This window comes from Bradyrhizobium sp. YCK136 (assembly GCF_044570075.1).
Taxonomy (GTDB): Bacteria; Pseudomonadota; Alphaproteobacteria; order Rhizobiales; family Xanthobacteraceae; genus Bradyrhizobium; species Bradyrhizobium diazoefficiens.
In genome coordinates this window covers 8,882,127-9,331,769 of record NZ_CP172424.1, presented here as the reverse complement: position 1 = coordinate 9,331,769, position 449,643 = coordinate 8,882,127, and the positions used below count along the sequence as shown (strand labels likewise).

The 449,643-nt window shown below is 63.4% G+C and carries 389 protein-coding genes, 4 tRNA genes, 70 pseudogenes and 2 riboswitches (2 of these 465 running past the window's edge); of the genes and pseudogenes, 277 read left to right on the top strand and 186 right to left on the bottom strand.

The annotated features are described in order from the left end of the window. Positions 1 to 308 carry the start of an NAD(P)/FAD-dependent oxidoreductase gene (locus ACFLEY_RS45240; RefSeq protein ID WP_060909424.1) on the bottom strand. It extends 958 nt beyond the left edge of the window, so only the first 308 of its 1,266 coding nucleotides appear in the window; its start codon is at positions 306 to 308; its stop codon lies off the left edge, out of view. 322 nt (positions 309 to 630) lie between these two features. Between ACFLEY_RS45240 and ACFLEY_RS45235 the strand changes: the two genes are divergently transcribed. Then, positions 631 to 1,803, top strand: a complete 1,173-nt coding sequence (locus ACFLEY_RS45235; protein ID WP_028172709.1) for an ABC transporter substrate-binding protein — start codon at positions 631 to 633, stop codon at positions 1,801 to 1,803. Between the two features lie 301 nt (positions 1,804 to 2,104). Here ACFLEY_RS45235 and ACFLEY_RS45230 read toward each other — a convergent pair whose 3' ends face one another. The 9 genes from ACFLEY_RS45230 to ACFLEY_RS45190 all read right to left on the bottom strand — a co-directional run bounded on the left by ACFLEY_RS45230 (position 2,105) and on the right by ACFLEY_RS45190 (position 11,072). Then, positions 2,105 to 3,976 carry a bifunctional sugar phosphate isomerase/epimerase/4-hydroxyphenylpyruvate dioxygenase family protein gene (locus ACFLEY_RS45230; RefSeq protein WP_060909423.1) on the bottom strand — a complete coding sequence of 624 codons (1,872 nt, stop codon included), beginning with the start codon at positions 3,974 to 3,976 and terminating at the stop codon, positions 2,105 to 2,107. Further along, complete coding sequence (locus tag ACFLEY_RS45225) at positions 3,973 to 4,710, bottom strand: ABC transporter ATP-binding protein (RefSeq protein ID WP_060909422.1); 738 nt, start codon at positions 4,708 to 4,710, stop codon at positions 3,973 to 3,975. Before ACFLEY_RS45225 ends, ACFLEY_RS45230 begins: the two co-directional genes overlap by 4 nt. 11 nt (positions 4,711 to 4,721) lie before the next feature. Beyond that, positions 4,722 to 5,465, bottom strand: coding sequence for an ABC transporter ATP-binding protein (locus tag ACFLEY_RS45220; protein ID WP_011083875.1), 744 nt, complete (start codon positions 5,463 to 5,465; stop codon positions 4,722 to 4,724). Further along, complete coding sequence (locus ACFLEY_RS45215; protein WP_011083876.1) at positions 5,462 to 6,460, bottom strand: branched-chain amino acid ABC transporter permease; 999 nt, start codon at positions 6,458 to 6,460, stop codon at positions 5,462 to 5,464. Before ACFLEY_RS45215 ends, ACFLEY_RS45220 begins: the two co-directional genes overlap by 4 nt. Further along, entirely contained in the window at positions 6,457 to 7,332 is an 876-nt protein-coding gene (locus ACFLEY_RS45210; protein ID WP_211433538.1) for a branched-chain amino acid ABC transporter permease, read from the bottom strand. Before ACFLEY_RS45210 ends, ACFLEY_RS45215 begins: the two co-directional genes overlap by 4 nt. A gap of 161 nt (positions 7,333 to 7,493) precedes the next feature. Further along, on the bottom strand, positions 7,494 to 8,624 hold the full coding sequence (locus tag ACFLEY_RS45205) for an ABC transporter substrate-binding protein (RefSeq protein WP_011083878.1): 1,131 nt from the start codon (positions 8,622 to 8,624) through the stop codon (positions 7,494 to 7,496). Between the two features lie 60 nt (positions 8,625 to 8,684). Beyond that, on the bottom strand, positions 8,685 to 9,563 hold the full coding sequence (locus ACFLEY_RS45200) for a shikimate dehydrogenase (protein ID WP_011083879.1): 879 nt from the start codon (positions 9,561 to 9,563) through the stop codon (positions 8,685 to 8,687). Between the two features lie 144 nt (positions 9,564 to 9,707). Next, on the bottom strand, positions 9,708 to 10,646 hold the full coding sequence (locus tag ACFLEY_RS45195; protein ID WP_011083880.1) for a LysR family transcriptional regulator: 939 nt from the start codon (positions 10,644 to 10,646) through the stop codon (positions 9,708 to 9,710). Between the two features lie 249 nt (positions 10,647 to 10,895). After that, the gene (locus ACFLEY_RS45190) at positions 10,896 to 11,072 is read right to left on the bottom strand and encodes a hypothetical protein (RefSeq protein WP_053815098.1); all 177 of its coding nucleotides are present in this window, start codon (positions 11,070 to 11,072) and stop codon (positions 10,896 to 10,898) included. Between the two features lie 166 nt (positions 11,073 to 11,238). On the opposite strand from ACFLEY_RS45190, the gene ACFLEY_RS45185 reads away from it, so the two are divergent. The 7 genes from ACFLEY_RS45185 to ACFLEY_RS45155 all read left to right on the top strand — a co-directional run bounded on the left by ACFLEY_RS45185 (position 11,239) and on the right by ACFLEY_RS45155 (position 16,567). After that, positions 11,239 to 11,967, top strand: a complete 729-nt coding sequence (locus ACFLEY_RS45185) for a LuxR family transcriptional regulator (RefSeq protein ID WP_060909420.1) — start codon at positions 11,239 to 11,241, stop codon at positions 11,965 to 11,967. An 83-nt stretch (positions 11,968 to 12,050) separates the two neighbouring features. After that, positions 12,051 to 12,710 carry an acyl-homoserine-lactone synthase gene (locus ACFLEY_RS45180; protein ID WP_060909419.1) on the top strand — a complete coding sequence of 220 codons (660 nt, stop codon included), beginning with the start codon at positions 12,051 to 12,053 and terminating at the stop codon, positions 12,708 to 12,710. A gap of 1 nt (position 12,711) precedes the next feature. Next, entirely contained in the window at positions 12,712 to 12,930 is a 219-nt protein-coding gene (locus ACFLEY_RS45175) for a hypothetical protein (protein WP_060909418.1), read from the top strand. Positions 12,931 to 13,242: 312 nt separating this feature from the next. Continuing rightward, positions 13,243 to 14,160, top strand: coding sequence for a branched-chain amino acid ABC transporter permease (locus tag ACFLEY_RS45170; RefSeq protein WP_060909417.1), 918 nt, complete (start codon positions 13,243 to 13,245; stop codon positions 14,158 to 14,160). Next, on the top strand, positions 14,157 to 15,101 hold the full coding sequence (locus tag ACFLEY_RS45165; RefSeq protein WP_011083885.1) for a branched-chain amino acid ABC transporter permease: 945 nt from the start codon (positions 14,157 to 14,159) through the stop codon (positions 15,099 to 15,101). Before ACFLEY_RS45170 ends, ACFLEY_RS45165 begins: the two co-directional genes overlap by 4 nt. Beyond that, entirely contained in the window at positions 15,094 to 15,861 is a 768-nt protein-coding gene (locus ACFLEY_RS45160; protein ID WP_011083886.1) for an ABC transporter ATP-binding protein, read from the top strand. The genes ACFLEY_RS45165 and ACFLEY_RS45160 overlap by 8 nt, the downstream gene beginning before the upstream one ends. Further along, positions 15,854 to 16,567 (top strand): ABC transporter ATP-binding protein, encoded by a 714-nt coding sequence (locus ACFLEY_RS45155; RefSeq protein ID WP_028172718.1) that lies wholly within the window; start codon positions 15,854 to 15,856, stop codon positions 16,565 to 16,567. The genes ACFLEY_RS45160 and ACFLEY_RS45155 overlap by 8 nt, the downstream gene beginning before the upstream one ends. A gap of 191 nt (positions 16,568 to 16,758) precedes the next feature. Here the strand turns inward: ACFLEY_RS45155 and ACFLEY_RS45150 are convergent, their stop codons facing one another. The 3 genes from ACFLEY_RS45150 to ACFLEY_RS45140 all read right to left on the bottom strand — a co-directional run bounded on the left by ACFLEY_RS45150 (position 16,759) and on the right by ACFLEY_RS45140 (position 20,436). After that, a complete protein-coding gene (locus ACFLEY_RS45150; protein ID WP_011083888.1) occupies positions 16,759 to 17,172 on the bottom strand; it encodes a hypothetical protein in 414 nt (137 codons plus the stop codon). Positions 17,173 to 17,504: 332 nt separating this feature from the next. Further along, positions 17,505 to 18,941 (bottom strand): glutamine synthetase family protein, encoded by a 1,437-nt coding sequence (locus ACFLEY_RS45145; RefSeq protein WP_211433539.1) that lies wholly within the window; start codon positions 18,939 to 18,941, stop codon positions 17,505 to 17,507. Between the two features lie 136 nt (positions 18,942 to 19,077). Further along, the gene (locus tag ACFLEY_RS45140; RefSeq protein WP_060909416.1) at positions 19,078 to 20,436 is read right to left on the bottom strand and encodes an aromatic ring-hydroxylating dioxygenase subunit alpha; all 1,359 of its coding nucleotides are present in this window, start codon (positions 20,434 to 20,436) and stop codon (positions 19,078 to 19,080) included. Positions 20,437 to 20,550: 114 nt separating this feature from the next. Between ACFLEY_RS45140 and ACFLEY_RS45135 the strand changes: the two genes are divergently transcribed. Both ACFLEY_RS45135 and ACFLEY_RS45130 read left to right on the top strand, forming a co-directional pair. Further along, positions 20,551 to 21,336, top strand: coding sequence for an IclR family transcriptional regulator C-terminal domain-containing protein (locus ACFLEY_RS45135; protein ID WP_060912778.1), 786 nt, complete (start codon positions 20,551 to 20,553; stop codon positions 21,334 to 21,336). A 71-nt stretch (positions 21,337 to 21,407) separates the two neighbouring features. After that, positions 21,408 to 21,740, top strand: a complete 333-nt coding sequence (locus ACFLEY_RS45130; protein ID WP_028172723.1) for a PRC-barrel domain-containing protein — start codon at positions 21,408 to 21,410, stop codon at positions 21,738 to 21,740. Here ACFLEY_RS45130 and ACFLEY_RS45125 read toward each other — a convergent pair. Beyond that, complete coding sequence (locus ACFLEY_RS45125; protein ID WP_396604450.1) at positions 21,737 to 22,078, bottom strand: VOC family protein; 342 nt, start codon at positions 22,076 to 22,078, stop codon at positions 21,737 to 21,739. The genes ACFLEY_RS45130 and ACFLEY_RS45125 overlap by 4 nt on opposite strands. Positions 22,079 to 22,191: 113 nt before the next feature. Here ACFLEY_RS45125 and ACFLEY_RS45120 point away from each other — a divergent pair, with 113 nt between their 5' ends. From ACFLEY_RS45120 to tnpC (ACFLEY_RS45110), 3 genes are all read left to right on the top strand, one after another. Then, positions 22,192 to 22,590: a transposase gene (locus ACFLEY_RS45120; protein ID WP_026192391.1), complete on the top strand. Its 399-nt coding sequence runs from the start codon at positions 22,192 to 22,194 to the stop codon at positions 22,588 to 22,590. Beyond that, positions 22,587 to 22,877, top strand: coding sequence for an IS66 family insertion sequence element accessory protein TnpB (tnpB, locus tag ACFLEY_RS45115; protein ID WP_396604449.1), 291 nt, complete (start codon positions 22,587 to 22,589; stop codon positions 22,875 to 22,877). The genes ACFLEY_RS45120 and tnpB (ACFLEY_RS45115) overlap by 4 nt, the downstream gene beginning before the upstream one ends. A 187-nt stretch (positions 22,878 to 23,064) precedes the next feature. Then, complete coding sequence (gene tnpC / locus ACFLEY_RS45110) at positions 23,065 to 24,609, top strand: IS66 family transposase (protein ID WP_224517700.1); 1,545 nt, start codon at positions 23,065 to 23,067, stop codon at positions 24,607 to 24,609. A 108-nt stretch (positions 24,610 to 24,717) separates the two neighbouring features. Here the strand turns inward: tnpC (ACFLEY_RS45110) and ACFLEY_RS45105 are convergent, their stop codons facing one another. From ACFLEY_RS45105 to ACFLEY_RS45090, 4 genes are all read right to left on the bottom strand, one after another. Further along, positions 24,718 to 24,888 carry a hypothetical protein gene (locus tag ACFLEY_RS45105; RefSeq protein WP_211434237.1) on the bottom strand — a complete coding sequence of 57 codons (171 nt, stop codon included), beginning with the start codon at positions 24,886 to 24,888 and terminating at the stop codon, positions 24,718 to 24,720. 89 nt (positions 24,889 to 24,977) lie between these two features. After that, on the bottom strand, positions 24,978 to 25,823 hold the full coding sequence (locus tag ACFLEY_RS45100; protein ID WP_082755655.1) for an AraC family transcriptional regulator: 846 nt from the start codon (positions 25,821 to 25,823) through the stop codon (positions 24,978 to 24,980). 58 nt (positions 25,824 to 25,881) lie between these two features. Beyond that, positions 25,882 to 26,274 carry a group II truncated hemoglobin gene (locus ACFLEY_RS45095; RefSeq protein ID WP_060912776.1) on the bottom strand — a complete coding sequence of 131 codons (393 nt, stop codon included), beginning with the start codon at positions 26,272 to 26,274 and terminating at the stop codon, positions 25,882 to 25,884. 264 nt (positions 26,275 to 26,538) lie between these two features. Next, positions 26,539 to 27,447, bottom strand: a complete 909-nt coding sequence (locus tag ACFLEY_RS45090; protein WP_060909415.1) for a helix-turn-helix transcriptional regulator — start codon at positions 27,445 to 27,447, stop codon at positions 26,539 to 26,541. Positions 27,448 to 27,568: 121 nt separating this feature from the next. Here ACFLEY_RS45090 and ACFLEY_RS45085 point away from each other — a divergent pair, with 121 nt between their 5' ends. The 5 genes from ACFLEY_RS45085 to boxB all read left to right on the top strand — a co-directional run bounded on the left by ACFLEY_RS45085 (position 27,569) and on the right by boxB (position 33,864). After that, positions 27,569 to 29,110 (top strand): benzoate-CoA ligase family protein, encoded by a 1,542-nt coding sequence (locus tag ACFLEY_RS45085; RefSeq protein WP_060909414.1) that lies wholly within the window; start codon positions 27,569 to 27,571, stop codon positions 29,108 to 29,110. A gap of 129 nt (positions 29,111 to 29,239) precedes the next feature. Further along, positions 29,240 to 30,058: an alpha/beta fold hydrolase gene (locus tag ACFLEY_RS45080; RefSeq protein ID WP_171901158.1), complete on the top strand. Its 819-nt coding sequence runs from the start codon at positions 29,240 to 29,242 to the stop codon at positions 30,056 to 30,058. Between the two features lie 21 nt (positions 30,059 to 30,079). Beyond that, positions 30,080 to 30,598, top strand: a complete 519-nt coding sequence (locus ACFLEY_RS45075) for a DUF309 domain-containing protein (RefSeq protein ID WP_060909412.1) — start codon at positions 30,080 to 30,082, stop codon at positions 30,596 to 30,598. A 111-nt stretch (positions 30,599 to 30,709) separates the two neighbouring features. Then, positions 30,710 to 32,398 carry a 2,3-epoxybenzoyl-CoA dihydrolase gene (boxC, locus tag ACFLEY_RS45070; RefSeq protein WP_060909411.1) on the top strand — a complete coding sequence of 563 codons (1,689 nt, stop codon included), beginning with the start codon at positions 30,710 to 30,712 and terminating at the stop codon, positions 32,396 to 32,398. Between the two features lie 14 nt (positions 32,399 to 32,412). Then, complete coding sequence (boxB, locus tag ACFLEY_RS45065) at positions 32,413 to 33,864, top strand: benzoyl-CoA 2,3-epoxidase subunit BoxB (protein ID WP_011083901.1); 1,452 nt, start codon at positions 32,413 to 32,415, stop codon at positions 33,862 to 33,864. 272 nt (positions 33,865 to 34,136) lie between these two features. On the opposite strand, the gene ACFLEY_RS45060 is transcribed toward boxB, so the two are convergent. Together ACFLEY_RS45060 and ACFLEY_RS45055 are read right to left on the bottom strand one after the other, a co-directional pair. After that, a complete protein-coding gene (locus tag ACFLEY_RS45060; RefSeq protein ID WP_060909410.1) occupies positions 34,137 to 34,937 on the bottom strand; it encodes an SDR family NAD(P)-dependent oxidoreductase in 801 nt (266 codons plus the stop codon). Positions 34,938 to 35,059: 122 nt separating this feature from the next. Further along, complete coding sequence (locus ACFLEY_RS45055) at positions 35,060 to 36,118, bottom strand: polysaccharide deacetylase family protein (RefSeq protein ID WP_211434238.1); 1,059 nt, start codon at positions 36,116 to 36,118, stop codon at positions 35,060 to 35,062. Positions 36,119 to 36,283: 165 nt separating this feature from the next. Here ACFLEY_RS45055 and ACFLEY_RS45050 point away from each other — a divergent pair, with 165 nt between their 5' ends. The 9 genes from ACFLEY_RS45050 to pstS all read left to right on the top strand — a co-directional run bounded on the left by ACFLEY_RS45050 (position 36,284) and on the right by pstS (position 44,395). Next, complete coding sequence (locus ACFLEY_RS45050; protein WP_060909408.1) at positions 36,284 to 37,678, top strand: OmpA family protein; 1,395 nt, start codon at positions 36,284 to 36,286, stop codon at positions 37,676 to 37,678. 2 nt (positions 37,679 to 37,680) lie between these two features. Then, entirely contained in the window at positions 37,681 to 37,977 is a 297-nt protein-coding gene (locus ACFLEY_RS45045; RefSeq protein ID WP_028172731.1) for a hypothetical protein, read from the top strand. Positions 37,978 to 38,179: 202 nt separating this feature from the next. Beyond that, positions 38,180 to 38,770 carry a TetR/AcrR family transcriptional regulator gene (locus tag ACFLEY_RS45040; RefSeq protein WP_060909407.1) on the top strand — a complete coding sequence of 197 codons (591 nt, stop codon included), beginning with the start codon at positions 38,180 to 38,182 and terminating at the stop codon, positions 38,768 to 38,770. Then, complete coding sequence (locus tag ACFLEY_RS45035; protein ID WP_060909406.1) at positions 38,767 to 39,699, top strand: haloalkane dehalogenase; 933 nt, start codon at positions 38,767 to 38,769, stop codon at positions 39,697 to 39,699. The genes ACFLEY_RS45040 and ACFLEY_RS45035 overlap by 4 nt, the downstream gene beginning before the upstream one ends. A gap of 10 nt (positions 39,700 to 39,709) precedes the next feature. Continuing rightward, entirely contained in the window at positions 39,710 to 39,937 is a 228-nt protein-coding gene (locus ACFLEY_RS45030; protein WP_060909405.1) for a SelT/SelW/SelH family protein, read from the top strand. A 17-nt stretch (positions 39,938 to 39,954) separates the two neighbouring features. Next, positions 39,955 to 40,386, top strand: a complete 432-nt coding sequence (locus ACFLEY_RS45025) for a GNAT family N-acetyltransferase (RefSeq protein WP_028172735.1) — start codon at positions 39,955 to 39,957, stop codon at positions 40,384 to 40,386. Between the two features lie 422 nt (positions 40,387 to 40,808). Next, the gene (locus tag ACFLEY_RS45020; RefSeq protein WP_060909404.1) at positions 40,809 to 41,864 is read left to right on the top strand and encodes a lysylphosphatidylglycerol synthase domain-containing protein; all 1,056 of its coding nucleotides are present in this window, start codon (positions 40,809 to 40,811) and stop codon (positions 41,862 to 41,864) included. A gap of 73 nt (positions 41,865 to 41,937) precedes the next feature. Further along, entirely contained in the window at positions 41,938 to 43,236 is a 1,299-nt protein-coding gene (locus ACFLEY_RS45015; protein ID WP_011083910.1) for an ATP-binding protein, read from the top strand. Positions 43,237 to 43,381: 145 nt separating this feature from the next. Beyond that, positions 43,382 to 44,395 carry a phosphate ABC transporter substrate-binding protein PstS gene (gene pstS / locus ACFLEY_RS45010; RefSeq protein WP_060912775.1) on the top strand — a complete coding sequence of 338 codons (1,014 nt, stop codon included), beginning with the start codon at positions 43,382 to 43,384 and terminating at the stop codon, positions 44,393 to 44,395. 9 nt (positions 44,396 to 44,404) lie between these two features. On the opposite strand, the gene ACFLEY_RS45005 is transcribed toward pstS, so the two are convergent. Then, positions 44,405 to 45,165 (bottom strand): IS5 family transposase gene (locus tag ACFLEY_RS45005; protein WP_110115998.1). Its coding sequence is split into 2 segments (ribosomal slippage): positions 44,405 to 44,826 and positions 44,826 to 45,165, totalling 762 coding nucleotides; the frame shifts between segments, so codons are not numbered across the junction. Between the two features lie 195 nt (positions 45,166 to 45,360). Between ACFLEY_RS45005 and pstC the strand changes: the two genes are divergently transcribed. From pstC to phoB, 5 genes are read left to right on the top strand one after another with little or no spacing between them, the layout of a single operon-like run. After that, positions 45,361 to 46,350: a phosphate ABC transporter permease subunit PstC gene (pstC, locus tag ACFLEY_RS45000; RefSeq protein ID WP_028172738.1), complete on the top strand. Its 990-nt coding sequence runs from the start codon at positions 45,361 to 45,363 to the stop codon at positions 46,348 to 46,350. 4 nt (positions 46,351 to 46,354) lie between these two features. Continuing rightward, the gene (gene pstA, locus ACFLEY_RS44995; protein WP_060909402.1) at positions 46,355 to 47,200 is read left to right on the top strand and encodes a phosphate ABC transporter permease PstA; all 846 of its coding nucleotides are present in this window, start codon (positions 46,355 to 46,357) and stop codon (positions 47,198 to 47,200) included. Beyond that, complete coding sequence (gene pstB / locus ACFLEY_RS44990) at positions 47,197 to 48,018, top strand: phosphate ABC transporter ATP-binding protein PstB (RefSeq protein ID WP_011083914.1); 822 nt, start codon at positions 47,197 to 47,199, stop codon at positions 48,016 to 48,018. The genes pstA and pstB overlap by 4 nt, the downstream gene beginning before the upstream one ends. A gap of 11 nt (positions 48,019 to 48,029) precedes the next feature. Then, positions 48,030 to 48,746: a phosphate signaling complex protein PhoU gene (gene phoU, locus ACFLEY_RS44985; protein WP_011083915.1), complete on the top strand. Its 717-nt coding sequence runs from the start codon at positions 48,030 to 48,032 to the stop codon at positions 48,744 to 48,746. Between the two features lie 22 nt (positions 48,747 to 48,768). Then, on the top strand, positions 48,769 to 49,476 hold the full coding sequence (gene phoB, locus ACFLEY_RS44980) for a phosphate regulon transcriptional regulator PhoB (RefSeq protein ID WP_008143479.1): 708 nt from the start codon (positions 48,769 to 48,771) through the stop codon (positions 49,474 to 49,476). Between the two features lie 256 nt (positions 49,477 to 49,732). On the opposite strand, the gene ACFLEY_RS44975 is transcribed toward phoB, so the two are convergent. Then, positions 49,733 to 50,242, bottom strand: coding sequence for a GcrA family cell cycle regulator (locus ACFLEY_RS44975; protein WP_011083916.1), 510 nt, complete (start codon positions 50,240 to 50,242; stop codon positions 49,733 to 49,735). A 454-nt stretch (positions 50,243 to 50,696) separates the two neighbouring features. Between ACFLEY_RS44975 and ACFLEY_RS44970 the strand changes: the two genes are divergently transcribed. The 3 genes from ACFLEY_RS44970 to ACFLEY_RS44960 all read left to right on the top strand — a co-directional run bounded on the left by ACFLEY_RS44970 (position 50,697) and on the right by ACFLEY_RS44960 (position 53,994). Continuing rightward, entirely contained in the window at positions 50,697 to 51,905 is a 1,209-nt protein-coding gene (locus ACFLEY_RS44970; RefSeq protein WP_060912774.1) for an aspartate aminotransferase family protein, read from the top strand. Then, the gene (gene argF / locus ACFLEY_RS44965) at positions 51,905 to 52,828 is read left to right on the top strand and encodes an ornithine carbamoyltransferase (RefSeq protein ID WP_011083918.1); all 924 of its coding nucleotides are present in this window, start codon (positions 51,905 to 51,907) and stop codon (positions 52,826 to 52,828) included. The genes ACFLEY_RS44970 and argF overlap by 1 nt, the downstream gene beginning before the upstream one ends. Before the next feature lie 158 nt (positions 52,829 to 52,986). Next, entirely contained in the window at positions 52,987 to 53,994 is a 1,008-nt protein-coding gene (locus tag ACFLEY_RS44960; protein WP_060909401.1) for an Hsp33 family molecular chaperone, read from the top strand. A gap of 218 nt (positions 53,995 to 54,212) precedes the next feature. Here the strand turns inward: ACFLEY_RS44960 and apaG are convergent, their stop codons facing one another. Beyond that, on the bottom strand, positions 54,213 to 54,605 hold the full coding sequence (gene apaG, locus ACFLEY_RS44955; RefSeq protein ID WP_028172741.1) for a Co2+/Mg2+ efflux protein ApaG: 393 nt from the start codon (positions 54,603 to 54,605) through the stop codon (positions 54,213 to 54,215). Positions 54,606 to 54,801: 196 nt separating this feature from the next. Between apaG and ACFLEY_RS44950 the strand changes: the two genes are divergently transcribed. The 3 genes from ACFLEY_RS44950 (at position 54,802) to ACFLEY_RS44940 (ending at position 57,828) form a co-directional block, all read left to right on the top strand. Beyond that, positions 54,802 to 56,049 (top strand): OpgC domain-containing protein, encoded by a 1,248-nt coding sequence (locus ACFLEY_RS44950; protein ID WP_011083921.1) that lies wholly within the window; start codon positions 54,802 to 54,804, stop codon positions 56,047 to 56,049. Then, positions 56,049 to 56,828 (top strand): lipolytic enzyme, encoded by a 780-nt coding sequence (locus ACFLEY_RS44945; protein ID WP_028172742.1) that lies wholly within the window; start codon positions 56,049 to 56,051, stop codon positions 56,826 to 56,828. The genes ACFLEY_RS44950 and ACFLEY_RS44945 overlap by 1 nt, the downstream gene beginning before the upstream one ends. A 496-nt stretch (positions 56,829 to 57,324) precedes the next feature. Next, complete coding sequence (locus ACFLEY_RS44940) at positions 57,325 to 57,828, top strand: SGNH/GDSL hydrolase family protein (RefSeq protein ID WP_347341933.1); 504 nt, start codon at positions 57,325 to 57,327, stop codon at positions 57,826 to 57,828. Between the two features lie 127 nt (positions 57,829 to 57,955). Here the strand turns inward: ACFLEY_RS44940 and ACFLEY_RS44935 are convergent, their stop codons facing one another. Beyond that, positions 57,956 to 59,143: an O-succinylhomoserine sulfhydrylase gene (locus ACFLEY_RS44935; protein WP_060909400.1), complete on the bottom strand. Its 1,188-nt coding sequence runs from the start codon at positions 59,141 to 59,143 to the stop codon at positions 57,956 to 57,958. Between the two features lie 70 nt (positions 59,144 to 59,213). Next, positions 59,214 to 59,293: riboswitch (SAM riboswitch) on the bottom strand. A gap of 80 nt (positions 59,294 to 59,373) precedes the next feature. Between ACFLEY_RS44935 and ACFLEY_RS44930 the strand changes: the two genes are divergently transcribed. The 3 genes from ACFLEY_RS44930 (at position 59,374) to ACFLEY_RS44920 (ending at position 63,548) form a co-directional block, all read left to right on the top strand. Next, a complete protein-coding gene (locus ACFLEY_RS44930) occupies positions 59,374 to 60,510 on the top strand; it encodes a 2'-deoxycytidine 5'-triphosphate deaminase (protein WP_082755650.1) in 1,137 nt (378 codons plus the stop codon). 192 nt (positions 60,511 to 60,702) lie between these two features. After that, positions 60,703 to 61,755 carry a hypothetical protein gene (locus tag ACFLEY_RS44925; protein WP_060909398.1) on the top strand — a complete coding sequence of 351 codons (1,053 nt, stop codon included), beginning with the start codon at positions 60,703 to 60,705 and terminating at the stop codon, positions 61,753 to 61,755. 347 nt (positions 61,756 to 62,102) lie between these two features. After that, positions 62,103 to 63,548, top strand: coding sequence for an MATE family efflux transporter (locus ACFLEY_RS44920; RefSeq protein WP_060909397.1), 1,446 nt, complete (start codon positions 62,103 to 62,105; stop codon positions 63,546 to 63,548). On the opposite strand, the gene ACFLEY_RS44915 is transcribed toward ACFLEY_RS44920, so the two are convergent. The 6 genes from ACFLEY_RS44915 to ACFLEY_RS44890 all read right to left on the bottom strand — a co-directional run bounded on the left by ACFLEY_RS44915 (position 63,545) and on the right by ACFLEY_RS44890 (position 67,066). Further along, positions 63,545 to 64,045 carry a hypothetical protein gene (locus ACFLEY_RS44915; protein WP_060909396.1) on the bottom strand — a complete coding sequence of 167 codons (501 nt, stop codon included), beginning with the start codon at positions 64,043 to 64,045 and terminating at the stop codon, positions 63,545 to 63,547. The two genes, ACFLEY_RS44920 and ACFLEY_RS44915, sit on opposite strands and share 4 nt — an antisense overlap. Positions 64,046 to 64,158: 113 nt before the next feature. Next, positions 64,159 to 64,560 carry an SRPBCC family protein gene (locus ACFLEY_RS44910; protein ID WP_060912773.1) on the bottom strand — a complete coding sequence of 134 codons (402 nt, stop codon included), beginning with the start codon at positions 64,558 to 64,560 and terminating at the stop codon, positions 64,159 to 64,161. A 124-nt stretch (positions 64,561 to 64,684) separates the two neighbouring features. Next, complete coding sequence (locus tag ACFLEY_RS44905) at positions 64,685 to 65,044, bottom strand: VOC family protein (protein WP_028172750.1); 360 nt, start codon at positions 65,042 to 65,044, stop codon at positions 64,685 to 64,687. Between the two features lie 103 nt (positions 65,045 to 65,147). Continuing rightward, positions 65,148 to 65,507, bottom strand: coding sequence for a hypothetical protein (locus tag ACFLEY_RS44900; RefSeq protein WP_060909395.1), 360 nt, complete (start codon positions 65,505 to 65,507; stop codon positions 65,148 to 65,150). 130 nt (positions 65,508 to 65,637) lie between these two features. Then, positions 65,638 to 66,477 carry a helix-turn-helix transcriptional regulator gene (locus tag ACFLEY_RS44895; RefSeq protein WP_060909394.1) on the bottom strand — a complete coding sequence of 280 codons (840 nt, stop codon included), beginning with the start codon at positions 66,475 to 66,477 and terminating at the stop codon, positions 65,638 to 65,640. A 10-nt stretch (positions 66,478 to 66,487) separates the two neighbouring features. Further along, complete coding sequence (locus ACFLEY_RS44890; RefSeq protein ID WP_060912772.1) at positions 66,488 to 67,066, bottom strand: methylated-DNA--[protein]-cysteine S-methyltransferase; 579 nt, start codon at positions 67,064 to 67,066, stop codon at positions 66,488 to 66,490. Between the two features lie 172 nt (positions 67,067 to 67,238). On the opposite strand from ACFLEY_RS44890, the gene ACFLEY_RS44885 reads away from it, so the two are divergent. After that, a tRNA-Gly gene (locus ACFLEY_RS44885) sits at positions 67,239 to 67,312 on the top strand. Between the two features lie 53 nt (positions 67,313 to 67,365). On the opposite strand, the pseudogene ACFLEY_RS44880 reads toward ACFLEY_RS44885, so the two are convergent. Next, a pseudogene (locus ACFLEY_RS44880) lies at positions 67,366 to 68,139 on the bottom strand (tyrosine-type recombinase/integrase); the annotation flags it as partial. Between the two features lie 178 nt (positions 68,140 to 68,317). On the opposite strand from ACFLEY_RS44880, the gene ACFLEY_RS44875 reads away from it, so the two are divergent. Beyond that, on the top strand, positions 68,318 to 69,178 hold the full coding sequence (locus ACFLEY_RS44875) for an SIR2 family protein (protein ID WP_060909392.1): 861 nt from the start codon (positions 68,318 to 68,320) through the stop codon (positions 69,176 to 69,178). A gap of 115 nt (positions 69,179 to 69,293) precedes the next feature. Beyond that, a complete protein-coding gene (locus tag ACFLEY_RS44870; protein ID WP_060909391.1) occupies positions 69,294 to 69,611 on the top strand; it encodes a hypothetical protein in 318 nt (105 codons plus the stop codon). Between the two features lie 134 nt (positions 69,612 to 69,745). Here ACFLEY_RS44870 and ACFLEY_RS44865 read toward each other — a convergent pair whose 3' ends face one another. Next, the gene (locus ACFLEY_RS44865) at positions 69,746 to 70,738 is read right to left on the bottom strand and encodes an alpha/beta fold hydrolase (RefSeq protein WP_060909390.1); all 993 of its coding nucleotides are present in this window, start codon (positions 70,736 to 70,738) and stop codon (positions 69,746 to 69,748) included. A gap of 175 nt (positions 70,739 to 70,913) precedes the next feature. On the opposite strand from ACFLEY_RS44865, the gene ACFLEY_RS44860 reads away from it, so the two are divergent. The 11 genes and pseudogenes from ACFLEY_RS44860 to ACFLEY_RS44810 all read left to right on the top strand — a co-directional run bounded on the left by ACFLEY_RS44860 (position 70,914) and on the right by ACFLEY_RS44810 (position 81,290). After that, the gene (locus tag ACFLEY_RS44860) at positions 70,914 to 71,495 is read left to right on the top strand and encodes a helix-turn-helix domain-containing protein (protein WP_028172789.1); all 582 of its coding nucleotides are present in this window, start codon (positions 70,914 to 70,916) and stop codon (positions 71,493 to 71,495) included. Then, positions 71,495 to 72,007, top strand: coding sequence for a GNAT family N-acetyltransferase (locus ACFLEY_RS44855; protein WP_171901157.1), 513 nt, complete (start codon positions 71,495 to 71,497; stop codon positions 72,005 to 72,007). The genes ACFLEY_RS44860 and ACFLEY_RS44855 overlap by 1 nt, the downstream gene beginning before the upstream one ends. A 2-nt stretch (positions 72,008 to 72,009) precedes the next feature. Further along, on the top strand, positions 72,010 to 72,474 hold the full coding sequence (locus ACFLEY_RS44850) for a GNAT family N-acetyltransferase (RefSeq protein ID WP_028172791.1): 465 nt from the start codon (positions 72,010 to 72,012) through the stop codon (positions 72,472 to 72,474). Between the two features lie 101 nt (positions 72,475 to 72,575). Beyond that, on the top strand, positions 72,576 to 73,619 hold the full coding sequence (locus ACFLEY_RS44845) for a LacI family DNA-binding transcriptional regulator (protein WP_060909389.1): 1,044 nt from the start codon (positions 72,576 to 72,578) through the stop codon (positions 73,617 to 73,619). 79 nt (positions 73,620 to 73,698) lie between these two features. Continuing rightward, positions 73,699 to 75,153, top strand: a complete 1,455-nt coding sequence (xylB, locus tag ACFLEY_RS44840) for a xylulokinase (RefSeq protein ID WP_060909388.1) — start codon at positions 73,699 to 73,701, stop codon at positions 75,151 to 75,153. Beyond that, positions 75,154 to 76,476 carry a xylose isomerase gene (gene xylA / locus ACFLEY_RS44835; RefSeq protein ID WP_211434008.1) on the top strand — a complete coding sequence of 441 codons (1,323 nt, stop codon included), beginning with the start codon at positions 75,154 to 75,156 and terminating at the stop codon, positions 76,474 to 76,476. A 12-nt stretch (positions 76,477 to 76,488) separates the two neighbouring features. Further along, positions 76,489 to 77,247 carry an ATP-binding cassette domain-containing protein gene (locus ACFLEY_RS44830; RefSeq protein WP_060909386.1) on the top strand — a complete coding sequence of 253 codons (759 nt, stop codon included), beginning with the start codon at positions 76,489 to 76,491 and terminating at the stop codon, positions 77,245 to 77,247. Continuing rightward, positions 77,247 to 78,335 carry an ABC transporter permease gene (locus tag ACFLEY_RS44825; protein ID WP_060909385.1) on the top strand — a complete coding sequence of 363 codons (1,089 nt, stop codon included), beginning with the start codon at positions 77,247 to 77,249 and terminating at the stop codon, positions 78,333 to 78,335. The genes ACFLEY_RS44830 and ACFLEY_RS44825 overlap by 1 nt, the downstream gene beginning before the upstream one ends. A gap of 94 nt (positions 78,336 to 78,429) precedes the next feature. Further along, entirely contained in the window at positions 78,430 to 79,362 is a 933-nt protein-coding gene (locus ACFLEY_RS44820) for a sugar-binding protein (RefSeq protein WP_028172796.1), read from the top strand. A 99-nt stretch (positions 79,363 to 79,461) separates the two neighbouring features. After that, positions 79,462 to 80,438 (top strand): annotated as a pseudogene (locus tag ACFLEY_RS44815) (aldo/keto reductase). 3 nt (positions 80,439 to 80,441) lie between these two features. Continuing rightward, positions 80,442 to 81,290 carry an amidohydrolase gene (locus tag ACFLEY_RS44810; protein ID WP_211434006.1) on the top strand — a complete coding sequence of 283 codons (849 nt, stop codon included), beginning with the start codon at positions 80,442 to 80,444 and terminating at the stop codon, positions 81,288 to 81,290. 49 nt (positions 81,291 to 81,339) lie between these two features. Here ACFLEY_RS44810 and ACFLEY_RS44805 read toward each other — a convergent pair whose 3' ends face one another. The 5 genes from ACFLEY_RS44805 to ACFLEY_RS44785 all read right to left on the bottom strand — a co-directional run bounded on the left by ACFLEY_RS44805 (position 81,340) and on the right by ACFLEY_RS44785 (position 86,197). Then, positions 81,340 to 82,404 carry an IS630-like element ISRj1 family transposase gene (locus ACFLEY_RS44805; RefSeq protein WP_026192128.1) on the bottom strand — a complete coding sequence of 355 codons (1,065 nt, stop codon included), beginning with the start codon at positions 82,402 to 82,404 and terminating at the stop codon, positions 81,340 to 81,342. 207 nt (positions 82,405 to 82,611) lie between these two features. Further along, complete coding sequence (locus ACFLEY_RS44800; RefSeq protein WP_060909383.1) at positions 82,612 to 82,977, bottom strand: nuclear transport factor 2 family protein; 366 nt, start codon at positions 82,975 to 82,977, stop codon at positions 82,612 to 82,614. A gap of 157 nt (positions 82,978 to 83,134) precedes the next feature. Continuing rightward, positions 83,135 to 83,485, bottom strand: coding sequence for a RidA family protein (locus ACFLEY_RS44795; protein WP_011083946.1), 351 nt, complete (start codon positions 83,483 to 83,485; stop codon positions 83,135 to 83,137). Positions 83,486 to 83,617: 132 nt separating this feature from the next. Further along, positions 83,618 to 84,535, bottom strand: a complete 918-nt coding sequence (locus ACFLEY_RS44790; RefSeq protein WP_082755643.1) for a PHB depolymerase family esterase — start codon at positions 84,533 to 84,535, stop codon at positions 83,618 to 83,620. A gap of 3 nt (positions 84,536 to 84,538) precedes the next feature. Beyond that, the gene (locus tag ACFLEY_RS44785; RefSeq protein ID WP_060909381.1) at positions 84,539 to 86,197 is read right to left on the bottom strand and encodes an FAD-binding dehydrogenase; all 1,659 of its coding nucleotides are present in this window, start codon (positions 86,195 to 86,197) and stop codon (positions 84,539 to 84,541) included. A 265-nt stretch (positions 86,198 to 86,462) separates the two neighbouring features. On the opposite strand from ACFLEY_RS44785, the gene ACFLEY_RS44780 reads away from it, so the two are divergent. The 5 genes from ACFLEY_RS44780 to ACFLEY_RS44760 all read left to right on the top strand — a co-directional run bounded on the left by ACFLEY_RS44780 (position 86,463) and on the right by ACFLEY_RS44760 (position 90,934). Next, positions 86,463 to 86,984 (top strand): hypothetical protein, encoded by a 522-nt coding sequence (locus ACFLEY_RS44780; RefSeq protein WP_028172800.1) that lies wholly within the window; start codon positions 86,463 to 86,465, stop codon positions 86,982 to 86,984. A 110-nt stretch (positions 86,985 to 87,094) separates the two neighbouring features. After that, positions 87,095 to 87,289 (top strand): hypothetical protein, encoded by a 195-nt coding sequence (locus tag ACFLEY_RS44775; protein WP_060909380.1) that lies wholly within the window; start codon positions 87,095 to 87,097, stop codon positions 87,287 to 87,289. 24 nt (positions 87,290 to 87,313) lie between these two features. Beyond that, positions 87,314 to 87,904 carry an SCO family protein gene (locus tag ACFLEY_RS44770; RefSeq protein WP_011083950.1) on the top strand — a complete coding sequence of 197 codons (591 nt, stop codon included), beginning with the start codon at positions 87,314 to 87,316 and terminating at the stop codon, positions 87,902 to 87,904. Positions 87,905 to 88,205: 301 nt separating this feature from the next. Then, positions 88,206 to 89,141: a transporter substrate-binding domain-containing protein gene (locus tag ACFLEY_RS44765; protein ID WP_060909379.1), complete on the top strand. Its 936-nt coding sequence runs from the start codon at positions 88,206 to 88,208 to the stop codon at positions 89,139 to 89,141. A 149-nt stretch (positions 89,142 to 89,290) separates the two neighbouring features. Continuing rightward, on the top strand, positions 89,291 to 90,934 hold the full coding sequence (locus ACFLEY_RS44760) for a lysine--tRNA ligase (RefSeq protein ID WP_060909378.1): 1,644 nt from the start codon (positions 89,291 to 89,293) through the stop codon (positions 90,932 to 90,934). 21 nt (positions 90,935 to 90,955) lie between these two features. Here the strand turns inward: ACFLEY_RS44760 and ACFLEY_RS44755 are convergent, their stop codons facing one another. The 3 genes from ACFLEY_RS44755 to ACFLEY_RS44745 form a co-directional block, all read right to left on the bottom strand. Beyond that, a complete protein-coding gene (locus ACFLEY_RS44755; protein WP_060909377.1) occupies positions 90,956 to 91,441 on the bottom strand; it encodes a cupin domain-containing protein in 486 nt (161 codons plus the stop codon). Between the two features lie 109 nt (positions 91,442 to 91,550). Next, entirely contained in the window at positions 91,551 to 91,862 is a 312-nt protein-coding gene (locus tag ACFLEY_RS44750; RefSeq protein ID WP_171901156.1) for a helix-turn-helix domain-containing protein, read from the bottom strand. Continuing rightward, complete coding sequence (locus tag ACFLEY_RS44745) at positions 91,850 to 92,380, bottom strand: AraC family ligand binding domain-containing protein (protein ID WP_171901155.1); 531 nt, start codon at positions 92,378 to 92,380, stop codon at positions 91,850 to 91,852. The genes ACFLEY_RS44750 and ACFLEY_RS44745 overlap by 13 nt, the downstream gene beginning before the upstream one ends. Before the next feature lie 154 nt (positions 92,381 to 92,534). Between ACFLEY_RS44745 and ACFLEY_RS44740 the strand changes: the two genes are divergently transcribed. Then, positions 92,535 to 92,891 carry an antibiotic biosynthesis monooxygenase gene (locus tag ACFLEY_RS44740; protein ID WP_060909376.1) on the top strand — a complete coding sequence of 119 codons (357 nt, stop codon included), beginning with the start codon at positions 92,535 to 92,537 and terminating at the stop codon, positions 92,889 to 92,891. On the opposite strand, the gene ACFLEY_RS44735 is transcribed toward ACFLEY_RS44740, so the two are convergent. Both ACFLEY_RS44735 and ACFLEY_RS44730 read right to left on the bottom strand, forming a co-directional pair. Beyond that, positions 92,870 to 93,622 carry a carbonic anhydrase gene (locus tag ACFLEY_RS44735; protein WP_396604448.1) on the bottom strand — a complete coding sequence of 251 codons (753 nt, stop codon included), beginning with the start codon at positions 93,620 to 93,622 and terminating at the stop codon, positions 92,870 to 92,872. The two genes, ACFLEY_RS44740 and ACFLEY_RS44735, sit on opposite strands and share 22 nt — an antisense overlap. Positions 93,623 to 93,710: 88 nt before the next feature. Beyond that, positions 93,711 to 94,364: a helix-turn-helix transcriptional regulator gene (locus tag ACFLEY_RS44730; protein WP_028172807.1), complete on the bottom strand. Its 654-nt coding sequence runs from the start codon at positions 94,362 to 94,364 to the stop codon at positions 93,711 to 93,713. 303 nt (positions 94,365 to 94,667) lie between these two features. Here ACFLEY_RS44730 and ACFLEY_RS44725 point away from each other — a divergent pair, with 303 nt between their 5' ends. Then, complete coding sequence (locus ACFLEY_RS44725; protein ID WP_060909375.1) at positions 94,668 to 95,015, top strand: DUF952 domain-containing protein; 348 nt, start codon at positions 94,668 to 94,670, stop codon at positions 95,013 to 95,015. Further along, complete coding sequence (locus ACFLEY_RS44720) at positions 95,012 to 96,109, top strand: quinone-dependent dihydroorotate dehydrogenase (protein WP_011083959.1); 1,098 nt, start codon at positions 95,012 to 95,014, stop codon at positions 96,107 to 96,109. Before ACFLEY_RS44725 ends, ACFLEY_RS44720 begins: the two co-directional genes overlap by 4 nt. Before the next feature lie 75 nt (positions 96,110 to 96,184). On the opposite strand, the gene ACFLEY_RS44715 is transcribed toward ACFLEY_RS44720, so the two are convergent. The 5 genes from ACFLEY_RS44715 to ACFLEY_RS44695 form a co-directional block, all read right to left on the bottom strand. Next, complete coding sequence (locus tag ACFLEY_RS44715; RefSeq protein ID WP_060909374.1) at positions 96,185 to 97,510, bottom strand: MATE family efflux transporter; 1,326 nt, start codon at positions 97,508 to 97,510, stop codon at positions 96,185 to 96,187. 1 nt (position 97,511) lies between these two features. Then, entirely contained in the window at positions 97,512 to 98,246 is a 735-nt protein-coding gene (locus ACFLEY_RS44710; RefSeq protein ID WP_060909373.1) for an MBL fold metallo-hydrolase, read from the bottom strand. A gap of 31 nt (positions 98,247 to 98,277) precedes the next feature. Then, the gene (locus tag ACFLEY_RS44705; RefSeq protein ID WP_028172810.1) at positions 98,278 to 98,580 is read right to left on the bottom strand and encodes a DUF6460 domain-containing protein; all 303 of its coding nucleotides are present in this window, start codon (positions 98,578 to 98,580) and stop codon (positions 98,278 to 98,280) included. A gap of 331 nt (positions 98,581 to 98,911) precedes the next feature. Then, positions 98,912 to 100,789: an ATP-dependent DNA ligase gene (locus tag ACFLEY_RS44700; RefSeq protein WP_211433642.1), complete on the bottom strand. Its 1,878-nt coding sequence runs from the start codon at positions 100,787 to 100,789 to the stop codon at positions 98,912 to 98,914. Continuing rightward, positions 100,786 to 101,823, bottom strand: coding sequence for a ligase-associated DNA damage response exonuclease (locus ACFLEY_RS44695; RefSeq protein WP_060909372.1), 1,038 nt, complete (start codon positions 101,821 to 101,823; stop codon positions 100,786 to 100,788). Before ACFLEY_RS44695 ends, ACFLEY_RS44700 begins: the two co-directional genes overlap by 4 nt. A 59-nt stretch (positions 101,824 to 101,882) precedes the next feature. Between ACFLEY_RS44695 and ACFLEY_RS44690 the strand changes: the two genes are divergently transcribed. The 4 genes from ACFLEY_RS44690 (at position 101,883) to pdeM (ending at position 107,736) form a co-directional block, all read left to right on the top strand. Continuing rightward, positions 101,883 to 102,809 (top strand): methyltransferase domain-containing protein, encoded by a 927-nt coding sequence (locus ACFLEY_RS44690; protein ID WP_396604447.1) that lies wholly within the window; start codon positions 101,883 to 101,885, stop codon positions 102,807 to 102,809. 116 nt (positions 102,810 to 102,925) lie between these two features. Continuing rightward, positions 102,926 to 104,155 carry an ABC transporter substrate-binding protein gene (locus tag ACFLEY_RS44685; RefSeq protein ID WP_060909370.1) on the top strand — a complete coding sequence of 410 codons (1,230 nt, stop codon included), beginning with the start codon at positions 102,926 to 102,928 and terminating at the stop codon, positions 104,153 to 104,155. Between the two features lie 180 nt (positions 104,156 to 104,335). Further along, positions 104,336 to 107,011, top strand: a complete 2,676-nt coding sequence (locus tag ACFLEY_RS44680; RefSeq protein ID WP_211433643.1) for a ligase-associated DNA damage response DEXH box helicase — start codon at positions 104,336 to 104,338, stop codon at positions 107,009 to 107,011. Positions 107,012 to 107,064: 53 nt separating this feature from the next. After that, positions 107,065 to 107,736, top strand: a complete 672-nt coding sequence (gene pdeM / locus ACFLEY_RS44675) for a ligase-associated DNA damage response endonuclease PdeM (protein ID WP_060909368.1) — start codon at positions 107,065 to 107,067, stop codon at positions 107,734 to 107,736. Between the two features lie 211 nt (positions 107,737 to 107,947). Here the strand turns inward: pdeM and ACFLEY_RS44670 are convergent, their stop codons facing one another. Next, positions 107,948 to 108,811, bottom strand: coding sequence for a LysR family transcriptional regulator (locus tag ACFLEY_RS44670; protein WP_028172817.1), 864 nt, complete (start codon positions 108,809 to 108,811; stop codon positions 107,948 to 107,950). Positions 108,812 to 108,909: 98 nt separating this feature from the next. Between ACFLEY_RS44670 and ACFLEY_RS44665 the strand changes: the two genes are divergently transcribed. Together ACFLEY_RS44665 and ACFLEY_RS44660 are read left to right on the top strand one after the other, a co-directional pair. Then, positions 108,910 to 109,851 (top strand): DMT family transporter, encoded by a 942-nt coding sequence (locus ACFLEY_RS44665; RefSeq protein WP_060909367.1) that lies wholly within the window; start codon positions 108,910 to 108,912, stop codon positions 109,849 to 109,851. 12 nt (positions 109,852 to 109,863) lie between these two features. Further along, positions 109,864 to 110,637: an MBL fold metallo-hydrolase gene (locus ACFLEY_RS44660; protein ID WP_060909366.1), complete on the top strand. Its 774-nt coding sequence runs from the start codon at positions 109,864 to 109,866 to the stop codon at positions 110,635 to 110,637. 115 nt (positions 110,638 to 110,752) lie between these two features. On the opposite strand, the gene ACFLEY_RS44655 is transcribed toward ACFLEY_RS44660, so the two are convergent. The 4 genes from ACFLEY_RS44655 to ACFLEY_RS44640 all read right to left on the bottom strand — a co-directional run bounded on the left by ACFLEY_RS44655 (position 110,753) and on the right by ACFLEY_RS44640 (position 117,157). Further along, positions 110,753 to 111,523: a TIGR02186 family protein gene (locus ACFLEY_RS44655; RefSeq protein WP_060909365.1), complete on the bottom strand. Its 771-nt coding sequence runs from the start codon at positions 111,521 to 111,523 to the stop codon at positions 110,753 to 110,755. Then, a complete protein-coding gene (locus tag ACFLEY_RS44650; protein ID WP_028172821.1) occupies positions 111,520 to 112,437 on the bottom strand; it encodes a sulfite exporter TauE/SafE family protein in 918 nt (305 codons plus the stop codon). Before ACFLEY_RS44650 ends, ACFLEY_RS44655 begins: the two co-directional genes overlap by 4 nt. A 313-nt stretch (positions 112,438 to 112,750) precedes the next feature. After that, complete coding sequence (locus ACFLEY_RS44645) at positions 112,751 to 116,194, bottom strand: tetratricopeptide repeat protein (RefSeq protein WP_060909364.1); 3,444 nt, start codon at positions 116,192 to 116,194, stop codon at positions 112,751 to 112,753. Between the two features lie 372 nt (positions 116,195 to 116,566). Next, complete coding sequence (locus tag ACFLEY_RS44640) at positions 116,567 to 117,157, bottom strand: PadR family transcriptional regulator (protein WP_060909363.1); 591 nt, start codon at positions 117,155 to 117,157, stop codon at positions 116,567 to 116,569. A gap of 193 nt (positions 117,158 to 117,350) precedes the next feature. Between ACFLEY_RS44640 and ACFLEY_RS44635 the strand changes: the two genes are divergently transcribed. The 4 genes from ACFLEY_RS44635 (at position 117,351) to ACFLEY_RS44620 (ending at position 123,156) form a co-directional block, all read left to right on the top strand. Next, on the top strand, positions 117,351 to 117,734 hold the full coding sequence (locus ACFLEY_RS44635; protein ID WP_060909362.1) for a nuclear transport factor 2 family protein: 384 nt from the start codon (positions 117,351 to 117,353) through the stop codon (positions 117,732 to 117,734). A 118-nt stretch (positions 117,735 to 117,852) separates the two neighbouring features. Then, positions 117,853 to 119,643 carry an acyl-CoA dehydrogenase C-terminal domain-containing protein gene (locus tag ACFLEY_RS44630; protein ID WP_060909361.1) on the top strand — a complete coding sequence of 597 codons (1,791 nt, stop codon included), beginning with the start codon at positions 117,853 to 117,855 and terminating at the stop codon, positions 119,641 to 119,643. Positions 119,644 to 119,713: 70 nt separating this feature from the next. Further along, entirely contained in the window at positions 119,714 to 120,922 is a 1,209-nt protein-coding gene (locus ACFLEY_RS44625; protein WP_060909360.1) for an acetyl-CoA C-acetyltransferase, read from the top strand. A 20-nt stretch (positions 120,923 to 120,942) separates the two neighbouring features. Continuing rightward, positions 120,943 to 123,156 (top strand): FAD-dependent oxidoreductase, encoded by a 2,214-nt coding sequence (locus ACFLEY_RS44620; protein ID WP_060909359.1) that lies wholly within the window; start codon positions 120,943 to 120,945, stop codon positions 123,154 to 123,156. A 448-nt stretch (positions 123,157 to 123,604) separates the two neighbouring features. Here the strand turns inward: ACFLEY_RS44620 and ACFLEY_RS44615 are convergent, their stop codons facing one another. Beyond that, positions 123,605 to 123,913 (bottom strand): hypothetical protein, encoded by a 309-nt coding sequence (locus ACFLEY_RS44615; protein WP_038965291.1) that lies wholly within the window; start codon positions 123,911 to 123,913, stop codon positions 123,605 to 123,607. Positions 123,914 to 124,141: 228 nt separating this feature from the next. Continuing rightward, positions 124,142 to 124,756 carry a glutathione transferase GstA gene (gstA, locus tag ACFLEY_RS44610; protein WP_011083981.1) on the bottom strand — a complete coding sequence of 205 codons (615 nt, stop codon included), beginning with the start codon at positions 124,754 to 124,756 and terminating at the stop codon, positions 124,142 to 124,144. 126 nt (positions 124,757 to 124,882) lie between these two features. Between gstA and ACFLEY_RS44605 the strand changes: the two genes are divergently transcribed. The 3 genes from ACFLEY_RS44605 to ACFLEY_RS44595 all read left to right on the top strand — a co-directional run bounded on the left by ACFLEY_RS44605 (position 124,883) and on the right by ACFLEY_RS44595 (position 127,533). Beyond that, positions 124,883 to 125,380 carry a MarR family winged helix-turn-helix transcriptional regulator gene (locus tag ACFLEY_RS44605; protein WP_011083982.1) on the top strand — a complete coding sequence of 166 codons (498 nt, stop codon included), beginning with the start codon at positions 124,883 to 124,885 and terminating at the stop codon, positions 125,378 to 125,380. Positions 125,381 to 125,476: 96 nt separating this feature from the next. Continuing rightward, entirely contained in the window at positions 125,477 to 126,847 is a 1,371-nt protein-coding gene (locus tag ACFLEY_RS44600; protein ID WP_028173709.1) for a glutamate--cysteine ligase, read from the top strand. Positions 126,848 to 126,960: 113 nt separating this feature from the next. After that, the gene (locus ACFLEY_RS44595) at positions 126,961 to 127,533 is read left to right on the top strand and encodes a PAN domain-containing protein (protein WP_028173708.1); all 573 of its coding nucleotides are present in this window, start codon (positions 126,961 to 126,963) and stop codon (positions 127,531 to 127,533) included. Between the two features lie 124 nt (positions 127,534 to 127,657). Here the strand turns inward: ACFLEY_RS44595 and ACFLEY_RS44590 are convergent, their stop codons facing one another. The 4 genes from ACFLEY_RS44590 to ACFLEY_RS44575 all read right to left on the bottom strand — a co-directional run bounded on the left by ACFLEY_RS44590 (position 127,658) and on the right by ACFLEY_RS44575 (position 131,085). Then, positions 127,658 to 128,224 (bottom strand): nucleotidyltransferase family protein, encoded by a 567-nt coding sequence (locus ACFLEY_RS44590; protein WP_011083985.1) that lies wholly within the window; start codon positions 128,222 to 128,224, stop codon positions 127,658 to 127,660. Positions 128,225 to 128,246: 22 nt separating this feature from the next. After that, positions 128,247 to 129,026, bottom strand: a complete 780-nt coding sequence (gene lepB / locus ACFLEY_RS44585) for a signal peptidase I (RefSeq protein ID WP_060909357.1) — start codon at positions 129,024 to 129,026, stop codon at positions 128,247 to 128,249. Next, complete coding sequence (gene tldD, locus ACFLEY_RS44580) at positions 129,023 to 130,450, bottom strand: metalloprotease TldD (protein ID WP_060909356.1); 1,428 nt, start codon at positions 130,448 to 130,450, stop codon at positions 129,023 to 129,025. The genes lepB and tldD overlap by 4 nt, the downstream gene beginning before the upstream one ends. A 101-nt stretch (positions 130,451 to 130,551) precedes the next feature. Then, positions 130,552 to 131,085: an invasion associated locus B family protein gene (locus ACFLEY_RS44575; protein WP_028173706.1), complete on the bottom strand. Its 534-nt coding sequence runs from the start codon at positions 131,083 to 131,085 to the stop codon at positions 130,552 to 130,554. A gap of 448 nt (positions 131,086 to 131,533) precedes the next feature. Here ACFLEY_RS44575 and coxB point away from each other — a divergent pair, with 448 nt between their 5' ends. From coxB to ACFLEY_RS44530, 9 genes are all read left to right on the top strand, one after another. After that, positions 131,534 to 132,373 (top strand): cytochrome c oxidase subunit II, encoded by an 840-nt coding sequence (coxB, locus tag ACFLEY_RS44570; RefSeq protein ID WP_060909355.1) that lies wholly within the window; start codon positions 131,534 to 131,536, stop codon positions 132,371 to 132,373. 88 nt (positions 132,374 to 132,461) lie between these two features. Further along, positions 132,462 to 134,087, top strand: coding sequence for a cytochrome c oxidase subunit I (gene ctaD / locus ACFLEY_RS44565; RefSeq protein ID WP_011083990.1), 1,626 nt, complete (start codon positions 132,462 to 132,464; stop codon positions 134,085 to 134,087). A 60-nt stretch (positions 134,088 to 134,147) separates the two neighbouring features. Next, positions 134,148 to 135,092 carry a heme o synthase gene (locus ACFLEY_RS44560; RefSeq protein ID WP_060909354.1) on the top strand — a complete coding sequence of 315 codons (945 nt, stop codon included), beginning with the start codon at positions 134,148 to 134,150 and terminating at the stop codon, positions 135,090 to 135,092. Further along, positions 135,089 to 135,262, top strand: coding sequence for a hypothetical protein (locus ACFLEY_RS44555; RefSeq protein ID WP_011083992.1), 174 nt, complete (start codon positions 135,089 to 135,091; stop codon positions 135,260 to 135,262). Before ACFLEY_RS44560 ends, ACFLEY_RS44555 begins: the two co-directional genes overlap by 4 nt. Before the next feature lie 5 nt (positions 135,263 to 135,267). After that, positions 135,268 to 135,912, top strand: a complete 645-nt coding sequence (locus ACFLEY_RS44550; RefSeq protein ID WP_011083993.1) for a cytochrome c oxidase assembly protein — start codon at positions 135,268 to 135,270, stop codon at positions 135,910 to 135,912. Positions 135,913 to 135,989: 77 nt separating this feature from the next. Further along, positions 135,990 to 136,886 (top strand): cytochrome c oxidase subunit 3, encoded by an 897-nt coding sequence (locus ACFLEY_RS44545; RefSeq protein WP_011083994.1) that lies wholly within the window; start codon positions 135,990 to 135,992, stop codon positions 136,884 to 136,886. 97 nt (positions 136,887 to 136,983) lie between these two features. Further along, positions 136,984 to 137,385, top strand: a complete 402-nt coding sequence (locus ACFLEY_RS44540) for a DUF983 domain-containing protein (RefSeq protein WP_011083995.1) — start codon at positions 136,984 to 136,986, stop codon at positions 137,383 to 137,385. Continuing rightward, a complete protein-coding gene (locus tag ACFLEY_RS44535; protein ID WP_060909353.1) occupies positions 137,382 to 138,134 on the top strand; it encodes an SURF1 family protein in 753 nt (250 codons plus the stop codon). Before ACFLEY_RS44540 ends, ACFLEY_RS44535 begins: the two co-directional genes overlap by 4 nt. 116 nt (positions 138,135 to 138,250) lie before the next feature. Further along, positions 138,251 to 138,616, top strand: a complete 366-nt coding sequence (locus ACFLEY_RS44530; protein ID WP_028173702.1) for a nuclear transport factor 2 family protein — start codon at positions 138,251 to 138,253, stop codon at positions 138,614 to 138,616. Here ACFLEY_RS44530 and ACFLEY_RS44525 read toward each other — a convergent pair. Further along, positions 138,613 to 139,953 (bottom strand): histidine kinase, encoded by a 1,341-nt coding sequence (locus ACFLEY_RS44525; protein ID WP_060909352.1) that lies wholly within the window; start codon positions 139,951 to 139,953, stop codon positions 138,613 to 138,615. The two genes, ACFLEY_RS44530 and ACFLEY_RS44525, sit on opposite strands and share 4 nt — an antisense overlap. Before the next feature lie 86 nt (positions 139,954 to 140,039). Between ACFLEY_RS44525 and ACFLEY_RS44520 the strand changes: the two genes are divergently transcribed. The 5 genes from ACFLEY_RS44520 to ACFLEY_RS44500 all read left to right on the top strand — a co-directional run bounded on the left by ACFLEY_RS44520 (position 140,040) and on the right by ACFLEY_RS44500 (position 145,351). Continuing rightward, complete coding sequence (locus ACFLEY_RS44520; protein WP_008139927.1) at positions 140,040 to 140,684, top strand: response regulator transcription factor; 645 nt, start codon at positions 140,040 to 140,042, stop codon at positions 140,682 to 140,684. 548 nt (positions 140,685 to 141,232) lie between these two features. After that, positions 141,233 to 142,651 carry a threonine synthase gene (gene thrC, locus ACFLEY_RS44515; RefSeq protein ID WP_060912768.1) on the top strand — a complete coding sequence of 473 codons (1,419 nt, stop codon included), beginning with the start codon at positions 141,233 to 141,235 and terminating at the stop codon, positions 142,649 to 142,651. Continuing rightward, the gene (locus ACFLEY_RS44510) at positions 142,648 to 143,937 is read left to right on the top strand and encodes a pitrilysin family protein (RefSeq protein WP_011084001.1); all 1,290 of its coding nucleotides are present in this window, start codon (positions 142,648 to 142,650) and stop codon (positions 143,935 to 143,937) included. Before thrC ends, ACFLEY_RS44510 begins: the two co-directional genes overlap by 4 nt. A gap of 39 nt (positions 143,938 to 143,976) precedes the next feature. Beyond that, positions 143,977 to 144,564 carry a GNAT family N-acetyltransferase gene (locus tag ACFLEY_RS44505; RefSeq protein ID WP_011084002.1) on the top strand — a complete coding sequence of 196 codons (588 nt, stop codon included), beginning with the start codon at positions 143,977 to 143,979 and terminating at the stop codon, positions 144,562 to 144,564. Positions 144,565 to 144,697: 133 nt separating this feature from the next. Further along, positions 144,698 to 145,351 (top strand): hypothetical protein, encoded by a 654-nt coding sequence (locus tag ACFLEY_RS44500; RefSeq protein WP_011084003.1) that lies wholly within the window; start codon positions 144,698 to 144,700, stop codon positions 145,349 to 145,351. Positions 145,352 to 145,567: 216 nt separating this feature from the next. Here ACFLEY_RS44500 and ACFLEY_RS44495 read toward each other — a convergent pair whose 3' ends face one another. The 5 genes from ACFLEY_RS44495 to ACFLEY_RS44475 all read right to left on the bottom strand — a co-directional run bounded on the left by ACFLEY_RS44495 (position 145,568) and on the right by ACFLEY_RS44475 (position 148,204). After that, positions 145,568 to 146,053 (bottom strand): ATP synthase subunit b 1, encoded by a 486-nt coding sequence (locus ACFLEY_RS44495; RefSeq protein WP_011084004.1) that lies wholly within the window; start codon positions 146,051 to 146,053, stop codon positions 145,568 to 145,570. A gap of 5 nt (positions 146,054 to 146,058) precedes the next feature. After that, positions 146,059 to 146,622 carry an ATP synthase subunit b 2 gene (locus ACFLEY_RS44490; protein WP_028173699.1) on the bottom strand — a complete coding sequence of 188 codons (564 nt, stop codon included), beginning with the start codon at positions 146,620 to 146,622 and terminating at the stop codon, positions 146,059 to 146,061. A 62-nt stretch (positions 146,623 to 146,684) separates the two neighbouring features. Beyond that, the gene (locus ACFLEY_RS44485) at positions 146,685 to 146,915 is read right to left on the bottom strand and encodes a F0F1 ATP synthase subunit C (RefSeq protein ID WP_007599451.1); all 231 of its coding nucleotides are present in this window, start codon (positions 146,913 to 146,915) and stop codon (positions 146,685 to 146,687) included. Positions 146,916 to 146,968: 53 nt separating this feature from the next. Next, on the bottom strand, positions 146,969 to 147,718 hold the full coding sequence (locus tag ACFLEY_RS44480; RefSeq protein WP_011084006.1) for a F0F1 ATP synthase subunit A: 750 nt from the start codon (positions 147,716 to 147,718) through the stop codon (positions 146,969 to 146,971). A 111-nt stretch (positions 147,719 to 147,829) separates the two neighbouring features. Continuing rightward, positions 147,830 to 148,204, bottom strand: a complete 375-nt coding sequence (locus ACFLEY_RS44475; RefSeq protein WP_028173698.1) for an AtpZ/AtpI family protein — start codon at positions 148,202 to 148,204, stop codon at positions 147,830 to 147,832. 359 nt (positions 148,205 to 148,563) lie between these two features. Between ACFLEY_RS44475 and ACFLEY_RS44470 the strand changes: the two genes are divergently transcribed. Continuing rightward, on the top strand, positions 148,564 to 149,085 hold the full coding sequence (locus ACFLEY_RS44470; RefSeq protein WP_028173697.1) for a hypothetical protein: 522 nt from the start codon (positions 148,564 to 148,566) through the stop codon (positions 149,083 to 149,085). Positions 149,086 to 149,228: 143 nt separating this feature from the next. After that, positions 149,229 to 149,702, top strand: a complete 474-nt coding sequence (locus tag ACFLEY_RS44465) for a secondary thiamine-phosphate synthase enzyme YjbQ (protein WP_060909351.1) — start codon at positions 149,229 to 149,231, stop codon at positions 149,700 to 149,702. Positions 149,703 to 149,765: 63 nt separating this feature from the next. Here the strand turns inward: ACFLEY_RS44465 and ACFLEY_RS44460 are convergent, their stop codons facing one another. Then, on the bottom strand, positions 149,766 to 151,391 hold the full coding sequence (locus tag ACFLEY_RS44460; protein WP_171901154.1) for an MFS transporter: 1,626 nt from the start codon (positions 151,389 to 151,391) through the stop codon (positions 149,766 to 149,768). Positions 151,392 to 151,736: 345 nt separating this feature from the next. On the opposite strand from ACFLEY_RS44460, the gene ACFLEY_RS44455 reads away from it, so the two are divergent. Continuing rightward, positions 151,737 to 152,408 (top strand): response regulator transcription factor, encoded by a 672-nt coding sequence (locus tag ACFLEY_RS44455; protein ID WP_060909349.1) that lies wholly within the window; start codon positions 151,737 to 151,739, stop codon positions 152,406 to 152,408. A 5-nt stretch (positions 152,409 to 152,413) separates the two neighbouring features. Here ACFLEY_RS44455 and ACFLEY_RS44450 read toward each other — a convergent pair whose 3' ends face one another. After that, a complete protein-coding gene (locus ACFLEY_RS44450; protein WP_060909348.1) occupies positions 152,414 to 155,254 on the bottom strand; it encodes a winged helix-turn-helix domain-containing protein in 2,841 nt (946 codons plus the stop codon). Positions 155,255 to 155,453: 199 nt separating this feature from the next. On the opposite strand from ACFLEY_RS44450, the gene ACFLEY_RS44445 reads away from it, so the two are divergent. The 3 genes from ACFLEY_RS44445 (at position 155,454) to ACFLEY_RS44435 (ending at position 157,565) form a co-directional block, all read left to right on the top strand. Then, positions 155,454 to 155,873, top strand: a complete 420-nt coding sequence (locus ACFLEY_RS44445; protein WP_060909347.1) for an organic hydroperoxide resistance protein — start codon at positions 155,454 to 155,456, stop codon at positions 155,871 to 155,873. Between the two features lie 36 nt (positions 155,874 to 155,909). Further along, positions 155,910 to 156,938: an alpha/beta fold hydrolase gene (locus ACFLEY_RS44440; RefSeq protein ID WP_060909346.1), complete on the top strand. Its 1,029-nt coding sequence runs from the start codon at positions 155,910 to 155,912 to the stop codon at positions 156,936 to 156,938. A gap of 72 nt (positions 156,939 to 157,010) precedes the next feature. Then, positions 157,011 to 157,565 (top strand): cytochrome P460 family protein, encoded by a 555-nt coding sequence (locus ACFLEY_RS44435; RefSeq protein WP_082755635.1) that lies wholly within the window; start codon positions 157,011 to 157,013, stop codon positions 157,563 to 157,565. A gap of 39 nt (positions 157,566 to 157,604) precedes the next feature. On the opposite strand, the gene ACFLEY_RS44430 is transcribed toward ACFLEY_RS44435, so the two are convergent. Beyond that, the gene (locus ACFLEY_RS44430; protein WP_060909344.1) at positions 157,605 to 161,114 is read right to left on the bottom strand and encodes a PAS domain-containing hybrid sensor histidine kinase/response regulator; all 3,510 of its coding nucleotides are present in this window, start codon (positions 161,112 to 161,114) and stop codon (positions 157,605 to 157,607) included. Between the two features lie 399 nt (positions 161,115 to 161,513). Beyond that, complete coding sequence (hemA, locus tag ACFLEY_RS44425) at positions 161,514 to 162,743, bottom strand: 5-aminolevulinate synthase (protein ID WP_396604446.1); 1,230 nt, start codon at positions 162,741 to 162,743, stop codon at positions 161,514 to 161,516. Between the two features lie 270 nt (positions 162,744 to 163,013). Between hemA and aroQ the strand changes: the two genes are divergently transcribed. Then, positions 163,014 to 163,457: a type II 3-dehydroquinate dehydratase gene (gene aroQ, locus ACFLEY_RS44420; RefSeq protein ID WP_060909342.1), complete on the top strand. Its 444-nt coding sequence runs from the start codon at positions 163,014 to 163,016 to the stop codon at positions 163,455 to 163,457. Positions 163,458 to 163,633: 176 nt separating this feature from the next. Here aroQ and ACFLEY_RS44415 read toward each other — a convergent pair. The 4 genes and pseudogenes from ACFLEY_RS44415 to ACFLEY_RS44400 all read right to left on the bottom strand — a co-directional run bounded on the left by ACFLEY_RS44415 (position 163,634) and on the right by ACFLEY_RS44400 (position 168,503). Next, positions 163,634 to 164,694: pseudogene (locus ACFLEY_RS44415) on the bottom strand (MBL fold metallo-hydrolase). Positions 164,695 to 164,913: 219 nt separating this feature from the next. Then, entirely contained in the window at positions 164,914 to 167,067 is a 2,154-nt protein-coding gene (locus ACFLEY_RS44410) for a methyl-accepting chemotaxis protein (RefSeq protein ID WP_060909341.1), read from the bottom strand. Between the two features lie 166 nt (positions 167,068 to 167,233). Continuing rightward, entirely contained in the window at positions 167,234 to 167,959 is a 726-nt protein-coding gene (locus ACFLEY_RS44405; protein WP_060909340.1) for an outer membrane protein, read from the bottom strand. A 223-nt stretch (positions 167,960 to 168,182) separates the two neighbouring features. After that, positions 168,183 to 168,503 (bottom strand): hypothetical protein, encoded by a 321-nt coding sequence (locus tag ACFLEY_RS44400; protein ID WP_011084023.1) that lies wholly within the window; start codon positions 168,501 to 168,503, stop codon positions 168,183 to 168,185. Between the two features lie 192 nt (positions 168,504 to 168,695). Here ACFLEY_RS44400 and ACFLEY_RS44395 point away from each other — a divergent pair, with 192 nt between their 5' ends. After that, positions 168,696 to 168,983: a hypothetical protein gene (locus ACFLEY_RS44395; RefSeq protein WP_028173687.1), complete on the top strand. Its 288-nt coding sequence runs from the start codon at positions 168,696 to 168,698 to the stop codon at positions 168,981 to 168,983. A gap of 19 nt (positions 168,984 to 169,002) precedes the next feature. Here the strand turns inward: ACFLEY_RS44395 and ACFLEY_RS44390 are convergent, their stop codons facing one another. The 7 genes from ACFLEY_RS44390 to ACFLEY_RS44360 form a co-directional block, all read right to left on the bottom strand. Next, a complete protein-coding gene (locus ACFLEY_RS44390) occupies positions 169,003 to 169,515 on the bottom strand; it encodes a PaaI family thioesterase (protein ID WP_082755634.1) in 513 nt (170 codons plus the stop codon). A gap of 71 nt (positions 169,516 to 169,586) precedes the next feature. After that, positions 169,587 to 169,796 carry a hypothetical protein gene (locus ACFLEY_RS44385; RefSeq protein ID WP_011084026.1) on the bottom strand — a complete coding sequence of 70 codons (210 nt, stop codon included), beginning with the start codon at positions 169,794 to 169,796 and terminating at the stop codon, positions 169,587 to 169,589. Then, positions 169,793 to 169,924 (bottom strand): hypothetical protein, encoded by a 132-nt coding sequence (locus tag ACFLEY_RS44380; protein ID WP_283823025.1) that lies wholly within the window; start codon positions 169,922 to 169,924, stop codon positions 169,793 to 169,795. The genes ACFLEY_RS44385 and ACFLEY_RS44380 overlap by 4 nt, the downstream gene beginning before the upstream one ends. 235 nt (positions 169,925 to 170,159) lie before the next feature. Further along, positions 170,160 to 171,779 carry an ABC transporter ATP-binding protein gene (locus tag ACFLEY_RS44375; RefSeq protein ID WP_060912766.1) on the bottom strand — a complete coding sequence of 540 codons (1,620 nt, stop codon included), beginning with the start codon at positions 171,777 to 171,779 and terminating at the stop codon, positions 170,160 to 170,162. A gap of 2 nt (positions 171,780 to 171,781) precedes the next feature. Next, entirely contained in the window at positions 171,782 to 172,621 is an 840-nt protein-coding gene (locus ACFLEY_RS44370) for an ABC transporter permease (RefSeq protein WP_396604445.1), read from the bottom strand. Beyond that, positions 172,618 to 173,589, bottom strand: coding sequence for an ABC transporter permease (locus ACFLEY_RS44365; RefSeq protein ID WP_011084029.1), 972 nt, complete (start codon positions 173,587 to 173,589; stop codon positions 172,618 to 172,620). Before ACFLEY_RS44365 ends, ACFLEY_RS44370 begins: the two co-directional genes overlap by 4 nt. 199 nt (positions 173,590 to 173,788) lie before the next feature. Continuing rightward, positions 173,789 to 175,339, bottom strand: a complete 1,551-nt coding sequence (locus ACFLEY_RS44360) for an ABC transporter substrate-binding protein (protein WP_011084030.1) — start codon at positions 175,337 to 175,339, stop codon at positions 173,789 to 173,791. A gap of 215 nt (positions 175,340 to 175,554) precedes the next feature. On the opposite strand from ACFLEY_RS44360, the gene ACFLEY_RS44355 reads away from it, so the two are divergent. The 3 genes from ACFLEY_RS44355 (at position 175,555) to ACFLEY_RS44345 (ending at position 177,736) form a co-directional block, all read left to right on the top strand. Continuing rightward, the gene (locus ACFLEY_RS44355; RefSeq protein ID WP_011084031.1) at positions 175,555 to 176,214 is read left to right on the top strand and encodes a TetR/AcrR family transcriptional regulator; all 660 of its coding nucleotides are present in this window, start codon (positions 175,555 to 175,557) and stop codon (positions 176,212 to 176,214) included. A gap of 254 nt (positions 176,215 to 176,468) precedes the next feature. Next, positions 176,469 to 177,131 (top strand): DUF3313 domain-containing protein, encoded by a 663-nt coding sequence (locus ACFLEY_RS44350; RefSeq protein ID WP_011084032.1) that lies wholly within the window; start codon positions 176,469 to 176,471, stop codon positions 177,129 to 177,131. Between the two features lie 32 nt (positions 177,132 to 177,163). Beyond that, entirely contained in the window at positions 177,164 to 177,736 is a 573-nt protein-coding gene (locus ACFLEY_RS44345) for a DUF2147 domain-containing protein (protein WP_060909339.1), read from the top strand. Positions 177,737 to 177,739: 3 nt separating this feature from the next. Here ACFLEY_RS44345 and ACFLEY_RS44340 read toward each other — a convergent pair whose 3' ends face one another. Continuing rightward, the gene (locus tag ACFLEY_RS44340; RefSeq protein ID WP_060909338.1) at positions 177,740 to 178,051 is read right to left on the bottom strand and encodes a hypothetical protein; all 312 of its coding nucleotides are present in this window, start codon (positions 178,049 to 178,051) and stop codon (positions 177,740 to 177,742) included. Between the two features lie 182 nt (positions 178,052 to 178,233). On the opposite strand from ACFLEY_RS44340, the gene irr reads away from it, so the two are divergent. Next, the gene (gene irr, locus ACFLEY_RS44335) at positions 178,234 to 178,713 is read left to right on the top strand and encodes a Fur family transcriptional regulator Irr (protein WP_060912765.1); all 480 of its coding nucleotides are present in this window, start codon (positions 178,234 to 178,236) and stop codon (positions 178,711 to 178,713) included. A 235-nt stretch (positions 178,714 to 178,948) separates the two neighbouring features. Here the strand turns inward: irr and ACFLEY_RS44330 are convergent. After that, a pseudogene (locus ACFLEY_RS44330) lies at positions 178,949 to 180,498 on the bottom strand (winged helix-turn-helix domain-containing protein). A 133-nt stretch (positions 180,499 to 180,631) separates the two neighbouring features. Between ACFLEY_RS44330 and mddA the strand changes: the two are divergent. Together mddA and ACFLEY_RS44320 are read left to right on the top strand one after the other, a co-directional pair. Next, positions 180,632 to 181,351 (top strand): annotated as a pseudogene (mddA, locus tag ACFLEY_RS44325) (methanethiol S-methyltransferase); the annotation flags it as partial. Continuing rightward, positions 181,352 to 181,633 (top strand): annotated as a pseudogene (locus ACFLEY_RS44320) (GFA family protein); the annotation flags it as partial. It lies immediately after the preceding pseudogene. A gap of 50 nt (positions 181,634 to 181,683) precedes the next feature. On the opposite strand, the gene phnF reads toward ACFLEY_RS44320, so the two are convergent. Then, complete coding sequence (gene phnF / locus ACFLEY_RS44315; protein ID WP_011084038.1) at positions 181,684 to 182,415, bottom strand: phosphonate metabolism transcriptional regulator PhnF; 732 nt, start codon at positions 182,413 to 182,415, stop codon at positions 181,684 to 181,686. Positions 182,416 to 182,522: 107 nt separating this feature from the next. Here phnF and phnG point away from each other — a divergent pair, with 107 nt between their 5' ends. The 8 genes and pseudogenes from phnG to phnN all read left to right on the top strand — a co-directional run bounded on the left by phnG (position 182,523) and on the right by phnN (position 188,861). Then, on the top strand, positions 182,523 to 182,987 hold the full coding sequence (phnG, locus tag ACFLEY_RS44310) for a phosphonate C-P lyase system protein PhnG (RefSeq protein WP_038965299.1): 465 nt from the start codon (positions 182,523 to 182,525) through the stop codon (positions 182,985 to 182,987). A gap of 4 nt (positions 182,988 to 182,991) precedes the next feature. Next, entirely contained in the window at positions 182,992 to 183,603 is a 612-nt protein-coding gene (phnH, locus tag ACFLEY_RS44305) for a phosphonate C-P lyase system protein PhnH (RefSeq protein ID WP_060909337.1), read from the top strand. Position 183,604: 1 nt separating this feature from the next. After that, positions 183,605 to 184,709: pseudogene (locus tag ACFLEY_RS44300) on the top strand (carbon-phosphorus lyase complex subunit PhnI). Further along, a complete protein-coding gene (locus tag ACFLEY_RS44295) occupies positions 184,706 to 185,602 on the top strand; it encodes an alpha-D-ribose 1-methylphosphonate 5-phosphate C-P-lyase PhnJ (RefSeq protein ID WP_060909336.1) in 897 nt (298 codons plus the stop codon). The pseudogene ACFLEY_RS44300 and the gene ACFLEY_RS44295 overlap by 4 nt, the downstream one beginning before the upstream one ends. Beyond that, the gene (phnK, locus tag ACFLEY_RS44290) at positions 185,595 to 186,392 is read left to right on the top strand and encodes a phosphonate C-P lyase system protein PhnK (RefSeq protein ID WP_082755630.1); all 798 of its coding nucleotides are present in this window, start codon (positions 185,595 to 185,597) and stop codon (positions 186,390 to 186,392) included. Before ACFLEY_RS44295 ends, phnK begins: the two co-directional genes overlap by 8 nt. A gap of 8 nt (positions 186,393 to 186,400) precedes the next feature. Then, entirely contained in the window at positions 186,401 to 187,099 is a 699-nt protein-coding gene (gene phnL / locus ACFLEY_RS44285; protein WP_060909335.1) for a phosphonate C-P lyase system protein PhnL, read from the top strand. 11 nt (positions 187,100 to 187,110) lie between these two features. After that, complete coding sequence (locus ACFLEY_RS44280) at positions 187,111 to 188,268, top strand: alpha-D-ribose 1-methylphosphonate 5-triphosphate diphosphatase (RefSeq protein WP_396604444.1); 1,158 nt, start codon at positions 187,111 to 187,113, stop codon at positions 188,266 to 188,268. After that, positions 188,265 to 188,861, top strand: coding sequence for a phosphonate metabolism protein/1,5-bisphosphokinase (PRPP-forming) PhnN (gene phnN / locus ACFLEY_RS44275; protein ID WP_028173668.1), 597 nt, complete (start codon positions 188,265 to 188,267; stop codon positions 188,859 to 188,861). Before ACFLEY_RS44280 ends, phnN begins: the two co-directional genes overlap by 4 nt. A 66-nt stretch (positions 188,862 to 188,927) precedes the next feature. On the opposite strand, the pseudogene ACFLEY_RS44270 reads toward phnN, so the two are convergent. Next, positions 188,928 to 189,455 (bottom strand): annotated as a pseudogene (locus ACFLEY_RS44270) (IS630-like element ISRj1 family transposase); the annotation flags it as partial. 89 nt (positions 189,456 to 189,544) lie between these two features. Here ACFLEY_RS44270 and ACFLEY_RS44265 point away from each other — a divergent pair. Next, a protein-coding gene (locus ACFLEY_RS44265; RefSeq protein WP_129557324.1) for an IS3-like element ISRj2 family transposase occupies positions 189,545 to 190,674 on the top strand; the annotation gives its coding sequence in 2 pieces (ribosomal slippage) (positions 189,545 to 189,797 and positions 189,797 to 190,674; 1,131 coding nt in all). A 139-nt stretch (positions 190,675 to 190,813) separates the two neighbouring features. Here the strand turns inward: ACFLEY_RS44265 and ACFLEY_RS44260 are convergent. Further along, positions 190,814 to 191,359: pseudogene (locus tag ACFLEY_RS44260) on the bottom strand (IS630-like element ISRj1 family transposase); the annotation flags it as partial. A 51-nt stretch (positions 191,360 to 191,410) separates the two neighbouring features. Here ACFLEY_RS44260 and ACFLEY_RS44255 point away from each other — a divergent pair. The 3 genes from ACFLEY_RS44255 (at position 191,411) to ACFLEY_RS44245 (ending at position 193,721) form a co-directional block, all read left to right on the top strand. Beyond that, entirely contained in the window at positions 191,411 to 191,986 is a 576-nt protein-coding gene (locus ACFLEY_RS44255) for a pyridoxamine 5'-phosphate oxidase family protein (protein WP_060912763.1), read from the top strand. Positions 191,987 to 192,500: 514 nt separating this feature from the next. Continuing rightward, a complete protein-coding gene (locus ACFLEY_RS44250) occupies positions 192,501 to 192,746 on the top strand; it encodes a hypothetical protein (RefSeq protein WP_060909333.1) in 246 nt (81 codons plus the stop codon). 21 nt (positions 192,747 to 192,767) lie between these two features. Then, positions 192,768 to 193,721 carry an aliphatic sulfonate ABC transporter substrate-binding protein gene (locus ACFLEY_RS44245; protein ID WP_082755628.1) on the top strand — a complete coding sequence of 318 codons (954 nt, stop codon included), beginning with the start codon at positions 192,768 to 192,770 and terminating at the stop codon, positions 193,719 to 193,721. Between the two features lie 7 nt (positions 193,722 to 193,728). Here the strand turns inward: ACFLEY_RS44245 and ACFLEY_RS44240 are convergent, their stop codons facing one another. The 3 genes from ACFLEY_RS44240 to ACFLEY_RS44230 form a co-directional block, all read right to left on the bottom strand. Then, the gene (locus ACFLEY_RS44240; RefSeq protein ID WP_060909332.1) at positions 193,729 to 194,511 is read right to left on the bottom strand and encodes an alpha/beta fold hydrolase; all 783 of its coding nucleotides are present in this window, start codon (positions 194,509 to 194,511) and stop codon (positions 193,729 to 193,731) included. A gap of 4 nt (positions 194,512 to 194,515) precedes the next feature. Continuing rightward, positions 194,516 to 195,811 (bottom strand): O-acetylhomoserine aminocarboxypropyltransferase, encoded by a 1,296-nt coding sequence (locus ACFLEY_RS44235; RefSeq protein WP_060909331.1) that lies wholly within the window; start codon positions 195,809 to 195,811, stop codon positions 194,516 to 194,518. Between the two features lie 297 nt (positions 195,812 to 196,108). Further along, positions 196,109 to 196,921, bottom strand: a complete 813-nt coding sequence (locus ACFLEY_RS44230; RefSeq protein ID WP_060909330.1) for an IclR family transcriptional regulator — start codon at positions 196,919 to 196,921, stop codon at positions 196,109 to 196,111. A 128-nt stretch (positions 196,922 to 197,049) separates the two neighbouring features. Between ACFLEY_RS44230 and ACFLEY_RS44225 the strand changes: the two genes are divergently transcribed. From ACFLEY_RS44225 to ACFLEY_RS44200, 6 genes and pseudogenes are all read left to right on the top strand, one after another. Then, a complete protein-coding gene (locus ACFLEY_RS44225) occupies positions 197,050 to 198,015 on the top strand; it encodes a tripartite tricarboxylate transporter substrate binding protein (RefSeq protein ID WP_060909329.1) in 966 nt (321 codons plus the stop codon). Positions 198,016 to 198,018: 3 nt separating this feature from the next. Then, positions 198,019 to 198,635: pseudogene (locus ACFLEY_RS44220) on the top strand (flavin reductase family protein). A gap of 52 nt (positions 198,636 to 198,687) precedes the next feature. Continuing rightward, positions 198,688 to 199,548, top strand: a complete 861-nt coding sequence (locus ACFLEY_RS44215; RefSeq protein WP_060909328.1) for a fumarylacetoacetate hydrolase family protein — start codon at positions 198,688 to 198,690, stop codon at positions 199,546 to 199,548. 3 nt (positions 199,549 to 199,551) lie between these two features. Then, positions 199,552 to 200,355 (top strand): 2-oxo-hept-4-ene-1,7-dioate hydratase, encoded by an 804-nt coding sequence (gene hpaH, locus ACFLEY_RS44210; protein WP_060909327.1) that lies wholly within the window; start codon positions 199,552 to 199,554, stop codon positions 200,353 to 200,355. Between the two features lie 25 nt (positions 200,356 to 200,380). Beyond that, positions 200,381 to 200,764: a RidA family protein gene (locus ACFLEY_RS44205; RefSeq protein ID WP_011084059.1), complete on the top strand. Its 384-nt coding sequence runs from the start codon at positions 200,381 to 200,383 to the stop codon at positions 200,762 to 200,764. 13 nt (positions 200,765 to 200,777) lie between these two features. After that, positions 200,778 to 201,653, top strand: a complete 876-nt coding sequence (locus ACFLEY_RS44200) for an amidohydrolase (protein ID WP_060909326.1) — start codon at positions 200,778 to 200,780, stop codon at positions 201,651 to 201,653. A gap of 30 nt (positions 201,654 to 201,683) precedes the next feature. Here ACFLEY_RS44200 and ACFLEY_RS44195 read toward each other — a convergent pair whose 3' ends face one another. Next, the gene (locus tag ACFLEY_RS44195) at positions 201,684 to 201,941 is read right to left on the bottom strand and encodes a response regulator transcription factor (RefSeq protein ID WP_396604443.1); all 258 of its coding nucleotides are present in this window, start codon (positions 201,939 to 201,941) and stop codon (positions 201,684 to 201,686) included. A gap of 52 nt (positions 201,942 to 201,993) precedes the next feature. Next, positions 201,994 to 202,224 (bottom strand): annotated as a pseudogene (locus ACFLEY_RS44190) (LLM class flavin-dependent oxidoreductase); the annotation flags it as partial. A gap of 262 nt (positions 202,225 to 202,486) precedes the next feature. Here ACFLEY_RS44190 and ACFLEY_RS44185 point away from each other — a divergent pair. From ACFLEY_RS44185 to ACFLEY_RS44170, 4 genes are all read left to right on the top strand, one after another. Continuing rightward, positions 202,487 to 202,663: a hypothetical protein gene (locus tag ACFLEY_RS44185; RefSeq protein ID WP_171901153.1), complete on the top strand. Its 177-nt coding sequence runs from the start codon at positions 202,487 to 202,489 to the stop codon at positions 202,661 to 202,663. Between the two features lie 234 nt (positions 202,664 to 202,897). After that, positions 202,898 to 203,401, top strand: coding sequence for a Twin-arginine translocation pathway signal (locus tag ACFLEY_RS44180; protein ID WP_060909323.1), 504 nt, complete (start codon positions 202,898 to 202,900; stop codon positions 203,399 to 203,401). A 12-nt stretch (positions 203,402 to 203,413) separates the two neighbouring features. Beyond that, positions 203,414 to 204,058 (top strand): ferric reductase-like transmembrane domain-containing protein, encoded by a 645-nt coding sequence (locus ACFLEY_RS44175; RefSeq protein ID WP_060909322.1) that lies wholly within the window; start codon positions 203,414 to 203,416, stop codon positions 204,056 to 204,058. A 181-nt stretch (positions 204,059 to 204,239) separates the two neighbouring features. Beyond that, entirely contained in the window at positions 204,240 to 204,716 is a 477-nt protein-coding gene (locus ACFLEY_RS44170) for a cyclic nucleotide-binding domain-containing protein (protein ID WP_060909321.1), read from the top strand. Positions 204,717 to 205,743: 1,027 nt separating this feature from the next. Here ACFLEY_RS44170 and ACFLEY_RS44165 read toward each other — a convergent pair. After that, positions 205,744 to 205,818, bottom strand: a tRNA-Thr gene (locus ACFLEY_RS44165). Positions 205,819 to 206,137: 319 nt separating this feature from the next. Here ACFLEY_RS44165 and ACFLEY_RS44160 point away from each other — a divergent pair. The 5 genes from ACFLEY_RS44160 (at position 206,138) to ACFLEY_RS44140 (ending at position 210,160) form a co-directional block, all read left to right on the top strand. Then, entirely contained in the window at positions 206,138 to 206,326 is a 189-nt protein-coding gene (locus ACFLEY_RS44160; protein WP_060909320.1) for a hypothetical protein, read from the top strand. A gap of 40 nt (positions 206,327 to 206,366) precedes the next feature. Beyond that, entirely contained in the window at positions 206,367 to 208,073 is a 1,707-nt protein-coding gene (locus tag ACFLEY_RS44155) for an FAD-dependent oxidoreductase (protein WP_396605001.1), read from the top strand. 125 nt (positions 208,074 to 208,198) lie between these two features. Next, positions 208,199 to 208,507 (top strand): EthD family reductase, encoded by a 309-nt coding sequence (locus ACFLEY_RS44150; RefSeq protein WP_028173644.1) that lies wholly within the window; start codon positions 208,199 to 208,201, stop codon positions 208,505 to 208,507. 189 nt (positions 208,508 to 208,696) lie between these two features. Then, positions 208,697 to 209,206 carry a hypothetical protein gene (locus tag ACFLEY_RS44145; RefSeq protein ID WP_060909319.1) on the top strand — a complete coding sequence of 170 codons (510 nt, stop codon included), beginning with the start codon at positions 208,697 to 208,699 and terminating at the stop codon, positions 209,204 to 209,206. A gap of 129 nt (positions 209,207 to 209,335) precedes the next feature. Next, positions 209,336 to 210,160, top strand: a complete 825-nt coding sequence (locus ACFLEY_RS44140; protein WP_060909318.1) for an alpha/beta fold hydrolase — start codon at positions 209,336 to 209,338, stop codon at positions 210,158 to 210,160. Between the two features lie 38 nt (positions 210,161 to 210,198). Here the strand turns inward: ACFLEY_RS44140 and ACFLEY_RS44135 are convergent, their stop codons facing one another. Next, positions 210,199 to 210,840: a TetR/AcrR family transcriptional regulator gene (locus ACFLEY_RS44135; protein WP_060909317.1), complete on the bottom strand. Its 642-nt coding sequence runs from the start codon at positions 210,838 to 210,840 to the stop codon at positions 210,199 to 210,201. Between the two features lie 89 nt (positions 210,841 to 210,929). On the opposite strand from ACFLEY_RS44135, the gene ACFLEY_RS44130 reads away from it, so the two are divergent. From ACFLEY_RS44130 to ACFLEY_RS44090, 9 genes are all read left to right on the top strand, one after another. Beyond that, complete coding sequence (locus tag ACFLEY_RS44130) at positions 210,930 to 211,868, top strand: SDR family oxidoreductase (RefSeq protein WP_060909316.1); 939 nt, start codon at positions 210,930 to 210,932, stop codon at positions 211,866 to 211,868. A 26-nt stretch (positions 211,869 to 211,894) separates the two neighbouring features. After that, positions 211,895 to 212,554: an NAD-dependent epimerase/dehydratase family protein gene (locus tag ACFLEY_RS44125; RefSeq protein WP_060909315.1), complete on the top strand. Its 660-nt coding sequence runs from the start codon at positions 211,895 to 211,897 to the stop codon at positions 212,552 to 212,554. Between the two features lie 82 nt (positions 212,555 to 212,636). Next, positions 212,637 to 213,080 carry a DUF2948 family protein gene (locus tag ACFLEY_RS44120; RefSeq protein WP_060912761.1) on the top strand — a complete coding sequence of 148 codons (444 nt, stop codon included), beginning with the start codon at positions 212,637 to 212,639 and terminating at the stop codon, positions 213,078 to 213,080. A gap of 276 nt (positions 213,081 to 213,356) precedes the next feature. Then, a complete protein-coding gene (gene hisD / locus ACFLEY_RS44115; protein ID WP_028173637.1) occupies positions 213,357 to 214,652 on the top strand; it encodes a histidinol dehydrogenase in 1,296 nt (431 codons plus the stop codon). Continuing rightward, positions 214,649 to 215,146 (top strand): UPF0262 family protein, encoded by a 498-nt coding sequence (locus ACFLEY_RS44110; protein WP_011084075.1) that lies wholly within the window; start codon positions 214,649 to 214,651, stop codon positions 215,144 to 215,146. The genes hisD and ACFLEY_RS44110 overlap by 4 nt, the downstream gene beginning before the upstream one ends. A gap of 6 nt (positions 215,147 to 215,152) precedes the next feature. Next, on the top strand, positions 215,153 to 215,620 hold the full coding sequence (locus ACFLEY_RS44105; protein WP_011084076.1) for a low molecular weight phosphatase family protein: 468 nt from the start codon (positions 215,153 to 215,155) through the stop codon (positions 215,618 to 215,620). Positions 215,621 to 215,775: 155 nt separating this feature from the next. Next, positions 215,776 to 216,405: a Maf-like protein gene (locus tag ACFLEY_RS44100; RefSeq protein ID WP_011084077.1), complete on the top strand. Its 630-nt coding sequence runs from the start codon at positions 215,776 to 215,778 to the stop codon at positions 216,403 to 216,405. A 166-nt stretch (positions 216,406 to 216,571) separates the two neighbouring features. Further along, the gene (gene yacG / locus ACFLEY_RS44095) at positions 216,572 to 216,751 is read left to right on the top strand and encodes a DNA gyrase inhibitor YacG (RefSeq protein WP_060909314.1); all 180 of its coding nucleotides are present in this window, start codon (positions 216,572 to 216,574) and stop codon (positions 216,749 to 216,751) included. A 200-nt stretch (positions 216,752 to 216,951) separates the two neighbouring features. Continuing rightward, positions 216,952 to 217,027, top strand: a tRNA-Phe gene (locus tag ACFLEY_RS44090). A gap of 69 nt (positions 217,028 to 217,096) precedes the next feature. On the opposite strand, the gene ACFLEY_RS44085 is transcribed toward ACFLEY_RS44090, so the two are convergent. From ACFLEY_RS44085 to mdcA, 7 genes are read right to left on the bottom strand one after another with little or no spacing between them, the layout of a single operon-like run. Beyond that, entirely contained in the window at positions 217,097 to 218,017 is a 921-nt protein-coding gene (locus ACFLEY_RS44085) for an acyltransferase domain-containing protein (RefSeq protein WP_060909313.1), read from the bottom strand. Further along, positions 218,017 to 218,865, bottom strand: coding sequence for a triphosphoribosyl-dephospho-CoA synthase MdcB (gene mdcB / locus ACFLEY_RS44080; RefSeq protein WP_060909312.1), 849 nt, complete (start codon positions 218,863 to 218,865; stop codon positions 218,017 to 218,019). Before mdcB ends, ACFLEY_RS44085 begins: the two co-directional genes overlap by 1 nt. After that, positions 218,862 to 219,509, bottom strand: coding sequence for a malonate decarboxylase holo-[acyl-carrier-protein] synthase (mdcG, locus tag ACFLEY_RS44075; RefSeq protein ID WP_060909311.1), 648 nt, complete (start codon positions 219,507 to 219,509; stop codon positions 218,862 to 218,864). Before mdcG ends, mdcB begins: the two co-directional genes overlap by 4 nt. Next, on the bottom strand, positions 219,502 to 220,242 hold the full coding sequence (gene mdcE, locus ACFLEY_RS44070) for a biotin-independent malonate decarboxylase subunit gamma (protein ID WP_060909310.1): 741 nt from the start codon (positions 220,240 to 220,242) through the stop codon (positions 219,502 to 219,504). Before mdcE ends, mdcG begins: the two co-directional genes overlap by 8 nt. After that, complete coding sequence (locus ACFLEY_RS44065; protein WP_060909309.1) at positions 220,229 to 221,143, bottom strand: biotin-independent malonate decarboxylase subunit beta; 915 nt, start codon at positions 221,141 to 221,143, stop codon at positions 220,229 to 220,231. The genes mdcE and ACFLEY_RS44065 overlap by 14 nt, the downstream gene beginning before the upstream one ends. After that, positions 221,140 to 221,457, bottom strand: a complete 318-nt coding sequence (gene mdcC, locus ACFLEY_RS44060; protein ID WP_028173631.1) for a malonate decarboxylase acyl carrier protein — start codon at positions 221,455 to 221,457, stop codon at positions 221,140 to 221,142. Before mdcC ends, ACFLEY_RS44065 begins: the two co-directional genes overlap by 4 nt. A gap of 10 nt (positions 221,458 to 221,467) precedes the next feature. Then, positions 221,468 to 223,114 (bottom strand): malonate decarboxylase subunit alpha, encoded by a 1,647-nt coding sequence (gene mdcA / locus ACFLEY_RS44055; RefSeq protein WP_211433480.1) that lies wholly within the window; start codon positions 223,112 to 223,114, stop codon positions 221,468 to 221,470. 193 nt (positions 223,115 to 223,307) lie between these two features. Here mdcA and madL point away from each other — a divergent pair, with 193 nt between their 5' ends. The 8 genes from madL to ACFLEY_RS44015 all read left to right on the top strand — a co-directional run bounded on the left by madL (position 223,308) and on the right by ACFLEY_RS44015 (position 229,998). Continuing rightward, positions 223,308 to 223,742, top strand: a complete 435-nt coding sequence (madL, locus tag ACFLEY_RS44050; RefSeq protein ID WP_028173629.1) for a malonate transporter subunit MadL — start codon at positions 223,308 to 223,310, stop codon at positions 223,740 to 223,742. Further along, complete coding sequence (gene madM, locus ACFLEY_RS44045) at positions 223,739 to 224,503, top strand: malonate transporter subunit MadM (protein ID WP_011084096.1); 765 nt, start codon at positions 223,739 to 223,741, stop codon at positions 224,501 to 224,503. Before madL ends, madM begins: the two co-directional genes overlap by 4 nt. Continuing rightward, on the top strand, positions 224,504 to 225,223 hold the full coding sequence (locus ACFLEY_RS44040; protein ID WP_060909307.1) for a GntR family transcriptional regulator: 720 nt from the start codon (positions 224,504 to 224,506) through the stop codon (positions 225,221 to 225,223). Between the two features lie 220 nt (positions 225,224 to 225,443). Continuing rightward, positions 225,444 to 226,763 carry an aminotransferase class V-fold PLP-dependent enzyme gene (locus ACFLEY_RS44035; protein WP_060912760.1) on the top strand — a complete coding sequence of 440 codons (1,320 nt, stop codon included), beginning with the start codon at positions 225,444 to 225,446 and terminating at the stop codon, positions 226,761 to 226,763. A 136-nt stretch (positions 226,764 to 226,899) separates the two neighbouring features. Beyond that, complete coding sequence (locus ACFLEY_RS44030; protein ID WP_060909306.1) at positions 226,900 to 227,079, top strand: hypothetical protein; 180 nt, start codon at positions 226,900 to 226,902, stop codon at positions 227,077 to 227,079. 238 nt (positions 227,080 to 227,317) lie between these two features. Beyond that, positions 227,318 to 227,986, top strand: coding sequence for an FABP family protein (locus ACFLEY_RS44025; protein ID WP_060909305.1), 669 nt, complete (start codon positions 227,318 to 227,320; stop codon positions 227,984 to 227,986). A 19-nt stretch (positions 227,987 to 228,005) separates the two neighbouring features. Further along, the gene (locus tag ACFLEY_RS44020) at positions 228,006 to 228,716 is read left to right on the top strand and encodes a RibD family protein (RefSeq protein ID WP_211433479.1); all 711 of its coding nucleotides are present in this window, start codon (positions 228,006 to 228,008) and stop codon (positions 228,714 to 228,716) included. Positions 228,717 to 228,726: 10 nt separating this feature from the next. Then, complete coding sequence (locus ACFLEY_RS44015; protein ID WP_060909303.1) at positions 228,727 to 229,998, top strand: NAD(P)/FAD-dependent oxidoreductase; 1,272 nt, start codon at positions 228,727 to 228,729, stop codon at positions 229,996 to 229,998. A gap of 49 nt (positions 229,999 to 230,047) precedes the next feature. Here the strand turns inward: ACFLEY_RS44015 and ACFLEY_RS44010 are convergent, their stop codons facing one another. The 3 genes from ACFLEY_RS44010 to ACFLEY_RS44000 all read right to left on the bottom strand — a co-directional run bounded on the left by ACFLEY_RS44010 (position 230,048) and on the right by ACFLEY_RS44000 (position 231,593). Continuing rightward, positions 230,048 to 230,368 carry a hypothetical protein gene (locus ACFLEY_RS44010; RefSeq protein WP_060909302.1) on the bottom strand — a complete coding sequence of 107 codons (321 nt, stop codon included), beginning with the start codon at positions 230,366 to 230,368 and terminating at the stop codon, positions 230,048 to 230,050. A 164-nt stretch (positions 230,369 to 230,532) separates the two neighbouring features. Beyond that, positions 230,533 to 231,102 carry a cysteine hydrolase family protein gene (locus ACFLEY_RS44005; protein ID WP_060909301.1) on the bottom strand — a complete coding sequence of 190 codons (570 nt, stop codon included), beginning with the start codon at positions 231,100 to 231,102 and terminating at the stop codon, positions 230,533 to 230,535. 143 nt (positions 231,103 to 231,245) lie between these two features. Then, on the bottom strand, positions 231,246 to 231,593 hold the full coding sequence (locus ACFLEY_RS44000) for a DUF3088 domain-containing protein (RefSeq protein WP_028173620.1): 348 nt from the start codon (positions 231,591 to 231,593) through the stop codon (positions 231,246 to 231,248). A gap of 110 nt (positions 231,594 to 231,703) precedes the next feature. On the opposite strand from ACFLEY_RS44000, the gene ACFLEY_RS43995 reads away from it, so the two are divergent. Together ACFLEY_RS43995 and ACFLEY_RS43990 are read left to right on the top strand one after the other, a co-directional pair. After that, positions 231,704 to 233,533, top strand: coding sequence for a long-chain fatty acid--CoA ligase (locus ACFLEY_RS43995; RefSeq protein ID WP_060909300.1), 1,830 nt, complete (start codon positions 231,704 to 231,706; stop codon positions 233,531 to 233,533). Between the two features lie 252 nt (positions 233,534 to 233,785). Next, the gene (locus tag ACFLEY_RS43990) at positions 233,786 to 235,345 is read left to right on the top strand and encodes an oleate hydratase (protein ID WP_060912759.1); all 1,560 of its coding nucleotides are present in this window, start codon (positions 233,786 to 233,788) and stop codon (positions 235,343 to 235,345) included. Positions 235,346 to 235,386: 41 nt separating this feature from the next. Here ACFLEY_RS43990 and ACFLEY_RS43985 read toward each other — a convergent pair whose 3' ends face one another. From ACFLEY_RS43985 to ACFLEY_RS43955, 7 genes are all read right to left on the bottom strand, one after another. Next, the gene (locus tag ACFLEY_RS43985; protein WP_060909299.1) at positions 235,387 to 237,243 is read right to left on the bottom strand and encodes an ATP-binding protein; all 1,857 of its coding nucleotides are present in this window, start codon (positions 237,241 to 237,243) and stop codon (positions 235,387 to 235,389) included. A 141-nt stretch (positions 237,244 to 237,384) separates the two neighbouring features. After that, a complete protein-coding gene (locus ACFLEY_RS43980; protein ID WP_060912758.1) occupies positions 237,385 to 237,963 on the bottom strand; it encodes a hypothetical protein in 579 nt (192 codons plus the stop codon). Between the two features lie 203 nt (positions 237,964 to 238,166). After that, on the bottom strand, positions 238,167 to 238,910 hold the full coding sequence (locus ACFLEY_RS43975) for a CoA transferase (protein WP_060909298.1): 744 nt from the start codon (positions 238,908 to 238,910) through the stop codon (positions 238,167 to 238,169). Further along, positions 238,910 to 239,728, bottom strand: a complete 819-nt coding sequence (locus ACFLEY_RS43970; protein WP_060909297.1) for a CoA transferase subunit A — start codon at positions 239,726 to 239,728, stop codon at positions 238,910 to 238,912. The genes ACFLEY_RS43975 and ACFLEY_RS43970 overlap by 1 nt, the downstream gene beginning before the upstream one ends. A gap of 33 nt (positions 239,729 to 239,761) precedes the next feature. Next, positions 239,762 to 241,075 carry a tetratricopeptide repeat protein gene (locus ACFLEY_RS43965; RefSeq protein WP_211433478.1) on the bottom strand — a complete coding sequence of 438 codons (1,314 nt, stop codon included), beginning with the start codon at positions 241,073 to 241,075 and terminating at the stop codon, positions 239,762 to 239,764. A 15-nt stretch (positions 241,076 to 241,090) separates the two neighbouring features. Continuing rightward, the gene (locus ACFLEY_RS43960; protein ID WP_060912757.1) at positions 241,091 to 242,101 is read right to left on the bottom strand and encodes an aldo/keto reductase; all 1,011 of its coding nucleotides are present in this window, start codon (positions 242,099 to 242,101) and stop codon (positions 241,091 to 241,093) included. Between the two features lie 337 nt (positions 242,102 to 242,438). Next, positions 242,439 to 242,864 carry a PaaI family thioesterase gene (locus ACFLEY_RS43955; protein ID WP_060912756.1) on the bottom strand — a complete coding sequence of 142 codons (426 nt, stop codon included), beginning with the start codon at positions 242,862 to 242,864 and terminating at the stop codon, positions 242,439 to 242,441. A gap of 68 nt (positions 242,865 to 242,932) precedes the next feature. Here ACFLEY_RS43955 and ACFLEY_RS43950 point away from each other — a divergent pair, with 68 nt between their 5' ends. Next, positions 242,933 to 243,562 carry a CoA pyrophosphatase gene (locus tag ACFLEY_RS43950; RefSeq protein WP_060909296.1) on the top strand — a complete coding sequence of 210 codons (630 nt, stop codon included), beginning with the start codon at positions 242,933 to 242,935 and terminating at the stop codon, positions 243,560 to 243,562. A 56-nt stretch (positions 243,563 to 243,618) separates the two neighbouring features. After that, a complete protein-coding gene (locus tag ACFLEY_RS43945; protein WP_060909295.1) occupies positions 243,619 to 244,833 on the top strand; it encodes a hypothetical protein in 1,215 nt (404 codons plus the stop codon). Between the two features lie 113 nt (positions 244,834 to 244,946). Here ACFLEY_RS43945 and ACFLEY_RS43940 read toward each other — a convergent pair whose 3' ends face one another. Then, a complete protein-coding gene (locus ACFLEY_RS43940) occupies positions 244,947 to 245,249 on the bottom strand; it encodes a hypothetical protein (RefSeq protein ID WP_011084117.1) in 303 nt (100 codons plus the stop codon). A gap of 195 nt (positions 245,250 to 245,444) precedes the next feature. On the opposite strand from ACFLEY_RS43940, the gene ACFLEY_RS43935 reads away from it, so the two are divergent. The 5 genes and pseudogenes from ACFLEY_RS43935 to ACFLEY_RS43915 form a co-directional block, all read left to right on the top strand. Then, a complete protein-coding gene (locus ACFLEY_RS43935) occupies positions 245,445 to 245,924 on the top strand; it encodes a hypothetical protein (RefSeq protein ID WP_028173607.1) in 480 nt (159 codons plus the stop codon). Between the two features lie 193 nt (positions 245,925 to 246,117). Continuing rightward, entirely contained in the window at positions 246,118 to 247,065 is a 948-nt protein-coding gene (locus ACFLEY_RS43930) for a TAXI family TRAP transporter solute-binding subunit (RefSeq protein ID WP_028173606.1), read from the top strand. 216 nt (positions 247,066 to 247,281) lie between these two features. Beyond that, positions 247,282 to 249,388: pseudogene (locus ACFLEY_RS43925) on the top strand (TRAP transporter permease). Next, positions 249,343 to 249,762, top strand: coding sequence for a DUF1850 domain-containing protein (locus ACFLEY_RS43920; RefSeq protein WP_309142074.1), 420 nt, complete (start codon positions 249,343 to 249,345; stop codon positions 249,760 to 249,762). The pseudogene ACFLEY_RS43925 and the gene ACFLEY_RS43920 overlap by 46 nt, the downstream one beginning before the upstream one ends. Before the next feature lie 57 nt (positions 249,763 to 249,819). Beyond that, positions 249,820 to 250,230 (top strand): annotated as a pseudogene (locus ACFLEY_RS43915) (SDR family NAD(P)-dependent oxidoreductase); the annotation flags it as partial. A gap of 75 nt (positions 250,231 to 250,305) precedes the next feature. Here the strand turns inward: ACFLEY_RS43915 and ACFLEY_RS43910 are convergent. Further along, a protein-coding gene (locus ACFLEY_RS43910; RefSeq protein WP_244433177.1) for an IS3 family transposase occupies positions 250,306 to 251,519 on the bottom strand; the annotation gives its coding sequence in 2 pieces (ribosomal slippage) (positions 250,306 to 251,243 and positions 251,243 to 251,519; 1,215 coding nt in all). A gap of 72 nt (positions 251,520 to 251,591) precedes the next feature. On the opposite strand from ACFLEY_RS43910, the pseudogene ACFLEY_RS43905 reads away from it, so the two are divergent. Next, positions 251,592 to 251,993 (top strand): annotated as a pseudogene (locus ACFLEY_RS43905) (SDR family NAD(P)-dependent oxidoreductase); the annotation flags it as partial. A 160-nt stretch (positions 251,994 to 252,153) separates the two neighbouring features. Here the strand turns inward: ACFLEY_RS43905 and ACFLEY_RS43900 are convergent. Continuing rightward, complete coding sequence (locus ACFLEY_RS43900) at positions 252,154 to 252,924, bottom strand: hypothetical protein (protein WP_060909281.1); 771 nt, start codon at positions 252,922 to 252,924, stop codon at positions 252,154 to 252,156. 139 nt (positions 252,925 to 253,063) lie between these two features. Next, positions 253,064 to 254,640, bottom strand: a pseudogene (locus ACFLEY_RS43895) (cation:proton antiporter). 70 nt (positions 254,641 to 254,710) lie between these two features. Between ACFLEY_RS43895 and ACFLEY_RS43890 the strand changes: the two are divergent. The 5 genes from ACFLEY_RS43890 (at position 254,711) to ACFLEY_RS43870 (ending at position 260,692) form a co-directional block, all read left to right on the top strand. Then, positions 254,711 to 255,475, top strand: a complete 765-nt coding sequence (locus ACFLEY_RS43890) for a tetratricopeptide repeat protein (protein ID WP_060912751.1) — start codon at positions 254,711 to 254,713, stop codon at positions 255,473 to 255,475. A gap of 241 nt (positions 255,476 to 255,716) precedes the next feature. After that, the gene (locus ACFLEY_RS43885; RefSeq protein WP_060909282.1) at positions 255,717 to 257,093 is read left to right on the top strand and encodes a tetratricopeptide repeat protein; all 1,377 of its coding nucleotides are present in this window, start codon (positions 255,717 to 255,719) and stop codon (positions 257,091 to 257,093) included. Between the two features lie 303 nt (positions 257,094 to 257,396). Further along, a complete protein-coding gene (locus ACFLEY_RS43880) occupies positions 257,397 to 259,307 on the top strand; it encodes a propionyl-CoA synthetase (RefSeq protein ID WP_011084127.1) in 1,911 nt (636 codons plus the stop codon). A gap of 176 nt (positions 259,308 to 259,483) precedes the next feature. Continuing rightward, on the top strand, positions 259,484 to 259,753 hold the full coding sequence (locus tag ACFLEY_RS43875) for a hypothetical protein (RefSeq protein ID WP_028173597.1): 270 nt from the start codon (positions 259,484 to 259,486) through the stop codon (positions 259,751 to 259,753). Between the two features lie 192 nt (positions 259,754 to 259,945). Next, on the top strand, positions 259,946 to 260,692 hold the full coding sequence (locus ACFLEY_RS43870) for an OmpW family protein (RefSeq protein ID WP_028173596.1): 747 nt from the start codon (positions 259,946 to 259,948) through the stop codon (positions 260,690 to 260,692). 69 nt (positions 260,693 to 260,761) lie between these two features. Here the strand turns inward: ACFLEY_RS43870 and ACFLEY_RS43865 are convergent, their stop codons facing one another. Together ACFLEY_RS43865 and ACFLEY_RS43860 are read right to left on the bottom strand one after the other, a co-directional pair. Further along, positions 260,762 to 260,947, bottom strand: a complete 186-nt coding sequence (locus ACFLEY_RS43865; protein ID WP_027546983.1) for a hypothetical protein — start codon at positions 260,945 to 260,947, stop codon at positions 260,762 to 260,764. A 221-nt stretch (positions 260,948 to 261,168) separates the two neighbouring features. Continuing rightward, the gene (locus ACFLEY_RS43860) at positions 261,169 to 261,861 is read right to left on the bottom strand and encodes a DUF1013 domain-containing protein (protein ID WP_028173595.1); all 693 of its coding nucleotides are present in this window, start codon (positions 261,859 to 261,861) and stop codon (positions 261,169 to 261,171) included. Between the two features lie 255 nt (positions 261,862 to 262,116). Here ACFLEY_RS43860 and ispH point away from each other — a divergent pair, with 255 nt between their 5' ends. From ispH to rnhA, 3 genes are read left to right on the top strand one after another with little or no spacing between them, the layout of a single operon-like run. Continuing rightward, the gene (ispH, locus tag ACFLEY_RS43855; RefSeq protein ID WP_011084132.1) at positions 262,117 to 263,085 is read left to right on the top strand and encodes a 4-hydroxy-3-methylbut-2-enyl diphosphate reductase; all 969 of its coding nucleotides are present in this window, start codon (positions 262,117 to 262,119) and stop codon (positions 263,083 to 263,085) included. Positions 263,086 to 263,091: 6 nt separating this feature from the next. Next, positions 263,092 to 264,075, top strand: coding sequence for a homoserine kinase (locus ACFLEY_RS43850; protein ID WP_060909283.1), 984 nt, complete (start codon positions 263,092 to 263,094; stop codon positions 264,073 to 264,075). Continuing rightward, positions 264,072 to 264,536, top strand: a complete 465-nt coding sequence (rnhA, locus tag ACFLEY_RS43845) for a ribonuclease HI (RefSeq protein WP_011084134.1) — start codon at positions 264,072 to 264,074, stop codon at positions 264,534 to 264,536. The genes ACFLEY_RS43850 and rnhA overlap by 4 nt, the downstream gene beginning before the upstream one ends. 119 nt (positions 264,537 to 264,655) lie before the next feature. Here rnhA and ACFLEY_RS43840 read toward each other — a convergent pair whose 3' ends face one another. From ACFLEY_RS43840 to ACFLEY_RS43815, 6 genes are all read right to left on the bottom strand, one after another. Continuing rightward, a complete protein-coding gene (locus ACFLEY_RS43840) occupies positions 264,656 to 265,141 on the bottom strand; it encodes a peroxiredoxin (RefSeq protein ID WP_011084135.1) in 486 nt (161 codons plus the stop codon). Positions 265,142 to 265,249: 108 nt separating this feature from the next. Next, a complete protein-coding gene (locus ACFLEY_RS43835; protein ID WP_011084136.1) occupies positions 265,250 to 265,804 on the bottom strand; it encodes a DUF924 family protein in 555 nt (184 codons plus the stop codon). Between the two features lie 15 nt (positions 265,805 to 265,819). Further along, positions 265,820 to 267,505, bottom strand: a complete 1,686-nt coding sequence (locus ACFLEY_RS43830; protein ID WP_011084137.1) for a long-chain fatty acid--CoA ligase — start codon at positions 267,503 to 267,505, stop codon at positions 265,820 to 265,822. Positions 267,506 to 267,698: 193 nt separating this feature from the next. Next, on the bottom strand, positions 267,699 to 269,162 hold the full coding sequence (locus ACFLEY_RS43825) for a D-alanyl-D-alanine carboxypeptidase family protein (RefSeq protein ID WP_060909285.1): 1,464 nt from the start codon (positions 269,160 to 269,162) through the stop codon (positions 267,699 to 267,701). A gap of 190 nt (positions 269,163 to 269,352) precedes the next feature. Then, positions 269,353 to 271,161, bottom strand: coding sequence for a glucan ABC transporter ATP-binding protein/ permease (locus ACFLEY_RS43820; RefSeq protein ID WP_060909286.1), 1,809 nt, complete (start codon positions 271,159 to 271,161; stop codon positions 269,353 to 269,355). 85 nt (positions 271,162 to 271,246) lie between these two features. Further along, positions 271,247 to 272,296, bottom strand: coding sequence for an ABC transporter substrate-binding protein (locus tag ACFLEY_RS43815; protein ID WP_060909287.1), 1,050 nt, complete (start codon positions 272,294 to 272,296; stop codon positions 271,247 to 271,249). A 229-nt stretch (positions 272,297 to 272,525) separates the two neighbouring features. On the opposite strand from ACFLEY_RS43815, the gene ACFLEY_RS43810 reads away from it, so the two are divergent. The 7 genes from ACFLEY_RS43810 to ACFLEY_RS43780 all read left to right on the top strand — a co-directional run bounded on the left by ACFLEY_RS43810 (position 272,526) and on the right by ACFLEY_RS43780 (position 278,434). Continuing rightward, positions 272,526 to 272,903, top strand: a complete 378-nt coding sequence (locus ACFLEY_RS43810) for a hypothetical protein (protein WP_028173590.1) — start codon at positions 272,526 to 272,528, stop codon at positions 272,901 to 272,903. A gap of 158 nt (positions 272,904 to 273,061) precedes the next feature. After that, positions 273,062 to 273,466, top strand: a complete 405-nt coding sequence (gene hisE, locus ACFLEY_RS43805) for a phosphoribosyl-ATP diphosphatase (protein WP_011084141.1) — start codon at positions 273,062 to 273,064, stop codon at positions 273,464 to 273,466. Between the two features lie 45 nt (positions 273,467 to 273,511). After that, on the top strand, positions 273,512 to 274,114 hold the full coding sequence (locus ACFLEY_RS43800; protein ID WP_161533195.1) for a YqaA family protein: 603 nt from the start codon (positions 273,512 to 273,514) through the stop codon (positions 274,112 to 274,114). 128 nt (positions 274,115 to 274,242) lie between these two features. Beyond that, positions 274,243 to 274,773, top strand: coding sequence for a hypothetical protein (locus ACFLEY_RS43795; protein ID WP_011084143.1), 531 nt, complete (start codon positions 274,243 to 274,245; stop codon positions 274,771 to 274,773). 36 nt (positions 274,774 to 274,809) lie between these two features. After that, the gene (locus ACFLEY_RS43790) at positions 274,810 to 276,210 is read left to right on the top strand and encodes an aspartate ammonia-lyase (protein ID WP_011084144.1); all 1,401 of its coding nucleotides are present in this window, start codon (positions 274,810 to 274,812) and stop codon (positions 276,208 to 276,210) included. A gap of 251 nt (positions 276,211 to 276,461) precedes the next feature. Continuing rightward, positions 276,462 to 277,430: a nitronate monooxygenase family protein gene (locus ACFLEY_RS43785; RefSeq protein WP_011084145.1), complete on the top strand. Its 969-nt coding sequence runs from the start codon at positions 276,462 to 276,464 to the stop codon at positions 277,428 to 277,430. Positions 277,431 to 277,660: 230 nt separating this feature from the next. Continuing rightward, complete coding sequence (locus tag ACFLEY_RS43780; RefSeq protein ID WP_060909288.1) at positions 277,661 to 278,434, top strand: thioesterase family protein; 774 nt, start codon at positions 277,661 to 277,663, stop codon at positions 278,432 to 278,434. A gap of 423 nt (positions 278,435 to 278,857) precedes the next feature. Here ACFLEY_RS43780 and ACFLEY_RS43775 read toward each other — a convergent pair. Beyond that, positions 278,858 to 280,420: pseudogene (locus ACFLEY_RS43775) on the bottom strand (AMP-binding protein). A 68-nt stretch (positions 280,421 to 280,488) separates the two neighbouring features. Next, positions 280,489 to 281,553, bottom strand: a complete 1,065-nt coding sequence (locus tag ACFLEY_RS43770) for an IS630-like element ISRj1 family transposase (protein WP_026192128.1) — start codon at positions 281,551 to 281,553, stop codon at positions 280,489 to 280,491. A gap of 95 nt (positions 281,554 to 281,648) precedes the next feature. Between ACFLEY_RS43770 and ACFLEY_RS43765 the strand changes: the two genes are divergently transcribed. From ACFLEY_RS43765 to ACFLEY_RS43750, 4 genes are all read left to right on the top strand, one after another. After that, the gene (locus ACFLEY_RS43765; protein ID WP_161533198.1) at positions 281,649 to 282,614 is read left to right on the top strand and encodes a nitronate monooxygenase family protein; all 966 of its coding nucleotides are present in this window, start codon (positions 281,649 to 281,651) and stop codon (positions 282,612 to 282,614) included. 167 nt (positions 282,615 to 282,781) lie between these two features. Continuing rightward, positions 282,782 to 283,030: a hypothetical protein gene (locus tag ACFLEY_RS43760; RefSeq protein ID WP_028173584.1), complete on the top strand. Its 249-nt coding sequence runs from the start codon at positions 282,782 to 282,784 to the stop codon at positions 283,028 to 283,030. A 137-nt stretch (positions 283,031 to 283,167) separates the two neighbouring features. Beyond that, positions 283,168 to 283,887, top strand: coding sequence for a hypothetical protein (locus ACFLEY_RS43755; protein ID WP_060909290.1), 720 nt, complete (start codon positions 283,168 to 283,170; stop codon positions 283,885 to 283,887). A gap of 137 nt (positions 283,888 to 284,024) precedes the next feature. Next, entirely contained in the window at positions 284,025 to 284,714 is a 690-nt protein-coding gene (locus tag ACFLEY_RS43750) for a hypothetical protein (protein ID WP_060909291.1), read from the top strand. A 3-nt stretch (positions 284,715 to 284,717) separates the two neighbouring features. On the opposite strand, the gene ACFLEY_RS43745 is transcribed toward ACFLEY_RS43750, so the two are convergent. Next, a complete protein-coding gene (locus tag ACFLEY_RS43745; RefSeq protein ID WP_396604442.1) occupies positions 284,718 to 284,885 on the bottom strand; it encodes a GMC oxidoreductase in 168 nt (55 codons plus the stop codon). Between the two features lie 128 nt (positions 284,886 to 285,013). After that, positions 285,014 to 285,238, bottom strand: a complete 225-nt coding sequence (locus tag ACFLEY_RS43740) for a cysteine rich repeat-containing protein (RefSeq protein ID WP_028173581.1) — start codon at positions 285,236 to 285,238, stop codon at positions 285,014 to 285,016. 234 nt (positions 285,239 to 285,472) lie between these two features. Between ACFLEY_RS43740 and ACFLEY_RS43735 the strand changes: the two genes are divergently transcribed. After that, positions 285,473 to 285,763, top strand: a complete 291-nt coding sequence (locus ACFLEY_RS43735) for a hypothetical protein (protein WP_211434352.1) — start codon at positions 285,473 to 285,475, stop codon at positions 285,761 to 285,763. Positions 285,764 to 286,056: 293 nt separating this feature from the next. Here the strand turns inward: ACFLEY_RS43735 and ACFLEY_RS43730 are convergent, their stop codons facing one another. From ACFLEY_RS43730 to ACFLEY_RS43710, 5 genes and pseudogenes are all read right to left on the bottom strand, one after another. Next, a complete protein-coding gene (locus ACFLEY_RS43730) occupies positions 286,057 to 287,982 on the bottom strand; it encodes an ATP-binding protein (RefSeq protein ID WP_060909292.1) in 1,926 nt (641 codons plus the stop codon). Beyond that, positions 287,979 to 288,642 (bottom strand): annotated as a pseudogene (locus ACFLEY_RS43725) (LuxR C-terminal-related transcriptional regulator). Before ACFLEY_RS43725 ends, ACFLEY_RS43730 begins: the two are co-directional and overlap by 4 nt. Positions 288,643 to 288,754: 112 nt before the next feature. Then, on the bottom strand, positions 288,755 to 291,481 hold the full coding sequence (locus ACFLEY_RS43720; protein WP_060912752.1) for a DUF2235 domain-containing protein: 2,727 nt from the start codon (positions 291,479 to 291,481) through the stop codon (positions 288,755 to 288,757). Between the two features lie 273 nt (positions 291,482 to 291,754). Then, positions 291,755 to 292,006 (bottom strand): GCG_CRPN prefix-to-repeats domain-containing protein, encoded by a 252-nt coding sequence (locus tag ACFLEY_RS43715; RefSeq protein WP_373565437.1) that lies wholly within the window; start codon positions 292,004 to 292,006, stop codon positions 291,755 to 291,757. Positions 292,007 to 292,032: 26 nt separating this feature from the next. Then, positions 292,033 to 292,275, bottom strand: a complete 243-nt coding sequence (locus ACFLEY_RS43710) for a hypothetical protein (protein WP_060912754.1) — start codon at positions 292,273 to 292,275, stop codon at positions 292,033 to 292,035. Positions 292,276 to 292,570: 295 nt separating this feature from the next. On the opposite strand from ACFLEY_RS43710, the gene ACFLEY_RS43705 reads away from it, so the two are divergent. Continuing rightward, positions 292,571 to 293,530 (top strand): AraC family transcriptional regulator, encoded by a 960-nt coding sequence (locus ACFLEY_RS43705; protein ID WP_060912755.1) that lies wholly within the window; start codon positions 292,571 to 292,573, stop codon positions 293,528 to 293,530. Positions 293,531 to 293,635: 105 nt separating this feature from the next. Here ACFLEY_RS43705 and ACFLEY_RS43700 read toward each other — a convergent pair whose 3' ends face one another. Both ACFLEY_RS43700 and ACFLEY_RS43695 read right to left on the bottom strand, forming a co-directional pair. After that, positions 293,636 to 293,869 (bottom strand): hypothetical protein, encoded by a 234-nt coding sequence (locus tag ACFLEY_RS43700; RefSeq protein WP_060909293.1) that lies wholly within the window; start codon positions 293,867 to 293,869, stop codon positions 293,636 to 293,638. A gap of 156 nt (positions 293,870 to 294,025) precedes the next feature. Next, positions 294,026 to 294,328, bottom strand: a pseudogene (locus tag ACFLEY_RS43695) (hypothetical protein); the annotation flags it as partial. On the opposite strand from ACFLEY_RS43695, the gene ACFLEY_RS43690 reads away from it, so the two are divergent. From ACFLEY_RS43690 to ACFLEY_RS43680, 3 genes and pseudogenes are all read left to right on the top strand, one after another. Further along, a protein-coding gene (locus ACFLEY_RS43690; protein WP_244433177.1) for an IS3 family transposase occupies positions 294,323 to 295,536 on the top strand; the annotation gives its coding sequence in 2 pieces (ribosomal slippage) (positions 294,323 to 294,599 and positions 294,599 to 295,536; 1,215 coding nt in all). The pseudogene ACFLEY_RS43695 and the gene ACFLEY_RS43690 overlap by 6 nt on opposite strands. A 735-nt stretch (positions 295,537 to 296,271) precedes the next feature. Further along, entirely contained in the window at positions 296,272 to 296,907 is a 636-nt protein-coding gene (locus ACFLEY_RS43685; protein ID WP_129557641.1) for an HNH endonuclease, read from the top strand. Positions 296,908 to 297,898: 991 nt separating this feature from the next. Further along, a pseudogene (locus tag ACFLEY_RS43680) lies at positions 297,899 to 298,132 on the top strand (reverse transcriptase domain-containing protein); the annotation flags it as partial. A 594-nt stretch (positions 298,133 to 298,726) separates the two neighbouring features. On the opposite strand, the pseudogene ACFLEY_RS43675 reads toward ACFLEY_RS43680, so the two are convergent. Further along, positions 298,727 to 298,966, bottom strand: a pseudogene (locus ACFLEY_RS43675) (transposase); the annotation flags it as partial. A 36-nt stretch (positions 298,967 to 299,002) separates the two neighbouring features. Between ACFLEY_RS43675 and ACFLEY_RS43670 the strand changes: the two are divergent. Next, positions 299,003 to 299,623, top strand: a complete 621-nt coding sequence (locus ACFLEY_RS43670) for a Crp/Fnr family transcriptional regulator (protein WP_306422107.1) — start codon at positions 299,003 to 299,005, stop codon at positions 299,621 to 299,623. Between the two features lie 157 nt (positions 299,624 to 299,780). Here ACFLEY_RS43670 and ACFLEY_RS43665 read toward each other — a convergent pair. The 7 genes and pseudogenes from ACFLEY_RS43665 to istA (ACFLEY_RS43635) form a co-directional block, all read right to left on the bottom strand. After that, positions 299,781 to 300,353: pseudogene (locus ACFLEY_RS43665) on the bottom strand (transposase); the annotation flags it as partial. A gap of 75 nt (positions 300,354 to 300,428) precedes the next feature. Further along, complete coding sequence (gene istB / locus ACFLEY_RS43660; RefSeq protein WP_038952109.1) at positions 300,429 to 301,196, bottom strand: IS21-like element IS1631 family helper ATPase IstB; 768 nt, start codon at positions 301,194 to 301,196, stop codon at positions 300,429 to 300,431. Between the two features lie 4 nt (positions 301,197 to 301,200). Next, on the bottom strand, positions 301,201 to 302,958 hold the full coding sequence (gene istA / locus ACFLEY_RS43655) for an IS21-like element IS1631 family transposase (RefSeq protein WP_100214066.1): 1,758 nt from the start codon (positions 302,956 to 302,958) through the stop codon (positions 301,201 to 301,203). Positions 302,959 to 303,052: 94 nt separating this feature from the next. Further along, positions 303,053 to 303,844, bottom strand: a pseudogene (locus ACFLEY_RS43650) (IS1380-like element ISBdi2 family transposase); the annotation flags it as partial. A gap of 256 nt (positions 303,845 to 304,100) precedes the next feature. Further along, positions 304,101 to 304,967: pseudogene (locus ACFLEY_RS43645) on the bottom strand (IS110 family transposase); the annotation flags it as partial. A gap of 31 nt (positions 304,968 to 304,998) precedes the next feature. Next, positions 304,999 to 306,310: pseudogene (locus ACFLEY_RS43640) on the bottom strand (IS256 family transposase). A 43-nt stretch (positions 306,311 to 306,353) separates the two neighbouring features. Continuing rightward, a pseudogene (gene istA / locus ACFLEY_RS43635) lies at positions 306,354 to 307,040 on the bottom strand (IS21 family transposase); the annotation flags it as partial. Positions 307,041 to 307,061: 21 nt separating this feature from the next. Here istA (ACFLEY_RS43635) and ACFLEY_RS43630 point away from each other — a divergent pair. Continuing rightward, positions 307,062 to 308,373, top strand: a pseudogene (locus ACFLEY_RS43630) (IS256 family transposase). Between the two features lie 201 nt (positions 308,374 to 308,574). Here the strand turns inward: ACFLEY_RS43630 and tnpC (ACFLEY_RS43625) are convergent. Then, positions 308,575 to 310,119: an IS66 family transposase gene (gene tnpC, locus ACFLEY_RS43625; protein WP_224517700.1), complete on the bottom strand. Its 1,545-nt coding sequence runs from the start codon at positions 310,117 to 310,119 to the stop codon at positions 308,575 to 308,577. 576 nt (positions 310,120 to 310,695) lie between these two features. On the opposite strand from tnpC (ACFLEY_RS43625), the gene ACFLEY_RS43620 reads away from it, so the two are divergent. Continuing rightward, on the top strand, positions 310,696 to 312,741 hold the full coding sequence (locus ACFLEY_RS43620; protein WP_396604441.1) for a recombinase family protein: 2,046 nt from the start codon (positions 310,696 to 310,698) through the stop codon (positions 312,739 to 312,741). 28 nt (positions 312,742 to 312,769) lie between these two features. On the opposite strand, the gene tnpB (ACFLEY_RS43615) is transcribed toward ACFLEY_RS43620, so the two are convergent. After that, positions 312,770 to 312,949 (bottom strand): IS66 family insertion sequence element accessory protein TnpB, encoded by a 180-nt coding sequence (gene tnpB, locus ACFLEY_RS43615; RefSeq protein ID WP_396604440.1) that lies wholly within the window; start codon positions 312,947 to 312,949, stop codon positions 312,770 to 312,772. 117 nt (positions 312,950 to 313,066) lie between these two features. Here tnpB (ACFLEY_RS43615) and ACFLEY_RS43610 point away from each other — a divergent pair, with 117 nt between their 5' ends. From ACFLEY_RS43610 to tnpC (ACFLEY_RS43600), 3 genes are all read left to right on the top strand, one after another. Continuing rightward, positions 313,067 to 313,465 carry a transposase gene (locus ACFLEY_RS43610; RefSeq protein WP_026192391.1) on the top strand — a complete coding sequence of 133 codons (399 nt, stop codon included), beginning with the start codon at positions 313,067 to 313,069 and terminating at the stop codon, positions 313,463 to 313,465. Further along, on the top strand, positions 313,462 to 313,854 hold the full coding sequence (gene tnpB, locus ACFLEY_RS43605) for an IS66 family insertion sequence element accessory protein TnpB (protein ID WP_396604439.1): 393 nt from the start codon (positions 313,462 to 313,464) through the stop codon (positions 313,852 to 313,854). The genes ACFLEY_RS43610 and tnpB (ACFLEY_RS43605) overlap by 4 nt, the downstream gene beginning before the upstream one ends. A gap of 61 nt (positions 313,855 to 313,915) precedes the next feature. Beyond that, positions 313,916 to 315,460, top strand: coding sequence for an IS66 family transposase (gene tnpC, locus ACFLEY_RS43600; RefSeq protein ID WP_224517700.1), 1,545 nt, complete (start codon positions 313,916 to 313,918; stop codon positions 315,458 to 315,460). 226 nt (positions 315,461 to 315,686) lie between these two features. Here tnpC (ACFLEY_RS43600) and ACFLEY_RS43595 read toward each other — a convergent pair whose 3' ends face one another. From ACFLEY_RS43595 to ACFLEY_RS43580, 4 genes are all read right to left on the bottom strand, one after another. After that, a complete protein-coding gene (locus ACFLEY_RS43595) occupies positions 315,687 to 316,085 on the bottom strand; it encodes a transposase (protein ID WP_026192391.1) in 399 nt (132 codons plus the stop codon). An 840-nt stretch (positions 316,086 to 316,925) separates the two neighbouring features. Further along, positions 316,926 to 317,285, bottom strand: coding sequence for a response regulator transcription factor (locus ACFLEY_RS43590; RefSeq protein WP_060909276.1), 360 nt, complete (start codon positions 317,283 to 317,285; stop codon positions 316,926 to 316,928). A gap of 84 nt (positions 317,286 to 317,369) precedes the next feature. Beyond that, a complete protein-coding gene (locus tag ACFLEY_RS43585; protein WP_011084526.1) occupies positions 317,370 to 318,053 on the bottom strand; it encodes a response regulator transcription factor in 684 nt (227 codons plus the stop codon). Then, positions 318,050 to 320,719, bottom strand: coding sequence for a PAS domain-containing protein (locus ACFLEY_RS43580; protein WP_060909275.1), 2,670 nt, complete (start codon positions 320,717 to 320,719; stop codon positions 318,050 to 318,052). Before ACFLEY_RS43580 ends, ACFLEY_RS43585 begins: the two co-directional genes overlap by 4 nt. A 763-nt stretch (positions 320,720 to 321,482) precedes the next feature. Between ACFLEY_RS43580 and ACFLEY_RS43575 the strand changes: the two are divergent. Further along, positions 321,483 to 322,260, top strand: a pseudogene (locus ACFLEY_RS43575) (IS5-like element ISBj2 family transposase). A 54-nt stretch (positions 322,261 to 322,314) separates the two neighbouring features. Further along, positions 322,315 to 323,330: pseudogene (locus ACFLEY_RS43570) on the top strand (IS630-like element ISRj1 family transposase). Positions 323,331 to 323,566: 236 nt separating this feature from the next. Here ACFLEY_RS43570 and dctA read toward each other — a convergent pair. Next, positions 323,567 to 324,883, bottom strand: coding sequence for a C4-dicarboxylate transporter DctA (gene dctA, locus ACFLEY_RS43565; protein ID WP_060912748.1), 1,317 nt, complete (start codon positions 324,881 to 324,883; stop codon positions 323,567 to 323,569). Between the two features lie 1,138 nt (positions 324,884 to 326,021). Here dctA and ACFLEY_RS43560 point away from each other — a divergent pair. The 7 genes and pseudogenes from ACFLEY_RS43560 to ACFLEY_RS43530 all read left to right on the top strand — a co-directional run. After that, complete coding sequence (locus tag ACFLEY_RS43560) at positions 326,022 to 326,573, top strand: molybdate ABC transporter permease subunit (RefSeq protein ID WP_396604438.1); 552 nt, start codon at positions 326,022 to 326,024, stop codon at positions 326,571 to 326,573. A 120-nt stretch (positions 326,574 to 326,693) separates the two neighbouring features. Beyond that, positions 326,694 to 327,614: pseudogene (locus ACFLEY_RS43555) on the top strand (hydrogenase small subunit); the annotation flags it as partial. A 13-nt stretch (positions 327,615 to 327,627) separates the two neighbouring features. Further along, positions 327,628 to 329,407: pseudogene (locus tag ACFLEY_RS43550) on the top strand (nickel-dependent hydrogenase large subunit). Next, positions 329,370 to 329,663, top strand: a pseudogene (locus tag ACFLEY_RS43545) (Ni/Fe-hydrogenase, b-type cytochrome subunit); the annotation flags it as partial. The pseudogenes ACFLEY_RS43550 and ACFLEY_RS43545, both read left to right, overlap by 38 nt. Positions 329,664 to 329,833: 170 nt before the next feature. Next, positions 329,834 to 331,168: an IS5 family transposase gene (locus ACFLEY_RS43540; RefSeq protein ID WP_060909258.1), complete on the top strand. Its 1,335-nt coding sequence runs from the start codon at positions 329,834 to 329,836 to the stop codon at positions 331,166 to 331,168. Positions 331,169 to 331,403: 235 nt separating this feature from the next. Further along, positions 331,404 to 331,649 carry a cytochrome b/b6 domain-containing protein gene (locus ACFLEY_RS43535; RefSeq protein WP_249163611.1) on the top strand — a complete coding sequence of 82 codons (246 nt, stop codon included), beginning with the start codon at positions 331,404 to 331,406 and terminating at the stop codon, positions 331,647 to 331,649. A gap of 34 nt (positions 331,650 to 331,683) precedes the next feature. Then, a pseudogene (locus ACFLEY_RS43530) lies at positions 331,684 to 331,847 on the top strand (hydrogenase expression/formation protein); the annotation flags it as partial. 156 nt (positions 331,848 to 332,003) lie between these two features. On the opposite strand, the gene ACFLEY_RS43525 reads toward ACFLEY_RS43530, so the two are convergent. Continuing rightward, positions 332,004 to 333,347 (bottom strand): IS1380 family transposase, encoded by a 1,344-nt coding sequence (locus ACFLEY_RS43525; protein WP_396604437.1) that lies wholly within the window; start codon positions 333,345 to 333,347, stop codon positions 332,004 to 332,006. Between the two features lie 137 nt (positions 333,348 to 333,484). Between ACFLEY_RS43525 and ACFLEY_RS43520 the strand changes: the two are divergent. Both ACFLEY_RS43520 and ACFLEY_RS43515 read left to right on the top strand, forming a co-directional pair. Beyond that, positions 333,485 to 333,676: pseudogene (locus tag ACFLEY_RS43520) on the top strand (FAD-dependent oxidoreductase); the annotation flags it as partial. A 41-nt stretch (positions 333,677 to 333,717) separates the two neighbouring features. Then, positions 333,718 to 334,782, top strand: coding sequence for an IS630-like element ISRj1 family transposase (locus ACFLEY_RS43515; RefSeq protein ID WP_026192128.1), 1,065 nt, complete (start codon positions 333,718 to 333,720; stop codon positions 334,780 to 334,782). Positions 334,783 to 335,322: 540 nt separating this feature from the next. Here ACFLEY_RS43515 and ACFLEY_RS43510 read toward each other — a convergent pair. The 3 genes from ACFLEY_RS43510 to ACFLEY_RS43500 are packed head-to-tail and all read right to left on the bottom strand — an operon-like array spanning position 335,323 to position 336,635. Further along, a complete protein-coding gene (locus ACFLEY_RS43510; RefSeq protein ID WP_171901087.1) occupies positions 335,323 to 335,544 on the bottom strand; it encodes a hypothetical protein in 222 nt (73 codons plus the stop codon). Then, the gene (locus ACFLEY_RS43505) at positions 335,477 to 335,830 is read right to left on the bottom strand and encodes a tyrosine-type recombinase/integrase (protein ID WP_211434577.1); all 354 of its coding nucleotides are present in this window, start codon (positions 335,828 to 335,830) and stop codon (positions 335,477 to 335,479) included. The genes ACFLEY_RS43510 and ACFLEY_RS43505 overlap by 68 nt, the downstream gene beginning before the upstream one ends. Next, positions 335,808 to 336,635: a phage integrase central domain-containing protein gene (locus ACFLEY_RS43500; protein WP_060909270.1), complete on the bottom strand. Its 828-nt coding sequence runs from the start codon at positions 336,633 to 336,635 to the stop codon at positions 335,808 to 335,810. The genes ACFLEY_RS43505 and ACFLEY_RS43500 overlap by 23 nt, the downstream gene beginning before the upstream one ends. 396 nt (positions 336,636 to 337,031) lie before the next feature. On the opposite strand from ACFLEY_RS43500, the gene ACFLEY_RS43495 reads away from it, so the two are divergent. The 3 genes and pseudogenes from ACFLEY_RS43495 to ACFLEY_RS43485 all read left to right on the top strand — a co-directional run bounded on the left by ACFLEY_RS43495 (position 337,032) and on the right by ACFLEY_RS43485 (position 339,848). After that, entirely contained in the window at positions 337,032 to 338,375 is a 1,344-nt protein-coding gene (locus tag ACFLEY_RS43495) for an IS1380-like element ISBdi2 family transposase (protein ID WP_396604436.1), read from the top strand. Between the two features lie 210 nt (positions 338,376 to 338,585). After that, positions 338,586 to 338,876 (top strand): annotated as a pseudogene (locus ACFLEY_RS43490) (transposase); the annotation flags it as partial. Between the two features lie 411 nt (positions 338,877 to 339,287). Then, positions 339,288 to 339,848, top strand: a complete 561-nt coding sequence (locus ACFLEY_RS43485) for a YopT-type cysteine protease domain-containing protein (RefSeq protein ID WP_249163594.1) — start codon at positions 339,288 to 339,290, stop codon at positions 339,846 to 339,848. 88 nt (positions 339,849 to 339,936) lie between these two features. Here the strand turns inward: ACFLEY_RS43485 and ACFLEY_RS43480 are convergent. Further along, positions 339,937 to 340,164 (bottom strand): annotated as a pseudogene (locus ACFLEY_RS43480) (IS3 family transposase); the annotation flags it as partial. A gap of 99 nt (positions 340,165 to 340,263) precedes the next feature. On the opposite strand from ACFLEY_RS43480, the gene ACFLEY_RS43475 reads away from it, so the two are divergent. From ACFLEY_RS43475 to tnpC (ACFLEY_RS43465), 3 genes are all read left to right on the top strand, one after another. Further along, positions 340,264 to 340,662, top strand: coding sequence for a transposase (locus ACFLEY_RS43475; protein WP_026192391.1), 399 nt, complete (start codon positions 340,264 to 340,266; stop codon positions 340,660 to 340,662). Next, the gene (tnpB, locus tag ACFLEY_RS43470) at positions 340,659 to 340,943 is read left to right on the top strand and encodes an IS66 family insertion sequence element accessory protein TnpB (RefSeq protein ID WP_396604435.1); all 285 of its coding nucleotides are present in this window, start codon (positions 340,659 to 340,661) and stop codon (positions 340,941 to 340,943) included. Before ACFLEY_RS43475 ends, tnpB (ACFLEY_RS43470) begins: the two co-directional genes overlap by 4 nt. 187 nt (positions 340,944 to 341,130) lie before the next feature. Further along, positions 341,131 to 342,675 carry an IS66 family transposase gene (gene tnpC, locus ACFLEY_RS43465; protein WP_224517700.1) on the top strand — a complete coding sequence of 515 codons (1,545 nt, stop codon included), beginning with the start codon at positions 341,131 to 341,133 and terminating at the stop codon, positions 342,673 to 342,675. Between the two features lie 335 nt (positions 342,676 to 343,010). Here tnpC (ACFLEY_RS43465) and ACFLEY_RS43460 read toward each other — a convergent pair. Then, positions 343,011 to 344,012: pseudogene (locus ACFLEY_RS43460) on the bottom strand (type IV secretory system conjugative DNA transfer family protein); the annotation flags it as partial. A gap of 27 nt (positions 344,013 to 344,039) precedes the next feature. Here ACFLEY_RS43460 and ACFLEY_RS43455 point away from each other — a divergent pair. Next, a complete protein-coding gene (locus ACFLEY_RS43455; RefSeq protein ID WP_035666406.1) occupies positions 344,040 to 344,240 on the top strand; it encodes a hypothetical protein in 201 nt (66 codons plus the stop codon). 32 nt (positions 344,241 to 344,272) lie between these two features. Further along, positions 344,273 to 344,458, top strand: coding sequence for a hypothetical protein (locus ACFLEY_RS43450; RefSeq protein WP_060909266.1), 186 nt, complete (start codon positions 344,273 to 344,275; stop codon positions 344,456 to 344,458). 408 nt (positions 344,459 to 344,866) lie between these two features. On the opposite strand, the gene ACFLEY_RS43445 is transcribed toward ACFLEY_RS43450, so the two are convergent. The 3 genes from ACFLEY_RS43445 to ACFLEY_RS43435 form a co-directional block, all read right to left on the bottom strand. Next, positions 344,867 to 345,115 (bottom strand): hypothetical protein, encoded by a 249-nt coding sequence (locus tag ACFLEY_RS43445; protein ID WP_028181469.1) that lies wholly within the window; start codon positions 345,113 to 345,115, stop codon positions 344,867 to 344,869. 11 nt (positions 345,116 to 345,126) lie between these two features. Next, a complete protein-coding gene (locus ACFLEY_RS43440; protein WP_060909265.1) occupies positions 345,127 to 345,339 on the bottom strand; it encodes a hypothetical protein in 213 nt (70 codons plus the stop codon). Between the two features lie 159 nt (positions 345,340 to 345,498). Beyond that, positions 345,499 to 347,169 (bottom strand): recombinase family protein, encoded by a 1,671-nt coding sequence (locus ACFLEY_RS43435; protein ID WP_249163456.1) that lies wholly within the window; start codon positions 347,167 to 347,169, stop codon positions 345,499 to 345,501. A gap of 51 nt (positions 347,170 to 347,220) precedes the next feature. On the opposite strand from ACFLEY_RS43435, the pseudogene ACFLEY_RS43430 reads away from it, so the two are divergent. The 4 genes and pseudogenes from ACFLEY_RS43430 to ACFLEY_RS43415 all read left to right on the top strand — a co-directional run. After that, a pseudogene (locus ACFLEY_RS43430) lies at positions 347,221 to 347,572 on the top strand (DDE-type integrase/transposase/recombinase); the annotation flags it as partial. Between the two features lie 181 nt (positions 347,573 to 347,753). Continuing rightward, the gene (locus tag ACFLEY_RS43425) at positions 347,754 to 350,006 is read left to right on the top strand and encodes a hypothetical protein (protein ID WP_060909264.1); all 2,253 of its coding nucleotides are present in this window, start codon (positions 347,754 to 347,756) and stop codon (positions 350,004 to 350,006) included. A gap of 269 nt (positions 350,007 to 350,275) precedes the next feature. Then, positions 350,276 to 354,709, top strand: coding sequence for a Ulp1 family isopeptidase (locus ACFLEY_RS43420; RefSeq protein ID WP_060909263.1), 4,434 nt, complete (start codon positions 350,276 to 350,278; stop codon positions 354,707 to 354,709). Between the two features lie 457 nt (positions 354,710 to 355,166). Then, on the top strand, positions 355,167 to 355,700 hold the full coding sequence (locus tag ACFLEY_RS43415; protein ID WP_304567035.1) for a hypothetical protein: 534 nt from the start codon (positions 355,167 to 355,169) through the stop codon (positions 355,698 to 355,700). A gap of 53 nt (positions 355,701 to 355,753) precedes the next feature. Here ACFLEY_RS43415 and istB (ACFLEY_RS43410) read toward each other — a convergent pair. The 4 pseudogenes from istB (ACFLEY_RS43410) to ACFLEY_RS43395 all read right to left on the bottom strand — a co-directional run. Continuing rightward, positions 355,754 to 356,514, bottom strand: a pseudogene (gene istB, locus ACFLEY_RS43410) (IS21-like element ISFK1 family helper ATPase IstB). A gap of 18 nt (positions 356,515 to 356,532) precedes the next feature. Continuing rightward, a pseudogene (locus ACFLEY_RS43405) lies at positions 356,533 to 357,257 on the bottom strand (Mu transposase domain-containing protein); the annotation flags it as partial. Positions 357,258 to 357,271: 14 nt separating this feature from the next. Continuing rightward, positions 357,272 to 357,442, bottom strand: a pseudogene (locus tag ACFLEY_RS43400) (IS110 family transposase); the annotation flags it as partial. Between the two features lie 278 nt (positions 357,443 to 357,720). Continuing rightward, positions 357,721 to 358,869 (bottom strand): annotated as a pseudogene (locus ACFLEY_RS43395) (IS1380-like element ISBdi2 family transposase); the annotation flags it as partial. 477 nt (positions 358,870 to 359,346) lie between these two features. Between ACFLEY_RS43395 and ACFLEY_RS43390 the strand changes: the two are divergent. From ACFLEY_RS43390 to ACFLEY_RS43375, 4 genes and pseudogenes are all read left to right on the top strand, one after another. Beyond that, positions 359,347 to 359,532, top strand: a pseudogene (locus tag ACFLEY_RS43390) (transposase); the annotation flags it as partial. 98 nt (positions 359,533 to 359,630) lie between these two features. Next, complete coding sequence (locus tag ACFLEY_RS43385; RefSeq protein ID WP_211434587.1) at positions 359,631 to 359,834, top strand: hypothetical protein; 204 nt, start codon at positions 359,631 to 359,633, stop codon at positions 359,832 to 359,834. A gap of 636 nt (positions 359,835 to 360,470) precedes the next feature. Then, positions 360,471 to 360,971, top strand: coding sequence for a hypothetical protein (locus ACFLEY_RS43380; protein ID WP_060909260.1), 501 nt, complete (start codon positions 360,471 to 360,473; stop codon positions 360,969 to 360,971). A 25-nt stretch (positions 360,972 to 360,996) separates the two neighbouring features. After that, the gene (locus tag ACFLEY_RS43375; protein ID WP_171901151.1) at positions 360,997 to 362,106 is read left to right on the top strand and encodes a glycerophosphodiester phosphodiesterase family protein; all 1,110 of its coding nucleotides are present in this window, start codon (positions 360,997 to 360,999) and stop codon (positions 362,104 to 362,106) included. A gap of 125 nt (positions 362,107 to 362,231) precedes the next feature. Here the strand turns inward: ACFLEY_RS43375 and ACFLEY_RS43370 are convergent, their stop codons facing one another. After that, entirely contained in the window at positions 362,232 to 363,566 is a 1,335-nt protein-coding gene (locus ACFLEY_RS43370; RefSeq protein WP_060909258.1) for an IS5 family transposase, read from the bottom strand. Positions 363,567 to 364,364: 798 nt separating this feature from the next. Between ACFLEY_RS43370 and ACFLEY_RS43365 the strand changes: the two genes are divergently transcribed. The 4 genes and pseudogenes from ACFLEY_RS43365 to ACFLEY_RS43350 form a co-directional block, all read left to right on the top strand. Next, positions 364,365 to 365,633 carry an IS256 family transposase gene (locus ACFLEY_RS43365; protein WP_038952271.1) on the top strand — a complete coding sequence of 423 codons (1,269 nt, stop codon included), beginning with the start codon at positions 364,365 to 364,367 and terminating at the stop codon, positions 365,631 to 365,633. 66 nt (positions 365,634 to 365,699) lie between these two features. Continuing rightward, positions 365,700 to 366,392, top strand: coding sequence for a tyrosine-type recombinase/integrase (locus ACFLEY_RS43360; RefSeq protein ID WP_211434617.1), 693 nt, complete (start codon positions 365,700 to 365,702; stop codon positions 366,390 to 366,392). 123 nt (positions 366,393 to 366,515) lie between these two features. After that, positions 366,516 to 367,169 (top strand): hypothetical protein, encoded by a 654-nt coding sequence (locus ACFLEY_RS43355; protein WP_060909257.1) that lies wholly within the window; start codon positions 366,516 to 366,518, stop codon positions 367,167 to 367,169. 136 nt (positions 367,170 to 367,305) lie between these two features. Beyond that, positions 367,306 to 367,590 (top strand): annotated as a pseudogene (locus ACFLEY_RS43350) (transposase); the annotation flags it as partial. Between the two features lie 289 nt (positions 367,591 to 367,879). Here the strand turns inward: ACFLEY_RS43350 and ACFLEY_RS43345 are convergent. After that, positions 367,880 to 368,942, bottom strand: a pseudogene (locus tag ACFLEY_RS43345) (IS630 family transposase). Between the two features lie 379 nt (positions 368,943 to 369,321). Between ACFLEY_RS43345 and ACFLEY_RS43340 the strand changes: the two are divergent. The 25 genes and pseudogenes from ACFLEY_RS43340 to ACFLEY_RS43220 all read left to right on the top strand — a co-directional run. Continuing rightward, positions 369,322 to 370,062: pseudogene (locus tag ACFLEY_RS43340) on the top strand (IS1380-like element ISBdi2 family transposase); the annotation flags it as partial. Between the two features lie 1,133 nt (positions 370,063 to 371,195). Beyond that, on the top strand, positions 371,196 to 372,260 hold the full coding sequence (locus tag ACFLEY_RS43335) for an IS630-like element ISRj1 family transposase (RefSeq protein ID WP_026192128.1): 1,065 nt from the start codon (positions 371,196 to 371,198) through the stop codon (positions 372,258 to 372,260). Between the two features lie 8 nt (positions 372,261 to 372,268). Beyond that, positions 372,269 to 372,733, top strand: a pseudogene (locus ACFLEY_RS43330) (alanine dehydrogenase); the annotation flags it as partial. A 736-nt stretch (positions 372,734 to 373,469) separates the two neighbouring features. After that, the gene (locus ACFLEY_RS43325; RefSeq protein WP_011084548.1) at positions 373,470 to 373,664 is read left to right on the top strand and encodes a 4Fe-4S binding protein; all 195 of its coding nucleotides are present in this window, start codon (positions 373,470 to 373,472) and stop codon (positions 373,662 to 373,664) included. 193 nt (positions 373,665 to 373,857) lie between these two features. Next, positions 373,858 to 375,353: pseudogene (gene sufB / locus ACFLEY_RS43320) on the top strand (Fe-S cluster assembly protein SufB). 67 nt (positions 375,354 to 375,420) lie between these two features. Then, positions 375,421 to 376,173 carry a Fe-S cluster assembly ATPase SufC gene (gene sufC / locus ACFLEY_RS43315; protein ID WP_060909254.1) on the top strand — a complete coding sequence of 251 codons (753 nt, stop codon included), beginning with the start codon at positions 375,421 to 375,423 and terminating at the stop codon, positions 376,171 to 376,173. Positions 376,174 to 376,189: 16 nt separating this feature from the next. Beyond that, entirely contained in the window at positions 376,190 to 377,500 is a 1,311-nt protein-coding gene (gene sufD, locus ACFLEY_RS43310) for a Fe-S cluster assembly protein SufD (protein ID WP_060909253.1), read from the top strand. 149 nt (positions 377,501 to 377,649) lie between these two features. Next, positions 377,650 to 377,928: an aminotransferase class V-fold PLP-dependent enzyme gene (locus ACFLEY_RS43305; RefSeq protein ID WP_369527133.1), complete on the top strand. Its 279-nt coding sequence runs from the start codon at positions 377,650 to 377,652 to the stop codon at positions 377,926 to 377,928. 241 nt (positions 377,929 to 378,169) lie between these two features. After that, positions 378,170 to 378,726: pseudogene (locus tag ACFLEY_RS43300) on the top strand (aminotransferase class V-fold PLP-dependent enzyme). A 23-nt stretch (positions 378,727 to 378,749) separates the two neighbouring features. Continuing rightward, positions 378,750 to 380,062: pseudogene (locus ACFLEY_RS43295) on the top strand (IS256 family transposase). Positions 380,063 to 380,242: 180 nt separating this feature from the next. Beyond that, positions 380,243 to 381,003 (top strand): IS5 family transposase gene (locus ACFLEY_RS43290; RefSeq protein ID WP_110115998.1). Its coding sequence is split into 2 segments (ribosomal slippage): positions 380,243 to 380,582 and positions 380,582 to 381,003, totalling 762 coding nucleotides; the frame shifts between segments, so codons are not numbered across the junction. Positions 381,004 to 381,387: 384 nt separating this feature from the next. Next, positions 381,388 to 382,890, top strand: coding sequence for a nitrogenase molybdenum-iron protein alpha chain (gene nifD, locus ACFLEY_RS43285; RefSeq protein WP_060909252.1), 1,503 nt, complete (start codon positions 381,388 to 381,390; stop codon positions 382,888 to 382,890). A 65-nt stretch (positions 382,891 to 382,955) separates the two neighbouring features. After that, positions 382,956 to 384,512 carry a nitrogenase molybdenum-iron protein subunit beta gene (gene nifK, locus ACFLEY_RS43280; RefSeq protein ID WP_060909251.1) on the top strand — a complete coding sequence of 519 codons (1,557 nt, stop codon included), beginning with the start codon at positions 382,956 to 382,958 and terminating at the stop codon, positions 384,510 to 384,512. A 92-nt stretch (positions 384,513 to 384,604) separates the two neighbouring features. Further along, positions 384,605 to 386,251: a nitrogenase iron-molybdenum cofactor biosynthesis protein NifE gene (nifE, locus tag ACFLEY_RS43275; RefSeq protein ID WP_396604434.1), complete on the top strand. Its 1,647-nt coding sequence runs from the start codon at positions 384,605 to 384,607 to the stop codon at positions 386,249 to 386,251. A 9-nt stretch (positions 386,252 to 386,260) separates the two neighbouring features. Beyond that, positions 386,261 to 387,670, top strand: a complete 1,410-nt coding sequence (gene nifN, locus ACFLEY_RS43270; RefSeq protein WP_060909249.1) for a nitrogenase iron-molybdenum cofactor biosynthesis protein NifN — start codon at positions 386,261 to 386,263, stop codon at positions 387,668 to 387,670. Beyond that, entirely contained in the window at positions 387,667 to 388,062 is a 396-nt protein-coding gene (gene nifX, locus ACFLEY_RS43265) for a nitrogen fixation protein NifX (protein ID WP_060909248.1), read from the top strand. The genes nifN and nifX overlap by 4 nt, the downstream gene beginning before the upstream one ends. A 6-nt stretch (positions 388,063 to 388,068) precedes the next feature. After that, the gene (locus ACFLEY_RS43260) at positions 388,069 to 388,533 is read left to right on the top strand and encodes a NifX-associated nitrogen fixation protein (protein ID WP_396604433.1); all 465 of its coding nucleotides are present in this window, start codon (positions 388,069 to 388,071) and stop codon (positions 388,531 to 388,533) included. 12 nt (positions 388,534 to 388,545) lie between these two features. Beyond that, a complete protein-coding gene (locus ACFLEY_RS43255; protein WP_060909246.1) occupies positions 388,546 to 388,746 on the top strand; it encodes a CCE_0567 family metalloprotein in 201 nt (66 codons plus the stop codon). 10 nt (positions 388,747 to 388,756) lie between these two features. Beyond that, positions 388,757 to 389,050 (top strand): ferredoxin III, nif-specific, encoded by a 294-nt coding sequence (gene fdxB, locus ACFLEY_RS43250; protein WP_060909245.1) that lies wholly within the window; start codon positions 388,757 to 388,759, stop codon positions 389,048 to 389,050. A gap of 878 nt (positions 389,051 to 389,928) precedes the next feature. Next, a complete protein-coding gene (locus ACFLEY_RS43245) occupies positions 389,929 to 390,762 on the top strand; it encodes a host specificity protein (protein ID WP_249163457.1) in 834 nt (277 codons plus the stop codon). Between the two features lie 492 nt (positions 390,763 to 391,254). Beyond that, on the top strand, positions 391,255 to 391,908 hold the full coding sequence (locus tag ACFLEY_RS43240) for a transposase (protein ID WP_396605000.1): 654 nt from the start codon (positions 391,255 to 391,257) through the stop codon (positions 391,906 to 391,908). Positions 391,909 to 391,937: 29 nt separating this feature from the next. Then, positions 391,938 to 393,695 carry an IS21-like element IS1631 family transposase gene (istA, locus tag ACFLEY_RS43235; RefSeq protein ID WP_100214066.1) on the top strand — a complete coding sequence of 586 codons (1,758 nt, stop codon included), beginning with the start codon at positions 391,938 to 391,940 and terminating at the stop codon, positions 393,693 to 393,695. A gap of 4 nt (positions 393,696 to 393,699) precedes the next feature. Next, positions 393,700 to 394,467: an IS21-like element IS1631 family helper ATPase IstB gene (istB, locus tag ACFLEY_RS43230; protein ID WP_038952109.1), complete on the top strand. Its 768-nt coding sequence runs from the start codon at positions 393,700 to 393,702 to the stop codon at positions 394,465 to 394,467. A 79-nt stretch (positions 394,468 to 394,546) separates the two neighbouring features. After that, on the top strand, positions 394,547 to 395,068 hold the full coding sequence (locus ACFLEY_RS43225; RefSeq protein WP_396604432.1) for a transposase: 522 nt from the start codon (positions 394,547 to 394,549) through the stop codon (positions 395,066 to 395,068). Between the two features lie 319 nt (positions 395,069 to 395,387). Continuing rightward, positions 395,388 to 395,771 (top strand): Rieske 2Fe-2S domain-containing protein, encoded by a 384-nt coding sequence (locus ACFLEY_RS43220; protein ID WP_011084562.1) that lies wholly within the window; start codon positions 395,388 to 395,390, stop codon positions 395,769 to 395,771. Between the two features lie 21 nt (positions 395,772 to 395,792). On the opposite strand, the gene ACFLEY_RS43215 is transcribed toward ACFLEY_RS43220, so the two are convergent. Next, positions 395,793 to 396,383: a hypothetical protein gene (locus ACFLEY_RS43215; protein WP_014497969.1), complete on the bottom strand. Its 591-nt coding sequence runs from the start codon at positions 396,381 to 396,383 to the stop codon at positions 395,793 to 395,795. A 259-nt stretch (positions 396,384 to 396,642) separates the two neighbouring features. Between ACFLEY_RS43215 and ACFLEY_RS43210 the strand changes: the two genes are divergently transcribed. The 4 genes from ACFLEY_RS43210 (at position 396,643) to ACFLEY_RS43195 (ending at position 400,161) form a co-directional block, all read left to right on the top strand. Beyond that, positions 396,643 to 396,963, top strand: a complete 321-nt coding sequence (locus tag ACFLEY_RS43210; RefSeq protein ID WP_011084564.1) for an iron-sulfur cluster assembly accessory protein — start codon at positions 396,643 to 396,645, stop codon at positions 396,961 to 396,963. 323 nt (positions 396,964 to 397,286) lie between these two features. Further along, a complete protein-coding gene (nifS, locus tag ACFLEY_RS43205) occupies positions 397,287 to 398,468 on the top strand; it encodes a cysteine desulfurase NifS (protein WP_060909242.1) in 1,182 nt (393 codons plus the stop codon). After that, entirely contained in the window at positions 398,465 to 398,689 is a 225-nt protein-coding gene (gene nifT / locus ACFLEY_RS43200; RefSeq protein WP_011084566.1) for a putative nitrogen fixation protein NifT, read from the top strand. The genes nifS and nifT overlap by 4 nt, the downstream gene beginning before the upstream one ends. 407 nt (positions 398,690 to 399,096) lie before the next feature. Continuing rightward, positions 399,097 to 400,161, top strand: coding sequence for an IS630-like element ISRj1 family transposase (locus ACFLEY_RS43195; RefSeq protein WP_396604412.1), 1,065 nt, complete (start codon positions 399,097 to 399,099; stop codon positions 400,159 to 400,161). Positions 400,162 to 400,170: 9 nt separating this feature from the next. On the opposite strand, the gene ACFLEY_RS43190 is transcribed toward ACFLEY_RS43195, so the two are convergent. The 4 genes and pseudogenes from ACFLEY_RS43190 to ACFLEY_RS43175 all read right to left on the bottom strand — a co-directional run. Then, positions 400,171 to 400,659, bottom strand: coding sequence for an MFS transporter (locus ACFLEY_RS43190; protein WP_309142170.1), 489 nt, complete (start codon positions 400,657 to 400,659; stop codon positions 400,171 to 400,173). Positions 400,660 to 400,977: 318 nt separating this feature from the next. After that, a complete protein-coding gene (locus ACFLEY_RS43185; protein WP_060909241.1) occupies positions 400,978 to 401,997 on the bottom strand; it encodes an IS110 family transposase in 1,020 nt (339 codons plus the stop codon). 417 nt (positions 401,998 to 402,414) lie between these two features. Then, a pseudogene (locus tag ACFLEY_RS43180) lies at positions 402,415 to 402,681 on the bottom strand (IS701 family transposase); the annotation flags it as partial. Positions 402,682 to 402,700: 19 nt separating this feature from the next. After that, positions 402,701 to 403,239 (bottom strand): annotated as a pseudogene (locus ACFLEY_RS43175) (helix-turn-helix domain-containing protein); the annotation flags it as partial. 478 nt (positions 403,240 to 403,717) lie between these two features. On the opposite strand from ACFLEY_RS43175, the gene ACFLEY_RS43170 reads away from it, so the two are divergent. The 5 genes and pseudogenes from ACFLEY_RS43170 to ACFLEY_RS43150 form a co-directional block, all read left to right on the top strand. Further along, on the top strand, positions 403,718 to 404,602 hold the full coding sequence (locus ACFLEY_RS43170) for an outer membrane protein (protein WP_249163549.1): 885 nt from the start codon (positions 403,718 to 403,720) through the stop codon (positions 404,600 to 404,602). A 51-nt stretch (positions 404,603 to 404,653) separates the two neighbouring features. Continuing rightward, positions 404,654 to 405,412 (top strand): omptin family outer membrane protease, encoded by a 759-nt coding sequence (locus ACFLEY_RS43165; protein WP_249163550.1) that lies wholly within the window; start codon positions 404,654 to 404,656, stop codon positions 405,410 to 405,412. Between the two features lie 204 nt (positions 405,413 to 405,616). Continuing rightward, a protein-coding gene (locus ACFLEY_RS43160) for an IS3 family transposase (protein WP_396604971.1) occupies positions 405,617 to 406,830 on the top strand; the annotation gives its coding sequence in 2 pieces (ribosomal slippage) (positions 405,617 to 405,893 and positions 405,893 to 406,830; 1,215 coding nt in all). 74 nt (positions 406,831 to 406,904) lie between these two features. Then, positions 406,905 to 407,696, top strand: a pseudogene (locus ACFLEY_RS43155) (transposase); the annotation flags it as partial. Then, a pseudogene (locus ACFLEY_RS43150) lies at positions 407,697 to 408,397 on the top strand (IS3 family transposase); the annotation flags it as partial. It lies immediately after the preceding pseudogene. On the opposite strand, the gene ACFLEY_RS43145 reads toward ACFLEY_RS43150, so the two are convergent. Beyond that, positions 408,390 to 409,150 (bottom strand): IS5 family transposase gene (locus ACFLEY_RS43145; protein ID WP_110115998.1). Its coding sequence is split into 2 segments (ribosomal slippage): positions 408,390 to 408,811 and positions 408,811 to 409,150, totalling 762 coding nucleotides; the frame shifts between segments, so codons are not numbered across the junction. The pseudogene ACFLEY_RS43150 and the gene ACFLEY_RS43145 overlap by 8 nt on opposite strands. Positions 409,151 to 409,334: 184 nt before the next feature. Here ACFLEY_RS43145 and ACFLEY_RS43140 point away from each other — a divergent pair. From ACFLEY_RS43140 to ACFLEY_RS43090, 11 genes and pseudogenes are all read left to right on the top strand, one after another. Continuing rightward, positions 409,335 to 409,834, top strand: a pseudogene (locus tag ACFLEY_RS43140) (IS66 family transposase zinc-finger binding domain-containing protein); the annotation flags it as partial. 1,027 nt (positions 409,835 to 410,861) lie between these two features. After that, positions 410,862 to 411,095 (top strand): DUF2188 domain-containing protein, encoded by a 234-nt coding sequence (locus ACFLEY_RS43135; RefSeq protein ID WP_018648284.1) that lies wholly within the window; start codon positions 410,862 to 410,864, stop codon positions 411,093 to 411,095. 86 nt (positions 411,096 to 411,181) lie between these two features. Beyond that, positions 411,182 to 411,355: pseudogene (locus ACFLEY_RS43130) on the top strand (DDE-type integrase/transposase/recombinase); the annotation flags it as partial. 74 nt (positions 411,356 to 411,429) lie between these two features. Then, positions 411,430 to 411,870, top strand: coding sequence for an IS66-like element accessory protein TnpA (tnpA, locus tag ACFLEY_RS43125; RefSeq protein WP_035693717.1), 441 nt, complete (start codon positions 411,430 to 411,432; stop codon positions 411,868 to 411,870). Further along, complete coding sequence (tnpB, locus tag ACFLEY_RS43120) at positions 411,851 to 412,204, top strand: IS66 family insertion sequence element accessory protein TnpB (RefSeq protein WP_018270214.1); 354 nt, start codon at positions 411,851 to 411,853, stop codon at positions 412,202 to 412,204. Before tnpA ends, tnpB (ACFLEY_RS43120) begins: the two co-directional genes overlap by 20 nt. Before the next feature lie 100 nt (positions 412,205 to 412,304). Then, entirely contained in the window at positions 412,305 to 413,903 is a 1,599-nt protein-coding gene (gene tnpC / locus ACFLEY_RS43115; protein WP_018270215.1) for an IS66 family transposase, read from the top strand. A gap of 105 nt (positions 413,904 to 414,008) precedes the next feature. Continuing rightward, positions 414,009 to 414,347: pseudogene (locus ACFLEY_RS43110) on the top strand (DDE-type integrase/transposase/recombinase); the annotation flags it as partial. A gap of 129 nt (positions 414,348 to 414,476) precedes the next feature. Further along, positions 414,477 to 415,063, top strand: a pseudogene (locus ACFLEY_RS43105) (SbmA/BacA-like family transporter). Positions 415,064 to 415,289: 226 nt separating this feature from the next. After that, a pseudogene (locus ACFLEY_RS43100) lies at positions 415,290 to 415,861 on the top strand (transposase); the annotation flags it as partial. A 418-nt stretch (positions 415,862 to 416,279) separates the two neighbouring features. After that, positions 416,280 to 418,025, top strand: coding sequence for a T3SS effector NEL-type E3 ubiquitin ligase NopM (nopM, locus tag ACFLEY_RS43095; RefSeq protein WP_171901150.1), 1,746 nt, complete (start codon positions 416,280 to 416,282; stop codon positions 418,023 to 418,025). Positions 418,026 to 418,081: 56 nt separating this feature from the next. Next, positions 418,082 to 418,252 (top strand): hypothetical protein, encoded by a 171-nt coding sequence (locus ACFLEY_RS43090; RefSeq protein WP_018648285.1) that lies wholly within the window; start codon positions 418,082 to 418,084, stop codon positions 418,250 to 418,252. Between the two features lie 170 nt (positions 418,253 to 418,422). Here ACFLEY_RS43090 and ACFLEY_RS43085 read toward each other — a convergent pair. The 3 genes and pseudogenes from ACFLEY_RS43085 to ACFLEY_RS43075 all read right to left on the bottom strand — a co-directional run. Continuing rightward, positions 418,423 to 418,670, bottom strand: a pseudogene (locus ACFLEY_RS43085) (IS6 family transposase); the annotation flags it as partial. A 286-nt stretch (positions 418,671 to 418,956) separates the two neighbouring features. Beyond that, entirely contained in the window at positions 418,957 to 419,544 is a 588-nt protein-coding gene (locus tag ACFLEY_RS43080; RefSeq protein ID WP_211434419.1) for an N-acetyltransferase, read from the bottom strand. Positions 419,545 to 419,797: 253 nt separating this feature from the next. After that, positions 419,798 to 420,457: pseudogene (locus ACFLEY_RS43075) on the bottom strand (IS6 family transposase). Between the two features lie 1,206 nt (positions 420,458 to 421,663). On the opposite strand from ACFLEY_RS43075, the pseudogene ACFLEY_RS43070 reads away from it, so the two are divergent. After that, positions 421,664 to 421,834: pseudogene (locus ACFLEY_RS43070) on the top strand (IS3 family transposase); the annotation flags it as partial. 376 nt (positions 421,835 to 422,210) lie between these two features. On the opposite strand, the pseudogene ACFLEY_RS43065 reads toward ACFLEY_RS43070, so the two are convergent. Further along, positions 422,211 to 423,553: pseudogene (locus ACFLEY_RS43065) on the bottom strand (IS5 family transposase). A gap of 394 nt (positions 423,554 to 423,947) precedes the next feature. Between ACFLEY_RS43065 and ACFLEY_RS43060 the strand changes: the two are divergent. Together ACFLEY_RS43060 and ACFLEY_RS43055 are read left to right on the top strand one after the other, a co-directional pair. Further along, a complete protein-coding gene (locus ACFLEY_RS43060) occupies positions 423,948 to 424,166 on the top strand; it encodes a hypothetical protein (protein ID WP_223153707.1) in 219 nt (72 codons plus the stop codon). Positions 424,167 to 424,265: 99 nt separating this feature from the next. Continuing rightward, positions 424,266 to 424,390: pseudogene (locus ACFLEY_RS43055) on the top strand (aldehyde dehydrogenase family protein); the annotation flags it as partial. 89 nt (positions 424,391 to 424,479) lie between these two features. On the opposite strand, the gene ACFLEY_RS43050 reads toward ACFLEY_RS43055, so the two are convergent. The 3 genes and pseudogenes from ACFLEY_RS43050 to ACFLEY_RS43040 all read right to left on the bottom strand — a co-directional run bounded on the left by ACFLEY_RS43050 (position 424,480) and on the right by ACFLEY_RS43040 (position 428,712). Beyond that, entirely contained in the window at positions 424,480 to 426,459 is a 1,980-nt protein-coding gene (locus ACFLEY_RS43050; protein WP_060909239.1) for a RiPP maturation radical SAM C-methyltransferase, read from the bottom strand. A 424-nt stretch (positions 426,460 to 426,883) separates the two neighbouring features. Next, a pseudogene (locus ACFLEY_RS43045) lies at positions 426,884 to 427,900 on the bottom strand (IS630 family transposase). A 51-nt stretch (positions 427,901 to 427,951) separates the two neighbouring features. Then, positions 427,952 to 428,712, bottom strand: a protein-coding gene (locus tag ACFLEY_RS43040) for an IS5 family transposase (RefSeq protein ID WP_110115998.1) whose coding sequence is annotated in 2 segments (ribosomal slippage) — positions 427,952 to 428,373 and positions 428,373 to 428,712 — 762 coding nt in all. Because the reading frame shifts where the segments join, the coding sequence is not laid out codon by codon here. An 804-nt stretch (positions 428,713 to 429,516) separates the two neighbouring features. Here ACFLEY_RS43040 and ACFLEY_RS43035 point away from each other — a divergent pair. Then, on the top strand, positions 429,517 to 430,740 hold the full coding sequence (locus tag ACFLEY_RS43035; RefSeq protein ID WP_060909236.1) for an EAL domain-containing protein: 1,224 nt from the start codon (positions 429,517 to 429,519) through the stop codon (positions 430,738 to 430,740). A gap of 336 nt (positions 430,741 to 431,076) precedes the next feature. Here the strand turns inward: ACFLEY_RS43035 and ACFLEY_RS43030 are convergent, their stop codons facing one another. After that, complete coding sequence (locus ACFLEY_RS43030) at positions 431,077 to 431,268, bottom strand: hypothetical protein (RefSeq protein ID WP_014498042.1); 192 nt, start codon at positions 431,266 to 431,268, stop codon at positions 431,077 to 431,079. Between the two features lie 29 nt (positions 431,269 to 431,297). Continuing rightward, positions 431,298 to 431,468: a hypothetical protein gene (locus tag ACFLEY_RS43025; RefSeq protein ID WP_157783809.1), complete on the bottom strand. Its 171-nt coding sequence runs from the start codon at positions 431,466 to 431,468 to the stop codon at positions 431,298 to 431,300. Between the two features lie 1,058 nt (positions 431,469 to 432,526). Here ACFLEY_RS43025 and ACFLEY_RS43020 point away from each other — a divergent pair. Next, positions 432,527 to 434,053 (top strand): DUF1521 domain-containing protein, encoded by a 1,527-nt coding sequence (locus ACFLEY_RS43020; protein WP_028154393.1) that lies wholly within the window; start codon positions 432,527 to 432,529, stop codon positions 434,051 to 434,053. A 713-nt stretch (positions 434,054 to 434,766) separates the two neighbouring features. On the opposite strand, the gene ACFLEY_RS43015 is transcribed toward ACFLEY_RS43020, so the two are convergent. Together ACFLEY_RS43015 and ACFLEY_RS43010 are read right to left on the bottom strand one after the other, a co-directional pair. Next, positions 434,767 to 434,970, bottom strand: coding sequence for a hypothetical protein (locus tag ACFLEY_RS43015; protein WP_011084467.1), 204 nt, complete (start codon positions 434,968 to 434,970; stop codon positions 434,767 to 434,769). 879 nt (positions 434,971 to 435,849) lie between these two features. Then, on the bottom strand, positions 435,850 to 436,266 hold the full coding sequence (locus tag ACFLEY_RS43010) for a hypothetical protein (protein WP_171901086.1): 417 nt from the start codon (positions 436,264 to 436,266) through the stop codon (positions 435,850 to 435,852). On the opposite strand from ACFLEY_RS43010, the pseudogene ACFLEY_RS43005 reads away from it, so the two are divergent. The 4 genes and pseudogenes from ACFLEY_RS43005 to ACFLEY_RS42990 form a co-directional block, all read left to right on the top strand. Further along, positions 436,250 to 437,055 (top strand): annotated as a pseudogene (locus tag ACFLEY_RS43005) (IS6 family transposase). The gene ACFLEY_RS43010 and the pseudogene ACFLEY_RS43005 overlap by 17 nt on opposite strands. 288 nt (positions 437,056 to 437,343) lie before the next feature. After that, positions 437,344 to 438,150 carry a hypothetical protein gene (locus ACFLEY_RS43000; protein WP_011084471.1) on the top strand — a complete coding sequence of 269 codons (807 nt, stop codon included), beginning with the start codon at positions 437,344 to 437,346 and terminating at the stop codon, positions 438,148 to 438,150. A gap of 81 nt (positions 438,151 to 438,231) precedes the next feature. Next, positions 438,232 to 438,410, top strand: a pseudogene (locus ACFLEY_RS42995) (IS21 family transposase); the annotation flags it as partial. Positions 438,411 to 438,473: 63 nt separating this feature from the next. Beyond that, positions 438,474 to 438,686 (top strand): annotated as a pseudogene (locus ACFLEY_RS42990) (transposase); the annotation flags it as partial. Between the two features lie 32 nt (positions 438,687 to 438,718). Here ACFLEY_RS42990 and ACFLEY_RS42985 read toward each other — a convergent pair. The 4 genes from ACFLEY_RS42985 to istA (ACFLEY_RS42970) all read right to left on the bottom strand — a co-directional run bounded on the left by ACFLEY_RS42985 (position 438,719) and on the right by istA (ACFLEY_RS42970) (position 444,015). Beyond that, positions 438,719 to 440,053, bottom strand: coding sequence for an IS5 family transposase (locus tag ACFLEY_RS42985; RefSeq protein WP_060909258.1), 1,335 nt, complete (start codon positions 440,051 to 440,053; stop codon positions 438,719 to 438,721). Positions 440,054 to 440,365: 312 nt separating this feature from the next. Continuing rightward, positions 440,366 to 441,133: an IS21-like element IS1631 family helper ATPase IstB gene (istB, locus tag ACFLEY_RS42980; protein ID WP_038952109.1), complete on the bottom strand. Its 768-nt coding sequence runs from the start codon at positions 441,131 to 441,133 to the stop codon at positions 440,366 to 440,368. 17 nt (positions 441,134 to 441,150) lie between these two features. Further along, positions 441,151 to 442,215: an IS630-like element ISRj1 family transposase gene (locus tag ACFLEY_RS42975; protein WP_026192128.1), complete on the bottom strand. Its 1,065-nt coding sequence runs from the start codon at positions 442,213 to 442,215 to the stop codon at positions 441,151 to 441,153. A gap of 42 nt (positions 442,216 to 442,257) precedes the next feature. Continuing rightward, positions 442,258 to 444,015 (bottom strand): IS21-like element IS1631 family transposase, encoded by a 1,758-nt coding sequence (gene istA, locus ACFLEY_RS42970; protein ID WP_100214066.1) that lies wholly within the window; start codon positions 444,013 to 444,015, stop codon positions 442,258 to 442,260. 108 nt (positions 444,016 to 444,123) lie between these two features. Here istA (ACFLEY_RS42970) and ACFLEY_RS42965 point away from each other — a divergent pair. The 3 pseudogenes from ACFLEY_RS42965 to ACFLEY_RS42955 form a co-directional block, all read left to right on the top strand. Beyond that, positions 444,124 to 444,852 (top strand): annotated as a pseudogene (locus tag ACFLEY_RS42965) (IS110 family transposase); the annotation flags it as partial. A 202-nt stretch (positions 444,853 to 445,054) separates the two neighbouring features. Next, a pseudogene (locus tag ACFLEY_RS42960) lies at positions 445,055 to 445,189 on the top strand (sigma factor-like helix-turn-helix DNA-binding protein); the annotation flags it as partial. After that, positions 445,176 to 446,051 (top strand): annotated as a pseudogene (locus tag ACFLEY_RS42955) (IS1380-like element ISBdi2 family transposase); the annotation flags it as partial. The pseudogenes ACFLEY_RS42960 and ACFLEY_RS42955, both read left to right, overlap by 14 nt. Before the next feature lie 237 nt (positions 446,052 to 446,288). Then, positions 446,289 to 446,491, top strand: a riboswitch (cobalamin riboswitch). 235 nt (positions 446,492 to 446,726) lie between these two features. On the opposite strand, the gene ACFLEY_RS42950 reads toward ACFLEY_RS42955, so the two are convergent. Continuing rightward, positions 446,727 to 447,791, bottom strand: coding sequence for an IS630-like element ISRj1 family transposase (locus ACFLEY_RS42950; RefSeq protein ID WP_026192128.1), 1,065 nt, complete (start codon positions 447,789 to 447,791; stop codon positions 446,727 to 446,729). Positions 447,792 to 448,085: 294 nt separating this feature from the next. Between ACFLEY_RS42950 and ACFLEY_RS42945 the strand changes: the two genes are divergently transcribed. Beyond that, positions 448,086 to 448,283, top strand: a complete 198-nt coding sequence (locus ACFLEY_RS42945; RefSeq protein WP_018648883.1) for a hypothetical protein — start codon at positions 448,086 to 448,088, stop codon at positions 448,281 to 448,283. 59 nt (positions 448,284 to 448,342) lie between these two features. Here the strand turns inward: ACFLEY_RS42945 and ACFLEY_RS42940 are convergent, their stop codons facing one another. The 3 genes from ACFLEY_RS42940 to ACFLEY_RS42930 all read right to left on the bottom strand — a co-directional run. Next, on the bottom strand, positions 448,343 to 448,543 hold the full coding sequence (locus ACFLEY_RS42940) for a hypothetical protein (protein WP_035668701.1): 201 nt from the start codon (positions 448,541 to 448,543) through the stop codon (positions 448,343 to 448,345). 207 nt (positions 448,544 to 448,750) lie between these two features. Then, positions 448,751 to 448,826: transfer RNA gene (locus ACFLEY_RS42935), tRNA-Ile, on the bottom strand. A gap of 422 nt (positions 448,827 to 449,248) precedes the next feature. Beyond that, positions 449,249 to 449,643: the 3' end of an IS630-like element ISRj1 family transposase gene (locus ACFLEY_RS42930; protein ID WP_026192128.1), read on the bottom strand. 670 nt of this gene lie beyond the right edge of the window; 395 of the gene's 1,065 nt are visible here — the last part of the coding sequence; its start codon lies off the right edge, out of view; its stop codon occupies positions 449,249 to 449,251.

Sequence of the window (449,643 nt, the reverse complement as noted above, 5' to 3'; positions counted from 1 at the left end):
AGCGTGTCGTAGGGCACCTCGCTGCCGTCGTCGATCAGCACGTAGCGCCTGTTAGCATCGACGCCGCTGACCGTCGCGAACAGCGTCGTCACCTCGCGCCGGTCGCGCATGAGATGGCGGACCGGCCAGGCGATCTCGCTGGTCGCAAGCGATGCGGTCGCGACCTGGTAGAGCAGCGGCTGGAACAGATGATGGTTGCGGCGGTCGATCAGCGTGATGTCGACCGGGGCGCCCGCCAGCCGGTAGGTCGCCTCCAGCCCGCCGAAGCCGGCGCCGACGATGACGACACGATGGGGTGTGGTGGTCATGATGCGCCCTCGACTCTTGCTGCTTCTCCGCTTCATTTAAGTGCGGAAAGTGACCCGCGGTCCAATAGCCGTCATCAATCGCGGAATAGGCTGGGCGTATCGTCGTGCCGCGAAAAAGCGCCGCAGCCTCCGGACCGGCCTCAGGCCGGCCTCGGCCGAAGTGAGTAGAATTATATTTCTTGCCATCGCCGATGGGGGCGAAATATGGTGCAGGGACGGGTGCTGAGCCATTGGCGGCTCGACAGATTTTGCGTTCAATAGAGACAGGCCCGGGGCGGCGATCACCCCGTTTCCGGGATCAATAATAAGGAGGGGAGTGGTTATGAGGACGGCATTCTGGCTGGCGGGCGCAGCGGCGCTGGTGCTGGCAAATCCGGCATTCGCCGGCGACACCATCAAGATCGGTTTCGTCTCGACCTTCAGCGGCCCGACCGCCGTGATCGGCAATGACATGCGCAACTCGTTCGAGCTGGCGCTGGATCATCTCGGCCGCAAGATGGACGGCAAGCCGGTCGAGGTGATCTACGAGGACGACGGCCAGAAGCCCGATGTCGGCAAGCAGAAGACCGAGAAGCTGGTGCAGTCCGACAAGGTCGATTTCATCGTCGGCTATATCTGGTCGAACGTGCTGCTGGCTTCCTTGAAGACCGCGGTGGACTCGCAGACCTTCCTGATCTCGGCCAATGCCGGCCCGTCGCAGCTCGCCGGCGAGCTCTGCTCACCTTACGTGTTCTCCACCTCCTGGCAGAACGACCAGACGCCGCAGGCCATGGGCCTCTACATGAACCAGAAGGGCGTCAAGAGCGTCTTCCTGATCGGGCCGAACTACGCGGCCGGCAAGGACATGCTCGCGGGCCTCAAGAACACCTTCAAGGGTGAGATCAAGGGCGAAGAATACACGGTCTGGCCGAGCCAGCTCGACTTCTCCGCCGAGCTCTCCAAGGCCCGCGCTTCCGGCGCCGAGTCGATCTTCGTGTTCTACCCCGGTGCCGCCGGCGTGCAGTTCCTCAATCAATATACCCAGGCCGGCCTGAAGAGCACGATGCCGCTCTACACCGCCTTTACCGTCGACGAGCTGTCGTTGCCGCTCCAGAAGGAGAACGCGTTAGGGGTTCCCGGCGCGCAGCAGTGGGTGAACGACCTGCCCAACGAGCAGAACAAGCGCTTCGTTGCCGACTACCGCAAGAAGTACCCCAATCTGCGTCCGACCTATTACGGCGCCCAGACCTACGACGCCGCCCAGCTCATCAACAGCGCCGTCGTCGCGGTGAAGGGCGACACCAGCAAGAAGGACGCGATGAAGGCCGAGATGGAGAAGGCCAACTTCAAGTCGCTGCGCGGTGCGTTCAAGTACGGCAACAACCACATCCCGGTGCAGAGCTTCTATCTCCAGGACGTGGTCAAGGACGCCGATGGCCAGCTCGCGCTGAAGACGGTCGCCACCATCGTCGAGAACGACCAGGATCGCTTCCATCAGAAGTGCGCGATGAAGTGAGCTGGTTGGGCGAGCTCTCTCCTCTCCCTCTCCCCGCTCTTACGGGGAGAGGGGCGGGGTGAGCGGCTGTCTCCGCGAGGACGGAGCGAGTCGAATTCCTCGAAATTCCCCACATCGTCATTGCGAGCGCAGCCAGAGCCTTTCCGCGGAGGGATTCTGGATTGCTTCGCTGCGCTGGCAATGACGTATTGAGAGAGTGGTGCCCCCGATTGTCATGTCTCTCGCGGAGACTCCCCCTCACCCGGAATTCAAGCTGCGCGCGAATTCCGGCCTCTCCCCGCGAGCGGGGAGAGGCGAAGAGCTACACCCGCGGCATGCTCGCGGGCCGCACTTCGCGTGATTGCGCCGCGAGCCTGATCCCGGCATTGGCCGCGCCGAAGCCCTGATAATCCCTTCGTTCGACGATCTCAAAGAAGAAGCGCTCGTCGAAGATGTGGGTGTAGACCTGGAAGAACTCACCGTCGCCCTCGCGGTCGTAGAGGATGTGGTTGGCGCGTAGCTGCGCCATCAGGTCGGGCGCGAGGTCGTATTTGGCTTCGATGTCGTCGTAGTAATTGTCGGGAATATCCAGAAAGCCCGCGCCGCGGGCGCGCATCGCTGCGACCGCTGCAAAGATGTCCCGGCATGCAAACGCGACGTGCTGCACGCCCGAGCCGAAGAACTCCGAGATGAAGCGGGCCGGCAGGGTGCGGTTGGCGGAGGAGCCGTTGAGCACGAAACGCAGGCTCTGGTCGCCGTTGATGATGGCCTGGCTCTGCACGAGGCCCCTGGGATCGGCGATCTCCATCTGCGGCAGGCGCTTGAGGTCGAGGATGCCGGTGTAGAACAGCAGCCAGGACAGCATCTCGTCATAGGGCATCGACTGCGCGATGTGGTCGACGGCGAGCAGCGCGTCCGCGCTCGCCTCGCTCGCAACCGGTTCGAAATCGGTGTCCCAGTTCTTGCCGGCCTGATCGAGGAAATAAAGCAGGCTGCCGCCGACGCCGTGGATCGCGGGAATCTCCAGCTCGCCCGGCCCGACCGGCTGATAGTAGGTGCGCGCCTTCAATGCCTCGGCGCGCTGCATGGCAAGGCCCGCATTGTCGACGTCGAGCGCGATGGCGCAGACGCCGGGGCCGTGCGTGACGTAGTGCGAATGCGCAAAGCCGTCGGTCTCGCAATTGATGACGAGCTCGACCTTGCCCTGCGACCAGCGCTCCACCGCCTTGCTGCGATGCTCGCCGGTCTTGCGGAATCCGAGCTGCGACAACAGGCGGGCGAGTTCGCCGGCCTTGGTCTCGTTGACGGCGAACTCGATGAAGCCGGTGCCGTGACTTTTGGCCTTCGGCGCCAGTGGCTCGCTGACGAGCTTCGGCCAATCCGGTGCAAGCTGGTCCTCCAGCAGGATCAGCGAGCGCAGGCCGTCGATGGCGGTCTGCGCGGCCGAGCCGGCGCGGAACTGGTCGTTGAAAATCTCCAGCGACAGCGGTCCGGCATAGCCGGTCGCCGCGACCGCCGCCATGAATTCGCCGACCGGCAGATCGCCCTGGCCGGGGAACGAGCGGAAGTGCCGGCTCCAGGACAAGATGTCGAGCTCGAGCTTTGGTGCGTCGGCGAGCTGCACCAGAAAGATCTTGTCGCCGGGGATCGAGGCCATAGCGCGGACCGGAAAGCCCGGAGCGAGTGCATGAAAACTGTCGAGGATGACGCCGATCGCGGGATGATCGGCGCGCCGCACGATCTCCCAGGCATCGCGGTAGTCGTTGACATGCCGTCCCCAGGCCAGCGCCTCGTAGCCGACGCGCAAGCCCCGCTTGGCCGCGCGATCGCCGAGCTCGCGAAAATCGTCCGCGGCACGGTCGATGCCGCCGAGCGAGCTGGGGGAGACGTTGGAGCAGATCAGCAGCAGGTCGGTGCCGAGCTCCTGCATCAAGTCGAACTTGCGTTCGGCGCGGGCAAAGTTGCGCGCGCGCTGCGGCTCCGGCATGCCCTCGAAATCGCGGAACGGCTGGAACGCGCAGATCTTGAGGTTGAGATCGCGGCAGAGCTTTGCGATGTCGCGCGGGCCCGCGCCGAACGACAGCAGGTCGTTCTCGAATATCTCGACCTCGTCGAAGCCGGCGGCTGCGATGGCGCGCAGCTTTTCGTCCAGCGCCCCCGAGAGAGAGACGGTCGCGATCGAGCGCTTGTTCATGCTGCTGTCTCCTCCATGGCTCCCCCGAGGAAGAGCTGGCCGATGCGGGGATCGTTCAGGATGCGCTTCGCGCCGTCGACCATGCGGGTCTGGCCGAGCTCGAGCACGATGCCGATATCGGAGATCTCCAGCGCCGAGCGCGCGTTCTGTTCGATCATCAGGATAGTGACGCCGCGGTCGCGCAGGTTCTTGAGGATGTCGAAGGTCTGCTGCACCATCAGCGGCGACAGACCGATCGAGGGCTCGTCGATCAGCACGAGCTTCGGCTCGAGCAGCAGCGAGCGGGCGATCTCGAGCTGCTTCTGCTCGCCGCCCGAGAGCGTCGAGGCCTGCTGTGCCGACTTGCGCCGGAGCGCCGGAAACAGGTCGAGTGCCGCCTCGATCCGCTTGGGCAGGTCGAGACCCTTCCCGGCGGCGACGCCGCCGAGTTCGATGTTGTGGCGCACCGACAGCTCGGGGAAGATGTTGCGGCCCTGCGGAACGTAGCAGATACCGGCATTGAGCAGCGCGCGCTGGCTTAAGTTCGTGACGTCGCGACCGGCAAAACTGACCTTGCCCTCGCGCAGCTTGAGCAGGCCGAAGATCGCCTTGAACACGGTCGACTTACCGGCGCCGTTGGGGCCGATGATGGTGGTGATGGTGGCCTGCGGAACGGAAAACGTCGTGCCGTTCAGGATCGTCATCTTGCCGTAGCCGCCGACGAGATTGTGAACCGAGAGGATCGGGTCGCTCATGGCTCGTGCCCTCAATGTCCCAGATAAGCTTCGATCACGGCCGGGTTCTTGCGGACCTCGTCCGGCCGTCCCATCGCCAGCACCTTGCCTTCGGCCATCACCATCACGCGCGAGCACAGCGACATCACGAACTCCATGTTGTGCTCGATCACGACGAAGGTCGCGTTCTTCTGGCGGTTGATCGCGACCAGCCGGTCCTTCAGGTCCGCTAGCATCGACGGGTTGACGCCGCCGGCGGGCTCGTCGAGCAGCACGAGGCGCGGTCCGCCCATGAAAGCCATGGCGGCATCGAGCAGCTTCTGCTGGCCGTAGGACAGACCGCCGGCAGGTTCAGCCGCGAGATGGTCGAGCTTGAAGAAGCCGATCATCTGGTTGGCGGCCTCCGTCAGCCCGGCATCGGAGCGGCCGACCAGGCGCGAGGCCATGTTGCCCTGGTGCTCCTGTCCCGCGAGGATCAAATTCTCGCGCACCGACAGTTTTGGAAACACCTGCAAGAGCTGGAAGGTGCGGCTGACACCGAGCTTGTTGAGCTCGGAGGGGCGCAGCCCCGTGACGACCTTGCCGTCGAGCTTCACTTCGCCGCCTGATGGCGTGAGCTGGCCAAGAATGCAGTTGAACAGGGTCGACTTGCCGCAGCCGTTCGGCCCGATCAGGCCGAGGATCTCGCCTTCGCGGACGTCGAAGCTGACGTCGGCGACCGCGCTGATGCCGCCAAAATTCTTCTTGATGTTGGTGACTTCGAGGACCGCACTCATTGCACCGTCTCCAGCCGGGATTTTGCCACGGCGCGCAGCGCAGAAGCCGCCTTGGTGCGGCGCTCGGCGAGATAACGGTCGAGGATTCCCAAGATGCCGGTCGGCGACCAGATCAGCAGCAGCATCACCGCGATCGCATAGAGCATCAGGTAATACCCTTCCGTGAAGCGCAGCCATTCCGGCAGCAGCACCGCGATCATCGCGCCCAGGAAGGGACCGAAATAGAAGCCGGCGCCGCCGACGATCACCATCATCAGGAGATCGAGCGAGAGCGACAGGTTGAACGGCACCGGATCGATATATTGCGTCAGCGGCGCGTAGAGCGCGCCGGCAACGCCGCCAAGCGCCGAGCCGATCGCAAACGCCATCAGCGTGTAGCGCCTTGTGTCGATGCCGAGCGATTGCGCGCGCAGCGGGTTTTCGCGCAGCGCCATGAAGGCGCGGCCCCAGGGCGAGCGGATCAGCCACCACACCGCGAGCGAGACGATCGCGAGCGAGCCGAGGCAGACATAGTAGAAGGGCAGCGGCTTGTTGGTCGCGATTCCGAAGAAATGCGGGCGCGGAATGTTGGAGATGCCGTAGATGCCGCCCGTCAGCCAGCTCTCGTTGCGGAACACCAGAAAGGCCAATGTCGAGAAGGCGAGCGTGACGAAAGCGAGGTAGTGGTGCTGCACGCGCAGCGCGGGATAGCCGAGCACCCAGCCGACGCCGAAGCTCAAGACGATCGCAACCAGGATCGCGACCGGCAGCGGCCAGCCATGGGTGGTCATGATCGCCGCCGCATAGGCGCCGATGCCGACGAAGGCGCCCTGGGCAAGCGAGACCTGGCCGGCATAGCCGAGCGTGAGGTTGAGGCCCATCGCGGCGATGGTCATCACCGCCCACTGGCTCAGGATGAACAGGCCGTAGCGGTTGAAGTTCATGGGGACGATGATCAGGCCGGCGATGACGATGAGGCCGAGCGCGATCTTCAGGGGTTTGCCAAAGCTGCTCATACCGTGCGCTCCTCGGCGCGGCCGAGCAGTCCTTGCGGCCGGAACAGGATGACGACGATCAGGAAGATCAGCGGCACGGCCGCGCGGTATTGCGTCGAGACGTAGCTTGCCGCGAGATTGTCGAGCACGCCGATCAACAGGCCGCCCGCGATCGCGCCGCGCACCTGGTTGAAGCCGCCGACGATCGCCGCGATGAAGGCGGCCTGGCCCAGCACCTCGCCGGACGAGAATTTTGCCAGATAGATTGGCGTGATCAGCAGCGAGGCCAGCGCGACCAGGAAGGCGTTGATCAGGAAGGTCAACAGGATCATGCGCTCCACGGGCACGCCGATGATGCGCGCCACCGTCGGGTTCTGCGCCGCCGCCTGCATCTGGTGGCCGAGCGAGGTGCGGTTGAGGAGCGAGGTCAGGCCGAAGACTGCAAGAATGGCGACGACGAGGACGCCGATGCTTTGCAGCGAGACGGCGTGGCCGAGGATGGAGATATCGCCGGTCGGCACGATCGAGGGGAAGGGCGAGGCCTCCGCGCTGAAGAACTGCTTCACCGATTCCTTGATGCCGATCGCCAGCGCCATGGTCGCGATCGCCAGCGGCAGCACGCCATGGCGCATCATCGGATCGACCAGCAGCATCTTGAAGGCGAGGCCGAGCAGGATCATCGAGAGCAAGATGCCGAGGATGATCGCGAGCCAGAACGGCGCGCCGGCATGCATCGTCACGAGCATCAGGAACGCCGGCAGCATCACGAACTCGCCCTGCGCGAAATTGATGGTCTGCGAGGTCTGCCACAGCAGCGTGAAGCCGACCGCGACCAGTGCATAGATGGCGCCGGTGGCAAGTCCTGCGACCAGAAGATCGAACAGATTGGACATTTTCCCCTCTCTCCTCTCCCTCTCCCCGCTTGCGGGGAGAGGGTCGGGGTGAGGGGGAGTCTCCGCGAAGTCAGTGACAGTTGGACTCGCGGAAGCTCCCCCTCACCCGCCGCGCTTCGCGCGTCGGCCTCTCCCCGCGTGCGGGGAGAGGCAAAGAAGCCTCACTTCACCTTCGGCAGCACCTGCTTCACCACCTGCTTGCCTTCGACCACTTCGACCAGAAAACTCTGGCGGTCGATGTCGCCGGTCTCGCTGAAGGTGACGTCCATCAGGATGCCCGGCTCGTCCGCGGCCTTGATGGTCAGGCCATGCAGCGTGTCGGCGAACGCCTTGGAATCGACCTTGCCCATCTTCTCGGTGGTGGCCTTCACCATGTAGACGGCGAGGTAGCCCTTCAGGCCGTTGTGGTCCGGCACGTAATTGTACTTCTTGGAAAACTTCTCGCGGAACGCCTTGATCAGGTCGACCGGTGCGTCCGTCGTGAGGCCGACATGGCCGCGCGCGCCGTTGGCGGCATCGCCGGCGAGCTCGATCACCTTCTGGCCGATCAGCGTGGTCTCGCCCATCAGCGGCGCGGTGACGCCCTGGCGCTTCAGCTCTTTCAGGATGCGCGCGCTCTCTTCCTCGTTGAGATAGACGAATACGGCGTCGGGATTGGCAGACTTGATCTTGCCGACGTCGGCGGCGAAGTCGGCCTGGCCTGCTTCGGTGGAGAGATCGGCGACGACCTTGGAGCCGAGCCGGTCGAGCTCCTTCACGACGACGTCGCGTCCGCCGCGGCCGAAGTCGTTGTTGACCCAGACCACCGCGACCGACTTCGCCTTCATCTCGTCGTGGATGTATTTTGCGACCTTCGGCATCGAGGATTGCTGGCCGAACGAGGTGCGGAACAGGAACTTGTTGCCGGCTTGCGTCAGCTCGGCGGCTTCGCCGCCCATGATCTGCGCGATGCCGGCTTCGGCCGCGAGCGGTGCGGTGACCTTCACCGAGCCGGAATAGCCGGGTCCGAGCAGCACATAGGGCTCGGCATCGAGTGCCTTCTGCACTTGCGCGCGGGCAACGCCCGGATTGGATTGCGAGTCGGCATGGGTGACCTCGAGCTTGCGGCCGAGCACGCCGCCCTTGGCGTTGATCTCCTCGATCGCGAGGTCGATGCCGTTCTTCCAGTTGGTGCCGACGGTGGCGCCGCCGCCCGACAGCTCGGCGACGTCGGCGAGCTTGATCGCCTGTGCGTGGACGCTGGTTGCAGTCGCGAAGGCAAGCAGGGCGCCTGCCAGAATAGTCGATTTCATCGTCTCTCCTCCCGTTCCCTCTGATGTTGTTGTCCGCGGCCTTGTGTCCGGCCGCTTCGGTTACGCTGCGTGATAGGCTGAGCTTCGTGCCGCCATCACCTCGTCAAAAGCCTCTCCCATGACTTCGGTCGATGGGGCAAGGCCGGTGAACAGTTCGAAAGCGTCGGCGGCCTGGTAGATCGCAAGCTCCCGCCCGGTCATGATCTTCGCGCCGCGCTCCTGCGCCGCGGCCAGCAGCGGCGTGATCAGCGGCGAATAGACGGCGTCGGCCACCCAGAGCTTCTCGTGCAGCAGCGCAGCCGGAACAGGCATGCCGCGGTTCGGCAGCATGCCGACCGGCGTGCCGTTGACGAGCCCGGTCGCGCCGTCGAGCGCGTCCTCGACGCTTTTCGCGACCCTGGCGCCGCCATGCTTGGCAAGCAGTGCGGCAAGTTTTTCGGCCCGCGCCGGTTCGGAGTCGAAGATGCGGAGGTCGGCGACCTCAAGGCTCGCCAGTGCGAAGGCGATCGCTTTGCCGACGCCGCCCGTGCCGATCACGGCAACCGCATTTCCAGACGGCGCCAGCAGCGGCGCCACCGCGCGCGCAAAGCCGGTGGTGTCGGTGTTGTGGCCGGTCAGGCGGCCGTCCCTGACAACGACGGTGTTGACCGCGCCCATCGCGGCGGCGCCCGGCGCCAGTGCGTCGAGCAGTGGGACCACCGCTTCCTTGTAAGGATAGGTCACGTTGACGCCGGCAAAGCCGAGCCGCCGCACGCCTTCGAGCATCAGCCTCAGTCCGGCCGCGTCGGCGCCTGCGACCTCGATCAGCTGGTAGTGACCGCGCAGGCCGAGCGCCTCGGCGGCGCGCTCATGCATGGCGGGGGAAGCGGAATGCGCGATCGGCGCGCCGATCAGGCCGGTGAGGAGTTTCTTGCTGGCGGCGTATCCGCGCTTCGACATGGTTCGCTATCGTCTCGTTGGGAGCGTTCGGTCCCGGCCATTAGCGGGGAAACCTGCGCAATTCCAAGGGGGCTTCCGCGTGCGACGATAGCCTTTCCCTCGCCTAACACAATTACCCTTATGCCCCGCAAACCTAACATCATGTTATTTCTTCCGTCCGCGTGCAGGCGCAGCCCTGCCGTTGCCGCGGGACGGCTCGACCGCGCGCATCTCGGCGCGCAGGGATTCGATGAAATACTCGACGTGAAGCGACAGCGGTGCGCCGCGCTTCACCGCGATATAGGTGTCGAACCGCGTCGGCTCGGTGATCTTGAGCAGCTCGATCCCGGGATAGCCGCCATGGGCCACCGTGAACTGGTCGATGACGGCGATGCCGAGCCCCGCTTTCACCAGCGCGCAGACCGTGGTGCCGAAGCGCGCGCGGATGGTGATGTTGTAATCGAGCCGGTTGCGCGAAAAGATCCCGGCCATGATCCGGCCGTAGGGGTCGTTCGGATCGATGCCGATCAGCGGGTAGCGGGTGATCTCGGCCGCCGACACCTGCTTCCGGCCGGCGAGCTCGTGGCCGGGCGGCACGATGCAATAGAGCTCGCCCGAGGCGAGCGGCAGGAAGTCGAGCCCGGAATGCTCGAGCCGGTAGCTCATCGCCACGCACTCGCCGCGGCCGAGCAGGAGATAGTCGATGGCCTCCTCGAGCTTGAGGATGTTGATGTCGATGCCGAGATCGGGATAGCGGCGCCGGACGCGCTCGATCGCGCGCGGCACCATCACCTGCGAGATGCTCGGCACCGAGCCGATGCGCAATTCCGACAGGCCGCCGCGGCCGATCTTGGAGATGATCTCGGAGAGGTCGTCGACCTTCTTGTAGACGCCGTTGATCTGCTCGAAGATGTTCTCGGCTTCCGGCGTCGGGAAGTAGCGGCCGTTCTGGCGCTGGAAGAAGCGGATGCCGAGCGAGCGCTCGGTGTATTTGACGAGGCGGCTGATCCCCGGCGCCGAGACGTTGAGCAGCTTCGCCGCACCGCCAATGGTGCCCGTCACCATCACGGCACGGATCACTTCAACCTGGCGCAGCGTCATCATGTCCCGGGCTTCCGAAAGAGGATCGTGCGGCGATCATCTCACGAGAGAAGCGAGGTCAGCCAGCGGCAAATGGCGAGCCATGGCAGCGCAGCGAGCGATTCCCATGCCCTCCAGGGGAGGGTAAGGGCGCCGCTCATTCGCTGACGATGATGGCGGAGTAATTTCGCGGTTGGCGTGTTTCGACTAAAATCTGCGCGTTCAAATGGAAGGGCGGCGGCGTCGCGCGATCTGTTGCATCGGCGTCGTCTGCTAGCTCGCCGGCCCTTCGGGCGATACGCTGTTCGCGAACTCGGCGCGCTCGCTCTGTAGCACCTCGCGCGCGAACTCGATGATCTTCTGCTTGTTTGCCGTTTCACGGACGGCGAAAAACACGCGGTTCAATTCCAGGCCGAGCACGCTGTTGAGGGCGATGTTCTCGTCGTCCATCGTGGTTTTCCCGCTTTGTACGCCACAGGTGTAACTTGACGTCCCTTCTTCCACAAGTAGATTAAAGCTTCGGAGCAGGCGGATACCGGAGAACTACGGAAGCAGCGAATTGAGGCAGCCCCCAAATACGTGCTATAGCGGACGACGAGGGTCAGGAAACGCACCGATGTCCGCCGTCGATTATGGCCGGGAAGCGCTCGATTTCATCGAAGGCCTGGGTGTCTATCGCAAGGTACCGGACGCCATGAACGCGCTTGAAGCGGCCTTCGGCCGTTTCGGCTTCGAAACTATCATTGTGACGGGATTGCCGAATCCCGATCAGCGGTTTGCGCAGATGGTGCTCGCCAAGCGCTGGCCGGCGGGATGGTTCAATCTCTACACTCAGAACAACTATGACCGCTTCGATCCCGTGGTGCGGCTGTGCCGGCAATCGGTCAATCCGTTCGAGTGGTCGGAGGCGCCCTATGATGCCGAGCTCGAGCCGAGCGCGGCCGAGGTGATGAACCGCGCCGGCGATTTTCGCATGTCGCGCGGCTTCATCGTGCCGATCCACGGGCTCACCGGCTATGAAGCCGCGGTGTCGCTCGGCGGCGTCCATCTCGACCTCAATCCCCGCAGCAAGCCGGCGCTGCACCTGATGGCGATGTATGGCTTCGACCACATTCGCCGTCTGCTCGACCCGACGCCGTATCCGTCGACGCGTCTCACCCCGCGCGAGCGCGAGGTGATCTCCTGGGCCTCGCAGGGCAAGTCGGCCTGGGAGATCGGCGAGATCCTGCACATCACGCAGCGCACCGCCGAAGAGCATCTTGCAACTGCTGCGCGCAAGCTCGGTGCGGTCAACCGTACGCATGCGGTTGCGCTGGCGATTCGCCACAAGATCATCAATCCCTAAGCGACGTACTGGGAAATTTCCCAATATCGAACCTGCCTCTTTTCGCAGAGGCTGCCCCCCATTGAGGCTGAATGGGGGTTTCCATGATTCACGCAATTTCCGCGGTCAATCGCCACTTATACGAGGACGTAATCGAGCAGCATTTCCGGCTGCGTCATGACATCTTTGTCGAGGAGCGGCACTGGGAGACGCTGCGCAGGCCGGATGGCCGCGAGGTCGATTCCTATGACGACGAGGATACCGTCTATCTGCTTGCGCTGGAGGGACGACGCGTCGTCGGCGGCCACCGGCTCTACCCCACGACCAAGCCCTCGATGATGAGCGAGGTCTTCCCGCATCTGGCGGCGGTTCGCGGCTGCCCCTCGGATCCGCTGATATGGGAATGGTCGCGCTACTTCGTCGTCCGCGATCGCCGCGACGGCGCGCTCAACCTGCAACTGATGGCGGCGGTGCAGGAGTTCTGCCTCGACCAGGGAATCGCGCAGGTCAGCGCGATCATGGAAACCTGGTGGTTGCCGCGCTTCCACGAGGCCGGCTTCGTCGTGACGCCGCTCGGCCTGCCGGCTCTGGTCGAGAACGCCTGGACCATGGCGGCCACCGTCGACATTCGTCGCCAGACGCTCGATGTCCTGCATGATCGCATCGGCATGCCTTCCATCGTGCAACAGGACGGCCCGCGTCTGGACGCCGTCGCCCGTGCCAACCTTTGCGGCCTCGCTGCCGCGCAACGAAAGAGCGCCTGAAATGTCGAATATGATGCGGGACAGCCAGATCATGGCGCAAATCAAGGACGAGAATCTCGGCTACATGTCCGACATGGCGCTCGAGCTGGCGCAGATGGCGGACGACTCCGGACTGACGACGCTTGCCTATCTGTTCCGGATGGCCGCACTGGAGGCCTCGACGGCAAACAGCGTGCTCGCCGAGCCGGACGATCTTCCCCGGCAGATGACGTCGCACTAGACGCAACCTTCTTCACTTCCTTCATTCTGACGACGTCCTCACCCTCTCCCCGGCCTACCCGGGGGGAGGGTGATCGTTTGGGTGCGGCAGGTTGCCCCATGCTGCGCGGCAGCCTTCTTGCATCGCAGGACAGGTTTCGGCCGTGTGCGCCGGGATGCAACAAAGTGCATGTTTGGTGTCAAATCGCTCTTGCCTCTGAACGATACTGCCATTACCCATTTTTCGGCCTTGAAGAGGCAGGGGGAGCTCTTTCACTGATGGCGACCGTGTTCGAACATCGGCGCGACGCTGCGTGCGCCTGAAAGAGTCTTGATGCTGCTAGTCGTCGAACAGTTTTTGAACGGATTGCAGTTCGGCCTGCTGCTGTTCCTGCTCGCCGCCGGCCTGACGCTGGTGTTCGGGATCATGGATCTCGTCAACCTCGCGCACGGCTCGCTCTACATGATGGGCGCCTATTTCGCCGCGACCTTCGCGGCCTGGACCGGCAGCTTCCTGCTCGGTGCGCTGATGGCGCTCGGCGCAACGCTCGTGCTCGGCATCGTGCTCGAGATGACGGCGCTGCGGGATCTCTACGGCCGCGACCATCTCGACCACGTGCTCGCGACCTTCGGCCTGATCCTGTTCTTCAATGAAGCCGTGCGGCTGATCTGGGGCCCGGCAGGCCTGGCGCTGCCGCTGCCGGCCTGGCTCACCGTGCCGGTGCCGATCCTGCCCGGCATTCACTATCCCGCCTATCGCCTCGCCATCATCGTGGTGGCGCTGCTGGTCGCGCTGCTGCTCTATCTCGGCGTGATGCGCACCCGCATCGGCATGCTGATCCGGGCCGGCGCCTCCAACCGAGAGATGATCGGCGCGCTCGGCATCAACATCAAGCTGCTCTACACGCTGGTGTTCGGTCTCGGTGCCGCGCTCGCCGGCCTTGCCGGCCTGATGCAGGCGCCGATCCTCACCGTGCAGATCGGCATGGGCGAGAACATCCTGATCCTGGCCTTCGTCATCATCGTGATCGGCGGCATCGGCTCGATCCGCGGCGCGTTCCTGGCCGCGATCTTCGTCGGCATGATCGACACGCTCGGCCGCGCCTTCCTGCCGAACCTGCTGCGGCAGGTGCTCAGCGGCGCCGCGGCCTCCACCGCCGCGCCCGCGCTGTCGTCCATGCTGATCTATCTTGTGATGGCGATCGTGCTGGTGGTGCGGCCGGAGGGGCTGTTTCCGGCCAACCGTCGATGAAGGCTTTCACGGTGAGCAAGGCCGTCACGGCCCTGATGCTGGCAGGCCTCGTGCTGCTGCCGCTGTATTCGCAAGCATCCGGCAACGTCTTCATCCTGACGCTGTTCACCCGCATCGTCATCCTGGCGCTGGCCGCCGCGAGCCTCAACCTCATCATGGGTTTTGGCGGCATGATGAGCTTTGGCCACGCCGCCTATCTCGGCATCGGCGGCTACGCCGTCGGCATGCTCGCGCAGGAAGGCGTAGGTTCCGGCTTCATCCAGTTTCCAGTCGCGCTGGCGGCCTCCGCGATCTACGCGCTGGTGATCGGCGCGCTCTCTTTGCGCACCCGCGGCGTCTATTTCATCATGATCACGCTGGCCTTTGCGCAGATGGCCTATTACGTCGCCTCGGGGCTGGCGCGTTACGGCGGCGACGACGGCCTCACCGTCTACAAGCGCAGCGACTTCTCCGGGCTGATCAATCTCGGCAATCGCGTGCAGTTCTATTATCTCTGCCTCGCCTGTCTTCTCGGCGTCCTGTTCCTGATCTGGCGCATCGTCAATTCGCGCTTCGGTCTCGTCGTGCAGGGCCTGCGCTCCAACGAGCAGCGCATGCAGGCGATCGGCTTTCCCGCCAAGCGCTATCAGTTGGTCTGCTTCGTCATCTCCGGCATGATGTGCGGACTTGCCGGCGCGCTGCTCGCCAACAACACCGACTTCATCAGCCCGGCCGTGATGTACTGGACGCGTTCCGGCGACCTCATGGTGATGGTGATCCTCGGCGGCATGGGTACGCTGTTCGGCCCGGTGATGGGCGCGGTGGTGTTCCTGCTGCTGGAGGAGTTCCTGTCGCAGATCACCGAATATTGGGCGCTGATCATGGGGCCGCTACTGCTGCTGATCGTGCTGTTCGGGCGCGGCGGCATCATGGGCATGCTCGGGAGGGCTGGCCGTGGCTGAACCCTTGCTCCGCGTCGAGAAGCTGGTGCGCCGCTTCGGCGGCATCATCGCGACGGACAACGTCTCGCTCGACGTCGCGGCCGGCGAGCTGCACGCCATCATCGGCCCGAACGGCGCCGGCAAGACCACGCTGATCAGCCAGCTCACCGGGCATCTCGAACCGCATTCCGGCAGCGTCTCGCTCGGCGGGCGCGACATCACCTACCTGCCGGCCTATCGCCGCTGCGCGCTGGGGCTGGCGCGGTCGTTCCAGATCACCTCGCTGCTGCTCGACTTCACCGCCGCCGACAACGTCGCGCTGGCGGCGCAGGCCCATGCCGGCACCTCGTTCCGCTTCTTCGCCAACGCGCGCAAGGAAAAGGGCTTGCGCGACGCCGCCCATGCCGCGCTCGACCGCGTCGGCCTGTTGCATCGCGCCGACGTCGTCGTGAACAGGCTCAGCCATGGCGAGCGCCGCGAGCTGGAGCTTGCGGTCGCGCTCGCCAGCAAACCGAAATTGCTCCTGCTCGACGAGCCCATGGCCGGCCTCGGCGTCACCGAATCCCAGCGCATGGTCAAGTTGCTCCAGGAGCTGCGCAGGGAGGTCTCGATCGTGCTGGTCGAGCACGACATGCCGGCGGTGTTCGCGCTGGCCGACCGCATCTCGGTGCTGGTCTATGGCCGCGTCATCGCCTCGGGCGATCCGGCCGCGATCCGCGCCAACGAGGACGTCAAGCGCGCCTATCTCGGCGACCAGCATGTGGTGACGCACCATGGCTGACACGCTGCTCGACGTTGACGGCATCGAGACCTGCTACGGCCTCTCCCAGGTGCTGTTCGGCCTGTCGCTGTCGATCAAGCCGGGCGAGATGGTCTCGCTGATGGGCCGCAACGGTATGGGCAAGACGACGACCATCCGCTCCATCATGGGCCTGACACCGGCGCGCGCCGGGAGCATCCGTTTTGCGGGCTCCGAGGTGCGAACGCAACCGTCCTACAGGATCGCAAAACTCGGCGTCGGCCTGGTGCCCGAGGGACGCCAGATCTTCCCGAACCTCACCGTGCGCGAAAACCTGGTCGCGGCGGCGGCCGACCGCTTCGGCAGCAGCAATCCCTGGACGCTCGCGGCCATCTACGTGATGTTCCCGCGCCTCGCCGAACGCGCGTCGAACATGGGCAACCAGCTCTCCGGCGGCGAGCAGCAGATGCTGGCGATCGGCCGCGCGCTGATGACCAACCCGAAGCTCCTCATTCTGGACGAAGCGACCGAGGGCCTTGCGCCATTGATCCGCGAAGAAATCTGGAACTGCCTGTCGCTGCTCAAGAGCCGGGGCCAGTCGATCCTGGTCGTCGACAAGAACGTCGATCACCTCGCCCGCATCTGCGATCGCCACTTCATCATCGAGCGCGGCAAGACGGTGTGGAGCGGCACGTCGGATCAGCTGATGGCCGAGCCGGATCTGCAGCATAAATATCTGGGGATCTAGCGGGCTCGGCGAGGTGAGGGGCAGAGCGCTCCCGCCGATCTCTCGGTGTCGTCCTGGCGAAGGCCAGGACCCATACCGCGGAATCCATCGATTGCAGGTGGTATCCGTACCGGACGACCCGTCTTCGCCAAACTGCTCCCTGGGGTAATCGGTCCTGGCTTTCGCCAGGACGACGCCGGGGTGCGAACCAATCACCAATAAATCCCATGCCGGTGCAGCTCGCGGATCACGCGGGCCTCGGTGGACGGCTGGCGGCGCTTTGGCTTCGCCGTTTCGGTCGTGCTGGCCACCGGTGCGGCAGTGGACTGAGTGGGGGGCGTGGCAACCGGGCCGGTCGCGACCGGTGCGGCTGCTGTCGGCGGCGTCGTAGCAGTGATTGCGGCTGGCGGTGTTGAGGTCGGCGCGGTCGTCGCCGTCTGCAGATTCGGCGCCTGCGTTGCCGCCGGAGCCTGCGTCGTCTGCGCCGGCACGGTTGCCGTCGCGGCCGGCGGCTCGGTGGCCTGCTGGTTCGAATTGGTTGCCGCAAGGCTCAGGCTCCGCGGACCACCGGCATAAGCCTCGGTTGCGACCAGCGACATCACGGCGATCAGGATCAGCTTGCGCATGAGAACCCCCGTTATCTGGCCAGTATGTCTTACCCAATTCGCACGCGCCGGCGCCTAACGCGACAGGTGGTGCGTGCCGATTTCGATCAGGGTGGCCCGGCAGGACAAGCGATAGATCAGACTGAACAATCGACCCAACATGACCGAACTCCGTTGTTGATCATCGGCAGGGACTCTAGACCCCGTGTCTTTCCGGCTGTTTTCGAGGGGGGAGGAAAATGGCTTCGTCGGATGGTGGGGAGATGTCGTCGGAACAGGCGGGACGAAGTCGCCTCACAGCGGCGTGAGCCGTGCGCTATGGTGCTCCCCAAGGCCGCCCGTCGAGAGGGGTGTCAGAACATCTCGAAATATTCGCGGTGCTCCCAGTCGGTGACCTCGGCGAGGAAGCGGTCGATCTCGGCGTTCTTGATGTGGGTGTAGTAGTCGACGAACTCCGCACCGAACTTCTCGCGGAAGAACGGATCGTCCTTCAGCGCCGCAACCGCATCGCGCAGTGACTTCGGCAGCAGCGGCGCCTTGGTTTCGTAGGGCGTGTCGGCCGACGGGCCGGGATCGAGCTTGCGATCGACGCCGTCGAGGCCGGAGAGGATTTGCGAGGCCATGTAGAGATAGGGATTGGCAGCCGGCTCGCCGATGCGGTTCTCAAGGCGCGTGGCGGCATCGCCGGCAGCCCCGAGCACGCGGATCATCACGCCGCGATTGTCGCGGCCCCAGATCGCGCGGTCGGGCGCCAGCGAATAGGAGCGGTAGCGCTTGTAGCCGTTGATGGTCGGGGTGGTGAACACGGCGGACGCGCGGGCGTGGTCGAGCAGGCCGGCAAGGTAGGCGCGGCCGAACGCGCTGAGCGGCTCGCCGCCTGCCTGCGCCATGAACTGGTTTTCGCCGCTGGTGCGCGAGACGATCGACTGGTGCAGATGCCAGCCGCTCGCGAACAGGTTCGGCAGTTTGGGGCGGCACATGAAAGTGGCGTGATAGCCGTGGCGCCGCGCGATCTGCTTCACGGCCGAGCGGAACAGCACCATGTTGTCGGCGGGCTCGAGGCCCTTCCTCGGCGCGAAGGTGAACTCGCACTGGCTTGGCCCGAACTCGACCTCGACCGAGCGCAAGGGCAGGCCGAGTGCGACGACGTCGCGGCGCAGGATCTCCAGCACCGGCTCCATCTGATCGAAGCGCTGCTCGGTGAGGTACTGGTAGCCGTGGCTGAGCAGGCTCACCGAGGGCGGCGTCCCGGGCTGGCCGGCGTCCTCCGCACGCATATGCGGATCGTCGAGCTTGAAGATGTGGAACTCGACCTCGAGCCCGGCGACGAAATCGTGGCCGCGGCCAGCAAGCTCATCGAGCACCTTGCGATAAAGCCCGCGCGTTGCGAACGGCACGGGGCGGCCGTCATTGAAATGGAGATCGCACAGCACCCAGCCCGTGGTCGGCGCCCATGGCAGCACGCGGAAGGTGGTGGGATCGGCAACCATCAGCACGTCGGCTGCGCCCTCCATCTCCTTCATGCCGAACCCGCCGCCCGATGTGAACACCGGGAACACCGTGCGGTGCGAGGTGTCCTTGGCGAGCATGGTGGTGGTGATGGAGCAGCCGCTCTCCAGCGAGGCGATCGCCTCCGCGGCGATGATGGTCTTGCCGCGCAGGATGCCGTGCTGGTCGGGGAAGGCGAGGCGGATGACCTCGAGGTTCTTCTCCTCGACGATGCGGCGCATGCGTTGCGCCGCGTCCTTCTGTTCATCCGACCACAGCGCATGACGCGCGACGAAAGTCACTGCTATTGCTCCCCGATAGCTGTCGTTCCGGGATGGTCCGAAGGACCAGACCCGGAACCTCGAGATTCTCAGGTGCGCAAGTGCGCACCATAGTACGATGCTATCGCATCGCCCCGGAATGACGATGCCCCAAAAATCACTCCGCCGCCATCAGCCGATGCACCTTGCCGTCGATCTCCTTCGGCACCGGCGCGGTCCACGGCGCGCCGCGGCGGCGCTTGACGTCGACTTCCATCCAGTAGGTCTCCCAGCCCCGCGTCGGCCCGATGCCGTCCATGGTCGCCGGTCCCTGGATGCTGCGCGCGTTGGCCTCGTCGAGGAACAGCATCGGCTTCTCGCCGCCGCCGACTTTCTCGATCTCCTGCCGCAGCAGGCGGCGGTATTGCACGATTGCCTTGTCGCTCTGGCCGAGGTGCTCCTTGGTGCGGTCCTGGATCGCGCCCATCGACTCCACCGCCCACTGGTCGTGGACGTTGATGTCGTTGCCCATGCCGGTATAGGTCGCGGTCTGCTGCTCGTGCGGATCGAAACCGTAATCGTTGCCGCTGTTCTTGCGCGATTTGTAGTCGGGCAGCTCATAGAGCTCGAGCCGCTGGTCGCGCATCTTCTTTTTGTCGACGGGGTTCGTGTAGCTGGTGAAGATCGCGTACCAGTAGCAGTTCTCGTCGTCGACCGGCACGTGCCACTGCGTGATCGTCATCTCCGTGCTCATGGGGATGACGAAGCCGTGCGGGAACAGCTGGTTGGTGACGCGCACATGGGTGCGCTCCTCGTCGATCTCGCGCAGCGCGATCAGCCGGAGGCCGTATTCGGTGTGCTCGACATTGATGATCGGACGGTCGTATTCGCGCAGGATCTTCGTCATCGGCAGGTCGCTGCCCGCGGAGGCGCCGCGGAACTGCTTGCCGTAGGCGGTGGAGGTATCCTCGTCCTCGAAGAAGCGGTGCAGATAGGAGGCGTGCGCGGGATCGATGCCGACCTCGAGCGCCTGGAGCCAGTTGCAGGCCATGTGGCCCTTGAACGCGAACGTGTGAGTATCAGGCGCGACAAAGCAGTCGATCTCGGGAAATGCAGGCGGCTCACCCTCGCCGAGATAAGCCCAGAGGATGCCGCTCTTCTCCACGACAGGATAGGAGCGCTGGCGGATGTTCTGGCAGAGCTTTGAATCCTTCGGCTCTGCCGGCGTCTCGATGCACTGGCCGGTGGCGTCGAACAGCCAGCCGTGGAAGGCGCAGCGCAGGCCGCCATGCTCGAGCCGCCCGAAGGCGAGGTCGGCGCCGCGATGCGCGCAGTGGCGATCGATCAGGCCGTAGCGCCCTCGCTCGTCGCGGAACAGCACGAGGTTTTCGCCGAGCAGTCGCACGGGGCGGATCGGCCGCGCGCCTTCCAGCTCCTCGACCAGCGCCGCCGGCTGCCAGTAGCTCCGCATCAGCTTTCCGCAGGGGTCCTTGGGCCCGGTGCGGGTGATCAGGTCGTTCTGCTCCTGGCTCATCATGGCGAGTGCATCCCATATCTCGGAGTGGCGTTTGTTCGCCTATTGAACGAATGGGCGAATTATGACATGCCTTGGATCGGCGGCAAGCACTATTTTGCAGGAAAGTCCGACGCCATGCCCAAGCTGAAGCGAAGCGAGACCGATGAGCGTGCGACGGATTTCGTCGAAAGCCTCGATCGCGGCCTGCGCCTGCTTCAGTGCTTCGGCTCGACGGTCGGCCCGATGACCTTGAGCGATCTCGCCCGCGCCGCCGATCTTCCGCGCGCCACCGCCCGGCGCATGCTGTTCACGCTCCAGCGCGGCGGCTTCGTCGGTGGTGACGGCAAGCTGTTCACGTTGACGCCGCACGTGCTGACCCTTGCCGCATCGTATCTGCGGTCCAATCAGCTCGTCACGGTCCTGCAACCGGTGCTCGATCGCGCCGCAACCGCGGCGAACGAAATCTCGTCCCTCGCAGTGCTCGATGGCGACGACGTCGTGTTCGTCGCGCGCAGCAGTCCGGGGCGGATGTTTTCAGGCGGACTCGAGATCGGCTATCGCCTGCCGGCTTTCTGCACGTCGGTCGGCCGCGCCATGCTCGGCCAGCTCGACGATGCCGAACTTGCTGTGCGGCTGAAGGCGATGACGCGCGAAGTCCTGACGCCGCAGACGGTGGCCGATCCCAAGGCGCTGCTCGCGCGCATCACGGCCGACCGCGCGCAGGGCTATTCGCTGGTCGACCGCGAGGCGGAGCCGCATTTCCGCTCGATCTCGGTTCCCGTGCGGCGCTATGATGGCGTGATCGTCGCCGCCATCAACATGGGCGCCCATGTCGACCGCGTGCCGGCGCAGGAGCTGATCGACCGCTTCCTGCCGCTGCTGCGCGAGGGCGCCGAAGCAGTGCGTTCGCAGTTGCTGTAGCTACAGCGCACTTCGCTCTTCCTGCCTGGCAGGCTATAATGCGCGCGGCACAAGAGAACAGGGAGGATGCCATGCAACATACCATGGTTCCCAGTGATCGCGTGGAGCACGTCGCCGTCTACGGGCGCGACGGCACGAAGCTCGGCACGATCGAGCGGCTGATGCTCGACAAGGTCAGCGGAATGGTCGCCTATGCCGTGATCAAGACCGGCGGGCTGCTCGGTGCTCATCACCATTATCCGGTGCAGTGGAGCGCGCTGAAATACGATCGCGGCCGTCAGGCGTTCCAGGTCGAGCTGACGATGGACGAGTTCAGCAGCGGTCCATGCGAGTTCGATGGCGACGAGTTCGATTGGGGCGACCGCTCGCGGTCCTACCCGCATCCGAATTACTGGTCGGTCTAGAGAGCAGGACGGGTTCGCAGCCGCATCGCTCTTGCGGGCTCAATTGAGCTTGCCGCGCCCGCCGAGCGGCATCCGAAGCAACCGTCTGGCCTATCCCGGCAGCGACTCTTCGCCGACCTTCCAAAGCTCCAGAGGCCGCCCTCGGGATCGCGCGCCGCGAAATCGCGGCTGCCATAATCGGTGTTGTAGGGCTCCATTTCGATCGTCGCACCGGACGCCTTCACCTTCTCATAGAGTGCGTCGGGATCATCGACAGCCAGATAAATGGCATCCGTACGGTGGCCGCCGATGTCGCCGACCCGCTTTGCGTACGCATCATCGCGATGCGCACCGAGCATGAGGATCGACGATCCGTAAGCGGAGCTTTTCTCCCATTTGATTGACTGGTTTCGCTTCGGCTTTCGCTCTGCGATCCTTGGCTTGTCAGAGAGCCGAGAGGAGACTGAAGGCGATGGAACAATCGGGGGAGGAAGCCGAAGCTGATGGCTTTGTAGGGAAGCTTACGCGCCGGACGCGTTCTGGAGGCCGGTTATGGTCTGCGGAGATCAAGGGGCGCGCTGTTTTCGAGAGCATGAAGCCCGACGCCCGGGTATGTGATGTCGCACGGCGTTACGGTGTGAAGGCCCAGCAGTTGACGACGTGGCGCAGATTGGCGCGTGCTGGCCGGCTCGCATTGGTCACGGACGACGCGGCGGATTTCGTGTCGATCGAGCTGAGCGATCCAGTGGCGTCAGGCAAGAGCGAGGGGCCCGTCGAGATTACGATTGGCAAGGTTTCGGTCCGCCTGGATGCGGACGTGTCGGCGGTGCGGATCGCGGAGATCGTGACTGCGATCGAGCGCGGCGCATGATCATTCCGGCGCAGGGACTGCGGATTGTGCTTGCTGTGCGTCCTGTTGACTTCCGGTGCGGGCACGACGCGCTGGCCGGTCTTGTGCAAAACACGCTTGGGCTCGATCCGCATTCGGGCCTGATCGTGGTTTTTCGTTCGAAGCGCGCCGACCGGCTGAAGATTTTGCTATGGGACGGCACGGGCCTCGTTTTGGTCTACAAGCGCCTTGGCCGCGATGGTCGTTTCGAGTGGCCGCAGATCAGCGACGGCGTCATGCATCTGACGCGCGTGCAGTTCAAGGGCTGAACTGGAAGCGAGTGGGCGAACGGATTGTCGCGACGCCAGCTGCGGCGAACTGACTCAGACCCGACAACCTGTTTCGCGCGGGGCTTTGGGATGATAGCTTGCGGATGTGCCGCCGTCCCCCTTTGATCCCGCCCGTCTTGCAGCGCTGCCCGCCGATTTGCGCGCGCTCTTCCGCGCGCAGGAAGCGATGATTGAAGCCGAGCGTCGTCGCGCAGACGATGAATGCTCGGCGCGCCTTCATGTCGAGAGTGAACTGGCTGCGTCCAAAGAGAGCGTCGAACGCCTCGAACTGCTCGTGAAGGAGTACGAGCGCGCACGTTTCGGTAAACGCTCGGAGAAGTTCAATCCCGATCAGATGCAACTGGTTCTCGAGGACATCGAGATTGCCATCGCCGAAGTCCAGGAACGCCAGGACGATCGTGCGCGCCGCGCCGGCACGGCGCCGTCCAGCCGCCGGACCAGGCGCGCTGCCCGTGCCTTTCCCGCGCACCTGCCGCGCATCGAGCAGGTGATCGAACCCGAGAACCTCGAGTGTCCCTGCGGCTGCGGCCGGATGGTCCAGATCGGCGAGGATCGCTCCCGCCGTCTCGATGTCATGGCCGCCCAGTATCGTGTGATCGAGACGGTGCGACCGCGCTACGCCTGCGCAAAGGGCTGCACCGGTGTTGCTCAGGCGCCGGCGCCCGCCCATCTCGTGGAGGGTGGCATCCCCACCGAGGCGCTGCTGGCGCAGGTGGCGGTCGCCAAGTTCAGCGAGCACATGCCACTCTATCGTCAGTCGCAGGTTCTGGCTCGGCATGGCATCTTCATCGATCGCGCCGTTCTGGCAGACTGGATGGGAACGGTCGCCTTCCACCTCGCGCCGCTGGTCGAGCGCATGAGCGTCGTGATGAAGCAATCGGGCCGCTTGTTCATAGACGAGACCAGGGCGCCTGTGCTCGATCCGGGCCGGGGCCGAACGAAGACCGGCTATCTGTGGGCTGTCCTGCGCGACGATCGCGGCCACGGCGGCGCTGATCCACCAATCGTGGTCTACCACTACGCGCCAGGACGCGGTGGTGACCATGCTGAGCGCATCCTCGAGGGCTTCGACGGCATCCTTCAGGTCGACGGATACCAGGGCTATCATCGGCTCGCACGGCCCAAGCGCAAAGGCGGCGTGCCGCTGCGGCTGGCCGCATGTTGGTCCCACTCAAGGCGCAAGATCATCGCAGCGACTCCGAAAGCCGGCTCACCCATCGCCGAAGCCGTTCTCGCGCGCATCGCCGCACTCTATGCGATCGAGAAGGAGATCCGTGGCGCCGACGCCCCGGCTCGGCAAACGACCCGTAACGAGCGATCACGGCCGCTCGTCGCTGAACTCGAGAGGTTTCTGCGCGAGCAAGCCGCTCGCCTGTCGCCGGGCAGCGAGATGGGCAAGGCGATCGCCTATCTCCTGAACCATTGGGATGGCCTCACCTTGTTTCTCGACGATGGTTGCGTTGAGATGGACACCAATCCCGTCGAAAATCAAATCAGGCCGCTGACTCTGACGCGTAAAAATAGTTTATTTGCTGGTCACGACGAAGGTGGTCGTTCATGGGCGCGCATAGCTTCGCTCATCGCCACCTGCAAAATCAACAGCGTGGAGCCCTACGTCTGGATGAAAGCGACGCTCAAAGCGATCGCAACCGGTCACCCGCAGTCCCGGATCGACGAGCTCCTGCCCTGGTCGTTCGGCCGCACCTCGTAATTCTCCGTCGTTGCCGCCTCCATACCCCCCGCCAACGATTTGCAAACACGTTGATCAACAGACTGCAATCCCCACGCCAAACCTTTGCGAATGGGACGCGAACGTCGCTTACGACGATCCAAATGCCAATTCGGCGTGAACGACCGTGCCCTCCTTGCGATAGGCCACGCGCTCGGCGAAGCCGAGAACGTTTTTCAGCCAGGCGATCATCGCCTCCGGATCCTTGCAGCGCATGGTGTGGTACAGGCGCGGCGCTTCATAGCCATTCTGCTGGTTCATGAAATTCTCCAGGAAATTATCCAGGTCTTTTGCAACACCGACCCTAGTTCGGATCGCGCCAGCCGGGCTTGAACAAATGGGACCGGACGCTACCCGCCGCCGTCCCGCATCAGGCGTGGATCCGCAAGATCGAGCCGCGCGGCCCATCCGGTCGGCGTCTCGCCGCTGAGTAACCGGAAGTCGCGGGCAAGATGCGCCTGGTCGGCATAGCCGGCGTCTGCCGCGACGGCTGCCCAGCCGCCTGTCCCGTCCGTGCGAGCCAGTGAGCAGGCCCGGTGAAAGCGCAGCATCTGGGCCATTGTCTTCGGCGGTACGCCGATCTCGTTGTGGAAGCGGCGCGTGAGATGCTTGCGGCTCCAGCCTATGTCGGTGGCAAGCTCGGTGATCCGGACCGCGCCTGCCCGTCGCCAGAGCGTATCGAGGGCGAAGGCGATCGCCGGCGAGGGCTCATGCACGGCGCGACGAAGCACGAAGTCTTCCACGATCTCAAATCGTCGCTGCCATCCGACCGCCTCGGCAACCCTAGCGCGGAGGTTCTCGCCATTCCGTCCCAGAATGTCGTCCAGACCGACCATGCGCGCGGTCAGATCCGGCACCGCTCCTCCGAAGAAGCGATACGCCCCAAGCGGGGTGAAATCGACCTGAACGCATTCGGCGCGGCCATCGGATTCGATAAGGACCGGTCCGGGAAAGAGACCAGCCGCGAAACTCGGCTGAGCGTCGGCAACATCCGGCTCGCGCCCAAGCGCAATGCGGAAGGGTGTCCCCAAATTCACGAGAAGAGGCAGCGCAAGCGGCGCCGCGTGCCGGAAGCCGGCCAACCCGACGCCGCGCTCGCGATAGAACGAGATGCTGGAGACCAGCCGCGCAAGGCGTGGCGAGGCGGGCCGACGGATGACATCGGGGTTTGCGGCAGCGTCCATCGCGCGCAGCATAGCGCCGCAGCGGTGCCCCTCCAAGTGGACGGCGCGCCCCGCCTTGCCCGTGTGGTGGCTAGCGGTTGCGCATCCAGTCGGCGAGGCCGGACAGCGCCTTGTCGAGGTCCTGCCGCGCGGCAGCGTCCGTGACCGTCTCCTCCAGCGCGCCGCGCATGCAGGTGAGCCACGCATCGCGTTCGGCATCGCCGATGGCAAAGCCGATGTGACGCTGGCGCAGCCGTGGGTGTCCCTTGTCGACGGAATAGAGTCTTGGGCCGCCGGTCCATTCGGTGAGATAGCGCTTCAGCACGTCCCTGATCAGGCCGAGATCGGCTGCATGCATGGCGCGGATGACTTTCGCCTCCGGCAGCGTGTCCATCCGTTCGTAGAAGCGATCGACCAGAAGGTCGATCGTGGCACTGCCGCCGATCCGCTCGAACATGGAGATTGCGACGTCGCTATCGGTCATCATTTGTCTCGAGGCTTGCTTGCTGATCGTTGATACAGTGTTGCTGGAGGTCGCGCAAAATCCTTGCTGTCGTCCCGGACAAGCGCAGCGAAGCGGAGCGCTGATCCGGGACCCAGCCAAAGGGGGTAGTTTTGCGATGACTCGTGGTTACCAGCTCGCGCAACAACTTCTCCTTGGGGGTATGGGTCCCGGATCGGCGCGCGCTTGTGGCGCGCTTGTCCGGGACGACAGTGGAGTGTGTAGCTGTAGCGAGCTCGAAACGACCTACAGCGCCACGCTGCGCAGACCAAAGCTGCGCGCTTCGTTCTGGAGCACCGGGCGCACCGCGTCGATCAGGCGCGCGGCGGCGGCATCGACGGAGAGGCCCGCCGTATCCACCACCGCCGTCGCACGCGAGTACAGCGGCTCGCGGCTCAAGAGGATGTTGCGCAGCTCGGCCATCGCGGAGCGGTCGTCCGCCATCGGGCGCAGGTCGCCCTGGCGGCGGACGCGGGCCATGTGCTCCTCGGGCTCGGCCTTCAGCCAGATCGTGTAGAACGACGACAGGATCTGGTCGAAGGTCAAAGGCTCGGAGACGATGCCGCCGCCGGTCGCCAGCACCATCAGCTCGTTGCGCGCGAGCAGCTGTTGCAGCGCCGCCTGCTCCATGCGGCGAAAGCCTTCCTGGCCGTACAGCGCGATGATCTCGGCGACCGAGAGGCCGTTCTGCTGCTCGACCTCCTTGTTGAGCTCGACGAAGCTCCAGCCGACCTTCTTCGCCAGGATCTTGCCGAGCGTGGACTTGCCGGCGCCGCGCAGGCCGATCAGCGCGATGCCGCAGAACGGCGCGCGCCGCGGCGCCGATGCGCTGCCGCCGGCGAGCAAATCCTTGGCCTGCGCGATCTGAGACGGCGTCGCCTTGCGCAGGAGATCGCGAAACATCTGCCAGTCCGGCGTCGGATCGGCGCTGGGCAGCAGATCTTCGAGATGCGCGCCCATCGCGTCGGAGACGCGGCGGAGCAGCACGATCGAGACATTGCCCTTGCCGCTTTCGAGCTGCGCGATGTAGCGCTCCGAGATTCCTGATACCTTGGCGAGCACTTTGCGCGACATGCCGCGCAGTGCGCGCGTGGTGCGCACACGCTGGCCGAGCTGTTCGAGGAAGCGGGATTCGGCGTCGGGACTGTCGGTCATGAGCCTTCTTTACAGATGTCCTGCGGCGCGTTTTAATGAAACATAATGCCTGCTGGCATTGACAGAAAGCCGCCGCGGTGTCTTTCTATGAATTATAATTCTAAATTCAGGGGAGAAGTCCGTGAGCGAGGGATCCTATAACGCGGTGACCTGGCTGCTCGACCGTAACGTCGAGGTGGGGCGCGGCAACAAGCTCGCCTTCGACGACACCGTCTCGCGGCTGACCTATGGCGAGCTCCAGCGCGAGAGCCGCCGCGCCGCCAACATGCTGCGCCGTCTCGGCGTCCGCCGCGAGGAGCGCGTGGCGATGATCATGCTCGATACGGTCGATTTCCCGATCGTGTTCCTGGGCGCGATCCGCGCTGGCGTCGTGCCGGTGCCGCTCAACACGCTGCTGACCGCGGACCAGTACGCCTACATCCTCGCCGACTGCCGTGCCCGCGTGCTGTTCGTTTCCGAAGCGCTCTATCCCGTCATCAGGGACGTCGTCGGCCGCATGCCGGATCTCGAGCATGTCGTCGTCTCCGGCGCCAAGCAGAATGGCCACAAGCAGCTCGCCGAGGAGCTCGCTGATGAGAGCGACCAGTTCACCATCGCCGCGACTCATCCGGACGAGCCGGCATTCTGGCTGTATTCGTCCGGCTCGACCGGCATGCCCAAGGGCGTGCGCCATCTGCATTCGAACTTGCAGGCGACTGCGGACACCTACGCCAGGCAGGTGCTCGGCATTCGCGAGAGCGACGTCTGCCTCTCCGCCGCAAAGCTGTTTTTCGCCTATGGTCTCGGCAATGCGCTGACCTTCCCGATGTCGGTCGGCGCAACCGTCGTGCTGAACAGCGAGCGCCCGACGCCGGCGCGCATGTTTGACCTGATGAACCGCTATAACCCCTCGATCTTCTACGGCGTGCCGACCTTGTTCGCGGCGATGCTCAACGACGAGATGATGAAGGCCGAGCGCGGCGGAAAGAGCTTGCGCATCTGCACCTCGGCCGGTGAGGCATTGCCCGAGTCTGTGGGCAACAGCTGGAAGGCGCGCTTCGGCGTCGACATTCTCGACGGCGTCGGCTCGACCGAGCTCTTGCACATCTTCCTGTCGAATGCGCCCGGCGACATCAAATACGGCTCCTCCGGCAAGCCGGTGCCGGGCTATGCGGTGCGGCTCGTCAACGAGGCCGGCCAAGACGTCGCCGACGGCGAGGTCGGCGAGCTGCTGGTCGATGCGCCCTCCGCCGGCGAAGGCTATTGGAACCAGCGCCACAAGAGCCGCCGCACCTTCGAGGGCCCGTGGACCCGCACCGGCGACAAATATGTCCGCGACACTGATGGCCGCTACACCTTCTGCGGCCGTGCCGACGACATGTTCAAGGTCTCCGGCATCTGGGTCTCGCCGTTCGAGGTCGAGAGCGCGTTGATCACGCACCCGGCGGTGCTGGAAGCCGCCGTCGTGCCCGAGGCCGATCCGGAAGGCCTCTTGAAGCCGAAAGCCTTCGTCGTGCTGCGTCAGGGCGCGAAGACCGCGAACTTGCAGGAGATGCTGAAGGAGCACGTCAAGCAGAAGATCGGCCCGTGGAAATATCCGCGCTGGATCGACGTGGTGGACTCGCTGCCGAAAACGGCGACGGGGAAGATCCAGCGGTTCAAGCTGCGGGAAGGGGCGAATTGATTGGCTTCGTCATTCCGGGGCGCGCGAAGCGCGAACCCGGAATCTCGATCCGCAGACTGCAATCTCGGGATTCCGGATCAACTCGCTTTGCGAGTTGTCCGGAATGACGGAATGAATGGAACCGAAAGCATGACCAACCTCACCCCCACGGGCTTCCTCAGCGTCAGTGGCGCCAGCCTCGAATATAAATGGCTCGCGCCGCAATCAGCGGAGGCACCGACCATCATCTTGCTGCACGAAGGTCTCGGCTCGGTCGGGCTCTGGGGCGACTTCCCGGAACAGCTTCGAGAGGCGACCGGTGCCGGCATCTTCGTCTATTCGCGTGCGGGCTACGGGCAGTCGAGCCCGGTCGCGCTGCCGCGGCCGCTGGATTACATGCACCGCGAGGCGTTGGAGGTGCTTCCGAAACTGCTCGATGCGATCGGCTTCAGGCGCGGCCTCCTGCTCGGCCATTCCGACGGTGCCTCGATCGCGACGATCTACGCCGGCGCGCACCAGGATCATCGCCTGAACGGCCTCGTGCTGATCGCGCCGCATTTCATCGTCGAGGACATCTCGGTGAAATCCATCGCCGCGATCAAGACCGCCTATGAGACCACCGATCTCAAGCCGAAGCTCGCGCGCTGGCACAAGGACGTCGACAACGCCTTCTACGGCTGGAACGGCGCCTGGCTCGATCCGAAATTCCGCGACTGGGACATCTCCGAATACCTCGCCTATATCCGCGTCCCTGTCATAGTCCTGCAAGGCGTGGACGACCAATACGGGACGCTGCGCCAGGTCGAAATTGCGCAGGAAGAGTGTTACTGTCCGGTAGATTTGAAAATTATTTCAGACGCGGGCCATTCCCCGCATCGTGAAGCGCCGGGGGCGACGCTTGACGCAATTGAGCAATTTGCAAAGGCGGCCCTGCGCGACGATCAGGGACTTCAGGGACGCGCCGCATGATGTTGCGGAGGCGCACCTCGCATGAGTGCGCCGCCGAATGCGAGCGGCCCGCTGCCGTGGCCGCAGTGGGCCTATGTGCCGGGCGAGGCCGGGCTCGATGCCGACTACGAGACGCTCGCCATGGCCAAGGCGCTGGCGCCTTCGGCGTTTCGCGGCCATGTGCCGGCACGCCATCCGGCGCTGCGCTACGGGCTCGCGCTCAACGACCGCGGCTATTTCTGGGAAGCGCAGGAGGTGCTGGAGGCGGTGTGGGCCGCAGCGCCCCAAGGCGGCCGCGAGCGCATTCTGCTGCGGGCCTGTATCCACATCGCCAATGCGAATTTGCGGCTGCGCATGCAAAGGTCGCATTCGGCGGCACGGCTGTTTGGCGATGCGCTGGCGGAGCTGCGCGCGCTGAGCTCGCGCAAGGCGGCGGTCGGCGACGGCTTTGTCGAGAGCTTTCCCATTGCTGCGCTGACGGCCTCGCTCCAGGCCAAGCTCGGTCGTCCCCAGCTCTCCAAGGCCGACTGGATCGCACTCGGCACCATCGTGCGGTCCTAGACACTGGCATGAAACAAAGTGCATGTATTGGCTGTTAAGGACTAGACGCGCTCTGAAATATGCACTATTGTGCATCTAACGGTAAAACCAAGACGAACTCAAGGGTGGCCCATGGCCGGGGAAGATCGGCGCCTCGCAGGCGGCGCGACATTCATCGATTTCCAGACCGAACCGTCCCGCTACAAGCACTGGAAGCTCGCGGTCGACGGTGACGTCGCGACCCTGACCATGGACGTCGACGAGAACGGCGGCCTGTTCGAGGGCTATCTGCTCAAGCTCAATTCCTACGACCTCGGCGTCGACATCGAGCTTGCCGATGCGATCCAGCGGCTGCGCTTCGAGCATCCCGAGGTGAAGGTCGTGGTGATGCGCTCGGCCAAGAACCGCGTGTTCTGCGCCGGCGCCAACATCCGCATGCTCGCGGGCTCGACCCACGCCCACAAGGTCAATTTCTGCAAGTTCACCAACGAGACCCGCAACGGCATGGAGGATTCGTCCGAGAATTCCGGCCAGCGCTTCATCACCGTGGTGAACGGCTCGGCCGCGGGCGGCGGCTATGAGCTTGCGCTCGCGACCGACCACATCATTCTCGCCGACGACGGTGCCTCTTCGGTGGCGCTGCCCGAAGTGCCGCTGCTCGCGGTGCTGCCGGGCACCGGCGGCCTCACCCGCGTCGTCGACAAGCGCAAGGTGCGCCGTGACCATGCCGACTTCTTCTGCACCATCGAGGAAGGCGTGAAAGGCAAGCGCGCCGTGCAGTGGCGTCTCGTCGACGAGATCGCGCCGAACTCGAAGCTGGAAGGCAGGATCACCGAGCGCGTCAAGGAATTTTCCGCGGCCTCCAGGCGCAACGGCAGCGGCAAGGGCATTGCGCTGACGCCGCTCAAGCGCATCATCGACGAGACCAGCCTGCGCTACGGCTTCGTCACCGTCGACGTCGATCGCGCCGCCCGCATCGCCACCATCTCGATCAAGGCGCCGGAGGCGGCGCCGCCGGCCGACATCGACGGCATGATGGCGCAGGGCGCCTCGTTCTGGCCGCTCCAGGTCGCGCGCGAGCTCGACGATGCCATCCTGCACTTGCGCATCAACGAGCTCGAGATCGCCATGCTGGTGTTCAAGAGCCATGGCGACCGCGCCCATGTGCTCGCATCCGATGCCTTCCTTGAAGCCAACAAGGCGCACTGGCTGGTCAACGAGATCAGGCATTACTGGAAGCGCGTGCTCAAGCGTATCGACGTCACCTCGCGCACGCTGGTGACGCTGGTCGAGCCCGGCTCCTGCTTTGCCGGCACGCTCGCCGAGCTCGTCTTCGCCGCCGACCGCTCCTACATGCTGATCGGCACCCGCCAGGGCGACAACCGCCCGCCGCCCGCGATCGAGCTGTCGGCGATGAATTTTGGCCCGTATCCGATGAGCCATGGTTTGACGCGGCTTCAGTCTCGCTTCCAGGCCGACCCGGCCGATCTGGAACGCGCCGAAGCCACCATCGGCACGAGCCTGGACGCCGAAGAGGCCGAGGAGCTCGGCCTCGTCACCTTCGCGCTCGACGACATCGACTGGGACGACGAGGTCCGCGTGTTTCTGGAGGAGCGCGCCAGCTTCTCGCCCGACAGCCTCACCGGCATGGAAGCGAGCCTGCGCTTCGTCGGCCCGGAGACGATGGAATCAAAGATCTTCGCGCGCCTGACTGCCTGGCAGAACTGGATCTTCCAGCGCCCGAACGCGGTCGGCGAGGAGGGCGCGCTCCGCCGTTACGGTAGCGGCCAGAAGCCGAAATTCGATATGACAAGAGTTTAGGGAGAAGCACGGCCATGAACATGAACATCATGAACGTCGACTACTCGACCAAGATTCCGAACAACGTCAACCTCGCTGAAGACCGCCAGGTGCTGAAGGCACTCGAAGGCTGGCATCCCGGCTACATGGACTGGTGGAGCGACATGGGGCCGGAAGGCTTCCAGGAGTCGCTGGTCTATTTGCGCACCGCCTACTCCGTCGATCCGCGCGGCTGGGCCAAGTTCGACTATGTCCGCATGCCCGAATATCGCTGGGGCATCCTGCTTGCGCCGCAGGAGGAAAACCGCGTCGTTCCGTTCGGCGAGCATTTTGGCGAGCCGGCCTGGCAGGAAGTGCCGGGCGAGCATCGCGCCATGCTGCGCCGCCTGATCGTGATCCAGGGCGACACCGAGCCCGCCTCGGTCGAGCAGCAGCGCCATCTCGGCAAGACCGCGCCCTCGCTCTACGACATGCGCAACCTGTTCCAGGTCAACGTGGAAGAGGGCCGTCACCTCTGGGCGATGGTGTATCTGCTGCAGAAATATTTCGGCCGCGACGGCCGCGAGGAGGCCGACGATCTGCTCCGCCGCCGCTCCGGCGACGCGGACGCGCCGCGCATGCTCGGCGCCTTCAACGAGGCGACGCCGGACTGGCTGTCGTTCTTCATGTTCACCTACTTCACCGACCGCGACGGCAAGATGCAGCTGCACAGCCTCGCGCAGTCGGGCTTCGATCCCTTGTCGCGCACCTGCCGCTTCATGCTGACCGAAGAAGCGCACCACATGTTCGTCGGCGAGACCGGCATCACCCGCGTCGTGCAGCGCACCTGCGATGCGATGCGCGAAGCCGGCATCACCGATCCCACCGATATCGCAAAAGTCCGAGCGCTCGGTGTCATTGATCTTCCGACCATCCAGAAGAAGCTGAACCTGCACTACACGCTGTCGCTCGATCTGTTCGGCTCGGAGGTCTCGACCAACGCGGCCAACGCCTTCAATGCCGGCATCAAGGGCCGCTATCACGAGACCCAGATCGAGGACGATCACCAACTCAAGAACGCCACCTATCCGGTGCTCAAGTTCATCAACGGCGAGATCAAGCTGGTCGACGAGCCGGCGCTGACCGCGCTCAACATGCGCCTGCGCGACGATTACAGCCAGGATTGCGTCAAGGGCATGCTGCGCTGGAACAAGGTGATCTCGACCGCGGGCTACGACTTCAAGCTGACCTTGCCCAACGTCGCCTTCCACCGCCACATCGGCGAGTTCAAGGACGTCCATGCGACGCCCGATGGCATTTTGATCGACGATGCGACCTGGGCGAAGCGCAAGGACGAGTGGCTGCCTTCGACAGCCGACGGCGACTTCATCACCTCGCTGATGCAGCCCGTCACCGAAACCGGCAAGTTCGCCTCCTGGATCTCGCCGCCGAAAGTCGGCATCGACAACAAGCCCGGCGATTTCGAGTACGTGAAGATCGAGTCGTAGGCGCGGCCTCATACTCAGCTGTCGTCCCGGACAAGCAAACGCCTGGCAACGCATAGCGTTGCCAGGCGTTTGTGTAGATCCGGGACCCATAACCCCAGGGAGAGGTCGTAGCGCGAGCAGCCAACCACGAGTCTTCGCCAAACCACTCCCTGTGGTTATGGATCCCGGATCTGCGCTCGCTTTGCTCGCTTGTCCGGGACGACACTAAATATGAGGTGAGGGCGTCGCGTCTATCAACCAGCGCACTCGCTCTCTTAGTCCCCCGGGTTCAGCTACCCCGCGATCTCCAGCCCGGCATTGGCGTAGACCACGCCGCCGTCGACGGCGATGGTGTTGCCGACCACGTAATCGCCCGCACGCGAGGCGAGATAGATCGCGACCCCTGCCATGTCCTCGTCGGTTCCGATGCGCCGCGCCGGAATGCGCTTGGCGACGTCGTCCGCATGGTCGCGCGCGGCCCGGTTCATGTCGGACTTGAACGCGCCCGGCGCGATCGCGGTGACGTTGATGTTGTCCTTGATCAGTTTCGTCGCCATGCGCCGGGTCAGATGGATCACGGCGGCCTTGCTGGCGGCGTAGGAATAGGTCTCGCTCGGATTGACGAAGATGCCGTCGACCGAGGCGATGTTGATGACCTTGGCCGGATGTTCCGCGCTTGCCGCCGCGCGCAGCGGCTTCGCCAGCGCCTTGGTCAGGAAGAACAGCGACTTGACGTTCAGGTCCATCACCTTGTCCCAGCCGCTTTCCGGGAATTCGTCGAACTCAGCGCCCCAGGCGGCGCCGGCATTGTTGACGAGGATGTCGAGCTTCGGCTCCAGCTTGATGATTTCGCCGGCGAGCTTGTCGCAGCCTTCGACGGTCGAGATGTCGATCGGCAGCGCGATGCACTCGCCGTCATAGAGAGCCGAGAGCTCCTTCGCCGTCGCCTCGCACGGGCCGGCCTTGCGCGCGGTGATGTAGACCTTCGCCGCGCCTTGCGCGAGGAAGCCCGCCGCGATCATCTTGCCGATGCCGCGCGAGCCGCCGGTCACGAGTGCGATGCGGCCTTTGAGCGAGAACAGATCGTTGAACATGGTACCTCCCTTTGGTGGCGCTCGTTTTGGGCGGGGAGGGGGAGGGAGTCAATCTTGACGTCGACCTGGCCTTCGCCAGGACGACGGCAGAGATTGCGGTGACAGCGGTGGACGACAGAAACTTAAGCCGCCGCAATCCGGCGAAAGCCGTTCCACATCGCGGTCGCGGCGCCCGAGGTAAGCACCGGCAGGATCCGCGTGTCCTGGTAGTTGCCGTTGAGCGAGATGCGCGGCAGCGCGGTCATGTGGCCGGCGTTCTCGGCGAACAGCATGCCGGGCCGCGTCGTCACCGCGGTCTTGAAGCCGGCCGATGCGGCCAGCGCAAATTCGCGCATCCCGGCCGCCTCGCGGTCGCCATAGGGATAGGCGAAGTGCAGCACGGGACGCTCCAGCACCCGCTCGATCCGCGTGCGGCTCACCGCCATCTCCTGCGCGGCGATCTCCTCGCTCTGCCTGGCGAGATTGCAATGGCTGATGGAGTGCGCGCCGATCGTGACCAGCGGGTCTGCGGCCAGCTGCTTTACCCCGTCCCAGGACAGGCAGAGGGTGTGGCACAGCGCTTCCATGCCGACGCCGTGCCTGGTGCAGAGCGCTGCGATCTCGCGCGCGAGATCGTGCTCGCCCGGCAGCGCGCGCAGCCAGTCATGCAGGCGGTCGAACGCCGCCTGTTTCGCGGCAGGCGTCGTCGCGTCGAGCCGCAGCGCGGAATTGCCGATCTGCACCTCGATCTGCTCGGCCCTGGCGATCACGGCTTCCAGCGCGGTCCACCACAGCCGCCCCGTGCCCTCGGCGAAATCGCTGGCGACGTAGACCGCCAAAGGCGCGTCAAATTCGCGCAGCACCGGCAGCGCATAGTCCAGATTATCGCGATAGCCGTCGTCGAGGGTGAAGGCGGCGAAGCGGCGGGTGAACCTGCCCTGCACCAGCCGCTCATGCAGCTCGTCCATGCTGACGATGTCGATGTCGCGCGAGCGCAGATGACTCAGCGTCGCGCGCAGGAAATCCGGAGTGACTTCGAGATGTCGGTTCGGCTGGAACGTGGCCTCGCGGGCCGGCCGCACGTGGTGCAGCATGAAAATGGCGCCGACGCCCGACAAAAGCGGGCGCAACAGGTGGTGCGCCCCGCTGAAATAGAGTGCTCCCAGCCCGGCGCGGATGACGTTGTTACGAAGTTGTTTCATGACCCGCTGGCGGACTCTGGCATTCCGTCCTCAACTTACGGAAGAACCCTTGAAGAAAAAGTTATTCCAATTGTCCACGCAAAGGCCTTGCGAGGGCCGCCATTTCCGGTTTGACAGCCTGCCAAGGGTTTGTTTTGTCTCCGGTTCCAGAGTTCGGGTCGTCGAATGCAGAAGCTTTTCAGGTGGGCCAGCAAATGGTGGCCAGGGCTGATCCCCCTGGCCGTCATGTGGGGATTTGCGGCCTGGAATAACACCTTACCGGTCGAGGCGGACCTGTCAGCCCGCAGCTCGGCGGCGCTCAAGGAGACCGTTCTGGACAAGACCCGGATCGCGGTGGACGGGCGCGACGTCAGCCTGGCCGCGGACGCCTTTTCCGAGGAAGGGCGCCGGGACGCGGTAATGGCGGTGGAGATTGTCCCGGGCGTGCGCCTGGTCGACGACCGGACCCGCCTCGTTGCCGAGGCAAAACCCTTCGTCTGGAACGCCGAGCGTGACGTGGTGCGGGTGACGCTGTCGGGCTCCGCGCCCTTGCCGTCGATCAAGGCCCGCCTGACGGAGGCGGCACGCAAGGAGGTCGGCGGCGTCGAGGTCGCCGATCAGATGGGGCTGGCACGTGGCGCGCCGCCGCGCTTCGAGGCCGCCGCGATGCTGCTGCTCGACCAGATCGGCAAGCTCAAGGACGGCAAGATCACGATCTCCGACACCAAGATCAACCTGTCGGGCATGGCGCGCGATCTCGGCGGACGCGAGGCGATCGCGGCTGCGCTGAAGAACTTGCCGGAAGGGTTCTTGATCGCCGCCAACGACATCAAGGCGCCGCCCTATATCTTCCAGGCCTACAAGGATCCGGTTGCCGCGACCGTGACGCTGACCGGCTATGTTCCCGACAACAACGTCCACGCGGCGATCGCAACCAGCGCGTCGCGAAAATTCTTCAACGAGAAGGTCGTCGACAATCTCAAGCCCAGCCTCGGCGCCCCCGGCGCCTTCAACCCCGCCGTGGTCGCAGCGCTCGGGGCGCTGTCGCGGCTGTCGACCGGCACGCTCGTGGTGTCCGATCGCGAGGTGAAGCTGTCGGGCGATGCGCTCTATGAAGGCGCCGGCAACGACATCCGCGCGGGCCTTGGCAAGGACTTCCCGAAAAACTGGCAGTACAAGCCGGAAATCACGGTGAAGCCCGCGGCAGGCCCGGTCGACGGCACCGTCTGCCAGCAATTGTTCTCCGAGCTCCTGAATAAGGGCAAGATCCGCTTCGCCACCAAGCGCGCCGACATCGATCCGGACTCGGCGGGAATCCTCGACCATCTCATCGAGACGGCGCTGCGCTGTCCCACCACCAATATCGACGTCGCCGGGCACACTGATGCCGACGGTGAGGACGCGTTCAACCAGGCACTCTCGGAGAAGCGCGCGCAGGCGGTGATCGACTATCTGGTCAAGGCCGGCCTGCCCGCCAGCCGCTTCACCGCGATCGGCTACGGCAGCACGCAGCCCGTCGCCGGCAACGACACCGACGACGGCAAGGCGCAGAACCGCCGCATCGAATTTCTGGTGAGGTGACGATGCCCTATCTCGTTTCGTTCCATCTGGGCTGGCTGATCGGATCGCTGGTGCTGGGCTTTTGCATGGGCTGGATCTCGGTGGTCCAGCGCGGCAACGGCACCTCGAAGGTCACCGCGCGCTGGCTCGCCGCGCTCGCCGTAGCGCTGGTCGCGGCCTCGCTCGCGCATGTGGTCCCCGGCCGCTTCGGCTACTGGCTCGACCTCGGCCTCATCATGTTCGCCTGCTACCTGGTCGGCTGCACCATCGGCGCCTGGTTGCGCGACCGGGTGGTCTCGCGGAGCCAGCCGGCGGCTTGAGTCCTTGGTTCGCGTGAGGCCATCGCTCTCTCGCTCCCTCCCCCCTTGTGGGGGAGGGAGCGTACCGCCATCGGCGCGCTAGGCGAGGCTCATCCCATCAGTTCCAGATCCAACATTGCGATAACAGCCTGATCGGATTGCGAAATCGCCGAGCGATGAAACTACGCTTGACAATAATACGTACGTACGTATTATTTTGCTCATGCCAAAGCCTTCGCTCAAAGACGCCATCCTCGACGCCGGCCTCAAGGTCATGTTCCGAACCGGCTATCACGGCACCAGCGTGCGCGACGTCACCGCTGCGGCGGGCGCGCCGCAGGGGTCCTTCACCAACCATTTCCGCTCCAAGGAAGCGTTCGCTTCGGAGGTGCTCGACCGCTACTTCGACGTCACCAGGGGGCTGGTCGCAGAAGCGCTTGAGGACACGACGCTGACGCCGCGCGCGCGCCTCAAGCGCTATCTCGACATCATCACCGGCCGGCTCGAGGCCGACGGTTATGGCCGTGGGTGTCTGATCGGCGATCTCAGCCTGGAGGCGACCGGCAGCAGCGAAATGCTGCGTACGCGCCTGACCGAGATTTTTGTCGAATGGCGCGTGCCGTTCGCGGCCTGCATCGCCGAGGCTCAGGCGCGCGGCGAGATCGCATCCGATTTCGAGCCCGAGGAGCTTGCCGACTTCCTGCTCGCGTCCTGGCAGGGCGCGATCCTGCGCATGAAGGTCGATCGCAATCCGAAAGCGCTCGAACGTTTCAAGACCATCGCATTTCAGACCGTGTTCAAGGAGCTGACATGAGCAAGCCAATCGAGATCGAGATTCGCAGAGCGCCCGTGCTGGGAAGCAGCATAGCTTACCGCGAGACGGGTGCGCAGGATGCGCCGGTTGTGCTGTTCCTGCACGGCAACCCAACCTCGTCGCACATCTGGCGCAACATCCTGCCGTTGGTGTCACCGGTCGCGCATTGCATTGCGCCCGATCTCATCGGCTTCGGCCAATCCGGTAAGCCTGACATCGCCTACCGCTTCTTCGACCATGTCCGCTATCTCGATGCGTTCATCGAACAGCGCGGCGTCACATCGGCCTATCTCGTCGCGCAGGACTGGGGCACGGCGCTCGCATTTCATCTCGCCGCGCGCCGGCCGGATTTCGTACGCGGATTAGCCTTCATGGAATTCATCCGCCCGATGCCGACCTGGCAGGATTTCCACCATACCGAGGTCGCGGAGGAGCAAGATCATTTCGAGGCGGCGAGGGCGGTCTTTCGCAAGTTCAGGACGCCGGGCGAGGGTGAGGCCATGATCCTCGAGGCGAATGCGTTCGTCGAGCGCGTTCTGCCCGGCGGAATCGTCCGCAAGCTCAGCGACGAAGAGATGGCGCCCTATCGCACGCCGTTCCCGACGCCTGAGAGTCGCCGCCCCGTTCTTGCGTTTCCCCGCGAGCTGCCGATCGCAGGCGAGCCCGCCGATGTCTATGAGGCGCTCCAATCCGCCCATGCGGCGCTGGCCGCATCTTCCTATCCGAAACTGCTGTTCACGGGCGAACCGGGCGCGCTCGTCTCGCCGGAATTTGCCGAGCGGTTTGCGGCCTCGCTGACGCGTTGCGCGTTGATCCGGCTCGGCGCGGGATTGCACTATCTGCAGGAGGACCACGCTGACGCAATCGGCCGATCGGTGGCCGGCTGGATCGCCGGCATCGAAGCGGTGCGTCCGCAACTCGCCGCGTGAGGAGGATGAGATGTCGGATGTGACGATCGTCTATTGCCGTCCCTGCGGCTACGAGAAGCGTGCGAAGGAAGCTGCCGCAGCGCTGCGCCGGCAACTGGCGCTGGAGGCGGATCTCGTGGCCGGCAAGGGCGGCATCTTTCAGGTCAAGCTCGGCGACAGGATTGTGGCCAGCCGCAGCAAACGCCATTTTCCCGGCACCGACGAAATCGTCGCAGCCGTCACCGCGGCGCGGCATTGATCCGGGGAGGCACGCAGATGCCGGTCGTCTGGAACGAAGATCCGGCGGCAATCGACTGGAACGAGCTTTCCGCGCTCTACCGCACCGCACCGCTCGGCAACAAGACACCAGCCGATCTCGCGCTCGTGTTCGGCAACAGCATGTTCTGTGCCTTCGCTTACGACCAAGGCCGGCTGGTTGGTGCCGGCCGAGCGCTGGCGGACGGCCGCGACTGCGCCTACCTCTGTGATGTCGCGGTGCGCCCGGACTGTCAGGGGCAAGGCCTCGGCCGCGAGATCATCGAGCGGCTGCTGGCGCGATGCCGCGGACATCGCAAAATCATCCTCTATGCGGTGCCTGGCAAAGAGGGCTTTTATGAGCGTCTCGGCTTCCGCCGGATGACGACGGCCATGGCGATTTTCGACGACCAGGCCAGTGCCTATCAGCGCGGCTATCTGACCGCCCCTTAAGCTACTGTTGCGCCGCACCTGTTTGGTGCATCGGAAAATCCGTCCAGAACGACCCCGTCGCCCCTCTTTCAACAGCCGGGCGCGGCCCATAGATTGACGTCGGCTTAAAACGTGACGGAACATTGCGCGGCCGAAATCATCAAAACTTCATGGCGTCTGCGCAGGATTGCCATGGAGATTCGCGTCAGCCTTGCCGCCGAAAGCGCCAAACCGTGCATCCAGAGCCCGCAACCCTGCCTAAAATATTGAAGGCACGTGATTTTGTTCGAATTGGCGAATTCCACTCCGCCCCAAAACGCGCTAGTGGAGGGTTAGGGGGCATGCGCGATGCCGGAGCCGGCGGCGAGGGTTCGTTGAGTGCCTTTGCGTCGTTTGCCTGTTCGCCGGCCGTCCTGGCCGCTGAAGCGTTGTTCGAGGTCTAGATGCTGGAAGCCATACGCAGGGCGATGACGTTTCTGCGCCAGAAGCAAGTCCTGCATAAGCTTGGAGTTGTGATCAGCGTCGCGGTCATCGGCATCGCTTGCTATGTGCTCTACCACATGCTGCGCGGCATCGACTTCAACGAGGTGATCGAGGCGATCAAGAGCACCGAGCCGAGCCAGATTGCGATGGCGGCGCTGTTCGTGGCCGCGGGCTATTTCACTCTGACCTTCTACGACCTGTTCGCCGTGCGTGCGATCGGCCACGCCCATGTGCCTTACCGCATCAATGCGCTCGCCGCTTTCACCAGCTATTCGATCGGCCACAATGTCGGCGCCAGCGTCTTCACCGGCGGCGCGGTGCGCTACCGCATCTATTCGGCCTATGGGCTGAACGCGATCGATGTCGCAAAGATCTGCTTCCTCGCCGGCCTGACCTTCTGGCTCGGCAATGCCGCCGTGCTGGGCCTCGGCATCTCCTACCATCCGGAGGCGGCGGCCTCGATCGACCAGCTTCCGCCCTGGCTGAACCGGACGCTGGCGCTGATGATCATCGTGGGACTGGTCGGCTATGTGGTCTGGGTCTGGACCCAGCCGCGGGTGGTCGGCCGCGGGCCCTGGACCGTGGTGCTGCCGGGCGGACCGCTGACGCTGCTCCAGATCGCGATCGGCATCATCGATCTCGGATTCTGCGCGCTCGCAATGTACGTGCTGGTCCCGGACGAGCCCAACCTCGGCTTCGTCGTGGTTGCCGTGATCTTCGTCTCGGCCACCCTGCTCGGCTTTGCCAGCCACTCGCCCGGGGGCCTCGGCGTGTTCGACGCCGCCATGCTGGTCGGCCTCTGGCAGATGGACCGGGAGGAACTCCTGGGCGGCATGCTCCTGTTCCGCGTCCTCTATTATCTGTCCCCCTTCGTCATATCTGTAATCTTGCTGACGTTTCGCGAAGTTATAATCGGCGCCCGATCGAAGCGTTTGCAGCAGGCGGCGCTCAAGCTCGACCCCGCCCCGGCGCGTGAAGCCGCCTATGTGAGAGAGCGCAGCGACGGCACCGCCTGACGGCGCCAAGCCTTTAGGACAAAGCCTTTAGGACGAAGCCGTTAGGACAAGCCCCTAGGAGAAGCCCGCCCCGATGGCGATTGACGCCCCATCTTCTCCCACCGCGCAGCCCTGGTCCGACCGGCTGCGGCACTCGACGATCATCCTGATCGCCGCGGCGCTGGCGCTGTCGGTCGTGGTCTCGCTCGGCGAATTGTCGGTGTTGCACGCCGTTGCCGTGTTCCTCTGCATCGCCGCTGCGGCGCTGATCCCCTGGCGGCTGCACGACACCGCCGCCTCGCGCGACGATGTCAGGCGCATCAACCCGGTCGAGAGCGCCGCGGTGGCCGCGGTCGTCGCCGGCATGCCGGATCCGGCGGTGCTGCTCGACCGTGCCGGCCGTGTCATCCATCTCAACGCGGCCGCCGCCCAGCTTGCGCCGGCGCTGCGCAGGAACGAGCTCGCCCAGTTCGCGCTGCGCTCGCCGGAGATCATCACCGCGCTGCGCGAGTCGATCGCGACCACCGAGCCGCGGCGCGCGACCTATCTCGACCATGTCCCGGTCGATCGCTGGATGGAGCTGATCATCACGCCGGTGCCGGTGCCGACCACCTTCGGCGGCGCCGACAAATGCATGCTGATGACCTTCCACGACCAGACGCCGCTGCGCCGGGTCGAGGAGATGCGCGCCGACTTCGTCGCCAATGCCAGCCACGAGCTGCGCACGCCGCTCGCCGCGCTGTCGGGCTTCATCGACACGCTCCAGGGCCAGGCCAAGGACGACCCCAAGGCGCGCGAGCGCTTCCTCGGCATCATGCACAACCAGGCCACCCGCATGGCGCGCCTGATCGACGATTTGCTTTCGCTGTCGCGGGTCGAGCTGTCGGCCCATGTGCGCCCCGACACCCTGGTCGACCTGCTGCCGATCATCCGCCAGGTCGCCGACGGGCTCGAGCCGCTGGCGCGCGAGCGCCAGGTCGAGGTCGAGATCCATCTGCCGGAGCCGCCGGTGATGATCGCGGGCGACCGCGAGGAGCTGCTCCGCCTGTTCGAGAACCTGATCGAGAACGCGCTCAAATACGGCGCCTCGGGCGGACGCGTCATCGTGTCACTGACCTCAGGCGCCGCCACTGATGGAACTCAGGAAATCCGGGTCATGGTCCGGGATTTCGGCCCCGGCATCGCGCCTGAGCACCTGCCGCGGCTGACCGAGCGGTTCTACCGGGTCGATGTCGGCGACAGCCGCTTGCAGGGCGGGACCGGGCTCGGATTATCGCTGGTGAAACATATTCTTAACCGGCATCGCGGCCGGCTTTTGATCGAAAGCGTGCCCAAACAGGGCGCCACTTTCACCGCCTGTTTTCCCCAGATCAGGCCCCCGGTGACAGTCTGAAATTCAAGCGATTTCAATCGCTTGGGGGCTGTCATCCGACTGTCACGAAACCTTCGTAAAAGCACAGCCGACCGCTCCTAAAGGGGCGGCACGGGGAGCGCGATCGGGCGCGGATGGCGCTTCGCTCCCCTGTATGGAGACCAGCATGAATTTCCTCAAAACGATCGTCGCTGCCGGCTTGGTCGCCGCATCGACGACGGCGGCCTTTGCTGCCGATATCACCGGCGCCGGCGCGACGTTCCCGTTCCCGATCTATTCCAAGTGGGCCGACGCCTACAAGAAAGAGACCGGCAACGGTCTGAACTACCAGTCGATCGGCTCCGGCGGCGGCATCAAGCAGATCCAGGCCAAGACCGTGACCTTCGGCGCCAGCGACGCGCCGCTCAAGGCCGAGCAGCTCGAGAAGGACGGCCTCGTCCAGTGGCCGATGGTGATGGGTGCCATCGTTCCGGTCGTCAACATCGAGGGCGTGAAGCCGGGCGAGATGGTGTTCGACGGCGAGACGCTCGCCAGCATCTATCTCGGCAAGATCACCAAGTGGGACGATGCCGCGATCAAGAAGCTCAATCCGAGCCTGAAGCTGCCCTCGGAGGCGATCACCGTCGTCCGCCGCTCCGACGGTTCGGGCACCACCTTCAACTTCACCAACTACCTCTCCAAGGCCAGCGCGGACTGGAAGAGCAAGGTCGGCGAGGGCACGGCCGTCGAGTGGCCGGTCGGCGTCGGCGCCAAGGGCAACGAGGGCGTGTCCGGCAACATCGGCCAGACCAAGAACTCGATCGGTTACGTCGAGTACGCCTATGCCAAGCAGAACAAGCTGACCTACACCGGTCTCGTCAACAAGGCCGGCAAGCCGGTGCAGCCGACCGTCGAGGCCTTCCAGGCGGCCGCCTCGAACGCCGACTGGGCCAAGGCGCCCGGCTACTACGTCATCCTGACCGACCAGCCCGGCGACAAGTCCTGGCCGATCACGGCGGCGACCTTCATCCTCATGCACAAGGATGCCACCGACAAGGCGGCCTCGCAGGAAGCCATCAAGTTCTTCCGCTGGGCCTTCAAGAACGGCGGCAAGGCGGCTGAAGAGCTCGACTACATCCCGATGCCCGAGGGCGTCGTGACCCTGATCGAGAAGACCTGGGCTGCCGAGATCAAGAGCTAGGGTCCAGACTCAATTGAGCCAATATGCGACGAGAGCGGCGAGATGAACAGCGGCCAAAAAATTACGGGCGAGCTTGTCATATCGCGTGGCGATGCGCCGGAAGTCCTTGAGCCTGCAAAAGCAGCGTTCGATGACATTTCGTCCTTTGTAGGCGCGTTTGTTGAAGCGATGGATGACGACACGGTTAGATTTATTGGGGATTACGGGCTTGGCGCCACGACGAATGATTTCGCCGCGAAGCTTGTCGCCATCATACCCTTTGTCGGCGAGGAGCACGCTCATGGGTGGCGCGAGCGCCAGGACATCGGGAGCCGCAGCGATATCGGCATCCTGGCCTGGAGTCAGATGCAGGACGACCGGCCGGCAGAGCGGATCGCTCAGCGCATGGATTTTTGTCGTGCGGCCTCCGCGCGAGCGGCCGATTGCTTGATTGTGCTCCCCCCTTTTCCGCCGGAGGCACACCGGTGAGCTTTAATCGAGGTCGAGTCGAGCGACAGTACGACGCCGTCTTCGCCAGGCTTGGCCAGCGCTTCGAAGATTGCGCACCATCGTCCTCGCTTGGCCCAGCGATTGAAGCGATTGTAGATCGTCGTGTAAGGGCCGTATTCACGTGGACAATCACGCCATCGTGCACCCGATTGCAGCATGTGAATGATGCCGCTGACGATGCGTCGGTCGTCGTCCCGATCCGGCCCCGTCAGTCCCCTCGGCAGATGCGGTTCGATACGCGCCCATTGCCTGTCGTTCAGCCAAAACAAACCAGCGCGCATTCTCTCGCCCCCGAATCAACACGTAGGCAAGAGAATCACGTGGCGCTATTTAGGTACAGACCCTAAGCGCTGCTGTCCCGGACAGGGTGCCGGGATCTCAAAAGACCTCCGCTCCGGATCGGCCTCGTGCCGCATCCGGAGCGCAAGACCAACAACAAGCGTATATAACGGGTACAGGGGATCGGCGTGGCAGAGATGGCCGTTCAGAGCGATGTAATCGACGACGCCGGACCGTATGATCGCGCCAAGGCCTTGAGCGCGTTCAAGCTCGGCGACGTCACCTTCTACTGGATCACGCGGCTCTCCGCGATCTCGGTGCTGCTGATCCTTGGCGGCATCATCGTTTCGCTGATCGTCGGCGCTTTCCCGGCGATCAAGGAATACGGCTTCTCCTTCCTGTGGACGCAGCGCTGGGCGCCGTCGGCGGATCCGCCCGTGCTCGGCGCGCTCGGGCCGATGTACGGCACGCTCGTCACTTCCTTCATCGCGATGCTGATTGCCATTCCCGTTGGCCTCGGCATTGCGATCTTCCTCACCGAGCTCTGTCCGCAATGGCTGCGCCGCCCGATCGGCATGGCGATCGAGCTGCTCGCCGGCATTCCCTCGATCATCTACGGCATGTGGGGCTTCTTCGTGCTGGGCCCGTTCCTGGCCAACACCTTCCAGCCCTTCATGATCAAGATCTTCGACGGCGTTCCTGTCTTGGGCGCAATCTTCGCGGGTCCCCCGTCCTATCTCAGCCTGTTCAACGCCGCGCTGATCCTCGCCATCATGGTGCTGCCCTTCATCACCTCGATCTCGGTCGACGTGTTCAAGACGGTGCCGCCGGTGCTGAAGGAGGCCGCCTACGGCGTCGGCTGCACCACCTGGGAAGTCGTGCGCAGCGTGGTGATCCCCTACACCCGCGTCGGCGTCATTGGCGGCGTCATGCTGGCGCTGGGTCGCGCGCTCGGCGAGACCATGGCGGTGACGTTCATCATCGGCAACTCGTTCCGCATCTCCTCCTCGATCTTCGCGCCGGGCACCACGATCTCGGCGGCGATCGCATCCGAGTTCGCCGAGAGCGACGGCCTGCACCAGTCCGGCCTGATCCTGCTCGGCCTTCTGCTGTTCGTGCTGACGTTCTTCGTGCTCGCAGCGGCACGGCTGATGCTGATGCGGCTGGAAAAGAAGGCGGGGAACTAGCGCCATGAACCCGATCTATTCACGCCGCCGCCGCAAGGACATCGTCGTTCGCGGACTCTGCATCGCCGCCGCCGCCTTCGGCGTCACCTGGCTTGCGCTGATCCTGATCACGCTGCTTTACAACGGCATCGCCGGTCTGAACCTCGAGATTTTCGTGGCAGACACGCCGCCGCCGGGCTCGACCGAAGGCGGCCTGCGCAACGCCATCGCCGGTTCGATCATCATGACCGTGCTCGGCGTCGGCATTGGCGCGCCGCTCGGCCTGTTCGCCGGCACCTATCTCGCGGAGTACGGCCGCAACGACCGCCTGACCTCGGTGATCCGCTTCATCAACGACATCCTGCTCTCGGCGCCCTCGATCATCATCGGTCTGTTCATCTACGGCGCGGTGGTGGTGCCGATGCGCGGCTTCTCGGCGATCGCAGGCAGCCTCGCGCTCGCCGTCATCGTCATCCCGGTGGTGCTGCGCACGACCGAGGACATGCTGCTGCTGGTGCCGAACGCGCTGCGCGAGGCGGCGTCCGCGCTCGGCCTGCCGCGCTCGCTGGTGATCAAGCGGATCGCCTATCGTGCCGCCCGCTCCGGCCTCATCACCGGCGTGTTGCTAGCCACCGCCCGCGTCGCCGGCGAGACCGCGCCGCTGCTCTTCACCGCGCTGTCGAACCAGTTCTTCAGCCTTGGCCTGAACAAGACGATGGCGAACCTGCCGGTCACCATCAACAACTTCGTCCAGAGCCCCTACGCCTATTGGAAGCAGCTCGCCTGGAGCGGCGCGCTGCTGATCACGATTACCGTGCTTGCCCTGAATATTGGCGCGCGCATCCTTGGCGCCGAGAGGACCGCAAAATGAGTGAGCTTTCCGTATCGATGAGCGCGGCCGGTGGGCTGCCCCAGGCGCCGCTGCTGCCGGAAGCGCCGGCCAAGGTGACGGTGCGCAACCTCAACTTCTATTACGGCGAGCACCACGCGCTGAAGAACATCAACCTGACGCTCGGCACCAACCGCGTCACCGCGTTCATCGGCCCGTCCGGCTGCGGCAAGTCGACCCTGCTGCGCATCTTCAACCGGATGTACGACCTCTATCCGGGGCAGCGCGCCACCGGCCAGCTCATGCTCGACCAGACCAACATCCTCGACGGCAAGCTCGACCTCAACCTGCTGCGCGCCCGCGTCGGCATGGTGTTCCAGAAGCCGACGCCGTTCCCGATGACGATCTACGAGAACATCGCCTTCGGCATCCGCCTCTACGAGAAGATCTCGAAGTCCGAGATGGACGACCGCGTCGAGAAGGCGCTGCGCGGCGGCGCGCTTTGGAACGAGGTCAAGGACAAGCTCAACGCCTCCGGCCTGTCGCTCTCCGGCGGCCAGCAGCAGCGCCTCTGCATCGCCCGCACCGTCGCGGTGCGGCCCGAGGTGATCCTGTTCGACGAGCCCTGCTCGGCGCTCGACCCGATCTCGACCGCCAAGGTCGAGGAGCTGATTCAGGAACTGTCCGAGAACTACACGATCGCGATCGTCACCCACAACATGCAGCAGGCGGCGCGCGTCTCCGACAAGACCGCGTTCATGTATCTCGGCGAGCTGATCGAGTTCGACGACACCAGCAAGATCTTCACGTCGCCGAGCGACCGGCGCACGCAGGATTACATCACCGGCCGGTTCGGCTGAGGAGACGGGACATGGGTTCTGAACATACCGCAAAGGCCTTCGACACCGACCTCCAGGAGCTCACCCGGCTCGTCGCCGAGATGGGCGGGATCGCCGAGCGCATGATCGTCGATTCCGTCGACGCGCTGATCCGCCGAGACGTCGCGCTCGGCCAGCGCGTCGTCGCCACCGACACCGAGCTCGACGCGCTGCAGAAGCGCATCGAGGAGCGCGCCGTGCTCACCATCGCCCGCCGCCAGCCGATGGCGGTCGATCTGCGCGAGATCGTCGGCGCCATGCGCGTTGCGACCGATCTCGAGCGCATCGGCGACCTCGCCAAGAACATGGGCAAGCGCGTCGCGGCGCTGGAGACGGATTTTCATCCGCTCAAGCTGTTCCGCGGCCTCGAGCACATGACCGACCTCGTGCAGCAGCAGGTCAAGTCGGTGCTGGACGCCTATGCCGCGCATGATCTGCCGGCGGCGATGGCGGTGTGGAAGGGCGATGAGGAAGTCGACGCCATCTGCACCTCGCTGTTCCGCGAGCTCCTCACCTACATGATGGAGGATCCGCGCAACATCTCGTTCTGCATCCATCTGATGTTCTGCGCAAAGAACATCGAGCGGATCGGCGACCACGCCACCAACATCGCCGAGACCGTGTTCTACATGATCGAGGGCCAGGCGATCACCGACAAGCGACCGAAGGGCGACATGACGACCTTCGCCACGACGGTCCCGAATACCTGAAGACTTAAGGAGCGACGACACCATGGGCGCACGCATTATGGTGGTTGAGGACGAGGAAGCTCTCACCGAGCTTCTCCGCTACAACCTCGAAGGCGACGGCTATGATGTGGAGACGGTGATGCGCGGCGACGACGCCGACACCCGCCTCAAGGAACACATCCCCGATCTGATCGTACTCGACTGGATGCTGCCGGGCCTGTCGGGCATCGAGCTGTGCCGCCGGCTGCGGACCCGGCCCGAGACCAAGCAGCTCCCGATCATCATGCTCACCGCGCGCGGCGAGGAGAGCGAGCGGGTGCGGGGTCTTGCGACCGGCGCCGACGACTACATCGTCAAGCCGTTCTCGGTGCCGGAGCTCCTGGCGCGCGTGAAGGGCCTGCTGCGGCGCGCAAGCCCGGAGCGGCTCGCCACGGTGCTGGCCTATGGCGACATCGAGCTCGATCGCGACAAGCGCCGCGTCGCGCGCTCGGGCCGGCCGATCGACCTCGGCCCGACCGAATATCGCCTCTTGGAGTTCTTCCTGGAGCATCCCGGCCGCGTGTTCTCGCGCGAGCAGCTGCTCGACAGCGTCTGGGGCCGCGACATCTACATCGACGAGCGCACCGTCGACGTCCACATCGGCCGCCTGCGCAAGCTGCTCAATCTCGGCCGCGAGCAGGATCCCATCCGCACCGTCCGCGGCGCCGGCTACGCGCTGGATGATCGCTTTGCGAAGGCGGAGCAGACGTAGGGTTTGCAGGCGTTGGTTTAGCGGGCTACAGCCACACTCTCAGTGTCGTCTCGGACAAGCGTAAGCGCAGATCCGGGACCCATAATCACAGGGCGTGGTTGTCGCGCGAAGAAGGTAACTCCGAGTCCCCGTAGCCACATCTTGCGGTGGTTATGGGTCCCGGATCTGCGCGCGCTTCAGGCGCGCTTGTCCGGGACGACATCGAGTTTGTTGGGCCGTCAACGCGTGACGGCCGTCACTCGATTTCAGAACAAACTCACCGCGAGGGCTTCGCCGGTGCGCGCCGGCGATCCGCGGCGGGCTGATATGCCACGCGCGAGTGCTGCGCGCAGTAGGGCAGGCCCGACAGCGCCCTGCCGCCGCAGAAGAAGAAATCCGGGCTCGAGGGATCGCCGACCGGCCAGTGGCAGGTCGCCTCGTTCAGCTCCAGCAGCGACAGCCGCTGGCTCATCGGCACCACGTTGTCGTAGGTGACCGGTTCGGCCTCCACCTCGACCTCGAAGGCCTGCGCCAGCGCGGTGTTGCCGCGCGCAATGGGGCGGCTCACCCGCATCATGTGCTGCGCGGGGCGCGCCTTGCGCGGCCGCGGAGCCGCCGATGAGGGGCTCTTGGCGCGGCCGGATAGGCCGAGCCTGTGTACCTTGCCGATCACGGCATTGCGGGTCACGTTCCCGAGCTCGGCTGCGATCTGGCTGGCCGACAATCCGGCCTCCCAGAGCTTTTTCAACTGCTCGACGCGATCGTCGGACCAGGTCAAAACCGTCATTGCACCCTTTCCCTCGCCGTGCGGCTGCCATCCTGGCGCCTCGCGGCGAATGCCTAAGCCTCGAAAAACCCGTGCCGTCAGAATCCCTTAAGGCTCGCCGGGCGCGCCGATAACGCCCGAACGTCTACGCCGGTACATGAGGACTTAGAGGATCAGAAACACTGCACGAGATGTCGTATCTGACAAGCCAAACGCTACAATATGGCGTGACTCACGCGCAAGAGTCCGCCGACTCGCTTCCACATGTTCCGTGGCGAAAACCCCGCAATTTCGGCTCCGCAAGACTACGGATTCAGCGTTTCGCGAGGCTTTCGGGCGGCATTGACACCGGTTTCACCAGGCATAAGATAGTGTCACGTGCCGCCCTTAAAAGGCGGCACGTTTCGTTTTCCGGGCCGGTCAATGGTGCGCTGCATGAGCGTGTTCAGGCCGTCCGCAACATCAAGTGATCGTCATGACTAACAGCGCAGCGCCGCATTTGCTTCCCGTTTTCGCCAGATCCGACCTCGGTTTCGAGCGCGGCGAAGGTTGCTGGCTGATTGCGACCAATGGCGATCGCTATCTCGATTTTACCTCCGGCGTCGCCGTGAACGCGCTCGGCCACGCCCATCCCGCGCTGGTCAAGGCGCTGCAGGAGCAGGCCACAAAACTCTGGCACATGTCGAACCTGTTCCAGAGTCCGGACGGCGAGAAGCTCGCGACGCGCCTCTGCAATGAAAGCTTCGCGGACTTCGTGTTCTTCTGCAATTCCGGCGCCGAGGCGCTGGAAGGTGTGATCAAGCTGGTCCGCCATCATCACTTCTCCAAGGGTCATCCGGAACGTTACCGCATCATCACCTTCGAAGGCGCCTTCCACGGCCGCACGCTGGCGACGCTGGCTGCGACGGGATCTGCAAAATATCTCGAAGGGTTTGGTCCGCCGATGGATGGCTTCGACCAGGTCCCGCATGGCGACATCGAGGCCGTGAAGAAGGCAATCGGTCCGCAGACCGCCGGCATCCTGATCGAGCCGATTCAGGGCGAGGGCGGCGTGCGTTCCGCAACACCTGCGTTCCTCCAGGCATTGCGCCAGCTCTGCGACGAGAAGGGCCTGCTGCTCGCCTTCGACGAGGTGCAGACCGGCATGGGCCGCACCGGCGATCTGTTCGCGCATCGGCGTACCGGCGTCACACCTGACGTGATGTCGCTGGCCAAGGCGCTCGGCGGCGGCTTCCCGATCGGTGCGATCCTGGCCACCGCGGACGCGGCGGCCGGCATGGGTCCCGGCTCGCACGGCTCGACCTTCGGCGGCAATCCGCTCGCGGTCGCGGCGGCGAACGCCGTGCTCGACGTCATGCTGAAGCCTGGCTTCTTCGATCACGTGCAGAAGATGTCGCTGCTGCTCAAGCAGAAGCTCGCCTCCGTGATCGATCGTCATGGCGATGTCGTCAGCGAGGTGCGCGGCGAGGGCCTCCTGATCGGCATCAAGGCCGTGGTGCCATCAGGCGATCTCGTCGCGGCGCTGCGTAACGAGAAGCTGCTCACGGTCGGCGCCGGCGACAATGTCGTGCGTTTCCTGCCGCCCTTGATCGTCACCGAAGCCGAGATCGAGGACAGCGTCGGGCGGCTCGAACGCGCCTGCGCCGCGATCTCGTCCAGTCAGACCAAGCGGGCGGCAAGCTGATGAGCAAGTCGCCGAAGCACTTCCTCGATATCAACGAGCTCCCGCTGTCGGAGCTCAAGAGCATGCTCGATGCCTCCTCCGCCATGAAGGCGAAGCAGAAGGCGCATCAGCCGGTGAGGCCGCTCGAAGGCAAGACGCTGGCGATGATCTTCGAGCGCCCGTCGACCCGTACGCGGGTGTCGTTCGACGTCGCCATGCGCCAGCTCGGCGGCGAGCCCATCATGCTCACCGGCGCCGAGATGCAACTCGGCCGCGGCGAGACCATCGCCGACACCGCGCGCGTGCTGTCGCGCTATGTCGACGCCATCATGATCCGTATCCTCAACCACGACGCCTTGCTCGAGCTTGCGGCCAACGCGACCGTGCCCGTCATCAACGGCCTGACGCGGCGCTCGCATCCCTGCCAGGTGATGGCCGACCTTCTGACCTATCAGGAGCACCGCGGCCCGATCGAGGGCCGGACGGTGGCCTGGACCGGCGATGACAACAACGTGCTGGCGTCCTGGGCGCATGCCGCGGAGCGCTTCAAGTTTCAGCTCAATGTCGCAACGCCTCCGGAGCTTGCGCCGAAGAAGGCGATGCGCGACTGGATCAAGGCTTCAGGCGCGCCGATCATGCTCGGCACCGATCCGGAAGCCGCCGTGCGCGGCGCCGATTGCGTCGTCACCGACACATGGGTGTCGATGGGCGACAAGGAGGGCGAGCACCGCCACAACGTGCTCAAGCCCTACCAGGTCAATGCCAAGCTGATGTCGCTGGCCAAGCCCGACGCGCTGTTCATGCACTGCCTGCCCGCCCATCGCGGCGAGGAGGTCACCGACGAGGTGATCGACGGTCCGCAATCGGTCGTGTTCGACGAGGCCGAAAACCGCCTGCACGCGCAGAAGGGTATTCTGGCCTGGTGTTTTGACGCGGTGAAGTAAGTTTGGCGTAGGCCTGGCGGCCGCCTCACATGCAACTGTCGTCCTGGCGAACGCCAGGACGACGCGGAGGTTGCCGTCCTTGCATACGTCCATTCTGCATTGCCGGATGCAGCCGGAACCCCTACCATTTCCCACCCACCGACCCCAGATAGACGGCCATGGATTCCCAATCCCCTGACATGAAAACCAGGCCGGAAGGCCCGGTTCGCGAACCATCAGCGGTTCCGATCGACGACGCCGTGCTGCCCTACGAGGTCGACGCGCTCGACGTGCGCGGCCGGCTGGTGCGGCTCGGTCCGGCGCTCGACGACATCCTGACCAAGCACGATTATCCCGCGCCCGTCGGCAAGCTGCTCGGCGAGGCCATCGTGCTGACGACGCTGCTCGGCTCGGCGCTGAAATTCGAGGGTCGCTTCATCCTCCAGGCCCAGACCGACGGCCCGGTGTCGTTCCTGGTGGTGGACTACAAGGCGCCGGACCAGCTTCGCGCCTATGCCCGCTTTGACGCCTCGCGCCTGGGCACGGCGAAGGATTCCGGCGCGCTGCTCGGCCGCGGCCATCTCGCCATGACCATCGACCAGGGCCCCGACATGAGCCGCTACCAGGGTCTGGTCGCGCTCGACGGCGGCAGCCTCGAAGGCGCTGCCCACGAATATTTCCTGCGCTCCGAGCAGATCCCGACGCGCGTGCGTCTTGCGGTCGGCGAGGAGTGGCGCTCGAACGACGGCGGCAGGCATCGCTGGCGCGCCGGCGGCATGTTGATGCAGTTTCTGCCGAAGGCGCCGGAGCGCGCGCGGCAGGCGGACTTGCATCCCGGCGATGCGCCCGAGGGCGCCGAAGTGCACGCCGTCGCCGAAGATGACGCCTGGGTCGAGGCGCGCTCGCTGGTCGAGACCGTCGAGGACGTCGAGCTGATCGATCCGGAACTGTCCGGCGAGCGGCTGCTCTACCGCCTCTTCCACGAGCGTGGCGTGCGCGTATTCAAGCCGCTGGTCCTGAAGGCGCAATGCTCCTGCTCGCGCGATGCGGTCGCCGCGATGCTGAAGAGCTTCTCGCCGGACGATCGCGCCGCGATGGTCAAGGACGACAAGGTCGTTGTCACCTGCGAGTTCTGCTCGTCGGTGTACGATTTCACGCCCGATGAGGCGGGCGTGGAGGACGCGTAACTCTATCCTCCGTCATTGCCAGCGCAGCGAAGCAATCCAGAGTCTTTCCGCAGTGGCAGTCTGGATTGCTTCGCTGCGCTCACAATGACGACGGGAAAACAGCCTGCCAAGTGCTCGGACATCGTAGGGTGGGCAAAGCGTAAGCGTGCCCACCATCTTTCTGCGTCACCACCGAAATGGTGGGCCCGCTTCGCTTTGCCCACCCCACGGCCCCGCCCCTAGTTCAACACCCGCTTGTTGTCCGGGCTATCCAGCGAAAACGTCGGCACGTCGATCTCGAAGCGTTCGCCGCTTTCGCTGACCATCTGGTAGCGGCCGGTCATGAAGCCGGAGGCGGTCGAGAGCGGCACGCCGGAGGTGTATTCGAAGCGCTCGCCGGGGGCCAGGGTCGGCTGCTCGCCGACCACGCCCTCGCCCTTCACCTCCTGCTGGCGGCCGGTGGCGTCGGTGATGATCCAGTGCCGCGTCTTGAGCTGCACGGTCTCCTCGCCCGAATTGGTGATGACGATGGTGTAGGACCAGAAGTAGCGGGAGCGGTCGGCCGACGACTGTTCCGGAACAAAGTTCGGCTCGACGGTCACTTCGATCTGGCGGGTCACGGCGCGGTACATGGCTGCCATCATAACGAAAACCCGGCCGGGAACCAAACGCCGCAAGCGGCTTTCGCGACATCGTCCCGCCAGAATTCGCGGAGAAAGACACCCCAAAGAAAGACACCCTTATGTGATCCGGCCGCTTTGCGAGACGACGGCCGGACCGGTACAATCCCTATAACGTCGCGATTTGTGTGAGGGTTTCCAGGCCCCGATGACCATTGCGGACCAAGTGACGGGATCGACGATCGCGGGGGCCAAGCCTGCGGATGCAAAGCCGCGTGCGGCCGCGCCGGCCATCTCGCTGCCCGCCATCGGCGAGCGCGAGCTCCGGCTCGACCTGTTCCGCGGCCTCGCGCTGTGGCTGATCTTCATCGACCATCTGCCGTCGAGTCTTTTGACCTGGTTCACGATCCGCAATTACGGCTTCAGCGACGCCACCGAGATCTTCATCTTCATCTCCGGCTACACCGCCGCCTTCGTCTACGGCCGCGCGATGCTGGAGAGCGGCGTCGTCATCGCCACCGCGCGCATCATGCGCCGGGTCTGGCAGATCTATGTCGCCCACGTCTTCCTGTTCACGATCTTCCTCGCCGAGATCTCCTACGTCGCGACCAGCTTCGAGAACCCGCTCTACACTGAAGAGATGGGCATCATGGACTTTCTCAAGCAGCCCGACGTCACCATCGTGCAGGCGCTGCTGTTGCGCTTCCGTCCCGTCAACATGGACGTGCTGCCGCTCTACATCGTGCTGATGTTGGCGCTGCCTTTGATCCTGTGGTCGATGAAGTGGAAGCCCGATGTCACGCTCGGCCTCTCGGTCGTGCTCTACGCGGTCACCTGGGAATACGACCTCTACTTCTCCGCCTATCCGAACGGCTTCTGGGCGTTCAATCCGCTGGCCTGGCAATTGCTGTTCGTCTTCGGTGCATGGTGTGCGCTCGGAGGTGCGCGGCGCATGTCGCGTATTCTGGCTTCACCGGTGACGATGTGGATCGCGATCGCCTATATCGTCGCGGCGTTCTACGTGACGCTGACCTGGTATGTGCCGCAGCTCTCGCATCTGATGCCGAAGCGGCTCGAGCAGTGGATGTATCCGATCGACAAGACCGACCTCGACGTGCTGCGCTTCACGCATTTCCTGGCGCTGGCAGCGCTCACCGTGCGCTTCCTGCCGCGCGACTGGCCGGGCCTGAAATCGCCCTGGCTGCGGCCGCTGATCCTGTGCGGCTCGCATTCCCTGGAGATCTTCTGCCTCGGCGTCTTCCTGGCCTTCGCTGGTCATTTCATCCTGGCCGAGGTCTCCGGCGGCGCCGTCATGCATGCGGTGATTAGTCTCTCCGGAATCCTGATCATGTGGGGCGTGGCCTGGGTGATTTCGTGGTACAAGCGCGTAGCTGACAAGAGCGGTGCGAAAACCAAGAACGCCGTCGGCAACGCCGATCTGGCGGGAGGGGGCTGATGAAGGCGAAGGTTCTCCTGAGCCTGATCCTGCTATGCGGTGGCCTCGCCGCGCCGTCGGCGCGCGCGGAGGATGCTGCGCCGCCCGCTCCGGCCGCGCCCGCAGCCTGCGAATTGCCGTCCTATCTGCTCACCAGCGAAAGCCAGCTTCCCAAGGTCGCCGACGCCATCAAGGCCGGAAAACCGCTCGAAATCCTGGTCATCGGCAGCCGTTCGACCACGATTCCGGCCTCCGAGGACGCTTCCTATCCGGCACGCATGCAGGCCATTTTGAAGGACAAGCTGTCGCCATCGGAAGTTGTGCACGTCTCCGTAGAAATACAGAGCAAGAAGACGGCAGAGGAGGCGGCCGCCAGCTTCGTTAAGCTGATGGAAGCAAAAAGGCCTACTTTGGTCATCTGGCAGACCGGGACCGTGGATGCTATCCGAGCAATCGATCCCGACGATTTTCGCGGTGCGGTGACCGGAGGGGTTTCCGCATTGCAAAATGCAGGGGCTGACGTCGTGTTGATGAACTTGCAGTACAGCCCGCGTACCGAAACCATGATCTCGGTGCCGCCCTATCTCGACAATATGCGGGTGGTGGCACAGGAGCACGACATCCCGCTGTTCGACCGTTTCGCGATCATGCGGCAGTGGAATGATCAGGGTCAGTTCGACCTGTTCAGCCCGTCTCGCGGGCCTGAGCTCGCGAAACAGGTCCACGATTGCCTTGGCCGGGCGTTGGCACAGTTCGTGATCGACGCAGCCCATCTGGGGCCGGCCCAGCAGCAAAATTGAGGTCTAGTGTTAATGAGTTCTAACCGCCCTTTTTGCCTGACGTCATGGCTGGCTGTACCCGTGGCGGCGGCGCTGCTGTTGCTGACTCCTGTTTCGCAGTCGCGCGCGCAGGCGCAGGCGGCGCAGGCAACGCCCGCGCCCGCGCAGGCCGCTAATCCCGCTCCGGCATCGCCCTCCCAGACCACCGTCGCCGCGACGTCTCCCGAACAGCGCGGCATCACCGCGCGCGCCATCGACAAGGTGAAGCAGGTCGCGAAATCCGCCGGTGACGTCTTCAACCGCGTCCCCTGCCTGCCGCCGAAGGGCGGCGCGAAGGCGATGGGCTCGCTGCCGCATGTCGCGGGCAAGCTCGTCGCCGGCAAGCCTGTCGTGATCGTCGCGTTCGGCTCGTCGTCGACCGCCGGCTACGGCGCAAGCTCGCCCGATTTCAACTATCCGAACCGTCTTGCGGCGCAGCTGCGCCGGCAATATCCGACCGCGGACATCACCGTCATCAATGCCGGCGTCGGCGGCGAGGACGCGCCCGATGAAGCGCCTCCAGAAGGAGGTGATCGACGTGCATCCGGACATGGTGATCTGGCAGGTCGGCACCAACGCCGTGCTGCGCAATCTCGATCCCGGCGACACCGCCAAGATGGTCGAGGACGGCATCGCCCGCATCCAGGCCGCCGGCGGCGCCGATATCGTGCTGGTCGATCCGCAATATTCGCCGGCCGTCAACCAGCGCAAGGAGAGTGCCGGCAAGATGGTGAAGCTGCTCGGCAAGGTCGCCGAGCTCCGTCACGTCGGCATCTTCCCGCGCTTCGAGGTGATGCGCGACTGGCACGAGAATCAATCGATCCCGGTCGAGAGCTTCGTGATCGCCGACGGCCTGCATATGAACGATTGGGGCTACGCCTGCTTTGCCCAGCTCCTCGGCGACGACATCATCCGCTCCGTCGGCCAGATCAAGCTCGGGGTCAACGTGCCCGGGGACGTGCGGGCGTACCGGCCGATGTAGTTCGGCTGCATAGCCGTAGGGTGGGCAAAGGCGCGCTCTTCGCGCGCCGTGCCCACCATCTATCGCCAGCTCGGTGGTGAATGGTGGGCACGCTTCGCTTTGCCCACCCTACGAGAGCTCAATCGCCTCACGCCTTCTCCAGCGCCGCCGTCAGGTCCTCGATCAGATCGTCCGCATGCTCCAGCCCCGCGGAGAAGCGGATGAAGCCCTCGCTGATGCCGAGCGCGGCGCGGTCTTCCGGCTTCAGGCGCTGATGCGTCGTGGTTGCCGGATGGGTGACGAGGCTCTTGGCGTCGCCGAGATTGTTCGAGATCTTCGCAAGCTTGAGCTCGTTGAACACGCGGAACGCGGCCGCCTTGCCGCCCTTGACCTCGAAGCCGACCAGCGTCGAGCCGCCGCGCATCTGCTTCTTCACGAGCGCTGCCTGCGGATGATCGGCGCGGCCGGGATAGATCAATCGCGAGATCTTCGGATGGCCGGCCAGCACTTCCGCAACGCGTGCCGCGGTGTCGGTCTGCGCGCGCACGCGCACGGCCAGCGTCTCCAGGCCCTTGAGCAAGACCCAGGCGTTGAACGGCGAGATCGACGGCCCGGTCTGGCGCATGAAATTGTGGAGGTGCTCGGCGACGAAGGCTTCCGACGACAGGATGATGCCGCCGAGGCAGCGGCCCTGGCCGTCGATGTGCTTGGTCGCGGAATATACCACGACGTCGGCCCCTAGCGCGAGCGGGCTCTGCCAGATCGGCGTCGCAAACACGTTGTCGACGACGAGCCGCGCGCCGCCCTTGTGCGCGATCTCGGCGATGCCGGGGATGTCGAGCACGTCGAGCGTCGGGTTGGTCGGGCTCTCCAGGAAGAACGTCTTGGTGTTCGGCCGCAAGGCCCGCTGCCACTGGTCGAGATCGAGGCCGTCGACCAGCGTGGTTTCGATGCCGTAGCGCGGCAACAGATCCTGAATGACGTAGAGGCACGAGCCGAACAGCGCGCGGGAGGCGACCACGTGGTCGCCGGCCTTCAGCGGCGCCAGGATCGCGGTCGTCACCGCGGCCATGCCGGTCGCCGCCGAACGCGCCGCTTCGGCGCCTTCGAGCTCGATCATGCGGCGCTCGAACATCGAGATGGTCGGGTTCGAATAACGCGAATAGATGAAGCCGGGATCCTCGCCCTTGAACCGCGCCTCGCACTCCTCGGCGCTGTTGTAGACGTAGCCCTGGGTCAGGAACAGCGCCTCCGACGTCTCGCCGAATTGCGAGCGCAGGGTGCCGGAATGGACCAGGCGGGTTTCGGGACGGTAAGTGGCAGGCGACTTCGACATAGGTACCTCCGACATGACCGTCTCGTCGAAATCACAAAAAAACCGGCCTGGATATATCCACGGGCCGGGATCACAGAGGTCCCCGGCCTGTTTAGCGACTTATTTAACGTGGCTGCAAGCCGGCCGGCTCAAATCACCACGGGATAAGTGATGCTCATATTCCGCAATGGCCTTTCCGTCAAGGCGTCCATCGGATAGCCGTAAAAGGCTAGTATTTCCCGCACGTCCGGATGCGTTTGACCCCTGACGAGGACCCCCGGTTGAGCTTCACGATCGCCGCCGACGCCAATGGTATCCTGCCCGACCGCATGATCGCGGCGATGGCGGAGGCGGGCCTCATCCTGCCCGCATACGATTTCGTCGAAAGCCAGATCCAGCCGGCGAGCCTCGATTTGCGCCTCGGTGACATCGCCTATCGCGTCCGCGCCAGCTTCCTGCCCGGTCCCGGCGCCACGGTGGCCGAGCGCATCGACGAATTGAAGCTGCACGAGTTCAGCCTTGCCGACGGCGCGGTGCTGGAAACCAACTGCGTCTACATCGTGCCGCTGCTCGAGAGCCTGGCGCTGCCGCCGGAGATCGTCGCGGCCGCGAACCCCAAGAGCTCCACCGGCCGGCTCGACGTCTTCACCCGCGTGATCGCCGACGGCACCCGCCGCTTCGACATGATCGGCGCCGGCTATCACGGCCCGCTCTATGCCGAGATCAGCCCGAAGACATTTCCGGTGCTGGTGCGCGAGGGCTCGCGCCTGTCGCAGGTGCGCTTCCGCACCGGTGACGCCATCCTCAATGCCGACGAGCTCGATGCGCTGCATGCGTCCGAGCGCCTCGTCGACATCGACGATGCCGATCTGTCCGGCGGCGTCGCCGTCTCCGTCGATCTCTCCGGCGAGAAGGCGAGCGGCTTCGTCGGCTACCGCGCCAAGCGCCACACCGGCGTCGTCGACGTCGATCGCCGCTCCGGTTATTCCGTCGAGGACTTCTGGGAGCCGATCTCGGCCCGGCCCGACGGCAGCCTGATCCTCGATCCCGGCGAGTTCTACATCCTCGCCTCGAAAGAGGCCGTGCAGGTGCCACCCGACTTTGCAGCCGAGATGGTGCCGTTCGATCCGCTGGTCGGCGAATTCCGCGTGCACTATGCCGGCTTCTTCGATCCCGGCTTCGGCTATGCCGGTGCCGGCGGGTTGGGATCGCGCGCCGTGCTGGAGGTGCGCTCGCGCGAGGTGCCGTTCATCCTCGAGCACGGCCAGATCGTCGGCCGCCTCGTCTACGAGAAGATGCTCGCCCGCCCCGACGCGATGTACGGCCAGCGCATCGGCTCGAACTACCAGGCGCAGGGATTGAAGCTCTCGAAACATTTTCGGGTGTAGCGACATCTCCAACTGTCACGCCCCGTCTCGACCGGGGCATCCAGTACGCCACGGCGTCTCGATTCAATCATAACTGCCTCTGGAATACTGGATCGCCCGGTCTTCGCCGGGCGATGACACCGAGTCTGTGGCTGGTTGCGCCGCCCCAGCCGCGATGACACACTCCCGTAAAACAACAAGCCGGGAGCGAACATGACCGCCGCAGCTGACTCCGCGCAGGAAGCCCAATGGAAGCGCTGGCGCGCGGTCGCCGATCTCTATCACGCCTATTTCACCGGCCTTATCCTCACCGTCGTTACGCGGCGCGGCACCGCGGATGCCGCGGAGTTCGTCTTCCGCGTGTTCCGCCGCCAGCAGCAGGAGCGTTTCCTGCCAGGGCTGGAAAAGCTCGGCCTCAGCCATCTGCCGCCGGCGGTCGCTGCTGCGCAATATCACTACCTCTCCAACTGGATCGGCGGCGTGCATGTCGAATACATGTACGAGAGCGACACCAAGGCCTGGATACGCTATCCGCCGCCGCGCTGGATCTGGAAGGGCACCGCGATCTGCGGCGTGCCGGGCGAGGTCTCGCGCGCGATGCTGCGCGGCTGGCACGCCAATAACGGGGTTGCGCTCGGAGATCTTCGCCTCGGCTTCGTCTGCACCAAGCAGAGCGTCGACGGCCAGGACGGGCTCGAAGGCTATTATCATCAATACGACCATCCGCTCGAACTCGACCAGCGCCTGGTGTTCGCGCGGCATCTGGAAGCGCCGCCGTTCGATGCGAAGACCGCGCCGGCGCTGCCGGTCGCGAGCTGGCCGAAGCCGCGGCTGGAAAAAGCCTATCGCAACTATGCGATGGAATATGTCCGCACCGCCGCGCCCGTGATGGTGCAGCTGTTCGGCCCGGAGGACGCCGGCTATCTGCTGCATCTCACCGGCAAGCTGATCGGGATGCAGTATTTCGACGAGGTAGCGGCCGCACTCGCGACGAGCCGCGGCGGCGCGAGGGAATTCGCATCGTTCCTGAACGCGCTGTTCGCTGCCCAGGACGACAATGCTGAGATGACGCAGTCCGAAGGCACCTTCGAAATCCGCCAGCAGAGCTGGAAGCTGATGGACGACGTCGCTGATTGTCACCGCGCCTGCGCCAAGGTGCTGGAGGGATTGTTCGAGGGATTGGCTGCCGGCTGCGGCCGGCATATCGGCGTCCACATGCGCCCGGCCGCAGGCGGCCGGGCGCCGTTGGTCTGGACGATTGGCTGACGAGAACGGCGCGGCCACTTCGCCTCTCCCCGCGTGCGGGGAGAGGCCGGATTGCATCGAAGATGCAATCCGGGTGAGGGGGACTCTCCGCGAGTCCAACTCGCATCGTTTTCGCGGACGCGGCCCCTCACCCCAACCCTCTCCCCGTAAGAACGGGGAGAGGGAGACGAGAGACCGCAATTCCACGGGCTGAAATGCGCTGCCGCAGGGCACGCCTGCATCAGGCGCAGGAGGAATCGGCAATTGCCGTGCTAACAAGCTTCTCGCTGCGCCTTCTGCGCGAAGAAATTCATTGGCACATCTAGTCATTGCCGCACCGCAAATGGCGCTCGTGCCCGGGAGAGGACATGTCCGACATCGCCGAAATCCCGGTCGATGAACAAGAGCGCCCGCTGCCGCCGCCTCCGCGGCCGGTGAGGAGCGCGCTGATGGACGGACCGATCCTGCGCACGCTGCTCGGGCTTGCCTGGCCGAACGTGATCGCGCTCTCGGCCGGCACCTGCACGGTGATCGCGGAGACCTCCTATATCGGCCGGCTCGGCGTCGAGGCGCTGGCCGCGATGGCGCTGGTGTTTCCGACCGTGATCCTGACCATGACGATGTCGGGCGGCGCGATGGGCGGTGCGGTGGCCTCCGCCATCGCACGCGCGCTCGGCGCCGGCGACCGCGAGCGCGCCGGCACGCTCGCCGCGCATGCGCTGCTGATCGGCGTCACGTTCGGTCTCGTCTTCATGCTGGGCATGCTGATCTTCGGGCCCAAGGTGCTCGAGATGCTCGGCGGCCGCGGCGATGTGCTGACGCACGCGATCGCCTACACGCAGGTGTTTTTCGGCGGCGCCGTGCTGCCCTGGCTGCTCAACACCATGGCGGGCGTGCTGCGCGGCACAGGCAATATGAGGCTGCCCTCGTTCCTGATCCTCAACTCCGCGGCCTGGCAGATCGTGCTCGGCGGCACGCTGGGTCTCGGGCTCGGACCGGTGCCGCAGTTCGGCATGCGCGGCGTCGCGGCCGGCGCGCTGATCGCCTATTGCATGAACATCGGCGTCATGGGCTGGTACCTGTTCTCAGGCCGCGCGCGCGTCGTCCCGAAGCTGCGCGGCCTGCGCATCCAATGGGCGATGTTCTTCGACATCCTGAAGGTCGGCGCCATCGCCTGCTTCTCGCCGCTGCAATCGGTGCTGACGATCTCGATCTTCACCCACATGCTGGCGAAGTTCGGTACCGCGATCCTCGCCGGCTACGGCATCGGTGCGCGGCTCGAATTCCTGCTGACCTCGATCGCGTTCTCGTTCGGCATCGCCTCGGTGCCGATGGTCGGCATGGCCGTCGGCGCCGGCCGCATCGCGCGCGCCCGGCGCATTGCCTGGATCGCGGGTGCGAGCGCATTCGTCGCCGTCGGTGCGCCGGCGTGCCTGGTCGCGCTCTTCCCCGATCTCTGGGTCAACATCTTCACCGACAGCGCGACCGTCCGCGCGGCCAGTCACCAATATCTGTCGACGGTGGCGCCGTTCTACGCCTTCATCGGGCTCGCCTCGACGATGTATTTCTCCTCGCAAGGCGCGGCCAAGGTGATCGGCCCGGTGCTGGCGCAGACCGCGCGGCTGATCTACATCTCGGCGACCGGCTGGTGGCTGTCGACACATGAGGCGACCGCGCAGAGCTTCTTCTGGCTGGCCGCGAGCTCGATGGTCGTGCTCGGCCTGCTGTCGTGCTCCAGCGTGGTGCTGACGCGCTGGGGACCGCGCAAGAGCAAGCCCGCGATCAGGCCGGCTCTCTCAGGCGTCGCGGATTAGCGATGCTTGTGGCGGCGATGGCCGCCACCGCCGCCGATATTGGCGAGCCGCATCAGCTGCGGGATCATCGCCATCATGTCGCCGCCACTGGTGCCGCCGAGCATGCCCATGATGTCGCCGCCGCCCATGCCCGTTGGCATATAGCCGCCTCCGCCCATCGGGGTGTAGCCGCCATAATTGGGCGCACCAAAGCCGCCGCCAAGATTGCCGCCGCCGAGGCCAGCGCCGCCCATCATGCCGCCGAAGCCGCCGCCACCATTCTCCATCATGCGGCTCATCATCGGGCCCATGGTCTGCATCAGCATGGCGAAGCGGCGCTTGCCCATCTTCGCCTTCATCATCTCCAGCATCGGCGCCATCTGGGTCATCATGTCCTCGCCGCCGGCGCCTCCGCCGCCACCGAAGCCCGCGAGCTGCGCCTCCGCCGGCGTGCTCGCGACCGAGAACAGCAGCAGCACGGCGGCCGCCTGGCAGATCACCTTGTCCGCACCTCTCATGGCATGCTCCTCGCGTGCGTGGCTTCGCCGGAAGAGCGGAGCCAACCGGACGCACGCGGCCATGGTTACGGCCGAGGAGGCGAGGGCTCTGTGAGAAAAGTCACAGAGGTCAGTCAGGCCGCCGCGGCTGGAAACGCCTTGTGCATGGCGGCCACGGCTTCCTTCGTCTGCCCCTGGACATACGGCGCAAGCTCGTTCGGCAGCATGTCGATGATCCAGACCAGACGGCACCGCGCATCGCCCTCGGCGATCACCTGCACCGAGGCGCTGTAGTGCTTCAGCCGCTCGTTGTTGATGGCATAGACGAGGCGCTGCCGCGCATCACTGCAATCGACCAGCACCTCGCGCGCGACGGAGCCGTTGGCGAAGGTGACGATGCGTGCATCGCCATCGAGCGTGCAGGCCGTGACGAAGCCCGGCACCAGCCGCTGATGCAGCGCGCCGAAATCGCGCACCGCGTCCCAGACGTCGCGCGCAGGGGCGTTGAGGGGAATGTCGTTGTGGATGGAGGCCATGAAGGTGTCCTTGGTTGAAGGGGTCGTAGGGTGGGCAAAGGCGCGCTCTTCGCGCGCCGTGCCCACCATTCATCGGCACCGTCGCACGTGGCACCCTACGAATGCTCGTGCGTGGGGCGCTTGCTCACACGCAAACCGCCTCGACATTGTTGCCGTCCGGATCGATCAGAAACGCCGCATAGTAAGTCGGGCTGTAGTCCTTGCGCGGGCCCGCGCCGCCATTGTCGCGTCCGCCGCTCTTGAGCCCCTCGCTGTGGAACGCCTTGACCGCGTCATGATTCCCGGCGCGAAACGCGATATGCGCGCCGTCGGCCTTCCGCCCCTTGTTCAGGTGCAGCCACAGCGCCGGCGCGCCCTTCGGCCCGAAGCCGGCATAGCCGTCGCCGCTCGAGCACAGGACGTAGCCGAGCGGCGCCAGCACCGCGGTGTAGAAGCGCGTGGCGGCATCGAGATCGGCTACGCGAAGTCCGATGTGGTCGTACATGTTCGTCTCCATTGCAAAGCGCGCCGCGCGTGGCGCACGCCGGAGACGAACCTAGTCAATTGAAGGCAAGCCGCTCTTGGAGAATCTTGCGCATCCCGCCCGGCTAGTTCGCCGGTGCCTCCGCCTGCCAGCGGACCACCCGTTTCAGGTGATAGACCTGCACCCACATGTTCGTTCCAATCACGCTGATCGTGGCGACGATCAGGGCTGTGAGCTTCTGCGGTGCATGAAGGGCGAGGACGAGCAGGAACATGGAAAGGGCCGCCGTGACGCCGAAGCTGAACCAGAGCCCAACGAGGCGTGGTGCAAACCAGGCCGGCTGACCGTCGGTGTCCCACTGCATCGGAATCCTGCGCGAGCTGATCTGGCGGCCGTAATAGACGGCACAGCCCGCGATGAAGGCGAGGCCGACGACAAGCGCGATCAGCGTAGCCGCAATCACGTCACTCGAGGTACTGTCCATCTGCCGGCTCGCCGCCTTGAACGGGCGTCAAATCGCCCTTCGGTTGTAATAACGCGCGATGTACCGCGAGCGCCAGTGCATCGCACACGTCTGGTCAACAGACTGTTACTGGCGAAGCGGCCCGTGTGTCTCAGTTGAGGACGAGCCGTTCCCCGAAAATTTTGCGCTCGCCTTTCGACGCCTGCCGGAACTTCGTCGGCGACACGCCGGCGGCGCGATGGAAGGTACGGACGAAATTGGAGAGATCGCCGAAGCCGACGTCATAGGCTACGTCGGTGACCGCGATGTCGTCCTCGGTGAGCAGGCGCGCGGCGTGCCGCAGCCGCGAGCGCACCAGATATTGATGCGGGGTGACGCCGAGCACGGCCGAGAACAACCGCAGGAAATGGAACGGGCTGAGTCCCGCGTGCCGCGCGGCCTGTTCAAGGTCGACCTCGGCATGCGAGTTGGCGTCGATCCACAGCGCGGCTTCGACGGCGCGGCGGCGGTCGCGTGCGGTGGGCGTGGCCGGCTTGCGCGCCTTGCCCGAGACGACGTCCACGAAACGGCCGGCGAGGATCTGGCCGATCTCGTCGAGGCCCAAATCGCTGTTGCCATCTGCCGCCGTCTGGGCGAGCTCGCCCAGAACCATCAACTCGGGCAGCGGCGGTGTCGCGCCGACTTTCCAGATCTCGTGCCGTCCCCCGAGGGCATCGACCAGGTCCTCGCTGAAGAAGAAGCCCAGGCAGACGTCGCCGCTGACATGCTCATGCGTGCAGGTGTATTCCTCGCCGGGGGCGCCGACCAGAATCGAGCCTGCCACCAGTTCGAAGAAGCCGGCGCGGCAATGGCAGCCGAAACTGCCGGAGCGGACATAGGCGATGGAATGCCCGGTGCGGCACTCCGCGAACGGCGTGTCGTCCGGCCCCGCATCGCAGCGGAACTCGGAGACCGTGATCGAGCGTGTCGTCAGCAGCGTGGTCGCATCCATGCGACGTTATCTAGGTGGGCGCCCGAGGCGGGGCAACGGGCAGCAACACCTCGAACAGCGTCTTGCTGGCGGCGGGATGGGCACCCTCGAGCGCCAGCAGCCGCCGCTTGGAGATCACCCCGCCATAGGGCGAGAGACGGTCTGTGTAGTTGCCGGCCTCCAGCACCCGGTGGCAGGGCACGATCAGCATGTAGGGATTCTTCGCGACCGCCTGCGCCACCGAATGCGCCGCGCCGGAGGCCCCCAGCGCCTTGGCGATCTCGTGATAGGTGCGCGTCTCCCCGCGCGGGATAGTGCAGGTGTACTCGTAGACCCGCCGGTTGAAGCCGGGCACGCCGCCGGCATCCAGGCTGACGTCGGAAAAATCAGGATCGCTGCCCTGCAGCAGGCCCACGATGCCCTCGATCGCAAGCTCGGTATTCAGCGGAGGCTGCTGCTCGCGCGCCTCGGGATGGACCGCGAAGATCCGGCGGCGGGTGTCGATCTCCCGCGCCTCCGGCAATTGCACGGCCACCACGCCGGTGCTGCTCCAGATGATGCCGCAGCGCCCTATGGCCGTATCGAATATCGTATAGCCACGCCCCACCATGCACACGCCCCACTCAGTGCACGTATCCCCCAGACGCGAGATCATAACACCGCCACAATCCGGCGCACCCAAAATCTTGCCAGGACGTTAACAACCGTCCGGCCAGGTGCGCCAAACCGCTTGGCGAGACGCGCCGTCTCGGCTAATCAGGACGGGCGTGAGCAGCGCATCCGCGGGCGTAGTTCAATGGTAGAACGGCAGCTTCCCAAGCTGCATACGAGGGTTCGATTCCCTTCGCCCGCTCCAGCACTTAGCCGAAATTGGCGAGGCGGTTTTGTTGGTGGTTTTGCAGGATTTGTTCATTCTTTGGCCTCGAGTTTCTTGATCCTCGCCTTGATGGCGGCTGCGCGATCGACGTATCGGCGGATGATTTTCTCGACCGACTCCTCCTCCCAAGCAAGCGTCTCCGCGATCTCGCGCATGCTGAAGCGAGCGATGTAGAACTTCGTCGCAGCAGTTCCCCGCAGGTCGTTAAAGTGCAAGTCGCGCTCCGACATACCGGCGTCGATCTTGGCCTTGTTGAAAGAGCTGCCGAAACCGTCGGCCGTCCACGGACGCCGCCGGCTGCTGGTCAGGATCGTGGTCGCGCGCTTTGGAATGCGCGCCAAGACGTCGCGAAGCGCACCGTACAGAGGGATGATGGCCTCGCGGCGATGCCTACTCTTGCCCGTGGTAAGAACGATCGCGTCGTCGCCGACGTGCGACCACGATAGCCGTAATAGATCGCTGAGCCGCAGGCCAGTGTGGCCAGCGAGATCGACGGCATTGGCGATTTCAGCCGAGCAGGTTTTCTTGATGTGCGCGATGTCGGAGTCGGTCCAAATGATCTCGGAGCGATCGTTGTTGTAGAGGTGCTTGATGCCCTCGCACGGGTTGCCTGCGATCTTACCGAGCTCCACTGCATGGGCCAGGACGCGTGATAGTACTTGAAGTGCATAGTCGGCGGTGCGCGGAGTGTCGGCCCAACGGTTGCGCCAGCGGCGGATCACAGGTCGAATTTTCTCGGGCCGATCGAACTGCGCAATTCGCAGATCGCCGAAATAATCTGCGACGCGATCGAGCCACTTGCCCCATTGGGCACATTCCGTTCCTGTATAGTCTGATCCCTCTTGCTCAATCGAACCGCGTACCTGTTCATATGCTTGCCGATGTTGGGGCCATTGTTGGATCGCAAGGGAAGCAAGTAGAAGACTTCGACAATACGCTCTCGAGTTTTTGTGACAAGCTTCTGGCCAATGTCGGTGTCGCGACATGATCGACTGGCCTGCAACCCTTCCTCGGGAGATTGTGAAAGAGCGGTGTATTCTTTTCCTCGGATCTGGAGTGTCGGCGAGCGCAAAAGGGCCAGAGGGGCAGTCGCCGCCTACCTGGAAGACATTTCTGGAAGGCGCGTGCGCCCTTGTGCCGCCCGACCGGGGGAGGGATGCAATTGCAGCGCTGATTGGCGAGAGAAAGTATCTACTCGCTCTGCAAGCTATAAAGGACAATGCAAACCGCGCAACCTATCAGGACTATCTAAATCGGACGTTCAATCTTGCATGCCAACCTAGCCGACTGCACGAGATTATCTATGAGCTCGATGCGAAGATCGTTCTAACGACCAACTTTGATAAGATTTACGACTCGTATTGTCTGTCTTACAGGCCGGCCGGGCGCGCTCTGCATAAGGTCGTAAGCTATACATCGGCCGGACTTGCCGATGAGGTGAGAGATGATACGCGTCTCATAGTGAGGGCTCATGGTTCTATCGATGATGTTAGAGACATGATCTTTACTCGGTCCGAGTATCACGAAGCGAAGCGAAAACACGTCGCTTTCTACGAGATCATGAAGGCCCTCTTCCTGACTAACACGATTGTGTTCTTGGGCTGTAGCTTGGACGATCCCGATATTCTGTTGCTGCTTGAGGACGTCAAGATTATCGGACGCCACGAAAAGCCGCACTACGCTGTCGTTAGACAGGGCGAGACCAGTTCGTTTGTGGCGAACGACTTGCTTGAAACCTGTAACGTTCAACTGTTGGAGTATGGGCCCTCTTACGATGATCTAGTTCCGGAGCTCGAAGCGCTCCTATCACTCGTAAACGGCGAGCGAGCAAGCGGGATTGCATGAGACATTGGGTAGAGATCTCGGCACTTGAACATGGCACGGCGGAAAAGGGTGGGAGCTTGGCGTTGTTCTCTGGAGTCCAGCGGCCGACCGCAAGGATAAAGACCGTTATCGCATCATGAGGGTGCCGCAGGCCGGCGACCCTGTGTTTCATCTCATAAAGGATGGCAGTGAACGCTTCTTGGTTGGCAAGTCAATTGTCAGTCGCAGGGTAGTCGAGACCAAGATGGCTCCGCCAGAGCCTGGTGTTTGGGCGGGCTTTCGCTCGTACTTTCGGATTGAGCTCGCTGACTACACTGAATTCGAGAAAGTTGACCTGAAGGACATTCAGGAGCTTCATCTCGAAGAGATCCGGTCGGATAACCGATTGATGGTACTGAACCCCGATTGCAAGGGTTTTGCAGCTAAAGCCTTGAGTTCGCTGAGATACGGATAGCTTCCCAAGCTGCATACGAGGGTTCGATTCCCTTCGCCCGCTCCATCCTGCTTCGCGCGAACGCGCTTCGCAGGATTTCCATTCTTCGGCAACGCGATGCAGGATGCCCTTCGAAGCTTTAGCGGAGAAGGGTGCTAACCTGGCAGGCTCCGCAAAAATTCGACGATCGCAGCATTCACCTCGGCCGGCCGTTCCTGCTGCGTCCAGTGCCCACAGCCCGGCAGTATCTTGATCTCGCGCAGTTGCGGCACGAATTGCTTCATGTTGGCGAGATGCTCGGCGGCGCCGGGGAAGGCGATGACCATGTCGTGGTCGCCGGCGATGAAGAGCGAGGGCACCACCACCTTCACGCCCTCGAAGGCCCCCATCAGCTCCCAGTTGCGATCGATGTTGCGGTAGTAGTTGAGCGGCCCGCGAAACCCGCTACGGGCAAATTCGGCGCTGTAATAGTCGAGGTCGGTGGCGCTGAGCCACGACGGCAGCGGCACCTGAACCTTCGGCAACATGCCGTCCTTGCGCGAGACCATGCCGACGCCGACGGTTCTGCCGGCGCGCTCGGCGCTCGCGCGGATTGCCGCCGCCCCTTCGCCGGAACCGCCATAGAGCATGGCGCCGAGCGTTGCGCGCGGATCCCGTTCGAACTCCGCTTCGGCGACCCCCGGCTCCTGGAAGTACAGCTGATAGAACTGCGCATCCGCCGTCTGCGGCATGACACGCGTCGGCGGCACCGGACTGCGCGGCCGATAGGGCACGCTGAGGATCGCAGCGGCGCGGAAGCGATCGGGCCGCAGGCGCGCCGTGTGCCAGGCGATCGTCGCGCCCCAGTCATGCCCGACGATGACGGCGTCCTTCACCTCGAGGGCGTCGAGTACGCCGACGAGATCGCCGACCATGTGGAGGAGCGTGTACTGGTCGATCGCCTCGGGCCGGTCGCTCTTGCCGTAGCCGCGCATGTCGGGCGCGACTGCGTGGTAGCCGGCCGCCGCCAGCGCCTCGAGCTGATGCCGCCAGGAGTACCAGCCTTCCGGAAAGCCGTGGCAGAGCAGCACCATCGGCCCCTTGCCCTGCTCGGCGACGTTGAGGCTGATACCGTTGGCCTTGATCGTCCGTTGCGTTGGCTCGCCCATCTCGTCGCCTCCGGATCATTTGTGATTGGGGCGCATCCTAACCGACCCTACGAGCTTTGCGAAGATTCTAATATATTAGACTGCCGCTCACGGCGTTCGCCTCCGTCCGCGCTAAGCTCCCTCTCACCCTGATGGGTGGTGCGGTCTGTGGCCGGGCAATGTTCGGATGAAGACCATGGACCAGCAGAAACTCGACCGTGCGATCGGTCGTCGCTTGAAGACCCTGAGGACGCAGGCGGGCATGACGTTGAACGAACTTGCAGGCCGCTCCGGCGTCAGCCGGGCCATGATCGGGCGGGTGGAGCGGGCGCAGAGCAGTGCGACGGCGGCGCTGCTCAACAAGCTCTGCGCGGCGCTCGACGTCACGCTCAGCGACGTCGTCGCGCTGGCCGAGAAGCCGCCCGAGCGGCTGATGCGGCTTGCGGACCAGCCGCATTGGCGTGATCCCGACAGCGGCTACCGCAGGCGCCATGCCTCGCCGCCGGACGCGGCAAGCGGCATCGAGATCATCGTCGTCGACCTGCCGGCCGGTGCGCGCGTCTCCTACAGCCCCTGGGGCCGCAACGCCTTCACCCAGCAGCTGCTGATGCTTGAGGGGGCGGTGTGCGTGCATATCGACGCCAAGACGGTGCGCCTGCGCGAGGGCGACTGTCTCGATTTCGACGTGATGCGTGCGGTGACCTTCGAGAACGAAACCAGACAGGACGCGCGCTACGTCATCATCACGCGGCGCGGCACTTCTTACGGGAAAATGTGATGTCGCTGATCGTGCGGGACGCCACGCTGGAGGATGCCGAAGATATTTTGGCCATCTACAACCATGCCGCGATCAACACCACGGCGGTCTGGACCGACGGTCCGGTTGATCTCGAGTCGCGGCGCGCGTGGATCCGCGCGCGACGGGAAGCCGGCTATCCTGTTCTGGTCGCCATGACGGGCAGGGATGTGGTTGGCTTCGCGTCCTTCGGCGATTTCCGTCCCTGGCCCGGCTATCGCCACACGGTCGAGAATTCCGTCTATGTCGACGAGCGGCATCATCGCGCGGGCATCGGCCGCGGCCTGATGGTTGCGCTGATCGAGCGCGCCACGGCGCTGAACAAGCACACGATGGTCGCCGCGATCGAGTCCTCGAATTCCGCCTCGATCGCGCTGCACGCCTCGTTCGGCTTTGCCGAGGTTGGCCGTATGCCGGAGGTCGGCTGCAAGTTCGGCCGCTGGCTCGATATGGTCCTCATGCAGATGCGGCTTGCAAGCGGAGTGAGGCCGTGACGATGCAGATCCGTCCCGGCGACACTTTCGATCCGCGCGTCGTCGCGCTGCTCGATCATCACGTCACGGCGGCGCGGGCGCAGACCGCGCCGGGCAGCGCCCATGCGCTCGATCTGGCGGGCCTTCGCGCGAGCGACGTCGCGTTCTGGACCGGCTGGGACGGCGAGACGCTGGTCGTCACCGGCGCGCTGAAGACGCTTTCGGCCACCCATGGCGAGGTCAAGTCGATGCACACGCTGCAGACCACGCGGCGGCGCGGCTTTGGTCGCGAGATGCTCCGCCACATCATCAGTGAAGCCCGCGCGCGGGGCTTGACGCGGCTCAGCCTCGAGACCGGCTCGTGGGACTATTTCAAGCCGGCCCACGCGCTGTACCAGGCGCATGGCTTCGTCCTCTGCGGCCCGTTCGAGGGCTATGTCGAGGACCGCAACAGCCTGTTTCTGACGCTGGATCTGAGCGGCCGCTGAGCTCTCCGGCCGACTGCCGCAGTGCAACCGGGGGCCGAAAATTCTTTCGCGCCCCTCAAAATGAGTTGCGTACCTCAAAAAACCTCTGCTAGCCTTCAGCCATGGCCGATACTCTCACCGCCGCCGCGCTGACGCTGAAGGACATCGCCCGCGAGGCGGGCGTCAGTCTCGCGACGGTGGATCGTGTGCTGCACAACCGCCCGGGCGTGCGGCCCGATACGGTCCGGCGCGTCAAGGCGGCGATCGAGCGCAACGCGTTCCAGCCGCACGTGGCCGCCGCAGAGCTCGCCCGCGGCCGCGCCCGCCGCTTTGCCTTCGTGATGCCGTCCGGGCCGAACCCGTTCATGCAGCAGATCGAGGCCTATCTCGGCGAGATGTCGGCCTGGCTCTCGGCCCGCCGCCTCGGTGTCGAGATGGTCGCAACCGACGTGTTCGATCATTCCATGCTCGCAGCCTCGCTCGAGGCGCTGTCGGGCGATTACGACGGCGTCGCCGTGGTGGCGCTGGATCATCCCGGCGTCCGCGCCGCGATCAACGATCTCGTCGATGCCGGCACCAAGGTGGTGACGCTGGTCTCGGACGTGCCGTCGTCGCGGCGCCACCATTATGTCGGCATCGACAACATCGCGGCGGGGCGCACCGCCGGCGCGCTGGTCGGGCGGCTGGTCGGCGGGCGCTCCGGCAAGGTCGCGATCGTCGCTGGCTCGCAGGGCCTGCGCGACCATGCCGAGCGCATCTTCGGCTTCAATCAGGTGATGGCGGCGGAATTCCCTGGCCTCAGCGTGCTGCCGGTGCTGGAAGGGCGCGACGAGGACGAACGTTCGGAACAGGTTCTGGCCCGGCTGCTCGGCAGGCATGCTGACATTGTCGGCCTTTATAATGTCGGCGCGGGCACACAAGGTGTCGCCAAGGCGTTGAGCGATGCCGGCCGCGATAAGCAGGTGGTGTTCGTCGGGCACGACGTCACGGCGCTGACGCGCCGGCTGCTTTTGCAGGGCGTGATGGATGCCGCGATCTCGCAGAATCCGGGACATGAGGCGCGCGCCGCCGTGCGCGTGCTGCTCGCGCTCGCCCGCGGCGAGCCCATCCTGTACGAACAAGAGAAGATCAGGATCGACATCGTGATGCGGGACAATCTGCCTTAGCGGCAGCGGATTTCGAACGGCCCGTTGCGGGCAAGGCGACGCAAGATCGCACACGACGACAGGCGAAAGGGAGGACGGCGTGTATCTCGGATTGGACATCGGCACGTCCGGTGTGAAGGCGGTGCTCGTGAACGATGCCGGCGCGGTTGTCGCGACGGCGGCGCGCGAGCTTGCGCTGTCGCATCCGGCGCCGCTGTGGTCCGAGCAGGATCCCGACACCTGGATCGACGCGGCGACCGGTGCAGTCGATGATCTCGCATCCCGCCATCCGCGCGAAGTCGCGCGGGTAGCCGGCATCGGACTATCGGGCCAGATGCATGGCGCGACGCTGCTCGGCGAGGATGGACGGCCGCTGCGCCCCGCCATCCTCTGGAACGACGGCCGCTCGCAGGCCGAATGCGTCGCACTGGAGCGGCGCTGTCCGTCGCTGCACACGATCGCCGGCAATCTCGCGATGCCCGGCTTCACTGCGCCGAAGCTGCTCTGGGTCGCGCGGCACGAGCCAAAGATCTTCGCGCGTGTCGCAAAGGTGCTGCTGCCGAAGGCCTATGTCCGCTATCGGCTGACCGGCGAGATGGTCGAGGACATGTCGGACGCGGCCGGCACGCTGTGGCTCGATGTCGGCCAGCGCCGCTGGTCGGCGCTGCTGCTGCATGCGACCGGCCTCGATCTCCACCACATGCCGCGCCTCGTCGAGGGCAGCGCGGTGAGCGCGGTGCTCGCGCCGGAATTCGCGCAGCGCTGGGGTATGGCAAAGGATGTCGTGGTCGCGGGCGGCGCCGGCGATAATGCCGCCAGCGCGATCGGGCTTGGCGCGATCGCGCCCGGCGATGCGTTTCTGTCACTGGGAACGTCAGGTGTGATGTTCCGTGTCACCGACCGCTTTGCGCCGGCGCCGGCTTCAGCCGTGCATGCGTTCTGCCACGCGCTACCCGGCCTGTGGCACCAGATGGGGGTGATGCTGTCGGCGGCGGCCTCGCTCGCCTGGCTCGCGAGCGTGATGGAGACGCCGGCCGCCGCGCTGCTGGCGCCGCTCGGCGAGCGCGTCGATGGGCCGAGCCCGATAAGATTCCTGCCATATCTCGACGGCGAGCGCACGCCGCACAACGACGCCGCCGCCAGCGGCGCCTTCGTCGGTTTGCGCGGCGCGACCGGGCGCGGCCAGATCGTGCAGGCCGTGCTCGAAGGCGTCGCCTTTGCCGCGCGCGACAATCTGGCGGCACTGAGCGCGGCGAGCGGGCCGATCGTGGAAGTCGATCTCGTCGGCGGTGGCTCGCGCTCGCCGCTCTGGGCCCAGATCTGCGCCGACGTGCTCGGCATCACCGTCCACCGCGTCGAGGAAGGCGAGGTGGGTGCCGCGCTCGGCGCCGCGCGGCTCGGCCGCCTTGCCGCCACCGGTGACGATCCTTCTGAAGTTTGCACGCGCCCGCGCCGGCTCGCGAGTTTCGCACCCCGCGCATCCGTGACCGCCGCCTATGACGAGGCCTATCGCCGCTGGCGCGCGCTTTATCCCGCGTTGAAGGAGTCCGCTTAAGTGAACGTGTCAGCCAAATTCTTCGAGGAAAGCACGCCTGTCGCCTTCGCCGGCCAAGATGCCGGACAAGCGCCCGCCTTCCGCTGGTACGACAAGGACCGCCTCGTCCACGGCCGCCGGCTCGAGGATCACCTGCGCTTTGCGGTCTGCTACTGGCACTCCTTCTGCTGGCCGGGCGGCGATCCCTTCGGCGGCGAGACGTTCCTGCGGCCCTGGCATCGCGGCACCGATGCGATGGCGCAGGCACGGGCCAAGGCGGATGTCGCTTTCGAGCTGTTCCGGCTGCTGGACGTACCCTTCTTCACCTTCCACGACGTCGATGCGGCGCCGGAGGGGGCTTCGCTCGCGGAGTCGGTCGCCAACCTCAACGCGATCGCCGACCTGTTCGAAGCGAAGATGGCCTCGGCCAAAGTCCGGCTGCTCTGGGGCACCGCCAATCTGTTCACGCATCGCCGCTACATGGCGGGCGCCGCGACCAATCCGGACCCTGACATCTTCACTTATGCCGCCGGCCAGGTCCGCGCCGCGCTGGAGGTGACGCACCGGCTCGGCGGCCAGAACTACGTGCTGTGGGGCGGCCGCGAGGGCTACGAGACGCTGCTCAACACCGATCTCAAGCGCGAGCTCGACCAGCTCGGCCGCTTCGTCTCGCTCGTCGTCGAGCACAAGCACAAGATCGGCTTCAAGGGCCCGATCCTGATCGAGCCGAAGCCGAAGGAGCCGACCAAGCATCAATATGATTTCGACGTCGCCACCTGCTACGGCTTCCTCGCGCGCTACGACCTCCTCAAGGACGTCAAGCTCAACATCGAGCAGAACCACGCCATCCTCGCCGGCCATTCCTTCCATCACGAGGTTGCGCTCGCCGAGGCGCTCGGTGTCTTCGGCTCGCTCGACGTCAACCGCGGCGACGATCTGCTCGGCTGGGACACCGACCAGTTCGCGATGAACGTGCCGGAGCTGGCGCTGGTGTTCCACGAGATCCTGAACCGCGGCGGCTTCACGTCCGGCGGGCTCAATTTCGACGCCAAGATCCGGCGTCAGTCGATCGACCCCGACGATCTGATCCACGCCCATGTCGGCTCGATGGATGCCTGCGCGCGCGCCTTCCTTGCCGCCGCCGACATGCTTGATGCCGGCGCCCTCACTGCGCCGCTCGACAAGCGCTACGAAGGATGGGCCGGCCCCGAGGGCCGCGCCATTCTCGGCGGCCAGCGCTCGCTCGCCGATCTCGCCGACCGTGCGCTCGGCCCCGGTTTCGACCCGCAGCCACGCTCGGGACGGCAGGAATATCTGGAATCCCTCGTCAACCGCTATGTCTGAGGAAGGCCGCTGATGACAAGTGCTGAGGCAACACCGGTGCTCCAACTCTCCGGCATCGGCAAGGAGTTCGGCGCGATCCGCGCGCTGCATGACGTCGACATGCAGGTCTTCCCCGGCGAGGTGGTCGGCCTGATGGGCGACAACGGCGCGGGCAAGTCGACGCTGGTCAAGATCATCGCCGGCAATTTCCGCCCCAGCTATGGCGAGATCCGCTTTGCCGGCAGCGCGGTTCATTTCAACCGGCCCGTCGATGCCCGCACGGTCGGGATCGAGGTCGTCTATCAGGATCTTGCGCTGGCCGACAATCTGACCGCGGCCGCCAACGTCTTCCTCGGCCGCGAGCTGAAGCGAAAATTCGGCCCGTTCGCCTTGCTCGACCACAAGGCGATGGCGGCGCGCGCGCTGGAATTGTTCGGCGAATTGCGCTCGGAGACGCGCCCCGACGACCTCGTCAAGCAGATGTCGGGCGGCCAGCGCCAGGCGGTCGCGATCGCGCGGACGCGGCTCTCCAATGCACGGCTGGTGATGATGGACGAGCCGACCGCCGCGATCTCGGTCCGCCAGGTCGAGCAGGTGCTGAGCCTGATCCACCGGCTCAAGGAGCAGGGCGTCGCCGTGATGCTGATCTCGCACCGCATGCCCGACGTGTTCGCCGTGTGCGACCGCGTGATCGTCATGCGCCGCGGCGAGAAGCGGGCCGACAAGGCGATTCAGGCGACGTCCCCCGAGGAAGTCACTGCCCTCATTACCGGCGCGAAGGAGGCGGCGTGATGGCCATGCCCCTGGAATCCCCGATCACCTTCTCCAATGTCGGCAAGATCAAGTGGTGGCAGCGCGGCATCTTCGCCTCCCAGACCGGCTACGTGCTGCTCGCGCTGGCCGTGCTGCTGGTGATCATGCATTTCGCCAGCCCGTATTTCTTCACCCAGGGCAACATGCAGAACGTGGCGAAGAACTTTTCCTTCATCGCCATCGCCATCGCCACCCTCGGCGTCACCTTCGTGATCATCACCGGCGGCATCGCTCTCTCGGTCGGCTCGATGATGTGCTTCTCGGCCATGATCACCTCGATGGTCATGACCGAGCTGTCGACGCCGGGCGGGCTCGGCGCCTCGCTCTTCGTGCACATGGCGGCCGACGGCAAGACGGTGCTGGCCAATGTCCCCGGCCTGATCCTGCTGATCTCCGTCGTCGCGGGCCTTGGCGTCGCGCTGATCGCCGGTCTCGTCAACGGCTTCTGCATCGCGGTGCTGGGCCTGTCGCCGTTCGTGACCACGCTCGGCATGCTCTCGATCGTGCGCGGGCTCGGCTATGTCGTCTCCAACGGGCGCGGCAGCTTTCCCGGCGGGCCGGACGCCGATTACTTCTACGCGCTCACCTCGGGCGACGTGCTCGGCGTGCCCGTACCGTTCATCTATCTCGTGATCCTTGCGCTGGCGATGGCGGTGGTGCTGCACCACACCTCGTTCGGCCGCCATGTCTTCGCGCTCGGCGGCAACGAGAAGGCGGCCGAACTGACCGGCATCCCGGTCGTGCGCGTGAAGATCGAGGTCTATGTGCTCTGCGCGCTCGCCGCAGGCCTCCAGGGCATCATCATCTCCGGCTGGCTCGGATCGGCACCCGCCAACATGGCGACGTCCTACGAGCTCAACGTGATCGCGGCGGCCGTCATCGGCGGTGCCAACCTCGCCGGCGGCATCGGCGGGCCGCTGGGGGCCATTGTCGGCTGCGTGCTGCTGGAAGTGATCCGCAACGGTCTCGTGCTGGCACAGGTCAGCTCCTACTGGCAGCAGACGCTGGTGGGCGTGATCATCATCCTGGCCGTGCTGGTCGATCGTGTGCGCTCGCGGATGATCTGAAAGTGACGTCGTTCGGGAGGACCACGAAAATGCCGCCTGTCCGCTTCCCGGACGAACTTGAGAGGACAGGCGCCAAAGAAGGGTGGAGGAGACGATGAGGAAACTTCTTCTTGCGGGCATCGCTGTCGCGCTGATGGCGACGCCGGCGTTCGCTGCGAACTATCGCTTCGTGATCGTGCCCAAGGCGATGAACAATCCGTTCTTCGATTTTGCGCGCGACGGCTGTCTGAAGCGCGCCAAGGAACTCGGCAATATCGAGTGCGTCTACAAAGGGCCGGTCGAGCACGAGCCGGCGACGCAGGCGCAGATCATCCAGGACTTCGTCACCCAGAAGGTCGACGGCCTCGCCATCTCGGTCGCCGACGTCGCGGCCATGACCAAGTCGATCGAGGCGGCGACCGCGGCGGGCATCCCCGTCATCACCTTCGATGCCGATGCACCGGGATCCAAGCGCATCGCCTATATCGGCACCAACAACAAGGAATTCGGCGTCGCGCTCGGCAAGCAACTCGTGAAGATGCGGCCTGACGGCGGAAAGTACGCGATGGTCTCGGGCGGCCCCGGTGCCAAGAACCTTGCCGAGCGCGTCGATGGCGTCCGCGAGGCGCTGAAGGGCTCGAAATGGACCGAGGTCGCGGGCTCGCCGACCTTCTGCAACGACGATCCGGCACTCGCGGTCCAGCAGATGACGGATATGCGCACCGCAACGCCCGATCTCGCCGCCATCGTTCCCATCGGCGGCTGGCCGATGTTTGCCCCCGAAGGCTTCAAGGCTTTCGCCAGCAGGAACAAGAAGGACATCGATTCCGGCAAGTTCACGCTGGTCGTTGCCGATACGCTGAAGATGCAGCTCGAATTGCTGCGCGACGGCTATGCCAATGCGCTGGTCGGCCAGCGACCGTTCGAGATGGGCGAGAAGGCGATGGACACGCTGCTCGCCATCAAGAAGGGCGAGAAGGTGCCGGAGATCGTCTATACCGGCCTCGATCTCGTCACCAAGGACAACGTTGCGCAGATGCTGAAGTAGGAGCGCCGCCAGCCCCGCACTCCTGCTCCTGCGTGCCTCTCCCGCTTGCGGTTTCCGCAAGCGGGAGAGATGATTTGGACTGCCGGAAGGAAATTTGGAATGAAACGGTCGCGGCTCGGCTCTCTCGACGTCACCTCAATCGGCCTCGGCTCCGCCCCTCTCGGCGGATTGTTCACCCCCGTCAGCGATGCCGATGCGCAAGCGACGCTCGAGCGGGGTTGGTCGGCCGGCATCCGCTTCTACGACACCGCGCCGCTCTACGGTTTTGGCCTGGCGGAACGGCGGCTCGGCGCATTCCTGCGGCAACAGCCGCGTGACTCCTACGTCATCTCGACCAAGGTCGGCCGCCTGCTGCGCTCGGGCGATGGCGCTGCCGCCGAGGACGAACATTACAAGAGCACGCCGCGCGAACGGCCGGTGTTCGATTTCAGTTACGACGGCGTGATGCGCTCGGTGGAGGAGAGTCTGGCTCGCCTCGGGCTCGACCGCGTCGATGTCCTGCTCGTGCATGATCCCGACGAGCATTATGACGACGCCGTCGCCGGCGCCTTGCGCGCGCTCCAGCGCCTGCGCACGGAGGGCACGGTCAAGGCGATCGGCGCCGGCATGAACCAGTCGGACATGCTGGTCCGTTTTGCCGAAACCGTGCCGGTGGACTGCTTCCTGCTCGCCGGCCGCTACACGCTGCTCGATCAGGGCGCGCTGGATGCGCTGTTTCCTGTCTGCCAGGCAAAGAACATCGGCATCCTGCTCGGCGGCATCTACAACAGCGGCATTCTGGCCAACCCGCACACCGGCGCGAAGTTCAACTATCAGGACGCCGACGCGGCGCTGATCGCGCGGGCGCTCGAGCTCGACGAGCTCTGCCGCAGGCACGGCACCGAGCTGAGGCCGCCGCGCTTCAATTCTGCATGGCCCATCCGGCCGTGACGGTCGCCGTGCTGGGCGCGCGCAATGCCGGCGAGGTCGCCGACAACATCGCGATGTCGCAGGCGCCGGTGCGGCCGGCCTTCTGGCAGGAGCTGCGTGCGCAGAAGCTCGTCGACGCGCGGGCGCCGCTGCCGGGTGGAGTGTAGGGCATGGTGATCGACGCCCATCAGCATTTCTGGGATCCGGCGCGCGCCGACTATCCCTGGATGGACGCGCCCGAACTCGCGCCGATCCGCCGTGCCTTCGGCCCCGCCGATCTCGCGCCGCTGTTGAAGGCGAATGGCATCGACGCGAGCATCGTGGTGCAGTGCCGTTCCGCGCTGGAGGAGACCGAGGAATTCTTGCGCATCGCGCATGCGACGCCCTCTGTCGTCGGCGTCGTCGGCTGGGTCGATCTGACCGATGGCGCGCTTGGGGACACGCTCGACCGGCTGCGCGCCGCGCCGGGCGGCGACAAGCTGGTCGGCATCCGCCACCAGGTCCACGACGAGGCCGATCCCGATTGGCTGCTCCGCGAGGACGTCCGGCGCGGACTTGCCGCATTGTTCGTCCGCGATCTCACTTACGACTTCCTCGTCCGCACCCGCGAATTGCCGGCGGCGATCGCAACCGCGCAGGCCTTTCCCAACGCGCGCTTCGTACTCGACCATGCCGCCAAGCCGCCGATCGCTTCCGGCGGAAGCGCCGAATGGGCTGATCGCATCAAAGCGCTCGCCGCTTGCGGCAATGTCTGGTGCAAGATCTCCGGGCTCGCGACGGAAGCGGTCTGGAGCGACTGGGACGCGGATCGGCTGTTGCCGTTCGTCCAGCACGCCGCGACATGTTTCGGTGAGGATCGTTTGATCTTCGGCTCCGACTGGCCGGTGTGTCTGCTTGCGGGAAGCTATGCCGAGATCAAGGGCGCGCTGGAGGCGTGTTTGGCGAGGCTCGGGCCGGGCGTGCGGGACAAGGCGTTCGGGGTGAATGCGAAGGCTGCGTATCGGCTAGCGATTGCTTAAGCCGAGCTCGCGCCCCAACCAAGGTGTCGTCCCGGCCTAGTACCCGGAATCAGAGCTGAGTGATACGGCGGCCTTTGAAACGGCGTTGACGGACCTTTTTCTTGGTCCAGACGAAGGGCTCGGCTCTGTCGTTGTATGCGTTGACGTAGGCATCGATGTGTTCCTGAAGCTGCTTGAGGCTCGTGAAGGAGGTGCCGCTGAGCGACTGCCCCTGCAAGATGGAAAACCATACTTCGACCTGATTGAGCCATGACGCACTTGTCGGCGTGAAATGAAATTGCACGTTGGGGTGGGCCTTGAGCCAGTCCTCGTTCTTTTTATGGGTGTTGAGGTTGTCGAGGATGACGTGAAGCTTGCGGTTCGGAAAAGCCGCGGTGACGCTGTTCATGAAATCGAGAAACTCGACGCGGCGCCGGCGTTTTGAATGGGTCGCGATGATCTTTCCGGTGGCGACTTCGAGCGCCGCAAACAATGTTGTGGTGCCATGCCGCTTGTAATCGTGGCTTTGGCCGGTCAAGGCGCGGCCATTGGGCAACTTCAGATAACCCTGCGCTCGCTCCAAAGCCTGGATCGAGGGCTTCTCGTCCACGCACAGCACAATGGCCTTCGCCGGCGGCGCGACATAGAGGCCGACAACATCGGCGGCTTTGGCCGTAAAGTTCGGGTCGTTGCTCTCGCACCAGGACTTGCGAGCCACCAGGTCAATCTTGTGGCTGCGCAGGAACCGCCAGACATATTGGACATCGACATCGCCCAGCGCCTCGGCCAGCAGGGGGCCGGTCCAGCGCGCAAACCCTTGCGGTGGCGGCTTATCCAGCAGCTTCAGAATCCGCTTGTCGGTCGTCTTCGTATAGATCGGCTGCTTGCCAGGCCGCGGCTTGTCTTGCAGCCCTTCAAGGCCATGGTCGGCATAGCGATGCCGCCAAAGGCTGACAATCCGCGGCTGGACCCCAACTTCCTTGGCGATCGACCGGGTGCTGCGCCCATCCGCCGCCAACAGAACTATCCGCGCCCGCTTCAAATCGCGCTGCAACGTCACCGGTGAGCGACAGCACGCCTCAAGCACCTTGCGATCTTTCCTCGAAAGGTGGACTTCTCTTGCTTCGGGTATCATCCCGACCTTGAATCACGACTCACGTTCCAAGAAAAGTGGGTACTAGTGCGCAATTGCGCACGGGGGGCCGGGACCCATAACCCCAAGGGAGTAGTCTGGCGAAGACTAGTCGTTCGGTACTCCCACCGCGCGCAGTCCGAGAGATCACGCGGTATGGGTCCCGGCCTGCGCCGGGACGACGACGGAGCTTGAGGCTGCGCTCGCCCCTCACGCGCCCGCGGGCACCTGGTCCAGAAATCCCGTGATGCTTCTGATGCGCCCGTCCTTCAGCACGGCGAAATCGGTGCCCTTGATCGGGCTGTCGGCGCCATCGGGGCCAAGGCCCCAGCTGAAGCGGAGATGATCGCCGTAGCCGTTGGGCTCGCCCAGCAGCTTGAACTTGAAATCGGGAAAGCGCTGTTGCACGCCTGATATCAGCGCGTCGATGCCGTCCTGGCCGTCGCCCTTCATCAGCGGATCGACATAGCTCGCATCCGCCGTCCAGTTCTGGCTCAGCAACTCGCGCCGGCGGTTTGTCGTGCGCTCGTTCCAGAGCTCGATGTAGCGGCGGGCAATGGTGACGTGGTCGGTCATGGGGTGCTCCTTCGATGACGCCGTATTCGGCTGATCGTCACTATCGAAGGTTCGCGCACGCCGATCGATTACCTCAGAGGTCATCGGCGTGCGCAAAAAAATGAAGCGCGATGATGTTCTCACCGCGCTTCGGTCGCAGGCGAATTGTTCGCGAAGGTTACTTCGCGGCCGTGACCATGATCTCGACGGTGTATTGCGGCGCTGCCAGCTTGGCCTCGACGGTGGCGCGGGCCGGGGTGTTGCCGGGGGAGACCCAGGCGTCCCACACCGCGTTCATCTCGCCAAACGTCTTCATGTCGGTGATGTAGATCGTGGCCGAGAGCAGCTTCGACTTGTCGGTGCCGGCCTTGGCGAGATGGCCGTCGATCGTCGCCAGGATGTCCTGGGTCTGCTTCGTCACGCTTTCGCCGGCGGCTTTGCTCGCGACGACACCGGCGAGATAGACGGTGTTGCCGTGCACGACGACCTGGCTCATGCGCGGGCCGGTTTCAAAACGCTGAATGCTCATTTGGGATCTCCTGGTGGAATGGCGGCCCTGTCTAGCCCAGCACCTCGCGCTCAGCCACCCCAGGCACGCATGCGTTGCCAGGCACGCATGCGTTGCCCGTGGCGCATGTGTCGTGGGCGTTGCACGCGTTCCCTACGGAAACTGACTGAAGAACGTCCAGATCGTCTCGGCGCCGTCGATGTCGCTGTTCTGAGGCCCGAGCAGGCTGGTTGCGACCTTGGGGAAGCGGGCATCCGGCGCGAAGCCGGGCATGCGATGGCCGCCATGGTTGACGCGATAGAGCACGACGTCGTGCCCCCTGGGGCAGCGCGAGGAGATCCGCGTGACCGTGGACTGGTCCGCGGGTGCCCTGTCGGGCATTTCAGTCACGTTGACATCATCGGTCTCGCAGCCGTTGAGCTTGCGCCAGAAGGCAAACGTCTCTTCGGTCGACCAGAACCCGTCCGCGGCAAAATAACTCGATCCGCGTCCGCCCTCGTAGGGCACCAGCGGGTCGGCCGTGCCGTTCATGATCAGCATCGGCAGCGGCCGCGACGGATGGCACGTGACCGCGGCTTCATCGGTGAGGTTCATGATCACGCTCGCGCCTGCCGTAAACAGATCGGCGCGGGCGCAAGCAAGCGTCATCGCCATGGCGCCGCCATTGGAGATGCCGGCGACATAGATGCGGCCAGGGTCGGCCGTGCCGTTCGTCACCAGTTTCTCGACGAGCTTGGCGATGAAGGCGACGTCGTCGGTGCCCTCGGGCGGGCCTCGGAGCGCGGGTCCCGCCTTCGTCCTCGCATCGGCCCAGGCATGGTTGAGCCCATCCGGAAAGACCACCGCGAAACCTTCGCGCTTTGCGACCTGCGGCCACGCCGTCCGCGCGACCATGTCGGCGCCGCGCTGCGTCTTGCCATGCAGCACGACCACCAGCGGGACAAGTCGCTTGGCCGGCAGTTGCACGGTGTAGGACCGCATCACGCCGTTGACGTCGATGGTGTCGGCGGACGCAGCCGGGGCGGTGGCGAAGCCCGCGAGAAGCGCCCCGATATGCATCCACCGCCGCACGATCTAGCCTACCGCCTTCGCCGCCGCACGGCCCGCATTGCGGCCCGAGAACAGGCAGCCACCGAGGAAAGTGCCTTCGAGGGAGCGATAGCCGTGCACGCCGCCGCCGCCGAAGCCCGCGGCTTCGCCGACCGCATAGAGGCCGGGAATGATACTGCCCTCGCTGCCGAACACGCGCGAGTCGAGATCGGTCTCGAAGCCGCCGAGCGTCTTGCGGGTGAGAATGTTGAGCTTGACCGCGATCAGCGGTCCGTGTGCGGGATCGAGGATGCGATGCGGGGAGGCGGTGCGGATCAGCTTGTCGCCGATATAGCGGCGCGCATTGTGGATGTTCATCACCTGCGCGTCCTTGACGTAGGGATTGGCGATCTCGCGGTCGCGCGCCTCGATCTGCATCTTGATGTGCTCGAGCCTGAGGAGGTCGCTGCCGGCAAGCTTGTTCATCGCCGTAACGAGATCGTCGATCTTGTCGCGCACGATGAAGTCGACACCATGGCTTTTGAATGCTTCCACCGGCGCCGGCGCGCCCTTGTTGGTGGCGCGGCGCAGCGTCATGCGCCAGCTCTTGCCGGTGAGGTCAGGGTTCTGCTCCGAGCCCGACAGCGCGAACTCCTTCTTGATGATGCTCTGGGTCAGGATGAACCAGGAATAATCATAGCCCGTCGACATGATGTATTTGAGCTGGCCGAGCGTGTCGGAGCCGGGGAACAGCGGCGCCGGCAAACGCGTGCCGGTGGCGTCGAACCACATGGACGAGGGCCCCGGCAGGATGCGGATGCCGTGGCGCGGCCAGATCGGTGACCAGTTCTGGATGCCCTCGACATAGTGCCACATGCGATCGCGGTTGATCAGCCGCGCACCCGCCTGCTCCGTGATGCCGATCATGCGGCCGTCGACGTGTTCGGGCACGCCCGAGATCATGAATTTTGGCGGCTCGCCGAGCCGCTTGGGCCAGTTCTGCCGCACCAGCTCGTGATTGCCGCCGATGCCGCCGGAGGCGACGATCACGGCCTGCGCCTTCAGTGCAAACTCCCCGACGACACTGCGCGAGGAGCTCTTGCCGCGCTCGACATTGTCGGGCGCGAGAACGGCGCCGCTGACGCCGTCCACCGTGCCATTGGTGATGGACAACGCGTCGACGCGGTGGCGGAATTTGAAGATCAAGCGGCCGCTCTTCATCGCCTCGCGCGCGCGGCGCTCGAACGGCTCGACGATGCCGGGCCCGGTTCCCCAGGTGACGTGGAAGCGCGGCACCGAATTGCCGTGGCCCATCGCGTCATAGCCGCCGCGCTCGGCCCAGCCGACCACGGGGAAGATGCGATGTCCCATCGCGCGCAGCCAGTCGCGCTTCTCGCCGGCCGCGAAGGCCACATAGGCCTCGGCCCATTTGCGCGGCCAGTGATCCTCGTCGCGGTCGAAGCCGGCGGTTCCGAGCCAGTCCTGCATCGCGAGATCGAAGGAATCCTTGATACCGAGCCGGCGCTGCTCGGGCGAATTGACCAGGAATAGTCCGCCGAACGACCAGAACGCCTGGCCACCGACCGACTGCTCGCCTTCCTGGTCGACCACGATCACGCGCTTGCCCGCATCCGCGATCTCGGTTGCGGCCACGAGGCCCGATAGTCCGGCGCCGACAACGATGACGTCTGTCTCTTCAGCCATGCGCGTCCCCCTCCATAGGTTCCCCCCTGTAGTTGCCCGGATTGAAGCCAGCGGTTCTAACTGAGATCAAGGGTGTGGCGCGTAAGACATCATTAACTTGTTCCACTTTGGGATAGAGCCCGGCCAAGTGCAGCGCGGACGCAACACTGGATTTGAATTTGTTTTGAGTCAGCCGGCCTGCCTAGACAAAACCTTGGTTACGACGGACGCTAGCCGTGCATCACCACCTGACACGCAGATTCGAATTCGACTGGGGCGGGGGACAATGAAGTTTCTGACGGGGTTGCTGGCGGCGGTTGTGCTCATCGCTTGCATGGGGGCTTCTCACGCGGTGGTTCGCATCGCGGATGACCGCGGCGGCCGGATCGGAACCTACGTCGACAAATACCAGGACCTGCGGCAGTCCGGCGAAACCGTCATCATCGACGGCCTCTGCGCCTCCGCCTGCACCATCGTCCTCGGCGCCATCCCGCACGACCGCATCTGCGTGACCTCGAGCGCGACGCTCGGCTTCCATGCCGCCTGGGATTTCGGCGCCAATGGCCGCGCCGTCACCAATTCCGAAGCAACCCAGATGCTTTACGCAATGTATCCCTCGCAGGTGAGGCGCTGGATCAGCCAGCGCGGGGGCCTGACCCCGCACATGCTTTTCCTGAGGGGCAAGCAGCTTCAGGCCATGTACAAGCCCTGCTACATGGACGCGCAGGCCTCGGCGATCAAACCGACCCGCCGGTCTCTCCCGCAATCGGACCAGCTCGAGTCCGCCCGGGGCCAGCTCCTGCACTGACATCCTCGGCACGACGGGTTTGCTTTAGCCCGCCAGCGGCGCCTTGCCCGCAGGCGGGCTAAAGCTTATCTCAAAGCTAGGGAACCGGGGCTTTCGCCCCGATCGTTGTCATGGCTCAACCAGTGCGCCCGGCCCATCCGTTACAGGACAATTCGCCCACTGCCGGCCGGACGCCGTCTGTGCTGCTGTTGGCTGGCACAGGTGTCGGCGGCCTGGTCGTGATCGGCGCGCTGGCGCTGTGGTTCCACTATGGCACCCAGGTGTTCTTCGAAATGATCAGGACCGGCTTCATTGCCTGCTTCTGACCCCCGACAGGAAGTCTTCCGCCCATGAGCTCCGCCACCCGCCCGCTGGTGATCGCGACCGCCTTCGCCGCAAGCCTGATCGTCGGGCTGCTGATCATGTTCTGGGCCATGGGCGGGGTCGGCAAGGTGGCGCAACCGGCTGCGATCGGCGGCCCGTTCCAGCTCACCGACCAGAACGGCAAGGCCGTCACCGACAAGAGCCTGAAGGGCAAGCCGACCCTGATCTTCTTCGGCTACACCCATTGCCCCGACGTCTGCCCGACCTCGCTGTTCGAGATCTCGGAAGTGCTGCGCGCGATGGGCAAGGACGCCGACAAGGTCAACGCCATCTTCATCTCGGTCGACCCCGAGCGGGACACGCCGGCGACGATGAAGAACTATCTGTCGAGCTTCGATCCGCATCTCGAGGGCCTCAGCGGCGATCCCGCCGAGATCGCCAAGGTGATCACGTCCTACCGGGTCTACGCCAAGAAGGTCCCGACCAAGGACGGCGACTACACCATGGACCACACCGCGCTGATCTATCTGATGGACCGCGACGGCCGCTTCGTCTCGCCGTTCAACCTGAAGCGGACGCCGGAAGAGGCCGCGGCGGACCTAAAGCGTTATCTGTAGTTTGGTGGATCGGTCGGGCCGCGTCCTCGGTGTAACCTCTCCCGCTTGCGGGAGAGGTATAGGCCGCTTTTGGCGGCCGTCCTCTAAGACGCCGAGGCAAAGCCTCGGCTATGGCAGAGCCCCGGGTGAGGGCTCTCTCCTCTCGGGGATTGTCCCTCCGCGGAGACACCCTCTCCCCGACCCCCTCCCGCAAGCGGGAGAGGGAGCGCACCTTCACCCTGACCGCAATCGGCGCTCGCGTTCCCGGGCGGATGGTCTATAAGGCCCTCCGATCCCAACGAAATTCGTTCATTTCCGGCCGATGGCTCCATCGCAACAGGCGAAATCGTCCAAATCTGCCCGTGGCTTGCTGACAGGGCTGGCCGTCGGCGCCTGCCTGTTCGCCGGCCTGCCCGGCGCGACGGCGCAGGCCCCGGCCAAGCAGCCTCCGGCGGCGCCCCAGGTCACCCCGCAGGTCGCGCCCCAGGCGGCCCCGCAGGCCGTGCCCGGCTTCTGGGGCCCGCGGCGGCGGCCGGAGCGGCCGGACCTGTCGCGCCTGACCGTGATCCGCTTTTTGACCGAGACCGACTATCCGCCGTTCAACTACACCGGCGCCGACGGCAATCCGGCCGGCTTCAACGTCGATCTCGCCCGCGCGCTCTGCGAGGAGATCAAGGTCACCTGCACGGTGCAGATGCGCCGCTTCGAGACCCTGGTCGACGCGCTCACCTCGAACCGGGGCGATGCCATCATCGCCTCGATGGCGGTGAGCCCGCAGCTCCGGGCCCGCGTCGACTTCTCCGATCCCTATTACCGCGTGCCGGCGCGCTTTGCCTCGCGCAAGGATGCGGTGATGCCGGAAATCCGCCCGGAATATCTCGAGGGCAAGAAGGTGGGCGTGATCGGCGGCTCCGCGCATGAAGCCTATCTCAAGGCGATGTTCACCGACGCCGAGCTGCACCCCTATCCCAACGACGACGCGATGCGCGCCGCGCTCCGCAAGGGCGAGGTCGACTTCATTTTCGGCGACGCCATCTCGCTCGCCTTCTGGATCAACGGCACGGATTCGGGCGATTGCTGCGCCTTCTCCGGCGGTCCCTTCGTTGAGAGCCGCTTCTTCGGTGAAGGCATCGGCATCGCCGTGCGCAAGGGCAACGACGTGCTGCGCCAGGCCCTGAACTGGGCCCTGTTCCGCGTCTGGGAAAAAGGCCGCTACACCGACCTGTGGCTGCGGTATTTTTCAGTGAGCCCGTTCTAACCATCGATCGTCATTCCGAGGCGCGCGAAGCGCGAACCCGGAATCTCGAGATTCCGGGTTCGATGCTGCGCATCGCCCCGGAATGACGATCAAGACCATTTTTGCATTCTGCCGGGAAATCGCTATTTTCCGCGGCCCGGAGGCCCCTGATGTCCGTTATCGATCTTGCCGCGAATCCGAGCGACCTGCGTGCGCTCGCCGAACAATCCAACGCCTGGCCGTTCGAGCAGGCGAAGGCCATTGTCGCGCGGCTGAAGAAAAGCCCGAAGGACGAGGTGCTGTTCGAGACCGGCTACGGCCCCTCGGGCCTGCCGCATATCGGCACGTTCGGCGAGGTCGCGCGCACCTCGATGGTGCGCCATGCCTTTCGCGTGCTGACCGAGGACAAGATCAAGACGCGCCTGCTCGCCTTCTCCGACGACATGGACGGGTTTCGGAAAGTGCCCGACAACGTCCCCAACAAGGAAATGCTGGCTGCGCATCTCGGCAAGCCGCTGACGCGCGTGCCGGATCCGTTCTCCAACGAGTACCCGTCATTCGGGCACCACAACAACGCCCGCCTGCGCGCCTTCCTCGATCATTTCGGCTTCGACTACGAGTTCGCGAGCTCGACCGACTATTATACGTCCGGCCGTTTCGACGCGACGCTGCTGAAGATGCTCGCCGCCTACGACAAGGTCATGGCGATCATCCTGCCGACGCTGGGGCCGGACCGCCGCGCGACTTATTCGCCGTTCCTGCCCATCAGCAAGACCACCGGAATCGTGCTCCAGGTGCCGATGATCCGCCGCGATGTCGCGGCCGGCACGGTGACCTATGTCGATCCGGATACCAACCAGGAAGTCGAGACGCCCGTCACCGGCGGCAACGTCAAGTGCCAGTGGAAGGCCGACTGGGCGATGCGCTGGGTTGCGCTCGGCGTCGACTACGAGATGGCCGGCAAGGACCTGATCGATTCCGTGAAGCTCTCGGGCGCGATCGCCCGGGCGCTCGGCGCCACGCCGCCCGAAGGCTTCAACTACGAGCTCTTCCTCGACGAGCAAGGCCAGAAGATCTCGAAGTCGAAGGGCAACGGCCTCACCATCGACGAATGGTTGCGCTACGCCTCGCCGGAATCGCTGTCGCTGTTCATGTATCGCGAGCCGAAGGCGGCCAAGCGGCTCTATTTCGACGTCATCCCGCGCAACGTCGACGACTACCAGCAGTTCATCGACGGCTTTGCGAAGCAGGATGGCAAGCAGCAGCTCGGCAATCCGGTCTGGCACATCCACAACGGCCATCCGCCGAAGGGCGACATGCCCGTCACCTTCCAGCTCCTCTTGACGCTGGTGTCGTCGTCGAATGCGGAGAATGCCGAGACGCTGTGGGGCTTCATCGGCCGCTATCGCCCCGGCGTGAGCCCGCAGACGCATCCCAAGCTCGATGCGATGGTCGGCTACGCCATCAACTATTACCGCGATTTCGTGGCGCCGACGAAGCAGTTCCGCGTGCCGACCGAGACCGAGCGCGCCGCGCTGCAGGATCTGCGCGATGCGCTGTCGCAGCTTCCGCAGGAATCCTCGGCCGAGGACATCCAGAACGTCGTCTACGAGATCGGTCGCCGCGAGCCGTTCCTCGACCAGGTCAAGAAGGGCAAGGACGGCCGTCCGGGCGTGACGCTCGACTGGTTCAACATGCTCTACCAGGTGCTGCTCGGCCAGGAGAAGGGCCCGCGCTTCGGCTCCTTCGTTGCGGTGTACGGTGTGCAGAACGCGGTCAACATGATCGACGGCGCGCTGGCGCGGAGCGCGTGAGGCAGGTAGCGAGGCGCGGCCCTAAAGCGGCTCGCCCGCCTTGGTCGTGAATTTGTAGACGCCATCCGGCCCGAGCACGGCGTGCATGTCGACGTCGGGATAGCTGATCACGTCGTTCGGCGTGCGATCGCCGATCACGAGCAGCCTGACGTCGCGCGTGGTGCGATTGACGAAGCGGTGCGCATCGCCGCTGCCGGCGGGGAAGCCGGCGCACATACCCGTCGTCAGCACCTGCGCGCCGGAATCGGTCTCGAGCACCACTTCGCCCTCGATCACGAAGACGAACTCGTCCTGGCGCGAATGCGCGTGACGGAACGAGGATTGCCCGCCCGGAATGATCCGGGTCAGGTTGACGCCGAAATTCTTCAGCCCCGCATGCTCGCCGAGCCGGCGGTTGTAGCGCATCTGGTTCGCGGCGCGGTGCAGCTGCGGATAGCCGGTGAAATTGCTCTCGCCGACGTCCTCCGGATCGAATGCGGGGAGTCTCGGTTCCGATGGTGTGGTCATTTCGCTTTCTCGGTCAGGCCGGGAATCGGCACGGCGCCCGCCGCGCAGAACCTCCGCAGCATCGCAGTAGGGCGCGTGTTCCCCGGCAGTATTGGCTGAAATTGCGGCGTCAGCCCGCTCGCACGGCCTGCGCAAACTGCAAGGGCGTGATGCCGTAGCAGCGCCTGAAATGCTTGTTGAGCGCGGCCTGGTCGCAGAATCCCGCCGCCAGCGCGCTGTCGGCCAGCGAATGGCCACGCCTCAAGAAATGGCAGGCCGCGTTGAGCCTGATGTGGACGAGATAGGCGTGCGGGGTGAGGCCAACCGTGCGCTTGAACAGCCCGATCAGCTGGAAACTGGTGAGGCCTGCGAGGCCGGCAAGCTGGTCCAGGCTCAGATTTTCGGCATGGCGCTCCCGCATCAGGGCGATCAACCGCGACACGACGGCGTCGCGGCCGGCAGGATCTTGCTGCGGCGTCCGTCACCATAGCGCTCGAACAGACGGCCGAAGGCATCGGCGACCAGCTCGTCGGCCAAAAGGTCGTCCTGTTCGGTTTCCAGCACCCGGTGCAACCGGTCGAAGCGCCCGATCAGATCGCCGTCGTCGAGCATGCTCTCCTGGAGGTGGGGCAGGGGGTCCGTGCCGAAGCGCCGCGCGAGGTCGCCGATTGCAGGCTGGGCGAGATAGAAGGCGCGATAGCGCCATCGTCCGCTATCGCCCATCCGGGCCGACTGCCGCTCGTCCGGATTGGAGACGAACAGCGTGGCGGCGCCGACCTTTCGCACGACATTGCGGTTGCGGATTTCGGCGCCGCCGGACTCCGTTACCGCGATCACATAGGCATCATGGGTGTGCGAACCGTAGTCGTGGTGACGGAAATCGGCGCGCAGCAGGCTCATGCCGGGAATCCGCCGGCTGTGCCAATAGCTCGTGTGGTTGCCAGTGTGCCGGCGCGCCATCGTCGGTCCGTGTGCTCCGTCTCTCGCACATCATGACGCGACGGGCGGTCCTGGACGAGAGGCAAAATCGGGATGGGAGCGTTGCCGCAATTTCAGCCAATACGGCGCCGGGGGTGTTCCCCGAGACTCCGCCTTGCAGGCTTCGGAGAGAACGATGATCGCTCGCATCTGGCGTGCGGCGGCCGCGCGCGACAAGGCCGCCCTCTATCAGCATCATTTTGCAACCCGGGTGGTGCCGCACCTTGAGGCCATCGACGGCTTTTCCGGCGCCTCGCTGTTGCGCCGCGAGGTGGAGGGGGGCACCGAAGTGCTGGCGCTGACGCTGTGGCAGGGCCTCGACAGCATCCGCGCCTTCACGGGGCCCGATCCCGACAAGGCCGTCGTCGATCCTGAGGCGCAGGCCATGCTGACGGCCTTCGATGCAACGGCCGCCAACTACGAGGTCGTCGTGGACATCAGACAGAACGTCCGAGGCGCCGTGGCTGCGCCTCAGGTCGAGCGTAGCACGTAACGCCGGTTGTCCTTCTGCACCGGCCGCGCGTTCATCGGATAGAGCTTTGCGAAGACGGCGACGTCGGCGGCCGAGACCTGGATCGGGGTGGTCAGCAGCAGCCATTCGACCACTTCCGAGCAGGGCGGCGTCGTCAGCGAGCCGGAATAGCGGAAGTAGCTGAGCCTCGTTGGCAGCATAGAGAGGGGATCGATGCTCGCGTCGGCTTTCACCGCGGGGCCTTCCGCCGCCGGCATGGTCTTGACGATCTTGCCGAAGGCCGGGTTCGGCTTGCCCTCGGCCATCAGCACGCCGACCACGGCGAGCCCGCCGGCATCGTTGCGATGGACGAAATGCGCCTCCATCGGAAAATTCTTGCCGCCGATCATGTGCTCGCTCGGCCGGTGGAAGTGCACCTGGAGCAGCTTGTATTTGACGTCGCCGAGCGTGAGCGTGCTGCCTTCGGCGAAGTTGAGCTGGATCGTGTGCCCGTTGTTGACGATGGTGTCGGCGCTCTTGCCCCAATTCAGCTTCAACATCGGCAATTGCGACTTGATCGTCGCCTCGATGTCGATCGGCGATTGTTGCAGGCCGACCGCGCAGGCCTTGTTGGCCGCGTCGAGATCGCCCCATTTGGCAGGGGCTCCGGCGCCTTCATAGCTCCAATGCACGCCTTCGGCGGCGAAGGCCGGCTTGCAGACCGGACAAAGCGCAAGACCCGCGAGGGCCTTCAATGCGTGACGGCGATTCATCATATTCCCCCAAGATGAATTAGATCGGCGATGCGCGCGCAACCTAGGCGAGAGGCGCGGTGAGTCCAATGGCCGTCGCGCGTTGAATTTATTGGCTCGCCCACACGATTCTTGCGACCCACGCGAGCTCACCCGCCGCGATCGTGCGCTCGGCCTGCGAGGCATCGAGCGGCAGCAAGTCCAGCGCCTTGGCCGTGCGGCGCTTCAACGTTGCGACCGTCACCTCGCCCGCCTTGGTCGTCACCACGACACGATCCCCCTTGCGGATCGGCGTGCCGGGTGAGACCAGGATGACGTCGCCGTTGCGATAGGTCGGGGCAAGCGCATCGCCGGCAATCTCCAGCGCAAACGTCTGGCTGTCCTCGGCGGTGGGAAGCGCGAGCTCGGTCCAGCCCTTGCCGGACGGAAGGCCGGTCTCGTCGAAAGCGCCGCTCGCGCCCGCCTGTGCGAGCCCGAGCAGCGGCACCGAGCGGCTGTTGCCGGTCTCGTCGCTGATCAACCCGGCAAAGACATCGATTGAGGCGCCGGCCGCTGCCAGCGCTTTTGCGATCGATTCGGTCGAGGGCCAGCGCTCGCGGCCGTCCGAGGTGACACGCTTGGACCGGTTGAAAGTGGTGGGGTCGAGCCCTGCCCGCTTGGCGAGGCCGGACGGAGACAGCCCGGCGCGCGCCGCCAGCCGATCCAGCGCGACCCAGATCTGGTCGTGAGTTAGTATCCTCTGCGCTTTGGCCTGTCTGACCATGGAAGGTCCAGCCCGTCGCAACTCAGGAAAACTGTCCTCAAATCAACCGGTTTTCCGATTTTCGCGCAAGAGGCGACGGCGGACGCGCTTTCAAGCGAAGCGGATACCGGTTCGCGTCAAGAATACGCGTCAAAACAAGAATTTAGAGCCCATTCCGATTTCATCGGAATGGAATAGGCTCTAAGTCTTGAGTTCGGAAGGGGCCGCCTTTACGGTCGCGCCGGGTTTTGAGACCCGCAAGAGACGAAAAACCCCAAGAGACTCAACGAACTGACTCAAAGAGCAAACAGGGCTCCACATCAGGTGGTCAACAAGATCTACAAAATCTGTCCGGCCTCGGCCTGGCGCGAGGCGGAACGGCAGGGCGTGTACCGCGGCAGCGCGGACGACGCGCGCGACGGCTTCATCCATTTCTCGACGGCCGCCCAGATTCCCGAGACGTTGCGCAAGCATTATTTCGGGCAGCGCGCGCTGTTCCTGGTCGAGGTCGACGGCGATGCGCTCGGCAGCGCTTTGCGCTGGGAGCGCTCGCGCAATGACGAGCTGTTTCCGCATCTCTATGGCGAGCTCGATTTCGGCGCGGTCATCTCGGTGGTGAACCTCAACATGCGCTCGGACGGCGGCCACGACATGCCGGAGCTTGCCCCGTGATTCGCGCCTTCGATGCTCTTTCGCTGCCGGTGCTGCGCTGGCTCGATCCGGAGGATGCGCATCGCCTGGCGATCCAGGGCCTGCGCTTCCTGCCGCCGGTCAAGCCGCGCGCTGACGATCCCAAGCTCGCGGTGCGCGCCTTCGGGCTCAACTTTCCCAACCCGATCGGCATGGCCGCGGGCTTCGACAAGAGCGCGGAGGTGCCGGATGCGCTGCTGCGCCTCGGCTTCGGCTTCGTCGAGATCGGCTCGGTGACGCCCAAGCCGCAAAGCGGCAATCCGCGGCCGCGGCTGTTCCGGCTCGAGCGCGACGAGGCCGTCATCAACCGCATGGGCTTCAACAATGATGGCGCGGATGTCGCGCTGCGCCGGCTCGCCGCGCGCGCGCAGCACGGCGGCATCGTCGGCGTCAATGTCGGCGCCAACAAGGATTCGCCGGACCGCGTTGGGGACTACGTCAAGCTGATCGAGGCCTTTGCGCCGGTCGCGAGCTATTTCACGATCAACGTCTCCTCGCCGAACACGCCGGGCCTGCGCAACTTGCAGGAAGGCGCGCTGCTCGACGACCTCCTCGCAAGGGTGATCGACGCGCGCGAGCGGGTGCGCCAGAAGGCCGGCGACACGCCGGTGCTGCTGAAGATCGCGCCGGATTTGAGCCTTGCCCAGCTCGACGACGTCGTGCAGGTCGCGCGCTCGCGCCGGGTCGACGGCATGATCGTGTCGAATACGACGATCGCACGGCCGAGCACGCTGCGCGAGGAAATGCGGGCGAAGGAGCAGGGCGGCCTGTCCGGCCGGCCGCTGTTCCGCCTGTCGACGCGCATGGTCGCGGAGACCTATGTGCGCGTCGAGGGCGCGTTCCCGCTGGTCGGCGTCGGCGGTGTCGATTCCGGCGGCGCCGCGCTGACGAAAATCCGCGCCGGCGCGAGCCTGATTCAGCTCTATTCGTCGCTGGTCTACAAGGGCCTCGGCCTCGTCGAGGAGATCAAGCGCGACCTCACCTCGACATTGCTGCGCACGGGCCGGGATTCGCTCTCCGACATCGTCGGCGCGGATGCTGCGACGCTGACGGCGGAAGACTGGCCGGGGATGTGAGGCGCCGTTCTTCGCCTCTCCCCGCAAGCGGGGCGAGGGAGAAGAGAAAGCCGCTCCATCCGGGCCACGATTGTTCTACGATTTCGGAAACGTCGCCCCGTACAGCGCCGGATAGCGCGCGCCCTGCAAGCCGCCGCGTGCGACATAGAAGGCGATCAGCGCGCACCATAGCCCGGCATTGCCGAGGGATTGCAGCGCCCACCAGGTGAAGAGGAAGATCGCCAGCGAGGCCAGCATGAGATTGCGCATCTCGCGGGCCCAGGTGGCGCCGATATAGATCCCGTCGAAGCCGAAGGCGAACACGCCGGGCACCGGCGCGAGCACGATGAAGGGCAGGAAGTCGCGCGCGGCCCGGCGAACGTCTTCGCTCGCGGTCATGACATTGATCAGCGCCGTCCCGAACAGCGCGAACAGCACCGCGACCACCAGCGCGAAGCCGAGCCCCCACGCGAGCACCAGCCGGGTCGAATCCGCAAACCCCCTTGCATCGCGTGCGCCAAAGGTCCTGCCGCAGAGCTGCTGGGCCGCGTTCGCAAGACCGTCGAGGAAGAAGGCGCTGACCAGCAGGAAATTGTTGAGCACGGAGTTCGCGGCCAGCGTGACATCGCCGGCGCGCGCGCCCTTGGCGGTGAAGAACAGGAACACGGCGATCAGCGCCGCGGTGCGGATCATGATGTCGGAGTTCACCGCGAGCATCCGCATCAGCTTGGCCCGGTCGAACAACGTGGCGCGAGGCACGCCAAAGCCGCCGTCCGCATGGCGGCGGCAGACGATCACGCCGAGGACGAAGCCGATGGCCTCCGAGAGCAGCGCGGCGATCGCCGCGCCCGCGATGCCGGTGTCGTAGACCAGCACGAGCAGGATCGTCGCCGCCATGTTGACGAGGTTGATGACGATCTGAAGCAGCAAGGCCGGATTGGCGCGGGCCTGCCCCACCAGCCAGCCGAGGATGACATAGTTGGCGAAGGCCAGCGGCGACGACCAGATCCGGATCATGAAATAGGTCTTGGCGGCGCGCGTGACGCCGTCGCTGCCGCCCATCAGGTCGAACAGAACGGCCGCCAGCGGCAGTTGCAGCGCGATCAACGCCGCCCCGATCAGGCTGGCGACGATGAAGCCGCGCATCAGGATAGCGGTCAGCTCGCGCGTCTCGCCGGCGCCGAGCGCCTGCGCGGTGAAGGCGAGCGTGCTCATGCGCAGGAAGCCGAACAGCCAGAACAGGCAGTCGAAGATGACGGAGGCCATCGCCACGCCGCCGAGCAGCGCGGCATCGTCGAGCCGCCCGATCGCCGTGGTCGAGACCACTCCGATCAGCGGCGTGGTGAGGTTCGCAACCATCGCCGGACCCGCGATGGCGAAGACCTGGCGGGAGCCGATCTTGAGGGGAACGGGCGCGTGCATGTCAGAACACGAGCACCATGCCGTCTTCGGCGGCGAGATGCTCGATATCGACGAGCCACGACAGCATGTCGTCGCTCATATGGGTGAGGACGAGGCGTTTGGCGCCGATCGCGGGCAGATGCTGTTCCAAGGTCTTCAGGCTGAGATGGTTCTTGACCACCTTCTCGTACATATAGGCTTCCGCGATGAAAAGGTCCGCGCCATGCGCCAGCGGAATGAGCGTTTCCGTCCACTCGGTGTCGGCGCTGTAGGCGAGCGTGCGGCCCTCGGTCTCGACGCGGTAGGCGAGGAACGGGCCGCCGGATTCGCCGTGCACGACCGGGTAGGGCGTCACCGTCACCGCGCCGAAATTGCGCCTTTGCCCGGGCGCGAGCTCGACGACGGAGAGCTCGAAGCGCTGCTTGGTCTTCGAGGAATGCTCGAACAAAACCTCCATCACCTCGCGCAGCCGTGTCTCGATGCCTTGCGGGCCCGCGATCGTCAGCGGTCGCGTTCGCCGCGAGAACTGCGCGTCGAGCAGGACAAACGGCAGGCCTGCAAAATGGTCGCCGTGGAAATGCGTGATCAGGATCAGATCGATATCGTTGCGGTCGATCTCGAGTCGCTTCAGCGCAGGCAGGGCCGACGCGCCGCAGTCGATCAGGAAGTTGGCCTCGCGCCCCGCAACGTGGAAGCAGGTGTTGAGCCTGCCGCCCGAGCCGAAGGCGTCGCCGCAGCCGACAAAGCGTAATTGCATCGGCTGCGGGCTCCCTGAGCTCGATCCGGACTTAGCGGCGCGGCGCGCCGAAGACGCGCGACAGCAGCCAGATCGGAATCACGATGACCGCGCCGAGCAGGAAGTAGCGCCACAGCCAGTTCACGGCATCGAAGCCGAGATCCCACAGCCGCTGGAACAAGAGGCGAATGCTGTAGATGATATTCCAGGGATCGAAGCCGATCGCCGCCAGCACGACGCCCACCAGGATCGAGAGCAGGACGAGGCGAAACGCGACCGCCAGCGGCGAGCCGCCGAGAAAGCGGTTCAGGCCGTCACTGCGGCCGGCCGGCAAATCTCTGACGTCTTGGACCATCGCAAAAAACTCCTCGCGGGATTCGATCCGATTATAAGTCACGGCGGGGCACATGGGGAACCCGTAACCGGCCGTCAATCAGCTTACCGCATTTTAATTTCGGCAGCGCGCCAGCGATTTGGGTGCACGCCGGCGGCTGGGCTCACCTCTCCCGCTTGCGGGAGAGGTCGGCGCGTCCGGCGATGCGAAGCATCGTCCCGAGCGCCGGGTGAAGGCTCTGTCCTCTTGGGGAATCCCGATGAGGGGACACCCTCACCCCAACCCTCTCCCGCAAGCGGGAGAGGGGGCGCACCTTCGCCTTGTCGACAATCGAGCCTCGTCTCAGCACGCTTCAAGCCTCAACCTCCGCCGCCTCCGCCTTCAGCATCTTTTCCAGGGTTTCCAGCCGGTCGGCCTCCCGCGGCGGCTTGTCCCACCGCAGTCGGCTGATGCGGGGAAAGCGCATCGCGACGCCTGATTTGTGCCGCGGCGAGCGCTGCAGCCCTTCGAACGCGACCTCCAGCACCAGCCCCTTGTCGCCCTCGTGCACGACATGGCGCACCGGGCCGAACTTTTCCGTGGTGTTGCGGCGGACGAAGCGGTCGATCTGGAGTAGTTCCTCGTCGGTGAAGCCGAAATAGGCCTTTCCCACCGGTACCAGCTCGTCGCCGGTCTCACCTTCGGTCCAGACGCCAAACGTGTAGTCGGAATAATAGGACGAGCGCTTGCCGTGGCCGCGCTGCGCGTACATCAGCACGGCATCGATGATGTGCGGGTCGCGCTTCCACTTCCACCATTGGCCCTTCGGCCGGCCGGGCAGATAAGGCGCATCGCGCCGCTTGAGCATCACGCCCTCGACGGCGTCGGCATCCTCGCCGGCGCCGGCACTTGCGGGGTCGGCGCGCGCGGCGGTCAGCGCCTCCCAGCTCGCGAAGGGCACGATGGGCGACAGATCAATGCGGGGATCGCCGAGCTTAGTGACGAATGTTTCCAGCCGTTCGCGCCGCTCTGCGAATGGCAGCTCGCGCAGGTCGTTCTCATCGTCGCCGAGCAAATCGTAGGCGCGCAGATGGATCGGGAATTCCTTGATCAGCTTTGGCGAGACCACCTTGCGATTGAGCCGCTGCTGGAGAACGTTGAAGCTCTGCACGCGGCCCTCGCGCAGGATCAGAAGCTCGCCGTCGATCGCGCCCGGCAGGCGCAGCGATGGCACGAGATCCGGAAAGCTCCCCGTGATGTCCTCGCCGGTGCGCGAATAGAGCCGGGCAGTGACGTGGCCGCGGTCGTCGCGGCCCGCAACCGCCTGCACGCGGATGCCGTCCCATTTCCATTCGGCGATGTAGTCGGCGGGATCGAGCGCGACGAAATCGGTATCGTCGATCGCATGCGCGAGCATCACCGGGCGGAACGGCGCGGGATCGCGATTGACCGGCTTTTCGCCGCGGCCTTCCAGCCAGGCGAACAGGTCGAGATAGGGTGGCGCGAGCCCCGGCCAGATCAGCTCGACCTCATGCGGGTCCTTGTCGCCGAGCGCCGCCGCGGCGGTCTTTGCGAGGCGTGCGGAAATGCCGATGCGAAGCGCGCCGGTGACGAGCTTGAGCAGCGCCCAGCGGCCGGTCTCATCGAGCTCGTCGAGCCAGCGTTCAAGTTGCTTCGGCAGTTCGGTCTTGCCGAGGGTGCGGAGCGTGGTGACGACTTCGGTGAGGGTCGGCGGCGGCGGGTTGTTGTGGTTGCTTGGGTGGAGCGCATCGCTGGCATCTCGCCCGCGGTACCCCCCTCCCTGCCCCTCCCCCGCAAGGGGGGAGGGGACGGAGAGGCTCGTGCCTCCATCACTTTGGGAATCGCTATTAGTTGTTGTGCTCGCTGACAGAGCCGCGTTCTGCTGCGCTCCCTCCCCCCTTGTGGGGGAGGGCGGAGGAGAGGGGTGGCCCGGAAAAGACTGCCCGCCATCTCCCGCGCGCTTCGGCCACATCAGCGCCACCGTCTCCGAGAGATCGCCGACGTAGTCGTAGGACAACCCGAACAGCACCTCATCCGTGCGCGACGCGATCAGGTCGCGGATCAGCGCCGGCTTGGCGTGCTTGAAGCTGAGCGCGCCGGTCAGTGCCGCCAGCGCGTAGCCGCGATCGGGATCGCCGACCTCGCGGAAATAGCCGGTGATCAGCCGCAGCTTGTTGTTGCGGCCGGGCTCGTAGGCGAGGCGGTCCAGAAGTTCGGCGAAACGGTTCATCCTTCCGCCTCGTCTTGAAGCTGCGTCTCGCTCTCCTCCTCGTCGCCATAGCCGACCAGATCGAGCGGCTGCGCCCGCAGGCCCCGCGATTGGCACCAATGCACCAGCGCGTCTTCCTGGCCGTGCGTGACCCAGATCTCGCCGGCGCCGGTCGCCGCGATCGTGGCGGTGAGGCCGTCCCAGTCGGCGTGGTCGGAAATCACGAGCGGCAATTCGACGCCGCGCTGCCGCGCGCGGGCGCGCACGCGCATCCACCCTGAGGCGAAGGCGGTTACGGGATCGGGAAAACGGCGCGTCCAGATACCTGATGTCGCTGACGGCGGTGCCAGCGTGATGGTGCCGGCGAGCGCCGCCTTCTTCACGCCCATCACCGGCCTGAGATCGCCGAGTGCGATCCCGCGGCTCTGGTAGTAATGCGTGATCGTCTCCATGGCGCCATGCAGATAGATCGGTGCCTCATAGCCGGCCTGGCGCAGCAGCGCGATCACGCGCTGCGCCTTGCCGAGCGAATAGGCGCCGACGAGATGCGCGCGCTCGGGAAACAGCGCGACCGAGGCGAGCAGCTTCTTCACTTCATCGGCCGCATCGCCATGCCGGAACACCGGCAGGCCGAACGTCGCCTCGGTGATGAAGACGTCGCAGGGGACCAGCTCGAACGGCGTGCAGGTCGGATCTCGCGCGTCCTTGTAGTCGCCGGAGGCAACGATGCAGGTGTCTTTGCATGTCACCGCGATCTGCGCCGAGCCCAGCACATGCCCGGCCGGGTGGAATTTCACGCTGACATTGCCGAGCCGGATCTTCTCGCCGTAACGGATGGCTTGCGTCGAGCCGGCGAAATTCTCGCCATAGCGCAGCCGCATCATGTCGAGCGTTTCCTGCGTCGCCAGCACCGCGCCATGGCCGGCGCGGGCATGGTCGGAATGGCCGTGGGTGATCACGGCCCGCTCGACCGGGCGCACGGGATCGATGTGGAAGCCGCCGGGCTTGCAGCACAGGCCGGCAGCAGCTGGCAACAGGATGTCTTGCGGGCGCATGACTGGTATATAGGCTGCCTCACCGCATCTTCGAGTCACCACCCGCTTCCTGGTTCCCAATGCTCCTGCGCCTGTTTCTGTCCTCCGGCGATCTCATGGCCGACCGCCGTTTCGAGTTCGCGCGCGACCTCCAGGTCAAGGGCGATCTGCCTGCAGCCGCCGATCTCCTGGAGCAGGCGATCGAGCTCGCACCGAATTTCGCCTCGGCCTGGTTCACGCTTGGCGAGATCCGGCAGCAACTCGGCGAGCGCGACAAGGCCATCGCGGCCTTTCGTAAATCGCGGGAGTCCGATCCGGGGGATCAGCATGGTGCCGGCCTGCATCTGATACGGCTCGGCGACGCGCAGATGACGGAGATGCCCAAGGCTTATGTGCAGGCCCTGTTCGACCAGTACGCGCCGCGTTTTGAAGACGTGCTGATCAACGATCTCGGCTATCGCGCCCCGGCGCTGATCTTCAAGGCGGTGCTGGCCGCGCGCGTTGCCGCGAAGAAGCCGGCTTTCTTCAAGCGCACCATCGATCTCGGTTGCGGCACCGGGCTTGCGGCCGCCGCCTTCGCCAAGCAGGTCGATCATTTCATCGGCATCGACCTGTCGCCCGGCATGATCAGGGTGGCGCGCGCGACCGATCTCTACGCCGAGCTCGAGGTCGCCGACATGATCGAGGGCCTGCGCGGCAAGGGCGATGGATGCGCGAACCTCGTCGTGGCCGCGGACGCGTTCGTCTATCTCTCCGACCTCGCGCCGGTGTTGACCGAAGCCGGGCGCGTGCTTGCAGCGGGCGGCGTGCTTGCCTTCACGCTGGAGACGCATGACGGCAGCGGCATCGTTCTCGGCGAAGGCCTGCGCTATGCCCATTCGGCGGAATATGTGCGCGGCGCCATTGCGCAAGCCGGACTGAAGCTCCTCACCCTGGAGCCGGGCTCTCCGCGCAACGAGAACAACGAGCCGGTGCGCGGCCTCGTCGTCGTCGCCGAGAAAACTTGAGTCTAGGCGCTAAACGCCCCGCGATTTGAGCGTCATTGCGTCGCAAAGCGACGACTTCCTACTTGCGAGCCGTGCTGCGATGCCAGCACAATGCGCGCGCCAGGGAGAAACAAATAATGACCAAGAATCCATCGCGGCGCGATTTCAGCGCCGCCGCGCTCGCCACCATCGCCGCATCCACCTTGCCCGCGCCATATGTCTGGGCCGCGGAGAAGAAATACGATGCGGGCGCCAGCGACACCGAGATCAAGATCGGGCAGACCGTGCCGCATTCCGGCCCCGGCTCGCTCTACGGCGTGCTCGGGCGCGTCGGCGAGGCCTATTTCCAGATGCTGAACGAGAAGGGCGGCATCAACGGGCGCAAGATCAAGTTTCTCACCATGGAAGACGCCTACAGCGCGCCGAAATGCGTCGAGGCGACGCGGCGCCTGGTCGAGCAGGAGGAGGTGCTTGCGCTCTACGGTTCGCTCGGCACCGCGCCGCAGACCGCCGTGCACAAATACCTGAACTCCAAGGGCGTGCCGCAGCTGCTGCTCAACACCGGCGCGTCGAAGTGGAACAATCCGAAAGAGTTCAAATGGACGATGGCGGGCCTGCCGCTCTATCCGACCGAGGCACGCATCCTGGCGCGGCATGTCGTCAGCGTGAAGCCGAACGCCAAGATCGGCATCCTCTACCAGAACGACGATTTTGGCCGCGACTTCCTCGGTCCCTTCAAGAAGGCGCTGACTGACGCCGGCGGCACCGCGCAGGTGATCATGGAGCAGACCTACGATCTCACCGAGCCGACCGTCGATTCCCAGCTCATCAATCTCTCGAAGTCGGGCGCCGACGTCTTCTACAACATCTCGACGGGCAAGGCGTCGTCGCAGTCGATCCGGAAAGTGGCCGAGCTCGGCTGGAAGCCGCTGCAACTGTTGTCCGCGGGCTCGACCGGCCGTTCGATCCTCAATGCCGCGGGCCTCGAGAATGCCGCCGGCATCGTCGCCATCCGCTACAACAAGGAGGTCGGCCTGCCCAAATGGGAGAAGGACCCCGACGTGATGGCGTTCGAGGAGCTGCGCAAGAAGTACACGCCGGCCATCGACCCCGACAACACCATCGCCTTCGCCGGCTACGGCCAGGCCGTCACCATGGGCGAGATCCTGCGCCGCTGCGGCGATGATCTCACGCGTGCCAACGTGCTGAAGCAGGCCTCGACTCTTGCCGGCTTCCACTCGCCCTATTTCCTCGACGGCGTCACCTACAGCTACACGCCCGAGGACTACACGCCGATGAAGACGCTCTTCATCTCCACCTTCACCGGCAAGGATTGGGATATCTCCGACAAGCCGATGTCGGAGTGAATGTTCTCTTCTCCCCGCTTGCGGGGAGGTGCCGTAGGGTGGGCAAAGGCGCCCTTGCGCCGTGCCCACCATCTCTCCAGGTATCCATACGCGAATGGTGGGCACGCTGCGCTTTGCCCACCCTACGAGACCTCCCTCCACCCCTCGACGAACCAGCCCCCACGGCTTACCTGTGATGCCGTGCCGCCCCGCATCCACAAAATCCCGGCCGAGCCGGCCGCGCCGCTGCCCGACCGCTTCGAGGCGTGGTTCGCGGCGCGCGGCTGGTCGCCGCGCGCGCATCAACTGGCGCTGCTGGAGAAGGCGCGCGAGGACCGCTCCGCGCTGCTGATCGCGCCGACCGGCGCCGGCAAGACGCTGGCGGGATTTCTGCCGACGCTGGTGGAGCTGTCTTCTTTCTCTTCTCCCTCCCCCCTTGTGGGGGAGGGGAGGGGAGGGGGGTGGCCACAAGCACCGTTCGTGGCTCTACCCCCCTCCCGGCAGCCTGCCGCTGCCGACCTCCCCCACAAGGGGGGAGGTGACAACAACAGCCTCGTCTCTACCGGCCGCAGCGTGCAGCGTAGCGCTGGCCTCCACACGCTCTACATCTCGCCGCTCAAGGCGCTCGCCGTCGACATCGCGCGCAACCTGGAGCGGCCGATCGCCGAGATGGCGCTGCCGATCAAGGTCGAGACCCGTACCGGCGACACGCCGGTGTCGCGGCGGCAGCGGCAACGGCGCTATCCGCCTGATATCCTGCTGACGACGCCCGAGCAGCTCGCCCTTCTGCTCTCCTCCGACGACGCCCCGTTCCTGTTCTCCTCCTTGAAGCGCATCGTGCTGGACGAGCTGCACGCGCTGGTGACGTCCAAGCGCGGCGATCTGCTCTCGCTCGGGCTGGCGCGGTTGTGGCGGCTGGCGCCGCAGATCCGCGCGATCGGATTGTCGGCGACCGTGGCCGAGCCTCATCAGCTCGCGCGCTTCCTGGTGCCGCAGCCTGATGGCAACGAAGTGGCCGCCGACATCGTGATCGCCGGCGGTGCCGCGCCGCCGCTGGTCGAGATGCTCGATACGCGCGAGCGGCTGCCCTGGGCCGGCCACGGCGCGCGTCACGCGCTCAGCGAGGTCTATGAGCTGATCAAGGCGAACAAGACCACGCTGGTCTTCGTCAACACCCGCAGCCAGGCGGAGATGTTGTTCCAGGATCTCTGGCGCATGAACGACGACGGGCTCGCGATCGCGCTGCATCACGGCTCGCTCGACGTCGCCCAGCGCCGCAAGGTCGAGGACGCGATGTCGGCAGGTAAGCTGCGCGCCGTGGTCTGCACCTCCTCGCTCGACCTCGGCGTCGACTGGGGCGACGTCGATCTCGTCGTCAATATCGGCGCGCCCAAGGGCTCCTCGCGCCTGATGCAACGCATCGGCCGCGCCAATCACCGCCTCGACGAGGCCTCGCGCGCGGTGCTGGTGCCGGCCAACCGTTTCGAGGTGCTGGAGTGCCGTGTCGCGATCGATGCCATCGCCGAGAATGCGCAGGACACGCCGCCGCTGCGCACCGGCGCGCTCGACGTGCTGGCCCAGCATGTGCTCGGCTGCGCCTGCGGCGAGCCGTTTCTCTCCGACGAGCTCTATGACGAGGTGCGCACTGCCGCGCCTTACGCCGGTCTCGCGCGGCGGGATTTCGACGATGTCGTCGATTTCGTCGCCTCCGGCGGCTACGCGCTGAAGACCTACGAGCGCTTCGCCCGCATCAGGCAGGACAAGCAGGGGCGCTGGCGCGTCGCCAATCCCAAGGTGCGGCAGAGCTACCGTCTCAATGTCGGCACCATCGTCGAGGAGCCGATGCTGAAGGTGCGTCTGGTGCGTTCCCGCTCCACCGGCAGCGGTTCGACCGGCGCCATCGCGCGCGGCGGCCGCGTGCTCGGCGAGATCGAGGAATATTTTATCGAGGGGCTGACCGCCGGCGACACCTTTGTGTTCGGCGGCGAGGTCGTGCGCTACGAGGCGCTCGCCGAGGATCAGGTCTATGTTTCCCGCGCCAACGACAAGGATCCGAAGGTGCCGTCCTATATGGGCGGCAAGTTCCCGCTCTCGACCTATCTGGCGGAGCGTGTGCGCCGCCTGCTCGACGACAGGCGCGCATGGAACGGTCTGCCGGAGCAGGTGCGCGACTGGCTGTCGTTGCAGAAGGACGTCTCGCGCGTACCGGGTGTCCGCGAGCTTCTGGTCGAGATCTTTCCACGCGGTAACAAGCATTATCTGATCTGCTATCCCTTCGAAGGGCGCCTCGCACACCAGACGCTCGGCATGCTCTTGACGCGTCGTCTGGAGCGTGCCCGCGCCCGGCCGCTCGGCTTTGTCGCCAATGAATATGCGGTGGCGATCTGGGGGCTGGGCGACGCCTCCTTCATGGTCCGCAACGGTGAGCTCAATCTCGACGCGCTGTTCAACCCCGACATGCTCGGGGACGATCTCGAAGCATGGCTCGCCGAATCCGCGCTGATGAAGCGCACCTTCCGCAACTGCGCGCTGATATCAGGCCTGATCGAGCGCCGCTTCACCAATGAGGACAAGAGCCGCCGCCAGGTGCTGTTCTCGACCGATCTCGTCTACGACGTCCTGCGCAAGCATCAGGCCGATCACGTCCTCTTGCGCGCCGCCCGCGCCGATGCCGCCACCGGGCTGCTCGACCTGCGCCGTCTCGGCGGCATGCTGGCCCGCATCCAGGGCCGCATCACCCACCGGGAACTCGACCACGTCTCCCCGCTCGCGGTCCCCGTGATGCTGGAAATCGGCCGCGAGTCAGTCTATGGCGAAGCAGCAGACGAGCTGTTGGCCGAGGCCGCCGACGAGCTGGTCAAAGAGGCGATGGGATAAGAGCAGGTTTTGACGTGACGGCAGGCGCGCTGGTTTCAGGAGATGTCGAGGACATGCGCGTTTCCAGAGTCACCATCAGCGATGTGACGTTCGCCGCCGATCTCTCCGGCGCCCTGTTCTGGGAAGAGCAGCGCCTGCTCGTCGTCTCCGACCTGCATCTCGAAAAAGGCTCGAGCTTCGCCAGCCGCGGCGTGCTGCTGCCGCCTTACGATACGATCGCGACACTCGGCCGGCTCGCTGCTGTCATCTCCCGCCATGATCCGCGCACCGTCATCGCGCTTGGCGACAGTTTTCACGATCGCACCGCGCATGAGCGACTCTCCGCGGAGGATCGCGACGCCGTCGCCGGACTCCAATCCGGTCGCGACTGGATCTGGATCTCCGGCAACCACGATCCGATGCTGCCGCGCGATCTCGGCGGCACCGTCGCCGACGAGGTCGCGATCGGCCCGATCACGTTCCGCCACGAGCCGACCGGCGCGCATGGCGAGATCGCCGGCCATCTCCATCCCAAGGCCCGAATCTCCGCGCGCGGCCGTTCGATGGAGCGCCGCTGCTTCGCCAGCGACGGGATGCGCGCCGTGATGCCCGCCTTCGGCGCCTATGCCGGCGGCCTCAGCGTCCGCGACGCGGCGTTTGCAAAGATCTTCCCGAAGAACGGTTTTGTCGCCCATCTGCTCGGCGACCGCCGCGTCCACGCCATCGCCGCGTCGCGGTGTTATTGAGCGAGCGTACTGAACACACGCTGCCTGCCACGCGCACCATTGTGCTCCCTCCCCCCTTGTGGGGGAGGGTAGGGGAGGGGGGTAGCCCGGGAAAAGGTGCGTGTTAGGCGAGTGCGCAAAATGTCGCTTTGAATCGAGAGAGTCCCCGTGTGAACCCCTCTCCCTAACCCTCCCCCACAAGGGGGGAGGGAACAGACCGACCTCGTGGCGACTAGGCCGCCTTCGCCTGCACGTTATCGCAGAACTCCGCGAGTCGATCCGCGAGCCGCAGCGTTGCCGGGCTCGCATCCGGCGCAGCCATCAGCGCCACCTCGGTCTTGTTGATTGGCGCAAAGCCGTCCTTCGCGGTCAGCACGCGATGATCGGCCTGGATCGACATCTCGGACAGGATGCTCAGCCCCATGCCGGCGGCGACCGCGGCCTGGATGCCGGCGAGGCTCGATGACGTGTAGGCCATGTGCCAGGTGCGGCCCGCGCTCTCCAGCGCGTGGATGGCGCCGGCGCGATAGAGGCAGCCCAGCGGAAAGCCGATCAGCGGCACCGACGGCGCGCCCGCGTCGATCGGATGGCTCTTGCTGGTGACCCAGTGCACCCGCTCCGGCCACACCGCGATCGCGCCCTTCTCGCCGGCCTCGCGCTTGTAAAGCGCCAGATCAAGCTCGCCGCGTTCGAGATCGCGGGCGAGGTTCTTGCTCTGGTCGGCGCGGACGTCGAGCCGCAGGCCGGGATGCGAGCGCGAGAACGTCGCCAGCAATTTCGCCAGGCGATAGGCCGCAAAATCCTCGGGAATGCCGAGCCGGATCGCGCCTTCGCTGTCGGGCTGGCTCAGCACGTCGCGCGCCTCCTCCGCAAGCGACAGCAGCCGCCGGGCGTAGGACAGCAACCGCTCGCCGGCTTCGGTGGGACGCACGTCCTTGCCGTCGCGGTGCAGGAGCACCTGGCCGACATCCTCCTCCAGCCGCTTGATCTGCTGGCTGACGGTCGATTGCGTGCGGTGGACGCGCTCGCCGGCGCGGGTGAAGCCACCGGCCTCGACGACCGAGACGAAGCTGCGCAGAAGCTCGAGATCGAGCATGGGCGCCTCCATTCGAAAATCCACTGATCGGCAGTTAATCATTTAATTTCCAAATGGCAAGCCGCCTTCCTAGATCGAGGGCTCTGGAGAATGCCCTCATGTCGCTCGCCCCCTCGATTCCCGTTCCCCGCAGCCGCTTCAACACGCTGCCGCTCGCTATCGGCCTGTTCTGCCTGCTCTGGAGCTATGCCTTCGTCGCCGGCAAGATCGGCGTCACCCATTGCCCGCCGCTGATCCTGCTCGCCGCGCGCTTCTCGCTCGCCGGCATTTTGATCCTCGGTGCGACGCTGATCCGCGGCGACAGCTGGTCCTTGTCCTGGCGCGATGTCGCGATCTTCGCTGTGCTCGGCATCGCCAACAACGCGCTCTATCTCGGGCTCGGCTACACCGGCTTGCAATCGGTCTCCGCCGGGCTCGGCGGCCTGATCGTGTCGGCCAATCCGGTGTTCACCGCGGCGCTCGCCACATTGCTGCTTGGTGAAGGCATGACTTGGCGCAAGGCGAGCGGTCTCCTGCTCGGCGTCATCGGCGTGACGGCAATCGTCTGGCACCGCCTGTCGGTCGGCACCGATTCATGGCACGGCATCGTCTTCACGCTTGCCTCGCTTGCCTCCATCGTCCTCGGCACGATCCTCTTCAAGCTGCTCGCGCCGAAGGGAAGCCTGTGGATCGGCAACGGCGTGCAGAATCTCGCAGCGGGCATCGTGCTGACGCCGGTCGCGCTCACCTTCGCCGACGTCCACGCGATCAATGTCACCCCAAGCCTGATCGGCGCCTTCGCCTTCCTCGTGCTCGGCGGCTCGATCCTGGCCTACTGGCTCTGGTTTCATCTCCTGAAAGTGTGTGGCGCGACCGCTGCCAGCGCCTATCATTTCCTGATGCCGCCGCTCGGCATGCTGTTCGCCTTCCTCGTGCTCGGCGAGCATGTCGAGGCCCGCGACCTGCTCGGCATCATCCCGGTCGCGCTCGGCATCTATCTGGTGACCCGGCCGGCCAAATCGTTTTCGTCAAAGTCGCTTCCGTCAAAGGCCGCATCGTAAGGAAGGTTCATCATGCCCATCTCCATCACCCTGATCGGCGGCCCGACCGCGCTGATCGAGATCGACGGCTTCCGTCTCCTCACCGACCCGACCTTCGATGCGCCGGGCGCGTACCAGCTGCCGCATGTGAAGCTGGAGAAGACGACCGGCCCCGCGCTGACCGCCGATGCGATCGGTCCGGTCGATGCGGTCCTGCTCAGCCACGACCAGCATTCGGACAATCTCGACAATTCCGGCCGCGCGTTTCTCAAACATGCGAAGCGCGTGCTGACGACAGAGGCCGGCGCCAGGCGCCTCGGCGGCCATGCCGAAGGCCTTGCGCCCTGGGCGACCTCGCATGTGAAGGATCGTGACGGCAATTCACTGACCATCACCGCGACGCCGGCGCGTCACGGTCCTGCCGGCATCGAGCCGCTGTCGGGCGATGTCATCGGCTTCGTGGTGTCCTCAAACCGCAAGGACACAAGCGCGGTCTATATCAGCGGCGACACCACCTGGTTCGACGGCGTCGCCGAGGTCGCGCGCCGATTCAAATGCGGCGTGGTGCTGCCGTTCGCGGGCGCTGCGCAGACGCGCGGGCCGTTCCATCTCACCATGGACACCAACGACACCATCGAGACCGCACGGGCCTTTCCCGATGCGATGATCGTGCCGCTGCATACCGAAGGCTGGGCGCATTTCCGCCAGAACAGCGAGGACCTGCGTAAGACCTTCGACGTGCTCGGTTTCGGGACGCGATTGCGATTGCTGGAGCCGGGCGTGCCGACGGTGATCGAGGCGCCGTGATGGAGGTCGTCGTTCCGGGGCGACGCGAAGCGTCGAGCCCGGAATCCATCGCGCCGCCTACTCCGCCGATCGATGGATTCCGGGTTCGCGCTACGCGCGCCCCGGAATGTCAGTCTCAATCCTTCCGGAACACGATCGACGCCATCCACCCCGTCATCAGCGCCATGGCCGCGGTGGCGAGGCCGTAGATCAGGCCGTTCTGTCGCGCGGTCGTCGCGACGAACTGCTCGAAACCAACCTTGACGATCTCGAAGGCGGTTTCGGTCCTGCCGATGAATGCGCCGCCCGCGAACAGCTTGATCTCGACCTCATAGGTGCCGATCGGCACTTCCGCCGGCAGCGGAATGCCGGTGCGGAACAGCGTCGGTGTCAGGAACGTCACGGCGCTCGCATCCTCGCGATAGAGGCCGCGCTGGGTGCGCAGGCGGATGAAGGCGGAGCGGAATGCGTCGTTCGGCACCACGTCGGCATAATCGCCGCTGACGCGCTGGGTCAGCCGCACGTTGTTCAGCCCGATCTGCTGCCGCCGTGCGATGTCGGGCGCGGTGATGACGTCGAACGGACGGTTGGCGAACAGCGCCAGATAGCTCGGCACCTGCAGGAATTGCCGGTAGTCGGTGTTGATCCAGATGCCGAAGGTGCGCTCCTTGCGCCGTGTCACCATGTCGGCGTGCGGGCCCATCACGGTGACCACGAGGTCGTAAGCCGTGCGGTCCGCGGGCGTCGTGGCGTCCTTCTCGACCGAGCCGAACAGCACCAGCTCCTCGCCGGAATAATTCGGCGTCACCGTGACGCGGTGGTTGGAGACCGACACGATCAGCCGCTCGGCCCGCGCGGCGCTGCCGAGCAGCAGGACGAGAACGATTGCGAGCAGCGCGCGAATCATCCGCTCACTCCGAGCTCACGGATGGTGAAGAGATCCTCCGGCCGGATCACCAGCTCGATCGCGAAGCGGACGCCGACCGAGAGGATCAAGAGGCCCAGCAGCAAACGAAGCTGCTCGCCGCGGATCTTCTGGCCGGCACGTGCGCCGAACTGCGCGCCGGTGACGCCGCCGACCATCAGGATCAGCGCCAGGACGGCATCGACGAGGTGGTTGGTCACCGCATGCAGCATGGTTGCGAACAGCATGGTGACTAGGGTCAGGACCATCGACGTCCCGATCACCGTCGAGGTCGGCACTCGCAGCAGGTAGATCATGATCGGCACCAGGATGAAGCCGCCGCCGATGCCCATGATGGCGCCGATAAAGCCGATCATGGTGCCGACGATCAAGACGGGGATCACCGAGAGATAGATCTTCGAGCGCTTGAACCGCATCTTCAGCGGCAGGCCATGGATCCAGTTGTGCGTGCGCCGCGGCGGCACCGTGCCGCGCCGCGTCCGCATCAGGGCGCGCAGGCCTTCGGAGAACATCAGGCTGCCGACGGTGGTGAGCAGCACGACGTAGGACAGCGCGATCATCAGATCGAGCTGGCCGAGCGCGCGGAGCTGCGTGAAGGTCCACACCCCCAATGCTGTGCCGGTCACGCCGCCGCAGAGCAGCACGCTCGCCAGCGCCGGATCGATCGCGCGCCGCCGCCAGTAGGAGATCGCGCCGGAAAAGGAGGACGCCGCGATGTGGCTAGCGACCGAGGCGACCGCGACCGCCGGCGTGATGCCGATGAAGATCAGCAGCGGCGTCATCAGGAAGCCGCCGCCGATCCCGAACATGCCGGAGACGAAGCCGACCGCAGCGCCCATCGCCAGCACCAGGAAGACGTTGACCGGAAGATCGGCGATCGGAAGGTAGAGCTGCATTGAACCACGCACCGGCCAGACGGATCGATTGCCGCGTCCCTCAATAGCGGAATTCGCTGTCGAGCGGATCAGGAATTTTGGGCGTGGGGAATGATGGCGAGGAGAGTGTGAACTAGGCTCGATCGTTGCGACAACAAAGGTGCGCTCCCTCCCCCGCTTGCGGGGGAGGGTTGGGGAGAGGGTGCCTCCGCAGTGAGACTCCCCAAGAGGTCAACGCCCTCACCCGGCGCTCTTGCGAGCGCCGACCTCTCCCGCAAGCGGGAGAGGTGCACCGAGCCCGTGACCCGCTTGGTTCAATCTAATGCTATGCGGCTCAGTGCGCCGCTGACGCCGACCGCTTCGTCGCGACCGGCTTCGGCGCGAACTTGGCGTTCGCCTGCGGCGCGCTGTCCCAGCCGCCGTTCGGGGCTGGGACGTTGACGGCATCGTCGGGCTGCGGTTCGGCGCTGAAAGTCTGGATCGCGAGCTTGGCGGCGGCGAGCGATTGCGGATCGAGGCGCTTGGCGACGTCGTCGCGCTTGCCGGCAGCGTCCGCATCGCCCTGGGCGGCTGCCAGGCTGAACCATTTGTAGGACTCGGCGAGGTTCTGCTCGACGCCGATGCCGCGGGCATAGAGGATGCCGAGATTGAACTGGCTGTCGGCGACGCCGCGGTCGGCCGCTTTCCTGAACCACTGCGCCGCGCTCTTGTAATTGGCGCCGCGTCCGCCGCCGTCGGCATCGAGCACAGCGAGATTGTGCATCGCCTTGGCGTTGCCGCGCTCGGCGGCCTGCGTGTAGTAGCGGCGGGCGATATCGGCGTCCTTCTTCACCCCGAGGCCCTTTTCGTAGAGCGTGCCGAGGCGGAAGGTTGCGGGCATCACGCCGGCCTGCGCCGCGCGGTCGTACCATTTCGCAGCTTCGTCGTAGTTTGCAGCGACGCCCTTGCCTTCGGCAAAGCGCACGGCGATCTCGTAGGCGGCAGTGGCATCGCCCTTCATCGCGGCGGTGCGCAAGCCTGGGCCGCCGATAGCGTCGGGCAGTTTCTCGCTCGGCGGCACCTGGACGAGGCCGAGCCGCGCGCGGCTGGCCCCCGACAGCGCGCCGGTGACGTCGCTGGCGGCAGGCGGCACGGCCGCCGGAGCGGGCGGAATTTCAACCGAGGCCGAGCTGCCGGAATTGGGCGTGGAAGCCGGCGCGGCATTGTTCTGGGATTGCCGTCCGATCGGCGTCGGCGAGGTCATCGAGGGCGTGACCTGCTCGGGTATGGCGGGCTTGGTCTCGACCGGAGGCGGCGAAGCCTGCGGCGCGGGCTCGCTCACCGAATTCTCCATCGCCTGCGGCGCCGGCGGCGCGCTGCCGCCATCGAGCAGGTTCATCGCCATCTTGAAGGTGCCGAGCACGATCACGACCACGCTCGCGCCGACCAGCAGCGAGCGGATCTTCGAGGTGATGGTCGAGGCGCCTTCCTGGCCCTTGTCCTTGGCGCGGGCGATTGCGGCCTTGGCGCCACGGGCCGGCTTCTCGGGCGGCTGCGCGGCGGCGGCCTGAGCGGCGCGGCGCGCGGCCGCGATAAAGCTCGACGACGACACCGGCTCCTTCGGAGCCGTGGGAATTCCGCTGATCGCGCTCTCGGACGCGGCAATGCGCTCGGACGGCGTGGCGACGCGTCCGCCCGGCCGCGTGCCAGGCTCGAGCGGATGATCCGGCGGCAATTCCGGCGCCAACGCGGCGCGGGCGGGCGCCGTATGCGGCTCCAGGATTTCACTGATCGCGCGCGGCGGCAAGGGTGGTGCGGCTTGCGGTGCCGTCGGCGCCATCGGGACCGGCGGCGGAGCGGCAGGTGCCGCGGCGGCGTGGAATTCGCGCGGCGCGGCCACGAAGGCGGAATGCGCCGGCTGCTGCATGGCGGCCGGATTCGGCAGCTCAGGCTTCGGATCGTATTTCGGCTGCTGTGCTTGCTGCCGAGCTTCGCGCGCCATCGGCGCGGGCTCCATGGGCGCAGCCATCGGCATCGGCATCGGCTGCGGCGCAGGGGCCGGCGGCGCGGTGCGCACCGCGCGCAGATCGCCCTCGATCATCGAGAGGCGATCGACGACGTGGCCGAGCGCGCTGTGAACGGCTTCGAGCGAGTCCTGGGTGCTGCGGTTGGTTTCGGCCTGGCTGAAGCGAATGTCGGAGAGCTCGCGCTTGACGAGATCGACCATGCCGGAATCGGGGGACGGCGCCGAACTGCGGCTCTCGGCGAGCGCGGAATAGGTCGCCTGCTGCCGTTCGAGATGGCGCAGGATGTCGTGCAGCCCGTCCTCGACGCGGCTGAGATTGGTGTTGCGCGGATCGGAGGCAGCTTCGATCCGCTCCAGCAGATAGGAGACGCGCTGTTCGAGATGCGCAAAGGTCGAGGCCGAATCGCTGCCGACCTGCATGCGGTCGAAACGATCCGACAGCGCACGGATTGCGGCCTCGAGGTGCTCGGTGCTCTCGGCGGGCTGAGGCCGCTCGCGCGTCTCCAGCGCGGCGGTGAGTGCCGCGATGCGCTGCTCGAGCACGGCAAAGCTGTCGCCCGGGCCGGACGAGCGGGTGATCTGGTCGACCTTGGACGACAACAGCTGCACGTCCTCGGACAGCCGTGCCAGCGCTTCGTTGGAGGCGACGTTGGAGACGATGCCGCGCAGCGCCGAGATCGCGCCTTCGAGCTGGCGCACCGTGGACGGATCGTCATTGGCGCGCAGGATCAGATCGAGCTTGGCGCCGAGATTGCGGATCGCTTCGTCATAGCCGGTGAGCTGCTCGGCCGGCGTCAGCGTGCGCAGCACCTGCTTGATGTCGGACAGCGCGTGCTCGATGCCTGACAGAACCTGGCCGTCGGTGCCGGACGAGCGGGTCTCGTCGATGCGACGGTGCAACGAACGGATTTCGTTTTCGATCGATTCGATCGCGCGGCGCGGCATCGCCTCGGTGATGGCGTGGCGGATCTCCGCGAGCTCGCTGCGGAAAGCGTTGATCGCCTGCTCGGTATTGTCGGGGCGCTGGAGCGACTCGATCTGGCTCGTGATCTTGAGCAGATGGCGCTCGAGCGACGAGAAATCCGGCCCCGGCTGCGGTGGCGGCGGAGCGTAGGCAGGCGCGGGTGGCGCCATCGGCGCGGCGAAAGGAGCTGCCGCGGGCGCAATCGACGGCGCGGCGCGCGGCGGCATCTGCCTGGGCGCAAAGCCGTCGAGCTCGCTCTGCCGCGCCGTGATCTCGGCGACGGCAACGTCGAACGAGGCGGGGCTCAGCGGCGGCGAACTGCGATAGACCTGCGCGGCCGCGCGCTCGACCGCATCGGCCTGGCGCTGGCGCGTCTCGACGGGTGCGGGCCGCGGAGCCTGAGGCGGCTGCGGTTGCAGCTGCTGCGGCTTTGAGATTTGCGACAGGCGCGCATCGAGCCGCGAGATCGCGTCGTTGAGCTGGCGTGCGACGCCCTGCTCGCGCGAGACCTCTTGTCGTGAAGAGTCCTGGCGAGGGGTGGGCTTCGAAATCCGTTCGATCTGTTGGGTGATCGCGTCGAGCCGCTGGTGGATATCGGCGACTTCGCGGCTTTCCGGACTCGGCACTTGGTTCGGCATGTGCTGCGGACGCTGCTCGTAAGGTCCGCGAAAGTTTGGCGGGGCAGTTTCGCCGAGCGTGGAATTCAGCCAATCGTTGAGTGACATACCGGCTCTGCGCGCAGCAGCTTCGGCCCGCTCCCGGACGGAGGGATCGATGCCGTCAACACTCCACGATACGCGCGAATTCATGACTCTGTCCGCTTCCGACTTCGGCGCCCCACCCGGCGACTCCAGCCTTCCCACGCGTGCCGGTTGCAAAGACAATCGGATTTGGCGCGGGTCGTCTGCCTCGAAAACCGACTTTTGTCTGTTACGGTAAATAACGGGTTAAGGAACGCGGGCCCGGTGTCTTAAAGTTGGGCGGCGGGAACCCAACGAACTGAACCTCAGCTTTCGCCGCATAGTCGGAGCGCTCCCTCCCCCGCCTGCGGGGGAGGGCTGGGGAGAGGGTGCTTCCGCAATCGAGGATCCCCAAGAGGAGAAAGCCCTCACCCGCGCCTTCGGCGCGACCTCCCCCGCAAGCGGGAGAGGTGACGGGCACCGCCGAGGCCGATCTAGCCCTCAGCCCTTCCCCTCGCGCTTGCCGTCCTCCAGCGGCACCACCGTGCCCTTGCCGCTCATCGTCGACAGCGCCTCGAGTGTCTCTTCGCAAAAGTCGGCCACCATCTGCTCGTGGCGGGCGCCGAGGCGGAGCAGGAGCAGGTTGCCGAGATCGAGCCGGCCCTCCGCCGTGCCGTCCGGAAATCGCTTTTTCAGAATCCGCTCATAGTTGGCGTGGCGGTCGCGGTGGTGCTCCAGCCGGGCCATCAGGTCGGTGCGAAGCGGTTCGATATCGATGCTGTCGAGCGCATGCAGCCGCACCAGCAGATCGTCCTTGGTCGAGGCTGGCGTGCTTGGCCGCGCGGCCCAGTGCCGCAGCGCTGTTCTCCCCTCGGGGGTGAGCGTATAAACCAGCTTGTTGGGCTTGCCTATCTGCACGACCTCGCGGCCCTGGATGTAGCCGCGGTCGCGCAGCTTGGAGAGTTCGCGATAGATCTGCTGATGGTCGGCCTTCCAGAAGAAGCCGATCGAGGAATCGAACGTCTTGGCCAGCTCGTAGCCCGTCATCGGACGTTCCGTCAGGCATGCGAGGATTGCGTCGCCCAGTGCCATGACACCGGCCTCCCTTCTTCGACCTTGACCAACCAGCTTGACTTTATGCGCATCTGCGCATATGCGTCAATGTGCATATGAGGCAACTTCGGAGCGGGCCAAAGACCCGCCCCGAAGATCAAGCAAAATCAACCTCTTCGCTACTGTGCATGGGTTGTTTTCGCGTTTTTTGCCTTTAGGGAGGCGCCCGAGAATGACCGGCCTCGATTCCTGGTACGGCTACATGAAGTCCCATGACCGCAAGGCGCTCTGGGACCTGCTCCATCCCGATGCCGTGTTCGAAAGCCCTGTGGTGCATTCGCCCCAGCGCGGCCGCGACATCACCTTCAAATATCTGTCGAGCGCCGAGAAGGTCCTCGGCGGTCCCGGCTTCACCTATGTCGGCGAGTGGACGAGCGCCAATGGCGCCGTCCTCGAGTTCAAGACCATGATCGACGGCATCGAGATCAACGGCGTCGACATCATCACTTTCGATTCCGAGGGACGCATCACGCATTTCAAGGTGATGGTGCGTCCGCTCAAGGCGATCAACATGCTGCACCGCCTGATGGCGGAGCAGCTTGCCGCCCCATCATGACCCTGCCCTGAGGTTGCAGAAGCAGCTAAGCTTGCTGGCAAAGGCTGCGCCGCAGGAATCACGCGAACATCGTCACTTCAAGCCCCAATGACTTCAAGGTACCTGCCGGGAGACCATCATGCCGATCTATAAAGCCCCCGTCGAAGACGTGAATTTCCTGCTCAACGACGTCTTCCAGATCGATCGTTACGACAATCTGCCCGGCTTCTCCGATGCGTCCAGCGACGTGCGCGAGGCGATCCTAGGCGAAGCCGCCAAGCTCGCCGAAGAGGTGCTCCAGCCGCTCAACCGCGTCGGCGATCTCGAAGGCTGCAAGCGCGCCGATGACGGCAGTGTCACCACGCCGAAGGGCTTCAAGGACGCGTTCAAGCAGGTCGCCGAGGGCGGCTGGCTTGGTCTGTCGGCTCCGACCGAGTTCGGCGGGCAGGGCCTGCCGGTGACGCTCTCCCAGGCGGTCAACGAATTCCAGATCTCCGCCAACATGGCGTTCTCGATGTATGGCGGCCTCACCATGGGGGCGACCGCAGCCCTGATCGTGCACGGCAGCCCCGAGCAGAAGAAGACCTATGTGCCGAAGATGGTGGCGGGCGAATGGACCGGCACCATGAACCTGACCGAGCCGCATTGCGGCACCGATCTCGGCATGCTCCGCACCAAGGCGGTGCGCCAGCCCGACGGCAGCTTCAAGATCACGGGCACCAAGATCTTCATCTCCGCTGGTGAGCACGACCTTGCCGACAACATCATCCACCTCGTGCTCGCCCGCATTGAGGGCGCGCCTAGCGGCATCAAGGGCGTGTCGCTGTTCGTGGTGCCGAAATTCCTGGTGAATGCCGATGGTTCGGTCGGCGCACGCAACGGCGTGGTCTGCGGCTCGATCGAACACAAGATGGGCATCCACGGCAATTCGACCTGCGTGATGAACTACGATAGCGCCACCGGCTGGCTGATCGGCGAAGAGAACAAGGGCATGCAGGGCATGTTCGTGATGATGAACGAGGCCCGTCTCGGCGTCGCCGTGCAGGGTCTCGCGCAATCCGAGGTCGCCTATCAGAACGCCGTCGCCTATGCCCGCGAGCGCATCCAGGGCCGTTCGCTGACCGGCACCAAGGCGCCGGACAAGCCGGCCGATCCGATCATCGTGCATCCCGACGTGCGCCGCACGCTGCTGTCGATCCGCGCCTTCAACGAGGCCGCGCGCGCCTTCGTGATGTGGACCGCGCTGAAGAGCGACGTTGCTCACCGGTCGGAGGATGCCAAGGACCGTCAGGCCGCCGACGACCATATGGGCCTGATGACGCCGGTGCTGAAGGGCTTCCTCACCGACTACGGCTTCGCCAACGCTGTCCAGGCGCAGCAGATGTATGGCGGCCACGGCTACATCGCCGAGCAGGGCATGGAGCAGTTCGTGCGCGATGCGCGTATTGCGATGATCTATGAAGGCGCCAACGGCATCCAGGCGCTCGACCTCGTCGGCCGCAAGCTGCCGCGCGACGGCGGCCGCGCCATCATGGCCTTCTTCGGCGAGGTCATGGCCTTCGCCAAGGAGAACGGCGGCGACGAGGCGCTAAAACCCTTCATCACCCCGCTCTCGGCTTCGCTCGGCCATCTCCAGCAGGCCACCACCTGGCTGATGCAGAATGCGATGATGAAGCCGGACAATGCGGGTGCTGCCGCAACCGATTACCTGCATCTCTTCGGCTTCGTCGCGCTCGGCTACATGTGGGCGAAGATGGCCAAGGTGACCAATGCCAAGATTGCCGAGAGCGGGGCGACGCCCTATCTCTCGACCAAGCTCGTCACCGGCCGCTTCTTCATGGAGCGGATGTTGCCGGAGACCGCGGCCAATCTCGCGCGCATCCAGTCGGGCTGCGCCACCATCATGGAACTGCCGGCAGAAGCGTTCTGAGCATTTTCGCTTCACCAATAATGCCGATCGCGTCGCGGTCGTAACCAATAGCTGCAATCAGGAGGCTCCCATGGCAGATGCCTACATCTACGACCACGTCCGAACCCCGCGCGGCCGCGGCAAGGCGGACGGCGCGCTGCACGAAGTTACCGCGCTGGCGCTCGCCGCGGTGCCGTTGAAGGCGCTGAAGGACCGCAACAACCTGCCGGAAGATTGCGTCGACGACGTCGTGCTCGGCGTGGTCGATCCCGTCGGTGAAGCAGGCAGCGACATCGCGCGTTTCGCCGCGCTGAAGGCGGGCCTCGGCGAAGCCGTGCCAGGCGTGCAGATCAGCCGCTTCTGCGCCTCCGGTCTCGATGCCGTGAACTTTGCCGCCGCGCAGGTGATGAGCGGTCAGCATGAGCTCGTCATCGGCGGCGGTGCCGAATCGATGAGCCGCGTCGGCATCGGCGCCTCCGGCGGCGCCTGGCCGATGGATCCCTCGATGGCGGTGCCCGCCTATTTCATGCCGCAGGGCGTCTCGGCCGATCTGATCGCGACGAAGTACGGCTTCTCGCGTGACGACGTCGACGCTTACGCCGTGCAGAGCCAGCAGCGCGCCGGCAAGGCCTGGGACGAAGGCCGCTTCAACAAGTCGGTCGTGCCGGTGAAGGACATCAACGGCCTCACCATCCTCGCCAAGGACGAGCACATGCGTCCCGCGACGACGATGCAGTCGCTGGCGCAGCTTCAGCCGGCGTTCACGATGATGGCGCAGATGGGCGGCTTCGACGGCGTCGCGGTGCAGTCGCACCCCGAAATCGAGCGCGTCAATTACGTGCACCACGCCGGCAACTCGTCGGGCATCGTCGACGGCGCCGGCGCCGTGCTGCTCGGCAGCAAGGACGCGGGCAGCAAATACGGTCTGAAGCCGCGCGCAAAAATCCGCGCGTTTGCGAACATCGGCTCCGAGCCCGCGATGATGCTGACCGGTCCGGTCGACGTCACCGAGAAGCTGTTCGCGCGCTCCGGCATGAAGAAGTCGGACATCGATTTGTTCGAGCTCAACGAGGCCTTCGCCTCGGTCGTGCTGCGCTACATCCAGGCCTTCGATATCGACAACGCCAAGATCAACGTCAACGGCGGCGCGATCGCGCTCGGCCATCCGCTCGGCGCGACCGGTGCGATGATCCTCGGGACCGTGCTCGACGAGCTCGAGCGCACCAACAAGTCCACTGCGCTGGTGACGCTGTGCATCGGCGGCGGCATGGGCACCGCGACCATCATCGAGCGCGTCTAAGGCGAAGGGGAGCAACCAACATGGCTTACAAGAATTTCAAGGTTGAAACCGACGCCGACGGCATCGCGCTCGTCACCTGGGACATCCCGGGCCGTTCGATGAACGTGCTCGACGAAACCTCGACCAGCGAGCTCGATGCGATCGTCAAGGCGACCACCGCCGACGCCGCGGTGAAGGGCATCGTCATCACCTCGGCCAAGGAGGCGTTCTGCGCCGGCGCCGATCTGTCGATGCTCGAGGGCATGAACCAGGCCTACGCCAAGGTCTTCAGGGAGCAGGGCGAGACCGCCGCGAACCAGATGCTGTTCGAGCAGAGCCGGCGCTTCTCCCAGGTGCTGCGCTCGATCGAGACCTCCAGCAAGCCGTGGGCGGCCGCGATCAACGGCCTCGCGCTCGGCGGCGGTTTCGAGATCACGCTGTGCTGCCACTATCGCGTGGCGGCGGAAAATCCCAAGACGCGCCTCGGCCTGCCCGAGGTCAAGGTCGGCCTGTTCCCCGGCGCCGGAGGCACGCAGCGCGTGCCGCGCCTGGTGCCGCCGCAGGACGCGATGACCATTCTGCTCAAGGGCGATCCGGTCACGGTCGAGAAGGCCAAGGCACTCAATCTGATCCACGCCATCGTTCCGGCCGCTGACCTTATCAAGGCCGCGAAAGACTGGATCAAGGGCGGTGGCAAGGCCGTCGCGCCCTGGGACGAGAAGGGCTTCAAGCTGCCCGGCGGTCCGGTGTTCTCCAAGGCCGGCATGATGATGTTCCCGGCCGGCAACGCGATCTATCGCCGCGAGACCTACGACAACTATCCGGCCGCGCGCGCGATCATGAGCTGCGTCTATGAGGGCCTGCAGCTGCCGATCGACGCCGCGCTCCGTGTGGAGTCGCGCTACTTCACCTCGGTGCTGCGCTCCAAGGAAGCGGCCGCGATGATCCGCAGCCTGTTCCTGTCGATGCAGGAGCTCAACAAGGGCGCGCGTCGTCCGAAGGACGTGCCCGCAACCAAGGTGAAGAAGATCGCCGTGATCGGCGCCGGCTTCATGGGCGCGAGCGTCGGCTACGTCTCCGCGCGTGCCGGCCTCGACGTCGTCCTGATCGATCGCGACCAGGAAAGCGCCGACAAGGGCAAGGCGCATGCGCAGAAGGTGATCGAGGAGCAGATCAAGAAGGGCCGCGCCAAGCCCAATGATGCCGAAGCGCTGCTCGCGCGCATCACGCCGACCGCGGACTATTCCACGCTCAAGGACGTCGACCTCGTCATCGAGGCCGTGTTCGAGGACCGCAAGGTCAAGGCGGAGACGTTCGCCAAGGCGCAGGAATATCTGAAGCCGGACGTGATCTTCGCGTCGAACACCTCGACGCTGCCGATCACCTCGCTCGCGGAAGCCTTCAAGGACCAGGGCAAGTTCGTCGGCATCCATTTCTTCTCGCCGGTCGAGAAGATGATGCTGGTCGAGATCATCCTCGGCAAGAACACTGGCGATGTCGCGCTCGCGACCGCGCTCGACTATGTCCGGCAGATCGGCAAGACGCCGATCGTGGTCAACGACAGCCGTGGCTTCTTCGCCAACCGTTGCGTCGGCCGCTACGTCGCCGAAGGCAACGAGATGTTCCTGGAAGGCGTGCCGCCGGCGATGATCGAGAACTGCGCCAAGATGGCCGGCATGCCGGTCGGCCCGCTCTCGCTGTCGGACGAAGTCGCGCTCGACCTCGGCCTCAAGATCATGAAGGCGACCGAAGCCGATCTCGGTCCGAACGCCATCAACCCCGATCAGAAGAAGCTGATGGTGGAGATGGTCGAGAAGCAGGGCCGACTCGGCCGCAAGAACAGCAAGGGCTTCTACGACTATCCCGAGAAGGGCAAGGGTCAGAAGAGCCTGTGGCCGGGCCTCTCGGCGCTCCAGCCGAAGCAGCTCGACCCCGACACGCTCGACGTCGAGGAGCTGAAGCAGCGCTTCCTGGTGGTGCAGGCGGTGGAAGCCGCGCGCACGGTGGAGGACCACGTCATCACCGATCCGCGCGAAGCGGATGTCGGCTCGATCCTCGGCTTCGGCTTCGCGCCGTTCACCGGCGGCACGCTGTCCTACATCGACTTCATGGGCGCGAAGAAGTTCGTCGAGCTCTGCCACAAGCTGGAAGCGAAATACGGCTCGCGCTTCACGCCGCCGAAGCTCCTTGAGGAGATGGCGGCGAAGGGCGAAACCTTCTACGGCCGCTTCGCGCCGAAGAAGGCGGCGGCCTGATCACCCAAGGCCATTTGAGAAAAAAGGCCGGATCGTCGATCCGGCCTTTTTGTTTGGGGAGACGTCATCACGGTTGCGTCAGGAGGTTCCCGATCTGTGGAACCGGTCACAGAATTCGCGTAGGAACCGTGCCAGAGTCCCCGCTGCCGCGGTGTCGCGCAATTGTCATAGGCGCGCCAAAGCGGCGCCGTTCTTTTGCTCGGCCCTGGCACTAGTCTTGCTGCGGGTCAGGGTCACGAACCCGGTTGGGACGCTTGCCGATCCATCGGCGAGTTGAAGAGAAAATAAGAAAGTGTCCTTGATGAACTCCTTGGTGCTGCGGAAGACCGCGCTTGGCCGCGATCTCACCGAGAAATACACTGTTGCGCCCGCGAATGGCCGTCTCTCGCCGCAACAAAAGCCGGCGCGCCTGCGCCGCAAGGGCCCGGTGCTTTGGGCAGCCTTGGCGTTACTTGTGCTCGCGGTGGATTTTCTGCTCGCCTGTCTCGCCTGGCTCGCCGTCGATTTCGTCATGGGATGAGACGTGGCGCGCGTGCAGCACATAGGCTGCCGCGAAATAGGCTAGCTGGCAGACGGCAAGACAGATGGCAATGACGATCACGCCGGCCATCATCCCGAATTCGTAAGCGCGCAGAATTATCGCCGAGAACACTGCGATCAACGGTGAGATCACAACCAGCGCCCAGATCTTGAAAACGCAACCTGTCGCGATTCCCACCAACGCACTTGCGACGATCAGGACGAAGGCAATCGTCAAGTTCAACTCCGATGAGAGCCCAAAAAATCTTCAAACAATTCAGCCAAGCTCGCCCGCTTTGCGAGTGCTGACAAGACAGCACTACTTACGTTTGGCGAACAGTAGTTCATAAGTCAAACTAAGGTACGATGATCCGGCGCAATGGGTTCGCTACCGCGCCGCCCGGCAGCATAAAAAGAAAGGCCGAATCGTCGGTCCGGCCTTTCGCTGCCTGCGTCTTGCGAGCGCTTACTTTGCCTGCGCGAGGCCTTCCTTCCTCAGCGCCTCCTGCACCTGCGGCCGTGCCGCGACGCGGGTCTTGTAGGCGGTGAGGTTGGGCATCGCCGAAAGATCAAACTTCATCCGGTCGGCCCAGGTCAGCATCGTGAAGAGATAGCCGTCGGCAACCGTGAACTGCTTGCCCATCAGGTAGTCGCGGCCGGCGAGCTGGCTGTCGATGTATTTCAGCTTGCCCATGACGCGGTCCTTGAAGAACGCCTTGGCCTCGTCGTTCAGCGCCGGCGCGAACATCGGGCCGAAGCTCTTGTGCACCTCCGAGGTGAGGAAGTTCAGCCATTCGAGCAGCTTGTAGCGCTCGGCGCTGCCGTGGGCCGGCGCCAGCGCCTTGGCAGAAGCCTGGTCGGCGATCATCTGGACAATCACCGGGCCTTCGGTCACGATCTCACCGCTGTCGAGCCCCAGCGCAGGGACCTGCCCCTTGGGGTTCAGCTTCAGATAATCCTCACCATTTTCGAGCTTCTTGGCCCGGATATCGACCTTGACCAGCTCGTAGGGCAGGCCGGCTTCGAGGAGTGCGATGTGGGGGGACAGGGAGCAGGCGCCGGGCGAGTAATAGAGTTTCATGGAATTTCCTCCTCTTGATGCTTGGCTTGGGCGAATGAACGCCTACATGCAGCTGCATGCAATAGTCAAGATTGATGCAGGTGCATCGAGTAGGGTAAGAGACGGGCGACGAGTTTGAGCGGGACCATGAAACGCAAGCCATCGACCGAGGCAACCGCCGCCTGGATCCGCCTGATGCGGGTGCAGAGCCGCGTGCTCGACTGCGTCGAGCAGGACCTGAAGAAGGCGGGGTTCCCGCCGCTGGCCTGGTATGACGCGCTGCTCGAACTGTCCCGCGCGCCCTCCGGCGAGTTGCGGCCGGTGGAACTCGAACGGCAGATGCTGATCCCGCAATACTCCACCTCGCGCCTGATCGACCGCCTAGTCGATGAGGGCCTTGCCTCGCGGCGCGAATGCAAGATCGACAAGCGCGGACAGTTCGTCGAGATCACGGAAGCCGGCCGCGAGTTGCAGAAGCGGATGTGGAGTGCCTATTCCGCTGCGATCGAGAAATATGTCGGCTCGAAGCTGTCCGATGCCGATGCCGTCAAGCTCAGCGGCCTGCTCGACCGGCTGGGCTGCTCGTGCGGCGAGATGAAGCTTCCGCCCGTCGCCAACGTCAACGAAAGCACGCCGCCGCGATGATCGCGCGGCAAACCAGCACGTCCGCGCGCCCGTCGGTTCGCGGACCATCCCTGTCACCCGCGCATTCGGTCGAAGCGCTTTTGATTAGAGTTTGATATGGCGCGAGACCAGATCGATATGACGCCGTTGCAATCGCGCGACGAGCTCGTTGCGTGGTTCGAGGAAGGCTGCAAGGACCCGTCCGAATTCCGCATGGGCACCGAGCACGAGAAGACGCCTTTCACGCTTGAGGGGCACCGCCCGGTGCCTTACGAAGGCGCACGCGGCATCGGCGCGCTGCTCGAGGGCATGAAGCTCCTGCTCGGCTGGGAGCCGATCATGGAGAAGGGCAACATCATCGGCCTCTACGACGTCACCGGCGGCGGCGCGATCTCGCTCGAGCCGGGCGGACAGTTCGAGCTTTCCGGTGCGCCGGTCGAAAACGTGCACCAGACCCAGAGCGAGCTGATGGCGCATCTGGCGCAGGTGCGCGAGATCGCAGCGCCGCTCGGCATCGGCTTCCTCGGGCTCGGCATGACGCCGTCCTGGTCGCGCACCGACATCCCGGTGATGCCCAAGGGCCGCTACAAGATCATGACCAACTACATGCCGAAGGTCGGCCAGTACGGCCTCGACATGATGTACCGGACCTGTACGGTGCAGACCAATCTCGACTTCTCCTCCGAAGCCGACATGGTCAAGAAGCTGCGTGTGTCGCTCGCGCTCCAGCCGGTCGCAACCGCGCTGTTCGCAAATTCGCCGTTCACCGAAGGCAAGCCGAACGGATTCCTCTCCTTCCGCTCCGAGATCTGGCGCGACACGGACAATGCGCGCGCGGGCATGATGCCCTGGGCGTTCGAGGACGGCATGGGCTTCGAGCGCTATGTCGACTACGCGCTCGACGTGCCCATGTATTTCGTCAAGCGCGGCGAAGACTACATCGACGTCTCGGGCTCCTCGTTCCGCGCCTTCTTCGACGGCCGCAACAACAATCTTCCCGGCGAGCGGCCGACATTGTCGGACTGGGCCAACCATCTCTCGACGATCTTCCCGGAAGTGCGGCTGAAGCGCTATCTCGAGATGCGCGGCTCCGACGGCGGACCGTGGGGCCGTCTGCCGGCGCTGCCGGCGTTCTGGGTCGGGCTGCTCTATGACGATGTGTCGCTCGATGCCGCCTGGGACATGGTGAAGCACTGGAGCGCGCATGAGCGCCAGGCCCTGCGCGACGACGTGCCGCGCTTCGGCTTCAAGGCGCGGATCAAGGACCGCTATCTGTTCGAGATCGCCAAGGAATGCCTCGTTCTGGCACATGCCGGCCTGCGCCGGCGCGGCCGGATCGACCAGCTCGGCCGCGACGAAACGCGGCATTTGGAGCCGCTCGACCGCATTATCGATTCCGGCCGCACGCCGGCCGAGGAAATGCTCGAGAAGTTCAACGGCCCCTGGAAGGGCTCCGTGGAACCGGCCTACGCGGAGTACGCGTTCTAGACCAACAGGCCAACGACCGGGACTTAAGCCGTTCATCGCCCATACAGGTTTGCGGCGATCAAATGACCGGCTGAAAAAACCTGAGCGTCGTCAATAACTCGAAAGCTGTTCTGATGGGGAAGGGCCGCCTGTCCGTCATGGCAAGGGTCTTGGCAAGCGTCGTGGCATGCGCCGCGCTGCTCTCGCTCGTGCTTGCGAGCTGGCCTGCGCGCGCCCAGACGGCATTCGACCGGCCCGGCGGTGACTATTTCAGCACGCCGGTCACATCTGGCGACCCCGAGGATTGCGCGCTGCTGTGCGAGCGCGACCGCCGTTGCCGCTCGTGGAGCTTCAGCTATCCCGACATCGACGGCGCCGCGGCGGTGTGCTGGCTCAAGAACACGGTGCCGCCGCGCGTGCCGGGCAATTGCTGCATCTCCGGTGTGCGCGGCGCCGGCGTGATCGAGCCGCGCGTCGAAGGCGTGGAGACCTCGATCGACCGCCCCGGTGGCGACCTGCGCAATTTTGAACTCAAGGACGGCGAAGGCGAGGAGGCGTGCAAGGCCGCCTGCACCGCCGACAACAAATGCCGCGCCTTCACCTATGCCCGCCCCGGCTACACCGGCCGCGAGGCACGCTGCTTCCTGAAAAAGGAGATCAAGCCGCCGCGCCGCAAGGCGGGGTTCACGTCGGGCGTGGTGCGGTAGGATTTAGCTAACGTCGAATACACGGTCGTCATGCCCGGGCTTGTCCCGGGCATCCACGTCGTTTCTCCATCGCGGCTGCGCGTGGATGGCCGGGTCAAGCCCGGCCATGACGTGGCGAGGCATCTCACTCCGCCGCAATGACCGTGAGCTCCGGCCACAGCGCCTTCCATCGCGCGGCCTTCGCCGCGTAATTGGCAATGGAAAAATTCTGTGCCCGATTGGGCCGCACGATCAATCGCGCGACGTCGTCGAACCCGTGCGGCGCATAGACGTCGAAGCTCCCGCCCGCGGGTTGGATACCGAGCTGGGTATTCTCCGTCAGGAAGCGGTCGATGCCGTCGGTTGAACGCGTCAACGGCGGATAGGGCAGGCCGTGCTTGTCGGGGTACCACAGATGCACGCGCGCCTGATTGCGGATCTCGACCTTGACGCCGAGATGCGCCAGCCGTGCCTGCAGCTTGCGGATCACCGCGTCTTCCGCCTCCCACGACGTATCGGGATCGAAATAGAACACGTCGTAGTCGGCGATGCCGTGATCGACGGCGCGGCCCGTGAGCACGTTCCACACCGTCTGCACCAGGCAACCTGCGACCAGCCACGCATCCGGAAGGGCGAGCCGCGCGAGTTCGTCGATGATCGTAACGTTGACGGGATTTCTCAGCGCGAGCGCGAGGAATTCGTCGCGGTTCATCGTGAGGTGAGGAGACTTCCGGTCAATGCACGGCGGTGAAGAACCGCGCGAGGCGGAAACCGGACAGCCAGGTCCACACTGGCTGGCCGCGCATGCCGAGGTCCCAGGAGCCGAGCACGGCATCCGCGCGTCCGACCAGATTGTCGATCGGCAGCAGACCGACGCCGCCGGAGCGCAAGGGAACGCGGCTGTCGGCGGAGTTGTCGCGGTTATCGCCGAGCACGAAGAGATGTCCGGCCGGCACCGTCGCCTCCGGCGTGTTGTCGAGCGGGCCATTGTCGCGCATCTTGAAGATCAGGTGCGAGACGCCGTTCGGCAGCGTCTCGACATAGCGGTAGGCAGGCTCGCTGCCGCCATTGTCGTCCTCGGCGGCGCCGATGCCGTCGGGCTTGAGCTCGGCGGGCCGGTCGTTGATGAAGAGCTGGCCCTGCCGCATCTGGATGCGGTCGCCGGGAAGACCCACCACGCGCTTGACCCAGGCCTGCGAGCGATCGCCGGGCCAGCGGAACACCACGACGTCGCCCTGCTTCGGCGTCTCCGCGAACACGCGGCCGCTCTCGGGCAGGTTGATCTGGATCGGCAGCGACGAGGTGCCGTAGCCGTAGGGGAATTTCGAGGCGAGCAGGGCGTCGCCGATCAGCAGCGTCGGCTCCATCGAGCCCGACGGCACGTAAAACGGCTCAGCGAGCGCGCCCTTAGCGATGAACACCGCGGCGACGATGCCGGCGAGTTGCACCAGTTGCCCGCCCCAGCCGCTGCTCTTCCGCTTGGTGGTGGTCGCAGTCATCTTCTCAACACTCATGCGCCTGTTCCACCCACCGTAATGCGTTCCATCAGAAGCGACGGCTGGCCGACGCCAACCGGCACGCCCTGGCCGTTCTTGCCGCAGGTGCCGATGCCGGTATCGAGCGCGAGATCGTTGCCGATCATGCGGATGCGATGCAAATCGGTCGGCCCGTTGCCGATCAACATGGCGCCCTTCAGCGGGGCGCCGATCTTGCCGTTCTCGATCTTGTAGGCCTCGGTGCACTGGAACACGTATTTGCCCGAGGTGATGTCGACCTGGCCGCCGCCGAAATTCGCGGCGAAGACGCCGTTCTTCACCGACGCCAGGATCTCGGCCGGATCGCGATCGCCCGCGAGCATGTAGGTGTTGGTCATGCGCGGCATCGGCACATGGGCATAGCCCTGGCGGCGGCCGTTGCCGGTCGGCTTCATGTTCATCAGCCGCGCGTTCTGGCGATCCTGCATGTAGCCGACCAGGATGCCGTCCTCGATCAGCACGGTGCGATTGGTCGGCGTGCCCTCGTCGTCGATCGAGAGCGAGCCGCGGCGCGAGGCAATAGTGCCGTCGTCGACCACGGTGACGCCCTTGGCCGCGGCCTGCTGGCCCATCAGGCCGGCAAAGGCCGAGGTCCTCTTGCGGTTGAAGTCGCCTTCGAGCCCGTGGCCGACCGCTTCATGCAGCATCACGCCGGGCCAGCCTGCGCCAAGCACGACGTCCATCTCGCCGGCAGGGGCGGGAATGGACTCCAGGTTGACCAGCGCCTCGCGCAGCGCGCCGTCGGCGGCGTCGCGCCAGTTCTTGCTCTCGATGAATTCGGCATAGCCGGCGCGGCCGCCATAGCCCTTGCTGCCGCTCTCCTGGCGGTCGCCCTGGCCGGCGACGACGGAGATGTTGACGCGCACCAGCGGGCGGATGTCGCGATAGCTCTCGCCGTCGGGCCGAAGGATCTCGACCACCTGCCAGGTCGCGCCCAGGCTGACGCTGACCTGCCGCACCCGCGGATCCTTGTCGCGCAGATAGGCGTCGATCTCGGCGAGCAGCTTGACTTTGGTCTCGAAGCCCGGCGCATCGAGCGGGTTGTCGTCGCCATAGAGGCGCACATTGGTATGCGGGGGAGGAGCCGAAAAGCTGCCGGAGTAGCCGCCGCGCACGGCCGCAACCGCGTCGGCGGCGCGAATCAGCGCCGGCAGCGACACGTCGGAGGAATGGGCGTAGCCGACCGCGTCGTCCTTGACGGCGCGCAGGCCAAAACCCTGGGAGGTGTCGTAGGTCGCCTGCTTCAGCCGCCCATTGTCGAACATCAGCGCTTCGGTCTGGCTGTACTCCAGGAACAGCTCGCCGTCGTCGGCGCCGGCAAGCCCGCGCGCGACCTCGTGGCGAACCTGGTCGCGGTCGAGATTGGCGCGGTCGAGCAGGGAGGTTGTGGCGGGATTGGTCATGTGTCCGTCCATTATCTGGAGATGTGGGGCAAGATAATGGTTTCAGACCAGTTCCGCGAGGGCGCGAAGCCTCACATTACGGAAACAATAGGTCCAGCTGCCTACGGCAGCTTGTCGTACCCCTCACCCAGTCCGTTCAGGCTGAGCGGGAAGCCGATGCCTTCTTCCGGCGTCTCGAAGATGATGAAGGTCGCGGTCTTGGCGGTGCGGAGCTGGCCGAGCAGCTTGTCGTCCATGACGACCTCGGCGACGCAGCCATTGGGCAGGCAGCGCACGAAGCCGGCGCGGCCGACGTCCTGATTGTCGAGCTTCAGCCCGAGGCCGGAGGGCAGCAGGACGCCGAGGGGGGCGACCACGCGCATCAGGCGGCTCTTCTGGTCGGCGGTCTTGAGCACGATCACGGTCAGGCCGGCATTGGAGCGGTCTTCGGCCACGACGCTCTGGATCAGGGCGCATTGCTCGGCCTGGGCGCCCGGCGGGGTGTCGCAGCGGATCTGCCAGTCGCCATGGACGGAGCGCACCGCGCCCTGCGCATGGGCGAGGCTGGGTAAAGCAAGGAGAAGGGCGGCGGCCAGAAGGCCGATCAGCGCGTTGAGGCTGCTATCCGGCCTTGCCATGCATCTCGAAAGCCCCATCGGGGTCGGTCCCTCTGCTCGCTTGGGTCGCTTGCGCGGGTGGACTGATACGGAAATGACGGCGTCTTGAAGGCAATTCCCAAGCAAATTCCGCGCCGCCGAGGCCGCCGCCGCCGGCACGAATCAGGTTCCTGTGCGGCCGTTCGCCCTGTGCCTACAACGGGCAATTCCGCTGTCAAGCCGCAGCATCCCGGGAAACGGTATTTTTGTCTGATGTTACTAGGAAATATCTTGCGGGTGATCGCTGGCAGATGGGGTTCAAGACTGCATTGCGATAGATCAAGAATTATGGTTTGAGAAGCTTGATTTCGGCGTTCTAGCGATCTGGCCCCAATTCCTCTTAGAGGTATTCTTGAGTGGCGGTTTGTCAGACGGACGGATCGAATAAGCGTTTCCCGGAAATAGGGGGACGCGCCTGGGGTGATTTCGTAAGGGGAGCGCGAACGGCATGAGGATGTCGAAGGGCCGGGTAGGCCGGCATTTGCTGGGATTGGCCGTAGCTGGTCTGACACTGGCGACGGGCAGCGTGGCATTTGCCGAGCTTGGGCAGCCGGCGCCATGGGAGTGGACGCTCCAGCAGTCCGGCTCGCCGGTGATGGACAACATCGTCTGGTTCCACAACTTCCTGTTCGTGCTCATCGCGCTGATTACGCTGTTCGTTCTGGCGCTGCTGGTGGTCGTGGTCATCAAGTTCAACGCGAGGGCCAATCCGGTGCCGTCGCGGACCACCCACAACACGCTGATCGAGGTGGCCTGGACGCTGGTTCCGGTGCTGATCCTGGTCGGCATCTCGGTGCCGTCGTTCCGCCTGCTGTTCCTGGAGCTCGACGTGCCGAAGGCGGACCTGACCATCAAGGCGACCGGCAAGCAGTGGTACTGGTCCTACGCCTATCCCGACAACGGCAAGTTCGAGTTCGACTCGCTGATGGCCCAGGACAAGCAGCCCCGCCTGCTCGGCGTCGACAACGAGATGGTGGTGCCGGTCAACAAGGTGATTCGTGTTCAGGTGACCGGTGCGGACGTCATCCACGCCTTCGCGCTGCCGGCGTTCGGCGTGAAGATCGACGCCATTCCGGGGCGACTGAACGAAACCTGGTTCAAGGCCGCCAAGACCGGCATGTTCTACGGCCAATGCTCGGAGCTCTGCGGCAAGGATCACGCCTTCATGCCGATCGCGATTCGCGTCGTGGAAGACAAGGAATTCGCCTCCTGGGTCGAAACGGCGAAGAAGAAGTTTGCGAGCGGTGGCACCGGCACCTACGCCTCCGCGGCCGGCCCGACGCAGTAGGCGTCGGGTAAAGGCTCGAGGGGACTGAAAGCGACATAAAGGGCGGGGCCTCCAAAGGTCCGATTGGGACGCAAGGCAGGATTTGAAAATGGCAACCAGCGCAGCGGCACACGGCGATCACGCGCAAGACCACGGACATGACGAGCACGCCCATCCGACCGGATGGCGACGCTACGTCTATTCGACCAACCACAAGGACATCGGCACGATGTACCTGATCTTCGCGGTCATCGCCGGCGTCATCGGTGCCGCGATGTCGATCGCGATCCGTGCCGAGCTGATGTATCCGGGCGTGCAGATCTTCCACGAGACGCACACCTACAACGTCTTCGTGACCTCCCACGGCCTGATCATGATCTTCTTCATGGTCATGCCGGCGATGATCGGCGGCTTCGGCAACTGGTTCGTGCCGCTGATGATCGGCGCGCCCGACATGGCGTTCCCGCGCATGAACAACATCTCGTTCTGGCTGCTGCCGGCCTCGTTCGGGTTGCTGCTGATGTCGACCTTCGTCGAGGGTGAGCCGGGCGCCAACGGCGTCGGCGCCGGCTGGACCATGTATGTGCCGCTGTCGAGCTCGGGTCATCCCGGCCCGGCCGTCGACTTCGCGATCCTGTCGCTCCATCTGGCGGGCGCCTCGTCGATCCTCGGCGCCATCAACTTCATCACCACGATCTTCAACATGCGCGCGCCGGGCATGACCCTGCACAAGATGCCGCTGTTCGTGTGGTCGATCCTGGTGACGGTGTTCCTGCTGCTGTTGTCGCTGCCGGTGCTTGCCGGTGCGATCACCATGCTGCTCACCGACCGCAATTTCGGCACGACCTTCTTCGCGCCCGACGGCGGCGGCGACCCCGTGCTGTTCCAGCACCTGTTCTGGTTCTTCGGCCATCCCGAGGTGTACATCCTGATCCTGCCCGGCTTCGGCATGATCAGCCAGATCGTCTCCACCTTCTCGCGCAAGCCCGTGTTCGGCTATCTCGGCATGGCCTACGCCATGGTCGCGATCGGCGGCATCGGCTTCGTGGTGTGGGCGCACCACATGTACACGGTCGGCATGTCGTCGGCGACGCAGGCCTATTTCGTCGCGGCGACGATGGTGATCGCGGTTCCGACCGGCGTGAAGATCTTCTCGTGGATCGCCACGATGTGGGGCGGCTCGATCGAATTCCGCGCGCCGATGATCTGGGCCGTGGGCTTCATCTTCCTGTTCACGGTCGGTGGCGTCACCGGCGTCGTGCTGGCGAATGCCGGCGTCGACCGCGTGCTCCAGGAGACCTACTACGTCGTCGCGCACTTCCACTACGTGCTGTCGCTCGGTGCGGTGTTCGCGATCTTCGCCGGCTGGTACTACTGGTTCCCGAAGATGACGGGCTACATGTACAATGAGACGCTGGCGAAGGCGCACTTCTGGGTCACCTTCATCGGCGTGAATCTGGTGTTCTTCCCGCAGCACTTCCTCGGCCTGTCGGGCATGCCGCGCCGCTACGTCGACTATCCCGACGCCTTCGCCGGCTGGAACCTGGTCTCGTCGGTCGGCTCCTACATTTCCGGCTTCGGCGTCCTGATCTTCCTCTATTGCGTGATCGATGCCTTTGCGAAAAAGGTGCCGGCTGGCGACAATCCGTGGGGTGCCGGCGCGACCACGCTGGAGTGGACGCTGCCCTCGCCGCCGCCCTTCCATCAGTTCGAAGTGCTGCCCCGCGTGCAGTAAGCGAACACCCGCGGCGCCCATGACGGGCGCCGCGGCTCCATAACGAAGCGAGTTGATTTAGTGTCCGTCCTCGACCACAACGCCGTCGACATCAATCCCCGCATCTCCGAAGCGGAGGTGCGCGACTATCTTGCGCTGCTCAAGCCGCGGGTGATGTCGCTGGTGATCTTCACCGCGCTGGTCGGAATGGCGATGGCGCCCGGGCATTTCCACCCGGTGCTGGCGATCACCTCGCTGCTCTGCATCGCCGTCGGCGCCGGCGCCTCCGGGGCGCTCAACATGGCGCTCGAAGGCGATATCGACGCCAAGATGTCGCGCACGGCGAACCGGCCGATTCCGCGTGGCCGCATCACCCGTCCCGAGGCGATGACGTTCGGCATGACGCTCGCCTTCTTCTCGGTGATGACGCTCGGCATCCTCGTCAACTGGATCGCGGGCGCGCTGCTCGCCTTCACCATCTTCTTCTACGTCGTGATCTACACGATGTGGCTGAAGCGCTGGACCGCGCAGAACATCGTGATCGGCGGCGCCGCCGGTGCGTTGCCGCCGGTGGTGGCCTGGGCCGCGGTAACAGGCACGGTCGACGTCGAGCCGCTGCTTCTCTTCGCCATCATCTTCTTCTGGACCCCGCCGCATTTCTGGGCGCTGGCGCTGTTCCGCTCGGACGATTACGCGCGCGCCGGCATTCCGATGCTGCCCAACGTCGCCGGTCCCGATGCGACCCGCCTCCAGATCCTGCTCTACACGATCGTGCTGATCGCGGTGGCCGCCGCGCCCTGGGCGCTCGGCTATTTCGACGCCGTCTACGGTGTCGTCTCGCTGATCCTCGGCGCCGGCATGCTGGTGCTCGCGATCAACGTCTATATGCGCCGCGAGCGCAGCCAGTCGTTGCGCGCCACGCGAAAACTGTTTGCCTTCTCCATCCTTTACCTGTTCGCGCTGTTTGCGACCCTGCTGGCCGAGGTCGTGTTCCGGGCGCTTGCTCCGATGGCAGGGGGCGCATGATCGCGGTGGCGGACAAACCCGAGCCTGATGGAATCGTCCTCACCGAGGCGCAGAAGAAGAGCCGCCGCCAGCGCTCGATCGCGATCGCGCTCGCGCTCGGCGTGCTCGTGGTGCTGTTCTTCGCCGTCACCATGGTCAAGGGACCGGCAGTTCTAGTCCGGCCGATGTAGGGAAAATGGATCACGAGCCGACCATATCGCGGGATCAGAGCCGGACGGCCAGGAAAGGCGTCGGTAAGGGCCTCGGTCGTGACGTGCTGGTCGCCTCGATCTGCGGCGGCGTGGTGGCGCTGATGGTCGGCGCCTCCTACGCGGCGGTGCCGTTCTACAACTGGTTCTGCCGCGCCACCGGCTTCAACGGCACGACCCAGGTCGCGACCGCCGCGCCGGCAACCGGTCCGATCGCGCGGAAGATCGCGGTGCGCTTCGATTCCAACGTCGCGCCCGGTCTGCCCTGGAAGTTCGAGCCGGAGCAGAGCGAGATCGAGGTCAATATCGGCCAGGTCACGACCGTCTTCTACACCGTGACCAACCAGGCCGCGCGCACCACTGCCGGCCAGGCCGCCTACAACGTCGCGCCGCTGACGGTCGGGTCCTACTTCCAGAAGATCAACTGCTTCTGCTTCACCGAGCAGACCATGGCGCCCGGTGAGAAGCGCGAGATGCCGGTCGTGTTCTACGTCGATCCGTCGATCGCCGACGACCACGAGAACGACGGGCTCAGCACGATCACGCTGTCCTACACGTTCTACCCGGTGAAGGATCCGGTGGTGAAGCCGCTGGCATCGGGCGAAGGCGACAAACGCAAGGGAAATCTCTGATCTCCGGGCGCGTTCAGGGGATCGGAAATAAGGGGATAAGTGCCGGACAGGCACGGGATTGAGGAGAGAGACCGCAAATGGCTACCGCGCAAGGCAAGCATCACGACTATCACTTGGTCGATCCCTCTCCCTGGCCGGCGGTCGGTTCGCTCTCGGCCTTCATCATGGCGGTCGGCGCGATCGCCTGGATGCACCACATGTTCTCGGCCGCGCCGATCGTGTTCGGCGTCGGCACCGTCGGCGTGCTCTACACCATGGCGAGCTGGTGGGGCGACGTGATCAAGGAAGCCCAGTACAAGGGCGACCATACCCGCGTCGTGCAGCTCCATCACCGCTACGGCATGATTCTGTTCATCGCCTCCGAGGTGATGTTCTTCGTCGCCTGGTTCTGGGCCTATTTCAACGCGGCGCTGTTTCCGGCCGACGCTGTCCACGCCACCCGCGATGCCGTGTTCGGCTGCGGCCTCGGCACCGCGGCCGGCGCCTGCGCGGTCCCCGGCACCTGGCCGCCCCACGGCATCGAGACCTTCGATCCCTGGCATCTGCCGCTCCTGAACACGCTGATCCTGCTCACCTCGGGCACCACGGTGACCTGGGCGCACCATGCGCTGCTCGAGAACGATCGCCAGGGTCTGAAATACGGCCTGATCCTCACCGTCGTGCTCGGCGCGCTCTTCACCTGCGTGCAGGCCTATGAGTACAGCCATGCGGCGTTCTCGTTCGCCGGCAACGTCTATGGCGCGACCTTCTTCATGGCGACCGGTTTCCACGGCTTCCACGTGCTGGTCGGCACCATCTTCCTGCTGGTCTGCCTGTTCCGTGCCTATGCCGGCCACTTCACGCCGAAGCAGCATCTCGGCTTCGAGTTCGCCGCCTGGTACTGGCACTTCGTCGACGTGGTCTGGCTGTTCCTGTTCCTCTGCATCTATGTGTGGGGACACGGCGCCGAGACCATGGCCCACGGCGCGCACTGAGCAGCTTTGGATCGATCAGAAAGGGCGGCCGCAGGGCCGCCCTTTCGCTTTTGCGCCGCCGGAAGTTTCGGTGGAAACTGTGATAGAGTCCGCCATCATGAATGACACCGCCGGTCCACCCAAGTCCGAAACCACCGTCCTGCAAAGCGCGATGCGCGGGCTGGCCTGCAAATGTCCGCGCTGCGGCCAGGGCAAGCTCTATGCGGGCTTCCTGACGCTCGCACCCTCCTGCGACCGCTGCGGCCTCGACTATGCCTTCATCGACACCGGCGATGGCCCGGCGATCTTCATCATCATGCTCGCCGGTGGGATCGTCGTTGCGTGCGCGCTGATCGTCGAGGTCAAGTACCAGCCGCCGTACTGGCTGCATGCCGTGCTGTGGCTGCCGCTGATCCTCGCCACCACGCTCTTGCCACTGCGCGCGATGAAGTCGCTGCTGATCGCGCTGCAATTCCACCACAAGGCAGCGCCGGGCCGGCTGGTCGACCGCGCGAAATGAACGCGACTGCGCGCAAGCCTCGCGTGGCCGGCTTTGCGCTGTTCACGCTTCTCCTGACGGCCGCCTTCGTTGCCCTCGGCGTCTGGCAATTGCAGCGCCGGACCGCCAAGCACGAGCTGATCGCAGCACTCACCGAGCGTCTGGCGGCGGCACCCACTGCGCTGCCGCCGCCCGCACAATGGACTGCGCTCAATCCCGCGCGCGATGAATTCCGCCGTGTCAGCTTCACTGCGACCTACGCCGCCTCGCCCGATGCGATGGTCTATTCGTCCGGCTCGGCCGTACGCAAGGACGCCTCCGGTCCCGGCACCTGGGCCTTCCTGCCGGCGCGGCTTCCGAGCGGCGAGATGGTCGTGATCGATGCCGGCTTCGTCGAGAACACGATGCAGGATCGCAGCGTCGAGGATCGCGCGGTGAAGAAGCTCGTGACCGGGCAGCCGGTCGCGCTCACCGGCTATCTGCGCTTTCCCGAACCGCCGGGCTGGCTGACGCCGGCGGAGAGCCGCGACAAGCGGCTCTGGTTCGTGCGCGATCATGTGGCGATCGCGAGCGCGCTCGGCTGGGGCACGGTTGCGCCGTTCTACATCGATCTGGAGCAGCCCGCGCCCGCGAATGGCATCCCGCGTCCGGGTCCGCTCGACGTGCATCTGAAGGACGATCACCTGCAATACGCCGTCACCTGGTTCGCGCTTGCAGGCGCGGTGCTGATCGCGTTCGGCGTCTGGGTGAGGGGACGTCGCTCGAGCTGAATCTTCCGTAGGTTCCCGGGAGGAACCCGGTATCACCCGGGGTTTACCATTCAGCGCGTATTCACGAGTGTGGTCCTAAGCCGCATGCAAAATTTCGCGGCAGACAGGATTACGGCGTGAGCGATTTCGATCAGATGGGAATTGTCGTCGATTGGGTGGATGCCTGCCGGAAGGGCGACCTCGCGACGCTGCTCGACCTCTATGCGGACGACGCGCAGATCGAATGCACGTGCAACGGCACGCAGCGTTATCGCGGCCGAGACGAGCTCGAAACCTACTGGGGGCCGCGGCTCAGCGCATTCTCGTCGGCCGGCTTCGGTCTCGAGGAGATCCATCCCGTGCCTGATGGCGTCGATCTCGAATATTCCGTCGCAGGCGCGCTGCGCATTCACGCCTCGTTTCGCTTCAGTGCGGAAGGCAAAATCGACAGCACGCTGTGCGCGCCGGCGCGACAGAACGCGCATCACGGCTGCCCGTGCTAGCTTTGCGCCGGCTCGTCGCGCGTCCCCTGCACGGGCAGACGGCAGCGCACATAGGTTCGTTCATCCGCGCGCAGCAATGACAGCGATCCGCTGAGCGCGCGCACGCGCTCGTGCATGCCGGTCAGACCCCGGCCGAACACGTTGCCCTCGAGAAATCCCCCGCCGTCGTCGGAGATCTCGATGGCGAGCGCGTCGCCTGATATGGCCGCCTGCACATGGGCATTGCGTGCTGCGGCATGGCGCAGCACGTTGGTCAGCGCCTCCTGGATCACGCGATAGACGGTCTGGGCCAGCGGCCCGTCGAGCCCGTTGAGACCAGGATCGACCGTGGCGGTCAGGCCGATATGCGGGGCCTGCTTGCGAAAGTTCCGGAGCAGCGTCTGCACGCTGGTTTCCAGCCCCAATTCCTCGATATAGAGCGGCCGCAGCCGGTCGAGAATGCGGCGGTTGGTCTGCTGGAGCGCTTCGACCGATTGCAGCACCTCCTGCGCCGTATTGCCGAGATGTCCCACCGGCGGCGAAGCCTCGATCAGGGCGATCGTGCCGGCGCGGATGCTGAACAGCAGCGGGCCGAGCTCGTCGTGCAGCTCGCGGGCGAGATCGCGCCGCTCGCCGTCCTGGAGCGACACCAGGCGGTGCAGCAGGTCGCGATTGTCCTGGCTTAGTCGCGCGAGCGTCGCCGCCAGCGCATTGGCCTCCTCGCAGCTCTGCCGGATCTCCGGCGGCCCTGCCACCGGGATCGGCGTCGCATAATCGCCGCGCCGTATTCGCGTGAGGCCTGCGCCCAGATTTTGCAGGGGGCGCAGTGCCGATTCCGCGAACAGATAGGCGATCGTTCCGGTCAGCACCGTCAGCACGGCGATGAGGCTCGTCAGCGCCAGAAAACCGATCCATTTCTCGAACAGGTCGGCCGACAGGTCGGGCAGGAACACGAGATCGCCGACCCGCTTGCCGTCGATGATCAGTGGGGACGCCGCGTCCATGTCCGGGATGATGAGCAGGTCGATGAACCATTGCGGCACGCTATGCGGCTTGCGCGGACCGGCCGTTGGCGAGGGCTCGGGACCCGCTTCGACAGGACGGAATTGGATATCGGAGGAGGTGCCCAAAGAATGGACAAAGGCGTCGAGCGTCTGCCGCGGATTGTCCGAGGCGCGCAGGGTGTTGTTGAGCGCCGCGGCGACCGCTCGGGCCGAATGTCGCCCCAATTCGTTCTCGTCGGCCAGCTGGCCGGTCGCAAAGCTCTGGAGCAGCACGCCGCCCATGACCAGCGCGGCGAGGAAGCTCACGCCGAGCGGAAGAAACAGTTGGGTTCTGAACGACAGGTGTTGCCACATTAGTTCAATTCTAACGCGTCCCGGCGGATTTCTCTCTTTCCATTTGTTCCCGCCGGTCTATGAGTTGAAAAACCAGAGAGCGCGCGATGCAAGATACCGCCAAGCCGGCGACCAGGGTCCTGATCGTCGACGACCATCCTGTGGTGCTGTCGGGTTGCCGAACCCTGTTCGCATCCGACCATTCGATCCGCATCGACGAGGCGACGGACGCCAAATCCGGCCATCGCGCCTATATCAGCAAGCGGCCCGACGTCACGGTGATCGACATCAGCCTGCCGGATGTCTCCGGGTTCGAGCTGATGCGGCGGATCCGCAAGGACGATCCTGATGCCAAGATCATTATGTTCAGCATGAACGACGATCCGGCCTTCGTGGTGCGGGCGGTCGAGCTGGGGGCGCAGGGCTATGTCTCCAAGGGCGATGATCCCCGGATCCTGCTGAAAGCGGTGCGCAAGGTGGTCGCGGGCGACAATTTCATCTCGCCGCAGCTGGCGGAGGCCGTGACGTTCTCCGGTGCCGCGATCAAGGCCAATCCGGCCTCGCAGATGACGCCGCGGGAGCTCGAGATCCTCCGCCTGCTCGGGCGCGGCGACAAGATCGTCGAGGTCGCCGAGGCGCTTGGGATCTCCTACAAGACGGTCGCCAACACCACCTCCCTGCTCAAGCAGAAGTTGGGGGCCAAGAACCATTCCGACCTGATCCGGATTGCGGTGGAAATCGGCATGAACTGACGTCCCGCCAGCGACCGAACCGGCTGCTCCAGGATGCAGCGGTTCGGCCGACGGATCGGCGACTCCGCCGGCCGGGCAATGCGTGGCCGACGGCGGACGCTATCCGCCGACACAATGGACTGCGGCTGCGTTCGTTCCTGCCGCGATCAAGGGTTCAGGAAGAAATGGCAAAGCCGGCCTTGTGGCCAGTATGCGGACGGGTATGCGGCGTTCATACGCGTCGGGAAAAACAGGAACATTTGTCGTCGCGCCCGGTTTTCGCCCTTGACGGTCTGAGGACAGGCGACGAAAGCTTGCGCGAGCAGTTTTAGCGGGCAGGCGCCCCGGACGAGCCAAACCGGTCTGCACATATCAACGACAGACCTTCCAAGAGAGGGCTGCGGCATTGCCGCAGCCCTTTTCGTTGCAAAGGGTGCGGGCGGGAAGCGGTTTCCCGATGCCGCAAAACACTTTATGGTGGCCCAAAGCCTCTGGCTGTTAATCAGGAATATCGTGAAATCAAAGGCTTACGGATCAAGCTTCGGCTTGGCCGGCCTTTGGAGGGCAGTTTGACTCGTTATATCTCGACCCGGGGCGAGGCCCCCGAACTCGGCTTCTGCGACGTGATGCTGACCGGGCTTGCCCGCGACGGTGGCCTGTATGTGCCGGCGACATGGCCGCAGCTCTCGGCTGACACGATCGCCGGCTTCTTCGGCCGCCCGTATTGGGAGGTCGCCGTCGACGTGATCCGTCCCTTCGCCGGAGGCGAGATCACGGACGCCGAGCTCGGCCGGATGGCGAACGAGGCCTACGCCACCTTCCGCCATCCCGCGGTGGTGCCGCTGCGCCAGATGTCGCCGCACCAGTTCGTGCTGGAGCTGTTCCACGGCCCGACGCTCGCCTTCAAGGACGTGGCGATGCAGCTCATCTCGCGGCTGATGGACCATGTGCTCGCCAAGCGCGGCCAGCGCACCACCATCGTGGTCGCAACCTCCGGTGATACCGGCGGCGCTGCGGTCGAAGCCTTCGCGGGGCTGGAGAACGTCGATCTCATCGTACTGTTCCCGCACGGCCGCATCTCCGAGGTGCAGCGGCGGATGATGACGACGACGGGCGCGGCCAACGTGCATGCGCTCGCCATCGAAGGCACGTTCGACGACTGCCAGGCCCTCGTGAAGGGAATGTTCAACAACCATCGCTTCCGCGATGCGACCTCGCTGTCCGGCGTCAATTCCATCAACTGGGCGCGTATCGTTGCCCAGGTGGTCTATTACTTCACCTCCGCCGTTGCCGCCGGCGCGCCGGCGCGCGCGGTGGACTTCGTCGTGCCGACCGGCAATTTCGGCGACATCTTTGCCGGCTACGTCGCCAAGCGCATGGGTTTGCCGGTGCGGACCCTGCGCATCGCCGCCAACGTCAACGACATCCTGGCGCGGACGCTGAAGACCGGCATCTACGAGGTGCGCGAGGTGCACGCCACGGCGTCGCCGTCGATGGACATCCAGATCTCCTCGAACTTCGAGCGGCTGCTGTTCGAAGCCGGCCGGCGCGATGCGGCCGGTGTGCGCCGTCTCATGGATTCGCTGAAGCAGTCCGGGCGCTTCGTGCTGCCCGATGCGACGCTCGCCGCGATCCGCGAGGAGTTCGACGCCGGGCGCGCCGACGAGACCGAAACCGAGGCCGCGATCCGCGCCGCCTGGCGTGAGGCGGGCGAGCTGGTCGATCCCCATACTGCGGTCGCGCTCGCGGTTGCCGATCGCGACACCACCGACACCACGGTGCCCAGCATCGTGCTCTCCACCGCGCATCCGGCCAAATTCCCCGACGCGGTCGAAGCGGCCTGCGGCCAGCGGCCGCAACTGCCGGCCTGGCTCGACGGCCTCATGACCAAATCCGAACACATGAAGGTGATGAAGAACGATCAGGCCGAGGTCGAGCGGTTCGTGCTGTCGGTCAGCCGTGCCGCAAAACAGGGAGTTGCCGGATGAGCGTCGAGATCTCCAAGCTTGCGTCCGGCCTCACCGTCGTCACCGACAAGATGCCCCATCTCGAGACTGCGGCGCTCGGGGTCTGGGCCGGCGTCGGCGGACGCGACGAGAAGCCCAACGAGCACGGCATCTCGCATCTCCTCGAGCACATGGCGTTCAAGGGCACGACCAAGCGCTCCTCGCGCGAGATCGTCGAGGAGATCGAGGCTGTCGGCGGCGACCTCAATGCCGGCACCTCGACCGAGACCACGTCCTATTATGCGCGGGTGCTGAAGGCCGACGTGCCGCTGGCGCTCGACGTGCTCGCCGACATCCTGGCCAATCCCGCCTTCGAGCCCGACGAGCTGGAGCGCGAGAAGAACGTCATCGTGCAGGAGATCGGTGCCGCGCAGGACACGCCCGACGACGTCGTGTTCGAGCATCTCAACGAGCTCTGCTATCCCGACCAGCCGATGGGCCGCTCGCTGCTCGGCACCGCCAAGACGCTGCGCGCCTTCAACCGCGACATGCTGCGCGGCTATCTGTCGACGCATTATCGCGGGCCCGACATGGTGGTGGCGGCCGCCGGCGCGGTCGATCACAGCCAGGTGGTCGCCGAGGCCGAGAAGCGCTTTGCAAGCTTTGAAGGAACGCCGGGCCCGAAGCCGCAGGCCGCCCAGTTCGGCAAGGGCGGCGCTAAGGTCGTGCATCGCGAGCTCGAGCAGGCGCATCTGACGCTGGCGCTGGAAGGTGTGCCGCAGAACGATCTGTCGCTGTTCTCGCTCCAGGTCTTCACCAACATCCTCGGCGGCGGAATGTCGTCGCGGCTGTTCCAGGAGGTGCGCGAGAAGCGCGGCCTCTGCTACTCGATCTACAGCTTCCACGCGCCCTATACCGATACCGGCTTCTTCGGCCTCTACACCGGTACCGATCCGGCCGATGCGCCGGAGATGATGGAAGTCGTGGTCGACGTCATGAATGATTCGGTGGAGACCCTGACCGAGGCCGAGATTGCACGGGCCAAGGCGCAGATGAAGGCGGGCCTCCTGATGGCGCTGGAGAGCTGCTCCTCCCGTGCCGAGCAGCTCGCCCGCCACGTCCTGGCCTATGGCCGGCCGCAGACGGTGCAGGAGCTGGTGGCCCGGATCGACGCCGTCAGCGTCGAATCGACCCGGGACGCGGCGCGTGCACTGCTTTCGCGCAGCCGCCCTGCGGTTGTCGCATTAGGCAGTGGCAGGGGTCTGGACACGGCGGTGTCTTTTGCGGAAGGATTGACCCGGGCACGTGCCAAGGCGCGACTGCATTAGGAGCCGCGCGTGGGCTGATCCGCCCCGGGAAGCATCACCATGGCCCTCTTTCGCCTGCCATCCAGTGGACCCGCCGCCCTCGCGCCGCGCGGCAACGGGCTTTTGCTGCGTGCACCGCAGATGTCGGACTTCCTGCAGTGGGCTCACTTGCGCGAGTCCAGCCGCGATTACCTGACGCCCTGGGAGCCGATCTGGCCGTCCGACGATCTGACGCGCTCCGGCTTTCGCCGCCGCCTGCGCCGCTATTCCGAGGATATCGCCGCGGACCGCTCCTACCCCTTTCTGATCTTCCGTGAGCTCGACGGCGCCATGGTCGGCGGCATAACGCTCGCCAATGTCCGGCGCGGAATCGTCCAGGCCGGCACCATCGGCTATTGGGTCGGTCAGCCCCACGCCCATCGCGGCTACATGACGGCTGCGCTGCGGGTGCTGCTGCCGACGCTGTTCGGCGAACTCAACCTGCACCGGGTCGAGGCCGCCTGCATCCCCACCAATGCACCGTCGATCCGGGTGCTGGAGAAGTGCGGCTTCTCCCGGGAAGGGCTGGCGCGCCGCTATCTCTGCATCAACGGGGTCTGGCAGGACCATTTGCTGTTCGGTCTGCTGCACGAGGATTTCCGCGGCTGAGCCGGTCGGTTCGTACGGCCAAAGTCTCCGGCGTCCTGCCTTTTTTGCTGCCTTGGGTTCGCCGATTTTGGCGATATAACGCGGCGGGAAGGCTGGCGATCGGCCGGATTGTTGTCATGGAGTATGGGCGTTGATGGTGCACGAGCTTCGGTCATCGCGGAATGCGTTGCGGCGGGGGACAGCGGTCGCGCTGGCGTTGTCGGTTGCGTTCGCGTCCGTCTCGCCGGTGGCGGCCCAGTCGTTGAGCGACCGCTTCAAGAGCCTGTTCGGCGGGAAGTCCGACGAGCCGGCCCAGCCCAAGCCGGCGCCTGCGCCCGGACAGCCGGCCGACGACGATGTCGATTGCCCGCAGGTCACGGTGCGCGCCGGCGCCTCTACCTATGCGGTCGGAGCCACCGGCAAGCCGGCCGTCGGCAATGAGGTCCGCTTCCAGGCCACCATCACCAAGATGGCGCGTGAATGCGTCCGCAACGGCGGCGACATCACGGCCCGGATCGGCGTCCAGGGCCGCGTCATCGCCGGTCCCGCCGGCGCGCCTGCTAGCGTCGAGGTTCCGCTGCGCGTCGCGGTGGTGCAGGGCGGCGTCGGCGAGAAGGTAATCGCCTCGAAGGCCTATCGGACCACGGTCGGGATGTCGGAAGGCGGCAGCGTGCCCTTCACCTTCGTCGCCGAAGATCTGTCCTATCCGATCCCGTCGGCCGCGACCGCCGATTCCTACGTCTTCTACGTCGGCTTCGACCCGCAGGCGCTGTCGCCCGAGCCGAAGGCAAAGCCGAAGAAGAAGTAGGGTCTCGATCTCGGCTGGCACCGCAATTTCAGCTGCCATCACCCGCGGAAGCGGGTGATCCAGTATTCCAGAGACGTCAGCGGTCTACGGAAGGGCCGCGGCGTACTGGATGCCCCGCCTTCGCGGGGCATGACATCCAATTTGCGGCCACGGCGCCGACAAACAAAAAAGCCGGCGCTCATCGCGCCGGCTTTTTGATTGATGAGGCGTTCGCGCTCAGTTCAGCTTCTGCCGAACCTCGCTGATGCTCTTGGCGAGCAGGTCGTCGGCGACCTGGCCCTTGACCGACTGCGACAGGATCGTGGAGGCGGCCTGGACGGCGGCTTCCGCGGCTGCGGCACGGACATCGGCCACCGCCTGGGCCTCGGCGAGCGCGATCTTGCTCTCCGCGGTCTTGGTTCTGCGGGCCACGAAGTCTTCCATCTTCGCCTTGGCCTCGGTCGCGATGCGCTCGGCTTCGACCTTGGCGTTGGCGATGATGTCGGCAGCCTCGCGCTCGGCCGTGGCACTGCGCGCCTTGTAGTCGGCGAGCACCTTGGCCGCCTCCTGCTTGAGGCGCGTCGCGTCGTCGAGCTCGGCCTTGATGCGCGCGGCGCGATGGTCGAGCGCGGTCATCGCAGACTTGAAGACCCCGAGATAGCCGAACACGACCATCAGGATCACGAAGGCGATGGCGACCCAGGTTTCAGGATCGAAGAACATCTCGATTAACCTTTCAGGGACGCATCGACCGCGGCATTCACTGACGCGGCATCGGGAACGACGCCGGTGAGCTGCTGCACGATCTGGCCTGCCGCATCGGCCGCGATGCCGCGGACGTTGCTCATGGCGGCTGTGCGGGTCGAGGCGATGGTCTTCTCCGCCCCGGCGAGCTTGGCCGCCAGCTGCTCTTCCAGGGCCTTGCGCTCGGCTTCCGCCTGCGCATTCGCCTTGTCGCGGGATTCATTGCCGATCGCCTGCGCCCGCGAACGCGCCGAAGCGAGTTCGCTTTCATAGGCCTTCAGCGCCGCGTCGGACTGGTCCCTCAGCGTCTGCGCCTCGGCGAGGTCACCCTCGATCTTGTTCTGACGCGCTTCGATCGCCCCGCCAACCTTCGGCAGAGCGAGCTTGGACACGATCACGTAAAGCACGACGAAGAAGATCGCGAGCGACACCAGCTGCGAAGCATAAGTGCTGCTCTCGAACGGCGGAAAGCCACCACCGTGACCGCCTTCGGCCCCGGTGTGGGCGCCCGCCGCTGGACCCTTCGCCCCGCCATGACTCTCAGCCATGGAGTACTCCTGTTGCTGTCATGCGCGCCGCTTCGGTCGAAGCGGCGCGAAGAACGTCGTCCTCAGAGCGGAACGAACAGCAGCAGCAGCGCGATCAGCAGCGAGAAAATGCCGAGCGCTTCGGTCACGGCGAAGCCGAAGATCAGGTTGCCGAACTGGCCCTGAGCGGCCGAGGGGTTGCGAACGGCCGCGGCGAGGTAGTTGCCGAAGATCACGCCCACGCCGACGCCCGCACCGCCCATGCCGATGCATGCGATGCCCGCGCCGATAAGTTTTGCTGCTGCCGGATCCATTTTAGACTCCTTGGAAGAAAGATTGGGTTGCGGGTGGAAATTCCCCGGACCGCTCAGTGTCCCGGATGAATGGCGTCGTTGAGGTAGATGCAGGTCAGGATCGCAAACACATAGGCTTGCAGGAACGCGACCAGAATCTCGAGGGCGTACAGCGCGACCGTGAGCGCCAGCGGCAGCACGCCGCCGACCCAGCCGAGGGCGCCGAGCGAGAAGCCGAGCATGGCGACGAAGCCCGCGAACACCTTCAGCGCGATGTGGCCGGCCAGCATGTTGGCGAAGAGACGGACGCTGTGGGAGACCGGCCGCAGGAAGAACGACAGGATCTCGATGAACATCACCAGCGGCAGGATGTAACCGGGGACGCCGTGGGGCACGAAGATCGAGAAGAATTTCAGGCCGTTCTTGGCAACGCCGTAGATCAGGACCGTGAAGAAGACCAGCAGCGCCAGGGCTGCCGTCACAATCAGATGGCTCGAGATCGTGAAGGTATAGGGAATGATGCCGATCAGGTTCGAGACGCAGATGAACATGAACAGCGAGAAGATCAGCGGGAAGAACTTCATGCCTTCCGAGCCGGCGGTCGAACGGATGGTCGACGCGACGAACTCGTAGGAGATCTCGGCGACCGACTGAAGGCGCCCGGGAACCAGCTGCGCACCGCTGGCAAGCATCAGCAGCGAGATGATCGCCACGGCGATCAGCATGTAGAGCGATGAATTGGTGAAGGCGATCGTCTGATGGCCGATATGGCCGATCGTGAAGAGAGGCTCGATGTTGAACTGGTGGATCGGGTCGATTTTCATCAGCGCGGCATCTCTTGGTCTGCCGGGCAATGCCGGCGGGTCTCGGTCTGCCGGCCGGGCCGGCCCGTACCGGCAAAGCCGGCACGATCATTCCTCTCCTGAGCGGATCGCTTAAGAACCACCGCGCCTGTTTTGACCTGCCCCTGCCGTTCTCACCACATTCACCACGCCGGCGACGAAGCCCAGCAGCAGGAACACGATAAATCCGAAAGGCGACGTCGACAGCAAGCGGTCGAAACCCCAGCCAATCCCCGCTCCGACGACGACCCCGGCGACCAACTCCGAAGATAACCGGAAACCAAGCGCCATCGCCGAGGCTCTGGCCGCTCTGTCTCCATCGTCACCTGCGGGTTGCTCGGTCTTGACGTGGCGGCCGCGAAGTTCGGACAACCGCTGATCAAGATTTCCGAGCCGTTCGGAAAGCGCAGCTTCCTCGGGCGATCTATCGCGATCTCCATTCTCGCCGTGTCCCGTGCCCTGTGTCATGCAACGAAGACCCGAAACGCCGCGGCTGAATGGAAATTACGCCCGCCACCCTCAAAAGCCGCGCGGACCATACTGATGGCCCATAATCAAGTCAAGCCAAGTCACGATTGCGTCGCTTTCTGTTATGTGTCTGATTTATTTGACGATATCGGCGCACGCGGCAGCGCTGCACACAGCGTGACGCCGCACCGCAGCAGCTCCTCTCATGATCGGTGGATGCGGTCGCCATTTCGCCGTGCTGCCGGGATCAAACGGGCGGCCGTAATCGTTGATTCCGGGCGAGTGTTTTTGGCGGCGGATGGCCTTGGCGGGGTGTAGAATTGCAGATGTGCCACCTGCGCGGCGTGGCGGAGAGTGCGATGAGACCAGCGACGTCGTCCACAACATCATGGCTTTCGGCAGCGGCGCTGGCCGCGGTGATGGCCAGCAGCGGCGGTCTCGTTGCCGCGCAATCCGCGCCCGACGGCGAAAACGGCCGCTACAGCATGACGCCGATCCCCGAGGGCGTGCTGCGGCTCGACACCCGCACCGGCACGGTGTCGACCTGCACCAAGAACGGCGCCGGCTGGGCCTGCTACGCGGTGCCCGACGAGCGTGCCGCGCTCGACGCCGAGATCGGCCGGCTCCAGACCGAAGTCGAGAAGCTGAAGGGACAACTCGCGGCGGGACCGACCGTGTCGGGCAAGATCGACGAGGCGCTGCCGAAATCCGACCCGCTCAAGAAAGCCGATCCGAAGGTCGCCGAGGGCGACCGCAAGATCGAGATCCCGCTGCCGAGCGACCAGGACGTCGATCGTGTGATGTCGTTCCTGGAAAAGGCCTGGCGTCGGCTGATCGACATGGCCAACCGCGTGCAGAAGGACGTGTCGGGGAGGATCTGAGTTTGTCGTCCTGGCGAAAGCCAGGACCCATACGGCGCGGCCTCTCGGTTCATTCTCGATGCGAGTTGCCACCTTTTGCCGTCACGCGCATTCGGGGTAATGGGCCCTGGCTTTCGCCGGGACGGCGTTACGAGAGAACCTCCATGACATCAGCCAGATCCGTAACCCGCTCGGCGCCATCCTCGGTGCAAGCCATCCGCATCGCATCGTCGCTGCTCACCGTGCAGACGCAGGGGCGCGGCTTCACGGACCTGACCCGCGAAGTAGCGGCGTTCATTGCCGAGGCCCGCGCGCGCGAGGGGGCGTTGACGCTGTTCATCCGCCACACCTCGGCGTCGCTGACGATCCAGGAAAACGCCGATCCCTCCGTGCTGGTTGATCTCACCACCGCGCTATCCAGGCTCGCGCCGGAGAACGCCGGCTGGACCCACGACACCGAGGGGCCCGACGACATGCCCGGACACATCAAGACCATGCTGACGCAGACCTCGCTTCAGGTCCCGGTCCTGGACGGCAGGCTCGCGCTTGGCACCTGGCAGGCGATCTATCTGATCGAGCATCGCGCCCGCCCGCACCGGCGCGAGGTAGTGCTTCAATTCATCGGCGCCAATCAGTAGGCAGAAAACAAAACCGGCCGCGGAGACCGCGGCCGGTTGGTGTTGGTTGATCGTTGCTTGCGATCAGGTCGCCTTGATGTCGACGTCCTTGGTCTCGGGCAGGAACAGGAAGCCGATCACGACGGTGATGGACGCGAAGATGACCGGATACCAGAGACCCGCGTAGATATCGCCGGTCGAGGCCACGATGGCGAAGGCGGTCGCGGGGAGCAGGCCGCCGAACCAGCCGTTGCCGATGTGGTAGGGCAGCGACATCGAGGTGTAGCGGATGCGGGTCGGGAACAATTCGACCAGCATCGCGGCGATCGGGCCGTACACCATGGTGACGAAGATCACGAGGATGAACAGCAGTCCGATGGTCGCGGCCACCTGCGGACGGAAGATGTCGAACGGATGCGCCATCTTCACGATGCCGGCGTCGCCGGTCTTCGGGTAGCCGGCGGCCTGCACGGCGGCGAGAACCGCAGGATTGCTGTCCTTGGCGTTCGTGTAGGCAACTTCCTTGCCGTTGACCATCACCTTCACGCCGGAGCCGGCCGCACCCGATGTCGTCGAATACTTGACCGACGACTGGGCGAGGAAGGCGCGTGCGGTGTCGCAAGGCGCGGTGAAGACGCGGGTACCGACCGGGTTGAACAGGTCGCCGCAACCCGCGGGATCGGCCACCACCTCGACCTTGGCCTGTTCGATCGCCTTTTCCAGCGCCGGGTTGGCATTGGAGGTGATCATCTTGAAGATCGGGAAGAAGGTCAGTGCCGCGATCAGGCAGCCGCCGAGGATGATCGGCTTGCGGCCGATCTTGTCGGAGAGCATGCCGAACACGATGAAGAAGCCGGTGCCGAGCAGCAGCGACCAGGCGATCAGGAGGTTGGCGGTGTAGCCGTCGACCTTCAGGATCGATTGCAGGAAGAACAGCGCGTAGAACTGGCCGGTGTACCAGACCACGCCCTGGCCCATCACGCCGCCGAGCAGCGCGAGCAGCACCAGCTTGCCGTTCTGCCAGTTGCCGAAGGCTTCCGTCAGCGGCGCCTTCGAACTCTTCCCCTCGTCCTTCATCTTCTGGAAGATCGGCGATTCGTTGAGGCGGAGCCGGATCCAGACCGAGATGCCGAGCAGCAGCACCGAGACCAGGAACGGGATGCGCCAGCCCCAGGCCGCGAAGTCGGCTTCGCCGATCGCGGAGCGGGTGAACAGGATCACCAGCAGCGACAGGAACAGGCCGAGCGTTGCCGTGGTCTGGATGAAGGAGGTGTAGTAGCCGCGCTTGCCGTTGGGGGCATGCTCCGCGACATAGGTCGCCGCACCGCCATATTCACCGCCGAGCGCGAGACCCTGGGCAAGGCGCAGCGCGATCAGGATGATCGGGGCCGCGATGCCGATCGTCGCCGCATTCGGCAGCAGGCCGACGATGAAGGTCGACAGACCCATGATCAGGATGGTGACGAGGAAGGTGTATTTCCGGCCGACGATGTCGCCGATGCGGCCGAACACGATCGCGCCGAACGGGCGCACCAGGAAGCCCGCGGCGAATGCCAGCAGCGCGAAGATATCGCGGGTTGCCGGCGGGTAGGCCGAGAAGAACTGCGCGCCGATAATGCTGGCCAGCGAGCCGTAAAGGTAAAAATCGTACCACTCGAAGACGGTACCCAGCGAGGAGGCGAGAATGACGAACCGTTCGTCCTTCGTCATCCCTCCCACGCCAGCTTGAGACACAGCCATTGTCGACATGTTGAGTCGCTCCCCGAAAAATGCGTTTCCTCGCGCCCCAGACGCCCGGTCATGCCGGATCAACCCAGGTCTTGGCTCCAAGGTAACATCGGCGTGAAACCCGCCCCAATACGACTTTCGGCCTTGCGCGCTGACGCGCGCCTGACGGCGCGGTATCGGGCGCCGCTGCGCAGCCGCGAAGACTTCCGGATTAACCCCTTTGCAGCAAAGGGATAATGTGCACTTGCATGCCACGGCCGGTCAGGGAAGAATTGGCCAGCCGTGGCATCGACTCGCCAGCCGGTAGCGAATGACAGCAAGAGAACGATGAACGCTCCCTCGACCCATCTCGTCATTGCCGATGATCATCCCCTGTTCCGCGATGCGCTGCGGCAGGCGGTGGCGAGCGTCCTGACCTCGGCCAGGATCGACGAGGCCGGATCGTTCGAGGATCTGACCAAGCTGCTGGAGCAGACCTCCGACGTCGACCTGATCCTGCTCGATCTCTCGATGCCCGGGATCTCCGGCTTTTCCGGCCTGATCTATCTGCGCGCGCAATATCCGGCGATCCCGGTGGTGATCGTCTCGGCCTCCGACGACAGCGCCACGATCCGCCGCTCGCTCGATTTCGGCGCTTCCGGTTTCATCCCGAAGCGTTTCGGCGTCGAGACGCTGCGCGACGCCATCCTCAAGGTGATGGAGGGGGACGTCTGGGTTCCCGCCGACACCGACCTGTCGGCCGCCACGGACCCCGACATGACGCGCCTGCGCGACCGCCTGGTGACGCTGACGCCGCAGCAGGTGCGGGTGCTGATGATGCTGTCGGAAGGGCTGCTCAACAAGCAGATCGCCTACGAGCTCGGCGTTTCCGAGGCCACCATCAAGGCGCATGTCTCGGCGATCCTGCAGAAGCTCGGCGTCGAGAGCCGGACGCAGGCGGTGATTGCAGCCGCGAAGATCGCCGGTGGCCAGTGGAAGCAGGGCACGCCGACGGGGTGAGCCCGCTACAGTGTGGCCAGGAGCGCGCTGGCTGCCCTGATATCCACCGTCTCGGAACCTTCGACGAAGCCTTCGAGCGCCGCCTGGAGCAATAGCTTTGCGTCCTCGCGGCCGTGCCGTTCGGCAAGCAGCTGCACAAGATCAATCGCCGCTCGCAGCTCCCAGGCTTTCGCAGCCTTGCCCCGGCTGAGCTCCAGCGACTGCATGAGGCAGGTCTCCGCTTCCCCGGTTTTCGGCTCCGGGAGCGACAGCAACACCTTGGCCCTCATGCGCAGCAATTCGGGCATATAGAGATGATCGCCGCCTTGTTCGACGAGGCGGATCGCATCGTCGACCAGGTGCGCGCTCTGCTCGACCTGCCCCAGTGCCAACAAGCCCTGGACCAGCGCGATGTTGAATGTCGTGGTAAGCAGCTCGTAACCGGCATCGTGAAGCTCGAGCAGGCAGGCCCTTATCGTCTCGACGCCGCCTGCGGCGTCGCCGCGCCGGATCGCCAGCTCGCCTTTGACGCCGCGGCCGACCGAGAGATAAGGGCCCATCGAACGCGAGGTGGCATGCGCGATGAAGTGGTCGATGCTCTCTTCCGCATCGTCGAGCTCGCCGCTCCAGAGATCGATCGAGACCAGCCATATCAGCGCGATGCAGAGCGTGATCGGATGGTCCATCTGCGCGGCCTCGGTGACCGTCCGTCGCGCCAGCTGCCGCGCATCCCCGGGCCGGCCCTGCAGCCAAAGCTCTCGCGCGAGCGAGATGCCGGCCCGGTTGCGGTGATCGAAGCCATGGACCGTGCTGGTCCGTTCGGTACCCGGACCCTGCCAGGCAGCCTCCAGCATGTTCAGTGCGTCGCGGTGCTCGCCGGCCAGATGCAGCGAGACACCCAGGAGCGAATGGGCCAGTCCGATGGACGCGGCATCGCCCAGCGTTTCGGCGACTGTGAGGCTCTGCCGTGCGTAACCAAGCGCGGCATCGAACTGCCCCATCCGCTCGTGGAAGATATGCATGCGGCCGAGCAGCTGAAGCTGGTTCGGCGAGTCGCCGCGCGCCTCCGCGATCGCAAGGCTTCTGCTCAATGCGCCGCGCGCCGCTTCGCTGCCGCCGCGCGTGAACATCAGGGTCAGTCCCAGGGCGGCCTGGATGTGCATTTCCTCGGCGCCGCCGCGCGTGGACGGATCGATAGCAAGCAGCGCCCGTTCCGACCAGCGCCGGCATTCGATCAGCAGTGACATTGCGAGAAAGATGGGAGCTGCCGCAGCGGCGAGCGCAATGCCGATGCATGCATCGCCGTTCGCGCCAAAACACCAGTCCAGCGCGGCGCGCACGTTGTGCAGCGCGGAGAAGTGGACCGCGCGTTCGTCGGCGCTCGGCACCGTCGCCCATGTCGTGCCGGCCTGTTCCAGCCATCGCCGGTAGTAGGTCGCGTGGCGGGCGGCGAGCGCCGCGTCGTCAGGCTCGATTTCGAGCAGATAGGCGCGCGTCGTGTCGAGCAGCCGGTAGCGCATCATGGCGCCGATCGGTCGCGGTGCGACCATCGACTTGGCGACGAGGCTGTCGATGGCGTCGAACAGGCGGGCGCGGTCGACACGGTCGTCCGGCACGACCTCGAGCGCCGCGTCGATGGTGAAATGGCCAGCGAAGACCGCGAGCCTGCGCAGCACGAGGCGCTCGGTGCCGGACAGCAGCCCGTAGCTCCAGTCCAGCGTCGCCTGCAATGTCTTCTGCCGCGGCGGCGCAGTGCGCTGACCTTGCCAGAGCAGATTGAGGCGCTCGTCGAGCAGCGCCGCCGTCTGCTCCAGGCCGTAGGCTTCGACCCGGCCGGCGGCGAGCTCGATCGCCAGGGCCATGCCGTCGAGCCTGCGGCAGATGCCCGCGACGATCGCCGCATTGCCGTCGTCGAGCGCGATCTGCGCGCCGCCGGCGGTCGCCCGTTCGAGGAACAGCTGAAGCGCGGGATAGGTCTGCGCGACGGCCGCCGTCAGTCCGGCATCGTCAGGCGGAACGGCAAGCGGCGCCAATCGATAGACCTGCTCGCCCTCGACGCGCAGGGCTTCGCGGCTCGTGGCCAGGATATGGACATGCGGCGCGGCGTGGAAGATCTCCGCCGCCAGCGGCGCTGCGGCGGCGATGACGTGCTCGCAATTGTCGAGGATCAGCAGCATCCTCTTGTCCCGGAGATGCGCGAGCAGCGCGGGCAGCGGGTCGTCAGTCTGGGCTGGCAGACCCAGCATCAGCAGGATCGAGGTGATCACGAGATCGGGATCGCTGAGCGCGGCAAGATCAACAAAGTGCGCGGCGTCGGCGAAGGTCTCGAGCAGGTCGTGAGCGACCGCCACCGCAACGGCGGTCTTGCCGACGCCGCCCGGGCCGACGATCGTGACGAAATGCGAGGTAATGAGCTTGTCCGAGATGGCCGCGACCACTTCGTCGCGTCCGACCATCCGCTGCAGCCGGTTCGGCAGTTTCACGGGCGGCAGTTCCATACGCGGTGCGGGGCGCCGCTCTGCCGGAACATCCGTTTGCGAGATCGGCGCCACGAAGCAATAGCCGCGGCCGGAGAGCGTGGTGATGTAGCGGGCGCCGTCCTTGCCGTCGCCGAGGACCTTGCGAAGCGCTGCGACATGAAAGCGCAGATTGGCCTCCTCGACGGCCATGCCGGGCCACACCAGCGCAATCAGGTCCCACTTGCTGACGACCTCGTTCGGCCGCGAGATCAGCGCGATCAGCGTGTCGAAGGCTTTCGTGCCGAGCGGCAGCGCGACGCCGTCGCGCGTCACGAGCCTTTCATGCGGTGTCACGGTGAATGGCCCGAACGACAGGGGTCCTGCCGTAGGCGCAGCCGGCTCAGTCATGGCGAGATCTAGGTCCTTGCGAATGGACCGGATAGCCAGATGATTGCGATCCGGCAAGGCCGCTCCCGCATCGGCGTCAGACCGCGCATGCAGGCCTCATCAGGCACGCAGGCGGAGATCTCACAATTTCTCACAAGTCCAAACGGGTGTCCTGCGACAGCCGCTGCTAGTCAGTTGCGCGACGGCAAGGAGACCTTTCATGACGCAAGCGGCGAAACTGCTCTACACGGCCCGAACCCGCACCGGCGGCGGGCGGCAGGACGGCATGTCCCGCAGTTCGGACGGCCGCCTCGATGTGCGGCTCTCTCCGCCGGGCGGCGCCGGCATCGGCACCAACCCCGAACAGTTGTTCGCGGCCGGCTGGTCGGCCTGCTTCGAAGGCGCCATGGAGATCGCGGCGCGCAAGCGGAAGATCACGCTTCCCAGGAAATGCGCAATCGATGCGGAGATCGACCTCCTTCTCGATGAGGGCGCTTACTCCCTCCGGGCGCGCCTCAATGTCAGCCTGCCGGGCCTCGATCGCGAGGTCGCACGCGACATCGTCGATGAGGCGCACCAGACCTGCCCCTATTCCAAGGCCGTCCGCGGCAACATCGATGTCGCGGTCGCGCTGACCTGACGAACCATCTCCGACCATCAACAAGGTAGCACCATCATGAAGCAGCTCATCGACCAGCATCGCCGCAAGTTCTTTGGCGTCGCCGCGGGAACCGTTGCCGTGGGTCTCGGCGTGATCGATCTCGCCCGCGCTGAAACGGAAGCGCCGCGCCCCCTCGCATCGAATGCGTCGTTCGGTACGATCAAGCAGATCGATGCCGGCGTCCTCAATGTCGGCTATGCCGAGGCTGGCCCGTCGAACGGTCCCGTCGCGATCCTGCTGCACGGCTGGCCCTACGACATTCATGCCTTCGTCGATGTCGCGCCGATCCTGGCAAAGGCCGGCTATCGCGTGATCATTCCTTATCTGCGCGGCTACGGCACGACGCACTTCCTCTCCAGCGAGACGCCGCGCAATGGCGAGCCGGCCGCAATGGCCGTCGACATCATCGCGCTGATGGACAAGCTCGACATCAAGAAGGCGGTCGTCGCCGGCTTCGACTGGGGTGCGCGCACCGCCGACATCATCGCCGCGCTGTGGCCGGAGCGCTGCCGCGCGCTGGTGTCGGTCAGCGGCTATCTGATCTCCAGCCAGGCTGCCGGCAGCGCGCCGCTGCCGCCGTCGGCCGAGCTGCAATGGTGGTATCAGTTCTATTTCGCGACCGAGCGCGGCCGCGCCGGATACGAGAAGTACACGCACGATTTCGCAAAACTGATCTGGAAGCTCGCCTCACCGCAGTGGAAGTTCGACGACGCCACCTTCGACCGCAGCGCCGCGGCGCTCGACAACAAGGATCACGTCGCGATCACGATCCACAATTACCGCTGGCGGCTCGGGCTCGCCAAGGGCGAAGCGAAATACGAGGAGCTTGAAAAGAAGCTCGCGGCGGCCCCGCTGATCAGCGTGCCGACGATCACGATGGAAGGCGACGCCAACGGTGCGCCGCACCCCGACCCCAGCGTCTATGCCAAGAAATTCTCCGGCCGGTACGACTATCGCCTGATCACCGGCGGCGTCGGCCACAATCTGCCGCAGGAGGCACCGCAGGCCTTTGCCAAGGCCGTCATCGATGCCGACGGCGCCTGAGGATCCGCCAGCACCTCGGTCCGGCCGGGCCGGACCGAGGTTCATCCGTTGATCCCAGCTTGATGAAACGTCATGACGCCAACTGAACCTGCAAAGAAAAGATTCTCCTTCCCCACGGTGATCGTGCTTGCCGCGCTTCTTCTGGTCGTTCTCCTGACCTGTGTGCCGTACCTCGTCTCGATCGCGCTCGCGGAGGGCCCCGCGACAGCAGATGCCTCGCCGATCTTCGGGGTCACGATTCCCGCGGGCTACAGGCAATGGGAGCTGGTCGCGCCGGCCGAAGAGGCCGCGCCGCTCGACGAGCTTCGCGCGGTCGTCGGCAACCAGGTGGCAGTCGACGCCTATCAAGCCGGAAAGCTTCCGTTCCCGGATGGCACCATTCTGGTCAAGCGCGCCTGGAAGCGGAAACGGTCACCGGAATTCGCGTCCGCGACGATTCCCGGCGCTGCCACCACGATCCAGGTGATGGTCAAGGATTCCAGGAAATATGCCTCAACCGGCGGCTGGGGCTTTGGCCGCTTCGTCAACGGCAAGCCGGTCGACGAGGCCCAGCACCGCACCTGCTTCGCCTGCCACGAGGCTCGCGCCAAGAGCCGCGATTACGTCTTCACGCGGCTTGCGCCGTAAGTTGCGACGGCGTGCCTGGCATTCGCCAACGGGCTTCTCTCACTCCGCCGCCACCATCTGCTGCGTGCGCCACTGGCCGAGCAGGGCGCGCAGCGAGGCCGGCTTCACCGGCTTGTTCAGCACCGCGATCTTCTCGTCGCGCGCCGCCAGCTGCACGGCGGGGCTGCGATCGGCGGTGATCAGGATCGCAGGGATGGCGTCGCCGAAGCGGCGGCGGATGTCGCGGATCGCGGCGATGCCGTTGCCGCGGTCGAGGTGATAGTCGACCAGCAGCCCGGTGACGCGCTTGCCCGCAACTTCGATCGCCGCGATCGCGCCTTCGGGATCGGCGACCGCGATCACCTCGGCGTCCCAGGCCTTCAACAGCGTGCGCATGCCGTCGAGGATCGCCGCATCGTTCTCGATGCAGACGATCAGCGCGCCCGCGATCGGCGTACGCGCCAGCGGCGTCGCGCTGGTCACTGCGGCGGTGAGGGTGATCGCCTTCGCCGTTGGCACCGTCACCGAGAATACCGAGCCACCGCCCACATTGGCGTCGATGGCGATGCCGTGGTTGAGCACGCGCGCCAGCCGTTCGACGATCGACAGGCCAAGGCCGAGGCCGCGCGCGATCCGCGCGCCCTGCTCGAGGCGGTGGAACTCCTTGAAGATCTCGCCGCGCTTGACCGTGGGGATGCCGACGCCGGTGTCGTAGACGCAGATCTTGAGCGAGGCGCCGCGGCGGCGGCAGCCGACCAGCACGCGGCCGCGCGGGGTGTATTTGATCGCGTTGGAGATCAGGTTCTGGAGCAGGCGCCGCAGCAGGAGTCGGTCCGACTCGACCGGCAGCGAGCAGGGCACGAAGGTGAGATCGAGGCCCTTGGCGCGCGCGATCGGTGCGAACTCGATCTCCAGCGAGCGCATCAGATCGGCCATCTTGAAGCTCGAGATCGAGGTCGCCATCGCGCCGGCGTCGAGCCTGGAGATGTCGAGCAGCGCGCCGAGGATCTCCTCGATGGCCTGGAGCGATTCGTCGATGTTCTCGACCAGCCGGGTCTCCTCGCCGCTGTGCTGGCGTTCGACCAGGCTGGTGACATAGAGCCGCGCCGCGTTGAGCGGCTGGAGAATGTCGTGACTGGCGGCGGCGAGGAAGCGTGTCTTGGAGATGCTGGCGTCTTCCGCCGTGCTCTTGGCCAGCGCCAGCTCCGAGTTCAGCCGGGTCAGCTCCTCGGTGCGGTCGCGCACGCGCTTTTCCAGCGTCGCGTTGGCGCGCTCCAGCGCTTCCGCGGCCTCGAAGGTGGGCGTGACGTCGGTGAAGGTGATGACGAAGCCGCTGCCGGGCATGCGGTTGGTGAGCACCTCGATCACCATATGGCGGTCCGGCAGGCGCTCGAGATAGGGCTCGCTGTCGATGGTATAGGCGGCAAGCCGCCGCTCCAGCATGGCCTCGCGCTCGATCGGGTCGGCCGGATTGCTCACGTCCATGAATTCCAGGATTTCGCGAAGCGGCGTGCCGAACTGGATGAAATGCGGGGGAACGTTGAGGAGATCGCCGAACTGCCGGTTGGAGCAGATTAGCTGCAGGTCGGCGTCGAACACCGCGATGCCCTGGCGCACATGGTTGAGCGCGGTCTGCAGGATCTCGCGGTTGAAATGCAGCGCCGCATGGGAATCGTCGAGCAGCTTCAGCGCGGCTTTGGCGGAGACCGTCCGCTTGCGCAGCAGCAGCGACATCACGAGGCGCGAGGACGCAGCTCCGATCGAGGAGGCGATCAGGTGCTCGGCGTGCTGGAGCAGCTCGAAATCGGCGGGCGCTGCCGGCTCGAGCCGCACATTGCGACGGGCCGAGAAGGCCTCGAACGAATGCCGGGCGCGGTCGGGCCCGAGATATTGCGCGACCGTGGTCTGGATGTCCTGCACAGTGACGGTGGTGCGCCAGCGGCGGAAATTCGGGGAGATCGGCGCGAGCGTGTTGGGCACGAACAGATCGGCCTGCACCAGCTCGATGGACGAAGGCCGCCGTGCCAGCGACAGCAGCACATAGGTGAGGATGTTGAGCGACAGCGACCAGATGACGCCATGCATCAGCGGCGGCAGGTCGGCGCCGAACAGCGCCTGCGGCCGCAGCACCTCGATCCCGAACGGGCCGTGCTGGAGCAGCAGGATGCCTGCGGTCGAGGAATCCATGAAGCTCGGAATGAACAGCGTGTAGAGCCACACCGCGAAGCCGACCAGCATGCCGCCGATCGCGCCGCGGGCGGTCGCCCGCCGCCACAGCAGCCCGCCGAAGAAGCTCGGCGCAAGCTGGGCGATGGCGGCAAAGGACAAGAGGCCGATCGCTGCGAGCTGGGTATTTCCGAGCGCGCGGTAGTAGAAATAGGCCATCACCATGATGGCGAAGATCGCGAGCCGCCGCGAGCGCAGCAGGAAGTCGCTGAAATCGGCGCCGCCGGTGCGCCCCTCCGGCCGCCGTTGCAGCACCAGCGGCACCACGAGGTCGTTCGAGACCATGATGGAGAGCGCAACGCATTCGACGATCACCATCGCGGTCGCCGCTGACAGGCCGCCGACGAAGATGGCGACGCTGAGCAGATCTGCGCCGCCCGCCATCGGCAGCGCCAGCACGTACATATCAGGATCGGCCGTGCCGAACGGAAAGCTGACGAGGCCGGCGATCGCGATCGGGATCACGAACAGATTGATGGCGACGAGATAGAGCGGGAACAGCCAGCGCGCGCGGCCGACCTCGGCATCGGAGGAATTCTCCACCACGCTGACATGGAACTGGCGCGGCAGCAGCATGACCGCGCACAGCGACAGCAGCGTCATGGTCAGGAAGTTGCCGATCGACGGCGAGTAGTTGATGGCGCGCACCGCCTCCGGCGTCTTCATCGCGCGCTCGATCAATTCGTGCGGCGAGAACATCCAGAATGTGACGAAGATGCCGGCGGCGAGAAAGGCGACCAGCTTGACGATGGATTCGGTCGCGACCGCCAGCATCAGGCCGTGCTGGTGCTCGGTGGCGTCGGTCTGCCGCGTGCCGAACAGCACGGCGAAGGCCGCCATCGCCAGCGTCACCATCAACGCCATGTCGCCGAGGATCGGGATGTGGGAGAAGGCCTGATCCTCGCTCAGGATCGTCTCCAGCGAGGAGGCGACCGCCTTGAGCTGGAGCGCGATGTAGGGCACCGAGCCGATGATGGCGATCAGCGCCACGGTCGCCGCCACCGCCTGGCTCTTGCCGTAGCGGGCGCCGATGAAGTCGGCGATCGAGGTGATGTTGTGGGCCTTGGCGAGCTGGATCACGCGGCGCAGCACGCCGGCGCCGAGGCCGATCATCAGGATCGGGCCGACATAGATGGCGAGGAAGTCGGTCGAGGTGCGGGTGGCGAAGCCAACCGAGCCGAAGAAGGTCCAGGAGGTGCAGTAGATCGCCAGCGACAGCGGATAGATCAGCCCGGAGGCGCGGCCTGGCCCGGCCGGCGAGCGGCGGTCGCCGTGGCTCGCCACCAGGAACAGGAAGCCGATATAGCCAAAGGCGGCGGCAATCACGCCCCAGTCGTGCAGCATGGCGAGCGTGCTTCTCCCTGGGCGCGACGGCGCCCGGTCTCATTTTCCCTGCAAATCTAGCGCGTTGGGTGGGCGCAAGCGACAGCGAAATGCCGTGCCGGGGGCGGGAACTGGGGTTGTCGTTAAGCTGGTCGCTTGAGGCCCACCGAGAGAGTCCCCGTGTGGCACCCCCCTCCCTGACCCTCCACCGCAAGGGGGGAGGGAACGGAGAGAGCGTCTATCGCTGCAACAAGGGTGAGACTAGGGACAAGGGCGAGACTAGTGCAGCGTCAGGCAGTCGCGCTCAATCGACGTGAGGCGGGCGCACCTGTTTCGCTCCCTCCCCCCTTGCGGGGGAGGGTCGGGGAGGGGGTAGCTCCGGGGACGGTCCGAGTTGGATTCAAGAAGAGGCGAAGAGGCCTACTCCGCCGCCAGCGACTTTTGCTTGAGCGGCAGGCCGAGGCGGTCCCACACTTGCAACAGGGCTTCGGCGAGTTGATCGATCAGGCCGTCGTCGTGATAGGGCGAGGGCGTGATGCGCAGGCGCTCGGAGCCCTTGGCGACGGTCGGATAGTTGATCGGCTGGATGTAGATGCCGTGCTCTTCGAGCAGGAGGTCGGAGGCCTGCTTGCACTTCTCGGCATCGCCGATGAACAGCGGCACGATGTGGGTGTCGCTCGACATCACCGGGAGACCGGCGGCGTTGAGGATCGCTTTAACCCGGGCGGCGCGGTCCTGGTGGCGCTCGCGCTCCCAGCTCGAGGTCTTCAGGTGCTTGATCGCGGCGGTCGCGGCCGAGCAGATCGCCGGCGGCAGCGCGGTGGTGAAGATGAAGCCCGGCGCATAGGAGCGCACGGCGTCGATGATCTGGCCGTTGGCGGCGATATAGCCGCCGAGGCAACCGAACGCCTTGGCCAGCGTGCCTTCGAGAATGTCGATGCGATGCATGACGCCGTCACGCTCGGCGATGCCGCCGCCGCGCGGGCCGTACATGCCGACCGCGTGGACTTCGTCGACATAGGTCATCGCGTTATATTTCTCGGCGAGATCGCAGATCTTGGCGAGCGGAGCGACGTCGCCGTCCATGGAATAGAGGCTCTCGCAGGCGATCAGCTTCGGCCGGTTTGGGCCGGCAGCCTTCAACAGCGCTTCGAGATCGGCGAGGTCGTCGTGACGGAACACGACGCGCTCGCAGCCGGACTGGCGGATGCCCTCGATCATCGAATTGTGGTTGAGCTCGTCCGACAGGATCAGGCAGTTCGGAATGAGCTTTGCGATGGTCGCGATGCCGGTCTGGTTCGAGACGTAGCCCGAAGTGAACAGCAGCGCGGCTTCCTTGCCGTGGAGATCGGCGAGCTCGGCCTCGAGCTGCACCAGCGGATGGTGCGTGCCGGCGATGTTGCGGGTGCCGCCCGCGCCGGTGCCGACGCGCGTCGCGGTCTCGACCATGGCGCCGACGACCTTCGGATGCTGACCCATGCCGAGATAGTCGTTGGAGCACCAGATCACGACGTCGCGCTTGCCCTTGGGCGAATGCCAGATCGCGTGCGGAAATCGGCCCGCCATGCGTTCGAGATCGGCGAACACGCGGTAGCGCCGCTCAGTGTGGAGGCGATCGAGGGCGGAATTAAAGAACTGGCTGTAATCCATCGGCAAACCTGCAACGGAACCTGACCAAGGGGCGCATCTTCTTAGAGCTTTTCCAGCTCCAATGTCTATGCGCTATCCCACATTTGGCCCTGGAGGGCATTTGGGCAAAATGCCCTATCGTGCGATTTGAAACTTGATCCCGATCAAAGAACTCACCGGCTTGTGTAATGCTGCTTTGCGGTAAGTACCGGGAGGGGCCGACATGGCAGCCTGGGGCTGCCTGGGCTCGGCAACACAATTCAGCAGATTATCATTCGAAAGGACCCTCCCATGAAGCGCGTGATGATCCTCAACGGTCCCAACCTCAACATGCTCGGCATCCGCGAGCCGCACATCTACGGCACCACGACGCTCGCAGAGGTCAATGCGAGCTGCGAGGAAGCCGCCGCGAAGCTCGGGCTCAAGCTCGCCTTCCACCAGTCGAACCATGAAGGCGTGCTGGTCGACCTGATCCAGTCGGCGCGGCAGGACGCCGATGCCGTCATCATCAACCCGGCCGGCCTGTCCTTCACCTCGGTCTCGATCATGGACGCGATCAAGACATTCGAAGGCCCGGTGCTGGAAGTCCACATCTCCAACATCCACGCCCGTGACGAATATCACCGGCACTCCAAGATCTCGTTCGTGGCGACCGGCGTGATCTGCGGGCTGGGGCCGTTCGGCTACATCGCGGCGCTGCACGCGATTGCGAATATGAATATGAATATGAAGTGAAATGCTGCCGCAGCGACGGTCTGCTCCCTCGCTCCGCTTGCGGGGAGAGGGTTGGGGTGAGGGGGAGTCTCCGCACGGACGGTGACAGCCGGACTCGTGGAGAGTCCCCCTCACCCGGAATCCGCGCTACGCGCGAATTCCGGCCTCTCCCCGCAGGCGGGGAGAGGCGAAAAAAATCACGTCGTCCGAAACTGAAGCACGCCGTCCTTGGTCTCCGCCGTCAGCCGGCCCTCGACGATCATGTAGTTGACGTGGGCGACCAGTTCGCCGGCGGCAAAACCCATCTGGTGTTCGTCGAGCACGTGCTTGTTGAACACCACGGGCACCAAGGCGCGCGAGGTCTGCGGCACCTCGCGGCAGGCTTCCGCGATCAGGCGGCAGCGCTCCTCGTGGTGGTCGGCGAGCTGCTTGATGCGGGTCTTGAGCCCGTAGAACGGTACGCCGTGGCCGGGCAGCACCAGCAAATCATAGGGCAGCGTCGTGGTGAGGCTGGCGAGCGAAGCCAGATATTCACCGAGCGAGTTCTGGTCGGGCTCGACCGCCCACACGCTCACATTCGGCGAGATCTTGCTAGCACCTGGTCGGCGGAAAGGAACAGCTTGTCGTCGGCGCAATACAGCATCACCTGGTCGAGCGCGTGGCCGCCGCCGGTGATCACCTTGAAGCGGCGCGTGCCGATCACGACCTCGTCGCCATGCGAGATGCGGCGGTAGGACGGCGGCAGCACCGAGACGCGCTTGAGATAGTCCTGGCCGCGGCCGAGCAGCTTTTCGGTGAGCGACTCGTCCGTGCCGTGGCGGCGGAAGAACAGCCGCTGCGCTTCGCGTCGCTCCTCGGTGCCGCGATTCTGGTGATAGACCGATTGCAGATATTCGACCTGCGACATCACCAGCGGGCAGTTGAACCGCTCGACGATCCACCCCGCAAGCCCGACATGATCGGGGTGGGAGTGAGTGACGATCAGGCGCGTGATGTTGACGCCCTTGAGCGGGCCGTCGAACAGCTTCGTCCAGGCCTCGATCGTCTCCTCGTTGCCGAAGCCGGCGTCGACCATGGCGTAACCGTCGCCGTCGGCGAGCAGGTAGATGTTCACATGGTTGAGGCGGAACGGCAGCTTCAGCCGCGCCCACAATACGCCGGGCTTCACCTCCACGACCTCGTCGGGGCCGGGATGCTGGTCCCAGGGATAACGCAGGGCCTCCGCGGAGGACTGCACGGTGTCGGTCTTCGCGTTCATGCTACCGACTTAAACCCGCCGGGCGCGCCGCGCCGGCCGAAAAAGGACGCGAGGGTGGCTCGCATAGCGGTCATTCCGGGCCGGATTTTTCCGTGACCCGGATGGAGCGCGGCCCAAAAATACCGGTCATTCCGGGGCGCGCGTGAGCGCGAACCCGGAATCTGGAGGTCGTCGCGCGAGATTCCGGGTTCGGCGCTAAGCGCCGCCCCGGAATGACAATCAGGCCGCCCGCATGCTGTTGAGGAACGCGTCGATCTCCCCGCGCAGCAGGTCGGCCTCGCGGCGCAGTGCGTCGGAGGCGCCCAGCACTTCGCTCGCCGCAGCGCCGGCTTCGGCGGAGGCGGTGGAGACGCCGACGATGTTGCTGGAAACCTCGCTGGTGCCGCCGGCGGCATGCTGGATGTTGCGCGCGATCTCGCGGGTCGCCGCGCCCTGTTCCTCGACCGCCGCAGCGATCGTCGTGGTGACGTCGTTGATCTCGCCGATGATCCGGCCGATGCCCTGGATGGCGCCGACCGCCGAAGTCGTCACGTCCTGCATGCTGGCGATCTGGGTGCGGATCTCCTCGGTCGCCTTCGCGGTCTGGCTCGCGAGGCTCTTCACCTCGGAGGCGACCACCGCGAAGCCGCGGCCGGCCTCGCCCGCGCGTGCCGCCTCGATGGTGGCGTTGAGCGCGAGCAGATTGGTCTGCGAGGCGATGGTCTGGATCAAATCGACCACGACGCTGATGCGGCTCGCGCTGTCGGCGAGGCTCTGCACCGTGGCGTCGGTCGCGCCGGCTTCGTCCACGGCCTTCTTGGCGATCCCGGCCGAGGTGACTACCTGGCGGCTGATTTCGGCGATCGAGGACGACAGCTGCTCGGTGCCTGACGACACGGTCTGCACGTTGACCGAGGTCTCTTCGGCCGCGGAGGCGACCGCGTTGACCAGCGCGTTGGACTGGTCGGCGGTCGTCGACATGCTCTGCGCGGTCGATTGCATCGAATTGGCGGACTGCGCCAGATTGTCCAGCGCGGAGCGCACCGTGCTTTCGAATTCGGCGATCTTCGCCTCGATGCGCGCGGCACGCTCGGCCTTGGCGACGCGGTCCTTGTCCTGTTCGCTCGCGAGCGCGCGGGCCTCGACCATGCTATCGCGGAACACGGTCAGCGTGTCGGTCATCGTGCCGATCTCGTCATTGTGCTTGGCACGCGCGATCTCGGTGTCGAGATCGCCGGCCGAGAGCGACTGCATGGCGCGCTGGAGGCCGGTGATCCGGCGCAGGATGTTGCGGCCGACATAGAGCCAGACGAACAGCGCCGAGCCGACCAGCATCAGCGCGCCCAGCGCCAGCATGACCGACGTCGCGAGCGAGATCTCCTGCCGCGCCTGGAAGGTCGACGCGTTGGTTTCCTTCTGCACGCCGTCGACGAGCTGCTGCACGCTGATGCCGAGGCCGACATTGAGCTTGCGGGTCTCGTCCAGGATGGTCTGGCCGTAGTCGATGGAGTCGAGCTCCTTCTCGCGCAGATTGAACACGCCGGTCTTGCCGGTGCCGAGCGCGAGCAGCTTTTCCGCCGTCGCGCGCAGCATCTTGTTGCCCTGATTGTCCGACAGCAGATCGAGGTTCGACCGCAGGCGTCCTTGTGCCGTCTTGAATTCCTTCTGGATGTCATCGAGCTTGTCGCTCGTGTTCGCCGACAGCGCCGCGCTCATGTCGGCGGCTGCGAGATTGCCGCTGGCGACGACGTTGCCGAGCTGGCCGACGGTCTGCGCGGCTTCGGTGGCATCTTCGGCCGACAGGTTGGCCGAGCCGAGAATGGCGTTGACCCGGGTCTGCGCGTCCAGCATTGCCGGACTGGCCGCGCCCACGAAGGCGCCCTGGGCGCTGCGCAGCGCGTCATATTGCTTGTCGTGCAGGGCGGCAATGTCCAGCCGTTCGCGGGCGGCCTTGGCCAGGCTCTGGGCCGCCTCGTTGATGCTCTTCATCGTCTCGCTGAGTCCGGAGACGACGGCCTTGTCGCCGCCGAGCTCGATGATCTCGTTGAGTTTCTGCTGCGTCTGCTCCTGCAATTCCCTGAGCTTCTTGGTGCGCTCGTTCAGGGCGTCCTCGCTTTGAGCCGCAAGCAGGGCAGGTCCCTGTGCCGCAAGGCCCGCGCTCAGGGCCGACAATTGCAGGCTGGCGGCGAGGCGCGGAATGTCCCGCCTGCTCAGTTCTGTCATGCGTCCGCCGAGATTTTGCAGCGCCAGGCCGGCGCCGGCCGCGATCACGAGGCCCATGCCCGCGATCACCGCGAAGGCGGTGAACAGGCTGCCGCGCACGCCCCATGTCGGCATCTTGAAACGAGGTCTCAAACGGCCAAGCAAACGGCCAACGCCCAGACGGATCGCCATCGAACTTCCCCCACGCTCTTGCTTCTGTTTTGTGGCGGGCAGTATCGGCGGGGCCGGTTAAAAAAAATCGCAATTGGTGCAATTGCTTGCGCTGGTTCCGCAGGGCGAAAAAAGAAGGGCCGGCAACGGGGCCGGCCCTTCGTCAGGATAAGGTTTTGCTAACCGATCAGTAGCGCGCGACCGTCGAATTGGCCCAGTTGAAGCGATAGTTGACGCCCGCCTTGAAGGTGTGGTCGTCGGTGGTGAAGTTGCCGGTGCCCGCCAGCGGGCCCGCGGTGAAGTGCGCGTCGCCGAAATTGTAGTACTGGTACTCGGCCTTGGCCGACCAGTTCGGCGCGAACATGTATTCGAGGCCGGCGCCGACGGTGTAGCCGTTGCGATGATCGCCATCGATGATGAAGCCGGTCGGCACGCCGCCGACGGTGACCTTCTCGTTGTTGTCCGAATAGGCGTAGCCGCCCTTCACGTAGAGGAGGCTCGGACCCCAGGTGTAGCCGACGCGGCCGGTGATCGAGCCGAGGCCGCGCTGGTCGTTGGTGTAGGCGACGCCGCCCGGAAACACCGCGCCGACGCTGCCGGAGAGCCAGGAATACTGGCCTTCGACGCCGACCACGAAGTTCGGGTTGAACTGCCAGTCGGCACCGACCTGCACGCCGCCGAGGAAACGGCCGTTGCCGTTGTTGCCGGTGGAGAGGCCGTTGAAATTGTTGTCGCTGGAGAACGCGCCGCCGACATGGGCGCCGAGATAGAATCCCGTCCAGTTGTAGATCGGCGCGACATAGGCCGGCGCGGGCGCCTTGTAGTAGTTGCGGTTGCCGAGATCGGCGCCGACGGCCGGCGCAGCGGCGCCCACCACGAGCAGCGCGACGGTCGCAAACAGAATCTTCTTCATAGTCCAAACTCCAACACTTAGGTCCCCGGCAGGCGCGCTTTCTGCGCCGTCGTTGGTTTTGCAGATAGCTCGCTTTTGACGAAAATGCTGTCACATCCGTGGCACAGCGGCAGCCAACCTAACGTATTGGGCTGCAAATGATTTTCGTGCTTAATGGCGACTTAAGAAATGCTGAAGGAAGGTTTAACGTCGCCACTTCCCGGTAACTTGCGTGCGGCTCTTGTTAACCAAGACGCCGCCGTGCTTCATCGCGCATCTGCGCGCGGAATGCCGCGCGCTTTGCCGGCCGGTCTTCCTCGCGCACGTCGTGGCGATCGAAGATGTCGAACTTCTCCAGGATCGGATAGCGCTCGCTCGCCATCGCGAGCACGCGCAGCACCTTGGTCGCCGACGGCGTCGGGCCGCTGACCTCCCAGCGCCGGATGGTGTCGGCGCCGCCGTTCTCCGGCAATCCGCATAGCCTGGCCATGTCGGCCGCGGTGAGCTTGCGCTCGAGGGCATCGGAAAGGTCGGCGCGGAGTTGCTTCAGTTCGGGGCCGGTCATGTCAATCGCGTTCAGGGGAGCTGCTTATGGCAATGCACTAGCGCTGATTCGGGTCCATCCGAAGGCAGCGAGCGCAGCCCCCGGGCTCCGGTACCTTTGTGTGCGCACGGAGTTATGAACGGAGTGCCCATGGAAATCTTCCGGCGAATGAACAGATGACACAGCGGGGCCCTAGCGATGAAGGGATCAGCCATGACAACCGTCAAACTCGCCATTGCCGCGCTCATCACGACCGGGCTGCTTGCCGCGCCGTTCGCGGCTGAGGCGAAGAAGCACCGCTCGAGCCGATATTACAGCACCAGTGTGGTGGCCCCGGCCTATGGCAGCGCTGGATTGCCGGCGACGCAGGGCAGGCCCGCTTACGGATCGTCCGGACAGACGGTCGGCACGGTCACGGCGCCGTCGATCGGAACGTACAACTGGCCGTCGGTCGGCGTGACCAATTCGGTCCCGACCTGGAGCAATACCAACCCGCGGTGATGAGCGATTGCATCGCCCGTCAGCTCTCCGCGCCGCCCTTCTCAATGCCGAACACAAGGCAGGTCGTCGTCGCGTGCGCGAGCAGCCGGCCCTTCGTATCGGTGATGCGCGCTTCGGCGGCCGCGACGCGGCGGCCGGCGTTCAGCACGCGGCCTTCGGTGCGGATCACGCCGCTGGCCTCGCTCATGCCGCGCACGAACGAAATCTTGAATTCCAGCGTCGTGTAGCCGGTCCCGCTGGGCAGGGTGGTCTGCACCGCCAGCCCCATTGCGGAATCCAGCAATATCGCGGCGTAGCCGCCATGGACCGAGCCGATCGGGTTGTAGTGACGCAGGCCGGGCACGCTATGGATCACGACAATTCCAGGTTCGGCCCTGCAGTCGAACGGCTCGACCGTCTGCATGATCGGCGGTTCGGGCAATTCCCCGGAGAAGATCGCGCGGACAAAATCAAGCCCAGACATCGATGCCATCACGTCGATGGGCACGACACCGTATTCGATGGCCGGTTTGCCGACTTTGTCGTCCACCATCGAGCGCCTCCAGACCTTATGAAATGATATATATCATATAATAAGGGATGGAAAAGAGCCCAGAAGGCGGCTCAGGCGCCCCGGCCGCCCTGTTGCCCGATCACGCAGCGCCATCCCGCGAGGCGCTCGGCCGGATGCTGGTTCATCCATTCGGCAAGCTGCGGCGCGCCCATCATGCAGGACTGCATCGAAACGTCGGCGAAGTCCGACGTGGTGACGATCTGCTCGTGACAATTGGCGGGAGAGGAGAGGCTGCAAAGCACGGCAATGATCTTGATCACGACAGATTTTCCACGTTGCCGCCGCCGACGGCGCGCCCGATCGTGGTCGTGTCGTGCCGCTCGCCGACCGGATCAGCCGGCGGGAAGATGCTGTCGTAGATCGCGCGTGCCTCCTGGATGAGGGGCAATCAAACGCGCTCGGATCTCGAGACGAATTGAATAACCTGGCCCATGTTTGGCTCCGAAGAGTTTGGCGACCATCATCAGATGATGGAAATCATTCCAAACCGATGTGGGGTGCGGCCCGGCGCTTTGCAGCTGTGCGGGTGGTCACGGGGAATAAAAAGCGCGTGACCGCGGCGTTACGACGGATGCGGTTCGATTCGGTCCAATCGTCCGGGGCCGAACCGGATACCGTTCGCCTCACGCCGCCGGCGCGCGCTCCTTCCGCCCCGGCACTGCCGCGAGCAGCTCGCGCGTATAGGCGTGCTCGGGCGCGGCGAACAGCTGCGCGGTCGGCTTCAGCTCGACGATGGCGCCGCGCTGCATCACCGCCATGCGGTCGCAGATCTGGGCGGCGACGCGCAGATCGTGGGTGATGAACAGCATCGAGAGGCCGAGGCGCGTCTTGAGGTCCTCGAGCAGCCGCAAGACTTGCGCCTGCACCGAGACGTCGAGCGCGGAGACGGCCTCGTCGGCGACGATGATCTCGGGCTCGAGCGCGAGCGCGCGCGCGATGCCGATGCGCTGGCGCTGGCCGCCGGAGAATTCGTGCGGATAGCGTTCGAGCGCGCCGGCATCCAGGCCCACCATCTTCAGGAGATCGCGGGCGCGCTCGAAGGCGACCTTCGGATCGATGCCGGCCGCGATCGGGCCGTCGGCGATGATGTGGCCGATCTTGCGGCGCGGATTGAGCGAGGCGAACGGATCCTGGAAGATCATCTGGATGCGATGGCGCTCGGTGCGCAGCGCCTTGCCCGTGAGCGAGGTGAGATCGGTCTCGCCGATCCGCACCGTGCCGCGGTCGGCTTCGATCAGCCGCATCACGAGGCGCGCCACCGACGATTTGCCCGAGCCGGATTCGCCGACGAGGCCGAGCGTCTCGCCCTTGAGGATGTTGAAGTTGACCGCGCGCGCTGCGTCGACGCGGCGGTCCTCGCGAAACCAGCCCCCTGATGTGACGTAGGTCTTGTCCAGCCCGATCACCTCGACGGCCCTGGCCTGGTCGTCGAGGGGCTCGCGCGCCGGCGGATCCATCGACGGCACGGCCGCGAGCAGCGCCTTGGTGTAGTCGTGCTGCGGCTCGTTGAAGACGGTCGCCGCCGGGCCTTCCTCGACCACCTTGCCATGCCGGAGCACCACGACCTGGTCGGCAATGTCGGCGACCACGCCGAAATCATGGGTGATGAACATCACCGCCATGTTGCGGTTGCGCTGGAGGTTGCGGATCAGTTTCAGGATCTGCGCCTGCGTGGTGACGTCGAGCGCGGTGGTCGGCTCGTCCGCGACCAGCACCGCCGGCTCGAGCGCGAGCGCCATCGCGATCATGGCGCGCTGGCGCTGGCCGCCGGAGAGCTGGTGCGGATAGGCGCGCACGATGCGCTCGGGGTCGGGCAGGCCGACCTCGCGTGCCAGCGCCAGCGCTCTTGCGCGCCGCTCCTTCGGCGTGAGCAGGCCGTGGGCCTCGAACATCTCGGCCATCTGGTCGCCGATCCGCATCAAGGGATTGAGCGCGGTCATCGGCTCCTGGAAGATCATCGCGAAGCGGCGCCCGCGCAGATCGCGCCAGCCGTCGTCATCCAGCTTGAGCAGGTCGCGGCCCTCGAACTGGATCTCGCCGGAAGTGACGTTGACCGTATCCGGCAGCAGGCCCATCAGCGCATGCGCGCACATCGACTTGCCGGAGCCGGATTCGCCGACGACGCAGACGATCTTGCCGGGCCGAAGGTCGAGCGAGACGCCGTCGACGGCGAAGGCACGCTCGGCACCCTTGGGCAGTGCGATCTGCAGGTTCTTGATGGAGACGGCGGGCGGGGCGGTCATCATCAGCGTCCCTCCCGCGACAGGCGCGGATTGAGCGCGTCGTTGAGACCTTCGCCGATCAGGTTCAGCCCAAGCACCGAGATCAGGATGGCGACGCCGGGAAACACCGTGATCCACCAGGCCTGGCGGATCACGGTTCGGCCGGCGCCGACCATGTAGCCCCAGGAGATCAGATTGGGATCGCCGAGGCCGAGGAAGGCCAGCGAGGACTCCAGCAGGATCGCGGTCGCCACCATCAGCGAGGCCAGCACGATCACCGGCGACAGCGCATTGGGCAGGATCTCGCGCAGGATGATCCAGGTGTTGCTCCGGCCGGTGACCACGGCGGCCTGGACATATTCGCGCGTGCGCAGCGAAAGCACCTCGCCACGCACGAGGCGGGCGACCGGCGGCCAGCTCACCACCGCGATCGAGGCCACGATCGAATAGATCGAGGGCTGCAGGATCGCGACCAGCACGATCGCCAGCGCGAAGCTCGGAATGGTCTGGAAGAATTCGGTGAAGCGCATCAGGGCGTCGTCGACCTTGCCGCCGAAATAGCCGGCCATGGCGCCGATCGGCACGCCGACGACCAGCGCCACCAGCGTCGAGACGAGGCCGACCAGCAGCGACACGCGTGCGCCAAAGATCATGCCGGCGAACACGTCGCGGCCGAGCGCGTCGGTGCCGAGCGGCACGGCCCCGAGCGTGAACGGCGGCAGGAACGGCCGCTGTACCATGCGCCAGGGCGAGTTCGGGAACAGCATCGGTCCGAACACCGCGATTCCGATCGCAAGCAACAGGATGATCAGGCCGATGACGCCGCTCGGGCTCTTCAGCATCGATTTCCAGAACTGTTTCATGAGGCGAATTCGATGCGCGGATCGACCAGCCGATAGACCAGGTCGGTGATGAGGTTGAAGATCAGGACCATGGCGGAGCAGATCACGAACACGCCGAGCAGGAGGTTGTAGTCCCGCTGCAGCAGCGCGTCGTACATCAGGCGCCCGATGCCGGGCCAGGCGAACACGGTCTCGGTGATGACGGCGCCGCCGATCAGCGTGCCGGAATGCACGCCGGCGAGCGTCACGACGGGCAGCAGCGCGTTGCGCAGCACGTGGCGGCGCTGGATCACGGCGTCGGAGAGGCCCTTGGCGCGCGCGGTCTTGACGAAGTCGAGGCGCTTCACCTCCAGCATCGAGGCGCGTGTCATGCGGGTATAAGTCGCCATGAAGAACAGGCCGAGCGTCATCGCCGGCATGATCAGGTGTTTTGCGACGTCGACCGCGTGGGCAAGGCCGGTGAGGTTGGCGCCGACCGTCTCGTAGCCGAAGCTCGGCAGCCAATCGAAGGTAACCGAGAACAGGAGGATACCCATCAGCGCCACCCAGAAGATCGGCATGGCGTAGAAGATCAGGGCGAACACGGTGATGCCGGTGTCGAGAAAGGTTCCGGCAAAGCGCGCCGCGAAGCTGCCGAACAGGACGCCAAGCATCAGCGAGATCGCGAAAGCGGTCAGCGTCAGCAACAGGGTCGCCGGCAGCCGTTCGAGGATCAGCTTCGACACCGGCGCCTGCTGGCGGAAGGAGAAGCCGAGGTCGAGGGTGACGACGCCCTTGACGTAGATGAACAGCTGCTCGGGCAGCGGCTTGTCGAGGCCGAACTTTTCCCGGAGCTGCTTGACGAAGATCTGGTCGCTGGCGCCGGCCTCGCCCGCCATCACGACCGCGGGATCGCCGGGCGCAAGCCGGATCAGGAAGAAATTGAGGACGACGATCGCGAGCAGGACGATCACGCCCTTCACGACACGCTGAGCGACGAAGGAGAGCATATCTATAACGCAGTGAGATTGAGGTGCGTGTCACCGCGATCACGGTGCACTCCCTCTCCCGCTTGCGGGGGAGGGCAGGGGAGGGGGTGCTTCCGCGGAGGGATTGCCAAGAGGAGAGAACCCTCACCCGCTACGCTCTTCGAGCGTAGCGACCTCTCCCGCAAGCGGGAGAGGTAAGGGGAGTTCGGAGCGCCTGCCATCACTTGTCGAGCCATGCGTCCTTGAAGCCGTCATTGACGCCGATGCCGGTCGTGATCAGATTCTTGACCTTGCAGCGCATGATGGTCGGGAATTGCAGCTCGAGCATCCAGGCCACCGGCACGTCCTCGACCAGGATCTTCTGCGCCTTCTCGTAGATCTCCTTGCGCTTGGAATCCGGGGTCGCGACGGCGCCATCGGCGAACAGCTTGTCGATCTCCGGGTTGGAGTAGCCCTCGACATTGTTGAACACCTGGCCCTTGGCGATGGCGCTGGAGACGTAGTTGCGCCCGACGCCGAGGGCCGGATCGCCGTACTGGTAGAGATAGGTGAAGGCGATGTCGTAGTCCCAGTCGCCGATCTTCTGGTTGCCGCCGGCAACGTCGGTGGCGATGGTCTCGATGTTCATGCCGACGTCCTGGAGATTCTGCTTCACGGCTTCACCCCAGCGCTGCCAGGTCTCGCCATAGGCGAGCGGCAACAGGCGGATCTTCTCGCCCTTGTAGCCGGCTTCCTTCAGCAGCGCCTTGGCCTTGGCCGGATCGTACGGATATTTCGGCACGTCGTCGGTGTAGTATTTGATGGTCGAGGCGGACGGGCCGGTCGCGACCTTGCCGAGCCCGTTCCAGATCACGTCCTTGGCGAAATCGCGGTCGATCGCAAACATGATCGCCTGCCGCACCCGCTTGTCCGCGAGCGGGCCCTGGCGGTTGTTCAGCCATAGCCAGGCCAGCGGCGAGAAGAACTCCCAGCCGGCGCCGGTGACGCAGGTGTCCTTCAGCTTGGACAGCCGCGGCACGTCGAAATTCTCGACCGAGCCGCCGGGCAGCACGTCGACCTTGCCGGTCTCGTACGCCACCGAGCGCGCGGCGGCGTCGGGAATGACCTGCCAGTAGATCTCGTCGAGATAGGGTTTGCCCTTCTCGTGGTAGTTCGGGTTCTTGACCAGGCGGATGAACGAGCCCTTCTGCCACTCCTTGAACATGAAGGGGCCGGTGCCGACCGGGGCGTTGTTGTAGGGGTTGGTCTTCCAGTCGGTGCCGTCATAGAGATGCTTCGGCACCATCGGCATCGAGCCGACCTCGAAGATACCGAGGAACGGGCCGAACGGCTGCTTCAGCGTGAACACCACCGTGTAATCGTCGGGCGCCTCGACCTTGTCGACCTGCCCGAGGTTGTTGCGGGCGCGCGCGTGGGTCTGCTTCAGCATCTCGATCGAGAACAGCACGTCGGCGGCGGTGAAGGGCTTGCCGTCATGCCAGGTGACGCCCTTCTTGAGCTTGAAGGTGTAGGTCTTGGCGTCCTCGCTCACGGTCCAGCTCTCGGCGAGTTCCGGCTGCGGCTCGAGCTTGGGGCTGTAGCGCAGCAGGCCCTCGAAGATGTTGCCGGACACCATCTGGACCGGGCCGTTCTGGACCATCGCAAGCATCAGGCCGGGCGGCTCGGGCTGGATCACGGCATTGATCACACCCCCCGTTTTCGGCTCTTGCGCCAGTGCCGAGGCCGTGAGGCCGCAAGCCAGGAGGAGACCAAGCAACACTCGTTTTGGCATGTCGTATCTTTCTCAAGCGAGGCCAGCCGTAGACGCTTCGCACGTCATGGCGCGCAAAGCTACGGCCGGCCCATCCCAGTCCCCATCCGGTATCGAGGCTCACATAGTCCCATTCGGCGCCGCAAGATGAAAGTCTCGACAGTGTTCGCACAAAAAATGTACAGCGCGTCCTGTTTTCACTTGATTCATTATCCTGTCGTGGAGACAAGTCGGCCATGGACAATGCCACGCGCTCCGAACGGTCCCGCAACGCTGCGCTCGAAGCGGCCATCGCCATCATCGCGCGCGACGGGCCGGGCCGGTTGACGCTCGATGCCATCGCCCGCGAGAGCGGCCTCAGCAAGGGCGGCGTGATGCATCAGTTCCGCACCAAGGAGGCGGTGCTGAAGGCGTTGCTCGAGCGGCAGATGGCGCATTTCGAGGAGTTCTCGATCCGCTATATGGCAAAGGTGAGCGGGACCTCGGCAAATCCCAATCTGGCGACCCAGCTCGCCACGATCCGGGAAGCGGCGACCTCGCCGAATTCTGCCGCGCTGGCCCTGGTTGCGGCCATGGTCGAAAATCCCGACCTGATGGCGCTGCCGCGCGAACTCGAAATGAAGAGGATGGCGGCGATCAAGGAAGAAGCCGCCGATCCCGACCTCGCGATGCTGCGCTGGGCCGGGGCGCTCGGGCTGCTGCTGAGCTCGCTATTCGGCATGTCTCCGCTCAGCAAGGACGAGCACCAGCGACTGTTCGCGCGCCTGCTCGACGACGCACAGTGGACCGGCCTCGGACAGCCCGCCACGACACGCACCAAGTCCGCGGCCAAGTCCACGGCCAAGTCCGGAACGCCATCGGCGGCAAAGGCTCCAACCCCGCGCAAGCGCGCCTGATTCACCGTTAACGAATTCCGACCGGCGCCTGCCCAAATCCGCGCCTGCGGCCAAATGTGCCAGCGCGTCATTTCCGTACTTTACAAACCAGCTGGTCGGTTTTATAAACGGAAACACTGAGACGGCCCAAGGCGTCTGAAATGGCCCCGGACGATGCCTTGGGCCGGCAATGGTGAGCGCCGCAGCCGCGTCTGGTCCCAAAACGCGGCTGCGGTCCCCATCGCCTTTGCTGAAAGCCGCTAGAGGAGTCTGGAATGGATCGCTCGATCGCCCTGCGCGGTCTGGGAACGCTGGTGCTTTGCGCGGCCGCGGCCGGCTGCGCCTCGGTCGCGCCCGTGCCCTATTCGGAGATGGCGTCGTCGGCCTACATGGCCCCGGACAAGTCGGACGCCTCCGGCCGCGTGCCCTACCGCTATTCCACGCCGGTCGACTGGCGCGCATATAATAAAGTGATCCTGGATCCCGTCGTGCTCTACCGCGGCAAGGATCATCAGTTCGGCGACATGTCCGACAAGGACAAGGCAACGCTCGCCGCCTACATGCAGAACTCCTTCGCCGAGCGGCTGCGCGGCCGTTTCGCGCTGGTGCGCGAGCGCGGACCGAACACGTTGCGGATCAGGCTGACGCTCACCGGCGCCGTCACCAACACGCCGGTGCTCGGCACGCTCTCGCGCTTCGACCTCGCCGGTGCCGTCTACAACGGCGTGCAGGCCGCGCGCGACGGCGAGGGGACGATGACCGGCTCGGTCGTCTATGGCGTCGAGATCTTCGACGCCGCCACCTCGCGCCTGCTCTCTGCCTACGTCACCAAGCAATACCCGGGCGCCTACGACATCAAGGCCAGCGTCGGCGCGCTCGCAGCCGCCACCGCCGGCCTCGACAAGGGCGCCGACGCGCTGATGGCGCAACTGAACTGACGCGGCAACCCGCGCAACGAAAGGCATCGCAGATGGACATTCTTCTTCTTCGCTTCGTGCTGCGCGTCGCGATCACCGTCGTGATGATGATCGTCGGCGGCCGCGCCGGCGCTGCCGCGCCCACCGATCCCAGCGGCACCTGGCTGGTCGAGGACGGCCGCGCCCGCATCCGGCTCGAACGCTGCGGTCCGTCGCGCGAGCGCATCTGCGGCTTCATCGTCTGGATGAAGGAGCCGGCCGACAAGCGCGGCCAGCCCTATCGCGACAAGGAGAATCCTGATGCGGACAAGCGCGCCCGCGCGCTGCTCGGCCACCAGCTCATCATGGGCTTGCAGGCGACGCCCGAGGGACGATTTGCCGGCGACATCTACAATGCGGAGGACGGCAAGTTCTATTCGGTCTCGCTGTGGCGCGAATCTCCTGATCGTCTCAAGCTCAAGGGCTGCCTGATCAAGTTCCTGTGCCAGACCCAGACCTGGCAGCAGACCCTCGACGTGCTGCCCGGTCAGCTCGTCGGCCTGACCGGCGATCTCAACGGCCCGCGCGCCGACAAGGAATGGGCGGCGGTGCCGGCACCGAAGCCGATCCAGGTGAAAACGAAATAGCCTTCAGGGCGTCCGCAGCGCCCGTCGCAACTCGTCGAGCGCGTCTGCGAGCTGTTCGCGGTGCGCGATGTCGTCCTTGGGGAGTGCGGCGACGTTGCCGGCGAGCTCCCGCAGGATGCCGGCGAGCAGCCCGAAATTGATGTGCAGATGCACCGATTTGCGCTCATCGGCGGCGCCCGGATGTTGCAGCACGAGCACAACGCCGCTGCCGTCGAGCCGCGCCTCGAAGCGCGATGAATGCTCGAAGGTGCCGACATAGAACTTGTCGGGATATTCGAGCGCGACCTCTGCCTTGTCGGGAACCGGCCTGGACATGTGAGCCTCATCGATATCGCTGCATTGTGACCGGGAATAGACCGGGCCGCCTTGCGATAGGTCAGAGGCGACCGCTTCCGGATTTGATCCGGATCAAAGCCAAGCCGCCGCTTCTGCGATCGAATGGCAACTGGCCGGACGCCGCGTTGCGTGCCCTGGTTCTTTCAGCCGTGAGACGATCGATGGACATGCAGGCCACGAATATCCCCGCGGGCGACGACAGCGGACCTGACGTCGTCGTACCGGAGCCGGATGAGGGCGTGCAGCGCTGTCTGCAATTGCTTGTTGATGCGGGCCTCCGGCCAACGCGCCAGCGCCTGGCGCTCGGCCAGTTGCTGTTCCTGCGCGGCCATCGTCATGTGACCGCCGAGGGGCTTTATGAGGAGGCGCTGGCGGCGAACGCATACCTGTCGCTCGCGACCGTCTACAATACGCTGAACCAATTTACCGAAGCCGGCCTGTTGCGCCGGATCGCTGCCGACGGCATCAAATCGTTCTTCGATACCGACACATCCGTGCATCCGCACTTCTACCTCGAAGGCGAGGATGTGCTGGTCGACGTCGCCGATGGCCTCGCCTTCACCAGGATTCCCGAGGCGCTTCCCGGCCACGAGATCGCGCGGCTCGACGTCATCGTCCATCTGCGCCGGAAGCGCGTGTAGCGCCGCCGCGCTCTTACCTTCCCCTGGAGGGGCCTCACCGCACGCCTCGTCCTTCGAGACGGCCGCTTCCAGCGGTCTCCTCAGGATGAGGCTATGCAGCACCGTGCCCGTTGAAGCTGTTGCCGCGAATTCCGTCCTCATCCTGAGGAGCCCGCCAGGCGGGCGTCTCGAAGGATGCCCGCAGGAACCGCTCTCAAATGCTATTCCCCTGCCGTTCAAGGGAAGGCAAGAGGTGTCACCGCAACCCCGCCCGGCGGAATCCTTCCAGATAGTGCTCGCGATCGGCGTCACTGGCCCATGGCAGTTGCGTCTCGATCCAGTGCAGCGAGATGCCCGGCTGGGTGCGGCGGAGCTCGCCCAGCGCCATCTCCGCAAGCATCCCGTCGCCGGTCATGCCGGCGGAGACGGCGAGCACGCGATAGGCGCCGGTGAGGTCGCCGCGATGGCGGATCGCCTCGCGCGCGAGCGCGATGGCCTCGTCATAGCGCCGCTCGGTGAAGCGCGCATAGCCGGCGATACCGTGATAGATCGCCAGCGACGGGTCGCGCGGTGAGAGCCGGATCGCCCTCTGCGCCGCCTCGAACGAGTCCTTCGATCGCCCGGCATAGGACAGCGCCAGCGCGTAATAGCCCTGCGCCAGCGAGAAGTTCGGATTGAGCGCGAGCGCCTGCTCGAACTCGGACAGCGCGTCCGCAAGCCTGCGCGTCGAGAAGTAGACGCTGCCGAGCCCGGCATGCGCCCAGGCGTCCTCATGATCGCAACGCACCGCGGCCAGCGCGGCGGCTTCCGCTATTGGCGCCACCCTGGCCAGCTCGACCCAACCGAGATGCGCGCCGAACATGTGGTTCGCCGCCAGCACCGACAGCGCCTGGCCGTAATTCGGATCGATCCCGATCGCGCGCTCGAGCAGCGCCTGTGCGGCCTCGTGATCCTGCCGCGTCACGCGCCAGTAGTGCGACAGCGCGCGCATCAACAGATCCCAGGCGTCGAGGCTCGCGGGCGGCTTGCGATGGCTGCGAAAATTCTCCGCTGCGTGGATCTGCGGCTCGATCGCCGCGACGATCGCGTTGGTGATCTCGTCCTGCACGGCGAAGACTCGACGAGCTCGCGGTCATAGCGTTCGGCCCAGAGATGGCTGCCTGACGCCGCGTCGTTGAGCTGGGCGGTGATGCGCACCCGGTTGTGCGCCTTGCGCACGCTGCCTTCGACGATGTAGCGGACGCCGAGCTCCTCGGCGATCTGCCTGATGTGGACCGCGCGTCCCTTGTAGATGAAGGACGAGTTGCGGGCGATCACCATGAACCAGCGCTGCTTCGACAGGGCGGTGAGGATGTCCTCGCAGATCCCGTCACCGAAATAGTCCTGTTCGGGATCGCCGCTCATGTTCTCGAAGGCGAGCACCGCGATCGCCGGGCGGTCCGCAACAGTGCGTGCCGGGGCCGCGGCGGGTTCCGCAGGCGCCAGTGTGACTGCCACATCTTCCCGGACCTCGCCGACGAACCGAAAGCCCTTGCGCGGGATCGTCTTGATCAGCCGCTGAGTCGCGCCGTCGTCGCCGAGCGCCTTGCGCGCGGCATTGATCCGGCTGTTCAGGGCGGAATCCGAGACGATCCGGTCACTCCAGATCTGGCTGATCAGGTCATCCTTGCTGACCACTCGGGCCCGCTGCGCCACGAGGTAAAGCAGGAGATCGAACACCTGGGGCTGCAACGGCACGGCGACCCCGGCGCAGGTCAGTTCGCGCAGGTCGCCGTCGAGCACGTTGTTTTCAAAGCAAAATCGCACGTTTCTGTCGTCTCAAGCAAAAATCAAAGTCGTCTCAGGCGAAAATCAACCGTCCGCAAAAGCCATGGAACGTCCGATCCGGCATGGTGCGAAGACCAAACAGTGCCGATGCCTCGGCACAACGGAGCTTTCCATGTCCCAAATTGATCACCAGGTTCATTCGATCGGCCCGGAGGTTACGGGCTCTCGCATTTTCAAGTTCATCGCCTTTCTGTACGGAATTGCGGCGTATCTCGTGTTTTTCGTCACCATTCTCTACGCTATCGGCTTCGTGATGGGGCTGGTGGTGCCGAAGACCATCGACACCGGAACCGACACGTCGACGGCTGAGGCCGTCATCATCAACCTGCTCCTGATGGCGCTGTTCGCCGTCCAGCACAGCGTGATGGCGCGCCAGCGCTTCAAGACGTGGTGGACGCAGTTCGTCTCCAAACCGATCGTGCGCAGCACCTATGTGTTGTTCGCGAGTCTGTCATTGCTGCTCCTGTTCTGGCAGTGGCGTCCGCTGCCGACGGTCATATGGGAGGTCGAGGACCCGGATCTCGCCGTGACGCTGGTCACGGTGTCCTTCGCAGGCTGGGTGCTGGTGTTCACCTCGACCTTCATCATCAACCATTTCGAATTGTTCGGATTGCATCAGGTGACCAACCATCTCGTCGGCAAGGAAGCGACGCCGCCGCGTTTCAAGACGCCGCTGCTCTACAAGTTTGTCCGTCATCCGATCTATCTCGGCTTCATCGTCGCGTTCTGGGCGGCTCCGGTCATGACCGCGGGACATCTGCTGTTTGCGGCCGTGACCACGATCTACATCTTCGTCGGCATCGCGCTGGAGGAGCGCGACCTCATTGATCTTGACGCGGTGCGCATCACCGAGGGCGCGCAGCACGTCGAGACCTTCGCCAAGACGCCGCTCAGCCAGCGCAAATATTGCAGGAAGTGCGGCGGCCATCTCATGACCAATCACCCGCCGCTCGGTTTGACCGACGTCTTCACCGCCACCATCCCCACCCTGGCGTTCACGCCCGGCGTCCACGTCAACTACGCCGAGACGGTGCTGCCGATGCGCGACGGCCTGCCCAAGCTGAAGGACTTCCCCGCCGAGTTCGGCGGCAGCGGCGAGATGATGCAGGAGTAGCAGGCGCTGCTCTTCCTCCTCCTCTTGCGGGGGGAAGAGCGGGCTGCATCTCAGCCGTTCTCCACCAGAAACTCCACCCGCTCGGCGGCAAAGCGCGAATGCTTCGTCACCAGCGGCTTGCCGTCGAGACCGTGGTCGGTGGCATCGACCACGAGGATCGGCCGTCCCAGCGGCAGATCGAGCCGTGCAGCGTCGGTCGCGTCGACGATGCCGGCGGTGATCCGGGTCGCGCCGCGGCGATAGTCGCGGACGCCGAAGTGTTCGAGCAGTTTCGTCATCGAGCGCGTTGCCGCAAACACGCTGCCCGCGCCCGGAAACAACTCCGCCGACAGCCACGTCGTGGAGACGCAGATCGGGGTGCGGTCGGCGAGGCGTATCGCCTCGATCCGCACCAGCGGGGCGCCGACCTTCAGGCCCAGCTCGCGCGCCAGTTCGCGCGTCGCGACGTCGTCGGACGCCTCGATCAACTGCCCGCGCGGCTCACGGCCGCCGGCGCCGACGATCTCCGAGAAGCGCGTGCGCGAGCGCAGCGGATAGGCGATGCGCTGCGCCTCGACATAGGTGCCGCTGCCACGTTCGGCGCGCACCAGTCCGCGCTCGGCAAGGGCTGCCAGCGCCCGCCGCACGGTGTGGCGATTCACGCGATAGGTCTCGGCGATCTCCATCTCGCCCGGCAGCTTGTCGCCGGCGGCGAAACGGCCGTCGGCGATGCCGCGCTCGATGCCGTCGGCAACGAGGCGCCATAGCGCGACGCCCGTGGAGGCGGTGTCCTGCATGCTCATATCGCCGGTCAGCCTAGCCCGAAAATCACACGCTTGTCACGAAACAGTCATGGCGCTTCCGTATGAAGTTGTCTACTATCATAGACAACTTGAGTTCGGCAAGTTCGGTGGATCGGGTGACGCAGCACAACAATCAGCAAGCCCAGCGCAAGGCCGCGATGGCCGTGCTGGCGCACGCGGAGGCGGGCGAGATCGCCGCTCGCCTCCGCGCTTTCGCCCTCCCGGCCCATCAGGATCTGCGCGCGCCGGAAAACGGCCTCGTCATGCTGCGCGGCCGGGTCGGCGGCGACGGCGCCCCGTTCAACCTCGGCGAAGCCACGGTGTCGCGTGCCGCCGTGCGGCTCGCGAGCGGCGAGGTCGGCTTCGGCTACACGCTCGGACGCGACGGTGAGAAGGCGCGGCTGATCGCGCTGTGCGATGCGCTGGTGCAGTCGCGGGATTTTTCCGCATCGGTCGAGCGGGACGTTATCGCACCGTTGCGCGAGCAGCTTACGATCCGGCGCAAGCAGGCGGCGGCCGAGACCGCCGCGACGAAGGTTGATTTCTACACCATGGTGCGCGGTGAGGGGTGAGATCATGACCACGATTGCGGAACTGCCGCCGGGGTTCGCCGACAAGGTGCTGTCGGCGCAATCGACCTTTCGCTCTGTCATGGACGCGATGGCGCGGCCGGGTTCGGTCCAGCGCATCGTGCCGATGGCGGGCACACCCGGGCCGATGATGCGCGGCGCCGCCGCGATCGCGCTGACGCTGTTCGACCACGACACGCCGCTCTGGCTCGATGCGCGGATGTCGGAAAGCTCGCACGTCGTGAAATGGCTCAAGTTCCACACCGGCGCGCCGGTCATTCAGGATTCCTCGATCGCGAGCTTTGCCCTGATCAGCGATGGCGCCTTGCTTCCGGCGCTCGAGCGCTTCGCGCTCGGCACCAGCGAATACCCGGACCGGTCGACCACGTTGATCCTCCAGGTCGATAGCCTTGACGCAGGGCGGGGCTTCGAGCTGCGCGGCCCCGGCATCGACGGCGTCGCGACGCTCCGGGCCTCGATCAAGCCCGCCGACCTGTTCGAGCGGCTGCGTGTCAACGAGACGCTGTTTCCGCGCGGCATCGACGTGGTGCTGGTCGCCGATGACGCCGTGGTTGCGATCCCGCGCACCACGCGCGTTGCGAACAAGGGAAGTGAATAGCATGTATGTCGCAGTCAAAGGCGGCGAACGCGCCATCGAGAACGCCCATCGGCTGCTCGCCAATGCGCGGCGCGGCGATCAAAGCGTGCCGGAAGTCACGCTCGACCAGATCTCGGAGCAGCTTGGTCTGGCCGTGGACCGCGTCATGAGCGAAGGCTCGCTTTATGACCGTGAGCTCGCGGCGCTCGCGATCAAGCAGGCGCGGGGCGATCTGATCGAGGCGATTTTCCTGGTTCGCGCCTTCCGCGCCACCCTGCCGCGCTTCGGCGCGAGTGAGCCGGTCGACACCGGCGCCATGCGGGTGCAGCGGCGGGTGTCCTCGACCTTCAAGGACATTCCCGGCGGCCAGATCCTCGGGCCGACCTTCGACTATACGCACCGCCTGCTCGATCCCTCGCTCGCGGAGGGATTTGTGCCGGACGCGCCGGCGACGGCCGAAGCCTCGACCGCGCCGACGCCGCGCGTGACCGATATCCTGGGCCGCGATGGGCTGATCGAATCCTCGCCGCAGGCCGAGGCCGGCGCCAGCGTCGGCGATCTCACGCGCGAGCCGCTGAACTTCCCGGCCGACCGCGACCTGCGCCTGCAAAATCTCGCGCGCGGCGACGAAGGCTTCCTGCTGGCGATGGGCTATTCCACCCAGCGCGGCTATGGCCGCAACCACCCCTTTGCCGGCGAGATCCGCTTCGGCGAGGTCGAGGTCGAATTCCTCGCCGAGGATGTCGGCTTCGCCGTGCCGCTCGGCTCGATCGAGCTCACCGAGTGCCAGATGGTCAACCAGTTCAAGGGGTTCTGCCACGGAAGCACCCTGCTTCACCCGCGGCTATGGCCTCGCCTTTGGCCAGAGCGAGCGCAAGACCATGTCGATGGCGCTGGTCGATCGCGCGCTTCGTGCCCGCGAGCTCGGCGAAGAGGCGCTCGCGCCGGCGCAGGATGAAGAATTCGTGATGTCGCATTCGGACAATGTCCAGGCGACCGGCTTCGTCGAGCATCTGAAGCTGCCGCATTATGTCGACTTCCAGTCCGAGCTCGGCCTGCTGCGCAAGCTGCGTCAGGAGTTTGCCGAGGCCAATGCGCCCGATGCCATGAAGGAGGCCGCGGAATGAACGCGCCCGCCTACAATTTCGCCTATCTCGACGAACAGACCAAGCGGATGATCCGCCGCGCCATCCTGAAGGCGATCGCGATCCCAGGCTATCAGGTGCCGTTCGCCAGTCGCGAAATGCCGATGCCCTATGGCTGGGGCACCGGCGGCGTGCAGGTGACGGCGGCGATCCTCGGTCCTGAGGACGTGCTGAAGGTGATCGACCAGGGTTCCGACGACACCACCAACGCGATCTCGATCCGCAAGTTCTTCGCCAAGACCGCCGGCGTCGCCACCACGACGGCGACGGAGGAGGCGACCGTGATCCAGACCCGTCACCGCATCCCGGAGGCCGCGCTGAACGAGAACCAGGTGCTGGTCTATCAGGTGCCGATCCCGGAACCGCTGCGGTTCCTCGAGCCACGCGAGACCGAGACGCGGCGCATGCATGCGCTCGCCGAATACGGCCTGATGCATGTGAAGCTCTATGAGGACATCGCCCGCTTCGGCCACATCGCGACCGCCTACGCCTATCCGGTCAAGGTCAACGCGCGCTATGTGATGGACCCGTCGCCGACGCCGAAATTCGACAATCCCAAGATGGACAATTGCCCGGCGCTGCAATTGTTCGGCGCCGGCCGCGAGAAGCGCATCTACGCGATCCCGCCCTATACGCAAGTTGTGTCGCTCGATTTCGAGGATCACCCCTTTGAGCCGTATCGCTTCAACGCGCCTTGCGCGCTGTGCGGCGCGGATAACTCCTATCTCGACGAGATCGTCACCGACGACAAGGGCGGCCGCATGTTCGTCTGCTCCGACACCGATTATTGCGAGGGCCGTCAGGCCGCTGGCCATCACGGCAGCCTGAGCGCTGCGCCGTACAAGGAGAAGGCGCAGGAGACATCAAATGGCTGATCACGACATGCTGGACAACGATGAGCCGCTGCTGGTTGCGAATTCGCTCAGCAAGTCCTACGGCCGCATCGCCGCGTGCCGCGACGTGTCGTTCTCGCTCTATTCCGGCGAGGTACTGGCGATCGTCGGCGAATCCGGCTCGGGCAAGTCGACGCTGCTGCAACTGCTGTCGGGCCAGCTCGCGGCCAGCGGCGGGCACGTCACCTACCGGATGCGCGACGGCGTCACCCGCGATCTCGCCACGCTCGGCGAAGCCGAGCGGCGCTTCCTGTTCCGCACCGACTGGGGCTTCGTGCACCAGGATCCCGCGCAGGGCCTGCGCATGGCGGTCTCGGCCGGCGCCAATGTCGGCGAGCGGCTGATGGCGGTGGGATGGAATCACTACGGTCGCATCCGCGACACCGCGTCCGACTGGCTCACCCGCGTCGAGATCGATACCGCTCGAATCGACGATGCGCCGCGGACCTATTCCGGCGGCATGCGCCAGCGTCTCCAGATCGCCCACAATCTCGTCACCGAGCCGCGGCTGGTGTTCATGGACGAGCCCACCGGCGGCCTTGATGTGTCCGTGCAGGCGCGCCTGCTCGATCTCTTGCGCAGCCTCGTTGCCGAGCTCAACCTCGCCGTCGTCATCGTCACCCACGACCTTGCGGTCGCGCGGCTATTGTCGCACCGCGTGATGGTGATGAAGGGCGGCCGCGTGATCGAGACCGGTCTCACCGACCAGGTGCTCGACGATCCCCGTGAGCCCTATACTCAGCTCCTCGTTTCCTCGATTCTGCCGCCATGAGCCCACTGATGACCGCCATGATCGACGTCACTGATGCCAAGAAGACCTTTACGATGCACCTGCAGGGCGGCATCGAGCTGCCTGTCGTCAGCGGCGTGACCTTCCACGTCGATCCCGGCGAATGCGTCGTGCTGTCGGGCCCGTCCGGCGCCGGCAAGTCGTCGATCCTGAAGATGATCTTCGGCAATTACCGCTGCGATTCCGGCCGCATCGGCATCCGCCATCGCGGCGCGCTGATTGATCTGGCCACCGCCGAGCCGCGGCAGGTCCTCAACGTGCGCCGCGCGACCATCGGCTATGTCAGCCAGTTCCTGCGCGCGGTGCCACGGGTCGCCACGATCGACGTCGTCGCCGAGCCGCTGATCGTGAACGGCCTGGCCCGAGCCGAGGCGCAGCAGAGGGCGGGTACCCTGCTGCACCGCCTCAACATCCCTGAGCGGCTCTGGCAGCTTCCGCCCGCGACCTTCTCCGGCGGTGAACAGCAGCGCGTCAACATCGCGCGCGGCTTCATCTCCGACCTGCCGATCCTGTTGCTGGACGAACCGACCGCCTCGCTCGATGCCGCCAACCGCGCCGTCGTGGTCGAGCTGATCGCCGAGAAAAAGCGCCAGGGCGTCGCCATGGTCGCCATTGTCCATGACGACGAAATCCGCCATTTGATTGCCGACCGTATTGTTGACGTTACCAGCTTTGCCGCCGCCGCCTGAAGGAAATTGAAATGAACGCCAAGCCGAAGGACACCGTGATCGCCAACGCCAGGATCGTCCTGGCTGACCGGGTGATCGAGCAGGGCTGGCTGGCTCTTGCGGATGGGCGCATCGCCGAGATCGGCGAGGGCAGGGCGCCGGCGGGCGCTGAGGATGCTGGCGGCGACCTCATCATGCCCGGACTGATCGAGCTCCACACCGATCACCTCGAAGCGCATTACGTACCGCGGCCGAAGGTGTTCTGGAATCCGGTCGCCGCCGTCGTCTCCTATGACGGCCAGCTCGCGACCTCGGGCATCACGACCGTGTTCGACTCGCTCCGGGTCTGGCGTGAGGACGGCGCTGAGGAAGTCGACGGCCGCGCCGGCGTGCTCGCCGCCGCGATCACGACCGCGCGCGATGCTGATTTGTTGCGCGCCGACCGCTTCCTGCATCTGCGCTGCGAAATCCCGATGCCGAGCGTGGTCGAGGAGGCCAAGGAGCTGATCGACCGTCCCGACGTGAAGCTGATGTCGCTGATGGACCATACGCCCGGCCAGCGCCAGTTCCGCGACGAGGGCAAGCTGCGCGACTATTACCGCGGCAAGAACGGCGGCAAGACCGATGCCCAGCTCGACGAGCTGTTCGCAAAGCGCTTCGAGTATCAAAAGGCTTATGCGGCGACCAACATGCGCGAGATCGTGGCGCTGGCGCATCAGCACAGGATTCCGCTGGCGAGCCATGACGACACCACCGAGGAGAATGTCGCGGACGCCGTGCGCGATCGCGTTTCGGTGGCGGAATTTCCGACGACGCTGGAGGCCGCGCGCGGCCTGCATCAGGCCGGCATCGACATCCTGATGGGCGCGCCCAACGTCGTGCGCGGCGGCTCGCACTCCGGCAATATCGCCGCGGTCGATCTTGCCCGCGAGGGCCTGCTCGACATTCTCTCGTCGGACTACATTCCGTCGAGCCTTCTGATGGCCGCGCTGCAATTGCCTGAGCATGTGCCCGCGATCAGCCTTCCGGCGGCGGTTCGAACCGTAACGAAAGCGCCGGCCGAGGCGGTTGGTCTCTTCGACCGCGGCGAGATTGCGGTCGGCAAGCGCGCCGACCTGATCCGGGTGCACATCGCGGGCAGCGTTCCCGTCGTCCGCAGCGTCTGGCGCGAAGGAGGCCGGGTCGCATGAGCGAGACCGCGACCATGGCGCAAGGCGAGGCGGGTGCGATCGGCCCTGGCCGGCTCGTGCTCGTGGTCGGTCCCAGCGGCGCCGGCAAGGACACCTTGCTGCAGCTGGCGCAGGCGGCCTGCATCGACGATCACGACGTCGTCTTTCCGCGTCGCGTCGTGACGCGTGAGTCCTCCGCGGCCGAGGACAACATTGCCATGAGCCCGGACGAATTCCGGCTCGGAATCGATCACGGGGATTTCGCCGTGCACTGGGAAGCGCATGGGCATTCCTACGCGCTACCGCTCGAAATCAACGACGACATCCGCGCCGGCCGCGCCGTCGTCGTCAACGTCTCGCGCACCGTGATTGCCGCGCTGCGTCAGGCCTATGCCAATGTCGTCGTGGTCGCCATCACGGCGCCGCCGGACGTGCTGGCGCAGCGGCTTGCCGCCCGCGCCCGGCACAGCGACGGCAATATCGCGGAACGGCTGTCCCGCAGCGTCGAGGACGCATCGGCGCAGGCCGATGTCACCATCCTCAACGCCGGCAGCGCGGATTATCACAGCCGCCAGCTCGTGCGCGTGATCAGGAACGAAGGCTGGCGCGAGTAACCGCCGGCGCAAAGGAGAGTGGAAGAATGTCGGTGATCGAAACGGTCGAACAGCTAGTACCCGGAATCAGAGCTGAGTGATACGGCGGCCTTTGAAACGGCGTTGACGGACCTTTTTCTTGGTCCAGACGAAGGGCTCGGCTCTGTCGTTGTATGCGTTGACGTAGGCATCGATGTGTTCCTGAAGCTGCTTGAGGCTCGTGAAGGAGGTGCCGCTGAGCGACTGCCCCTGCAAGATGGAAAACCATACTTCGACCTGATTGAGCCACGACGCACTTGTCGGCGTGAAATGAAATTGCACGTTGGGGTGGGCCTTGAGCCAGTCCTCGTTCTTTTTATGGGTGTTGAGGTTGTCGAGGATGACGTGAAGCTTGCGGTTCGGAAAAGCCGCGGTGACGCTGTTCATGAAATCGAGAAACTCGACGCGGCGCCGGCGTTTTGAATGGGTCGCGATGATCTTTCCGGTGGCGACTTCGAGCGCCGCAAACAATGTTGTGGTGCCATGCCGCTTGTAATCGTGGCTTTGGCCGGTCAAGGCGCGGCCATTGGGCAACTTCAGATAACCCTGCGCTCGCTCCAAAGCCTGGATCGAGGGCAGAGCTGGCCCCGCAAATTCGGACAGTAGCTTGAGTGGATTTTCTGCCTGACAGCGGCGAGGATTCTTGCTGCGAATCAGGAGCGAAGATGACGAAGAAGAGCCGCCGGACGCATTCTCCGGCATTCAAGGCGAAGGTTGCTTTGGCTGCGGTCAAAGGCGACAAGACACTGGCGGAGCTGGCGCAACTGTTTGATGTTCATCCGAACCAGATCACGATCTGGAAAAACCAGCTCCTGGAAGGCGCCGCCGGCGTGTTTGGGCATGACAAGACATCGGCCGAGACGCCGGTCGATTTGAAGGCGTTACATGCCAAGATCGGCGAGCTGGCGTTGGAAAACGATTTTTTGTCCGGCGCGCTCACCAAGGCGGGCCTGCTGAGCGCAAAGCGATGATCGACCGCGGTCATGATCTTTCTATCGTGCGCCAGGCGAAGGTCCTGAAGCTGGCTCGCAGCACGGTCTACTATGAACCTCGGCCAGTTTCGGCCGAGGACCTTGCCTTGATGCGTCGGCTCGATGAGCTGCATCTCGATTATCCCTTCGCGGGAGCGCGTATGCTGCGATCGTTGCTGCGGCGGGAGGGCGTATACGCCGGTCGCCGCCACATCGCGACGCTGATGAAGCGCATGCGGATCGAGGCGGTCTATCGTCGCCCGAACACGAGCAAGCCGGCTCCGGGTCACAAGATCTACCCGTACCTGTTGCGCGGATTGAAGATCGAGCGGCCCGACCATGCGTGGGCAATGGACATCACCTACATTCCGATGCGGCGTGGCTTCGTCTATCTCGCGGCGGTCGTCGATGTGTTCAGCCGACGGGTCCTGGCCCATCGCGTCTCGATCACAATGGAGGCGGCCTTCTGCGTCGAAGCGGTCCAGGAGGCGTTGGCGAAGCACGGCAGGCCCGAGATTTTCAACACGGATCAGGGCAGCCAGTTCACCAGCCTCGAGTTCACCGATGTGCTGCTGGACGCGAAGATCGCCATCAGCATGGACGGCAAGGGCGCCTGGCGCGACAACGTGTTTGTCGAGCGGCTCTGGCGCACGGTCAAATACGAAGAAGTTTATCTCCGCGCCTACGACAGCGTGTCCGAGGCGCGAGCGTCAATTGCCAAGTATCTGGCCTTCTACAATCAGGGACGCCCTCACTCGAGCCTTGACGGGCGCACGCCCGACGAGGCTTACTTCGGCACGCAAGCTATGGTGATGGCCGCATGACCGTCGCCGACGGTTTTGTCGTCGCTCTGGTCGGGCTACGCCCTCCCGACGCAACGACAAAACCGTAAAGCCCCGCGTTCAGCATAACCCGGCAGGAATCCACTTAAATCCAGCGGGGCGCTGTCCAAACAACCGGGGCCAGCTCTGGCTTCTCGTCCACGCACAGCACAATGGCCTTCGCCGGCGGCGCGACATAGAGGCCGACAACATCGGCGGCTTTGGCCGTAAAGTTCGGGTCGTTGCTCTCGCACCAGGACTTGCGAGCCACCAGGTCAATCTTGTGGCTGCGCAGGAACCGCCAGACATATTGGACATCGACATCGCCCAGCGCCTCGGCCAGCAGGGGGCCGGTCCAGCGCGCAAACCCTTGCGGTGGCGGCTTATCCAGCAGCTTCAGAATCCGCTTGTCGGTCGTCTTCGTATAGATCGGCTGCTTGCCAGGCCGCGGCTTGTCTTGCAGCCCTTCAAGGCCATGGTCGGCATAGCGATGCCGCCAAAGGCTGACAATCCGCGGCTGGACCCCAACTTCCTTGGCGATCGACCGGGTGCTGCGCCCATCCGCCGCCAACAGAACTATCCGCGCCCGCTTCAAATCGCGCTGCAACGTCACCGGTGAGCGACAGCACGCCTCAAGCACCTTGCGATCTTTCCTCGAAAGGTGGACTTCTCTTGCTTCGGGTATCATCCCGACCTTGAATCACGACTCACGTTCCAAGAAAAGTGGGTACTAGAGGCCATCTACGGCGCCACCAACGATGCCTCGACCGTGAAAGTCGCCGACCATGTCACGCCGCTCTATCGCGTCTTCATCGAGAAGGCGCCGTTCGCGGCGCTCGCCACCATCGGGCCCGAGGGCATCGACTGCTCGCCGCGCGGCGATCTGCCCGGCTTCGTTCGCATTCACGACCCCAAGACGCTGATGCTGCCGGATCGTCGCGGCAACAACCGGGTCGATTCGCTGCGCAACATCGTGCGCGACCCGCGCGTGTCCCTGATGTTCCTGGTCCCCGGCTCCGGCAATGCGGTCCGCGCCAATGGCCGCGCGCATCTGTCGATCGATCCCGAGTTGCTGGCGTCCTTCAAGGTCGAAGGCAAGGCGCCGCGCAGCGTCATGGTGATGAATGTGGACGAGATCTACTTCCAGTGCGCCCGCGCCATCGTCCGCTCCGATCTCTGGAACCCCGACAAGCGCATCGACCCGAAGACGCTGCCGACGCCCGGCCAGATCCTCGCCGAGATGAGCCAGAACAAGGTCGGCGGCGAGGAGTACGATCGCGCCTGGGCGGCGCGTGCCGCAGCGACGATGTGGTAGCGTCCGCGCTCTCGTCTCCCTCGCCCCGCTCTTGCGGGGAGAGGCGGGGTGAGGGGCCTCTCTCCGCACGTGAGATCGCTGTGGGGACCTGTACCCCCTCACCCGGATCGCGCCGGACGATGCTTCGCATCGCCGGGGGCGATCCGACCTCTCCCCGCAAGCGGGGAGAGGTGAAGAGGGCGCCAGTGCTGAACTCATCGCGAGATGAATCTGCCTGCGGGCGCTTGCGGCGGGAGAAGCGGCCGAACGTGTCGCTCGTAAATATGGATAGCCATTTCATTGACCAATCGCGCCGATCGCTCGATATTTACAGCATCGAAACTGCTCCTCGAGCCGAAGCCGCAACATGAGAACCGATCACCAGCGTAATCCGGACGACATGCACCCGTGCATGACGCGGCGCTGTTTCTCGGCGGCGACCGGCGCCTGTTGTTGCTGCTGAGCGCCTCCCTCTCAGTACGTCCCATCGCAAATCTCAAGACAGGAACGCCGCAATCGCGGCGAATGAGCAGTCATGTCCCAAGGTCAGTTTGAAGCCCAGTTCGAAGCCCAGTCCAACGCCTACATCATCGAAATCCACGACCGCGCCGCCGGCATCATCACAAGAGACGCGCGCGGCTTCCGCTTCTTTTCCTCCGAGCGGCTGTTCGACAGCCTCGAAGGCCGCCAGTTCCGCTCGGCGCGCGATGCCGAGCGGGCCGCGCGCGCGGTGTTCTCCGAGCTGAGCCGGCGCGCGAGTTCGCAACTCTTCGCCAACTGATCCCACCGAAAGGACCGCGATATGATTACTCGACGACACATGCTCGCAACGACACTCCTGGTCGCGACAGCCCTGGCTGCACCCGTGCACGCGGAGAACAAACCGGCGGAAATCCGCATCGGCACCCAGAAGGGCGGCTTCTTCCCGGCGGTGCGCCAGCGCCAGACGCTCGAAAACGCCTTCAAGCCGCTCGGCATCGAGATCAAGTGGATCGACTTCCAGTTCGGTCCACCGCTGCTGGAGGCAATCAATGTCGGCAGCGTCGATTTCGGTTATGTCGGCGACTCCCCGCCGATCTTCGCGCAGGCCGGCGGCGCGAAGATCCGCTACGTCGCCGCGGTGAAATCGGACGGCAACACCCAGGCGATCGTCGTGCCGAAGGACTCGCCGATTCACGCACTGGCCGATCTCAGGGGCAAGCGCGTCGCCTTCGGCAAGGGATCGAGCGCGCATAATCTGCTAGTCGCGGCGCTCGAGAAGGCCGGCCTGTCCTGGTCCGACATCACGCCTGCGCCGCTCGCGCCGGCCGATGCGACGGCGGCCTTCGTGAAGGGCTCGGTCGACGCCTGGTCGATCTGGGATCCCTATCTCGCGCTCGCCGAGCTGAAGGAGAATGCGCGCGTCATCGCCTTCGACAAGGACGTGCACAAGCCGAACGCCTTCTACATCGCCGGCGCCGATTTCGTGGAGAAGTATCCCTCGCTCGTTGCGAAGCTCAACACGGCCTTCGCGTCCGAAGGTGTATGGGCAGATTCACATCACGAAGACGTGGCGAAGGCGCAGGCCGAGGCGACCGGCGTCGACATCGAGGCGATCCGCCGCTTCGTCGCCCGCTCCAATTATCGCGTGGTGCCGATCGATGCCGAGGTGGTCAAGAGCCAGCAGGTCGTTGCCGACCGCTTCGCAAAGCTCGGCCTGATCCCGAAGCCGGTCAATGTCTCCGACATCGTCTGGAAGTGGACGCCGGGATCTTGAGCCGGGCTCAGCCTTTCAGCGCGGCCAGCAACTCATCCGGCCGCTCGGCCATGATCATGTGGCCGGCGCCCGGCACCACGACGGTCTTCGCATGCGGGATCGCGGCCGCGAGCGCCTTGCCCGCCTTCGCCGGAGTCATCATGTCGCGCTCGCCGAGGATGAGCGTCGCAGGCACCTTGACGCTCGCGGCGGCGGTGAGCGCATTCGCGTAAGCGTTGCAGGCCGACAGATCCCTGAACAGCACGCCCGGCTCGCAAGCCTTCAGCACCGCTTGCGCGCCGCCATGCATCCACAGGCCCGGCGCGAGGCTGCCGCCGAGCTCGGCGTTGAAGCCGAGGCCCCAGATCGACACCATGTCGTTGGCATCCTGCGAGTTGGCTTCGGCCGCCTTCAAGAGATCGGGGCCGACCGTCATGGTCGCGGCGGTGCCGATCAGGCTCAGTGCGGAAACCTTGTCGGGGTGACGTGCCGCGGTCTCCAGCGAGATCAGCGATCCCATGGAGTGGCCGATCAGATGCGCCTTCGCAGCTCCTGCCGCATCGAGCAGCGCCGCCGTCCAGTCGGCCATCTCGGCGATGCTCGAGAGCGAGGGGCCGGCCGAGCGCCCGTGACCGGGAAGGTCCGGTGCCAGCACGGAAAACCCGTGATGGGCGAACCAGCGCGTATGCAGCGCCCAGGTCGAGTGATCGAAGCCGGCGCCGTGGATGAAGACCACCGCGGGCAGGGACTTGTCGAATTCGCGGCCGCCGGTCGCGACAAATACCTCGGCCCCGTTGACGGAAAGCTTCATGGTGTCAGGCCTTTTGCGAGATGCGCAGTGCTTGATTGAGGTCGTCGATGATGTCGGAGGCGGTCTCGATGCCGACCGACAGCCGCACCAGCTCCTCGCCGATGCCGGCGGCCTTGAGCTGCTCGGCGTCCATCTGCTGATGCGTGGTCGAGGCCGGGTGGATCACCAGCGTCTTGGCGTCGCCGACATTGGCGAGATGGCTGATCATGCGCAGGGACTCGATGAACTTGCGGCCGGCGGGGCGGCCGCCCTTGATGCCGAACGAGACGATCGAGCCGGCGCCGCGCGGCAGCAGCTGCTTTGCAAGCTGGTAGTCCGTGTGGTCTTCAAGCGAGGGATGCAGCACCCAGTCCACCGCCTTGTTGGACTTCAGCGCTTCCAGCACCAGATGCGTGTTCTGCATATGCCGGTCCATGCGGACGCCCAGCGTCTCCACGCCCTGCAGGAGCTGGAACGCGTTGGTCGGCGACAGGCAGGCGCCGAAATCGCGCAGGCCCTCGGTGCGCGCGCGCATGATGAACGCCGCGGTGCCAAACTGCTCGTCGAAGACGATGCCGTGATAGCCGCCATAGGGCTCGGTCAGCACTCCGAACTTGCCGGAGCCGCGCCAGTCAAAGCGGCCACCGTCGATGATAGCGCCGCCGATCGCGATGCCGTGGCCGCCGATCCATTTGGTCGCCGAGTGCATCACGATGTCGGCCCCTAGCTCGATCGGCCGGCTGAGATAGGGCGTCGCAAAGGTGTTGTCGATCAGCAGCGGAATTTTTGCCTCATGCGCGATCTGCGCGACCTTCGGGATGTCGAGCACCTCGAGCCCGGGATTGCCGATGGTCTCGCCGATCACGAGCTTGGTGTTCGGCTTGATGGCGCTGCGGAACGCATCGAGATCGCGCGGCTTCACAAATGTCGTGGTGATGCCGAAGCGCGGCAGCGTATGCGCCAAAAGGTTGATGGTGCCGCCATAGAGCGAGCTCGACGCCACGATGTGGTCGCCGGCGTTGAGCAGCGTCGCGATGGCCAGATGCAGCGCAGCCATGCCGCTCGCGGTGCAGATCGCGCCGACGCCGCCTTCGAGTGCCGCGAGCCGCTCCTCCAGCACGCCGATGGTCGGATTGGAGATGCGCGTGTAGATGTGGCCGGCGCGCTCCAGGTTGAACAGCGCGGCGGCGTGATCGGAATCCTGGAACACGTAGGACGTGGTCTGGTAGATCGGCACCGCGCGGGCGCCGGTCGCGGGATCCGGATGCTGGCCCGCATGCAGGCTCAGGGTCTCGAAGGCAGGCGGTTTTGGCGCGGGCATGCGTGGCCTCGTTGCTCGGTCGGCGATGGCGGCCCTTGTGCCACAAAACGGCGTGCCAAGTCAGCCCATTGACAGCGCCGTGGGATGGCGCACAGCGGTGACATGATTGAGGCGAACTCTGTCCGCATCGCCGGTGGGCTCCCTCGCCCCGTTCTTACGGGGAGAGGGTTGGGGTGAGGGGCTCCATCCGAGATCACGGTGACAGTCGGACTCGCGGAGAGTCCCCCTCACCCGGATTGCATCTTCGATGCAATCCGGCCTCTTCCCGCAAGCGGGGAGAGGCGAACGGCGCCGCCTTCAGTAGCCGACATTGCCCCGGATCGCCTGCTCGATGATCCGCGCCTCCCGCAGCAGGATCTCCGCGACCTCTTGCTCGCGGCGCGGGCCGAGCCTCGTCCGAACGGCGGAGACGGTCATCGCCGCGGCGGGCTGTCCGTCCGGCGTCTTGATCCAGGTCGAGATCGACTTGGTGCCCTGCACGAGGCCGATCTCTCGCATGTTGTAACCCCGCTTCCGCGCGGCGGTGACCTGGCTCATCACGGCTGCGACGTCGGTCTGGTAGGCCTCGAACCGTTTCTCGTTGGCTGCGACGATTTTTCGCGCGTCCTGCGCCGGCATCGCGGCGAGGATGGCAACGCCGGCGCTGGAGACGCCGAGCGGCCGGCGCGCGCCGACCTCGATCGACAGCACCTGGATCGGATAGACGCCGATCCTGCGATCGACGCACAGCGTGTCGTTGCCGGTCCGCACCGTCAGGAACAGCGTGTCCCCGATCTCGGCGGAGGCGCGCCGCAGCGACGGACTTGCCGCGACCAGCAGCCGCGACGGCCGCGCCCGTGCCAGCGCCAATTCCGGCACCTGGTTGCCGATCGCGTAGCGGCCGGTGCGATCGTGCCGCTCGACGATGCCTTCCTCGATCAGCACGTGGACGATGCGATGCACGGTCGGACGGGTAAGGCCGGTCGCCCGCACGACCTCGGCCAGCGGCACGCCGTCCTCGCGGCCTGCGGCAAGAATGCGCAGTACCGCGAGCGCGCGCCGGATCGCCTGCGCGCCCTGTCGCGGTTCCAGCGCGCTGCGGGTGGCTTTCGGAGAAGGTCTCTTGTCCATAATATGGACAAGAACGCCACAATTCACTCGACAGGTAAAGCGCGCATCTGGAGATTGCGCGGCGATCGAGCGCCGTGCGCAACGTCAAGGCGTTCGAAGTGAATTGGAAGCGCCGCCGGGAGGTTAACATGAGATTAATCGCGATTGCCATAGCCGCTGTCACGACGTTGCTGGCGGGGCCCGCATCGGCCCAGCAATGGCCGGCGCGCAGCGTCAAGCTGATCGTGCCCTATCCGGCCGGCGGCAATGTCGACAGCGCCGCGCGCATCGTCGCCGACAAGCTCCAGGAAAAGCTCGGCCAGCCCTTCATCATCGAGAACAAGGCCGGCGCCGGCGGCATGATCGCGGGCGAGGCTTTCGCGAAATCGGCGCCCGACGGCTATACGCTGTTCGTCGGCGCCAACGGCCCGGTGCTGTTCGCGACCGAGATCAACAAGCGCGATGCCTATAGCTGGAAGAAGGACTTCCTGCCGATCTCGACCATCTCGATGACGCCGCTGGTGCTCGAGGTACATCCCTCCGTCCAGGCCAACAATTTCAAGGAATTCATCGACCTCGCCAAGCGCGAGCCCGGTAAGCTGACGATGGCCTCGCCCGGCCCCGGCACCACCAATCATCTGCTCAGCGAATTGATGCAGTCGAATCTCGACCTGCAATGGGTCACCGCGCATTACCGCGGCAACGCGCCGGCCATCAAGGATCTGCTCGGCGGCCAGGTGCAGTTCGCGTTCGACCAGCTCACGGTCAGCCTCCAGCACATCAAGGCCGGCCTGTTCCGCGCGCTCGCGGTCACCAGCCCGCACCGGCTGAAGTCGCTGCCTGACGTCCCGACCTTCACCGAGCTCGGCTACAAGGATTTCGACGGCCAGACTTTCACCGGCCTGTTCGCGCCCGCGGGCACGCCGGCGCCTGTCGTCGACAAGCTGCACGAGACGCTGGTTGCGATCCTGAAAGACCCGGGCGTGGTGGACAAGTTCGAAAAGCTGGGCGGGGAAGCCGTCGCGATGACGCCGGACGAGTTCAGGGCCTATCTCGAGCGCGAGGACGCCAAGTGGATTCCGGTCGTGCGCAAGGCCAACATCAAGGCGGACTGAGTGATGCGGATCGATCCCACCGAGCTCGGCGCGGAGCGCATCTACCGGCTGATGACCGGCATCGTGGTGCCGCGCCCCATCGCCTGGGTGACGAGCCTGTCGCGCTCCGGGGTGCTCAACCTCGCGCCCTTCAGCGCCTTCACCTTCGTCTCGCAGAAGCCGCCGATGCTCGCCATCAGCGTCGGCCGCAAGGGCGCGGACTACAAGGACACCGCGCACAACATCCTCGACACCGAGGAATACGTCATCCACATCGCCGATACCCCGCTGATGTCTGCGGTGCACGACAGCTCGATCGAGCCCCGCCTGAAGTCAGCGAGGTCGCGGAGCTTGGCCTGGAGACGCTTAGCTGCGAGCGCATCAAGGTGCCGCGGCTCGCGGCCGCACCTGTCGCGATGGAGTGCCGCTTCCGGCAGTGCCTCGAATTCGGCGACGCCCGCAGCCGGCTGATCGTCGGCGAGGTCGTGATGTTCCACATTCGCGACGGCCTCGTGGAAAACGGCAAGGTCGAGACCCGGGCGCTCGACCCGATCGCGCGCATCGGCGGGCCGCGCTACGCCCGCCTCGGCGAGATCGTGACGCTGAACACCGTCTTTCAAACTCCCAAATCGACCGACTGAGCGCGCGGCCCATCGCGGCCCTTGTGCCCAAAGACCATTGGAGAAAACCACAATGCGACTCCTGAGCTATCTCTTGGACGGCGAGGCGCGCTACGGCGCGGCCGTCGCGGGCGGCGTGGTCGATCTGACCCGGCGGATCGGCCGCGACTTCTCCGACGTGAAGGCGCTGATCGCGGCCAATGCGCTGGCGGACGCGCAGGAAGTGATCGCCGATCAGCAACCGGACTACGCGCTCGATGATCTCGTCCTGCTGCCGCCGGTGCTGGCGCCGGAAAAGCTCTGGTGCATCGGCGTCAACTACGCCGAGCGCAACGCCGAATATAAAGACAATTCGGACCTGCCCAAATATCCGAGCCTGTTCGTGCGCAGCATGTCGTCGATGACAGGCTCCGGCCAGCCGCTGGAGAAGCCCAAAGTCTCGGATCAGCTCGACTATGAAGGCGAGCTCGTGATCGTGATCGGGCAGGAAGGCCGCCACATCCCGCGCGAGAAGGCGTGGTCGCACATCTTCGGCATGACGCTGTGCAACGAAGGCACGATCCGCGACTGGCTGCGCCACGGCAAGTTCAACGTCACGCAAGGCAAGAATTTCGACCGCTCCGGTAGCATCGGCCCGTGGATCGTCACGGCGGACGAGCTCGACCCGCGCGGGCCTCTTGACATCACCACGCGCGTCAACGGCGAGGTGCGTCAGCAGGACACCACCGAGCGGCTGATGTTTCCGTTCGACTTCCTGATCTCCTATCTCTCGACCTTCGCCACCCTGAAGCCCGGCGACATGATCGTGACGGGTACGCCGACCGGGGCGGGCGCGCGCTTCGATCCGCCGCGCTGGCTGAAAGTCGGCGACGTCGTCGAGGTCGAGTCGAGCCGCATCGGCGTGCTGCGCAACACCGTGGCTGCGGAGCAATAGACCATGCTGGATGCCGCCACGATCGAACGTCTTGCCGCGCGCCTGGACGAGGCCGAGCGCACCAAGGCGCTGATCCCGATGTTCTCGAAAGAGTATCCCGGCCTCACGATCGAGGACGCCTACGCCATCCAGCGCGCCTGGACGAAACTCCAGCTCGGGCGAGGGCGCGTCATCAAGGGCCACAAGATCGGCCTGACCTCGAAGGCGATGCAGAACGCGGTCGGCATCTCCGAGCCCGACTACGGCGTGCTGTTCGCCGACATGTTCTATGCCGACGCCACGCCCATCCCGTTCGATCGCTTTCATGCGCCACGAATCGAGGTCGAGCTCGCCTTCGTGCTGAAGGCGCCGCTGCGCGAGCCCAACTGCACCATCTTCGACGTGCTCAACGCCACCGACTACGTGACGCCGGCGCTGGAGATCTTGGAGACGCGCATGCACCGCGTCGATCCTGAAACGGGCAAGACGCGAAAGGTCATGGACACGATCTCGGACAACGCCGCGAACGCCGCGCTGGTGCTCGGTGGCCGGCCGTTCCGCCCGATGGATGCGGATCTGCGCTGGATCGGCGCGCTGCTGTTCCGCAACGGCGAGGTCGAGGAGACCGGGCTTGCCGCCGGCGTGCTCAATCATCCCGCCAACGGCATCGCCTGGCTCGCCAACCGGCTCGCGCCGCATGACGAATATCTCAGGGCCGGCGAGGTGGTGCTGGCGGGATCGTTCACGCGGCCGGTGGACATCCGCCGCGGCGATACGTTCCACGCCGACTACGGCGCGTTCGGCTCGGTGTCGTGCCAGTTCGTCTGAACCAACACACAAGAGGGAGCGCACCATGACACGGCGCAAGAGCATCCACATCGGCGGCTTCAAGCACGCCAATCCGATTCCGAACGCTTGCCGCATCGGCAATCTCGTGATGTCGGGCGTCATCCTTGGCCGCGATGCGGCCGGCGCGATGCCCGTGAGTCTCGACGCGCAATGCGCCAACATGTTCGCGCACATGAAGGCGACGGTGGAGGCCGCCGGCGGCACCACCGACGACATCATCAAGATGACGGTGTGGCTGAAGGACCGCTCGCAGCGCGGGCCCGTCAATGTCGAGTGGCTGAAGATGTTTCCGGACGAGCATTCGCGCCCGGCGCGCCACGCGCTGCCGATGGACAACATGGACGGCGGCGCGCTGGTGCAGTGCGACTTCACCGCCGTGATCGACTGAAGGAGATTTGCGCATGCCGACCTATCTGCCGTTCGACCCGAATCCGCGCCGCCCGGTCAAGGCGCCGCCACTGAGGACCATCGACAGCCAGTTCCACGTGCTGGGGCCCATCGAGAAATATCCGGAGCGCCCCGGCGCGGCCTATCGGATGCCGACCGCGACCTGGGAAGCGGCGTTGCGTATGCACAAGACGCTCGGCATCGAGCGCGGCATCATCGTGCAGACCACGACCTATGGCGCGGATCATGCCGTCGTGCTCGACGCCCTCGCGGTGATGGGTCCGAACTACCGCGGCTGTGCCAACGCGCTGGTGTTTGCCGAGGCGAACGATTCCTATCTCGCAAAGCTGCATGACGCCGGCGTCCGCGGCGCGCGCTTTAGCTTCCGCCAGGAGCTCGGCGCCGTGCTGTCGGATACCGATTTCGCCCGCGCCATCGCCCGCATCCGCGAGCTCGGCTGGTACGTCAAGATCCAGCCGGAGAAGGACGGTATCGTCTCCAGCGTCGCGAAGTACGAGAATCTCGACGTTCCCGTGCTGATCGACCACATGGCGCGCCCCGATCCGCAAGCCGGCAAGGACGATCCGAACCTGCGCAAGATGCTGGAGCTGCTCAAGAAGGGCAATTTCTGGGTGATGCTGTCGCTCGGCGAGAAGACCTCGAAGGCCGGCCCGCCCTACGACGACGTGATCCCGATCGCGCGCGCCTATATCGAGGCAGCAAGCGACCGCTGCGTCTGGGCCAGCGACTGGCCGCATCCGGTCTCCGTCAAGCAGCCGCCCAACGATGCCGACCTGCTCGAGCTGATGTACCGCTACGCGGCGGACCAGGCGGAGCTGGAAAAGATCCTGGTGCACAATCCGGCAAAGCTGTTCGGCTTTGCCGACTGATCGACTCCGGTCGCGATCGGGCCTGTCACCTCAGGGCGAGATGATCCGGTCGCGCATGGCGATCATCACGGCCTGCGTGCGGGTGGCTGCGCCGAGCTTCTTGCAGCAGCTCTTGATGTGCGCCTTCACTGTGCGTCCCGTGATGGCCAGGGCGTCGGCGATCTCATCGCTGGATCGTCCGACGGCCGCCAGCGTCAGCACCTCGCGCTCGCGCAAGGACAGTGCGTGCTGCGGAGCCGCGGGCAGGCCGCGCAGCTTCAGCACCCGGTCGAAGGCGTAAAGCGCCATGAGGTGGAGCGCGGGGAGATCGCGCTCGGCCAGATCGATCTCGGCGCCGCCGAACCACACCGGAGCCGACGCGGATCGTCTTCGTGCCGCCCGCGACATGCCCGATCACGACAGAGGTCGCCGCGCTGGCGATGCCCGTCATGTTGTGATGCTCGGCCAGCCAGAACCGCTTGTAGCCCCAGGCCTCGGCGTGCTGGGCAAGATCAAGCGAATTGCGAAACGCCTGCGCGGCGTCGCCACCCTGGCGGATGGGAGCGAGGTCGAGCACGGAGAAGGGGATCATGCGTGGGGGTCCGGGTGGAGGGCGATATGCGCCGGGGCTCCATATGTAGTACCTGCCAGCCCGAATGTTAGCGTTGCAGTGTCGATCGGACACCGGCGCAACGATGCCATTCGGAATTGTCGCGGGTGACCGGCGAACTGCCAGATAGCGTTTTTGACCCAGCGGACTCCCAGCGCAGGTTTGATTTACGTCAACATTCAAAACCTGGCTTCATTTTCACTTCCGACATTGGTTGCTTCGATTTCCTTCCTGGAGAGGTACGATGGCCGATCCGACCAAGCTCTCGGTTGAGAAAGCGCTCGAAAAGATACGTCAGCGCGACGCGCCGAAATCAGAGAATTCACGCCTTGATGAAAAAACCGACGCTCTCAATGAAGAGATAAAACGTATGAGAGCACAAAGGCTCCGCCTTGAACGACAAAAGGGCAAGCGTGGCTGAATAGGGCGTAGGATGGGTAGAGCACTTGCGAAACCCCATCATGTTTCGTCGTCGAACAAAGCCTCGATGGGTTTCGCTTCGCTCAACCCATCCCACGAGGCTGTCTGAGCGGCCTGCGCCTCCGTTCACAACACTGTTATTGCGACCTATGGCGCCCTTTGTCGCAACTGGGCGTTTTGCGCCTGTTGTTGTACCCTTGCCAGAGCCACGGCCCGGACGCCCGGAGGAATTGACATGACCATTGTCGTACTCAGCCGCCGCAACCTCCTCGTCGCCGGCGGCTCCGTTCTCGCAACCGGGGTTTTGACAGCCGGGCTTCCCGGCCTCCTGCTGCCGGCCCGCGCGGACGGCCTCGCACCGACCGAGACGATGTCGGGCGGGGCGAACAACTACCGCAAGGGCGCGGCGATCGTGGATCGCATCGGCAAGGGCGGCTTCTGGATGAGCGGCACCGTCCGCCGAGCCGGCGACGGCGCTCCGCTTGCCGGGCAGCGCATCCAGATATGGGCGCACACGGTCGAAGGACAGGAGCACGAGCCGCAGAGCCATGGCGCCACGCTCACCGACAAGGACGGCAAGTTCCGGCTCGAGATGCCGCAGATCATTCCGATCTTCGGCCAGCCGCATGGTCACCTCGCCTATGACAGCGGTGAATTCAAGACCGTCTTCCTGCGGCCGGTGATGCGCAGCGCAAAGGAAACCAGCCTCGAGGCGCACTTCGTTCTGCAGCCGGCCTGACCGGGCCAACGAATGACGGGGTGGAAACTGGCCCGGGTGATCCTGATCTGGGGCGCCTTGGTTTCCGCCATTGGCGTGCCGATCGCTGCTGCCGCAGGAAGCGAGCAGCTCGCATGGCGCGGTCCGGTCTACATCCTCGCCGGGTTTGCGGGAATTGTCGCATTGGGTCTCGTGCTCGTTCAGCCCCTGCTGATCGGCGGATATCTGCCGGGACTGTCGGCCTATCGTGGACGGCGCGCCCATCACTGGATCGGTGGCGCGCTTGCTCTGGCGATCGTGATCCATGTCGCCGGCCTCTGGATCACCAGCCCGCCCGACATGATCGACGCCCTGACCTTCTCGTCGCCGACGCCGTTCTCCCCCTTCGGCGTGATCGCCATGTGGGCCATCTTCATTGTTGCGCTGCTGGCTCTGCTGCGCCGGCGATTGGGACTGCGACCGCGAACGTGGCGTTTCGTTCATATGCCTCTCGCGATCGTCATCGTCGCAGGCAGCGCGGTCCATTGCCTGCTGATCGAGGGAACAATGGAGACGATCTCGAAGGCGGCGCTTTGCGCGCTCGTCCTCGCGGCAACCGTGAAAGCCATGGTTGACCTGCAGGTGTGGCGAAAGCGAAGGGCGCTCCGCGGCAGTGAGCCAAAGCGGTTTAATGCGTAGGATGGGTAGAGCGAAGCGAAACCCATCATGCTTCGACACCGAACAAGCCCTCGATGGGTTTCGCTTCGCTCTACCCATCCTACGAAACTTTGCTGGTCATATTGTTCGAACACGCTGAGCGCCGTCACCGCCGATATCTGCTCTGCTTGTCGGAGATAGCGACGGGGCGTATCCTCGCCCGATGGCTGTCAATGCCCCCGAGATGAAAGCGTTCCTGCTCGCGACGCCGTTCTTCGGCGGTCTTTCGGCCACAGGTCTCGACCTCCTGATGTCGATGCTGGTCGAGTGCCGCTTCGAAGCCGGCGCGACTGTCGTGGCGGAAGGCGAGCCGGGACGCTCGATGTTCATCGTCAGATCCGGCCGGCTGGCGGTGAGCAAACGGGCGACTTCGGGAAGCGTCATCCCGATTTCCATTCTGGAGCGAGGGGATTTCTTCGGCGAGATGACGCTGATCGAAATGCAAAACCGCTCCGCCACTGTGGTCGCGGAGAGCTCGACGGTGCTGTACGAGCTGACGGCTCAAAAACTCTACGCCTGCTACAAGGCCGATATCCACGCCTACGTGATCGTCCTGCAGAACATCAACCGCGAGCTTTGCCGCCGGCTGCGCCGTGCGGATGATCGCTTTGCTGGGCATCAGGTGGGTGAAGACAGCTGATCATGCGTAGGATGGGTAGAGCGAAGCGAAACCCATCATGTTTCGACACCGAGCAAGACGCCGATGGGTTTCGCTTCGCTCTACCAAGGCTGGTGCGGCTAGAGCAACGCCATTGAGTGCAGCGAGTTTCTATGAAAGCCGAAGGCAACCAATCCGGACAGAAGCAGCACAGTCCCAGTCACGATCAGGCAACACGAAACACTATCGGAGCCTCTGGTTCGTTATGAATGACAAAGACGATAATAGATAAAACTTTATCGACAATCGAAAGGAATAATTAACCTTACTTGCGTGGACCAACAGGTAGGAACATCGGCATCAGGTCTTTGGGACGTGTCGTCGGGCTTGTGGCTCCATGCACGCCAATCTGACCCGTCGGGCAAAACACCCCGCCTCACATCAAAACCCCGTCAATCCCCCGCCGCAAAAATATTCCACTTTACCGAAATTCGGAATTACGGCATTGTCTCGCCATCCCGGTCCTCGGAGAGGGGCGATCGTACGTCGTAACGAACGTGGATCGGGGTGCGGTGGACGCGGCTGCGTCGGGCACGCGAAGGCGGGACCAGGGCGAGATGAACCTCGTGAGGTCCTTGCTCGGTGCGGACGGACGGCGCCGAAGTCCGGCGAAGCTGTTAAAGCGAAGCCGGATGAGCTGCGTACGGCAAAAACGCGTGGTCCTGACCGTCGTTGCTACGGTCGAGCCTTGCGGAGATGAATCGGGGCTCGACCGGGTCTCGGGCATCGCCAATTCGCAAGGTGACGGAGGCCAGAAGGAACTCGGCTCCGGGGAGAGCGCGCATACGCCGTCAACCCATCGCGCAGGGAAGGCCGGGTGTTTCCCGGCCCACCTGTTGTCCCGCCTGCGCATTTGCGTGTGCAAATTCTTCGCGCAGCGGATCGTGGGTGCCAGCCGGCACCCGGCCTTCCCTGCGCCCTCTTCACCTAAAGAGGGTCAAGGAGAGAGCAAAACTCGGGCGCTGCATGTCGCGCGAATGCCGATCTGTGCGTGATTTGACCCAGAGAATGGTGCTGCCAGACAGGATTGAACTGTCGACCTCTCCATTACCAATGGAGTGCTCTACCACTGAGCTACGGCAGCATGTGCTGGGATCTAGAATCGGCCGCCACGAGGGGCCTACCAAGCGGGCCGATATCTGCCACAAGCCCCCCTCCTGTGCAAGCTTGCAAGCCCTGCCAAAACGAGAAAATCGGGCCGATATCGGAGCCAAAATGCCTGTTTTGGCTCGAAACGACCGACTTTCCGTCGATTCGGGTTCCGATTTCCCCACCCAACTGGCCAGTTGGCCGGGCTGCCGGATTCGCCTCATTTTGGAATTTCGCACGATCGGATCGCACGGGCCTCTTGAGCTGCCACGTTCATTGGGCATGTTATCGCCGATCGCTGTAATGGACCGGTGATGGCTGACGAGAACGACAAAAGCACGAGGCCGGCGAGGGCGTCCCGGGACGACCGGTTGAAATCGGCGCTGCGGGAAAACCTGAAGCGGCGGAAGCTACAGGCGCGCGAACGCGCCGCAAGCGCCGACCCCTCGCAGAACGAAGATGGGTCCCTAAATGAGGGGGCCGCCGGCAAGACCGGCGGCTAAAATCCGGCGGCTGGAAATTTTGGAGTTGAGCGACGTGGCAATGGGGCAAGACGGACAGCAACGAAACGACCGTGAGGCGCTGATGTCGCGGTTCACGCGCCCCGAGCAGACCTTTCCGGCGCTGACATCGGCCGAGATCGAGCGCATCAGGCATTTCGGCGAGCTCCGCACCTATTCGGATCGCGAGCTGCTGTTCGAGACCGGCAAGCCGGGACCCGGCATGTTCGTCATCCTGAAGGGCCACGTCGCCATCACCCAGCGCGACGGGCTCGGTCATGTCAGCCCGGTGATCGACCAGGGACCCGGCCAGTTCCTGGCCGAACTCGGCCAGCTCTCGGGGAGGCCGGCGCTGGTCGACGGACGCGCCGAGGGCGATGTCGAGGTGGTCCTGATCCCGCCGGACCGGCTGCGCGCCCTGCTGGTCGCCGAAGCCGAGCTCGGCGAGCGCATCATGCGCGCGCTGATCCTGCGCCGGGTCAGCCTGATCCAGGGCGGCGTCGGTGGCCCGGTGCTGATCGGGCCGTCGAACTCCGCCGGCGTGGTGCGCTTGCAGGGCTTCCTCACCCGCAACGGCCAGCCGCATCATCTGCTCGATGCCGACAGCGAGCACGACGCGGCCGAGGTGATCGCGCGTTATTCGCCGAAGCCGGAAGATTGGCCGCTGGTCGTCAACGCCGACGGCAGCGTGCTGCGCAATCCCAGCGAGATCGAGCTCGGGCGCGCCATCGGCATGATCGGCGGGGCGAAGGATGATCGGATCTACGACGTCGCGATCGTCGGCTGCGGGCCGGCAGGGCTCGCGACCGCGGTCTACGCGGCCTCCGAAGGCCTCTCGGTTGCGGTCGTCGACACCCGCGCCTTCGGCGGCCAGGCCGGCGCCAGCGCGCGCATCGAGAACTATCTCGGCTTTCCGACCGGCATCTCGGGTCAGGCCCTGGCCGGCCGCGCCTTCACCCAGGCGCAGAAGTTCGGCGCCGAGATCATGATCCCGATGTCGGTGAAGTCGCTGGACTGTTCGCGCAGTGGCGGCACCTTCGCCCTCGCGCTGGATTGCGGCGACACATTGCGCTCGCGCGCGGTGGTGGTCGCGAGCGGCGCGCGCTATCGCCGGCCGGAGATCGCAAAGCTCGACACGTTCGAGGGCCGCGGCGTCTGGTACTGGGCCTCTCCGGTCGAGGCGAAGCTGTGCGCCGGCGAGGAGGTCGCCCTGGTCGGCGCCGGCAATTCGGCGGGCCAGGCCGCCGTGTTCCTGTCGGGTCACGCCAAGAAGGTGCTGATGATCATCCGCGGCGGCGGTCTGGGCGCCAGCATGTCGCGCTATCTCATCGAGCGCATCGAAGCGACGCCGAACATCGAATTGATGTTCAACACCGAGATCACGGCGCTCGAGGGCGACGAGGCCTCGCTGCTGCGGCGCATCCGCTGGAAGAGCCGGCTGTCGAGCGACGAGGATTTTGCCGACATCCGCAATCTCTTTCTGTTCGTCGGCGCCGATCCCGCCACCGGCTGGCTCGACGGCTGCGGCGTGACGCTCGATCGCGGCGGCTTCGTCGTGACAGGCGCGCAGTCCGAGCAGAACCAGGGCCGGCTCGTGGCGCCGCTGGAGACCTCCGTGCCCGGCGTCTACGCCGTCGGCGACGTCCGCTCCGGCTCGGTCAAGCGCGTCGGCGGCGCCATCGGCGAGGGCGCGCAAGTCGTCGCGTCGCTGCACGGCTATCTCGGCGACGCCGCAAAACCGGCGCTTTAGTCAAGGAGAAGGCAAGGGAATGGCAAGTCGAATCCGGCTTGCCATCTTGCTGCGTCCCACAGACTATCGCCTGGTCGCGAGGCCAATCGCGCGTGGAAAAACAAGGATTCCCAAGGGAGGACTCAATGGCTGAAATCGTCGTGCTCTACAAAACACCCAAGGATGCTGCGGCCTTCGACAAGTACTACGCCGAGACCCACATTCCGCTCGCCAAGAAGCTTCCCGGCCTGAAGAAATACGCCGTCAGCAAGGGGCCGGTCGCATCTCCCGCAGGTCCTTCCGGAATCCATCTCGTCGCCATTCTCACCTTCGACAGCGTGGCCGACATTCAGGCGGCATTCGCCAGTCCGGAAGGCAAGGCGACAGGCGCCGACGTGCCGAAATTCGCCAGCGGCGGTGCCGACCTCTTGATCTTCGACACCAAGGAAGCGTGAACAATCGATTCAATTTTGGTCGATGCCTGCTGTCGTTTGTGACAGCGATGCAAAAAATTCAGCCATGCGTTTGTCGATTCGCACGATGACGCATGGCTTTGCCCATGCGTGTGACGACAACGCATGTGGCAATCTCATGAGGGGCGTAATACTAATCTCCATCTCAATGCAGAGAGTAGGAGAGATGTCATGGTTCTTGGGTTGAGCTTGCCCGTCTTCACGATGGTCCATGTCATCATAAGCCTGATCGCCATCGTCGCCGGCCTCGTCGTGATGTTCGGCCTGCTCGGCTCGAAGCCGATGCCGGGCCTCACCGCGATCTTCCTGCTGTTCACGATCCTCACCAGCGCGACCGGCTTCCTGTTTCCGTTCAAGGAGCTGTTGCCCTCGCACATCATCGGCATCATTTCGCTGGTGCTGCTCGCGATCGCCTGCATCGCGCTCTACGGCATGAAGCTCGCGGGCGTCTGGCGCCCGGTCTACATCGTCACCGCGATGATCTCGCTGTACTTCAATGTCTTCGTGCTGGTGATCCAGTCGTTCCTGAAGGTGCCGGCGCTCGCCGCGCTCGCGCCCGCCGTGCCGCCCGCGCCGCCGTCCGGCCCGGTGTTCGCCGTGGTGCAGGGCATCGTGCTGGTGTTCTTCGTGGTGCTGACCATCGGCGCCTGGCGCCGCTTCAAGCCGATGGCGTTTGCCTGATCGCACGAACCCTCGTCATTCCGGGGCATCGCGCAGCGATGAGCCCGGAGTCTCGTGCGACAATTTCCAGATTCCGGGTTCGCGCGGACGCGCGCCCCGGAATGACGTCCCACTGAAAGGAGTCCCACCATGCCCACCATCACCACCAAAGACGGCGTCGAGATCTTCTTCAAGGACTGGGGGACGGGCCAGCCAATCGTGTTCAGCCATGGCTGGCCGCTGTCGGCCGACGACTGGGACGCGCAGATGATGTTCTTCGTCACGCGCGGCTACCGCGTCATCGCCCATGATCGCCGCGGCCACGGCCGCTCGGCGCAGGTCGCAGAGGGCCACGACATGGATCACTATGCCGACGACCTTGCGGCGGTCACCGCGCATCTCGACCTGAAGAATGCCATTCACGTCGGCCATTCCACCGGCGGCGGCGAGGTCGTGCATTACATCGCGCGCCATGGCGAGAGCCGGGTGGCGAAGGCCGCGATCCTCTCCGCGGTGCCGCCGCTGATGGTGCAGACCGCAGCCAATCCCGGCGGCCTGCCGAAGAGCGTGTTCGACGACTTCCAGGTGCAACTCGCCGCCGGCCGCTCGGCGTTCTATCGCGACATCGCCGCCGGCCCGTTCTACGGCTACAACCGTCCCGGCGCCAAACCGTCGGAAGCGGTGATCCAGAACTGGTGGCGTCAGGGCATGATGGGCGGCGCCAAGGCGCATTACGACGGCATCGTCGCGTTCTCGCAGACCGACTTCACCGAGGACCTGAAGAAGATCAACGTGCCCGTGCTGGTGATGCACGGCGACGACGACCAGATCGTGCCTTACGCCGACTCCGCGCCGTTGTCCGCGAAGCTGCTCAAGAAGGGCATCCTGAAGACCTGCAAGGGCTTCCCGCACGGCATGCCGACGACGCATGCCGAGACCATCAACGCGGACTTGCTGGCGTTCTTCAAAGAGTAAGTCCGCGCTTACCCTCCCCTCCAGGGGAGGGTAATCGATCACTTCAATATCGCCCTGATCGCATCGAACGTGCGCTTCACGAAAGCCTCCGGCTTCTCCCGCGCACCTTCGCCGATCCAGCTCTCGCCGCCGACGCGCATTGCGCCGGTGGCGATCATGGCGACGAGCCGGGCCTTCAGCCGGTCCGACTTGCGGCCGGAGCGTTGCGTGAGCCCGTCCGCGAGCGCGCGCTCGAGCTTTTCGTATTTGAGCTGGTCGCGCGCGTGGAGCGCGGGATTGTCGCGCTTGAGCCGCGACATCGCTGCCGCCTCGGTCGGATCGATCCGCTTGACCGCCGCGGCGATCGCATTCTCCGCCGCCGTCAGCATGGATTCGTCCGCAGGCCGCGCGAGAATCTCGGAGACCAGGGCGGCCGCGGCATCCTCCTGCCAGGCGGCGACCACGTCCTCTTTCGAGGCGAAGTAGTGGAAGAAGCTGCGGCGCGACACATCGGCGGCGGCCGCGATGTCGTCGATAGTCGTGGTTTCGAAGCCGCGTTCCAGGAACAGCGCCATCGCCGCGCGCTTCAGCCGCTCGCGGGTCTGCTGCTGCTTGCGCTCGCGCAGGCCGGGCGCCGCCGGGGATTTTTCTCCGGAGGACAAGGGCTTGGCGCGTCTGCTAGCGTGCTTCGAAGCCTTCAAATTATTTCACCTCGTGCAAATTTGCACTTAGTGCACATTTAGACCGGTCGCGGGCCTTATTCCACCCCCTGATAGCCTGGAGCTATGGCATGACCGACTGGACCACGGCAGACATCCCCTCCCTCAGCGGCAGGACCGCCGTCGTGACCGGCGCGACGGGCGGGCTCGGCTACGAGACGGCGATGGCGCTGGCGGGCGCCGGTGCCATTGTCATACTCACCGGACGCAACGACGCAAAGGGCCTGCGGGCGATCGAGGGCATTTGCGAGCGGTTTCCCAATGCGCTGATCGCCTACGAGCATCTCGACCTCGCCAGCCTGTCGTCCGTGGCCGATTTCGCCAAGCGCTTTGCCGCCGGCAACGAGCAGCTCGACCTCCTCGTCAACAATGCCGGCGTGATGGCGCTGCCGAAACGGCAGCAGACCGAGGATGGCTTCGAGATGCAGCTCGGCACCAATTATCTCGGCCATTACGCGCTGACGGCGCGCCTGTTGCCGCAGCTTCGCCGGGCGAAAGCGTCTCGAATCGTCAATCTCTCGAGCCTCGCGCACCGCTCCGGCGCGATCAATTTCGATGATCTGCAAGGCAAGCGTTCCTATCGTCCGTGGCGGGCCTATTGCCAGTCGAAGCTGGCGATGCTGATGTTTGCCTTGGAATTGCAGCGTCGCAGCCTCGCCGCCGGCTGGGGCGTGACCAGCGTTGCCGCCCATCCCGGCTACGCGCGGACCGATCTCATTGCGAACGGGCCGGGCGCCAACACGCTCCAGTGGCGCGTCGGCCGTTGGCTGCAGCCGTTGATCAGCCAGTCCGCCGCCGAGGGCGCGCTGCCCACGCTGTTCGCGGCGACCTCGCCGGCGGCCGAGCCCGGCGGCTATTACGGTCCGAACGGGTTCTATGAATTGAAGGGGCCGCCAGCGCCGGCGAAGATCATGCCATGGGCCAAGGATTTCGCCGCGGCGGCCATGCTGTGGGATGTCTCGGCAACGCTGACCGGTGTATCCTTCGACGACATCGCGGTCGCCGCATGAGCCGCGACGCTGTTGGGGACGTCCCGATGCAAGTCATCATCTTTGGCGCGACCGGCATGGTCGGGCAGGGCGTCTTGCGCGAGTGCCTGGTCGATGCCGGCATCGACCGCGTGCTCGTGGTCGGCCGCAGTCCGACCGGCGTGCGCAACGCCAAGCTCACCGAGATCATCCACGACGATTTCACGAACTATTCGGCGATCGAGTCTCAACTGACCGGCTTCGACGCCTGCTTCTTCTGCCTCGGCGTCTCCTCCATCGGCATGAGCGAGGAGCGCTATCGTCATCTCACCTATGACCTCACGCTCGCCGCGGCGACGACGCTGGCGCGGCTCAATCCGCAGATGATTTTCACCTATGTCAGCGGCGCCCGCACCGACTCCACCGAGCAGGGCTCGCGGATGTGGGCGCGGGTCAAGGGCAACACCGAGAACGATCTGCTCAAGCTGCCGTTCAAGGGCGCCTACATGTTCCGGCCCGGCGCGATCCAGCTCCTGCATGGTGCCCGCTCCAAGACCGCCTGGGTGCAGGCCGTGTATGCCGCAACCTGGCCACTCTGGTCGGTGCTGCGCCGGATTTCGCCGCGGCTCGTCACCTCCACCGAGCAGATGGGCCGCGCCATGATCCGCGTCGCCCGGGAGGGGTATCCGCGCAAGGTGCTGGAGATGGAGGATATCAATAGCCTCTAGTCCGCCGGGTCGTTAGTTCTAAGGAAATTTCCGCGGCCGCGCGCGTTGGGCCGTATCCGCCCCCCCAGGAGAAATGCCGGCGATGTCGCCCCAGCTCAAACTGATCGCGCTCGATGCCGACGATCTCGCCGTGATCTCCACCCATGTGCAGGATGCCCGGGTGCAGGCCTCGGACATCATCTGGCGGCAGAGCGAGAAGCGGCTGGTGGTCGGCATAAGCCGGCTGGACTGGGAGCAGACGCTGGACGGCGAGACCGAGCCGCGCCGGCTGGTCGCCGCGCTCCGCTTCGATCGCGTGCTTGCCTGCAAATCGCGCAACATCGACCTTGGAGCCCCGGACGAGGTCCTGGACCTCGTCGGCATCGAGTTTCACCCCCAGGACGGCCACGACGAGGAGCCCGGCGGCAGCGCACTGCTCTTGTTCGCCCAGGGCGGCGCCATCCGCCTCGATGTCGAATGCCTCGAATGCGAGCTGACCGATCTCGGGGCGGACGAACTGGGGACGGGGATCGAAGCGGAGGGGTGAGGAATGGGAATGACCCCACTCCTGCTGTCGTCCTGGCGAAAGCCAGGACCCATTACCACCGGTGGTCGTGATGGAGTGGGCCGGAACCACATCCTGCTTCAATTACAACAAGTTGGGGTAATGGGTCCTGGCTTTCGCCAGGACGACATCGAAGCAGGATGACGATGGGCGACGACGACGTCTCGCAAGGGTTGACGGCGGGAGGCCGTCGCGCCATTGAGCAGGGGACCTGGTGCGCCAATCGCCCCGAGAAACCAGCCAGAAGCCAAGCCAGACATGCCCGTTCGTCTCGACCGCAGCAGCGCCGATTTTGACCAGCGATTCGCGGCCTTCCTCGCCGCCAAGCGCGAGGTCTCGGCCGACGTGGAAGCCGCCGCGCGCGCGATCGTCGACGACGTGGCGAGGCGTGGCGACGCGGCCCTGCTCGAGGCCACGGCGAAGTTCGACCGGCTGACACTGGACGCATCCGGCCTTCGCGTCTCGGCCGCCGAGATCGAGGCTGCGGTGAAGGCCTGCGATGCCGCGACGCTGGATGCCTTGAGCCTCGCGCGCGACCGCATCGAGACCTATCATCGCCGCCAATTGCCGAAGGACGAGCGCTTCACCGACCCGCTCGGCGTCGAGCTCGGCTGGCGTTATACCGCGATCGAGTCCGCCGGCCTCTACGTGCCCGGGGGAACTGCCGCCTATCCGTCCTCGGTGCTGATGAACGCGGTGCCCGCTAAGGTCGCCGGCGTCTCGCGCCTCGTGATGGTGGTGCCCTCGCCGGACGGCAAGCTCAATCCGCTGGTGCTGGCGGCGGCAAAGCTGGGCGGCGTCACCGAGATCTACCGCGTCGGCGGCGCGCAGGCCGTCGCCGCGCTCGCGCACGGCACCGCCACCATCGCGCCGGTCGCAAAAATCGTCGGCCCCGGCAATGCCTATGTCGCCGCAGCCAAACGGCTGGTGTTCGGCAAGGTCGGCATCGACATGATCGCCGGTCCCTCCGAGGTGCTGGTCATTGCCGACGACACCGGCAATGCCGACTGGATCGCCGCCGACCTGCTCGCGCAGGCCGAGCACGACACGAGTGCGCAATCGATCCTGATCACCGATTCCGCACGCCTTGCCGCCGATGTCGAGAAGGCGGTCGAGGCGCAGCTGAAGACGCTGCCGCGCACCGCGATCGCGAGCGCCTCCTGGGCCGACTTCGGCGCCATCATCATGGTGAAGAATCTCAACGACGCCATCCCACTTGCGGATGCGATTGCCGCCGAGCATCTCGAGATCATGACGATCGATCCCGACGCGCTCGCCGCACAGATCCGCAATGCCGGCGCGGTATTCCTCGGCGCGCATACGCCGGAGGCGATCGGCGATTATGTCGGCGGCTCCAACCACGTGCTGCCGACGGCGCGCTCGGCGCGATTCTCCTCGGGCCTCTCGGTGCACGACTTCATGAAGCGCACCTCGATCCTGAAATGCGGCCCGGATCAGCTTCGTGCGCTGGGACCTGCTGCGATGACGCTTGGCAAGGCGGAAGGGCTGGACGCCCATTCGCGCTCGATCGGATTGCGCCTCAATCTGTCATGACAAAGCCGCCCGAACAGGACGACTCCAACAATCGCATCGTCGCGGTCACCCTCGACGAGGAATCGATCGGCCGTTCCGGGCCCGACATCGAGCATGAGCGCGCGATTGCGATCTACGACCTGATCGAGCAGAACCTGTTCGCGCCGGAGGGCGCCGACGGGAAGGGGCCGTTCACGCTGCATATCGGCATCACCGGCAACCGCCTGATGTTCGACATCCGCCGCGAGGACGGCGCGCCCGTGGTCGTGCATCTGTTGTCGCTGGGGCCGTTCCGCGGGATCGTGAAGGACTATTTCATGATCTGCGACAGCTATTACCAGGCGATCCGCACCGCGACCCCGGACAAGATCGAGGCCATCGACATGGGCCGCCGCGGCATCCATGACGAGGGATCGCGCACGCTCCAGGAGCGGCTGAAGGGCAAGGTGCGGGTCGACTTCGAGACCTCGCGCCGGCTGTTCACGCTCATTACTGTTCTGCACTGGAAGGGGTAAGCGCGGATGGCTGCGCCCCCACGCGCACGCGATCCGCAATCGGTGCTGTTCGCCTGCGCGATGAACAGCGTGCGCTCGCCGATGGCCGAGAGCCTGCTGCGGCACATGTTTCCGCAGGGCCTCTACGTGAAGTCGGCCGGCGCCAGGAAGGGCGAGCTCGATCCTTTCGCCGTTGCCGTGATGGCCGAGCTCGGCCAGGACATCTCCGTCCACAGGCCGCAGACCTTCGAGGAGCTGGAGGACTGGGAGGGGCTGAACTTCGACCTCATCATCACGCTGTCGCCGGAGGCCCATCACAAGGCGCTGGAGCTGACCCGCACGCTCGCGGCCGACGTCGAATACTGGCCGACCCAGGATCCCACCACCATCGAAGGCAGCCGCGACCAGAAGCTCGCCGCCTACCGCGAGGTCTGCGACCAGCTGCTGCTGCGCATCCGCCGGCGCTTCGCGAAAGTGGGCGCAGCGAGCGGGTAGCATCCGGCGGGCGTAACACCCGCGTCACAGACTGCAGGCACAGGCATGTCGGACACCTCGAATCAGCAAAGTCCGGGTTCCCGGGTTGTGAAATCAGCCCCCTTCCGATAGGTTCCGCGCGCAATTCACCCCTGCCTCATCCCCAAAATCACCTGATGCTTGGCCGCCCCAAATTCGTACTTGCCTCCGGTTCGCCGCGGCGCCTGTCGCTGCTCAACCAGGCCGGCATCGAGCCGGATGCGCTCCGGCCGGCCGACGTCGACGAGACGCCGAAGCGAGGCGAGCTGCCGCGCGCCTGCGCCAATCGCCTCGCAAGGGCCAAGGCGGATGCGGCGCTGAAATCGGTGCAGCTCGACGACGAACTGCGCGGCGCCTTCATCCTCTCCGCCGACACGGTGGTGGCGGTCGGGCGCCGCATCCTGCCCAAGGCCAATCTCGTGGACGAGGCCGCGCAGTGCCTGCGGCTGCTCTCGGGCCGCAATCACCGCGTCTACACCGCGATCTGCCTCGTCACACCGCGCGAGGCCTTCCGCCAGCGCCTGGTCGAGACCCGCGTCCGCTTCAAGCGCCTGTCGGAGGACGACATCCAGGCCTATATCGGCTCCGGCGAATGGCGCGGCAAAGCCGGCGGCTACGCCGTGCAGGGCATCGCCGGCTCCTTCGTGGTGAAGATGGTGGGGTCCTACAGCAACGTCGTCGGCCTACCGCTCTACGAGACCACGACGCTGCTCGGCGGCGAGGGCTTCCCGATCCGCTTCGGCTGGCTCAACGCCACCGCCGTGTGAGCGCGAACGCCGCGCCGGACGGGTCTTAACAAAAATCTCGAAAACAACCCCATGCACAGTAGAATTGGCCCGCGGGACCCGGGCCGCGACGCCTGCGCGTCCGCCCGAGGAACCTGTTTGCGGACAGGCTCTTGAACGTTTTCACCCCGTGTAAGCTGCCGACATCATGGACGACCAGGTCAAAATGCCCACCGGCCCGCTCAAAACCTGCCCGATCTGCGGCAAGCCCGCCGCGCAGGCCACCCACCCGTTCTGCTCCTCGCGCTGCCGCGATGTCGACCTGAACCGCTGGCTGAAAGGCTCATACGTCATCCCCGGCCGCGACGACGAGGTGGACGACGTTTAATAGAAAAGCAATATCAATTACTTAATTGAGTTTCCAGCGTGCCGCACGCCAGCCGCGGCAACGCCACCCCACCTTGTGCACAGCCGGGCCGCGCCCGGCGTAGCCTTCAGGCGAAGCCGGGTGGACAGGCGGCCTTCAGCCCACTATAAACCGCCCGCTCGATGGGCCTTGACCTTCTCTTTGGGTCCTTCCCTCAGCACGCCCAGGTAGCTCAGTTGGTAGAGCATGCGACTGAAAATCGCAGTGTCGGTGGTTCGATTCCGCCCCTGGGCACCATCCGGCTCTTCCAACAGCCCGATATCCAAAGCAATTCTGTAATTCCAACGGCCTCGCGCTGCCGATTGGCTATTCGGCCGCAATCCAGTTTCGCAGACCATCGACCGTACGAAATCCGTCTGCCGCGTAGCAGCGGATGGAGGGAAGGAAGGCCTGCATCATCTCGGCGAGCGCGTGTCCCGGACCGAGATCCAGCACCCTGCTGACGCCCAGCTCCACGAGGGCTTCCAGCGTCGCCGACCAGTCGATCGGGCGCGCCACCTGCCGGGCGAGCTTTGCGGTTGCGTTGCTCGCGGAGAAGATGCGCTCGCCATCGCCTCCGGCGAGCAGGACGCGCCGGCTTGCAATGGCGGAGCGTGTGCTGGCGTCGAGCGCCAGTTGAAAGGGGCGGCAGGCCTGTTCGAGCTGCCGCGTGTGCGAGGCGATTCTCACGGCGAGGAGACCTGTGCGCGTGGCGCCTTGTCGTATCGCTTCCTGGCAGAGGTCGGTCACGTCCTGCTCGGCGCCTCCGACGACAACGAGACGATCGGGGTTCCTGATCGCGATCTCGCAGCGATGCTTCCCGAGCAGGCGTTCGAGCGCGGCCGGGTCGAGCCCGCGGATATAGCCGAGGCGGCCGTCGGGTCCGGCGACGCCGTCCATCAGGCGCGCGCGAACAGCCGTCAGTCGCAAGGCTTCATCGGCGGTCCATATCCCTGCAATGCTCCAGGCGGCCATCTCGCCGACGCTGTAGCCGGTGACGGCCGCAGGTTCGGTCAGGAGGTCGGCAATGCAGGCATGGATCGCGAGCGCCGATGTGACGGTCAGGATCTGGCTGACATGGTTGGCGGACAGCTCGTCTGTGCTGTGCGTCCGGACGAACTGCCGTGGATTCTCGCCGAGATGCGCGGTTGCCGCGACGAAAACAGGCTCCGCGGCAGGCTGACCGGCGGCCAGATCGAAGATCTTGTCCGAGAGGGTGCCTTGTCCACCGCAGAGCAGGGCCAGCATCAGGGCTCCAGCCGATCGACGAAGAGGGCCATGGCCAGCAGGTCCGCGGAGCCGCCGGGACTGAGATTGCGCGCCACGAAGGCCTGATGAATCTCGATGGCCCGCTCGCGCCAGCCGTGACGTCCAACGCCTCCGGCGGCAAGAAATGCGGATGCGCTGTCTTGGGCGAAGTGCAATCCCTCCGCTCCGCCGCGATGCAGGAGGTTGGTGTCGGTGACGTCGGCGATGAGCGTCATGCAGGTCTGAACGCGGACCGCTTCCTCATCGCAACGAGCGAGCTTTCGCGCAGCATGCAGGGCGGGCAGGGCGATCTCGTAGACCGACGGGAAGCCGCAAGCCGCTTCCGCCCTGGCGCCGCCGGCACCGTAGCGCCGCGAGGCCATGGCGCCGTGGCTGCGCAAGGATATGGGACCCGAAAGGATATCTTCGCCCCAGCGCTGCGACACCAGATCGCCGAGCGATTTGCGAATGCCGAGCGCGCCGCGATATCCGGCCGCGGCGCAGAGCAGACCCAGTCCGAAGATCGCGCCGCGATGCGTGTTGACGCCTCCGGTTTCCGCGAGCATGGCGCGCTCGGCGGCGACCCCGATCGCGCGCAAGCGGCTCATGCCGGCGCCCTCGGCTCCGGCAAGCGCCAGATCACGGAGGAATGGCCTCAAAGTATCGGCGCTGCGGCACAGCAGCTCGGCGTCCATGTCGCTGTGTGCGCCATTGTCGACATGGCTGACGAGTCCCGGTTTCGGATGGGTTTCAACTTCGAGCTTCAAGCAAAGCGACGCCAGATCACCGAGCTGCGCCGCATCGGGCGCGTTGGCAGGTGTCGATTGCCATCTCAGCGCGACGGTCACGACAGATTCCCCGTCAGAAACGCGGCGCGCGTCGTGCTGATGACGCCGGCGGGGCCTTTCACGAGGACTTCATCGTCGTCAGCACCGATGAGCTCGCGCCATTGGACCCCTCCCGCGCGACCAACGATCTCACCGTCCAGCCGCATCGGCGCCTGGTTCGCAATCCGGCCGATGTCCGACGGCAGCGTGTCGGCTTGCCTTGCCGACGACAGCGGCCAGAGCAGATCGAGGTCCGAACTGTCGGAAAGATAGGGCAGGCCGGTGAGGTGCTGCCAGGCCAGGCTGCCGAAGGTGCGGGTCTCCGGCAGAAGCAGGAGCAGCAGGCCGATCGTCTCCCGCCAGCGCGCAGGTGCCGCGGCGGCCGCATCGGCCAAGGATGGCGGCGGAGCCGATGCGATGATGTCGCCGGGTGCGAGCGCGAACGCGATGCGCCGTTTGCCGTGGCTGGGCGGCAGCGGCAGGCCGAGCGGAATCATGCCGGCGGCATCGCTGCAAGCCGGCCGGCGAACGATGAGGGGGCGGTCGGCGCGCGCCCAGCCGTCGATGATCGGCTCGCTGGCGAGTTCGGGGTGGCGGCTCATCACGGCAGCCCATCCGGCGGCCGAGGCCTTCACCATGGTGTGACGCGCGAGCGCTTCAGCCATGTTGCGCTCCCTGCTGCGATATCGCGGCGAGTGCGACGACCCGATCGGCGATCTCGGCCGCCTTTCGACGTCCGCCCCGCTCCGCGCCGAGCCGGCTGCGTTCGTCCCGTCCGGCAGGCTGTGCCAGCACGGCCGCAAGCTGCGGCGCCAGGGGCGCAGTTTCGTCCCAGACGACGTGAATGCCGCCCGTGCGGACCATGTTGTCGAGCCCGGGCGCGAAAACGGGTGTCGCTTCCGCCTTGGCCTTCAGCACGTCGATCGGAAGCTTGGTGACCCGCGCCATCGACGGCAGATCCATCACGGCGGGATGCGCGCCGGGAAGCGCCACCAGCGTGCCGGTGGCAAGAGCGGTGGCGATGAACGCACCGGCCGCGCTGCCGCCGTAGAGCAGGCCGACGGTGCGGTGTCCTTCCGCTTCCGCGAGCAGCAGTACCTTGGCGAGATGCGACAAATATTCGCTGAGGCCGAGCAGTTCGTCGCGCTTGCTCATGCGCTGGCTGGCGGAATCCACCAGGACCAGGATCGGCGCGCGATCCCCAGATTTGATAATCTCGATCACGCGCCCTGCGAGCGCGATCGCCTCGTCCACGCCGAGCGGCTGTCCTTGCGTGATGCCGAGCACGTGGATCAGTCCGCCGTCAGGCAGGGTCGCCGTTCCCGCGATCATCGCGCCGGTCGTTTCGATCTTTCGGCCGTTCGGGAACAGGCCGGCCAGGATGTCATCGAGCGTCATCGGCGTTCTCCCTTGTCTTTGCCGCGCGTAGAAACGCGTCGGTCGGAAGCGCGGGGATCTCGGTCGGCGCGTCGATACCAAGCGTCTGCCAGATCTCGACGGCGTCCTCGGCTTCACCGAAACGCTGCAGCCGATGCTCGAGGCGCCTCTGCTCGGCTGCGAGTACGCTGGTGTCGCAGCCACGCTTGATCTTGAGCGCGTCGATCGCGGCCTCGCGAAACGCCAGCGCCTCGTCGTCGACGAACATGTCGGCGCCGCCGATGAGATAGCGGTGCTTGCCGCCCATGGTGCGCCAGACCAGCGCGCGATCGCGCGAGTCGAACTCCTCGATGCCCCTGTTGGTCTCGATCACCTCGGGACCGCTGACGCTGATCCGGCCCTGCTCGGACACGATCAGGCGCGAGCAGGTGCCGGCGATCAGGCTGCCGCCGCCATAGCAGCCGGCACGTCCGCCGATCAGGCCGACGACGTTGATGCCGGCGCGGCGTGCCTCGACCACCGCGCGCATGATCTCTGCGATCGCGAGCTCGCCGGCATTGGCTTCCTGGAGCCGCACGCCGCCGGTGTCGAACAGGATCAGCACGTCGTGCTTGAGCGTACGCGCCGCGCGCAGGAGGCCGGTGAGCTTGGCGCCGTGGACTTCGCCGAAGGCGCCGCCCATGAAGCGTCCCTCCTGCGCGGCAACGAGCACCGGCGACCCCTCCAGGCGGCCACGGCCGATGACGATACCGTCGTCGAACTGCTCCGGCAGGTCGAAGATCGAAAGATGCGGGCTGATCTCGCGCAGCTCGGGGCCGATGTATTCGGAAAAGCTGCCGGCATCGACCAGCGCGTCGATGCGCTGCCGGGCGCTCGCCTCGTACCAGCTCAGCGAAGCCGTGTTGGCTGCCGCCTGTGTCATCGTTCCGGCTCCTCGATCTTGCGGACGCCTTGCGCAAGGCGCAGCGCAACCGTGTCGGGCCGGGCGCCGCCGTCATTGATGGAGATGCGCAAGCCGCCGGCAGAGCGGCGGGCGACGAAGTCGCGGACCACGGCGTCCCACACCGCGCCGAAGCCGTGAGCTGCGGTTGCGATGTCGATCGTGCACATGTCGGCCGGCGAGGCGCGTTCCAGCAGGACCTCGAGATTGCCGGAGGCGACGACGCCGACGATCGCCTGCGCGCGGGTGCCGCCGGCCGATCTGGCTGCGGTCAGCCTGAAACTGAGTTTTTCCATGCGAAACTCCTCACCAGTTGCGGAAGCGGCTGGGCGGACGGAAGAGGCCGCCGGAGGCCAGCATGAGGTCCTTGATCGAGCGGGCCGCCAGCAGGCGGCGGTCGGCATCAAGCGGGTCGATGCCGAGATCCTCGGGACGACGAATGACGCCGCGTTGCCTGAGCTGCTCGACCAGCTTCGCATCGCGCGCGCGTCCGATGTCGGTGTACCCGGCGACGCCGCGGATCGCCTGCTCGCGCTCGTCCTTGGTGCGGCACATCAGGAGGTTGGCGATGCCTTCCTCGGTGACGATGTGGGTGACATCGTCCGAGTAGACCATCACCGGCGCGAGATCGAGCTTGAGCTCGCGCGCCAGCTCGAGCGCATCGAGCCGCTCGACGAAGAGCGGGGCATTGCGCTCGCCGAAGGTCTCGCCGATCTGCACCACCAGCTTGCGGCCGCGGCGCAGCGCGGCGTTGGCGTGCGGGGCCGCCTCGGCGCCGGCCTTGAGCCAGGGTTCGCTCGGATGGCGGCGGCCATGTGGATCGGATCCCATGTTGGGCGCGCCGCCGAACCCGGCGATGCGGTTCGTCGTCACCGTCGAGCTGTGGCCCTCGAGATCGATCTGCAGCGTCGATCCGATGAACATGTCGCAGGCATAGAGGCCGGCCGTTTGGCAGAAGGCGCGATTGGACCGCAGCGAGCCGTCGGGGCCGGTGAAGAAGATGTCGGAGCGCGCGGCGACATAGTCCTCCATGCCGACTTCCGACCCGAAGCAGTGGATCTGGTCGACCCAGCCGGATTCGATCGCCGGAATGAGGGTTGGATGCGGGTTGAGCGCGAAGTGGGTGCAGACCTTGCCCTTGAGGCCGAGCTTCTCGCCATAGGTCGGCAGCAACAGCTCGATCGCGGCGGTGTTGAAGCCGATGCCGTGATTGAGGCGGCGTACGCCGTAAGGCGCGTAGATGCCCTTGATGGCGAGCATCGCCGTCAGGATCTGGGTCTCGGTGATGGCGGCGGGGTCGCGGGTGAAGAGCGGCTCGACGTAGAACGGCCTGCCGGCTTCGACCACGAAATGCACGAGGTCGCCGGGAATATCGACGCGCGGCACCTTGTCGACGATCTCGGTGACCTGCGCCACCACGAGACCATTTTTGTAACTCGTCGCCTCGACGACGGTCGGTGTGTCCTCGGTGTTCGGCCCCGTATAGAGGTTGCCGTCCTTGTCGGCACTCACCGCGGCGATCAGCGCGACGTTTGGCGTGAGATCGATGAAGTAGCGGGCGAACAGCTCGAGATAGGTATGGACCGCGCCGAGCTCGATCTTGCGGCCGAACAGCATGCGCGCAATGCGCGCCGATTGCGGGCCCGAATAGGAAAAGTCGAGCCGCCGAGCGATGCCCTTCTCGAAGATATCGAGGTGCGCGGGCAGGACCACGCCGGACTGCACCATGTGCAGGTCGCTGATCTCAGCGGGGTCGAGGTTCGCAAGCGCCGCGGCGAGGATGTCGGCCTGCTTCTGGTTGTCGCCCTCCAGGCACACCCGGTCGCCTGATCGGATCACAGCCGCAAGAAACACGGGCAGGCTCGGGAGCGGGACGATCTTTCCCTTCGCGTGCCGCCGGCCGGCCGTCAGGCGCTCTCCCAGAGCGGCCTTTTGCATACCCCAATTGCTCATCTCGGCTCCTTGGCATGCGAGGTTGCCTTCATTTGTGCCGAATGTATGCGTATTGCGTCTTAATGTCAATTAGTGTATACGCAAACTCATAAGCGATGGATATTCGCATACACAGGAGGAGATTTGAGATGCGAATGCATGCAAGGCGTCCAAGTCGCGTGGCCGGAGCTCCGTTCGTTCAGGGGAGGCGCCCGTGACCGTTTCCGGCGTAGCGCTGCTCTCCATCTGCACGTTGCTGGGGGTCTTGCTGGGGGACCTGCTCGGCATCGCCCTCGGCGTTAAGGCCAATGTCGGTGGCGTCGGCATTGCCATGATGTTTCTGATCGCCGCCCGGCTCTGGCTGGTGCGGCACGGCCTGCTCAGCCACGGTCTCAAGACCGGCGTCGAGTTCTGGGGCAGCTTCTACATTCCGATCGTGGTCGCCATGGCGGCGCAGCAGAACGTCGTCGCTGCGGCCAAGGGCGGTCCCATCGTCGTCATCGCGGGGATCGGCGCGGTCGCCGTGTGTTTCGCGATGGTGGCCCTGATCGGCCGGCTCAGCGGCCGTGTCGAGACCATGGACGAGATCGAGGCGCGAGAGGCGCTCGAGGCGAGCGTGCCCCACTTCAAGTCCGGGAGGATCGGATGACGATGATATCGCACATTCTAGCTGCAAACTCGCTGCTCACCGCTTTCGCGGCCGTCGGGATCCTGATGTGGGTCTCCGGAGCGATCTCGAAATACCTCACCTTCGGACGCATCCACGGCTCGGCGATCGCGATCATGCTGGGTCTCGTGCTGGCCTTCTTCGGAGGCCTCGCCACAGGCGGTGAAAAGGGCGTCGCCGACCTGCCGGCGCTGACCGGGATCGGCCTGATGGGCGGCGCGATGCTGCGCGACTTCGCCATCGTCGCGACCGCCTTCGAGGTCGATGTCGTTCACGCGCGCAAGGCCGGGGCCATCGGTGCGGTCGCGCTTGGGCTCGGAACTGTCGTCCCGTTCATTCTGGGCGTGTTCGTCGCCGCGGCATTCGGTTACACCGATGCCATCTCGATGACGACGATCGGCGCCGGCGCGGTGACCTACATCGTGGGGCCGGTCACGGGGGCTGCGATCGGCGCATCCTCGCCGGTTATTGCGCTCTCGATCGCGACCGGTGTATTCAAGGCGGTGATCGTCATGATCGGTACGCCCTTCGTGGCGAAGATGATCGGTCTGAACAATCCGCGCAGCGCGATGGTGTTTGGCGGCTTGATGGGAACGGTCAGCGGCGTGTCCGGAGGGCTGGCGGCGACGGACCGGCGTCTGGTGCCGTACGGTGCGCTGACGGCGACGTTCCACACCGGGCTCGGGTGTCTGGTCGCGCCCTCTGTTCTTTACTTCGCGGTGCGCGCGATCACGGGAGGCTGAATGGCAGGATTGTTGAAAGTCGCAGCCGACGCCGAGGACGATGGCGGGCTGCTCTCCGATCGCATCCGCAACGCGCTCACCGACGAGATCGCCTCGGGTGCGCTGGTCGCCGGTTCCGCCCTGGAAGAGCAGCTGCTGGCCGATCGCTTCGGGGCCTCCCGCACGCCGGTGCGGGAGGCGCTTCGCCAGCTCGTGGTCAGCGGCCTCGTCGAAGTGCGGGGGCGGCGCGGCCTCGTCGTGGCGCGGATGACGCCCGAGCGCATCATGGACATGTTCGAGACCAGTGCCGAGGTCGAGGCGATGTGCGTCAGGCTCGCGACCTATCGCATGACCCCGCTCGAGCGCAGCCATTTGATCGAGCTGCATGACGCCTCGCTGAAGATGGTCGAGGCCAATGACGTCGATGCCTATGACGCGTTCAACCGGGAATTCCACGAATGCATCTACCGGGCGACGCACAACTCGTTTCTGGCCGAGCAGGCGCAGGATGTCCGCTCGCGCCTCAGCGCCTTTCGCCGCACGCAATTGCGGCACGGCGATCGCATTCGCAAGTCCCGCGACGAGCATGACGTCATCATGCAGGCGATCGCCGAAGGCGATGGCGAGACCGCATCGCGCAGAATGCGGGCGCATATGTTGAACGCGGCCGCGGCGCTTCGGCGCTACATCGATGATCGCCTGGGCGGACCGGCCGACGGGCCTGCACCCGACAACACCTGACGATTGCGGTTGTGCTCCGATGTTGAAACTAAGCAGATCGGTGCGGGCGTGAGTTGCCAGCAGGGCGCGCGGCTTTCCCGTTTTGACGAGGCCGGTGTGTGCGGCCAACCAGATCGTATTCCCTGCCGGGGCAACGTCCGGCATCATCAGACTGTCACCGCCCTGTCATCGGTGTTCCATTGATCGCTGCTCCTTTCGCCGCGCAGCGCAGAGGGTGGACATGCATCTGATCAAGACAATTTCTTCCGACCGCCGGTCGATCCTGAAGGGCCTCGCGGCCGCAGCTGTCGCGCCGCTGGCGGCGCCGGCTCTTGCCGCCGAGGGCCTGCCGGCGCAGCCGACCGGATCGGCGGTCGCAATCGCCACCGACAAGGCCTATTGGACGGCCGTGAAGGGGCTCTATGCCGTGACGCCCGATGTCGTCAATCTGGAGAACGGCTTCTGGGGCATCATGGCCGAGCCCGTGCGGCGCGAGTTCATCCGTCTGTCCGACATGGTCAACTATCAGAACACCTATTACGCGCGGCAGCACGCGGGCGCGGATTTCGAGGCCGTGCGGGCCAGGGTGGCGGAGGCGGTTGGAGCTGCGCCCGAGGAAATCGCGCTCACCCGCGGCGCGACCGAAGCGCTGCAGCTGCTCATCGGCGGATACAACAAGCTGAAGCCCGGCGACAGCGTGCTCTACGCCGACCTCGACTACGATTCGATGCAATATGCCATGAATGCGCTCAAAGCGCGCCGCGGTGTCGACGTGGTCAAGTTCGACGTGCCGGAGCCGGCCACCCGGCAGGCCGTGCTCGACGCCTATGCCCGCGCCCTCGAGGCGAATCCGAAGACCAGGCTGCTCCTCCTCACCCATGTCAGCCATCGCACCGGCCTCGTCATGCCGGTCACCGAGATCGTCCGCATGGCCAGGGCCAAGGGCGTCGACACCATCCTCGACGCCGCTCATTCCTGGGGACAGATGGACTTCAGGGTGGGCGAGCTCGAGGTCGATTTTGTCGGCTTCAACCTGCACAAATGGATCGGCGCGCCGGTCGGCGTCGGCTTCCTCTACATCAGGAAGGACCGCCTCGCCGACATCGACCGCGACCTCGGCGACGAGGATTTTCCGGCGACCGACATCCGCTCGCGCGTACACACCGGCACGGTCAATTTCGCGACGGTGCTGACGGTGCCCGCGGCCGTCGAACTGCATCAGCAGATCGGCGCCGCGGCGAAACAGGCCCGCCTGCGCTACCTGCGCGACTACTGGGTCAGCCGCGTTCGCGGCTTCAAGGACATCGAGATCCTGACGCCGGACGAGGCCGGCCTGTATGGTGCGATCACGTCCTTCCGCCTCGCCGGCAAGACGAGCAAGGCCGACAACGACGCCGTCGTGGCGAAGCTCAGGGACACCTACAAGGTCCTGACGGTTCGCCGGGCTGGCGTCGCCAAGGGCCAATGCATCCGCGTGACGCCGGCGCTCTACACCGAGGAGGCCGATCTCGACCGGCTCGTCGAGGCGCTTGCCGCCATCACGGGTACGAAGTCGGGCTGAACCCGCGCGGGGCGGAGTGCAATCGGCCAGCGCATCGACAATCATCGCGTGATCGCCGGCACATATCATTCGAGCCGGTCAATCTAGCTTGTTGTCAGGTGGTTCGCAGTGAGCCACCAGGCAAAGGACAAGACTCATGCGCAATTACATCCTTGTGGCTCTCGTAGCGATCGCATTGGCAAACGTGGTGACGCCCTCGAACGCGACGACCATCGTCCGCGACCATCGCGACCCGCCCGTCGTGCGCGACCATCGCAATCAGACCATCGTTCGCGACCACCGCAATCAGCCGGAGGTCCGCGACCACCGCCACTAGACGTCCTTGCGACGGAGCCGAACCCAATCGGTTCGGCTCCGCTTCGCGGTTCAAGCCATTGAGACCGCGCTTCGTATTTTCCCCCGCGAACTCTCTTTTTCCCCCGCGAACTCTCTGGAAGGCCACCGATCGTCTGCGCGTGGCGCGGATGTCCATTCGCGATTGTGAGGCTTGAGCACGAGCCATGTTGCCGCCTCCGTGCTATTGCTGCTCCCCGCAACTTCCCGCGAGGACACTCATGCTTCCCCTTCCCGCCGACATCTTCACCGAGCCCGAGAACGTCTCGCCCGACGGTCTCGCCAACCTCGGCCCGCTGCGCCGTCTCGCAGGCAGTTGGCAGGCCGACAAGGGGATCGACGTCAACCCGAAGGCCGAAGGACCGGAGCGGCGGACCTTCATCGAGCGAATTCGGATGGACCCGATCGATCCGCAGGCCAACGGGCCGCAGCTGTTCTACGGCCTGCGTTATCACATCCACATCAACACGCCCGAGGAGGACATCACCTTCCACGACCAGGTCGGCTACTGGCTGTGGGAGCCCGCGACCGGGCTGATCATGCAGACGCTGGCGATCCCGCGCGGGCAGGTGCTGCTCGCCTCGGGCAAGGCCGGACCTGATGACAGGAAAATTGCGGTCACGGCGAAGCGCGGCGACACCGCTTACGGGATCTGCTCGACCGACTTCCTGGAACAGGCCTTCCGCACCGACGCTTACCGCTGCGACATCACCTTCAACGACGACGGAAGCTGGACCTACCTGATCCAGACCGAGTTGTTCGTCCGCGGCGCGCCGTTCAATCATCACGACACCAACACGCTCCAGCTCGTTGCGCCGCCAAAACTCAATCCGCTCGCGGCGATCGTCAACGATCGCGCCAAGAGCGGCGGCAGCGGAACGGCGGGTTGAGCGCAGTCCGGAGATTTGCATGAAGCCGTATGTCATCTGTCTGATGCATTCCAGCCTGGACGGCCGCACGCACCCCAGTCGCTGGCGTCCGAAGGGCGCGGGCACGGACTGGTTCGAGAAGATCCATGACGAGCTCGGCGGCGATGCCTGGGTCATCGGCCGCGTCACCGGCTCGGAGTTCGCCAAGGGCAAGCCCTATCCCGCGACCTCGGGCGAGACGTTTCCGCGTCAGAACTGGTTTGCGCGGCGTGATGCAAAGACTTATGGCGTCGTGCTCGACGCGCAGGGCAAGATCGGCTGGGGCCGCTCCGATATCGGCGGCGATCCGATTGTCGTGGTGCTGACAGAGGGCGTGCCGGATTCGCATCTTGCAGGCCTGCGCGCCGAGGGTGTGTCCTACATCTTCGCCGGCAAGTCGGAGATCGACCTCGCGCTGGCGCTGGACATCCTCAACCGCGAGCTCGGCGTGAAGCGCCTGCTGGTCGAGGGCGGCGGCGTCGCCAATGGCGCGTTCCTGCGCGCCGGTCTCATCGACGAATTCAATCTCATCCTCAGCCCCGCGGTGGATGGCGCAAGCGGCGCGCCCTTCGTGTTCTCTTCGACGGAAGCCGACAGCGACAAGCGCGCGCCCCTCGCCGCGATGACGCTGGAGGGGGTACGGGAGCTCGGCAGCGGTGTCCTGCTGCTGCGCTATCTGATCAAGAACGATCCGCAGGACGTGGGTAAGTAAAAGCACCGGCATGTCGGACAAACCACAGCATATCGTCATCGTCGGTGCCGGCGCGGCCGGCCTGATGGCGGGGCGCGAGCTCGCGCGCGCGGGCAAGAAGGTGACGGTCCTGGAAGCACGCGAGCGCTGCGGCGGGCGCATCCACCCGCTGCCGGCGGCGGAGTTCGGCTACCCCGCCGATGGCGGCGCCGAATTCGTCCATGGCGATGCCCCGGTGACACGCGCCCTGCTGCGCGAGGCGGGGCTGTCCCTTCAGGAGATCGAAGGCACGCTATGGAGATTTGACGGTGCAAATTTCTCGCGTGAGGATCGCCATGATCCGCACGAGGCGGAGCTGCATGCCGTGCTCGGGGATTTGAAGGACGATCTCACCGTCGCCGATTTCCTGCGCCGTCATTTTGCCGGACCCGAGTATGACGGGCTGCGCTATTCGATCGAGCGGATGGTCGAGGGCTACGATGCCGCCGATCCCGAGCGCGCCTCCACGCTGGCGCTGCGCGAGGAATGGATGGACGGCGGGCTCCACACGCAGGCGCGCATCAATGGCGGCTATGGCGCGCTGATCGATTTTCTCGCCGCGGAGTGCCGCAGGCATGGCGCGGCGGTCCGCCTCGGCTGCGTGGTGTCGGCGATCGAGGACGAAGGCGGCGCGGCGGTCGTTCGCGGTGCCGGCGGCGGGGTGCATCGCTGCGACCGCGTGATCCTCACGGTGCCGCTGCCGCTGCTGCGCGAGATCGCGCTTCCGGCGAACGTGCGCGCGAAGGCGGCGGCTGCCGACGACATCGGCTTCGGCAACGTCATCAAGATCCTGCTGCGGTTTGCGCGGCCATGGTGGCGTGAGCGAAAGCCGGATCTTGCGGATATGACCTTCCTGCTGTCGGACCAGACCATCCCGGTGTGGTGGACGCGCCATCCGGATCAGCATCCCGTGCTCACCGGCTGGTTCGGCGGCCCGCGGACGGCGGAGCTGCAAGGCCTCGATCCGCAGGCGTTGGTCGAGGCCGGGCTTGGTTCGCTCGCCACCATCTTCGGCCTGTCGCGCGAGGACGTCGCGCGCGACCTCGTCGCGGCCACGGCGACCAATTGGGGGCAGGATCCGCTCGCCCGCGGCGCCTATTCCTGGGCCACGCCGCGGACGCGCGCGGCGCAAACCATGCTCGCGCGCGCCGACGGAGCGGTGCTGTTCTCCGGCGAAGCGCTCTATCGCGGCCGCGACATGGGCACGGTCGAGGCGGCGCTGGCGAGCGGGCTGGAGACGGCGGGTATGATCTTGCGGGGATGAAAAAAGGCCCGCGTGGTCGCGGGCCTTTCGTTCGCAGGCGACCGCCGGTTTACCAGCGGTTGCCGCCGAAGCTGAGGGTCACGCCCGGGCCGCCGCCACCGTAATATCCGTACGGTCCGCCGCCGTAGTAACCGTGGTGCCGCGGGTAATAGCCGTAGCTCCGGTAGTGCGGACGATAGTAGCCATGGTGGTGATGGCGCCATTGATGATGGCGATAGCCATGATGGTGGTGCCTGTGCTGCGCGCTGATGTCGGTCGGCTGGCCTCCCCGCGCGCTTTGCTTCGCGCTTGTGGTGTTGGCCGCGTTCGCCGCCGATCCGCCGGCAAGCGCCGCGGCACCGACGGCCATCGCGACAATGAGATACTTCATGTCACCACTCCAGTTGAATGTCGTGTGACAACACATGGGCGCTGGTTGCGTTCCGGCCAGTGCGGGCGTCGAAACGACGCAGCAGGCGCTGTCCGATTCGGCGCGGATGATCGCGCGGCGTGAGATTTATTGTCGCATCGCCGGCATTGATCGCACTGCTGCCATCACTTCGCCGCGAATGATGCGATCACCTCGCCCGCGGTGATGATGCGGGCGAACTCGCCGTTGAGATTCGACAGCGTCATCGCATGGATCTCCTCGGCGGAATGCGCATCGCCATCGGGTCCGATCCGGTCGAAGGTCCAGGTCGCATCGCGCGCGAGCCGCGTGTCGAAGCCGAGATTGCCGGCCATCCGCGTCGTCGTCTCCACGCAATGGTTGGTGGTGGCGCCGCAAATGACGAGCGTGGCGATGCCGCTTGCGCGCAGGCGCGTCTCGAGGTCCGTGCCGATGAAGGCGCTGTTGACGCGCTTGACGATCACCGCCTCGCCGTCCTGTTCGCGCGCCTCGTCCTTGACGGCGTAGCCGGAGCGCGATGGCAGAAACGACGAATTCGGCTTCGTGCCCTCGTGGCGGATATGAAAGATCGGCGCACCGTTTGCCCTGAACGCCGCGAGCAGATCGACGATGCGGGCCACCGCGTCCGGATTGTTGCGGCGCTTGCCCGCCGCCTCCCATTCGTCGAACGCGCGCTGGACGTCGATGACGATAAGGGCGGGGAGGGGGTGCAGCATAATCGGACCTTTCGGACGGCTTGTCGGGCCGAATATGCGAGGCGATCGGGGAAGCGCAATGCCAATCTTCCCTCGTTTCGCGACGTCATTGCAGGTCCGTGGCCCGGATTGCGCTGCGCTCCATCCGGGCTACGTCGACGTTCCTAAGGATGCGGATCGGGAAAGCCGTGGCGTTCGGAGAGCGCGGCGAGGATGGCGTCCTTGTCGGCGATGAAGGCGCGGCCGCGGTGGGTGCCCGTCTGGTGCCGCGATGTCGCGCCGTCTGCCAGCACGAGCAGCGGCAGCGACTGGTTCTCCTCCCCGACCAGTGCGATCACGGCCTGCCGCGGCTGCGGCCACGCGATGCGCTCGACGTCGAGCTTTTCGGCGAGCGCCGGAAACGAAGCGAGCACGCCCTCCATCAGCGCGCAATGCCAGCAATAGAAGCGCCGGCCCGGATAGGCCGGGTCCTCGAACCCCGGGCGCAGCAGAAACAGCAGGTCGCGCGTCATGGATCGCTCCGAAGCATGGCCGCCTTGCTGAGGATCAAGGCGGCGAGGGCTGGCCGGCCTAGTGTCGAGCCCCCAGATTCATGGGAATCGACGGTGAAGGAAAGGACGCCATGCCGGGGCCGATCAGTCAACCGCAGACGCTCGCCGACGTGAAGACACTGCCTGAGCTGCTGCGCTGGCGCGTCGAGGCGACGCCGGCGGCAGAAGCCTATCGCCATTTCGACGCGCATGCCGGGCGCTGGGTCAGCCAGTCCTGGCACGAGATCGACGCGGAATTCGAGCTGTGGCGGCGGGCGCTGGCCGCGGAGAATTTTTCGCCGGGCGAGCGCGTCGCCATCCTGATGCCGAACGGCATTGCGCATATCGCGATGGACCAGGCGTCGCTGTCGCGCGGTCTCGTGCCGGTGCCGATGCATGCGGTCGACAACCCCGACAGCATCGCCTACATCCTCGCCGATTCCGGCGCGCTGCTGCTGTTCGTCGATACGCTGGCGCGCTGGCAGGCGATCGTGACCACCGGCCAGCCGCTCGATGCGCTCAAGCGCATCGTCTGTGCCGACATGACCGGACCGGTGCCGGCCGATGCACGCATCGTCGCGCTCGACCAGTGGCTTGCGTCCGCGCCTGGCGCGACCGCGCCATTGTCCGACGTCGCGGTGGCGCCGGACGATCTTGCCGCCATCGTCTACACCTCGGGCACGACCGGGCGGCCGAAGGGCGTGATGCTGTCGCATGACAACGTTGTCGCCAATGTGAAGGCGATCGCGCATCGCATCGCGGCGTCGCCCGACGACGTCTTCCTGTCCTTCCTGCCGCTCTCGCACACGTTCGAGCGCACCGGCGGCTATTACTATCCGATCGCGGCCGGGGCCTGCGTCGCCTATGCGCGCTCGGTGCCGCAACTCGGGGACGACCTCAAGCATGTGCGGCCGACGGTGCTGGTCTCGGTGCCGCGGATCTACGAGCGCGTCTACGCGCTGATCATGCAGCACCGCGCATCGGCCGGAAGCATCGAGCGGGCGCTGCTCGATCTCACGATTGCCGTCGGCGGCCGCCGGTTCGACGCGCGGCAGGGACGCGGCGCACTGTCGCTGCTCGACCGGCTGGCCTGGCCGCTGCTGAAGCAGCTCGTCGCCGACAAGGTGCTGGCGCAGCTCGGCGGCCGGTTGCGCGTCGCGGTTTCCGGCGGCGCGCCGATCGCCGAGCCCGTCATTCGTCTGTTTCTCGCACTCGGGCTCGACATTCTCCAGGGCTACGGCATGACCGAGACCTCGCCGGTGATCTCGGTCAACACCCCCGAGGACAACGATCCGCGCTCGGTCGGCCATGTGCTCGACGGCGTCGAGGCCAGGCTGGGTGAGAACGACGAGCTGCTGGTGCGTGGCCCAAGCGTGATGCTAGGCTACTGGCACAAGCCCGAGGAGACGCGCCGCGTGAAGGAGGCCGATGGCTGGCTGCACACCGGCGACCAGGCCCGCATCGAGAACGGGCGCATCACCATCACCGGCCGCATCAAGGATATCCTCGTGACGTCCACCGGCGAGAAGATCGCGCCGGTCGATCTCGAGACCGCGATCCTGGCCGATCCCCTGTTCGAGCAGGCGCTGATGGTCGGCGAGCAGCGCCCGTTCCTCGCCGCGCTGGTTGTGCTCAACGCCAAGGCCTGGGTGCAGGAGAAGGAAAGGTTGGCTGCGAGCGGCAAGCGAGGCGGTGCGGCGGAGCGGGCCGCGCTGCTTGCGCGAATCGCAGCGGCCGTGAAGGCCTATCCGTCCTACGCGACGCCGCGCGCGGTCTGGTGGACGCTGGACCCCTGGACCATTGCTAGCGGCCTGCTCACGCCGACGCTGAAGAACAAGCGCCCCGCGCTCGAACACCGCTTCGCCGAGGAGATCGCGCAGATCTACGCGAAGAAGCCGGCGGCGACGGTGAAGGCGCAGTGACGTCGCCTCTCCCCGCTTGCGGGGAGAGGCCGACGCGCGGAACGCGCGGCGGGTGAGGGGGAGTCTCCGCGAGTCCAACTCCTACCGTTTTTCGCGGAAGCAGCCCTTCTCCCCGTAAGAACGGGGAGAGGGAGAAGAAAGCACTCACATCCTCTTGAATGCCGTGTCCATCGCGCTTGATCCAGCGCAACTTCGCTCGCTGGCCCTCATGCAATGTCGCCGCGAAAGTTCGAATTGCAATCGAGGCAGGTCATGAAGGCGTATTTCATCGGTGGTGGCATCGGATCGCTCGCGGGCGCGGCGTTCCTGGTTCGCGACGCGCAGCTGCCGGGGCGCGACATCGTGATTTACGAGGCGCAGCCGCTGGTCGGCGGCAGTCTCGACGGCGCACTGCTCGCGAACGGCGCCTATTCGCTGCGCGGCGGACGCATGCTCACTACCGACCATTACGAATGCACCTGGGACCTGCTGTCGAGCATCCCCTCGCTCGAGCGTCCGGGCCTGAGCGTGCGCGACGAGACCGTCGCGTTCAACGAGGAGAACCCGGCGCATTCGCGGGCGCGGCTGGTTGACCGCAACCGCTTCAAGATCGACGTCTCCCACATGGGCTTTTCCGCGCGCGACCGGCTCGAGCTGCTGCGGCTCACCGAGGCCTCGGAGGAGACGCTCGGCAACAGCCGCATCACCGACTGGCTGTCGCCAAAATTCTTCGAGTCCAATTTCTGGTACATGTGGCAGACCACTTTCGCCTTCCAGCCCTGGCACAGCGCGGTCGAGCTGAAGCGCTATCTGCACCGCTTCATGAGCGAATTCCCGCGCATCGAAACCCTCGCCGGGGTCAAGCGTACCGTCTACAACCAGTATGACGCGATCGTGCAGCCGCTTGCCGACTGGCTGAAGCGGCAAGGCGTGCAGTTCGTGCGCGGCACGGCCGTCACCGACATGACGCTCGAAGACGAGGGCGGACGCGTGCGCGTGCGCCAGCTCGTGCTCGACCGCGACGGCCGCACCGCCAACGTCCGCCTCGAGGACGGCGATCTCGTGTTCTTCCAGAACGGCTCGATGACGGATGCTTCGAGCCTGGGCACCATGACCGAGCCGCCGCCGCACCTGACCAAGGCCGACAGCCAGGGCTGGGCGCTGTGGGAGACGATCGCGCAGGGACGTCCCGAATTCGGCAATCCGTCCGCGTTCAACAGCTCGATCCCGGAATCGTACTGGCTGTCCTTCACCGTCACCTGCCGCGATCCGCGCTTCTTCGACAAGATGGAGGCGTTCTCGGGCAACAGGGCCGGCACCGGCGGGCTGGTGACGTTCCGGGATTCCAACTGGCTGATGTCGGCGGTGCTATATCATCAGCCGCATTTCGCCGGCCAGCCGAAGGACGTTCAGGTGTTCTGGGGCTATGCGCTGCATCCGGACCGCATCGGCAATTTCGTCGGGAAGCCGATGTCCGAGTGCGGCGGCGCCGACATCCTGAACGAGCTCTGCGGGCACCTGAATTTCGATCGCGACGTGTTCGAGACTGCGACCTGCATTCCCTGCCGCATGCCCTACATCACCAGCATGTTCATGCCGCGCAACGTGACCGACCGGCCGCTGCCGGTGCCCAGGAATTCGGTCAACCTTGCCTTCGTCAGCCAGTTCGTCGAGATCCCCGACGACGTCGTGTTCACCGTCGAATATTCGGTGCGCGCGGCGCAGATGGCGGTCTATCAGCTCATGAAGATCGAGCGCCCGGTGCCGCCGGTGACCCGCCACGACAAGTCGCTCGCGGTGATCTTCGCGACCCTGGAGAAGGCGTTCGCTTGAGGCTTTCGCCGGGATGACGTCGCCGGCGCACGCGACGGCGCCTATCGCGGCGCTGCCAGCGGCAGGCTGACGTGAAAAACGACGCCCCCTGACGGGACGTTTTCGGCCCAGATGCGGCCGCCATGCGCCTGGACGATGGTATGCGCGATCGAGAGGCCTATGCCCATGCCTTGCGCCTTGGTCGTGAAGAACGGCTTGAAGATCTCGGCGACTTTCTCCGCGAGGATGCCGTCGCCCTTGTCGGCGATGGAGACAAGGGCGAGGTTGCCCTCGTTGAGACTGGTTCGTCCGACGACGCGGCGCCGCTCGTCCGGAAGATGGGCCACAGCCTCCATGCCGTTCACGACGAGATTGAGGATGGCCTGCTGGAGCGGAATCTTGTCGCCTTTCACGCGAATGTCTGCGGACGACGGTTGCATGACGAGTTCAACATCGTGGGTCAGGGCCTGCACGGAGAGGAATCGAAACACCTCGCCGACGGTGGCATTGAGGTCGAGCTCGCGCCGTTCGGCCGGGTCTCGCTTCAGAAACGAGCGCAGCCGGCCGATGACTTCGGCGGCCCGCTGATCGTCACGGCGGATGTGGTCCAGGATGTCCCTGATCTCGCCGAGGTCGGGCGCCGGACTCTGTAATATCTGCTGGGCCGTCTCGGCATTGATCAGAATGGCGGCGAGCGGCTGGTTCAGCTCGTTTGCGAGCGAGACGGACATCTCTCCCGCGGTCGCACGGCGGTTCATGTGGGCGAGCTCCGACATGCGCTGGCGCGCCTCGACCTCGGCCACGAAGCGCAGACGGCGCTCGCGCAGCAGAATGGTGATCATCAGCGCCTGCACCAGCACCACGCCTGCAATGATCGCGGAGTGCCAGTAATACTGCTCCCAGAAGGTCGGTTGGCGGAAACGCACCTCGCTGCCGGGGGGCAGATTGGCTTCGTCCACATTCCAGCGCTTCAGCTGCCGCCAGTCGAAGATCGGCCTCACGTTGTTTCCGCTGAACGGTGCGATGCTCGAGGGGGCTTCGCCGTCGAGGATCCGCATCGCCACTTCGCCGGCTTCTCGCCCGATGATTTCGGGCAGCAGCAGGAAGCCACCCACGCCCGACCGTCCGAGGAACGTATCGGATGTTATGATGATCGGGCGGTTCGCACTCTCGGCAACGCGTGCGAGCGCCGAGGCCGGGGCGTAATAGGTGCCTTCGCCGTCGGAATACATCGCCGAGGTCAGGATCGCGGAGCGGTCGGGCAGGGAAGCGACGCGACTGCGGACCTCACGCAGCACCGCGCCGGACAGATCGATGACTTCGAGATCGGGCATTGCGGCCGCGAAGTCCTGCTTCCAATGTCCGTACACCAGCGGATTCTTCCAGGCCTCGCCCACCAGGACGACACGGGTCAGGTCGGGAACGATTGCGCGCGCTGCGGTCAGGAGGTGTGTCGCCCTCACTCTGGCGAAGACGGCCGTCGTATCGGGCAGGAACAGCGCGCGCGTCTCAGGCAGGTCGGGAACGAAGCCGTATACCACGGGCGCGGCGGGCCAGATGTCCTGCTTCCGCTTCTGAAGGAATTTCGCCGATGCGACGCCGATCGAAACGATGACGTCGATCGGCCGCTGCGCATATTTGGTCTTGAGGTGACCGACCAGGCTCAATTCATAGTCCGGTCCCGGGAAGCGGGCGAGATCGAGGCTTTCGCCGTAGATCACCGTGTTGCTCTTCCCGTTCTGCTTCGCGGCGGTGCGGATTCCGGCAAAGATCTCCGAATAAAAGGGCGAGCGAAAATCGGCTTCTTCCAGAACCAGGACCGAACGCTGCTGGGGGCCGTCGGCTGCGACGCATTCACGCGAGAGGCCAGCGAACAAGCAGGCGATCAGGATGCGCGCGAGCCCGCGGATCACACGCATTGCCGGACTCTCGGCCTCGCCTCTGGATGCAATCGGGTCTCCTCAATGAGGATGCACGCGAGAGCATAACCGCCTGACCTGGAGTTTCAACGGAAGGATGCGTGCTCACCCCGGTGACAAGCAGGGCGACACAAGGGGCCGCTACTTGAACGGATCCTGGATCGACGGCGACGATTGCCTGATGCGGCGCACGCTTACCGGCGTGCCGTCGGAGACGAACAGGAGCTCGTACTTCCGGCCCTCGCTGTCGGTTGCGGAGCAGGTGACATCGGTCACCTTCCGGGCGGCGAAATTGCCGGTCTGGCGGCAGATTCCGGTGGAGGTCTGCTCCGCCGGCACCGGCAGGCCGTCGACCTTGGGCCGGTCCTTGGAGTTGAGCAGCATGCGGTCGATCGGCAGCTCGTAGGAGTTGTCGTCGGCCCGCTTGCCGTTCTCGCCGGAGAACGACACGACGTGGTTCGCATCAGTGGGGTCGTCGACAGCGACGGCGAAATTGACCCGGCCGGTGTCGCCATGGGCGTAGGCCACCGTCTTGCAGGCAAGGGTACGTCCCGCGACCTTGAGCGTCTTGCAGTGGCCGGACATCAGCGCCAGCAGATCGATGAAGGCGGTCTGCTGCGCCGGCTGATTGTTGACGGGAATCGGCCTGGAAGGCTCGCCGAAACAAGGGCTTGCGAGGACAACGAAGGCTGCCGCGAGGGCCGGTCGGCAGAGGCGCATCGTGAGGCTCATAGGCCAGGGGATCGCGGAAAGGTTCCGCTCAACAACCATCGAACCGCAAATTGGTTGCGATCCCGTTTGTGCCGCCAAGCCCGTCTGGAATACCACCGCGCCACCCATCGGCGATTCGCCCAAAATCGCCCAACCATCCCGGAAGGCACTTGCCGTCAGGCCAGTGTTTTTTTCGTGGCAGAACCGGAGGGTCACGCCGCCTGCTTCATCGTCCTTGCAAAGGCCGGGTAAGTCTCGGCGAGCTCGTCGAAAATCCGACCGCGCAGCAATGCCAGGGTTGCGGAATCGGGCCGCGCGGTTTCCCGCACGACCTCCGGTTCTTCATAGGTGAAGCCGGTATTCTCCCTGATGTCGGCCGGCGTGAAGGGCGGATGCACCGAGCGCAGGGCGAAGCCGCCTGCCTCGCGGTCGAAGTCGAACAGCGCCATGTTGGTCAGGAGCGCGTATGGCCCGCCGCGGCGAGGGACCTCCGGTGTGGTCGCCCGGGCGCTGACGAAGTCGACCTTCGGCACGAACACGCGCGGGGTGTGCTCCTCGCGAAACAGGATCACGCGCGGAATGAGATGGTAGAGATAGGCCGAGCCGAACGAACCGGGCCAGCGCACATCGGTCTTCGGGTAATCGCCGGTGCCGACGAGGTTGATGTTGCCCGCGCCGTCGATCTGGCCGCCGCCGAGAAAGAACGCATCGACCCTTCCTTGCGCGGCGCAGTCGAACAGCTCGATGCCGCCATTGGTGAAGAAATTATGCCGCTGCGATCCCAGGATCGAGATGCGCACCGGCGGTTTGCCACAGAGTTCGTTGCGTGCGCGCAGCAGCATCGCACCGGCTGCGGGGATCGGCGACGATGCGCCGACCGCGACGTGACGGATGCCGTCGAGCAGGTCGGCAATGGTGGCGATCAGGATTTCGCGCTGTTCGCGTTCCAATGACATCAGGCCACCTGCTTGCGATGGGACAGGAAGGTCGAGAGATAGGCTCGGAAGCCGTCCTCGCTGCGCGCCATCGCCGCATAGCGCGCGATCTCGGCCTCGTCGGCAGGATATTCGTTCCACAGCGCCAGCGGCCAGGCGCCGCGCTCGGCAACCGCGATGGCGTCGACATAGAGCGAGGGCAGCACGCCGGCGGCGGAATCCTCCGTCTCGAACAGATCGCGGTCGACGATGCGTTCGACGGTGACCAGCGTGCGCTTGGCGGCATAGGCCATGGTGGCGAGCTCGCGGAAACGGCCGATCCTGATATTGCCGGCACGGTCGGCCTCCGGCGCATGGAACAGCGCAACGTCGGGCTTGATCGCCGGCACCACCACGACCTTGCGCGCCTCGCCGACCGGGCTGTCGATCACCTTCCAGTCCGGCCGCACCTCGAGCAGATCGCTGCCGATGATGCCGGCGATCGGCATGAAGGGCACGCCGTGTTGCGCCGCCATCAGGCCGGCGTGAATCGCGGGGCAGGTGGCATCGCGCAGCGTTACGCTACCCGCCCGCACCGCGGCGCCGAAACGCGGCGCGCCGCCGGCTTCGCCGAGCGAGATGGCGCTGGTCTCGAGCGTCTTGACCGCACCGGCACCGATCAGGAGATCGGCCTGCATGCCGCTGATGGGGACGCAGACCAGATGAAGATTGTCGATGCCGGCCGCGATGATGGCGGCGGTCGCGGCCATCGCGACGCCGGAGCGGTCCACGGGGACGGCCAGCGATTGCCCCGATGCAACGCGGCTGGCCAGCGCCTCCAGTGCAACGATCTCGGTCATGGGCGTCCTCCGCTTTGTTTTTCTTATCCTGCCTCAAGCCATCGCCGCCTGCCAGCGCGTATCGCGCAGGGAGGGGCGGCGATGCAGGCGGGCGTCGAGCATGCTGCGGGCGCGCGCCAGCTCGCCGCCGCGCATGAGGGCGACAATAAAGGTGTCCTCGATCAATTCGCGCTGGGCATGGCTGCCGCCGATGCGGACGACGTCGGCGAGCACGGGTGCGAGCGTCCGCACGCAGGCCGCATAGTCCGCGTCCGCAAAGGCCGCCAGCGCGCGGCAGATCGCCGGCACCACGGGGCCGGCCGGCAGCTTGCCCTCGACGACCCGCTGCTCGATCACGGCAAGGCGCGCGGCGAGCGCGCCGCGGTTTTGCGTTGCGGCGGCGAATAGCGCCATGTGGACGTCGGCGAACGGCAGGCTCGATTTCGGAAACAGTTTTTGCGCGGCGGCGTCGGCGTCAAGCCAGAGTTCCTGCGGCACGGCGTGGCCGTAAGCAGACAGGCGCCAGAGCAGCGAGGCGCCGTCGGTGACGACGTTGAGCGGCGGCGCCTGCGTCGCGGAGGGCTGCAGCACGTCGGCATAGATCGCAAGTGCGCGTGCGGCGTCGCCATGCTCGAGCGCGCCGAGCGCCTGGTGCCAGCGGATGTGGCCGTGCAGGATTCCGGCGCGGTCGTAAGTGGGAATCCACTCGTCGACGAGACGGTCGGCCGCCTCGATCGAGCCGTCCTCGAACATCGCATGCAGCACGGCGTGCGCGGCATGGGCATTCTGCCGGCGCAGGGCGAAGCCGCGCTCGGTGATGCCGCGGCCGCGGGCTACGTCGCCGTTCTCGATCATCGCCCAGCCGGACATGGTGAGGAACCACCAGTCTTCGCCATAATGCCGCGCGACGCGCTCGCACAGCTCATGCCGCGCGCGGTCGTGATCGGCCATGCCGGAGAAGGCGAACAGGCCGAACGCGCCGAGCGGCAGCGACAGCACCACGGCATCGCGCGGCCATGCCTCGACGTGTTTCAGCGTCGCCGCAATCGCCTCGGGCAGCCGTCCCTCGATCGCCAGCGCCAGGGTCTCGACATGCGAACGCTCACGCTCCGTGCCGCGCTTTGCCGTGAGCTCACGCGCGCGTGCCGCCTTCTGTCGCGCGAGGTCGCCCTGCTGGTAGAAGGCGTGCACGCGGGCGCGGGCGATAAGGGGAAGCGCAAAGTCCGGATCTGCGGCGATGGCGCGCTCCAGCGTCTCCGCCGTACCGGTCCAGCCCGCCAGCATGAGGTCGACGCCGTCGCGATAGGCGGATGCCGCCTCGTGCGAGTTGGTGGAGAACGGCCGGCCGTAGCGGTCTTCATGCGCCATCGTCGCCTCCCGCTGTTATGCCGTCCGCGCGCGGCGGCCTTCGATCGGATAGGCCGGATCGTTGTAGCCCGGCGTCGAGGGATGGCCCGGCGTCACCAGGCGGTCGATCAGGGCTTCGTCCTCGCTGGTGAAGCGATAGTCGAGTGCGCTGATGTAGCCGTCCCACTGCTCCTCGGTGCGCGGGCCCGCCACAATCGAGGAGACGAAAGCGGAGTTCAGCACCCAGGCGACCGCGAACTGGCCGGCGGTGATGCCTTTCGTCTCGGCATGGCTCTTGATCTCCTGCGCGAGCTGGAGCGACTCCGGCCGCCATTCCGTCTGCATCATGCGGGTGTCGTTGCGCCCCGCACGCGTCTCCTTGTCCGGGGCTGCATCCGGCTTGTACTTGCCGGTGAGCACGCCGCGCGCCAAGGGGCTATAGGGCACGATGCCGAGGCCGTAGTAGGCGCAGGCCGGAAAGTGCTCGACCTCGGGCATGCGGTTCATCGCGTTGTAATAGGGCTGGCTCACCGCGGGCCGGTCGATGCCGAGCCGGTCGCAGATGTTGCAGATCTCGGCGACGCGCCAGGCGCGATAGTTCGAGACGCCGAAATAACGCACCTTGCCCGCGCGGATCAGGTCGCCCATCGCGCGCACCGTCTCCTCCAGCGGCGTCGCATGGTCCTCCTTGTGCAGATAGTAGATGTCGATGTGGTCGGTGCCGAGCCGCTTGAGGCTTTCGTCCGCGGCCTGCAGCACCCAGCGCCGCGACAGCCCGACCCGGTTGGGGTCATCGCCCATGGGGTTGGCGAGCTTCGTCGCCAGCACCCAGGCATGGCGGTTGTTGCCGATCGCGCGGCCCACGACCTCCTCGGATGCGCCCTTCGAATAGGCATCCGCGGTGTCGATGAAATTGATCCCGGCTTCATGCGCCTTCGCGATGATCCGCGTTGATGCGGCTTCATCGGTCGGTCCGCCGAACATCATGGTGCCCAGACAGATCGGCGAGACTTTCAGGCCAGTGCGGCCGAGCTGGCGGTATTGCATGGGCGGATCCTTGCTGCTTCTTGTGGGGGCAGCATAGCCATCCCGCTCCGTCATTGCGAGCGCTGCAAAGCAATCCAGAGATGCGTCCGAGGAACGCGTCTGGAGTGCTTCGCCGCGCTCGCAATGACGAGGTTGGGGGAGCGCGTTGTTTCCCCATCGTCGTCCTGGACAAGCGAGCGCTTGGCAACGCGTAGCGTTGTCCAATTGCGAGCGCCGATCCAGGACCCATTACCCCAGGAATTGGTTTTGCGAAGATTCGCGGTTACCGGTTCGCGCTGCAATTTCTCTCAGGGGTAATGGGTCCTGGCTTTCGCCAGGACGACGGCGGAACGCGCCGCTACGCCGGCCCCTTCAAGATCTTGAACACGCCGTTGGCCATCACCACACAGCGGTTGTCCACGCTGACTTCGGTGCTCATGAAAATCAGACTGCGCGTCGCGCGCACCACGCGCGGGCGGGAGATCAGGATGTCGCCGATCTGGCCGGCCTCGACGAAATGGGTGTCGAGCTGCACTGTCGCCATGAACTCCTTGCCGGAGACGTAGCGGGCGGTCATGCCGCAGGTGCGGTCGGCGAACGTCATCATCACGCCGCCCTGGACCATGCCGCGGCGGTTGTGATGCTTGTCCTCGGTGGCGAGTGCGAATTCGTAGCGACCGTCGACCTTGCGCTGCCACAAGGGGCCGATCAAGTGCAAGAAGCCCGTGGTATCGAGGATGGTCCAGCCCTCCGATTTGAGCCTTGCGGCGGCCTTGTTGGTCATCTCGTCGTCCATTCCTCTGCGGGCCTTGCGATCTCATTTCATCGGGGGCGGACGTGGTGTAGTCAAGCATGATGAGACCGTTCGACGATGCCACACGGCGGAATATCGCGGCCGCCTGCGCGGCCTTCACGCGGCTGCCGGAAGACGGCGCAGCGCCTTCGCTGAAGCGCGCCGCGGTGGCGGTCGCGCTGACCGCGGCGGGCGAGGGGGACGACACCGCGTTCCTGCTCACGCTGCGCGCATCGCACCTGCGCGCTCATCGCGGCCAATGGGCCTTGCCGGGCGGACGCTGCGATGCCGGCGAGACGCCGGTCGAGGCGGCGCTGCGCGAGCTCGACGAGGAGCTCGGCCTTCGCCTCACCAGCGCGGAGGTGCTCGGCACGCTCGACGATTATCCGACCCGCTCCGGCTATCTGATCACGCCGGTGGTGGTCTGGGCCACGGCCGCCGCCGCCATCCGTCCGAACCCGGACGAGGTCGCCTCCGTTCATCGCATCGCGCTCACGACGATCGAGCGCGACGACGCCTTTGATTTCACCGCGATCCCCGAAAGCAGCCGCCGAGTGATCCGCTTTCACCACCAGATGAGCCTGATCCACGCGCCGACGGCGGCGTTGATCTACCAGTTCCGCGAGGTGCTGGCGGGGCGGCAGACCCGCGTGACTGAGCTGGAACAGCCGGTGTTCGCCTGGAAGTGACGATGGTAAACGGCGCGTTAACGTGACGGTTACCGGATGCCTGTTAAGAGAGCGGCATGCATCATTCGATTCGAAAGAGCCTTGCGCTGGTTCCATTCGCGCTCGTCCTGCTCGCGCCCGCCGCGCGTGGCGGCGCGTCCGACGCGCTGCCGCCCGCCGTCCGCGATGCCAAGGCCCAGCTCCTGTCGCAGTTTTTTGCCCAAGGCGGGGCGTCGCCCGCTGTGCTCGAATATCGCCGCAAGCTGCAGGAATATCAGGCCGCGCGCGCGGCCTTCGACGAGGAAGCCGGCGCCTATTGGAGCCAGATCTCCGAGAAGCGAAAGACCCGCAATGCCAAGCGGCGTAGCGGGCAGCAGATCACGCTCGACGATTACGTGCTGGAGCATCCGCCGCTCTACACCGGGCCGAAGCGGCCGGTGAATCCGGAGCCGGAGGAAACGCCGGAGCGCCCGACCAAAAAGCCGATCCCCGTCGTCGCCGATCTGCTGCGTGCGGCGCAGGAGCTCTACCAGTTCACGCCGCAGCGCCCGTCCAGCGAGGTCGAGTTCAAGCGCGCCTATGCGCGCTACGCGCTCGCCTCCGGGCTGACGCGCGAGCAGGCCGTGCGGGTCTATTCGTTCGAGACCGGCGGCACCGGCAGTTACGACGTGCAGGCGGGCATCGAGCATGGCGGCAAGCGCGCGATCTCGACCGCGATGGGCTACAACCAGCTCCTGACCACCAACAGCGTCGAACTGCTGGCCGAGCAGGGCCATGAATTCATTCGCGCGCTCTCCGACAAGGTGGCGCGGACCTCGGGCCCGGCGCGGCAGTCGCTCGAGCACAAGCTCACCGTGCTGAAGAAAATGGTGGCGCATGCGAAGTCGGTGCCGGACACCTGGTCGGAGCACGAGAAGATCGGCAACACCGCGCAGGGCTGGGCGATGCATGCCATGGTGCTCGACGTCGATATCGGACCGATGCTGCAGACCCACAAGCTGCTGACGTCGGTGCTGTTCGCGCGCGCAAAGGGCTACGCGCGTCCGCTCACGGCGGCCGAGCTCGAGATGATGAACCTCACCGGCGACGGCACCGGCCTCGACATGGTGACGATGCCGCAGGCGATGCGCGAGCAGGTGCCGACCTCGAACTTCTTCCAGCGCGGCGGCTACGAGCGCAACCCGGTCGCGATCCGCCACAACACGGTGGCGAAGCTGCTCGCGGTGACGGATACGCGGATGGACAGCAACAGCAACAATGCCGGCGCGCGGGAGCTGGCGGGGGCGTTTTAGGACGCTGCCGTAGGGTGGGCAAAGCGAAGCGTGCCCACCGCTTTCGACCAGAGTGTGCTGACAGGTGGTGGGCACGGCGCTAACGCGCCTTTGCCCACCCTACGGTGCCGTGCCTACTGATCCGGCCCGAACTTGAACTTGCCGTCGCCTTCCAGATACGGGCCGCTGCGCATGTAGAGCTGGCCGTTGTGGCCGATGAAGAACAGCGTGCCCTTCGGCACCTTCTTGGCGCCCTTCAGCAGCTCGCCGGCATTGCTGGTGCCCATCTTGTAGGAATAAGTCTTGCCGTCCCTGTCATAGGCGTAGCCCATGTCGGGCTTGAGCTCCCAGGGCGTCGCCTCGGTCTGCGCCAATGCGGGTGCTGTGAATGCGCCGAGCGCGGCTGCGATTGCAAATGTCTTCGTTGAAAATACCATGATCCTATCCTCCCCATCGTCGGGGTGCCCGGCTTGAACAAATCACGAACGGCATTTTCGGGTCAATTCGCGAAAGCGCCGCGGCGCATCACGTCTTGTCCAGCAGTTTGTGATTTTCCCTTCGTCCCCTCGCGACTATGTTCCGCTTTCCGTCTAGAACGCAATTCGACAAAAATATTGGTGGGGATGATTCGAATGAACCATGTCATTAAAGCCTGCTCGGCTGCCGCGCTGTTGCTTACGGCGCTGGCTCCGGCCGCCCGGGCCGATGATTACCAGCTCAGCCACAACCAGCGGATCTCGTGCAGCCGCGGCCTTGCCCCGGGCAAGCTGAACACGGCGACCTGCAAGTCCTACACCTATCTCTTCAACACCAGGACCTCGGAATATTTCCGTTGCCAGGTATCGCTGGCCCTGACCCGGGACAACAAGGAAGTCATCAACGTCCAGACCGACGGCGGCTGCACCAAGAAGCCGCGCATCTTCGAGACCGACGGACATTACGACTTCGACGCCACCGAGACCGAGCCGCCGAACACCAATTCGTTCTTCGGCCCCGGCGGCTACTCGGTCTGGGCTGCTGACGTCACCGCGCAGAAGGTGCGCGGCTGCATCATCATCTCCTCCGGCCTCGGCTCCGACATCTCCAAGTGCCTGGACATGACGTTCCAGTGAGCAGATTGCGCGCTCGAACACGATGCGTTCGGGCGCGCCGCGATCCGGCTGCGCCACGTCGCCGCACCCGTCGGGTTCCCCAAAAGTCGAGCCGGAACGGCTGTTTACCGCAGTCCTGTTTTGCCTATTGGATGGGTTGACCCGCCCCCCTCATCCGGCCAATTTCCCCGCCGGTTTGGGGAGTACAGAAATCATGAAACGGACGATTTTCGGCGTGGCCGCGGCTCTTGCTCTGGCGGCGTCGGCGCCTTGCGCGCATGCGCAATCCTTCATCAACGTGCTGACCGGAGGCACCTCCGGCGTCTACTACCCGCTCGGGGTCGCGATCGGGAAGATCTACGGCGACAAGATCCCGAACGTGAAGACGCAGGTGCAGGCCACCAAGGCGTCGGTCGAGAACCTGATCCTGCTCCAGCAGGGCCGCGGCGAGCTCGCGTTCACGCTAGGCGACTCGCTCAAGGCGGCCTGGGACGGCGACGAGGAAGCCGGCTTCAAGACCAAGCTCGACAAGCTCAGGACCATCGGCGCGATCTATCCGAACTACATCCAGATCGTCGCGACCACCGAGAGCGGCATCAAGACGCTGGCCGACCTCAAGGCCAAGAGCCTGTCGGTCGGCGCGCCGAAGTCGGGCACCGAGCTGAATTCCCGCGCGATCCTCAGCGCGGCCGGCATGAGCTACAAGGACCTCGGCAAGGTGGAGTATCTCCCGTTTGCCGAATCCGTCGACCTCATGAAGAACCGCCAGTTGGGTGCGACGCTGCAATCGGCCGGGCTCGGTGTGGCCTCGCTGAAGGATCTCTCCACCTCGAGCCCGATCACGGTGGTGTCGGTGCCGAAGGAGACCGTCGACAAGATCGGCCCGCCCTTCATCGCGGCGACCATTCCCGCCAACACCTATACGGGCCAGGACAAGGACGTGCCGACCGCGGCCGTGGTCAACTATCTCGTGACCAGCTCGGCGGTGTCCGACGATCTCGCCTACCAGATGACCAAGCTGGTCTACGAGTCGCTGCCGGAATTGCAGAATGCCCACGCGGCCGGCAAGGAGATCAAGCTCGAGACGGCCGCCACCGGCAGCCCGGTTCCGTTGCACCCCGGCGCGATCCGCTATTACAAGGAAAAGGGGCTGATCAAGTAATTCTCCGCTGTCATTCCGGGGCGGCTCGCAAGAGCCGAACCCGGAATCTCGAGATTCCGGGTTCGATGCGTCGCATCGCCCCGGAATGACGGAGTGAGCGTGGATGCCCGGGTCATCTGCGCGAAGACGCTTCGCGCTTCTGCCCGGGTATGACGTATTCAGGGCGCAGCGCGAATGCTGTAAGAACGCACCTAATCAGGGCGCGGGGAAACATCGATGTTGCAGGCAGAGGGCTCTGAGGCGCCCATCAAGGTCGAATTCGACAATTTCGAGCACGGCTTCCCCGAAGGGTTTGGCCCGGGCTGGTGGGGCCGGCTCGCCTACTGGATCGGCATCGCCTTTGCGACCTTCCAGCTCTATGTCGCCGCCTTCAACTATCTGCCGAGCCAGGTGGTGCGCGGCGTCCATGTCGGCTTTCTCGTTCTCCTCACCTTTGGCCTGATCGCGAACTTCACTGCAAGGAGCGATGTCGGCCGCGCGCTCGGCTGGGTGATCGGCGGCGCCGGCTTCTTCTGCGGCCTCTACCAGTGGATCTTCTACGCCGATTTGATCGCGCGCGACGGCGATCCGACCAGGCTCGATCTCGCCGTCGGCACGCTGCTTGCGGTGCTGATCTTCGAGGGCACGCGGCGCCTGATGGGCGCGGCGCTGCCGCTGATGTGCGGCGCGTGCCTGCTCTACTGGTTCTTCGGCCAGAATCTGCCATCGCCGCTCAACCATCGCGGCTATGATTTCGACCAGATCGTCACGCATCTGTCGTTCGGCACCGAAGGCTTTTACGGCGTGCCGATCTACGTGTCGGCGACCTACATCTTCCTGTTCATCCTGTTCGGCTCGTTCCTCGAGCGCGCCGGCATGATCCAGCTCTTCACCGACGTCTCGCTCGGCCTGTTCGGCCGCACCCGCGGCGGACCTGCCAAGGTCGCGGTGTTCGCCTCGGGCATGATGGGCACGATCTCGGGCTCGGGCGTCGCCAACGTCGTCACCGTCGGCCAGTTCACGATTCCCTTGATGACCAAGTTCGGCTATCGCCGCGCCTTTGCAGCCGGTGTCGAGGCCACGGCGTCGATGGGCGGGCAGATCATGCCGCCGGTGATGGGCGCGGTCGCCTTCATCATGGCGGAGACGCTCGGCGTCCAGTATTCCGAGATCGTGAAGGCGGCGGCGATCCCCGCGATCCTCTATTTCGCATCCGCGTTCTGGATGGTGCATCTGGAAGCCGGCAAGCACGGTCTCGTCGGCATGAAGCGCTCGGAGATCCCGAGCGCCTGGAAGGCGCTGGTGACGCGCTGGTACCTCGTGCTGCCGCTCGCCGCGCTGGTCTACATGCTGTTCGAAGGCTTTACGCCGCTCTATGCCGGCAGCATGGGCCTTGCGCTCACGGTGACGCTGATCCTGGGCGCCAGCATCACGGCCGGTGCGTCCTCGATGGTGATCCGCACCATCTTCTGGGTCGGGCTCGCGCTCGTCGTCGCCGCATTGTCGCGCGACGGCCTTCAGATCGTGCCGGTCGCGAGCGTCGTCGCCGGGCTGATCGTGATCACCGCCTTCATCCGCGGCGGGTTCAAGGCCCTGCGCGAGTGCCGCGACGCGCTGGCCGAGAGCGCCAAGTCCGCCATTACCGTCGGCATGGCGTGCGCCATCGTCGGCGTCATCATCGGCATAATGTCGCAGACCGGTGTCGGCACCATCTTCGGCGGCTGGGTGATCGGTCTCGGCGAGAAGAGCCTGTTCCTGGCGCTGATCATGACCATGCTGCTGTCGATCCTGCTCGGCACCGGCATTCCGACCATCCCGACCTACATCATCACCGCCGCGCTCGCGGCGCCTGCGCTGGCGAAACTCGGCGTGCCCCTGATCGCGAGCCACATGTTCGCGTTCTACTACGGCATCATGGCCGACCTCTCGCCGCCGGTCGCGCTCGCCGCGCTCGCGGCCGCGCCGATCGAAGGAAAATCCGGACAAGATCGGCTGGGAGGCGATGCGCATCGCGCTCGCCGGCTATGTCATCCCCTTCGTCTTCGTCTATTCGCCGGCGCTGATGCTCCAGGCCGGCGATCCCATGGCGGCCAAGCTCGGCTTCTACGGCGCGGTCGCGCTAGCGACCTTCAAGGCGCTGGTCGCGATCGGCCTGTTCGGCATGGTCGCGATCGGCTTTCTGTTCACGCGGCTGACGTTCGTCGAACGCCTGGTCGCGCTCGGTGCCGCGTTCTGCCTGCTCGGCGATTTCCCGTTCAGCGACACCGCGGGCTTCGTGCTGTCCGCCGCGCTCGTGCTGTGGCAGTGGCGGCAGCGCCCGCCGGCAGTGGTCGAGGCGGTGTGAGCCTCTGCTTCGCCACAGCATCGGGCGTGAAGGCGCTGGCGCTGTCCGCCTTCACGCTGGTGTGGACGCATTCGATCGAAAAGGTCGACTGGCAGGAGGACTGGCGCGTCACGCCGGCGGGGCTCGAACTGGTGCAGGCGCGGGTCAAGGGCAGCGGTGCCGGCATGGAGCCGCCGCCCGAAGCGCGGCTCGTCGATGGCTGGTTTCAATGGCAGCCGCAGCGTGCGCCGATGCAGGAGGTCGTGCTCGGCAATTCCGGCGCCGCCGGGGAATGGCGGCTCTGCCATGACGGCGCGTGCCGGACATTGTCGGAGATTGTCGGGCATCCCATAGGTGCTAACGTCACGACGATGAAGGTCTGCAACGATCCGTAGCCCGGATTGCACTTCGCTCCATCCGGGCTACAAGAACAACAACAAGGGAGACACGCGATGGATCGGCTCAAGGGCAAGGTTGCGATGGTGGTGGGCGCCGGCTCGATCGGGCCGGGCTGGGGCAACGGCAAGGCGACCGCGGTGACCTTCGCGCGCGAGGGTGCGCAGGTGTTCTGCGTCGACCGCAACGGCACTGCTGCCGAGGAGACCGCGAAGATCATCAATGACGAAGGCGGCAAGGCGACCGCGTTTACCGCCGACGTCTCGCGGTCAGCCGAGATCGAGGCGATGGTCGCGGCGTGCCTGAAGGCCTATGGCCGCATCGACGTGCTCGACAACAATGTCGGCATCGCCGAGATGGGCAGCGTGGTCGAGGTAACCGAGGAGAGTTGGGACCGCGTCTTCAGCGTCAACCTCAAGAGCGCCTATTTCGCCATGAAGCACGTCATCCCCGTGATGGTGAAGCAGTGAAATGGACCCGCGGAGCGGGACCGGTTGAACCGGTTTGTTAGTTGGAAACGGATCGCTCCTGATCCCTTTCTATCACGCAGCCAGAGACTCTGTCTGCTGGAATTGCTGTGGGCATGTGGTCAACGCGTCAGCGTTGTCCACCATGTCCACAGCCTGCGCGGCCTGCATCCGTTCGCGCCAGACCGCCATCGGCGTGCGATAGCCGAGGGACTGATGAAGGCGACGATCGTTGTAGAAGGCGATCCAGCTCGCGATCCCTGCCTTGGCCTCGCGGCCGTCGGCATAGCCCTTGAGATAGATGTCCTCATGCTTGAGCGACCGCCACAGCCGCTCGATGAAGACATTGTCCATCCAACGACCGCGGCCATCCATGGAGATCTTGATCCCTGCGCCCACCAACGCGCCGGTGAAGGCCACGCTGGTGAACTGGCTGCCCTGGTCGGTGTTGAAAATCTCCGGCGTGCCGTACGTCGCCAGCGCCTCTTCCAGAGCCGCCACGCAGAACGAGACGTCCATCGTATTCGACAACCGCCACGCCAGAACCGCACGGCTCGCCCAGTCGATGATGGCGACGAGATAGAGAAAGCCGCGGCCGATGGGCAGATACGTGATGTCGGCCGCCCACACCTGGTTCGGCCGGTCGATCGTCATGTTGCGCAGCAGATAGGGATAGATCTTGTGGCCCGGCGCCGGCTTTGTCGTGTTCGGCTTCGGTCCCAGCGCCGCGATGCCCATCTTGCGCATCAACCGCTGCACGCGCTTGCGATTGACCTGAAGCCCCTCAGCCTTCAGCATCGCGGTCATTCGCCGCGAGCCCAGGAATGGCCAGGCGGTGAACAGCTCGTCGATCCGCTGCATCAGGGCAAGGTCGTTGTCGTTGGCCGGCTGTGGCGGCCGGTAGACCCCAGAACGGGCGATGCCAAGCAACATGCATTGCCGGCGGATCGACAGCGCCTGGTCGGCGCGATCGAGCATTCCTCGACGGTCCGGCGTGCTCATCTTCCGGACCTCCGCGCTAAAAAATCGCGCTCGACTGTCAGTTGTCCAATCTTGGCGTGCAGCTTCTCGATCTCGCGTTCGCGCGTTTCCTCGCTCTCGCGCCCGACACCCGCGTCAAAAGCCCGGGCCGCCTGGTCCAGCAGCTGCTTCTTCCAGGCATAGATCTGGTTCGGGTGAACCTCATAGCGCTGGGCCAGATCGGCCACCGTCGCCTGCTCCCGCACCGCTTCCAGCGCGATCTTTGCCTTCAACGCCGCGTCGATCTTCCGTCGTGTCTTCTTCGTCATCATGCCCTCCGTCTATCAAACGGAGCGGCCCTTTTCCAACTTAGCCTCTGGTCCCAAAACCGGGGTCCATTTCAGCAGGGCGGCGGCTCAATCATCAACATCTCTTCGATCGCCTCGATCCGCCACATGGGCATCTCCTACGTCACCTATGGCACCTCGAAGGCGGCGATGAATCAGATGACGCGCACCACCGCGATCGAGTTCGCGCGGCATCATGTGCGCGTGAATGCGATCCTGCCCGGCCTGATGAAGACCCCGATGGTCGAGCATTCCGCCGGCCTTGCCGCCAGCTACGCCAAGGGCGACGTCGAGGCGATGTGGCGCGCGCGCGATGCCCAGGTGCCGATGGGTCACATGGGCGATGCCTTTGACGTCGCGAATGCCGCGCTGTTCCTGGCGTCGGACGAGTCGAAATATGTGACGGGGATCGAGCTGGTCGTGGACGGCGGGATCACGTGCAAGGCGGGGGCGTAAGCGCTGCCTCACACTCCGCCGTCGTCCTGGACAAGCGAGCGCTGATCCAGGACCCATTACCACAGGGACAGGTTTGGCGAAGGCTGGTAGCTCCAGCCTTCTTCAACAATCGGCATTCGGGGTAATGGGTCCTGGCTTGCGCCAGGACGACATCGGAGAACTACTGCGCCAGCGCCAGAATCCCGCCGGCGAACGCATGCCATGCCGCGCTTTCGCTGATCGGCCAGTTCAGCACCTTCACCGCCAGCATCGCGAGCGTGCCGGTGATGTAGACCGGGTGCACGCGGCGCTCGGTGCGCCAGTCGCGCACCATGGCGACGACGAGCAACAGCGAGGCGACCACGGCCGGCGCGATGGTCACCGGCACCGGCGGTGGGCCGGGCGGTCCGGGAGGGGCGAGGAAGGTCAGAAACCAGCGTGCGATCGCGGCGTCGAGGATCGAGACCGCGGCGAGCAGCATCAGGCGCTTGTGGATCTCGGGCCTGCGGGTGTTCGCGATGCCGAGCACAAACACCACCGCGAAGAACGCGATGCCGCTCATCGGCACGATCGAGAAGGCGATGCCGGCTTCTTTCTGCCCGAGCGCGGCGGAGTGCTGCATCACGTGCACGGAGGCGAGGAAGCCGAAGATCGTCATCGCGGTCGCGAGCGAAACGCCGACGATGCCAATCGCGCGGTGATTGACCACGCGGCCTGAAGCCGCCAGCCAGGTCTGGATCACAAAATAGAGAGACCAGGTGAAGAACAGGAGGCCGTGAAAGTGAATCACGGGGCTTGCGGAGAACGTCCGGTGGGCGAGCGGCACCCAATAGGTCGGCGCGAAGCCGAGAAAAGCGGTCGCCGCGCAGGCCAGGGCCATGTGGAGGTAAAAATATCGTGCAGGCGACGCATCACGCGCGCGAACACGACGGTCGTCGATCAGGGTCGTCATCTGGAGTGTGTCTGAAGAGACGGCGTTTGGTTCAATGCCCCGCTGTCGTCCCGGATCGGCGCTCCGCTCCAGTCAACGCTGCGCGTTGTCTGGAGCTTCGCTCGTCCGGGACGACAGCGGAGTGTGCTGCTCTTGAGGCTTATCCCCCCGCGCTCAATTCTGCGCGATCGAGCTCCTCCTCGAGGCGGTGAAAGGCGTCGTCGCCGATCACCTCGGTGGCGCGCAGGTCGAAGATCGATTTGCGCGCAGCCTCGATGGCGCGGCGGCGCAGCGGATCGGCCGGTAATTCGCCACTGGCAATGCCGCCGTTCGGATCGTCGTCCGCCTGCATCAGGATGGCGCGATATTCGAGCCGCAGGATTTCCGCCTCCTCCGACGGATCGCTCTCGATCGCATCGAGCGCCGCGCGATAGGCGACCGCGCGTCCGCGCGCGACCTCGATGCCGACGGGATCGTCGTCCTTGAGCCCGAAGGCCAGGATCAGCGGCCGCAGCGTCAGGCCCTGGATGACGAGCGATCCCAGCACGACGGCAAAGGCGATGAAGACGATGAAGTCGCGATAGGGAAAGTTCTCCGGCAGGGCGAAGGCGGTCGCGAGCGTGACGAGGCCGCGCATGCCGCACCAGGAGATGATGAGGCCGTCCTTCGGCGAGGCCACCTGTTTCGGATCCTTGGGATGATAAAGTCCGTGGGCAATCAGCGCGCGCAATGTCGTGCGGTAGAACGTCACCCAGAGCAGCCGCACCAGGACCACCGTGAGCAGGATCCAGGCTGCCGCCACGCAATATTCCCAGCGCACGTCCGCGTCCAATCGCGTCCAGATCGGCCGCATCTGCATGCCGATCAGCATGAAGGCGAGCACGTTGAGCACGAACACCATCGTCTCCCACACCGCATAGGACGGCACCCGCAGCCGCGCCGGCATGTGCGCCCCCGCCGTGCGCGCCATGGTGATGGCGTAGACGACGATGGTGAGGATGCCGGAGAGGCCGAGATGCTCGGCGGCGATCCAGACCATGAAGGTGGTGGCGAATTGCAGGATGATCGCGCTCGGCGCTTCCTTCACGCGTTGGAGGAACAGCGGTATGATGCGCCCCGCCAGGAGACCTGCGAGGACGCTGCCGACAAGCGCCAGCGCGATCGTCGGCGCGACCTCGCTCCATTTCAGATGCTGCATGACGACCGCGCCGACGGCGATCCGATAGATCAGCAGCGAGGTCGCGTCGTTGAGCAGGCTCTCACCCTCCAGCACCTTCACCATGCGGTGGGGCAGCTTGACCTGGCTCAGGATCGCGACCGCCGCCGCGGCATCCGGTGGCGCCACGATGGCGCCGAGCGCGATCGCGGCGGCCCAGGGCATGTCAGGCATCAGCCGGTGCGCGACGTAGGCAACGCCGACCGTGGTCAGGCCGACCGCAGCCACCACGAGGGTCGAGACTGGAACCCAGTTGTTGCGCAGGTCCCGCAGCGAGGTGTCGAAGGCCGCATCCAGCAGCACCGGTGCGACAAAAGCGCCAATGCCAGGTCCGGCTCCAGCGTCCAGGTGGGACTATTCGGAACGAAAGCGATCAGGGCGCCGCCGATGGCGAGAAAGGTCGGGTAGGGGACCTTGATCCGCCGCGCCAGCGCCGATAAGGCAACGGCGCCGAGCAGTAGCGCGATGATCCATTCGAATGTCGACACGATAATCCCCGAAACCGATTTGAGCGGCGCCACAAGCTAGCACCAATCCGGCCGTATGATGGATAGTACGGCCTCAAGGCAAGACCTCCTGACTGCAGCAAGCATGCGTTTTCAAAATCTCATTCAATGGTCCGGTGCCGTACTGCTCTGCGCGCTCCCGCTCGGCGTGACCCTGGCCGCGACCGGTGGCGAGCCGGCCGCCGTCACGCAGGTCGACATCGCGCCGTGCCTTGCGGCCGCCGCTGGCGACGACATGGACAAGGCCAATTCCGCCTGCGCTGACGTGATCGACAATGAGAAGACGGCGAAGGGGGACCTGATCAAGGCGCTCGTCGCGCGCGGCGCGCTTTACGCGCGGCACGATCAGGTCGGCCGCGCGATCGCCGACGACAGCCGTGCTCTCTCGCTCGATCCCACCCTCGCGGATGTCTTCAATGCGCGGGGCGAGCTCTGGTTGAAGAAAGGCGACAAGCCCAAGGCGGTGCAGGATTTCGGCGCCGCGTTGAAGCTCGATCCGAACCACGAGAAGGCCAAGGCCAATCACAAGGCGATGGCGCGCGAGCTCGAGCGGATCGGGGCGCAGATGGCGGTCGCGGGCAAGCCCAGCTTCAATTGCGCTCGCGCGGCCCGCGCCGTGGAGAAGGCGATCTGCGGAAATCGCGAGCTCGCCGATCTCGACCGCGAGATCTACGGATCGCATTTGCGCGTCATCCGCGAAGCCCAGAGCCCGGCGGAGGCGCGCAAGATCCAGCGCGAACAGGACGATTTCATCGCGCGCAGGAATAGCGGGTTTGGCCGACCGGGGTATGATCTGAAGAAGGCAATGCAGGACAGGCTGCAACAGATCAACGGGGTGGACGGGTATTGAGTTCTTCGCCTCTCCCCGCGTGCGGGGAGAGGCCGGAATTTGCGGAGCAAATTCCGGGTGAGGGGGACTCTCCGCGAGTCTCACTGCTGCCGTCCCTGCTGAGGCTCCCCCTCACCCCACCCTCTCCCCGCAAGCGGGGCGAGGGAGTGCAGGTGCCGGTGCGTCGCTTGCTGGGCGCGCTTGAACCCATCGCCAATCCACCGCGACAATGGTGAAAACCTGACGTCACGGAGCCTTCCTCATGTGCGGCACGCGCTCTTCCGCGCAAACATCCAAAACCTCGCTGTGCGCCCTCCTGCTCAGCGCCGCCATGAGCCTTGTCCTCGCCGCGCCGGCCTCGGCCGCCGCCGATTGTATCGCCGGCAGCAAGGCTGCTCCCGCCGAGCTGATCACGTCGTGCAGCGCCATCATCGACCAGGCGGCCAATTCGAGCTCCGATCGCGCCGCGGCGCTGCTGGTCCGTGCCGACGCCAATGCACGCACCTCGGGTGGTCTCACCCAGGCCCTACGGGACATCGACCGCGCCATCGCGCTCGATGGCAGGAATGCCAAGGCCTGGCGCCTGCGCGGCGATCTCCTGCGCGAGGCCGGCGGCGATCTCAATCGCGCCGCGGCTGATCTCAGCAAGGTGATCGAGCTCGATCCGCAGGATGCGGAGTCCTACGAGCTGCGCGGCGTCGTCTACACCAGTCAGCGCCGGCTCGACCGCGCGCTGGCCGATTACGACCTGGCGATCAAGCTGAAGCCGGGTGACGCGCAGGCCTGGTCCGACCGCGGCGTGACCTATTATCTCGGCGGCGACAACGAAAAGGCGATCCGCGATCTCAGCGAGGCGCTGCGGCTCGATCCGAACCGGCCGCGCACCTACACCAATCGCGGCGCGGCCTACAAGAAGCTCGGCCAGCTCGACAAGTCCGTCGCCGACGCCGCCGAGGCCATCAGGCTCGATCCGAAGGTGCCGGAATATTACGACAATCGCGGCCTGTCGCTGGCCGCGATGGGCGATTACGACAAGGCGATCGCCGACTACGACCAGGCACTGCGGCTGGCACCGAAGCCGAACTTCTTCACCAACCGCGGCGATTCCTACCAGTTCAAGGGCGAGTTCGGGGCGGCGTTGAACGATTACGAAGCCGCGCTGAAGCTCGACCCGAATTTCGCGCAGACCTACAACAACCGCGCCGTGCTCTACAAGAAGATGGGCGAGCGCAGGAAGGCGCTGGCCGATTACGAGACCGCGCTGAAGCTCGATCCCGGCAATGACAACGCGGCCAACGGCCGCCGCACCATGATCGCGGAGATCGCGAAATTCGGCGATGAGCCGCGGCGTCCGCTCGCGGCGAATTCCGGCAACGGCCCGTCATTCGATTGCGCGACCGCGAAGCGCGAGGTCGAGAAGGTGATCTGCGCCGATCCGGAGCTGGGCGTGCTCGATCGCCAGATCGCCGAGACCTACGAGCGCGTGCTGAAATCCGCGAACAAGCGCTCGGCCGGCGACCTGCGCCGTACCCAGCGCGATTTCCTCGCCACCCGCAACGCCAGCTTTGGCCGGCCCGGCTATGACCTGAGGAAGGTCATGCAGGAGCGGTTGCAGCGGCTGAACGCGATGGAGGGGTAGGCGGGATTCTTCGCCTCTCCCCGCGTGCGGGGAGAGGCCGGAATTTGCGACAGCAAATTCCGGGTGAGGGGGACTCTCCGCGAGTCCAGCTCTCACCGTCCCCGGGGAGACTCCCCCTCACCCCGACCCTCTCCCCGCAAGCGGGGAGAGGGGGAAGGACATCATCCTTTTCAGCTTGAACCGCGGCCCGATCCCGGGAAAATACCTCTCAAACAAGGCCGGCGATTGATCCTGGTCATGGCGGGACGGCTGTCCTGTCGTCAGGTCAAGGCTAGGTGAATAAGGGAAACGGGAGCGCGGGACATGAACATCCAGGGCAAGAGCAGCTATCACGAGGTCCATGCACGCTCGCTGGCTGATCCCCAGGGCTTCTGGGCCGAGGCGGCCAGGGAAATCGACTGGATCGAGCCGCCCAAGACGATCTTCGACGCGTCGCAAGGAACCTACGGCCGCTGGTTCACCGGCGGCGTGGTCAACACCTGCTATAACGCGCTCGACCGCCATGTCGAACGCGGCCGCGCCGACCAGGTCGCGCTGATCCATGATTCGCCGCTGACGAACTCGATCACCAAGCTCACCTATGCCGAGCTGCTGAACGAGGTGCAGGCGCTCGGCGCCGTCATGCAGGATTTCGGCGTCGCCAAGGGCGATCGCGTCATTCTTTACATGCCGATGGTGCCGGAGGCGGTGGTCGCGATGCTCGCCTGCGCGCGCATCGGCGCGGTGCATTCCGTCGTGTTCGGCGGCTTTGCCGCGAAGGAGCTTGCCACCCGCATCGACGATGCACAGCCGAAGCTGATCCTGTCGGCGAGCTGCGGCATCGAGCCCGGCCGCATCGTGCAGTACAAGCCGCTGCTCGACGAGGCGATCAGGCTTGCCGGCAGCAAGCCGAAGGCCTGCATCGTGCTGCAACGTCCGCAGCTCACCTGTGACCTGGCGCCGGGCCGCGATTACGATTGGGCGAGCCTGCGCCGCAAGGCGATGAACGACGGCAAGAAGGCGCCTTGCGTGCCGGTCGCCGCCACCGATCCGCTCTACATCCTCTACACCTCGGGCACCACGGGCATTCCCAAGGGCGTGGTGCGCGACAATGGCGGCCATCTGGTCGCGGTGAAATGGTCGATGTTCAACCTCTATGGCGTCAAGCCGGGCGAGGTCTGGTGGTGCGGCTCCGACATCGGCTGGGTGGTTGGCCACAGCTACATCGTCTACGGCCCGCTGCTGCACGGCGCGACCTCGATCATGTATGAGGGCAAGCCGGTCGGCACGCCCGATGCCGGCGCATTCTGGCGCGTCATCTCCGAGCACAAGGCGGTGGCGCTGTTCACCGCGCCGACCGCGTTCCGCGCGATTCGGAAAGAGGATCCGGAAGGAAAGTTCATCCGGCAATACGACCTGTCGACATTCCGCACGCTGTTCCTCGCCGGCGAGCGCGCCGATCCGCCCACGGTGGAATGGGCGGAGCAGCAGCTGAAGGTGCCTGTGATCGACCATTGGTGGCAGACCGAGACCGGTTGGTGCATCGCCGGTAATCCGGTCGGCCTCGGCATGCTGCCGGTGAAGCACGGCTCGCCGACGGTGCCGATGCCGGGCTACCAGGTCGACGTGGTCGATGAAGCGGCCAAGCCTGTCGGTCCCAACACCATGGGCTCGATCGTCATCAAGCTGCCGATGCCGCCGGGCTGCCTGCCGACGCTGTGGAAGCAGGACGAGCGCTTCAAGGAGGCTTACCTCAGCGAATTCCCCGGCTATTACAAAACCTCGGACGCCGGCTACAAGGATGAGGACGGCTATGTCTGGGTGATGGGCCGTACCGACGACATCATCAACGTCGCCGGCCATCGCCTGTCCACCGGCGGCATGGAGGAAATCCTGGCCTCGCATCCCGACGTCGCCGAATGCGCCGTGCTCGGCGTCAAGGACGCGATCAAGGGCGAGGTGCCCTGCGGCTTCCTGGTGCTCAAGGCCGGCGTGCAGCGCGCACCCGCCGAGATCGAGAAGGAGATCATTGCGCTGGTGCGCGACAAGCTCGGGCCCGTCGCCGCCTTCAAGCTCGCCATCACCGTCGGCCGGCTGCCCAAGACGCGCTCCGGCAAGATTTTGCGCGGCACCATCAAGAAGATTGCCGACGGCGAATCTTGGACCATGCCCGCGACGATCGAGGACCCCAAGGTGCTGGACGAGATCGGGGCGGCACTGAAGGGGCGGGTGTGAGGTTTCGAACCATCGTTCCGGGGCGATGCGAAGCATCGAACTATGGTGCGCGATTGCGCACCTGGGAATCTCGAGATTCCGGGTTCGGTCCTGCGGACCGCCCCGGAATGACGGTGTTGCCGACTTACAATCTCCTCATTCCGGGCTAAACAGGGCCCGCCAACAGGGGACCTCGTATGCCACTCGCCACCGCGCCGCGCCTGCTTGCAGCCTTAGCTCTCGCCATTGTGCTCTCCGCCTGCTCGGCGCGCTACCAGACGCCCGTGGCTGTGGGCGGCGACGATGACGACGCGGTGTGCCAGAGCCGCGGTTATGCGGCGGGCTCGCCGGAATATGTGGCCTGCCGCAAGGACCGTGACGTCCAGCGCAGCGCCGCCACCGCCCGCGCCGACCGCCGCCAGCGCGATCTCGGCGAGTACATGCTGAACCATCCCGAGCGGCCGTGATATCGGGCGCGGTATAATCCTGCCTGGCCACTTGCTCGCATTCGCGTTCCTCGTGACACATCTGCAACGCCGCGGCACAAATCGTGCCGCGTTTCGCCGGATTTGATCGGCGTCAAATCCTTCACCATCCCCTTTCTGCTCTGACGCTGGTGTCGCGCAACGATGCGCGAGAGACGGCTGAAGGGGATTGAAATGCAGAGAACGACAAGACACTTGGCGCGGATCGCGATGGTCGGTGCGATGCTCGCGGGGACTTTTGCCTCGGCGCAGGCCGCGGACCTGCCGGTCTACAAGAAGGCGCCGCCGCCCGTGGAGGCGTTCAATCCCTGGATGGTGCGCCTGCGCGTGCTCGGTGTGTTGCCCGATGCCGGCGGCTCGACCGTCAACGTCGCGGGCGTGCCGTCGCTGTCGTCGCCGAATTCCGGCCTCTCGATCAGCGACCAGGTCGTGCCCGAGCTCGACATCAGCTATTTCTTCACCAGGAACATCGCGGCCGAGCTGATCCTCGGCGTGACCAGGCATTCGATCAGCGGCACCGGCTCGCTCGCGAATTTGCCGATCGGCAAGACCACGCTGCTGCCGCCGACGCTGACGCTGCAATATCACTTCGACAATTTCGGCGCGTTCAAGCCGTATATCGGCGCGGGCGTGAACTACACCGTGTTCTTCAACAATTCCGCCGCCAATGCGCCGGCCGCCATCGTCGGCCCGCCCGCGATCGTCGCCACCACCACGAGCCTGCACGTCAGCAATGCATGGGGCGGCGCCGTGCAGTTCGGCTTCGACTACATGCTCGACCGGCACTGGGGTCTCAACGTCGACGTCAAGAAGCTCTGGCTGCGGCCGGACTACAGCGCGACCGTCAGCGGCCTGCCCGTCACCGGCAACGCGCATATCGACCCGTGGCTGGTCGGCGGCGGCGTCACGTACAAGTTCTGATGACGTCTTCGCGGCGCCGGGCGGGGGGCCCGGCGCCGCGTCAATCTGCTCGACCAATCCTGTATCCTGTCAGTCCGAATGCACGGTGCGGGGATGCCGATCGTGCAGGAGCTTCGCGAGCGGGTCGCGATCCTCGGGGTGCCCTTGTACGGCGATCTCGAACAGCGATTCCTGAATGTCCCGGGGCATCTCACCCCAGACCGACAGCGCCGCGTGACCAAGCATCAAGGCAAAGCGTTCTTCGTTGACTTGCATCTCTGATCCTCCGCGCGGGAACAATGCGACATCATACGCATCGTTCCAGATTGCGGCCACGTGCGCCTCGCCGGCTGGCTGCCGAGATCATGCAGCCTCTCGCCCTGGCCTCCGCGAATCTGCCAGGCAGGCATCGACACACGCCCGCGCGCCCAAATAAAAACGCGGCGGGGGGCCGCCGCGTTCAAATCCAGCTTGATGGTAAATCGGAGGAGGGGGAATTACTCCTCCTCGTCCTGCTTCTTGCCGCCGAGGGTCTTCAGCTTGGCGAACACGGCGTCCACGTTGAGGTCGTCGCTCGATCGCTCGGCCGGCTCGAACTCGTCCTTCTTGGTGGTCTCCGAGGCCGGCAGCAGGGTCGCGCCGCCATAGGCCGCGTCGATCGGCTTTTCCTTGGCCGCGCGGGCCACCTCGAAATCGAGCTCGATCTGCGAGCAGAGGCCGAGGGTGACCGGATCGATCGGGGTCAGCGAGGACGTATTCCAGTGGGTGCGGTCGCGCACGCTGGCGATCGTGCTCTTGGTGGTGCCGACCAGGCGCATGATCTGGGCGTCCTTGAGCTCCGCATGGTTGCGTAGCAGCCAGAGGATGGCGCTCGGGCGCTCGTGGCGGCGCGAGACCGGGGTGTAGCGCGGGCCCTTGCGCTTGGGCTGCGGCGGCAGCACGACCTTGCTCTCCTGAAGGCGGAGGCGGTAGTCCGGGTTCTTCTCGCCCTTCTCGATCTCCTCGCGGGTGAGCTGGCCGTTGGAGAGGGGATCCATGCCCTTGATGCCCTGGGCCGCGTCGCCGTCGGCGATCGCGCGCACCTCGAGGGGGTGCATCTTGGTGAAATCGGCGACCTGGTCGAAGGTCAGCGCCGTGTTGTCGAGCAGCCAGACGGCGGTCGCCTTGGGCATCAGAGGTGCGTTGCTCATGGCAAATCTCCTTTGTGCTTCGCCCACCCCTTTGGAGGCGAAGCCGGTGGTCATCAGCGATGACTGGGAATTCGCGCTATATAAGCCCGGAGGGGCTAGCCACGCAATGGTTCTGCTATAGATAGTGCCTTGACAGCGCCCGAAAGGGGGCCCAATTCCCTCTGAAGTCGCTGTAAGCCCGTACCCTAAGCCCTATTCATCCATCGACCGCTTCCCGCCCCATTCGGCGAGGTGATTCGGTCCCGAGATCGCTCAATGTCAGCCAAACCAGACCTGAAGATCGTGCTTTGTTCTCCCCGCGGCTTCTGCGCCGGGGTGGTCCGGGCGATCGACACCGTGGAACGGGCGCTCGATAAATACGGCGCCCCCGTCTATGTTCGCCATGAGATTGTACACAATAAATACGTCGTCGATGGGTTGAAGAAGAAGGGTGCCATCTTCGTCGAGGAGCTGGCCGAAATCCCGGAAAGTACCACCGCGCCGGTCGTATTCTCGGCCCATGGCGTGCCGAAATCGGTTCCCGCCGACGCCCAGTCCCGTAATTTGTTCTCGCTGGACGCGACCTGCCCGCTGGTGACCAAGGTCCACCGCGAGGCGGCGATCCACTTCAAGCGCGGCCGCGAGATCTTCCTGATCGGCCATTCCCATCACCCCGAGGTGGTCGGCACGCTCGGCCAGCTCCCCGTCGGCGCCGTCACCCTGATCGAGACCGCCGAGGACGCCAAGACCATCACCCCGAAGGACCCCAACAACCTCGCCTTCGTGACCCAGACCACACTGTCGATCGACGACACCGCAGAGATCGTCGCGCTGCTCAAGGAGCGTTTCCCGAACATCAACGGGCCGCACAAGGAAGACATCTGCTACGCCACCACCAACCGCCAGCTCGCGGTGAAGAAGGTGGCGCCGGTGGTGGACGCCCTGATCGTGGTCGGCGCGCCGAATTCGTCGAACTCGCAGCGCCTGCGCGAGGTCGCCGAGCGTGAGGGCTGCCCGATCGCGGTGCTGGCGCAGCGCGCCGCCGACCTCGACTGGAAGCGGTTCGAAAACATCACCAGCCTCGGCATCACCGCGGGCGCCTCGGCGCCGGAAGTGATCGTCGAGGAGATCATGGACGCGTTCGCCGAGCGCTTCACGCTGCATGTGGAGACGGTCTCGGCCGCGGAAGAGAACGAGTTCTTCCCGCTGCCGCGCCAGGTGCGCCCCGAAGCCGCCGCCGAGTAGACCTCTATGGCGGTCTACACCGACGTCGCCGCCGACGAGCTTGCGGATTTCCTGAGCCAATACGATTTCGGCGAATTGCTCTCCTACAAGGGCATCGCCGAGGGCGTCGAGAACTCCAACTTCCTGCTGCACACCACCAAGGGATCGTTCATCCTCACGCTCTACGAGAAGCGCGTGGCGAAGAACGATCTGCCGTTCTTCCTCGCGCTGATGACGCATCTCGCCGAGCACGGCGTCAATTGCCCGCTGCCGGTGAAGGGAAGAGACGGCGAGGCGCTGCGCGAGCTGTCGGGCCGCCCCGCCGCGATCATCACCTTTCTCGAAGGCGTCTGGCCGCGCAAGCCGAACGCGGCCCATTGCGCCGGCGTCGGCGAGGGCCTGGCCAGGATGCATCTGGCCGGCGCCAATTTCGCGATCAGGCGCGCGAACGCGCTCTCGGCCGCGGGCTGGCGACCGTTGTTCGATGCGGCCGCAAGCCGCGCCGACGAGGTGCAGCCGGGCCTGCGCGCGTTTCTCGCAGCCGAGCTCGACTATCTCGCGAGCGGGGTCTGGCCGACCAATCTGCCCGACGGCGTGATCCACGCCGACCTCTTCAACGACAACGTCTTCTTCCTCGGCGACAAGCTCTCGGGGATCATCGACTTCACCTTCGCCTGCAATGACATGCTGGCCTATGACGTCGCGATCTGCCTCAACGCGTGGTGCTTCGAGCCGGATCACTCCTTCAACGTCACCAAGGCGCGCGCTTTCCTCAACGCCTATGGCCGCGTGCGCAAGCTCTCGGAGGCGGAAGAGGCCGCGCTGCCGCTGCTGGCACGCGGTGCCGCGATCCGTTTCCTGCTGACGCGGCTGGTCGACTGGCTCAACGTGCCGCCCGGTGCGCTGGTGAGGCCGAAGGATCCGCTGGAATATGTCCGCAAGCTGCGCTTCCACCAGAGCGTCTCGAGCGTGCGCGACTACGGGCTGATGCCGTCAGGACTGGTCGCGTGAGCGAGCTTCCCGTCGTCACGATCTATACCGACGGCGCGTGCTCGGGAAATCCCGGGCCCGGCGGCTGGGGCGCGATCCTGAAGTTCGGCGACAAGGAGAAGGAGCTGAACGGCGGCGAGCGTCACACCACCAACAACCAGATGGAGCTGATGGCGGCGATCTCGGCGCTCGAAGCGCTGAAGAAGCCGTGCACCGTCGATCTCTACACCGACAGCCAGTATGTCCGGCAGGGGATCACGGGCTGGATCCACGGCTGGAAGCGCAACGGCTGGCGCACCGCCGATAAGAAGCCGGTCAAGAATGTCGAGCTATGGCAGCGCCTCGACGCCGCGCTGAAGGCGCATCAGGTCCGCTGGCACTGGGTCAAGGGCCACGCCGGCCACCCCGAGAACGAGCGCGCGGATCAGCTGGCGCGGGACGGGATCGTGAAGGCGAGGTTGCAGCAGAGGGTGGCGGAGTAGCAGTTTGTTCCGTCATTCCGGGGCGGTGCAAAGCACCGAACTCAGGTGCGCAATTGCGCACCCGAGAATCTCGTGATTCCGGGTTCGCCTCTGCGAGGCGCCCCGGAATGACATCTATCTCAGAGCTGCCCGAGCAGCGTATCGCCGCCTGACACCTCGACCTTGCCGGGCATCGCCTCGAGGTTCAGCTTCTTCACCACGCCGTCCTCGACCAGCATCGAATAGCGCTTGGAGCGGATGCCGAGGCCATTGGCGGAGGCGTCGAGCTCCATGCCGATCGCCTTGGTGAAGTCGGCATTGCCGTCGGCGAGGAAGACGGCCTCGTCGCGCTGGTCGGTGTCGCGCTTCCAGGCGTTCATGACGAAGGCGTCGTTGACGGAGATGATGGCGATGGTGTCGACGCCCTTGTCCTTGATGGCGTAGGCGTTGAGGAAGATGCTCGGCAGATGCATTTTGTGGCAGGTGCCGGTGTAGGCGCCGGGCACCGCGAACAGCGCCACCTTCTTGCCCTTGAAGATATCGTCGGTGGTCTTCACCTGCGGGCCTTCCGCCGTCATCACGCGGAATTTCGCCTCGGGCAGCTTGTCGCCAGTCTGGATCGCCATCGTCAGTCTCCCTGAAAATCGATCCCGCTTTTTAGACTGTGCGGCGGGCCTGCACAATATTGCCGGCAGGGAAAGCGGCGAAGGTTGCGGCCCTTCACCTTGATGTCATCAGCCGGAAAAGCCGCCATTGTCGAGGAAGGCCTGTTCTTCCTCGGTGGTCGGGCGTCCGAGGACGCGGTTGCGGTGGGGGAAGCGGCCGAACCGCCGGATAATGTCGGCGTGCTCCCGCGCGTATTTCAGGTTCTCGGCATTGTCGGCGTCCTGAAACAGCGCAATGCAGTGCAGCTGGTCGGGCAGGTGCTCGGAATGCATGAAGGGCATGTAGAGGAATTCGAGCAGGGCAGGATCGATCCGGCGATCCGCGCCCCGATCGATGGCGCGGCGGGCAATTTCGCGCGCCAGCGCGTCGCTGGAGAACGTCCTGGGATCGCCGCGAAACATGTTGCGGGGGAACTGATCGAGCACGATGACGAGCGCGAGTGCGCCGTCGTCGCTTGCCTCCCATGACGCGAGCTCGCCGGCGGCCGCCTGCTGCCAGAGGGCGAGAAAGCGGCGCCTGACCTCCGCGTCGAAAGCCTCGCTGCGCTTGTACCAGCGCTCGCGGCCGGCCTCGCGCCAGAAGGCGAGAATGCCGGCCGGCTTGATGTCGCCGACCTCAGTCATGACTCAAAGGCGGCCTTACGCCGCCTCCGCCTTCTTCTCGTCGCGGAGCTGCCGGCGCAGGATCTTGCCGACGTTGGTCTTCGGCAGGTCGGTGCGGAATTCGATGTGCTTGGGCACCTTGTAGCCGGTGAGCTGCTCGTGACAGAACTTGATCACGGCTTCGGCGGTGAGGTTCTGGTCCTTCTTCACCACGAAGGCCTTCACCGCTTCGCCCGATTTGGAATCGGGGATGCCGATCACGGCGCATTCGAGCACGCCCGGATGGCTCGCGATCACTTCCTCGATCTCGTTCGGGTAGACGTTGAAGCCGGAGACTAGGATCATGTCCTTCTTGCGGTCCACGATCTTGGTGTAGCCCTTCTCGTCCATCACGCCGATGTCGCCGGTGCGGAAATAGCCGTCCGCGGTCATCACCTTGGCGGTCTCTTCCGGCCTGTTCCAGTAACCCGACATCACCTGCGGGCCCTTGGCGCAGATCTCGCCCGCCTGGCCGAGCGGCACTTCATTGCCGTCGTCGTCGCGGATGGAAATATAGGTCGAGGGCACGGGGATGCCGATCGAGCCGGAGAAATCGTTCGTGGTTGCCGGATTGCAGGTCAGCGTCGGTGAGGTCTCCGACAGGCCATAGCCTTCGGCGATGAAGCAGCCGGTCACCGCCTTCCACTGCTCGGCGACGGGGCGCTGCACGGCCATGCCGCCGCCGTTGGAGATCTTCAGCTTGGAGAAGTCGAGCTTCTTGAAGTCCGGATGGTGCATCAGGCCGTTGTACAGTGTGTTGACGGCCGGGAAGCTGTTGACCTGATACTTCGCCAGCTCCTTGACGAAGCCCGCGATGTCGCGCGGGTTGGGGATCAGGAGATTGCAGCCGCCGGCGCGCACCGCGAGCAGGTAGCAGGCCGTCAGCGCGAAGATGTGATAGAGCGGCAGCGCGCAGACGATCATCAACTGGTCGACATGCGGAGGCGCGGCGAGCGCCGGCTGGAGCCAGGCATCGTTCTGCAAGACGTTGGCGACGATGTTGCGGTGGAGCAGGGTCGCGCCCTTGGAGACGCCGGTGGTGCCGCCGGTATATTGCAGGAAGGCGACGTCGCCCGGCGACAGTTTCGGCTTGTTGAATGTCAAGCCGCGGCCGGCCGACAGCGCGTCGTTAAAGGACACCGCGCCCGGCAGCGACCAGGCCGGTACCATTTTCTTGACGCGGCGGACGACGAGGTTGACGATCACGCCCTTGAAGCCGAGCAGGTCGCCCATGCTGGCGACGATGACGTGCTTTACCGATGTCTTAGTGATCACCTGCTCGACGGTGTGGGCAAAGTTCTCCAGCACGATGATGGCTTCGGCGCCGGAATCCTTGAGCTGATGCTCGAGCTCGCGCGGCGTGTAGAGCGGATTGACGTTGACCACCGCAAAGCCGGCCCGCAGCACCGCGGCGGTGGCGATCGGGTATTGCAGCACGTTCGGCATCATGATGGCGACGCGAGCGCCGCGCTGGAGTCCGCGGCCTTGCAGATAGGCGGCCAGCGCAACCGACATCTGGTCGAGGTCGCGGTAGCTGATCGACTTGTCCATGCAGATGAACGCCTTGCGGTCGGCGAACTTGGCGAAGCTCTCCTCCAGAAGGTCGACCAGCGATGCGTATTGCGTCGGCTCGATATCGGCGGGCACGCCGGGCGGATATTGCTTAAGCCAGATGCGCTCCATGGAAACTCCCCTCTCCTACATCAGAGCCCGTTGTATCTCGGGCTTGCCTCATTACCGCCAGTATCGAGCCTGCCGGAACGGGTGGCAAGCCGTCGAGGCTTAGGGCAAAGGTCGGAGAGTGGCTACTGGAATCGTCGCAAAACCGCGCTGCCGCAGGTGCGAAGCGCCGGCTTCGGTTTAATTCGCAGGGGCGTTAACTGTTGTTGGCCGGCTTGGCGGGAGGCTTGGTCGCGGCCTTGGGCTTGGCGGGTTTTGCCGGCTGATCGCTATTTGCGGCGGGTTTCGTCGCATCGGGCTTCGCCGCGGCATGCTTGGTCCCCGCGGGTTTGGCCGCGGTCTTGGTGTCAGCCTTTGCGTCACCCTTCACATCACCCTTGGCGCCTGGCTTCGCTGCCGCCGTCTTGGTGTCCTTCGGCTTATCGGCCGGCTTGTCGGCTGCGTCGGGTTTCTTGGCGACACGCGACTTCTTGCCACGCGCCTTCGGCGTGGCCTGCTGGTCGGCATCGGCTGCGACCGCGGCGATCAGGGCAGTGCCGGTGCGGGTCGGGCCGGTATAGACCAGCACGGGCTCGGCTGCCGCCGGCGCCGAGGCCATCAGTTCGGAGGCCTTCATCAGGGGCGGCTGAAGCCCGGCGGTGAAGAAGGTCACCTGGGCTTCGCCGCCGGTGGCGGAGGCCGATCCGGTCGTGCCGCCATTGGCCGCGATCAGGGCATCGTCGTCGTCGCTCGCCGGCCGCTTGCGATGGCCGCCGCACATGTCGTCGCGCAGGTTCGGCGGCGAGGCGTCGACCGGCACGAGGTTTTCGACGGTGCCGAGCGAGGGACGCAGCCACGACAGATTGTCCTGGCTGAAGCCGCGCTCCAGGAGCTGCGCCGCCTTCACCGCACGCGCCGTTCCGGAATTGGCGCCGAGCACAACGGCGATCAGCCGGCGGCCGTTACGTGTGGCCGAGGCGACGAGGTTGTAACCGGACGCGCAGATGAAGCCGGTCTTGAAACCGTCGGCGCCGGGATAGCGGCCGATCAGCTTGTTGAAATTCCCGGTGACGCGCTTGCCGAAACGGATCGCCGGAATGTGCACGAAGTATTCGTATTCCGGCAGGTCGCGCAGGAACGAGCGTGCGAGAATGCCGAGATCCCGCGCGGACGTGATCTGACCATCGGCGGGCAGGCCGTTCGGATTGACGTAGCTCGTCTGCGTCATGCCGAGCTTCTTGGCAGTATCGTTCATCATGACGGAGAAGCCGTCGATCGATCCGCCGACGCCTTCGGCGAGCACCACGGCCATGTCGTTCGCCGACTTGACCATCATCATCTTCAGAGCGTTGTCGACGGTGAGCTGTGTTCCGGGGCGGAACCCCATTTTCGACGGCGACTGCGAGGCCGCGGTCGGCGACACCGTGAGCAGCGTGTCGAGCGTGAGCCTGCCGTCCTTCACCGCCTTCAACGTGACATAGGCGGTCATGATCTTGGTGACGGATGCCGGATACCAGGGAATGGTCGCGTTATCCGCCTGCAACACCTTGCCGCTGTCGGCTTCGATCAGCAGCAGCGCTTCGGCGCTCGCCGCGCGCGGCGCGAGCAGCGCGGCGCATGCGAGGGCCGCGGCGAACAGGTTGAACAGGGATTTGCGAAGCAGCGGGCGAAAGGCGTGCACTATCCGATTCCGGTCCTTGGAGATCCGCCGGTTCCGGACGGTTCTCGTGATCTGAGTTTCGGGTTTTGAATTCCGGCGCCGCCGCTTGCGGCGTCGCAAACCTATACCGGCTCCTGCGTCGAGAATAGGGGTTTCGGCGCGGTATTCCGCAATGAAATAGGCCGAATTTCGGCGGTCCTGCGGGGACTTGCTAGGGGGATTTGGCCGCAGTCGCGATAGTCTCGGCCGCCGTCACGCTGGCCCGTGTGTTGGCTTGTGACTGTTCCTGCACCATGAACTGGGCCCTGGCGAGCTCGGCAAAATGGCCGCCTTTGGCCACGAGTTCATCGAAAGTTCCGCTTTCGGTCACGCGCCCGTTCTCGAATACCAGGATCCGCGTGGCGTTGCGGATGGTGGCGAGGCGGTGGGCGATCACGAAGGTGGTGCGGCCCCTCATCACTTCGTCGAGAGCGGCGTTCACCTTGACCTCGGTAACGGCGTCGAGTGCGCTGGTCGCCTCGTCCAGGATCAGGATCGGCGGGTCCTTCAGCAGCGCACGCGCGATCGACAGCCGCTGCCGTTCGCCGCCGGAGAGCATGCGGCCGCGCTCGCCGGCATTGGTCTCGAACCCGCCGCTGCGCTCGATGAATTCGAGCGCCTGTGCGCGCTCGGCCGCCTTGCGCATCTCGGCTTTGGTCGCATCCGGCTTCCCGACGCGCAAATTCTCCGCGATCGAGCGGTTGAACAAGAGCGCTTCCTGGAACACGACGCCGATGTTTCGCCGCAGCGAGGTCAGTGTAACGCCGCGCACGTCCATGCCGTCGATCCTGATGAAGCCGGATTGCGGATCGAAGGCGCGATGCAACAGCGCAATCGCGGTGGACTTGCCGGCGCCGGTCGGGCCGACCAGCGCGACGGTCTGGCCGGGCAGCGCGGTGAAGGAGAGGTCCTCGACCGCCGGCCGCTTGCCGTCATAGGAGAAGGTGACGTCGTTGAACTCGACGAGGCCGGACAGGCGTCCGGCGTCGATCGCGTCGGGACGGTCGTGGACCGCCGGCACGGCATCGAGCACGTTGAAGAATTCGCGCAGGCGCGGCGCTTCCATGAACACGTTGTTGATGAAGCTCACGACCTGCTCGAGCTTCTGGATCAGCAGCGTCGCAAAGCTCACGAACATCACGATCTCGCCGACCGAGGTCAGCCCCTGGTCGTGCAGGGCGATGCCGAGCGTGAAGATCGCGAGCACAGTGATGGTGGTGGAGGCGCGCGTGATGACGGTGACGAGCGCCCACCAGGACAACACCGGCATCTGGGCTTCGAGCAATTGATTGGCGACCGAGCGCAGCCCCTGCACCTCGGATTCGACGCGCACGAAGCTCTGCACCAGCGCGACGTTGCCGAGCGCGTCGGAGGCCCGCGCGGAGAGCTCGCTGTAGTGCTCCTCGACCGCCATCTGCATGCCGAAGGTCCGGCGCACGACGAAAGTCGTCAGCGCCGTGAAGACGATGCAGAGCACGAACAGCAGGATCGCGAGACGCCAGTTCAGATAGAGCGACAGCGGCAGCAGCACCACGACCGAGAGGATTGCGGCAAAGTGCTCGCGGAAGAAGCCGAGCCACAGCCGCCACAACGCGTCGGTGCCGTTGAGCATCACCTTCATCAGCCGGCCCGAATGGGTGCCGGAGTGGAAGGTCAGCGGCAGTTGCAGAATGTGCTCGAAATAGTCGGTCAGCACCGCCTGGCGCTGGCGGTGGGACAGCCGGTCGGCTTGCAGCGCAACGAGCGCGCTGCATGCGATGGTGAACAGCCCGAACGCGACCCAGGCAGCCAGGAAGGGCCATGCCGAGCTCGAACCGGCGACTGACTTGCCCGAGAGCACGTCGACGATGCGGCCGAACAGGACGGGCTCGGCGAATTGCGAGGCGGCGAGCAGGAGATTGGCAAACGCCAGCAGCCAGCCCAGCCGCGCCTCCTTGCCGAGCAGCTCGAGAACGCGGGTGTAAAGGCTGAAAATGGACATGCGGACCGGCAACTCGGGCGGATAACGGGGCCCGTATTCTAAGCAGGGATCGCCCGCGAGATACAGCGGAAGCTAGCGGTTTTGCTCAATTGATCAGCCGCCCTGCGACCGGCGGCAGGAACCGGTCGTCGAAGATGTCGCCCGCGGCCGGCCGCTTGCGGAATTTGAAGTCCTGGGCGATCTGGTCGATCGAGCGGTCCAGCCGCGCCGGGTCGATGCCGCCGAGGCCGTTGCGCTTGACCTCGTCGGTCAGGATGTTGTCGACGAGCACGGTGCGCAGGCGCTCCAGTTCGAGGTCGCGGTCGCCGTCGTCGATACGGCTCGCGGCCTCGTCCGCCGCACGGGCGGGCTCTTTGACGGTCGCGTTGATACCCGCGATCAAGGCGCGGACAAATCCCTTAAGCGCGTCCGGCTTCGCCGCGGCGAAAGCGGGGTTGGCCACCACGGCAAAGCCATAGGCTTCGCAGCCATAGTCGGCGTAGCGCAGCACCACGAGATCGTCGCCGGGCACGCCGCGGTCGCGCAGGTTCACCGCCGAGAGATAGCTGAAGCCGGCGACGGCATCGACTTGCCCTGCGGACAGGATCGGCTCGCGCACCGCCGCGCTCATCTTGTGGAATTTGATGCGCGACACGTTGATGCCGTTCTGCTGCACCAGTGCCGGCCACAGCCGCATCGACAGATCGCTGTCGGCGACTCCGACGGTCTTGCCGTCGAGATCGGGCAACAGGTGGATGCCGCGGCTCCTGCGCGCGACGATCGCGTAGGGCGCGCGGTTGAACAGCACGAACACCGCCTTGAGCGGCGCCGCCTCGTCCTTGTCGCGAAAGCGGATCAGCTCGTTGATGTCGACGAGCGCGAGCTCGCTGTCGCCCTTGACGACGCGCGCGAGCGTCTCCGGGGACCCGGGCGCGGTGTTGAAGGAGACGTTGAGGCGCTCGGCGCCGAATTTGCCGTCCTTCGCGGCAAGGAAGAACGGCGCCATGCTCGCATCGATCGGGCGGTCGAAGGTGAAGTGGATCGCGACGGAGGGCACGGCGGTCTCGGCCGCCGTGACGTCGCGTGCGGTCAGTGTCGCAAGCGAGATCGAGAGCGCCAGCAGGCAACGAGAAATGATCGTCTTGAATTCTGACATCAGTTGCGCCGGTCCCGCATTGTTGTGGTTTCGTGACGCTCGCAGCGCCGGCCGGCGACGAGCCTGCGCGCGCCAATATGAACGGCGGATGAGCGGTGGTTGCGTCACGATTACGCAACCCCGTTCAGCTTGTGTTGGGGTTCGGGAACCCAACATGGGACGTGGGTGTTTGAAAGACATGAGCCTGTCTGCGCAGGCACCATTCGAGGTCCCAAGGAGGGTCCAGGACATGTTCGACCGATTTTCGAGACTGGCCGGCCGCAAGGCCGTTCTCGCCACCGCTGCGGTGCTGGCGCTGACTGCGGTCGCTCCGACCGCCTCATACGCCGGCGGCCGTCACTGGCGTGGTGGTGGTGGCGCAGCGGCTGCCGCAGCCTTTGCCGGCATCGTCGGCACCGGCCTTGCCATCGCCGCGACCCGTAATGCCTATGCCTACGACAACGGGCCCTATTATGGCGGTTATGGCGGTCCGGCCTATTACAGCGGCCCTGCCTATTACGGCGACGGCCCCTATTACGGTCCGGGCCCGAACTACCAGTATCAGCGCTACGGCGGCACCGCCCCCTCCGAGCTCTGCGGCCAAGGCTATTACACCAACTGCTACTAGCCTTGACGACGAGCCTTGAAGACCAGCCCTGGCGACCAGACCTTGGCTACCAAGGGTTGACCAAAACAGGCCGTCGCACTTGCCGCGCCGGCCTGTTTTTTGCTTTAATTGCCGGGCGTTAACGCGTTCGCCATTGGTTTAGAGTAGTTTTGAGTACCATGAGTGATTCGCTTGAGCGGCTATATCTGGCTGTGCTCGCGGCCAGAGACCTTGATCCGGCAACATCGCGCACCGCCCGGCTGTTTCAGCGTGGCCCCTCCAAAATGGCGAAGAAACTGGCCGAAGAGGCCATTGAGGTCGTCATCGATGCCGTCAATGGCGACACCGATGCCGTGGTCCGGGAAAGCGCCGACCTGCTCTACAACCTCACCGTGCTCTGGGCCTCGGCCGGCGTGCGCCCCGAGGACGTCTGGCGCGAGATGACGCGGCGGGAAGACATGCTCGGCATCGCCGAGAAACTGCCGAAGTCGGCGATGAAGCTGCCCAAAGTTGCGTCACCGCGCGTCGCTGCGAGGCGGCCAATTGTCGCGCTCGAGGGCCGTACGGCGCGCAAGCGCCACTAGAACCGTCATAATTCGCCTCAATCTCGGCATGGACAAATCCGTCCCATGGTGCTTCATCGCGGCGCCATGCTGAAACGTATCTACGACTGGTGCATCGACGCCGCCCACAAGCCCTACGCGCTCTGGATCATGGGAGCCGTGGCTTTCGCCGAAAGCTCCTTCTTTCCGGTTCCGCCGGATGTGATGCTGATCCCGATGTCGCTGGCGCGCCCGCAGCGCGCCTGGGTCTACGCGGCGGTCTGCACCGCGACCTCGGTGCTCGGCGGCCTGCTCGGCTACGCCATCGGTGCGCTGCTGTTCGACTCGGTCGGCCACTGGCTGATCCAGGTCTATGGCCTCGGCGACAAGGTCGATGCCTTCCGCGCCTCCTATGCGGAGTGGGGTGCGGTGATCATCCTGCTCAAGGGGTTGACGCCGATCCCCTACAAGCTCGTCACCATCACCTCGGGCTTTGCCGGCTACAATATCGGCCTGTTCGTCCTGTGCTCGATCGTCGCGCGCGGCGGACGCTTCTTCATCGCCGCGATCCTGCTCAACCGCTATGGCGACTGGATCCGGGTTCGGATCGAGAAGCATCTCGGTCTGTGGGTCGCGCTCGGTGCCGCCGTGCTGGTGCTCGGCTTCGTGGTGGCGGTCAAGCTGATCTAGAGCATGATCCGGACCCGAAGGGCCGCGTCAGCGCAAAGCGTGAAGCGGTTTTGCGGATAGTTCATGCTCGACGGATAACGCATCCGCAGCGCTTTGCCGCTGCGCCGGCTTCGGCTACGGTTGCCGTCATGATGGTTCGATCCGGCAATCCGGCCGTGCGGCTTGGGACGCTGACGTCAGCAGTGCTGCTGCTCCTGCTGGGTGCGGGCGGGACTGGATGGCCGCAATCCGCGCCGCCGGCGCTCGGCTTGCAGGAGCAGGGGCCGCAGGCTGCTCCGCCACCATCGACGCCTGCCCCGCCGGCGGGCGGGGAAAATCCCGGGCTGATCAACGAAATGGGCAAGCTGTTCGACAAGCTGCCCTCGATCCTGCCGCCGATCAAAAGTCCGAGCGAGACCATGAATGACCTGTCGCGGCTGGCCACGCCCTCGACCATGGTCTCGGGGCGCGTGGCCTGTCCGGTCTCGTCGAACGGCGCGCCGGATTGCAAGCAGGCCGCCGACCAGCTCTGCCAGGGCAAGGGCTACAAGCAAGGCAAGAGCCTCAACGCCGACTCCGCCGAGAAATGCTCGGCCAAGGTTCTCATCCCGGGCAGGCAACGCAAACCGGACGACTGCCGCACCGATACTTTCGTGACCAGCGCGCTGTGCCAGAACTGACGTGACGACGCCGCGCGCGAGCAACCAGGAGCGCCCATGAGCCGTACGGAGCAGGATTTCCTCGGACAGCGTGAGATCGCCGACGATATTTACTACGGCGTCCAGACCATCCGCGGGAAGGAGAACTTCCACATCACCGGCATTCCGATGAACCAGGAGCCTTACTTCGTGAAGGCGCTGGGTTACGTGAAGAAGGCCGCGGCGATGGCCAATCGCGATCTCGGCGTGATCGACGCCAGGGTGGCCGATGCGATCATCCTCGGCTGCGACCGCGTGATTGCCGGCGACATGATGGATCAATTCGTCACCGACTTCATCCAGGGCGGCGCCGGCACCTCGACCAACATGAACGCCAACGAGGTGATCGCCAACCTCGCGCTGGAATCGCTGGGCTTCAAGAAAGGCGACTACCAGCACGTCAGCCCGAACGATCATGTGAACTACGGCCAGTCGACCAACGACACCTATCCGACCGCCTTCCGCCTCGCGCTGATCCTGCGGCTCGAGAGCTACATGACGGCGCTGCGCCAGCTCCAGGAGGCGTTCTTCGCCAAGGGCCGTGAGTTCGACCGCGTGCTGAAGATGGGCCGTACGCATCTTCAGGACGCCGTGCCGATGTCGCTCGGCGCCGAATTCCGCGGCTGGGGTACCACCATGGGCGAGGAGGTCGATCGTATCTCCGAGGCACGGGCGCTGCTGCGCGAGATCAATCTCGGCGCGACCGCGATCGGCACCTCCGTCACCGCGGCGCACGGCTATCCCAAGCTCGCCGTCCGGCATCTGAGCGCGCTGACCGGCATCGACTTCATTCTCGCCGGCGACCTCGTCGAAGCGACCTCGGACACCGGTGCCTATGTGCAGCTCTCCGGCGTGCTCAAGCGCACGGCGAGCAAGCTGACAAAAATCTGCAACGACATCCGGTTGCTGGCTTCGGGCCCGCGCGCCGGCTTCAACGAGATCAACCTGCCGCAGCTCCAGCCGGGCTCCTCGATCATGCCGGGGAAGGTCAATCCCGTGATCCCCGAGGTCGTCAACCAGACCAGCTTCCTTGTCATCGGCCTCGACACCACGGTGACGCTTGCCGCGTCCGCCGGCCAGCTCCAACTCAATGTGATGGAACCGGTGATCTCGTTCGCGCTGTTCTTCTCGATCCGCACCATGGAGCGCGCGGTCAACAGCCTGCGCGAGAACTGCGTCGTCGGCATCACCGCCAACGCGGAGCACACCCGCAACATGGTGCTGAACTCGCTCGGTATCGTCACGGTGCTGAAGCCGCTGCTCGGCTACAAGCAATGCGCCGAGATCGCGCGCGAGGGTTACAAGAGCGGCAAGTCGCTGCACCAGATCGTGGTGGTCGAGCGCAAGCTGCTGACGCAGGAGAAGTGGGACGAGATGTTCTCGTTCGAGCGGCTGATCAATCCGGACCTGATTGCGTGATGTCTCATGGTCATTCCGGGGCGCGCGAAGCGCGAACCCGGAATCCATTTCGCCCACGCGTGCGGAGGTCAGACGGATACCGGGCTCGCGCCTTTCGGCGCCCCGGAATGACGGAAGAGGAATTCCGCGGCTTGGAATTGCGGTAACGGCATCTTCCGCGGCGGCAAAACGCAGTACTTGACAGTGGAAAGATTGCCTTGTTGGTATGGCTCCCAACTTCGATTTGACCGCCAATAGAGGATCGTTTCGCGATGTCCATGCCTGCCTTGTTCAAAGGGCGCCTGTCGATCCCCGTGATCGGCTCGCCGCTCTTCATCATCTCGGTGCCCGATCTCGTGATCGCGCAGTGCAAGGCGGGTGTCGTCGGCTCGTTTCCGGCGCTGAACGCGCGGCCGCCCGAGCTGCTCGACGAATGGCTGGCGCGGATCACCGAAGAGCTCGCGGCCTATGATCGCGCGCATCCCGACAGGCCGTCGGCGCCGTTCGCGGTCAACCAGATCGTGCACAAGTCGAACAACCGGCTCGATCACGACATGCAGCTCTGCGCCAAGTACAAGGTGCCGATGATCATCTCCTCGCTCGGCGCGCGCGAGGAACTGAACCAGGCCGTGCACGGCTGGGGCGGCATCGTCTTCCACGACGTGATCAACCAGAAATTCGCGCACAAGGCGATCGAGAAGGGCGCCGACGGGCTGATCCTGGTCGCGGCCGGCGCCGGCGGTCACGCCGGCGTGATCTCGCCGCTTGCCTTCGTGGCGGAAACGCGAAAGTGGTTCGACGGCCCGATCGCGCTGTCGGGCGCAATCGGCAACGGCAAGGCGATCCGCGCCGCGCGCATCCTCGGCGCCGACTTCGCCTATATCGGCTCGGCCTTCATTGCGACCAAGGAAGCCAACGCTGTCGAGAAGTACAAGGAGATGATCGCGGGGTCGACGGCCGACGACATCGTCTATTCCAACCTCTTCACCGGCGTGCACGGCAATTATCTGAAGCCCTCGATCCTCGCCGCCGGCATGGATCCGGAGAACCTGCCGACGTCCGATCCGTCCAAGATGAACTTCGGCACCGACGCCTCCGGCGAGCGCGCCAAGCCGAAGGCCTGGAAGGAGATCTGGGGCTCGGGCCAGGGTATCGGCAGCGTCGACCAGGTTCTGCCTGCCGCCGAGCTGATCGCGCGCTTCAAGAAGGAATACGACGAGGCGATCGATCCGCCGTTGTGAACGGCGGCTATTGCGTATTGCAGCGCGCGTATCTTTCCTCCGTCGTGCTGGACAAGCGCAGCGGAGCGGAGCGCAGATCCAGGACCCATTACCCCAGGGAGTAGTTTGGCGAAGACTTGGAGTTGAGAGTTGCGCGCCACAACTTCTCCCTGGGGTAATGGGTCCTGGCTTTCGCCAGGACGACACTGTCATTGGAACTCCGAGCGTCTCAGCCAACAGAGATCTGCACCATGCCCCCGATCTACCGTGTCGACGGCAACAGTGTCGTCACCAGCCCTGACGCTGCGGGTCCGTGGGACCGGCGCATGCAGCATGGCTCGGCGCCGGCATCGCTGGTGACGTGGGCGGCCGAGCGTATTCCGACGCCTGTTACGATGGACATCGCGCGCGTCACCATCGATCTGATGCGCCCGGTGCCGGTGGCGCCGCTCACGATCGAGACCGAGGTCTTGCGCGAGGGCCGCAAGATTCAGCTCTGCGAAATCAAGCTGCTCGCCGATGGCGTGCAGGTCGTGGGCGCCACAGTGCTGAAGATCAGGCGTCAGGCGCAGGCGCTGCCGGATGACGTCAAGGAAGTCCCGCTCACGCTGCCGTCACCGGAGGATTCGCTGGTCGAGGACGGTCATGCCGCCACCAGCCCGTTCGTGCGCTCGGTCTCGATGCGCGCCGCGCGCGGCCGCTTCGGCCAGGCCGGTGCGGGCGCGATCTGGTTTCGCGTCGACCATTCCCTGATCGAGGGCGAAGCGATCTCGCAGGCCATGCGCGCCGTGGTCGCCGCCGACTTTTCCAACGGCACCGCCTCGACGCTCGACTTCCGCGCCTGGACCTACATCAACGCCGATCTCACCGTGAGCCTTGCGCGCCAACCGGTCGGCGAGTGGATCCTGCTCGACGGCGACTCCTGGATCGGCCCTGATGGCGCTGGACTCGCCATGTCGCGGCTGGCGGATCGGCAGGGCTATTTCGGTCGCGCGGTGCAGAGTTTGGTGATCGAGAAGCGGTGAGCGTGACGGCAAGCGCCGTGATCGCTCCTTGAGCCGAAGGAACGGCAGACTTCCGCCGCCGCGGAAGGGATGCCCTGGTCGCGAGCCTCTTCTCTTGTCCGGAGGTCTCTGTTCGACGCCAGCGTCCTGCCTGTTCAACTGCCGTAGACGATCTTGATCTCCCACAGCAGGACAACAATAGCCGTGATCAACGTGATCGCGGCCAACGCACTTTCCAAGGAAGCGACTCTCATTTGATACTCCGCTTCCCAGCCCCATCAGCGGTCTAGTTGATTCGTTGATTCGCCCGCAATCGCGCGGACGGCGTGCCTGAAAAGTCCCTTCCGCGCTGTTGTTCGCCGGTCACAGCGACACCGTAAAATCCCGGGGTCGGGCGCGGGGGCCTGCACGGTGCCGCCTGCCACAAGTTGCAGATCGAGACGACTACCCCACCATCCGGTCCCGCCCGCTCCAGAATCCCGCGCGCAGCACCTTCTTGTCGATCTTGCCGACGCCGGTCATCGGCAATTGCTTGACGAACTGGATCTGCTTTGGCGCATGCGCCGAACCTTTCCGCGTCTTCACGAAATTGATCAGCTCGTCCGGATCGGGCTTTGCGCCTTCGCGCGGCACCACGATGGCGGTGACGGCTTCGCCCCATTTCTCGTCGGGGATGCCGACGACCGCGACCATCGCGACATCGGCGTGCTGCGACAGCACGTCCTCGACCTCGCGCGGAAAGATGTTGAAGCCGCCGGAGACGATCATGTCCTTCTTGCGGTCGAGGATGAACATGTAGCCGCGCTCGTCCTTGCGCGCGATGTCGCCGGTGTGGACCCAGCCGTTGTTCAGCGTCTCGGCGGTGATGTCAGGCCGCTTCCAGTATTCCGCCATGACATGCGGGGCGCGCACGCAGATCTCGCCGGCCTCGCCCGTCTTCACCTCCTGGTCATTGTCGTCGAGGATCCTGACCTCGCAGGCCGCAATCGGGAAGCCGCAGGACAGGAACAGTTCGGGCGTCCGGGGATCATGGTCCTTCTTGCGCAGCACCGAGATCGGATAGCATTCGGTCTGGCCGTAGAGCTGCGAGAACACCGGCCCGATCCGTTCGATGCCCTCGATCAGCCGGCTCGGCGAGATCGCGGAGGCACCGTAGAGCACGAGCTCGAGCGAGGAGAGGTCGGTCCTGCTCAGAGCGGGATGATCGAGCAGCACATAGATCATGGTGGGCACGAACAGCGTGAAGTTGATGCGCTCGCGCGCGATGGTCGCCAGCACGGCCTCGGGATCGAAACCCTTCAGCATGTGCACGGTGCCGCCGCGCATCAGGGTCGGCAGCACCTTGGTGCCGGCGACATGGCTGATCGGGGCGACCGCGAGATAGCGCGCATCTTCCGGGATTTCGAAGTCGGCGAGGATCGCGGCGGCAGCCCCGGCATTTTCGCGGTGCTAGCGCAGCGCGCCCTTGGATTTGCCGGTCGTGCCGCCGGTGTAGTTCAGCGTGGAGAGATCGTCAGGGCCGGCGAGGCAATGAGCGCTGGCATGGCCTCCGATCTCGATCGCCTGCAACAGGTCGACGCCATAGCCGGCCGGCCCCGTGGTGAAGACCGCCTTGAGCCGGCTCGCACTCGCGGCAAGCTCGCCGCCGCGATCGCGGAACGCGGCCGCATCGACCACCAGCACCTCGGCCTCGGAATCCTCGAGTTGGAACAGCTGGTCTCCCCGCGATCCCAGTGGATGCAGCCAGGTGACGCAAAACCTCGACAATTGCGCTGCGACACCCGCGCACCAGGTGTCGGCGCGGTTCGCAGTGAGGAAGGCGACGCGCGCGCCGGGCTGCACTCCAAGCCGCATGAACACGCCCTGGATGCGCCCGATCAGGTCGATGGTGCCCTGATAACTCAGCGATCCGCCAGGCCAGGCGAACGCGGTGCGGCCGGGATAGCGCGCCAGCGCCCGCAGCGCCTGTGCGCAAGTCGGGGACGATGCGTGGAGCGGATCTGACATATGTTTCCTCGCTGCTTTGTCATCGGCTTCTGGCGTGCCAATGTTTGCCGTAACGCTAGTACCCGGAATCAGAGCTGAGTGATACGGCGGCCTTTGAAACGGCGTTGACGGACCTTTTTCTTGGTCCAGACGAAGGGCTCGGCTCTGTCGTTGTATGCGTTGACGTAGGCATCGATGTGTTCCTGAAGCTGCTTGAGGCTCGTGAAGGAGGTGCCGCTGAGCGACTGCCCCTGCAAGATGGAAAACCATACTTCGACCTGATTGAGCCATGACGCACTTGTCGGCGTGAAATGAAATTGCACGTTGGGGTGGGCCTTGAGCCAGTCCTCGTTCTTTTTATGGGTGTTGAGGTTGTCGAGGATGACGTGAAGCTTGCGGTTCGGAAAAGCCGCGGTGACGCTGTTCATGAAATCGAGAAACTCGACGCGGCGCCGGCGTTTTGAATGGGTCGCGATGATCTTTCCGGTGGCGACTTCGAGCGCCGCAAACAATGTTGTGGTGCCATGCCGCTTGTAATCGTGGCTTTGGCCGGTCAAGGCGCGGCCATTGGGCAACTTCAGATAACCCTGCGCTCGCTCCAAAGCCTGGATCGAGGGCTTCTCGTCCACGCACAGCACAATGGCCTTCGCCGGCGGCGCGACATAGAGGCCGACAACATCGGCGGCTTTGGCCGTAAAGTTCGGGTCGTTGCTCTCGCACCAGGACTTGCGAGCCACCAGGTCAATCTTGTGGCTGCGCAGGAACCGCCAGACATATTGGACATCGACATCGCCCAGCGCCTCGGCCAGCAGGGGGCCGGTCCAGCGCGCAAACCCTTGCGGTGGCGGCTTATCCAGCAGCTTCAGAATCCGCTTGTCGGTCGTCTTCGTATAGATCGGCTGCTTGCCAGGCCGCGGCTTGTCTTGCAGCCCTTCAAGGCCATGGTCGGCATAGCGATGCCGCCAAAGGCTGACAATCCGCGGCTGGACCCCAACTTCCTTGGCGATCGACCGGGTGCTGCGCCCATCCGCCGCCAACAGAACTATCCGCGCCCGCTTCAAATCGCGCTGCAACGTCACCGGTGAGCGACAGCACGCCTCAAGCACCTTGCGATCTTTCCTCGAAAGGTGGACTTCTCTTGCTTCGGGTATCATCCCGACCTTGAATCACGACTCACGTTCCAAGAAAAGTGGGTACTAGCACAGGGAATGCGGGATGGAACGACACAGCCCGCGCGAGGGAGGCATGCGTGACGTCTGATCGGCTGCAACGTTTCCGCGATCGCCTGGCACTGCCGCTGATCGCCGCGCCGATGTTTCTGGTGTCGGGTGTCGAGCTCATGGTCGCGGCCTGCCAGAGCGGCGTGATCGGCAGCTTTCCCAGCGCGAATTGCCGTAGCGCGGAACAGCTCGACGAATGGCTCCGCGAGATCGAAGCGCGGCTGCGCCGGCATGAAGATCAAGCCGGCCGCAAGGCGGCGCCGCTCTGCCCAAACCTGATCGTGCACCGCTCCAATGCGCGGCTGGAGCAGGATCTCGCGGTGCTGCTGCGGCACAGGCCGGAGATCGTCATCACCTCGGTCGGCTCGCCCGCGCCAGTGCTCAAGCCGCTGCATGACGCCGGTGCGCTGGTGTTGGCGGATGTCGCCTCGATCCGCCACGCCGAACGTGCGGCGGAAGCAGGTGCCGATGGACTCGTGCTGCTCACGGCGGGCGCGGGCGGGCAGACCGGCTGGCTCAATCCGTTCGCCTTCGTCCGCGCGGTGCGCGCATTCTACGATGGCATCATCGTGCTCGCGGGCGGCATCAGCGATGGCCGCGCGCTGCATGCCGCGGAAGTGCTCGGCTGCGATCTCGGCTACATGGGCACGAAGTTTATCGCGACGCGCGAGAGCATGGCGGATGATCGTTACAAACGGATGCTGGTCGAGAGCAGCGCCGACGACATCCTGCTGACCACCGCGTTCACGGGGCTTCAGACCAGCATGCTGAAGCCGTCGATCGTCGCTGCGGGGCTTGATCCCGACGACCTGCCGGCGCGCGGGGCGATCGACATCGCCAAGGACATCGACGTCAACGCGCGCGAGAACCGGCCAAAGCGCTGGCGCGATATCTGGAGCGGCGGGCACTCGACCTCCGGCGTGACCGATGTGCTCGCGGTTGACGATCTCGTCGCGTCGACGCTCGCGGAATATCGCGCGGCGGGTGGGCGGTAGGCTCCTCTCCCTCTCCCCGTATGAACGGAGCGAGGGAGACCAGGTGCCGTCGCATCGATCACAGTTAATCCTGCATGGCTCGATTCCCCCTCACTTAACGGCAGATTAACCATCGCCCGCCCAGAATCCCCCTCAAGGCCGCCAATCAGGACCGAGAGGGACAGGCGATGGATTTCGATTTTCTCAACTCCAAGACGGCGGCTTCGCTGGACGAAATCCGCGTCCGCGTGGCCCATGCGCTGGCCCGCCACCCGCTGTGCCGCAATGTGCGCTTCGATATCGTCAGCGTCCCCCGCACCCGCCGGGGGGGCAACTGGACGGTGACGCTGCAATCGGTCGAGCCGCGCGCGGTCTGGGAGGCCTCCGAAATCGTCGCGGACATCCAGGATGCCTACGATCTGGCCTCAGCTGCTTGATTTTACTCGGCTTTTTAGTCGTGTCGCCATAGGCATGGTGATTGTCGCCGCAAAGGCACACTCAAGCCTTAATTCGTTCCTTTTTCCCGGGCACCGTTGACAACATCGTGAACCGCCCCTCCCCCTCGGAGAGACGTTTGTCCAAAGCCATCACCATCGTCGTTCTGACCTGTTTCCTCGTCCTCGGTGCCGCCACCACCGCCATTCTCGGACGCGACAGCGTGCCCAGCGTTAGCGCCGAGATGATCATCCAGGCCCCGCCGAAACCGCTCGCGACCAACCGCGCCGCCAAGGCCGACCGTCTGGTTCCGACCCTGGCGCTGGCCTCGGCCGCGATCGAGCCGGTCCAGGTGCCCGCCGACAAGCTTGCGCAGGCGCCGGTGCTGACCGAGCCGCTGCGCCAGGCCTTTGCCGCCGCCACTCCGTCCGATTTTCCGATGTCCAAGACGGGTTCATCGGCGAGCGTGAACGAGGCGCCCACGGCGGAAGCTCCCGCCGTCGAAGTCCCGGCCAAGCCGAAAGTCGTCGCCAAGCCGCAGCCGCAGAAGTTCTATTCGCTGCTCTCCGACGTTCAGATTTCGGGCATCAAGGATCGTCTGAAGCTGTCGTCGTCGCAGGAATATTACTGGCCTTCGGTCGAGACGGCGCTGCGCAACGTCGTCCGCAGGATCCAGGCGAACAAGCTGTCGAATCCGAACGCGCCGCCCGGCGCGCAGATCGATCCGAACTGCGACGAGGTCCAGCAGTTGAAGTCGGCCGCGATGCCGCTCCTGTTCCAACTGCGTGACGACCAGAAAGAGGAAGTGCGCAAGCTCGCCCGCATCATTGGGCTCGAGAAGGTCGCGCAGCAGATCTGACGCGCGGTTTCCGAAAACATCATGCTCAAACAATGAGCTGAGGCACGATGGCGAGCCATCGCGCTGAGGGAACCGCCGATATCAGGAACATCCGGCAATCTCCAGGCGTTGCCCGCTCCAAAAGAGGGAGTGGACCAATGCGCGCCTCGACAGCCTATTTCGTCGGTGCCGGAACCATCGTCGCGGCCATCGCTATTGGTCTCGGTGGCGGCATCGTCGCCGGCAACATCATGAATCCGATCGCGCCCAAGCAGGGGCCGGATGCCGGCAAGCTGGCGCAGCGCACGGAAGCGGTTATCGCGCCGGTCCAGAGCAATGCGCCGTCGGAGCGCGTGCAATATCTCACCGGCTCGCAAGCCTTCGGCACGATGATCGCCGCACCCGCGCAGGCGCGCGACGACGCCAAGCCTGAGACAAGGCCCGACACGCAGGTCACTCCGGCGAACGCCGAGCCGCCTGCGCCGCAGCCGTCGCAAGCGGCCGCGGTCGAGCCGCCGAAACCGGCATCGCCATCGCCTCCGCAGGCCGCAAAGCCCGTCGAACAGCAGGCTTCGACAGAGCCGTCCTCCTCACCTGACAACGCCTATGCCAAGGCGAGGGATTTTGACGTGAAGCGTGCCGCGTCCGAACGGCGCCGGATGGATCGCCGCGAGCGTTGGTCCGAGCGTCACCGCTATGAGTCCCGCGATCCCCGCGGCATGCGCGACCGGACCGACTGGGACGACGTGGCCCGCAACATCCGCCAAGATTCAGACGCGCGCGATTACGCGGGCCGGCCGCGCGGCGGCTTCCCGCAGATCAGGCTGTTCGGCCCCGACGACGACTAGCACCTAACCCAGGATCGCGGTCGCTGCGCGCTCGGCAATCAGGATCGTCGGCGTCTGGATGTTGCGGGAGATCCTGATCGGGATCACCGAGGCGTCCGCGACATGCAAGCCGTCAATGCCTCGCACCTGCAACCGCTGCGGATCGGCGACGGCGAGATCGTCCATGCCCATCCGGCAGCGCCTCGTCATTCCGGGATGCGTGCGCAGCACGCAGGCCCGGAATCCATTTATCCGCGGCGACCGCAGCGCGATGGATTCCGGGCTCGCGCCGTTGGCGCGCCCCCGGAATGACCGCTAGCTCAGCCCCCGTGCGACTCCACCACCTTGCGGCAGCCGTCCGAAAGCTTCGACTTGTTCTCGCGCAGGCAGGCGTTCATCTGCGGCGGCTTGCCGACATGTTCGGCGCAGAATTTGCTGGCGTCGCCGCGGCAGGCCATCTGCTCCTGCAGCGTCGGACCGGATTGTGCCGCGGCGGGCAGGGCGGTGGCGGCAAGCAGCAGCGCGGCAAGGATCGAAATCTTCATAAAACACCTCTTTGGGCTTGTCGGGTGGTCCCGTTCGGGATCAAGCGGGCGGACCATCTCGCGGAGGTCTGGTGCCGGTCCATGCCATGTTCATGGCATCGGATCGCGCTTCTGGCCTGCGTACCCCCATCTTCATGGCATGTATCCGTACGCCGTCTTTTGCCATTCAGACTGCACGTCGGCTGCGAACCCGGTGATTGCACCGGGACGCCGAACGGGAAGCAGGAGAGCAAGATGTCGAAAAGAGCGGGAGTGCTGAGCGCCGGGCTGACGATCATGGCGCTGGCGGGTGCGGCGATGGTGTCGCTGGGCACGAGCCCGGCGCAGGCGGTGGTCTATTGCAAGACGGTCGGCGTGCCCAAGGGCTGCGTGGTGCGGCCGACGGCGGCGGTGGTGGTCGCGCCGGGAGCCCCGCTCGCGGCGGCTGCGGTCGCGACGCCCGGCGTCGGTGCGCCCGGTGTCGGCGTACGTGCCGGCACGCCGATGAATCGCGGCGGCCCGGTCAATCGCGTCGGTGTTCGCTGAGCTTTTCTTCACCTCGCCCCGCTTGCGGGGAGAGGTCGAATTCGAGCGTAGCTCGAATTCGGGTGAGGGGGACTCTCCACGAGTCTAACTGTCGCCGTCCTTGCGGAGACGCCCCCTCACCCCGACCCTCTCAGCGCGAGCGAAGCTCGTCGCGGCCCCGCAAGCGGGGAGAGGGAGAGGAAAGACTTCGGGCGACGGGATGACTTGCGGACGACCCCCCCGTCCTCCGCATGAAGATCATCCGGCCCGTTCCCTCTCTCCGTGCGTCCCACACGTTCGGGGAGGGGGGCTTTTCAGCCGGCAGCGGCGTCGCTGTCGGGAAAGATTTGCGGCAATTGCAGCCGCACCCGCGTGCCCGAGGCATCCGAGCTCAGATCGAGCACCGCGCCGCAGCGCGCGGCGCGGCTTCTCATGTTGCGCAAGCCCCGCGCGGTCTGGCTCGCGCCCGCGGCCTCGCAATTGCCGGCCAGCGCAAAACCGCGGCCGTCGTCGGTCACGCTGATCACGCCGTACGGCCCCTGGTCCGCGTCGAGCGTCTCGATCATGACCGCGATATTGCCGGCGTGCGCGTGCTTGACCGCATTGGTCACGGCCTCGTCGAGGATGCGCACGATCTGGATGACGTGCCATGGCCTGAGCTCGGGATGCAGCGGCAGGCCCTGCGGCGTCGCCACGCGCCAGTCGAGCGCGATGTCGTGCGGGCGCAATTGCATCGCCGCGCGCTCGCGCCAGGAGCCGAGCGCGAGCATGAGGTCGCCGCCGATGTCGTCCATGGAGTCGATGACGAGACGGAGATCCTTCAGCGCCGCGCGGGCGGCGTCCGTGATGGTCGCACCCTCATGGCCGCGCTCGGACAGCGCGACGATGCTGACGAGCTGGCCGCCGAGGCCGTCATGCAGGTCGCGCATCAGCCGCGTGCGCTCGTTGGCGAGCGCGGCGGCCCGGGCGCGCGCCTCCTCGCGGGCAAAGCTCGCCTTCAGCCGCTCCTCGGCCTCGCGCACGCGCGTCACGAGCTGGCCGGCAAAGCTGTCGACCTGGTTCAGCGCGCGGGCGAAGCGCCAGGTCAGGCCGGCGCCGATCGCGACCAGCATCGCCGAATAGGACAGGCGCGAGACGAAGATGCGTTCGTTGGTGACGATCTCGGACACCGACAGCATGTCGTGGACCCAGCAGGTCAGCACGATGCTCACCGCGCAGCCGAGCGTGAAGCTCGCGGCATCCTGCCGCCGCACAACCGCGGCCGCGGAGACGCAGGCCATCAGGAACAGGCAGACCCCGACCGTGGGGATGCCAAGCAGGAGAAACAGAATGCGCGGCAGTGGCGGCCCGGCGATCAGCCCGACCACGAACACGACGATGCCCGGCGCGAACAGCAGCGCACCGTAACGCGGCCAGCGCCAGCCGAAGAACAGCACGCCGAACACGACGATCAGCGCGCTCTCGGTCGGTGCCGATGCCAGCAGCACCGCGGCAAGCCGCGACGTGGTGGCCGGCGGCACCGGCGGCGGAACGAACGCCTGCACCACGCCGAGCACCATCGCCGCCGCCAGCACGCCGTAGACCGGCTCGCGGCGCCGCATCAGCCACATGATCGCAAGGATGACAGCGAGGATGGACTGCCAGGCGGAGAACACCACCGGCAACGTGACGAACAGCAGCGTGCGTGTCTCATAGGCGGGACGCAAGGCTGCATCGGGACCGACATAGACGGTGTCGAGAAAACCCTTCAAGGGTCCCCATACGAACAGCCGTACCGTGATCTCGTTGCCGCCGTCACGCAGCAGCGATGCGGGAATGAGCGCGATGAGCGGCGTGTTACGGTCCGGCCGGTTGGCGTTGAAATCGCGGCGGGAATCGAGCACGACGACACCGTTGACGGCGACCTCCACCGCATTGCTGAAACGCGGCAGGAACACCGACCATCCCGTCGCCGCATCGCCGCGCCCAACCGTGAAGGCGCCGGTGTAGAGCGGCGGATCGGCCAGAGAGTAACGCGACGAGGTGAAGTGCGGCAGCGTCACGGGACGGCTCGCGCCGTCCTCCCGCAGCGAAAATCCGCTCAAGGCAAAATCGTCGGGGTCGCTCGGCTGGAGCAGCCGCAGCCCGAGGATGGTGGCGATCACGATCAACGCCTGGAGCAGCAGGTAAGGCACGAGGCGCGCGGCCAGCAGCCGGCGCCGCGCGGGTTTGACCGGTGCCTTCGCCGCGATCTCGCTCACAGCTTGATCAGGCCCTGCTGGACGGCCTCGAACACCGCTTCGCTGCGCGTGTGGACCTCGAGCTTGCGATAGATGTTCTTGATGTGCCCGGGCACGGTCTGCCTGGACAGGCCGAGATGGCTTGCGATCTCGGCATAGCTGAAACCTTTGGCGATGCCCCAGAGGATGTCGATCTCGCGCGGGGTCAGTCTTGCGGTGTTGAGTGCGGGGCCCGGCGGCGGCTCCGCCGAATTTTGCGTTCGCCGCACGATGAAACGGGCGATCGAGGCCGAGATCGGGGAATGGCCGGCGACCAGATCGCGCACGGTGGTGGCGATATCGGTGGGGAAGGCGTCCTTGAGCAGGTAGCCGGTGGCGCCGACCGTGATCGCGGAGATCACACTCTCCTCGTCGCCGAGCGCCGAGATCACCATGATCTCGGTGTCGGGAAAGCGCTGCCGGACCTCGCGGATCAGCTCGACGCCATGGCCGTCGGGAAGCGGTGAGCAGCACGCGCGGTGCCGCCTCGCCCAGCGCCGACCGGGCCTCTCCCAGCGTGCCGGCGCTGCGCACCTCGTAGCCGGCCTTGACCAGCGCATCCTGCAGCCGCCAGCAGGTCGGCGCGTCATCCTCGACGAGGAGGATGGTGATGGCGTCACCCGTCTCGCCCTGTTCGCTCATGTCCATCGTCCCGCACCGCGTGTCCCCCGCGGCGCACGGCAAGTTTACCCGCAGCAGGCACGCCGCGACACCCATAATCATGGGGGCCGCAATGAGGCGGCGTCCCGGACGCCTACTGCTTCGTCGCGGCCGGTTTGTCCGTCGGCATCGGCAGGCTCGGCAGTCGCTGCACGATGATGCGCGCGGTGCCGGCATTGTTCTTGTAGAACTGCTCATAGGGCCCCTGGACCGCGTCGAGCATCGCCGGCCGCAACGCTGCCGGCAGCAGTGCTGGGTAAATCTGCACGGCGTCGTTGACGTAGAAGAACAGATCGCCGGCGTCGGGCGCGACGAATTCGGCCACCAGCCGTCCCGACAGTTTCTGGTCCTCCCAGATCGTGCGCGCCGTGGGATCCTTCGGCACCGGGTCGAAAGGTCCGAGCTTGCTGACAGCGAGCTTGAGCGGATTGTTGTCGGGGAGTGCCTCGAACTCCTTCGTCTTGTCCAGCTGGGTCGGATACCTGCCCTTGCGCTTGTCCGCATCGTCCTCCGCCGGAATGGTCGGATTCATCCGGCGCGGCAATTCCTCGGCCGGCATGACGTTGACGGCCTGCAGCGGAATGTCGCTCATTCCCTTCGTGCCGATGCGCACCACGGGCTGGAACCAGGCGGCGCCGAACTGACGGAGCGTCGGCAGGGCGAGGTAGTGAGGCGTGAAATAGGTCATGAAGCCGTTCGTGCCGCTCATGATGGTGCGGTCGAACCAGGGATCCTCGATCTCGACCCAGACGCGGTATTTGCGGCCCTTCTCGACCGCAAGGCCGCTCCACCAGCAAAACTCCCTCGTCGCGAAGCGGCCGGGCGCATCGACCGGCTCGTCGGGCACCGGCGTCCCGGCCTCCGGCCCGGGCGTCGCGCAGATATTTCCGGTCGCGGTGCGGGCCGTGAAGACGCTGGTCGCTCCGATCAGCAGTGCGGCGTAGAAGATGATGAACAGGAAGATGCCCGGCAGCACGAGCCTGACGAAGAACCAGCGGGCCGGCCCCGCATTCAGCCGCATCCATCGGGCGAAGCGGAGCAGCATGCCGGGCTCGTCGACATGCCGCCGGCTTGCCATGCGGTGCGGCCTGCTCCAGGCCAGCCGCGCGCGTTCCTGGATGGTGTCGCGCAGCACCGTGTTCCTGCGCCAGATCAGGTAGGTGATGGCCAGGACGATCGAGGTGGCGAACGGGTAGTACAGCGTGATGTCGAGCCACGGCGCCGCATAGGATGGCAGAACGTTCCTGACGAGATTGGCGAGCGGACCCAGCACGGCGCCAACGAGCCAATCGATGGTGGCGATGACGTGCAGCACCACAGTGCCTTGCAGACCGTTATCCTTCGACACCCCGATCAGGCTGCGGGCGATCCACGGCCAGACCGCGATCACGCCGACCATGAACAGCAGCGAGAAATAGGCGACGCGCCGCAACCACACGGTGTCGCGCGTGAGCCTGGCCATTTCGGCGCTGGGCGTGCTCATGCGCGTGAAGGCTTCGGCCTCGCTTTCGCGCCGCGGGCCCTTGGCTTTCGCCAGATAGGCCTGCTTCATCACCCCGCGGGTACTGTCCGCGATGAGGTTCAGCTTGCTGCCGTCCGGCATCAGCACCAGCGCGTCCGCCGGCAGCATGATCGGCGCGTAGTCGTCGCAGCCGAACAGCATGCGTTCGATGACGGCGAAGTGCACCACCGGCAGCCCGCCATTGACCTCACCGGCGAGGACCGGGCGTGGTCCGTAACGGTAGAGCACGGCGGCGCCGCTGCGCGAATCGTGCTTCGGTCCGATCGCCGATTGGTAGTCCCTGAAGTGCTCGATCTCGCCGTCCTGGAAACGGAGCCGGCCTTCGAGCTGATCGGTCATCCAGACCAGCGGCACGAAGGACAGCGTGGAATCCGGGTAGCCGCCGCCGATGTCGGAATGGACGCCGGTGAACCACACCTCCTTGACCGTCTGGTCGGCCGCCAAATGGCTCTGGTCGATCCGCAGCGGATGGAAGGTGGTGCGCTCGTCGTCCAGCGCCAGCGCATGACAGATGTGCTTCACCTTGCGCGAGGGCCGGTGATTGCGGAAGGAGATCGGCCAGATCGCCCAGTCGATCGCGACGCGCAGCTCCTCGATCGGGACGCCGAAGGCCTCGACCGTGTCGAACAGTCCCATGAATTCGATGTCGACGTCCTTGCGACCGTTCATCGCCGCCCGGACATCGGCGTAGGAACGGTGCCCGCAGATCGAATGATAGAGATAGAGCAGGAAATCGCGGATGAAGCGCGCGATCCAGATCGTCGGCAGGCTCTTCTTCCATGGCACGGTGTCGCGGCGGTATTCCCGCCACGCGGCCATGGCGTTGCGCCCCATCTCCTCATGCGACACCGGCGTGCCTTCGATCTCCGCCGGCACCAGGCCCTGGCTCGCGATCATGGACGCCAGCGTGCGCGCGGTGAAGGCGCCGCGGCTGAAGCCGAAGATGTAGATCTCGTCGCCCTCGCGCCAGTTCCAGCACAGGAAGCGGTAGAGCTTGCGGACGTTGGAGGGCACGCCGAAACCGGTTGCGCCGTCGAGCGCGGCGAGCGGCGCCCAGCCGGCGGTGCCGACGCCCTTGATGTAGTGGGTGATCTGGTCCGGCTGGGTGTGGTCGAGCGCCTCGTAGAGACGCCAGACGCTGGATTCCTGGGCTGTGAACGCATTGCCCGTGCCGTCGGCGAACAGCACCAGCTTGCGTTTCGACCGGGCGGCGTCGGCCGTCCCGCCGGCATTCATCCTGCTAAGCGGGTGTTCCGGTTCGGCAGTACCAGCGGTCCGCGCGCCATCCTGATCTGGCATGGGCTGCTCCGGCAATTTCACGAGGAAGCGCTTCAGGCCCGAGCCGGCACTCCTCGGACTCAATCAACGATTGCGTTTATAAAATGGGATGTATTCTGCGCATAGTCCCGCTGAGGTAGCAAGCAGGAACGCGCGGTCTCGCCGCGGTCGGACGTCGCGGAATGACGGTCGCGAAAAGCATTTGGTTTTGCTGGTCGGCGTGCCGGACGGCGAGGGGAGGCGATGTCCGCAGGCGCCTCTCCCGACGAACGGGAGAGGCGGAGTGTTCAGCCTCTACCTGCCATTGCCGCGGCAGCGGCCACCGGGACCGATATGGTAGCCGCGCGGGCAGGCATGCGCGGCGGGGTTGGCGTAGTTTCGCAGGCAGCCGCCGTAGGGGCCGCGATGCCAGCCGGGGCCGCAGCCGCCGGCGACCGCGATGACGTCGCCGCTCGTGCTCGCGCCGAGCGTGGCGAGCGGCATCGCTTGGGCAACGCCCGTGATCGCGCCGAGCGCGACGGCTGCGGCAAACAGGGTGCGCATCATGTCTTGTCCTCCCGAGTGCCGTTGCTTCAATGGCCGACGGCGAATGCGATGCCGGCGCGCACTTCGGCGATCGCCTGGTCGATCAACCCGATGGCCTTCTCGCGATGGCCACCTTTGTTCGGCTCGGCCTTGCCGAGCTCGGCGCGCGCCGATTGCAGGATCGCGATGGCCTCGTCCATGTGCGGCTGCGCGCCCAGCGCGTAACCGATGCAGAGGCTGGTCGCGATGACGCCGCCGAGCACGAAGCTGCGGGGTAGAGAGGTTCGCATGTCGTTGTCTCCTCCAGCGGGCGTCAGGCTGGGCCCGCCCGGTTGCCCGGATGCAGCCCCTGTGTGGCGGATGCCGCAACCGCCGCCCGAATAGAGCCCGCCGATGCGGACCGTCTTGGACTGTCCGGCGCCGGCGACGTCACGGCTTGGACTGACCGGCGCAGCTTGATTCACGTTGGCGTGCTGATAGCCTGCGGGCGGCCGCCTTCAGCACGGGTTCATCTCTTGCCTGCGAGGTTCGGCCGGTTTCACGCACGACGCTTTTTCGAAAAAGTCTTTGTTGGAAGTCCTTTCGATGTCCGTCATCAGGAAAGCGCTCTCCACCGACATGCTCCCGCAGGACCTGTCCGACCGGCAGCGCTTCATTCGCTTCGCCGAATTGTTCGAGCATTTCTCAAACACCGGCGAGCTGGATCCGGCATCCGACGTGCCGTTTCGCGCCACGATGAACTCGATCCACATCGGCACCACCATGCTCGGGCGCTGCGACGGCAGCTTCGTCACGGTGCGGCGGGAGAAGCACCAGGTGATCGAGACCGGCGACGACCGTTTTTGCCTCGCGCGCAATACCGGAGATCTTTCTTCGCAGGTGGTCCATCGCGGCCGCGAGTTCACCATGCGGCCGGGATCGATGGTGCTGCTCAAGCTGGACGAGCCGTTTTTCGCCGCTGACGGCGCCAGCCACAAGCGCTTCACCAATGTCCATCTGCCGGTCGATACGCTGCGGGCGATGGTGCCCGATGTCGACGATCTCGTCGGCTGCGAGCTCGAGCCCGGCGGCGCGCTGTCGCTGGCGATGGACTACAGCGATCTCCTCCTGCGCCACCCTGCCGCCGCCGACGAGGCCGGCATGGCGATCGCCGCCCATTTGCTCGATCTCGCCGCGATCGGTCTCGGCGCCCGCAGCGATACCGCAGCCGCGGCCCGCCGCCGGGGCCTGCGCGCCGTGCGGCTCAAGGCCGTGCTGTCGATCCTGGAGATGCGCTTCCACGAACCGGATTTTTCCGCGCAAAAGCTCGCCGCCGCCGCCGGTCTCTCCGAACGCTACGTCAACGAGCTGCTGTTCGAAGCCGGCGCGAGCTTCACCACGCGCCTCAACGAACTGCGCCTGCGCAAGGCCGCCGACCTCCTCGCCCACCACGAGGGCCGCATCAGCGACATCGCGTTTGCCTGCGGCTTCAACGACCTCTCTTATTTCAACCGCTGCTTCCGCAGGCGGTTCGGGCTGACGCCGACGGCGGCGAGAGGGAAGTGAGGATCGCTCTTCGTAGGGTGGGGTAGCGTCAGCGTAACCCACCTCTTCTGCTTCGGCGGATAGGGAAGTGGTGGGTTACGGCTTCGCCCAACCCACTCTACAAGCCTACAATGTCTCCACCCGCGGCGGCGGATAGCGCCGCGCCAGTGCCGACAGCGGCAGGTGCCGCTCGCCTTCCGGCAGCTCCAGAAAGGCCAGCACGAGTGACCGCTTCCAGTCGCCGATGCCGAAATCCATCGCCGTCCATTTCTGCGGCTCGGGGCCTTCGAGGCCCCGGACCCAGACGAAATAGCGGGGGAGATCGTCGATGTCGGCTTCCGTCGTGCGTCTCCTGGCCATCAAAGCTGCTCGCTGCAACACCACGTTGCTGCAGGATATAGGTATCGACTTGGCGAAGTCGAACGCCTCGACGATCGTTCGTACCGGCACGCACGCGGCCTTCGGCCGGCACAGCGCGTCCGGGAGGCCGAGGCGAGTCGCAAGCGACGTTTCTCTTCACTGCCAGAGCCGACTCTCCGCAACCCGGTTGATGTCGGCGAGCCGCCGGTCGGCGTCGGCGTTCAGATCGATGCTTGCGACCAGCGCCAGCAGGCGGCGATAGGCGCCGTCGGCAATTTCGACCGGCAGCGGGGCCTCGTCAAAGGCCTCGACATAGCTGCCGACGAGACCGCTCAACAGGCGGCACAGGCCGCGCTGGGATGGATGGTCCCGGCCGAGCTGAAATGGACCCCGGTTTTGGGACCAGAGGCTAAGTTGGAAAAGGGCCGCTCCGTTTGATAGACGGAGGGCATGATGACGAAGAAGACACGACGGAAGATCGACGCGGCGTTGAAGGCAAAGATCGCGCTGGAAGCGGTGCGGGAGCAGGCGACGGTGGCCGATCTGGCCCAGCGCTATGAGGTTCACCCGAACCAGATCTATGCCTGGAAGAAGCAGCTGCTGGACCAGGCGGCCCGGGCTTTTGACGCGGGTGTCGGGCGCGAGAGCGAGGAAACGCGCGAACGCGAGATCGAGAAGCTGCACGCCAAGATTGGACAACTGACAGTCGAGCGCGATTTTTTAGCGCGGAGGTCCGGAAGATGAGCACGCCGGACCGTCGAGGAATGCTCGATCGCGCCGACCAGGCGCTGTCGATCCGCCGGCAATGCATGTTGCTTGGCATCGCCCGTTCTGGGGTCTACCGGCCGCCACAGCCGGCCAACGACAACGACCTTGCCCTGATGCAGCGGATCGACGAGCTGTTCACCGCCTGGCCATTCCTGGGCTCGCGGCGAATGACCGCGATGCTGAAGGCTGAGGGGCTTCAGGTCAATCGCAAGCGCGTGCAGCGGTTGATGCGCAAGATGGGCATCGCGGCGCTGGGACCGAAGCCGAACACGACAAAGCCGGCGCCGGGCCACAAGATCTATCCCTATCTGCTGCGCAACATGACGATCGACCGGCCGAACCAGGTGTGGGCGGCCGACATCACGTATCTGCCCATCGGCCGCGGCTTTCTCTATCTCGTCGCCATCATCGACTGGGCGAGCCGTGCGGTTCTGGCGTGGCGGTTGTCGAATACGATGGACGTCTCGTTCTGCGTGGCGGCTCTGGAAGAGGCGCTGGCGACGTACGGCACGCCGGAGATTTTCAACACCGACCAGGGCAGCCAGTTCACCAGCGTGGCCTTCACCGGCGCGTTGGTGGGCGCAGGGATCAAGATCTCCATGGATGGCCGCGGTCGTTGGATGGACAATGTCTTCATCGAGCGGCTGTGGCGGTCGCTCAAGCATGAGGACATCTATCTCAAGGGCTATGCCGACGGCCGCGAGGCCAAGGCAGGGATCGCGAGCTGGATCGCCTTCTACAACGATCGTCGCCTTCATCAGTCCCTCGGCTATCGCACGCCGATGGCGGTCTGGCGCGAACGGATGCAGGCCGCGCAGGCTGTGGACATGGTGGACAACGCTGACGCGTTGACCACATGCCCACAGCAATTCCAGCAGACAGAGTCTCTGGCTGCGTGATAGAAAGGGATCAGGAGCGATCCGTTTCCAACTAACAAACCGGTTCAACCGGTCCCGCTCCGCGGGTCCATTTCAAGCATCTCGAGTTTCTAAAGATACGGAAGGTGCGCAAACCGTGGTGCTGCTGCGAAAGCCACGTGTGCAGGTCGTTCATGTTCGCCTCTTCGAATGACGGAAGAAGCTACCGGTTTATAAAGTGGGGACGGGAGGATGGGAAGGGATTGAGCTACGTTGAGCCAGTCCGTCTTCGCCAAGAGGCTTCGCCGGACACACTTCGCCCTTCGGTCTCGCATGGCTGCGCCACGCGAAGCCCGAAGCGTGGTGCCCTGGCCGGCGTTTAATTTGATCAATAAGTACTTGTTTTCATTCGTAAGTTTATCGTCGTGAATTCCCGATACCAACATGGACACCAACATTGACTTCTAGGAATCCGCTCCGAAAGAACGCGATTTTGCTGGGCGCCAGCTTAGACCGCTCCCTCTTATGCCTTTATAGCCCAACCCACGAGATTCTACGAATTTGCTACCGCAGACGGTGACGGACGAACGCTATCATTGCATTGCGCGTATCCGAAATCAGGTCGAGACGGGCAACTCCAAGCGCCCGTGACTGAGACGCGCCGAACTGCGGCAAATTTTCCATTTGGATTTCCACTGCCAAAACCGGAAAGATGCTTGCCGTTCGGAATTCTAACTCAGAGAGCCAATCAACTATCGTGATTTCATTCCTTTGATCATGGATCTGCTTCCAGAACGTCATTCGCCCTTTTCTTCAAAGGGGACTGGGAAAAGCAGCTTAGGCTACCTGTTTGCTTTGCCGGATGATGCAGGGCAAGCTCTAATTGAAAAAATTGAGGGGCGCGAGCCGCTTTTTTTAAACCGCGCGATCGCGGCTGAGTTTTCCAATGGCGCTTCCGGGGAAACCACTCGAAACGCACTGGTTGCGGCTCGACTTGGCCAAGGGAAATTCCGAGAAGCTCTGGATGAAATCTGGGGCTTGCGATGTGCGCTCTCATCACTATCCAAACGTGAGTTGTTGCGTGCATCTCACATCAAACCCTGGTTTGCCAGCAATAATTTCGAACGGCTTGATCCCTATAATGGCTTGCTCCTCTCAGTGGGGTATGACGCGGCCTTCGATAAGCTTTTGATCACTTTCGATCAGAATGGCGATGTAGTTTTTGCCCCTGACTTCGCCCAAGCCGACGCTAACGTGGTCGGTATCGAGCCTCGCGGACGCCTGCGGCTGGTTCATTCGCGGCATCTTCCCTATCTTGAGGAGCATCGGACGCGTTTTGAGAAAAGAGTGCAAAAAGTTCAGCGGCAAAGGAACCGGCCGATGCAGCCGACAGCTGATAACGCTGGACCATAGCGCGGTCCTCACCATTCCAAAGTATGGCGACCTTGCGGATGGAAGGCGACACTTCCTCGAGGAGCGAAAGGCCGACGGAGGACAAGCACTGGATGTGTTCCGGCACCATGTCACCGACCTCTGGCGGCGCACGCTGCGGCGGCGTAGCCAGAAGGATGGGTTCACGTGGACACGGATGACGCAGCTGGTGAACGACTGGCTCCCGAAACCCATCATCCTCCATCCCTGGCCGAGCGATCGCTTCGCCGTCACACACCCAAGGTGGGAGCCGTACGCGGGAAAGCCGCTTGTACGGCTCTGTGCGGGGGGCGCGAGGTAACTCGCGTCCCTACCGCGAAGTCGCCTTGTTGCAGCGCGGGGTACCCCCTCAAGGACTAGTGTGGGTAACGTTCGATTGCACGTTGCCCGCGAGTCTTTCTTTGCTAGTCTGTCTTGGTTGGCGTGGGAAGATCAACATGTGTTGTGTTCCTGCGACACGTGCGGAGAAGGGTAACTTCATCGCCGACCGAATGCTAATGATGCGACGTTCCGATGCACACGGATCGGGGAAGAGCGAGATTGCCCGCGCCAACGCCACCTCGTCTCAATTCCATTTTCTTGCCTCGTCAGCTGGCTTCTGCGATTGGCTTCGATTTTCGTCGCTTTGCATACATCGTTTACGTTATCCCAGGGTCGCTCAAGTACCGTGATTTCAAGCTGCCAAAGCGCAGCGGCGGAGAAAGGCTGATTGAGGCCCCTCGATGGCCCTTGCTCCGAATTCAACAGGAATTACGGCCGCTCCTTGATGAATTGTATCGACCTCGCGGCGTGGTGCACGGCTTTCTAAAGGATCGAAGTATCCTGACGAATGCCCGCGTTCATCTCAGAGCGAGATGGGTGCTTAGTCTCGATCTGCAAGATTTCTTTCACTCGGTTACATTCGGTCGCATCAAGGGACGGCTAGAGGCCAATCCCTTCAAATTAACAGCGCCTATCGCCCACGCACTTGCTAATGCGGCGTGCGTTTCGGGGCGGCTGCCACAGGGGGGGCGCGCTTTCGCCAGTCCTTTCTAACATGGTGGCTGACCGGCTAGACGGTGAACTGAGCAGGCTTTGCCGGAAATTTCGGTGCCGCTATACACGGTACGCTGATGACATAACCATTTCTACCGGAGCATCGAAGTTTCCTCGCGCGCTTGCACACCTCGACGATGGCGAGAAACCCACACTGATCATCGGGGATGTTTTACGCGCAGTTATCGAAAGCAATGACTTCAAACTGAATGAAACGAAGTCGCGCCTTAGTGGACGGGGGAACCGTCAGGAGGTTACGGGTCTGATCGTCAACGAAAAGCTTAATGTGCCTCGAACGTTTGTGCGTCAGATCAGGGCTATGATGCACGCGTGGGAAAAGTTTGGCCGTGTTGCCGCAGAAGCTGAGCACTTGACCAAATGGAGGAAGTCCGAAGGGCGTCTTAGCAAGCATGACAGGGATGATTTTGAACACACCCTGCGCGGGAAGCTAGAGTTCCTCAAGTCAGTGCAAGGTGAAATCGAACCAGTTTGTCGGAAGCTACTCCTCCGGTTCAACGAACTGCCTGACAGGCGTACCGGGTCCTTTAGATTGCTCCCTATATCGGCAATCGAACTCTTGAGGGCGAGCACCTATTGCCTCGAAATAACAAAGTATGTTGGCCCAGTTATCGACGGTTCGGCACCCGTTTGCGAGCACTTTACCGGCACGGCGTTCTTCTTGAAAGATGTCGGCTTGGTGACGTGCGAGCACTGTACTGGCGAGGAAATGCAGATTTATCACCCTGATCGTAAACACCTGAAGTATCGTGTTTGCCTTGTGGCGCGTCTCGGTATAGCCGCGCAGAACAGCCAGGTTCTCGATGGCGCGTCGCGTGCGGATGTCGTCGGCTACCTCGTCGACTTTTCTGGCGAGAGGCTTGGTGTCGGACAGACCGAAGATGTAGTCGATGCCGTTGGTCTCGCACCACGCCATTGCCTCCGGCCGGGCATAGTGCCCGTCGCCACGGAACGTAATTCGCGTGTTGTGCCACCGCGTCCGGCAATAGGGGAACGCCTTGAGCCGATCGTCCTGAACGAACGCATGGTTCTTCAAGAGCCCAAAAGACATGTCGAGCACGTCTATTTCATAGAAACGGGCCTGGTCTCGCTAAGGGTTGTCGCGGGCGGGACCATGCTCGAAACGGCAGTCATCGGATATCGAGGTGTTGTCGGTGCTTCATTTTTGTGGGGAGGACATCTGTCGACGCATCAGTCTGTGGTGCTGTTTCCTGGAAATGCGTACAGAATCCCTGTCGACGAATTGCGTCGGGTAATAAAGGAGCGTCCGGAGATCCGGAAGAATCTTTTCGAGTATGTTCAAGCGCTGACGTTTCAGTGCGTTCAAACAGGATTGTGCGGGGTCCGGCACGATCGCGAACAGAGGCTGGCAAGCTGGCTTTGTTTGGCGTGTGATGCTGTTGACGCTCCTGTGCTGCCAGTTACCCATGACTATCTTTCCTCCGTCTTAGGATTGCGCCGCGCTGGGGTCACGGAGACGCTCATTAGATTCGAAGAGCGAGGGCTCATTCGTAAAATGCGCGGAGTTTTGCAGATCGATGAACGCGAGCACCTCGAGCAAAAGGCATGTTGCTGTTACAAGCTTGTCTCGAGCGCCTATGCCTCGTCTCAGTCCGCAATCTCAGTCAAAGAACCAGTGAGCTAGCCCGATCTATTCACGAGAGCACGGTCGTTCTTGACGTCTGACGGGGGCTGGCGGCTGGCGTGGGTGACCGTCCGGCCTTTTCTCACCGGGTTCTACATCAAGCTGTTTTGTAGGCGATGGAGGAGTGGGGCGGGTGAGCGGGCGCAGGCCCGGTCGGTTACGGACCGAGCGGGAGCAGCGCGCCGGGCAAGCAGCGGATCAGGTCGGCTTCGGGACATGCCGCGGCAAACGCAAGGCGAATGCGGCTCGAGGTCTCGACCACACGGGCGGCGAGCTTCAAGAGCCGAAGACGCAGCGTCGCGAACTCGGCAGCGGCCAATTCCCGGACTTTGGGAATGGCGTCGCGCACGGTCAGCATCAGCCAATAAGCGGCCGTATGGAGCAGGAGACGGACCTGGTTGGCGAGCGCCGAACGGCAGCTGGTGCGGTCGGAGGCGAGCTGCGTCTTATGCAGCTTGATCAGATTCTCGGCTTGGCCGCGCGCGCAATACAGGCTGTCGTAGATCCACTCGGCCGAGCCGACATCGAGGCTGGTGACGACGAAACGGATGTCGAGGCCGAGCATCGTCGCCTCAATACGGGCGACGGTGCGCCGTTCGCGATCCCAGGACTTTGCCTTGTGGCGCGTCTCGGTATAGCCACGCAGAACCGGCAGGTTCTCGATGGCGCGTCGGGTGCGGATGTCGTCGGCGACCTCGTCGACTTTTCTGGCGAGAGGCTTGGTGCCGGACCCCGCGGGTCACTTCAAATTCCTCCGGGTGTGGTCAGTCAAATTCCTCCACCCGCGAGGCAGGACAAGGGACTGTTAGTTTGAGTTTGTTTCCCGGGCAAGAGCTTCAGCGGCTTCTTTGAGCCGATAGCTGCGTCCGTCGAACTCAAGCAGATGGCAATGATGCATAAGGCGATCGAGGATCGTCGTGCTCATAGTGTTGTCCCCAAGGTATGCCCCCCAATCCTGCACGACGCGATTGGAGGTGACGATGACGCTGCGGCGCAGTTTGTAACGCTGATGGATCAGGGTCTGCAGCAAAGTGCCGGCGTCGTCGGGGATGGCGCGTGCGAGGAATAGATCGTCCAGCACGAGGAGATCGCAGTCGATGATGGTTCGCAGCCGGACCTCGCGTTGTGCCGGAGAGTTCAGGGCGTAGCGGTGGAAGAAGTCGTCGGTCTCAAGATACTGGACCTTGTGGCTTTGCAGGATCGCCTGATAGGCAATCGCCTTGGCGATGTGCGACTTCCCGGTGCCAGGTTTGCCAACAAGCAGAGCGTTCTCGCCAGCGGCAATGAACGCCAGGGTGTGGAGCTGGAAGCAGGTCTGACGTGGCAGTTTGGGATTGAAGGACCAGTCGAACTCGGCGAGCGTCAGCTTTTCGTCGAGCCCGGATTGCTGGTATCGCCGCTCGATAAGACGGGACTGACGACGGTCCAGTTCATCCTGCAGGATAAGGGAGAAGGTCTCGAGGAAGGGCTGGTTGGCGCCCTGCGCCTGGAGCACGCGCGTCTGCAGCGTGTCGCGGACACCCGACAGGCGCAGCTGTCGTAGGCAACGCTCAATTTCCGGCATGGTCATCATGTGGCTAGGTCTCCAGTTTAAGGTGAGAAGGTGCAGCGGGAGCGCTCGTGGCGCCGGAGTTGGCCGGGGTTGCGCAGGCGACACGAGCGCGGATTGCCGTGGCGTGATCGTCGTGAGCCTCGGCCTGCCGACCATTGTCGTCGGCGTCGCGCCGCACAGCGCGGCTGAAGAGGTCGCCGTATTCCGCGGGGGTACGGATCAGCGGATGATCCTGGGTGAGCGGCGATGCCGGCTGTGGCGTCACTCCAACCTGCTCGATCGCCTGTTCGAACAACCGCTCGACGGTCGCACGCACGTGCTTGTAGCGGTAGATGCGGTTGTCGATGGCGTGCGCGCAGGCCTGCTCGACCAGCCGCGCCGGGTACTTCCGGCCCAGCCCGACAATGCCCCACATCGCGCGCTGTCCGGGGCGCCCTTCGGTGTCGAACACCTGCTGGCACAAGGCCCTGGTCTGCGGTCCGATGCGCTCGGCGCTCGCCAGCAGCACGGCGGTTTGCCGCGACGGGTTGAACGGCCGTTCGCTGGTCGGCAGGACGACAGAACCGGGGTGCGCCATCCGGGAATGAACACGCAGCAGCGCACGGGTGTGGCGATCACGGATCTCGATCGTGGTGGTGTAGATGCGCACGACGACCTGGCTGCCGATCGGCGCGGGCCGCGCGGCGTAATAGCTGTTGTCGACGCGTACGGTGGTGTCGTCGCAGACAGTCCGGACGACTTCGGTGAAGATGCGGAAGGGAGCGACAGGCAGCGGCCGCAGGTGCGGCTTCTCTTCCTGGAACATCGCCTCGACCTGACGGCGCGTGCTGCCGTGGATGCGTTTGGAAGCCCAGTTCTCCTCCCAGTGCCTCAAGAACTCGTTTTGCGCCTCCAGCGTCTCGAAGCGCCGTCCGGCCAGCGCAGTGCCCTGGGTATGTTGAATCGCATTCTCGACGCATCCTTTCCGATTTGGATCGGCCACGCGCGCGGGATCGGCGACCACGGCGTAATGAGCCAGCATCGCGCTGTAAATCGGGTTGAGCTGGGGCTCGTACAAATCCGGCTTGAGGACGCCTTCCTTCAGGTTGTCGAGCACGACATAGCTGGGGACCCCGCCAAAATACCGGAACGCCTCTTCGTGGAGCTGCGCCCAGACTTGTTGGCTGGACTTCCAGACTACCCGCCGGAAGCTGCGCCGCGAGTAGCGTAGCGTCATCACGAACAGGCGGGGACGACGGTACCGCCCGCTCTTCGGATCAACCGTCGGCGCGCCCTCGCCATAGTCGACCTGAGCTTCCTCGCCGGGGAGGAACTCAAGACGATCAAACTGCTCAGGATCAGCGTGCCGCAACCGGCGCACAAACCGCTTGACACTCTGGTAGCTGGACGGAAAGCCAAATTGATCAACCAGGTCCTGGTAAATCGCCTGCGCGTTCCGCTTCAGCCGGACCTGTTCTTCGATCCACGTCCGATGCGCTTCGCAAGCCGAACGGGCCAGGCTGCTGGTGACCGTCGCTTCCGATGTCCCAAAAGCCGGTGGTCGGGGTGGAGGAATTTGGCCGTCCGCGCTCACCGAGCCGGTGGTCACTTCCCCGGGGGAATTTGCCTCCGCACCGGCCCGCAGCGCCTGATAACGCCGGATCGTCTTGCGATCGACACCCGTCAGCCGGTGAATCTCGCGCTGGCTGGTGTTGCGATCAAGTAATGTAAGTACGGTGCTTTGCAGATGTCGCTTCAAGACGTTCAACTCCCCGGCCCCTTGCTGGCTAAAGGGGTCGAACATAAACGTCCTGCCTGACCGGCTACTGCTGTTCAGCGGCGCTGACGGCGATCATCAGGTGGGGGAGTTTCAAGTGACCATACCCGGGGGATTTTGACCGACCCACGGGGGTGCCGGACAGACCGAAGATGTAGTCGATGCCGTTGGTCTCGCACCACGCCATGGCCTCCGGCCGGGCATAGTGCCCGTCGCCACGGAACGTAATTCGCGTGTTGTGCCATCGCGTGCGGATATGCCGTACCAGGCGGCGCAGATGGGCACGCACCTCGACGCCGCCCGGCGTCTTGCCGGGCCGCAGCACGACGGCCACGGGCCGGCTCTTCTCCGTGTCGTAGACGTGGATCGGCAGAAAGCAGCGTTCGTCATAATGAGCGTTGAACAGCGAGAGCTGCTGATGGCCGTGGACGACGTCGCAGGTATCATCGATGTCGAGCGTGACGGATGCCGGCTCGTGGGGGTAGCTATCCATCCATGCGTCGACCAAAATGTAGGTCAGCCGGATCACGTCGCGCAGGCGCGGAGCATTCTCCAGCCGCGACAGCGTCGGCTGGGAACACAGATCGCGGCCCGTGTCCGGCAGCCGTCCGCAGGCCAGCTTGAATGCGGGATCGGACCGCAGATGATCGAGGTCGTCGGCGTCCTCGTAGCCGCAGCAGATCGCGAACATGCGCGCGCGGAACATATCGACAAGGCTGTGCACGACCCGCGTCGGATCGCGCCGATCCGGGAACACCCGGGCCAGATTGTCGGCCAAGCCGAGACGCCGCTCGGCCATCGCCAGAAGCATCACGCCCCCGTTCGAGGTTAGGCGCCCACCATCGAAGGCAGCTGTGACTTTCTTGGCGTGAATGGCTGGAAACGAGAAGGGCGGAATCGTATCGTCGGTCATGGCGGGCGTGGCGTTCGCGGTTGGAGGTGATGGGGTTGGCTTCACAACCGAATCCTACGCCGTATCAGCGCTTTACACCACGCTCGCCAGCCTCTCGGGCGCCTCTTACGAATAAGACAGGCTAGATACGCGTGGTTCGTCGGACGACGGCCACTGGGCGTGTAACGGCTTCACCGCATCCACCGTCCCGGCGACGGGACTTCGGGCACCGGGCTTCAGTTCATCCCGGTTGCGTTCTTGATCTCCTCCACGTCTTCTATGCTGCGATTGAGCCCGCTTCGGCCCATCGGTAAGTCGTGCCATCGACCCAGATCCGATGCAGGATCACTGCGAGCTTGCGTGCCAAGGCGACCTTTGCGCGCTTCGAGCCTCTCCGCTTGGCGACGTCCATCCCCCAGCGTTTGAGTTTTGAGAACCGCGTGATGCGCGATAGCAGAACGTTGGCGGCTTCATACAAGGCCGTCCGCACCGTCTCATCGCCGGCCAGCGTGATTCCGCCCGTGACGTCCTTTTCTCCCGATTGATATTTCTTTGGCGTGAGCCCGAACAGCGCGCCTGCTGCCTTTGACTTTACAATGCGATGAGGATCATCAATCGCCGATTTGTAGGTGATGTGCACCAGGGGACCAACGCCTGGTACTGTCATAAGCTGGCGGCAGACTGCATCATCACGCACAATTGCCAGCACAGCCTTGTGTAGTCTTCCGTATTCTGCCTTCAGGGCCGATCGTGCCGAAAGCATCGCACCAGCAATGCGCTCCAATGTCGCCTGGCCTGCAACCAACTCTCGAATCCGCGCTTCGAAATTCCTTCGCGTCACCGGGCCGACCTTCAGACCGAAGCCGCGCAAAATCCCTCGGATACTTAATTCTACATCGATCAGCCGCCCGAGAAGCTGTTTGCGTGCGATCAGGAGTGCCCGGATCTCTTGCGCATCAACCGACTTTGCGTGTACCTGCCGAAACCATCCCATCCGGATCAACTGGGCGATCCCGCGGGCATCCTTGCGATCCGTCTTGACCGTCATTGCAGATAATGCGGCCTTCACATGCCGCGTTTCCAGCAGAACTGTTTCAAATCCTGCACCTTTCAGGCCTGCGTGCAGCCATTGCGACAGCGGCCCGAGCTATGCGGGATTTTGGGTGACGAGGCGATCAGGCGGCGTGGTTTTCCGGCACTTGGATGACCTCGATGCCGTTTTCGAATCTGACACCTGCGCTGACCTTCGTCAACTGATTTGTGCCTTTCAGCCGCCGCCAGGTCTTTGATGCGGCGCAGAGCAGCTTGAACACCATCAACTTGGCAGTCGTTGACGATAACGAACCTTTCGTGCGCACCGTTCTGTGCCGGACCCTCGCGAACACGCTTTCGATGGGATTCGTCGTCCGCAAGTGGTCCCAATGCTCGGCGGGGAATTCGTAGAACGCAAGCATTGCGTCGCGATCTTTCGTCAGGCACTCGACCGTCGTAATTCGCTCCGTATTTCTCGGCAAAGACATCGATCGCCACTTCGGCCGAAGCTCGGTTGGACGCCAAATAGACCTCGCGCAGATCCTTCTTCATGCTGGCCTGTACCGACACTGCGACTTTGTTCAAGATATTCGCGGTTTTGTGACCCAGCACCGCTGATGTCGCGTGGCGGGAAAGACCTCGTCGAGCGCCTTCCAGAAGCCGAGCGCGCCGTCACCGACGGCGATTTCCGGGGCGATCTTCAGCCCACGGGTTTTCGCCTCGACGAGCAGTTCGTGCCAGCTCTGCGTGCTCTCGCGCACGCCGACCTGGAAGCCGATGGGTTCCTTCTTGCCTTCCGGCGTCGCGCCGATCAGCACCAGCATGCATTCGCTGTGGTCTTCCATGCGAGCCTGCAGGAAGACGCCGTCCGCCCACACGTATACGTACCGGCGCGCCGACAGATCGCGCTTCTGCCAACGCTCGTACTCGAGCTGCCACTCCGTCGTCAGTCTGGAAACCACCGCCGGAGAAAGATTCGGCGCATCCTTGCCCAAGAGCGCCGCCAGCGCCTCCTGGAAGTCGCCCGTCGAGATGCCTCGCAGGTACAGAACCGGCAAAAGTGCATCCAAGCTCTTCGTGCGCCGTGCCCACAACGGCAGGATCGCCGAGGTGAAGCGGATCCGCTCGCCATCGCTGGTCACCGCGCGATCGCGAATCTTTACCCGGGCGACTTCGACGGCGCCGATCCCCGTCTGGATCGTCCGCACTGGACCATGGCCGTGCCGCACGAGGCGGTCGCGGCCATCGGGAAGCTTCAAGCCCTTCATCGCGGCGAGAAACGCCTCGGCTTCCATCTCGACAGCCTGCGCAAGCAGCTGCCGAGCACCAGATCGCAAAATATTCGTCAGTGGATCGTCGATCTCATCGGGCTGACGCAGTGGGACAATGTTGCTATGCTCGTTCATGGCGTATCGCTCTCCTTGAGGTTCTGGCAGGCTCGACACCCGCCTCGATACGCCGCCTATCTCATTCCGTCATCACCCAGTTTCCCGCATAGCTCGGCGATTTGCACCGCGACCTCGACCTTCGCCTTGTCTTTTGGGCGCCGCGGCCGTGCGGCGAGAATGGCCGTGCCGTAATGGCTCGCCATCTCGGCATAAGTGCGATTGAGGCCGGGATCGTAGCGGTCGGGGTTGCTGACGGCGGCTTTGAGGTTGTCGCAGACCACGAACGTCGGCGTTCCGCTCAAAAACGTGAACAGGTTGACGTGGGCCCGGATCCAGTCGGCCAAGCTCTCGCTGGGGCAGGCCTCGGCGTAGGTGTAGTTCGAAGCGCCCATCGCCGCGACGAACAGCTTCATCGGCTGCACTTCCCCGGTCAGGGGATCGACGATGTCGATGGTGTCGCCGGCGAAATCCACGAACACCTTCTCGCCGCCCAGATGAATCTGCCGCATCGAAGGTCGGACCCGCCCCTTCCAGGCCTCGTAGGTAGTGCAGAACCACGTGTACCCGAAACCGTCGGGATTAACGGCGCGATACTCCTCACAGAGCAGGCGACGGGTTACGTTGCGCCGGCGGAGCTCCTTATCGATGTAGCTCCAGTCGGGCACCGGCCGCTGCGGGCTCTGAGACGCTGGTCGTGGGGCCGGGAAAAGCAAAAGCTCCAGGTCTTCATCGGTCTTTCCCTCCGGAAGCGGCCAGCTCAACCCAGCAGACGGAGCTATGCGGGAAACTGGGTGATGACGGAATGAGATAGGCGGCGTATCGAGGCGGGTGTCGAGCCTGCCAGAACCTCAAGGAGAGCGATACGCCATGAACGAGCATAGCAACATTGTCCCACTGCGTCAGCCCGATGAGATCGACGATCCACTGACGAATATTTTGCGATCTGGTGCTCGGCAGCTGCTTGCGCAGGCTGTCGAGATGGAAGCCGAGGCGTTTCTCGCCGCGATGAAGGGCTTGAAGCTTCCCGATGGCCGCGACCGCCTCGTGCGGCACGGCCATGGTCCAGTGCGGACGATCCAGACGGGGATCGGCGCCGTCGAAGTCGCCCGGGTAAAGATTCGCGATCGCGCGGTGACCAGCGATGGCGAGCGGATCCGCTTCACCTCGGCGATCCTGCCGTTGTGGGCACGGCGCACGAAGAGCTTGGATGCACTTTTGCCGGTTCTGTACCTGCGAGGCATCTCGACGGGCGACTTCCAGGAGGCGCTGGCGGCGCTCTTGGGCAAGGATGCGCCGAATCTTTCTCCGGCGGTGGTTTCCAGACTGACGACGGAGTGGCAGCTCGAGTACGAGCGTTGGCAGAAGCGCGATCTGTCGGCGCGCCGGTACGTATACGTGTGGGCGGACGGCGTCTTCCTGCAGGCTCGCATGGAAGACCACAGCGAATGCATGCTGGTGCTGATCGGCGCGACGCCGGAAGGCAAGAAGGAACCCATCGGCTTCCAGGTCGGCGTGCGCGAGAGCACGCAGAGCTGGCACGAACTGCTCGTCGAGGCGAAAACCCGTGGGCTGAAGATCGCCCCGGAAATCGCCGTCGGTGACGGCGCGCTCGGCTTCTGGAAGGCGCTCGACGAGGTCTTTCCCGCCACGCGACATCAGCGGTGCTGGGTCACAAAACCGCGAATATCTTGAACAAAGTCGCAGTGTCGGTACAGGCCAGCATGAAGAAGGATCTGCGCGAGGTCTATTTGGCGTCCAACCGAGCTTCGGCCGAAGTGGCGATCGATGTCTTTGCCGAGAAATACGGAGCGAATTACGACGGTCGAGTGCCTGACGAAAGATCGCGACGCAATGCTTGCGTTCTACGAATTCCCCGCCGAGCATTGGGACCACTTGCGGACGACGAATCCCATCGAAAGCGTGTTCGCGAGGGTCCGGCACAGAACGGTGCGCACGAAAGGTTCGTTATCGTCAACGACTGCCAAGTTGATGGTGTTCAAGCTGCTCTGCGCCGCATCAAAGACCTGGCGGCGGCTGAAAGGCACAAATCAGTTGACGAAGGTCAGCGCAGGTGTCAGATTCGAAAACGGCATCGAGGTCATCCAAGTGCCGGAAAACCACGCCGCCTGATCGCCTCGTCACCCAAAATCCCGCATAGCTCAGACGAACTTAGGTTACGTTCTGAACAGGAGACATCAATGCTGTCTCCTCGGTCCTCCGTAAGCGACGTTCGCGTCCCATTCGCAAAGGTTTGGCGTGGGGATTGCAGTCTGTTGATCAACGTGTTTGCAAATCGTTGGCGGGGGGTATGGAGGCGGCAACGACGGAGAATTACGAGGTGCGGCCGAACGACCAGGGCAGGAGCTCGTCGATCCGGGACTGCGGGTGACCGGTTGCGATCGCTTTGAGCGTCGCTTTCATCCAGACGTAGGGCTCCACGCTGTTGATTTTGCAGGTGGCGATGAGCGAAGCTATGCGCGCCCATGAACGACCACCTTCGTCGTGACCAGCAAATAAACTATTTTTACGCGTCAGAGTCAGCGGCCTGATTTGATTTTCGACGGGATTGGTGTCCATCTCAACGCAACCATCGTCGAGAAACAAGGTGAGGCCATCCCAATGGTTCAGGAGATAGGCGATCGCCTTGCCCATCTCGCTGCCCGGCGACAGGCGAGCGGCTTGCTCGCGCAGAAACCTCTCGAGTTCAGCGACGAGCGGCCGTGATCGCTCGTTACGGGTCGTTTGCCGAGCCGGGGCGTCGGCGCCACGGATCTCCTTCTCGATCGCATAGAGTGCGGCGATGCGCGCGAGAACGGCTTCGGCGATGGGTGAGCCGGCTTTCGGAGTCGCTGCGATGATCTTGCGCCTTGAGTGGGACCAACATGCGGCCAGCCGCAGCGGCACGCCGCCTTTGCGCTTGGGCCGTGCGAGCCGATGATAGCCCTGGTATCCGTCGACCTGAAGGATGCCGTCGAAGCCCTCGAGGATGCGCTCAGCATGGTCACCACCGCGTCCTGGCGCGTAGTGGTAGACCACGATTGGTGGATCAGCGCCGCCGTGGCCGCGATCGTCGCGCAGGACAGCCCACAGATAGCCGGTCTTCGTTCGGCCCCGGCCCGGATCGAGCACAGGCGCCCTGGTCTCGTCTATGAACAAGCGGCCCGATTGCTTCATCACGACGCTCATGCGCTCGACCAGCGGCGCGAGGTGGAAGGCGACCGTTCCCATCCAGTCTGCCAGAACGGCGCGATCGATGAAGATGCCATGCCGAGCCAGAACCTGCGACTGACGATAGAGTGGCATGTGCTCGCTGAACTTGGCGACCGCCACCTGCGCCAGCAGCGCCTCGGTGGGGATGCCACCCTCCACGAGATGGGCGGGCGCCGGCGCCTGAGCAACACCGGTGCAGCCCTTTGCGCAGGCGTAGCGCGGTCGCACCGTCTCGATCACACGATACTGGGCGGCCATGACATCGAGACGGCGGGAGCGATCCTCGCCGATCTGGACCATCCGGCCGCAGCCGCAGGGACACTCGAGGTTCTCGGGTTCGATCACCTGCTCGATGCGCGGCAGGTGCGCGGGAAAGGCACGGGCAGCGCGCCTGGTCCGGCGGCTGGACGGCGCCGTGCCGGCGCGGCGCGCACGATCGTCCTGGCGTTCCTGGACTTCGGCGATGGCAATCTCGATGTCCTCGAGAACCAGTTGCATCTGATCGGGATTGAACTTTTCCGAGCGTTTACCGAAACGTGCGCGCTCGTACTCCTTCACGAGCAGTTCGAGGCGTTCGACGCTCTCTTTGGACGCAGCCAGTTCACTCTCGACATGAAGGCGCGCCGAGCATTCATCGTCTGCGCGACGACGCTCGGCTTCAATCATCGCTTCCTGCGCGCGGAAGAGCGCGCGCAAATCGGCGGGCAGCGCTGCAAGACGGGCGGGATCAATGGGGGACGGCGGCACATCCGCAAGCTATCATCCCAAAGCCCCGCGCGAAACAGGTTGTCGGGTCTGAGTCAGTTCGCCGCAGCTGGCGTCGTCGCGACAATCCGTTCGCCCACTCGCTTCCTCGAGGGGATTGAGGAATGTCCCTGATAGTGAGTCTGACGAATCATTTCCGGAGGTGGTCGAGGTTCGGGACCCCCACCATCCTTTGTGGGGGCGCTCATATCGAGTGATTAGGAAGATCGGTCAGCGAGGCCGAGGCATTCCCGCTTCGTATGAAGTTGAGTATCGCGCAGGAAGCAGTCTTCTGATTCAAGCAACCGCAATCGAATATTATGAGCAAGAGGCAAATCAGATTAAGCTGAGTATGGAGGCTCTACTCGAGCTTTTATCGACAGCGGATTGTCCCGACGCACATGAGCATGGATCCAGCCGATCTTTGGTCGACGCTGACGCCCGCGCTCCGACGCCAGATCGTCGAAGACGTCGCCGCAATTTTGGCGGAGATCCCTCATGAAGTCCGAGCTGGTCACACCAAGCCACTTGGCGCGCAAAGCCGTAGTCTACATCCGGCAGTCGACGCCCCATCAGGTCGTAAGCAATCAGGAGAGCCTGCGCCTTCAATACGCGCTTCGCCAGCGCGCCCGCGAACTCGGATGGCGTGAGGCGGCCATCGACGTGATTGATGCCGATCTCGGGTTGAGCGGCGCGTCTATAGCACAGCGTAACGGCTTCAAGGAACTCGTTGGCCGTGTTGGCCTGAGTGAAGTGGGACTCATCCTGTCGATCGACGTGACCCGCTTGGCGCGTAATTGTACCGACTGGTATCCGCTCCTGGATATCTGTGGTCTACGTGGCTGCCTGATCGCCGACCGCGATGGTGTCTATGATCCGGGCACTCCCAACGGACGGTTGCTTCTCGGGCTGAAGGGTTCGATCTCCGAGCTTGAGCTACATACGATCCGCAGCCGGCTGACCGCCGGCCTGCTGGCCAAAGCCGAACGCGGCGAACTTGCGGTTATGCTGCCAATCGGGCTGATGCGGGACCCGAGCGGTGTGGTCGTTAAGGATCCCGACATGGCCGTGCAAGGGCGGCTCGGTCTCGTCTTCCAGTTATTCCTGCAGCTGCGCAGCGTTGCCAAGGTCATGCGAGCGTTGAACGAGCGTGACCTGGAACTGCCGCGTCGTGATCGATATGGCGATTTGTGCTGGACGCGCGCGACGCTGGCTGCCGTCGCGGCGATCTTGAAGAACCCCGCATACGCGGGCGCCTTTGTCTATGGACGAACCCGCTTCCGGCCGCCGAAGCGGGAGGGGGCCCTGCCACAAAAGGCTCCGCGGCCGATGGAGGAGTGGCGGATCGTCGTTAAAGATCGATATCCAGCCTATATCGACTGGCCAATTTATGAAAAAATCCGATCCGTCATCAGAGATAACCGAGCCGAATACATGCGCATCAAAACCCGCGGCGCGCCTCGCAATGGCGAGCTCCTGCTCCACGGCATTGCCTGGTGCGCACGATGTGGCCATAAGATGTACGTCCGCTACAAGGGCGGCGGCGAATATGTATGCAATCACCTGCGTACCCAGGAAGGTCAGCCAACCTGCCAACACATCCGCGCCGCCCATATCGATGCAGCCGTTGGCGACGCATTCCTAACCGCACTAGCGCCGGCCGAACTCGATGCCTTGTCGCGCTCCCGCCGGGTGCAGCAGCAGACGAACAATGCGCTACGCTCCAGTGCAGAACGAGAGCTCGAGCGCAAGCGATACACGGCGGCGCTCGCCGAACGGCAGTTCAACCGAGCTGATCCAGATAATCGGTTGGTCGCCTCGGAACTCGAGCGTCGATGGGAAGCGGCGCTAAACGACGTGCGCGCCGCCGAAGAGGCGCTTGCCCGACAGACGCCGCCCAAAGCCATCACACAAGTGGCCATAAGCAAGGAGCTCAACGACAAGGTCATCAGCCTCACCGGCCGCCTCCCGCAGATATGGGGTGACGAGACTATCTCGGATGCGCATCGCAAGGCGTTGTTGCGATGTCTCATCGAAAAGGTCGTTCTCGACCGCGGTGAGCGCGACTTGGCCCTGGCTAGGATCGTCTGGCGGGGAGGCGCCGTGACGGAGCTCGAAGTGAAGATGAGCGTCAACTCCGTCACCAGATTGACGCGAGGCACAGAGATGCGGGAACGCCTTCTGACGCTCGCTCGCGACGGCGTCCCAGACGACAAGATCGCCACAATCCTTACTCGGGAAGGTCACCGCTCTCCCCGTTGCGCCGATAAGGTGCTGCCTATCACCGTTGGGCGGCTCCGTCGTGCCGCCGCCATCAAGGTAACTGCCCAGCGCAGCCGATGGGAGCATGACGACTCATACCTCAGCCCGCCCGAACTGGCCCGAAGGCTCGAGATTCCAGTAAACTGGCTCTATGTTCAGATCCGAACCAAGCGTTTGCTAATTGATCGCCAGCCCAGCGGCGCCTATCTCTTCCCGAATACACCATCGTTCTTCACGCCATCGGAGACCTTCGAAACCACGTCATCGCGCAACTTGATCTAAGAATCTGTCAGCCTAACAAGGAGGGGCATCAACATGGGTGATCGAACAGCGCTTCGAACTGCACGCGCGTCAGATGCATGACGCCGTCGCTGATCTGCGGCCACTCGAAACGACCATCGCGGCCAAGGCGCTTGTAGACCAAAACGAGGCCCGTGCCGTCCCATAGCAAAATCTTCAGCCGGTCGGCGCGCTTCGAACGAAAAACCACGATCAGGCCCGAATGCGGAGTAAGCGGAGCTTTTCTCCCATTTGATTGACTGGTTTCGCTTCGGCTTTCGCTCTGCGATCCTTGGCTTGTCAGAGAGCCGAGAGGAGACTGAAGGCGATGGAACAATCGGGGGAGGAAGCCGAAGCTGATGGCTTTGTGGGGAAGCTTACGCGCCGGACGCGTTCTGGAGGCCGGTTATGGTCTGCGGAGATCAAGGGGCGCGCTGTTTTCGAGAGCATGAAGCCCGACGCCCGGGTATGTGATGTCGCACGGCGTTATGGTGTGAAGGCCCAGCAGTTGACGACGTGGCGCAGATTGGCGCGTGCTGGCCGGCTCGCATTGGTCACGGACGACGCGGCGGATTTCGTGTCGATCGAGCTGAGCGATCCAGTGGCGTCAGGCAAGAGCGAGGGGCCCGTCGAGATTACGATTGGCAAGGTTTCGGTCCGCCTGGATGCGGACGTGTCGGCGGTGCGGATCGCGGAGATCGTGACTGCGATCGAGCGCGGCGCATGATCATTCCGGCGCAGGGACTGCGGATTGTGCTTGCTGTGCGTCCTGTTGACTTCCGGTGCGGGCACGACGCGCTGGCCGGTCTTGTGCAAAACACGCTTGGGCTCGATCCGCATTCGGGCCTGATCGTGGTTTTTCGTTCGAAGCGCGCCGACCGGCTGAAGATTTTGCTATGGGACGGCACGGGCCTCGTTTTGGTCTACAAGCGCCTTGGCCGCGATGGTCGTTTCGAGTGGCCGCAGATCAGCGACGGCGTCATGCATCTGACGCGCGTTGAGTGGGCGAACGGATTGTCGCGACGCCAGCTGCGGCGAACTGACTCAGACCCGCCAACCTGTTTCGCGCGGGGCTTTGGGATGATAGCTTGCGGATGTGCCGCCGTCCCCCATTGATCCCGCCCGTCTTGCAGCGCTGCCCGCCGATTTGCGCGCGCTCTTCCGCGCGCAGGAAGCGATGATTGAAGCCGAGCGTCGTCGCGCAGACGATGAATGCTCGGCGCGCCTTCATGTCGAGAGTGAACTGGCTGCGTCCAAAGAGAGCGTCGAACGCCTCGAACTGCTCGTGAAGGAGTACGAGCGCGCACGTTTCGGTAAACGCTCGGAAAAGTTCAATCCCGATCAGATGCAACTGGTTCTCGAGGACATCGAGATTGCCATCGCCGAAGTCCAGGAACGCCAGGACGATCGTGCGCGCCGCGCCGGCACGGCGCCGTCCAGCCGCCGGACCAGGCGCGCTGCCCGTGCCTTTCCCGCGCACCTGCCGCGCATCGAGCAGGTGATCGAACCCGAGAACCTCGAGTGTCCCTGCGGCTGCGGCCGGATGGTCCAGATCGGCGAGGATCGCTCCCGCCGTCTCGATGTCATGGCCGCCCAGTATCGTGTGATCGAGACGGTGCGACCGCGCTACGCCTGCGCAAAGGGCTGCACCGGTGTTGCTCAGGCGCCGGCGCCCGCCCATCTCGTGGAGGGTGGCATCCCCACCGAGGCGCTGCTGGCGCAGGTGGCGGTCGCCAAGTTCAGCGAGCACATGCCACTCTATCGTCAGTCGCAGGTTCTGGCTCGGCATGGCATCTTCATCGATCGCGCCGTTCTGGCAGACTGGATGGGAACGGTCGCCTTCCACCTCGCGCCGCTGGTCGAGCGCATGAGCGTCGTGATGAAGCAATCGGGCCGCTTGTTCATAGACGAGACCAGGGCGCCTGTGCTCGATCCGGGCCGGGGCCGAACGAAGACCGGCTATCTGTGGGCTGTCCTGCGCGACGATCGCGGCCACGGCGGCGCTGATCCACCAATCGTGGTCTACCACTACGCGCCAGGACGCGGTGGTGACCATGCTGAGCGCATCCTCGAGGGCTTCGACGGCATCCTTCAGGTCGACGGATACCAGGGCTATCATCGGCTCGCACGGCCCAAGCGCAAAGGCGGCGTGCCGCTGCGGCTGGCCGCATGTTGGTCCCACTCAAGGCGCAAGATCATCGCAGCGACTCCGAAAGCCGGCTCACCCATCGCCGAAGCCGTTCTCGCGCGCATCGCCGCACTCTATGCGATCGAGAAGGAGATCCGTGGCGCCGACGCCCCGGCTCGGCAAACGACCCGTAACGAGCGATCACGGCCGCTCGTCGCTGAACTCGAGAGGTTTCTGCGCGAGCAAGCCGCTCGCCTGTCGCCGGGCAGCGAGATGGGCAAGGCGATCGCCTATCTCCTGAACCATTGGGATGGCCTCACCTTGTTTCTCGACGATGGTTGCGTTGAGATGGACACCAATCCCGTCGAAAATCAAATCAGGCCGCTGACTCTGACGCGTAAAAATAGTTTATTTGCTGGTCACGACGAAGGTGGTCGTTCATGGGCGCGCATAGCTTCGCTCATCGCCACCTGCAAAATCAACAGCGTGGAGCCCTACGTCTGGATGAAAGCGACGCTCAAAGCGATCGCAACCGGTCACCCGCAGTCCCGGATCGACGAGCTCCTGCCCTGGTCGTTCGGCCGCACCTCGTAATTCTCCGTCGTTGCCGCCTCCATACCCCCCGCCAACGATTTGCAAACACGTTGATCAACAGACTGCAATCCCCACGCCAAACCTTTGCGAATGGGACGCGAACGTCGCTTACAATGCGGATCGAGCCCAAGCGTGTTTTGCACAAGACCGGCCAGCGCGTCGTGCCCGCACCGGAAGTCAACAGGACGCACAGCAAGCACAATCCGCAGTCCCTGCGCCGGAATGATCATGCGCCGCGCTCGATCGCAGTCACGATCTCCGCGATCCGCACCGCCGACACGTCCGCATCCAGGCGGACCGAAACCTTGCCAATCGTAATCTCGACGGGCCCCTCGCTCTTGCCTGACGCCACTGGATCGCTCAGCTCGATCGACACGAAATCCGCCGCGTCGTCCGTGACCAATGCGAGCCGGCCAGCACGCGCCAATCTGCGCCACGTCGTCAACTGCTGGGCCTTCACACCATAACGCCGTGCGACATCACATACCCGGGCGTCGGGCTTCATGCTCTCGAAAACAGCGCGCCCCTTGATCTCCGCAGACCATAACCGGCCTCCAGAACGCGTCCGGCGCGTAAGCTTCCCCACAAAGCCATCAGCTTCGGCTTCCTCCCCCGATTGTTCCATCGCCTTCAGTCTCCTCTCGGCTCTCTGACAAGCCAAGGATCGCAGAGCGAAAGCCGAAGCGAAACCAGTCAATCAAATGGGAGAAAAGCTCCGCTTACGGTCCTCCTTAGCTTAGCAGTTGCTGACTGATTTGTTTGCCTTAAGAAATTGGGGGCTACAGTACAAACCAGTTGCTGCCGATGCTCGCTGCGGCGAGGACACCTGTGTGATAGCCCGGCCGTGGTGGGGACGTGTTGCGCCGAGCACGTTTGACGGGTTGGACCAGAGGTCTGCCACACATGATGTGGGAGCTTGACGATAGCCGGCGCGCTGGGAATCGATAACGAAGCGGCGGCCCTATAGACAAGTCCAACCCGCACGCGTCAGCGGACGTAACAATTCCTTGGGCTGGGCATCGTTCAAAGCGCTTTCACCGGAAAAGCGGTGACCAAGACATGAGGGGCGTCCTGGCGAAGCTCCATTTCGTCGTCACCGCGGCTGGGCTGAGCACAACCAATCTCGTGCTTGCCGAGCGCTCTCGGGAACCGCTCTGCAATGGAGCATATAACTTCGCTCCAGGTGGAGTTAAATGCTAGGGGCGCTGATCGCTCTGGGCCGGCATTACTTTGATCACGACCTGGAATGAATCGAGCCGGCGTACCCTCCGTCTCTCGCAAGGTCAAAGGTTGTTTTGCAGCCGACAGTAGCCGGTAAAGCTTTGGCGGGCAAGAATTAGCTCCTAATAACGTTAGGGCAGGTCGCGGTTCCGGCCGCAAAGAGGTTGCCCGGTGCGTGATCGTCGTTAGATCGGACAAGAACGCGCAGTTGATCGAATCAGATGCGGCCTCGGTCGCCATATGCCTACAGTGCGCTGTCGAGACACTTGAGTAACTCTTGTACGCCGAATGGTTTGGCGAGGAAGCCGATCGCTCCGGCGTCCAAGGCTGACGCGCGTACGCGCTCGTTGGGGAAAGCTGTAATGAAAATGAAGGGTGCTTGGTAACCACGCGTCCGCATCTCTGCCAGCAGCTCCAGCCCGCTCATCGCTGCCATCTGCACATCAGTTATGACGCAGGATATCTCGTTCAACCGCGGCGACCGCAGGAGCGCCTCGGCCGAGGCAAATATCTGCACGACGTAGCCACGCGATTTCAAAAGGTTTTCTGTCGCCGCACGGACCGAGGGGTCGTCGTCAACGACGGAAATCAAAGGCGTGGACAAGATGAGCCCTCCCGACGCAGTGCAGCGGCTGCCAAACCGTCAGCCACTTTCGCGAAAGTGGGCTTAAGTGATGGAATTGTAAAATCATACTTGGGTTTGCTCAGTGTGATTGGCGCTAATTCCGAGCGTCTCGCTCATTCTGATCAAGTCAGCCAGCGAGCGGGCACGCATCTTTTTCATTACGTGTCCCCGGTAGATCTTGACGGTGATCTCGGCGAGCCCAAGTTCGGCGGCTACCTGCTTGTTCATCAGCCCCGTCGCGACCAGTTTCATCACTGCCTGTTCTCGCGGGCTTAGGGTCTCAAATAGAGATTTCAGGTTCGCCACGGTTCGCTGAGCTTCTCGTCTTTTGCGATCGCGTTCGGTCGCCGCAACGACGGCATCAAGCAGTTCCTGATCGCGGAAGGGCTTGCTGAGAAAATCGACCGCGCCTCCCTTCATGGCCCTGACGGTCATGGGAATGTCGCCATGGCCGGTAATGAAGATGATTGGGATGTGTATGTTCAACCTGGCGAGCTCGGTCTGGTAGTCAAGGCCGCTCAGGCCCGGCAGCCGGACATCAAGAACTAGACAGCTTGTGACGTCCGGCATTGTGCTCTGCAGCATTTCACGGGCCGATCCGAACGCCACGACCTCCAAGCCTACCGATCGAAAAAGGTTCGTAAGCGAGCGACGCATAGAGATGTCATCCTCGACGACAAAGACGATTGCCTTCGTCGAAGCCTCGGTATGTCCGCCTTGGCCTCTCCAGTCAAATCGTCCTGTCACGAGATGGCCTCCTTATGCAGCGGAAGGGCAAACTGGAACGTCGCGCCCGGTCCATTTTTCTGAACCACTGAAATTCGTCCTCCGTGAGCTTCCACGATCGACCGGCAGATCGAAAGGCCCATTCCTAGGCCGCTCGATTTGGTGGTGAAGAAGGGGTCCAAGACGCGGTCCGCGTCATTCTCGGCGATCCCGACGCCGCAATCGGTCACGGAAAGCTGCACGTACCCCAGATCGTCCGTAGATGATTGAATCAGAAGTTCACGCGGCCGGTCTGTAACTGCGTCCATGGCCTCGATTCCGTTCATCACCAGATTGATGATCACTTGTTGTAGCTGAATTCGATCACCGAGGACCCTAGGCAGCGCAGACGCCAACTCGCTTCGCAACGTCACTTGGTGGCTCACCAGCTCTCGTGTTACCAGCGCGCTGACGTCCCTAACCACCTGATTAATGTCGAGCGGCACCATCTCGATCTCGCCTTTTTTCGCGAGTGCGCGAATACTACGGATCACCTCGCTTGCCCGGATTGCATCTTCTATGATCCATTCGACTGAAGAGCGCGCGGCTGCAAGATTGGGAACATCGCGAGCCATCCAGCCGAGGCACGCATCGGCGTTGCTGAGGATAGCGGCGAGTGGTTGGGTTATCTCGTGGGCGATAGAAGTTGTCATTTCTCCCAAGGTCGTTACACGCGTCACATGTGCAAGCTCCGCCTGTGCCTTTCGCAGCTCTTGTTCGGCCTGATCAGCGCGAATGGTAGCGGTGATGTCAGTGCTGACGCCGCGATAGCCCAAAAAATTTCCGTTTCCGTCGAAGAAGGGCTTGCCACTAGTGCGGACGTAGATCGGAGATCCCATCCTATTTACGGTACGGTAGATGAGATCCCGGAACGGCAGGTGTGCCTGCAACGTCGCCCGATGCTGACGCCACTTCTCCGGTTCTTCTTCCATGTCGCACGCGATGTCCCAGCGAAGCAGGCCCGTTAACCCTGTCGCCAAAATTCCCGCAGCGCTGGTGTGCTCGGACAAGTGAGTGACCCGATGATCTGGCCCGGTTTCCCAGAGCCAGTCGGAAGCAGTCTCGGCATAGTCGCGAAAGCGCTGTTCGCTCTCGCGCAGCGCTACAAGCGTGTTTTCCAAGCGTTCCCTAGCTGCGTGTTGCTCGGTAACATCCATATGTGTTCCGATCAGCTCGCTGACATTACCATCGCTGCCGACGACAACGTGTGCAACGGAGTGTATGCGCCTTATCCCGCCATCTGGCAGAATAACACGGAAATCATATTCGAACCGTTCGTGCTCCTGGTCAATCGCCTGACGCTGCACCTCCTGCAACCCTGGCAAGTCTTCCGGATGGATGCGCGATCGAATAGTCTCTAGCGAAACCGGCTCTTGTGGGTTAAAGCCAAACAGGCGGTCGACCTCAGCGGAGCGATAAACGAAATCTCGTGTGTGGACGTCCCAGGACCAGCTGCCTGTGTGAGTGAGATGCTGGGCCTCGGCCAGATAGGCCTCGCTTCGGCGCAACTGCTGTTCTGCTCGCCTAGCTGCCGTAATATCGGTGGCTGCCCCAACAAACTCAATTTCACCAGAGGCGGTTCGCGTGACTCGTGCCTGCGCATGGATGTGCTTCACGGAGCCGTCAGGTAGCAGCAGCCGGTACTCGTGCTCGAAATCCCTCAGGTCTCGCATCGCTTCATCGATAATCTCTTTGACAGAAGCCCTATCATCTGGGTGCGTGCGCTCAATGACGAGTTGTGGCGCCGGTGTCGTCTGAAGATCGATTTGGAAAATCCGAAATGTCTCCTTAGACCAGAAGGCCTCGCCGGTAGAGGCGTTCCAGCTGAAGCTGCCTGTATGACTCAACTCCTGCGCGTGAGCCAAATGCGCTTCGCTCCGCTGCAGCGCAAGCTCGGTCTGCTTGCGCTCCGTAATATCTTCGCACGCCATGAGGATGACGGGGCGGTCGCCGGCCCAAAGCATGGCCTTGGCGTTTTCACGCACCCACAATACAGAACCGTCCTTCCTGACTTTCCGGACGTCCCAAGTGCGCGATTGTCCAACATCCTCAAGACACGTCTGAATGCATTTGCGGACGAATGCGCGATCCTCCTCCAGAAATACGTCGAGCACGGATTGGCCCAATAGTTCTGCACAAGCAAATCCCAGTTGTGTCGCGCCCAACGTATTGACGTTGAGGACAATGCCGGCCTCATCGACCATGAAGTACATGGCTGGATTGTGCTCGAAAATTGCGTGCCACCGTTTTTCACGATCCTCCAAATCCGAGGCACTCCGCTGAAGCTTGGCCGCAGCCACACGTGCAGCCTCTCTTTCCTGGCGGAGTTTTCCAATCAGGTACGTTCCGACAACAGAGACAATAAAAAATGCAACAACCACAGGAACATCGCGGGGATCATCGATTCGTAAACTAAACGCCGGCGGCGCAAAGTAGTATGCGAGAGCAGCGATTGCGACGATGCAAAGCGCTGATGAAGCGATGAAGCTGCCCATCAACGAAAATAGTAAGACTACTAACAAATAGGCGAACGCCGCGGCGGCGAAATGCGCCTGAAAGTAAACGCAAGCCAGTGTAACCGCGGCTAGCGCTATGCTGCCCAAGGTCAACTGAGGGGCTGAACGTTTGAAACTGCTGATCCTATACATTTTGAGACCGTCCGGCCTGTTATCCGGCGGGAGAGCTATAGCATTTTAGGCAAAAATGAGGCAATCTTGAACACTTGGGTCCGCATGCTAGCGTGTGCAAGATCGATCATCGGCTGCCGAACTCAGCACGCGCGGGGAAAAAACGCATTATAAACATACGTATATTTGTCCTAAACCTTTAGTAGGTGTCGCTGACGCGACTTTAGTCGAAGCTGAAACGTCCGCTTTTGCGCATCGCTCGAGCCTACGGCCAATGCGCCCCATTAGGCCCGCGGAATGAGGACAGTGGTTTCAGTTCAGCCGATAGGTTCGAAGGCGCGCCTCCGGACCGGCAAGGATCAGAAAAAAGCTGCCGAATCACTCGTCTCCCCGACACAGCCGCTCCCGCGAAGAAAGCGCAAGTTCGCCTGCCGACACAGAAGCCGGAGTCGCGCGAGTCCTACGCGCGATGATGATTCGTTCCAATCTTATCGCGCTTTAGCTGCGAAAAACTGGTTCCGCTGGAAGCGAGCGGCGTCGCAGAACGCAGGGCAGCCTCGTATGACTCGCCACGGCTTTGTCGAGTGCCATTCACGCTGATCATACCCACCATGCTCTGCTAACGCAGCGCGCATCGTAACGAGAACGACAAGCTGCGTCCGCAGGATCCCTACGTCGTCCTTAACCGCGTGAGGCAAGTGGAGCGACGTGCATATGGATCTTCGTAGGCGGACCAATACCTAGGGTCTGTACCTAAATAGCGCCACGTGATTCTCTTGCCTACGTGTTGATTCGGGGGCGAGAGAATGCGCGCTGGTTTGTTTTGGCTGAACGACAGGCAATGGGCGCGTATCGAACCGCATCTGCCGAGGGGACTGACGGGGCCGGATCGGGACGACGACCGACGCATCGTCAGCGGCATCATTCACATGCTGCAATCGGGTGCACGATGGCGTGATTGTCCACGTGAATACGGCCCTTACACGACGATCTACAATCGCTTCAATCGCTGGGCCAAGCGAGGACGATGGTGCGCAATCTTCGAAGCGCTGGCCAAGCCTGGCGAAGACGGCGTCGTACTGTCGCTCGACTCGACCTCGATTAAAGCTCACCGGTGTGCCTCCGGCGGAAAAGGGGGGAGCACAATCAAGCAATCGGCCGCTCGCGCGGAGGCCGCACGACAAAAATCCATGCGCTGAGCGATCCGCTCTGCCGGCCGGTCGTCCTGCATCTGACTCCAGGCCAGGATGCCGATATCGCTGCGGCTCCCGATGTCCTGGCGCTCGCGCCACCCATGAGCGTGCTCCTCGCCGACAAAGGGTATGATGGCGACAAGCTTCGCGGCGAAATCATTCGTCGTGGCGCCAAGCCCGTAATCCCCAATAAATCTAACCGTGTCGTCATCCATCGCTTCAACAAACGCGCCTACAAAGAATGTCATCGAACGCTGCTTTTGCAGGCTCAAGGACTTCCGGCGCATCGCCACGCGATATGACAAGCTCGCCCGTAATTTTTTGGCCGCTGTTCATCTCGCCGCTCTCGTCGCATATTGGCTCAATTGAGTCTGGACCCTAGTACAAGCAAGAGAAGTCCACCTTTCGAGGAAAGATCGCAAGGTGCTTGAGGCGTGCTGTCGCTCACCGGTGACGTTGCAGCGCGATTTGAAGCGGGCGCGGATAGTTCTGTTGGCGGCGGATGGGCGCAGCACCCGGTCGATCGCCAAGGAAGTTGGGGTCCAGCCGCGGATTGTCAGCCTTTGGCGGCATCGCTATGCCGACCATGGCCTTGAAGGCTGCAAGACAAGCCGCGGCCTGGCAAGCAGCCGATCTATACGAAGACGACCGACAAGCGGATTCTGAAGCTGCTGGATAAGCCGCCACCGCAAGGGTTTGCGCGCTGGACCGGCCCCCTGCTGGCCGAGGCGCTGGGCGATGTCGATGTCCAATATGTCTGGCGGTTCCTGCGCAGCCACAAGATTGACCTGGTGGCTCGCAAGTCCTGGTGCGAGAGCAACGACCCGAACTTTACGGCCAAAGCCGCCGATGTTGTCGGCCTCTATGTCGCGCCGCCGGCGAAGGCCATTGTGCTGTGCGTGGACGAGAAGCCCTCGATCCAGGCTTTGGAGCGAGCGCAGGGTTATCTGAAGTTGCCCAATGGCCGCGCCTTGACCGGCCAAAGCCACGATTACAAGCGGCATGGCACCACAACATTGTTTGCGGCGCTCGAAGTCGCCACCGGAAAGATCATCGCGACCCATTCAAAACGCCGGCGCCGCGTCGAGTTTCTCGATTTCATGAACAGCGTCACCGCGGCTTTTCCGAACCGCAAGCTTCACGTCATCCTCGACAACCTCAACACCCATAAAAAGAACGAGGACTGGCTCAAGGCCCACCCCAACGTGCAATTTCATTTCACGCCGACAAGTGCGTCATGGCTCAATCAGGTCGAAGTATGGTTTTCCATCTTGCAGGGGCAGTCGCTCAGCGGCACCTCCTTCACGAGCCTCAAGCAGCTTCAGGAACACATCGATGCCTACGTCAACGCATACAACGACAGAGCCGAGCCCTTCGTCTGGACCAAGAAAAAGGTCCGTCAACGCCGTTTCAAAGGCCGCCGTATCACTCAGCTCTGATTCCGGGTACTAGTCCGTCAGTCCCGTCATCGGCTTGGCAAAAATGTTGCACAAGCGTTCAGATGGCCGGTAGCCCTTGAGTGCGAAAGCGAAACCCTGAAAAAGCTCCTGCCTCTTTGCTCGCTAGCCTCTCAGGGGCAGCTGCCCTGGCTGCGGCGCGGAATAATGCTGTGCGCCGGAGAGCGCATGGGGAGTATTCGTGTCCGAATGGCGGCGGTTCAGATCCGGGACCTACCTCATGTGCTTGTAGTGTCGATAGTAGTGGAAGCGGTGGACTTGTTGAGCCGAGTCTGCAGCGTCACGTGATCGAGCTCGCTTTCCCACCAGGATACGAACACAGCCGCGATGCCATTGCCGATGATGTTGGTGAGGGCGCGCACCTCGCTCATGAACTTGTCGATAGAAAACACGATTGCCATGCCCGGCACCAGAGCTGGGTTTACTACCGATAATGTCGCAGCGAGCGTGATAAAGCCTGCGCCGGTGACGCCGCTTGCTCCCTTCGAAGTTAGCATTGCTACTAGTAGGATCGTGAGCTGCTGGCCAAAGCTGAGATCGACACCGAGTGCCTGGGCAATGAACAATGTTGCAAGTGTCATATAGATATTGGTGCCGTCAAGGTTGAAGGAGTAGCCAGTCGGCACCACCAGCCCGACCACCGGCTTGGAGCAGCCCAGCCGCTCGAGCTTCTCCATCAATTGAGGGAGCGCGCTTTCGGAGGATGAAGTACCGAGCACGATCAGAAGCTCGTCTTTAATATAGATAAGGAACTTGAAGATTGAAAAGCCGACGAGGCGGGCGATCAGACCAAGCACGACTACTACGAATAGGGCAGCAGTCACGTAAAACAGCGCGATCAGACCGATCAGATTGCCGAGTGCTGCGGGCCCGAACTTGCCGACTGTGAAAGCCATGGCGCCGAAGGCGCCGATCGGGGCCGCTTTCATTACAATAGCTATTACCCCGAACACCGCGTGCGCGACGTCGTCAATCATGCCGCGCAGACGCTCGCCACGCTTTCCCAACGCCATCAGCGAGAAGCCAAAAAGGATCGCGAACAGGAGAACCTGCAGAACATCGCCGCGAGCGAAGGCGCCGACCACGCTATCGGGAATGATGTTGAGAATAGAGTCGACGGTTTTCGAGGCTTCCGCCTGCTTGACGTAATTGGCGACCGCCGCAGCATCCGGTTTGACCGCAAGGCCATGGCCAATCCGGACCAGATTGCCCATGGCAAGGCCCAACAGCAAGGCAAAGCTGGAGACGATCTCGAAATAGAACAGCGCCTTGACGCCGACGCACCCGACTTTCTTGGCATCTTGAATATGCGCAATGCCAGACGTGACGGTGCAGAAAATAATGGGCGCGATCACCATCTTGATGAGCTTGATGAACCCATCACCGAGCGCCTTGACCCAGTCGTTTGTGGCGACAGACGGCCATAGGCAGCCAACCATGGCGCCAATTAGGATTGCGATCAGCACCTGGACGTAGAGTATCTTATACCAAGCTTGCGACGCGCGCACAGGCGCCGCGGTTGCCATGGTGGTCATGACGCTTCCTTCCCGAATATACTCGAATGTGTGCCGCGGCTCGGTGAGAGGCGACAGTGTCATACGAGACTAATCATTATAGCCTTGCGCGATTGAAGACGCGTCCGAGAGCCGGCGCGTCTTTCCAAAGGCAGGCGTTTAGTTGCGTTGTCCTTTCTCGCTAAGCAAGATATGCACCAAATCCCAAACTGCGGCGGACTAAAAAGTCGCGGACAATGGCCTCCCTTCGGTGGCATCGGCTTGAGTGCTCTTAGCCGTGTTCGCAAGGTCGAACATTAGGCTGCAGCGTAGCGCGCATTAGCGGAATGCTGGAGTGTTGAGATCGATGCAGCAGTACGTGCAGTTGGTAAAATTGATATTTTGGATTGAACGCATTTACCGAATGGAAGTCTGGCTAGGAGCTGCGTTGCCCGGGTAGGACCTCTGATGGATGACTGCGTTTTTCCGCAAGCGGTCACGCCTGTGCTGACGATGCGCAAGCTAAGCCGGTCAGGGGAGCGGCCGTCGCTCGCGGCCCCTCGCGCCTTTGCCGCGTCGCCGAACCAGCCTTACGACGAGTTTTCAGCTACTTCGTTTGCGTAGCTGCCGACCGGCAGGCTTCTTGCGATCGGTTCAGCTACCGGCCCTGCGAGCGCGGGATTTGAGCCGCCGACAAACCAAACAGGCATTTCTCGAGTCGAGTCTGCCGTTTTCGTTGGGCGGCTGTTGCTGTCCGCTTGGAAACAAAGATGCCAGAAACCTGACAAAGCGTTAGGTCCACTCCACGGTGACGTCGGCGTCTACGCAAAGTGCTTTCACATAAGCATAGCGCCGCCGCTGTTCGCACGTGGCACTCGAATTGCTGATGACAAATGAGAAGCTGCCGCCGTCGGGTGGGACGAAGCGGACTTGTCACAGGAGTTGCCGATGAGCCTTGCGATGCTGCTCTTGCTCGCAGAAACGGTGCGCGTAAATTTGGGTGACAGAGCGAGCTGCCGCACGAACAAATGGCTATTCGCACCACATCGCTGGGCAGCCCGACGTGCAGGCAATCACTATCGCGATACGGCGACCTGCGCTCGTTGGCGGGCTGACGCACATAGATTTTGATTCGTCAGAGATCTCGCAATCCATTGCGCTCACGATAGAGCTCGCTAGCGTGACGACCGTGATCCTCCTCGTGATTGGTGTGCCCCTCGCCTGGTGGCTGGCGCGTTCAAAGACTTTTCTGAGCGAGGCTGTCGCTGCGCTAATTGCCCTTCCGCTGGTACTACCCCCAGCGGCTCTCGGCTTTTGCGTACTCGTTCTGCTCGGCCCCGACGGACCCGGCGGCGTTCTCGCCTCTTTCTGGGGCGAGCGCACGCTCGCTCTTACCTTCGTCGGGATCGTGGTCGGATCGGTGCTCTCGGCGCTGCCATTGGTCGTGCAGCCGATACGTAACGCCTTTCTTGCGGTTGGCGATCACCCGTTGGAAATGACAGGGCGTGTTTCGCCATTGTATGGCTTCGTTGCTATCATCGCACCGCTGGCGCGACTGGAGCTCGTTAAAGCGGCCGTGCTTGGATTTTCTCACACGATAGGCACATTCGGCGTCGTGATGATGATCGGCGGAAATATTCCTGGACGCACCAAGGTGTTGTCGGCCTATGTCGTGGACTACGTCCAAGAGTCGCGCTGGCACGAGGAAGTGTGGTTGCCGCTGGTATGGTGATGTTCGCATTTGCGACAATCTTCACCTTAGCCATCATCGACAGACATTGTACCGGGCGAGGCAACGAATCATCTTAGGTTTGCCAGGGCGATCGCTCTAAACGTCCAGCCTGTCGCCGCGCTCAAGTGTACCTGCTGCTCGGAAAGCTTTATCCGCTCGGCTCATCCCTTGATCAAGGACGCGCTGCTGTCGATGATTTCGCTCGACTATGACCATATGATCATGGCGGCGGCAGGACACCAGGCTGAGGCCATCCTGGAGGAAACCCGTGCCAGGTACAAAGGCGGATATGTGCTTGCCGTTGAAGGTAACCCGCCCTTGAACGAGGGTGGCATGTTCTGCATTGACGGCGGCAAGCCGTTCGTTGAAAAGCTCACGTCGATGGCGGAAGAGTCCATGGCGATCGTCGCTTGGGGCACGTGTGCGTCCTGGGGATGCGTGCAGGCGGCCAAGCCAAATCCGACTGGCGCGGTGCCGATCGATAAGGTGATCACCAACAGGCCCATCATCAAGGTGCCCGGGTGCCCGCCGATCGCAGAGGTCATGTGCGGCCTCGTGACTTTCATTACCACGTTCGGAAAGCTTCCGAAGCTTGATCACCAAGGGCGTCCAAGTATGTTTTATTCCGAGCGCATTCACGATAAGTGCTACCGGCGGTCCCATTTCGACGCTAGTCAATTCGTCGAAGAGTGGGACGACACCAACGCACGCAAGGGCTATTGCTTGTACAAGTTGGGCTGCAAGGGACCAACCACCTACAATGCCTGTTCGGCCCTTCGGTGGAACGGCGGCGTTTCATTTCCCATTCAATCCGGCCACGGCTGTCTCGGCTGCTCCGAAGATGGCTTCTGGGATAAAGGGTCATTTTACGACCGACTCACGACCATCAAGCAGTTCGGCATCGAGCAGAACGCCGACGAGATCGGCATGGCCGCTGCCGGCGTGGTGGGGCTAGCGGTCGCTGCCCACGCGGCGGTCACCGCCGCGAAGCGGTTGAGGCACCGGCCGGATCGCCCTGCCCACAAAGGCAAGCCGAGTTGAGGAGGTAACGACGGTGGCCGTCCAGACGCCGAATGGGTTCAATCTCGATCGTTCCGGCAAGCGAATCGTTATCGATCCGCTGACTCGCATCGAAGGCCACCTGCGCATCGAAGCTAATCTCGATTCCGACAATGTGATCCGCAATGCAGTCTCAAGCGGGACGATGTGGCGTGGCATCGAAGTCATCCTGCGTGGGCGCGATCCGCGCGACGCATGGGCGTTCACCGAGCGGATTTGCGGGGTCTGCACCGGTACCCATGCGCTCACCTCCGTGCGCGCGGTTGAAAATGCACTAGGAATAACGATTCCGGAGAATGCAAATTCGATCCGCAACATCATGCAGCTGTGCCTGCTCGTGCATGATCACCTCGTACATTTCTATCACCTCCATTCGTTGGATTGGGTCGACGTGGTCTCCGCCCTCAAGGCCGATCCCAAGTCGACCTCTACACTGGCGCAATCTATCTCGCCCTGGCCGCTGTCATCCCCTGGCTATTTCAAGGATCTACAGATCCGGCTCGGCAAATTCTTCGGATCAGGGCAACTCGGTCCGTTCAAGAATGGCTATTGGGGGCATCCGGCCTACAAACTGCCACCGGAAGCGAACCTGATAGCGGTAGCTCATTATCTTGAAGCACTCGACTTCCAGAAGGAGATCGTCAAAACCCAAGCGATTTATGGCGCATCCAAATTGGCTGGTGGGCGGCGTGCCGTGCGCGATCAACATCGACGGAATCGGTGCGGTGGGCGCAATCGGCATGGAGCGACTGAACATTATATCCTCCATCATCGACCGTTCGATCGAGTTTGTCGAGCAGGTCTATCTGCCCGACATTGCCGCGATCTTTTCGTACTATAAGGACTGGCTCCACGGCGGCGGTCTTTCGAGCAAAAGCGTGATGTCCTATGGCGATATCCCCGAAAAGGCCAATGACTGTTCCGGCGAGAGTTTCAAGCTGCCGCGCGGGGTCATTCTTGATGGCAATCTCAAGGAGATATTGCCGATCGACCATGGTGATCCCGAACAGATCCAGGAATTCGTCGCGCATTCATGGTATAAATACCCCGGCCATTGCTGCGGACTGCATCCCTGGGATGGTATCACCGAGCCGAGTTTTGAACTTGGGCCAAAACTCAAAGGCAGCAAGACAGATATTAAAGAACTCGACGAAGGCGGCAAATATTCCTGGATCAAAGCGCCGCGATGGCGCGGCCGCGCCGTGGAGGTTGGGCCGTTGGCCCGATACATTATCGGTTATGCGCAAGGCAAAGCCGAGTTCAAGGAGCCCGCCGAGAGACTGTTCAAGGGGCTCAATCTTCCCGTGACTGCGCTGTTCTCGACCCTTGGCCGTACTGCGGCGCGGGCGCTCGAATGCCAATGGGCGGCGCATCAGATGCGCCATTTCCAGGATAAGCTGGTAATCAACATCAAGGCGGGCAACACGGCAACTGCCGATATCAGCAGGTGGAGGCCGGAAACCTGGCGCAAGGAAGCCAAAGGCTACGGGTTCACTGAGGCGCCTCGCGGTGCGCTCGGGCACTGGATTACGATCAAGGACGCTAAGATTGACAACTATCAATGTGTCGTGCCGACGACATGGAACGGATCTCCTCGCGATTCAAGCGGCAATATTGGCGCTTTTGGAGCTTCGCTGATCGGCACTCCGATGGCCGATCCGCAGCGCCCGTTGGAGATTTTGCGCACCATCCACTCCTTTGATCCGTGCTTGGCTTGCTCGACGCACGTGATGAGTCATGAGGGTCAAGAAATGGCCTCAATTAGAGTTCGTTAGGCCCATGCGGGACAGGGCTCAGAAGTTTCTTGCCGCCGCCGATGCGGCACTGGCTGGTCGCAGCATCCGTGGGGGCACCGCCCACATTTATGCGCTGGTGCGACTCTGGCATTGGGCTAATGCAGCCGCGATTCTGGTACTGAGTTTAACGGGCTATCTTATTGGAACCGGGACACCGGCGATATGGGGAATGGCAAGCGGCGGTTTTCTATTCGGCTATATCCGCTTTGCTCATTTCTCGGCGGGATATGTGGTCGTCCGTGAAGAATGCAGATCGGCCTGAGAGATAGGCAGAAGTTGTCTCGATAAAGTATTCGATTTTGCAGGAAAGCCGGGTGTTGGGCCGCGGTTTCTTGCGTTTTGGGATTTTGCTTTCGAGCGATTCGTGATTCCCTGACGGACGGGTCATCGGCATTGGGGACGGCGATGAGCAAACCGCGGGATGATCGCCAGAAAGACCTGTTGCTTCCGGCGCTCGATCAAATCATCGACATGGGCCACCCGCTGGTGCGGTTGGCGGCGCTGATCGACTGGAAGTTTCTGGATGACCGCTTTGGTTCGGTGTGCCAAACCGGGCCGGGGCAGCCTGGCCTACCGACGCGGCTTGTCGCCGGCCTGTTCATTCTGAAGCACATGCACAATCTCTCGGATGAGGTGCTGTGCGCCCGCTGGATCGAGAACCCTTATTACCAATACTTCTGCGGCGAGTTAAGCTTCTGCCACCGGCTGCCGTTCGATCGATCGTCGATGACGCGCTGGCGCCAGCGGCTCGGCGAGGAGCAGCTCGTCGCGTTGATCCAGGAAAGTCTGTCGGTGGCACACAAGACTGGCGCCATCGGTCCCAAGGACCTGGAGCGAGTGGTGGTCGATACCACGGTGCAGCCCAAGGCCGTTGCCCATCCGACCGACGCGCGGCTGATGCATCGGGCCATCACCAAGCTCGTCGGGCTTGCCAAGCGCAACCGTGTGCCGCTGCGCCAGAGCTATCTGCGCCTGGCCAAGCGCGCCGCCATCATGGTCGGCCGCTATACCCACGCTCACCAGTTCAAGCGCGCCCGGCGCCAACTCAAGTTCCTGCGGACGCGGCTTGGCCGGATCATCCGCGACATCCGCCGCAAGATTGATGGCGATGCGGCGCTGGAAGCGCGCTTCGGCCCGCTGCTCGATCTGGCGCAGCGGGTGCGCAGCCAGGATCAGCATCAGCGCGGCCCCAAGGTCTATGCGTTGCATGCGCCGGAGGTCGAGTGCATCGGCAAGGGCAAAGCCCGCGCGCCTTACGAGTTCGGCTGCAAGGTCAGTATCGCCACCCCCGTGACGTCCCCGAAGGGTGGACAGTTCGTGCTCCATACCAAGGCGCTGCACGGCAATCCCTTTGACGGCCACACGCTCGGCCCCGTGGTCGCCGACATGGAGAAGCTCACCGGCGTGGAGGCTCGTCGTATCCACGTCGACAAAGGGTACCGTGGCCACAACTACCCGCACCGGTTCAGGGTCTGGATCTCGGGTCAGGTTCGCCGCGTCACGGCTTCCATCCGGAGCGAGATGAAGCCTCGCGCGGCTGTCGAACCCGTCATCGGTCACGTCAAGGCCGAGCACCGCATGGACCGCAACTATCTCAAAGGCAGCGTCGGTGACCGCATCAACGCCGTCCTCGCCGCGGCCGGCTACAACTTCGGCCTGCTCCTGCGATGGCTCGCAGAACTCTTGCGTGCCATCATCCGCGCCTTCGCCGAAACTGTCCCGGCTCAAAAGATCGCTTAAATCAGCGCTCGTCCGCGTTCTTCACGGAGGACTATGTACTCAGCGCCGGCTTTCTTCTGCGTATCTACTGGGCCTTGATGGGAAACGCGCACGCCATGCAGATCTTTTGCGTGCCGCTTTGGCGCCGGTGCTTTTGGCGGGAGTTGCACCACGAGATTCGCCGGTATTCGTTCCTTGCGGTTGAGCCTGAAAGGGCCTCGGGCACAACCGCCTTGCTCAGCTAGCAATGATCTTCATGTTTACGCAGACGATCACGTTCATGGTCGTCACGGGCTATGCACTTTACGGGCAAGGTGCCGGTACTGACAGCTGGCAGTACAAGGTGTTCGGCTGGGTGTTTTCACTCTGGCCGAACAGCCAGGACTTTCACACCTGGCATCATCTCGGCCTGTGGGTGATCGTGATGTTCGCGCTGGTCCACATCTACGCGGTGCTCTGGGACGACGTCGTGTCGCGCCGCAGCTTCCCTTCTATCAAGTAGGTGAGCATTGGTTTGGCGATTGACTGGGAAGCGGATGCTCAATTCAACAGAGAAAAAGCGGATTTTGGTGCTCGGCATTGGCGATATTCTGTGGGCCGATGAGGGATTCGGTGCGGTCGAGGAGTTTCATCGTCGCTACGCGGTCGATGATAACGTCACCGTTCCGATGGCGGCACCCAGGGGCTCTACCTCGTTAGCCCGATCTATTCACGAGAGCACGGTCGTTCTTGACGTCTGACGGGGGCTGGCGGCTGGCGTGGGTGACCGTCCGGCCTTTTCTCACCGGGTTCTACATCAAGCTGTTTTGTAGGCGATGGAGGAGTGGGGCGGGTGAGCGGGCGCAGGCCCGGTCGGTTACGGACCGAGCGTGAGCAGCGCGCCGGGCAAGCAGCGGATCAGGTCGGCTTCGGGACATGCCGCGGCGAACGCAAGGCGAATGCGGCTCGAGGTCTCGACCACACGGGCGGCGAGCTTCAAGAGCCGAAGACGCAGCGTCGCGAACTCGGCAGCGGCCAATTCCCGGACTTTGGGAATGGCCTCGCGCACGGTCAGCATCAGCCAATAAGCGGCCGTATGGAGCACGAGACGGACCTGGTTGGCGAGCGCCGAACGGCAGCTGGTGCGGTCGGAGGCGAGCTGTGTCTTATGCAGCTTGATCAGATTCTCTGCTTGGCCGCGCGCGCAATACAGGCTGTCGTAGATCCACTCGGCCGAGCCGACATCGAGGCTGGTGACGACGAAACGGATGTCGAGGCCGAGCATCGTCGCCTCAATACGGGCGACGGTGCGCCGTTCGCGATCCCAGGACTTTGCCTTGTGGCGCGTCTCGGTATAGCCACGCAGAACCGGCAGGTTCTCGATGGCGCGTCGGGTGCGGATGTCGTCGGCGACCTCGTCGACTTTTCTGGCGAGAGGCTTGGTGCCGGACAGACCGAAGATGTAGTCGATGCCGTTGGTCTCGCACCACGCCATGGCCTCCGGCCGGGCATAGTGCCCGTCGCCACGGAACGTAATTCGCGTGTTGTGCCACCGCGTCCGGATATGCCGTACCAGGCGGCGCAGAAGGGCACGCACCTCGACGCCGCCCGGCGTCTTGCCGGGCCTCAGCACGACCGCCACGGGACGGCTCTTCTCCGTGTCGTAGACGTGGATCGGCAGGAAGCAGCGTTCGTCATAATGAGCGTTGAACAGCGAGAGCTGCTGATGGCCGTGGACGACATCGCAGGTATCATCGATGTCGAGCGTGACGGATGCCGGCTCGCGCGGGTAGCTATCCATCCATGCGTCGACCAAAATGTAGGTCAGCCGGATCACGTCGCGCAGGCGCGGAGCATTCTCCAGCCGCGACAGCGTCGGTTGGGAACACAGATCGCGGCCCGTGTCCGGCAGCCGTCCGCAGGCCAGCTTGAATGCGGGATCGGACCGCAGATGATCGAGGTCGTCGGCGTCCTCGTAGCCGCAGCAGATCGCGAACATGCGCGCGCGGAACATATCGACAAGGCTGTGCACGACCCGCGTCGGATCGCGCCGATCCGGGAACACCCGGGCCAGATTGTCGGCCAAGCCGAGACGCCGCTCGGCCATCGCCAGAAGCATCACGCCCCCGTTCGAGGTTAGGCGCCCACCATCGAAGGCAGCTGTGACTTTCTTGGCGTGAATGGCTGGAAACGAGAAGGGCAGAATCGTATCATCGGTCATGGCGGGCGTGGCGTTCGCGGTTGAAGGTGATGGGGTGGCTTCGCAACCGAATCCTACGCCGTATCAGCGCTTTACACCACGCTCGCCAGCCTCTCGGGCGCCTCTTACGAATAAGACAGGCTAAAGCGGAGTACAGGGGGGGGCGAGGGCTGCTGATCGGTGGGGTGCCCGGGGTTCAGCCTGCCCGAATCGTGGTGATTGGAGGTGGGGTCGTCGGTACGCACGCCGCGCGCATGGCGGCTGGTCTGGGCGCAGAGGTGACCATCATCGATCGTTCGATCATCCGGCTCCGTGAGCTGGACGAGCTATTCGAAGGACGGGTTCGCACTACCCACTTTTCTTGGAGCGTGAGTCGTGATTCAAGGTCGGGATGATACCCGAAGCAAGAGAAGTCCACCTTTCGAGGAAAGATCGCAAGGTGCTTGAGGCGTGCTGTCGCTCACCGGTGACGTTGCAGCGCGATTTGAAGCGGGCGCGGATAGTTCTGTTGGCGGCGGATGGGCGCAGCACCCGGTCGATCGCCAAGGAAGTTGGGGTCCAGCCGCGGATTGTCAGCCTTTGGCGGCATCGCTATGCCGACCATGGCCTTGAAGGGCTGCAAGACAAGCCGCGGCCTGGCAAGCAGCCGATCTATACGAAGACGACCGACAAGCGGATTCTGAAGCTGCTGGATAAGCCGCCACCGCAAGGGTTTGCGCGCTGGACCGGCCCCCTGCTGGCCGAGGCGCTGGGCGATGTCGATGTCCAATATGTCTGGCGGTTCCTGCGCAGCCACAAGATTGACCTGGTGGCTCGCAAGTCCTGGTGCGAGAGCAACGACCCGAACTTTACGGCCAAAGCCGCCGATGTTGTCGGCCTCTATGTCGCGCCGCCGGCGAAGGCCATTGTGCTGTGCGTGGACGAGAAGCCCTCGATCCAGGCTTTGGAGCGAGCGCAGGGTTATCTGAAGTTGCCCAATGGCCGCGCCTTGACCGGCCAAAGCCACGATTACAAGCGGCATGGCACCACAACATTGTTTGCGGCGCTCGAAGTCGCCACCGGAAAGATCATCGCGACCCATTCAAAACGCCGGCGCCGCGTCGAGTTTCTCGATTTCATGAACAGCGTCACCGCGGCTTTTCCGAACCGCAAGCTTCACGTCATCCTCGACAACCTCAACACCCATAAAAAGAACGAGGACTGGCTCAAGGCCCACCCCAACGTGCAATTTCATTTCACGCCGACAAGTGCGTCATGGCTCAATCAGGTCGAAGTATGGTTTTCCATCTTGCAGGGGCAGTCGCTCAGCGGCACCTCCTTCACGAGCCTCAAGCAGCTTCAGGAACACATCGATGCCTACGTCAACGCATACAACGACAGAGCCGAGCCCTTCGTCTGGACCAAGAAAAAGGTCCGTCAACGCCGTTTCAAAGGCCGCCGTATCACTCAGCTCTGATTCCGGGTACTAGGCGCCCCTACCAGGCAAAGAATGAAGGTCTGATTACCATCATGGAGACGAACTTAAACTTGATCCGGCTTGCATCTCCGCTCCTGTGTCGATCAATTACTCACTTTCGTGCTTTGATCACGGACCTAACCTTGCGAATTGCTCGATACAATGTTTCTATTTCGCCCTCTCGGAACTGATTCCAGATGGCGAGGGATAGTGCCCGCCATCCTTTTTGTACCACAGGCGGAGGTCAAATAGCTCAATCCCCCGATACCTTGTCTGTACAAAACCTATCAGTTCGCCGCTTCTCCGCGTCCACTTGTCGAGTTAAATACCGTTACGTCCGGGATAACTGTCAGCCATAATTCCTCCTCTGGCAAGTCGCTCCTGGCCTTAAGCAACAGGAATCATTTACAAGATCGACTTGGCCATGACTGGACGCCTAAAAAGAGACGTTAGCAAATTCATTGCGCTGTTGATTGGTGAAAGATCGGAGGCGCACCCATTCGAGAAACATATCGCCTTGTGCCTGCTTTGTACTTGGCTCTACGATCCCGACGACGCTGACGTTTTGGCGCAAGCATCCATCGTTTCCGCCGCTAATATCTTTTGCCGCTGGGCGCCAAGACCAAGTTTAACGACATTCAGGTTTTGGAAGCTCAGCGCGAGCTTGCCGCGCGTGGCCTGACGAAAAATCAGGTTATGGGCATGATGGAGCCGGCCGCGCAGCTGGGCATGTCCATGGACCTGTCGCTTGGCGAACTTCATCGGCCTCCATGTGCGCGAGCTGACGTTCGATCGCGTCGTGATGCCAAAGACGGCTTTTGTTAAGCAGCGTCGACGCGGTCGACCGGAAGCCATGCGCCGTCATTTGGGTCTTGTCGTAACCAAGCCGGCGAAGGGCGGCGTTCAACGTGCCGTCGCTGATCGGACGATGCCAAGACCGAATTTGCGGAAACAGGAACGCCGACGTCCCGGTGACTTCCCGAATACCTTCGATGATCGAAATCGCCTGTCGCGACAAAGGCACGCTATGGGAACGCGGCAGTTTCATTTTTTTCCTTAGGAATGTTCCAGATTGCACCGCGAACATCGAATTCCTTCCACTCCGCATGACGCAGTTCGCCCGGCCGCACGAAGGTAAGCGCAATCAGCTGCAACGCCGCGCGCGTCGTGACTTGACCGTCGATATCGTCGACGGCTCGCAGAAGCGCGCCGACGGCCTTTGGCTCGGTGATAGCGGCCCGGTGCTGAACCTTCGGCGAAATGAGGGCGCCGGCAAGATCGCCGGTTGGATCGCGTTCGGCGCGACCGGTGGCGATTGCGTATCGGAAGACGCGGCCGGCGAGGCTGCGCGCGCGCCGGGCGCTTTCATAGCGACCGCGACGTTCGATCTTGCGAAGCGCGTCCAGCAATTCCGGCGCTGCAATATCAGCGATTGGACGATCGCCAATGTCGCCGTTCAGCAATCCTATCAGCCATTTCTTTTTTTCGATCGTCGACGGATCGTCGCCTTCGGCTTCGAATTTGGCGATCAATTCATCGGCGACGATCCGGAAGGTGTTGGTCCGCGCGATCCGGGCGGCGCCCCGATCCAGCTTCCGTTGCGCCGATGGATCAACGCCTTTCGCCAAGAGAGCCTTATTCTCATCCCGCGCGGTCCGGGCGGCAGCGAGGCTGATTGCGGGATAGGCGCCTAAGGCAATCAGGCGCTGCTTCCCGTCGAAACGGTACGCCTGACGCCAGAGCCGCGATCCGTTCTTTTCGACCAGAAGGAACAGACCGCCGGCGTCGCTGATTTTGTACGGTTTGTCGTCCCCCGGTTTGGCGGAGCGGCAGGCGGCATCTGAAAGCGGCATCGGTTACGGTCCCCCGGCACAATCTACCAACACGCTTCCGGTGAGATACCAACGGCCCTACCAACAAACTCACCGGATGGAGGCGGAGCCACACGGACGTCAGCGAACCAGAAAGCGCTTATTTTCAAGCACTTCTAGCACATTAGCGGAGGATGGCGGAAGCCGGGGAATGAATTGATGGTGCCCAGGGGCGGAATCGAACCACCGACACTGCGATTTTCAGGCTGATGTTTCTTGAGGAATGACAATCGCTTAGAGCACTTATCGCCATCTAACCTGTCTTATTCGTAAGAGGCGCCCGAGAGGCTGGCGAGCGTGGTGTAAAGCGCTGATACGGCGTAGGATTCGGTTGTGAAGCCAACCCCATCACCTCCAACCGCGAACGCCACGCCCGCCATGACCGACGATACGATTCCGCCCTTCTCGTTTCCAGCCATTCACGCCAAGAAAGTCACAGCTGCCTTCGATGGTGGGCGCCTAACCTCGAACGGGGGCGTGATGCTTCTGGCGATGGCCGAGCGGCGTCTCGGCTTGGCCGACAATCTGGCCCGGGTGTTCCCGGATCGGCGCGATCCGACGCGGGTCGTGCACAGCCTGGTCGATATGTTCCGCGCGCGCATGTTCGCGATCTGCTGCGGCTACGAGGACGCCGACGACCTCGATCATCTGCGGTCCGATCCCGCATTCAAGCTGGCCTGCGGACGGCTGCCGGACACGGGCCGCGATCTGTGTTCCCAACCGACGCTGTCGCGGCTGGAGAATGCTCCGCGCCTGCGCGACGTGATCCGACTGACCTACATTTTGGTCGACGCATGGATGGATAGCTACCCGCGCGAGCCGGCATCCGTCACGCTCGACATCGATGATACCTGCGACGTCGTCCACGGCCATCAGCAGCTCTCGCTGTTCAACGCTCATTATGACGAACGCTGCTTCCTGCCGATCCACGTCTACGACACGGAGAAGAGCCGTCCCGTGGCGGTCGTGCTGAGGCCCGGCAAGACGCCGGGCGGCGTCGAGGTGCGTGCCCTTCTGCGCCGCCTGGTACGGCATATCCGGACGCGGTGGCACAACACGCGAATTACGTTCCGTGGCGACGGGCACTATGCCCGGCCGGAGGCCATGGCGTGGTGCGAGACCAACGGCATCGACTACATCTTCGGTCTGTCCGGCACCAAGCCTCTCGCCAGAAAAGTCGACGAGGTCGCCGACGACATCCGCACCCGACGCGCCATCGAGAACCTGCCGGTTCTGCGTGGCTATACCGAGACGCGCCACAAGGCAAAGTCCTGGGATCGCGAACGGCGCACCGTCGCCCGTATTGAGGCGACGATGCTCGGCCTCGACATCCGTTTCGTCGTCACCAGCCTCGATGTCGGCTCGGCCGAGTGGATCTACGACAGCCTGTATTGCGCGCGCGGCCAAGCCGAGAATCTGATCAAGCTGCATAAGACGCAGCTCGCCTCCGACCGCACCAGCTGCCGTTCGGCGCTCGCCAACCAGGTCCGTCTCGTGCTCCATACGGCCGCTTATTGGCTGATGCTGACCGTGCGCGAGGCCATTCCCAAAGTCCGGGAATTGGCCGCTGCCGAGTTCGCGACGCTGCGTCTTCGGCTCTTGAAGCTCGCCGCCCGTGTGGTCGAGACCTCGAGCCGCATTCGCCTTGCGTTTGCCGCGGCATGTCCCGAAGCCGACCTGATCCGCGGCTTGCCCGGCGCGCTGCTCCCGCTCGGTCCGTAACCGACCGGGCCTGCGCCCGCTCACCCGCCCCACTCCTCCATCGCCTACAAAACAGCTTGATGTAGAACCCGGTGAGAAAAGGCCGGACGGTCACCCACGCCAGCCGCCAGCCCCCGTCAGACGTCAAGAACGACCGTGCTCTCGTGAATAGATCGGGCTAACTGGCTATCAAACATCAATGACATGGGGCAGTTTTGTCTAACTATCTGCAGGTCAATGATCTATGCCCGCCAGGGCATCACTCTCGATCGATCGACACTGGCGGACTGGGTTGGGAATGCCGCCTTCCATCTGCGCCCGTTGCATGAGCGCCTTCTTGCGGTGCTTCGAGCGAGGTCCAAGCTGTTCGCCGACGAGACGACGGTGCCGGTGCTCGATCCCGGTCGAGGGCGCACCAAGACCGGCCAGCTCTGGGCCTATGCCGCCGACGACAGGTCCTGGCGCGACCTCGATCCGGCCGGCATCGCCTATGTCTATGCAGCCGACCGCAAAGCCGAGCGTATATTCGCCAAACATCGGGACATGGATCGATAACAGTTCCGGGCTTATCTGCTCGTCAGCTCGTCGTCAGCTTGTCGCAACATCATTAGCCGGCACTCGATCTGAGCAAACGGGCGCTGAAGAGGCAGGCGAACCATCGTGTATAATCGAGTTAGTGGACAATCCATAGGCTCCAATCGGGCTGACGGACCGAGCCAGTCGGCGGACAGTGGCAACTTTGCGCAGGCACTTACGGATTGCGCCAAACAGGAGAGCCTGTCGGATGAGGAGTTGTTCGACCAAATGGGCGGCTGCTGCAGCAGGCCACATACCTCGGACGCAAACGTTTACAGTCCAGGCCGCTTAGATCCAAGCGCATCCTCTTTATCATCCGATTCCGATCCATCCTCTCCGGCAAGGCCGATCCGTGCTTTGTTCGAATACAGGACTGCTGAATTGCCTCGGGCCAATGTCGACGGTATCTGCGTCGGTTTGGCCGCGGAGTGGCTGCTCAATCTCCACAGCAGCCCCTCAGCCCGAATGAGTGCGCTGCATCCGGGCACTCAAAGCCATGCCTCGGCGGCAATGCGGCAGCAGCGGTATGAAGAAATCAAGAATCAGTTGCGAAACGACGGGGTGGGAGGTTCTCACAACCTTCAGGCCAGAAGCGCAATGTTGCGTGGCGCGGGTTTGGAGCCATCCGACAAACATACGCGATACAGTTTTGGCTCATCTTCGCGCATTGCCCGAATAGTGAACGAAGTCACCGCCGATCCATCGGTCTATTTGCTCGGCTTGCGTTTCGCCGCAGGTGGCAAACACACAATCGCAACCTCGACATCGAATGGAATGACGACCCTCTTTGACCCAAACTATGGGGAGTTTACTGTTCGGTCAGATCAGATGGGGGAGGTGTTCAAGAGTCTCGCCGAGCGTTACAGGAACCCGAACCGACGTGATATATCGACGGTCGTAACACAAAGGATGTCCTGAGCGTTCGAAGCTTTTTGTCCGTCGTCAGATAATTTGAGACTGGTCAGGCTTTTTGAGAAGGGAGGCTCTGGTTCATCAGGGTTAGAGTTTAAGTGACCTGCAGTTGATGCTGCAAGCGGCGGTTCGCGATGGTGTCGCGCTTGATGCGGTTTCGTTCTGCGAGGATCGCCTCAGCCCTGCCGAAGTAGACATCGGCTGGCGTGAGGTTGTCGATGCTCTCATGATAGCGGACGTGATTATAGCGTTCGACGAAGGCTCCTACTTGACGCTCGAGATCACCGGGTAGGTAATAGTTGTCGAGCAGGATGCGGTTCTTCGTAAGCGGAGCTTTTCTCCCATTTGATTGACTGGTTTCGCTTCGGCTTTCGCTCTGCGATCCTTGGCTTGTCAGAGAGCCGAGAGGAGACTGAAGGCGATGGAACAATCGGGGGAGGAAGCCGAAGCTGATGGCTTTGTGGGGAAGCTTACGCGCCGGACGCGTTCTGGAGGCCGGTTATGGTCTGCGGAGATCAAGGGGCGCGCTGTTTTCGAGAGCATGAAGCCCGACGCCCGGGTATGTGATGTCGCACGGCGTTATGGTGTGAAGGCCCAGCAGTTGACGACGTGGCGCAGATTGGCGCGTGCTGGCCGGCTCGCATTGGTCACGGACGACGCGGCGGATTTCGTGTCGATCGAGCTGAGCGATCCAGTGGCGTCAGGCAAGAGCGAGGGGCCCGTCGAGATTACGATTGGCAAGGTTTCGGTCCGCCTGGATGCGGACGTGTCGGCGGTGCGGATCGCGGAGATCGTGACTGCGATCGAGCGCGGCGCATGATCATTCCGGCGCAGGGACTGCGGATTGTGCTTGCTGTGCGTCCTGTTGACTTCCGGTGCGGGCACGACGCGCTGGCCGGTCTTGTGCAAAACACGCTTGGGCTCGATCCGCATTCGGGCCTGATCGTGGTTTTTCGTTCGAAGCGCGCCGACCGGCTGAAGATTTTGCTATGGGACGGCACGGGCCTCGTTTTGGTCTACAAGCGCCTTGGCCGCGATGGTCGTTTCGAGTGGCCGCAGATCAGCGACGGCGTCATGCATCTGACGCGCGTGCTGGGCTGAACTGGAAGCGAGTGGGCGAACGGATTGTCGCGACGCCAGCTGCGGCGAACTGACTCAGACCCGCCAACCTGTTTCGCGCGGGGCTTTGGGATGATAGCTTGCGGATGTGCCGCCGTCCCCCATTGATCCCGCCCGTCTTGCAGCGCTGCCCGCCGATTTGCGCGCGCTCTTCCGCGCGCAGGAAGCGATGATTGAAGCCGAGCGTCGTCGCGCAGACGATGAATGCTCGGCGCGCCTTCATGTCGAGAGTGAACTGGCTGCGTCCAAAGAGAGCGTCGAACGCCTCGAACTGCTCGTGAAGGAGTACGAGCGCGCACGTTTCGGTAAACGCTCGGAAAAGTTCAATCCCGATCAGATGCAACTGGTTCTCGAGGACATCGAGATTGCCATCGCCGAAGTCCAGGAACGCCAGGACGATCGTGCGCGCCGCGCCGGCACGGCGCCGTCCAGCCGCCGGACCAGGCGCGCTGCCCGTGCCTTTCCCGCGCACCTGCCGCGCATCGAGCAGGTGATCGAACCCGAGAACCTCGAGTGTCCCTGCGGCTGCGGCCGGATGGTCCAGATCGGCGAGGATCGCTCCCGCCGTCTCGATGTCATGGCCGCCCAGTATCGTGTGATCGAGACGGTGCGACCGCGCTACGCCTGCGCAAAGGGCTGCACCGGTGTTGCTCAGGCGCCGGCGCCCGCCCATCTCGTGGAGGGTGGCATCCCCACCGAGGCGCTGCTGGCGCAGGTGGCGGTCGCCAAGTTCAGCGAGCACATGCCACTCTATCGTCAGTCGCAGGTTCTGGCTCGGCATGGCATCTTCATCGATCGCGCCGTTCTGGCAGACTGGATGGGAACGGTCGCCTTCCACCTCGCGCCGCTGGTCGAGCGCATGAGCGTCGTGATGAAGCAATCGGGCCGCTTGTTCATAGACGAGACCAGGGCGCCTGTGCTCGATCCGGGCCGGGGCCGAACGAAGACCGGCTATCTGTGGGCTGTCCTGCGCGACGATCGCGGCCACGGCGGCGCTGATCCACCAATCGTGGTCTACCACTACGCGCCAGGACGCGGTGGTGACCATGCTGAGCGCATCCTCGAGGGCTTCGACGGCATCCTTCAGGTCGACGGATACCAGGGCTATCATCGGCTCGCACGGCCCAAGCGCAAAGGCGGCGTGCCGCTGCGGCTGGCCGCATGTTGGTCCCACTCAAGGCGCAAGATCATCGCAGCGACTCCGAAAGCCGGCTCACCCATCGCCGAAGCCGTTCTCGCGCGCATCGCCGCACTCTATGCGATCGAGAAGGAGATCCGTGGCGCCGACGCCCCGGCTCGGCAAACGACCCGTAACGAGCGATCACGGCCGCTCGTCGCTGAACTCGAGAGGTTTCTGCGCGAGCAAGCCGCTCGCCTGTCGCCGGGCAGCGAGATGGGCAAGGCGATCGCCTATCTCCTGAACCATTGGGATGGCCTCACCTTGTTTCTCGACGATGGTTGCGTTGAGATGGACACCAATCCCGTCGAAAATCAAATCAGGCCGCTGACTCTGACGCGTAAAAATAGTTTATTTGCTGGTCACGACGAAGGTGGTCGTTCATGGGCGCGCATAGCTTCGCTCATCGCCACCTGCAAAATCAACAGCGTGGAGCCCTACGTCTGGATGAAAGCGACGCTCAAAGCGATCGCAACCGGTCACCCGCAGTCCCGGATCGACGAGCTCCTGCCCTGGTCGTTCGGCCGCACCTCGTAATTCTCCGTCGTTGCCGCCTCCATACCCCCCGCCAACGATTTGCAAACACGTTGATCAACAGACTGCAATCCCCACGCCAAACCTTTGCGAATGGGACGCGAACGTCGCTTACCAAAAATTAGGCGGCTTACAGGTGGCGGGCGAGATGATGCGCCGGCTCGTACGACGAGCCGAGCATCGAGCCCGGTATGCCGTCGTTGCTGGATGCGCTCCGTCTCGGCTTTCCGTTCCCAGACAATACTGCCCTTCCACGTACGCCCTTTCTTTCTCTGCCTGGGAACCAGCCGGTCGTTTGTATGCCGCCCACGTCTTTCTCATCGCCGCGTTCGCGATGATCAGCGACGCCGACCAGCGTCTCTCCGATAGAACCTGTTTTCGCCGACGCAGGCGCGCATGTCGGTGCGCCGGAACCAGATGGCGCGTCCGCATCGCAGCGGCGGGTTGCCGGCGGTGAAGATGATCTGTTCGTCCGTTCGCATGCGCAGCACTTCATGCGGCAGCACGAGCGGCCGGCGCGCGAGCTGTTTGGACCGGGTGCGGGAGGAACCCGATGTCTGCGAGGACTGGCTCAGCTGATCCACCTCGACCGTCGTGTCACCGCAGCGCTTGGAGATGTAGTCCGCCGTTTCAGGGTCGTTGATCGCCGAGAAGGAGATCCAGGACGCGCTTTCGAACCATTTGCTGGTGGCGTCACGCCCGCCATAGGCCTCGCGCATCTGGCCGATCGACTGGTAAAGCATCAAGAGGGTGATGCCGTATTTGCGGCCCGCATCACGCGCGGTTTCGAGGATGCGTAAGTAGCCGAGGCGAGCGACCTCATCGAGCAGGAACAGGGTGCGGCCGGTCACTTCGCCATTGCGATTGTAGATGGCGTTGAGCAGCGAGCCGATGGTGACGCGGGCGAGGCCGGCATGGTTCTCCAGGGTCTTCAGGTCGAGATTGATGAAGACGTCCGTCCGGCCCTCCGCGAGCTCGGCCGTCGTGAAGCTCGATCCGGACACCAGGGCGGCATAGTTGCCATAGGAGAGCCAGTGGGTTTCCTTCACCGCATTGGCGTAGACGCCGCTGAAGGTCTCTGGCGTCATGGCGATGAAGGGCGCGACATTCTCCTTCACGAATCCGGACTCTGAGTTGTCGTAAATCGTCTGAAGCCGCTGGCGCAACTTCGGCTCCGGCTCCGACAGGTTGGCGCGGACCTGGCGGAGGTGCTGATCCTTCTTTTCCGTATGACCGGACAAACAGACATCGGCGATCAACGCCGTCAGCAGTTGCAGCGCCGAGGCCCGAAAGAAGTCATCCCGCGCCGAGCCCTGGCGCGGATTGTCGGTCATGATGAACATCCCTCGTTTTGAAAAGGAAACCTCATGTCTGAAAGTCGAAAGCCCACGCACGATGCCTTCGCTGTGGCCGGTGACGGCCGAAATTCTACATGGACGCGGATCGGCGCCGCTTGGCCGAACGATGACGGCAAGGGTTTCAATATCGTGATCGCGCCCGGCTTGGCCGTTTTGGGTAAAATCGTGCTGCGCGAACCGAAGCCCCAGGCCGACCAGGAGCCTGACTAGATGCCCGGTCGGTAGCCGAAGCGGCTAGGCTCGTGGACGCGTTTCGCGACCTTATCGACAAGACTTCTTGGCCACACTGGCGCAAGGATGAATTCGTTCGGGCCGTTGAGGCCCTGGCTGAAGCCCAGCTTGTCACTGAAGCGGCGATTGCGTTGCCGGGCGATGCTGGATTCCGGGAGCGCTTTGCCGCGGCCTTCATCCTGTTTGCGAAATGCTAAGGCTCTCCTGCGGGGGGGGGCCTTTTAAATACGGCGTGCCCCCGCGGGCCGGGCTTTAGGCTTAGCCCGGAGCCGCTGCGCCGTCTCCGCCCATGCGGGTAACAATCCCTCACGCAAGGCATAATGCACTCCTCGCCGGAGGCACTCGGTCAAGCAGCTGCCTACGGCACCGCTATCACTGCTGCGTGCGCCGGGTGCCTTCTTAACCGGTCTCGTCGCCGCAGTCGGTCCCGCATCCCGCTTCGCGGTCGCTATGCTGATGCTCTTGCGGCTGCATTTCGCTCGGCTCCGCTTTGCTTCGCGGCAAAAAAAGGTCCATTCTGTCCTGATCGCGTCAAGGCCAAGCCCGATGGGCGCTACGCGGCTTTGACCCGCTCGCGCCAGCGCGGAGAGTGGCCTTCCGTCGCGCTAAAGCGCACTCAGGTCGGTTGGGACCTCACCGAACTTCCTGATCAGCTTGGCGTCGCTGAAATCGCCGGTGGCTGGATCGCCCGTTCGCGAAAACGCGACAGCGCCGATATGCCCGGGCTTTCGCGACAGAGCCTCGGCGCGCATGACCGCCGCATTAGGATTGAAGCACTCGGTCGGCTCTCCAGGCGCCATGCCGTCATCGGCGGCGACGAAGGGCAATGCGACGTAATAGGTTACTTCTGACATTTCCTCCGCTCCTAGCCGTTGTAGGGATGAAATCTTCCGCGCGCGTAGGCGTGAGAGACTGACTTCATCAGTTCGGCGACCTCGGATTCCAGATACTGGTTTGCAAGTATCAAAGCCTTGATCGTAGCGCGAACGTCCCCACCGCACGCGGCAAGGGCTTGATCGACAGACTCCTCAAGCGGGTCCTCGTCGCCTTGCGGAATAGGCATGGGACTTTGAGACATCAGCCGTTTCCGCAATAAATGAGACTGCAAAAGGTTCTCATTTTGTTCCTTTGGAGTCAAGCGCCGCCGTTTGCCAGAGCTGCTATCTTTTCCCGGAAGCGCGGCGATCAGTATCGTGGAATTTCAAGCGGGAACGCCCCTGGGCGCGAGATGCTTAAGCTAGGTTCGATAACCTGTTTTGTTGAGTAGCGTGATGGTCAAGGTTGCCAAGCCCCGAGCCATGGCTCGATCGCGTCCTCGGCGGGCTTGAACACCGGGATGTGGTAGTTCGAGCGCATTGATGTGACGCGCTCGCGGGTCCAGCGATTGCCGTTGCCGGTCTTGAGGCCGTTGCGATTGAGGAGGCCGGCAATCAGATCGTCGCTGGCGATCAGCACCAGTTGACGCACGGCCTGGACGATATCGGCAGAGGTGCTGTTGCGCTGTCCGCGCCGGCGCTTCGGCAAGCGCAACTCGCTGTGGGCGCCCCCCCACCCAATGGACGATGAGAACGATCTCCGAGGCCGCGTCGTCGATATCGGCCACGACCTCATGGATGAGGGTGCGCACAATGCGCTTCTTGAGGCGAGCACCCGTCGTCGGCGCATCCCAGACCGTTTTGAGGTTCGAGGCCAGAACGCCGAGCGAGACTGGATCGGCAAGGGGTGCGGGCGTGGCCGCATCATGCATGGCGATCTTGGCCTCAACCTCCGCCGCGTGAGCGAGCGCCCTGTTCCAGCGCGCTTCCAGCTCACTGGCCACCAGCCGGTTCGCGGGATCAGCGGCATCGTATTGCCGGAAAGCCCTGTCGGCGGCATAGCGCGCCGCTTCGAGGTCGCGACTGAGAGCATCGCGTACCTGATCGCGCCGTTCCCTGGCTCCCTTGGCGGCAGCGGTTGCGGCGGCGACAGCGCCCGGACCGACGACTCCAAGCAGCGATTCCTCGATGGCGTCATCGACGCGCAGTCCGCCGAAGGCGATGCAGTGGGCCCCGCCATTATCCATCCAGGCACGGTTGCAGCTGTAGCGCGGGATATGGTTCTCCATGCCGGAGTACCGGAGTGTGAGCTTGCGACCGCAGCGCTTGCAGCGGATCAGACCGGCCAGCAACGCGTCACCATGGTTGGGCGCGCCGTGATGCCGACTGGTGGGAACATTGCTGCTGACCATGGTGCGAATCGCCTCGAACTTCTCCCAGCTCACATACCCTTCGTGAGTGTTGGGCTTCAGCGTCAGCCATTCGTTCCGCGCCTTGCGGCGGATCTTCAGGCTCACGCCCGCGGTGCTGTATCCCGCCGCCACAGCTGTCTTACCATAGGCATAGGCGCCGCCGTAGACCGGGTTCTCAATGATCCGGTGGATGGCAGAGTAGTTTGGTCGCCGCCAGGCCGTGTCGCCGTTGGTCTGCTTCACCGGCAGATCGAGATTGTACTCATGGAGCCAGCAGAGCGCCTGTCGCGCGCTGCCCAGTTCCTCGACCTTGTCGAACACCAGCTTGATCGCCTCCTGGACACGCCGATCCGGGTCTTTCTCATAACGGTCGCCGGCCTTCACGAAGCCGACGGGCGCTGTCACAACCAACTCGCCCCGGCGCGCCTTCTCGTAGCGGGCCGAGAGCGAGCGCTGGCGCAACAGATCCAGCTCGTACTCGTTGAGGCTGCCCTTGAGCCCGAGCAGCAGGCGGTCGTTGCCGTGCCTTGGCGCATAGATGGTCTCTTGATCGACCAGAACGGTATCGACCACGCGGCACATCTCGATGAGTTGCTGCCAATCCCGGCTGTTGCGGGCGAAGCGCGAGACCTCGCGGGCGCAAACCGCACCAACCTTGCCGAGGCAAACCTCCGCCACCATTCGCTCGAATCCGGCGCGTTGTATGCCGCCGGCGGCTGAACGACCATCTGACGACGGACAATCACGGACAAGCTCCGTTCGTACGGCGCTGCGAGGGCGAAGATGGGCTTTCACGTCGAACATCGCCAGCACAAAGCTCTCAACAATTGGGCCGAGAATTCTCATCAGCCGACGCGGCGGCGCGAGCGGATCATGGAGCGTTTCAAATCGTCCCGTCAGGCTCAACGGTTTCTGTCAGTTCACGATCAGGTCGCGAACCTTTTCCACATCCCCTATTCTGGAGCCGTCACTGCCGACTTCCGTCGTGCTTCGCGCGGGCGAGCCTTTGCGACTTGGCGCGAGATCTCCGCGACAAGCGCTATCGCCGAATCTCGAACCTTTGAGAAGCGCCTCCTTCGGCTCGCGGTCGATTAAGTTGACGATGCCCCGCTGCCTCCAGCAGCACGCCAGGCGCGATGGAATTGCACCCCACGGTGATCCGGGTTTTCCTGTGAATCGGGGAGAAGCGCCCTACGTCAGCTACTCGTCAGCCAGCCAGTCTATGCAGACTGGCTGCGCACTCTCGACTTCATCGGAGGTGGAATATGACAGGCATTGGCCGAGCTGGTAAATCGCACGTTGGGCCCGCAGGAGCCGACGGCGCATGGGGATCGAGTAGTTCGAGCCCGGAGCTCGGTCCCGCCCCCGGGGAGGGCGGGCAATCTTTCGACTCTGTCGTGGAGCGGATGCGCTCCGGGCCTCGAGATAGAACGGCTCCGCTCGTGAGCCTGCCACCAGCTTCGGCGGTGGCAGTCCAGATTTCCTCAAGTGGCGACGGAATCAAGGCAGCGAAGCAAAAAATGCGCAGCCTGCTTGCGGGGCTTGATGCTTCTAAAAATGCAGCCACACGAGCCCGGAACCCGAACCCGTCGGAGGCGCAAGAGCTGATCGATCAAGTCGTCAAGGCAGGCTCGGAAGTTCTGGGCTATTACGCGAGCCTCCCCCCGGACATGGCGCGCGGGCTCCTTTCCGACGGTCGGGCTCGCCGACTCCGCGAGGAAACTATCGCTGCGGGAAACGAATGCGACATCGTGGCCACCTGGATTATCGGCGACCTGGAGAAGAGCAGGAAGAAAGCAACAGCCTTGCTCAAGAATATGCGAGTTGCCAACGCTCAGCCTGACCAGCTGAGCCGAGCGGTATCCAGCGTGGCGAAGCACTACGAGGCCTGCATGGAGGGGTGGGGAAAGAAGGCATTGCGCATGGAACGGATGCAGTCCGTCTGCGCGGCCACCGCCAACTTGCCGAGCACCACGCCCGAGATGCGGCAGGCCGAAGAGGCCGCACTACGCCTGCAGACCGGCTGGGCACTTTATACGAAGTGCGTGTATCTGCAATCGCAGGTTGCTCTTGCTCAGCTTCTAATTGAGTCGCGGGCGAGCACGTTCGAACCAGCTGTAAGCGACGCCCTCATGGGTGAGGATGGGCGGGTGCGTCTGCTCGGGACCTTTATCGAGGATGTTTTTCCGGCATTTAACTCGGCGTCCGAAGCCGTTCTGAGCAGCAACGGAGCGGCACTCGACGCAGACCACTGCACCGTTCTGGAAGGAGTCATGGAGCGGCTTTCGGAATTTGCCTCAGGGGTGCACGGAATCGTTACCAGGCTAAGGGACGCCGGAACGGATGCCGACCTTCCATTAAAACTGTTGGGCCAGATCGCGGATGGTGCATGGGTCACCGCGGACGACGTCACGCGTCTTTTGGACGTGCAGCCAAAGACGCCCGCCGTGATTGAGCCGACGGCCCGGACTGCCGTAGTGGTTGAGGGGGGTGCGGCCCGCAGGGAGGGGAAGGGCAAGCGCGCACCGGCCGCAGGCGAGCGAAGTTCGGCGGCCGGGCCGCGCGAGCCGCAGCTCGCCACGCCCGACGCTGCCACGGCCCCGACAGTCAAGGTGATCGTACTCTCGGATCTGGGTACGAAGAAACTCGCGAGCGCGGAGGAGGCGGCACTCGCGAGGGCGTCATCGTCGGCGACCGGGCACCTGGAGATATTGCAGGCTCCGCCCTCCAGGAACGCACTGACCGGATTACTCAAGCGATTGGACGAACTTTTGCAGTTCGATCTGCCGGCTCAGCAAAGCGCGGTCTCGCAAGCGCGCCACGGGAAGCCCGAGGACGCCGATCACGCCGTGGATCTCGTCGTTAAGCGCCTGCAGACACAGGCCTCCGAGATTGAGGCCAGTGTAGCCGCGCTGGAGGAGCCTCGCCGACGTGTCCTACTCACGCCTGCGCAAGTGCCGGAAGTGCACGACAAAATAGCCCGGCTCAAGGCGATGTTGTCCGAGGTGCAGGGACAGGCAAACTCTTTCACGGCGCGAAAGGCGGTGATCACGATCGATTGCATGAAGACCTACGCGTTTCCGTCCCAGAAGTATCTTGAACAGTTGCGAGCGGCCGGGGAGTTGGCGGCTGTGAATTCACCGCGCGCCTTGAAGGATGATCCGGGGACACTGTTCGAGATCAAGCTGCAGCCCAAGGCCCTGCGCAATGGCGCGACGCCAAGCCCGATGTGGGTGCACATCCATACCAAGCGGCCGGTACATGCCAGGCAGTTGGCAACGCTGAGCGATGCCGGGTTCGCCGCTTGCCACGTGAAGTCCAATGACCAGCGCGGCTACAATCAGGACTGGCAGAGCGCTCGAGCTGCGACGGGGCGCGAGAACGTCGTGATCCACCGCGGCAAGCTCACGCCGGCGTTCTGTAGGTCCTTGTTGCGCACCGCAGCTGGCGGCCAGCCGTGGCATCCCCTTCCCGAGGCGGAGCACGCGTCGATGCAGTTCGCGCGCCTCGGGATGTAGTTACCTGGGTGTCCCGCGCCAGAGCGTCGCTGTGGTGACACGATCAAGTGGACCGTTTCTCACCGAGAGGAAATCCTCGATGAGCTCGAAGCCGGCGCGGGCTTCCTCGAACAGATCAACAGGGTCCGATTGAAATTCGATCGGGAGCGTCGTGACCCCAACTTCCTTTCGCTTGGCAGCTGAACCGTCAAATGCCGGCGATGTGTCGTCTCAAGTCCAGGCGCATGCGATCAGCGCTCCAGGCTCTTCATCTTCGAAAGTGAGTACACATGAAATTCGTCTCAATGAATCGGGGGGGGCAACAAACGGATAGCGTGGACGCGCAAGATGCCTCTCCAGCCGACTCGTCGGCAGAGGCGGCGGCCTTTCAGCGGCAGCTGAGCGAGGTCGCTGTCCTGTCCGCTCCCGTGCTCATGCAGGTCCGCGCCTATCAAGCGGATGCATCGCGATCTGAGGCGCGACCCATCGTGCGGGCGAGCGGGCAACCATATACGCCGGCTCCGCACGGTGAAGGCGGTGGAACGACGCTGAATGCGTCGGCGCTGCCGCTCGGCCATGCAAATTTGGTTTTCGCAGGAAGCGGCATGGATCCTGTTTATTCCGACGATGCGTCTCTTATTGAGGGGCTCGGGCCGGCACTCTTCAAGGCTGGGGCCTCCGAGCGCACCGTCAGGCGCAATGTACGTTGTCTTCTCGGATTGGGGCATTGGCTCGTAAAGAACGGAAAGCCGGGCATTGCTGCCCGGCTTTCCGAAGAGTCGCTGGTCGAGGATGCCCTGGAGTTCGGCAAGCAGGAGGGGCAGGCCATCGCTACGCCACTGGTTCATCTTCGAGCCTCCCAATCGCCGGGCGGCATCGCGCCGATTGCAAGCCGGGTTGAGCTGAATCCCTATTCCCAAGATGCGGATCTCATCAAAGGGTACAAGGAAGATGCAGCGTCAGGCACCGCCAACACCGTCAGGAAGTATGCAACTCTTCTTATCGATTTCAGTGATTACCTCCGTGAGAACGATAAGCCCGGCATTGCTGCTCGACTTGGCGACGGCTCGCTGGATAATGATGTCAGCCAGTATAAGGAGGCGGACCCCCGTGGCCGCAGAAAAGCCGGGGCCGCGCTGGCTCATCTCCTGAGGTCGCCGGCGGGTGCTAGAGCGATCGAGCTCCGGCCTCATATTCGCCCCGTTCCTGATTTCGAAGGCGCGGTTCGCGCTGAGCCGAGCCGGACCCGGGCCGCGACTGCACAGCACAGCTCGAGCGGAGCTATCAGCTGGCCGGAGACTCTGCCTGCGAACCAGCAGGATCTGCTTTTGGAGACGATGGACGGACCCAGCTCCTCGCCGCCTATCGAGACAATTGCGCACCATCAACAAGCAGCGGATGCAGGAGGGTCTTTTCGTGACTTGAACTTGCCCCGCGCCGACCATGGGGTTTCACCGCCGCATGGCCTGGCATTGGATGCTGCAGGGTCCCTGAACTGGCGCCACCATGACGACGAACTGACGGATAAACGTCACAGGAACCCGCTCGGGCCAGGCGAGCAGGTTCTCGTCATCAATGAGCATGATATAGGGGAGTTGAGATCAGCGAAGAGGCAGAAGACGCTAAGCAATCCGCAGGGCGTCGCCGTTGAGCGGCAGCTGATGCAGACGCCATCCCATCAACTGGCGGCGTCCCCATCGCAGATGCAGGCTCCGATGCTGTCGCAAAACGAGCTGATCGGCGAGCCGCTCCCGGGGGAAGACGCGGAGCTCTTGGCGAGGTTTCGTGTAGACGCCAAGCGGCGCAAGCTCACCCCAGGCGCCATCAATAACAGTGTTTCCGGGCTTGGGAGATTTGTTCGCTGGGTCAACGCAGAGCATGGGGGGTCCGTAGCTTCTCGGCTACGAAAAGGTACACCGCTGGATGAGGAAATTGCGGCGTACCGGAGATTGGGCCGTGACCCCCAGCACCGCATTACATCGGCCCTGGATGTTCTCCGGCGGCTCTTGCGTGGGGGTGAAGAAGCCGAAGCTCCCGAACCCCGCGTCCTCGGTGCCCCACGTCGCCTGGTTCCTCATCCAGAAGATGCGCCCCTCATCGAGGGCGCGCTGAGCCAAGCTCTGAAACATGTTAAAACTGCGAAGGATAAGGGGTCTGCGCAAAAGCGGGCGACACGTCTTCGCGCGCTGAGTGCGTGGCTTAAAGGGAATCGCAAAGGGAGCATCATCGGGCGACTTAACGGCTCTAGCAAGGAGCAGTTAACGCTGGACAACGATGTGCTGGCGTTCCAACGGACCGGAGGCGCAAGATACCGTCCCGATTTGTCGCATCTTCGCAGCTACTTAAAACTCATCGAGGCGAACCGAGAGCTGGAGCTGCCAGGCCCTGAGCAGCCGAGCTCGCCGGCCGCGTGGGGCGATCGGCATCCCGGCTCGGCGCAGGATCTTCCCTCAACGCCGGCAAGCCCAAGCGCGGGAGCTTGGGTTTGGTTGGGTGAACAGCTGCACGAACCAGCATCACCATCCAGGCCCCCGTCACATGCTAAGGGCAGGCTTGAGCCATCTGTTGATCTGAATGCGCCGACGCCGTCCGAGTTGCGCGACGATGCTCATTTTGCGCCAGCGCATCCTGCCAGGGCCCGTTCAGACACCTACGCTGGTCTTGAGCCATTTGTTGATCTGAATGCGCCGACGCCGTCCGAGTTGCGCGACGATGCTCACTTTGCGCCGGCGCATCCTGCCAGGGCTCGTTCAGACACCTACGCTGGTCTTGAGCCATTTGTTGATTTGAATGCGCCGACGCCGTCCGAGTTGCGCGACGATGCTCACTTTGCGCCGGCGCATCCTGCCGGGGCTCGTTCAGACACCTACGCTGGTCTTGAGCCATTTGTTGATCTGAATGCGCCGACGCCGTCCGAGTTGCGCGACGATGCTCACTTTGCGCCGGCGCATCCTGCCAGGGCTCGTTCAGACACCTACGCTGGTCTTGAGCCATTTGTTGATCTGAATGCGCCGACGCCGTCCGAGTTGCGCGACGATGCTCACTTTGCGCCGGCGCATCCTGCCAGGGCTCGTTCAGACACCTACGCTGGTCTTGAGCCATTTGTTGATCTGAATGCGCCGACGCCGTCCGAGTTGCGCGACGATGCTCACTTTGCGCCGGCGCATCCTGCCAGGGCTCGTTCAGACACCTACGCTGGTCTTGAGCCATTTGTTGATCTGAATGCGCCGACGCCGTCCGAGTTGCGCGACGATGCTCATTTTGCGCCAGCGCATCCTGCCAGGGCTCGTTCAGACACCTACGCTGGTCTTGAGCCATTTGTTGATCTGAATGCGCCGACGCCGTCCGAGTTGCGCGACGATGCTCATTTTGCGCCAGCGCATCCTGCCAGGGCCCGTTCAGACACCTACGCTGGTCTTGAGCCATTTGTTGATCTGAATGCGCCGACGCCGTCCGAGTTGCGCGACGATGCTCATTTTGCGCCAGCGCATCCTGCCAGGGCCCGTTCAGACACCTACGCTGGTCTTGAGCCATTTGTTGATCTGAATGCGCCGACGCCGTCCGAGTTGCGCGACGATGCTCACTTTGCGCCGGCGCATCCTGCCAGGGCTCGCTCAGACACCTACGCCGGTCTTGAGGCAGCGGTTAATCCGAATCCGCGCACACCATTCGAGTTGCGTGACAATGCTTGGGCCCCGGCGCCTGACTTTCGGCCGCTGTTTGCCGGGCCAGTACCGGGGCATCACCAGGGCGCTCGACAGCCCGGCTCGCCGCAGGGGCTTTCTCCGGCGCCAGCCTTCTCGGATGATGAAGCTTTGGCGTGGTTGCGCGAGGAGCTGGCGCGACGGCAGATGCAAGAACCGGCCTCACCATCAACCGGCAGGGCTCCCTCAGACATCTACGGCGGCCTTGAGTCATTGGTGCATCTGGATGCGCCCACGCCGTGGGAATTGCGCGACGATGCTCACTTTGCGCCGGCGCCCGCTGCCAGGGCGCGCTCGGACACCTACCGCGGTTTTCCATTGGTTGATCTGACTGCGCCCACGCCGTCCGAATCACGCGACGATGCTAATTCTGTACGGCCGTTTCCGATCACCTCCGCCAATGCTCAGATCGGGGCTTTAGATCCGACAGTCTCGTCTCACGGCCACGGGCTGGTGCTCGAGGACACGGAATGGCTGGGCGACGAGCATATCGACAGGGATTACCGGCTCCAGGAGCAGGATTTGCAGAGGAACGATCCGGATCTCGCCGCCCGGACGCGGTTCGTGAATCCCCTCATCGTCCTAAATTATCTGGGCTCTAACGACGATGGCGTCGTGCAAACCGAGTTCCAGCGCATCGTCCATGATGATGAATTTAATGATACAGCCGACTTCCTGTTCCTGCCCGTGATTAATGCCAACCCTGAAGATCCTAATAACCTCGGCAACCATTGGTCGCTGCTGTTCGTTGATCGCAGTGACCGGGGGCAGCCGGTCGCCTACCACTACGATTCCTACAGGGGACTCAACAAAAAGCATGCAGAGCATCTCGCAAGTAGGCTGCAACTCCGCCTGGAGCCAGCCGGCATGGCCCAGCAGCAGAACACTTATGATTGCGGCGTCTTTGTCGTGGACGGGACGCGGGCGCTGGTTAGGCAATTGGAGCAAGGAGGGCAGACAGTCCACCTGGACCAGCTCGTCGTCGATCGGCAGGCACTGCAAAACCGACTCAGGGGCTGATGTCGCCGTGGGCGAGATAGAGTTGGCTGTGAATCGACGCTGAACATTGACCCCCGTACGCGCGAAGTCAATCAAGTACTTGGGACGCCGATCGGCGTCCGGACCCCACACGATGACATAATTGCGGTCGGCGCCCGCGGGACGAAAGGTCCGCTATCTTCAAGCCTGCACGCAATCACACGAATCGGAGGGGCTATGAAGCAATATGTTGGGCTTGACGTCTCACAAAAGGAGAGAATCAGGAACAGCAGAAGCCCGTTCCCGAAGATCATACGTCCGTCAGCAAGGACGAGGAATCGGGCGCACGAGGGTTGCAGCGCGATTTGCAGGATCGGTTGCAGCCGGCGCACGACGAGCCGGTGAGCGAGCCCGTCAGCGATAGTGCTCCCCATCCCGAAGTACCTGCAGGCTCGCGCCGGTTCGCCGCCTGCTCAAGGTCGGCATTGGCCTTGCGATCGTGGCCGTCTTCGGATGGTTGCCGCTGAAGGCCGTGCTGCAGACCTCGAGCGTTGAGGCCGTGGTCAATGCCAGGATCGTGACGTTGCGCTCGCCGATTGACGGCACCGTGAGCGCGAAGCCGCCGCAAGGCTCGACGCAACTCAGCGTGGTCCATGAGGGCGACGCGATCCTTCATGTCGTCAACGCGCGTGGCGATCGCGTGCGGCTCGACGATCTTCGGCGGCAGATGTCCCGGATGGAAAATGAGCGCCCGAGTTTCGCCGCCAAGCTTGCGGCCGCCGAGACGGCGCAACAGGACCTCGCCCGCCAGGCGGCCCAGTTCCGCGACGGTCGCATCCTCCAGCTCCAGGCGCGCATTGCCGAAATCCAGTCGGCGATCGAGGCCGCGGCCGCGCGACGGGAGAAGGCAGTGGCCGCCGTCGAGCGGGCCTCGTCACTGATCAAATCGGGCAGCGTCTCGACGGTCGAAATGGCCCGCCTGACGCGCGAGCAGGCGATCGCCCAGCAGACTGCGGATTTCGCGCGATCGTGAGCACTGAATTCAGACGATCGTGAGCAGCCCGCTACGGCCGATGGGAGATAGAGTCAGTGTTCTGGTTGGCCGTCAAGGGTGATGGTTTTGGCGCTGCGTTTTCGCATGCTTTCTCCGGTGAGCTGGAGGCGGTGGGCGTTGTGGACGAGGCGATCGAGAATGGCGTCGGCGACCGTGGGGTCCCCAATGGCTCCATGCCAGGTGTCCACGGGGAGCTGACTTGTGACGATGGTGGATGCGCGGCCATGGCGGTCCTCGAGGATTTCGAGCAGATCGCGGCGTTCCGCGGCGGTGAGCACCGATAGTCCCCAATCATCCAAAATCAGAAGCTGAGCGCGGCCGAGGCTTTTGAGGAGCCGAGCGTAACGTCCGTCTCCGCGCGCGAGCGCGAGCGCCTCGAACAGCCTTGGAACGCGATGATAGAGGACTGATCGGTTGTCGCGGCAGGCCTTGTGGCCGAGCGCGCAGGCTAACCAACTTTTGCCCAGGCCGGTTGCCCCGGTGACGAGCAAATTCTCGTGGCGATCGATCCAGCGACCTTCGACGAGTTTGGCGAAAACGGCGCGGTCGATGCCCGCGGGGTGCGCAGATCGACGTCCTCGACGCAAGCAGTCTGGCGCAGTGCGGCGATCTTGAGGCGCGTGGTGAGCCGCCTGGTGTCGCGTTCGGCGGCTTCGCGGTCGACCAACAGGCCGATGCGATCTTCGAACGGCAGGGCTTCGAGATCGGGCGATCGGCGCTGCTCCTCGAAGGCCTTGGCCATTCCGGTCAGGCCAAGCTCGATCAGCCGTTCGTGGGTTGGGTGGTTAAGCATGCCGGGTCTCTCCTTGCTTCAGTGGAAGTAGTCGCGTCCGCGGATGTTGCCGTGGCGCAGGGGCTGGTGCTCGAAAGATTCGTCGAAGAACGTGCGATCGAGGCCGTTCTGGAGGATCGATCTAATCGAGGCGACGGAGCGCGCCTTGATGAGGATGCCCCTCCGGCAGGCTGCGTCGAGGCGTTCGGCGCCGTAGCTTTTGACGAGCGCCAGAATGCCAAGGCAGGTTCGAAAGCCTTGTTCTGGATGGGGCCGGGCGTCGATCACGGCCTGGAAAAACGCTGCTGTCGAAGGACCGATCCGCTCGCCGGCGGCGATCACCGCGGCGGGGGTCCATTTGCCGTAGCGGCGATGGGCGCTGGGCATGTGGTCGGCGATGGTGGTGTGTCCGCGTCGGTTGGGCGCGCGGGCATGGCTGGCGATCCGCTGGCCCTTGTGGAAGATCTCGACCGTCCGATCGTCGATACCAGCTCGCCAATCAGACGATACGGCGCGGAGTACCAATGGCCGTCGACCTCGACATGATAATCGGGAGCGAGGCGGCAGCGCTTCCAGCGTGCGAAGGCATAAGGCTGATCTGGCAGCGGGGTTAGCTTGGGTTTGTCGAGTTCGGCAAACAGTTCGGCGCGGCTTGAGCCGAAGCCACGCATTTGACGAGCATTGAGTTCGTCGACGAGTGTCTTGATGGCGGCGTTGAGCTCGGCCCGGGAAAAGAAGCGCTGATTGCGCAGCCGGGCCAGAATCTAGCGCTGGGCGGCCCAGCCTCCAGCCCGATCCGCTTCACTGCAAAGCCGAGCGTCTCAAAAAACTCAACTAAGGCGTCGGGTTCGCTTGCGACCTTCGCTTCCTTCAGGATCTTACCCTGGGCGTCCACAACACACACGCTCGACAGTTCCAATGACACGTCGATTCCGGCATAATTCTCCACGGCTGTCCTCCGTCTCCAGATGCTTGGGGCCGACTCAAGTCGTGACCCCGTTTCATCATCTATCGGGGGACAGCCACCATCATGACCCTTGCTCCGGAGCCGGGCCCATTACCGCATCTAGCCCGATCTATTCACGAGAGCACGGTCGTTCTTGACGTCTGACGGGGGCTGGCGGCTGGCGTGGGTGACCGTCCGGCCTTTTCTCACCGGGTTCTACATCAAGCTGTTTTGTAGGCGATGGAGGAGTGGGGCGGGTGAGCGGGCGCAGGCCCGGTCGGTTACGGACCGAGCGGGAGCAGCGCGCCGGGCAAGCAGCGGATCAGGTCGGCTTCGGGACATGCCGCGGCAAACGCAAGGCGAATGCGGCTCGAGGTCTCGACCACACGGGCGGCGAGTTTCAAGAGACGAAGACGCAGCGTCGCGAACTCGGCAGTGGCCAATTCCCGGACTTTGGGAATGGCGTCGCGCACGGTCAGCATCAGCCAATAAGCGGCCGTATGGAGCAGGAGACGGACCTGGTTGGCGAGCGCCGAACGGCAGCTGGTGCGGTCGGAGGCGAGCTGCGTCTTATGCAGCTTGATCAGATTCTCGGCTTGGCCGCGCGCGCAATACAGGCTGTCGTAGATCCACTCGGCCGAGCCGACATCGAGGCTGGTGACGACGAAACGGATGTCGAGGCCGAGCATCGTCGCCTCAATACGGGCGACGGTGCGCCGTTCGCGATCCCAGGACTTTGCCTTGTGGCGCGTCTCGGTATAGCCACGCAGAACCGGCAGGTTCTCGATGGCGCGTCGGGTGCGGATGTCGTCGGCGACCTCGTCGACTTTTCTGGCGAGAGGCTTGGTGCCGGACAGACCGAAGATGTAGTCGATGCCGTTGGTCTCGCACCACGCCATGGCCTCCGGCCGGGCATAGTGCCCGTCGCCACGGAACGTAATTCGCGTGTTGTGCCACCGCGTCCGGATATGCCGTACCAGGCGGCGCAGAAGGGCACGCACCTCGACGCCGCCCGGCGTCTTGCCGGGCCTCAGCACGACCGCCACGGGACGGCTCTTCTCCGTGTCGTAGACGTGGATCGGCAGGAAGCAGCGTTCGTCATAATGAGCGTTGAACAGCGAGAGCTGCTGATGGCCGTGGACGACATCGCAGGTATCATCGATGTCGAGCGTGACGGATGCCGGCTCGCGCGGGTAGCTATCCATCCATGCGTCGACCAAAATGTAGGTCAGTCGGATCACGTCGCGCAGGCGCGGAGCATTCTCCAGCCGCGACAGCGTCGGTTGGGAACACAGATCGCGGCCCGTGTCCGGCAGCCGTCCGCAGGCCAGCTTGAATGCGGGATCGGACCGCAGATGATCGAGGTCGTCGGCGTCCTCGTAGCCGCAGCAGATCGCGAACATGCGCGCGCGGAACATATCGACAAGGCTGACTTTCAACTGCAGCACACGGCGCTCGCATCATGCGGTTCCAGAACCTACCGCCCGCCGTGTGCTGCCTTCGAGTAATCCCAACGGATTGAGCTAGCCTGAGAATGTTGGCAGTCGCACGCGGTTGTCAGCTTTGCGTCCATTGTCGTCGACCCGATGCTCGCCATCCCCTGTAGGATCAGCATTTTCGCTCCGGCACGCCGGTTGCTCTATTTCTGGCACCCTTACCCCCAAGCGTGGCAAGAGCAGCGCTGAAAACCTGCGGGTCTGATCACGTCCCCCGGTGATAGGTCTCCGGCAAAAATTGCTAAGACGGGCAGGCTGCGTTTCTTTTCAGAGATGACGCAGCGAATTAGCCTGTCTTATTCGTAAGAGGCGCCCGAGAGGCTGGCGAGCGTGGTGTAAAGCGCTGATACGGCGTAGGATTCGGTTGTGAAGCCAACCCCATCACCTCCAACCGCGAACGCCACGCCCGCCATGACCGACGATACGATTCCGCCCTTCTCGTTTCCAGCCATTCACGCCAAGAAAGTCACAGCTGCCTTCGATGGTGGGCGCCTAACCTCGAACGGGGGCGTGATGCTTCTGGCGATGGCCGAGCGGCGTCTCGGCTTGGCCGACAATCTGGCCCGGGTGTTCCCGGATCGGCGCGATCCGACGCGGGAACAGGGCAAAAGCCACCTTCATCCACGGACCCGACGGCTTCGGGGTGTTTCTGGCCGAGGTTGAGGGTGATGCGCCGAACTTCACGACAGGAACTAGTGCGCGATCCGCATTGGGTCGGCGGCGTGAAGATCGACGTGATGGGCTGGACGGGACCGCTCGGTGATAGGTCCACGCCCTGCTCGGTCAAGAGCAGCTTCCCCGGCCATTACGCGCCGCATATCGTCGTGTCCGGTAGCAATGGCACGCGCCTGATTCCGGCGGAAAAATCTGATGACTACGTGCGGCAGTTGGCCCGATGAACACGGCCGATCACCCGATCAATTCTCTCAGATAGGAAAGGATAGCTCTATGCCCGATACGACAACCAAAGACCATGTCGGGATTGTTTCACGCCTGCTATCAGATTGGCGAAAGCCGCCCCGGAGGCAAACTCTTCAAGCTGAATTGGTGGTCGACGCGCCGAGCAGGCGCATCCAAGGCTTCGGCAGCATCACTCAAGCTGTCAGTTCGTGTCACGTCCTCCCTGCAAGGCAACTACAGCCAACTGCCGACGCTCCCGCCGGCACCGACACTGCTTGTTGCGCTCCTTACCGGCTACCCGCGCGAAGGACCATCGTGGTGCAACTGGCTGCTGTACCCTCACACTCAACAGCACTTATCAGCGAGCCGCAGCGTTGTTTCACTCCTGAACTCGGGCATACCATAGATTGCGATCACCCTTACGCGGCCGACCTGACCACTGCTGCAATACCTCGGCCAGATCTGCTCACCTAAATGACCATCAACCGGCGATGGCTATAAGCGCGTTTCTCTATCGAAGCAACGTCAACGCGGACGATGATCATGTTTCCTGAGAACTCGATCCGTTCTTAAGAAGCTTGTAGAGCTACGTCCAACAGCAACTACAGCGAATTCTCAGCAGGGGGAGCGCTCATATGGCGCGACGGACAGTTCTGATCAGCTCTCGCAACCTTCTCTCTCTCGCCGCGTGCCGCCGGTGGTGCAAACAACTGGTCCGGCTCGGCTTCGTTGTGGCCATGGTTGTCGCCTCATCCACGGCTGGCGGGTTCACTGACCATTCTATGCTTGTCGACGGGGGCACCAACGCTGTTGCGGGGGACAAGGCGAGCGCTGGCACGCAAGCACAAATCGGCGAGGCGCAACCGGCCGGTAAGCCCATCACTCTACCGGTTTCCGCGTGTGGCGAGACAACTGCCAAATTTGGCTCCAATGATCCGAACGACCCGGTCGACGGCACCGTCAACAAGACGATCACCGAGTGGTTGGCGGCCGGCAATAAGGCCGATTGGAAGCGCAGCTTCGGTCTGGACAGGCCCGCAGTTGGCGACGCAGAGTCCGAAATCGACGCCTCCAGTTACGGGAAGGATCTTTTCCTGACGGGAGCTGAGATAAGCTCGCGGCATCGATCCCCATAGAAAGCAGATACTGCCGCACCGCGGCTTGTTCGATAACTCCAAGGGCATTCTCGAAAACACCATTTCAGCCGCAGACAACGCGCTCAAGCACGGCTTCCATGCCGTTGAGCTCGATATTCGCGCTGATAAGAACGGCCACGCCTGGATTATGCATGACACTACACTAGGGCGAGTTACCGGAGATCCGGGCAATTGCCTGATTTCGGACGTCACGACTGCGGAAATCAGGCAGATGAACCTCTTGACGTGGAATCCCATTACCAATGCGCGCACGCCCGCACTGGACCGCAAAGGTAATCCGCAAAAGATGGAAGACCTGCAGAGTATCCTCGATTACGTTCGCGAGAAGAACATAAACGGCGAGGAATTCAACGTCATCATCGATCCCAAGGACGAGCTATCGACGATCGCGGCAATCAAATTACTCTCGGCGCCGGAGAATGCTGAGGTGCGCAACCATCTCGGCATAAAGATCTATTCCAGCCATGTTCCGACTACCGATCGCGTCGTTGCGCGCTGGGAAAAGAAGACAACCAAAGTATTTGATGCGTTGGTGCAGGCCAATGTCACGGTCCAGCCGAACGGCAGGCTCAATCTGATCCCGGTGCTCCTCAGGGTGGAAGACGTCCAATCTTCTTACATCGACGATGATGCGGTGACCCAGGCCGGCGATGGGCTGACCTCTCTTGATAGGCTGGGCGCCCTCGCCATGGTGGAAATCAGCCGCTACAAGGGGACCACCACCTTCGACGAGATGAACCAGGTGGCCGCAGCCTTCCAGGCAGCAGGCGAGAAGTTCGCCAGTGCACCACTCACAACGTCCTATATCTCCGAGGCGTTCTCCGTTAACGGCTATAAGTATTACTATAGCGCTGAGGGCGTGCCGATCACCCTACCCGGCCGTCCGGACATGGATTCTCGTGCCACTTTTGGCGCGCTGCTGCCCTATGCCGACGTGCTGGTGTCCGATAATCCTTATCTGGAAACACTCTATGCGACCGGCTGGATCACGGATGGCAATCATGCGGATTATACGTTCCCGATGGATCCCGGGTTCAATCCAGCATCCATCATCGACGCGCCTAAGGTAATCATTGGCAAGCCAAGCTGGATGAAGGATCCACATCGTCAGTAAGGCTCCGGCCGCCTGCTTCTTACAACCTGGACACATTGACGCGGAGCTTCGTGCTCAAGGAATCGGAGCGACTGGACAAAATCTCAGTTATTAGTCCTCCGTGAAGAACGCGGACGAGCGCTGATTTAAGCGATCTTTTGAGCCGGGACAGTTTCGGCGAAGGCGCGGATGATGGCACGCAAGAGTTCTGCGAGCCATCGCAGGAGCAGGCCGAAGTTGTAGCCGGCCGCGGCGAGGACGGCGTTGATGCGGTCACCGACGCTGCCTTTGAGATAGTTGCGGTCCATGCGGTGCTCGGCCTTGACGTGACCGATGACGGGTTCGACAGCCGCGCGAGGCTTCATCTCGCTCCGGATGGAAGCCGTGACGCGGCGAACCTGACCCGAGATCCAGACCCTGAACCGGTGCGGGTAGTTGTGGCCACGGTACCCTTTGTCGACGTGGATACGACGAGCCTCCACGCCGGTGAGCTTCTCCATGTCGGCGACCACGGGGCCGAGCGTGTGGCCGTCAAAGGGATTGCCGTGCAGCGCCTTGGTATGGAGCACGAACTGTCCACCCTTCGGGGACGTCACGGGGGTGGCGATACTGACCTTGCAGCCGAACTCGTAAGGCGCGCGGGCTTTGCCCTTGCCGATGCACTCGACCTCCGGCGCATGCAACGCATAGACCTTGGGGCCGCGCTGATGCTGATCCTGGCTGCGCACCCGCTGCGCCAGATCGAGCAGCGGGCCGAAGCGCGCTTCCAGCGCCGCATCGCCATCAATCTTGCGGCGGATGTCGCGGATGATCCGGCCAAGCCGCGTCCGCAGGAACTTGAGTTGGCGCCGGGCGCGCTTGAACTGGTGAGCGTGGGTATAGCGGCCGACCATGATGGCGGCGCGCTTGGCCAGGCGCAGATAGCTCTGGCGCAGCGGCACACGGTTGCGCTTGGCAAGCCCGACGAGCTTGGTGATGGCCCGATGCATCAGCCGCGCGTCGGTCGGATGGGCAACGGCCTTGGGCTGCACCGTGGTATCGACCACCACTCGCTCCAGGTCCTTGGGACCGATGGCGCCAGTCTTGTGTGCCACCGACAGACTTTCCTGGATCAACGCGACGAGCTGCTCCTCGCCGAGCCGCTGGCGCCAGCGCGTCATCGACGATCGATCGAACGGCAGCCGGTGGCAGAAGCTTAACTCGCCGCAGAAGTATTGGTAATAAGGGTTCTCGATCCAGCGGGCGCACAGCACCTCATCCGAGAGATTGTGCATGTGCTTCAGAATGAACAGGCCGGCGACAAGCCGCGTCGGTAGGCCAGGCTGCCCCGGCCCGGTTTGGCACACCGAACCAAAGCGGTCATCCAGAAACTTCCAGTCGATCAGCGCCGCCAACCGCACCAGCGGGTGGCCCATGTCGATGATTTGATCGAGCGCCGGAAGCAACAGGTCTTTCTGGCGATCATCCCGCGGTTTGCTCATCGCCGTCCCCAATGCCGATGACCCGTCCGTCAGGGAATCACGAATCGCTCGAAAGCAAAATCCCAAAACGCAAGAAACCGCGGCCCCACCCCCCGGCTTTCCTGCAAAATCGAATACTTTATCGAGACAACTTCTGCCTATCTCTCAGGCCGATCTGCATTCTTCACGGACGACTTATTAAGGCGAGGGTAAAAACATTCGAGAAAGCGTACTTCCCACAGGTACCGCAAATAGCCCGCCTTGCAATCCGCACAAGTGATTTTATTCGCAAGGGCAAACGGCTTGGAGACCCTGTCTATTTAGATAGCGCCTGGGATCTCGTACATGATTCGAAGCTTCCCGCCAGCATCACCGAGCACCCACATTTTAAGTCAGTTTATGGTTACGTTGCGAGCGCTCTGCAGCCGCCAAAACTGCAGGAGGCCCGCGCCGCATTCAAGTTCGTTCTTGGCACAAGGTTTCCGCCACCTATCGAGCATCTGCGTTGTTGGTTTTTTGCCGAACGCAATTCTGGAATAGGTTTCACACAATGTCTGGAAATTTGCGATTTTGTTGTTTCCGGCCGGTCGTACGAGCGGGCACAAAAGGTGCAGTTTTCAGCCTACAAAGCGCTTCTCCTAAACCATCAAGGGCGGGAGAACGCTTTTGACAACCCGTGGAGGCGGCGAACTCGTACTTCCAGGCTCTGGCACTGCACTGTAGAGCTATGGCGGAATCTGGGTGATGACGGTGTGAGGAAGGCGGCGTATCGAGGCGGGTGACGAGCCTGCCAGAACCTCTCGAGGAGAGCGATACGCCATGACCGAGACTACCAATGTTCTTGCTTTCCGTCAGCCGTCCGCGGTTGATGATCCACTGACCGATATCGTTCGAGCCGGCGCGCGGGACCTGCTTGCCAGGGCGATCGAGATCGAGGTTGGCGCGTTTCTGGCCAGCACGGCCAATCTGACGCTGCCCGACGGTCGAGCGCGCCTGGTCCGACATGGGCACGGTCCGGTGCGCGAGATTGCGACCGGCATCGGTCCGGTGGAGGTCGCTCGTCCCAAGGTCCGCGACCGCGGAGCGAGCGGGCCAGGCGACCGCCTCCGCTTCAGTTCGGCAATCCTGCCGCTATGGGCGCGGCGGACGAAGAGCCTGGATGCCTTGATCCCGGTCCTCTATTTGCGCGGCATCTCGACCGGCGACTTCCAGGAGGCGCTCTCGGCGCTGCTCGGCAAGGATGCGCCGAACCTGTCGCCTTCGGTGATCGCCGGCCTGAAGGCCGATTGGCAGGTCGAGTACGAACGCTGGCAGAGACGCGATCTGTCGGCGCGTCGCTATGTCTACATCTGGGCCGATGGCGTGTACCTGCAGGCCCGCATGGAAGATCACAGCGAATGCATGCTGGTGCTGATTGGCACCACGCCGGAAGGCAAGAAGGAGCTGATCGGCTTCCAGGTCGGCGTGCGCGAGAGCGCGCAGAGCTGGCGCGAACTCCTGATCGACCTGCGGCAACGCGGGTTACGGATTGCCCCGCAACTCGCCATCGGCGACGGCGCCCTCGGCTTCTGGAAGGCACTGGACGAGGCCTTTCCCGGCACGCGGCACCAACGATGCTGGTGCCATAAAGTGAGCAACGTACTCGACAAGGTCGCCAAATCCGTGCAGGGCCCCATGAAGAACGACCTGCGGAACATCTATCTGGCCCCACACCGGGCCGAAGCTGAAACCGCGATCGACGTCTTCGTCGAGAAATACCACGTCAAATACGGACGTGCGGTGGAGTGCCTGATCAAGGATCGCCATGCGCTGCTCGCCTTCTTCGACTTCCCTGCTGAGCACTGGATCCACCTACGCAGCTCGAACCCGATCGAGAGCGTCTTCGCCACGGTGCGCCACCGAACGGTGCGGACCAAGGGATCGCTGTCGCAACAAACTGCGAAGCTGATGGTGTTCAAGCTCATCGACGCCGCATCGAAGACCTGGCGGCGATTGAAGAGCACGAACCAGTTGCCGAAAGTCATCGCCGGTGTAAAGTTCATCGACGGAATCGAAGTCATTCCGAACACTGAAAGCCACGCCGCCTGATCAGGCCGCGTCACCCAAAATCAGCCATAGCTCCTGCACTGTAGCGTCTTCAAGAACAATTTGGCGATGAATAGCGATCGAGCATCCGACTCGGAAAAATATATTCAAGATACTGCGCTGACTTTGTTCGATCTCAGCCTTCGTGCCTTGGGGTTGGATCGATCGCTAGTGATCGTTGCCGACGTTATGAGGATAGCCAATGGCTATCTAGATCCAATCGAATGGGCGACGACCAGGATCTACAAGGGAGTGTATTTGCACTCCTTCGACATCGCAACGCTCAATCGCTCAAGCAAGGAAATCGCGAGAATAATCTCGAGCGAAGTCAACTCCGACTGTTGGATGGAGCTGACTGACCTTCGTTGGGATCAAATCGAATTCTCCACGGCTACTCTACATGTCCGAAGAGTCAAACAAGGCACGCCGAGCACGCACCCGATTTTGGGCGATGAGTTGCGTGCCCTACGCAAGCTTCAGCGGGAGCAGAAGCCAAAATCGCCGTTTGTCTTTACATCGGAACGCGGTACCCCGTTTACCACAGCAGGATTTGCACGAATGGTCGAGCGCGCTGGCGTTACGGTGGAGCTAAACTTCAAAGCTCATCCACACATGCTCCGCCATGCTTGCGGATATGCGCTCGCAAACAAAGGTCACGATACACGTGCGTTGCAAGCCTATTTAGGCCACAAGAATATTCAACATACGGTCCGCTACACCGAATTGTCGCCTACCCGGTTCAAGGATTTTTGGCGCGATTGAAGCGAGCAGATCGGCGACATGTTGATTCCACAAACCGGGCTGCTTTCTTTATTTAACCAAATCACCGTTTGACTTTCGCGCTTAAGTGGTAGAATTTCGTTTTTTTTCATATAAGGGCGAGGTATGATCGTGCCTTGGAAAATTTATTTTGCGTTTCTTGTGATTGTTTTTTCGCCCGCCGTTGGTGGCCCAGCAAAAGCCGACCTCACTCCCGCTATCCTCGCGCCGACCAGCGATGTGAAGGATATCATATCGCATTTCCGCGCAGAAATGTCCGCCTTGATTGCGCAGGCGGGTGGCGAGGCCAGAGTCACGCTTATGAGAGCATTCCAGCTTTCGGATCAGCTAATTCAATCGTTGACAACCGCTTATGCGGACTCCGTCAAGTTGACCTTTTCCCAATTGGACAGCCAGCAGCAGAAAGCCTTCGGTGACACTCTAAATGCAATAAATGAGATGAATCAGGCGGTTCGTGATCCGATCAATAAGGGGCTGCAGCTCGGAAATACTTTCGCTGCAATTACAGCAGACGTGTTTTCTTGGACGAAGAAGCCTATGGTCATTGCTTACAGTCCGAGCTACGTCGCTCCCGCTTCAATTTCCGACACGGTGCGCATCTCGATTTCTGGGGTACGCCTTCATGCAGCGGATGTGGCCGCCCCAAAGCTAAGAATGAAGGGGCTTGATTTCACTCCGTCAGAAGTTACGGACGTCTCACTTGGATTCCTGGTTCCTAGAAAGTCGTCCGTGAAGAATGCAGATCGGCCTGAGAGATAGGCAGAAGTTGTCTCGATAAAGTATTCGATTTTGCAGGAAAGCCGGGTGTTGGGCCGCGGTTTCTTGCGTTTTGGGATTTTGCTTTCGAGCGATTCGTGATTCCCTGACGGACGGGTCATCGGCATTGGGGACGGCGATGAGCAAACCGCGGGATGATCGCCAGAAAGACCTGTTGCTTCCGGCGCTCGATCAAATCATCGACATGGGCCACCCGCTGGTGCGGTTGGCGGCGCTGATCGACTGGAAGTTTCTGGATGACCGCTTTGGTTCGGTGTGCCAAACCGGGCCGGGGCAGCCTGGCCTACCGACGCGGCTTGTCGCCGGCCTGTTCATTCTGAAGCACATGCACAATCTCTCGGATGAGGTGCTGTGCGCCCGCTGGATCGAGAACCCTTATTACCAATACTTCTGCGGCGAGTTAAGCATGAGTGTTACCCGCCTGAGCAAGGGTATGTGTTCGACTTGCTCAGGGTGAAGTTAGTTGAAGATAAGCACACCGCATACAAGGATAACGACACGTCCCCCGGCACGAATTATGGCGGGATCAATTGGAAGGACGGTGTGAAAACCGAACGAAATATTTGCATTGAAGTGAGCGCTGCCACGGGCTGCACGGAATGCGGCGGTCATACGGAAGGGCACCTAGAAGCCTGGATGGTTCGCACGGTAGACGAGGAAAAGACCTTTGCTGAGGGGCCTAGTACCCGGAATCAGAGCTGAGTGATACGGCGGCCTTTGAAGCGGCGTGACGGACCTTTTTCTTGGTCCAGACGAAGGGCTCGGCTTTGTCGTTGTACGCGTTGACGTAGGCGTCGATGTGTTCCTGAAGCTGCTTGAGGCTGTAAAGGAGATGCCGCTAAGCGACTGCCCCTGCAGGATCGAAAACCATACCTCGACCTGATTGAGCCAGGACGCACTTGTCGGCGTGAAATGAAATTGCACGTTGGGGTGGGCCTTAAGCCAGTCCTCGTTCTTCTTGTGGGTGTTGAGGTTGTCGAGGATGACGTGAAGCTGGCGGTTCGGAAAGGCCGCGGTGAGGCTGTCCATGAAATCGAGAAACTCGACGCGGCGACGGCGTTTTGAATGGGTCGCGATGATCTTTCCGGTGGCGACTTCGAGCGCCGCAAACAATGTTGTGGTGCCATGCCGCTTGTAATCGTGGCTTTGGCCGGTCAAGGCGCGGCCATTGGGCAACTTCAGATAACCCTGCGCTCGCTCCAAAGCCTGGATCGAGGGCTTCTCGTCCACGCACAGCACAATGGCCTTCGCCGGCGGCGCGACATAGAGGCCGACAACATCGGCGGCTTTGGCCGTAAAGTTCGGGTCGTTGCTCTCGCACCAGGACTTGCGAGCCACCAGGTCAATCTTGTGGCTGCGCAGGAACCGCCAGACATATTGGACATCGACATCGCCCAGCGCCTCGGCCAGCAGGGGGCCGGTCCAGCGCGCAAACCCTTGCGGTGGCGGCTTATCCAGCAGCTTCAGAATCCGCTTGTCGGTCGTCTTCGTATAGATCGGCTGCTTGCCAGGCCGCGGCTTGTCTTGCAGCCCTTCAAGGCCATGGTCGGCATAGCGATGCCGCCAAAGGCTGACAATCCGCGGCTGGACCCCAACTTCCTTGGCGATCGACCGGGTGCTGCGCCCATCCGCCGCCAACAGAACTATCCGCGCCCGCTTCAAATCGCGCTGCAACGTCACCGGTGAGCGACAGCACGCCTCAAGCACCTTGCGATCTTTCCTCGAAAGGTGGACTTCTCTTGCTTCGGGTATCATCCCGACCTTGAATCACGACTCACGTTCCAAGAAAAGTGGGTACTAGCCCGCTCAACTGGAATGAGGATCCTCCACCAATTCGCCTAAAGGTTAATCCGATAAGCCAGGTCATTACGGTCCGTCTTTTCAATGAAATAACGCGAAGGGTGCCAGCGACATCGAGACAATCACTACAATTTCTCACTGTCGAGCCGGACCCACGTAACAACGTCGTATTTCTCGTTCCACAGAGAGAGTGGAATGCTCGATAAATGATCGATCCGTTCAGGTACCGGTCGAGGTTTCCGCTTACTAGCCTGTCTTATTCGTAAGAGGCGCCCGAGAGGCTGGCGAGCGTGGTGTAAAGCGCTGATACGGCGTAGGATTCGGTTGTGAAGCCAAGACGCCGGGCGGCGTCGAGGTGCGTGCCCTTCTGCGCCGCCTGGTACGGCATATCCGCACGCGGTGGCACAACACGCGAATTACGTTCCGTGGCGACGGGCACTATGCCCGGCCGGAGGCCATGGCGTGGTGCGAGACCAACGGCATCGACTACATCTTCGGTCTGTCCGGCACCAAGCCTCTCGCCAGAAAAGTCGACGAGGTCGCCGACGACATCCGCACCCGACGCGCCATCGAGAACCTGCCGGTTCTGCGTGGCTATACCGAGACGCGCCACAAGGCAAAGTCCTGGGATCGCGAACGGCGCACCGTCGCCCGTATTGAGGCGACGATGCTCGGCCTCGACATCCGTTTCGTCGTCACCAGCCTCGATGTCGGCTCGGCCGAGTGGATCTACGACAGCCTGTATTGCGCGCGCGGCCAAGCCGAGAATCTGATCAAGCTGCATAAGACGCAGCTCGCCTCCGATCGCACCAGCTGCCGTTCGGCGCTCGCCAACCAGGTCCGTCTCGTGCTCCATACGGCCGCTTATTGGCTGATGCTGACCGTGCGCGACGCCATTCCCAAAGCCCGGGAATTGGCCGCTGCCGAGTTCGCGACGCTGCGTCTTCGTCTCTTGAAGCTCGCTGCCCGTGTGGTCGAGACCACGAGCCGCATTCGCCTTGCGTTCGCCGCGGCATGTCCCGAAGCCGACCTGATCCGCTGCTTGCCCGGCGCGCTGCTCCCGCTCGGTCCGTAACCGACCGGGCCTGCGCCCGCTCACCCGCCCCACTCCTCCATCGCCTACAAAACAGCTTGATGTAGAACCCGGTGAGAAAAGGCCGGACGGTCACCCACGCCAGCCGCCAGCCCCCGTCAGACGTCAAGAACGACCGTGCTCTCGTGAATAGATCGGGTTAGGAGTTCGGCACCTCTTTGGACTGACCATGTTGTCTGCGCTTGCGGGAGGAGCTTGAGCAATTCGGGTTTGATAAGGCCGAGCGCAGCCGAGGGCTCGAAGACCCCGGCGATCACGAGGCCGTTCCTTATCCAACGTGTCTTTCAGCGTCGAGCCTTGCAACGGGAGCGCGCGGTTTCGTCGCGCCTAGAGTGGAATATTAACATTGCAAACGTCTAGGTTGTATGCAACCATAGGATCGGGTCTCAGAAACCGAAGACAGCATCAGTGGCCATCAATGGGCCAGCGTGCTAACAGCCCCGTTCGGCGGGGACGGTGCGCCCGTGTCCAAGCGCACCCCAAAAGCACATTGGCCGGTCACGATTACGGTTTCTGAACCCCGGCAGCCAGTCCGCTACCGGCATCAGAGCTAAAAGCAAAATCCATGAACCATCAGCGAATCTCGCGCCGCGTCGTGGCGATCGCTCGCGTCTGTAGTCTCGAAGTGTTGCACGACAACGAAACATCTCAGCAGAGGGCCGACCGGTTGCTGGCGCCGCACAAGCGGCGCAACCGTTGTCCGTTGTCAAATGATTTGAGGCTGATTAGGCGGCTGGCGAAAGGAGCGTCTGGCTCCTCAGGGGTTAGAGTTTAAGCGGCCTGCACTCGATGCTGCGAGCGACGGTTTGCGTCTCATCGGCGCCATCCTGCTCGAGCGGCGCCCAAGTTGAGCCCCCCGACGCACCTTCCGAGCGGCCTGTTCGCCGTCAGGGCCTGTGAGACAAACACGGGGATTTTGCGGAGGGAGGATTTCTGGTTCATCGTAGCCACCAGGAGCGAAGATGAAACAGAATCCGGACCGGGCAAAGCGTCGGCAGACCAAGTGCTAAAGGACATTCGGCGCCAGACCCGCCGGCAGTATTCGGCGGAAGAGAAGATCCGCATCGTGCTAGTACCCACTTTTCTTGGAACGTGAGTCGTGATTCAAGGTCGGGATGATACCCGAAGCAAGAGAAGTCCACCTTTCGAGGAAAGATCGCAAGGTGCTTGAGGCGTGCTGTCGCTCACCGGTGACGTTGCAGCGCGATTTGAAGCGGGCGCGGATAGTTCTGTTGGCGGCGGATGGGCGCAGCACCCGGTCGATCGCCAAGGAAGTTGGGGTCCAGCCGCGGATTGTCAGCCTTTGGCGGCATCGCTATGCCGACCATGGCCTTGAAGGGCTGCAAGACAAGCCGCGGCCTGGCAAGCAGCCGATCTATACGAAGACGACCGACAAGCGGATTCTGAAGCTGCTGGATAAGCCGCCACCGCAAGGGTTTGCGCGCTGGACCGGCCCCCTGCTGGCCGAGGCGCTGGGCGATGTCGATGTCCAATATGTCTGGCGGTTCCTGCGCAGCCACAAGATTGACCTGGTGGCTCGCAAGTCCTGGTGCGAGAGCAACGACCCGAACTTTACGGCCAAAGCCGCCGATGTTGTCGGCCTCTATGTCGCGCCGCCGGCGAAGGCCATTGTGCTGTGCGTGGACGAGAAGCCCTCGATCCAGGCTTTGGAGCGAGCGCAGGGTTATCTGAAGTTGCCCAATGGCCGCGCCTTGACCGGCCAAAGCCACGATTACAAGCGGCATGGCACCACAACATTGTTTGCGGCGCTCGAAGTCGCCACCGGAAAGATCATCGCGACCCATTCAAAACGCCGGCGCCGCGTCGAGTTTCTCGATTTCATGAACAGCGTCACCGCGGCTTTTCCGAACCGCAAGCTTCACGTCATCCTCGACAACCTCAACACCCATAAAAAGAACGAGGACTGGCTCAAGGCCCACCCCAACGTGCAATTTCATTTCACGCCGACAAGTGCGTCATGGCTCAATCAGGTCGAAGTATGGTTTTCCATCTTGCAGGGGCAGTCGCTCAGCGGCACCTCCTTCACGAGCCTCAAGCAGCTTCAGGAACACATCGATGCCTACGTCAACGCATACAACGACAGAGCCGAGCCCTTCGTCTGGACCAAGAAAAAGGTCCGTCAACGCCGTTTCAAAGGCCGCCGTATCACTCAGCTCTGATTCCGGGTACTAGGTTTTCGACCATCGAATCCGTGGAGGAAGAGGTATTTGCGGCGGACGTGGTGATTGGTGCGGTGCTCGTCCCAGGGGCGAGCGCTCCGAAGCTGGTCCGCCGGAGCATGCTGAGCTCAATGCGCAAGAGAGCCGTACTCGTGGACGTCGCTATCGATCAGGGCGGCTGCTTTGAGACATCGCGCCCAACCACTCACGCTGATCCAACATACGAAGTAGATGGCATCATTCATTATTGTGTGGCCAATATGCCGGGTGCCGTGCCGCTAACCTCGAGCCAGGCACTGAATAACGCGACCCTGCCGTTTGGTTTGGCTCTGGCCAACAAGGGTTTTTCCGCCGTACTCGAGAATCCACATCTGCGCGCAGGCCTCAACGTCCATCGGGGCCGGCTAACATACAAGGCGGTGGCCGAGAGCCTCGGGCTGCCCTTCTCCCCGATCGAACAGGCTGCGGCCTGATCCCAGAGGCCCTCATGGGCGTTTCCTCCCTGACTAAGGCCACCCTTCGGGGTGGCTCTTTTTTTCGGCTATTTATCAACTGACCTCCGCCAGTATTGATTAGGAGTGCGGAACGAAGCAGAGGATCACCGGACGAACGCCTGCCTCAACCGCCGCCGGGATAGGGAGACGATGTACCTTCGCCCCATACGGTGCATGTGAATGCCGGTTTTGGCCGCAATACAGGGCAACTGAGAATCCGTCCCTTGGGCTCCACGAAGATGCGCATCACCAGTGAGGTTTTGTCTGGAGCGACTGCTGCGACCTTTCTGACGGAATCTGGGTACGTCGATTGGATCGGCGATGACGGCCGGTTTGTTCGTCATGATGCTTTGCCTAACGGTCCCGTTGAGTGGAGCCGACAAGATGCGCCGCGGGCGACCTGATACTTGCCCGGACAGCTCCATGATGTCGCGACACATCGATCATAGCCGCGGCAGGCGGCCTTAAGGATCTCGGATCGTTCCCTAATGCTGGAGAAGGTGGTTTACCTGATCGCTGACGGCCGTGACACCGATCATGCGCAAACCACAGGATCGAGATCAGATTGTCATGTTCGTTGTAGGATTTGCGACACCGTATCGGGTCGGCGACTTGCGTTATCGAAATTTCTTCAGATGAATCAAGCTCAAGATGTCTGGCACAAGACTTGATAGCAAGAAACTGTTCCGCACCTTCTGCTTATGGAATAGCACTGATGGCCTACAAGATAATCGCATCCCAATGCACGGTCTGCGGTGCGTGTGAGTTCGAGTGTCCCAATGCCGCGATTAGCCTGAAGAACGACATCTATGTGATCAATCCGTCCCAGTGTACCCAATGTGAGGGGCATTCTGACGCGCCAAAGTGCGCCGTGGTTTGCCCCGTGCCAGATACTTGCGTGCCCGCATAGGAGCGGCAGCCGATGAGAGGGGCTCCTGCACGAAGCATGATGAAGATAATATCCAAAACAGCCGCCTTTGCGACCCGTCTCCCGTTTTCCTCGCTCGCTAGCCCCGTGTTCGAAGTGATTTGCGCGAGCCGCTCGGAAAGATTGCTGCGCAGTCGGCGCCGGCGGGAGTTGCCTTGAGTGAGCGGAGGAGGCAATGGTAGCCGTTCAAGAGACGGTCGAGCGCGTCAAGCGCATCGACGTCGACCAGTATCGTTATGGGTTTGAGACCCTGATCGAGTCCGACAAGGCCCCCAAGGGGCTGTCTGAAGACACCGTCCGGTTCATCTCCGAGAAGAAGAACGAGCCCGCCTGGATGCTCCAGTGGCGGCTCGAAGCCTATCGGCGCTGGCTGACCATGACCGAGCCGACCTGGGCCCGCGTCGACTATCCCAAGATCGACTTCCAGGACCTCTATTATTACGCGGCGCCGAAGCCGAAGAAGACGGTCACCTCGCTCGACGAGATCGATCCGGAGATTCTCAAGACCTACGAGAAGCTCGGCATTCCCCTGCGGGAAGTCGCCATGCTCGAAGGCGTCGAGCCGAAGCCCGGCGAGCAAGATCCGGCGCGCCGCAAGATCGCGGTCGATGCGGTGTTCGATTCGGTTTCGGTTGCGACCACCTTCAAGGCGGAGCTGAAGAAGGCCGGCGTGATCTTCATGCCGATCTCAGAAGCCATCCGCGAGCATCCCGAGCTGGTCCAGAAATATCTCGGCTCTGTGGTTCCGACCTCGGACAATTTCTACGCGACGCTGAACTCGGCGGTGTTCTCCGACGGCTCGTTCGTCTACGCGCCGCCGGGCGTGCGCTGCCCGATGGAGCTATCGACCTATTTCCGCATCAACGAGCGCAACACCGGCCAGTTTGAGCGGACGCTGATCATCGCCGACAAGGGCTCCTACGTCTCCTATCTCGAAGGCTGCACCGCGCCGCAGCGCGACGAGAACCAGCTCCACGCCGCCGTGGTCGAGCTCGTCGCGCATGACGATGCCGAGATCAATTATTCGACGGTGCAGAACTGGTATCCCGGCAATTCGGAAGGCAAGGGCGGCATCTACAATTTCGCCACCAAGCGTGGCGACTGCCGCGGCAACAATTCCAAGATCTCCTGGACCCAGGTCGAAACGGGTTCGGCGATCACCTGGAAGTATCCGAGCTGCATCCTGCGCGGCGACAATTCCCGCGGCGAGTTCTACTCGATCGCGATCTCGAACGGCTTCCAGCAGGTCGATTCGGGCACCAAGATGATCCACCTCGGCAAGAACACGTCGAGCCGCATCATCTCGAAGGGCATCGCCGCCGGCAAGTCGCAGAACACCTATCGCGGCTCGTCACCGCGCACCGGAAAGCGACCGGCGCGCGCAACTTCACCGCCTGCGATTCGCTCCTGATCGGCGACAAATGCGGCGCGCACACCGTGCCGTACATCGAAGCCAAGAACTCCTCGGCGACGTTCGAGCACGAGGCGACGACCTCGAAGATCTCCGAGGACGTGCTGTTCTACTGCGTCCAGCGCGGGCTTTCTCAGGAGGAAGCGGTCGGCATCGTCGTCAACGGCTTCGTCAAGAACGTTCTGCAAAAGCTGCCGATGGAATTCGCAGTGGAAGCGCAGAAGCTAATCTCGATCTCGCTCGACGGATCAGTTGGATAAACCAACCTCCAGCAAGCCGTCTCAAATACGGCCCGCTATACGACGCACTTTAAGGGACCAGATCAGAATGGCGCTCCTCGAAATCCGCGACTTGCATGCTCGCGTCGAAGGCCTCGAAATTATTCATGGCCTCGATCTTAGCGTCAATGCGGGTGAGGTGCACGCGATCATGGGGCCGAACGGGTCCGGCAAGTCGACGCTCTCGCATGTGATCGCCGGCAAGCCCGGCTATGAGGTCACCGGCGGCCAGATTCTGTTCAAGGAGGAAGATCTCCTGGAGATGGACCCGGAGGAGCGCGCCGCCAAGGGCGTGCTCCTGGCCTTCCAATATCCGGTCGAGATCCCTGGCGTGACCACAATGAACTTTCTGCGGGCGGCACTGAACGCCCAGCGCAAAGCGCGAGACGAGCGGGAATTATCCACCCCCGAGTTTCTGAAAAGGATCCGTGAGGCCGCCGGTTGGCTTAACATCCCTCACGACATGCTCAAGCGCGGCTTCAATGTCGGTTTCTCAGGCGGCGAGAAGAAGCGCAACGAAATTTTGCAGATGGCGCTGTTCGAGCCGGGCCTGTGCATCCTGGACGAGATCGATTCCGGCCTGGACATTGACGCGCTGCGTATCGTCGCCAACGGCATCAATGGCTTGCGTTCGCCCGAACGAGCGATGGTCGTGATCACTCACTATCGACGGCTCCTCGACCATATCGAGCCGGACGTTGTGCACGTGATGTCGAAAGGACGGGTCAGGAAAAGCGGTGGCAAGGAACTCGCGCAGGAGCTCGAGGCTTATGGCTACGCCCAATTCGAAGACGCAGCCTGACCTCAAGGATTTACCGATGAAGCAGGCCAAAGCTCGCGCCAAACGCGCCACGGGGGAGGTCTTTGCTGCGGCGCAACTGCCTGGTGTAGCCCCTGTTCCGGAAATCCGGGCGAGGGCATTCGAGATTTACAAAAGTGCCGGCCTCCCGCATCCGCGCATGGAGAATTGGAAATACACTGATCCACGCGCACTGATCGGCGAGGTGCTGCCACTCGCTCCGCGACCGGATGCGGACGCGATCGTCCGCGCAAACGTATCGGCCAAGCAAGCCGCTGCTCATCAGGCAGTCAAGCTTGTTTTGGTGGACGGCATATTCACTCCGCACCTATCCCATCTCGGCGAGTTGGAAAATGAAATCGTTGTACGCTCGCTGAGGGAGGTTGTGGAGGACGCGGCCACGGCAGAGTTGGCTGGTCTGGTGCTGTTGACGACGAGCAACCCGGCGATCTCGCTCAATGCCGCAATGGCGACAGATGGCTTGGTGATTACGGTCCCCGACGGCGCTGCGTTGAACCCTCCAATTCACATCGTTCACGTGGCAACCGGTTGTTCGGTGTCCACGTTTACCCGCTCGTATCTGCAGCTCGGTAAAGCAGCGCATGCGGTCGTCGTGGAAAGTTTCGTGGCGGCAGAAGGTGCGAGCGGCTATCAGGCCAACGATGCGATCATCGCCTTGGTTGGTGACGAGGCGAGCCTTTCGCATATCCGCGTGGCAGCCGATGCCTGTGACGCTGCGAATATCTCCTCGGCGATCGTGGCCGTCGGCGCCGGGGCTACGCTCGACTTCTTCAGCATGACCTGCAGCGGCTCCGTCAGCCGCTATCAGGGTTTCATCACCCTGGCCGGCGAGGGAGCAAAGCTCTCGGCGAATGGGGTTAATCTCGTCAGAGGAAAGCTGCACGCCGACACAACGATCGTGGTCGACCACGCAGTGCCATATTGCACCAGCCGGGAGAAGTTCCGCGCGGTCGTCGATGATTGTGGACGCTCGGTGTTTCAGGGTCGAATCGTCGTTCGTCCCGCCGCCCGGAAGACGGATGCCGCCCTGACGACGCGAGCGATGCTGCTATCCGACCAGGCCGAGGCCGACAATAAGCCGGAACTTGAAATCTTGGCTGACGACGTGACCTGCGGCCACGGCGCGGCATCGGGTGCGCTCGACGAGAATCTCGTATTCCATTTGCGCGCTCGGGGACTGTCCGAGAAGGATGCGCGGATGTTGCTGATTAAAGCGTTCGTTGGCGAAGCGATTGAGGAGATCGCTTCCAAGAATTTGCGCGAGTTTGTGACAGCGCGAGCTGAACACTGGCTGCGGGGTGGGGGATGAGTGTACATCCCGCAACGAGCAATGGGGGTTAAGAGGTCGACCGTCTGCGTATGGACTTTCCTGCACTGTGCATGAAAGTGTAGGGCAAGCCGCTGGTTTACCTCGATAACGCTGCAGCCGCGCAAAAGCCGAACGCGGTGCTTGTTCGTATGATGCAGGTATACTCCTGCGAATACGCCAACGTTCATCGTGGCTTGCACCACCTCTCTAACGCGGCGACCGAGGCCTATGAAGGTGCCCGTGCCAAGGTGGCGGTTTGTGAACGCGCATTGCAGCGAAGAGATCATCTTCATCAGGAGTGCACGGAGGCAATTAATCTGGTCGCCCAGACCTTCGGCCGTGAACGTATCACCCCGGGTGACGAGATTGTTCTCTCAATTCTGGACATCGTGCCCTGGCGCCTTCTCAGAGACGACTTGGTGCAGTGATAAAATGGGCGCCGGTGGATAATGAGGGAAGTGTCCTGCTCGACGATTTCGAGCGGCTTCTGACTCTCGCGTACCAGGATGGTTGCGATCACACACATGTCGAACGTGCTCGCGACAGTGTTGCCGATCAGAGACAGTCAGGATCGCGCATGCCCGGGGTATCCCGTTGCTGGTCGACGGCTCGCAATGATGCGTCCGTCTGAACGCCGACGTATGCGACATCGATTGCGATTTCTACGTCATGACCAGCCCCAAACTGTATGGTCCGGCTGGCATTGGTGTGCTTTACGGCGAGTCTGAGCATCTGCCGTCGATGCCGCCGTTCAATGGCGGCGGGGAGATGATCCGTGAAGTCTCGCATTCCGGGGTCATCTATGGCGATCGGCCACACCGGTTCGACGCGGGTACGCCGCCGATCGTCCAGGCCATCGGCTTAGGCGCGGCTATCGATTACATCAGTTCAACAGGCAAGGTACGGATCCACAGGCACGAGAACATACTGGCCGCTTACGGTCAGGAGAGGCTAGGGGACCTCAACTTTGTTCGGATGATCGGGACGGCGGCCGAGAAGGGAGCGATTAATTCGTTCGAAGTGAAGGGAACGCACGCGCATGATATTGCCACGATCGTCGCCCGGGCCGCTGCATCGGTGCGGGCGGGGGGCGCTGTGCGATGCCGCTGCACATGCATCTCGGCGTGCTGGCTGCGTGCTCTGTGTCCCTCGGCATGTACAACACACGCGAAGACATCGATGTGATCGTGCGTGCCCCTTATCGAGCTATGCGGGAAACTGGGTGATGACGGAATGAGATAGGCGGCGTATCGAGGCGGGTGTCGAGCCTGCCAGAACCTCAAGGAGAGCGATACGCCATGAACGAGCATAGCAACATTGTCCCACTGCGTCAGCCCGATGAGATCGACGATCCACTGACGAATATTTTGCGATCTGGTGCTCGGCAGCTGCTTGCGCAGGCTGTCGAGATGGAAGCCGAGGCGTTTCTCGCCGCGATGAAGGGCTTGAAGCTTCCCGATGGCCGCGACCGCCTCGTGCGGCACGGCCATGGTCCAGTGCGGACGATCCAGACGGGGATCGGCGCCGTCGAAGTCGCCCGGGTAAAGATTCGCGATCGCGCGGTGACCAGCGATGGCGAGCGGATCCGCTTCACCTCGGCGATCCTGCCGTTGTGGGCACGGCGCACGAAGAGCTTGGATGCACTTTTGCCGGTTCTGTACCTGCGAGGCATCTCGACGGGCGACTTCCAGGAGGCGCTGGCGGCGCTCTTGGGCAAGGATGCGCCGAATCTTTCTCCGGCGGTGGTTTCCAGACTGACGACGGAGTGGCAGCTCGAGTACGAGCGTTGGCAGAAGCGCGATCTGTCGGCGCGCCGGTACGTATACGTGTGGGCGGACGGCGTCTTCCTGCAGGCTCGCATGGAAGACCACAGCGAATGCATGCTGGTGCTGATCGGCGCGACGCCGGAAGGCAAGAAGGAACTCATCGGCTTCCAGGTCGGCGTGCGCGAGAGCACGCAGAGCTGGCACGAACTGCTCGTCGAGGCGAAAACCCGTGGGCTGAAGATCGCCCCGGAAATCGCCGTCGGTGACGGCGCGCTCGGCTTCTGGAAGGCGCTCGACGAGGTCTTTCCCGCCACGCGACATCAGCGGTGCTGGGTGCACAAAACCGCGAATATCTTGAACAAAGTCGCAGTGTCGGTACAGGCCAGCATGAAGAAGGATCTGCGCGAGGTCTATTTGGCGTCCAACCGAGCTTCGGCCGAAGTGGCGATCGATGTCTTTGCCGAGAAATACGGAGCGAAGTACGACGGTCGAGTGCCTGACGAAAGATCGCGACGCAATGCTTGCGTTCTACGAATTCCCCGCCGAGCATTGGGACCACTTGCGGACGACGAATCCCATCGAAAGCGTGTTCGCGAGGGTCCGGCACAGAACGGTGCGCACGAAAGGTTCGTTATCGTCAACAACTGCCAAGTTGATGGTGTTCAAGCTGCTCTGCGCCGCATCAAAGACCTGGCGGCGGCTGAAAGGCACAAATCAGTTGCCGAAGGTCAGCGCAGGTGTCAGATTCGAAAACGGCATCGAGGTCATCCAAGTGCCGGAAAACCACGCCGCCTGATCGCCTCGTCACCCAAAATCCCGCATAGCTCCCCCTTATCAAGGCGCGACGATGCTCGTGTGATCTAACGAGCCTAAGAAGTTCACGTGGCGTCGAGGTAGCTCGCTTTGAGATCTAGGGTCTGTACCTAAATAGCGCCACGTGATTCTCTTGCCTACGTGTTGATTCGGGGGCGAGAGAATGCGCGCTGGTTTGTTTTGGCTGAACGACAGGCAATGGGCGCGTATCGAACCGCATCTGCCGAGGGGACTGACGGGGCCGGATCGGGACGACGACCGACGCATCGTCAGCGGCATCATTCACATGCTGCAATCGGGTGCACGATGGCGTGATTGTCCACGTGAATACGGCCCTTACACGACGATCTACAATCGCTTCAATCGCTGGGCCAAGCGAGGACGATGGTGCGCAATCTTCGAAGCGCTGGCCAAGCCTGGCGAAGACGGCGTCGTACTGTCGCTCGACTCGACCTCGATTAAAGCTCACCGGTGTGCCTCCGGCGGAAAAGGGGGGAGCACAATCAAGCAATCGGCCGCTCGCGCGGAGGCCGCACGACAAAAATCCATGCGCTGAGCGATCCGCTCTGCCGGCCGGTCGTCCTGCATCTGACTCCAGGCCAGGATGCAGATATCGCTGCGGCTCCCGATGTCCTGGCGCTCGCGCCACCCATGAGCGTGCTCCTCGCCGACAAAGGGTATGATGGCGACAAGCTTCGCGGCGAAATCATTCGTCGTGGCGCCAAGCCCGTAATCCCCAATAAATCTAACCGTGTCGTCATCCATCGCTTCAACAAACGCGCCTACAAAGGACGAAATGTCATCGAACGCTGCTTTTGCAGGCTCAAGGACTTCCGGCGCATCGCCACGCGATATGACAAGCTCGCCCGTAATTTTTTGGCCGCTGTTCATCTCGCCGCTCTCGTCGCATATTGGCTCAATTGAGTCTGGACCCTAGAGCGCGAGATCGCGCACGTCATTACATCGCAGGTGAGCACCTATAGGTTTCAATAAGTATGAAGGATTGGAAGCCAGACTTGCGGCCTGCTTCCGCCTTACCCCGCAGAGCGTTGCTGTCGCGCATAAACTCAAAAACTCCGCCGTGAATTTCACGCGCGGCCGCCTTGTTCCATTTCGAACGCCGCCAAACCAAGAGTCCCTCGCAAAGGCGAGATGTCGGATTCGCAACAACAGCCCGTCACCGTACAAGGCGCGCTAAGAAACTGTTGTTGTTCTAGTTTTAGTGCTCATGAGACCCTGGCATGCCGGTTGCAAAGTCTTGGATCAAGAAGCCGCCCTCCCAACAGCTAACCTTTTAAAGGACACCAGATGAGTCTCGCCACGACCAACAGCGTTGCAGAAATCAGGGCTCGCAACAAAGAGCTGATCGAGGAGGTGCTGAAGGTCTATCCGGAGAAAACCGCGAAAAGGCGTGCCAAGCACCTCAACGTGCACCAAGCAGGTAAGTCGGACTGCGGGGTGAAGTCCAACATCAAATCCATACCCGGCGTGATGACGATAAGAGGGTGCGCCTATGCAGGGTCGAAGGGGGTGGTCTGGGGACCAATCAAGGACATGGTTCATATCAGCCATGGCCCGGTTGGCTGCGGCCAATATTCATGGGGCTCGCGGCGCAACTATTACGTTGGCACCACGGGCATCGATAGCTTCGTGACTCTGCAGTTCACCTCCGACTTCCAGGAAAAGGATATCGTATTTGGCGGCGACAAGAAACTGGACAAAATCCTTGATGAAATCCAAGAGCTGTTTCCACTCAACAACGGCATCACGATACAATCAGAGTGCCCGGTAGGGTTGATCGGTGACGATATCGAGGCGGTGTCAAGGGCGAAATCCAAAGAATATGGAGGCAAGACCATCGTGCCGGTCCGTTGTGAGGGCTTTCGGGGTGTGTCGCAGTCACTAGGCCATCACATTGCAAACGATGCGGTACGCGATTGGATTTTCGGGCATATCGAGGCCGAGGGCAAACCAAAGTTCGAGCCGACACCATACGATGTTGCGATCATCGGAGACTACAATATCGGCGGCGATGCTTGGTCATCGCGAATTCTGCTTGAAGAGATGGGACTACGGGTAATCGCGCAGTGGTCCGGCGACGGTTCACTGGCCGAGCTCGAAGCAACGCCGAAGGCAAAGCTCAACATTCTGCATTGCTACCGTTCCATGAACTATATCTCACGCCACATGGAAGAGAAGTTCGGCATCCCTTGGTGCGAGTACAACTTCTTCGGACCTTCAAAGATCGCGGACTCACTGCGCAGGATTGCGGGTTATTTTGATGACAAGATCAAGGAAGGCGCCGAGCGAGTGATCGAGAAGTATCAGCCGCTGGTGGACGCCGTGATTGCAAAATATCGCCCGCGCCTCGAGGGCAAGACGGTGATGCTGTACGTCGGCGGCCTTCGTCCGCGTCATGTGATTGGCGCGTACGAGGACCTCGGGATGGACGTCATTGGCACTGGCTACGAGTTCGGTCACAACGACGACTATCAGCGCACAGCTCAGCACTACGTGAAAGACAGCACCCTCATCTATGATGACGTCAATGGCTATGAGTTCGAGCGCTTCGTCGAAAAACTCCAGCCTGATCTTGTCGGCTCAGGCATCAAGGAAAAGTACGTTTTCCAAAAGATGGGGGTGCCGTTCCGGCAGATGCATTCGTGGGACTATTCGGGTCCATATCACGGTTATGACGGCTTTGCGATCTTCGCGCGCGACATGGACATGGCCGTCAACTCGCCAATTTGGAAAAGAACGAAAGCTCCCTGGAAGGAAGCGCCGAGCGCCAAGCTCCAGGCTGCAGAATAACGCAACTCGTCTCGCTCTCCGGGAAAGCCCGGGCGATTCCAATCTGATAGTGAAGGATTTCACCGATGCCGCAGAGTGCCGAACACGTGCTCGATCATGTCGAACTGTTCCGCGGTCCAGAATACCAGCAAATGCTGGCGAAGAAGAAGATATTCGAGAATCCGCGCGATCCTGCCGAGGTCGAACGTATCAAGGAATGGACCAAAACGGCCGAATATCGCGAAAAAAACTTCGCGCGGGAGGCGCTGGCGGTAAATCCGGCGAAGGCGTGTCAGCCGCTTGGCGCCGTATTCGCCTCTGTCGGCTTTGAGCGCACGCTGCCCTTCGTCCACGGCAGCCAAGGCTGTGTGGCCTATTACCGCAGTCATTTGTCGCGGCACTTCAAGGAGCCTAGCTCCTGTGTCTCTTCATCAATGACGGAAGATGCTGCCGTATTCGGCGGTCTGAACAACATGACCGACGGGCTCGCGAACAGCTACAAGATGTACAAGCCCAAGATGATTGCGGTTTCCACAACCTGCATGGCCGAAGTGATCGGCGATGACCTGAACGCCTTCATCAAGACGTCGAAAGAAAAGGGCTCGGTTCCGGCAGACTTCGACGTGCCGTTCGCCCACACGCCCGCATTCGTTGGCAGCCACGTCACCGGCTACGACAATGCCCTCAAAGGCATTCTGGAGCATTTTTGGGACGGCAAGGCCGGAACAGCGCCGAAGCTGGAGCGCAAACCGAATGGAGCGATCAACATCATTGGCGGGTTTGATGGATATACCGTCGGGAACCTTCGCGAGATTAAGCGCATCTTGGAATTGATGGGCATCCAGCACACAGTTCTCGCCGACAATTCTGAAGTGTTCGACACTCCGACAGACGGCGAATTCCGGATGTATGACGGTGGTACGACGCTGAAGGATGCGGCGAACGCGATTCACGCCAAGGCGACCATCTCCATGCAGCAATGGTGCACGGAAAAAACGCTGTCATTTGCGGCAGAGCATGGCCAGGACGTTCTATCCTTCAACTACCCGGTAGGCTTATCAGCAACGGATGACTTTATCGTCGCGCTGTCACGCATCAGCGGCAAGGAGATTCCGGAGCAACTCGCGCGAGAACGTGGCCGCTTGGTTGATGCCATTGCCGACTCAAGCGCTCATGTTCATGGCAAAAAGTTCGCGATCTATGGCGATCCGGATCTTTGCTATGGATTGGCTGCGTTTCTGCTCGAACTCGGCGCCGAACCGACCCATGTGCTGTCCACCAATGGCAACAAAGCGTGGCAGGAGAAAATGCAGGCGCTGCTTGCAAGCTCGCCATTTGGACAGGGCTGCCAAGTCTATCCGGGTCGGGATCTCTGGCACATGCGTTCACTCTTGTTCACCGAGCCGGTCGATTTTCTGATTGGCAACACCTATGGGAAGTATCTGGAGCGTGATACCGCAACGCCACTGATCCGCATCGGCTTTCCGATTTTCGACCGGCATCACCATCACCGCTCCCCCATATGGGGCTATCAGGGCGGTCTGAATGTGCTGGTCAAGATCCTGGACAAGATCTTCGACGAGATCGACAACAAGACCCACATTCTTGGCAAAACCGACTACAGCTTCGACATCATTCGTTGATGAGCAACTACACGTGCCATCGTCCAGGACTGGACGATGGCACGAGCACATAACGGTTGAGTTTACAATTTGTTGCCCTGAGAGGAAGCAGGATGAGTTCACTGGCGGCCACGGTCCAGAATATCTTCGACGAGCCAGGCTGCGCCAAGAATGGCAGTAAGTCTGAGGCGGAACGCAGGAACGGCTGTACCAGACAGTTGCAGCCGGGTAGCGCTGCGGGTGGCTGTGCTTTCGACGGCGCGAAGGTTGCGCTGCAGCCGTTCACCGATGTCGCTCACTTGGTACATGGCCCGATCGCGTGCGAAGGTAATTCCTGGGACAATCGCGGCGCGGCGTCGTCCGGCTCGGATTTGTGGCGCACCGCTTTCACAACCGATTTGAGCGAAACCGATATTGTATTCGGAGGCGAGAAGCGGCTGTGCAAAGCGATCAAGGAGATCATCGACAAGTGCGATCCGCCCGCAATCTTCGTCTATCAAACCTGCATCCCGGCGATGATCGGCGATGACATCAATGCAGTGTGCAAGGCAGCGTCGCGAAGATTCTCAAAACCGGTGATCCCGATCAATTCTCCGGGCTTCGCCGGTTCGAAAAACCTCGGTAACAAGCTCGCGGGCGAAGCCTTGCTCGACTACGTGATCGGCACGCGAGAACCGGACTACACCACGCCGTACGACATCAATCTGATCGGAGAATACAATCTTTCAGGAGAGCTCTGGCAGGTGAAGCCATTGTTAGACGAGCTTGGAGTGCGAATTCTCTGCTGCATTTCGGGCGATGGCAAATACCGCGAAGTCGCTTCATCTCATCGCGCGCGGGCGGCAATGTTGGTGTGCTCAAAATCCATGATCAACGTGGCACGCAAGATGGAGCAACGCTACGGGATCCCATTCTTCGAGGGGGCGTTCTACGGTATTCAGGATTCAAGCGAATCGCTACGCCAGATCGCCCGCTTATTGGTTGAGCGCGGCGCCCCGGCAGATCTGCTCGGGCGCACCGAAGCGGTGATCGCGCGCGAGGAAGCGCGGGCGTGGGCTGCCATCCAGCCGTACAAGCCGCGACTCGAAGGCAAAAGGGCCTTGTTAATGACCGGCGGTGTCAAGTCATGGTCGGTCGTCTCGGCGCTCCAGGAAGCCGGGCTGGAATTAGTCGGAACCAGTGTGAAGAAATCGACCATGGAAGACAAGGAGCGCATCAAGGAGCTCATGGGGCAGGATGCCCACATGATCGACGACATGACTGCGCGCGAAATGTACAAGATGTTGAAGGACGCAGAAGCGGACATCATGCTATCGGGCGGCAAGTCGCAATTTGTCGCGCTGAAGGCGGCGGTGCCATGGGTCGATATCAACCAAGAGCGTTGCCACGCCTATATGGGTTATGCCGGAATAGTCAAGCTGGTGGAGGAGATCGATAATTCGCTCTCCAGTCCGATGTGGGAGCAGCTACGTCGGCCAGCGCCATGGGAGGCATTGGCCAAGGCGCGGGAGCAGATGCAATCGTCCATGGCCGCGATCGCCTGCGATCCGGCCCTCGCCGAAACAGCGCGCCGCGCGAGGAATATCGGCGTGTGTAACAGGGTTGATCTGGGCACGATTGAGGACGCAATCTACGTGCACGGCTTGAGGAGCGTCGCAGCGGTCCGAGAGCTTACCAATGCGGCCGGTGGCTGCTGTCAAGGACGCATCGAAGATATGTTGATGTCCGAGCCATCTGACATGCGACAGGCCGCAGAGTAGGGAGTCGCCATGGCCCTGGTCACGGCGCCGACAAAAGCCTGCGTTGTCAACCCGCTGAAGATGAGCCAGCCGATCGGCGGCGCATACGCCTTCATGGGGCTGCGCGGTGCGATGCCGCTTCTGCACGGCTCACAGGGGTGCACATCCTTCGGCCTCACGCTCTTTGTCCGGCACTTCAAAGAAGCAATACCGCTGCAGACCACCGCGATGAGCGAGGTCGCGACCGTACTCGGCGGATATGAGAATTTGGAGCAGGCGATACTTAACATCTCCAAGCGCGCCAACCCGAAGATCATCGGAATCTGCTCGACCGGTGTCACCGAGACCAACGGCGACGATGTGGAAGCGTACCTCAAACTAATCCGGAGTGCATATCCGCAACTCGCAAAATTGCCGCTCGTATATGTATCAACGCCTGATTTCAAGGGCGCGTTCCAGGATGGGTGGGAGAAGGCTGTTGCACGCATGGTGGAGGTGCTGGTGGACCGGCCCCGTGCCAATGGCCTGCGGGATCCCTCGAAGGTGAATGTTCTACCGGGGTGTCACCTGACGCCCGGCGACCTTGATGAACTCCGTGCCTTGCTGGAGGATTTCGGATTGTACCCCTCCTTCCTCCCTGACCTGGCGGGATCGCTCGACGGGCATATCCCCGATGAGTTTACGTCAACGACCATCGGCGGCATCGACGTCGACGAAATCGCGAGCATGGGACGCGCAGGGTGGACCATTGCAATCGGTGCGCAGATGCAGCGCGCGGCTGAGGTCATGCAGACTAAGACCGGGGTGCCTTTTCGTGTGTTCGAGCGCCTGTGTGGTCTTCATCCAAACGACGATTTCATGATGTTTTTGAGCGAGATTAGCGGGCGCCCGATACCCTCGAAATATCGACGCCAGCGCAGTCAGCTCGCCGATGCTATGTTGGACGCGCACTTCCATATTGGCGGCCGCAAAGTGGCGATCGGTGCCGAGCCAGACCTTCTGTTCGATTTATCCGGCATGCTGCACGATATGGGCGCGCAGGTGACCGTCGCCGTGACGACCACTCAGTCGGAGGTGATCGAGCGTATCAGGACCAAGGAGGTTCTCATTGGCGACCTCGAAGATCTGGAAGGATTTGCAAAAGAAAAGCATTGCGATCTGCTGATCACGCATTCGCATGGAGGGCAAGCGGCGGGGCGGCTGAAAGTGCCGTTCTATCGCGTAGGTTTTCCGATATTCGATCGGCTTGGCGCGGGCCACCAAGTATCCGTCGGCTATCGTGGTACCCGCAATGTGATCTTCCAAATCGCCAATCTCGTGATCGCGCATCGGGACGAGAACGACCGGCCTACGCCCGATAGGTGGCGGACCACGCCCGGACTGCCACAACACGTGGGGCATCGCCGCTCCACTGGCGCGCCTGAAAGGTCAATTGCATGAAGGTCGCTTTTGCCACTCAGGATCTGAGACGCGTCGATGCTCATTTTGGCTGGGCAAAGAATATCGCAATCTACGATGTCGCGCCTAGCGGGCATGTCTTTCTTAAAGCGATCGAGTTTGAGGGCATTCTTGAGGAAGACGGTAGTGGTGACAAGTTGGCGCCAAAGATCGAGGCGATCAAGGATTGCGCCATCCTTTACGTCGTGGCCATTGGTGGTGCCGCGGCTGCGCGAGTGGTGGCCAGCAAAATCCATCCTATCAAGGTGAGCAAACCGGAAAGCATTCACGTGTTGCTGGAAAAGCTCGAGTCGGTGCTGAAGGGCACGCCACCTCCCTGGCTACGCAAGGTCCTTGCAAAGGACCAACCGCGATCGTTTGAGTTCGACGAATGAGATGATATGACCGCAAAAATAGCGCAGCAGGGCAGCGTCGTCGACGCACCATTTCTAATCGAGTTAGTCAAGCTTTGGCGCGCCCAGGATACCAATGGAGCCTGGGAAGGGAAGAGCGACCTTGATCTGCTCGAACCCTATATCTTGAACAGGGAGAGACGGCGCGCATTGCCGATCATCGGTGATCCCGATTCTAAGACACTATGGCGGCTTGAGCTGTTCTTCAATGCGGTCGGCCTGTCAGTAGGGAGGGAGACCGGCGTTATAGTTCAGCCGATCCTGAAGCTGCATCATGAAGGCTTCGGGCGCATAGTGCTCATCGCAGGGCGGCTGGTCGCCGTAAACAAGCAGCTGCGCGACGTGCATCGCTTCGGATTCGATAATTGCGTCAAGCTGGCTCAAGAGGGGGACAAATATGTCAGCGAGGGGATCGGCCTAATTCGGAAATTTCCGGACGTGGCTAACTATTGAGGATACTCACTCATGGGCGATCGTGAAACACTGAAGGCCGAACTAAAGAAAATGTCCGCCAAGGCGATACAGGCCAAGATGGACATGCACGACCTTTCGGAAGAATTGCCCATCAACTGGACGTCGATTATGGCGGTGGCGCAGAAGGCGTACGATGTCTATGCCGATCTGGAGCGCAAGAGTCGCGAGTTGAAAGAGCTGGAGAATACTTGAAGGGCAATGCATGTCATTCGCAACGCGAGACGGCCGCGACTGGATGCCACAATACCTAGCCTCGATCGATGCCAAGAAGTGCATCGGCTGTGGCCGCTGTTTCAAGGTGTGCGGTCAAGATGTCATGACTTTGAAAGGGATCAACGAGGAGGGCGAACTCGTCAACCTTGACAATGACGAGGACGATGAAGTCGAAAAAAAGATTATGGTTCTGAACGATCAGGGCGCCTGCATCGGCTGCGGTGCGTGCGATAGGGTTTGCCCGGCCAGCTGCCAGACCCACGTCCCAGCCGCAGCTGCATGAGCGAAGGGGGCTCTCTCTCCCGTTCGCCGCAGCGCGTGGAGGGAGGCTCCGCTGGATCAGGTCAATCCGCAACGGAGACTCGTGCCGGCGCTCGAATGGCCCGATTTTTTCCCTGAATGGCAAGACGGCACGAGAATGCTGCTCAGCCCCGAGGCAAGCCATACCGGCTGACTGGCGCCTGCTTGCAAGTCTCGCTCGTATCGCAGGTTCCGCGTTTTGTCGAAAAGCGACTTGGCCTTGGGCGGGCGATCATATTACCGTCGTGGTCGTCATAGTCGGTTTTCCGAAGTTAGGCACTTCCTTCGGAGCCAGTCCTGCCCATCCTATCCTGTGGCGTTCGGTTGCGGGATCGGCAGGAGCGAAAGTCTGCCACGGTCCACGGGTTTTACAATTGTCCGGCCGATCATAGCCGCCGATCGCGTTGAAGCGCATGTGATGGCGGCACCTGTGTCTTCGCGATTCTATCCTGGGACCGGATGGCGCTGCTCCGAATTGGATGACAGTGCAATAGCACGAGCGAGTCGCGGACGCCGCGACAGAAGCGCCGGGCAGCAATTCTGCGCGCAAGCCGCCGATCCTCGATAGACAGCTGCATTGGTCAATGGCGGCGACAACCGAAAGTAAAGTGCGGTGCTGCAGATCTGCGCCGTTGAACGTCACATTTTTGATGATCAAGCGCGGACAATATCGCACGCCATCAGCCTACGATTGCTGACCAGCGAGTGCGTGGCTCGCTTGCGGATTGCGCAGCCGCAGCGTCCCCGAGTGCCGGCAGATGCTTAGGTCAGGTTGTGGTCAGTTAGGTTGTATATTATGAACGCGAGCTTGCGCGGCACGAGCTCAATCGCGTGCAATGTTGCCGATAGGAGAGCGATCTGATGTATGGCAGAATCGTTGGCTCATCCAGCCAATCCACAAGCGCTAGTCAAGTTGATGAATCGGGAGATAGCCCCCGCTTTGCGGAAACACTTGCAGGTATGGAGCCAGGCGGGTCGTCATCTGAAACAAGGGCGTACTATCTGAATGCCCGTCCGCCCATTGATGAGATCGACGAGCGTTCCTTCGATCGAGGGCTGCAGAGATTTTTGGGCCGCGGCATCATGAACATCGCCATTAATCCGCAAGAGTACTCGGACTTCGTATCAAAGAAAGCTGAGCGGGCAGCAACGGTTGCTGGCAGCTATAGCGCCACTCACTATGATCCAGCCAGGCCCGTGCGCTTCTTCAGCTATCAATTGGGTGACGAAACAGTTGGCCTGTTGAGAGCAGGAGGTCCGGTTCGGATCAAGGGGGAGGCCTTCCGGGAACGGTTTGGGCGCAACGATCTCACGTCCGTGGTGGACCTTCGGGTCACTCATCCCCTGGTTGAGAACGCGGGCGATATTTTGCTGGAGCACCAGCTGAGAGAGGATGGTGATCATCCCTTGATCTTGTCAAAGCCAGGCTTGCCCGGCATGGAACCCCGCCTAGCAGAAATGGGTTTTGTTCATGTGGGTCGAAATCACTGGGTGCTTGATCCTCATCAGCATCCCGAGGTGTGGACGAAGAATGAGAACGACCAGTGGCAGCGAGTAGGCAAGCCTACGAAGTACCTTAGTAAGGTGGAGGATGATGATGCCGCCGCTGAATCGACGGTCCAGGCGGACTATTCTGACGAAGATGATCCGTCAGTCTATTTGGAGCGCGTCCTCACGGGGCTAAGCATGGAGTAACGCAACGGCGACCCTGAGCCATTTTTCGAAAGCTGAGAGCAGTGATATCGACACTCAGTTTCGAAAGCGAATTGTTGCACGATGAGCCGTCACCTTGCTTGAAGTGCATGTTGCCGAACGCGCATGGAGTAAGGTGGCTGCAATAGCAACACCGAACCTGAAGTGATGGGCGTTTGACCGTTCAAAGCGCGGGCGCAACAGTCTTAGTTCAAAGGGGGCGCGCGCTCGCTGCGCGCGCCCTGCGCCGGCTGAAAGCGAGCACATGGCTCTTCTGCGAAGGCCCTTGCGACGCCGTGAGACATACGCCATCGGAGGGCACCGGATAACGTACAGAGTCTTTCGCACTTTCAGGATTGACGGCTTCCTCTAGAATGAAGGAGCTTTGAATGAACGATGGGAATGCCATGGGTCAGGTGATCCAAATTGATGAGGCCCGGATTCGAGATCACCTGGGCGAGATGGTGCGGGACGGTGGAAGAGACAGTGAACGCCATGCTGGAGGCCGAAGCGGGCCAGCTGTGCGGTGCTGGGCGTTATGAGCGCAGCCCGGCCCGGCAGGACACGCGGGCGGGCAGCTACGAGCGAACGCTGCAGACCAAGGCGGGCGACGTCGATCTGAAGGTTCCGAAGCTACGGCGGCAAACCTTCGAGACGGCGATTATCGAGCGCTACCGGAGGCGGGAGAGCTCGGTCGAGGAGGCGCTGATCGAGATGTATCTGGCCGGGATTTCGGTTCGGCGGGTCGAAGACATTACGGAGGCGCTGTGGGGCACCCGGGTCAGCCCGAGCACAGTGTCGAACCTGAACAAGAAGATCTATACCAAGATCGAGGCGTGGCGGAATCGCAGGATCGAAGGCGAGCATCCGTATCTCTACCTCGACGGCATCGTGATGAAGCGCAGCTGGGCTGGTGAGGTTCGCAACGTCTCGCTGCTGGTGGCCTCGGCGGTCAATGCCGAGGGGTTCCGGGAGATCCTCGGCATCTGTGAGGGCGCCAAGGAGGACAAATCCGGCTGGTCCTCGTTTCTGCGGCATCTCGTCGATCGCGGTCTCAGGGGCGTGCAGTTGCCCCGTGGGTCGGTCAAAATCCCCCGGGTATGGTCACTTGAAACTCCCCCACCTGATGATCGCCGTCAGCGCCGCTGAACAGCAGTAGCCGGTCAGGCAGGACGTTTATGTTCGACCCCTTTAGCCAGCAAGGGGCCGGGGAGTTGAACGTCTTGAAGCGACATCTGCAAAGCACCGTACTTACATTACTTGATCGCAACACCAGCCAGCGCGAGATTCACCGGCTGACGGGTGTCGATCGCAAGACGATCCGGCGTTATCAGGCGCTGCGGGCCGGTGCGGAGGCAAATTCCCCCGGGGAAGTGACCACCGGCTCGGTGAGCGCGGACGGCCAAATTCCTCCACCCCGACCACCGGCTTTTGGGACATCGGAAGCGACGGTCACCAGCAGCCTGGCCCGTTCGGCTTGCGAAGCGCATCGGACGTGGATCGAAGAACAGGTCCGGCTGAAGCGGAACGCGCAGGCGATTTACCAGGACCTGGTTGATCAATTTGGCTTTCCGTCCAGCTACCAGAGTGTCAAGCGGTTTGTGCGCCGGTTGCGGCACGCTGATCCTGAGCAGTTTGATCGTCTTGAGTTCCTCCCCGGCGAGGAAGCTCAGGTCGACTATGGCGAGGGCGCGCCGACGGTTGATCCGAAGAGCGGGCGGTACCGTCGTCCCCGCCTGTTCGTGATGACGCTACGCTACTCGCGGCGCAGCTTCCGGCGGGTAGTCTGGAAGTCCAGCCAACAAGTCTGGGCGCAGCTCCACGAAGAGGCGTTCCGGTATTTTGGCGGGGTCCCCAGCTATGTCGTGCTCGACAACCTGAAGGAAGGCGTCCTCAAGCCGGATTTGTACGAGCCCCAGCTCAACCCGATTTACAGCGCGATGCTGGCTCATTACGCCGTGGTCGCCGATCCCGCGCGCGTGGCCGATCCAAATCGGAAAGGATGCGTCGAGAATGCGATTCAACATACCCAGGGCACTGCGCTGGCCGGACGGCGCTTCGAGACGCTGGAGGCGCAAAACGAGTTCTTGAGGCACTGGGAGGAGAACTGGGCTTCCAAACGCATCCACGGCAGCACGCGCCGTCAGGTCGAGGCGATGTTCCAGGAAGAGAAGCCGCACCTGCGGCCGCTGCCTGTCGCTCCCTTCCGCATCTTCACCGAAGTCGTCCGGACTGTCTGCGACGACACCACCGTACGCGTCGACAACAGCTATTACGCCGCGCGGCCCGCGCCGATCGGCAGCCAGGTCGTCGTGCGCATCTACACCACCACGATCGAGATCCGTGATCGCCACACCCGTGCGCTGCTGCGTGTTCATTCCCGGATGGCGCACCCCGGTTCTGTCGTCCTGCCGACCAGCGAACGGCCGTTCAACCCGTCGCGGCAAACCGCCGTGCTGCTGGCGAGCGCCGAGCGCATCGGACCGCAGACCAGGGCCTTGTGCCAGCAGGTGTTCGACACCGAAGGGCGCCCCGGACAGCGCGCGATGTGGGGCATTGTCGGGCTGGGCCGGAAGTATCCGGCGCGGCTGGTCGAGCAGGCCTGCGCGCACGCCATCGACAACCGCATCTACCGCTACAAGCACGTGCGTGCGACCGTCGAGCGGTTGTTCGAACAGGCGATCGAGCAGGTTGGAGTGACGCCACAGCCGGCATCGCCGCTCACCCAGGATCATCCGCTGATCCGTACCCCCGCGGAATACGGCGACCTCTTCAGCCGCGCTGTGCGGCGCGACGCCGACGACAATGGTCGGCAGGCCGAGGCTCACGACGATCACGCCACGGCAATCCGCGCTCGTGTCGCCTGCGCAACCCCGGCCAACTCCGGCGCCACGAGCGCTCCCGCTGCACCTTCTCACCTTAAACTGGAGACCTAGCCACATGATGACCATGCCGGAAATTGAGCGTTGCCTACGACAGCTGCGCCTGTCGGGTGTCCGCGACACGCTGCAGACGCGCGTGCTCCAGGCGCAGGGCGCCAACCAGCCCTTCCTCGAGACCTTCTCCCTTATCCTGCAGGATGAACTGGACCGTCGTCAGTCCCGTCTTATCGAGCGGCGATACCAGCAATCCGGGCTCGACGAAAAGCTGACGCTCGCCGAGTTCGACTGGTCCTTCAATCCCAAACTGCCACGTCAGACCTGCTTCCAGCTCCACACCCTGGCGTTCATTGCCGCTGGCGAGAACGCTCTGCTTGTTGGCAAACCTGGCACCGGGAAGTCGCACATCGCCAAGGCGATTGCCTATCAGGCGATCCTGCAAAGCCACAAGGTCCAGTATCTTGAGACCGACGACTTCTTTCACCGCTACGCCCTGAACTCTCCGGCACAACGCGAGGTCCGGCTGCGAACCATCATCGACTGCGATCTCCTCGTGCTGGACGATCTATTCCTCGCACGCGCCATCCCCGACGACGCCGGCACTTTGCTGCAGACCCTGATCCATCAGCGTTACAAACTGCGCCGCAGCGTCATCGTCACCTCCAATCGCGTCGTGCAGGATTGGGGGGCATACCTTGGGGACAACACTATGAGCACGACGATCCTCGATCGCCTTATGCATCATTGCCATCTGCTTGAGTTCGACGGACGCAGCTATCGGCTCAAAGAAGCCGCTGAAGCTCTTGCCCGGGAAACAAACTCAAACTAACAGTCCCTTGTCCTGCCTCGCGGGTGGAGGAATTTGACTGACCACACCCGGAGGAATTTGAAGTGACCCGCGGGGGTTGGTGGTTTCCGATGCGTGCCGAGGTCTTGTCGAAAGCGTTGCGGATTATCTGCCGGAGGCCCGCTATCAACGCTGCATGGTGCATTTTTATCGCAATGTCTTCAGCCACGTGCCGTCGACCCGGGTCCGCGAGGTGAGCCACATGCTCAAGGCCATTCATGCCCAGGAGAGCCGCGCCGCGGCCGACGAGAAAGCCAGGACCGTCATCGCGGATCTGCGGGCAAGCCGTATGGTCAAAGCTGCTGATCTCGTCGAGCAGGCGGTTCACGAGACGCTCGCCTACTATGCCTTTCCTGACATCCATTGGCGGAAGATTCGAACGAACAATCCGCTTGAGCGCATCATGAAGGAGATCCGGCGACGAACCCGTGTCGTCGGCGCCTTCCCCGACGGTCAATCCTGTCTCAATTTGGCGGCGGCCCGGCTGCGGCACATTGCCGGAACGGCGTGGTCGACCAAATGCTACATGAACATGCGACCGCTCTATCAGCCACAACTCTCTGAAACCGGAGCCGTCGCCTGATCAAAAGTGCGAAAGATTCTGGACAGTACCGGGGCACCGTGGCCCCGCTATGCGGCGTGGCCATTAACGAGCAGCAGCGACATCCGCCGCGTTTAGCCGTCCGGCAAGCCCGGAGCGCGGAGCAGCAGTTCTGCAGCTAGCACGGAGGGAACAAGAAGGCTCAATGTTCCTTTGTCTGAAATATACGCCGCTGTGCAACGAGATCTGCTGAAATAGCCAAGTTTGCGCGTCGGATGACCAGACACGATTCGTTTCGGCGCTCGTACGGTTATTGCAGGGGCAATTGCACAGCGACAATTAAGTCTTGCAAGAGCAACCTATGCAGCCAACTCTCGTCTATGCGATTTGCAGCTTTAACGACATTCCGAGCCGCCAGGCCATCGGATTTCATCTTATGGTCCTCGAAGATGACGGCAATCACCGGCCGTGGCCCATCATTGTGGTGCGATGGGGCAAGAAGGTGCTTGGCTATGTCAATAAATGCCCGCACCACAGCGTCAATTTGGACTGGGAGCAGAACGAATTCCTCGATCCAAACGGTATCCGGCTGATGTGCGGCAAGCACGGTTCGACCTTCGAACTCGGCACCGGGCGGTGCGTCGAAGGTCCATGTCAAGGTAGAGCGCTTACGCCGATCGCGTTGGTAGTTGTGGATGGCGACATCTGCGCCGTCGGTGTGCATCTCGCGGAGGACGATGCATGAGCCAACAACTGAAGACCGCCCTCAGACCGGGCGGTTCTCGTTGCGGTTTTTCACAGCCTCCATCCTCTTTAGTCCGTCGTCATACGAGATTTCCTCATAGGATAGATCGAGATCCCTTGTGGCATCGAGAAGGTAATCAAGCTTGCCGGCCGGATCGAGCTTCTTGATGTCGTCCTTGTTCAGCCCGACCAAGTCCATCATCTCCTTCCAAACCGTGGATTCATCGCAGGGTAAGACGTGGAAGTTAATATCGCCGAGCTTAACTCGATACTTCGCCAGCAAATCGATGTTGTTGCAGAAAATGAAATAGCTGCCGATTGGGCTCAAGGCACCGTCGAGGACGGTCGCGACGTCAACAAGATACGCGAAGGAATGTAGGTAGCCGGCCAGCACGGGGATAGTGCGTTCTCCGTTTTGGGCGATCGTCAGAACCTGCTCAATGGAATAGTCTGGCGGTCGTTTCTCGTCCGCGACCTGAGTCTGGAACTTTAGTGCGACGTCGCCGCGAAAGCCGAACCGGCCCGGCTTGGTGGTCGCGCCTTTGAATACGGCGTTGAGAAGGCGGCTCTCCTTCTCAAGTCTGCCGAGTGCAGTGTTCTCGATAGCGGTCATTAAATCTGTCCTTGATCTATGCTCTTCACCGACGCGTTGTCGGAGCCAGATGCGATGCAAATTGCCTGCCGTCGCCTGCGTGGCGGCGTTCAGTGAAGCTCGGAAAGAAAACGCGCCGGTGGCTGGCACCGCCTTACGTGCCTTGTCAGGAACCCGACATCCGTTGCCAGCCAAGGGGCGCGGAAATGAGCATCATCAGGCGTCTGCGCGCTGGCACGTGACTTGCTCTTAGCTGGGCCCAAGCTGACGAGGCAAAGACGTGATCAACTTGACCGATAGCGCAGTCAATGCAATCAAGAGCGCGATTTCATCTTCGGAGCGGCGGGCGGGTGGTCTGCGCGTCATGATCGAAGCAGGCGGCTGCAATGGATTCAAATACAAGATGGGCATCGCCGATGAGCCAAAGCCTGACGACACCGTGATCGACTGCGATGGGCTCAAGGTGTTTGTCGATAGCAAGAGCCGAGAGCATCTGGCCGGCACAACCATCGATTTCGTGCTGGCACCGGAGAGCTCTGGCTTTACCTTTCATAACCCGAACGCGGCCACCAACTGCTCCTGTGGAAAATCATTCGGCTGATGGAAACATTGATCAGGCGATAAGGAAAGGGCAATGAACCACACCGGCCGAACCAGACCGACTGAAGAACTCGTCGATCCCCACGATGCGAGAGGGTCCCGTTCGCTGCGCGAACGAAGAGATCGGACCCAATCGCCAAGCCGAAGCTGGCGCCTGTTAGCTGATCGGCACGATAGCAGCATGCTCTTGGCGCGGCTCGACAATGCTGGCAAGCCGTACAAGCTTCCGAGCGTGAGTCTAGAAGGGATTCAGGGGCACCTGGTAGGTAAGATCGGAGGTTTGGATCGCCTGGTCCTCGTTGTTGCTGCAGGCGGGGTGGTGCAGTGAGCGAGAATCGAGCGCCGATTTACCTCGATAACAATGCAACGACGCGAACTGATCCATCCGTCGTGCAAGCCATGTTGCCTTTCTTCACTGAGCAATTCGGCAATGCCTCGTCCGCGCATGCCTTTGGCAACGAGGCCGCAATTGCGGTGAGGCAGGCACGGAGAAGCTTGAGCGGCCTGCTAGGTAGTGCATACGATCACGAAATCCTCTTCACCTCGGGAGGGACCGAAGCCAATAATGCCGCAATCCTCTCGGCACTTGCAACCCAGGAAGGTCGAGACGAGGTTGTCACCACTTCGGTTGAGCACTCCGCCGTACTTGCGCTAACGGAGCAATTGGCGGCAAGGGGAGTCAAGACGCGCATTATTGCCGTAGATGCTTGCGGCCGGCTCGACATCGAGGCGTTTCGCTGCGCGCTTGGGCCACGCACAGCGATTGCCTCGGTTATGTGGGCCAATAACGAGACCGGAACGATATTTCCCGTGAAGTGTCTGGCCGGGTGGACCCGTGAGGCGGGAGCGCTATTTCACACAGATGCGGTGCAGGCCATTGGTAAAGTACGCTTAAACCTAAAGGACAGCACGATCGACATGCTTTCACTATCCGCGCACAAACTGCACGGCCCGAAGGGGGTAGGTGCGTTATATTTGCGTAAAGGGACAAAATTCCAGCCGCTGATCTGCGGCGGATCACAGGAACGAGGGCGGCGCGCTGGGACCGAGAATATTCCCGGAATCGTCGGACTAGGAAAAGCTGCCGAACTTGCGGCGGAGCGGCTTGAACCCGAGCGCATCCGCATTGGCGCGTTACGTGACCGCCTTGAGCAGGGAATTTTGCGCAATGGCGAGTGCGTTGTGCTTGGCGACATTCGCAATCGTTTGGCGAATACGACTAATATTGCCTTCGACCATCTCGAAGGTGAAGCGATTGCCCACCGTCTTAACCGGGCGGGCATCGCCGTATCGCTCGGGTCAGCCTGCAGGTCGGGCTCAATGCAGCCATCGCATGTTCTGCGTGCCATGCAGGTACCTGCGTGGCGGATGCACGGCGCCGTGCGCTTTTCTCTTTCGCGCGAAACCTCCCTCGCCGAAGTCGATGAGGCCGTGTGCGCTGTGTCAGATATCGTGGCTCGCATGCGCGCCAGCTCCCGCGCCACGGTCAGGGAGCAGACCTCGTGAAAATCATGATCCGCCGCTCTCCGGACACGGGCTTGTCAATCTACGTGCCAAAAAAGGATATCGAAGAGTCAATCGTGGCCTCCGAGTACGAGACCCTATGGGGCGGCTGGATCAAAGTCGCTAACGGTTGGGTGCTCGATTTGCCCGAGATGGCGAGCGACACACGGTTACCGATCACAATCGACGCGAAGAAGCGGGATGAGAGCGGCGACGATCCATGAAGCGCTCACGGAGATGAGCGCTGTCGATGCGGCGGATGCAAAGGTTACTCTCGCGGACCTTGGCGCCCGCCCTGGGGACCGAGATCATTGTCGTCTCTCTCTCGTCCTGGCATCAGGGAATTGAACAGATGCGATGTGCTGAGCACACCAGATGCATCGGTCGGCTTATTCGCCGGTAAGTCGGCGCTGTCTCGGGGCTTTGGGGGTCGACTGGCTGCGGCGCAGCATATCAAGATCAGCAAACGTCGGCCCGCCGCGACGGCATTGATGAGGCGGGGTTTACTCAGCCAGTCGGGACAAGGCGATTGCACCATCATCTTTGGCCCTCATTGCTGCCTGTCATATTCGGACGCGTGTTGCCCTAGTACCCACTTTTCTTGGAACGTGAGTCGTGATTCAAGGTCGGGATGATACCCGAAGCAAGAGAAGTCCACCTTTCGAGGAAAGATCGCAAGGTGCTTGAGGCGTGCTGTCGCTCACCGGTGACGTTGCAGCGCGATTTGAAGCGGGCGCGGATAGTTCTGTTGGCGGCGGATGGGCGCAGCACCCGGTCGATCGCCAAGGAAGTTGGGGTCCAGCCGCGGATTGTCAGCCTTTGGCGGCATCGCTATGCCGACCATGGCCTTGAAGGGCTGCAAGACAAGCCGCGGCCTGGCAAGCAGCCGATCTATACGAAGACGACCGACAAGCGGATTCTGAAGCTGCTGGATAAGCCGCCACCGCAAGGGTTTGCGCGCTGGACCGGCCCCCTGCTGGCCGAGGCGCTGGGCGATGTCGATGTCCAATATGTCTGGCGGTTCCTGCGCAGCCACAAGATTGACCTGGTGGCTCGCAAGTCCTGGTGCGAGAGCAACGACCCGAACTTTACGGCCAAAGCCGCCGATGTTGTCGGCCTCTATGTCGCGCCGCCGGCGAAGGCCATTGTGCTGTGCGTGGACGAGAAGCCCTCGATCCAGGCTTTGGAGCGAGCGCAGGGTTATCTGAAGTTGCCCAATGGCCGCGCCTTGACCGGCCAAAGCCACGATTACAAGCGGCATGGCACCACAACATTGTTTGCGGCGCTCGAAGTCGCCACCGGAAAGATCATCGCGACCCATTCAAAACGCCGGCGCCGCGTCGAGTTTCTCGATTTCATGAACAGCGTCACCGCGGCTTTTCCGAACCGCAAGCTTCACGTCATCCTCGACAACCTCAACACCCATAAAAAGAACGAGGACTGGCTCAAGGCCCACCCCAACGTGCAATTTCATTTCACGCCGACAAGTGCGTCATGGCTCAATCAGGTCGAAGTATGGTTTTCCATCTTGCAGGGGCAGTCGCTCAGCGGCACCTCCTTCACGAGCCTCAAGCAGCTTCAGGAACACATCGATGCCTACGCCAACGCATACAACGACAGAGCCGAGCCCTTCGTCTGGACCAAGAAAAAGGTCCGTCAACGCCGTTTCAAAGGCCGCCGTATCACTCAGCTCTGATTCCGGGTACTAGGTGGCCTTGGAGAGGCCTTTTGAGATCGGGCTGTTTCCGCGCTCCGGCGCCTTGGTAGCTATTCCGGACATCATCGGAGCGAAGATTATCAATGCGAGAAGCCCGGCAATGACGACGAAACCGAATGAGAAGCGCCAGCCGATAGCATCCGCGATCCAGCTTGTGGCAGGAACGCCGGCAACCTGTGAAACAGTCATGCCGCCAAAGATGAGAGACAACGCGAACCCTTTGCGGGCTGGCGGCAGGAGTTCCACGGCCAGCGCGGTAGCCGACGGGGTGAACATCGCCGCGCCGTAGGCCGAAATGACGCGGCCTGCAGCAAGGGTGAGGAAGTTCGGAGCGATCGCGCAGATCAGGTTACCGATGATGAAGATCGAAACGGACAGAATCTGAACATTATGGCCGCTCATGGCCTTGAACATCCAGGCATTCAGCGGCGCGAAGACTGTCATTCGGCCCTTTAATTGCGGATTGTTGTCAATCACCTTTTAAACTTTCCGACGGCACGACGGTAGCGCTCGCGCTGTCGGAGCTGGTCAGGGTTGCGGAGACGGCGCGAGCGCGGCTGATGCGTACTTTGCCGGCCAGGCATTGGATCGCCCGGGCTGGTTATGTCTTCACTGGGGTCACGGTCCTTTCCGAGGTCGCGCAGCGCCTCATGATGATGTCCGGGTCGGACGCCTCAACGTTTGCAGCGGAGTACGGTCGAGCCGCCACCAGCCGAATGAACGAGGTCGCCTCAACACCGTCCCAGCGGGACATCGCCAGTCCGGCAGACCGGACCAGGAACTTGCGAGCAAATATCAGACTGGCTGCGGCTGCCCCCAGTCGAAGGATGTGCCATCGACCCAGATGCAGTGAAGGATGACTGCGATCTTTCGGGCGACAGCGACCTTTGCCTTCCTCATGCCGATCCGCTTGGCGAGCTTCATGCCCCAGGCCTTGAGGGAAGACCACTTCTTTGTCCGATAGAGAAGTACAGTGGCGGCCTCAAACAAGTAGGTTCGGAGAAGCCGGTCGCCCCATCGAGATATCTTGCCGTTGATGTCAGTTTCGCCAGATTGGTTGCGCCGAGGTGTAAGGCCGAGGTAGGCGCCGACTGTCAACGCCGACAATGGGTCATCGATCGTATGGCGGAAAGTCAAGGCGGTCACCACGCCGACACCGGGAACGGTCATTAGGCGGCGCGTCGTCTCGTCCGCCTTCGCCAACTGGCGAACTTCGTCGTCGAACTTGTTCTGCTGCTGACAGATATGCTCATGGATCAACAGGAGCGGCGAGATCACGCTAAGGAGTGGATGATTATCGCCCAATAGCTCGCTGACCAGGTTGCGGAACTGCTGGCCGATTGCACGCGGGAACAGCAAGCCGTATTCTTTGATCAAGCTCCGGACCTGGTTCTCGATGTCTCGGCGCATGGACACGAGCCGGGATCTCGCGACGAGTATCGCGCGGATCTTCTGACTTTCCTCGCTCTTGACCTTGACTTCTCGATACCAACCAACCCGCACCAGTTCGGCCAGACCTCGAGCATCATTCTGATCGCTCTTGTTCATGCGTACGGACAAAGCCGCGTGGGCATGCCGCGCGTCGATGCAAACCACTGGGAGATCGACCCTACGAAGTTCATGCCATAGCCAGCTCGCCATCGCCCCGGTCTCAAATCCGATGCGCTCCGCTTGTGGCGCCCGCTTGCGAAGCAATGCCGCGAGCGCCCCGGGGTCGGACTTTGCCTTTCCTTCGAACAGAATCTGACCCACTTCGTCGACCACACATACCGACGTTTCTTTTTGCGAGACATCCAGCCCAACATATTGCTTCATGGCCCCCTCCGATTCGTGAGATTGCGGGAAGGCTTGAAGATAGCGGACCTTTTTGAGCCGCGGGCGCCGACCGCAATTACGTCATCGTCTGCAAAATTTACAGGCCGATTGACACTTTGCTGTCCCGACGAATGGCCGAGCGCTCAATGCGTTTCGGTTCTATCTGACCGATCTCTGGAGGCGGACGCTTCGGCGGCGCAGTCAGCGGACCTGTCTGACCTGGGATCGCATAACGCAGATCACCGATGACTGGCTTCCCAAGGCTCGCATCCTTCATCCATGGCCGAAGCTGCGCTTCGCCGTCAAACACCCGAGGTAGGAGCCCGGTGCCTTAATTGGGCTCGCCGGGATCTGCGCGGGGGGCGCCCAGTGATGGGTGTCCCTACCGCGAACAGAATGCGTTTGCGCCACTGTTTTTCAAGGATTTGCTTTCGGCAATATGGGCACTGCTGAGACGGCGGCCGAAGGATGAGATCGACGATGGCGAAACGTACGGCGGGCATGGTTGGTTGAGGCGGAGGCCCGTTGATTCTCTTTTTTTTGCCCCGCGTATGCGAGGCGATGATGTTGCAGGAAGGCGTAGGCAATCATTGTCATCAGGGCGTGGCGATGAAGACCTTGCCATGATCGCCCTTCGAAGTGATCAAGTCCAAGCTCCTCCTTCAACTGCTGATGCGCCTGCTCACCACCGTGCCTTAATGGTCTCATCGACGCTGAGGACAATGGCTCGGTTCGGGTAAAGCCAGACAATATCGCGCACCTTATCGACGAATAGCGGATCGCTCGACAGTTTAAATGTCTGGCTGCGGTGCGGCTGCAGGCCGAACGCCGTCCACTTTCGGCCGATCGTGGTGTGAGAAAAGCCAGTTTCCGCAGCCATCGAGCGGATCGACCAGTGCGTCCGTCGCGCGGCGTCGTACGCAATGTCCGCTCGATTACCACAGCAACCTGATCGTCGTCGATGGTTCGAGGGCGCCCAGGGCGGGCTTCGTCAAGCAGGCCATCACAGCAATCCTTCAAGAATCGGCGGCGCCACTTGCCAACGGTGTGTTCATGGATGCCAAGTTTGGCAGCCACCGACTTGCTTGGCAGACTATCTGCACACCGCAGGATCGCGCGGCAGCGCTCAGATAGCGATCGGGCAACGCGATGACGACGAACTTGCCTCTCCAAGTACGCCCGCTCCTGCGGACTAAGCACCAGCGGCGCGATCGGCCGGCCTCGCACACCCGCATTCGCCACGAGCACTCTCCTCTGTAGAGATTCGAGCTATCAACTAATGTGACGAACTTGCGTTCCAGAGGACTAGTCCCATCAGTAGGACTCGGTGAAACTAAAATCAACGGCGACACAGCGCCGTAGTCGGGGAAGCGCAGAGGGCTTCCTGTTGAAATCACACGGGCCGGGTCTGCACGCGCCACCGCGCGTACACATTCAGCGCGCGAGCGGGCCACTCTCGGGTAACGTGGCCCTTGTCGGTATCGAGACCAATGTGAGCAACTTGGCGCCACACGCCGCGACGAAGTGCCTGCATAGCCTGCGAATTCACTTCGGCACGCGACTTGCTCTCTTTGCGGCATCATCACCAATCGCTTGCGATGATCCTCGGGGGCGGACTCGGCGCGCGTCGCTGTTAGCGTCTGGTCCGCCCCGACGGTTTGCTGCGGCGATAACTTAAGGGCGCTCGGTCGTGGGCCGAGACAATACAGGGAAGTGTTGGATGCGATCCGGAGTTCTTCTTTTAGGAGCCACGACAATTGCGCTCGTCGCAAACGGTGCAGCGAACGCGGCAGACCTTGAGCCAGAAGTGAAACTGCCGCCCGCGGTGTGGAACTGGTCGGGAGGCTATATTGGCGGGCACCTCGGCGGCGGCTACGGCCGAACCTCCTTCAGCAATCCCTACGGTCCGTCAATCTATGGCGATGTCGTCGATACCCCAGTGCTTCTCGCGGGTGGCCAGGTCGGCTACAATTGGCAGAAGAATGGCTGGGTGTTCGGCGTCGAACTCGATGCCAGCGGTGCTGTCTCCGACGGCACGAATACTTGCCTCGCCGCCTCCGGCTTTGTCGTGAGTGCAAACTGCAAGGCAGGTCCCAACGTCTTTGCCACCGGGACTGGGCGCGTCGGTTACGCGTTTGGCGCGCTGGGCCGCACGTTGGCCTATCTTAAGGGAGGAGTGGCTTGGCAAAACAATCGAGGCGACGTCGTCAACAACTTTGAAGGCGGCGCGCCACAGGAGAAAACCCATTTCGACTATGGTCGCCTCGGTGGCGTCATCGGGCTAGGCGTCGAGCAAGCACTTACGTCTGCATGGTCGGTCAACGTCGAGTATGACTATCTCCATTTCGGCGGGCCGAGTGTCGCAACGCCTCCGACGGTGCAGAATCCGCCGTTCGCCATTCTTCCGGCGAACATAACCAGCCTCTCCAGCAGCTATCACATCGGAAAGATCGGGTTGAACTACCATTTTGGCGCCGACCCGTGGGTGGTGCGTTGGCCCGATGCGCCGCTCTACGCAAAAGCGCCCGCCGGCGCGGCGCCGATTGCTTACACGGCCGGTTGGTCGTTCGAAGGCGGATCGCGACTCTGGCTCAGCCGGGGTTGATTCCAATGGGACCGCAGCGCAGTGGCCTCCGGCGGCCTTGAAGACCCCAGCATGCTAATATCGAGGCTCACCTATCACGGACTTGACGGACTTTCCGGGGAGCTATTTGGCCGTCTCGACAGCCCGTGGGGGGTGTTCCTGAAGGGCAACATTGGCCTTGGGCGCTTCGACAAAGGACACATGAACGACGAAGATTGGGGCCTCCCCCCGAACCTCTCCTATGTCAACACGATATCAGGCCAGGCCAACGGGAGGTACACCTACTACACGGCCGACGTAGGTTATGATTTCCTCCGCGCCGCCAACTACAATGTCGGCGGCTTTATCGGCTGGACGTATTACGAACAGAGCTCCGACTCGAGGGGGTGTGTACAGATAGCTGCCCCACCTCCATGCTTGGCGCCGGACGACGACCAGGTCGTTGGCAGCCAGAATACTCAGTGGAATGCAGCTCGTGTCGGCCTAAGCGCCGAAACCATGCTCACCGAGCGTTGGCGTTTGAACGCTGACGTCGCTTACCTGCCCTGGACCGATTTCAAGGGGCGTGACCATCATCTCTTGCGCCCGACGACCATGTTTGATGAACAACGGAGCAATGGGGGCCGAGGCGTCCAGGTTGAAGGCGTCTTGTCCTACTTCGTCACCAGGAACTTCAGCGTCGGCGTCGGTGGCCGCTACTGGGCGATGTGGACCAACAGCCGAAGCGCCTCATTGTGCAGCAGCAGCGGCTGCGTTGAACCGACCATGCTTGCGAAGTACAGCATGGAACGCTGGGGTACGTTCTTTCAGGCCTCCTATAAGCTCGATTGAAAAGATCGCACCAAAAGCCAAGAGCCAGGCTTTCGACGCCCCCTCAAGCTTTGGTAGTGACCATCCACCTCCGCGCCACCTGGACCGGCATGCGGATTATCCGAGCCGTTGTTGCAGGCGAGCGCAATCCTGAAATGGACCCCGGTTTTGGGACCAGAGGCTAAGTTGGAAAAGGGCCGCTCCGTTTGATAGACGGAGGGCATGATGACGAAGAAGACACGACGGAAGATCGACGCGGCGTTGAAGGCAAAGATCGCGCTGGAAGCGGTGCGGGAGCAGGCGACGGTGGCCGATCTGGCCCAGCGCTATGAGGTTCACCCGAACCAGATCTATGCCTGGAAGAAGCAGCTGCTGGACCAGGCGGCCCGGGCTTTTGACGCGGGTGTCGGGCGCGAGAGCGAGGAAACGCGCGAACGCGAGATCGAGAAGCTGCACGCCAAGATTGGACAACTGACAGTCGAGCGCGATTTTTTAGCGCGGAGGTCCGGAAGATGAGCACGCCGGACCGTCGAGGAATGCTCGATCGCGCCGACCAGGCGCTGTCGATCCGCCGGCAATGCATGTTGCTTGGCATCGCCCGTTCTGGGGTCTACCGGCCGCCACAGCCGGCCAACGACAACGACCTTGCCCTGATGCAGCGGATCGACGAGCTGTTCACCGCCTGGCCATTCCTGGGCTCGCGGCGAATGACCGCGATGCTGAAGGCTGAGGGGCTTCAGGTCAATCGCAAGCGCGTGCAGCGGTTGATGCGCAAGATGGGCATCGCGGCGCTGGGACCGAAGCCGAACACGACAAAGCCGGCGCCGGGCCACAAGATCTATCCCTATCTGCTGCGCAACATGACGATCGACCGGCCGAACCAGGTGTGGGCGGCCGACATCACGTATCTGCCCATCGGCCGCGGCTTTCTCTATCTCGTCGCCATCATCGACTGGGCGAGCCGTGCGGTTCTGGCGTGGCGGTTGTCGAATACGATGGACGTCTCGTTCTGCGTGGCGGCTCTGGAAGAGGCGCTGGCGACGTACGGCACGCCGGAGATTTTCAACACCGACCAGGGCAGCCAGTTCACCAGCGTGGCCTTCACCGGCGCGTTGGTGGGCGCAGGGATCAAGATCTCCATGGATGGCCGCGGTCGTTGGATGGACAATGTCTTCATCGAGCGGCTGTGGCGGTCGCTCAAGCATGAGGACATCTATCTCAAGGGCTATGCCGACGGCCGCGAGGCCAAGGCAGGGATCGCGAGCTGGATCGCCTTCTACAACGATCGTCGCCTTCATCAGTCCCTCGGCTATCGCACGCCGATGGCGGTCTGGCGCGAACGGATGCAGGCCGCGCAGGCTGTGGACATGGTGGACAACGCTGACGCGTTGACCACATGCCCACAGCAATTCCAGCAGAGAGAGTCTCTGGCTGCGTGATAGAAAGGGATCAGGAGCGATCCGTTTCCAACTAACAAACCGGTTCAACCGGTCCCGCTCCGCGGGTCCATTTCAATCCCGACGTGTTGGCAACCTATCGGGACGTGCGTTGTCATTCTTCGACCGAGACAATCCGCGCGGCACTGGTGGGCAACGACCGGGAAGAACATGTCTTCGCCCTCCGTCAATCGCTGGAACTATACGACGTTTACCAGGCGAAGATGCTGGACTGCGACCGCAAGCTCGAAGCCTTGATCGCCGTATTGAGCAACAAAGGGGCAAAAGCGGGCGCAAAGTTATCAAAGCCACGCGTTAAGACCAAGCAGGTCAACACACCTACCTTCGATGTCAGGGCCGCGCTGTACGGAATGCTCGGCGTCGATTTGAGTGAGATCCATGGGTTAGGTCCGTCCCTCTCGCTGAAGCTCATCGGCGAGTGCGGCACGGATCTGAGGGCATGGCCGAGCGCCAAGCACTTCACCTCGTGGCTCTGCCTTGCACCGGGCAACAAAATCTCCGGCGGCAAGGTGCTGTCTTCACGCACACGAAGATCGTCCAGTCGGGCAGCCGCACTGTTGCGATTGGCGGCCACTACTGTCGGACGGAGCGATACGGCGCTCGGCGCATTCTATCGCCGGCTATCCTCACGTGCAGGCAAATCAAAGGCGGTGACGGCGACCGCCCGCAAGATCGCAGTTCTATGCTACAACACCCTGCGGCACGGCATGCCCTACAGAGATCCGGGTGCAGACCAATATGAGCGACAATATCGCAGCCGTGTGCTCGCCAACCTTCAGCGCCGAGCCAAATCACTGGGCTTCGTGTTACAGGCTCTTCCGGGGGACGCCAATCCGGCTGTTTCTTAGGAAGGCCGCAGCCTACTTCGCGAAGGAAGCGACATGAAGTTCGCCTTCGTCGCGAAGCACCGGACGATCTGGCCGGCGGCATGGCTATGCGATGCGCTGGGAGTGTCGCGGTCGGGCTTCCATGCCTGGCTCAACCGCTCTCCCAGCGCCAGATCCCGCAGCGACCAGGCGCTCGGCGGCAAGGTCAAGGCCAGCTTCGTCGCCAGCGACCGCACCTATGGCGCACGCCGGGTGTGGCGTGACCTGCTCGCCGACGGGGCGGATTGCGGCCTGCACCGGATTGAGCGGCTGATGCGCCTGCAAGGCTTGCGGGCGCGGCCGCGACGTCGGCGCTTGCCGAAGGATGACGGCGATCGACAGCTCGAGACCGTACCGGCGAACCTCCTTGACCGGCAGTTCGCCGCCGAGCGTCCCAGTACACCAGCGAGCAGTTCCAGCGCCTGATGGCCGACCACGGCATCGTTTGCAGCATGAGCCGCTCCGGCAACGTCTGGGACAACGCGGCGATGGAGAGCCTCTTCTCCTCGCTCAAGACCGAGCGTACGGCCAACAAGATTTATCGAACCAGAGACGAGGCACGCGCCGATGTGTTCGACTACATCGAACGATTTTACAACACGACCCGCAGGCACTCGACCATCGGCTATCTCAGCCCGGTTGCGTTCGAGCGCAAGGTGGGATTAGGGTCCAGACTCAATTGAGCCAATATGCGACGAGAGCGGCGAGATGAACAGCGGCCAAAAAATTACGGGCGAGCTTGTCATATCGCGTGGCGATGCGCCGGAAGTCCTTGAGCCTGCAAAAGCAGCGTTCGATGACATTTCGTCCTTTGTAGGCGCGTTTGTTGAAGCGATGGATGACGACACGGTTAGATTTATTGGGGATTACGGGCTTGGCGCCACGACGAATGATTTCGCCGCGAAGCTTGTCGCCATCATACCCTTTGTCGGCGAGGAGCACGCTCATGGGTGGCGCGAGCGCCAGGACATCGGGAGCCGCAGCGATATCGGCATCCTGGCCTGGAGTCAGATGCAGGACGACCGGCCGGCAGAGCGGATCGCTCAGCGCATGGATTTTTGTCGTGCGGCCTCCGCGCGAGCGGCCGATTGCTTGATTGTGCTCCCCCCTTTTCCGCCGGAGGCACACCGGTGAGCTTTAATCGAGGTCGAGTCGAGCGACAGTACGACGCCGTCTTCGCCAGGCTTGGCCAGCGCTTCGAAGATTGCGCACCATCGTCCTCGCTTGGCCCAGCGATTGAAGCGATTGTAGATCGTCGTGTAAGGGCCGTATTCACGTGGACAATCACGCCATCGTGCACCCGATTGCAGCATGTGAATGATGCCGCTGACGATGCGTCGGTCGTCGTCCCGATCCGGCCCCGTCAGTCCCCTCGGCAGATGCGGTTCGATACGCGCCCATTGCCTGTCGTTCAGCCAAAACAAACCAGCGCGCATTCTCTCGCCCCCGAATCAACACGTAGGCAAGAGAATCACGTGGCGCTATTTAGGTACAGACCCTAGCTTAACCGGGTGTCCATCAAACCGGCAGCAGCTCAAGTGAAAAGAACTAGCTGCAGTTGCCTTTTTGATTGGCCGCGATCCGACATCGCGCTAACCCAGTAGGCCGTAAGCGTGGCGCAAGCTTGCGAAAGATGCGCAGTTCGGTCGATCGTCGGAAAGCTGGACGCTGATCAACTACAGCCTGTTTTGGAGGGCATCGAAGAGGCCGTCGCGGCTCTCGAAGCAGCCGAGGATCACGCCAATCCAAGAACCTGCGAGAAGCGAACTGCCGAGCGCAGAGCCAACCGCGGTCAGCTGCCGGAGTATTTGCCGCGCATCGTCGAGACCCTGATGCCCACTGCAACCTGCCGCCCGTGCTGCGCAGGCGTCCTTTTTGAAATTGGGAGCGATGAGAGCCAGAGGCTCGACGTCGTACCGGCGCAGTATCGCGTAATCGTCACTCGCCGGCCCAAACTGGCCTGCCGCGCTTGTCATGGCGTCGTCCTCCAGCATGCCGGGCCCGAACACTGCCCACGGAGCGGCTGGTCAGCGCATGTGATCGATGCCAAGTATCATTGGCATTTGCCGCTTTATCGCCAGGCGCAGATGTTGGCGACGCACGGCATCGCCATCGACCGTCGGCCAAGCCGGTAGTCTGGCTACGTGGCGGCTCAGGGCGATCACGTCCGCAAGCGTGGTCGGCTTGGAGTGAGCACGTCTGCATAGTCCTCGAGAGCCAACCTTCTTTCCTCGCTGATCGCGTCGGCGGCATGAAACTCGAGACCTAGACAAGTTTCGCGGATACCGATACCGCGGCGGCGTGCTGCACCGAAAGCTCGCGGTGACGCTCAATCACATCAAAAATCGTATCAAATTCAGTCGCCATGGCGCATTTGCCCCAGGCCACATTAGATCGGCACCAACCAATCCTGGTAGGTGCTTCCAGTCCTTCTCAGCGATACTGCTTGGTAGCACCCTTGGGAATTGAGCCTCTCGGGGTGCCGCGGTGGTCGGTCTCGCTTATCCAAGGGCGAAGGCTGGCCACCGAAGTTTGCAGCGCGTGGTAGGGATAAGCGCTTCCGGAGGCGTGAGCGCCGAGTCACCGCCGCCAACTTCACTGGCCGCGCGGGCGCGGTAGGGACAGCGTCGGGTTCTCACTCCCGACGGCGCCGAGTCATGTCCGCGTGCCTCCAAGTCCGCGTGTGCGCCGCGGAGTGGAGCAACCATGATGCCAAATTTATTGCCTCGTACGATCTAAAAGAGGCAAGGTCGGACCCGCACGAGCGCTTTCTTACAAATGCGATCGAGTGCGGCTGGTCTCCCGGGAGTTTGGACCATGACGACATTCTATTTGGAGGGTTCATTTGTCGATCAAACGCAAACGGTCGCAGCACTCAACCATCAATCCAGCCTTCGACTCCAACGAGGAAGAGAGACTTGCTAGCAGCTAGGCCACATCTACGACGATTGAAGCTGCTACGTTCCGGTTCTCGTGAATAAGGGAAACTAAGGCGCGGCAGTTGGTCTCCGCGGGTACAGCAAACAGGCCAGCCTACAAGGCGCTGCTCCTTGGAGCCCACCAAATCCGGTAGTTGAGGCGACCGCGGCAGATTTGCAGGGTACGACCCCGTTTATCGATCCCAGGGGCGATGCCGGAGCAAGCTTTATGGCAAGCGTTCAGTACTTCGTCACGCGCCATAAAGGCCAGTGGATGGTTGCGCTCAATTGCGAGTACTCCGGCCCCTACGCCACTGAGGAAGAGGCGATCCGCGTCGCGGTCGACGCTGCCCACAAGGAGGGAAAGGTAGGACGCGACGCTCAGGTTCTAGTTCAGGGCCATGACCACAGGTTCAGACACGAGTGGACATATGGCCAGGACCCATACCCACCGTCCGGCTAAATCGGGCTGGCGCTGGCCTTCTGGGCCGATCTCGGACACGGCCCTCAGGTGGTCACCCCGTAGTTTTGCAGCAGCGCCTTCTCGATCGCGGGCAAACAACTTGGCTTTGGCGCGCTGTCGACCAGAAAATGGCTTCGTTCTCGACGTCTTGATCCAGCGCCGAACGCGCTGCGCAGCGGCTCATGAAGAAGCTGTTGAAATACGCCGGCACGCCGCCGCGCGTGATGATCACGGACAAGCTCCGTTCGTACGTAAGCGCTCCTTTCTACGCACCTATGCAGTTGAGCGCGGGGATGGGATGAGGTGTCCACCATGAACGAGGTGGACACCATCGATGATCACTCCAGAAGAACTTTTGAGACTTGAGACGGTCGGCGTGTTGCGCAATGGGCGGCGTCGCTATGATCCGGCCAGCAAACAGCGGCTGGTCGAGGCCTGTCTGCAGCCTGGCGTGTCGCTGGCGGGGCTGGCGTTGCAACACGGCGTGAACGCGAACCTGCTGCGCAAATGGGTGGCCAAGCGACAACGTCAGAACGGGGATGGCCAGCCGGAGGCGCCGATTGCGCCAGCCTTTGTTCCGGTTCGCGCGCCGTCGCCGTCGCCAACTCGATCTGCTGGCGCGATCGCGGTTTGCGCGACGGAGCGATCCTGTGCAGGGCGGCTGACGGCATCGATGCCCAACGGCGTGACGCTTTCGCTGGAAGGCGGCGACGCGCAGTTGCTGTCGGCGGTGATTGAAGCGCTGGGGCGTTGCGATGTTCCGGCTGGCGTCTGATCTTCGGGTCTACCTTCACCGCGAACCGATTGACTTCCGGGCGGGCATCAACAGCCTGGCGATCGTGGTCGAGCAGTCGATGGGGCTGGATCCGTTCCAGCGCGCGGTGTTCGCGTTCTGCAATCGTCGCCGCGACCGGATCAAGCTGCTGATTTATGACCGGTCAGGATTTTGGATGCTGCTGAAGCGGCTGGAGGCCGACAGATTCCACTGGCCCCGAAGTCAGGAGGCGGTGCTGACGCTGACGACGGAGGAGCTGCACTGGCTGCTTGACGGCATCAACATCGCGGCGGTGCGTCGTCATCCGGTGCGGCAATATCACAGCGTGGGCTGAGCGTGTTCGATGCGGGCGGCGTCATCAGCGCTATCGGATGACGCCGGCCACCGCATGGAACTCGGTTGACGCGGCGGCATGACTTCGATTCAAGACTACGATGAGTCGCAGGCCCACGACGCACGAGCTGGAAGCCTTGATCGCGGCGCACGCGGCCGAGCTCGCGGCGCTGAAGGCGGAGAACGAGAAACTCGCGCAACGCGTCCTGCATCTTGAGGAGCAGTTGCGCCTGGAGCGCTTGCGCCGCTACGCGCCGAAGAGCGAAAAGCTCAAGGAGCGCATCTTCAACGAAGCCGAGCAGGCCGCCGCTGAAAGCCGGGACGACGACGATGTCGAGGCGGTCGCCGTGCCGGACACGGGATTGCCGGAGGCTCCAAAGCCGGCACCGAAGACACGCGGCCGCAAGCCGCTGCCTGACGATCTGCCGCGCCAACGCGTCGAACATGATCTGGGTGAGGATCAAAAGGACTGTCCGTGCTGCCGCAATCGGATGCATCGGATGGGCGAGACCGTCACCGAGCAGTTGCACGTCGAGGTGAAGGCGTCAGTGCTGCAACATGTGCGGTTCAAATATGCCTGCCGTCACTGCGAGCGCACCGCGCTGAACACCCCGATCGTGACCGCGCCGATGCCGGCGCAGCCGCTGCCGGGTAGCGTCGCCACGCCATCGACGCTGGCGCTGGTGCTCGCCAACAAATACGTCGACGGCACGCCGCTGTACCGTGTGGCGGACGCGCTGGGGCGCGCCGACGTCAGCATCAGCCGCGGGACGCTGGGCAACTGGGTGATCCGGGCGAGCGAGTTGCATCTGCATCGGGTCTATGACGCGCTACAGCAAAAGCTCAGGTCGCAGCCCCTGGTCCACGGCGACGAAACCTGGGTCCAGGTTCTGAAAGAGGACGGCCGGGATGCGCAGGCCAAATCCTTCATGTGGGCCTATCGCAGCGGCCAGGACTGCGCGCAGCCGGTCGTGCTGTTCGATTACCAGCCCGGTCGCGGCCAGGAACATCCTCAGGCCTTCCTGGCCGGCTATCGTGGCTTGTTGATGAGCGACGGCTATGACGCCTGGGGCACGCTGACAGGCGCGACCCATCTTGGCTGTATGGCGCATGCGCGCAGGAAATTTACCGATGCGCTCAAGGCCAGGAAGACGCCCGGCGGTCCGCCATTGCAGGCGCTCAAGTTCTTCGAGGCGTTGTATGAGGTCGAGAGGGTGGCGCGCCAGACGCCGCCCGACGACGAAACGCGCGCCGCATACACCTTGCGGCTGCGCCAGCAGCATAGCCTGCCGGTATTGGCCGCCTTCCGGACCTGGCTCGACGACCAGGCGCCGAAGGTCCTCCCCGAAAGCTTGACCGGCAAGGCGATCGCCTATGCGCGCAACCAATGGGATTATCTGACCCGTTACACCAGTGACGGTCTCGCCCCGATCGATAACAATGTTCTGGAGCGCGACATCAGGCCGTTTTGCACCGGACGAAAAAGTTGGCTGTTCAGCGACACCGTTGCCGGCGCCAAGGCAAGCGCCGTGATCTACAGTTTGGTGCTGACATGCCGGGCATGCGGCGTCGATCCCTATGCATGGCTACGTCACGCGCTCACCGAATTGCCCCAGCGCGCGCCAGACGCCGATATCGAAGATCTGTTGCCGTTCAACTGCACCGCTCAAAAAAACCTGCCAGCTGAGAATAGCGGCTGACGTTCGAACGCTCAGGTCAACCAAGCCGTTCCGATGACACTGCTGGGGCCCGGCGTCACGCGACGCCGCGGCCAGCCGCGCGCGTAGCCTGTGCGGTAAAATACGCGCTTACGTTCGTACGGCCCTGTGAGGGCGAAGATGGGCTTTCACGTCGAACATCGCCAGCACAAAGCTCTTAACAATCGGGCCGAGATTTCTCATCAGCCGACGCGGCGACGCAAGCCGATCATGAAGGGTTTCAAATCGTCCGATCAGGCTCAACGGTTTCTGTCAGTTCACGATCAATCAGGTCGCGAACCTTTTCCACATCCCCTATCCCGGAGCCGTCACCGCCGACTTCCGTCGTGCTTCGCGCGAGCGAGCCTTTGCGACTTGGCGCGAAATCTCCGCGACAAGCCGAATCTCGAACTGAGAAGCGCCTCCTTCGGCTCGGCGGTCGATTAAGTTGACGATGCCCGACGGTCTCCTGTAGTCCAAGAGGCCACAGATGCTCGGACCTCTCGTTTTTCCCCCGACCCAAGCTGTTCTTTCTCTCGGCGATCGTTTGGACCGCACTGACGATGCTGGTCTGGTATGGCTTCGCGAGCAATCTGTTCGAAGCGCCGCAAAAGGCAGGTCGGGTTGGCGACGTTCTCGTCGGCGCCGGCTCTCTGGTTCGACCTCTATTTCGCCGCGTGCGCCGCGATATTTGCGGCTGGCTGGATGTTGGTTGCGCCGCACCCCTGGGCGACGTGGTCGATTCTTGGCTCCGCGCTAATACTGTTCACCTCCTACTTTCAGGTCCAGGTCAGCGTCGCCATCAACAGCTGGTATGGGCCATTCTATGACCTTGTCCAGGCCGCGCTTTCGAAATCGGCGCAAGTGATGGTCCAGCAGTTCTACAGCGAGTTGTCGACTTTTGCCGGCATTGCTCTTGTTGCGGTCGTGTCGGTGTGATGACGCGTTTCTTCGTCAGTCACTACATCTTCCGCTGGCGGACGGCGATGAACGATATCTATGTTGCAAGCTGGCCGCGGCTGCGCGCCATCGAAGGCGCCTCGCAGCGCGTTCAGCAGGACCCCATGCGCTTTGCGAGCGGTCGGATATTCCTTCCAGGCTGCGTTCCGCCACCGCTTCCGCGGCGCGACCAGAGCCTTCGGATGATCCAGCCATCCAGCTGATGGAAGGTATCCCTCCATTGAGGCCGCCTTGTTTGACGGACGCGAGCGCTGCAGGTCCTAGGGGTAATCCTAGCATTACAGTTGCCTTTTTAGGAGATGTCTGAATCTATAGACATCATGATTCGGAGGTCGTGGACGCCAGCAGCGTCGATCGAGGAGACGCTTGCGTTGTGGGCGGCGTCGCTTCCAGAGATCAAGAAATGGATACGTCCGTTGTTCACGCAAGAGAGATGGCGTCACCTTGGCTGGCTGCTGGTCACACAGCCGGCGCAAGTTCTATGAGCGGCATGTTGCAGGAAGCTTGAAAGTGGCAACGGCGACGGTCGAGCGGATGGCGAAGCTCTGGCAGGTCGAGAAGACCATATGCGGTCAAAGCCCCGACGTAGGCGTTGCCGCGCGCCAGCAAGCCTCCACAGCGGTCGTCGCAGATCTCTTCGATCTCTGGCAGCAGACATTGCGGCGGATTTCCGGAAAATCAAAACTGGCTGAGGCAATCCGCTATGCCGTCTCGCGCCGTGCCATCTTCGAACGCTTCCAGACTGATGGTTCGCATCGAGCTCGACTCCAACATCGTTGAACGCGCCATCTGACCACAAACAATTACGAGAAAGAATAGCCTCTTTGCCGGTAGCGACGGCGGCGGACGAACCTGGGCGAACCATCGCAACACTGCTGCAGACAGCAAAGATGAATAACGTCGATCCGTGCGCCTGGCTCAGCCTAACGCCTCAGCGTATCGCCAACGGCTGGCCGAGCGGCGAAATCGACGCGCTTATGCCATGGAACCACGCCGCCTGACGGCCGCAGCTTGCCGCTTACCCTTCGACCGAGTACGTGGCAACGAAGAGTGGCAGGCGCTCCGAACGCGTAAGCGCTAGCGGTGCCCATGCCAAGGCAATGGGGGCCAAGCTGGTCTTTGCGAAGCTTGACCGGTTCAACCTCAAACCGGGCTTGCTTCGGTCACTGCTGGCAACCGAGCGACCCGGGGTTCTGCAGCGACATTCGTCAGCTTATCGACAGGTAGGCCTGCTAAGGGCAGAACGCTGCCACGTTGACGGCCCTCCGGGACTTATCTGGTCAACGAAATGGCAGGAAGCCTCGCAGCAGTATCGATCCATTTGCGCGTTTGGGCTCGTGTGAACAATGATCATGACACCCGGCCTGCTTCGCGACCTTGAGGAGCGGGGGTATTCTTGTTTTGGCGATGGAGATATTGATGAACACAGGACAGGCTCAGTGGAGTGCAGGTTCTTCCTCGGCCGCTTCTGAAGAGGGGGAGCAGGAAAGTTACCTCAGCGGCTTCAGCCGAGCCGTGGCGGATTTGCTCGAAGCCATGACAGGATATCGGACCCCGGCCTCCGCGCGCGCGCAGTTGCTGGACAACTGGGCGGCCGAAGAGGGGCAGGGCGAAGCCGAGAATCGGCGACAGGGACGCGCACGAATTAGGGGGGCGGACAACACTGGCTCGCACTCGCTGGATTTGTCCTCCCTCTCCCTGACCGCTTTGCCCGCCGCCCTGCCGCCAAGATTGCTGGAACTGCGCGCCAGGCACAACGAGCTAAGCAGCCTGCCCGCTAGCTTCCCACCCGGTCTTCAGCATCTTCTCATTAGCCATAACCGGTTGATCAGTTTGCCGGACGCTCTTCCGGCGACCCTCTCTCGGCTGGAGGTGGCCGATAACAGCTTGACCAGTCTGCCGGCCAACCTTCCGGCTGGGCTCGAGATCCTGAACGCAAGCGACAACCGACTAACTAGCCTGCCGGAGGCTCTCCCGAGCAGGCTCACCTCGCTCGCGGTTAGTGGCAATCAGCTGACCGACCTCCCCGACTACCTCCCATCGGGGCTCATTGAACTCGATGTCAGCAGCAATCAATTGGCCGACCTCCCCGCCCCCCTTCCGAGCACCCTCCAATCGCTCAATCTCAGCGGTAACCGGCTGACCAGCCTGCCTGAGGATCTTCTTGAGGGGCGTGTACCGAATCTTAGTCTCAGCTACCCGCATTTGGAGAACCTCGAGTTCGGGGATAACCCGCTGCCGGACGACGTCCTCGCTAATCTGGCGACGGCTGAAGCGCCACCGCAGCTTGCGCAGCAATCTCTATATGAGGCTGCCGCGCAATGGCTCGCAGACGACCCGGCGACGCTGGCCAAATGGCAGCACTTTGCGGATGAGCCAGGCGCCCAGGACTACGCGCAGTTCCTGGAGAGGCTACGAGAGACCGTGAACTACGGCAATGACGAGTTTCGGCAGGCAGTGGCTGATGATCTGCAGCAGGCGGCCGCCAATCCGACATTGCGCGAGCAGTTCTTTGCGCAGGCGTCCGAGGCCAACGCGAGCTGCGAGGATCGTGTCACCTTGCACTGGAATGGTATGCAGACCGCGCGCCTCAACGCTGACGTCGAGGACGGGGTATATGACGATCGGCTTGGCGATCTGATCCAGCGCGGCCGTGTCGCCTTCCGCTTGGAGGCGTTGGACGAGATCGCGCGCGACAGGATCAACTCGCTCGCCAGCGGCAACCCGAACGTAGACGACATCGAAGTCTACCTGGCCTATCAACATCGGCTGCGCGAGCCGCTGGAGCTCAGTCACGTCGCCCCTGACATGCGCTTCCTGGCGGTCTCTCACGTAAGCGAGGATGATGCGACGGAGGCGCTCGACCTGGTCCGGGAGCGGGAAGCAAGCCAGTTCACCGACTTCATGGCAAGCCGCTGGCAACCCTGGGAGACGGTGCTGAGGCGCATCGCTCCAGACGAACATGCAGCGATGCAAGACCGGCTCGTCGAAGCCATGGGCGAAGAGTTCCAAAGCCGTCTGGATCAGCGACTGGCCGAACATGGTCTGGTGGGCGACGTCGATGCCGAGCGGGTGCTCGGAGCCCAAGTCCGAAACCAAATCGCAGGCGAGATCAAAGGCGAGGTCATGCACCGGCTGCTCGCAGAGCGCGGCCTAGAACAATAAGACTTCCCAACAGTCCCGCGGGGATATTCTTCGTTGCTCTGTGGCGCTGCCTCAAGATGGATCCTGCAATCGACATCATCTTTGAGCTGACGATTGCCGATTGGCGCTCGAGCGAGGAGGCTGAGGCGCGGCCCGTTGAGGCAGCACGCATCTACCGCCGTGAAGATCGCACGGTGTGCGGCAGCATGAAATGGTCGGCGCGCAGCCTCATTGCCGATTCCTTGTAAGACGGGATGCCCGGGCCTTCTACCGGGCTGCGGAATGCTCCGCCGGAATTCTGTCGTGACCGCGCGCCGCCTTTGCTTCGTACTCGTCCTCGGGCGAGCGAAATCGACGCGTCAACAACCGGCTTTGATCATCGCGATTGTCGCGGTCGGTCAAGTGCATGCTCTCAGTCGTTTGAACGAGCGGGAGCGCGCGAGCGGATCCATCGGAGAACGCATTGCCGAAGTTTTCGTCCTACTGGCGCACGATTTCATAGGTCACGCCAATGCCACGCGCCGCCAGCACTTCAGCACGTCCTCGACCATGCGCAAGCTTGAGAGGAAGCCGGAAATACAACCAAGCGGCATAGCTGATTACTTCCGGTGGGAAGCGATGGCGGCGATAAAGAGGGGTCCGGGCGGTCGGCGTGCTGGTCGTCACCACCCCCTCGGCGGCTCCAATTCGTTAACTTAACGCCATCCAGAGTCTTCCGAAGCCGTCGACCAGATGTGTCTCGATCAGTCTGCTGTCTTCCTCATTTAGACGGCCCGGCTTGTCGAACAGCGTCAGCGGAATGGTAGCTTCCCGACATCATGGAGCATCGCCGCGAGCCCGAGTCGCCCCAATACTTGCTGGCGAAATAATCAGCGCCGCCGCAGACAACACGTAAGCAGTGCTGAAAGGTGGCCCTCGTGAGCCAATGCGAACACAGGCTTTGAATTTCGCTTTATTTGGCTGCTCGCAACATTGGCGTGAGCAGCGGCGAAGAACCATGTTGTATTTTGCCAATGACCTCGAAGCCGTGGCTTTGATAAAAGGGGATGTGATCGGGATTCGAGCTTTCCAGATAGGCGGTAATGCCCTGCTCATCGCATCGTTGAAGAGCGTATTTCATCAACAATGTGCCAAGTCCTTGTCCGACCCAGTTCGGATCGGCCGCGATGAGAGGCAGGTACCAATGCGGCTCGGACGGATGATGTTCGGCCATTTCCTGCCGCAGGAGCGCCATATCTTCGGTGATCGCCGGGTTCAGGGACAGCGCCATTATTTCGTCTAACGCGGACTCGTCTTGCTGCACGCCAGGCGGCAGCCACAGGGCTGCGGCGCGGATCCCTTCCGTGACGTATGCTGTGCCGTGCTCGAATGCTGGTCCACCAGAGGCGTTAACGAACCGAGGCATGCTCCGAAGATATTGGCTTGCGTCAGGCCAACTCCACCGCATCAATGGATCGGCGGCAAAGCCGAGCACAATTGTCCAGACGGTGCTTGTTCGAATGTTTGCATTCGCACATTTGATATCCGACTCCGCCGGCATAATGTGGGTTCCAAATTTTCTGTCTACCTGTCAGAGTTACGTGGCACGACATAAAGAAGACGTGGCCGATCAACAGATTCCTGATATCGACCGGCTGCACCTGGGTTCTGCCCGCTGATGGTCATGTTCCGTAACGACTCAGAATAGATCCATAGCCCGGCACCGGCTCGCCGTGCTCAGCTTCCGGAGCGCTTTTGTTTTCATCACTGCAATCCCTGTGCCATACCGAATGTCGAGCGACGGCATCGTCAACTTAACCGACCGCTGAGCTGAAGGAGGCGCTTCTCAAAGGTTCGAGATTCGGCGATAGCGCTTGTCATGGAGATCTCGCGCCAAGTCGCAAAGGCTCGCTCGTGCCAAGCACGACGGAAGTCGGCAGTCAGGGCTCCGGGATAGGGGATGTGGAAAAGGTTCGAGACCTGATCGTGAACTGACAGAAATCGGTGGGCCTGGAGGAGTTGAAACGCATCATGATCCGCTCGCGTCGTCGCGTCGGCTGATGAGAATTCTCGGCCCAATTGTTGAGAACTTTGTGCTGGCGATGTTCGACCCAAAGGCCCGTCTTTGCCCTCGCAGCGCCGTACGAACGAAGCTTGTCCGTGATCATCACGCGCGGCGGCGTGCCGGCGGATTTCAAGAGCTTCTTCCTGAGCCGCTGCGCAGCGCGCGAGTCTCTTCCGCGCTGGATCAAGACGTCGAGAACGAAGCCATTCTGGTCGACAGCGCGCCAGAGCTAATGTTGTTCGCCCGCGATCGAGATAACGATCTCGTCCAGATGCCATTTGTCACCGCGAGCGGGAGCGCGCTCGCGGACCGATCGGAGAACGCCTTGCCGAATTTCGGTCCCCACTGGCGCACGGCTTCATAGGTCAACAGTGCCACGCGCCTCCAGCATTTCCTCGACTATGCGCAAGCTTAAGGGAAACGGGAACTACAACCAAACGGCATATTGACGCCGCCCCGGTGGGCTGCGCCGACAGACTTTCAGCGGTTGCGCAAAAGTACGGTGCACTGCGTGAGCGGGCTGGTGAGCTCGAAATGACGCTGCAACGGAGCCGGACGGCGCGGTCGCGGCCATCTCGTTTGAGCATTCACGGTCGCAAATCGACGCAGAGCGCGCCAAACAACGTCGACTGGTAGAGAAGCGTTCGCCTGAGCTGAACTTCTTGACGGTGGGGCGACCGCGAGTCACCGGACCCGGATTAACGAAGGTCGTCGAACGGCCCACGAAACCCTCGCCAAGGCGTGGGAGGCGAAATCCGCTGCTGCTGGCGCGTTCCAGTCGGCGAGCGCTCGCTGCGAGGAAGCTGCCGCGGGAATGGAGGCCGCGAAGAATCGCCGCGCATCAGCCGAAGGGGCCTTCAATATGGCCTGTCAGGATATCGCCCGGTCGCAGGGTCAGGTGTTCCCGCTGATTGCCACCGACCCGGCTGTGTCCAGAGCGCTACGAACACGAACTCAAGAGCTCGACCGAACCGTAAATGATACGGACGCCGCCGTCCTGATGCGTCGGGACGACCTGGAGAGATCGCTGGAAGGGCTGACGCGGAGGCATCGACTGACGCCGTTGCAACCCTGACAACGGAAATCGATGCTCAACGAGCTGCCGATTGGCGTGATGCATGTCCCGGGCGCGGGAATTCAGGACAATCTGGGCGACAAGGCGAAGAAGCTCGGCATCCCGGTCTGAAAATTCGGCGGCGCGTGAGCGCCGCAAATTTCTACTACCCGACTTGAGCGACGAAATCGCGCAACTTTCGCTCCGCTTCCTCCGCCGCCTTCTCTACGGCAGGAAAGATCGTGGCCCACACCTCAGCCAACTCCGGAAACTCCATTCGCGCCTCGGCCGGGTTTCAGCGGTAGGGAAATTTGTCGTACCACGTCACTCTTTCGACGCTTGAGGGTCAGAAGCGCTACGCTTCCGCTTTTCAGTTCTACAGCAGCAGCTGTGAGCGCCAGAACCTCTGAGAGAGATCGCCCGGCTGCGCCAGGAGACCGAACGAGCGCGACATTTTAAAAAACTGTCCAGAGCCGTTGCACGCTGCGCGGGTTAGAAACAGCCTTGTGCTATTCTCTGCGGCCGGGAGGGCAGCGGCCGTCAGCTTATTGGAGGCGCAATAGTTTCTTCCATACCTTGAAGACCGAACTCGTTCATCATCGCAACTACAAGACCCGCGCCGACGCCCAGCGTGATATCTTCGCCTTCATCGAGGGCTTCTATAACCGAACAAGGCTCCATTCCGCCGTGGGATATATCGCCCCGATCGAGATGGAGCTAAACGTCGCCTAAACCCGTCTAATTTTTTGGGGGAAGATCATACGGGACATTCACCGTTCAGCTGTTGCTGCCGCTAGCACCCCTGCCGGTTAAAACTCGACGGCGTTCTCAACATCGAACCAAGCATTGGGCCGAGGCTCGTCAGCTTCTCGGAAGCTAGCGCCCCATTCTGAGATCTCTGGACACTTGACCAACGCAATGCCTTCGAAGCGGCTCTTGGCTCGGCCGGTAAATTGCAAAGGTGGGTGTCGATTTCGCCGGGCTGTTGTTTTCGAGCGCGTCAATCAGCTTCTCGAGCTGAACCCTCCGTAGCTCGCGCGGAGGATCCGAGCTTAGCTCGGAGGTTGAGAAACCTCTACGTTCTCCAATGAGCGTGGTGAGTCGATCGTTAATAAGCCGAATTGGGCTGAACTGGACAGTTGAGCGTTGGCCAGAGTGAGAGCAGGAAGAGGGACAAAAGGTCTCTGAGCCAAGCCAGGACACGGCGGAGGTTGTGGCCAACGGCCGAGAGGAGAACGTTAGCGGCATCTCCGGCGCGGCCTTTGAGATAGCAGCGGCCAAGGTGACCTTCGTTCTTCATGTGTCCGATGATGGGCTCGATGGCGGAACGGCGGCGTAGCTCGCGCTTGATGACGCCGAAGACGCCGCGCTTCTGGCCCGAGATGAAGAGGCGGCGGGGATTTTGTGTGTCGTGGCCGCGATATCCCTTGTCGACATAGGCCCGTTCGATCGGGCAGCCGGTGAGGCTCTCGGTGCGCTCGATGACGTTGCGAAGGGTGTGACCGTCGTAGGGGTTGTCCGGCAGCGAGCAGGCGTGGAGCACGAACAAGCCGCCCGGAGCTCTTTGGTTGTTGGTGACGATGGAGGCCTTCACGCCGAACTCATAGGGCGGCGGCCTTGCCCTTGCCGATGCACTCGACCTCCGGAGCATGGAAGGAATACAACTTCCAGCCGCGCTGGCGCTGCTGCTGCGAGCCGATCTGGGTGGCTCGGCTCAGCGGCAGGGCGAATGCCCCCTCCAATGCGGCCTGGCCCTCGGTCTTGCGGCGAATGTCGCGGATGATCCGGCCCAGCCGGCTGCGCAGGATGCGCAGCTGTCGCTGATGCCGGTTGAATTGTTTGGCATGAGCGTAGCGGCCCGCCATCATCGCCGCGCTTTTGGCCACGCGAACATAGGATTGCCGGAGCCTGACCCCGTGCTTCCTCGCCAGGCGGTTCAACCCGCGGATCGCTGCATGCAGCAGCTTGGCGTCGGTGGAAGCTGATGGCCTTCGGTTGGACGGTCGTGTCGACCGTGACCCGCTTGAGGTCCTGGCTGCGCAACGCACCGCTCGCGTGCGCCACCCGAAGGCTCTCGGCCAACAACCGCTCCAGCTTGTCGCCGAGCCGCTTGCGCCAGTGGCTCAGGTCTGAGCGCTCATGCGGGAAAACGTGCTGGAAAAACTCTTCGCCGGTGAAGAACTGGAAGTACGGATCGTGGACCCAGCGCTCGCACACCCCCTCATCGGACAGGCCGTAGATGTGCTTGAGCAGCAGCAATCCGATCATGAAGCGGGTCGCGATACCCGGCCTGCCGTTGTCGCTGTAGAGCGGCGCGATCTCGCCGTCGATCCAGTCCCAATCGACCCTGCCGGCGAGCAGAACCAGCTCGTGTCGCATGTTGATGATCTGGTCCAGCCGGGACCGGAACAGATCGTTCGAGCCTGTCGTCCTGTGCTTCTTTGGTCGCATCGGTCCCTCCGATGCAGCACAGAATCACGGTTCGCAGCGGCAGGGAAATCCAAAATCGAAATTGCAGGTTTTTGGGCTGTGAAGCCCCAATCCCCTGCAATCTCAAATGCCGCCGCAACCGGAAAACAGACTCTCAATCAAGTGCTTGGAGGCTTGTTCACGGACAACTGGTGAGGATCAGAACAATCGAGCCATGGAACCTGACAGGCACTCCAAATCCAGCGTTGACCAGCCCGACGAGAAGCTTCGCGGCCGAGCGAGGCCCTGACCCTACGCGTCGGCATAGCAATCGTGGACCGGTTCATCATATCGTTTTACAGCTTAAGGGAGATGCAGTGAATCGTAAGGGGCTCTATTCTTCGATGTCCGCCGGATAAATTTGGAAATGCGGCAAATGATGATCGAGGACGATAAGGGGATTCGCCCCGGCATCGAAACGATGCGCGGGTTGCCTGCATTTTATGATGGTGCAGTCGTGACGACATCGTCGCTCACGAATGTAAGTCTATGTGTCGATCTGGACGCGGCGAAGCAGTTGGATCGATTACAGCCGATGATCGAACCGATAAACTACACGACGCTTTGGCAGCTGCAACCTGTGTCAAACAGTTGAAGTTCGATGCGGTTTCTCCTTTTCGCCCGATGAAGTAGTCTACGAAAATCGAGCGATGCAGTTCGTAGCGCATATTTAAGCTATCTAATGCGGAACGAACGCCGCATAAACTTCATCGGCTCCACTAGGGTTGGCGCGATTATCGCCGCCGCTTCGGCCAAATATCTCAAACCATATATGTTGGAGCTTTGGGCTCGACGCCGTTGATTGTGCTCAACGACGCGGGCGAAAAAAATGACAAGGCTGGCGCGAGCGCCAAGCAAAGGAGACAGGCGAGGGGTGTGGCCCTGCGAAGTGCACACCGCAGTTTTCCTTATTCGCGCGGGAGGGCCACTGGCGTGGAGCGTCGGTCGAGATAGCCACCAGGGAACGCAGTCAGGGGAAGGATTGGCGTATATGGATGCCGTAACGCGAGCCCAACCAGCCGCGCGTCAAGCCGTACGATCAGTTTGCGGGCGATCATGTTAGCTATCGCCTCATCAATCTCGCCCTGCATTACATTCGCCGCGCCCGGCCGATCGCACAGGCGGGTTTCAGGCGAGCCTTCGTCCGCGGCCAGAAGAATTTCTCGCTCGAGGCCTCTGACGCGGTGTTCGCGCTCGATTGCTATGGCTCGCGTGTCCTCGACTATGATTTCGTCGCCGTTGTCCTGCATCGACAGCATAGAGAAAGTCGGCCCCCTCCAGGCTTTCAGCCAGGCATCGATGCCCTTGGCGACGGCATTTAGCCCCGGGCGGTTTTCGTCGCGCGCTGTGAAATGGCCGCCGACATCGTGGTCTTCGCTGTCTTCGAAGTAGTATACCTGTTCCGAGAGATCGCGCTCCGACAGCGGATACACGTAGCGATAGGGGGCGGCCGGGAGCAGCTTCAGTCCATGTTTCTCAGCTGTGTAATGATAGGGGCTGTAGCGCTGGTATCGCAAGCGTACCGCAGGTCCCGGCTGCAGATGATGCAGCAACGGCAACCAAGAGGCCATTTCCGCATACCATGCATCACACTCGCCGGGAAAGCCCCACAATAAACTCCAACTGACCCGCACGCCGTACTGACGGCACCACTTCAACAGCTGAACATTGTGCGCTGAGGTCGTTCCTTTGCGCATCAGCTTCAAAACACGAGTATCCAGGCTCTCAATACCCGGTTGAATCCAGCGGACGCCGGCGGCAGCCAGCTTTTCCACTTCGTGGCGCTTCAGGTTGGCTTTGACCTCAAAGAAGATCGCGAGCTTCTCGGGTAGCGCGGTGAGGTGAGGCAGCGCCTTTTCAAGGTAGTCAATGGCCATAATATTGTCTACAGCTTCGATGCGCGACGAGCCGTAGCGCGCCGACATCTCAATCATCTCCGCTGCGGCCTGCCCCGCGGGCTTCTGGCGGTAGGTCATCGATCCGCCGTTCAGCCCGCAAAACAGGCAATGACTGCGCTCGCCCCACCAGCAGCCGCGAGAGAACTCCATCGGCAGCCCAGCATGGATGCGGTCGGCGTAGAGCGACGCCTCAACCTCCGCAAAATAGTCCGAGAAATCCGGCAGCGGCAGGTCACGCATGTTCTCGATCACTGCGCGGGGCACTAAGTCGCGCGTCGACGCCGCGGGATAGCCGGCCTCGCGATGCGTCGGGCCGAAAACGCCAAATGGCAGGTCAGCAGGCGGGATGTCTCTGCCGCGATTTAGGATGTCCCAACACAGTGGGCCGATCAGTGCGTCGGCCTCGCCCGACACGACATAGTCGACCCATGGGAAACGCGCGTGAGTGCTCCGCCCCATTACCGACTCGCAGTTCGCTCCACCCATGAGGGTGACAAGATCAAGTGAGCGCTCGCTCAGCCGGCGCAGCAACGCGAGCGAGGGGACATGCTGGGCGAAGGTCGAGCTGCACCCGACCATAGCCGGCCGCTTCGCCAATATCTTGTCAGCCGTCCAGTCGATAAACCCGCCGATGAGCGAGCGCAGCCTGAGGAAATTCGCGCGACGCTCGGCCATACCTTTGCCTGCGTGTATCGGGTTGCGCTCGAAATAGAGGTCGAGGAAGGCGTTTTGTTCGGGTTCGAAGTCGGGAAAAGCAATGCCCGCGAACAGCCAATCAACCAGTGCCTCCTCTGGCGGGCAATTCTCAAGAGGTCCATAGTCGGCGATGCCTATGTATTCTAAAAACCAGACGTTGGCATAGGCTATGGTGGATTGCAGTCCAGCCTGGGTCAGCGCTGATTTCAGCAGACCAAGCGCTAGCGACGGCCTTTCGACTGCCGACACAGGCATGTTGACTAGGACGATTGGCACATAGATACTCATAATCATTCCACGTTATTCATGATGTGCGCACAGGTGCGTTCGCCCTGCCATAGTCTCATGCGCCGGACGGCAAAGTGAATTCCTGCGCGACTCCTGACTGGAGCCGTGAACATGAAGTCGCTAATTCGGCTAGTGGGCAGCCCGCTTCGAGCCACGATTTCCGCGTCACGTTCGTTGCCGGGCGACTGGACGGCATGAACAAGCAGAGAGGACACCAGGGCGCGAGTTTTCATGTGCCACACCATGGCCTCGGCCGCGCCGTCAAACCACTGGATATAACCCCACCATTAGTTCTGTAAGCCGCCGCAGATCGCTTGCCCGACCCGGCAGCCCAAGGCTTGTCGGTGTTCCGTTTTATGAGCGAGACAGACTGGACAAGATCGGGCGGTTTGTTCATCTCTGGTGAAGGCCACGTACCTAGTACCCGGAATCAGAGCTGAGTGATACGGCGGCCTTTGAAACGGCGTTGACGGACCTTTTTCTTGGTCCAGACGAAGGGCTCGGCTCTGTCGTTGTATGCGTTGACGTAGGCATCGATGTGTTCCTGAAGCTGCTTGAGGCTCGTGAAGGAGGTGCCGCTGAGCGACTGCCCCTGCAAGATGGAAAACCATACTTCGACCTAATTGAGCCATGACGCACTTGTCGGCGTGAAATGAAATTGCACGTTGGGGTGGGCCTTGAGCCAGTCCTCGTTCTTTTTATGGGTGTTGAGGTTGTCGAGGATGACGTGAAGCTTGCGGTTCGGAAAAGCCGCGGTGACGCTGTTCATGAAATCGAGAAACTCGACGCGGCGCCGGCGTTTTGAATGGGTCGCGATGATCTTTCCGGTGGCGACTTCGAGCGCCGCAAACAATGTTGTGGTGCCATGCCGCTTGTAATCGTGGCTTTGGCCGGTCAAGGCGCGGCCATTGGGCAACTTCAGATAACCCTGCGCTCGCTCCAAAGCCTGGATCGAGGACTTCTCGTCCACGCACAGCACAATGGCCTTCGCCGGCGGCGCGACATAGAGGCCGACAACATCGGCGGCTTTGGCCGTAAAGTTCGGGTCGTTGCTCTCGCACCAGGACTTGCGAGCCACCAGGTCAATCTTGTGGCTGCGCAGGAACCGCCAGACATATTGGACATCGACATCGCCCAGCGCCTCGGCCAGCAGGGGGCCGGTCCAGCGCGCAAACCCTTGCGGTGGCGGCTTATCCAGCAGCTTCAGAATCCGCTTGTCGGTCGTCTTCGTATAGATCGGCTGCTTGCCAGGCCGCGGCTTGTCTTGCAGCCCTTCAAGGCCATGGTCGGCATAGCGATGCCGCCAAAGGCTGACAATCCGCGGCTGGACCCCAACTTCCTTGGCGATCGACCGGGTGCTGCGCCCATCCGCCGCCAACAGAACTATCCGCGCCCGCTTCAAATCGCGCTGCAACGTCACCGGTGAGCGACAGCACGCCTCAAGCACCTTGCGATCTTTCCTCGAAAGGTGGACTTCTCTTGGTACTAGGGTCCAGACTCAATTGAGCCAATATGCGACGAGAGCGGCGAGATGAACAGCGGCCAAAAAATTACGGGCGAGCTTGTCATATCGCGTGGCGATGCGCCGGAAGTCCTTGAGCCTGCAAAAGCAGCGTTCGATGACATTTCGTCCTTTGTAGGCGCGTTTGTTGAAGCGATGGATGACGACACGGTTAGATTTATTGGGGATTACGGGCTTGGCGCCACGACGAATGATTTCGCCGCGAAGCTTGTCGCCATCATACCCTTTGTCGGCGAGGAGCACGCTCATGGGTGGCGCGAGCGCCAGGACATCGGGAGCCGCAGCGATATCGGCATCCTGGCCTGGAGTCAGATGCAGGACGACCGGCCGGCAGAGCGGATCGCTCAGCGCATGGATTTTTGTCGTGCGGCCTCCGCGCGAGCGGCCGATTGCTTGATTGTGCTCCCCCCTTTTCCGCCGGAGGCACACCGGTGAGCTTTAATCGAGGTCGAGTCGAGCGACAGTACGACGCCGTCTTCGCCAGGCTTGGCCAGCGCTTCGAAGATTGCGCACCATCGTCCTCGCTTGGCCCAGCGATTGAAGCGATTGTAGATCGTCGTGTAAGGGCCGTATTCACGTGGACAATCACGCCATCGTGCACCCGATTGCAGCATGTGAATGATGCCGCTGACGATGCGTCGGTCGTCGTCCCGATCCGGCCCCGTCAGTCCCCTCGGCAGATGCGGTTCGATACGCGCCCATTGCCTGTCGTTCAGCCAAAACAAACCAGCGCGCATTCTCTCGCCCCCGAATCAACACGTAGGCAAGAGAATCACGTGGCGCTATTTAGGTACAGACCCTAGGTGCGATTCTCGTATTGCAGGCAGGCCGCGTTCGCTGTCGCGAACCGGGCTCTATGAGCTGCGCTTACCGACTCCCTTACGGAGATGGGGTCTCGGCCCATGCCGGGTAAACGATCCCATCGCGCAAGACATAATGTGCTCCTCGCCGGGGGCACTCGGAAAAGGGGCTCGCCTTCGGCGACCGCTATTACTGCCCACGGGTGCCGCTGCTAAGCCGGTCTCGTCGTTGCACTCGGACCCGCGTGCCCCTTCGGGTCGCTATGCTCACGCTATCCGGGTACCATTTCAGACGGCGCTGCGCTGCGCTGCGCGCACGCCGTCCTCGCACGAATGATCCTGGCCATTCCGGTGCTGGTCATTCGTACATCAGCAGCAGCCCGTAGCTATGCTGCATCGTTTCCGCACGATTTCCCCGAGGGTCACGCAACCGCTTATCCGCTACGTATCAAGCAGCAATAACCACGGATTGGCGGGTTTGGTGGCCTAGGTTCTGCGGCCTATTGGCGCGCTCGCATATGAACGCTGGCCAAGATAGACGCGATTGCTCCTCATGAACGCCAGGTGACGCATTTGTTGCGCGCGTGACTGCGGTGAGACGCACCGATGCTTGCGTCATTTGATTCGAATTGAATCCTTTAAGGTTAGCGGCGCAATCAATGTATAAGCCAGAAATTTCCATGATTGCCGCCGCTCATGGATGTACGAGTCAGGCCGGGGTAATTACGGATGAGGCGGGGCATGAACCACATCAGTCACATCGGACAAACGCGAGCCGGATGGTTCGGACATCGCAAGCTGACCCCACGCGCATGCATTGCGGACAGCAAAAAACACCTTCGGACCTTCCTCGCAGAGGCGCTGGAAGACCTCGGCTTCATCACCAGCGAATGCGGCCAGGCTTTGGAACTCGACACCGTGCTGGACGCGGAACGGCCCGATCTTCTGGTGCTCGGCGTGTCCGTGGATGGCATCGAAGTCAGTAAAATTCTCGAGACTTTGGTGAGAAAGGACTACGGCGGCAAGGTCCTCGTCATCGGCCAGCCGGACTCGATCATCGTCAAAGCGGTTCGGCAGATCGGCGATGAATACGGCATCGCCATGCTGCCGGCCCTCTCCACCCCGTTCAGCGCCGGAACCCTTCGTGACAGTCTTGCGTCATTGATGCCGCTCGAGCCCGCACCGAGCCCGGCAGTGGATGTGCCCGAAGCGCTGAAAGCCAGCTCGCTCGAGCTGTGGTATCAGCAGAAACTTCATCTCCGGACATTGGTTCCGAGCGGCGCCGAGGCGCTGATCCGGATGCGCCATCCCGCATGGGGCGTCGTGCCGCCGGCCTACTTCATCCCCGACGAAAGCGATCCGCATTTTCATGCGCTGTCCGAGTTCGTGATCGCGCGCGCGATCGCGGACTGGCGCTATCTGCTCGGGCAGATCGGACCGGTCGATCTCTCGATCAACCTGCCGATCTCGTTTCTGGCCGACGATGCTGCGGTGCGCGAGCTTTGCTACCGGATTCCGGATCATGCGGCGTTCGCCGGCCTGCTGATCGAGATCGACAGCGCCGAGGTGATCGACAATCTCGACCTGGCGATCGATGTCGCCCGGCGCGTTCGCCTGCACAATATCGGCATCTCGATCGACAATGTCGGCGCGAAGTGGCCATCCTTGCTGGGATTGCCGAACTTTCCGTTCGTCCTGGTCGACCATCAATACGTCACCGGTTGCGCGGATCAGCGCCTCAAGCAGACGGTGTGCCGGCGTATCGTCGAGCTCGCACACGACTCCGGCGCGCAGGTAATTGCGCAGGGGGTCGAGACGCGCGCGGACTTTCTTGCCGCACATGAGATGGATTTCGATCAGGTCCAGGGTTACCTGTTCGGCAAGCCGATGGGCGTCAAGAAGTTCGCCCGCTCGCGCACGCACTTCTCGGAGAAAGAGCCGATCGTCCTGAGGCATGGCGCCTAGTCAGGCGCGAGTGTCGCCATCGATCGCGCGCAGCGCTTCGCCGCGGGCGATCAGGCGCTTTGTGTGAATCGGCGGATGGAATGACCCTGCCCAGATTAATGATGTCAACGGCTTAACGTGCCGATCGGCGCCGGGCCCCGCGCCAACTCACATGCTGACGGCGGTCGTCTTCCCCTCGGCTTTGCTATGCACTTCAAACTCGAGAGATCGATTCGTTCAGGATAATCTCCTGAATAACGAGATAAGCCGTACGGCAGTTGCCGCACGGCTCTTCCGGAGTTCGTCATTCACTGCGCGGATCCGGTAGCGACGCGCTGAGCCGCCGTCTTGGCAGACTTATTGGACGCGCTCGTCGGCGACCTTCTTCTCAGAAGAGAGCTCGGTCGTAATTCTGCGCATTGCCACGGCCTGGGCCTGAACCTTTTGGCTAACACGCTCGAACTCAGCCATCTGGTTCTGGAAACCGGCATCCTGGGTCTGCTGGGTAGCAGGAGCGGCGCCGTTACCGCCAACACTATTAACCGCCATGTCTATTCACCTTTCTTTATGGTATGTCGTTAGTTGTGGCCTGCTACGTCGGGCGGGCCGACGATACGAGGGGCAGGAATAGAAAGAAAGACGTGCTCGCCCCCCAGACTGCTCAGGCTCAGTTCGGCGCTCTTGCCGAGACCAACGGTCTTGGGCTGTACGTTGTCCGTTTTGCCGGCGTTCTTGTTTTCGGCGGCCATTGCTTTCTCCTATGCTCGTCTTGTTACGTCTCAATAGACGTGCTCGCCTAGAGTTCAGCAGCCTCACGCTAGGGGCGCTACCTTTCGAGAAGCTGACGAGTCTCGGTCGGGGTGATTAGGTCGATCCTTTGCAGCAGCCCATCACCTGCCGGCAGCTGCAACCTCACCTAGGCTTCGCTGGTCGCGCCTATGGTCGACGTGGGCCGAACCGGCAAGGGGACGGCGGACGTGCCTCTGCGTTTAGACGCAGTTGGTTGATCTAGTGAGGCTAGCAGCGAAATTCTGACCTGCGTGCGCGGTCAGGCGCGCACTTGGATCGATCGGCCAACAGGTTGGCTGTGGCGTTTGTCGATCAGCGCTGAGTCATCCAATCTGAAGTCTTTGGAGACTCATGGCGTGGGGCGGTAGCCTGGTTAGGGCCGCGCGCTGATGCTGTAGAGGCTGTTGGTGTGATCGCCGGTATCCCCACAGATCGCGTCCGGAATCTTCGGATCGCCGCTGGCGGCAATAGCGGCGTGGCCGGAGCGGTTGGAATGCTGCTTCCCAGATCCGATGGAGTGACTGGCGGAATTGCGGCGACCGCGTCACTTATCGACAGAATGATGTGCCTCTCGGTCCCGATGATTGTTGCATCAAGAGCAAGCGGCGTGAATCTCGCATGCAACAGGACCGATCGGCGCAGCCGACATCGGACAGTCGATCGATGTTAACGAAGCGACGTATCACATGTGATCGGCGGGCGTCGATAGTTGCCTGAGATGGTCCGTCGTGACGGCCGGCCGCCGCGAGCAACCATGCGATCCGCACCCCTCGGATGCTACGAGGGTTGCGATGCTCAGTCGGTGGTTCATTGTCGTCAGCTTTTCGACAGGTGCTGCAGGTAGAGTCCCTGCGAGTTCGATGGGCGCGATATGCTCGCGCCGAGCCGCTGCGAAGGTGATGAGAGAGGGGGGGGGGGCTCATCGAGGCTGCCGGGGCTGGTGGCGAGAGGCATTCATTCGCTCACCATAACGCTCGCAGTTTTACCGCTTTCTTCGATGCAATCAGGAGTGAACTAAATGGCGTATCTTCCCGTGGCCGGTCTCCCCGTGGTCGGCGCACTCGATTCGACGGTGAATGGGGTGGGGTCAGAGGGGGTGGTTGCCAGCCCAGCTTTCAGCACACTGTTGGGACAGTATGCCACGCCGGGTGCCTACCAGTACCTGCCGGCAGGCGCTGCCGTCGTTGTCGTTCCTGCAGGTGGCGTCACAACCGCTGTCGTGGCTCCGGCGGTCGTCACTCCAGTCGTGGCTGCTCCCGTGTACATGATGGCTCCGCCTCCTCCTTCCATGCTGTTGAGCCAGCAAAGTTCGGGTTCGGAGCCTTCCGTCGATCCGGTATGGACGCATGAGGTCAAGGATGGCAAGGCCACGATCAACCTCGGCGACAAATATACGATCACAGCCAATGAGAAGGATGGCACCTGGACCGTTCGCAACAACCAGACCGGCCATGTCACGAAGATCCATGGCGATCCCCATGTTGACGCTAACGGGGACGGCAAGGATGACTTCGACTTCAAGAAAGATATGACCTTCCAGCTCGACGATGGGACCAAGATTACCGTCAATAATGTCGACTACGGTAATGGTGAGACCATCTCCTCAAAGCTGACCATTACGAACGGCCACAACGCGATGGTTGTGGAGGGGCTCGGCGACGACAAGGATGGCAAAAACAATCTGAGGGTGACTCAGTCCAATGTTGGCATGACTCTTGATGAGCTGACACCCGATGGTGCCCAGACGATCCATGAGAGCGGCCAAGGCTGGGTCGATGGCGCCGGCGGCGTGGTGAATCAGGCGAGTATCGATGCCGGCGAACAGGGTCGCGCGCCGGGCAACTACCAGTCTGCAATCGCAACGCCTGCCACTGCAACACCCGTGTTCTTCGTTCCTCCTCCACCGCCGCCTCTTGCGATGGTTCCGCTTGCCGTCGCTCAGACGCCAGCGCCGTCATCTCAGCCAGCGCCAGTGTGGTCGCACGAGGTCAAGGACGGCAAGGCGACGATCAACCTTGGTGATAAGTATACGATCACAGCCGATGAGAAGGACGGCACCTGGACCGTTAGGAACAACCAGACCGGCCATGTCTCGAGGATCCACGGCGATCCTCACGTCGATGCTAATGGCGACGGCAAGGACGATTTCGACTTCAAGAAAGGTATGACCTTCCAGCTCGACGACGGCACGAAGATTACGGTGGACACGGTCGATTATGGCAAGGGAAAAACCATCTCCTCGAAGCTCACCATCACCAACGGCGACAATGCCATGGTTGTGGAGGGACTCGGCGACGACAAGGATGGGAAAAACAATCTGAAGGTCACGCAGTCTAATGCTGGGCGGACGCTTGATCAGCTGACGTCCGATGGAGCTCAGACAATCCATGAGACAAATCAGGGGTGGGTTGACAACTCCGGACGCAAGGTGACGCAGTCGGTGATCAACCACAATGAGAACCCGGATGCGCCGCCGGATTTCAAGACGATGATGCGCGAGGCCATGTTCCGGCGCATTTTCGGTCGCGATGCACAGCCGGCATGAGGCCTGATCCCGGGGAGGTCGGAAACTCGTGGAAGCGGGCGCTAGCGCCCGCCTTTCATTTTCGCCAAACGGCCGCGAGAAGGGCAGCTTGGCGATCTATCGATTTAGGATCGACGGTAACAGCCAGATTGTCTTGGCAATCGCAGCCTTGGCGCCGACAAACGGGCGGAGGGCCTCCAGACCCGGCTACCCGGCTAGAATTGCTGCGGCGCGTTGCCGGCGATGGAGGCGCTGCACGGGAACGGTGCTCTCAGGTCTGTCTGCAAGTCAACGTCCTGCAGATGCAGGCGTCGCAGCGAAAATCCCGGCCAAGATCGTAGATTGGATTGGGGACGGCCTCTGCGGCGCGATCTACCCTCGGCTCAAAAGCATAAGCCCTGTTTCGCGTTGAGCCCTGCCTGTCTTTAGCCTACGAAGCCGGGCGTGAACCCTTGCGCCCCCAGAACATCCATCATCCTCTCACGAAGCCGGAGGCGCCATGGCTTTGAGCATCACCATTTCCGTCAAAGTCTGCTGTTGGGGACGCCAAAGGGACGTCGCAGCAGCCCGCTGCCAAAAAGATCCAGGTGCATTCGGATTCGCGGAGCAGTTCGCAGCGGACCTGAAAGATCATAGAATGCGCATCTAACTGCTGGCGTGTGCCAAGTCTCACTTGGCACGTCTTCGATTCAATCACCAGGCGGCCGTATCGCTATCTGGCGCCGACCATCGGCTCATCCATCATCAAGCTCGCTCATGGCCTCATCCATATCCGACTGCGAATCGCTTATGACTTGCGTCGCGACGGAAACAAGAGCCTTTTCGAATGCTCGGCGCAGTAGCGCTGCACGCGTGTCATCGCCGCCGTTCTCGGCGGTGTCGGAGGGGGCGCCAACCTGCGACGCTGTTGCATTGATATCGGCTGCGTCTGCGTTCATGTCGTAACACCCGGATAGCGGCGTCGCCTAGATGACCTATCCTCTTCATGCTAGCAGGAGCAGCTTGCGAAAAGCTGACTAAGATCGAGCTTCCTTGGCGGCTTCATCCATGATCGAGAAGGATCATGAGCACGCGCCAGCGGAAGTGATGACATTCAAAGCGGCGCGCGATGCTGCTGTCGAGCTGGCTGCACGCAAGCGGGCCAATCTCGTCAAGGTGCTGCCTTAAAGAATTGCGGACTCAGGGCTTTACCTCCGACGGTTCGATCACGAAGTAGCATGTACCGGGGCGAAGGCCGCATACGTTATCGCAGGTGCACGAGCCGCCATCACATTCGTCTCCTTTTCCGCCAGTTAGCAATTCGTGGAACAGAAACGCGCCCTCTGCAAATTCCTTTGCGTTGCCCTGGCGAACTCCTCGGATACCGTTTTTCGATTGAGCGATTGCTTTCGTATACAGATGAAGTTTCGGGCAGTTCGCAGCAATGCCGAACGCCGCGCCCTGCAGAAATGCAACGCTTCGGCCATCGGCGTGCGCTGATGATGAGCACGGCCGTTGTTGGCGATTTGAACAACATCAGACCTCTTGTCCCCATAATTGGTATGGCCACCATACCGATTGCGGCGCTAAAGCATTGCTACCCTGCTGTTGGCTGATCTTCCTTATCCGCGCCGCGCATCACGATCTTCAGCGCATCATCCGGCAACGGCCGCTGCAATGCCTTTGCTTCATCCCGCGGCGCGCGCATCCATACGTCGCGCTCCTCATCGGTCGTCAGGAAGCCATAAACGAGGTGAGGGCCGGGGACCGGCTTGGACTAGGTGCCCCGGTCGCCCTTGAACCCGGTCCAGATGCCCGCGATCAGATGGGCATGGCGGCTACCGGCCGGTTGTACACGCCGCTCGCGGGAGAGATCGACAGGCGCGCAGCCAGCCAAGGAACAAGGTTGTGTTCCAGCCAGCCATGGCAATCGCTGATGAGCGATCCTCATCAGTGGTCGCGTTGTCGACCGTGGTGATGCATCCGGGCGAAGCTTTGCGCCGCAATGCTGCTCGAAGAACAGGGAGTCGTCCAGAAACCTGACGGCGTTTGCCCCTGAGGTTGGTGAGCGTGATCTTGGTTTGATGAGCGCTCATCCATGCGAATAAGTTGCTGAGAAACACGATGCCAGCAGGTCGGACAAAGCCGAGATTGCCGAAATCGTTGATGACCTCCGGCGGCCAGCCGTTGACGGCGTGCGCCGCAAGATCGGCCGCAACCTTCGACAGGGACAGTCCATTGAACGGTACCGTCAAATTAACGAATTGGGCCGGCGGAGGGGTAGACGACCGGCAGACCGCCCGGGACCCTCTTTATCGCCGCCATCGCACCGGAAGTGATCAGTTATCCCGTTTGGTTATATTTCCGGCTTCCCTTAAGCTTGCGCATGGTCGAGGAAATGCTGGCGGCGCGTGGCATTGGCGTGGCCTATGAAACCGTGCGCCAGTGGGGACGGAAATTCGGCAAGCCGTTCTCCGATCGGATCCGCCAGCGCACTCCCCCTCGCGGTGACAAATGGCATCTGGACGAAGTCGTTATCTCGATCGCGGGCGAACAACATTGGCTCTGGCGCGCTGTCGACCAGAATGGCTTCATTCTCGACGTCTTGATCCAGCGCCGAAGAGACTCGCGCGTTGCGCAGCGGCTCATGAAGAAGCTCTAAATCCGCCGGCACGCCGCCGCGCGTGATGATCACGGATAAGCTGCGTTCGTACGGCGCTGCGAGGGCGAAGATGGGCTTTCACGTCGAACATCGCCAGCACAAAGCTCTCAACAATCGGGCCGAGAATTCTCATCAGCCGACGCGGCGACGCGAGCGGATCATGAAGCGCTTCAAATCGTCCCATCAAGCTCAACGGTTTCTGTCAGTTCACGATCAGGTCGCGAACCTTTTCCACATCCCCTATCCCGGAGCCGCCATCGCCGACTTCCGTCGTGCTTCGCGCGAGCGGGCCTTTGCGACTTGGCGCGAGATCTCCATGACAAGCGCTATCGCCGACTCTCGACCTCTGAGAATCGCCTCCTTCGGCTCGGCGGTCGATTAAGTTGACGATGCCCCCTGATGAGCCAGAGCCTCCCTTCTCGAAAAGCCTGATCAGTCTCAAATTGTCTGACGACGGACAATCGTTGCCACTGTCTCAGCCAGGCTGCTGTCATCCGAAAGACGGCAAATCCGGGCGCGGGTCCACCCTTCTTCCCGAGCTCGTCAGCTTCTCGAAAGCCAACCTTCCTAGCATTCAAGCCCGGTCTTTAGATGCCGATGCCGCCCATGCTGAACTAGGGGGCCCGCTAGTGGATCTGCAGGAGATTTTGTTATCAGAAAGGAGAGCTTTATGGATTCCAATCGGATAAGCGGTGCCGGCGCGCAAGGGTCTCCAACGGGGTACGTCCGGACACAGGAGGATCATGATCTATTTAGGCAGGCCGCGAATGAAGCCCGGTCATTATCATCTGCCGGGCCTGTATCGGCACAGACGCCGATTTGGCGTTCGAGCGCTCCATACGGAAGCTTTTCACGCGATGGCTACTCTTGGAACAACGACGTATGGGGCCCGCACCCTGGGCCTCAGACGATTTCGGTGAGTGCAGCCAACCGGTGGAGCGTGTGGTCGAACCAGCCCAATACTCCTGGCATCAAGAGCTATCCGCACGTGGCTTTCAATATCGGGAAACCGCTCAGCTCAATCAACACTTTGAGCTCGAGCTTCAATCAGGAAGTTCCCACTGGCGGCGCCTGGGATGTCGCCTACGATATCTGGGACAGCTCAGACCGACATGAGATAATGCTCTGGACAAACTACACCGGAAACTCGGACGGGAGCGGCAACGTTAAGCCCATTTCATATCATTATGCCCCTTCCGGTGCGGCGATTCCGGTCTACAGCAATGTCAATGTAGGCGGGGCGACTTGGAACGTGTTTGAAGGCGAAGGCTCCGATGGTCACAAGGTCATCTCATTGCTGCGCACTTCGAAGACCAACAGCGGGACAGTGGACATCAAGAGTATCCTGCAGTGGATCAAGTCGAAGGGGTACTTTGGCGACATAAACGTCGGTAGCGTCCAATACGGCGTCGAGATTACCTCGTCCCCGGGGGGAAAGAACTTCAATTTCAACAACTGGTCCGTGACTTCGAAGTGAAGTCCGCGCGGGCGGTAAGGTGAGCTGCGCTATGCCAATGAGCCACGCTGACTGACGGCCTTGGCTTGCCGCTCACATCCCGACCGCCACGATCCCGGCCTCAACCGAACCTATGCCGAGATGGCAAGCCATTACGGCACGGCCATCTCGCAGCCCGGCCGCGGCGCCCAAAAGATAAGGCAAAGGTCGAAGTTGCGGTGCAAGTCGCGCAGCGATGGATTCTGGCGCGGCTGCGCAACCAACGCTTCTTTTCGTTGGCGTGACCTGCCACTGAGCATTTCCTCCAGAAGGATTCAGAGTCCGCCCCGAAGAAGGACGGACAGATGAAGCGAGCAAGGTTCACGGAAGAGCAGATTATCGCAGTGTTGAAGGAGCATGAGGCCGGGGCGAAGACGGCCGACCTAGCTCGCAAGCACGGGGTCTCCGAAGCGACGATCTACAATTGGAAGGCCAGCTCGCAATGGTTGGCACGCAAGATCGCCGCGATGGGGCATACCGTCCGCATTATTCCGGCTCAATTCGTCAAGCCTTATGTAGTCCTCCGTGAAGAACGCGGACGAGCGCTGATTTAAGCGATCTTTTGAGCCGGGACAGTTTCGGCGAAGGCGCGGATGATGGCACGCAAGAGTTCTGCGAGCCATCGCAGGAGCAGGCCGAAGTTGTAGCCGGCCGCGGCGAGGACGGCGTTGATGCGGTCACCGACGCTGCCTTTGAGATAGTTGCGGTCCATGCGGTGCTCGGCCTTGACGTGACCGATGACGGGTTCGACAGCCGCGCGAGGCTTCATCTCGCTCCGGATGGAAGCCGTGACGCGGCGAACCTGACCCGAGATCCAGACCCTGAACCGGTGCGGGTAGTTGTGGCCACGGTACCCTTTGTCGACGTGGATACGACGAGCCTCCACGCCGGTGAGCTTCTCCATGTCGGCGACCACGGGGCCGAGCGTGTGGCCGTCAAAGGGATTGCCGTGCAGCGCCTTGGTATGGAGCACGAACTGTCCACCCTTCGGGGACGTCACGGGGGTGGCGATACTGACCTTGCAGCCGAACTCGTAAGGCGCGCGGGCTTTGCCCTTGCCGATGCACTCGACCTCCGGCGCATGCAACGCATAGACCTTGGGGCCGCGCTGATGCTGATCCTGGCTGCGCACCCGCTGCGCCAGATCGAGCAGCGGGCCGAAGCGCGCTTCCAGCGCCGCATCGCCATCAATCTTGCGGCGGATGTCGCGGATGATCCGGCCAAGCCGCGTCCGCAGGAACTTGAGTTGGCGCCGGGCGCGCTTGAACTGGTGAGCGTGGGTATAGCGGCCGACCATGATGGCGGCGCGCTTGGCCAGGCGCAGATAGCTCTGGCGCAGCGGCACACGGTTGCGCTTGGCAAGCCCGACGAGCTTGGTGATGGCCCGATGCATCAGCCGCGCGTCGGTCGGATGGGCAACGGCCTTGGGCTGCACCGTGGTATCGACCACCACTCGCTCCAGGTCCTTGGGACCGATGGCGCCAGTCTTGTGTGCCACCGACAGACTTTCCTGGATCAACGCGACGAGCTGCTCCTCGCCGAGCCGCTGGCGCCAGCGCGTCATCGACGATCGATCGAACGGCAGCCGGTGGCAGAAGCTTAACTCGCCGCAGAAGTATTGGTAATAAGGGTTCTCGATCCAGCGGGCGCACAGCACCTCATCCGAGAGATTGTGCATGTGCTTCAGAATGAACAGGCCGGCGACAAGCCGCGTCGGTAGGCCAGGCTGCCCCGGCCCGGTTTGGCACACCGAACCAAAGCGGTCATCCAGAAACTTCCAGTCGATCAGCGCCGCCAACCGCACCAGCGGGTGGCCCATGTCGATGATTTGATCGAGCGCCGGAAGCAACAGGTCTTTCTGGCGATCATCCCGCGGTTTGCTCATCGCCGTCCCCAATGCCGATGACCCGTCCGTCAGGGAATCACGAATCGCTCGAAAGCAAAATCCCAAAACGCAAGAAACCGCGGCCCAACACCCGGCTTTCCTGCAAAATCGAATACTTTATCGAGACAACTTCTGCCTATCTCTCAGGCCGATCTGCATTCTTCACGGACGATTATGTAAAGTCCAACAAAAGTGACATCATCGATGCCGCAGCGATCGCGGAAGCAGTGACGCGACCCCCGCGGGTCACTTCAAATTCCTCCGGGTGTGGTCAGTCAAATTCCTCCACCCGCGAGGCAGGACAAGGGACTGTTAGTTTGAGTTTGTTTCCCGGGCAAGAGCTTCAGCGGCTTCTTTGAGCCGATAGCTGCGTCCGTCGAACTCAAGCAGATGGCAATGATGCATAAGGCGATCGAGGATCGTCGTGCTCATAGTGTTGTCCCCAAGGTATGCCCCCCAATCCTGCACGACGCGATTGGAGGTGACGATGACGCTGCGGCGCAGTTTGTAACGCTGATGGATCAGGGTCTGCAGCAAAGTGCCGGCGTCGTCGGGGATGGCGCGTGCGAGGAATAGATCGTCCAGCACGAGGAGATCGCAGTCGATGATGGTTCGCAGCCGGACCTCGCGTTGTGCCGGAGAGTTCAGGGCGTAGCGGTGAAAGAAGTCGTCGGTCTCAAGATACTGGACCTTGTGGCTTTGCAGGATCGCCTGATAGGCAATCGCCTTGGCGATGTGCGACTTCCCGGTGCCAGGTTTGCCAACAAGCAGAGCGTTCTCGCCAGCGGCAATGAACGCCAGGGTGTGGAGCTGGAAGCAGGTCTGACGTGGCAGTTTGGGATTGAAGGACCAGTCGAACTCGGCGAGCGTCAGCTTTTCGTCGAGCCCGGATTGCTGGTATCGCCGCTCGATAAGACGGGACTGACGACGGTCCAGTTCATCCTGCAGGATAAGGGAGAAGGTCTCGAGGAAGGGCTGGTTGGCGCCCTGCGCCTGGAGCACGCGCGTCTGCAGCGTGTCGCGGACACCCGACAGGCGCAGCTGTCGTAGGCAACGCTCAATTTCCGGCATGGTCATCATGTGGCTAGTACCCGGAATCAGAGCTGAGTGATACGGCGGCCTTTGAAACGGCGTTGACGGACCTTTTTCTTGGTCCAGACGAAGGGCTCGGCTCTGTCGTTGTATGCGTTGACGTAGGCATCGATGTGTTCCTGAAGCTGCTTGAGGCTCGTGAAGGAGGTGCCGCTGAGCGACTGCCCCTGCAAGATGGAAAACCATACTTCGACCTGATTGAGCCATGACGCACTTGTCGGCGTGAAATGAAATTGCACGTTGGGGTGGGCCTTGAGCCAGTCCTCGTTCTTTTTATGGGTGTTGAGGTTGTCGAGGATGACGTGAAGCTTGCGGTTCGGAAAAGCCGCGGTGACGCTGTTCATGAAATCGAGAAACTCGACGCGGCGCCGGCGTTTTGAATGGGTCGCGATGATCTTTCCGGTGGCGACTTCGAGCGCCGCAAACAATGTTGTGGTGCCATGCCGCTTGTAATCGTGGCTTTGGCCGGTCAAGGCGCGGCCATTGGGCAACTTCAGATAACCCTGCGCTCGCTCCAAAGCCTGGATCGAGGGCTTCTCGTCCACGCACAGCACAATGGCCTTCGCCGGCGGCGCGACATAGAGGCCGACAACATCGGCGGCTTTGGCCGTAAAGTTCGGGTCGTTGCTCTCGCACCAGGACTTGCGAGCCACCAGGTCAATCTTGTGGCTGCGCAGGAACCGCCAGACATATTGGACATCGACATCGCCCAGCGCCTCGGCCAGCAGGGGGCCGGTCCAGCGCGCAAACCCTTGCGGTGGCGGCTTATCCAGCAGCTTCAGAATCCGCTTGTCGGTCGTCTTCGTATAGATCGGCTGCTTGCCAGGCCGCGGCTTGTCTTGCAGCCCTTCAAGGCCATGGTCGGCATAGCGATGCCGCCAAAGGCTGACAATCCGCGGCTGGACCCCAACTTCCTTGGCGATCGACCGGGTGCTGCGCCCATCCGCCGCCAACAGAACTATCCGCGCCCGCTTCAAATCGCGCTGCAACGTCACCGGTGAGCGACAGCACGCCTCAAGCACCTTGCGATCTTTCCTCGAAAGGTGGACTTCTCTTGCTTCGGGTATCATCCCGACCTTGAATCACGACTCACGTTCCAAGAAAAGTGGGTACTAGGTCTCCAGTTTAAGGTGAGAAGGTGCAGCGGGAGCGCTCGTGGCGCCGGAGTTGGCCGGGGTTGCGCAGGCGACACGAGCGCGGATTGCCGTGGCGTGATCGTCGTGAGCCTCGGCCTGCCGACCATTGTCGTCGGCGTCGCGCCGCACAGCGCGGCTGAAGAGGTCGCCGTATTCCGCGGGGGTACGGATCAGCGGATGATCCTGGGTGAGCGGCGATGCCGGCTGTGGCGTCACTCCAACCTGCTCGATCGCCTGTTCGAACAACCGCTCGACGGTCGCACGCACGTGCTTGTAGCGGTAGATGCGGTTGTCGATGGCGTGCGCGCAGGCCTGCTCGACCAGCCGCGCCGGATACTTCCGGCCCAGCCCGACAATGCCCCACATCGCGCGCTGTCCGGGGCGCCCTTCGGTGTCGAACACCTGCTGGCACAAGGCCCTGGTCTGCGGTCCGATGCGCTCGGCGCTCGCCAGCAGCACGGCGGTTTGCCGCGACGGGTTGAACGGCCGTTCGCTGGTCGGCAGGACGACAGAACCGGGGTGCGCCATCCGGGAATGAACACGCAGCAGCGCACGGGTGTGGCGATCACGGATCTCGATCGTGGTGGTGTAGATGCGCACGACGACCTGGCTGCCGATCGGCGCGGGCCGCGCGGCGTAATAGCTGTTGTCGACGCGTACGGTGGTGTCGTCGCAGACAGTCCGGACGACTTCGGTGAAGATGCGGAAGGGAGCGACAGGCAGCGGCCGCAGGTGCGGCTTCTCTTCCTGGAACATCGCCTCGACCTGACGGCGCGTGCTGCCGTGGATGCGTTTGGAAGCCCAGTTCTCCTCCCAGTGCCTCAAGAACTCGTTTTGCGCCTCCAGCGTCTCGAAGCGCCGTCCGGCCAGCGCAGTGCCCTGGGTATGTTGAATCGCATTCTCGACGCATCCTTTCCGATTTGGATCGGCCACGCGCGCGGGATCGGCGACCACGGCGTAATGAGCCAGCATCGCGCTGTAAATCGGGTTGAGCTGGGGCTCGTACAAATCCGGCTTGAGGACGCCTTCCTTCAGGTTGTCGAGCACGACATAGCTGGGGACCCCGCCAAAATACCGGAACGCCTCTTCGTGGAGCTGCGCCCAGACTTGTTGGCTGGACTTCCAGACTACCCGCCGGAAGCTGCGCCGCGAGTAGCGTAGCGTCATCACGAACAGGCGGGGACGACGGTACCGCCCGCTCTTCGGATCAACCGTCGGCGCGCCCTCGCCATAGTCGACCTGAGCTTCCTCGCCGGGGAGGAACTCAAGACGATCAAACTGCTCAGGATCAGCGTGCCGCAACCGGCGCACAAACCGCTTGACACTCTGGTAGCTGGACGGAAAGCCAAATTGATCAACCAGGTCCTGGTAAATCGCCTGCGCGTTCCGCTTCAGCCGGACCTGTTCTTCGATCCACGTCCGATGCGCTTCGCAAGCCGAACGGGCCAGGCTGCTGGTGACCGTCGCTTCCGATGTCCCAAAAGCCGGTGGTCGGGGTGGAGGAATTTGGCCGTCCGCGCTCACCGAGCCGGTGGTCACTTCCCCGGGGGAATTTGCCTCCGCACCGGCCCGCAGCGCCTGATAACGCCGGATCGTCTTGCGATCGACACCCGTCAGCCGGTGAATCTCGCGCTGGCTGGTGTTGCGATCAAGTAATGTAAGTACGGTGCTTTGCAGATGTCGCTTCAAGACGTTCAACTCCCCGGCCCCTTGCTGGCTAAAGGGGTCGAACATAAACGTCCTGCCTGACCGGCTACTGCTGTTCAGCGGCGCTGACGGCGATCATCAGGTGGGGGAGTTTCAAGTGACCATACCCGGGGGATTTTGACCGACCCACGGGGGCGACCAACAATGCGCTTCGTCGAAATACGGTCGCCCGAACACATTGACCTGCAAGCGCTGCATCGTGTTCGCGATAGGATGATTTCGCAACGGACGTGCCTCATAAATCAGATGCGCGCTTTTTGCCTTGAATATGGGATCGCTATTCACCAGGGCGCCGGCAAGTTCAAGGCAGATCTGCCGAGGGTTTTGGCAGATGAATCGAATGATCTAACGTCGGCCATGCGTCGCATTCTTGCATCTACATTCGACGAGCTGCGGCAGCTGGAGCTGCGGATTGCTGAAGTCAACCGCGAGACTGAGGCGATTGCCTCTCAAAGCGATACTGCACGTCGATTAATGACTATCCCGGGCATTGGTCCACTCGCGGCGACAGCGCTTTTGGCAGCAGCTGGATCTGCCCGACAGTTCAAAAAGGCCCGCGATATGGCAGCTTGGCTGGGTCTTGTTCCTAGAGAATACTCTACGGGAGGCAAAACGAAGCTCCTGGGGATAAGCAAGCGCGGCAACCGATATCTGCGCCGGATGATCATCCACGGCGCCCGCTCCTGCGTGACACATCTTGATCGCTCGCGATATCACCTTGGCGCCTGGCTTGATGGACTTCAGGCACGCATGCACACTAACAAGGTCACCGTCGCCTTGGCGGCAAAGATTGCGCGGATCGCATGGGTAGTGATGACTAAGCCCGGCGCAAGCTACGAACGGCGGGATCCGGCCTTTAGCTGATCCCGTTTGTTCCAGACTGCGAGGCTCGTTGCGCGTTTCGCGGGATCGTGAGCGCGGATTTCAGGGGATCGTGAGCAGAGATTTCAGACGATCGTGAGCAACGATTTCGCGGGATCGTGAGCAAGGCTTTCGGAGCCTTGCAGCGCTTCGGCCGACAACTCAACCGGCTTAGGGATGACCTCGTGGTTAACGAGGAAGTCCAATGCCTACCCAGAGATTGTCGATGCGCCGGATCAAGGAAGTCCTTCGGTTAAAACATTTTCAAGGCCTGCCAGAGCGGGCCATCGCGCGGAGCGTGGGCGTCAGCAACGGCGTTGTGCACAGCTACCTGCGACGTCGTCCACGGCCATCAGCAGCTCTCGCTGTTCAACGCTCATTATGATGAACGCTGCTTTCTGCCGATCCACGTCTACGACACGGAGAAGAGCCGGCCCGTGGCCGTCGTGCTGCGGCCCGGCAAGACGCCGGGCGGCGTCGAGGTGCGTGCCCATCTGCGCCGCCTGGTACGGCATATCCGCACGCGATGGCACAACACGCAAATTACGTTCCGTGGCGACGGGCACTATGCCCGGCCGGAGGCAATGGCGTGGTGCGAGACCAACGGCATCGACTACATCTTCGGTCTGTCCGGCACCAAGCCTCTCGCCAGAAAAGTCGACGAGGTCGCCGACGACATCCGCACCCGACGCGCCATCGAGAACCTGCCGGTTCTGCGTGGCTATACCGAGACGCGCCACAAGGCAAAGTCCTGGGATCGCGAACGGCGCACTGTCGCCCGTATTGAGGCGACGATGCTCGGCCTCGACATCCGTTTCGTCGTCACCAGCCTCGATGTCGGCTCGGCCGAGTGGATCTACGACAGCCTGTATTGCGCGCGCGGCCAAGCCGAGAATCTGATCAAGCTGCACAAGACACAGCTCGCCTCCGACCGCACCAGCTGCCGTTCGGCGCTCGCCAACCAGGTCCGTCTCGTGCTCCATACGGCCGCTTATTGGCTGATGCTGACCGTGCGCGACGCCATTCCCAAAGTCCGGGAATTGGCCGCTGCCGAGTTCGCGACGCTGCGTCTTCGTCTCTTGAAAATCGCTGCCCGTGTGGTCGAGACCACGAGCCGCATTCGCCTTGCGTTTGCCGCGGCATGTCCCGAAGCCGACCTGATCCGCGGCTTGCCAGGCGCGTTGCTGCCGCTCGGTCCTTGACCGGCGGGGCGTCCGCCCCCCGTTCGCCCAACCTATACCTCAAGCGCGTTGCAAAGTACGGGTCGTCAGGCGGTGAAAAGCCGAAGGCAATCCTGTGCGCCTCGTCAGAGCAGATGTGCGGCCACATCAATCGGACTAGAAAAACGCACTCTCACGAATAGGACGGGCTAAACAGTCACATGTTGTGTCACTCAGCACTCGATTCACGCCCCTTGCTTGACTCGGTTATGAGGGGCCTTCAGTCTGGTTATCGGTAGCGCCGAAAGGCGTATCAAGGGAATACGGTGCGTCCTCACGGACAAGGCCGAAGCTGCCCCCGCAACTGTAAGCGGCGAGCCGACGACAGTTGAGCCACTGGGTTCGTTCGTTCGAACCTGGGAAGGTGGTCGGAGGCGTCAACCCGCGAGCCAGGAAACCTTGCTGCCGGTCGTGGTCATGGACTGACGCAGGGGCGGGGTGCTCCAAGACGTTGCAAAGCCGATCGAGATCTGCCGCATTCGGGGCGAACGGCTGCCGCTCACGGCGAATGTGCGTGACGGCTTTTTGTTTCGCCCGTGGTCATCACCGTTTTCATTTCAAACGTAGTAGCCGTGCCGGCGCGAGTTTCGGCGTCAACTTCAATCCTGCTCAAACAGCGCTGGCTGTCCGGGTCAGCATTGACGCTAGTACCCGGAATCAGAGCTGAGTGATACGGCGGCCTTTGAAACGGCGTTGACGGACCTTTTTCTTGGTCCAGACGAAGGGCTCGGCTCTGTCGTTGTATGCGTTGACGTAGGCATCGATGTGTTCCTGAAGCTGCTTGAGGCTCGTGAAGGAGGTGCCGCTGAGCGACTGCCCCTGCAAGATGGAAAACCATACTTCGACCTGATTGAGCCATGACGCACTTGTCGGCGTGAAATGAAATTGCACGTTGGGGTGGGCCTTGAGCCAGTCCTCGTTCTTTTTATGGGTGTTGAGGTTGTCGAGGATGACGTGAAGCTTGCGGTTCGGAAAAGCCGCGGTGACGCTGTTCATGAAATCGAGAAACTCGACGCGGCGCCGGCGTTTTGAATGGGTCGCGATGATCTTTCCGGTGGCGACTTCGAGCGCCGCAAACAATGTTGTGGTGCCATGCCGCTTGTAATCGTGGCTTTGGCCGGTCAAGGCGCGGCCATTGGGCAACTTCAGATAACCCTGCGCTCGCTCCAAAGCCTGGATCGAGGGCTTCTCGTCCACGCACAGCACAATGGCCTTCGCCGGCGGCGCGACATAGAGGCCGACAACATCGGCGGCTTTGGCCGTAAAGTTCGGGTCGTTGCTCTCGCACCAGGACTTGCGAGCCACCAGGTCAATCTTGTGGCTGCGCAGGAACCGCCAGACATATTGGACATCGACATCGCCCAGCGCCTCGGCCAGCAGGGGGCCGGTCCAGCGCGCAAACCCTTGCGGTGGCGGCTTATCCAGCAGCTTCAGAATCCGCTTGTCGGTCGTCTTCGTATAGATCGGCTGCTTGCCAGGCCGCGGCTTGTCTTGCAGCCCTTCAAGGCCATGGTCGGCATAGCGATGCCGCCAAAGGCTGACAATCCGCGGCTGGACCCCAACTTCCTTGGCGATCGACCGGGTGCTGCGCCCATCCGCCGCCAACAGAACTATCCGCGCCCGCTTCAAATCGCGCTGCAACGTCACCGGTGAGCGACAGCACGCCTCAAGCACCTTGCGATCTTTCCTCGAAAGGTGGACTTCTCTTGCTTCGGGTATCATCCCGACCTTGAATCACGACTCACGTTCCAAGAAAAGTGGGTACTAGAGCATCTCAGAATAGTTCTTCGGCCCGAAGAAGGGCATCAGAACGCGAAGGATCGAATCCATGCCGCCCCCGAGGTTGTTAAGACCGGTCCATAAACGGCCTGATTGAGTCGGAAAAGTAGCCGACGGTCAACGGATAAGGTGATGGCCGAAGGGAGGAAACACCCTCCCTCGGACGCTTCCCGAGCGAGTAAGCTCGCGTCTTTGGATCGCCAGTCGTGTGGGGCACGCCGGCTTTTCGGAAGCGACTTGCTCGGCCCAGTTATCCAGCGACGCGTCGGCCTTGCGGAAAAGGGCCGCGCGAACCGGATCATGCAGCATGATCTGCTTCAGCGCCCGGCCAGCTATCGAATCCTTGAATTGAAGTTGATGACCAAGGAAGTTCCTTCGATGGAGGCCGAATTCGTGGTTCAGAAGGCGCACGTCGTCGGAGTGAAGGTATCCTAGAAACATACGTGGCTCGCGCGCGGTGTCGTGACAGACGGCCCAGCCCGGCGGGCCTGAAATCATGCCGCGACGCTGCCAGCCATCTTCGGCGTAGCAGAGACACGGCAGGGCGAATGCCTCGCGATGAGGTCAACACTGGACTCGCGACCGCTCGAGTTCTGCATCTGCAGCACCACGCGTCCGGTCTCGACCATGGCGCGAAACGCGACGCCGGCGACTTCCTGTTCATGGAACACGAACGTCGATGCTGGCTGCTTCATGTCGTCCTCGATGGCGATTGGATGGGAGGTGCAGGCGTTGCAGACGCGACGAAGCTGATTAGACCCCCTCACTTTTTCGGACCCCAAAATTGGCGAAAAAATCGGGAAGAAATTCGGCAGGCTGATCAGGGAGTTCTGAGATCGAGTCGATTCGAAAACGAAATCGAGTCGTTTTCAAAGTGTCCGCACATATATATTTGAACTCACTGGTGGGCCCGGCAGGACTCGAACCTGCAACCAGACCGTTATGAGCGGCCGGCTCTAACCATTGAGCTACAGGCCCCGCTGCGGGCGACCGCTCAAAGACGGCCGGCAACGGTGCGCGGCCCGTTTACAGGATAGCCGGCATTCCGGCAATGCCAATTGAAAGAGGCGATTGGGTCCCGCTTTGGCGCTCGCGTCGCTTTGTCGGAGCAAAGCTGGAGGGGCCCTTAAGACGTACGGGCTGTCAAGCATGGAAGCGCTGAGCTGACCGAGACAGCCCAGCCTTGCGAAACGGAGTTGACACGGCTCAAAGAGATGCAGGCCAAAACTCGCGAGAGCGATCTTCAAATCTAAGGTCGTAAGGTTGTAAGAAAAAGGCGCATTGAAAACTACCATACGCGCGTGAATGTAACCGACCATCTCTCGGACCACGGCTCCGTTCTTCTGTTCGACAAACGCCTGGTCGTTCTTGCGGTAAGGCCGGCATTCTAGTACCCGGAATCAGAGCTGAGTGATACGGCGGCCTTTGAAACGGCGTTGACGGACCTTTTTCTTGGTCCAGACGAAGGGCTCGGCTCTGTCGTTGTATGCGTTGACGTAGGCATCGATGTGTTCCTGAAGCTGCTTGAGGCTCGTGAAGGAGGTGCCGCTGAGCGACTGCCCCTGCAAGATGGAAAACCATACTTCGACCTGATTGAGCCATGACGCACTTGTCGGCGTGAAATGAAATTGCACGTTGGGGTGGGCCTTGAGCCAGTCCTCGTTCTTTTTATGGGTGTTGAGGTTGTCGAGGATGACGTGAAGCTTGCGGTTCGGAAAAGCCGCGGTGACGCTGTTCATGAAATCGAGAAACTCGACGCGGCGCCGGCGTTTTGAATGGGTCGCGATGATCTTTC

Bases quoted from the DNA above. Each gene is read 5' to 3' on its own strand.
- ACFLEY_RS43015 (WP_011084467.1), bottom strand. From the start codon at position 434,970: ATGAACGCAGACGCAGCCGATATCAATGCAACAGCGTCGCAGGTTGGC.
- lepB (WP_060909357.1), bottom strand. From the start codon at position 129,026: ATGAGTGTTGAGAAGATGACTGCGACCACCACCAAGCGGAAGAGCAGC.
- ACFLEY_RS44180 (WP_060909323.1), top strand. From the start codon at position 202,898: ATGACCATTGTCGTACTCAGCCGCCGCAACCTCCTCGTCGCCGGCGGC.
- ACFLEY_RS44065 (WP_060909309.1), bottom strand. From the start codon at position 221,143: ATGACACAGGCGGCAGCCAACACGGCTTCGCTGAGCTGGTACGAGGCG.
- ACFLEY_RS44455 (WP_060909349.1), top strand. From the start codon at position 151,737: ATGAACGCTCCCTCGACCCATCTCGTCATTGCCGATGATCATCCCCTG.
- ACFLEY_RS44550 (WP_011083993.1), top strand. From the start codon at position 135,268: ATGGATCACGAGCCGACCATATCGCGGGATCAGAGCCGGACGGCCAGG.
- ACFLEY_RS43365 (WP_038952271.1), top strand. From the start codon at position 364,365: ATGACCGAGACTACCAATGTTCTTGCTTTCCGTCAGCCGTCCGCGGTT.
- ACFLEY_RS44500 (WP_011084003.1), top strand. From the start codon at position 144,698: ATGGTGCACGAGCTTCGGTCATCGCGGAATGCGTTGCGGCGGGGGACA.
- ACFLEY_RS45165 (WP_011083885.1), top strand. From the start codon at position 14,157: ATGAAGGCTTTCACGGTGAGCAAGGCCGTCACGGCCCTGATGCTGGCA.
- ACFLEY_RS44400 (WP_011084023.1), bottom strand. From the start codon at position 168,503: ATGACCGGCCCCGAACTGAAGCAACTCCGCGCCGACCTTTCCGATGCC.
- phoU (WP_011083915.1), top strand. From the start codon at position 48,030: ATGGGTTCTGAACATACCGCAAAGGCCTTCGACACCGACCTCCAGGAG.
- ACFLEY_RS43795 (WP_011084143.1), top strand. From the start codon at position 274,243: ATGATGGTTCGATCCGGCAATCCGGCCGTGCGGCTTGGGACGCTGACG.
- ACFLEY_RS45220 (WP_011083875.1), bottom strand. From the start codon at position 5,465: ATGAGTGCGGTCCTCGAAGTCACCAACATCAAGAAGAATTTTGGCGGC.
- ACFLEY_RS43850 (WP_060909283.1), top strand. From the start codon at position 263,092: ATGGCGGTCTACACCGACGTCGCCGCCGACGAGCTTGCGGATTTCCTG.
- ACFLEY_RS43720 (WP_060912752.1), bottom strand. From the start codon at position 291,481: ATGCCAGATCAGGATGGCGCGCGGACCGCTGGTACTGCCGAACCGGAA.
- ACFLEY_RS42950 (WP_026192128.1), bottom strand. From the start codon at position 447,791: ATGATACCCGAAGCAAGAGAAGTCCACCTTTCGAGGAAAGATCGCAAG.
- ACFLEY_RS44195 (WP_396604443.1), bottom strand. From the start codon at position 201,941: ATGGCGCTTTACGCCTTCGACCGGGTGCTGAAGCTGCGCGGCCTGCCC.
- ACFLEY_RS43325 (WP_011084548.1), top strand. From the start codon at position 373,470: ATGGCCTACAAGATAATCGCATCCCAATGCACGGTCTGCGGTGCGTGT.
- ACFLEY_RS44940 (WP_347341933.1), top strand. From the start codon at position 57,325: ATGCCGGCGTCGGCGGCGAGGACGCGCCCGATGAAGCGCCTCCAGAAG.
- ACFLEY_RS45150 (WP_011083888.1), bottom strand. From the start codon at position 17,172: ATGCGCAAGCTGATCCTGATCGCCGTGATGTCGCTGGTCGCAACCGAG.
- ACFLEY_RS45135 (WP_060912778.1), top strand. From the start codon at position 20,551: ATGCCCAAGCTGAAGCGAAGCGAGACCGATGAGCGTGCGACGGATTTC.
- ACFLEY_RS44205 (WP_011084059.1), top strand. From the start codon at position 200,381: ATGACACGGCGCAAGAGCATCCACATCGGCGGCTTCAAGCACGCCAAT.
- nifE (WP_396604434.1), top strand. From the start codon at position 384,605: ATGAGTTCACTGGCGGCCACGGTCCAGAATATCTTCGACGAGCCAGGC.
- ACFLEY_RS44935 (WP_060909400.1), bottom strand. From the start codon at position 59,143: ATGTCGAAGTCGCCTGCCACTTACCGTCCCGAAACCCGCCTGGTCCAT.
- ACFLEY_RS43060 (WP_223153707.1), top strand. From the start codon at position 423,948: ATGATGATCGAGGACGATAAGGGGATTCGCCCCGGCATCGAAACGATG.
- ACFLEY_RS44365 (WP_011084029.1), bottom strand. From the start codon at position 173,589: ATGCTCTCCTTCGTCGCTCAGCGTGTCGTGAAGGGCGTGATCGTCCTG.
- argF (WP_011083918.1), top strand. From the start codon at position 51,905: ATGAGCAAGTCGCCGAAGCACTTCCTCGATATCAACGAGCTCCCGCTG.
- ACFLEY_RS44670 (WP_028172817.1), bottom strand. From the start codon at position 108,811: ATGCTCGATCTCGAGCTTCTGCGCAGCTTCGTCTCGGTCGTCGAGGCC.
- ACFLEY_RS44495 (WP_011084004.1), bottom strand. From the start codon at position 146,053: ATGTTCTTCGATCCTGAAACCTGGGTCGCCATCGCCTTCGTGATCCTG.
- ACFLEY_RS44765 (WP_060909379.1), top strand. From the start codon at position 88,206: ATGGCTCCATCGCAACAGGCGAAATCGTCCAAATCTGCCCGTGGCTTG.
- ACFLEY_RS44870 (WP_060909391.1), top strand. From the start codon at position 69,294: ATGAGGGTGCCGCAGGCCGGCGACCCTGTGTTTCATCTCATAAAGGAT.
- ACFLEY_RS43900 (WP_060909281.1), bottom strand. From the start codon at position 252,924: ATGACGACCCTGATCGACGACCGTCGTGTTCGCGCGCGTGATGCGTCG.
- tnpA (WP_035693717.1), top strand. From the start codon at position 411,430: ATGATCACTCCAGAAGAACTTTTGAGACTTGAGACGGTCGGCGTGTTG.
- ACFLEY_RS44685 (WP_060909370.1), top strand. From the start codon at position 102,926: ATGACCAAGAATCCATCGCGGCGCGATTTCAGCGCCGCCGCGCTCGCC.
- ACFLEY_RS44230 (WP_060909330.1), bottom strand. From the start codon at position 196,921: ATGGACAAGAGACCTTCTCCGAAAGCCACCCGCAGCGCGCTGGAACCG.
- ACFLEY_RS43420 (WP_060909263.1), top strand. From the start codon at position 350,276: ATGAAATTCGTCTCAATGAATCGGGGGGGGCAACAAACGGATAGCGTG.
- ACFLEY_RS43540 (WP_060909258.1), top strand. From the start codon at position 329,834: ATGAGCAAACCGCGGGATGATCGCCAGAAAGACCTGTTGCTTCCGGCG.
- ACFLEY_RS44085 (WP_060909313.1), bottom strand. From the start codon at position 218,017: ATGCTGGCCCTGCTCTGCGGTGGACAAGGCACCCTCTCGGACAAGATC.
- phnN (WP_028173668.1), top strand. From the start codon at position 188,265: ATGAGCGAGACCGCGACCATGGCGCAAGGCGAGGCGGGTGCGATCGGC.
- aroQ (WP_060909342.1), top strand. From the start codon at position 163,014: ATGAAGCGCGTGATGATCCTCAACGGTCCCAACCTCAACATGCTCGGC.
- ctaD (WP_011083990.1), top strand. From the start codon at position 132,462: ATGGCAACCAGCGCAGCGGCACACGGCGATCACGCGCAAGACCACGGA.
- ACFLEY_RS45200 (WP_011083879.1), bottom strand. From the start codon at position 9,563: ATGTCGAAGCGCGGATACGCCGCCAGCAAGAAACTCCTCACCGGCCTG.
- ACFLEY_RS43505 (WP_211434577.1), bottom strand. From the start codon at position 335,830: ATGAAACTGCCGCGTTCCCATAGCGTGCCTTTGTCGCGACAGGCGATT.
- nopM (WP_171901150.1), top strand. From the start codon at position 416,280: ATGAACACAGGACAGGCTCAGTGGAGTGCAGGTTCTTCCTCGGCCGCT.
- mdcC (WP_028173631.1), bottom strand. From the start codon at position 221,457: ATGGAAAAACTCAGTTTCAGGCTGACCGCAGCCAGATCGGCCGGCGGC.
- ACFLEY_RS43710 (WP_060912754.1), bottom strand. From the start codon at position 292,275: ATGCGAACCTCTCTACCCCGCAGCTTCGTGCTCGGCGGCGTCATCGCG.
- ACFLEY_RS43000 (WP_011084471.1), top strand. From the start codon at position 437,344: ATGGATTCCAATCGGATAAGCGGTGCCGGCGCGCAAGGGTCTCCAACG.
- ACFLEY_RS44130 (WP_060909316.1), top strand. From the start codon at position 210,930: ATGACCGACTGGACCACGGCAGACATCCCCTCCCTCAGCGGCAGGACC.
- ACFLEY_RS43865 (WP_027546983.1), bottom strand. From the start codon at position 260,947: ATGCAAGTCAACGAAGAACGCTTTGCCTTGATGCTTGGTCACGCGGCG.
- ACFLEY_RS44015 (WP_060909303.1), top strand. From the start codon at position 228,727: ATGTCGGACAAACCACAGCATATCGTCATCGTCGGTGCCGGCGCGGCC.
- ACFLEY_RS43840 (WP_011084135.1), bottom strand. From the start codon at position 265,141: ATGGCGATCCAGACTGGCGACAAGCTGCCCGAGGCGAAATTCCGCGTG.
- ACFLEY_RS44775 (WP_060909380.1), top strand. From the start codon at position 87,095: ATGGCTCAACCAGTGCGCCCGGCCCATCCGTTACAGGACAATTCGCCC.
- ACFLEY_RS44930 (WP_082755650.1), top strand. From the start codon at position 59,374: ATGCGTTTGACCCCTGACGAGGACCCCCGGTTGAGCTTCACGATCGCC.
- ACFLEY_RS43800 (WP_161533195.1), top strand. From the start codon at position 273,512: ATGGTGCTTCATCGCGGCGCCATGCTGAAACGTATCTACGACTGGTGC.
- ACFLEY_RS43425 (WP_060909264.1), top strand. From the start codon at position 347,754: ATGACAGGCATTGGCCGAGCTGGTAAATCGCACGTTGGGCCCGCAGGA.
- tnpB (WP_396604439.1), top strand. From the start codon at position 313,462: ATGATCATTCCGGCGCAGGGACTGCGGATTGTGCTTGCTGTGCGTCCT.
- ACFLEY_RS43960 (WP_060912757.1), bottom strand. From the start codon at position 242,101: ATGCAATACCGCCAGCTCGGCCGCACTGGCCTGAAAGTCTCGCCGATC.
- ACFLEY_RS42985 (WP_060909258.1), bottom strand. From the start codon at position 440,053: ATGAGCAAACCGCGGGATGATCGCCAGAAAGACCTGTTGCTTCCGGCG.
- tnpB (WP_018270214.1), top strand. From the start codon at position 411,851: ATGTTCCGGCTGGCGTCTGATCTTCGGGTCTACCTTCACCGCGAACCG.
- phnH (WP_060909337.1), top strand. From the start codon at position 182,992: ATGACCACGATTGCGGAACTGCCGCCGGGGTTCGCCGACAAGGTGCTG.
- ACFLEY_RS43760 (WP_028173584.1), top strand. From the start codon at position 282,782: ATGGATTTCGATTTTCTCAACTCCAAGACGGCGGCTTCGCTGGACGAA.
- ACFLEY_RS43815 (WP_060909287.1), bottom strand. From the start codon at position 272,296: ATGTCAGAATTCAAGACGATCATTTCTCGTTGCCTGCTGGCGCTCTCG.
- ACFLEY_RS43985 (WP_060909299.1), bottom strand. From the start codon at position 237,243: ATGCGTGTGATCCGCGGGCTCGCGCGCATCCTGATCGCCTGCTTGTTC.
- ACFLEY_RS43535 (WP_249163611.1), top strand. From the start codon at position 331,404: ATGTTTACGCAGACGATCACGTTCATGGTCGTCACGGGCTATGCACTT.
- ACFLEY_RS45055 (WP_211434238.1), bottom strand. From the start codon at position 36,118: ATGAAACAACTTCGTAACAACGTCATCCGCGCCGGGCTGGGAGCACTC.
- ACFLEY_RS44945 (WP_028172742.1), top strand. From the start codon at position 56,049: ATGAAGGCGAAGGTTCTCCTGAGCCTGATCCTGCTATGCGGTGGCCTC.
- ACFLEY_RS45015 (WP_011083910.1), top strand. From the start codon at position 41,938: ATGGCGATTGACGCCCCATCTTCTCCCACCGCGCAGCCCTGGTCCGAC.
- ACFLEY_RS43440 (WP_060909265.1), bottom strand. From the start codon at position 345,339: ATGTCTCAAAGTCCCATGCCTATTCCGCAAGGCGACGAGGACCCGCTT.
- ACFLEY_RS44410 (WP_060909341.1), bottom strand. From the start codon at position 167,067: ATGGCGATCCGTCTGGGCGTTGGCCGTTTGCTTGGCCGTTTGAGACCT.
- ACFLEY_RS43780 (WP_060909288.1), top strand. From the start codon at position 277,661: ATGCCCCCGATCTACCGTGTCGACGGCAACAGTGTCGTCACCAGCCCT.
- ACFLEY_RS44245 (WP_082755628.1), top strand. From the start codon at position 192,768: ATGATTACTCGACGACACATGCTCGCAACGACACTCCTGGTCGCGACA.
- pstB (WP_011083914.1), top strand. From the start codon at position 47,197: ATGAGTGAGCTTTCCGTATCGATGAGCGCGGCCGGTGGGCTGCCCCAG.
- ACFLEY_RS44705 (WP_028172810.1), bottom strand. From the start codon at position 98,580: ATGGTCCAAGACGTCAGAGATTTGCCGGCCGGCCGCAGTGACGGCCTG.
- ACFLEY_RS44360 (WP_011084030.1), bottom strand. From the start codon at position 175,339: ATGCCAAAACGAGTGTTGCTTGGTCTCCTCCTGGCTTGCGGCCTCACG.
- ACFLEY_RS44445 (WP_060909347.1), top strand. From the start codon at position 155,454: ATGACGCAAGCGGCGAAACTGCTCTACACGGCCCGAACCCGCACCGGC.
- ACFLEY_RS44350 (WP_011084032.1), top strand. From the start codon at position 176,469: ATGGATCGCTCGATCGCCCTGCGCGGTCTGGGAACGCTGGTGCTTTGC.
- ACFLEY_RS44540 (WP_011083995.1), top strand. From the start codon at position 136,984: ATGAATGACACCGCCGGTCCACCCAAGTCCGAAACCACCGTCCTGCAA.
- ACFLEY_RS43595 (WP_026192391.1), bottom strand. From the start codon at position 316,085: ATGGAACAATCGGGGGAGGAAGCCGAAGCTGATGGCTTTGTGGGGAAG.
- ACFLEY_RS44700 (WP_211433642.1), bottom strand. From the start codon at position 100,789: ATGAACCGTTTCGCCGAACTTCTGGACCGCCTCGCCTACGAGCCCGGC.
- ACFLEY_RS45020 (WP_060909404.1), top strand. From the start codon at position 40,809: ATGCTGGAAGCCATACGCAGGGCGATGACGTTTCTGCGCCAGAAGCAA.
- ACFLEY_RS43880 (WP_011084127.1), top strand. From the start codon at position 257,397: ATGAACATCCAGGGCAAGAGCAGCTATCACGAGGTCCATGCACGCTCG.
- ACFLEY_RS45140 (WP_060909416.1), bottom strand. From the start codon at position 20,436: ATGATGAGCCAGGAGCAGAACGACCTGATCACCCGCACCGGGCCCAAG.
- ACFLEY_RS42940 (WP_035668701.1), bottom strand. From the start codon at position 448,543: ATGAAGCAGCCAGCATCGACGTTCGTGTTCCATGAACAGGAAGTCGCC.
- ACFLEY_RS44845 (WP_060909389.1), top strand. From the start codon at position 72,576: ATGGCCGATACTCTCACCGCCGCCGCGCTGACGCTGAAGGACATCGCC.
- ACFLEY_RS45195 (WP_011083880.1), bottom strand. From the start codon at position 10,646: ATGATGACGCTGCGCCAGGTTGAAGTGATCCGTGCCGTGATGGTGACG.
- ACFLEY_RS43195 (WP_396604412.1), top strand. From the start codon at position 399,097: ATGATACCCGAAGCAAGAGAAGTCCACCTTTCGAGGAAAGATCGCAAG.
- ACFLEY_RS44375 (WP_060912766.1), bottom strand. From the start codon at position 171,779: ATGACCGCCCCGCCCGCCGTCTCCATCAAGAACCTGCAGATCGCACTG.
- ACFLEY_RS44665 (WP_060909367.1), top strand. From the start codon at position 108,910: ATGTCGCTCGCCCCCTCGATTCCCGTTCCCCGCAGCCGCTTCAACACG.
- ACFLEY_RS44905 (WP_028172750.1), bottom strand. From the start codon at position 65,044: ATGTACGACCACATCGGACTTCGCGTAGCCGATCTCGATGCCGCCACG.
- ACFLEY_RS43875 (WP_028173597.1), top strand. From the start codon at position 259,484: ATGCCACTCGCCACCGCGCCGCGCCTGCTTGCAGCCTTAGCTCTCGCC.
- fdxB (WP_060909245.1), top strand. From the start codon at position 388,757: ATGTCATTCGCAACGCGAGACGGCCGCGACTGGATGCCACAATACCTA.
- ACFLEY_RS44970 (WP_060912774.1), top strand. From the start codon at position 50,697: ATGACTAACAGCGCAGCGCCGCATTTGCTTCCCGTTTTCGCCAGATCC.
- ACFLEY_RS42975 (WP_026192128.1), bottom strand. From the start codon at position 442,215: ATGATACCCGAAGCAAGAGAAGTCCACCTTTCGAGGAAAGATCGCAAG.
- ACFLEY_RS45045 (WP_028172731.1), top strand. From the start codon at position 37,681: ATGCCCTATCTCGTTTCGTTCCATCTGGGCTGGCTGATCGGATCGCTG.
- ACFLEY_RS43030 (WP_014498042.1), bottom strand. From the start codon at position 431,268: ATGGCGGTTAATAGTGTTGGCGGTAACGGCGCCGCTCCTGCTACCCAG.
- ACFLEY_RS43580 (WP_060909275.1), bottom strand. From the start codon at position 320,719: ATGTATAGGATCAGCAGTTTCAAACGTTCAGCCCCTCAGTTGACCTTG.
- ACFLEY_RS43745 (WP_396604442.1), bottom strand. From the start codon at position 284,885: ATGGGCATGGACGATCTCGCCGTCGCCGATCCGCAGCGGTTGCAGGTG.
- ACFLEY_RS44860 (WP_028172789.1), top strand. From the start codon at position 70,914: ATGGACCAGCAGAAACTCGACCGTGCGATCGGTCGTCGCTTGAAGACC.
- ACFLEY_RS44810 (WP_211434006.1), top strand. From the start codon at position 80,442: ATGGTGATCGACGCCCATCAGCATTTCTGGGATCCGGCGCGCGCCGAC.
- ACFLEY_RS44025 (WP_060909305.1), top strand. From the start codon at position 227,318: ATGCTTCCCCTTCCCGCCGACATCTTCACCGAGCCCGAGAACGTCTCG.
- ACFLEY_RS43935 (WP_028173607.1), top strand. From the start codon at position 245,445: ATGAACCATGTCATTAAAGCCTGCTCGGCTGCCGCGCTGTTGCTTACG.
- ACFLEY_RS43170 (WP_249163549.1), top strand. From the start codon at position 403,718: ATGCGATCCGGAGTTCTTCTTTTAGGAGCCACGACAATTGCGCTCGTC.
- ACFLEY_RS44555 (WP_011083992.1), top strand. From the start codon at position 135,089: ATGATCGCGGTGGCGGACAAACCCGAGCCTGATGGAATCGTCCTCACC.
- ACFLEY_RS45125 (WP_396604450.1), bottom strand. From the start codon at position 22,078: ATGCTCGGTGCGCATCGCGATGATGCGTACGCAAAGCGGGTCGGCGAC.
- ACFLEY_RS43220 (WP_011084562.1), top strand. From the start codon at position 395,388: ATGCAGCCAACTCTCGTCTATGCGATTTGCAGCTTTAACGACATTCCG.
- ACFLEY_RS44820 (WP_028172796.1), top strand. From the start codon at position 78,430: ATGAGGAAACTTCTTCTTGCGGGCATCGCTGTCGCGCTGATGGCGACG.
- ACFLEY_RS44100 (WP_011084077.1), top strand. From the start codon at position 215,776: ATGCTTGGCCGCCCCAAATTCGTACTTGCCTCCGGTTCGCCGCGGCGC.
- pdeM (WP_060909368.1), top strand. From the start codon at position 107,065: ATGCGCGTTTCCAGAGTCACCATCAGCGATGTGACGTTCGCCGCCGAT.
- ACFLEY_RS43705 (WP_060912755.1), top strand. From the start codon at position 292,571: ATGTCCGTCATCAGGAAAGCGCTCTCCACCGACATGCTCCCGCAGGAC.
- istA (WP_100214066.1), top strand. From the start codon at position 391,938: ATGTTCGACCCCTTTAGCCAGCAAGGGGCCGGGGAGTTGAACGTCTTG.
- boxB (WP_011083901.1), top strand. From the start codon at position 32,413: ATGAACATGAACATCATGAACGTCGACTACTCGACCAAGATTCCGAAC.
- madM (WP_011084096.1), top strand. From the start codon at position 223,739: ATGACGATGATATCGCACATTCTAGCTGCAAACTCGCTGCTCACCGCT.
- ACFLEY_RS44110 (WP_011084075.1), top strand. From the start codon at position 214,649: ATGACAAAGCCGCCCGAACAGGACGACTCCAACAATCGCATCGTCGCG.
- ACFLEY_RS44250 (WP_060909333.1), top strand. From the start codon at position 192,501: ATGTCCCAAGGTCAGTTTGAAGCCCAGTTCGAAGCCCAGTCCAACGCC.
- tnpB (WP_396604449.1), top strand. From the start codon at position 22,587: ATGATCATTCCGGCGCAGGGACTGCGGATTGTGCTTGCTGTGCGTCCT.
- ACFLEY_RS44890 (WP_060912772.1), bottom strand. From the start codon at position 67,066: ATGGTGGGGCGTGGCTATACGATATTCGATACGGCCATAGGGCGCTGC.
- istB (WP_038952109.1), bottom strand. From the start codon at position 441,133: ATGATGACCATGCCGGAAATTGAGCGTTGCCTACGACAGCTGCGCCTG.
- boxC (WP_060909411.1), top strand. From the start codon at position 30,710: ATGGCCGGGGAAGATCGGCGCCTCGCAGGCGGCGCGACATTCATCGAT.
- ACFLEY_RS44740 (WP_060909376.1), top strand. From the start codon at position 92,535: ATGATCGCTCGCATCTGGCGTGCGGCGGCCGCGCGCGACAAGGCCGCC.
- ACFLEY_RS43975 (WP_060909298.1), bottom strand. From the start codon at position 238,910: ATGTCATTGGAACGCGAACAGCGCGAAATCCTGATCGCCACCATTGCC.
- ACFLEY_RS44145 (WP_060909319.1), top strand. From the start codon at position 208,697: ATGGTTCTTGGGTTGAGCTTGCCCGTCTTCACGATGGTCCATGTCATC.
- ACFLEY_RS44355 (WP_011084031.1), top strand. From the start codon at position 175,555: ATGGACAATGCCACGCGCTCCGAACGGTCCCGCAACGCTGCGCTCGAA.
- ACFLEY_RS44475 (WP_028173698.1), bottom strand. From the start codon at position 148,204: ATGACACAGGGCACGGGACACGGCGAGAATGGAGATCGCGATAGATCG.
- ACFLEY_RS44155 (WP_396605001.1), top strand. From the start codon at position 206,367: ATGGGGCAAGACGGACAGCAACGAAACGACCGTGAGGCGCTGATGTCG.
- ACFLEY_RS43215 (WP_014497969.1), bottom strand. From the start codon at position 396,383: ATGACCGCTATCGAGAACACTGCACTCGGCAGACTTGAGAAGGAGAGC.
- ACFLEY_RS43245 (WP_249163457.1), top strand. From the start codon at position 389,929: ATGTATGGCAGAATCGTTGGCTCATCCAGCCAATCCACAAGCGCTAGT.
- ACFLEY_RS44525 (WP_060909352.1), bottom strand. From the start codon at position 139,953: ATGTGGCAACACCTGTCGTTCAGAACCCAACTGTTTCTTCCGCTCGGC.
- ACFLEY_RS44760 (WP_060909378.1), top strand. From the start codon at position 89,291: ATGTCCGTTATCGATCTTGCCGCGAATCCGAGCGACCTGCGTGCGCTC.
- ACFLEY_RS43970 (WP_060909297.1), bottom strand. From the start codon at position 239,728: ATGACCGAGATCGTTGCACTGGAGGCGCTGGCCAGCCGCGTTGCATCG.
- tnpC (WP_018270215.1), top strand. From the start codon at position 412,305: ATGAGTCGCAGGCCCACGACGCACGAGCTGGAAGCCTTGATCGCGGCG.
- hisE (WP_011084141.1), top strand. From the start codon at position 273,062: ATGAGTGATTCGCTTGAGCGGCTATATCTGGCTGTGCTCGCGGCCAGA.
- ACFLEY_RS44545 (WP_011083994.1), top strand. From the start codon at position 135,990: ATGGCTACCGCGCAAGGCAAGCATCACGACTATCACTTGGTCGATCCC.
- ACFLEY_RS43080 (WP_211434419.1), bottom strand. From the start codon at position 419,544: ATGCCGGCGGAGTCGGATATCAAATGTGCGAATGCAAACATTCGAACA.
- ACFLEY_RS45060 (WP_060909410.1), bottom strand. From the start codon at position 34,937: ATGTTCAACGATCTGTTCTCGCTCAAAGGCCGCATCGCACTCGTGACC.
- ACFLEY_RS44005 (WP_060909301.1), bottom strand. From the start codon at position 231,102: ATGCTGCACCCCCTCCCCGCCCTTATCGTCATCGACGTCCAGCGCGCG.
- phnK (WP_082755630.1), top strand. From the start codon at position 185,595: ATGGCTGATCACGACATGCTGGACAACGATGAGCCGCTGCTGGTTGCG.
- ACFLEY_RS43355 (WP_060909257.1), top strand. From the start codon at position 366,516: ATGATCGTGCCTTGGAAAATTTATTTTGCGTTTCTTGTGATTGTTTTT.
- yacG (WP_060909314.1), top strand. From the start codon at position 216,572: ATGGACGACCAGGTCAAAATGCCCACCGGCCCGCTCAAAACCTGCCCG.
- sufC (WP_060909254.1), top strand. From the start codon at position 375,421: ATGGCGCTCCTCGAAATCCGCGACTTGCATGCTCGCGTCGAAGGCCTC.
- ACFLEY_RS44035 (WP_060912760.1), top strand. From the start codon at position 225,444: ATGCATCTGATCAAGACAATTTCTTCCGACCGCCGGTCGATCCTGAAG.
- ACFLEY_RS43955 (WP_060912756.1), bottom strand. From the start codon at position 242,864: ATGACCAACAAGGCCGCCGCAAGGCTCAAATCGGAGGGCTGGACCATC.
- ACFLEY_RS43950 (WP_060909296.1), top strand. From the start codon at position 242,933: ATGATGAGACCGTTCGACGATGCCACACGGCGGAATATCGCGGCCGCC.
- ACFLEY_RS44405 (WP_060909340.1), bottom strand. From the start codon at position 167,959: ATGAAGAAGATTCTGTTTGCGACCGTCGCGCTGCTCGTGGTGGGCGCC.
- ACFLEY_RS43735 (WP_211434352.1), top strand. From the start codon at position 285,473: ATGTCGAAAAGAGCGGGAGTGCTGAGCGCCGGGCTGACGATCATGGCG.
- ACFLEY_RS43835 (WP_011084136.1), bottom strand. From the start codon at position 265,804: ATGACTGAGGTCGGCGACATCAAGCCGGCCGGCATTCTCGCCTTCTGG.
- ACFLEY_RS43785 (WP_011084145.1), top strand. From the start codon at position 276,462: ATGTCCATGCCTGCCTTGTTCAAAGGGCGCCTGTCGATCCCCGTGATC.
- ACFLEY_RS44490 (WP_028173699.1), bottom strand. From the start codon at position 146,622: ATGGCTGAGAGTCATGGCGGGGCGAAGGGTCCAGCGGCGGGCGCCCAC.
- ACFLEY_RS43700 (WP_060909293.1), bottom strand. From the start codon at position 293,869: ATGGCCAGGAGACGCACGACGGAAGCCGACATCGACGATCTCCCCCGC.
- ACFLEY_RS44625 (WP_060909360.1), top strand. From the start codon at position 119,714: ATGGCAGATGCCTACATCTACGACCACGTCCGAACCCCGCGCGGCCGC.
- ACFLEY_RS44215 (WP_060909328.1), top strand. From the start codon at position 198,688: ATGCGACTCCTGAGCTATCTCTTGGACGGCGAGGCGCGCTACGGCGCG.
- phoB (WP_008143479.1), top strand. From the start codon at position 48,769: ATGGGCGCACGCATTATGGTGGTTGAGGACGAGGAAGCTCTCACCGAG.
- ACFLEY_RS44395 (WP_028173687.1), top strand. From the start codon at position 168,696: ATGACAACCGTCAAACTCGCCATTGCCGCGCTCATCACGACCGGGCTG.
- ACFLEY_RS44925 (WP_060909398.1), top strand. From the start codon at position 60,703: ATGACCGCCGCAGCTGACTCCGCGCAGGAAGCCCAATGGAAGCGCTGG.
- ACFLEY_RS44920 (WP_060909397.1), top strand. From the start codon at position 62,103: ATGTCCGACATCGCCGAAATCCCGGTCGATGAACAAGAGCGCCCGCTG.
- pstS (WP_060912775.1), top strand. From the start codon at position 43,382: ATGAATTTCCTCAAAACGATCGTCGCTGCCGGCTTGGTCGCCGCATCG.
- ACFLEY_RS45155 (WP_028172718.1), top strand. From the start codon at position 15,854: ATGGCTGACACGCTGCTCGACGTTGACGGCATCGAGACCTGCTACGGC.
- ACFLEY_RS43335 (WP_026192128.1), top strand. From the start codon at position 371,196: ATGATACCCGAAGCAAGAGAAGTCCACCTTTCGAGGAAAGATCGCAAG.
- ACFLEY_RS44120 (WP_060912761.1), top strand. From the start codon at position 212,637: ATGTCGCCCCAGCTCAAACTGATCGCGCTCGATGCCGACGATCTCGCC.
- ACFLEY_RS44590 (WP_011083985.1), bottom strand. From the start codon at position 128,224: ATGAACCGCGACGAATTCCTCGCGCTCGCGCTGAGAAATCCCGTCAAC.
- ACFLEY_RS43445 (WP_028181469.1), bottom strand. From the start codon at position 345,115: ATGTCAGAAGTAACCTATTACGTCGCATTGCCCTTCGTCGCCGCCGAT.
- ACFLEY_RS45025 (WP_028172735.1), top strand. From the start codon at position 39,955: ATGCCGGTCGTCTGGAACGAAGATCCGGCGGCAATCGACTGGAACGAG.
- ACFLEY_RS43255 (WP_060909246.1), top strand. From the start codon at position 388,546: ATGGGCGATCGTGAAACACTGAAGGCCGAACTAAAGAAAATGTCCGCC.
- ACFLEY_RS44370 (WP_396604445.1), bottom strand. From the start codon at position 172,621: ATGAAACAGTTCTGGAAATCGATGCTGAAGAGCCCGAGCGGCGTCATC.
- nifN (WP_060909249.1), top strand. From the start codon at position 386,261: ATGGCCCTGGTCACGGCGCCGACAAAAGCCTGCGTTGTCAACCCGCTG.
- ACFLEY_RS45210 (WP_211433538.1), bottom strand. From the start codon at position 7,332: ATGTCCAATCTGTTCGATCTTCTGGTCGCAGGACTTGCCACCGGCGCC.
- ACFLEY_RS44795 (WP_011083946.1), bottom strand. From the start codon at position 83,485: ATGAGCATTCAGCGTTTTGAAACCGGCCCGCGCATGAGCCAGGTCGTC.
- ACFLEY_RS44430 (WP_060909344.1), bottom strand. From the start codon at position 161,114: ATGCTGCACGACTGGGGCGTGATTGCCGCCGCCTTTGGCTATATCGGC.
- ACFLEY_RS45120 (WP_026192391.1), top strand. From the start codon at position 22,192: ATGGAACAATCGGGGGAGGAAGCCGAAGCTGATGGCTTTGTAGGGAAG.
- ACFLEY_RS44105 (WP_011084076.1), top strand. From the start codon at position 215,153: ATGGCTGCGCCCCCACGCGCACGCGATCCGCAATCGGTGCTGTTCGCC.
- ACFLEY_RS44715 (WP_060909374.1), bottom strand. From the start codon at position 97,510: ATGCACGCGCCCGTTCCCCTCAAGATCGGCTCCCGCCAGGTCTTCGCC.
- ACFLEY_RS45180 (WP_060909419.1), top strand. From the start codon at position 12,051: ATGATTCACGCAATTTCCGCGGTCAATCGCCACTTATACGAGGACGTA.
- ACFLEY_RS43240 (WP_396605000.1), top strand. From the start codon at position 391,255: ATGCTGGAGGCCGAAGCGGGCCAGCTGTGCGGTGCTGGGCGTTATGAG.
- ACFLEY_RS44730 (WP_028172807.1), bottom strand. From the start codon at position 94,364: ATGGTCAGACAGGCCAAAGCGCAGAGGATACTAACTCACGACCAGATC.
- ACFLEY_RS44170 (WP_060909321.1), top strand. From the start codon at position 204,240: ATGGCTGTCAATGCCCCCGAGATGAAAGCGTTCCTGCTCGCGACGCCG.
- ACFLEY_RS44225 (WP_060909329.1), top strand. From the start codon at position 197,050: ATGAGATTAATCGCGATTGCCATAGCCGCTGTCACGACGTTGCTGGCG.
- ACFLEY_RS43260 (WP_396604433.1), top strand. From the start codon at position 388,069: ATGACCGCAAAAATAGCGCAGCAGGGCAGCGTCGTCGACGCACCATTT.
- phnF (WP_011084038.1), bottom strand. From the start codon at position 182,415: ATGAGCATGCAGGACACCGCCTCCACGGGCGTCGCGCTATGGCGCCTC.
- ACFLEY_RS44440 (WP_060909346.1), top strand. From the start codon at position 155,910: ATGAAGCAGCTCATCGACCAGCATCGCCGCAAGTTCTTTGGCGTCGCC.
- ACFLEY_RS45035 (WP_060909406.1), top strand. From the start codon at position 38,767: ATGAGCAAGCCAATCGAGATCGAGATTCGCAGAGCGCCCGTGCTGGGA.
- ACFLEY_RS45215 (WP_011083876.1), bottom strand. From the start codon at position 6,460: ATGAGCAGCTTTGGCAAACCCCTGAAGATCGCGCTCGGCCTCATCGTC.
- istA (WP_100214066.1), bottom strand. From the start codon at position 444,015: ATGTTCGACCCCTTTAGCCAGCAAGGGGCCGGGGAGTTGAACGTCTTG.
- ACFLEY_RS44605 (WP_011083982.1), top strand. From the start codon at position 124,883: ATGAAACGCAAGCCATCGACCGAGGCAACCGCCGCCTGGATCCGCCTG.
- ACFLEY_RS44150 (WP_028173644.1), top strand. From the start codon at position 208,199: ATGGCTGAAATCGTCGTGCTCTACAAAACACCCAAGGATGCTGCGGCC.
- ACFLEY_RS44710 (WP_060909373.1), bottom strand. From the start codon at position 98,246: ATGCAATTACGCTTTGTCGGCTGCGGCGACGCCTTCGGCTCGGGCGGC.
- ACFLEY_RS43830 (WP_011084137.1), bottom strand. From the start codon at position 267,505: ATGGAGCGCATCTGGCTTAAGCAATATCCGCCCGGCGTGCCCGCCGAT.
- ACFLEY_RS43810 (WP_028173590.1), top strand. From the start codon at position 272,526: ATGTTCGACCGATTTTCGAGACTGGCCGGCCGCAAGGCCGTTCTCGCC.
- ACFLEY_RS43305 (WP_369527133.1), top strand. From the start codon at position 377,650: ATGATGCAGGTATACTCCTGCGAATACGCCAACGTTCATCGTGGCTTG.
- gstA (WP_011083981.1), bottom strand. From the start codon at position 124,756: ATGAAACTCTATTACTCGCCCGGCGCCTGCTCCCTGTCCCCCCACATC.
- ACFLEY_RS44595 (WP_028173708.1), top strand. From the start codon at position 126,961: ATGGGGAAGGGCCGCCTGTCCGTCATGGCAAGGGTCTTGGCAAGCGTC.
- ACFLEY_RS43185 (WP_060909241.1), bottom strand. From the start codon at position 401,997: ATGAAGCAATATGTTGGGCTGGATGTCTCGCAAAAAGAAACGTCGGTA.
- tnpC (WP_224517700.1), bottom strand. From the start codon at position 310,119: ATGATTGAAGCCGAGCGTCGTCGCGCAGACGATGAATGCTCGGCGCGC.
- ACFLEY_RS44850 (WP_028172791.1), top strand. From the start codon at position 72,010: ATGCAGATCCGTCCCGGCGACACTTTCGATCCGCGCGTCGTCGCGCTG.
- apaG (WP_028172741.1), bottom strand. From the start codon at position 54,605: ATGTACCGCGCCGTGACCCGCCAGATCGAAGTGACCGTCGAGCCGAAC.
- ACFLEY_RS43035 (WP_060909236.1), top strand. From the start codon at position 429,517: ATGAACCACATCAGTCACATCGGACAAACGCGAGCCGGATGGTTCGGA.
- ACFLEY_RS43020 (WP_028154393.1), top strand. From the start codon at position 432,527: ATGGCGTATCTTCCCGTGGCCGGTCTCCCCGTGGTCGGCGCACTCGAT.
- istA (WP_100214066.1), bottom strand. From the start codon at position 302,958: ATGTTCGACCCCTTTAGCCAGCAAGGGGCCGGGGAGTTGAACGTCTTG.
- ispH (WP_011084132.1), top strand. From the start codon at position 262,117: ATGTCAGCCAAACCAGACCTGAAGATCGTGCTTTGTTCTCCCCGCGGC.
- mdcA (WP_211433480.1), bottom strand. From the start codon at position 223,114: ATGAGCAATTGGGGTATGCAAAAGGCCGCTCTGGGAGAGCGCCTGACG.
- ACFLEY_RS45205 (WP_011083878.1), bottom strand. From the start codon at position 8,624: ATGAAATCGACTATTCTGGCAGGCGCCCTGCTTGCCTTCGCGACTGCA.
- ACFLEY_RS43090 (WP_018648285.1), top strand. From the start codon at position 418,082: ATGGATCCTGCAATCGACATCATCTTTGAGCTGACGATTGCCGATTGG.
- ACFLEY_RS43515 (WP_026192128.1), top strand. From the start codon at position 333,718: ATGATACCCGAAGCAAGAGAAGTCCACCTTTCGAGGAAAGATCGCAAG.
- ACFLEY_RS44175 (WP_060909322.1), top strand. From the start codon at position 203,414: ATGACGGGGTGGAAACTGGCCCGGGTGATCCTGATCTGGGGCGCCTTG.
- ACFLEY_RS45075 (WP_060909412.1), top strand. From the start codon at position 30,080: ATGAGTGCGCCGCCGAATGCGAGCGGCCCGCTGCCGTGGCCGCAGTGG.
- tnpC (WP_224517700.1), top strand. From the start codon at position 313,916: ATGATTGAAGCCGAGCGTCGTCGCGCAGACGATGAATGCTCGGCGCGC.
- ACFLEY_RS43050 (WP_060909239.1), bottom strand. From the start codon at position 426,459: ATGATTATGAGTATCTATGTGCCAATCGTCCTAGTCAACATGCCTGTG.
- ACFLEY_RS44480 (WP_011084006.1), bottom strand. From the start codon at position 147,718: ATGAAAATCGACCCGATCCACCAGTTCAACATCGAGCCTCTCTTCACG.
- ACFLEY_RS43475 (WP_026192391.1), top strand. From the start codon at position 340,264: ATGGAACAATCGGGGGAGGAAGCCGAAGCTGATGGCTTTGTGGGGAAG.
- ACFLEY_RS44865 (WP_060909390.1), bottom strand. From the start codon at position 70,738: ATGGGCGAGCCAACGCAACGGACGATCAAGGCCAACGGTATCAGCCTC.
- ACFLEY_RS44030 (WP_060909306.1), top strand. From the start codon at position 226,900: ATGCGCAATTACATCCTTGTGGCTCTCGTAGCGATCGCATTGGCAAAC.
- nifK (WP_060909251.1), top strand. From the start codon at position 382,956: ATGCCGCAGAGTGCCGAACACGTGCTCGATCATGTCGAACTGTTCCGC.
- istB (WP_038952109.1), bottom strand. From the start codon at position 301,196: ATGATGACCATGCCGGAAATTGAGCGTTGCCTACGACAGCTGCGCCTG.
- ACFLEY_RS44900 (WP_060909395.1), bottom strand. From the start codon at position 65,507: ATGGACAGTACCTCGAGTGACGTGATTGCGGCTACGCTGATCGCGCTT.
- ACFLEY_RS43165 (WP_249163550.1), top strand. From the start codon at position 404,654: ATGCTAATATCGAGGCTCACCTATCACGGACTTGACGGACTTTCCGGG.
- ACFLEY_RS43995 (WP_060909300.1), top strand. From the start codon at position 231,704: ATGCCGGGGCCGATCAGTCAACCGCAGACGCTCGCCGACGTGAAGACA.
- ACFLEY_RS43820 (WP_060909286.1), bottom strand. From the start codon at position 271,161: ATGTCCATTTTCAGCCTTTACACCCGCGTTCTCGAGCTGCTCGGCAAG.
- nifD (WP_060909252.1), top strand. From the start codon at position 381,388: ATGAGTCTCGCCACGACCAACAGCGTTGCAGAAATCAGGGCTCGCAAC.
- ACFLEY_RS44825 (WP_060909385.1), top strand. From the start codon at position 77,247: ATGGCCATGCCCCTGGAATCCCCGATCACCTTCTCCAATGTCGGCAAG.
- ACFLEY_RS43670 (WP_306422107.1), top strand. From the start codon at position 299,003: ATGGTTCTTCAAGAGCCCAAAAGACATGTCGAGCACGTCTATTTCATA.
- mdcE (WP_060909310.1), bottom strand. From the start codon at position 220,242: ATGACGCTCGATGACATCCTGGCCGGCCTGTTCCCGAACGGCCGAAAG.
- ACFLEY_RS44535 (WP_060909353.1), top strand. From the start codon at position 137,382: ATGAACGCGACTGCGCGCAAGCCTCGCGTGGCCGGCTTTGCGCTGTTC.
- hisD (WP_028173637.1), top strand. From the start codon at position 213,357: ATGCCCGTTCGTCTCGACCGCAGCAGCGCCGATTTTGACCAGCGATTC.
- ACFLEY_RS43360 (WP_211434617.1), top strand. From the start codon at position 365,700: ATGAATAGCGATCGAGCATCCGACTCGGAAAAATATATTCAAGATACT.
- ACFLEY_RS43685 (WP_129557641.1), top strand. From the start codon at position 296,272: ATGGATCTGCTTCCAGAACGTCATTCGCCCTTTTCTTCAAAGGGGACT.
- ACFLEY_RS44505 (WP_011084002.1), top strand. From the start codon at position 143,977: ATGGCCCTCTTTCGCCTGCCATCCAGTGGACCCGCCGCCCTCGCGCCG.
- ACFLEY_RS44745 (WP_171901155.1), bottom strand. From the start codon at position 92,380: ATGGCGCGCCGGCACACTGGCAACCACACGAGCTATTGGCACAGCCGG.
- ACFLEY_RS44470 (WP_028173697.1), top strand. From the start codon at position 148,564: ATGAGACCAGCGACGTCGTCCACAACATCATGGCTTTCGGCAGCGGCG.
- ACFLEY_RS44910 (WP_060912773.1), bottom strand. From the start codon at position 64,560: ATGGCCTCCATCCACAACGACATTCCCCTCAACGCCCCTGCGCGCGAC.
- ACFLEY_RS44855 (WP_171901157.1), top strand. From the start codon at position 71,495: ATGTCGCTGATCGTGCGGGACGCCACGCTGGAGGATGCCGAAGATATT.
- ACFLEY_RS44485 (WP_007599451.1), bottom strand. From the start codon at position 146,915: ATGGATCCGGCAGCAGCAAAACTTATCGGCGCGGGCATCGCATGCATC.
- ACFLEY_RS43980 (WP_060912758.1), bottom strand. From the start codon at position 237,963: ATGCGCCTCTGCCGACCGGCCCTCGCGGCAGCCTTCGTTGTCCTCGCA.
- hemA (WP_396604446.1), bottom strand. From the start codon at position 162,743: ATGGATTACAGCCAGTTCTTTAATTCCGCCCTCGATCGCCTCCACACT.
- ACFLEY_RS43965 (WP_211433478.1), bottom strand. From the start codon at position 241,075: ATGGCGCATGAAGACCGCTACGGCCGGCCGTTCTCCACCAACTCGCAC.
- ACFLEY_RS45170 (WP_060909417.1), top strand. From the start codon at position 13,243: ATGCTGCTAGTCGTCGAACAGTTTTTGAACGGATTGCAGTTCGGCCTG.
- ACFLEY_RS44645 (WP_060909364.1), bottom strand. From the start codon at position 116,194: ATGAATTCGCGCGTATCGTGGAGTGTTGACGGCATCGATCCCTCCGTC.
- ACFLEY_RS44510 (WP_011084001.1), top strand. From the start codon at position 142,648: ATGAGCGTCGAGATCTCCAAGCTTGCGTCCGGCCTCACCGTCGTCACC.
- ACFLEY_RS43930 (WP_028173606.1), top strand. From the start codon at position 246,118: ATGAAACGGACGATTTTCGGCGTGGCCGCGGCTCTTGCTCTGGCGGCG.
- ACFLEY_RS45105 (WP_211434237.1), bottom strand. From the start codon at position 24,888: ATGAACCAGCAGAATGGCTATGAAGCGCCGCGCCTGTACCACACCATG.
- ACFLEY_RS43750 (WP_060909291.1), top strand. From the start codon at position 284,025: ATGCGCGCCTCGACAGCCTATTTCGTCGGTGCCGGAACCATCGTCGCG.
- ACFLEY_RS44630 (WP_060909361.1), top strand. From the start codon at position 117,853: ATGCCGATCTATAAAGCCCCCGTCGAAGACGTGAATTTCCTGCTCAAC.
- ACFLEY_RS44345 (WP_060909339.1), top strand. From the start codon at position 177,164: ATGGACATTCTTCTTCTTCGCTTCGTGCTGCGCGTCGCGATCACCGTC.
- ACFLEY_RS43620 (WP_396604441.1), top strand. From the start codon at position 310,696: ATGAAGTCCGAGCTGGTCACACCAAGCCACTTGGCGCGCAAAGCCGTA.
- ACFLEY_RS43990 (WP_060912759.1), top strand. From the start codon at position 233,786: ATGAAGGCGTATTTCATCGGTGGTGGCATCGGATCGCTCGCGGGCGCG.
- ACFLEY_RS44785 (WP_060909381.1), bottom strand. From the start codon at position 86,197: ATGGCTGAAGAGACAGACGTCATCGTTGTCGGCGCCGGACTATCGGGC.
- ACFLEY_RS43790 (WP_011084144.1), top strand. From the start codon at position 274,810: ATGAGCCGTACGGAGCAGGATTTCCTCGGACAGCGTGAGATCGCCGAC.
- tnpC (WP_224517700.1), top strand. From the start codon at position 341,131: ATGATTGAAGCCGAGCGTCGTCGCGCAGACGATGAATGCTCGGCGCGC.
- ACFLEY_RS44240 (WP_060909332.1), bottom strand. From the start codon at position 194,511: ATGAAGCTTTCCGTCAACGGGGCCGAGGTATTTGTCGCGACCGGCGGC.
- ACFLEY_RS44895 (WP_060909394.1), bottom strand. From the start codon at position 66,477: ATGGATGCGACCACGCTGCTGACGACACGCTCGATCACGGTCTCCGAG.
- ACFLEY_RS43860 (WP_028173595.1), bottom strand. From the start codon at position 261,861: ATGAGCAACGCACCTCTGATGCCCAAGGCGACCGCCGTCTGGCTGCTC.
- ACFLEY_RS44450 (WP_060909348.1), bottom strand. From the start codon at position 155,254: ATGACTGAGCCGGCTGCGCCTACGGCAGGACCCCTGTCGTTCGGGCCA.
- ACFLEY_RS44520 (WP_008139927.1), top strand. From the start codon at position 140,040: ATGCAAGATACCGCCAAGCCGGCGACCAGGGTCCTGATCGTCGACGAC.
- ACFLEY_RS45130 (WP_028172723.1), top strand. From the start codon at position 21,408: ATGCAACATACCATGGTTCCCAGTGATCGCGTGGAGCACGTCGCCGTC.
- ACFLEY_RS44755 (WP_060909377.1), bottom strand. From the start codon at position 91,441: ATGACCACACCATCGGAACCGAGACTCCCCGCATTCGATCCGGAGGAC.
- ACFLEY_RS44235 (WP_060909331.1), bottom strand. From the start codon at position 195,811: ATGCCCGCGCCAAAACCGCCTGCCTTCGAGACCCTGAGCCTGCATGCG.
- ACFLEY_RS44390 (WP_082755634.1), bottom strand. From the start codon at position 169,515: ATGGTGGACGACAAAGTCGGCAAACCGGCCATCGAATACGGTGTCGTG.
- ACFLEY_RS44975 (WP_011083916.1), bottom strand. From the start codon at position 50,242: ATGACGGTTTTGACCTGGTCCGACGATCGCGTCGAGCAGTTGAAAAAG.
- ACFLEY_RS43370 (WP_060909258.1), bottom strand. From the start codon at position 363,566: ATGAGCAAACCGCGGGATGATCGCCAGAAAGACCTGTTGCTTCCGGCG.
- ACFLEY_RS43525 (WP_396604437.1), bottom strand. From the start codon at position 333,347: ATGACCGATGATACGATTCTGCCCTTCTCGTTTCCAGCCATTCACGCC.
- ACFLEY_RS44770 (WP_011083950.1), top strand. From the start codon at position 87,314: ATGAGCTCCGCCACCCGCCCGCTGGTGATCGCGACCGCCTTCGCCGCA.
- ACFLEY_RS44185 (WP_171901153.1), top strand. From the start codon at position 202,487: ATGGCCGATCCGACCAAGCTCTCGGTTGAGAAAGCGCTCGAAAAGATA.
- ACFLEY_RS44650 (WP_028172821.1), bottom strand. From the start codon at position 112,437: ATGCAGCTCTACCTTCCGATCGCCGATCTTCCGGTCAACGTCTTCCTG.
- ACFLEY_RS44950 (WP_011083921.1), top strand. From the start codon at position 54,802: ATGACCATTGCGGACCAAGTGACGGGATCGACGATCGCGGGGGCCAAG.
- ACFLEY_RS44735 (WP_396604448.1), bottom strand. From the start codon at position 93,622: ATGAATCGCCGTCACGCATTGAAGGCCCTCGCGGGTCTTGCGCTTTGT.
- ACFLEY_RS44125 (WP_060909315.1), top strand. From the start codon at position 211,895: ATGCAAGTCATCATCTTTGGCGCGACCGGCATGGTCGGGCAGGGCGTC.
- ACFLEY_RS44915 (WP_060909396.1), bottom strand. From the start codon at position 64,045: ATGAGAGGTGCGGACAAGGTGATCTGCCAGGCGGCCGCCGTGCTGCTG.
- ACFLEY_RS43435 (WP_249163456.1), bottom strand. From the start codon at position 347,169: ATGGTGGCGGAGGTTTGCCTCGGCAAGGTTGGTGCGGTTTGCGCCCGC.
- dctA (WP_060912748.1), bottom strand. From the start codon at position 324,883: ATGACCACCATGGCAACCGCGGCGCCTGTGCGCGCGTCGCAAGCTTGG.
- ACFLEY_RS44830 (WP_060909386.1), top strand. From the start codon at position 76,489: ATGACAAGTGCTGAGGCAACACCGGTGCTCCAACTCTCCGGCATCGGC.
- pstC (WP_028172738.1), top strand. From the start codon at position 45,361: ATGGCCGTTCAGAGCGATGTAATCGACGACGCCGGACCGTATGATCGC.
- hpaH (WP_060909327.1), top strand. From the start codon at position 199,552: ATGCTGGATGCCGCCACGATCGAACGTCTTGCCGCGCGCCTGGACGAG.
- ACFLEY_RS45090 (WP_060909415.1), bottom strand. From the start codon at position 27,447: ATGACCGACAGTCCCGACGCCGAATCCCGCTTCCTCGAACAGCTCGGC.
- ACFLEY_RS44460 (WP_171901154.1), bottom strand. From the start codon at position 151,391: ATGACGAAGGACGAACGGTTCGTCATTCTCGCCTCCTCGCTGGGTACC.
- tnpB (WP_396604435.1), top strand. From the start codon at position 340,659: ATGATCATTCCGGCGCAGGGACTGCGGATTGTGCTTGCTGTGCGTCCT.
- pstA (WP_060909402.1), top strand. From the start codon at position 46,355: ATGAACCCGATCTATTCACGCCGCCGCCGCAAGGACATCGTCGTTCGC.
- ACFLEY_RS44805 (WP_026192128.1), bottom strand. From the start codon at position 82,404: ATGATACCCGAAGCAAGAGAAGTCCACCTTTCGAGGAAAGATCGCAAG.
- ACFLEY_RS43380 (WP_060909260.1), top strand. From the start codon at position 360,471: ATGGCGCGACGGACAGTTCTGATCAGCTCTCGCAACCTTCTCTCTCTC.
- ACFLEY_RS43500 (WP_060909270.1), bottom strand. From the start codon at position 336,635: ATGCCGCTTTCAGATGCCGCCTGCCGCTCCGCCAAACCGGGGGACGAC.
- ACFLEY_RS43510 (WP_171901087.1), bottom strand. From the start codon at position 335,544: ATGAAGTTCGCCAAGCGACAGGTCCATGGACATGCCCAGCTGCGCGGC.
- ACFLEY_RS45230 (WP_060909423.1), bottom strand. From the start codon at position 3,976: ATGAACAAGCGCTCGATCGCGACCGTCTCTCTCTCGGGGGCGCTGGAC.
- ACFLEY_RS44000 (WP_028173620.1), bottom strand. From the start codon at position 231,593: ATGACGCGCGACCTGCTGTTTCTGCTGCGCCCGGGGTTCGAGGACCCG.
- ACFLEY_RS43770 (WP_026192128.1), bottom strand. From the start codon at position 281,553: ATGATACCCGAAGCAAGAGAAGTCCACCTTTCGAGGAAAGATCGCAAG.
- irr (WP_060912765.1), top strand. From the start codon at position 178,234: ATGGACATGCAGGCCACGAATATCCCCGCGGGCGACGACAGCGGACCT.
- ACFLEY_RS43940 (WP_011084117.1), bottom strand. From the start codon at position 245,249: ATGGTATTTTCAACGAAGACATTTGCAATCGCAGCCGCGCTCGGCGCA.
- ACFLEY_RS44280 (WP_396604444.1), top strand. From the start codon at position 187,111: ATGAACGCCAAGCCGAAGGACACCGTGATCGCCAACGCCAGGATCGTC.
- ACFLEY_RS43740 (WP_028173581.1), bottom strand. From the start codon at position 285,238: ATGAAGATTTCGATCCTTGCCGCGCTGCTGCTTGCCGCCACCGCCCTG.
- istB (WP_038952109.1), top strand. From the start codon at position 393,700: ATGATGACCATGCCGGAAATTGAGCGTTGCCTACGACAGCTGCGCCTG.
- ACFLEY_RS44620 (WP_060909359.1), top strand. From the start codon at position 120,943: ATGGCTTACAAGAATTTCAAGGTTGAAACCGACGCCGACGGCATCGCG.
- ACFLEY_RS43715 (WP_373565437.1), bottom strand. From the start codon at position 292,006: ATGATGCGCACCCTGTTTGCCGCAGCCGTCGCGCTCGGCGCGATCACG.
- ACFLEY_RS44655 (WP_060909365.1), bottom strand. From the start codon at position 111,523: ATGATTCGCGCGCTGCTCGCAATCGTTCTCGTCCTGCTGCTCGGCAGC.
- ACFLEY_RS44295 (WP_060909336.1), top strand. From the start codon at position 184,706: ATGAACGCGCCCGCCTACAATTTCGCCTATCTCGACGAACAGACCAAG.
- ACFLEY_RS45235 (WP_028172709.1), top strand. From the start codon at position 631: ATGAGGACGGCATTCTGGCTGGCGGGCGCAGCGGCGCTGGTGCTGGCA.
- ACFLEY_RS44960 (WP_060909401.1), top strand. From the start codon at position 52,987: ATGGATTCCCAATCCCCTGACATGAAAACCAGGCCGGAAGGCCCGGTT.
- ACFLEY_RS45030 (WP_060909405.1), top strand. From the start codon at position 39,710: ATGTCGGATGTGACGATCGTCTATTGCCGTCCCTGCGGCTACGAGAAG.
- ACFLEY_RS45080 (WP_171901158.1), top strand. From the start codon at position 29,240: ATGACCAACCTCACCCCCACGGGCTTCCTCAGCGTCAGTGGCGCCAGC.
- ACFLEY_RS44660 (WP_060909366.1), top strand. From the start codon at position 109,864: ATGCCCATCTCCATCACCCTGATCGGCGGCCCGACCGCGCTGATCGAG.
- ACFLEY_RS45050 (WP_060909408.1), top strand. From the start codon at position 36,284: ATGCAGAAGCTTTTCAGGTGGGCCAGCAAATGGTGGCCAGGGCTGATC.
- ACFLEY_RS43610 (WP_026192391.1), top strand. From the start codon at position 313,067: ATGGAACAATCGGGGGAGGAAGCCGAAGCTGATGGCTTTGTGGGGAAG.
- ACFLEY_RS44140 (WP_060909318.1), top strand. From the start codon at position 209,336: ATGCCCACCATCACCACCAAAGACGGCGTCGAGATCTTCTTCAAGGAC.
- ACFLEY_RS44200 (WP_060909326.1), top strand. From the start codon at position 200,778: ATGCCGACCTATCTGCCGTTCGACCCGAATCCGCGCCGCCCGGTCAAG.
- ACFLEY_RS44575 (WP_028173706.1), bottom strand. From the start codon at position 131,085: ATGGGGCTTTCGAGATGCATGGCAAGGCCGGATAGCAGCCTCAACGCG.
- ACFLEY_RS44020 (WP_211433479.1), top strand. From the start codon at position 228,006: ATGAAGCCGTATGTCATCTGTCTGATGCATTCCAGCCTGGACGGCCGC.
- ACFLEY_RS43870 (WP_028173596.1), top strand. From the start codon at position 259,946: ATGCAGAGAACGACAAGACACTTGGCGCGGATCGCGATGGTCGGTGCG.
- ACFLEY_RS45225 (WP_060909422.1), bottom strand. From the start codon at position 4,710: ATGAGCGACCCGATCCTCTCGGTTCACAATCTCGTCGGCGGCTACGGC.
- ACFLEY_RS45190 (WP_053815098.1), bottom strand. From the start codon at position 11,072: ATGGACGACGAGAACATCGCCCTCAACAGCGTGCTCGGCCTGGAATTG.
- ACFLEY_RS44695 (WP_060909372.1), bottom strand. From the start codon at position 101,823: ATGCGCCCGCAAGACATCCTGTTGCCAGCTGCTGCCGGCCTGTGCTGC.
- ACFLEY_RS43885 (WP_060909282.1), top strand. From the start codon at position 255,717: ATGTGCGGCACGCGCTCTTCCGCGCAAACATCCAAAACCTCGCTGTGC.
- ACFLEY_RS44875 (WP_060909392.1), top strand. From the start codon at position 68,318: ATGATCGACTGGCCTGCAACCCTTCCTCGGGAGATTGTGAAAGAGCGG.
- tldD (WP_060909356.1), bottom strand. From the start codon at position 130,450: ATGACCAATCCCGCCACAACCTCCCTGCTCGACCGCGCCAATCTCGAC.
- ACFLEY_RS44040 (WP_060909307.1), top strand. From the start codon at position 224,504: ATGGCAGGATTGTTGAAAGTCGCAGCCGACGCCGAGGACGATGGCGGG.
- ACFLEY_RS44600 (WP_028173709.1), top strand. From the start codon at position 125,477: ATGGCGCGAGACCAGATCGATATGACGCCGTTGCAATCGCGCGACGAG.
- sufD (WP_060909253.1), top strand. From the start codon at position 376,190: ATGAAGCAGGCCAAAGCTCGCGCCAAACGCGCCACGGGGGAGGTCTTT.
- ACFLEY_RS44010 (WP_060909302.1), bottom strand. From the start codon at position 230,368: ATGAAGTATCTCATTGTCGCGATGGCCGTCGGTGCCGCGGCGCTTGCC.
- ACFLEY_RS43495 (WP_396604436.1), top strand. From the start codon at position 337,032: ATGACCGACGATACGATTCCGCCCTTCTCGTTTCCAGCCATTCACGCC.
- ACFLEY_RS43135 (WP_018648284.1), top strand. From the start codon at position 410,862: ATGGCAAGCGTTCAGTACTTCGTCACGCGCCATAAAGGCCAGTGGATG.
- nifX (WP_060909248.1), top strand. From the start codon at position 387,667: ATGAAGGTCGCTTTTGCCACTCAGGATCTGAGACGCGTCGATGCTCAT.
- ACFLEY_RS44340 (WP_060909338.1), bottom strand. From the start codon at position 178,051: ATGTCCAGGCCGGTTCCCGACAAGGCAGAGGTCGCGCTCGAATATCCC.
- ACFLEY_RS44640 (WP_060909363.1), bottom strand. From the start codon at position 117,157: ATGGCACTGGGCGACGCAATCCTCGCATGCCTGACGGAACGTCCGATG.
- ACFLEY_RS45185 (WP_060909420.1), top strand. From the start codon at position 11,239: ATGTCCGCCGTCGATTATGGCCGGGAAGCGCTCGATTTCATCGAAGGC.
- ACFLEY_RS43890 (WP_060912751.1), top strand. From the start codon at position 254,711: ATGCGTTTTCAAAATCTCATTCAATGGTCCGGTGCCGTACTGCTCTGC.
- ACFLEY_RS43025 (WP_157783809.1), bottom strand. From the start codon at position 431,468: ATGGCCGCCGAAAACAAGAACGCCGGCAAAACGGACAACGTACAGCCC.
- ACFLEY_RS45040 (WP_060909407.1), top strand. From the start codon at position 38,180: ATGCCAAAGCCTTCGCTCAAAGACGCCATCCTCGACGCCGGCCTCAAG.
- ACFLEY_RS43455 (WP_035666406.1), top strand. From the start codon at position 344,040: ATGTCTGAAAGTCGAAAGCCCACGCACGATGCCTTCGCTGTGGCCGGT.
- ACFLEY_RS44780 (WP_028172800.1), top strand. From the start codon at position 86,463: ATGAAGTTTCTGACGGGGTTGCTGGCGGCGGTTGTGCTCATCGCTTGC.
- coxB (WP_060909355.1), top strand. From the start codon at position 131,534: ATGAGGATGTCGAAGGGCCGGGTAGGCCGGCATTTGCTGGGATTGGCC.
- ACFLEY_RS44160 (WP_060909320.1), top strand. From the start codon at position 206,138: ATGGCTGACGAGAACGACAAAAGCACGAGGCCGGCGAGGGCGTCCCGG.
- ACFLEY_RS44690 (WP_396604447.1), top strand. From the start codon at position 101,883: ATGCTCCTGCGCCTGTTTCTGTCCTCCGGCGATCTCATGGCCGACCGC.
- phnL (WP_060909335.1), top strand. From the start codon at position 186,401: ATGACCGCCATGATCGACGTCACTGATGCCAAGAAGACCTTTACGATG.
- ACFLEY_RS44435 (WP_082755635.1), top strand. From the start codon at position 157,011: ATGACGCCAACTGAACCTGCAAAGAAAAGATTCTCCTTCCCCACGGTG.
- ACFLEY_RS45100 (WP_082755655.1), bottom strand. From the start codon at position 25,823: ATGCTGCGCGCGATGGACGCTGCCGCAAACCCCGATGTCATCCGTCGG.
- mdcG (WP_060909311.1), bottom strand. From the start codon at position 219,509: ATGGCTGAAGCGCTCGCGCGTCACACCATGGTGAAGGCCTCGGCCGCC.
- tnpC (WP_224517700.1), top strand. From the start codon at position 23,065: ATGATTGAAGCCGAGCGTCGTCGCGCAGACGATGAATGCTCGGCGCGC.
- ACFLEY_RS44800 (WP_060909383.1), bottom strand. From the start codon at position 82,977: ATGACCGACCACGTCACCATTGCCCGCCGCTACATCGAGCTCTGGAAC.
- ACFLEY_RS45095 (WP_060912776.1), bottom strand. From the start codon at position 26,274: ATGACCGATAGCGACGTCGCAATCTCCATGTTCGAGCGGATCGGCGGC.
- ACFLEY_RS43945 (WP_060909295.1), top strand. From the start codon at position 243,619: ATGCATCATTCGATTCGAAAGAGCCTTGCGCTGGTTCCATTCGCGCTC.
- ACFLEY_RS44465 (WP_060909351.1), top strand. From the start codon at position 149,229: ATGACATCAGCCAGATCCGTAACCCGCTCGGCGCCATCCTCGGTGCAA.
- ACFLEY_RS45175 (WP_060909418.1), top strand. From the start codon at position 12,712: ATGTCGAATATGATGCGGGACAGCCAGATCATGGCGCAAATCAAGGAC.
- ACFLEY_RS44635 (WP_060909362.1), top strand. From the start codon at position 117,351: ATGACCGGCCTCGATTCCTGGTACGGCTACATGAAGTCCCATGACCGC.